The sequence below is a fragment of the Neisseria sp. KEM232 genome, assembly GCF_002237445.1.
In the GTDB taxonomy this organism is placed as follows: Bacteria; Pseudomonadota; Gammaproteobacteria; order Burkholderiales; family Neisseriaceae; genus Neisseria.
Genome location: NZ_CP022527.1, coordinates 396,996 through 842,041 on the forward strand (window position 1 = coordinate 396,996; position 445,046 = coordinate 842,041).

Here is a 445,046-nt window from a genome sequence, read left to right on the forward strand (position 1 = left end):
CCAGAACCATCGTTATGGATGCTGACTGTGCCGTTGTAGTTTCCTGACGGATTGCCGCCGTTGTGGCTGCCGTGTCCCGCCGACGGGCGGCTGCCGTAATGGCCGCCGTGGGTGTGCGGGATACCGGGTCTGCGGTTCGGCAGTGCGGTGTGGCCGCCGGAGTGGCCGGGATGCAGGGAGGCGGACGGATTGCCGTGCGGGTTGCCGCTGCTGTGTGGGTTACTGCCGTGCGGCTTGCTGTGGTTTTCGCCATGCGGGCTGCCGCGGTTCGGGTGCGGGTTGCCGCCGTGGGGCGACCCCGATCCGCCGTGCGGTATGTCGCCGTGCGGGCTTCTGCCTTTTCCGGCATGGGGAATTTTGCCTTTGCCGAAGCGGCCGGGCACAACATTGGCGGCTGTTTCGGTACCGGCAAGGGCAAGGGCGACATAGGCCTGTTTTTCGGCGTCGCTGCCTGCCCAGTTGTTCATGTCGTTTTTGACTTGCCCGATTTGATTGCCGATGCTCTGCGATACATCGTCGGGAACGACGGTATTCCATGCAGCTCCGAAGAGCGGATTGATGCCTGAGGCATCGCCGGCATAGTTGGCAATGTGGTTAAAGCCGCGCAGGGCTGCGGCCGTTTTGTTTGCCGTATTGCCTTTCCAGCTGAGGGCGGGATCAAACGGGCGGAAGATAAGGTCTATTTCCCTTGTTCCAGACTCTATCAGCTTCTGCCCCTGCTCCGATTCGTACCGTTCCAGCCGGTTTAATCCCTGACTGACTGCCTGTACATATTCGTCGGGATGTTTGCGTGTGAGGCTTGCGCCTTTCGCTACGGCAAGCGCTTCGGGCGGCATGCCGTAGCCCATTTTAATCAGGTCGTCATAAGAGAAGCCTAATTTGACACCGTCGATGTGATAGTCGCGGAGCAGTCTTTCCGCTTGGGCAACACCCCTTGCCGCTGCTGCCGCATCAGCCTCTGCGCGCATGCCATCGGGCAGGGCGTTTTCCGTCTGCTCCCGCCGTTTCTCCGCGCCTAGCCCCGGCTCGACCGAGGGCTGGCAGGCGCCGGCAAAACAGGGGGCTTTTTCGGGCTCGACCAGGCGGCTGCGGCTGGCTGTACCGCTGACGGAGTAGCTGTAAACATCGCGCGCGCCTGTGGGGGCGGGATAGCCGCCGCCCGCTGCACCGTCGTAGCCATCGGCAGGATGCACCATTGAGCCGCTGATGCTGTACACATAGTTGGCTGCGCCGTAGCCGTCGGCCGCAGCCGCTCCTTTATTCCCGCCGTTGCGCACCGCGCTATGGTCAAACGGGGAGTGATCCTGCCAGGGATGGCTGCGGAAGCGGGTTTCGTAGCCGTAGTGGCCGCCGAAGCTGACATACTCGGTCTCGATATTCCCCGCCCGCATGGAAGATGAGGCAATAATGCCGAGATTGCCGTGGCGCTCTCTCACGTTGCCGCGTGCGCCGCCGAACAGGTGGTTTTTTCCGCCCGGTTCGTAGCTTTTTTTATCGACGAGTTTGAGTATGGCGGGATCGGTTGCCAACGGCTGTGCCGTTGCCTGCGCGGCTGCGCCGAACAGGGCGGAGGCTGCAAGCAGGATGGCGGCCAGTTTTTGTTTAAGGGCGGTTTTCATCATTTGTCTCCCGTTTGCGCAGGGTGGCATTGTCGGCTGCGCCTGTGCCTTCGGCCGCGTCTTCTGCTTTCGCATTCTGCGGATAGGACGGGGGGGTGCCGTTTTCGTACTTGCCGTAGGGGGTGATGTCGGAGAAGCCGACCATCAGGCCGTCTGAAGCTTTGACGTTTTTCTTCACGCTGTACGGCCCCATCCACAGGGTGTATTTCTCCTGATAGGCGGCTTCGTAGGCGGAAGTTTTCGGGGGAATGACGATGCGGCCGGTTTTTCTGTCGACGGCAAAATATTCGAGCTTGGTTTGCGCGCGCAGGGTTTCGGCGTTGTAGAGGTGCAGTTCGGTGCGGCTGCGGATGGTGCCGAATACGTCGACATTGACGAATACGTCGGTGTCTGCCGCTTCGGCGGGGACGATATCGAGGCCGCGCAGGAAAAAGACGGTCTGCACGAGGCCGCTGAGGTAGGCGGCATCGCGCGGGTTGGTGGTGAGGGTTTCGTTGCGGTAGCCGCCCAAGCCGTTGATGCCGAGGCCGAGGTTGCCGCTGCTGCCGGCGCCGCGCGAGCGGGTGAGGCTGTGTGCGGGGGCGTTGAGCACGGAAAGGGAACGGGTGGTGCTGTCAAGGCCGCTTGCCGAAGTGTCGGCGCGGGTTTGGTAGCTCGGATAGGTGTGGTCGGTGCGGGTGTCGGGGCTGTTGGCGTATTCGCCGCGTATCAGGGCGTCGATGGAATATCTGCCGCCGGTCATGCTGCCCGAGCCCTGGTCACCCATGGCGGAGATGTGGACGGCCGTCCTGCGTCCCTGCAATGCGGCGAGATCCATTTCTTTTACCGCCGCACGGGCGGAGGCGGCGACCAGCTCTTGTTCGACGGCAAAGCGTTTGCCGCCGCCGTGGGCGGGAATGCCGGTGAGTGTGCCGCAGGCGGAGAGCAGCAGGGAAGCTGCGGCGGAAAGCAAAAGTTTGCAGTGCATTTTTTATCCTTTACAAATAAATCTGTTGTGTAATTCTTTAGGCAGAAACGTATCGTTTTTAGTAAAGATTCGGATTCTATTTATTCCGTATGGGTTTGTAAACGGAATAATTAAAGGCCGTCTGAAACCCCGAAAACGGGCTTTCAGACGGCCTTTTGCCTTTATGCCGCGCCGCAGAAGGGCTAAAATGCGCACTTTTTGCAACTTACGCACGAGAGCCCGCCGCCATGAGCAAAACCGTCCATTATCTGAAAGACTACCAAGCCCCCGCCCATTCCGTTTCGCAAACCGATTTAACCTTCGACATCGGCGACGATTACACCGAAATCACCGCCCGCCTGTCCGTGCACACCGAACGCGCGGGTTCGCCGCTGGTGCTCGACGGCTCGGCCGAACTCGTTTCCTTCAAAATCAACGGCGCGGATGCCGCCTATGTTCTCGAAAACGAAAAGCTAACCGTCACCGCGCCGCCTGCGGGCAGCTTCACCGTGGAAACCGTTACCCGCGTGCGGCCGTCTGAAAACAAAACGTTGATGGGTCTGTATGAAAGCGGCGGCAATCTTTACACACAATGCGAGCCCGAGGGCTTCCGCAAAATCACGTTTTACCCCGACCGTCCCGACGTGATGGCGGCGTTTACCACCACCATTGCCGCCGATAAAAAACGCTATCCCGTGCTACTGTCCAACGGCAACAAAACCGACGGCGGCGAGCTTGCAGACGGCCGCCATTGGGCAAAATGGCAAGACCCGTTTAAAAAACCGAGCTATCTTTTCGCTTTGGTTGCGGGCGACTTGGTCTGCACGGCCGACCGTTTCGTTACCCGCAGCGGCCGCGAAGTGGCGATTGAGTTTTTCACCCGCAAGGAAGACGCAGGCAAGGTGGGCTTCGGCATCGAGTCACTGAAACACGCGATGAAGTGGGACGAAACGCGCTTCGGCCTCGAATACGATTTGGACATCTACATGGTTGTAGCCGTGGGCGACTTCAACATGGGTGCGATGGAAAACAAGGGCTTGAACATTTTTAATACGTCCTGCGTTTTGGCCGACAGCCGCACCGCCACCGATGCCGACTTTGAGCGCGTCGAAGCCGTGATTGCCCACGAGTATTTCCACAACTGGACGGGCAACCGCGTAACCTGCCGCGACTGGTTCCAGCTCTCGCTGAAAGAGGGGCTGACGGTGTTCCGCGACCAAGAGTTTTCCGCCGACCGTGCAAGCCGCGCCGTGCGCCGCATCGAAAACATTTCCCGCCTGCGGACGTTCCAGTTTCCCGAAGACGCGGGGCCGATGGCGCATCCGGTGCGCCCCGCCAGCTATGAGGACATGAACAATTTCTACACTATGACCGTGTATGAAAAAGGCGCGGAAGTGGTGCGCATGTATCACACCTTCCTCGGCGAAGAAGGCTTCCAAAAAGGCATGAAGCTCTATTTCCGACGCCACGACGGCCAAGCCGTTACCTGCGACGATTTCCGCGCCGCAATGGCCGATGCCAACGGCTTCGATTTCGAGCAGTTCGCCCTCTGGTACAGCCAGGCAGGCACGCCGACGCTCGATATCACAGGCCGTCTGAAAGACGGAAACTTCGTGCTCACGGTCAAACAAACCGTGCCGCCCACGCCCGACATGACCGACAAACAGCCCATGCAGATGCCGCTCAAAGTCGGCCTGCTCGACAGCACGGGCAAGTCCCTGACCTTCACATACGGCGGCAAAACCCTGACCGAGGCCGTCTTAACCGTCAGCCGCGCAGAAGAAGAATTCGTCCTCGGCGGCGTGGATACCGCAGCCGTGCCCTCGCTCGTGCGCGGCCTCTCCGCCCCCGTCCACCTGCGCTACCCCTACACCGATGCCGACCTCGGCCTGCTGCTCTCTTTCGACCCCGACCCCTTCGCCCGCTGGGAAGCCGGACAAACCCTGTTCCGCCGCGCCGTGGCCGCCAACATCGACGCCCTCGCCGAAAACCGAGAGCTGCCCGCGCACACCGCCCTGCTCGAAGCCGTCGGCCGCGTACTCGCCGCCGACATCGACCCCGCCTTCCGCACCATCCTGCTGGCCGTACCCGCCGAAGCCGAGCTGTGGGCGGACATGGAAAACATCGATCCCCTGCGCGTCCACCACGCCCGCGAAGCCCTGCTCGACCTGATTGCCACCGCCTTCCAAAACGAGTTCGCCGCCCTCAACCAAAAAGCCCGCGCGCAGGAAGAACAGTTCCCCAACCCCTACGAATACGCGCCCGAACCCGCAGGCTGGCGCGCCCTGCGCAACGTCTGCCGCGCCTTTATCCTGCGCGCCGACCCCGCGCATATCGAACAGGTGGCGCAAAACTATCCCGAAATGGCGAAAAACATGACCCACGAATGGGGCATTCTCAGTGCCGCCAACCACAACCCCAGCCCCCTGCGCGACACCCTGCTCGACAACTTCGCCGCCAAGTTCGCCGACCAGCCGCTGGCGATGGACAAATACTTCTCGCTGATCGCCGCCTCCCGCCGCGCCGACACCCCCGCGCAGATTCAGACGGCCTTGCGCCACCCCGGCTTCAACGCGCAAAACCCCAACAAAGTGCGCGCCCTTATCGGCGGTTTTGCCCGCAACATCCCGCACTTCCACGCCGCCGACGGCTCGGGCTACCGCTTTTTGGCCGACAAAATCATCGAAGCCGACCGCTTCAACCCCTCGCTGGCCGCCGGCCTCACCCGCGCCTTCAACATCTGCCGCCGCCTCGAACCCGCCCGCCAAGCCCTGATGCGCGGCGAACTCGAACGCATCGCCGCCGTGGCAAACCTGTCGTCGGAAACCGGCGAAATCGTCGGCAAAATCCGTTTGAGTTTGGACAAATAGCTTGGACAAATAAGGCACAGAGGCTTTGCCGTGCCGAAAGGCCGTCTGAAAACAAAAAAGCAGCCCGTAAAGGCTGCTTTCTCTGTGGCGCGTTACTCAGTGATCCGACGCTTCCGCCGCGCCGATGCCTGTCATCGAGCGCACGTATTGGGCGTCGAAACCGGCTTTGTCCTGCGCGGCCTGCTCGGATTTGTCGAGCACGGAAACTATCCACGACACGACAAAGGCCAGCGGGATGGTAAACAGCGCGGGGTTGCCGTAAGGGAAGATGGCGCTTTCGTTGTGCAGCACGCTCACCCACACGGTGGGGCCGAGCACGATGAGCACCAGCGCGCCGATGAGTCCCGCAAAGCCGCCGGCCACCGCGCCGCGCGTGGTCAGCCCTTTCCAGAACATGCTCAGCATCAGCACGGGGAAGTTGGCGGATGCGGCAACGGCAAAGGCCAAGCCCACCATAAAGGCGACGTTTTGGTTTTCAAAGGCAATGCCGAAGATGATGGCGAGCACGCCCAAGCCCAAAGTGGCGGCGCGGGAAACGCGCATTTCTTCTTTCGGCAGAGCTTTGCCTTTGCGGATTACCGAAGAGTAAATATCGTGGCTCACCGCCGATGCACCCGACAGGGTCAGCCCGGCCACCACCGCCAAAATGGTGGCGAAGGCCACGGCGGAAATAAAGCCCAACAGCAGGTTGCCGCCGACGGCTGCCGACAAATGCACCGCCGCCATATTGGTGCCGCCGATCATTTCGTACACAGTTTTGCCGTCTTTCACCACCGCTTTGAAAAACTCGGGATTATTGGTCAGGAAAATAATCGCGCCAAAGCCGATGATAAAGGTGAGCAGGTAGAAATAGCCGATAAAGCCGGTGGCAACGACTACCGATTTGCGCGCTTCGCGGGCATCGGGCACGGTGAAAAAGCGCATCAGGATATGCGGCAGGCCGGCGGTACCGAACATCAGCGCCAAGCCGAGCGAGAGCGCGTCGATCGGGTTTTTCACCAAGCCGCCCGGCGCCAAAATGCCTTCGCCACGGCTGTGGGTGTCCACCGCTTTTTGGAACATCGCCTCCATGCTGAAACCGCTGGCATACAGCACCATAAACGACATAAACGTCGCGCCGCCCAGCAGCAAAACCGCTTTAATCATCTGCACCCAAGTCGTCGCCAGCATACCGCCGAACAGCACATAGGCTACCATCAGCGCGCCGACAATCAGCACCGCAGACAAATAATTCATGCCGAACAAAAGCTGGATCAGCTTGCCCGCGCCCACCACCTGCGCGATGAGATACAGCATCACCACCAGAAGCGAACCCGAAGCGGCAAACAGGCGCACCGGCGTTTGTTTCAGGCGGTAGGCCGCCACATCGGCAAAGGTAAACTGCCCCAAGTTACGCAGCCGCTCCGCCACCAAAAACAGCACCAGCGGCCAGCCCACCAGAAAGCCGGTGGAATAAATCAGGCCGTCGTAACCGGTGGTGAACACCATCGCCGAAATGCCGAGAAACGACGCGGCCGACATATAGTCACCCGCAATCGCCAGCCCGTTTTGAAAGCCGGTGATGCCGCCGCCGGCGGTGTAAAAGTCTTCGGTGGAACGGTTTTGCTTAGCCGCCCATTTGGTAATCCACAGCGTCGCGCCCACGAAGATGAAGAACATAATCACAGCCGTCCAGTTGGTCGCCTGCTTCTCCACCTCGCCCGAGAACGCCTCAGCCCACAGGACACCCGAAGACAAAGCCGCCAGAGCGGCAAACAGAAATTTATTTTTCCCCATCATTTTTCTCCCTCCTGCGTTTCGCGTACCGCTTTTTGCGTCATTTCTTCAAATTTGCCGTTGGCCAGCCAGACATAGATCAGCGTAATCACAAACGAAAACACAATCACCAGCATCCCGATCCAGATGCCCCAAGTGGTTACCCCGTTGGGATTCACCTTAGCCGCCAGTACCTGCGGCGCCGTGCCGATTGTCCAGATAAAAGCCACATACACGGCGAAAATAGCGGCGGAAAAGCCCCAGCCCAGCCATGCTTTCTGTTTGGCCATCGAACGGAAGGCCGGATGCGCCAGCACCTTGGCCGCCCGCTCTTTTTCCGCGGCATGGTTTCGAGTTTGCGCTTTACTCATCGGTTTGCTCCTCTTTGAATATCAGTTTTCGGGTTTTTGCCGGAAGAGGCCGTCTGAAAGCCCCGTGTCCCGACATGCGCGGTTTATAAACAAGCCCGCCCGCCGCAGGCTAATTTTTTTTTCTGATGCCCTGCATCCGCTGCACAAATACCTTCCAAACATCCTTTTGATTTTATTTCTGTTTTCTCAAAACAAGCCTCACCATTCCGCTGCCGTTTTTTGTTAAAAAACGAAAAGCGGGCAGGCAAAAGGCCGTCTGAAAAACGTGAACAAACCTTTCAGACGGCCAAAAACCCGATGGGCTTGTACCATCGGGTTTTGCGTTGCCGTTTCTGATTTTACGGCGCGGTTTCGGCGTGCGAAGCCTGCCTGCGGTACGGTCTTACTCCGCTTTGCCCACGCCTTTGTCCAAGCCTTGGGTCAGGCCGTTGATGTCGCTGCCGTTGAGGCCGAGTTCTTTCAACAGGCCGTCAACCAGCGGGGCTTGGCTGCGGTAGCGCAATGCACTGTTAACCATTTGGTCGGCGAGGCTGCCTTGGGTTTGGCCGTCTGAAACGCTCTCGCCCGCCGCGCCAAGCGCGCCACCCAGGCCGTTGACCTGCAGAATTTTGATGCCGTCGATGTTTTCCATCGGGCGCACGGATTCGCGGATGATGTCGGGCAGGTGTTTCAACAGCGCGAGGCGGATTTGCATCTCGATTTGCTCCACGCTCAACACGTTGGCCGCTTCGTTTACCGCGCGTTTGCCCTCGGCATCGACTTTGTACTGCTGCTCCTGCGCCTGCGCCAGCAGCACTTTGGCATCGGCTTCGCCCTTGGCTTTGAGACGGAACTGCTCAGCTTCGGCTTCGGCGGCGATACGCAGCGCTTCGGCCTTGTCCTGCGCGGCCTGTTTCTCGGCTTCGGCGGCCACGGTTACCGCGATGGCTTCGCGCTGGGCGACTTCGGCGGCGGCAATCAGCTCCACCGCTTTGGCACGCTCGGCGCGCTCGGTTTCGCGCACGGTAATCACGCTTTCTTCTTCGCGCACGGCGGCGGCGCGGGCTTTGTCGGCTTCGGCTTTGGCTTCTGATTCGGCGCGGGATTTTTCGGCCACGGCGATGGCTCTGTCCTGCTCGGCCAGCTCGATGGCTTTGCGCCGCTCGACTTCGGCCTGCTCCACGGCCTGCGCTTTGCGGATGTCTTCGTTTTTGATGTCGCGCTCGGCGGCGATGCGTTTCAAATCCACTTCGCGCGCGGCGGCGATTTTGGCTTCTTCGGCTTCGCGTTTTTTCGCCGCTTCCTGCTCGGCGATGCCCGCCTCCTGCTCGGCGCGGCGCACGGCGATTTCGCGCTCCTGCTCCAGCTTGGCGTATTCTTCTTCGCGGGCGATTTTCAGGCGTTGCTGCTCGGCTTCGAGATTTTTGGTTTTAATCGCCAAATCGGTTTCCTGCTCGATGTCGTTGCGTTTTTTGCGGCGGCCTTCGATGGTTTCGGTGAGCTTGGTCAAGCCTTCGGCGTCAAACGCGTTTTGCGGGTTGAAAAACTCGAAGCTGGTCTGGTCAAGGCCGGTGAGCGATACGGTTTCCAATTCCAGGCCGTTTTTAAACAAATCTTCGCTGACCACCTGCTGCACTTTCTGCACGAAATCAACACGTTTTTCGTGCAGCTCTTCCATCGCCATTTCGGCGGCCACGGCGCGCAGGGCATCGACGAATTTGCCTTCGACCAAATCTTTCAACTCGTCGGGCGACATGGTTTTCATGCCCAAAGTCTGCGCGGCGGTGGCGATGCTCTCGGCGCTGGGTTTGACGCGCACATAAAACTCGGCCATCACGTCCACGCGCATACGGTCGCGCGTAATCAACGCCTGCTGCGCCGCGCGGCGCACTTCCAGCCGCAGCGTGTTCATGTTGACGGGGATAATTTCGTGCAATACGGGCAACACCATCGCGCCGCCGTTCATAATCACTTTTTCGCCGCCAAAGCCCGTGCGCACAAACGACACTTCCTTGCTGGCGCGGCGGTAGAGACGGGTGAGTATCAGGCCGAGCACAAACAGGGCGGCGAGAATAACGCCGGCAATGATGCCGATGGAAACTAAAGTCATGGGTTTTCCTTTTGTTGCGGTTGTCAAAATGCCTTGCGGCGGCGGGGTTCAGGCTGCCTTGTTTTGAAGGCCGTCTGAAAAAAGGGTTTGGCGGGGTTGGTGTTGATGGCTGTTGCTTCGTCGATCGGATACTTGTATCCGACGTTTTTTCAAATACTTGCCGTTTGGCGGTTGTCGGATTCGAGAATCCGACCTACGGGCTTTCAGACGGCCTAATCCACTAAGCTGCCGCTGGGATTGGCAATTGCTTTAAAGGTATTGCCCGAGAGCGACACCAGCAATACCGCTTCGCCCTGTTGCAGCGGTTGGCTGCCGTCGGCTTCGGCCATCACATAATGCGTTTGGCCGAAGCCGTCTTTCACGCGCACTTGGGCAGGGCTGCCGGTGCGGGCTTGGCCGATCACAATCACGCCGACGCGGCCGATTAGCGTGTCTTGCGATACGGCGGTGGTTTCGTCTTTGGGCAGGATTTTGTACAACCCGCCTGCGGTGGCGCGCACCAGCGGCAGCGAAAGAAACCATACGGCGACGGCAGCCAGCGTGCCGTTCAAATACGCGCCGAACACGGCGGCAAAGGCCGTTTGAAACGCATAGCCCGCCAAACCGTACACAGCGAGAAACACCACTAAGAGCATCAATACCGGCACTTTGCCGACATACAGCCAGCTTAAAAACCGCACCACCACGCCGTCGGCCGCGTCCAGCCCCACTTCGGCGTGGGCGCTGTCGGCCAGGCTGTCGGGCAGCAGGTTGTCCAGCCACTCGCTCGCGCCGCCCAACAGCATCGACAGGATTTCGAGCGCACCGAGCAGCAGCATCAGCGCCAGGGCAATGCCGAAGATTTCGGTTTCGGGAGCGGTAATCAGATTCCACATCGGCGGTTTCCTTTATGGGTTTGGGGGCGTTCAGACGGCCTTTGGGTTTTTCAGGCAGCCTGAAAGCGGCTTCGTGTGTTTGTCGGATTCAAGAATCCGACCTACGTCTGCTCAATCGCCGCTCACATTCAACACCGGCGCAGCGTTTTCTTCGGAAAGCAGCACGGTCATCATATTGGTTACCAGCTTGGCTTTTTCGCTGTCGCTCATTTTCACGATATCGCGCTGCTCGAGCTGGCGGACGGTGCCTTCCACCATGCCGATGGCGCCGCGCACCAGCGCGTAGCGGGCGGCGATAACGGCTTCGGCCTGCTGTTTTCTCAACATGGCTTGGGCGATTTCGGGCGCGTAGGCCAGATGGGTGAAGCGGGCTTCGTCGATGCTGATGCCGGCGCGTTCGACGCGCTCCTGCACCATGTCGCGGAACTGCTCGAGAATATGCTCGGAATGGCGGGTCAGGCTTTCGGTATCTTCAGCGGCGTAGGGGTGGTGGGTGGCCAGCGCGCGCAGGGCGGACTCACTCTGCACCTGCATAAAATCGTGGACGTTTTCCACATCGAGCACGGCGGCGGCGGGGTTGCTGATGTGGTAAACGATGGCGGCGGCGATTTCAATCGGCGTACCGGCGGCGTCGTTCACTTTCAGCGTGGGGGTAACGTAGTTGCCCGAGCGCAGGGAAACGCTTTGGGTTTGGTAAATCAGCGGGATAATCCAGAAAAACCCGCTCTCGGACAGAATGCCGGAATAACGGCCGAAACAGGTGCTCACCAGCGCGGTGTTGGGCTGGACGATACGGAAGCCGCTTGCCGCCAGCACGATAAAAACAAACAGCGGCGCGGCCAGCATGCCGACGGTGGAAAACAGCGCCATGGCAATCAGTACGGCGGCAGCGGCCAGCATGGCGGCGGCAAGCCAGCCGTTGAGATAAAACATATTGTGTCTGCTGCTGGTTTGATTCATGGCGGGGTCTCCTTGATAAATGGCGGAACGGGATTTCAGGCTGCTTTCAGGCTGCCTGAACGGGCAGGTTTCAGTTTCAGACGGCCTTCGGATTTGCGTAGGTCGGATTCTCGAATCCGACGTTTTCCCACAGGGAAAAATCCGCGCTGCCGGTTTTAACTTTGCTGAAGCCTGTGGTTTTCAGACGGCCTTTGGGTTATTTCAGGCAGTCTGAAAGCCGCTTCGGGTGTTTGTCGGATTCAAGAATCCGGCCTACGGAACTGACGCGAATCAGTGTTTTTCCAATTCTTCCCGGCACATGGCGGCGTTTTCGCGGCCGTTGTCGGTATTAAGCTGCTGCTGCGCCGCTGCCATCAGGCGGCAGCCTTTTTGCGGATCGGCGGGCACACCGCGCCCTTCGGCATAGGCCACGCCCAGATTGTTCTGCGCCTTGGCGTGCCCCTGCGCGGCGGCTTTTTCATACCACGGCACCGCCAAATCCCAACGGTTTTGCCGCATATAGTGGCCGCCTGCCTGATACTGCGCTTCGGCTTCGCCCGCTTCGGCACGGCGGACAATTTCCGCAGGCGGCGGCTCGGCTTCGGACTTGGCAAACAATTTGCCAAACGGCGCGGCATTCTGCCAACCGCCGCGCTCATCGGCCTGCTGCACCAGCCACACCAGCGCGGTGGCGGCGGCCAGCACAACCATCATCGCCAGCAGCGGCGCGGTCAGGGCATTGTCGTTGTTGCGTTTCATCGCGTCGTTTCTTTCTTCAGACGGCCTTCGGATTTGCGTAGATCAAATTCTCGAATCCGACGTTTTCCCGCAGGGAAAAATCCGCGCTGCCGGTTTTTAACTTTGTTGCAGCCTGTGGCTTTCAGACGGCCTTTCAGGCTGCCCTAGCGCGCCAGCAGTTGGCGGATGCGCTGTTGCAGGCGTTCGCGCTGCTCGGGGCGGCCGTCGGGCAGAATCTGCGCCCAGTCGGCGTGTGCGGGGTCAATGCGTCCGCCGAAGCCGCCGAAGCCGTGCATTGTCAGACTGCGCTTTTTCCAATCCAGCGTAAAAACGGCAAGGGCGCGGCCGGCAGTCAGAACGCTGTTGATGCGCTTGAGCATCCACAGGGCAAACATTCCCATCGACACCGCCATCAGCAAAAACGGCAGCGCGTTGGCGGCTTTGAACGTGCCGTCGCGGTGGAAAAACAAATCGGGCAGCATCCGGTGCAGAAACAGAACCGACAGCGGCACGGTAAAACACGAAGCAAGCATGCCGAAACGCATGATGTTCACCGATTTTCGATCGGCATCGCTTAGGGAAACGGTTTTACGCCAAGTCAGCGGACGGCTGCCGTTTTGCGCGGCGGCCTGCAGTTCGGCAAGCGGGGTTTCGGGCTGGGACATGGTTTTCTTTCCAATAATCGGGGCGGGGTTTTCTTTTCAGGCAGCTTGGGGTCTTTCAGGCTGTCTGAAAGCTCTATATTTCGTCATTCCCGCGCAGGCGGGAATCTTTTTTCAGCTTGGGTGATGGCGTTTTTTTCTGCCGTTTGCCGAAGCCCGCAAAAGATTCCCGCCTGCGCGGGAATGACGGCAGTTTTATTTTCAGACGGCCTTTGCCAAGCAGCCTGAAAGGCCGTCTGAAAGCCGCTTCGTGCGCTTGTCGGATTCAAGAATCCAACCTACCGCACTCACTTCTGCGCCTTCAAAGCCGCCAGCCGTTCGGCGATGCGGTTACTGCGGCTCAGGTCTTCCAATTCTTTCAACTTGGCCAGCTGCGCCGCGTCGCTGCCGCTGTGTACGGCGTTTTGTCTGCCCATCACACGGTCGAAGGCGTTGCCGCTTTTTTCGGCGTTGCGGGCGATGCGCTCCAGGCCGCTGCCGCCTGCGCCGCCGTCGGCTGCCGCGCTTTGCTGCGCGGCGCGCCAGTCTTGAAGCTGCTGCTGCATTTCGCGTTTTTTGGCCTGCAGCGCGGCGATAAAGCCTTCGAGTTCTTTTTCTTGCGCGGCGCAGTCGGCGATGGTGTTTTCGAGCACCGGCAAACGCGCTTCGATGTCCATCTGCTCGGCGATGCCGCTTTCGGCCAAATCGTCGCGCGCGGCGGACACGGCGGCGCGGATTTGGTCGGACAGCGCTTCGTGGCGGTTGCTCTCATCGGCCATTTTTTTGGCGGCCAGATGTTTTTGCGCCAGCACTTTACCCAACTCGGCGCGTACTTCGTCAATGGCGCGCTCGATTTCGCGCACGCTCTCGTTCATCACCGCTTCGGGCGCCAGGTTTTCGGCAGCGTCAATCAGGGCGTGGAAGCCGCCGCTCACCAGGCGGCCGACACGGCGGGACAGGGTTTCGCTCATTTTGTTTCCTTTCGTTTCGGGTTTCAGACGGCCTCTGCGCCAACCTCAGACGCACGGCGCACGATATCGGCCAGTTTCAAAGTGTTTTCAAGCTGTTGCAACACGGCATCGTCGTAGGCCGCGCCCTTGCCGGTTACGGCAAGCTGCAAAATGCTGTCGGTCAGGCGCACGATGCGCCACATCAGCTCGCGCTCGTATTTCTGCAAATCGGGCTGCGCGGCCTCTTCGGGCAGGTCGGCGGCCAGCGTGGCGGCCAAATCGGGCAGTTGTTCAAACAAGCGCGCAACGATATGCGAATGCACGCCCGCCTGTTTTTCGGCGTTCAACACGTTGCGCCTGGCAGCCTGAAAAAACTGCTCCTGCGCCGTAAGCGCGGATTCATAGCTGCGCGTCTGCGTGTGCGCCAGCCTGGCCTGCTTCAATAATTCGCGGATTTTTTCCGACGGCGTATTCGCGCCTTCGATTTTTAACTCTGCAATAAAATCAGCGTCTTCCTGGCTAATCCGTACACTAACGGGGATACGGTTGGTTGTATTCATATTCAAAATACTCTTTTCGTATTCATTTGAATACGAATATACAAAATCCGTTTGCAAAGCGCAACCGGCAGCTGTGTTTTTTTATGTAAAGGCGTTTTGCTCCGCCTGCTCTGCTATCATCGCCGCATTTTTCAAACCGAAAGCCAACCATGCCCCGCACCCCGCGCATGCGGCTGCCGCTTTGGTGGCGGCTGCTGCAATTTTTACTGTTTTTTCCTTTGCTGTGGACGCTTGCTTACGGCTTGTCCGAACTACCCGGCGAGCATTACGCGGCGGGCGACGCGCCACACCAAAGTTTCCGTTTCGCCGCAGCCGACGGCCGGGGCGGCTGCCGCGCCGAGCCTTTGGGCGCGAAAGCCGAACCGTGTACCCTGCCGCCGGGTTCGCCCTCTGCCGAACCAGTCTGCCGCGACTGGCGCGAACGGGAAATGAGGCTGTGCGTCCTCGGCGGCGACACCTACCAAATGACCGACCGCGGCGGCGGCTGGACGATAACCACGCGCTACCGCCTCGAAAACGGCCGCGTCGTGCCGCTGTATTTCAAGCTGTTCACCTTCCTCCACGCGGGTGCGGCTTTCGTTCTTGTCTTCGCCGTATACGCGGTTGCCGATTTTCTGTTTCGCCGCCGTCTGCGCCGAACGGTCGAGGTTTAGCAATACAAAAAGGCCGTCTGAAAACCTTGGATTAGGGTTTTCAGACGGCCTTTTTACAGGTCGGGGCTATGGTTGTTGCGCGTACCGTTGCAACAGTTCGCGGAAGGCCGCGCCCGTTTCGGGGTGTTTGAGGCCGTAGGCAAGGGTGGCTTCGAGGTAGCCGAGTTTGCTGCCGCAGTCGTAGCGTTTGCCCTCAAAGGCGTGGGCGAGGACGAATTCGTGATCGAGCAGGCGGGCGATGCCGTCGGTGAGCTGGATTTCGCCGCCCGCGCCGCGCGGCAGGTTGGTGAGCAGGTCGAAAATGCGCGGGGTGAGGATGTAGCGGCCGACCACGGCGAGATTGGACGGGGCTTCTGCGGGCTTGGGTTTTTCGACGATGTTGGTGATGCGTTGGAAATTTTTCAGTTTTTCCACTTCGACGATGCCGTAGGAGCCGGTTTGCGCGGGATCGACGGTTTCCACGCCCAAGACGCTGTTGCCGCTCTGCTTGTAGATGTCGACCATTTGTTTCAACGCGCCTTGCGGGGCATCAATCAGGTCGTCGGCGAGGATAACGGCAAAGGGTTCGTCGTTCACGGCGGCGCGGGCGCACAAGACGGCGTGGCCAAGGCCGAGTGCTTCGGCCTGGCGGATGTAGAGGCAGGTGATATCGGGCGGCAGAATGTCGCGCACGTGTTCGAGCAGCTTGTCTTTGTGGCGCATTGCCAGCTCGGTTTCGAGTTCGTAGGCTTTGTCGAAATGGTCTTCGATGCTGCGTTTGTTGCGGCCGGTGACGAACACCATTTCCGTGCAGCCCGCGTCAATCGCTTCTTCGACGGCGTATTGGATCAGGGGCTTGTCGACGATGGGCAGCATTTCTTTCGGGCTGGCCTTGGTGGCGGGCAGAAAGCGTGTGCCCATGCCCGCGACAGGGAAAACGGCTTTTTTAATCGGTTTGTGGCTCATGGTTTTCCTTTTCATATTTTCCGCGCAAAGGCTGTCTGAAAAACCGTTTTCAGACGGCCTTTATTGTTGTCAGGCTTGGCCGAGCATGGCCAGAAGCGCAGCTTCGTCCAATACGGCCACGCCCAGTGCGTTGGCTTTTTCCAGTTTGCTGCCAGCGGCTTCTCCGGCAACGACGTAGTCGGTTTTTTTCGACACGCTGCCGGAGACTTTGCCGCCTGCGGCTTCAATCATGGCTTGGGCTGCATCGCGTTTGAGCGTGGGCAGGGTGCCAGTGAGGACGAAGGTTTTGCCCGCTACGGACTCGTTGAGGCCGTCTGAAACGCCGTTTGCGCCGCCCTCCGTGTTTTCAGACGGCCTGTCGGCCAATTCGTTTAAAAAGGCAACGGTGTGCCGCAGCAGTTTTTCGTTGTGCGGCACGCTGCGCCATGCCTGCCAGTCGGCACTTAGGGCTTGGTCGGTAAACAGCGCGTCGGCGTTTTTGCCCGCGAGTTCCCACAGGGCTTGGGCTTTGGTTTCGCTGATTTTGAAACCGGGTAAACGGGCGAGCCAGCGTTGCGGCTTGGCGTAGTCGGCCGCGCGCAGGCTGACGGCTTGCTCTTTGGGCGCAACGCCTGCGGAGAGTAATTCGTCTATCATCGCCTGCTGTGCGTCTTGGGCAAAAAAGTGGGCAACGGAGCGGGCGACGACTTCGCCGATGTCGGGCAGACAGGCAAGTACGGGCTCGGGGGCGCGGCGCACAGTGTCGAGTGTGCCGAATGCCTGCGCGAGGGTTTTGGCGGTGCGCTCGCCGACGTGGCGGATGCCGAGGGCAAACAGGAAACGGGCGAGGTCGGGCGTTTTGCTGGCTTCGATGCCGGCGAGGATGTTTTCCGCCCACTTGGTCGGCTGTTTTTTGCTTTTGCCCACAGCCTGCGTGAGGCCGCCTGAATCTGCCCCGCCGTTTTCAGACGGCCTTTCGGCCTGTTCGGCGGCCTCTTTCATTTTTTGCAGTGTCGGCACGTCGAGACGGTAGAGGTCGGCAAAGTGGCGCACGAGGTTTTGCGCCACCAGCTGCTCGATTTGTTTCTGCCCCAAACCGTCGATATCCATCGCTTTGCGCGAGGCAAAATGAATCAAACCCTGTGCCCTTTGCGCGCTGCACAGCATACCGCCGCTGCAACGCGCCACCGCTTCGCCTTCTTCGCGCTCGACAGGGCTTTGGCAGATGGGGCATTGCGCGGGCAGGCGGTAGGGCGGATAAAGCGGCGTGCCGTTTTCAGAGTGCGAAGCCTCCCGCAGCCCGAGGGAATTTCCCGAACACTTGGCACCGGTCGAATACCTGCCGGGAGACTTGGTGCGCAAAACGGACACCAACGGCCACATCAGCCTGCCGGGTCGGCAGATACGCATCGGCAAAGGGCTGGTCGGACAAACCGTAGCCTGCCGTCCGGTACAAAGCGAAGACGGGGTGTACGAAATCTATTTCTGCTTCTACCGCCTCGGCCGGATTGACCTGAACGACTTCTGCCAAACTGCCCGAAAAACTGTTACCCATGTCCCCGCACAGGTGTTACTTATGTGTCCGGTCTGTACACTTGGGCGCAGGGGAGGGTTGGGGAGGAGGTGGCAGTTCGCAGAACTGCTTTTGTGACGCCTCCCGCAAAAGTTGCCGAAGCATCGCAAGCCCCCACCCTAGCCCTCCCCCGCAAGCGGGAGAGGGAAAACAGTTGCCCCGCCGTTCTCAGGCTGCTTTTCAGACGGCCGCACAGTTTGCCTGAAAGCGCAATTCCAACGAAACCAAAATCCTGAAAGGCCGTCTGAACATTTCCCTGACATCATTCACGCCTGCGTGAGAGCGGCGAAGCAAAGGCCGTCTGAAAACCCGATGAAGGTTTTCAGACGGCCTTTTTTCTCTCTACCGTTTACCAGTTTTGGTTGTGCAGGCTTTGCAGGCCGTCGCGCACGCCGTCGCGCACTTCGCTGTTGAGGCGGCGGCTGAGGGCGCGGGCGAAGCCGTCGTCTTCGGGAGTGTAGTCGACGAGGTCGGGGGCTTTGATTTCATCGCGGGCGACGCTGTATACGCTGCCGAAGCCGTCGATAAGGCCGGTTTTTTCGGCTTCGATGCCGGTGTAGATGCGGCCGCTGAAGATTTGCGGGTCGTTTGTTTTCAGACGGCTGCCGCGTCCGGTTTTGACGGCCTTGATGAATTCGCCGTGAATCTGGTCGAGCATTTGCTGCCAGATGGCCTGCTGCTCGGGGGTTTCGGGGGTGAAGGGGTCGCCCATGCCTTTGTTGCTGCCGGCAATTTTCAGACGGCGTTTGACGCCGAGTTTGTCCATCAGGCCGGTGAAGTCGAAGCCACCGCCGATGACGCCGATGCTGCCGACGAGGCTGGATGGGTCGGCGTAGATTTTGTCGGCGGCGGCGGCGATGTAGTAGCAGCCGGAGGCGCAGAGGTCTTGGGCGACGAGGTAGACGGGGATGTCTTTGTGTTGTTCTTTGAGACGGCGGATTTCGTTGAAGGCGGTGTTGGAAACGACGGGCGAGCCGCCGGGGGAGTTGGCGCGGATGATAATGCCTTTGACGTTTTTGTCGGCGTAGGCGGCTTCGAGGCCGTCGCGCAGCATGGCGACTTGGTCTTGGTGGCCGCCGCCGATGACGCCTTCGAGTTTGATGACGGCGGTGTGCGCTTTGCTTTTTGCGCCGAGGACTTTTTCCAGGCCGCTGCCGCTGTCGAAGCTGCCGGTGGCGCAGCTGTGGAAGGTGAAGAGGGTGGCGGCGAAAAGAAGCGCGCCGACGCCGCGCCAGACGTTGCGCCAGAAGCGGCTGCTGCGTTGTTCTTTGTGGACGCTGAGGAGGAGTTTGTAGAGGGTGTCGCGCTCCCAACTTTCGGCGGGGGCGGTCTGCGGGGCGGTTTGTTGCGGGGTGTTTTCGTCGCGCTGTTCTTCTTCGCGTTGGATTTTGAAGCTCATGGGGTTTCCTGTGGATGTGTGACGGGTGTTTCAGACGGCCTCAGAGGCTTGCGATTAGGGCGGGCAGTTCGGCCAGTCGGGGCAAGATACCGATATTCGGGGCGCCGCGCAAGGTTTCGGCATCGTGTGCGCCGGTGGTGAGGCCGACGCCGCGCGCGCCTGCGTTTGCGGCCATTTCGAGGTCGTAGGCGGTGTCACCGACGACGAGGCTTTCAGACGGCATCAGGCCGAGTTCGCCGCAGATTTCGAGCACCATGTCGGGTGCGGGTTTGGAGGGGTATTCGCTAGCGGTGGCGGTGGCGAGCCAGTAGTCTGCGGTGCGGGTTTGGGCGATGGCAAGGTCGAGGCCGCTGCGTCCTTTGCCGGTGGCGACGGCGAGCCAAAAGCCGCGTGCTTTGAGGGTGTCGAGGGCGGGCAGGGCATCGGGGAAGAGGCGCATTTGGCGGTTGTCGGGGTGCAGGTAGCGGGCGGCGTAGGTTTCGACGAGTTCTTCGTGTTTGTGCGCGTCGGCATCGGGGGCAAGCAGGTGCATCATTTGGGCGAGGGAGTGGCCGATGAGGTTGCGGATGCGGTCGGCAGGAGGTTTGGCGAGGCCGCATTCGTAAAACGACTGCCGTACGGTTTCGATGATGGGGCCGGTGGTGTCGGCCAGTGTGCCGTCCCAGTCGAAGATGATGAGTTTGGGCTGCATGGTTTTCTCCTTTGAAGGCCGTCTGAAAGCGGCTTTTTTTGTTGCGGCGGCTCTGTTTACAAGCCCAGCCCCCAATCGGCTTTGGCGTTGATGCAGAAGCCGTCGGTGCAGTTTTCGTAGTGGCGGAAGATGCGTTCGGCCACGGCTTGGGCGTCGTCGAGGATTTCGAAAAGTTCCATGTCGCTCGGGGCGATCAGGCCGCGTCCGGCGAGCTGATCTTCCATCCAGTCGGCCAAACCCTGCCAGAAGCTGCGGCCGACGAGGATGATGGGGCGGTGCGGCGTTTTGCCGGTCTGCACGAGGGTGAGGCTTTCGAAGAGTTCGTCGAGCGTGCCGAAGCCGCCGGGCATGACGACGTAGGCGACGGCGTGTTTGACGAACATGACTTTGCGCGGGAAAAAATGGCGGAAGGTGACGGACAGGTCCTGATAGGGGTTGGCGTGCTGTTCGTGCGGCAGGAGGATGTTGAGGCCGACGGCGGGGCTGCGTCCGGCAAACGCGCCTTTGTTGGCGGCTTCCATGATACCGGGGCCGCCGCCCGAGATAACGGAAAACCCTGCGTCGGACAGGATGCGGGCGATTTGTTCGGCCAAGAGGTAGTCGGGGTGTTCGGGGGGGATGCGGGCGCTGCCGTAGATGCTGACGGCGGGCTGCACGGCGCGCAGCTCTTCGCCCGCTTCGAGAAATTCGGACATGATTTTCAAGAGGTGGTAGCTCTCGCGCGATTGGATGTCGCGGCGGGTGTTTTCGGGCAGCATGGGGTCGGGCAGTTTGTCGCGCAGGGGCATGGTGGAGTTTCCTTGGTTGTGGACGCGGGCGGTTATAAACGGTTTCGGTGCGGCGGGCAATATCGGAGGCCGTCTGAAAGCGCCTGATTGTTTTCAGACGGCCTCTGTGCATCCCGTATGGTGCGGGCGCTTGTGTTCGGTGGGCAAAAGGCCGTCTGAAAGCGAAGCTGCAACGAAGTTAAAACCCGATTCGTGGCTTTCAGACGGCCTCGTTGCCTTGCCGTTCAGCGGTATTGTCCGGCCAGACGGATCATGCGCTGCGTCTCTTCCCGCCAGCTTTTGGCGCTAATCGGGCGCTCGGGCGGCGGGTTGGCGGTGTCGTTTTTCTCAAAGCTGCCGTCGGCGGCAAAGAGGATTTTCTGTTCGTAGCCCGTTTTGCCGGTGTCGATGCTGCCGTCAGGGCGGTAGAAAATCGTCGAGGCTTCGGCGGACACGGGGCTGCCGTCGCGGAAATAGAACTGGTAGCTGTGGACGCGGCGGCTGTCGCCGAAGCTGTAATAGAGTTTTTCGGGACGCCCTTCTTCGTCGTGGCCGAGGGTGAGGCTGTTTTTCGTTGCACCTTCTATCATCAGCTCGGGCAGGTCGCGTTTGTCGATCAGGCCGATATTGCGCTTGGCTGCCGCCGTTGCGTGCGCCAAAGCGGCTTGTTCGGGCGATTCGCCGTTGGCGAGTTTTTCTTTTTCCGCCAGCAGTGCGTGCGCTTCGTCGGTGCAGGCGGCGCAGTTGCGGTAGGCCGCGGGCAGGGGTGTTTCGGGGCGCAGCGGCAGCCATTGGCGGTTGACATAGATGAAGGTTTGGATGCCTTCCTGTTTGTCGGCGCCGGCATATTGCAGGGCAAGGCTGAACGGCTGCCCGTTCCAATAGCTGTATTTCAGCCGCGTATAGCCTTCGGCGTCGCTGATGTCGCGCTCGGCGGTGAGCACGCGCCCCGTTTCGTCGGTTTGGAAGGAGACTCTGCCGACGCCGAAAATCGAATAGCCCAAATCGGCCTGCGCGCCGAGGCGGATGCGGAATTCGGCCAGCGCGGCGGGGTTGCCGTAGTCAGGCCCGTCCAAGGCGATTTTGCCCGTGCGCCGGTATTCGTCGACCAGCTCGCGGCTTTTGTCTTCGGCTTTTTTCAGAATAGAAGGATCGGTTGCGGCTTTGGGATCGGTATCGAAATAGATGAAGAGGATGTCGAGCGGGCTGACAAAGGGATGGTTGAGATTGCGCGTGTAACGCGGATTGTCGGCAACGCTTTGTCCTGCGGCTTTGCCCTCGGCGGCAGATGCGGTTTGGACGGGCTGCGGCGCGGATGCGGGCGGGTCGGCGCTTTCTCTGCGGCTGCCGCAGGCGGCAACGAGCGGCAGCAGGGCGGCGCACAGAAGGGATAAGGATGTTTTTCTCATGGTGTTTTCTCGGTGTATCGCTTGCGGCGGGCGCTTTGCCGAAAAGGCCGTCTGAAAACCTTTTTCGGGGTTTTCAGACGGCCTTTGTCCGGCTTGGGCTGCGTTTAGCGTTTGTTGTCCAACTCGCCGCGCAGTTTTTTGGTTACGTCCATCATCACTTCGAGCTGTTGCAGCGTTTCCGTCCAGCCGCGGGTTTTCAGGCCGCAGTCGGGGTTGACCCACAGGCGCTCGACGGGCACGACTTCCATCGCTTTGCGCAGCAGGTGTTCGACTTCGCCTTCGGTCGGCACGCGCGGGCTGTGGATGTCGTACACACCCGGGCCGATGTCGTTGGGGTATTTGAAGTCGCCGAATGCGGTCAGAAGTTCCATATCGGAGCGCGAGGTTTCGATGGTGATGACGTCGGCGTCCATCGAAGCAATCGCGGGCAGGATGTCGTTGAACTCGGAGTAGCACATATGGGTGTGGATCTGGGTGCTGTCTTCGGCGCCGGTGCTGGACAGGCGGAAGGCTTCGCAGGCCCAGGCGAGGTATTCCTCCCATTGCGCTTTTTTCAGCGGCATGGCTTCGCGGATGGCGGGCTCGTCAATCTGGATGACTTTGATGCCGGCTTTTTCCAAGTCCAGCACTTCGTCGTTCAGCGCTAGGGCGATTTGTTTGGCGACGACCGACAGTGGGATGTCGTCGCGCACAAACGACCATTTGAACATGGTAACCGGGCCGGTGAGCATGCCTTTCATCGGGCGTTTGGTCAGGGTTTGCGCGTAGGACGACCAGTAAACGGTCATCGGCGCGGGGCGGGAGACGTCGCCGAAGATAACGGGCGGTTTGACGCAGCGGCTGCCGTAGCTCTGCACCCAGCCGAACTGGGTGAAGCAGTAGCCGGCCAACTGCTCGCCGAAGTATTCGACCATGTCGTTGCGCTCGGCTTCGCCGTGGACGGGTACGTCGATTTCCAGTTTTTCCTGCACTTCGACGCAGTAGGCGATTTCTTTTTTCATCGCGGCGTCGTAGTCGGCGGCGGAGAGTTCGCCTTTTTTGAAGGCGGCGCGCGCCTGACGGATTTCGGCGGTTTGCGGGAACGAACCGATGGTGGTGGTGGGCAACAGCGGCAGTTTCATCCATTCCTGTTGCGCTTTGATGCGTGCGGGGAAGGGCGATTTGCGTTGGTCTTCGCCTGCTTTCAGGCTGCCTACTCGCTCTTGTACGGCGGGATTGTGGATTTTTTTGTTGGTGGCGCGGTCGGCGGCGGCGGCATCGGAAGCGGCCAGTGCGTCTTTCACGCTGTCTTTGCCGTTTTCCAGTGCGCGTTTGACAGTGCCCAGTTCGACCAGTTTCTGTGCGGCAAAGGCCATCCACGATTTGATTTCGGCGTCGAGTTTTTCTTCAACCGCCAAGTCCTGCGGGCTGTGCAGCAGCGAGCAGCTGGGGGAAATCCACAGATTATTGGCGAATTTTTCCTGAACGGGTTTGAGCGTGTCGATGACTTTGTTCAGGTTGGCACGCCATACGTTGCGACCGTCGATCAGACCGACGGACAGCACTTTGTTTTGCGGCCAGCCTTGGGAAAACACGGCCAGCTGCTCGGGGGCGCGTACGCAGTCGATGTGCACGCCGTGTACCGGCAGGGATTTGAGCAGCTCGAGATGTTCGGCGACGGAAGCGAAATAAGTGCCGATGATGATGCGCACGCCGGTGTTGGCCAGCTCCTGATACACGCCGGCGAAGGCGTCGAGATAGGCTTGCGGCGCGTCGGCGGCGAGAATCGGCTCGTCAATCTGCACCCAGTCGGCACCGGCGGCGGCCAGCTCGCGCAAGAGTTGCGCGTAGGCGGGCAGCAGTTTGGGCAGCAGGGTTTTGACGCGGCAGCCGAACTCTTCTTTTTTCTTGCCCAGCCACAGCAGGGTCAGCGGGCCGACCAGCGTCGGCTTGATGTCGTGGCCTTGCGCTTTGGCTTCCTGAATCTGGGCAATCAGGTTGGCGACGTTCACGGAAAACTCGGTGTCGGCGTGCCATTCGGGAACGATGTAGTGGTAGTTGGTGTCAAACCATTTGGTCATTTCCATCGCAAACTGGGTGGCGTTGCCGCGCGCCAGCTGGAAGTATTCCGGCAGCGTCAGTTTGGCGGCGTCGAAGCCGAAGCGTTTGGGAATCGCGCCCAGCGTGCACAGGGTGTCGAGCACATGGTCGTAGAAAGAAAAATCGCCGACGGGCACAAGATCCGCGCCTGCGGCTTTCTGCGCCGCCCAGTTCAGACGGCGGATTTCGGCGGCGGTTTCGCGCAGCTCGGCTTCGGATTTGGCGCCTTTCCAAAAGGCTTCGACGGCGAATTTCAGCTCGCGTTTGGCACCGATGCGCGGGTAGCCGGAGAGGTGGAATGTGGTCATGGATGGTCTCCTTGGGGAAAATGGGAAAACGGTGATGCTCGCATCTTGCGCCTTTGCTCGGCGGCAGGCAAACGAGTTATTTTCGGATTTTACATGAATGAATTTAATGGCGCAGGCCGTTTGACGGCGCGACTGCGGCAAAGGCGGAACGCAGGGCAAAAAAACGCCCCCGTAACGGGGGCTCGAAAACAGAGAGAATACACAAAAACAAAAGATTTCCCGCAACGGCGGCTTGGTGCCGCTGCAAAATCCGCTGTCGATGTGGCCGCGGATTATGCACGCATAACGGATTTTGTGCAAATTTTATTTGTCAATATTTTTTATCAAGCGATGTTTTTATCCGACAAACGGTATTTCAGACAGCAAATGCTGTTGCCTGAAATGGTTGAGGCCGTCTGAAAAAACCTGCGAAGCAGGTTTTTTCAGACGGCCTCTTGCCGCAGGGCGAGCTTATCTCTGTTTAAAACAGCCCCGTAATATTGCCGTTTTCATCCACATCAATCTTCTCGGCCGAGGGCACTTTGGGCAGGCCGGGCATTTTCATGATGCTGCCGCAGACGGCGACGATGAAGCCCGCGCCGGCAGACAGGGTCAGGCTGCGGACGGTGATGGTGAAGCCGCTCGGACAGCCCAGAAGTTTGGCGTTGTCGCTGAACGAATATTGCGTTTTCGCCACGCACACAGGCAGTTTGTCCAAGCCCAGTTTTTCCAAAGACGCGATTTCCGCGCGTGCTTCGGCACTGAAGTCTACATCGGCCGCGCCGTAGATTTTTTGCGCGATGGCGCGCAGCTTGTCGGGGATGCTGTTGTTGACATCATAGGCGTAGGCGAAATTGTTGGGCTGGTTTTCGATGGCGGAAACGACTTTGCGCGCCAAGTCCGCGCCGCCTTCGCCGCCTTTGCCCCACACTTCGGCCAGCGATACTTCCACGCCGTGTTCGGCACAGGCCGTCTGAATCAGGGCGAGTTCGGCGTCGGTGTCGGAAACGAAGCGGTTGATGGCGACGACCACGGGCAGGCCGAAGACGGTTTTGAGGTTGGCGATGTGTTTGAGCAGGTTGGGCAGGCCGCGTTGCAGGGCTTCGAGGTTTTCCGCGCCCAGCTCTTCTTTGGGCACGCCGCCGTTGTATTTGAGTGCGCGCACGGTGGCGACGACCACGGCGGCATCGGGTTTGAGGCCGGAAAGGCGGCATTTGATGTCGCAGAATTTTTCCGCACCCAAATCGGCGCCGAAGCCGGCTTCGGTAACGGCGTAGTCGGCCAGATGCAGGGCAAGGCGGGTGGCGGTTACCGAGTTGCAGCCGTGGGCGATATTGGCGAAGGGGCCGCCGTGGACGAAGGCGGGCGTGCCGCCGATGGTTTGCACCAGATTGGGTTTGAGCGCGTCTTTCAAGAGGGCGGCCATCGCGCCTTGGGCGTTCAGGTCGCGGGCAAAAACGGGGCTGCCGTCTTTGGCGTAGGCAACAAGCATGTTGCCGAGGCGTTCTTTCAAATCGGCCAGGTCGCGGGCCAGGCAGAACACGGCCATCACTTCGCTGGCGACGGTGATGTCGAAGCCGTCGGGGCGCAGCACGCCGTCGGTGGGTTTGCCGTTGCCGCTGACGATGTTGCGCAGCTGGCGGTCGTTCATATCGACGGCGCGGCGCCACAGCACGCGTTTGGGGTCGATGTTCAGTGCGTTGCCTTGGTAGATGTGGTTGTCGATCATCGCGGCCAACAGGTTGTTGGCCGCGCCGATGGCGTGGAAATCGCCGGTGAAGTGCAGGTTGATGTCTTCCATCGGCAGCATTTGCGCGTAGCCGCCCCCCGCCGCGCCGCCTTTGATGCCGAACACGGGGCCGAGCGATGGCTCGCGGATGGCGACGGCGGCCTGTTTGCCGATGCGGTTGAGCGCGTCGGCCAGGCCGATGGTGACGGTGGTTTTGCCTTCGCCGGCGGGGGTGGGGTTGATGGCGGTAACCAGAATCAGGCGGCCGTTTTTATTGGGTAGTCTGAACGCGTCGGCGGGGGTGATTTTGGCTTTGTAATGGCCGTAGGGCTCAAGCTGCTCTTCGCCGATGCCGAGTTTGGCGGCGATTTCGCGGATGGGGCGGATGTCGGCTTCGCGGGCGATTTGGGCGTCGGTTTTGAAACTCATGGGGGTTTCCTTTTCAAGATGGGACAAGGGGTTGCAGTCGGGCGGATTATAAGGGAGGCCGTCTGAAAGGGGCACTCGGCGCGGCTGAAAAATATTGCTGCGGCGATCAAGCGGGATTCATGCAAAGGCCGTTCCCGATCGGGGACGGCCTTTGCGGCGGCATTTTGATTACTGCTCACAACCTGAACGCGATTGGCGCGACCACCGCCTGCCAGACGGGTTTGCCACGGTAGCGGGCGGGTTGGAAGCGGGCGGCATCCATGCCTTTGACGGCGAAGCGGTCGAGCAGCCGATGGCCGGATGATTTTTCCGTATGTGCGCCGTAAGCCCTGCCGTCGGGGGCGACGGCGGCGCGCACGACGCTTGTGCCTTCTTCTCCGTTTTCCATCGACAGGGGAGGATAGACGGGGCGGGGCGGCACGGTCTGCACGGCCTCGGCAAACTGCGTTTTGTCTGCGGCAAGATTTTGCGGAATCACGAAATACGCTTCCTGCACCACGGTAAACGGCACTTTGCGGCAGACGGTTTCGCTTGCGCCGCTTTGGCTTTGCCGCTCTCCGCAGCGTTCGCGCGGCGGAAATTCCTGCGGCAGATTGCCGATAGCCGCCGCCTGTTTGGCAACGGCGCGGTCTGTTTCCTGTTCGCGGCGGACGACTTTGCCGTTGGCGTCGGCATGCAGCCGCCAGATGGCGCGGCCGGTTTGCGGAAAGCCCGTCTTGTCGGTTTCGGCATCGCGGAATACGGGCGGCAGGAGGACGGTTTCTTCGGCATCTTGGCGGCCTGCCGCTGCGGCAGGCGTTTTTTTCGCCGCTTTCTCCGCTTTCGGCGCAGCTTGGACGGCAGGCGCGGCCAGCAGCAGGGCGGCGGACAATAGAATCAGGGGGCGGGACATGGTGTTTTTGCTTTCTTTGGTTACGGAGAACAGTTTTCTCAGACGGCCTGTGTAGTGGAAGGCCGTTCCCGCCTGTACCCCTTCGGGGCATAAATGCGGGATGACGTTTCTGAAAAACGGTTTCGGAAACATCATTCCCGCATTTGTTGTGGCGGGAAAGGGTTGGCCGTCTGAAAACCGTAAAACAGGATTCAGACGGCCTTAGGAGCTGTTTGCATTTGGTATTGCGGCGGCTTTTACGCCATAAAACGGCATCTGCCGCGTTGAAAATACTCGCCTATGGACGGCATAGGATCGTATTTTCGCCTTGCACCTGCCGCTTTCTGACGCAAAATCCGCTTCACAAACCAAATGCAAACAGCCCCTAGCCGGCCGTTCACTTTTTGCGTGCGGTGACGAATTGCGCGAGCTGGCGCAGGCGTTCGGCGCGTTTGCCGAAGGGTTCGAGGGCGGCGGCGGCTTCGGCGGTGAGGCTTTCGGCGTAGCGGCGGGCGGCGGCGAGTCCCATCAGGGAAACGTAGGTGGGTTTGTTTTGTTCGGCGTCTTTGCCGGCGGTTTTGCCGAGGGTGGCGGTGTCGGCTTCGCAGTCGAGCACGTCGTCGATGACTTGGAAGGCGAGGCCGAGGCGTTCGGCGTAGCGGTCGATGTGTTGCAGGGCGGTGTCGTCGATGTCGGGGCAGGCGAGGCCGCCGAGGGCGGCGGCGGCGCGGATGAGGGCGCCGGTTTTGAGGCTGTGCATTTGTTCGAGCTGCGCCTGAGCCAGGGGTTTGCCGACGTTGGCGAGGTCGACGGCCTGTCCGCCCGCCATGCCGAGGCTGCCGCCGGCGCGGGCGAGGACGGAGAGCATTTTGAGCTGGCGCGCGGGCAGCAGATCTGTGGGGCGGGCGAGGATGTCGAAGGCGAGGGTTTGCAGGGCGTCGCCCGCGAGCAGGGCGGCGGCTTCGCCGTAGCGGATGTGGCAGGTGGGTTTGCCGCGCCGCAGGCTGTCGTTGTCCATGGCGGGCATGTCGTCGTGGACGAGGGAGTAGACGTGGATGAGTTCGACGGCGGCCATGGCGTGTCCGACGGCGTCGGGATCGGCCTGTCCGAGCTGCGAGGCGGCGAGTACGAGCAGGGGGCGCAGGCGTTTGCCGCCGCCGAGGGCGGCGTAGCGCATGGCTTGGTGCAAATCCTGCGGGACTTGGTTTTCAGACGGCATCAGGCTTTGCAGCAGCAGCTCGGTTTGCGCCTGTGCCTGTGCCTGCCAGTGTTTGAGGTCGCTATTGTCCATCGGGGGCGAATTCCTTGATGAGGCCGTCTGAATCGATGATGTGCAGTTTTTGTTCGACTTCGGCGAGTTTGTCTTGGCAGTATTTGACGAGGGCGCTGCCTTCCTGATAGGCGGCAAGGGCGTCTTCGAGGGGCATGTCGGCGTTTTGCATGGCTTCGGTGAGGGTTTCGAGGCGTTTCATGGCCTCTTCGAAGGATTTGGGGGCTTTTTTCATGGCGGTATTTGGGGACGGATTCGGATGGGAAGAGGCCGTCTGAAACCTCCGTATCAAGGGTTCAGACGGCCTGACGGTGCTCGATATGCTCTAAATGCGCATGGGCATGACGATATATTTGAAGTTGGGGTTGTTGGGGATGGTGAACAGGGTGGAGCGGTTGGCGTCGCCGAAGGCAAGCTGGATGTCTTCGGCGTGGACGTTGCGCAGGATGTCCATCAGGTAGTTGATGTTGAAGCCGGCTTCGAGTTCGCCGCCCTGATAGGCGATTTCGAGTTCTTCGCGCGCTTCTTCCTGTTCGTTGTTGCTGCACACGACGCTCAGCAGGCCGGGTTGCAGGTGCAGGCGGGCGCCTCTGAATTTTTCGTTGGCAAGGATGGCGGCACGCTCCAAGGCACCGAGCAGGTTGGCGCGGTTGAGGACGAAGATTTTGTCGTTGTCGAGCGGAATGACGCGGTTGAAGTCGGGGAATTTGCCGTCGACGACTTTGCTGACGATGACGGAATCGTTGCAGCGGAAGCGCACCTGGTTGCCGAGCAGCTCGACGCTGACCTGCTCTTCGGGGCGGTTGAGCAGTTTGAAGAGTTCGAGCACGGTTTTGCGCGGCAGGATGACTTCGGCTTTGGGCAGGTCGGCTTCGATGGCGGCGGCGGAGTAGGCGAGGCGGTGGCCGTCGGTGGCGACGAGGCGCAGCTGGCTGCCTTCGGTCTGCATCAAAAGGCCGTTGAGGTAGTAGCGGATGTCCTGCACGGCCATGCTGTACTGCACTTGGGCGAGCATGGTTTTGAGGGTTTCCTGCGGCAGGGAGAAGGCGGAGCTGACTTCTTCGCCGACGCTCATCAGGGGGAAGTCTTCGGCGGGCAGGGTTTGCAGGGCGAAACGGGATTTGCCCGCTTTGAGGGTGAGGCGGTTTTGCGCCCAATCGAGGGCGACTTGCGCGCCTTCGGGCAGGGCGCGCAGGATGTCTTGCAGTTTTTTGGCGTTGGTGGTGATGCGGAAATCGCCGGCTTCGCTTTCGGGGCCGGCGGTGTTGATTTGGATTTCGAGGTCGGTGGCGAGGATGTTGGTCTGGCCGTGCGCGCTTTCGAGTAAAACGTTGGAGAGGATGGGCAGGGTGTGGCGGCGTTCGACGATGCCGGTGACGGCCTGCAGGGGTTTGAGCAGGCTGTCGCGGTCGGCTTGCAGTATCAGCATGGGTTTTCCTTATTTGATTTAAGAGAAAAGGCGGATTTTTGTTTTTCAGACGGCCTTTAATGTTAATAACTCTAATATAGTGAAGCAACACGGAAAGATACAAGGCAGCAAGCCGCAGGCAGTACAAGTAGTACGGGGCAGGTTTTCTTGGCATTTCCAATGCCGTAGAAAACCGCCCTCTTCGAGCTAAGGCGCAGCAACGCCGTAGATTTTCGTGTTGGCTCACTATATTAAGAGGCCGTCTGAAAGCTCAGTTCTGTATCAGTATCAGCAGTTTTTCGTAGTCCTGCGCCAGCTCGGGGTCTTCCTGCCGCAGCTTGGCAACGGCTTTGATGCCGTGCATGACGGTGGTGTGGTCGCGGCCGCCGAAAGCGTCGCCGATAGCGGGCAGGCTGAGGTTGGTGAGGTCTTTGGTAAGACTCATGGCCACCTGGCGCGGGCGGGCGATGTTGCGCGTGCGCTTTTTGCCGAGCAGCTCGCTGATTTTGACGCGGTAGTGTTTGGCGACGGTGTCGAGTATCAGCTCGGCGGTAATGACTTTGTAGGCGCTGGCGACGATGTCCTGCAAGGCTTCGGCGGCCAGGTCGATATCGATGGGCTTTTTCTGGAAGCGGCTGCTGGCTTCGACGCGCTTGAACGCGCCTTCGAGTTCGCGCACGTTGGAGCGGATGTGTTTGGCGATGAAAAAGGCGGCGTCTTCGCGCAGGGTCACGCCCGAGGCTTCGGCCTTTTTCTGCAAAATGGCAACGCGCATTTCAAATTCGGGCGGTTCGAGTTCCAGCGTCAAACCCCAGGAAAAGCGCGATTTGAGGCGGTCGTCCATATCTTCGATTTTGGTCGGCAGCACGTCGCAGGTAAGGATGAGCTGTTTTTTTTCGGTGTGGAAGTGGTTGTACAGATAGAAGAATTCTTCCATCGTGCGGTCTTTGCCCTTGATGAACTGGATGTCGTCGATGATGAGCAGGTCGTATTGGCGGTATTGCTGTTTGAAGGTGTCGTAGTTGTTGCTGCGGAAGGCGCTCATCAGGCTGCGGATGTATTCGTCGGCGTGCATGTAGCGCACTTTGGCCTTGGGATTGTTTTTCAGCAGCTCGTTGCCGACGGCCTGCACAAGGTGGGTTTTGCCCAGGCCGGTGCTGCCGTAGAGAAAGAAGGGGTTGTAGCCTTGGCCGGGATTTTCGGCGATGTTGCGGGCGGCGGCGGCGGCGATGCGGTTGCCCTTGCCTTCCACCAGCGTGTCGAAGGTGTATTCGGCCGACAGGTTGGACTGGGCATTCGTCGTTTCGCGCGGCGTTTCGGCCGCGGCAGGTTTAGCCGACGAGGGCGCGGCATCTTGTATGCCCGCAGCCGCCGCAGGTTTGGCGGGTAGGTTTTTCAGACGTTCGGCCAAAATGTCCTGCGCGCTCTGTTTGGCGGCGGGCTTGGCCTGCACTTTGGCGGCTGCGGCCGTATCGGATTGGGAAACGGGCGTCTCTTGTGCCTGCGGCGCGGCGCTTGTGCCGTTTCCGTTTTCAGACGGCCTCTCCTCTGATGCCGCCATCGGATAAGACGCGCCGCATCCCGCTTTGAACACCAGCGGCGGCTGCTCGGGCGCAAGCTCGGCGCGCACGGCCTCGAACGCGGCGGCAAATTGGGTTTTCAGCATATTGACGGCAAACTGGTTTTTGCCGTAGACCACCCACGCGCCGTCCTCTTCGCCCACGGTCAGCGGCGCGATCCACGTGTCAAACTGCTGCGCGGTCAGCGTTTCGTGCAGGCGGCGCAGGCAAAGCGGCCAAAACTCGGCGGGCGTCATGGTGTTCATAAAAAGAAAAAACCGTCGGAAAATCATTCAGATAGGCGCAGTGTCTTTAACCGCGCGCGAAAGAGCGGCGGATTATAGCGGAAATACGCCGCCGCCGCCACGCGGCAGAGCCCGCAAAGCCTTGTCGCAAAAGGCCGTCTGAAAACGCCCGCCGCCGCGAACTGCTTTATTTTGATTGACAAAAACGGCGATTTGGTTTGTAATCCCGCGCTTTTACCCAAACCGATTTAGGAAATATCATGAAACGCACTTACCAGCCCTCCGTTACCAAACGCAAACGCACCCACGGCTTCCTCGTCCGCTCGCGCACCCGCGGCGGCCGCGCCGTTCTCGCCGCCCGCCGCGCCAAAGGCCGCAAACGCCTGTCTGTGTAAGCGCAACCGTTTTGGAACGCTTCGGCAGGCAGTACCGCCTTTTGAAAACGGAAGAATTTTCTTCCGTTTTTGCTTTGCGCAAGCAATACCGCTGCGCCCTGCTGCAAATTTCGTACTCCGACCCCGCAGAGCGCGGCCATGCGCGGCTGGGACTGGTGGTATCGAAGAAAACCGCGCGCCGCGCCCACGAGCGCAACTATATGAAGCGCGTCATCCGCGACTGGTTCAGACGGCATAAAAACGCCCTGCCGCCGCGCGATTTTATCGTGCGCGTGCGCCTGGCTTTCGGGCGCGACACCGCTCCTGCCGTCCGCGCCGAACTCTCGCGCCTGCTGCTGGACAAAAAATGACCGCCCGCCTGCTGCAACTGCTGATCCGGTTCTACCAATACTGCATCAGCCCGCTGGTTCCGCCGCGCTGCCGCTACACGCCGACCTGTTCGCAATACGCGCTGGAAGCCGTGCGCCGCTACGGCGCGCTCAAAGGCGGCCTGTTGGCCGTGAAACGTATCGCCCGCTGCCACCCCTGGGGCGGGCACGGGCACGATCCCGTGCCCTAATGGCTGTTACCCGTTTTCCGATACAAAGGACACAGCGAAGCCATGAACCGCCGCCCGAAAACCGTTTTCGTCGATGTCGACGACACCCTGCTGCGCAGCGCAGGCAGCGTGCGCATTCCGATTCCCGCCGCCGTCGAGGCCGTGAAGCGGCTTACCGCCGAAGGCGCAACGCTTTAATCTGTGGAGCAGCGGCGACGCGGATTACGCCCGCGAGGCCGCGTGTTTTTTGCAGCTGGAACACTGCTTCGCCGCTTTCCTGTCCAAGCCCGACGTGTACATCGACGACATAGCGGTGGGCGAATGGCGTTTCTTCCGCCACGTCCTGCCGCAAAACGCACTTTATCTGTACGATGGAGCATAAGCCTTTTCAGACGGCCTCTGCGCATTGAGGCCGTCTGAAAACGGATAAGGAACAAACATTTGATGCCGCCGCATAATCTGTTATGCTGCGGCGCTTTGCGGTCGGCTGGTATCCGCCCGCAACGCAACCGCCCCCTTTTTCAGAAACGTCATCCCCGCATTTATGCCCCGAAGGGGTACAGGCGGGGACGGCCTTCCCTCCGTTATCCAGACCACACCACAGGAGCATCCGTATGGACGCCAAAAGAATGACCGTGTTTTTTGCCGTTGCCCTGCTGATACTGCTGGGTTGGGAACAGCTTTTCCCCAGCCCGAAAGTACAGCCCGCCGCGCAACAGCAACAGGTGCAGCAGGCCGCCGCCGCGCCAACCGCCCTCAACCCCACCGTCCCCATTACCGTCAGCACCGACACCGTTTCCGCCGTCATCGACGAAACCAGCGGCGATTTGCGCGGCCTCACCCTGCTCAAATACAACTCCGCCGACGACGAAGGCAAACCCTTCGTCCTCTTTGAAAACGGCAAAGACAACACCTACATCGCCCAGTCCGACCTTGTCGACGCCGCCGGACGCAGCCTCACCCAGGGCACCGGCTTCAAAAGCGCGCAGAAACAATACGCCTTAAACGGCGACAAAGCCGAAGTGCGCCTCACCGCCGCCACTGCCGACGGCCTGCAAATCGCCAAAACCTACACCTTCACCAAAGGCAGCTACCAAATCGGCGTGCGTTTCGACGTCACCAACCGCAGCGGCCGCCCCGTCAAAGCCGACGCCGTCTACCGCATCCTCCGCGACGGCAAAGCCCCCGCCGGACAAGGCTACTTCATGTCCAGCTACACCGGCCCCGTTCTCTACACCCCGCAGGGCGACTTCCAAAAAGTCTCCTTCGGCGACCTCGACAGCGACTTTGAAAAAGGCCGCGACCAGGCCGAATACGAGCGCAAAAGCCAGTCCGGCTGGGTCGGCATGAGCCAGCACTACTTCTTCTCCTCGTGGATACTGCAACCGAAAAACGGCCAAAGCATCTGCGCCGGCACAGAATGCCGAATCGACATCAAACGCCGCGCCGACGGCCTCTACTCCGCCGGCGTCAGCGTGGCCGAACCCGAACTGGCAAACGGCATGACACAAAGCTACGCCGCCACCCTCTACGCCGGCCCGCAAACCACCGCCGACTTGGGCGCCGTTGCCGACAAACTCGAACTCGTCAAAGACTACGGCCGCGTCCACTGGCCGGCCACCGGCCTCTTCTGGCTGATGGACAAACTGCACGGCTTCACCGGCAACTGGGGCTGGGCGATTGTGCTGCTCACCGTTATCGTCAAAATCGTCCTCTTCCCGCTGAACAACGCCGCCTACAAATCCATGGCGAAAATGCGTGCCGTCGCCCCCAAACTCGAAGCCCTGAAAAAACAATACGGCGACGACCGCATGGCGATGCAGCAGGCCATGATGCAGATGTACCGCGACGAAAAAATCAACCCCCTGGGCGGCTGCCTGCCCATGCTGCTGCAAATCCCCATCTTCATCGGCCTCTACTGGGCGATTTTCAGCTCCGTCGAACTGCGCCAGGCACCCTGGCTGGGCTGGATTACCGACCTGTCGCGCCACGACCCCTGGTTCATCCTGCCCGTACTGATGACCGCCACCATGTGGTTCCAAACTACCCTCAACCCGCCGCCCTCCGACCCCATGCAGGCGAAAATGATGAAAATCATGCCCTTCGTTTTCTCCTTCATGTTCTTCCTCTTCCCGGCCGGGCTGGTGCTCTACTATGTGGTGAACAACATCCTGACCATCGCCCAGCAGATGTACGTTAACCGCAGCACCGAGCAGCAGCGCAAAAACGGCGAAGTGGTTTCCTAAACCGCCGCTGCAAAGCAAAAGAGGCCGTCTGAAAAAACCTGCGAAGCAGGTTTTTTCAGACGGCCTCAACTTTCAGACGGCCTCAACTTTCAGACGGCCTCAACTTTCAGACGGCCTCAACTTTCAGACGGCCTCAACTTTCAGACGGCCTCAACTTTCAGACGGCCTCAACTTTCAGACGGCCTCAACTTTCAGACGGCCTCAACTTTCAGACGGCCTCAACTTTCAGACGGCCTCAACTTTCAGACGGCCTCAACTTTCAGACGGCCTCAACTTTCAGACGGCGATTTGACACACCGCCGATATGCCCATGTTCTGCCGAAAAACGGCATAAAGCCGCAGTTTCCGCAAACGCGTGCAAGGGCAAAAAGAAGCAAAAAATATTCGCCTTTAAAAAACAGTCGGCAGACGTTTTTTGACGAAAATTTTATTTTTCTTTGCAAATCATCATGCTAAATGCAAAACCAAACTATGCCGCAAGCTGGCACGCAGCTTGCTTGGTATCCCATACCGATGCACAGCGCGTCGGTCGTTTTTAACGGATGCTACGGCATCGAAAAACAAATACATTACGGTAAAACCGACGGCCTCTATGCTGTCGCTCCGCTCGGGAAGGCGGAGTCTTTTAGGGATAGGCCGCTGCATATTGTGGGAATGTGCGGCGGCTGTTTTTTATCCCGCCAATCCGTGCCGCGCCCTGTGTGCGGCAGCGGCAAAAGGCCGTCTGAAACCGCATTTCGCGTTTTCAGACGGCCTTTTGCCGATCCGTCGGGGCGAAGCTGCCTGCGCCAAGCCTGAAATCCCAAATCCCCAAACAATGCTGCTTCTGCGCAGGTGGAAATCTTATCGCAAGCCAAGCAAACGGACTGTTTCTTCCGGCATGGCCGAATGCAGCGGGATTTTGGTTTCCCCGCCGCACAGAAAAACGCACAGAGGCCGTCTGAAAGAAGCTGCTTGTCAGAACACGGTTTTGGTGGGAACGGCCTTTGCCTATTTCATCAGGTTCTTCAAGGCCAGCCGCACGCCCTCGGCCACTTCCGTGCCGGGGGCGATGCCTTTGACGGCGGCACGGGCTTCGCGTTCGCTGTAGCCCAGCGCCAGCAGGGTGCTGACGATGTCGTCGCTGCCGTCGGCGGCGGTTGGAGCGAAGAGGCCGTCTGAAATGCCTGCGGCGGCGAGTTTGCCGCGCAACTCGAGAATCATGCGCTCGGCGGTTTTTTTGCCGATGCCGGGCGCGGACGACAGGCGTTTGACGTCTTCCTGCGCCACGGCCTGCGCCAGCTCTTCGGCGTTCATGGCCGACAGGATGCCGAGGGCGGTTTTCGCGCCGATGCCGCCGACTTTGATGAGTTGGCGGAAGGTGGCGCGCTCGGCGGCGGTGGCAAAACCGAACAGCAGGTGTGCGTCTTCGCGCACGGCCAGATGGGTGTAGAGGCGCACGGTTTCACCCGCAGGCGGCAGGTTGTAGAAGGTCTGCATGGAAACGTCGACTTCGTAGCCGACGCCGTTGACGTCGATGATGATTTGCGGCGGATGTTTTTCCGTCAGTTTTCCGGTGAGGCTGCCGATCATGGGTTTTCCTTCGGTGTGCGGTAGGCCGTCTGAAAACGGCCGGGGAGGCGGGCGGCGGATTATAGCGCAAGCGCGCAAAAAACCCGTGCGGGGCACGGGTTTGGCGGCGCAGGGCGCTTAAATGGCGGTTTGGCCTTTGCCCTTGTTGTCGGTAACGATGCCGCTGCGGCGGTTTTGTTCGCGGCGGGTTTTGCCGTCGGGCACGATTTGTTCGATTTTCACCTGCGCGGTGCCGGTGCGGACAAAGCCCAGCTGCTGCGCGGCGGCTTTGGAAACGTCCATCACGCGGTTGCCGTGGAAGGGGCCGCGGTCGTTGATGCGGACGACGACGCTTTTGCCGTTGGCAAGGTTGGTGACGCGGGCGTAGCTGGGGATGGGGAGGGTGCGGTGGGCGGCGGAGAGCGAACCCATGTCGAAGCGTTCGCCGTTGGAGGTTTTTTTACCGTGGAAACCGGGGCCGTACCATGAGGCTTTGCCGGTCTGACTGAAGTTTTCTACTTTCTTGGCGGGCTGGTAGCGTTTTCCGGCCACTTTGTAGCTGAGGTTGGCCGATTTGTGCAGCGGCTCTGCTTTAACCGATACCTTCGGCGCGGCAGACGCGGCGGCAGAAGGGGGGGACGGGTCGGCGGCGGGTTGCGCGCCGGCGCAGGCGGTGAGGGAGAGAACGGCGGCGAGGCCGGCGAAGAAAGTATTTTTGGCTTGAGTCAAAACAAGGTCCTGTTCCGGAGTTGAAGGGATGTGCCGCGTCTGTTTCTCTTCTTGTGCGGCGGGGTGCTGCTTTGGTGTTTTCAGACGGCCTTTGCGGGCCAAACCCGTTCAGAGGCCGTCTGAAAAGCCGTTTTGCCGCCACGCTTCAAATACGGTGACGGCAACGGTGTTCGACAAATTCATGCTTCTGCTGTTTGCCCGCATCGGCAGGCGGATTTTTTGTTCGGCGGGCAGGCTCTCGAGGATGTCGGCGGGCAGGCCGCGCGTTTCCGGGCCGAAGAGGAAAACGTCGCCCGCCCGGAAAGACACTTGGTCGGGGCGGGTGCTGCCTTTGGTGGTCAGCGCGAAGATGCGGCGGCCGGCGAGGGCGGCGAGGCAGTCGGCGAAGTTTTCGTGGACGGTGAGGCTGGCGAACTCGTGGTAATCCAGCCCCGCGCGTTTCATTTTGGCCGAGTCGAGCGGGAATCCGAGCGGCTTGACGAGGTGCAAAGCCGCGCCGGTATTGGCGCAGAGGCGGATGATGTTGCCGGTGTTCTGCGGGATTTCCGGCTGGTACAAAACAACAGTAAACATATAGTGAGTCAAAATGAAAAAGATACAAGGCAGCAAGCCGAAGACAGTACATCCGGTACGCCGAGGCGCAGCAACGCCGTAGGTTTTTTATTTGGGCTCACTATAAAATCAGACACTTAAAACGGCGCGCACTATGCCCCCATCTGCCCGGTGCGTCAAGGCCTTTGCATTTTCGCCTGTGCCAGCGTCCAGCAGAAAACGCGCTCCGCCCCCGCCCGTCTTAACATCCGCGCCAGTTCGGCCAATGTTGCGTTTGTGGTGGCCACGTCGTCGATTAACAGCAGATTGCGTTTCTTAACGTCGCCGCGCACCTCAAACAAGCCTTTGGCGTTTTGCAGCCGCTCGCGGTAGGACAGCGTGCTTTGCGGCGCGGAAGGCCGTCTGAAAACGGTGTTTTCGGGCAGCACGGACAGGCGGAAAAACGGCGCGATCAGGCGGGCGAGTTCCGTGCACTGGTTGAAGCCGCGCTCCATCTGCCGCTCTCGGCTCAGCGGCACGGCGAGTATGCCGTCTACGGCTTCGTGCCGCAGCCACGGCGGCGGCAGCGCGGCCATCAGGCAGGCGAGCGGACGGCGCAGCTCCAAGCGGCGCAGGTGTTTGAATTCGTGGAGGATGCCGCTGACGGGCGGCGCGTAGGCGCACGACGACCACAACAAATCAAACGGCGGCGGCTTCTTTTGGCACGCGCCGCAGATCGTCACGCCGTCGCCCGCGCCGCCGCACCGCGGGCAGACCCGTTCGGGCGGCGTGGCGGTTTTCAGCAAATCGGCCATACAGCCGCCGCAGATGCCGCCCTCAGCCCGCGCATGGCATAATGCGCAGCTTTGCGGCCCGGCCAAACGGCTTAATCGGGAAAGGAATTTCATGACAAACACACCCCATCATCCTGTTTATCTTATACACGGCTGGGCGGCAAACGGCCGCGTGTTCGACGGCCTGCGGCCGCTGCTGCCCGCACACTGGCAGGTGCACACGCCCGACCTGCCCGGCCACGGCGGCGCGCCCTTTGCCGGCGGGTTCGATATTGAAGCGGCCGCCGACGAACTGGCCGACAACCTGGCCGAAGGCAGCGACCTTGTCGGCTGGTCGCTAGGCGGACTGCTTGCTCTGCACGCCGCACACCGCTACCCGCACAAAGTGCGCCGCCTGTGCCTCACCGCCTCCTTCGCCAAACTCGCCGCCGCGCCCGGCTACCCGCAGGGTCTCGCCCGCCCCGCGCTGCACAAAATGCTGCCGCTCTTCACGCAGGACTATGCGAAATATATGCGCCAGTTTTTGGAGCTGCAACTGCTGCACACGCCCGAGGCGCGGCAGATAGTCGACGCCCTGCTGCCCGACATCGTCCGCCACGGCACGCCCGCCGCGCTGGCCGCCGCCCTCGCAGCCGTCGAGCGCGCCGACGCCCGAAGCCTGCTGCCGCACATCCGCCAGCCCGTGTTGCTGGTATACGGCGGCAAAGACGGCATCACGCCGCGGCGCATGGGCGAATATCTGCAAGAGCACCTGCCGCACGCCGAAACCGTCGTGATCGACAAAGCCGCCCACGCCCCCTTCCTCAGCCACGCCGCAGAATTCGCCAATCTGCTCGCCCGTTTTTTCGGCTGAACACGTTTTCAGAAACGTCATTCCCGCGTAGGAGGGAGCGGCCTGCAACGGCACAGAAGCCGTCTGAAAAGGAAACCATGAAACTCAACGCCCGTTTCAACACCTTCACCCTGCCGCGCTACCGCGAAGCCATTGCCAACCACAAGCGTTACGCCGACTTCAACCCGCTCGCCCTCTTCCGCTCCATCCTCGAAAACGGCAAACTCGGCGAAGCGGAGCAGCTCGAAGTCCTCGCCCTTGCCAAAGCAGCCTTCCCGCGCTTTTACCGACACCTGTTATTGAAAGACCTGCGCACCTACGCCGCCCTCTCCCGCCTCGGCCAAGAGCCGCTGGGCGACGCGCAAATGCGTCAATACATCAACAAGCTGCGCTGCGAACAGGAAAAAGAGTTTGCCAAACGCAAAATCCGCAACGCCCGCGTCGGCGCGTATACCGTCAGCGAATGGATTACCTGCGGCGAAGACGGCGGCAGGGGCAACGGGCAGCGGATGAAATTCATGAACCGCCACCAATCCGTCAAAGCCCTCTGCGTCCGCGACAGGCCGCCCGTCCACCGGCAAAACCGCCGCAACCAAACGCACGACATCCGCCGCCTGCTCGACGAAGAAAACGGCTGAGGCCGTCTGAAAGCACAAGCCAAACATTATTCTGACACCAGCAAAAACAACAAACGGAAACCCCATGACCGAACACGACCCCGCCGAAACACAATGGCACCACTGGCCGCGCTGCTGGTATCCCGCCGCCCGCGTGCACGGTTTCGCCCCCGGCCAAGTCCGCAGCGGCCGCCTCGGCGCGCGAGAGTGGGTGCTCTACCGCGACGCCGACGGCACGTTCCGCGCCACCGACGCCTTCTGCCCGCACATGGGCGCGCACCTCAAAAGCGCGCGCGTCGAAGGACAAGCCCTCTGCTGCGGCCTGCACGGCTGCCTGATCGAGCCGCAAACCGCCCTTTCAGACGGCCTCCCCCCCATCCGCCCCGGCTGCCGCATCGGCGCGCAGGCATGGCCGTGCGCCGAACGCTTCGGCCTCGTCTGGCTGCACCCGCCGCTGACCGAAGGCGAAACCGCCCCGCCCCTACCCTTCGCCAACAACGGCCACCTGCGCCTCACCGCCTCCCGCACCATCAACGCCGACTGGCGCGCCATGATCTGCAACGGCTTCGACCTCTCGCACATGGCCATCGTCCACCAGCGCACGCCCGAAGGCAATCCCGTATTCGACACCCCGCCCGAGGGCGGCATCCGCATGCGTTTTGCCACCCGCATCCTGCCCAAAGGCGGCTTTTCCAGCTGGCTGATGCAGCGGCTCTCCGGCGGGCGCGTCGAACTGGCGCACACCTGCAACGGCAGCAGCATCATGGTGGAAAGCCGCGTCGGCCGCTTCCGTGCCAGCGGTATCTTCGCCCTGCTGCCGCAAGACGCCCCCGGCACGCCGCCCGAAGAGCGCAGCACCCTCGCCTTCGCCGCCATCGGCATCCCGCCCGACACCCTCTTCCCGCGCCTGCAACTTTACATCGCCCGCTTTTTATATCTGGCGTTTTTGAAAAAAGACTTCGTCATTGTCGAAAATATGCGCCTGAAACTCGACGGCGCCGATGACCCCGGCGTGCAGCAGGCCGCGCGTTACCAAAGCACGCTCGAAAGCCTGTAATCCCCGTCTGCCGGGATTTTCAGAAACGTCATTCCCGCGAAGGCGGGAACGGCCTCCCGCCACAAAACCGCCATGACCCCCATCGCCCGCAACCTCCTCATCCTCGCCGCCGCCTCATGCGCCAACCTCGCCCTGCTCACCGCCGCCTCGCACGCGCCGTGGCCGGTTGCCGTCGCCGCCGCGCTGCTGTTTGCCCTCAGCAACAACACCGTCTTCGCCCTGCTGCACGAATGCGTGCACGGCGTGTTCGCCCCCGCCGCCAACGGGCGGGGAGGCCGTCTGAACGAATGGTGCGGCCGACTGGCGGCGGCATGGTTTCCCACCGGCCTCGCCGTCCAGCGCGTCTTCCACCTCACCCACCACCGCAACAACCGCTCCGCCTCCGAACAGTTCGACATCCTGCACGAAGGCGACGTCCTGTGGCTGAAATACGCCCAGTGGTACGCCATCTACACCGGCGTTTACTGGTTCGTCTCCGCCACCGGCGTGCTGGTTTACGCCCTCACCCCCGCCGCCGTCCGCCGCGCCCTGATCCGCGCCTTCGGCCAACGCGGCGGCATACAGACCGGCGCCGACGACTACATCGGCGCGCTCGACAGCCTGCCCGCCGCCGCCCGCCTCGAAGTGCTCGGCGCGGCCGCATGGCAGCTTTTCTGGGCATGGACGCTGGGCTGGACATGGACGGGCTGGCTCGCCTGCTACGCCGCCTTCGCCCTCGCGTGGAGCTCGCTGCAATACACCGACCACGCCTTCTCGCCGCTCGACAAACACAACGGCGCATGGAACCTCCACACCCCGCGCTGGCTGCGTCTCGTCTTCCTCAACTACCACCTGCACCTCACCCACCACCGCCACCCCGAGCTGCCCTGGTACGAACTGCCCCGCCGCCCCGCCCGCGGCCCCGCCTTTTTCACCGTCTGGCTCGCCTGCCTGCGCGGCCCCCGCCGCCTCGAAAACTTCCCGCGCTTTCGCGAACGGGATATTGTGTAAACGCAAAAAGGCCGTCTGAAAGCTAAGTTCCACCGAAGTGAAAACGCCTTCCCGTCCCAATCGCTTAAAATCCCGCCCCATGAATTTCCGCCGCGATCCCGCCTTTTCCCTTGCCCTTGCCGCCCTCTTCGCCCTGCTGTTTGTCCTGCTTTACGGCGGCGCAAATCTGCTTGCCGCCCTTGTGCCGTGGCGCATCCGCCCCGCCCTGCCTTTTGAGGCCACCGTTCCCTTTGTGCCCGCGTGGAGCGTTGTTTATCTCAGCCTGCCGCTGCTGCTTCTGCTGTGCGGCCTGCGCGCGGACAGGCACGGCGCGTGGCTGCTGTTTGCCGTGCTGGCCGCCGAGCTGGCGGCCGCCCTTCCCTTTTTCGTTTTCCTGCCCGTTCAGACGGCCTGGCCGCCGCGCGAAGCCGGGGGCTTTTGGCAGCCCTTTTTCCTTTTGGCCGACCGCGTCAGCCTGTCGCGCAACCACCTCCCCTCGCTGCACACTGCCTTCGCCCTAACCGCTGCCCGCTTCGCATGGCGGCAGCGGTTTCCCGCCCGCGCCCTTTATGTCCTGTGGGCGGCGGCCGTCGTCCTCTCCACCCTGCTGATACACGAACACCATCTGGCCGACCTCGCCGCAGGCGGCCTGCTCGCCTTCGCCGCCTGCCGCCTCGTTCCCGCGCGCGCCGACGGCGACGCCTTCCGCCGCGCCGACACCGCCTTTCTGCTGCTGCGCGAACAGGCCGCCTTCGCCCGCCGCCACCGCCGCTACGCCCTCATCAGCCTGATTCTCGCCCTCTACCGCCTCCGCCGCCCGAAACGCGGCGGCCTGATGGTGGCGGGCTACTGCTTTTTGCAGGCTTTCGACGACCTGATGGACGGCGACAGGCCGCTCCCGCCCAAAGCGTGCGGGCATGACGTTTCCGCAAGCCCCGTCGCCAAAGCAGACCGCCTGATAAGCGAATGGCAGCGCGGCGTTTTCGACACGCACGACCATTACAGCCGCCTCGCCGCCTGCTTCCGAGGCCGTCTGAATGCCGTGCTGCCGCCCGACACCGCCCGCGAAGCCGTGTTTCAGACGGCCTCCCTGCTGCACACCATGCGCCGCGACCGCCTGCGCGCCGACGCCGCCGAAATTTGGCCTGCCGCCGCACTCGCCGCCCACCACCGCGCCACCTTCGCCGACTCGCTCGACCTCCTCTTTGCCGCCGCAGGCGCGGCCACCCGCAGCCGCAATGTGCCCGAACTGGCCGACGCGCTCGCCTGGTGCTCCGTAATGCGCGACCTGCGCCAAGACCTCGCCGCCGGCATCGTCAACATCCCCGCCGAAATTCTGAACCGAAGCGACAGGCCGTCTGAACGCCCAAGTAGCCCAAGTAGGGTGTGTGGCGCAGCCACACACGCGGATGGCGGATGGCAAAACAGCCGCTCCGCCGTTTCCGAACAACACAAACCGCGTGCGTCGCGGAGCGACACACCCTACGCAGCGGTTCAGACAGCCTCCGACCGCACAAACCCGACGCCCTTCCGCCCCGACTTCGCCGCCCTGTCCGCCGATCCCGCCGTGCACCAATGGATACGCGGCGAACGCCGCCGCGCCCGCGCCCTGCTCGACGTCCTCGAACCCCGCGCCGCCGCTCTGCCCGACCCCGCTTCCCGCCGCATCGCCTGCCTCTTCGCCCGCTCCGTGCGCAGCTTCGCCGAAAAACGCATCCTGCGGCTTTATCCGTGGCTGGATAAAGAAACATATAGTGAAACAAAATAGGAAAGACACAAGGCAGCAAGCCGCAGACAGTACAAGTAGTACGGCAAGGCGCAGCAACGCCGTAGATTTTCGTGTTGTTTCACTATAAAGGCCGTCTGAAAGCTTTCCAGACGGCCAACACCGCGCCGGGACGCCGTTTCCCAAGCCGCCGCCGCAAAACTGCTGAACCGCACGCGCAAAACGGTTACACTCCCGCCCCGCGCACCATTGGGACACTGAAATATGAACAACGACCGCTGGCAAATCCACCGCTACCTCGCCCAAACCGCCGACGAACGTCTGCAAATCCTCAAAGCCGCGCCGCAGCACATCCTGCTCTCGGGTGCTGACGGCGACGTCAGCCGCGGCCTGCTCGCCGCCCGCTACCCCAAAGCCGCCTTCTCCGAATACGACCCGCGCCGCGATTTTCTTGATGCCGCCGCCGCCGCGCGCAAAAGCGGGTTTCTCGCCAAGCTGGCGGGAAAAAGCGTGCCGCAGCACTGCCAAAGCCTCGCCTCTCCGCCGCCCGAAGCCTCGGCCGACATGCTGTGGTCGAACCTCGGCCTGACAACCGAAGCCGACCCGCTGCCCGTTTTCCAAGCCTGGGCGCACGCGCTGAAAACCGACGGCCTGCTGTTTTTCACCCACTTCGGCCGCGACAGCCTCGCCGAACTCACAGGCCGTCTGAAAACGCTGGGACACGAAGCCCACCGCCCCGCCCTGATCGATATGCACGACTTGGGCGACATGCTGGCCGACAGCGGCTTCTACGACCCCGTCACCGACACCGCCGCCCTGCGCCTCGAATACCGCAGCGCCGACACCTTCTGGCAGGACATGGACACCCTCGGCCTGTGGCAGGCGCTCGATTTCGCCGACCCCGCCGCCGCCCGCGCCGCCGCGCAAAGCCTGTGGGACAAAGGCGAGCTTGCCCGCATCGAGTTGGAAACGGTGTACGGCCACGCCGTCAAGAAAAAAGCCCTGCCCGCGGGCGAGAGCGAAGTCATGTTCTTTCCGCGCGGCAAGGCCTGAACACCCCCTGAGGCCGTCTGAAAGCCAAGCCCTAACGAAGTGAAACCCGTCCTCCCAATCATCCGAAAGGAAACCCGTGAACACACTGTCCCGCCGCGCCGCCCTGGCCGCCTTCGCCGCCCTCGTTCTTGCCGCCTGTCCGAGCGGCAACACGCCGCAACCGCAGGTGCGTGTCAAACCGCAGCCGCAAAAACCGCAGGCCGTCGTCGCCATCGCCCTCGGCGGCGGCGCGTCGAAAGGCTTCGCCCATATCGGCATTCTCAAAGTACTCAAACAGCACGGCATCCCCGTCAAAGTCGTCACCGGCACCAGCGCGGGCGCCATCGTCGGCAGCATGTACGCCTCGGGTATGTCGCCCGACCGCATGGAGCTCGAAGCGGAAATCCTCGGCAAAACCGATTTGGTCGACCTCACCCTGTCAACCAACGGCTTTATCAAGGGCGAAAAGCTGCAAGACTATGTCAACCGCAAAACGGGCAACCGCCCCATCGAGCAGTTCCCGCTCAAATTCGCCGCCGTCGCCACCGATTTCTCCACCGGCAAGGCCGTGGCCTTCAACCGCGGCAACGCGGGGCAGGCGGTGCGCGCCTCGGCCGCCATTCCCAACGTGTTCCAGCCTGCCGTTATCGGCGGGCGGAAATACGTCGACGGCGGCCTGACCCAGCCCGTGCCCGTCACCGCCGCGCGGCAGCAGGGGGCGAATTTCGTGATTGCCGTCGATATTTCCGCCAAACCGGAAAACGCGGTCGGCAAAAGTTTCTTCGCCTACCTCGACCAAACGCTCAACATCATGAGCACTTCCGCGCTGAACGCCGAGTTGGGCAAGGCCGACGTGGTAATCAAACCGCGCGTGCAGAACCTCGGCGCGGTGGGCGGTTTCGACCAGAAGACGCAGGCGATTAAAACGGGCGAAGCCGCCGCCCTCGCCGCCCTGCCGGAAATCAAACGCAAGCTGGCGGCCTACCGCTATTGAGCGTTTGCAGACAGAGGCCGTCTGAAAGTCCGCCGCAGGCTTTCAGACGGCCTCTTTGCTGCCGCCGCAAAACAATGAGGCCGTCTGAAACCGGAGTTTCAGACGGCCTTTTCATGTTTGAACAATCACAGCAGGAATATCGTCGCCAGCCCGAGGAAAATCAGGAAGCCGCCCGAGTCGGTGACGGCGGTAATCAATACCGAGCTGCCCAGCGCGGGGTCGCGGCCGAGTTTTTCCATCACGATGGGAATCAGCACGCCGACGGCGGCGGCCAAGAGCAGGTTGAGCGTCATGGCGGCCACCATGACGAGGCCGATGCCGACACTGCCGTAGAGCAGATAGGAGAGCAGCCCCATCACGCTGCCCCACAGGATGCCGTTCACCAGCGCGACGCCGATTTCTTTTTTCAGCAGCCGCCCGGCCTGGATGTCGGCAAGCTGGCCGACGGCCATCGCGCGCACAATCATGGTGATGGTTTGGTTGCCCGAATTGCCGCCGATGCCCGCCACAATCGGCATCAGCGCGGCCAGGGCGACGATTTTTTCGATGCTGCCTTCAAACGCGCCGATTACGCGGCTGGCGAGAAAGGCGGTGCACAGGTTGATGGCCAGCCACATCCAGCGGTTTTTCACCGAATCGAGCACGGGGGCGAACAGGTCTTCTTCTTCCTGCAAACCGGCCATGTTCAAAATGTCGGCTTCCGATTCTTCGCGGATGACGTCCACCATTTCGTCGATGGTGATGCGGCCGATGAGTTTGCCGTTTGCGTCGATCACGGGCGCGGTCACCAGGTCGTAACGCTCGAAAGCCTGCGCGGCTTCTTCGGCGTCGTCCTGCGGCGAGAAGCGCACCACGTCGGTGGCCATGACGTCGGCCACCAAATCTTCCGGGTTGGAAATCAGCAGCTTGCGCACGGGCAGCACGCCGATCAGCACGTCTTCTTCGTCGACGACGAAGATTTTGTCGGTGTGGTCGGGCAGGCTATCGAAGCGGCGCAGGTAGCGCAAAACGACTTCGCAGGTGACGTCGGCGCGCACGCTCACCAGCTCGAAGTCCATCAGTGCGCCGACTTGGCCGTCTTCGTAGGACATCGCCGCCTTCACCTGCTCGCGCTCTTCCTCGTCGCGCGTTTGCAGGGCTTCGTATACGACTTGGTGCGGCAGATCGTCGGCCAGCTCGGCCAGCTCGTCGGCATCCATGTCTTCCACCGCCGAGAGCAGCTCTTCGCGGTTCATCGCCTCGATCAGCGTTTCGCGCACCGCTTCGGACACTTCCAGCAGCACCTCGCCGTCGTCTTCCGGCTCGGCCAGCCGCCACACCACCACGCGCTCTTTGGGCGGCAGCGATTCGAGCAGCACCGCCATGTCGGCGGGGTGCAGTTCGTGCAAAATGCCCGTCAGCTCGGACAGTTTTTCGTTGAGGGAAGCGTCGGCCAGCGGCGCGGCGGCGGCGATTTGCGCGTAAACGGGCAGCAGCGCGGCGGCCAGCTCGTGCACGCGGTCGATATCGAGTTCGAGACGCTGCGCGTCGGACGGACGGGAAGAGGAAACGGGATTCTGGCTGCTCATAAATGCTCCGCCCGCATGAAGGCGGCAGGGCATTCAGGCGGGATGGCTACGGATTGCGTAAGGGAAGGAAAAATGTCAAAAGACAGGGAAGTTCCATGATTTCTGCCTGCGGCGCAGGCGGCAAACGAAAACAGCGCATTGTAACACAATGTTAAAGCCCCTCGGGCTGCACACACGTTTTCTGACACAATCACGCATAAACTTGATAATACTTTCCATTTGTAGCACAATGCGGCCGCAGGACGATACGCCGTTTGCCGCGAATCGTCTGCCAAACATTCAAACATCCGTAAACAAGAGAGACACCCTTATGAAAAAAACCGCCCTGATTCTGGCCGCAGCCTTCGCCGCAGCCGCCCTGCCCGCCTCCGCCGCCGATTTCGGCAGCAAGCAAACCCTCACCATCGACGGCAAAGCCGCCTATCTGGCCGAAACCTCCGCCCGCATCCTCGCCAATAAAGAGCTCAAAGCGCCCGAACTGGTGGACGACATTACCGACGGCCTGTCCGGCAAAAAAGTGCCCGGCTACAAAATCATGATTATGGGACGCACCTACTCCGCCGCCGCCGAGACCAAACCGCCCAAAGAAGGCCAGAGCCAATGGCGTGAAAAAGCCTACGTCCACAGAGGCATCAAACTGTTTGTCGGCGTGCCCGTCGTCAAAGGCAAAGCCGATTTGGCACACGCCCGCCTGCTCAACATCGGCGTGGTGGACGACAACGGCGGCGACGCCCCGCACACGCCCGACGAGAAAATCCGCCCCGTCGGCAAACAGCTGATGAACGAAAACGCCGTGGTTGAAAAAGCCCACCTGCATATCAGCGAGCTGGAGCTGCCGAACATGAAAAAAGGCGAAGCCAGCGGCGGCGGCGTGAAGCTGAAAGCCGGTGCGGTGATCGACGGCAAAGCGGTGGAAACCGAACTCGACAGCACCTTCACCCGCTTCTACACCGCCAAACCGACCAGCAGCGCGCCGTTCAAAGCCGACAAGCGTTTTGTGAAATAAGCCGCGTTTTTTCGTACAAAGGCCGTCTGAAAACCCCGAAAAGGGTTTTTCAGACGGCCTTTTGACAATGGTTGCCGCCGCTCCCGATTTTCGATTACACCAAATCAAAGCCCGCGCCGGACAGGCAGCCGAATCGGGCGCAATGGGCGTAAAACACGACAAAGGCCGTCTGAAAACCCGCCAAACAGGTTTTCAGACGGCCTCAGTCTTTTCAGACGACCTTTCACAGGCGGGTTGAGTGCAAATAGGCCGTCAGCGGGTGTTGCGGCGACAGCAGGCCGCAGCGGCGGAAGAGGTCGAGGGTGACGAGGGCGGCGTCGTTCGTCATTTCGCCGCGTATGACGGTATCGGCGACGGCGTGCGCGTCCATCGCGGCGAAGGCGGCCACTTCGCCGTCTTGGTTTTGCGGCGTGAAACCGTCGGGCAGGATGATGTCGTAGAGATACAGGCTTTCGCGGTGCAGGCCGCGTTTGACGGTGTGCAGGCTCATGATGCGGCCGGCGGGAGCGGCGGTATCGAGGAGCTCGGGCGGCAGGCCGGCCTCTTCGCGGCCTTCGCGGCGCATGGCGGCTTCGGGGGTTTCGCCTGCGGCGATACCGCCGCCGGTGAGGTTGTCGAGTTTGCCGGGGTCGACGGCTTTGTGCGGGCTGCGGCAGGCGATGAGAAAACGCCAGCCGTCGGCGCACGGGCTCAGGCCGTTGATGTGCACGGCCTTGCTGTGCAGGCCGAGCGGGCGGAAGGCGGCACGTTCGAGGGCGAATAGTGCCGTGCCGCTGCTGTCGCAGACATCGAAGGTCTCATTGCGCCAGCCGCCGAACAGTCCGGCATCGTGCCAGCCGCGTGCGGTTTGCTGCAACAGGCGCGCCATGTCGTCCCAGCTGCCGCTTTGCAGCAGGAGGCCGTCTGAAAGGATTTGCTGGCTGCCCGGCCAGTCGCGCAGCAGGCGCTGTTGCCAGATGCCGTTGACCATGCCCAGCGGCAGGCCGTTGAGCAGCAGCGGGCGCCAGTCGGGCGCGTGGAAGCGGAAGGTGTCGTGCAGAAAGCCGAGCAGGCCGGTTTGCACGCTGTCGGGCAGGGGGCTGAGACGGGGCAGGTTCATGGCTTGGCGGCGGGCAGGTAGATGTCGAAGCGGGTGGATTTGCCTTCGTAGCGGTAGGAGGGTTTTTCGCCGGCGAGAGTTTCGCCGAGGCGCGGGCGTTTGACGGCGACGCGTTTTGCGGCGGCGGCGCGGGCGGCGGCGAGGAGGGCGGCGTCGTTTTGCGGCTGCGCGGCGCCGATAAGCTGGTGGAAATACGCCATTTCTTTTTTGACGGCGGCGGACTTCTGCCGCGCGGGATACATGGGGTCGAGGCAGACGACGTCGGGGCGCAGCTCGGCGGCGAGGCGGGGCAGCAGTTCGAGGGCGTCGCCGTGGTGCAGGGTGATGCGCTCTGCGGCGGGGGCGGTTTGTCCGTCGGCGAGGGCGCGGCGCAGGCCGTCGGCGAGCAGGCAGGCGGCGGCGGGGTGGCGTTCGATGATGTGGACGGTGAGGCCGTGTGCGGCGAGGACGAAGGCGTCGCGGCCGAGGCCGCCGGTGGCGTCGACAACGAGGGGGGCAGCGGTGTGGTTGACGGCTTTGGCGATGAGTTCGCCGCCGCCTTTTGTGCGCCGGTATTGCGCCGCGCCGCCGGTGAAATCGGCGCGGACGCGGCCTTTTTCGCCTGCTTGGCACAGGCTGATGCCCTCGGCGTCGGCAAGGAGGAAGAGGCCGTCTGAAACGGGGTTTTCAGACGGCCTGAAGCCGTAGTCTTGGGCAATGGCGAGGGCTGCGGCGGGGGCGTCGGCTGCGGCGTTCAACGGAATCACGGTTGTGCCTTTTCTTTGAGCAGGCCGATTTTGCCGCCTGCGGTGTCGGTTGGCGGGACGATGTCGTCGGCGGTGAAGGGAACGCCGTCCGCGCCCGCGCTGCGCAGGTAGTAATGCTCTGCGCCGACGCGCTCGTAGTGGAACAGGCGCGGCGTATCGGTGAGGCGGGTGTCGGTGGGGTCAATCACAAACAGCGGCGTTTTCGGCTGCGCCTGTTGCAGGGCGGCCAGCGATTCGGGGTATTGCCCGTGTTGCAGCTTGTGGAATTCGATGCTTTGCACCAGTTGGCCGAGCTGCTGCTGCGCGAGTTCGACACGCAGTTTGTCGTAAACGCCGCCGCGCTGTTGGAAGCCGAAATAAAAAAGCGCGCCGTAAACGGCAACGGAGCAGGCGACGCCGGCGGCGGCAATCAGGGCGGCGATTTTGCCGCCGCGTTTTTTGCGCGCCGCCAAGCCCCAAACGATGGCGGCCAGGCCGAAAGGCAGGCCGAGCAGCGGGATAAAGGAAATGCCCGCCAGCACATAGGCGGCGGGGTGGATGCTGGGCGGACGGGTGACGGCGGCGTGTTCGGGCGTTTGTTCCATGGCGGATTCCTGAAATAAAGGGCAAGAGGCCGTCTGAAAAGATTAAAACAGGGTTTCAGACGGCCTTATTTTAACAATGTTTCTTCCTGCCGTTCCGCTATAATCGCGGCTTTTGTCCGAACAGGAATCCCGCCGCCACGGCATTGCCGATTCCGCATTTGAATTCAACAACCCGTTTCGTCCGATAAGGAAACCGCCATGAACAAACTCCTGCTTTCCGCCACCGCCCTGCTCCTGCTCGCCGCCTGTGGCGAAGAAGCACACGATGTGCAGTGGTATCTCGACCATCCCCAAGAGCTGGATGCACAGTTGGATAAATGCAGTAACGATCCCGCCAAGCTGAGAGACACGCCTGCCTGTATCAATGCCAGAGAAGCCGCAGGTAAAAGGTTTATGGGCTACGGCAAGTTCAAGCCTTCATCGGCAAAATAAGTTTCTCTATATCCAAAGCAGCCTGAAAAACCCGCCCATCCCGTTTTTCAGGCTGCCCAAGCCGTTTTCAAAAAACCATCCATTAAGGAATCCCGCCATGATCACCCCGATTTCCGCCCTTTCCCCGCTCGACGGCCGCTACGCCGCTTCCGTCGAAGCCCTGCGCCCGATTTTCTCCGAATACGGCCTGATGCGCGCCCGCGTCAAAGTCGAACTGGGCTGGCTCAAAGCCCTTGCCGCCGAGCCGAAAATCAGCGAAGTGCCGCCTTTTGGCAGCTTCACGCTGGCCGAAATCGACCAAGTGGCGGAACACTTCTCGCTCGAAGACGCAGCCGCCGTAAAAGCCATCGAAGCCACCACCAACCACGATGTCAAAGCCATCGAATACTGGCTCAAAGAACGCTTCGCCGGCGTACCCGAAGTGGCCGCCGCCGCCGAGTTCATCCACTTTGCCTGCACCAGCGAAGACATCAACAACCTCTCCCACGCCCTGATGCTGCGCGAAGCGCGCGAAGCCGTATTGCTGCCCAAGCTCGCCGAAATCATCGACAAACTCACCGGCATGGCACACGATTTGGCCGCCATCCCCATGATGAGCCGCACCCACGGCCAGCCCGCCACGCCCACCACACTCGGCAAAGAAATCGCCAACGTGGTCTACCGCCTGCAACGCCAGAAAAAACAGCTCGAACAGCAGGAAATCCTCGGCAAAATCAACGGCGCGGTGGGCAACTACAACGCCCATCTGGCCGCCTATCCCGACGTGGATTGGGAAGCACACTGCCGCCGCTTCGTCGAAACCGGCTTGGGGCTGACCTTCAACCCCTACACCATCCAAATCGAACCGCACGACTACATGGCCGAGTTTTTCCAAACCCTCGCGCGCATCAACACCATCCTGATTGATTTCAACCGCGACGTATGGGGCTACATCTCGCTCGGTTACTTCAAACAAAAAGTCAAAGCGGGCGAAGTCGGCTCGTCCACCATGCCGCACAAAGTCAACCCCATCGACTTTGAAAACTCCGAAGGCAACCTCGGCATGGCCAACGCCGTGCTCGGTTTCCTCGCCGAAAAGCTGCCCGTATCCCGCTGGCAGCGCGACCTTACCGACAGCACCGTGCTCCGCAATATGGGCGTGGGCGCGGGCTATACCCTGCTCGGTTTCGCCGCCCACTTGCGCGGCCTGAACAAACTCGAGCCGAACCCTGCCGCGCTGGCTGCCGATTTGGACGCAACGTGGGAGCTTCTGGCCGAGCCGATTCAAACCGTGATGCGCCGCTACGGCGTGGCCAACCCCTACGAAAAACTCAAAGACCTCACGCGCGGCAAAGACGGCATCACGCCCGAAGTGCTCAAAGAGTTTGTCGAATCGCTCGACATCCCCGCCGAGGCCAAAGCCGGCCTGCTCGCGCTCACGCCCGCGCTGTATGTGGGCAAAGCCGAAGAATTGGCGCAGCGCATTTGAGGCCGTCTGAAAAGGCCGTCCGAACCTTTTCAGACGGCCTTCTTGCGGCCTGCCGCATATGCCGTGCGATTGTCAGAAAACGGCACCACCGTTACAATAACGGGAATAAACAAACAAAAAATTCCGTAATTTAACAAACAGGGGGACGTTGTGGCTGCATTTATCTACGATGTTGTGATTGTCGGCGCAGGACCTGCCGGTTCTGTGGCGGCGGCCTTGCTGAACAAGCAGGGCTTCAATGTCTGCGTACTCGAAAAGCAGCATTTTCCGCGTTTTGTTATCGGCGAGAGCCTGCTGCCCTACGCGATGGACATCTTGCAGGAAGCCGGGCTGCTGCGTGCCGTGCAGGCCGCCGGTTTGGGCTTCCAATACAAAAACGGCTTTGCCTTTTCATGGGGCGGGCGCTACACCTCGTTCAGCTTTTTGGACAAATTCAGCGCAGGCAACGACACTGCCTTCAACGTGCAGAGAGCCGAGTTCGACCTGCTCTTGATCCGCGAAGCGGAAAAACAGGGCGTGGCCGTGCGCTTTGGCGAAACCCTGAAAAAATTCGACAACGAAGGCAATACCGTGCTGCTCACCGTCGAGCGTGACAACGGCGACACCTACGATATGGAAGCCCGCTTCGTCCTCGACGCCAGCGGCTTCTACCGCGCCCTGCCCCGCCTGATGAACTGGGAGCTGCCGCCCGAAACCGTTATGCGCCAGGTGCATTTCACCCATATCGACGACCGCATCACCTCCCCCAAATTCGACCGCAACAAAAACCTCGTCTGCATCCACCCCGAACACCGCGACGTATGGGTCTGGCTCATCCCCTTCGCCAACGGCCGCAGCTCCATCGGCGTAGTCGGCGAAGAACACTACTTCCGCCACGAAAGCACCGCCAACATCCTGAAAGAAACCGTTGCCGAAATCCCCTTCCTCGCCGAAATCCTCGCCGACGCCAAATGGGACAACGGCTTCCCCTTCCGCTACCTGCCCGGCTACACCACCAAAGGCAAAGGCCTCTACGGCCGCCACTTCGCCCTTTTGGGCGCCTCGGGCGAATTTCTCGACCCCGTCTTCTCCTCCGGCGTCACCATCGCCGTGCACTCCTCCAAACTGGCCGCCGACTGCGTGGCACGCGAACTGCGCGGCCTGCCCGTAGACTGGAAAAACGAGTTTGCCGTACCGCTCACCACCGGCGTCAACGCCTTCGGCAGCTACATCAACGGCTGGTACGACGGCCGCTTCCAAGACCTGATTTTCGACGTCGACAAAGACAGCGAACTCTGCCGCATGGTCTGCGCCATCCTCGCCGGCTACGCCTGGGACAGGGAAAACCCCTGCGTGCGCGATTCGCAAATACTGTTTGCCTGACCCGCTCCCGCCCGCACCTTCGGGGCGCAGATGCAGGAATGATGTTTCCGCAACACGGTTTTCACAGTTAAAACCCCGCCGCGAACAGCCGAAGAGGCCGTCTGAAATCTTTTCAGACGGCCTCTTCGCTATGTACAGGATATGCAGCGCACCCATGCGGACGACGAATATCCGACACCGCAAAATCTGCCGCCGCAAACCGCATTCGTCGTAGGGCGGCAGATACGGAACGGCTGTGTCGGGCGGAGATTTGACTTGCGATGATTTTGCCCAGTATGCGGCTTATGCCGTTTTCTTTGATGACGGGTTCGGGCTTTGCCGTTTCAGACGGCCTCCACAGATTGAGGCCGTCTGAAACGGCAAATGCGGCACGGTTTTCCGGTTTTCAGACGGCCTCTCGGGCGAAGGCGGCGATGCGTTCGGCGAGCCGCTCTGCGCTGAGGCCGAGTTTGTCGAGCAGGAGTTTGGGGTCGCCGTGGTCGGTAACGGTGTCGGGGATGCCGATAAGGAGGACGGGTTTCAGACGGCCTTCGGCGGCGAGCATTTCGAGGACGGCACTGCCCGCTCCGCCGCAAACGGCGTTTTCTTCGGCGCAGACGAGATAATCGTGGCTGTCGGCCAGTTGCAGGACGAGTTCTTTGTCGAGCGGTTTGACGAAACGCATGTCGGCGACGGTGGCGTCCAGTGTTTCGGCGGCTTCTAGGGCGGGGGCAACCATGCTGCCGAAGGCGAGGACGGCGATGCATTTGCCCTGTCGGCGGATGATACCTTTGCCGACGGGCACGGTGTCGAGGCCGTCTGAAACTTGTGCGCCGCAGCCTGTGCCGCGCGGGTAGCGCACGGCGGCGGGGGTGTCCAGCGCGTAGCAGGTGGAGAGCAACAGGCGGCATTCGTTTTCGTCGCTGGGGGCGGCGACGGTCATGTTGGGAATGCAGCGCAGGAAGCTGAGGTCGTAGGCGCCGGCGTGGGTGGGGCCGTCGGCGCCGACGATGCCGGCGCGGTCGATGGCAAAGAGCACGGGCAGGTTTTGCAGGGCGACGTCGTGCACGAGTTGGTCGTAGCCGCGCTGCAAAAAGGTGGAGTAGATGGCGACGACGGGTTTGACTCCTTCGCAGGCGAGGCCGGCGGCGAAGGTGACGGCGTGCTGTTCGGCGATGCCGACGTCGAAATAGCGTTCGGGAAAGCGTCGGGCAAATTCGACGAGGCCGCTGCCTTCGCGCATGGCGGGGGTGATGGCGGCGAGGCGGGGATCGGCTTCGGCCTGGTCGCACAGCCAGCGGCCGAAGATTTCGGTGTAGGTGGGACGCGCGGCGGGCGCGGGGGCGGCGGCTTCGGCGGGGGCTGGGGTTTTGCCGATGGCGTGGTATTTGACGGGGTCGTTTTCGGCGAGTTTGTAGCCCTGGCCTTTTTTGGTGACGACGTGCAAGAGCTGAGGGCCTTTTCTGCGCCGCAGCTCGGACAGGGTTTCGACGAGTTTGCCGACGTTGTGGCCGTCGACGGGGCCGGTGTAGGCGAAGCCGAAGTTTTCAAACAGGGAGAGGGATTGTTTGATGTGTTCGCTCTCGCCCGCCAGCGATTTGATGGTTTCTTCGGCTTTTTGCGCGATTTCTTTGACGGCGGGGAGTTTGCCGAGCACTTTGTCGGAGCGGGCTTTGATGGTGCTGAGCAGGCCGTGCATGTCGCGCATGACGTTGCGGGCGAGGTATTTGGGCAGGGCGCCGACGTTGGGCGAGATGGACATTTCGTTGTCGTTGAGGATGACGAGCAGGTCGGTGTCGGCCATGTCGCCCGCGCAGTTGAGGGCTTCGAAGGCTTGTCCGGCGGTCATTGCGCCGTCGCCGATAATGGCGACGCTGCGGGCGCTGCGCCCGGCGAGTTTGTCGGCCACGGCCATGCCCAGTGCGGCGCCGATGGAGGTGGAGGAGTGACCGACGCCGAAGTCGTCGTATTCGCTTTCGCTGCGTTTGGGGAAACCGGCGAGGCCGCCGAACTGGCGCATGGTGTCCATGCGGTTTTTGCGGCCGGTGAGAATTTTGTGGGGATAGCTTTGGTGGCCGACGTCCCAAACCAGATGGTCGTTCGGCGTGTCGTAAACGTAATGCAGGGCGACGGTGAGTTCGACCGCGCCGAGGTTGCTGGCGAAGTGGCCGCCGGTTTTGCCGACGGATTCGAGCAGGAAGGCGCGGATTTCGCCGCACAGCTGCGGCAGCTCGGCGGGGGCGAGCAGGCGCAGGTCTTGCGGCAGGGCGACGTTGTCCAGTAGGGGCGTTTGGCTCATGGTGTTCTTTATCTTGATTTTAACAGGCCGTCTGAAAACGGGTTTTCAGACGGCCTTTGTGTTTCGGCGCGGCGGATTATATAGCAACAGGCGGGGCGGACGATATGGCAAAAGGCCGTCTGAAAGCGGTTTTTTCCTTTCAGACGGCCTCTTTGCGCGGCGGCAGCCGCACGTTCCGACAAAGCGGCACAGGGATAAAGGCCGTCTGAAAACACTTCGACAAAGTGAAAACCCGTTTTGGCTGCGCCGAAGCTGTGCTTTCAGACGGCCTCTGTCCAAGCGGCTACAAACGGGTGACGGACAGCACGCCTTTGATTTCGCTCAGGCCGACCAAGACGCGCGGCAAGTCGCCGACTTGGCGGATTTCCAGCGTAAACCGCATGCTGGCTTCGAGATCGCGCGACTGGGTTTGCACGCCGGTGACGTTGATTTTGTGACGGGCTAGGTTGTCGGACACGTCGCGCAAGAGGCCGGAGCGGTCTTGCGCGCGGATCTCGATGTCGACGGCGAACACCTGTCCGCTCTCGGCGCCGTTCCATGCGGCGGGCAGCATTTTGTCGGGCGACTGGCGGGCAAGGTTTTGCAGCGCGGGGCAGCTGCTGCGGTGGACGGAAATGCCGCGTCCGCGTGTGACAAAGCCGGTGATGTCGTCGGGCGGCGCGGGTTTGCAGCATTTGGCCAGCACGGTCATCAGGCCGCCTTCGCCGTCGATCAGAACGCCGCCGGACTGGCTGCTTTTGATTTTCGACTGTTTGACGATGCTGCTTTCGCTCACGGGCGCGGGCGGCGGCTCGTTCAATGCGCCCGCGGCCTTCTGTACGGCGCGCGGCGTGATTTCGCCCTGGCCGACGGCGGTGTAGAGGTCTTCCGTTTTGCCAAAGCCCAGTTTGTCGCAAAGCTGCTGCAAATTAGGCTTGAAGGGGATTTTGGCGAGGATTTTTTCCAGCTGCTGTTTGCCGTTTTCGCGCACGGCTTCGGCGTTTTGGCGGCGGATGTAGGCGCGGATTTTGCCGATGGCTTTGTGCGATTTGACCCAGCCTTCGTAGAGCCAGTTTACCGAGGGCTCGCCTTCTTTGGCGGTGATGATTTCGACGCGCTGGCCGTTTTCCAGCGGGGTGGACAGCGGCACAATCTGGCCTTCGACTTTTGCGCCGCGGCAGCGGTCGCCGATGCTGCTGTGCAGGGCATAGGCAAAGTCGATGGGCGTCGCGCCGACGGGCAGCGACAGCACTTTACCGTGCGGCGTGAGGACGTAAATGGTGTCGTTGAACAGCTCGGTTTTGAAGGCGGCGGCGAGGTCTTCTTTGCCGCTTTCGGCCATGTTTTCGCGCCAGTCGAGCAGTTGGCGCAGCCAGGCGATTTTCTGCTCGTACGCGCTGTCGCCTTTGCCGCCTTCTTTGTACCGCCAGTGCGCGGCCACGCCGAATTCGTTGAAGCGGTGCATTTCAAAGGTGCGGATTTGCACTTCCACGCCTTTGTCTTCCGGGCCGACAATCACGGTGTGCAGCGATTGGTAGCCGTTGCCTTTGGGGTTGGCGATGTAGTCGTCGAACTCGCCGGGGATGGGCTGCCACAGGCTGTGGACGATGCCGAGGGTGGTGTAGCACTCGGGCACGGTATCCACCAGAATCCGCACGGCGCGGATGTCGTACAGCCCGTCGAAACCGAGCTTTTTCTTTACCATTTTTTTGTAGATGGAATAGATGTGCTTCGGCCGGCCGGCCACGTCGTAGCGGATGCCGTATTTGTCGAGTTCGCCGCGCAGGGTGTTGAGGAAGCTTTCGATATATTCGAGGCGCTCGGTGCGTTTTTCGTCGAGCAGCTTGGCGATTTCGCGGTATTTTTCGGGATTTTGGTGGCGGAAACCCAAATCTTCGAGCTGCCATTTGAGCTGCCACACGCCCAAGCGGTTGGCCAGCGGCGCGAAAATATCCAGCGTTTCTTTGGCCAATGCGCGTTTTTCGGGGCTGTCGGGCACGCTGCCGAGAAAGTGCAGGGTTTGCGTGCGCAGGGCGAGTTTGACAATCACGACGCGGATGTCCGACACCATCGCCAGCAGCATTTTCCGCATGGTTTCCGCCTGCTCGGCGCGCTCTTCGGGCGTGTTCAGGTTGTCGACGCGGGCGAAGTGGGTAAGCTTCTGCACTTCGTCGATGCCACGCACCAGATCGGCCACGGTTTTGCCGCAGGTTTCGGCAACGGCCTCATACCAGCCTTCGCGGTAGGACGAAATGTCGGCCAGCACGGTGGCGGCAACGGCTTCGGGCAGCAGGTCGATTTCCGCCACCAGCCGCGCCGCTTTCAAAAGATGCGGCAGCAGCGGCTCGCCCATCGGCGTGGCGGCATCGGCAGGATAGGCTTTCTGCGCTGCCGCCAGCGCCTGCCGCAGCATGGCGGCTTCCGCCTCGGGTTGCGCGGCGGCATACTGTTCGAGCCATTGTTTGGCCGTCTGAAAACCGTCTGATGCGTCAGGCAGGGAAGTTGCGTCAACCATAATGCGCTCCGAATCCGATCAGGAAAAAGACGGCGCATTGTAGCCCAATGCCGCCGTGCCGATAAGGCGCAAAAACCGATATCAAGAAGCAGCGTTTATCAGCCGTTTCCGCCTGCGCGGGAATGGCGTTTCTGAAAGAACACGGGCGGCATAGTGCGGACACGAACCCTGCCACCCTGTCCGCTTTACAAACGGCAGGCATAACAAAAGCGGCCGGAAAAACCGGCCGCTTTTTCTGGCGGATTGCGATTAGCTCAGGTTGCGTTCTACTTCGATCAGCGAACGGCGGGCCAAAGCCAAGTTGGATTTGGAGTGATCCAGTACGGAGTACAGGAACAGGCCTTCGTGTTTTTTCAGCGGGCGGATCAGGTGGTACTGTTTGCCCAAGGTGATCAGGATGTCTTCGATTACGTCGTTGATGCCGAGCATTTTCATGGTTTTCATTTTGGCGCTCACCACTTCGGTGTTACCCGCAGCAGCGATTTCCAAGTCGATTGAGGGCGAACCGCCGCCGGCCAGCATCATGCCGCTTTCGAAATCCACAACGGCGGCAGCCAGTGCGCCGTCAACATTCAACATTTCCGATACCGCTTTATCGTAATTCATAATAAACTCCAAAGATAACAAGTTAGTAAGAGGAACCGGCAGCTCTATCGGCGAAGCCGGCATATTCCGTTTGTTTCGATAATGTGATGTGGTTTTTATACCGGACCGCCCGGCGACGATTACCGCGCTTGTGTGTGCGGCGGTAAAGTTGTGCGCAGTATATGCCTGCGTTTTAATTAAGTAAACCGCACAGGCAGGCAAACTGCCTGTGCGGTACCTTACCATTTATCCTGAAAATCTACCGATTGTCGGTTTGGCGAAAAATATTCTATAAAAAACAACCATCAAGAATTGATTAAATTTTAGACATTTATTTTTGTAAAAAATGGTTAATTCGTCATTTGAAACAACACTTTGGCATTTATCCGGATTTGTCGGTATGATTCTGCCGCACCCTTTGCGGGGTTTGCGGCCGGTTTATCCGATCAATCTGTCAGACAAAAAGGAGATGCGATGAAGCTTTATATTTACGACCACTGCCCGTTCTGCGTCCGCGCGCGCATGATTTTCGGCTTGCGCGGCCTGCCGGTTGAAGAGGCCGTTTTGTTAAACGACGACGAAGCCGCGCCCATTGCGATGATAGGCGCGAAGCAGCTGCCGATTCTGGAAAAAGACGACGGTTCGTTTATGGGCGAAAGCCTCGATATCGTGCGCCACATCGATGAAACGGCAGGAAAAGGCCGTCTGAAAGAAGACATCCGCCCCGAAATCCAAGCTTGGTTCGACAGGGTCACCCAATACTCCAACAAGCTTATCCAGCCGCGCGACGTGCTGGCGGGTTTGCCCGAGTTTGCCACGCAGTCGGCAATCGATTATTTCACCGAGCGCAAGGAAAAGCTGATCGGCAGCTTTGCCGCCAACCTCGAAAAAACCGAAGGGCTTTTGGCGCAGCTTGCCGGCGATTTGGCCGAGCTGGAAGCGCTTGTGGTTTCGCCCGAAGCGCTGGGCGGCGTTTTGGGCATGGAAGACATCATCGTTTTTCCGATTCTGCGCAACCTCACCATCGTGCGCGGCTTGCAGATGCCGCCGAAAACGGCCGACTATGTCCGCCGGATGTCGGCTTTGAGCGGTGTGCCGCTGCTGGCGGACAAGGCCGTCTGAAAGCGCAACTCCGACAAAGTTAAAGGCCGTCTGAAAACAGGTTTCAGACGGCCTTTCTGTTCAAACTGTAAGCACATCGGGCTACCCGCCCAAAACGGCACTCATAACGATACGGCTTTCCTTAGTCGCCCGTGCTAGCGGATAAACGAAGGCATTTTCTGCATTCTGCCGCCGTTTTTATTGGGGAAGATATATGCGGGGTCTTCGTAGCGGCAGGTCGGATCGGTCATCAGATTGCATGGTGTGGCGCATGAAGCTGGCGCACCGGGGACGGGTATGCAGTTTGTGCCGCCGTGGTGTTTGCAGGAAGCAACCGCTACTTTTTTGGCAAACTCGCCGGTGGGGCCGTAGCCCATGTCGTTCATGGGCTTGCCTTTATAGCCTTGCGACATGGCAAAACACAAGTTGCTGTAAATAATATAGGTTTGGCAGTTTTTGCCACCGTTTTGACGGCATTGTTTTACTGCATCTGCCGAAGCGGCTTCGGGGGTGTCATAGGCTTTATCGGTTACCCATATCATTTTTATCTCAGGGGAAGCGGCATATGCGCCCCATTTGCGCGGCCGCATTTTACGCTTGGACAATTCTGCGGCGGACGGCAGTTTTTCCATGTCTTCCACAATGGGCATCATATTTTGCACTTGGTCTGCAGAGGGGCCGTTGCTGCCTCTGGCAGCCTGCATCAGTTCGTAAGCAAGCGAGCCCTGGCAGCCGGACAACAGCAGGCTGAGCGCACCGGCCGCCAGCAGGTGTTTTTTGTTCAACAAGATACAACTCCTTTCAGATAATAATGGTCAAAACAGGTATCGCCGTGCGGCACGCGATTATACAAGGTTCATATCGCTTTCGCCTCCGCAGCCTTATAATGCGCGGCTTGAGCGTCCGTTGATTTTATTTTTGCTAAGGGAAATTATGTTGTCACCAAAATCCGCTTTATTATTGGCCGCTGCCGTGCTGACGCTTGCCGGTTGCGAAAGGGTGGACAAAATTATGAATGCCGACATCTCGCCGTACGGCGCAATCAACGCGGCGCGCAGGGGCGTGGCCGGCGCGCGTTTCAAAGGCAAGCACATTGTTTCGGCGTATGCGGAATTCGGCAAGGCCGACGATATCCAGCACGGAATTATCCAGGAAGGCAAACTCAAAGGGCAGGAAGGCTACATTTACACCTGGACGGATGTCAGCCAAAACAGCGAATCGACCCATTATCTCGGCAGCGGCTACCACAGCAATGGCGATCGCACCGATTACTACGAGCGCGGCGTAACCAATTTCACCCGCTACCGCTATTTCATTACCGACACCAACCACGTTATCCGCGATTACAAAGAAAGCGAGCATCGGTCGCGGGTGCGGTAGGTTTTGCCTCAGGCTAAAAGCAGCCTGAAAGTATGGTTGGGATTTTAAAAGGCCGTCTGAAAAGGGTTTCAGACGGCTTTTTTTGTTTTCAGGCTGCTTGGGTTGTCAGAACCAATATTTTCCAACAACCGAGCTCGGCTTGCGCCAACCGTTGCCAACCGTTGTTTAGCGTTTTTCCAATTCCGCCTGCCAGTTTTCCAGTTCGCGCAAGTCTTCGGTTTCGTCGGCGGCCAGTTTGGCAGCTTTGCGTGCCTGGTTAAACAGCGCGTATTGTTCTTGGGCGAACAGCTCCATTTGGCGGTGCGTGCGGCCGCCTTTGTCTTGCAATACGGGGAAACCGTTGAAACCAATCAGACTATCCACATTGCCGCGCCAGAAATCCAGCGTCAGGTCTTGGCGGTTTTTCACGCGCAGTTCCGCGCTTTCCAAGAAAATCATCACCAAACGGTTGAGCGTGTCCAACTCGTCGGCAGACAGATAGTTTTTCGCCACCACAATATCGCCTTTACGCACTATCCTCCCTTTCCATGAGGTCAAGCCCATATTCGGCAGCGCGGCATCGGCGCGGGTGCAGACCAGTTCGGCCGCCGTTTGGCGGGTAACGGCGAAAATCAGCTTGTTTTGCGTTTCGGCAAAAAACATCTGCGCCGCCTTATCGGTTTTGTCGTAGTCGCTGGATAGGGCGAACAAATCGCGCACTTTCTGATAAAACCGTGCTTCGCTGGCACGGATTTCGCGGATTTCCGCCAGCAGTTCGTCAAAATAATCTGTTCGCCCCTGCGGGTTTTTCAGCCGTTCTTTATCCAACACAAAACCCTTGTCCAAATAAGCGCGAAGCTGCGTATTTGCCCAACGGCGGAACTGCACCCCGCGCGGGCTGCGGACGCGGAAACCGACTGCCAGAATCATATCCAGCGCGTAATGCTTGACCTGATACTGCTTGCCGTCTTGGGCAGTTATTAAGAAATCCTTAATAACTGAAACCTCGTTCAACTCTTTGTCTTCCAATATGTTTTTAATATGCGTAGCGATATTGGGCACAGAGGTGCTAAAAAGTTCGGCAAGCTGGTTTTGCGTGAGCCAAGCTTCGCCGTCGGACACCAGCAGGGAAACATGGCTTTGGCCGTCGTCGGTGTTGTAGATGATTAGGTTGTCCATAGGAATTCCGTTTGCGGCAGCCTGAAAGTAGGGACGGTTTCAGGCTGCTTGGGGTTGTGGAGTTGCCGATGGTATTTTAGCTGTATCCCAGCGGCGAGGCAGCCTGAAAACAGGGAGGCCGTCTGAAAGAGCAGTTTCAGACGGCCTTTTGGTAACTTGGGTTGAAAATCTAACACAAAACAGATGATTTAACAGTTTTGTTGGGTCTTGACCCAACCTATGCTTGTTTAATTGGGTTATCCATGCCCATAACATTCAGGGCATGGATCCCCATCAACAAAGCCTGAACCACTACAATAGCTACAATCTTCAGGTTCATATTCATCATGAAAATTTTTAATATTAACTTCAATTATCTCATCTTCTATTGTTATATGATACGAATCTTCCAGATATTGATTAAGCAACATAATGAAATCATCTAGACTAAAATTCGGATGATTTGTTTTAAAGCCTATTCTATCAAATCTTAGTTGCTCAAAATAATCTATTTTGTATAATCCATAATGCACTACGTCTTTATAGTATTCACAATAATCTTTCTCTAAGAAAGATACTCTTCTCTTTCTGTAATCAGACATATCAGTAACTTCATCTTTGGATATGCCTAGTATTTTCATAATAAATCCATACTCCAATCTCTCCATGTTATTATTCGCTTCTAAATACTTATCTTGGAGAAATTGATCCCTATAGTAATCATATCCATCACGAGATTCATTGTCGTACATAATTATTTCTTTCTGTCTTAAATTCTTGAAAGTTGATTATACCATATTGTTATTTTTAAGCAGCTACCCTTTCAACCTCGTCAACTGCCCTTCCACTTTCCCCATCTTATCCACCAACTCCGCCAAATCCGCCCTATCCTTCTCCACCAGATGCGCGGGGGCTTTGTCGGTGTAGCCGGGTTTGGAGAGTTTGGCGTTCAGCTTGTCCAAAGCCTTTTGCAGTTTTTCGGCTTCTTTGGTCAAACGCGCGGTTTCGGCGGCTTTGTCAATTTCCACTTTGAGCATCAGGCGTGCGCCGTTGCAGACGGCGACGGGGGCGTCTTCGGCTTCGGGCAGTTTGTCCACCAGCTTGGCTTCGGTGAGGCGGGTGAGGGCGGGCAGGTATTCGAGGCAGTCGGCCAAGTCGCTGCCGCCTTCGACAAACAGCGGGGCTTTAACGTTTGGCGCGATGCCCATTTCGCCGCGCAGTTTGCGCACTTCGTCGGCCAAATCTTTCAGACTGGCCATTTTGTCAAAGGCGGCGGAGACGATTTTCTCCGGGTCGGCTTCGGGGTAGGCGGCGAGCATGATGCTGTCGCTGTGTTTGGCGTTGGCCAGCGGGGCGACGGTTTGCCAGAGTTCTTCGGTGATAAAGGGCATGATGGGGTGCAAGAGGCGCAGGATGGCTTCGAGTACGCGCACGAGGGTGCGGCGGGTGGTGCGTTGGGTGGTGGGGCAGCCGGTTTGGATTTGCACTTTGGCAAGCTCGATGTACCAGTCGCAGTATTCGTTCCACACGAATTCGTATAGCGTTTGCGCGGCCAAGTCGAAGCGGTAGGTTTCAAAGGCTTCGGCAACGGCGGCTTCGGCTTGTTGCAGTTTGCCGATAATCCATTGGTCGGCAAAGGTAAACGCCAATGGCTGCATTTCGTCTTGGCCGCAGTCTTGGTTTTCGGTGTTCATCAACACGAAGTTGGTGGCGTTCCACAATTTATTGCAAAAGTTGCGGTAGCCTTCGGCGCGTTTGAAGTCGAAGTTTACGCTGCGGCCGAGGCTGGCGTAGCTGGCCATGGTGAAACGCAATGCGTCTGCCCCCATGGCGGGGATGCCTTCGGGGAACAGTTTTTCGGTGGTTTTTTTCACGGCGGGGGCGGTTTCGGGCTTGCGCAGGCCGGTAGTGCGTTTGATAAGCAGTTTTTCCAAGTCGATGCCGTCAATCAAATCGACGGGGTCGATGACGTTGCCTTCGGATTTGGACATTTTTTTGCCTTCGTGGTCGCGCACGATGCCGTGGATGTACACGTCTTTAAACGGCACTTTGCCGGTGAAATGCGTGGTCATCATAATCATGCGGGCCACCCAGAAGAAGATGATTTCGTAGCCCGTTACCAAGACATTGCTGGGCAGAAAGGCTTTGAGTTCGGGCGTTTCAGACGGCCAGCCGAGCGTGGAGAAGGGCACGAGGGCGGAGGAGAACCATGTATCCAATACGTCTTCGTCGCGGGTGAGTTTCAGGCTGTCTGCCTGTTTTTGCGCGTCTTCTTCGCTGCGGGCAACGTAGTAATTGCCGTTTTCGTCATACCACGCGGGGATTTGGTGCCCCCACCAAAGTTGGCGCGAGATGCACCAGTCTTGGATGTTGTTCATCCATTGGTTATAGGTATTGACCCAGTTTTCGGGGATGAAGCGTACCGCGCCGCTGTCCACCGCCTTTTTCGCCTTTTCCGCCAAACTCAGGCCGCGGTATTCGCTGTTCGGCTCGATGCCCTGCGGCTTGGCATTCATGGCGACAAACCATTGGCTGGTCAGCATCGGTTCAATCACTGAGCCTGTACGGTCGCCTTTGGGCGTCATCAGCTTGTGCGGTTTGATTTCCTGCAAAAAGCCCTGTTCTTTCAGGTCGGCCACGATTTGTTTGCGCGCGGCAAAGCGGTCCAAGCCTGCGTATTGTTCAGGCAGCCTGAAACCCGGTTGCGCTTCGCCTTTGTAGTTGAACACTTCGGCATCGCTCAGGATTTTTGCTTTTAAATCAAACACGTTTACCAGTTTGGTGTCGTGGCGTTTGCCTACTTCGTAGTCGTTGAAATCGTGCGCGGGGGTGATTTTCACGCAGCCTGTGCCGAAATCTTTTTCCACGTATTCGTCGGCAATCACGGGGATGGTGCGGCCGGTGAGCGGCAATACCAGCTCTTTGCCGATAAAACGCGCGTAGCGTTCGTCTTCGGGGTGCACCGCTACCGCCACGTCGCCCAGCATGGTTTCGGGGCGGGTGGTGGCGACGATAAGGCCGTCTGAACCGTCGGCGAGCGGATAGCGGATATGCCACATCGAGCCGTCTTCTTCCACGCTTTCCACTTCCAAATCGGATACCGCCGTACCCAGCACCGGGTCCCAGTTCACCAGCCGCTTGCCGCGATAAATCAAGCTCTGCTCAAACAGGCGCACGAATACTTCGGTAACCGTCTCGGCGCGCACGTCGTCCATCGTGAAATACTCGCGCTGCCAGTCTGCCGAGCAGCCGACGCGGCGCATCTGCTGCGTAATCGTGCCGCCGGAGAGGTTTTTCCACGCCCACACTTTTTCCAAGAATTTTTCACGCCCCAAATCGTGGCGCGACACGCCTTCGGCGGCAAGCTGGCGCTCCACCACAATCTGCGTGGCAATGCCCGCGTGGTCGGTGCCCGGAATCCACGCGGTGTTGCGGCCTTTCATGCGGTAGTAGCGCGTGAGGCCGTCCATAATCGTCTGGTTAAACGCGTGCCCCATGTGCAGCGTGCCGGTTACGTTGGGCGGGGGAAGCTGGATGGCAAACGAGGGTTTCGCCAAATCCATATCGGGGGCGAAATAGCCTTTGCTTTCCCAGTTTTGGTAGTGTTTGCTTTCGATGTCAGAGGGGGAGTATTTGTCGAGCATGGGGAGGTTTCTGTATTGATTTGAAAACAGCGGATTATAGCGCAAAGGCCGTCTGAAAAAAGCAATCCCCAAGCGGCGCGGCGCTTGGGGATATGGGTTTGGGAAGTGGATACATCGCTGTTTCAGGGATTTTCTGTTTTTTCGAGTTGTTTGAGCAGGCGGTGGTAGGTTTCGGCTTCCTGTTCTTTAAGCAGTTTGAGCAGGTGGTAGTCGCGACCGTTTACTTTTTCCAAATCGACGCGCTCGATGTGTACCAGGCGCAGCAGCTCGCGCACGGGCTTGGGCATATTACGGCCGGATTCGTAGCGGGAACCGCCGGATTGGGTAACACCGATTTTGCTCCAGAATTCGCTTTGATTCAGGCCGAGCTTTTTCCGTATGTCACGGATGTTTGACAGTTGGGGAAATGTAGACATTCTTAACTTCCTTAACAAATAACAGACTTTTTTCTTAATGCGGTGCGGAAATCCGACTCTGAGGGACGGTTTCCTACCCATTTTCACGTGTGGGAATTATAGAGACGGGATATTCGGATTTAAACCCTGTTTTCAACAACTTAATCAAAATTTAAAATCTATCTGACTATGCCAACCAAAACATTTAATTCCGATACTTATCCATACCGAAATTAATCATTACAAACAAACCTTATCCGAACCAAACCGAATCTTGTGTGTAGTATAAAGTAACCGAGCCGAAAATAAAAGGTTATTTTTTAGAACAAACGGCGCAAATCAGTATAATTTAAAAACAATAACGCCGTGTGACTATACCACCACGGCGCTCTGTTTTTTTACACTGCTTAACGTTTTGTTTTCTCTGCGGCTTACGGCTTGCCGCTTGCGGGGCTGACGGTGAGGATTTCGTATCCTGTTTCGGTCACCAGCACCTCGTGTTCCCACTGGGCGGAGAGCGAGCGGTCTTTGGTGACCACTGTCCAGCCGTCGGCCAGGATTTTCAGATGGCGTTTGCCTTGGTTGATCATCGGTTCGACGGTGAAAATCATGCCGGGTTTCAACACCAGCCCATGTCCTTTGCGGCCGTAGTGCAGCACCTGCGGTTCGCAGTGGAATTCGCGGCCGATGCCGTGGCCGCAGAATTCCTGCACCACGGAATAGCCCGCGTTTTCGGCCACCTGCTGGCAGGCATGGCCGACGTCGCCGAGCGTGGCACCGGGTTTGACTTCGGCGATGCCCGCCATCATGGCTTCGTGCGTCACGTCGATCAGTCGGCGGGCGACGGGGGAAATCGTGCCGACGGCGTACATGCGGCTGGAATCGCCGTGGAAGCCGTCTTTTTTGATGGTGACGTCGATATTGACGATGTCGCCGTTTTTCAGCGGTTTGTCGTTGGGGATGCCGTGGCAGATAACGTTGTTGACGGATGTGCAGCAGGATTTGGGATACGGCGGGTTGCCGTAGTTCAGCGGCGCGGGATAGCCGCCCTGTACGTTGACGTGGTAGTCGTAGATGAGTTTGTCGATTTCGTTGGTGGTGACGCCGGGTTTGACGAATTGGCCGATGTAGTCGAGCGCTTCGGCGGCCAGGCGGCCGAGTTCGCGCATTTTTTCGATTTCTTCGGGGGTGTGGATGATTACTGCCATAGCGGTTTTGCCGTTTATCAATCAATAAATAATGAGGCGGCGATTATAGCGCGAAACGGCAAAGGCCGTCTGAAAGCGGGGTTTCAGACGGCCTTCAAACTGCGGCGGCTCAAGGGCGGAAGGAATCGGTTTGGCAGACGAAGCGGTAGGCGCCGATGGCAAAGCCGTGGCGAAAATAGAGGCGGTGCGCTTCGGCGCGTTCGAGACCCGCATCGGCAGCGGCGTGGATTTGTGCAATGTTTTCGGCCCGCGCGAACGCGGCCACGGCTTGCAGCAGCAGGCGGCAGCAGCCGCGCCCGCGCATCTGCGGCACGGTAACCAAATCATCAATCAGAATATGCCTGCCCGCCGAGAGGCTGGTGGCGGTGCGCAGGCCGCATACGGCGACGGCGTTGTTTTTGCCCGCTTCAAACACGCCGAACAAGCGGTAGCCTTCGGGGCGCTGGCCGTTGTCCACCTGCTCGGCGAAGCGGTTGGCATCGGTCAGCTCGGGGCGCAATACGCTTAACGCGGGGAAGGCCAGCTTGGTGTCGCCCGCTGCAATTTCGCGCACGATCAGGCTGTGTTCCGCCTCTGTTACGGGGGCGGGCTGCGGCGCGGGGGCGCTTTGTTCCGACACGGGCGCTGCGGCGGGCGGCTGTTCGCGCGTCAGGGCGGCGAGGCCGTCTGCATCGAGCACCTGCAAATCGTTGTCGGCGGCAAAGTCCATCAGGAAGCGGAACATCGGCGGATTGATGGTTTCCAACCTCGTACCCACGGCGACGCTGCGCACTTTGCCGACCAGAAGCGGCCGCACCCATTCGTGGTAGGACAGGCGGTTGCCCTTGTCGAACGACGACAGGATGCCGCACAGGCGTTCCGCCCAATCGCTCGGACGGAAGACTTTGCCTTTGCAGGTTGTGCCGTAGATAACGATTTCGTCGGGGTTGGGGGTGAACATCGCGGCCTCTTTTCTTGGTTTTTTCGCAGACTGTGAGGGGGCGGATTATAGCGCAGGAGGAGGACAGGCGCAGCCGCGCGCCAAAGGCCGTCTGAAAGCGGATCTCCAATGAAGTTGGCACAGAAAACGCGTTTCAGACGACCTTTTTGTTCCGGTGCGGGAAAAGTTACGGAGGCTTGTAAACGCCGTTTGCGTGCAGGCGGGAGCGGACTTTGCCTGCGCGGATTCGTCACACGAGCTCAATATAACGGCATCCGTTTCCGGCGCTTCCTTCGCTGGGACATTGAGGCCGTCTGAAACGCGCCCGTACGGTTTTAACTTCGTGAAATCCTTGCTTTCAGACGGCCTGAACACGGCGCGGCAACGGAGCGGGAACGCGTTTTCAGACGGCCTTAAAGTGTTCCCATACCGGCCGGCAGCCTTTCGGCAATTCGGGACACGCGCCGAGGATGCCGCCGGAGAAGTCGCCCAAGCGGTGGAAATCGCTGCCTGCGCTGGCGAGCAGGCCGTAGCGTTCGGCGAGCAGGGCGTAGTTGAGGCTGTCGTTTTTGCTGCAGCTGCCGCTGTGCACTTCGATACCCGCGCCGCCCAAGGCTTTGAATTCTTCAAACAGGCGGCGTTTGGCGGTGGCGGAAAAGCCGTAGCGCATGGGGTGGGCAACCACGGCGAGGCCGCCCGCGCCGTTGACGGCGGCCACGCAGTCGGCCAGCTCTGCCCATTGGTGCGGCACGGCGCAGGATTTGCCCTCGCCCAGATATTTGGTGAACGCCTGCTGTTTGTTGCGGACATGGCCTTGTTGGATAAGGAAGTCGGCGATGTGGGTGCGGCTGACCATTTCGGGGTTGGCGGCCAGCGCGAGCGCGCCTTCGTATGCGCCGACGATGCCTTTTTTCTCCAGCTTGGCGGCGATGGCTTCGAGGCGTTTCAGACGGCCTTGGCGCACGGCGGCAAGCAGGTTTTGCAGCGCGGTGTTGTTCTCGTCAAAATCAAGGCCGACGATGTGGACGGTGTTGCCGTGCCACGTTACCGAGATTTCCACGCCGCTGACAAAGCGCAAACCGAGCGCGGCGGCTTCGGCGCGGGCTTCGGCGAGGCCGCCGGTGTGGTCGTGGTCGGTGAGCGCGAGCAGGGTGCAGCCGTTTTGATACGCGAGGCGCACGACTTCGGCGGGGCTTAAGCGGCCGTCTGAAACGGTGGAATGGCAGTGCAAATCTATCATAATGTACTTTCAGACGGCCTCATTATTTTGATTTTCCAACTGTTTTTTCTGTGCGTCGTAGGCCGCTTTTTCGCGGCGGTAGATTTCAAAAGTGCAGGCATCGCCGCATTCGCTGCCGCAGCATTCCCAGTCTTCGGGGCGCACGGGTTCGGGCAGCAGATTTTCAGACGGCCTCATATCAGGCTTCGGGGTCGCAGCCATTGGCAATCTCCAATCTTGCGCCGTCAAACTCAATCACTTCGCCGCCGTGTATTTTCGCCGTTTTGCGTGTTTCCACTTCGCCGTTACGCAACACGTTTCCCGCCGCAATCAGCATTTTCGCCTGCCCGCCGCTTTCGGCCAATCCGGCGAGTTTCAACAGGTCGCACAGGGCGATGTATTCTTTGTCTTCCAAGTAAACGACGGCTTCCATAGATAATCCTTTTTAGAAATGAACGGATTATAGCGTATATCAACCGCATTCGGCGACCTTGACAGCGCGGATTGCACTCAACTATGATTCGCTTAATATATAAAATTTTTTATATATTTAACTCAGGAGATGAAGCCATGAAAAAAAACGTCGGCACGCTTGACCGCATTATCCGCATCGTATTGGGTTTGGCCTTAATCGCCGCCGCCGCCACAGGCACAATCGGCTGGTGGGGCTGGATAGGCATCGTGCCGCTGGCCACGGGGCTGATGTCGAGCTGCCTTTTATACGGCCTGCTCGGCATCAACACTTGTCCGGCGGACAAAAAATGAGCGCGGCGAATCTGCCGCGTATCGGCGCAAACGAAGCGGGCAAACTGGGCGGCAAAGTCTTGTTTGTCGATATACGCAGCGCGGCCGAATACCGGCGCGAACACATCGCCGAGGCCGTCTGCATTCCCGCAGCCGAGTTGGCCGCCAAACCCGATGCCGCCGCAAACGCCGATACGCTGGTGTTTTACTGCCTGTCGGGCATGCGTACCACGCAGGCAGCGGGCGCTTTGGCCGCAGTGGCAAACGGGCGCACGGCCTATATTCTGGACGGCGGTTTGCAGGCATGGAAAAAAGCCGGCCTGCAAACCGTGGCCGACCGCAGCGCGCCGCCCGACATCATGCGGCAGGTACAAATCGGCGCAGGCTCGCTGGTGTTGCTCGGCGTCATCGGCGGCGCGTTTCTCTTGCCCACGCTGTATTGGCTCTCTGCCTTTGTCGGTGCGGGGCTGCTCACGGCGGGGCTGACCGGGTTTTGCGGCATGGCCAAAATCCTGGCGCGGATGCCGTGGAATCGGCTTTGAAGCAAAGCTGGTACAATCTGTTTCCATGCTTTCAGACGGCCTTTTGCGCAAGACCCAAAGGCCGTCTGAAAACGTTTTTCCGATTTAAAAACACGCACAAACCCACATTAAAATGAACACCGAAAATCCCCCCTACGAAGAAGCCGCCGCCTTTTTAAAACTGCTGGCCAATCCCAACCGTTTGGCCGTGTTGTGCAGCCTGCACGATGCCCCGCGCAACGTCACCGAGTTGGCCGAAGCCGTCGGCCTGCCGCAGGCCGCCATGTCCGCCCAACTCGCCCTGTTGCGCGAAGCCGGGCTGGTGGCCTGCGAAACCAAACACCGCGAGCGGCTCTATTCGATTGCCGACCCGCGCGTCGCCGCCACCATCGAGCTGCTTTATTCGTTTTTCTGCACCGATAAGGCCGTCTGAAAGAGCAGTTTGGCAAAAGGCCGTCTGAACGCCCTACTCCGCCAAACCGGCACAAAGGCTGCGGAAATAAGAAGAGGCCGTCTGAAACTTTTTTCAGACAGCCTCTTCTTATTTTTGAGTCAGGCAAACAGCCAATGCAGAATCTGTATCAGCACGATGGTGCAGACGGCGGCGACGGTGTCGTCGAGCATCACGCCCAAGCCGCCTTTGACGCGGCTGTCGGCCCATTTGACGGGCTGCGGTTTGGCGATGTCGAAAACGCGGAACAGAATAAAGGCCAGCAGCCACCAGCCGAAGCCCTGCGGCACGCAGGCAAGCACCAGCATCATGGCGGCAAATTCGTCCCAAACGATGGCGCGGTGGTCGGTCTGCCCCAATTCGCGGCTGACGGTATCGCAGATGCGCACGCCGACAGCAAACAGAATCAGCGCCAAAACCAGCAGGGCGGTGCGGCTCATGCCCATTCCCAAGAGCAGGCCGGAGACGAAAACGGCGGGCAGCGTGCCGAAGGTGCCGGGGGCTTTGCCGGCCAGGCCGGTGCCGAAGCCGAGACCGAGGATGCGCACGGGGCGGCGCATCATCCATTCCCAAGAGGGAACGGCGGGTTGTTGCGTTTGCGACATGGATTTTCCTTCCGTAAAAATGGTTTGGACAATCGGGCGTTGCGCCCGTGTGTTGCGCTGCCGAAGCGCTTGGGTTTGCCGTATCCGTTTTTGAATCGGGAAATCGGTTCTGCCGAAGCTGCGCTTTCAGACGGCCTATTGCCGTACAGGCGCGGGAAACGGGGCAGGCAGAACAGGCGGCGGCAGGGCGTGATTATAGCTTTTCACGCCATGCGCTTAAACCGTTCGGAGGCGTTCTGCGGCGTTTATCCTGTGGTTTGATGATTTGGAGCAAAAGAAAACGGGGCTTGCGCCCCGTTATTCGGAATCTGTCAGATGACTTCCAGCACGAAATACTGTTTCAGTTTTTCGTATACCTCGTCGCTGACGTTGATGCAGCCGTTGGTCATGATGCGGTCGGCAGCCACAGGCGATTGGATGCGCTCCAAGCGGCGTTCGGACGGTTTGAGCGTCCAAACGCGGTGCAGGGCGAACAGAAAATCCTTTTCCTGCTTGAAACCGATGATGTCGCCGCCGTAGCCGCGCTTGTCGGTTTTGTAGATTTTCATGTCGAACACGCCTTTCGGCGTGGTTTTGCCGACCAGAACGGGATGGCATTGGCCGTTGTCGGCAAAGCACAATTCGGCTTTGGCGGTATCGACCACGACTTTGCGGCTCTGCTTGAAAGCATCAATGCTGCCGGAAGCGGAAGCGGCAACGCTTCCTCCCAGCAGCATCACAAACCATAAGGTTTTCAGCATACAACCCGTTTATTGGCGGATTTTCTTGGCCGGAGCGGCCACTACTTCGCGGATGATGACCTGCGGCTCGGCTTTGGGCGGCTCGGGCTGCGGCGGCGGGCAGACCGCGCCTTGCGGGAATACGGGATTCCAGTGGAAGCTGCGGGCGAATTTGTGTTTGTCGAAAATCACTTTGTACTGGCAGGTGGTGATGCCGTCCACGCCGGAAGTGTTGTCGGGATCGGCCGGCACGCCCGGAGTGTAGAAGTGGAACAGGTAATCCCATTCGCGCACGCCGTACATGCCTTCGTCGTAGTGCGGGCGGCCGAGGATTTTGTAGATGTCGTCTTTGGTCAGGCCGGGGCGCATTTTGTCCAGCTCGTCATAGGTGGGGAAAGTGCCCCGGTCTTTGTTGAAGGTGAGGGAATAGGGTTTGGGGAACACGGGGTTGTCGGTCGTGCCCTCGGCGGTGATTTTGCTTTTGGTGGCGCAGGCGGCCAGGAGGCAGGCGGCGGCCAGTGCCGCGCCCGTTTTCAGAAATTGTGTGTTTTTCATGTTTCAAATCCTTTAAGTTTGGTTTTCAGACGGCCTCTATTATAAAAGAGGCCGTCTGAAAACGTTTACGACATTACCACTGGTAGCCTACGGCAGCGGTGCCGCCGACATGGCCGCGCGAGTTGCCGGTTACGGTGCCTTTGATGATCCAGTTTCCGCCATCGGAAATGCTGGAATAGCCGATGGCGTAACCGCTTTCGCCGCGATACACGCTGCCGCCGACAGCCATCATGCTCTTGCCGGGCAGGTAGGCCTGGGGCAGGCCGGCCACCGCCATCGCCGCAGCCGTTCCGGCTTTGGAGTCGGCCGCCACATCGTCAATTTTCTGGTTCAACTGGTTGCCCATGTTGACCACTTGGTTGTTGATGTTTTGGTTGATGGCCTGGTTGGTGTAATAAAGCTGGCTGCCGTTGATGGCGTCGGTGCTGGTGGCGGAAATCACGCCTGCGGCCACGCCCTGAATCTGGCGGGTTTCGCTTGCGTTGCCGACGCTGACGATGCCGACTGTGTCGCTCACGCCCGCAACATTGGCGTCGTTCGCACCCAGGTAGGTGTAGTTGCTGCTGCCGGATACGGCTTTGTGTACGCCGGTGGTTGCGTCGGTGGTTGCGCCGGTTTGCGAGAAACTGCCCGAATTGTTGCCCAAGAACGCGGAGTTGGCTTTGGTGGCGGTAACGTTGTTGCCCAAGACAAAGGTGTTGTCTGTGGCGACGGTGTTGTTGTTACCGACGCTGTAGCTGTTGGCTCCGTTGATGATGCTCGGGTCGCCGAATGCGCCGGAATTCGCTCCCGATACTTTGTTGCCCGTACCGATGGAGATGGAATTCGCGCCGGTCGCCTGCGCGCCTTTGCCGATGGCGATGCCGTTCTGGCCGGAAGCCACAGACTGGCTGCCCATCGCTACGGCATCCACACCGTTGCCTTTGGCCTGGTAGCCGATAGCAACGGCGTATTTGCCGGCCGCGCTGGAATCCTCGGTGTTGGTGGCCTGGTCAATCTGCGTCTGTCCGTCATTCACATGGAAGAACTTGATGCCTTGTTCGTTCATGTTTTTGATGGCGGAAATGACCGAGTTGTTGACGTACTCTTTTTGTCCGGAAACGTTGTAGGTTTTCAGGGCAACTTTGCCGGCGGGGGTCAGCTTGCCGGTGTTGTCGACATACTGGTTGTTGTCGCCGCCGAGGGTTTTGCTGTAATTGTTGGAAATATTGGTTACGTTGTTTTCAACCTGGGTCAGGTCGCCAACGGTCGCCGCATTGTTCCATTCGGCCGCCTTGCTGCCTTCGGCTTTGATCTGGGCGACGGTTCTGCCGTTCAAACCGCTGGCAACATTGGTAATCTGCTTGCCGCCATTGCTCAGACCGTTTGCGGTCAGGTTCACGGTGTTGTTCGGATTACCGGTGGTCGGCGATTTGATGGTAACGCCGCCGTTGTTCACGGTGGTGTTGCCGGCGGTAACGCTGTCCACGTTCAGATCGCGTTTGAGGGCGACATTCACGCCCGAAGTGTCGGCTTTGGTGGTGATGTTGCTGTCGCCGGTTACGGCTACCTGGCTGCCCAGTTTTTTCACACCGGTTGTGCCGGTGTCGCCGGTGAAGGTCAGGCCTTTGGTGTCCAGCGCGTCTTTCGCGGCCGCACCTTTGGCGATGTCGGCTTTGGTTTTGGCCGACAGATCCACGGCGTAGTCGGTTACGTTGTTGGCGTTTTTCTTGCCTTTGGTAACGGTGAGGGCGGTAGAGCCGGCCGAAACGCTCGCGCCGTCGGCATTCACGGTGTAAATGCTTTGGTCGTTGCTGCCTTTGGTTTCCACAACGCTGGCAATATTGGTGCCGGCTTTGACTTCGGTTTTCGCCGCTTTCACCTGGCCGACGTTGGCTGCATCGGTGTTGTTCACACCGGCGGCAACGTTGGTGATGGCTTTGTTGCCGGCGTTGATGCCTTTGGCAGAAAGCGATACGCCGCCCGCAGTGAAGCTATTGACTTTCAGATCGTTGGCGGTGGCCACTTTGTAAGTGGTGCTGCCGTCTTTGTTCTGAGTCGGGGTAACGACAATGTTGCTGCCCGCTTCAACTTTGTTGGCCGCTTTCGCTGCCGCCTGGTTCAACTGGGAAACGTTGACTGCATCGGTATCGGCTGTGCCCGGCGCAACATTGGTGATTCTGTTGCCGCCGTTGTTGAGGCATTAATCACAGCAAGCTGTTTGCCGACAGACAGAACCATATCAACGGCATTGAAAATTTCTGGAATCAGGCAAAGCGCGTACTGCGCAAATACAATGGAATCGACCGTAAATCTTTCCCGCTTTTCTTGAAAGAATGCGAGTTCCGTTTTAACTTTGGCACACCCTCCGAGCAGCTTAAAGTGCTGCGTCGGTGGTGTGAAATTTAGGGCTTATCTAGTACAGCCCCTTCCTTTTTGGGGGCGGAGCGGTTTTTTCAGGTAGCCTTTTATGGGTTGAGGCCGTCTGAAAAGGGTTGTCTGAAAGCGCAGCTTCAACGCAGTTAAAATCCTCAAATGTCGGATACAAGTATCCGACCTACGGGGCTGCCTTGCCGCACCGTCATTCCCGCGCAGGCGGGAATCTTGTTTTGGTTCGGCAGCGGCTGGTTTCCCTGCCATTGGCGGCGGCTCGGGGAGGATTCCCGCCTGCGCCGGAATGACGGCAATTCGGGTTTGGGATTTCAGACGGCCTTTTCAGGTAGCCTTTGAGGCCGTCTGAAAGGCTACCTGAAAATTTTGTGTTGTCGGATACGAGTATCCGACCTACGGGCTACGGCTTGCTTCAATTTAAATTAGTTTTAGCTGAATGGTGGCAGCCGTAAGCTGGTTTTCAGACGGCCTTTTCAGGTAGCCTTTGAGGCCATCTGAAAATCCTCAAATGTTGGATACAAGTATCCAACCTACAATTTACATACTTGATTGATCGAATCGTGCATTAATAAATTCTTCTCGAAGTTGTCTTGCATTTTTTAGCATGCTATTTACCTGCGATATATCTACATCAGGGATCTTTGCAAGGATAGCTTTCCTGATTTCATCATCACTATCACCTTCTCCAAAACCGCTATCAATTTCTTTCCAGATCAACTCAATATTAAAATTATCAGGATTCATGGTGCTCCCCTTTAAATCTTACAAGCCCCCCCCGCGCAGCCGTCGTCTTGGATGTCGGTTTGGGTGTCGTCCGCGCCGTCGCGGGTGTTGTGGTAGTACAGGGTTTTGACGCCGTATTTGTAGGCGGTCAGCAGGTCTTTGAGCATTTGTTTCATGGAAACTTTGTTGCCTTCGAATTTGCCCGGGTCGTAGGCGGTATTGGCGGAAATTGCCTGATCGACGAATTTCTGCATCACGCCGACAAGTTTCAAATAGCCTTCGTTGCCCGGAAGTTGCCATAGGGTTTCGTAGGCGTCTTTCAGGGTTTCAAACTCCGGTACGACTTGTTTCAAAATGCCGTCTTTCGATGCTTTGACTGTTACCAAGCCGCGCGGCGGCTCGATGCCGTTGGTGGCGTTTGCGATTTGCGAACTGGTTTCAGACGGCATGAGAGCGGTCAGGGTAGAGTTGCGCAGGCCGTATTTGACGATGTCGGCGCGCAGGCTTTCCCAGTCGCACAACAGCGGTTCGCTGCACACGGCATCCAAGTCTTTTTTGTAGGTGTCGATGGGCAGTTTGCCTTGCGAATAAACGGTCTGGTTGAACAACGGGCACGCGCCGTATTCTTTGGCGAGGTTCACCGATGCTTTGAGCAGGTAATACTGCATGGCTTCAAAGGTGCGGTGGGTCAGACCGAGTGCGGAATCGTCGCTGTAACGGACGCCGTTTTTCGCCAGATAGTAGGCGTAGTTGATGACGCCGATGCCGAGCGTGCGGCGGTTCATGGTCGCGGTGCGGGCGGCTTCGACCGGATAGTCTTGATAATCCAGCAAGGCATCGAGTGCGCGCACGGTCAAATCAGCAAGCCCTTCCAGCTCGTCCAAGCTGTTTAATGCGCCCAAGTTGAAGGCAGACAGGGTACACAGGGCAATTTCGCCGTTCGGGTCGTTGATGTTGTCCAGCGGTTTGGTCGGCAGGGCGATTTCCATACACAGGTTGGACTGGTGCACGGGCGCAACGCGCGGGTCAAACGGACTGTGCGTGTTGCAGTGGTCAACGTTTTGGATATAGATACGTCCTGTTCCGGCGCGTTCCTGCATCAACGTGGAGAACAAATCGGTAGCCGACAAGGTGCGCTTGCGGATGTTCGGGTCTTGCTCGTATTTCGTGTAAAGACGCTCGAATTCGTCTTGGTCGGCAAAGAACGCGTCGTACAGACCGGGAACTTCGTTGGGCGAGAACAAGGTAATATTGCCGCCTTTAATCAGGCGTGTGTACAACAGGCGGTTGATTTGCACGCCGTAGTCCAACTGGCGGATGCGGTTGTCCTCCACGCCGCGGTTGTTTTTCAATACCAACAGGCTTTCTGCTTCGATGTGCCACAAGGGGTAGAACAAGGTTGCCGCGCCGCCGCGTACGCCGCCTTGCGAGCAGGATTTGACCGCCGCTTGGAACATTTTGAAAAACGGAATGCAGCCGGTGTGTTGCGCTTCTCCGCCGCGGATTTCGCTGCCCAAACCGCGAATACGTCCGGCGTTAATGCCGATGCCCGCGCGTTGGGAAACGTATTTCACAATCGCGCTGGTGGTGGCGTTGATGGAATCCAGACTGTCGTCGCACTCAATCAATACGCAGCTTGAGAACTGGCGCGTAGGCGTGCGCACGCCGCTCATGATGGGCGTGGGCAGAGATACTTTGAATGTAGATACCGCGTCGTAAAAACGCTTCACATACGAGAGGCGCGTGTCTTTCGGATATTTGGAAAACAGGCACATCGCCACGAGGATATAGAGAAACTGCGGCGTTTCGTAAATCTGGCGGGTAACGCGGTTCTGCACCAGATATTTGCCTTCGAGCTGCTTCACGGCCGCGTAGGAAAAAGTCATGTCGCGGCTGTGGTCGATGTAGGCGTTGAGTTCGTCAAACTCTTCACGGCTGTAGTCTTCAATGATGTGGCGGTCGTATTTGCCCGCTTCGGTGAGTTTTTTTACATGGTCGAAGAGGTGCGGCGGCTCGAATTCGCCGTAAGCGATTTTACGCAGATGGAAAATGGCCAAGCGCGCGGCCAGATACTGATAATCCGGAGTGTCTTGCGAAATCAGGTCGGCAGCGGCCTTGATGATGGTTTCGTGGATGTCGTCGGTGCGGATGCCGTTGTAAAACTGGATGTGCGATTTGAGCTCGACCTGCGAAACGGAGACATTGCTCAATCCTTCCGCCGCCCAGGTTACGACGCGGTGGATTTTGTCCAAATCAATGTTTTCCAAACGGCCGTCGCGTTTGGTTACTTTCATGTTTTCTGCGGCATTCATCGGAAATCCTTAAAACGGTAAAAAATACTAGATATAGTATGAATCGGGGGCTCGGACTACAATATATCGTGTTTCGGCCGTCTGAAACAGGCTTGACAAACCGGCGGCAAAACGCTTTTTCCCGGCAGTGAAAACGGGGAAAACGGCGGAGGTTTGATATGGCGGGAATCTTTGGTGCGGCGCTGATGAAAAAACCGGCAAAGTTAAAAAATGTAAGCGCAAACCGGCCGCGCAGCTACCCGACCCGGTCTGTCCTGTTCCTTATGCATCATCATCCGTATCGTCTGCAAACAATCGAGATTAGGCCGTCTGAACTGCTTTTTCCCGGCACGGGTTTTAGACGGCCTCCCGGCAAAAACGGCCGCATCCGTCTTTCAGGATGCGGCCGTCTGAACGCTACTGCCGGATTATTTGTTCACTTCTTTCGCCAGATACAGCCAGGTTTCGATAACGGTATCGGGGTTCAGCGAAATGGTGTCGATGCCCTCTTCCACCAGCCATTTGGCGAAATCGGGATGGTCGGACGGCCCCTGACCGCAGATGCCGACGTATTTGTTGTGCTTGCGGCAGGCGGAGATGGCCAGATGCAGCATCACTTTAACGGCGGGGTTGCGCTCGTCGAAGGTGGCAGCGATGGGGCCGCCGCTGTCGCGGTCGACGCCGAGGGTGAGCTGGGTCATGTCGTTCGAGCCAATGGAGAAACCGTCGAAGTATTGCAGAAACTGCTCGGCCAGAATGGCGTTGCTCGGCACTTCGCACATCATAATCAGGCGCAGGCCGTTTTTTCCGCGCTCCAAGCCGTTGGCTTTGAGGGCTTTGACGACGGCTTCGGCTTCGGCCAGGGTGCGTACGAAGGGGATCATGATTTCGACGTTGGTCAGCCCCATGTCATCGCGCACGCGCTTGAGGGCTTGGCATTCGAGGGCAAAGCATTCGGCGAAGTCTTCGGAGATGTAGCGCGCCGCGCCGCGGAAGCCGAGCATGGGGTTTTCTTCGTGCGGCTCGTAGCGGCTGCCGCCGATCAAGCCCATGTATTCGTTGGATTTGAAATCGGACATGCGGACGATAACCTTGCGCGGGAACACCGAAGCAGCCAGCGTAGACACGCCCTCGGCGATTTTGTCGACGTAGAAATCAACAGGCGAGGCATAACCGGCGATGCGGCTTTCGATTTCCTCTCGGATGTCTTCGTCCTGTTTGTCAAACTCAATCAGGGCTTTGGGGTGGATGCCGATTTGGCGGTTGATGATGAACTCCATACGCGCTAAACCGATACCTTCGCTGGGCAGGCTTGAGAAGGAGAAGGCCAGCTCGGGATTGCCGACGTTCATCATGATTTTGACGGGCGCTTCGGGCATATTGTCCAAAGCAACATCGGTTACCTCCACCGGCAGCAGGCCGTCGTAAATCAGGCCGGTATCGCCTTCGGCGCAGGAAACGGTGACTTCCTGACCTTCTTTAAGAACGGAAGATGCGTTGCCGCAGCCGACAACGGCGGGAATGCCCAGTTCGCGGGCGATGATGGCGGCGTGACAGGTGCGGCCGCCGCGGTTGGTGACGATGGCGGCGGCACGTTTCATCACCGGTTCCCAATCAGGGTCGGTCATGTCGGTAACGAGTACGTCGCCTTCTTTGACGGTATCCATTTCGGAGGCGTCTTTAACAAGACGCACTTTGCCTTGTCCGACTTTCTGACCGATGGCACGGCCTTCGCACAGCACGGTTTTGTCGCCGCCGATGCTGTAACGGCGCAGGCTGCGGCTGCTCTCTTCCTGCGATTTCACGGTTTCGGGACGGGCTTGCAGGATGTAGATTTTGCCGTCGATGCCGTCGCGTCCCCATTCGATGTCCATCGGGCGGCCGTAGTGTTCCTCGATAATCAGGGCGTATTTGGCCAGCTCGGTGATTTCTTCGTTGCTGACGGAAAACTGTTTGCGCTGCTCGGCGGGCACGTCCACCACCTGAACCGATTTGCCGGCCTGCGCTTTTTCGGTGAACACCATCTTAATGAGTTTCGAACCCATGGTTTTGCGCAGGATGGCGGGACGGCCTTCGCGCAGGGTCGGTTTGTGGACGTAAAACTCGTCGGGGTTCACCGCACCTTGGACGACCATTTCGCCCAAGCCGTAAGACGAGGTAACGAACACGACCTGATCGAAGCCGCTTTCGGTATCGAGGGTAAACATCACACCGGAAGCGCCGTGGTCGGAGCGCACCATGCGCTGCACGCCTGCGGACAGAGCGACGATGTCATGGGCGAAACCTTTGTGGACGCGGTAGGAAATGGCGCGGTCGTTGTAGAGCGAGGCGAAAACGTGTTTCATCGCCTCTTTGACGTTATCCAGGCCGTTGATGTTCAGGAAGGTTTCCTGTTGGCCGGCAAAAGAAGCGTCGGGCAGGTCTTCGGCGGTGGCGGAAGAGCGCACGGCAACGGAAATCGCGTCGGTGCCCGCTTCGGCCGTCATTTTGTTCCAAGCCTCTTCAACCGCTTTATCCAATTCTTCGGGGAACGGCGTTTCCAAAATCCATTGGCGGATTTCTTTGCCCACGCGCGCCAGCTCGGCCACATCGTTGACATCCAGCGCGGCCAGCGCGGCGGAAATGCGTTCGTTCAGGCCGTTGTGCGCCAAAAACGCGCGGTAGGCATCGGCCGTGGTGGCAAAACCGCCCGGCACGCGCACGCCTTTGCCGCTCAGTTGGCTAATCATTTCGCCAAGGGAGGCGTTTTTGCCGCCGACGCTGTCCACGTCGGTCATACGCAGATTTTCAAACCAGATAACGTAATTTGCAGCCATTTGTGTCGTCCAAATCAAAGGTTATAAAACGTAAAGAATCCAGCGCGGCATTTTAACCAGCCTGCGCCGCCGTGTCATGTGTTTTCTCCTGCCGCAGCCGGTTTGAGGCCGTCTGAAAACAAGGCACGTGCGCAATGTAGCGGCGTGAAACTCCGCATCGGCGCTGTGCCTGTTTTTGTTATTTTCAGTCGTAAGCACCTGTCCGCGCAGCCGCTACGCATCCGGAATCGGCAGGTTTTGCCGCCATATTCCGCCACGCACGGCCGAGCGCGCGGCACAAAAAGCCAAAAACATCCGCCGCGAACAGGCATGTAACGCAGTGTAGTTTTTCCACACGCTTCAATTTCAGACGGCCTCTTGCTATCATCCGCGCCCCTTGTTTTCACCACCGAAAAGCGAGCACAACCATGTCGCGCCGACCCGCCTTCTTCATTTCCGACCGCACCGGCCTCACCTCCGAAAGCATGGGCGAAGCCCTGCTCGACCAGTTTCAGGACATCAAATTCAAGCGCTCCACCTACCCCTTCGTCGACACGCCCGACAAAGCCCGCGCCATGGTGCAGATTATCGAAACCGCCGCACAGCAGACCGAGCTGCGGCCGCTGGTTTTTTCCAGCATCCTCAACGAAGAAATCCGCAACATCATCCGCAGCAGCCCCGGCCTGCACCTGAGCTTTTTCGACGCCTTTCTCGGCGTCTTGGAAAACGAATTGGGCACCAAAGCGCGGCACGAAGCCGGACGCATCCACGGCATCGCCGACACCGCCCGCTACGAAGCGCGCATGGATGCGGTGAACTTCACCCTCAACCACGACGACGGCGTCAGCGACAAAGACCTGAAAGACGCCGACGTCATCCTCATGGGCGTATCGCGCAGCGGCAAAACGCCGACCTGCCTGTATCTCGCCCTGCAATACGGCATCCGCGCCGCCAACTATCCGCTCACGCCCGACGATCTCGACAGCCCCGACCTGCCGCCGATGATCAAGCCCTACCGCAGCAAAATCTACGGCCTCACCATCCAGCCCGAGCGCCTGGCCGACATCCGCGAAGAGCGCCGCCCCAACTCGCGCTACGCCAGCCTCGCCACCTGCAAGCAGGAAGTGGCCGACGCGCAGGCCATGTTCCGCCGCTTCGACATTCCGTTCACCAACACCACCCACAAATCGGTGGAAGAACTCGCCGCCAGCATTTTGCAGGCCTGCAATCTGAAACGCCGTTTTTAAAAAACCGTTGCCGCCGCGCGCGGCAAAAAGGCCGTCTGAAAGCCATATTTCGTTGCTTTCAGACGGCCTTTTGTATACCGAAGCCGCCGTTTGTCCCGCATACCGATGCTGCGGCGTCCGCCGAATGTTTGAGGCCGTCTGAAAGCGAAGCTTCAACGAAGTCAAAACGCAAACCCGCTTTCAGACGGCCTTTCCGTGTCAAAACAGCCTTTCGCCTGCCGAACCGCGCCGCTGTCATACCCATAAACATTTGAGGCCGTCTGAAACGCAAATCTGCTTTCAGACGGCCTTTTTGCGTACCCGTGTCAGTCAGGCACAGCGCGGTATCAATACTCCAATTCGCCGCTGGCGCGTTTGGCTTTGAAGTCGCGGGTTTCCTTTACAATCACGCCCGAGAGCAGAAGCAGGGCGATCAGATTGGGCACGGCCATCAGGCCGTTGAAGGTGTCGGCGGCCGTCCACACCAGATCGAGGCTCATCACCGTGCCGAGCATTACGGTGGCAACGTAGATAACGCGGTAGGGCTTCACGAATTTGTCGCCGAAAACGTAGCCGGCGCATTTTTCGCCGTAGTAACACCAGCCGAGGATGGTGGAATAGGCAAAGAAAATCAGGCCGATGGTGACAATCCAGCCGCCCCAGCCCGACAGGAGGGCGTTGAAAGTCTGCGTGGTGAGCGCCGCGCCTTTGAGTTCGGGCAGCATAAACTGTCCGTCCGCGCCCAGCAGCCCCATTACCAACACGATGCCGGTAATCGAGCAGACGACGATGGTGTCGAGGAAGGTGCCGGTCATGGAAACGAGTGCCTGACGCACAGGATGGTCGGTTTTCGCGGCGGCGGCGGCGATGGGGGCGGAACCCATGCCCGCTTCGTTGGAGAACACGCCGCGTGCGACGCCGTAGCGGATAACGGTGCCGACCACGCCGCCGGCCACGGCCTGCCCCGTGAAGGCGTCGCCCAGTATCACTTTCAGCGCGGGCAACAGCAGGTCGAGGTGCGAGAAGACGATAACCAGGCCGCCGAGCACATAAAGCACGGCCATAAAGGGCACGACGATGGAGCTGACTTTGGCGATGCTCTGGATGCCGCCGAGTACGACGAAGGCGGTTATCAGCGTCAGCGCCACGCCGCTAATCCACGGCTCGATGCCGAAGCTGCTGTGCATGGCCTGCGCCACCGAGTTGGCCTGTACGGAGCTGCCGATACCGAAGGAGGCGATGGTGCCGAACAGAGCGAAGAGAACGGCCAGCCATTTCCAGTTTTTGCCCAGGCCGTTTTCAATGTAGTACATCGGCCCGCCCGACATTTCGCCCTTGCTGTTGGTGATGCGGAATTTCACCGCCAGCACGCCTTCGCCGTATTTGGTGGCCATACCGAAGACGGCGGTAATCCACATCCAAAACACCGCACCCGGCCCGCCGGCGGCCACGGCGGTAGCCACGCCCGCGATATTGCCCGTGCCGATGGTGGCCGACAGGGCGGTCATCAGCGCGCCGAAATGGGAAACGTCGCCGTCGTGGTCGCTGCCGTCGTCTTTTTTCGGATGCGGGCGGAACGCCTGTTTCAGTGCGTAAAACAGCATGGAAAACTGCAAACCGCGCAAGGCCAGCGTCAGCCAGATGCCCGTGCCGACCAGCAGCACCAGCATGCCGCGCCCCCATACATAGCTGTTCAGCTCGTTGAGAAAGTTCTCTATTCCTTGCATTTCTTTCCTCCTCGGTTAAATTGTTTACATTTCATCGGGGAGGCGCATTTCAGCACACAACGTTAAATTGTGCAAGGCGCACACCCCTCTCGGCGCATCGGGCGCAAAAACGGCACAGGCCGTCTGAAAACACGTTTTCAGACGGCCTGTGCCGTATGCAGCGGCGTTCAGCCCAGCAGCGCTTCGATGTCCGAAGGACGCGACACGGCGAAATCCGCCGGCCATTCTTCGGTGCGGTCGCCCGCCGCGATATAGCCCCACAGCGCCAGCACGGTTTTCATACCCGCATCGCGCCCGGCCTGCATATCGCGTCGGGCATCGCCGACATAAAGGCATTCCTGCGGCGCCACGCCGATCTGCCCGCAGGCGTAAAGCATAGGCACCACGCTCGGCTTGGCCTCGGCGCAGGTATCGCCGCTCACCACCACCGCAGGCGGCACGGCAAAACCGAGCTTGGGCACAAGACGGTCGGTAAACATAGCGGGCTTGTTGGTGACGATGCCCCAGGCAATGCCCCTGCGCACCAACACGGCCAACAGATTGCCGATTTGCGGAAACAGAACCGTATCGCGGTCGAAACAGGCCTCGTATTCCGCCAGATAGGCCGCACGCCACTCGTCGAAACCCTCATCGCCGCGCGAAATACCCGCACCCAGCGCCAACAGCCCGGCCGCGCCGTGGCTGGCCACCGCGCGGATATCGGACATATCCTTCGGCGGCAGACCGCGTTTGGCCAACAGAGCATTGAGCGCGCCGCCCAAATCGGGGGCGGTGTCGGCAAGCGTGCCGTCCAAATCGAAGAGAACCGCTTTGATCATGATGCTTTCCCGTGTGTGTGATAAAACAGTGTCATTTTAACCTTTACTGCCGTATCTTTTCAAAGGTTAAGCCGCCGTAACGCGCAATCGGCGCCTGCCCGAAACGCGGCGGCAACGGGTTTTCAGACGGCCTCATGTCCGTATTTTCACGCAGCCCGGGCGAAAAACCATTAAAATCGCGCCTTTTTCCCGCCGCACGCCCCGCCTGCCATGTACGCACTGACCGAAATCCTTTCCCCTGCCCTGCCGCAAACCGACCTTATCGCCGCACGCCCCGCGTGGACGCGCGAAGCGTTTAACCGCGCCGTTTTCGCCTTGTCAGGCCGTCTGAAAGCGGCAAACGTGCGCTCCGCCGCGCTGTGGTTCGACGATGCCGCGCTGTTTGCCTGCGCCGTGCTCGCCGCATGGCACGCCGGGGCGCGGGTGATGCTGCTGCCGAACACGGCGCGGGAAAGCATCGAATGGGGAGCGTCGTCCGACGTATTTCTCACCGATTCGCACGACGGCAAACTGTTTTCAGACGGCCTCAACCGCAACATATGGCATCTGCCCGAAGCGGCAGAAACCGCGCAGAGGCCGTCTGAAAACCATAACGGCAATACCGGTTGGCGCATTCCGCCCGAAGCCGAAGCCTGGTTGAAAACGTCCGGCTCCGGCGGCGAGGCAAAAACGGTTGTGAAAACCGCCGCGCAAATGCAGGCCGAAGCGGCGGTGCTGGCCGTCTCGCTGCCTTTTGGCCGCAGCGGCGCGGCGGTGGTCGGCAGCGTGTCGCCGCAGCATTTATACGGTTTCACGTTCCGCTTCGCACTGGCCTTGACAATGGGCTGGACAATGGAACGGGCGCAGGCGGTATATCCTGAAAACCTGCTTGCGGCCACGGCGGCACACGCAAAATCCGTGTGGATTGCCAGCCCCGCCGTACTCAACCGTTTGGGCGAAAACCGCGACTGGCTCTCCGCTTCAGGGCGCATCGCAGGCATCGTTTCCGCAGGCGGCGCACTGCCCGAGGCGACTGCGGACTTGCTCGAACACGTCGCCGTGCGCCCGTTTGAAGTGTACGGCAGCACCGAAACCGGCGTGATTGCCTCACGCAGCAGCAGCCGGGTGTGGCAGGCGTTTGACGGCGTATCGTTCGGACAGGACGGCGAAGGCGCACTGTGGGCGGATTCGCCGTGGTCGGCAGGCCGCTGCCAAACCGCCGACCTCATCGAACGGCAGGACACCGGCTTTCTGCTGCTCGGCCGCAAAGACCGCATCATCAAATTTGAAGACAAACGCGTGTCGCTCACACAAATCGAACACGAGCTGTTGCGCCACCCGTGGATTGCCGACGCACATTGCAGCCTGCACCCGCGCCACCGACGCATCGCCGCATGGGCGGCTCTTACCGGCGAAGGTATCGCCGCCCTGCGCGAACAAGGCCGCGCCGCCGTAATTGATGCCCTCAAACGCCACCTCGCCCAATCACAGGACACCGCCGCACTGCCGCGCTACTGGCGTTTCGCCGACACCCTGCCGCGCAACACACAGGCCAAAATCGCCGCCGCCGACTTTCAGACGGCCTTTACCGAACCGCAAACCGCGCCGCGATGGACGCAGCAAAGTACAAACGGCGGCGAAATCCTGTTCACAGGCCGCGTACCGCCCGATCTGGTCTATTTCGGCGGCCACTTCGCCACCTTCCCGCTCGTCCCCGGCGTAGTCGAACTGCAATGGGTGCTCGACCTTGCCGCACGCCAACCGTGGGGCAACCGCCCCGCCGTGCGCGTGGAAAACCTAAAATACCAACAGTTCGTCCGCCCCGGCGGCGACATCGCCGTTACACTGAAATACGATGCCGATAAAGACAAACTGTCGTTCAAAATCAACCGCAGCGACGGCACGCCCTGCGCCTCCGGCCGCATCGTGTTTGAGGCCGTCTGAAACCCGTTTCCATATACATATTGATTTATTCCAAGCAAAGGCAAACCGATGAAACTTTTTCCCGCATTAGAACGACGTTATTCCGAAGAGCATTTGGGCGCAGGCGAAGCACAGCGGCTGGCTCAGGAGATTGCGTTTGCGCCGATTGTGTTCCAAGTGTCGCGGCTGATGGTGAAATACGGCATTTTTGAGCGTCTGAACGAGGCTTCAGACGGCCTCACGCAGGACGAAATCGCCGAAGCGGCGGGCATCGGCTCTTATGCGGCTCAGGTGCTGCTTGAAGCCTCGCTCTCCATCGGCACGGTACATACGCGCGGCGGCCGTTATTTTCTCGGCAAGGCCGGCTGGTTTTTGCTGAAAGACAAGCTGGCGCGCGTGAACATGGATTTTGTCCAGGAAGTCTGTTACCAGGGTATGTTTGATTTGGAAAAAACGCTGGAAACGGGCAAACCCGAAGGGCTGAAAGTGTTCGGCGGTTGGCCGACGATTTACGAAGGCCTCTCGTCGCTGCCGCCTGAAACGCAAAAGGCGTGGTTTGGCTTTGACCATTATTATTCCGACAATTCTTTCGCCCAAGCCCTGCAAACCGTGTTCGGCCGGCCGGTGAAAAAGCTGCTTGATGTCGGCGGCAATACTGGGCGTTGGGCTTTGCAGTGCGTCTCCCATAATCCTGATGTCGAAGTAACGGTTATGGATTTGCCGCAGCAAATCGGCCTGATGAAAGAATCGGTTAAAGGCAAACCCGGCGCAGAGCGCATCCACGGCCACCCTACCGACCTGCTGGATCCGGCAACGCCCTTTCCCATGGGCTTTGACGCGATTTGGATGAGCCAATTTCTCGATTGTTTCTCCGAAGCCGAAGTAACCGGCATTCTCGAACGTGCCGCGCGTTCGATGGATGAAAACACCAGCCTTTACATCATGGAGCCGTTTTGGGACAGACAGCGTTACGAAACTGCCGCCTACTGCCTCACGATGACCAGCCTCTACTTTACCGCGATGGCCAACGGCAACAGCAAAATCTACCATTCCGAAGACATGATGCGCTGCGCCCGCAACGCCGGTTTGGAAATCGCCGAAATTTCAGACGGCCTCGGCTTGGGGCACAGTATTTTGCGGTGCGTAAAGGCCGTCTGAAACATGAAAACCCTCGTCCTGATTCCCCATTACAACCACCCCGACACCGTCGGCCGCGTTGCCGAAACCATGCGCGGTTTCGGTTTGGACGTACTCATTGTTGACGATGGTTCGCGGCCGGAATGTCGCGCCGTACTGCAAGGCTTGGTTTCAAACGGCATTCATTCCGTCAACGTTATCTTCCGCCCTGTCAACGGCGGCAAGGGTGCGGCGGTGAAAGCCGGTTTGAAATACGCCGAAGAACGCGGCTACAGCCACGTTTTGCAGGTTGATGCCGACGGCCAGCACCATCTTGACGACACGCCCAAGTTGCTTGCCGCCGCCTCCGCGCACCCCGAAGCGGTTATCTGCGGCTGGCCGCAATACGGCAGCGACGCACCCAAAGCACGGCTCTACGGGCGCAAAATCACTGACTTTTGGAATATGCTGCACACTTGGTCGCACGACATCAAAGACGGCATGTGCGGCTTCCGCCTCTACCCGCTCGCACCCGCGCTTGCCGTCGTGCGCGAAGAAAGCGTAGGCGACCGCATGGACTTTGACACCGAAATCCTCGTCCGTCTCTATTGGCGCGGAGTCAAACCTGTGTGGATACCCACGCCCGTGCGCTACGCGGCAGGCGGCGTTTCCCATTTCAACGAATGGACAGACAACATACGCATCAGCAAAATGCACGCACGGCTGTTTTGCGGTATGTTGCAGCGGCGTTTTTCCGGCAAAGGCCGTCTGAAATAATGGGTACCGAGGCACAAAACCCCAACCACTGGGCGCAGCAGCAGGAACGCGGCAACCGCCTGTTTCTCGCGTTGACCACGCTGATGGTGCGCTATCTGCCGGGATGGTTGATGCGACCCTGCATTTGGCCGGTGGTGCTGTATTTTTACGCCACTTCGTCCAAACAACGCCGCCATATCCTCCGTTATCAAACGCGCCTTCAGACGGCCTTCCCCACCACCGTCCTACCGCACCGCTTCGCCGTGTTCCGCCAGTTTGTCGCCTTCGGAGAGGCCGTCTGCGACCGCTTTGCCGTATGGCAGCACAAAATCCGCTATCGCGACCTGATTGTCGAAGACCCCGACAACGTGTCCGGCATCGTTGACAGCGGCGGGCGCGGGCAGATTTTTGTCTGCTCGCACTTGGGGAACACCGAAGTCTGCCGTGCACTGGTATCACACCACCAAGGTTTCCGGCTCAATGTGCTCGTACACAGCAAACACGCGCAGGCGTTTAACGATGCGCTCGAAAAAGCCGGTGCCGACCGCATCAAAATGATACAGGTCGGCGACTTGGACGCTGCCTTGATGATGGAATTGAACCGCCGCATCGAGGCGGGCGAATGGATTGCCGTCGCAGCCGACCGCGTACCCGTACGCGGTGCCAAAACCGCTCCCGTACAGTTTCTCGGCCAAAGCGCACAAATGCCGCAGGGCGCATGGCTGTTGGCCGCTTTGCTGAAAACGCAGCTCAACACCCTCTTTTGCGTAAAACGCAACGGCCGCTACCACCTGAAACTGCGCCGCTTCGCCGATACCGCGACATGGAAACGCCACGGCCGCCAAACCGAAACCGCCGCTACCATGCAGCGTTTCGCCGACCTGTTGGCAGAAGAATGCGCCGAAAACCCGCTGCAATGGTTTAACTTTTATGATTTCTGGGGCGACGAGGCCGCCTGAACAGGAAACCGCAACGTGAAAAAACACATCTACTGCCGCCACAGCTTCGAGCTTGAAGTCCCGTTTTTCGACGTGGACGCCATGCACATCGTTTGGCACGGCAACTATGTCAAATACCTCGAAACCGCCCGCTGCGCATTTTTAAGCAGCATCGGCTACGACTACAACGAAATGGGGCGGCAGGGTTACAGCTGGCCGATTGTCAAAATGGACTTCAAATACATCCGCCCCGCCCTGTTCGGCCAAAAAATCCGAGTGGACATGGAAATCGTCGAAATCGAAAGTTGCCTGCGCATCGACTACACCATCCGCGACGCGCAAAGCGGTGAAAAACTGACCCGCGCCTCCACCACGCAGGCCGCCGTATCCGTTACGACAGGCGAAATGCAGTTCCAAACGCCGCAAAGCTGGCTTGATGCCGTACGCCGCCACCCGGCCTTTGCCGAGGCCGTCTGAAATCCGTTTTCAGACGGCCTGCCGCCGCCATATCCGTTTCCACAGACAACAGGCCGTCTGAAACGGCCGCCGCAGAAAGAAAATCCATGAAAAAGTTTATTACCGCCGCCGCGCTCGCGTCCGTCTGCCTGCCCGCGTGGGCCTTTTCCACCGCCGAGCTGGCGCAAACCCTGCAAAAACCCGCCAACGTACAGGGCGCGTTTACCCAGCAGCGTTACCTCAAATCCCTCACCAAACCCATGACCACCCAAGGCAGATTCGTCCTCGTGCCAAACAAAGGGCTGCTGTGGCAGATGCAAAAGCCCTTTGAAACCACCCTGCGCGTGCGTGCCGACGGCATCATGCAGTACAACGGCGGCACATGGAACAATCCCAACCAAAGCAGGCTTTCCGGCCAAAGCCGCCAAATCAAACTCTTTCTCGACCTGCTCGGCGGCAACACACGGGGCTTGGAAAACCAGTTTGACCTCGCCCTCTCCGGTACGGAAAAACAGTGGACACTGCGCCTGACACCGAAAACGGCCGTTACCCGCCAGATTTTCAACCGCATCGACATCAGCGGTGACAGCGTGGTACGCCAAATCGAGCTGGACGAAAAACAAGGCGACCGTACCGTTATGCGCTTCAACCAAGTGCAAACCGACAAACCGCTCGACGGCTTCGCTCGAAGCGCACTGTAAAAAAGGCCGTCTGAAAGCGAAGCTTCAACGAAGTTAAAACGTCCGCACAGCCGGCAGAGCAGCTTTCAGACGGCATAGCTGTTTGTTCTTCAAATACTTTTACAAAAAAGCTATAATACCGCCCTATCAAATAATTTTTGTAAAACACAATGACGGGATATGAAAACAAAAAAGTGCTGCTGGTGCACTACTCGCAAACCGGACAGCTGGACGCATTGGCACGGCACTTCGCCAAACCGCTGCGGCAGAGCGGAATCCGCACCGACTGCGTAAACCTTGTTCCGCAACAGCCCTATCCGTTTCCGTGGCCGTTTTGGCGTTTTTTCGATACTTTTCCCGAAACCGTCCATCTGAAACCCGCCCCCATCGAGCCGCCGCAGATTCCCGACGAAGACTACGACGTCGTCGTCATCGCCTATACAGTGTGGTTTCTCTCCCCGTCGCAACCCGTTACCGCCTTTTTACAACGTGCCGAAACCCGCCGGCTGCTTGCAGGCAAACCCGTTATCACGCTCATCGGCTGCCGCAATATGTGGCTGGCGGCGCAGGAAAAAATGAAAAACCTGCTCACGGCCAACGGTGCGAAACTCATCGGCAACATCGTTAAAACCGATGCCTGCGGCACGGCTGCCAGCTTCGTTACCACTCCCGCCTGGCTGCTCACGGGCGACAAACAGTATTTCCGCCGCCTGCCTGCTGCGGGCATTGCCGAAACCGAACTGGCCGACGGCGTGCGTTTCGGAACAAAGCTGCGCGATGCGCTGGCACAAGGACTCCCGCTGGACGAAACACTATTTCAAAACATGGGGGCGGCCAAAGTCGATGAAAAACTGATTTTCAGCGAAAAGGCCGCAGGCCGCAGCTTCTTCCTGTGGGGCAAGCTGCTGATGGCAGCCGGGCGCGTGTCGCCGCTGCTGCGCCGCGCGTTACTGGCGTTTTATATTTTGTTCCTCATCACGCTGATTCTGACCGTCATTCCCGTGAGCGTGCTGCTGAAAAAACTGCTGCACCCGCTGTTGAAACACCGTTTGGCCGCGCTGAAAAAATACTACGCGCAACCTTCAGGCGAATAAACCGCCCGTTCAGACGGCCTTTGGCCGTCTGAAACTTTCCAAACCACACGATAAACCATTGAAACAACCCAATAACAATGACCAAGCACATACCCGACAACGTCTATATCAACCGTGCCGCCGCTTTTCTGCCCAACGCCCCTGTGGACAACGACCGGATGGAGGCCGTACTCGGCATGGCGGGCGGACTGCCCTCGCGCGTGCGCCGCATGATTCTGCGCTCCAACGGCATCGTCTCACGCCATTACGCCATTGACCCCGCTACCCGCCGCGCCACCCACACCAACGCCGAGCTTGCCGCCGAAGCAGTAAAACTGCTTTTAGCGCAAGGCTTTGCAGATACCGTATCCTGCCTTGCCTGTGCCACCTCCTATCCCGACCAAATCATGCCCGGACACGGCGCGATGGTACACGGCCTGCTTGAGATGCCCCCCTGCGAAACCGTCAGCCTCGCCGGCGTATGCGCTTCAGGCATGGCGGCGATGAAATACGCCTACAACGCGGTACGCACGGGCGAACACACCGCCGCCATTGCCGCCGCTTCGGAAAATGCCTCGGCCGTCATGCGCGGCGAGGTATTCCAGAGCGAAACCGATTTGAAAAAACTGGAAAACGCCACACCCGAAATCGGTTTTGAAAAAGACTTCCTACGCTGGATGCTTTCCGACGGCGCAGGAGCGGTTTACCTGTCCGGCCGCCCCAATTCAGACGGCCTCAGCTTCAAAATCCATTGGATTGAGCTACGCTCCTACGCCAACGAAATGCCGCCCTGCATGTATGCGGGTGCGGAAATCATCAACGGCGCATTTACCGGCTGGAAAGCCGCCGGCGCGGAACAGAACCGCCGCGACACCCTGATGGCAGTCAAACAGGATGTCAAACTGCTAAACGAACACATCGTCCGCTACACCGTGGAAAAGCCGCTCCCCCAAATCGCCGCCAAACACAAGATCGCTGCCGCCGACATCGACTGGTTTCTGCCGCACTACTCTTCCGGCTTCTTCCGCGACAAACTGGCTGCCGGATTGGAAGGCATCGGTTTTGCCATTCCACAAGAAAAATGGTTTACCAACCTGAGCGAAAAAGGCAACACCGGTTCGGCTTCGATTTACATCATTCTTGAAGAATTTATGCGCACCGCACCCGTTGGGCGCGGGCAGAAAATCCTCTGCTACATCCCCGAAAGCAGCCGCTTTTCCACCTGTTTCATGCTTTTGGAAGCAGTTTAGAAGCTATCCAGACCCGATTGCCGCGCAACCGGATGCCAATAAGCAAAACAGTCCGAAACGAAGATCCGACATGGAAGTAAAAGACATTCCGCAAGACAACAGCACCTCCTACCACGGCCACCGCAAAGTCATCTACGGAACGCGCGGCGGCCATTACGAGGCCGCCACCAGCAGCGGTTGGGACGACGAATCCTACGCCACCGGCCTTGCCGTATCCGAGCTGGACGCGCAAACCCAAGCCGCCCGGGAAGCCGTTGCGCGGGGCGAATACTCGCCGCTCTACTACCATATGTTCCGCTACCGCCACGACGAAACCAGTCTGGCAGGCGCGGCAGGCGTATGGAAATGGCAGCTTCGCCGCCACTTGCGCCCCGAAATCTTTGCCAAACTGAGTTCCAAAACCCTGCAAAAATACGCCAATGCCCTGCAAATCAACATTAAAGAACTGCAACGCATTGATACCGATGCACCCTGTCGAAAATAAAGCAGAGGCCGTCTGAACGGCATCACGCCGTTCAGACGGCCTCTTTTTTCCGAAGAAAACCCCATGACCGAATTTCCCCACCAGCACACCGCCCACTGCGAAAGCGGTGTCATGTCCACTCTGCTCAAATACCACGGCTGCGAGTTGAACGAAGCCATGATTTTCGGCATTGCACACGCGCTGTCGTTTGTATGGCTGCCGCTAGTCAAGCTCGGCGGAATGCCGCTCGTGTCCTATCGCGCCGCGCCGCGCAGCATCATCCGCAACACCTGCAAAGCACTGGGGCTGAAACTGTCAGTGCGCCGTTTCTCCAGTCCTGAGCGCGGGCAGGCCGCACTTGACGAAGCCTTGGCCGCAGGCCAACCCGCAGGCGTGCAGACATCCGTATTCTGGCTGCCCTACTTTCCACCGCAGATGCGTTTCCATTTCAACGCCCACAACCTGCTCGTGTACGGTAAAGACGGCGGCGACTACCTTGTCAGCGACCCTGTGTTTGAAACCGTTCAACGCTGCCCCGCCGAAGACTTGCAGTGCGCCCGCTTTGCCAAAGGCGCACTGGCCGCCAAAGGCATGATGTACACGCTTGAAGCAGGCGGAAATCCGGCGGCAGTGGCTGCCAAACTGCCTGCCGTTATCCGCAAAGCCATACGGAAAAACGCCAACCATATGCTTGCGCCGCTGTTTTTCGTCGGCGTGAAAGGGATGCGCACCGTCGCCAAGAAAATCGAAAGCCTGCCCGCCCAAAACAACGAAAAATACCAAAAACTGTTTCTCGGCCACTTGGTGCGCATGCAGGAAGAAATCGGCACGGGCGGCGCGGGTTTCCGCTATATCTACGCCTATTTTTTAGAACAGTCGGCACAAATCTGCGGCGAAACGGCTTTTCAGACGGCCTCTGAGCAGATGACCGCCATCGGCGACCAGTGGCGTCAGTTTGCCGCCATGTGCGTGAAACAGTGCAAAAAGCCGTCTGAACATGGCTGCGCCGAAATCTCCGCCCTCTTACGCGGCATCGCCGACCAAGAAGAAGCATTATGGCGGCGGTTGAAACAAATCGGATAAACCGCTTTTTTTGCAGCATCGGCATTCGGTTTTACTCCCAAAACGCCGCCAAGCCGGTTGCCGATATGCCTGAAACCGCTTGAACGGTTCAGACGGCCTCTGCCCACCACCCTTTACCTATGATTCAAATCCAATCCCTCTCCCACCGCTACCCCCGTGCCGACGCACCCGCTCTCGACAACGTATCGTTCGACATTGCCGACGGCGAATGCCTGGGTCTGCTCGGACACAACGGCGCGGGCAAAACCACGTTGATGTCGCTGATGGCAGGTTTGCAGGACGTGTGCAGGGGCGAAATCCTGTTTGACGGCCGGCCGCTGCACCGTCTCTCCCGTGCCGCACGGCAGAAAATCGGTCTCGTACCGCAGGATTTCGCGTTCTATCCGCAGCTTTCGGTATGGGACAACCTGCTGTTTTTCGCCTCGCTCTACAAGATGCGCGACAAAGGCCGTCTGAACCTGCTCATCGGGCAGGCCGGCTTGGAAGAACACAAACACAAAGCCGCCAAACACCTGTCCGGCGGGCTCAAACGCCGTCTGAATTTCGCCGTGGGGCTGATTAACGCGCCGCAACTGGTGTTTCTCGACGAAATTACCGTCGGCATCGACCCGCAATCGCGCCGCTTTATTCTCGACAGCGTTGCCGAACTGACGCGGCAGGGCGTAACCGTGGTGTACACCTCGCACTATCTGCCCGAAATCGAGCAGCTTTGCGGCAAAATCGCGCTGCTGCAACACGGACGGCTGGTGTATCAAGGCAGCTTGGACGAACTTTTGGCTTCACAGACGCAAACCGTGCGCTTCATTACCGAGCCTGCACTGCCGCCTGCAACCTTGGCCGCACTGCAAGCCGTGCCCGCCGACCGGCGCGGCATGATGGAAACCGCGCAGGATGCCGCCGCCGTGTATGCCGCCCTGCAAAAAAGCGGCGTGCATATCCGTTACTTCCAGCAGGGACACGGCTCGCTGGAAGCCTTTTACCTCGACTTTCTCCGCCGCGAAACCGACACGCCATGACCGCCGCTTCCCTGATTAAAGAATTGAAACTCTTGAGCCGCGACCTGCACGGCCTGGCCGTACTGTTTGTGATGCCCATCGTTTTCATGCTGATTATGTCGCTGGCACTGAGCCGCGATGCCGACCCGCACGAAGGCAGCCGCATCGCACTGGTCGGCGCGGCGGGCGACAGCGTCAACGCCAAATTCGCCGCCGCGCTGGAAAAAGAAAACATACGCGTCAGCATGATGCCGTCTGAAAAACTCGCCGCCGCGCAAAACGGGCTGCACGACAAGCGTTTCCAACTGGTACTGCACAACCCCAACCTTGCCGCAGACAAACCCGCCGACAGTAAAACGCTGCAAATCTATATCGCCCCCGATACCGAACCCTCATGGCTGGCGGCAGTCAAAGGCGTTTTGCAGCAGCATTACACCGAAACGCGCGTCAACGCCTACTTTGGCGACAGCGGCATTACCATCGACAACAAAAAACTGCCCGCAAAAATCCGCAAAGAAATCCAAAAGAAAGTGGACGAAAAAAACGCCGAACAGCTTGATGCAGTAAGCGCATTTTTAGGCCGCACCATGTTTCAGGAACATTATTTGAGCGCAGGCAGCGGCACAGTGGCCAAGCCCAACGCCGTACAGCACAGCGTACCTGCATGGCTGATTTTCGGCATGTTCTTCATCATGATACCGCTCTCCAACGTGATGGCTTTGGAGCGGCAGACCAACACGATTACACGGCTGCGGCTGGCCCGCGCAGGCGCGGCGGGGCTGATAGCGGCCAAACTCGTACCGTATTTCCTGATTAACCAGCTCCAATTTGCCGGTATGCTGCTGCTCGGCCGCTACCTGCTGCCCAAGCTCGGCGTAAGCGCGCTGGTACTCAATGGCAGCCTTGCGCCTTACGCGCTCTTGTCTGCCGCCGTATCCGCCGCCGCGCTCGGCTATGCGTTGCTGATCAGCGTGTGCGCCAAATCCACCGAACACGCCGTCGTGCTTGGCGGCGGCGGCATTATCCTGATGGCGGCACTCGGCGGCATCATGGTGCCCGCACACGTCATGCCCGACACCATGCAGCACATCACTTGGGTGTCGCCGATGGCTTGGGGCTTGAAAGCCTTTCAGGAGCTGCTGCTCAACCGCAGCGGCTTAGGCGGCATCACCCCCTACCTCGCCCTGCTCGCTGCATTCGCCGCCGCCACACTCCTCTCTGCCACACTGGTTTACCGTCGGCAGCTGCAAACACAGGTGCGGTTTTAAGAATCTGCAAACCGCGCCGCCCAACCGGATACGAAAGCCCTTTTTATGTCCTACACCTTCACCCTTGCTCCGCAAGCACTCGAAACCGAATTGAAAAAACTCATTCTGCAAGAGTCCGGCAAAGCCGACGACATCGCCCCTGAAGACTTCTCCGACGACGCGCCGCTGTTCGGCGACGGCAGCCCTGTCGCCCTCGATTCGCTTGACGCGCTGCAAATCAGCGTTGCCCTGCAACAGCATTTCCAAGTGCGGCTGCAAGGCGACCGCATGGTACGCAAACACATGATGTGCATACGCGGTTTGGCCGCATTCGTGCGGCGGGAACACGGCGCATGAGCTGGCTCTGCGGCACAGCGGCCACTTGCGCGGCCAATCCGCAGGCCGCATTCAGACGGCCTGATACGGTGGAATTCGCTTTTCTCAAGCAAACACAGCAGGCCGCCTATTTTCGCGCCTTCTCCTCCCCCGGCCTCAGCCGCACCGAAATTGCCGGCGAAGCCGAAGCGCACTTGCGCCGTGCCGCCGAAAACGCAGGCTGGCCGTCTGAAGCCTGGCATACCGCGCCCGTATTTATCGGCTCCGGCTCCTACCTGATTTCCGAATACGAAAACCGCTATCTTGCCGGTGAAACCACACCGGAAAACCACCTGCTCCATCTTGCCGCCGACCTGCGCGAACGCAGCGGCAACTGCAACATTTTCAGCTTCGCCACTTCCTGTACCTCATCCGCCCACGCCCTCATCCAGGCCGACCGTTTCCTATCGCTCGGTCTGGCGGAGCGCGCTTTCGTACTCGGCATCGAAAGCCTCAACCGCCTCACACTGCTGCATTTCCACAGCCTCGGCCTGCTCACCGCCGACTACCGCCCCTTCGGCGGCAACGGCCTGATACTCGGCGAAGGCGCAGCCGCGCTTGCCCTCTCCGCCGCAGAGCCGCAAAGCAAAGGCCGTCTGAAACTGGCCGGCCACGCCGCAGGCACAGGCAGCCATTTGGTACAGAGCGATACTGCCGTGCAGGAAAGCGTCATCCGCCGCGCCATTGCCGCCGCAGGCATCACACCCGCCGGCATCGCCCTCGTCAAAACCCACGGCATCGGCACAGCCGACAGCGATGCCGCCGAAATGCAGGTGCTGCACAAAGTATTCGGCACACCGCCGCCGCTTGCCGCACTCAAACCGCAAACCGGCCACACCCTCGGCGCAAGCGCGGCACTCGAAACTGCCCTGCTCGCCCAAGCACTCCGCAGCCGCACGCTTACCGATATCCACGGACACAACATCCCCCTTTCAGACGGCCTTTTCTGCCTCGCCAACCACTTCGGCTTCGGCGGCAGCAACACAACAACAGTATGGCAATGGACACCCTGATTCCCGACATCCGCATCACCGCTGCCGCCCGCTTCGACACCGACGCGGCCGTCAGCGGAAAAATCCTCAAACAAGTCCTGCAACAGCGCACCGGCACCGACCCGCGCCGCCTCAGCCGCCTCAGTATCTGCGCCGCCCTCGGCGCAGGCCTGCTCGCCCGCAGCCGCCGCATTTCCCCCGATTGCGCCGTCTGGCTCGGCACGCCGTTCTCCTCGCCCGCCATATTTGCCAAAATGGCCGGCAACGTGCTTGACCACCACGCCGCCATGCCTTTCGATTTCATCGCCAACCTGCACAACGCCCCCGCCTTCCATGCCGCCGAAGCCCTCGGCTGCCACGGCGCAACATCTACCGTTCCCGCAGGACGCGATTCCGACACCCGCTTCCATCCCCTGCTGCTCGCCGCCGCCTCGCTTCCGATTGGCGGACAAGCCGCCGTCGGCTGGTGCTACGAACACCAGCCGCCCTACCCGCACACCGGCGAAGGCAGCGTCTGGCTGCTGCTCGAACACGGTGCAGACACCGGCTCGCCCCTGTGCTTTTCCAAAAAAACCACGCCGCAGGCCGCAACGGAAAGGTCGTCTGAAACCTACTATTGGCAGCACATTGCCGACCTTGCGGCAACGCTGCACGAACGCAGCCACACCATCGAAGCAGGCAGTTGGACGATACAAACCGGCTGCCCGGCAGATGTCGCCACCGCATACGAACGGATCGGATAAACCGTCCGGACGGCAAAGGCCGTCTGAAAATGCCGCCGCCGAACCGTATTGCCGATTACAGCTAAAATAACGCCTTCCCCTTCCCACCCGCAAAGGCCGTCTGAAATGTCCTTACGCACACTCCGCCGCACCTACACCGCACTGTCCGCCCTACTCTGCCTGTTTCTCATCTATGCCTTTGCCACAGGCAACCGCCTGCAAACCGACCTCACCGCCCTGCTTCCCGCCGACGCGCAGCCCGACGCGCTGCTGACGGCCGCCGACAAAGCGGGCGAAGCGCAGCTCAACACGCAGGTGGTGCTGCTCGCAGGCAGCGCGGATGCGGACACGGCGTTTCAGACGGCCTCCGAAATCGCCCAAACGTGGCGCGGCAGCGGCGTATTCGAGTCGGTCGACAGCAGCATCACACCCGATTTGGACGCGGTACGCGCGGATATGCAGAAACTGGGCTTGGCGGTATTGCCGCAGGAACAGGCGCGGCTCATCTTTGAAGAACCGAAACGGTATTTCCAAACGCGGGCGGAAGACGCGGCCAACCCGTTTGCCGCCCCCTCGCCCCTGTCTTTGGAACAGGACTGGCTGGGCTTTGGCCGGTTTGTCGCGGCGAAAGCCAACCCGCAGAGCCGTTTGCAATGGAATATGGACAACGGAATGCTCTACACCGAAGCAGACGGCCAAACCTGGGTATGGCTCAGAGGCCGTCTGAAAACGGGCGACAACTTTTCCGGCAACGACGCGCTGCTGCCGCTGATGGCCGAAAGCCGCGCCATCGCGCAAAAACACGGCGCAAAAACCTTGGCCGCAGGCGGCGCGCTGTTTGCCGCCGCGTCCAAAACGGCGGCGGAAGCGGAAAGCCGCATCATGGGTATCGCCGGTACGCTGGCGACTTTCGCGCTGCTGCTGTGGGTGTTCCGCAGCGTCCGCGTGTTCTGGCTGATGCTGCCGCTGGCATCGGGTATGCTGGCGGGGCTGGCGGCGGCGTTGGCGGTGTTCGGAGAAGTGCACATCCTGACCATCATCGTCGGCACCAGCCTGGTGGGCATGCTGGTGGACTTCCCGCTGCACTGGCTCGCCCCTTCGGTATTCGCACCGACGGCACACACCGACTGGCCATCCGAACGCGCGATGAAACACGTTCTGCCGAGCTTTGCCGTCAGCCTGCTGATTACCGTGTCGGGCTACGCGCTGCTGTGGTTCACGCCGCTGCCCGTGTTGCGCCAAACCGCCGTCTTTTCCGGCTTTTCTCTCTTGGGCGCGTTTGGCGCAACCGTGTTGTGGCTGCCGCCGCTATTTGCCCGTTACCGCGCCAAGGCCGTACCCTTCGCCGCGTTTACCGAAAGGCTGCACGCATACTCCGGCCGTCTGAAAACCCGTTTTCACAAACGCGGCTGGCTCGCGCTCGGCGGCATACTGCTGGCAGCGGGGTTGTGGCGCAGCGACTGGCGCGACGACATCGGCCAGTGGGTCAACATGCCGTCTGAAATGCTGGCCGAAGTCAAACGAATCGGCGATTTGAGCGGCACGGATTTCGGCGGCAAATACCTGGTGGCCGAAGCCGGCAGCGAAGACGCGCTGCTGCAAAAAACCGCCGAACTCGGCCGCGCGCTGCAACCGCTCGTCGCAGAAGGCAAACTCGGCGGCTTCCAATCGCCCGACCAATTCATTGCCCCCGCGTCCGAACAGCAAAAACTGAAAAACCGCCTGCGCGAACTGGCCAAGCTGCGCGAAAACTGGCAACCGCTTGCCGATGCCGGCATTCCGCGCAAAACCATACGCGAAGCCCTCATCCAAGCCGCCGACGCACCGACGCTATCCCTTTCAGACGGCCTCAAAACCGGTTTGGCCGAAGCATGGCGGCCGCTCTATCTGGGCGAAGTGGAAAAAGGCCGCCACGCCGCCATCGTGCGCCTGAACGGCATCGCCGACGAAACCGCCGTACGCGCCGCCGCCCTGCGCATCTCGGGCATACACTGGGCAGACAAACGCGCCCGCCTCAACGAACTCTTCCATCACACACGCAACCAGGCCGCCTGGCTCAAACTCGCCTCCTACGCGCTGGCATGGCTGCTGCTGTGGAAAATGTTCGGCGCGAAACACGGCGGCAAAATCATCGCCGTACCGTTGGCCGCCGCCGTCTGCACCGTCGCCGCCCTCGGCTGGCTCGGCATCCCCGTCAGCCTGTTCGCCATGTTCGGACTACTGCTCGTCTCCGCCATCGGCATCGATTACGCCGTTTATGCCGCCACCGCCAAACACACCGCCGCCGCACGCCTCGGCGGCATGCTGCTTGCCGCAGCCACCACCGCCATCTCCTTCGCCCTGCTCGCCCTCAGCGGCACTCCCGCCGTCGCCGCGTTCGGCATCACCGTTACGCTGGGCGTGGCGTTCAACCTCTGGCTGGCCGGCTCGCTGCTGCGGGATTGACCCGCCCGTATCCGAAACGCCGAAACAGGATTTCAGACGGACAAAAACACGGCAGGGCGTTTGCGGCCGTCTGAAAATCCGAAAAGAAGCCTGCAAAACGGCTGCGGCAAATCGTGTTATAGTGAACCAACACGAAAATCTACGGCGTTGCTGCGCCTTGGCTCAAAGAAAGCGGTTTTCTACGGCATTGGAAATGCCAAGAAAACCTGCCCCGTACTACCTGTACTGTCTGCGGCTTGCTGCCTTGTATCTTTCCGTGTCGTTTCACTATACGATGCCGCCCCTTCCCACCCGTAAAGGAAAAACCATGCGCCTTACCATGCTTGCCGCCGCGCTGCTGCTTGCCGCCTGCGCCGCACCGCTGCCGCAACCGCACAGCCTGCCGCCGCTGCCGCAGTCCGCCCGCTGGTTCAAACTGGAAAAAGCCGATGCCGCCGGACAAACCGTACAAACCAGCCTGCTGGCCGTCGAACCGCTTTCAGACGGCCTCCGCTTTGTGCAGACCGACGCGCTGGGTGCGCCCGTGTCACGCCAGACCGTCAGCACGCAAGGCTGGGAAAACGACGGTTTCGTCATGCCCAACGCCGCCTCGCGCCGCCTGTTCGCCGCCCTGCTGCCGCTGCTTGCCACTGACGATGCCGCCTCTCTGTATCCCGAAATCACAAAAAGGCCGTCTGAAAACAACGGATTCTGCCCCGAAGGCAAAGGCGCGCTGTTCCGCTACAAAGATCGCGATTTGTGGTGCGTTGCTGCCGATGCCGGACAATTCCGCATCGGTTTCCCCGACAACACGCGCTGGACAGCCGCCCCGATAGAAGAACAGGCGCAAGAGCAGCCATGAAAACACCCGTCTACCTCAGCCGCCCCGCCGTTACCAGCGCACTAGGCAGCGGCATACGCACCCACATCGACGCGCTGCTCAACCCGCAGGCCGTGCCGCTGGCCTTTTCCGACCGGTGGATTAAGGGCAAAAACCATGCCTTCGGCGCAGTAAACGAAACCCTGCGCCCGTTTTCAGACGGCCTGCCGCCGGAGCACGTCAGCCGCAACAACCAACTGCTCTGGCACGCGCTCGAACAAATCGAAGACGACATTCGTGCCGCTGTCGCGCGTTACGGCCGCCATCGCATTGCCGTGGTTATCGGCACGTCCACCAGCGGCGCGGACGAAAACATCCCGCTGTTTGAACATATTGCCCGCGGCGGCGGCTGGGCGGACAAACCGTTCAAGCAGCTGCAACACACCATGGGCGCGCCCGCAGAATTTGTCGCCCGGGCTTACGGGCTGCAAGGGCTGCGCTACACCGTGTCCACCGCCTGCACTTCGGGCGCGCGCGCCCTGATCAGCGCGGCGCGGCTGTTGCGTGCCAATCTTGCCGATGCCGTGATTTGCGGCGGCGCAGACACCCTGTCGCCGCTCACCATCAACGGCTTCGCCTCGCTGGAAGTGCTTTCAGACGGCATCGCCAACCCGTTTTCCGCCAACCGCAACGGCATCAACATCGGCGAAGCCGCCGCCGCATTCATCATGACGCGCGATGCCGATTTCGACGGCACAATGCAACTGCTTGGCTACGGCGCAAGCAGCGACGCCTACCATATGTCTTCGCCGCGCCCGGACGGCTCGGGTGCGGCGCAGTCGTTTCAGACGGCATTGCGCGATGCGGAACTGACAGCGCAGGACATCGGCTGGATTAATCTGCACGGCACGGGCACGCTGCACAACGACGGCATGGAAAGCCGCGCCGTGGCCGAAGTTTTCGGTAAGGCCGCGCCCTGCACTTCAACCAAACCCTACACCGGCCACACCCTCGGCGCCGCGGGCGCATTGGAAGCCGCCATCGCCTGGGGCATGGTCTGCCGCGAATACAATCCCGACGGCAAACTGCCGCCGCAGCATTGGGACGGCGTACCCGATCCCGAACTGCCCGCCATCACACTCACCGGCCGCAACAGCGTATGGCCGTCTGAAAAACGGATTGCAGCGAGTTCGTCGTTTGCCTTTGGCGGCAGCAATGCGGTTTTGATTATCGGCGGTATGTGACCGGCGCAAAAAAGGCAGCCTGAAAACGGGATTCCCTCCGTTTCCAGGCTGCCTTTACTGTCGCCATTTCATCAAGATTCAGTACCTGCCGGGTGTTTTCACACTTTCAACACCAGCTTGCGGTAAAACCACTCGCCCGCAAACAGCACGCCCATCAGCACATACGACACGATACCCGTGTAAACCGCCCACCAGTCATGCCATTGCAACAACGCCAACGCGGCGGCGGTTGCGCCGTTCAACACAAAAAAGCCGCACCAGATTTGCGTTACCCGCCGCGTGTGGCGCACGCCTTCGGGCGGCAGGTCGGGGTGTTGCAGGCGGGCAAGGCGTTCGATGACGGTTTGTTTGGCAAACAGGCTGCCGCCGAATACGGCAAGCATCAACAGGTTGACGGCTACGGGATACCAGTACATCGAATCAGGCCGTCTGAACAGCAAAACGGCGGCGAAAAAAGCAGACAGCAGCAGCGCGACTATGCGTTGCGCGGCAGTTTGCGGCATGGCGGCGCGTATCAGCCACAGGACGCACATGGCGGCGGCCAGCCAAACGAATGCACCGTTTTCGCGGCCGTAGTACCACAAAAGCGGATAGGCGAGGCTGGCGAACGTGAGCAGGATTTTTGCGGCGGGATTCATGCGGGCGGCTTGATTGGAGAAGGTTCTTGGTTTTATCCGCTTGTGCTTTCACTCGGCGGAACAGGCGTTTGAAGGCCGTCTGAAAGCGCGGTTGCGAGATGGCTTTTCAGACGGCCTTAATGCGTTTTTAAAACGTGTTTCTGTATCGGCAGCGGTCGGAAGGGCTCGTGCGGCCTCTGCGGACAGAAGGCCGTCTGAAAAGTTTACTGCGCGTCCTGAGCCTGATCCTGAACTTTCAATACGGCCTGCACCACGTCGTCAACGGTACGCACGTTGCGGAAATCTTCGGCCTGCAACCTGCGGCCGGTTTCGCGCTTGATGAGGTCGATGAGGTCGATGGCGTCGATGCTGTCGATTTCCAAATCTTCGTAGAGATTGGTTTCGGGCATGATGCGTTCGGGTTCGATTTCAAACAGTTCGACCAACGCTTCAGACAGCAGCGTGCGGATTTCCTGTTCGCTCAAAATTTTGTTGTCGCTCATATTGTTTCCTTATTCTGCCAAGCGGCTTTTGACGAATGCGGCCAAGGTTTTGACGTTGGCGAAATTGTCGCGCAGATTGTCTTTTTCGCCGTCGAGCTGGAAGCCGAAAGTTTTTTGCACGGCCAAGCCCAGTTCGAGTGCGTCAACGGAATCGAGGCCGAGGCCGTCGTCGCCGAAGAGCGGGTCTTCGCTGCCGATGTCAGCGGGAGTCATGTCTTCGAGGCCGAGGCTGTCGATGATGAGTTGCTTGATTTGGTTTTCTAAATCGTTCATGTGGTTTTCCTTGTAAAGTAGTCTTGCAGGTATGCGTTCAAACGCCTTGCGGCGATGGGTAAGGGTTTTTCGGCGAGCCAGTCTTGCGGGTCGATGTCGTCGCCGACGGTAATTTCGTAACGGATTTTCTGCGGCGGTATCTGATACCACGGCTGGCCTTTTTTGAAGTTGGGCGGAGTCATTTTGATGACTACGGGCGTAATCACGTTTGCGCTGCGCAGGCCGATGGATACCGCGCCGCGGTGCATTTTGATTTGTCCGTCCCAACCGGTGCGTGTGCCCTCGGGGAAGATGAGCAGGCTTTGCCCGCTGCGGAATACGGCATCGATTTCTTCGAGCATTTCCATGCTTTCGTCGTTGGGAATATAGCCCGAGGCAAGAATCTGGCTTCTCATGCTGGGATTGTGCAGCAGGTCTTTTTTAACCAATACATTTGGGGCGGGCGCGTGGCTGACCATTAATACGACATCAAGCAGGGAGGGGTGGTTGGCGAGGATAAGCTGGCCGGGGCGGCCGAGTCTGTCTGCGCCGCGAAAACTTACGCTCAATACGCCCGACCATTGCAGATAGCCGACGAAAAAACGCCATACGCGTCCAATCATACGTCGCGCGGCAAGCTGGCGCGGCACGTCGCCCTTGGTGGATTTGAGCGTATAGGGCAGAAGGGCGATTTTGAACAGCACGCCCGCCACGCCGAACAGGATAAAGCCCAACAAGGTTGCGGCGAAACGGCGGAGATAATCAAGGCGGTTCATGCGTTTTTCTGCCACAGCCAGCGGCGGCCGGTGTAATGGCGCGTGTGTTCGAGGCCGTCTGAATGCAAAAAGCGTATCCAGTCCAATGCGCCGTAATAGGGTTTGGCGGATTCAGACGGCCTTTCGCTATCTGCACCGCCTGTTTGCAGCGTCAGGCTGTAACGCCCGCCCGCTTCGACAACCATAGCCAAAGCGTGGGGGAACGGGGCGCGTTCGGCGGAGACACCGTAGCTAGTTTGCAGCGGGTCGTCGGCAACCACGACCAACACGCGTTCCGCGCCGTCGGATAGGAGTGCGAACGCTTCGGCCAATGCGGTTTCGAGGCCGTCTGAAAGCGGAGCGAGCGCGGTGTTTTCATTCATGTCGCTGCGTAGAATCGACCATTGGCCGGCCGGCGCGTTGTGTACCGACAGGCCGAATGAGGTAGGCGATACGGTGTGCGAGCGCAGCAGCTCCGGCCACAGTTCGAAACTGCGGTTGATTTCGCCGTCGTGCGAGGCGTAAACCATCGGACAGCCAGGGTAGCGGTCGGCCAGCTCCCACGCGGCTTCGCACACCAGCCGCGCAGCCGCACCCAACCGCCGCCTCTGCATGGCGGGCAGAAACGCAAGCGCGGGTTTGTGTTCGGGCAGGGTATCGGCATCAAGCTGTCCGGCCGCCCATTGCTGCCATTGCTCTGCCGTTGCCATGCGGTTGCAGGCGGCGTGCCACGCGGCGATATTGAATGAGAACGAACAGGCCGTATGCATGGTGTCGGGACTCCGTTGCGGCGGCGCGGCGGCCGCCCGTATGAAACAAAGAAGGCGGCATTTTAACCGATTTGCCGCGAAACGTAGGCAATAAAATCCGCCAAAAGCCTACGACGCAACGCCGCCATCCATTATAATCGCGGGCTTTAGTTTGTTTCGGACACCGCGTCCGCCGCTTATGGAAAAACTGACCTGCCCCATCGAAAATCCCGCCTTTCTGCTGCCGCACAGCGGCCATATGGTGCTGATCGACCGCGTTACGGAATACGGTAGCGATTTTGCTCGCGTCGAGGCCTCGGTGGACGGGAACCACATCCTGCTGCACAACGGCGCGCTGCCCGCAACAATGGGCATGGAAATCATGGCGCAGGCCATCGGCGCTTTCGCCGGCATACAGGCCTTGTCGGCCGGCGAACCGGTGAAACTGGGCTTTCTGCTCGGCACGCGCCGCATGAACCTGTTTGCCGACAGCATCCCCGTCGGCACGAAACTGTCGGCAACGGCAACAGTGTCCACGCAGGATGCGGGCGGAATGGGCGTGTTCGACTGCGAACTGCGCTGGATTGACGCCCCGGAAAACGCGAAACACACCCTGCCTGCCGACGGCCTGCTGGTACAGGCGGCGCTGAACGTTTATGCTCCGAAAAACGCGCAGGCCGTCTGAACGCTTTTCAGACGGCCTGCAAACACCCGAAGGAAACGCCATGAGCGAAACCGTTTTAATCACAGGCTCCAACAGGGGCATAGGCAAAGCCGTTGCGCTGGGTTTGGCGCAAGACGGCTACGACATCGCCGTGCATTGCCGCAGCCGCCGCGACGAGGCCGAAGCCGTGGCGGAACAAATCCGCGCCTTGGGCAGGCAGGCGCGCGTGTTGCAGTTTGACGTATCCGACCGCGCCGCCTGCCGCGAAATCTTAACCGCCGATGTGGAAGCGCACGGCGCATATTACGGCGTAGTGTTGAACGCAGGTTTAACCCGCGACAATGCGTTCCCCGCGTTTTCAGACGACGACTGGGACAGCGTGTTGCGTACCAATCTCGACGGTTTTTACAACGTTCTGCATCCGCTGGCGATGCCGATGATACGCCGCCGCAAACCCGGCCGGATTGTCTGCATGGCATCCGTGTCCGGCCTGACGGGCAACCGCGGGCAGGTTAATTACAGCGCGTCCAAAGCAGGCATCGTCGGCGCGGCGAAAGCTTTGGCGGTGGAACTGGCCAAGCGCAAGATTACCGTCAACTGCGTCGCCCCCGGCCTGATTGATACCGAAATCGTGGACGAGAACGTGCCTGTCGAAGAAATTTTAAAAGCCGTGCCCGCCGCGCGTATGGGTACGCCGGAAGAAGTGGCGCACGCCGTACGCTTTTTAATGGACGAAAAAGCGGCATATATCACGCGCCAAGTCATTGCCGTGAACGGAGGTCTGTGTTGAACACCAAAAGAGTAGTGATTACCGGCATCGGCGGCATTACCGCGTTCGGCCGCGACTGGCAGAGCATTCAGACGGCCTTTAAAGCCGAAAAAAACGCCGTGAAATACATGGACTGGCGCGAACGCTTCCCCGAACTGGAAGCACAGTTGGGCGCGCCGGTCGAAAACTACGCCCCGCCGGCGCACTGGACGCGTAAGCAGCTCCGCAGCATGGGGCGCGTGTCGCAGCTTTGCGTCGATGCCGCCGAACAGGCTCTGGCCGATGCGGGTCTGCTTGGCGACGAGCGCATTTCAGACGGCCGCATGGGCGTGGCCTGCGGCTCGTCGGTCGGCAGCACCAAAGACATCGGCGACATGGGCGAGCTGCTGCTGACCGGCACATCGCGCAACTTCAACGCCAACACCTATGTGCGCATGATGCCGCACACGACGGCCGCCAACATCGGCATTTTCTTCGGCCTGAAAGGGCGCATCATTCCCACGTCAAGCGCATGCTCATCGGGCAGCCAAGCCATCGGCTACGCCTACGAAGCCGTCAAATACGGCCTTATCGACATGATGCTGGCCGGCGGCGGCGAAGAGTTCTGCCCGTCGGAAGTGTATGTGTTTGACTCGCTTTATGCCGCCAGCCGCCGCAACGGCGAACCTTCGCTGACCCCGCGCCCCTATGATGCAGGACGGGACGGCTTGGTTATCGGCGAAGGCGCGGGCATGATGGTGCTCGAATCACTCGAATCCGCCCAAGCGCGCGGTGCGAAAATCTATGCCGAAATCGCCGGCTACGGCGCAAACAGCGACGGCAGCCATATTACCCAGCCGCAAAAAGACACCATGCAAAAATGTATGGAGCTCGCCCTCAACGACGCGGGTATCCGTCCGGAGCAAGTCGGCTACGTCAGCGGCCACGGCACGGCCACCGAAAAAGGCGATATCGCCGAAACGCTGGCCACCGAAGCCGTTTTCGGCTTTGTTCCCATGAGTTCGCAAAAAAGCTATCTCGGCCACACCCTCGGCGCGTGCGGCGCACTCGAAGCGTGGTTTGCCATCGAAATGATGAACAGCGGCTGGTTTGCGCCGACGGTTAATCTCGACAACATCGACCCGCGCTGTGGCAAGGTGGATTACATTGTCAGCGGCGGCCGTGAAATCGAAACGGACTATGTGGTCAGCAACAACTTCGCCTTCGGCGGCGTGAACACTTCGCTGGTGTTGAAACGCTGGCGCGGATGAATTTGTCGGATACACGGAAAAGGCCGTCTGGCAGCAAGCCGCAGACAGTATGGGTAATACGGCAAGGCGCAGCAACGCCGTATATTTTTTATTTTTGCTCACTATATTATTAATTGCTTGCCAGCCGCCGCCCACGCAGACTACCATGCCGCACATAAACGATACCGATACGACCCGATCCGGAGCCCAAATGGATTCCCCCGCGAACACGCCGTACCGACGCACCAACAGCAACAGCAACACCGCTGCCGCCAGCATGGCCTTCATGCTGCGCACAGCGGTGTTTTTGTTTGACGGGTACGGATGCGGAAGAGGCTGCCTGAAAACAGGCGGTGAAGATTGGTAAAGAGCAAAGGAAAGGTTTTCAGGTGGCCTCAAGAAGGGAAAAGTGCCTACCGAAAGGCTACCTGAAAACTAAGAAACTTCAGCGAAGCGAAAACTTAAAAGCCAAGCCTGCAATCAGAAAGCCCCTCCCACACATGCCGAAAACTTTTCAGGTAGCCCTATAGGCAGACCGATTCAAAACCCGGCCAAATAAGCAAAGGACAGCATACTTCATGATTACCACACGCGATGTTCTCTTCATCTATAACCTGTTTCATTGGGGCGGGATAATATTTCTGATCGTGGCCGTAAGTTTTGCCTGTTATCAGATAAACCCCAAACTATTTAATAAAAACACGCAGTTAATATTTCTGCCCGGGCTGGCTGTAGCCGGGCTGCTTTATGCGGCAGGGCAGGTAGAAAAAATGCAGGAGAGGCGGGAAGCCGAAGCGGAAGAAGCCGCATGGCGCAAACGCTACGATCCCGCCAAAGCCCGCTTCGACCAGCTGTGCCAAAACGCCGGCGAGAAGATTTACCGCACCGCAGACAATGTGGACGGCATCCTGCTGCTGAAGGTGCGCGGGGATGACGAGAAATATCAAGACAGCTTCTACAACCCGCGGAAAGACCAGATGTGGGAGGATGCGGCGGTGGAGAGTGAATTCGAGCGAGAGGAGTATGTTGCCAGCTTTTTGCCATATTTTTCCCGTGCCCATTATGATTATGTTGATGTATTACAAAAAGACGGGTCTATCATCCGCTATAGTGGTGATTGGCATATGTCCGACAAGCCATTTAATCAAGAAATTAACCCGCCTCATCCTGCTGAAACCCAATGAGATAAATATATAGGAATGATGAGATAAATGGGAAGAAGTGGGATGATGGAGGATGGCTCGGGATAGAAAAAGTGAAATGGAGTTGCAAATAGTGCAACAAGAAACGGGCGACATTTTATCGTCCGTTTTTTTATTGTCAGAGTCCTTTTTTGAGGGCGGCGATGGCGATGTCGAGGATTCTGCGTTCGGCATCGGGTTGGAGTTGGTTGTTGCCGTTGATGGGGAGATAGGGGCGTGCTGGGAGGTTGGTTTTGTGGCCGCGGCCTGCTTGACCGCCGAGGTGGTGGATGGCGGCGTATTTTTTGTTGCTGCCGATGCGGGCATAGTTGCTGCCGACCTGTGTGGTCAGGCTGGCGGCAAGTTGCCCGCTTTTTTGCAGGGTTTTGCCTCCTTCGTCTGCGGCGCGACGGCTTTGTTTCCACCGCTGTCCGCCCCAACCTTCTGATTCGAAGTTATCCTCGGTCATGGACAGCAATTCGGTGGCGATGCCCCGCATCATGGTGCGGGTGTCGGTGGCGTTTTTGAGCAGCGTACTCAAGCCGTGGTCGAGCCGGTCTGCGTCTAATTTAATTTCAAGCATGGTCAGCCCCTCAATAATTCATGCACCCATGCCAACGATTCGGGGGTTAGGGCGTTTTTGAATTTCTGGTTAGCCATCATGGTTTTGATGGCAATCCGGGCGATATCCGGATGGGTTGCCTGCGCCTTTTCCACGGCGATTTGCGCCATGCGGGACAGCATGGATTTGCCTTGGTTGGCATTGAAGCCTGCGTTTGGGGCGATGAATTTATTATTTACGCGGATGCCGGTGCGCCGGGCATAGCGTGCCTCTCCGGTATAAGGGTTTGAGCCTATATCGACGGTGACGGACTCAAGAGTTGGTCTGGCTTGAACGCGGCTCTCACCCATACCGCGCGACAGAGGGCGAACCCGGCAGCGGCAGCGATAATCCAAGGGCGGATACAGGCTGTCCCACACCGGGTCATCGGCTGCATAGACGCGACCGTGTAACATACGGTGGGTTTCGCGGGTGCGGCTGTCGTTGATGGCAACATACTGCCAATAAGGGTGCGTGTCGATGGAATCCATCATTTCGGCGTAGCGACCCGCCATGTAGGCTGACTGCATATTGGTCAGATAGATGGTTTTCAGGCGGTGGGGGCTGCCGAGCTGTACGCTTTGGGTTTCCCCTTCGGGATTTTTAACTTCCTGCCTGCCCCACCAGCCTTTGCGTTGCAAGACGGGGGCGAGTTCGCTGCTGAATTCTTCCATCGTCCGGCCTTGTTCGGCGGCATCGACAACGGCGGAATAGATGTCGGAGAGCACATCCATTTTGGCAGTTTTGGCCACCGTAAAGGCAGTGGCGTGCGCATCGTCCAACATATCCTGCCAATCCCAAGATACGGCAATGCCTTTTTGCTTGAGATAGGCGACGGCGGCTTCGGGTTTCATGCCGAAGACGGCTTTAATATCTTCTGGGTTCATGATTTAAGCTCCTGTACCACTTCAATCCTGCCGACCAAGTCGGAAAGGAAAATCAGGCGTGCCAACTCGTTTTGCAAGGCGGTATCGTCCATGTTCGGATAGGCGGCGGTCAGACGGTCGAGCAGATTTTCGGCGGTTTCGCCCTGCCTTAATTCGGACACTAGGACGGCAGTCAGCCGTTCGCCCTGTTCATTCAGACGGCCTGTGTCGGGGGCGAGTCCGTCGATGACCAAACCAGCATCCGTCAAATCGCCCTCGGTGAAGTCGGCAGCTTTTGCCTCCGGGGTTGCTTGAACATCCTCAACCAAATCGCCCTCTCTCAAACCGTATGTGCGCTGCCAGTATTGGTTGGTGAACTTGGCACCGGCATCCACCATCATCTTATCCCGTTCGGCACGCTCTCTGGTGCCGCTTTCTTCATTTTCGAACAGCACGAATTTCGGGCGGGCAACGTCTCCGAAATTTATCTCTACCACCCACTCTATCAACTGATTGAACGTTGTCTCCACGATTCGTTTGTCGCTGTCGCGGATGTCGTCCGTTACTTCCAAGCCTGCGGTCGCGCTGGCGTGGGTACTGTCTTTTTCGGTGGTTTGGTCTTGTCCGAGCAGCGCAATGCTGATTTCGGAGCGGCAATAACGGATGAGCTTGTCGTAGGCATCAATAGATGATGCCTTGCCGCTTGCCTCGTGGATTTCGACACTGGAGTCGTTGGGGATGGTGCCGACGCTGTTGCCGATCAGGGCTTCGAGCGCGTCTAACAGTTTGTCGGTATCTTGCGGGGTATTGGAACGCGGCTCTTTACCAATCAGCCAAGGCGCGCCGTACTTTTCGGTGAATTGCATCCAGAATTTAAGGCCGCCGCGTTTGAAGGTGACCAGCCAAAAAACCAAGCCCAAATCGCCCAAACCGTAGGGGTTTAAATAATCTGCCTCATGCGTCGGGCAAAGAAACTTATAAGGCGGAGGAACGGTATCGGTCAGCCCGTTTTGGATGTAACGCAACTCGCCTTCGTCGTTGAAGGCGAACCACTCTTGCGGCTTGGCGATGATTTTGTCAGGCAGCCATGCAGAATCGGTACGCCAAATCAGCTCGATGGGTTGATAGCCGTAAAAAACGGCGTTTAAAACGTCTTTAATCAGGTGGTAAACATCGGTTTCAGCCAGCCAGCTATCAATAAAATCCCGGACATTTTGGGGCGTATCTTCGCCCTCAAGCCGCCATTCGAGGCGTGCGACGGCGGCTTTTCGGCGGCGTACCAACGAGCCGACCAAGGGGTCGCGCATCAGCTCGCGGTAAACGGAGATTTGCCTGCCCATTTTGCGCAAAACGGGGTCGGGATTAGGCAGCCAGCCGTTAAAACCGCTGAAAAACTGGCGGGAAACGGCGAGATGGGCAGATAAATCCTGCGGCTTGAAGGTCATGATGCCTTGACTGGTTTTGAGTTTGAGGTGGGGTTTGGGCATGATATGTACTCTTTAAATACCTTAATAACCTTTGGTTAATGCGCTTTTTCGGCGGATTCGGCGGCTGGCTACGCGTATCGGTCCGGTATTCAGCTCGCGGCTGGCGTAATGGGCAAGAACAAAGGCAATCGCCGCGTCGCCGTGGCGTTTTTTGCCGTCTTGACCTTTAGTACGTACGTCGGGGATGCGCGGCACGCCTCTGACCAGCTCGAAGGCACGCAGGTCGGCCAGGATGTCTTCGTCTTTGGGGATTGCGTCCAACGTGCCGTCTTCGAGGGCGGCTTTGAACGGAGCGGTATGGGTGCGGTACCAGTTTTCCGAGAGCATGACCGACTCGCATACCTCCGCGCCAAATTCGTCGCGCATGGCTTCGGCTATTGACTGACCGTTGCCGCGCGCGTCCAATGCCGCTCCGCGCAGATTGGGTAAGCCGTGCAACAGGTGTTTCATAATTTGCTCTTGTTGGGCAAACGGCATATTGCCCAACTCCAACACGAACGGCGGCTTAAGGCTTAAATTAGGCTGCTGCAATAAAGGGACGATGACGGTACGGTCTCCGCTGCGGGCAAAGTCTTCACCCACAAAGGAAACCCGGGTTTTATCCAAACCGTCGAGCAGCGGTTGCAGGGTGTCGGCTATCCAGTCCGCCACTTCGGCGGCGCGGCGCGGCTCGGGCAAGAGGCCGAACTCATCGCTTTGGTCGTATCTGATAACCGGCGTATAAGGACTCATACGGCTCTCAATCAAGGCTCGGTTGAGCCATTTGCCGCCGCCGTTTTTAGGGATGCAGTCCAACTCTTCGGATGCATCGTCGCCGTAGAAATCACGAATCTCTTTGCACCATGTCTCCTCTCCCTCTTTCGTCCACTCTTTACCCAAACGCAGGCAGATGCGGCGGTAGAGGCCGTCTGAAACGGCCTCGTCGAAAGTAATGCGGTGGATGGAGTACGGCTTTTTGCCCGCACGGATGTCGGTAATCAGCTCGTTGAACGGATTGTCCACACCGTCATGGGTAGAGATGATGTGTACTTGCCCGCCCCACATCAGCAATGCCATTGCCGCTTTGAGCAGCTCTCCGAGCTGATCGTGGAACGCCGCTTCATCGATGATGACGCGCCCCTGCTTACCGCGAAGGTTTGAGGGGCGGCTGGATAAGGCGGTAACGCGCCAGCCGGACGCGAAACGGATGACGAAGGCGAGGACGGATTTTTTGTCGTCACCCTCGACGAACACCTCTTCAGTCTCTTCGATTTCGCCTGCCGCCAAACCGTAGAATTTCGCCCAGTTGGCACAATCGCGGATAAACTCCAAAGCCATGTCTTTGTTGTAGCCTATGTACCATGCGTCCATGCCGCCCGATGAGGCGGCAAGTAAGGCGGTATCGGCAGCCTCGCCCCAGCTCAGACCGATGCGTCGGGATTTTTCGCAGAGTTTGACGGGAGAGTTATCGGCGCACCAACGCTGCTGGTAAGGCAGCAATGCCGATGGCGTGCGGTCTTCGGTTTTGGTCGTCATGATGCGATACCTAAAATCTGTTTGCGGATGGCTTCGGCAGCCGCGTCGGACAGCCCGCCTTTTTTTGCCTGCTTGGCCACGTTTTCGGCGGCGGCTTCGACTTTGGCTTTAACTTTTGCCTGATATTCCTTCAGGCGCGTACCGGCGGTAATCAGCCCGCTGATTTTGCGCGCGCCCTCGCTCATAATCCCGAAACGGTCAAGCGCGTTTAACTCGTCTTCGGGCATCTCGCCAATCTGCACCAATGCCTCAAACAACTCTGTCTGCAACATCGCCATCAAGGCTTCGGAGCGAGTATCCCCTTCGTCTGCCGCGCCTTCGGCAATCAGGCGTGCCGCTTCGGTGCTGTTTTTGATGGCGGCAAACCGACGCTGTACTTTTTGGCCGTACCGATGGGCGGCGGAGCGGCTGATTTCGTAACCCTGCTGCTGCAACCATTCGGATAATGCCTGGTAGTCGGCGAAGCCGTTTTCGACGAGCTTGCGCTCAAACTCGTGTCGGACGGCTTCAGGGAGCTGGTCGATGACGCTGCGTTTTGCCATATCAGCTCCACACTTTTTCGGGGCGGGCGATACCGGCACGGCACTCGACTGTGTATTCGGCAATATCGACACCCAAACTGGTCAGGTCGGCAAACCACAAGCCGTGCGGTGCTTTATTCAGTTCGACCATTTTGCGGTCGGCAAGGTAGTCGAGCTGCTGGCGCAGTTCGGTGGCGGTGGTCTGCGGGTAAATCGCGTTCATGATGTCCAACAAGAAGGTTTCGCTTGTCGTGTGCGGTCGGGCTTTATTAAGGGTGTTGATAATGTTCCAACGCATACCTTCGCGCCGTTGTTTGGCGATCAGTTCCTAGCTAATCATTTTTTTACGCTTTCCATTTTGTAGATTTCAGTGAGTTTCTCGGCGACGTTGTCGAGTTTGGCTTCGAGGACGACTTGATTGCGGATGTAGTCTTCGCGCAGGACGTATGTGAGCGGCAGGCCGGCGTTGAATTCCGCCAGTTTGTTTTCCATGATTTCTACTTTGCCTTGCAGGCGTTCCTGCTGTTTTTGGCGTTCGTCCTGCTGCTCGCGGAATTGCGCCAGCAGCATTTTGCCGAAGGTAAAACAGATGCCGAGGAAGGAGAGAAGAAATCCGACCAACTGCCAAAATTCGATGTGTATAAAGGTTTTTTCCATTTTTAAGGCCATCCGTGTTCGAAATATTCTTGGCAAACGATGCAGCGGGTGCAGCCTTTGACTGCTTTTCGCCTTGCGTCCGGTATCGGGCTGCCGCAATCTTCGCAATGGCTCAGGCTGTCGGCACGTTCCGGCATGATTTGATGTTTCGCCAGGGACTCTTCCAAAAATATGGCTTCACGCTCTGATGCGCGGTCGGCAAAATCAGTCATTTTTCAGACGGCCTTTCGTGTACCAGTCCTGCCACCCGGAGACTTGGACTTCCAACTTTTGGCAGTATTCACCGTAACGTACGGCATGGTTTAAGAGTTGTTCGGGTGAGCCGCCGGTCGGACGCTCGGGGCGTTCGTATTTGACCAGCAGCCCGGTAGATACAGGCGGCAAATCCACTGTCGGTACGGTTTTAATCGGGGTATCCGAAGGCACGGTTGTAGAGGTGCAGGCTGTTAGAACCGATACCGTTAAAACCATTGCCGTCTTTTTGAATCGCGTCATGCGTTTGCTCCTGTAAGGTGTTTTTGGTTTTATCCAGCTCGCTCAGGGCGGATGCTAGCTCGATGCTTTGACGCTGCGCGAAGTCATGCCAACGCTTCGTTTCCGCTTGCGCTTTTTTAAGCTCGTCGGCGTATTGTTTGGCTGCCGCCATTGACGAGTTTTGGTAGGCGGTAATCAGGGCGGTTTGCTTGGCATCGGCTTTGTCGGCGGCATAGTGATAGCCGTTTAGCCAGATGCCTAACACAATCAATGCACGCCATGCCAATGCCGTTTTGTTTTTGTACAAAAAATCAATCATTGCCGCTCCATTCTTCGGGATTCGTGGATTTTTTGATTTCCGCCAACTGCGGTACGGCGGCAATGCCGCGTTTGATTAATGCATACCCTCCGACCATTGCTCCGTATGCCCACCAAAGCCATTCGGGGGCATCTGGCGAGAGCGAGAATTTATAGGTCATCGCTGCGGCGGCAACGTTTGCCCATAATTTGGTATGGCTGATTTTTCCGGTTGCGGGATTGGAGACTAAGCCGCCCAGCCATCGGAAAAAGCCGGTCATTTTTGACGGTTTTTCTTCGCGGCGCGTTTCGCTGCCGCCACCCCGCTTGGACGGTGAGGCATCGTCCGGCATCCCTGAGAAGGTATAGCTGAACGAATGCCCAGATCGACGCTGAAACTGGGAGACATCACGGCGGCCATTAGGGCGAGTAAAGACTTTTTTGACATGATTGCTCCTTTTTTAATCAATGTTGTCCGCTGATGCGTGGATCAGGTTTTGCGCGACGCGGCGGACCCAACCTTTACCGAAAGACGTGAACGTACCGAGCTTGGTATAAAAGACCAGACGCTCGGCGTTGAACCGCAATAAAAGGTCGTTTTCGGGGAGGGAATTGATGGCTTTGAGACTGATTTCGCCGATGATGCCGTCGTCCGGCACGCCTGCGGCGCGTTGGAGCATACGGGCGGCATTGCCGTAACCGTGGTTGACGCAGGCATCAAAAAATTGGAAAGCGACCGCTTCGGGCATTTGGTCGGCGTGGTAACGCTCCCAAAACGCCTTTCGGTAAATACCGATAGCCTGTTCGCGGGTCATGGCACGCATGGAACCGTTAAAGCCGTTTGCCATTGCGGTACGCTTGGTGATACCCCAGTTGGTTTCGCCGCCGGGGTCTTTGGGATGATTGACGTAACCGCCCTCGTGAGAGAGGACGCGGTTGATGAATTGGTTGAATTTGTCTGACATGGAAAATCCCTGTATTGAGGTTGAAATCAATACAGGGATTTTAGGAAAGGTCGTCTGAATGGGCTTTTAAAGGGGGTTAAAATTACTTGTCTGTATTATTTTGCTCTAAAGAATTTCGCCCAACCCGAGTCAATTCCAGATTGGTTTCTTGTAATTCTTGTTTTAATTGTTTGATATAGGGCTCTTCATAACGGTGAGGATATTTTTTGGCAGCATCCAACAGTTTCTCCAAACTCTTTTTATCTGTTTTCAACTTTCTTCGTATTTTAATTTCTTCTGGGGTATATCCCCATTGTGCAATGGCAAGAGAAACAAAATATGCAATGATTGAACCCAAAACAGGGGCGATAACAATTGATTTTTCTGCTAGATTGGAAGGCAAGAAATTATTTATGCCCCAAATAACTAGTGTGGAACAACCTGCTGTAACGGCATATTGACTCTTAGGTACTGAGACAACGTTATTTGTTTCAGAATTCATTGGTACTGAGGCAACGTTATTTGTTTCAGAATTCATTTTGCCCCCTGTTTTATACGCTTGATTTGTCTGACAAGTGGTTCATTAGCATTGAGGTCTATTGTGATTTCGTCTTTTAATTCGCCTTCATGGAAATGTCGAATGGTAAGTTTATGGGTAGGTTTGAAGAAGAGGAAAAGTTCGAAAAATACGATTTTCATTAGACATGAGAAAACGGGGATAAGCAAAATTATCCCTATCCAAAGCAGATTGTTGTAAACAAAATCTACAACAGCCATTCTCATTCCTATACAAATTATTTTTTAGGTTTACGCTTTTTCTTGGCGCTAATCAGTGCATAACTGAATTTTTCCTGATTGGTTTTACCATCAAATCGTGATGTACGCTCCAATACGGCATTGTATTCATCTCCATCTTTAAAAGAAAGAGTAGCCTTTTTAATTCGGAGAAAAAAATTGTCGTCTTTGATTTCTACAGGGACTTCTTTCCCGTCTAATTTAATTTTCCAGCCTTTCTTGCCCGTAAAATTAATTTTGACGAAAGTGATGACTGCTTTCAAGGTAACTATCTGAGGGTCTTTATTCTGAGTATTCAGCTGACTAATTGCTTTGATTGCTTTTTCATCAAATGAGACGGTTTCGATTTTTGCTTCACTGGTTTCGGTATCAGTAGAAGTAGATTTAAAAATTTTAAATTCCGGTTGTTCATGGTTTTCTAAAGGTACAGTCACAATCTTTTTAATGGATTCCCTGATTTCCGGATAGGATATCAAAACCGCTACATCCTCATGGCTGGTAATAGTCTTCCCATCCAATTTAATTGTGGCATCATCTGAATCTTCGCATGTTTCAATATCAAGATAAGTATGCCCATTCATTTCACGAGCAACATCAAATGTTGTTTTTACTAGTCCTCCTACCACACCAACGGCGGCTAAAACTGGCATAGCATTCTCAGGATTCAACATTTCTACTAAAAATTGAACGCCGAGTGATCCCTCTTTTGCAGGCGCTTCTACAAATACTTCAAAACTTCGTTTTTTCCCATTTAAGACCTTATCAGATTTTACCAATAAGTCATTCATTTCTTTAATGGCTGTTGCTAAATCTCCTGCATTTAGCCGATGGTTCTGTAAATCGGCATCAGCAGAATTATACGAAATGGTGAACGTTTCAGTTTCAGATTGTTTATCAAGGTTTAAATTGGACTGTTCCATTTTGAATACTCCGTTTTTCCCTATATTTTTCAGGTCTTCTACATGCAGGCTGCACTCTGAAGTAACTAATCTTTTAAGGAGGATAAAACTGATTTTGAGAGAATTGCTTTCTATTAAAGACAAGTTTGGGGCACATCATTATCGGATGATCAAACAGTCTGTGACTGTAATGCAGGTTACTCAGGTTTCGCCGTCAAAACCACGCTCGGTAAATTGGTAACAGTGACTTCATAAGCAATCCCACCACGCGCCCATTCACGGGTTGGGTCTTTTTTCGCATTATGGTTATCAATCGCTATTTTGATTTGCTCATTAGTGTCACGTAACAGGGTGTGATCTTCCGGAGCGGTTGCCGCAATCAGGGCGGCAGCGGCTTTGGCCAGTTTGTCTGTTTTTTCAGACGACGCCTCTGTGTTCCAGACTACTCGGACGGCAGTAATTTTGTCGGCTTTATCGGTATCAACGGTTAATGTGAGGCCGTCTGAAAAGTCATGCAGCAGATTCTTCCCTTCTGCATTATCGGTTGGGGATACATGTTCAGGCAGGGATAGCCCGGTTTTTTGGTCGGCAAGCCCTTTATTGGCTGCTGCTTGATATTCGGCATAGCTTGCCGACATGGTTTTCAATTCGGATTGAACTTGCTCTTGAGGCTGGGCAGGTGCCGATTGCTCTTCAGATTGGCCGCTACACGCAGATAAAGCACAGGTAGCGGCAATTAATAAAGCGAGTATTTTCATTCTATTTCCCTTTTTGATTGTGGCTAGTTCAGGTCTTTTGAAATCTGAACCACTTGCCCGATAACCTGTATGTCCGGATGGTCTGACAACATCAGCGGCATGGGCGGATAGGTCGAGTTGTCGGAGATTAAAAGCAGGCTGCCGTCGATTTGGCGTTGGACACGCTTTACCCATAACACGTCACCGCTGCGGATAACGTAAATCTGACCGTCGCGCGGATTGGTTTTGGAGGTATCAACCAGCAGCGTGTCTTTGCTGCTGATGGTCGGCTCCATGCTGTCTCCTTTGGCTGTAACGATGTTGAGGTCTTGCTCATGCAGGCCGCGTTGGAGCAGCCAGTCTCGACGGAACGCCAAATGATTGGCGGGGTCGGTTACGCCGTAGGCGGTCGTGCCATTGCCCGCGGAGACCTCGACATCAAACATGGGGATATAGGCGTAGTCGTCAGATAATGCCGTCAAACTAGAAATATTCCTTTTACTGTTCTTTTTTCCAGAAATCAGCCAGTTTGCATCAACATCAAATTTGCTCAATATTTTTTCCACCATATCAAATGGTGGACGCTGTTTTCCGCTTAAAACATCATTTACCCTAGATACTTTTTCATCTATCAAATCGGCAAATTCGGCGATAGTCAGCTCTTCTTTCGCAAGAAGTTCACGAATATTTCCAGTAAAAATCAAACTCATAGAATTAATCCTTAAAAATAAACTAGAAATAATCTTTCTAGCTAGAAATATTCCTATTATACTTGCATCAAGTTTGATACAAGATTGTTTAAAGATTTAAACAATCAGGATTTTAACACGAGAACCAAACAGGAGATATTCCGTGAAAGCAGAAAAAATAAAAGCAGGTTTCCGAGAGCGCGGCGAAACGATGAAGGATTGGTGCATGGCGCGTGGCTATGACCCGACGTACGTGTCCCGCATTCTGAACGGAACCGTCAAGGCAAATCGGGGGAAGGCGCATCAAATCGCGCTGGAACTCGGGCTTAAGTCCAAACAAGACGCAGCGTAGGAGTCGATATGGCAGAAAGTAAAAGGGTACAACGACTATTGAGGGTCTTTATCGCGCTTGATGAACATCCAATTATCGGCCTGAGTAATAAAGATTTATCGGTTGGGCTGGGGATGACACCAACACAAATCAGTAGGGATCTCGATGATTTGATTGCTTCTGGGTTGGTGGTCAAGTTGGATAACGGAAACTACGCCTACGGCATCAAAACCCTGCAAATTGCAGAGCGATTTAGAAAACAGCAAGAGCGGTTAAATGCGCGCTTGCAAGAATTGGAAAACCGAATTTACTAAATGCGACGACGTCGTCGCATTTGAGGAGCAAAAGAAATGGCAACAGAAATTTTAGGACATACGGTCGGCGCAACGGCAAACGAACTGGCTATCCACAGCATGGAGGTTATGGACAAGTTTTCGAACGGCGAGGCCTACAACGAGACGGTATGGATTGAGCGAGGACGATTCGCGGTACGCCAAACAATGGAAGGGATGTTTGAGCTGGGGCGCGCGCTGATCATCATCAAAGAGCATACGCCGCATGGGCGTTTTGCCGAAATCGCTGAAAAAGAATTCGGTCTCGGACGGCGGGAATCTCAAAGATTGATGAATGCCACCCTCCGATTTATCGACCCGAAAATGAAACAGGTGCAGCATAAGCTGATGACGTTGGGCAAATCCAAACTGCTCGAGCTGCTGGTTGAAGACGACGACACTTTGTTGGAGCTTGCCGAAGGCGGTGAGGTCAACGGCAACACTTTTGACGATGTTGACCGTATGACGGTCAAGGAGCTGCGCGTCGCCCTGCGCGAAAGCCGCGAAACGGCGGAAGCGAAAGATAAGGTAATTGCCGATAAAAATAAAAAGGTCGATGAGCTGGCAGAAAAGCTGTCGAAAAAGCAGACGGGTGTCAAAGAGCCTAAACCTGCGGATGTGGGCATCGAGCTGACGATGCAGCTTGGCAGCTTGGAAGTCGGTATCCGCTCGCAAATCAGCCGATTGCGCGAGATGTTCGAACAGATGGCGGCTCACGGCGAGGCGCATGGATTTGATCACCGCGCGAAGATGGTCGGCACGCTCAATCAAATTATTTTGGACTGCGAGCAACTGCGCGAAAGCTATGCCCTACCGACCGAAGCACCGACAGACAATGTGCCGGAATGGTTGGGCGGTGAAACGGGAGAAGGCGATGAATCCGGCAATGATTGAGCGTCTTAAGGCAGTCGAGAATCAGGCGGAAGCAATGGGACGCGGAGCACGCTCTGCATATCTTAAGCAGCAGGCGCAGGAATTGGGCATCAGCCTTGCCACGCTATACCGCAAGCTGGAGGCAGTCAGCGTCAAGCCAACGCGCAAACGGCGTAGCGATGCGGGCAAGACGGAGCTGAAGCCGGAAGAAGCCAAATTGATTTCGGCGGTTTTGGTGGAGGCGATGAGGCGCAACGGCAAGCGATTGATGTCGGTGCGGCAGGCAGTGGAAATGCTGCGCGCCAACGGAAAAATCGAGGCGGCGCGGATTGATGAGGAAACCGGGGAAGTCATGCCGCTTTCTGAAAACACCATTACCCGGGCCTTACGAGAGTACAAGCTGCATCCTGACCAACTGCTCCAGCCCGAACCGGTCAGCCGAATGAAATCAGAGCATCCGAACCATTGTTGGCAAATCGACCCGAGTTTGTGCGTTTTGTATTACCTGCCCCGTCAGAGCAAGGATACGGGGCTGCGGGTCATGAAGGAAGAGGAGTTTTATAAAAACAAGCCGAAAAACGTCGTCAAAATCGAAAACGACCGCGTCTGGCGGTACACGGGGACAGACCATGCTTCCGGCACGATTGCGGTGCGTTATTACTTCGGCGGCGAGACCAGCGCGAACCTCTGCGACTTTTTCATCTACATGATGCAGCAAAAGGCAGACTCGCTAAAAGACCCGTTTCGCGGCGTACCGCGCATGGTCATGCTTGACCCGAGCAGCGCGAATACTTCGGCGGCGTTTAAAAATTTGTGCAAGTCGTTGGATGTGCATGTGCAAATCAACAAGCCGGGCAATCCGCGTGCCAAAGGGCAAGTGGAAAAAGCCAACGATATTGTCGAGACGGCATTTGAGAGCGGGTTGCGCTTTACCGAGGTACACGACATCGACCAGCTCAATGCTTTATCGGCACGATGGATGCGTTACTACAACGGTACGCAAAAGCACAGCCGCCACGGCATGACCCGCTATCAGGCCTGGAACAAAATCAAACCCGAGCAGCTCATCCTGCCGCCGCCTGCGGATTATTGCCGAGAGCTTGCCATCAGCGCGCCGAAAGAGGCGAAAGTCTCGGCGGATTTGGAAATCCGCTTCGGCGGACGGGTATATAGCGTGAAAGGCATCCAGGGGATTTTGGTCGGTCAGAAGGTTTTGGTCGGTAAGAATCCTTGGGAGGTAAACGGGGCGCGGGTCGCCACTTATGACGCGGAGGGTAACGAGGTTTGGGTATCCGTACCCGAAGTAGTTTTTGACGAGATGGGCTTCAGGGCTGACGCCGCGGTCATCGGGGCGGAATACAAAGCCCCTACCGATACGGACGCGCAGCAGCATCGAAAAGAGCTGGACAAGCTGGCGATGGGTGCGGAAACGCTGGAGGCGGCAGCCGCCAAACGCAAAGGCAAAGCAGTCCCATTCGGCGGCGAAATCGACCCGTACAAACATCAGGAAGATACGCTTGCCGCGCGAAATACGCTCTTTATGCCCAAACAGGGACAGCAGATGGCGTACAACCGGATGGAGGTCTCTGAGCAGGTATTGAGCAAGGTCGAAATCGCCAAACGCTTAAAACCCCGCGTCGAGGCAGACGGCGGCGACTGGAAACAGGCGATGGCGGTCATCCTCAAACACTACCCGGAAGGCGTGGTCGAGAGCAAATTGGACGAGGTTTACGACAGGCTGAAGACGATGGGTCGTCTGAAGCTGCATAAAACCGGTTAGGCAAATGCGACGACGTCGTCGCATTTGAAAAAAGGGAAAGCATGAAACAGACCTTTAAGCAAATCGGCAAATCCTATGCCGCCGCCGCAGCCGAAATCGGATGCAGCAAGCCGATGCTGGTGGCGGTAGTCAATCACGGGCAATGGCCGAAAAAAAACGCAGCCGAGCTGCGAAGGAAATTGAAACAATTTTTTGAAACGAATGGTGCGGAAATCCCAGCGAGCCTGAGAAACGAGCCGGAAGCCGCACCTGCCCAAGCAACTTATGAAGACAAGGACAATGAGATGTTACTACGAAAAGCAACTTTAAACCAAGCGGCAAAACAACATTTTAGCCTATTCCGCGACCCGTTTAATGACGAAATCCAGTCTGCGGACGATGTGTATATGACGCCGGATGTGCGCTATGTGAGAGAGGCGATGTTTCAGACGGCCTGCCACGGCGGTTTTGTGGCGGTGGTCGGCAAAAGCGGCGCGGGTAAATCCACACTGCGAGAAGACCTGCAAGACCGCATCAACCGCGAAGGCCGACAAATCATCCTGATCGAGCCTTATGTCTTGGCGATGGAGGACAACGACCAAAAAGGCAAAACGCTTAAGGCAGTACATATTGCCGAGGCCATTTTGGAGGCGGTGTCGCCGGGAGCCAGCCCTAAACGCAGCCCGGAAGCACGTTTTCGCCAAATCCACCGCGCTTTGTCGGAAAGCGCGAAAGCGGGCAACAAACACCTGCTCTTGATTGAGGAGGCGCACGGTCTGCCGCTGCCGACCTTGAAACACTTGAAACGCTTTTTTGAGCTGAAAAACGGGTTTGAACGCCTGCTCGGGATTGTCTTAATCGGTCAGACGGAGTTGGCGCAAAAACTCAGCGAAAACAATCCTGCGGTGCGCGAGGTGGTGCAACGCTGCGAAGTGGTTACGCTCTTGCCGCTAACCGACGGCAAGCTCGAAGGCTATCTCAAGCACAAATTTGCCCGCGTCAATGCGGACATGGCGAAGATTTTAGACCAAAGCGCGATTGATGCGGTTGCCGAGCGTCTGACAGTCAAAAGCCGCACGAGCAAGGGATTGGAAACCAACAGCCTGCTCTATCCGCTGGCGGTCAACAACTTGGTGGCGGCAGCGATGAATCAGGCGGCGGAGCTTGGTTTTGAGATGGTTGACGGCGATGTGGTACGGGGGGTGTGAGATGGAAGCGGTGAAAAATTTCTTATGGCGGCTATTGGTTGCGGCAGCGGCCATCGTCCTCTTCTTTACCGCCGCCAGCTGCGTACCCGACAAAGCCCCTGCCGTGCCGGTATCCGGCATGGCGGCCGAACCGGATACCGAACAGGATGCGGCAGAAGCAATGCCGATTGCACACGGGATTTACCCCGATCTGCCGTATGAGCCGACTAATGAGGATTTGGCAGCGATGCAAAAGACTGAGTTTATTGGAGCAGGAAAATGAACAGGGATTACAGCAAAATCAAGGTGTCGGTATGGCGGGAAAAAGGCGGTCATCTGACGGCCGCGCTCTCGACGGTAACGGGGCGGTTGGTGATGATGTATGTGTCGGCTTGTCTGACGGATGAGGTTGAAGATGTGGTTCAGACGGCATTGCGGTGTTTGAGCCGTAAGGATTTGGAGGCGGCGAGATGAAAGTACGCTGCCCCACCTGCGGCGCGGTGATGAGCTTGGATGTCTTAATCGCCCATGACGATGCCCGCGAAGCCCTGATTGCGCTGACCGGCATTTCAGACGACCTTTTTAAGGCGGTATTGCGGTATCTGACGCTGTTCCGCCCCGCCGAAAAGGATTTAAGTTTTAACCGGGTTTCAAAGATCGTCGGCGAGATTGCGCCGATGATACGGGAGGGCGAAATCGTCCGTAACCGCAAAACATACCCGGCCCCGCGCGAGGCTTGGATTTGGGCGGCAATGCGATGCCTTGAGGCACGGGATGCGGGAAAGCTGACGCCGCCGCTGACCAGCCACGGTTTTTTGTTGGAAAACATCACGTTTTGGTCGCCTGAAAAGACGGTGGGAACGGTGGTTTTGCCCTCTCCCCAACCCTCTCCCTCGGGAGAGGGGGTAAGTACCAAATTGAGGAGCGGATTAGGCGATTTGATGGAGTGGGCGAATGGGGGAAAACAATAGCTGGCTGAAACGGGAAATCGCGCAGGGGTTTGTCATGCTTGCCGCGCTGAACCTCAAAGGCCGCCCTGCCTCGGCAGATTTGACGGCAGTCGCCGAACTTTGGTTGGGTATACTGGGCGGACGGTCGTGGCAGCCGGAGCATGACGGTATCAGGATACAGGCAGCCTTTAGGGCTATCGCGGCATCCTCGTCGGAGTGGCCAAACCCTGCCGACCTTATCAAACACCTGCCGCCGCCCGAAGTCAGGATGGTGCCGAGGCTGGAAAAGAAGTACCAGCCGACGGAATACGGCAAGGCGCAGTCCGCCAAGCTGAAAAAGATGGTCGGCAGATTGAAAAACGCACCCTGCATGAACGGGGATTGGATACACGGGCCGAGGCACCGGTCGGTGGACGAATGTAAAAGGATTTATGCCGAAAGGCAGAAAGATAAATGAAATGAACGATTGGAAAAATCTAAACGAGGAATGCCTGTGTATCGGGTGGATTTGTGATGTATTGCTGCCTGATGGAACGATCATCGAGAACGTGGAGGCAGTAGAAGTTGAGGATGATGAATATTTTATGCCTGAAGTCGGTTTTAGAAAATACCCCGAGGCCACGCATTTTCGAAAATCAAAATGAAAGGAAAACAAATGAACATTGATAAAACCCAATACAAACAGGATGCCAAAGGTAATCTCGTGCCGCTGGCCAATATTAAAGAAATCGACTTGCTGCGCGATGAGCTGGTGCAGGAAATCGCCGCCAAAGCCCGCGCGGTAGAGGATAACCTGATGGCGTTCAAACGCGAGGCAATGGACGATATCGCAGCGTTTGTGCAGTTGAGTGCCGACCGCTACGACGTATCTGTCGGTGGCAAGAAAGGCAATATCAGCCTGCACAGCTTCGACGGCGCGTACCGCGTCAACCTCGCCATGCAGGACACGCTGGTATTCGACGAAGGTTTGATTGCCGCCAAAGCCCTGATTGACGAGTGCATCAACGAATGGACGGAAGGCAGCCGAACGGAATTGAAAACGCTGATTAACGCGGCCTTCCAGGTGGACAAAGAAGGCAACATCAGCACCGCCCGCGTCCTCGGTCTGCGCCGCCTGCAAATCACGGATGAAAAATGGCAACGGGCGATGGATGCGCTCTCCGACAGTTTGCAGGTGCATATCAGCAAGCCGTTTGTGCGGGTGTACCGGCGCGGCGAGGATGGGGAGTATCAGTTGATGAATTTGGATGTGGCGAAGGTGTGAACATGGCGACGGTAAACATCCTCATCAGCGATCAGCCGGGCGGCCTGTTTATTAAGCTGACCTCCGACGAACCGATGCCGAAGGATGACGAAGACGGTGGCAGCATCGCCCAAAATGCAGGTCTTATCTGCCTGGCTGTCCTCAAGAGTGAAATTCGGCAGATAACCGGCAGGGAGATGGATGTAGTCAATATTCAATGAACCAACCGCGCGGCACGGTCTGCCGCATTTAAACCTAAACAGGAGTCAAAAAGTGAATAAATCTGAATTAATACAAGCTGTTGTTGCCGAAGCCAACCTGAGCCAAGTGCAAGCGGCAAAAGTGGTGGATGCCGTTATCGGTGCAATCAAGCAGGAACTGGCCAAAGGCGGTGAGGTCGCATTGGTCGGATTCGGCACGTTTTACGTCGCCCAATCCGCCGAGCGCAAAGGCCGTAACCCGAAGACCGGCGAGCCGTTGACGATTGCCGCCACCAAAACGCCTAAATTCCGTGCCGGAAAACCTTTGAAAGAAGCGGTAAACAGATAAACAAACCATTCTTTAAAACAGGCCGTCTGAAATGTTTCAGGCGGCCTTTTTCTATCCGCTCCGTATGTTTGCCAAGTGGTTCAATTCAGGTTAGAATGATATTATTCATTGATTTTAATAGAAAAAGTGAAACGACGTTTCACTTTTTGAGGTTTGTGGGAAGAAAAAATGGAAACCCGTGCTCAGAAAAAACAGCGGTTGATACGGCTCATCCATGTGGCCAAAACCCGGTTGATGATGGACGACGGCGAATATCGCGCGCTGCTCGCCAACCTGTCATGCGGCAAGACGAGCAGTACCAAGTTATCGGTCGAAGAGTTGGAGCTTGCCGTACGGGCGATGAAGATGCGGGGTTTTGTGGTTGCCACAAAAGCGCAGGCGGCATCAAGTAAGCCTGATTTGCCGGTGCATATGCCCAACTGCATGATGGAGGCGCAGGTCAAAAAGATACGCGCGCTTTGGTTGGAGCTGCACCATTTGGGCGCGGTGCGAAGCCCGTCCGAATTGAGCCTGGCTCGATTTGTCAAACGCATGACGGGCATAGATTATCATGGATGGTTAGGGACTGATGACGCAATACGGGTCATCGAGCATTTGAAGAAGTGGAAAGTGAGGGTGGAAAATGGCGGACAACAGAGTGCCTGAGCTGGTGGCGGACTTGGAAGACCAGGCGGTCGCCTGCTTGATGTCGGTATTGCCGATGGAGCGGCAGCAGGCGGTCGAGGTATCTAAAAAGCTGTCTCATCATCTGACCAGCAACTGGGGCGGGCAGTTGATTTATTTTCCCAAAAACCTTTTGGGCAGAGTATCGGAGCGCGATATGCAGATTTATAAGGAATTTAACGGCAAGAATCATGTGGAGCTTGCGCGCAGATATGATTTGACCGTTCAGCACATCTACCGCATCGTCAAGGAGGTCGGGATGGCGGAGCGGGCAAAAAATCAGGGAGATTTGTTTGTGTGATTACCCGATTTATTCAAGATAGCGGTCAGGATTCGTCCTGACCGCTTTTTTAGCGCATTTATCGGCTTGGATAAGGGTTTGTCTATCCCAGTAGGTAAACGCGCTAAAAACGCGGTTTTAACGCCTTTTGGCAATCCAATCTTTAAGCCGCATTAAAAGCGGTTTCAGACGGCCTTTGCCACAATAGCCTCATCCATCCGATGAGGCTTTTTTATGTCTTACGAAATTTTCCGCGCAGGCACGCGCACCGATGCAAACGGCAATACGGTAACGATTACCGAGGCCGACCTTGCCGCCGCTGCCCAAGCATATGACCCGAAGGTGCATGAGGCTCCTATTGTGGTCGGGCATCCCAAGGCAGATGCGCCCGCCTACGGCTGGGTCAAGTCGCTTGGTGTGCAAAACGGCGTGCTAACGGCGGACTTTGCCCAAGTCGATGAGGGCTTTGCGGATTTGGTTAAAGCCGGACGATATAAAAAAGTGTCGGCGAGTTTTTATCCGCCAACCAGTCCGAACAATCCCAAACCGGGCATTTGGACGCTGCGCCATGTCGGCTTTTTGGGCGCGCAACCGCCCGCCGTCAAAGGTTTGTCTGCCATCAGTTTTGCCGAGGGCGAAGTTTATGTTGAGTTTGCCGAAGATGCACATCTTCAGACAGCCTCGTTATTAAGCCGTTTCAGAGACTGGTTTATCGGCCGTTTCGGCCTGGACGAAGCCGATAAAGTATTGCCTGACTGGCAAATTGAGGCAATTAAAGAATTGGCTGCCGTGCCTCAAACCTATGCGCCTGCCGAATTTACCGAATCACCCCCACCCCCAGAAAACCATGAAAACAAGGAGACCCCTATGTCGTTGGAACAAGAGCTTGCAGCCGAAAAGGCCGCCCGCGAAGCTGCCGAGAAGGAGGCCGCCGAATCGAAGGCGGAATTGAAAAAGCTGCAAGACGAGCAGCATACCGCCCTGCGCGATGGTGCGCATGAGCAGAATGTCGAATATGCCGAAGGCTTGGTCAAGACAGGCCGTCTGAAACCTGCCGACAAGGATTTGGTCGTCAAGGTTTTGGATTTTGCTGAATACCCCGCCGACGTAACCGCCGACTTCGGTGAAGGCAGTAAGAAGCAGCCTTTGTCTGATGCGCTGCGTGCGTTTTTTACCGCTGTCCTGCCTAAGCAGATTCAGGGCGGCGAGATGGCTAAAGGCGAAACGCCGTCGGGATTGGCGGCAGACTTTGCCGAAGCGTCGGACCCGGAAGCCTTGAGCCATCACCAACGTGCATTGGCATTGGCGGCGAAGGAAGGTATCCCTTACGAAGAGGCTGCCCGCCGTACTATTGCTTAAATCATCAACCCATCAAATGCGCCGACGTCGTCGCATTTGACCTAAAAAAGGATAAAACATGAGTGCATCTCATTTGCGCGGTCTGCGCGGCCAGCTTGATCCGGTTTTGACCAATCTCGCACTGGGCTACAAGCAGGCGGATTTCATTGCCGAGAAAATCTTTCCGGTGGTGTTTACTGAAAAAGAAGGCGTGCGTGTGCCGGTGTTCGGCAAGGGTTCGTTTGTCGAGTATCAGACCGAACGTGCGGTCGGTGCGGCATCGAATGTGATTACGCTGGACTCGCCAAGCTTTATGCCGGTCGTGTTGGAAGAGCATGATTTGGCCGCCGGTGTGGATTACCGCGAACAAGCGGAATCCATGTACGACGAGCGCGCCAAAGCAACACGCCGCGCGGTCAAGGGCGTGCAGCTGCGTCAGGAAATCGAAACTGCCGCCCTCCTGCAAAACTCAGCGGCGTATCAGTCCGGTTTCAGCAAAGATTTGGCCTCCACCCAAAAATGGAGCGATAAAAACTCTGATCCGTTGGCAGACATCGAAACCGCCCGCGAAACGGTTCGCGCAGGCTGCGGTGTACGCCCGTCGGTACTGGTGGTCGGCGCAAGCGTGCTGTCGGCACTGAAACGCCACGAGAAACTTATCGGCGCGCTGGGTGCGAATGAGCGCAAGTCCCTGCTCACGGTCGAGCAGCTGAAAAACCTGCTGGAGTTGGACGACATCATCGTCGGAGAAGCGGCATCTACGCCTGCCGCCAATAAGGCCACCCAAGATATTTGGGGCAAATTCGCCAGCCTGATTGTGCGCCCGACTGCGGCTTCCGGCGGCAATGACGAGGGTGAGCCGAGCTTCGGTTATACCTTCCGCCGTCGCGGTATGCCGGTAGTCGACCGCTATGAAGAAGTCGGCGGCAAGGTGGAATACGCGCGCTATACCGACATCCGCAAAGCGGCGGTGGTCGGCGGTGCATGTGGTTTCTTGTTTGAAAACGCGGTTACTTGATAAGTAAAAGGTCGTCTGAAAGGCTTCAGACGACCTGTGGAGAGAAAAAATGTCTTTATTTTTAAAGCGTGAAGATTTGGTTGCGCGTATTGCCGACACTCGATACCACCGTGTTGAAGGTACGACTGCTACCGTATGTACTGTGATTTTGCATTCCGGGTTTGTGGTCATCGGCAAGTCTGCCTGTATTACTCCCGACATCTTTGATGAGGCAAAAGGCCGCGAATTTGCCTATGAGGATGCCCTCAAAAATTTGTTAGACCTCGAAGCGTACCGCGTCAAAGAAAATGCGCATGACGCGCAGGGAAAGGAGTCTTAAATGGCACAAACTAAACAAGTGGTCTTGGTAACCACGGTCAAAACATCAGGCAAGGTGGTCAAAAACCGCTTTGTGGATTTTGCAGGCAAACAGGCAGCCGCCGGCGTGAAAGTGCTGGGTACTGCTACTTTGGATGCGGATGCGGGCGAAATGTTGGCCGTTGATGTATTGGGTATCGCCTTGGTCGAGGCAGGCGGCGCGATTGCCGTGGGCGATGAAGTGGCAGCCGATGCTCAAGGCGCAGCAGTCAAGGCGGCAGGTAATGCCAAGATTGCCGGTACGGCGCGCTCTGCGGCAGGTGCAGCGGGCGAAATTATCCAAGTATTTCTGAAAGGCTGATCATGGCTAAAGTTTATATCGCAAACACCCCGTTGATTTTAGAAAACGAACAAGGCATCCAATTTCGCGTCGAAGCCGGCGAAGCGGTCGAATTGACGGCGGAGCAGTACGAATCGGTTGCGGCACACGTTACCCCGACACTGACAACCGGCGAAGAGTTGGATGCGCAACAGGTCGAGACCCCGACGCCTGCAGCAACACCGCCCGAAGACCCGCCGACAGAAACGCCGCCGGCCGGCGAGGAAGACAATAAGTCGAAACGCGGCCAAAAAGGGGAGTAATCCATGTATATCGGTGCGGATGATTTGACGGCCGCGATGGGCAAAACGGAGTTGGTGCAACTGACCAACGACAATGCGCGCGGGACGGAACCCGACGCTCAGGTCATTGAGTCGGCAGTGCGTTATGCCTGTGATTTGGTGGACGGATACCTGCGGGGCAGATATGTGCTGCCTTTGGCGGACACGCCGACGGTGTTACAGCCTTTATGCATCAACATCGCCCGCCATTTTTTACACAGCCGCCGAATCAACCGCGCCGACTTTCCGAAACCGCTGGAAACCGCCTACAACGCGACCATTAAGACGCTGGAAGCCATCCGCGACGGCAAAATCCACATCGGCATCGCCACATTGGACAAGCAGTCGCAACCCGAGCCGGGCGCATATCACGTCCGAGTGCGCGACAAAATGGATTTGGGAGGCTACTGATGAGCGCGACGCGTCCGATTATTGATGCGGTAGTAGAGCATTTACAGGCCGCTATCCCGTGGGTCAGCGTTGAGGCTTTCCCAGAGCGTCCGTCCGAATACCAATTTATCCATCCAGTCGGGGCAATCTTGGTCGGCTACGGCGGCAGTAAATTTGGCGATATTGAGCAACTCGGCCGTATTGCGCAGCAACGTGATGTCAGGCTGATGCTGACCATCTTTGGCAGCAGCCTTAATGCGGATGACGGCACGCTGGCGATTTTAGATGAGACACGTCTTGCTATGGTTGGTTTTGCGCCGCCGAACTGCCAGCCCTGCCACCTTATCAGCGAGGAGTTTTTGGCCGAGGATGCGGGTGCATGGCAGTATCAGCTGGTCTTGCAGGCTGAGACTCAACAGGTCGAAGTCTGCCGTGAAGAAAAACGCCCGCTCTTCACTGCTGCCCACTACCGCCGACCCGACCAAGACCTCAACCCCGATTTAAAACCTAAAAAATAGGAGTATCCATCATGGCAGCAGCCTACCATCACGGCACGGAGACCATCCGCATCGACGGCGGTTCCAACCCCGTCTATACCGTTGACGGCGCAATTACCGCCATCGTCGGCACTGCGCCGGTCTGCGCGGTCAATGAGCTGACGGTATGTCAAACTAAAAAAGACTTTGGCCAATTCGGCGGCGAGCTGACCGCTCAAGGCTTTACCCTGCCGGATGCCGCACACATTTGGACGCGCTACGGCAGCGGTGTTGCCTATGTCGTCAATGTTTGCGACCCCGCCAAACATAAGACAACCGTCAGCAATGAAGTATTGACGGTTGATCCTGACACCTTGACGGCCAAAACCGCCAAGCCCGCTTTGCAAAGCGGCTACACGCTGACGGACGGCAGTAATGCGCTGACCGAAAATACGCACTACACCATCAATACGCTGACCGGTGAGATTACCTACAAAACCAAGCCAACCGCCCCAAAAATCAGCTACACCTATACCGACCCGACGAAAGTGACCGAAGCCGACATCATCGGCGCGTATGTGGCGGCAACCGGCAAACGCACGGGGCTGGAACTATTGACCGAAGGCTTCACCCGCCGAGGCGCAGACGCGAAAATCATCGTCGTGCCGGAATACGACAAAACCGCCACCGTCCGAGGGGCGATGGAAGTCGTTGCCGGAAAGCTCAAAGCCATTGCCTATGCGGCCGCGCCGAAAGGCACGACATTGAGCAAGGCTTTGGAAGGACGCGGGCCGTTGGGCAGCATCAATTTCCAAACCTCGTCCGACCGTGTACAGCTCTTCTTCCCTTATGTGGCCGGTTTATTGGGTCTGGAAAGCCTCGCCACCCACGCCGCCGGCCTGCGCATGAAAACCGATGTAGAACAGGGCTACTGGTTCAGCATCTCCAACCGACCGCTCTTGGGTGTAACGGGGGTGGAAATCGGTCTGACCGCCCGTGCGGACGACCCGCAGTCCGAAACCAACCGTCTGAATGAAAAAGGCATTACGACTGTATTCAACAGCTATGGTACGGGCTATCGTATGTGGGGCAACCGCCTCGCCTGCTTCCCAACGACTTCGCATATCAAAAATTTCGAAGTGGCACAACGCACCGGCGACATCATCGACGAATCCATCCGCCGCGCAGAGCTGCAATATGTCGACCGTCCGATTGATGATGCGTTAATCGACAGTTTGATTGAGACGGTACGCACCTATTTGGGCACGCTGCCTTCCATCGTAGGTTTCTCGGTCGGTTTGGACTATGACTACGACCTGCCCGATGCGTTCAGCAAAGGTCAAGTGCCGATTGTTTACGACTACACGCCGAAGCTGCCGGCTGAGCGTCTGACCAATACCAGCGTGATGACCCGCAAGTATCTGGCCAATTTGGTATCGGCTAACTAAGGCCGTCTGAAAAGGAAAAAATATGTCTGCAATCAATGCAATCTACAATGCCAACGTCTATATCGACGGTAACAGCCTGTTGGGTAACGCTTCGGAATTCAAACTGCCTGAGTTTGAGTTCGGGCAGGACGAATACACCGGCTTAGGATTGGTCGGCACCATCAAACTGCCCAACGGTGTGGAAGCCCTTGAAGGTGAAGTCACTTGGAACAGCTTTTATCCCGAGGTGGCGAAAAAGGCATCCAACCCATTCAAGGCCGTGCAACTGATGGTACGCGGTAACCTGCAAACCTTTAATGCAGCAGGTTTGGCGGAAGAAGTTCCTATTGTTACCACGGTAACAGCAATGTTTTCAAAAAACGCCTTGGGCGGTTATAAGCCGAAGGAAAAGGCGGAATTCAGCTCAACCTACCAGGCAACAGAAGTCCGCCAAGTCGTCGGCGGTCGTGAAGTGCTGTACTACAACGCGTTCAAAAACATCTACCGCGTAGACGGTCAGGACGTTTTGAGCCAAATGCGTAAAAACATTGGTGCTTAATCTTTAAATCGGATTAAAAGCCGTTTCAGACGACCTTTGACACAATCACCGTATCTTTACCGATACGGTGATTTTTTATTTTTATAAACGTTTTGGAGATGGAAAATGAATGAAGCCAAGCAGTTGCAAGAAGATTTGGGTGTAAATACCGTTGTGAAACTGAAATATCCGGTCAGACTGGCGACGGGTCAGATGTTGGATCAGGTAACCGTCCGCCGTCTGTGTGTGGGTGATTTGCGCGCCGTCTCGCATCTGACGAATGAGGCAGAGCAGGAGCTGGCCCTGTTTGCCCGCATGACAGGCATGATTCCCGAAGACTTGGATTGCTTGGATTTGGTGGACTGGAAACAGTTGCAGGAAACGTTTCGCCGATTCACGGAATCCGACCAAAACAAATAGTCCACCTCTTTCAAAGTCTGAAGCGCAGCGGCAGTTGCTGTCTGCCGCTGCTGATTTGGCATGGTGGTTCGGTTGGAGCGTGTATGAGGTTTATACGCTGCCACTGGATGAATTTGAAGACTGGCAGAAAGAAGCAACCCGCCAAATGAAGGCGGGTTATCGAAGAGGCGGGATTTAGAATTTCAGAGCCGTGCCGTTCGCGGTGCGGCTTTTGATTTTGTCTTTAATAAATATTGTTGCAGCCGATAAACCGCCAACCAGCACTCCGACAATAAATGTAGGAATGAATCCGACAAGCAACCAAGCTATTGCCCCTAAAAAACATGCCAGCAGCAGAACGGGCAACATGACGGCAAGGTCGGCAGGCGTATTAGTTATAACAGCCCAAGCAATGCCCAGCATATAAACGGCAAACAGACCTTTTGCCGCCAGGTCGCTGACGCGGTCAAACACAGTTTCATATTTGCTGTTGATATACATGGCCATCCCTTTCTTTTATTGAACAAATTCTAAATTGCAGGCAGTCATATGGCAAGCGGTTTTTCTTTAGGCATTACCATCGGCGCATCGGTCGGCGGTGCAGTTGCCGGTATCAAATCAGTCAAGTCGTCTTTGGACGTTTTGGATAAAACAGTCAAAGGTCTGGCGGCACGGCAAAGCCTGCTTGGCGAAACGTTGCAAAATCCTCTACGGATGAGCCGCAAACGTGTTGGCGAACTTAGACGAGAATATGATCAGCTTGGTCAGACTATCGCCAAAATTAACCGCAAACGCAGCCTCGTTGCTGATTTGCAGCAGCAGAAACAGGCTCATTACGACCGCCGCCGTGCGATCAAAGACGAATTTTGGGGAGCAGCCGGAGCTGTAGCAGGGGTGGCATTCCCGGTGAAACTGGCCGTCGAATTTGAATCGGCAATGGCAGATGTCAAAAAGGTCGTTGATTTTGATACGCCCAAGCAGTTTAAGGAAATGGAACAGGACATCTTGCGCCTGACACGCACTATCCCTCTGGCAGGTGCAGAGCTGGCAAAAATCACTGCATCAGGCGGTCAGCTGGGCGTGGCACGCAAAGACTTGCTTAAATTCACAGAGACCATCGCCAAGATGTCGGTAGCGTTCGACATGGCTGCCGATCAGGCAGGCGACAGCATGGCAAAACTTGCCAATGTCTATCAGATACCAATCGACCAAATCGGCAAACTGGGCGATGCAGTCAATCATTTGTCCAACTCAAGCCCTGCCAAGGCGGGCGATATTATCAATACGCTCGGACGAGTGGGTGGCGTTGCCAAACAATTTGGATTGACCGAAATTCAGACGACCTCTTTATCCAATGCGTTTATCAGCCTCGGCAAAACGCCTGAAATTGCCGGTACGGCAATTAACGGTATGTTGACCAAATTGATGACTGCGGATAAGCAAGGCGCGAAATTCCAACAAGCCCTGAAAAATATGGGGATGGAATCAAAAGATTTGAAGAAAGCCATCAAGGAAAACGGCGAGCAGGCGTTGATGGATTTTTTGAAACAGGTCGGAAAACTGCCTAAAGAAAACCAAATGGGCGCACTGGTTGATTTGTTCGGGTTGGAATATGCCGATGATGTCGCGGTATTGGTTAGCGGGTTGGAGACCTATAAGAAATCAATCAATGAACTCAAAAAAACCTCAAAAGACGGTAAACCTGCGTTTATCGGCAGTATGGATAAAGAGTTTGCCGCCAGGTCTGCCACGACAGCAAACAACTGGCAAATCTTTAAAAATAGTTTGACGGAAATCGGTATCACAGCGGGCAGTGTATTGTTGCCCGCGCTCAATCAGCTGATGACGACCATCCGCCCGATTATAAACAGTTTTGCAGATTGGGCATCAAAAAATCCCGAAGTTGTATCCGCACTCGTGCATCTTGCGGCAGGGTTTGCGGCGTTGAAGGTCGGTGGGCTAATGTTCCGTTTTGTCGGGAATGAGTTGTCCGGGTTGATGGTGTCGTTCAGGCTTGCAAAAGCCTTGCTTGGCGTTGACTGGCTTGCCACTGTTATCAGGTTTAAATCAGGCATTGGTGCGCTGGCCCGTATTTTCGGTGTAGTAAAAACGGCGGCAACACTGTTGGGTAGTGGTCTGATGAGTCTGGGTAGATTTTTATTAATGTCGCCTATTGGCATTGCTTTAGCACTTCTTGGTGTTGCCGCTTATCTGCTTTATAAAAACTGGGATGGTGTAGTCGGTGGTGCAAAAGCATTGTGGCAGGATTTAAGTAATTTCATCGGCGGTGTAGTTAATTCCATAGCCTCTTTTTTCGGTACATGTTGGGAAAGCATCAAAGCATTTTTCAATAGCGGTATAGGCAATATCTCAGCTCAGATTATCAACTGGTCTCCATTAGGGTTGTTTTATCAGTCGTTTGCCTCTGTTATGTCTTGGTTCGGCGTACAGTTGCCGTCCAGCTTTACCCAGTTTGGTGCCAATATCATCCAGGGGCTGTGGAACGGTCTCAAATCAAAAATTGAATCGGTCAAAACTTGGTTTGCACAGCAGGCAGCATCTCTCAAGCAAACTTTTGCCGGTGTGATGGGCATTCATTCTCCCAGCCGCGTTTTCCGCCGTTTCGGTGGATGGATGATGGAAGGGCTGCAAATAGGTTTAGACAAAGGCGCGTCACGCCCAATCGCTTCGGTGGCCAATACGGCTGGTCGTCTGAAAAGCGGTTTTGCAGAGCATATGGGACAAATGGCGGCGCGGGTATCATCTGGCCGCGCTGCATTTGCGGACGCACGCAGCTCCCAGTCAACGGGTGGGATGACCATCAATTACAACCCGACCATCAATGCGCCGGGCGGTAATCCTCAGCAGATTGAGGCTGCACTGCAAATCGGTTTGCGTGAATTTGAGGCAATGTTCCGCCGTATGATGGACGACAAAGCACGGAGGGCTTATTGATGTATGCGATGTTGGGTGATGTGCGATTTGAGCTTTTAAACAGCTTCACATCGCTTGAGGCGGAACATTCGGCGAACTTTGCCAAGCATGAGGTCTTAAAAGGCCGTCCTCGCTTGCAGGCCTTGCAAAACGAACTGACGACGCTGCGTTTTTCTCTCAAGTTGCATTGGCGGCTGGGCAATCCCGATACGGCTTATAAGGGTCTGCTGTCGGCTTTGGAAGCGCAGCAGGCGGTGTCTTTGGTTTACGGTAGCGGCCGTTTTGTCGGATGGTTTGTGCTTGAGCGGCTGACGGAGCGCACGTTGATTCAGGACGCGCAAGGTCGGACGGCGGCGCGGGAATTGGATGTGGAGCTGACCCAGTTTGTCGGCGACCCGAATAACCCGCTCCCGACCCCGGCAGTCAAGTCGGGCGGGCAAAATCCGCTCCTGTCCTTATTGCCGGAGAGCGTGCAGGCAAAAGCGGGCAAATTGATTTCGGCGGTGGAAAAAGGTGTGAAAATTTACCGAGCAGCCGAAGCAGGCATCAGCGATATGCAGAATCTGATACAGGCTGCCAAAAATCTGAAAAACGACCCGTCAGGGGCATTAAACCTGTTGGGGGACGCACTCAATATCGGCGGCAGCACTTTAGGACGGCTCAATGCCTTGCCCGAAGTAACGGCGATTTTCGGCGACCTTAAAGACGCGGCTGAGTTTGCATTACAGGCAGGGCAAGCGGCCAACAGGCTGGGCGGTGCCGTCGGTGCATTGCGTGCCGGGTATGAGAGCGGCTCCGTCGGTGGCTGGCTGGATGCGGTCGGAAACGGTGTTGCCGAGGCATCTGATGCGATGGCAAACGGCTCTGCCGCCGCCCAGGCTTTGACCGGCTGGCTGGCGGCAAGAAAGGATAAATGATGAGTGCGGTAATACGCTACACCACTCAAGACGGCGACCGCTGGGATTTGATTGCGCACAAGCATTACGGCAATGCGCTGTTGATTGACGGCCTGATTGCGGCCAATCCTCACTTGCCGTTGGCGGAGGAGTTCGCCGGCGGTCTGACGGTCTTTGTCCCCGTGCTCGAAACCAAACCGAAGAACAACCAAGAGGAGCTGCCGTGGTGGATGCGTTAGGTGCGTTTTTAAAATCAAAAGGCCTTGACGGCGGCGGCAGCACTCATCCGGTTACCATGTCCGATTTTGTCCTGTCTTACGAAGACAAGGATATAACGGCAGATGTCGCGCCGTATCTGATTTCGTTTAGTTATACCGATTACCTTGAGGGGCAGTCGGACGAATTGCAGGTTGAGTTTGAGGATGCAGACGGACGCTGGCTGCGTAATTGGTACCCCGAGCAGGGCGATGCTTTATCTTTGAGCCTGGGAGACCAATTTACCGGGTTGTTGTCTTTTGGCAAATTTGAGATTGCCGAGATTGAGTACAACCATCCGCCGTCGACTGTCAGCCTGAAGGCCTTATCGACCGGGATTACCAAGTCCAGCCGCACTTTACGCGGTAAGGCGTATGAAAACACGACTCTGGCCGCCATTGTCCGTCAGGTGGCAGGCCGTCTGAAGCTGGAGGTAACGGGTACGGTCAAAAACATCCCCATCAAACGGGTGACGCAGTATCAGGAACGTGATATTGAGTTTTTGGCACGTTTGGCGCAGGAGTACGGCCACAGCTTTAAAATCGTCAGCAATAAGCTGGTCTTTGCCGATAACGCCGAACTAAAACAGCGTCCTGCCGTTGCCATATTGCTGCCCAAGGACATCATCCGTGTCCGCCTGCGCGATTTGATTAAGGGTGTGCCGTCCAAAGTAGATGTCAAAGGCTATGACCCGAAATCCAAACAGACCGTGTCGGCGAGCCGCAGCAGCAAATCAAGACGCGGCAAAGCCAAACACGGCAGCACGGGCGATACACTGCGTATCGTGCCGAATAAGGGTGAGAGTACCGCCCAATTAAACGCCAGGGCAGATGCCAAATTGGCGGATGCGCAGGACGACCAATGTGCAGGCACCGTTACACTGGTCGGCAATGCATTGTTGGTGGCAGGTCAAATGGTACGGCTTAAAGGATTCGGCAAGTTTTCGGGCAAATACCTGGTCAAGCAATCAAGACACGCTTTCACGCGCCACCGGGGCTGGACGACCGAATTGGAAATCAAAATGACGGAGTATGTCGCAGACGAGGAGCAGGCCGATGCAAATGCAAACTCAAACCCAAACCCAAACCCATGATTTTACGGCAACGTTGCAATTCGGCATTGTGTCGGCGATTGATGCGGCGTCGCACAGTTTGCGGGTAAAAATCCCCGTACTCGACGACATGGAAACCGATTGGCTGCCGATGGCGACACCGGCGGCGGGCGGCAACCGTTTTTACAGCCTCCCCGATGTGGGCGAACTGGTTGTCTGCCTGCTGGATGCGCGGGGTGAGACCGGCTGCGTTATCGGCGCGATTTACAATGCCGCCGACAAGCCGCCGGTATCCGACCAAAACAAATGGGTCAAACGGTTTACCAACGGCACGGTCATCTCGCATGATCGCAGTAGCGGCGAGGTGGTCGTTGAGACGCCGGGCAAAGTCAAAATCAAAGCGGCGAAAAAAGTGGACATCCAATCGCCGGAGACGGAAATCACGGGTAATGCGACGGTAAACGGGCTGTTGACCTATACCGCAGGTTTGACGGCCAGCAATGCCGGCGGCGGTGCAGCGGCAAATATAAAAGGTACAGTCAACATCACCGGCGACCTCATCGTCAACGGCATCAATATCGGCAAGCACATCCATGACGGCGATTCCGGCGGGCAAACCGGCGAGCCGAAAAATCATTAAACCGCATTAAAAGGCGTTTCAGACGACCTTCTCTACAATCCCTGTATCTATAAGCGATACAGGGATTTTTTAATGTTTTACGCCGCGCCTATTTCAAAACACTGGCAGCTCGCACCCGAAGGCTCGGGCGTGGTTCAGGGCGCGGACGATATCGACCAATGTATCCGCAATATCCTGTCCACCCGCAAAGGCGCGGACGTTACCCGTCCTGATTTCGGCTCCGACCATTACAAATGGCTGGACACGCCAGAAGACGTATTTGTCCCCAATATCGTGCGCGAAACCGTGCTGGCCATACAGACGTGGGAAAAGCGGGTAGCGGTTGAAAACGTCGTTTTCGGCGGGGCTGCACCGCATCTGACGATGACGGTTTATTGGTGCGTCGCCGATGAGGTGGCGGGCGAGATTTATACGACAGACATCAGATTGGAGCAGGCGGCATGGATTTGAACAAGCTAAAACGCGAGGACGTCAAAGTGGTTTCGGACGATCTGTCCGAAATCTTGGCGCAAACCATCGCCGATTATGAAGCCCGCAGCGGCAAAACCCTTCAGCCTGCCCATATCGAACGGCTGCTGATCAATACCTATGCCTACCGCGAGACATTGGCGCGCAAAGCGGTCAATGAAGCCTACCGCCAGCAGCACCCGCGCTTTGCCACAGGGCTGATGCTGGATTTGTGCGGCGACGACGTCAACACCCCGCGGCTTGAAGCCTCCGCCGCCCGTTGCACCATCCGTTTTACGTTGGCTGCCGGACAAGGCGGGACCGTTTTGATTGCACAAGGCACTCAGATTGCAGCCGGGGCAACCGTGTTTCAGACCACCTCGTCTGGCACGCTCTCCCCAGCCAGCCGCACTTTGGATTTGGAAGCGGCCTGCCTGCAGACGGGCGTATCCGGCAATGGTTTTTCTGCCGGACAAATCAACGCGCCCGTCAATCCGATTGACGGCGTATCGGCTGCCAACATCACGGTGTCGGCGGGCGGTGCGGCGGAAGAGTCTGACGATGCCTACCGCCGGCGCATCCTGCTCGCACCTGAGAGCTTCAGCGTTGCAGGCCCTGTCGGGGCCTACGAATATTTTGCCCGCCGGGTCAGCCCTGCTATTTGCGACGTCCATGTGGGCAATCTGCAAAGTTCCGACGGCGCGCCGATAGGCGGACAGGTTCGGGTAACGGTATTGACCAAGACCGGCCTGCCGTCATTGGAGTTGATTAACGAGGTGCAAAGAGCCTTGTCCGGGGAGCGCGTCCGTCCGCTGTGCGACACGGTAACCGTTGCGGCCCCGTCCGTAGTGGATTACACGCTGGATGTCGAGCTGGTTTTATTTACCGGGGCAAACACGGCCGAAGTGGTCGCTGCCGCAAAACAGGCATGGGCGGCATACGAGGCCGCCCGCCGCGAAAAACTGGGGTTGGACATCGTACCTTTGGATATCCAGTCCATCCTCAAAGTTGACGGTGTTTACAACGTCATCCTGAAAAAACCGACGTTGACTGTCATCAAGCCGGAGCAATGGTCGCGTTGTACCTCCATCAATATCGGCACGTCGTCCGAGACGGCGGAAGGGTAGTACATGGCCGAACTGACTTACGCCGAAATCATCGAACGCGACCAGCGTTATCGGATGCTGGCCGATTTGGGCTTGAGGATGAGCGACATTGACGCGGTAAAACTGATGCCGCGTTTGACGGAACTGGTCGCCCCCGAGCACTTGGAACTGTTGGCCGAGAGCCGCAGCATTTTGGGTGCCGACGGCTACTGGCTGGCCGAGAGCGACCAAACGCGCCGAAAACTGATTAAAGGCGCGTACCTGCTGCACCGCTACAAAGGCACGCCCTGGGCAATACGCGAGATTGTACGGCGGTTGGGATTCGGCGAAGTCGAAATTACCGAAGGCTATGGCAACAAACGGCATAACGGCGAAATCGTACGCAACGGCCGACATGCCTACGGCCACAGCGACCGCTGGGCGCACTACCGCATCACGATGCCTCATGCCATCACCAATGACCAGGCCGATCTGCTGCGGCACACCCTGAGTGCATTTGTACCGGCACGCTGCGTTTTGGCCGCACTCGATTACCAACATGCCGCCTTAAGGCACAACGGCCGCGCCTTGCGCGACGGCAAATTCAACAGAGGAACCGCATAAAGGAACTGACAGATGGCAAATTTAACCGAAACCAACCGCTGGGAAGCGGGCATCTACCAGCTGGAAACCTCCGACCCCGTGATGGGCGGCCCCAACGGCATCGACAACCGCGCACCGCGCGAACTGGCCAACCGTACCCTGTGGCTGAAAACCGAACTGGCCAAAGCCGTTGCCCAGATTGGCGCAAATAAAACCGAGGCGGCGCAGGCTTACGCCTTAAAAACCGGCCAAATCACCGCAGGGGCAGGCCTGACGGGCGGCGGCACGCTGGCGGCCAACCGCACCATCTCCCTGGGGCAGCCTGCCGACCTGACAGAAACCAGCGAGAGCGTGGCCGTCAGCAATACCCACAGCCACAAATTGCCCCGAGCCTCATCTACCGCACGCGGCATAGTCAGAGTGGCCAATACGCTGACCGGCACGGCGGCGGATGATGCCTTGTCGGCCGCGATGGGCAAAAAACTGGCCGATGAAAAGTTGGGCAATAGCGGCGACCAAACCATTGCCGACGGCACATTGACCGTCGGTCGAGCGAACACATGGAATAAAATTGGGGCTGTACTAGATAAGCCCTAAATTTCACACCACCGACGCAGCACTTTAAGCTGCTCGGAGGGTGTGCCAAAGTTAAAACGGAACTCGCATTCTTTCAAGAAAAGCGGGAAAGATTTACGGTCGATTCCATTGTATTTGCGCAGTACGCGCTTTGCCTGATTCCAGAAATTTTCAATGCCGTTGATATGGTTCTGTCTGTCGGCAAACAGCTTGCTGTGATTAATGGTGTGGGCGAATATCAAACGGCATCTGGGGAAAGTGATGTCCGGCTGTTTGTCTTTTGAGCAGGCTTTGTTGGATATTTTTTGTTTTGTTTGACTATATCGCGGGCTGCCTGCACGCGACCAAACGCTTTACGATTACGCGCTGGGCGCTTTGCGCCGCGCACAGTTGCGCCATAAAGAAGCAATCGCGCTGTATCGCGGCATTGTCGGGCGGCATCCCGATTTGGCCTATCCGCGTTTCGACTTGGGTGTGATGCTGTTTGAAGACCGGCAATACCGCGCCGCCGAAGCCGAGCTGCAACGCGCCCTGCCTGATTTGTCGCCCGAAATGCAGAATATTGCCGGCCGATATTTGGCCGCCGTCCGCGAGGCCGAAAGCTGGCAGCCCGATGTCTCGCTGCAATACGAGGCCACGGACAATGTGAACAATGCCGCCGACGCGCGTTTTATCGAAATCGACGGCAAAAGATGGCAGAAAACCGCCGACAGCCTGCCGCAGCGGGCACACGGGCTGCGTTACGGCGTATCTGTGTCGCGCGAAAAAAATCTCGGCGGACACCATTATGCCTACGCCAAACTGGGCGGCGACGGTGTCGCTTATTGGGACAGCCATGATTTCGACGAGCAGAGCCTGAACATTGCCGCAGGCTATAAAAACCATTCGGCGGCGCGCTCGTTCGGCCTTGTGCCGTTTGCCGAAACCAATTGGCTGGGCGGCAGCCGCTACAACCGCGCCGATGGGGTGCAGGCCGATTTTTCCCGCCGCTTCGGTGCGAAATGGCGCGTGATGCTGAATGCGGGATATGTCCGCAAACGCTATCGGGAGCCGCATATTGCAGAGCGCTACAACGGCAAAATGCCGCTGGCGGGAGTAACGCTGATGTATGCCGCGCCAAAGGGCTGGCTGCTTTACGGCGGCGCGGACTGGTCGCACGATCTGACGCGCGAAACTGAGCAGGCTTCGATACGCAAAGGCATCCGCATCGGTACGGCGAAAACCTTTTCAGACGGCTTGGGCATCCGCGCCAATCTGCGCTATACGCGCCGCAGTTTTGACGGCGACGGTTCGCTGGTTTACCTTTTTCCCCGTAAAGACCGCGAATTTCAGGCTCATGTTTCGCTGTGGCACGGAAAGATTTCATGGAAAGGCTTCACGCCGCGCTTGAATTTCCGCTATCTGCATATCGGCAGCAATATGCCTGCGTTTTATTCGCGCAAAAATGCGCAGTGGTTTGTCAGCGTGGAAAAGTCGTTTTGAGTGTTTAAAGGCCGTCTGAAAACTGGAATATTGGTTTTCAGACGGCCTTTTGCCGTTGGTAATGCGGTTTCGCTGTATCGGGCGGACACCGATGGAAGGCGTGCCGCCACGATGCCGCCGTTTGTATCAGTAGGCCGTCTGAAAATGTTTCAGACGGCCTCCTTGTCTTGCTGTGCCTGTTTACAAATCGAATGCGGCGTTGATGAGGCGCTGCGTGTATTCGGTTTGCGGGTTGCTGAAAATCTGTTCCGACGTACCGTATTCGACCATTTCGCCTTGGCGCATGACGATGACGTTGTTGCTGACGGCGCGCACGACGGAGAGGTCGTGGCTGATGAACATATAGGTCAGGCCGTATTTGTCTTGCAGGCCGCACAAGAGTTCGACGACTTTGACCTGCACGGAGCGGTCGAGGGCGGAGGTGGGTTCGTCCAGGAGGATGAACTTCGGCCGCAGGATGACGGCGCGGGCGATGGCGATGCGCTGACGCTGGCCGCCGGAAAATTCGTGCGGGTAGCGGTTGAGGGCGGAGGTGGGCAGGGAAACTTCTTCGAGCACTTCCAGCACGCGTTCGATGCGCTCTTTTTTCGACAGCTGCGGCTGGTGGATGCTCAGACCTTCGCCGACGATTTCGCCGACGGTGAGGCGCGGCGAGAGTGAGCCGTAGGGATCTTGGAAGACGATTTGCCGTTCGGCTTGCAGACGGCGTGTTTCTTCTTTGGACAGGTTTTGCAAATCGCGGCCTTCGAAGGAGATTTGGCCGGTGTAGGGCAGCATCTGCATCACGGCTTTGCCGAAGGTGGATTTGCCCGAGCCGGATTCGCCGACGATGCCGAGGGTTTCGCCGCAGCGTACGCGCACGTCTATGCCTTTGACGGCGTCGAACACTTTTTTCGGTTTGCCGAAGAAGGTTTTTTCCAGCGTGAAGCGCACGCGCACGTCTTTGGCGTCGATCAGCAGGTCGGGATCGCCCTGCACGGGTTCGCGTACGCCGGTGGGAATGGCGTTGATGAGTTCGACGGTGTAGTCGTGTTTGGGTTCGGCAAAAACCTGTTTGATTTTGCCGCGTTCGACGATTTCGCCGTTACGCATGACGCAGACGGTTTCGGAGTAGTGTTCGGCCAAGCCCAAGTCGTGGGTGATGAAGATGATGGCCATGCCCATCTGTTTTTGCAGATCGTGCAACAGGTCGAGGATTTCGGCCTGAATGGTGACGTCGAGGGCGGTGGTCGGTTCGTCGGCAATCAGGAGGTCGGGGCTGTTGATGAGCGCCATGGCAATCATGATGCGCTGGAGCTGGCCGCCGGAAAATTCGTGCGGATATTGTTTCAGACGGCGTTCGGCTTCGCGGATGCCGACGCGTTCGAGCAGTTCGAGGATGCGTTTGCGCGCTTCGGCTTTGCTCCATCCTTTGTTGTGCAGGAGCGCGGTTTCCATGAGCTGTTTGCCGATACGCATAAAGGGATTGAGCGAGGTCATCGGCTCTTGGAATATGACGCTGATGCGGCCGCCGCGCAGGTTGCGCAGGGTTTTTTCGCCGGCATCGAGGATGGATGTGCCGTCGAAGACGATGCGCGAGCCGCTGCCGTAGCGGGTGAGCTTTTCGGGCAGAAGGCGCATGATGGACATGGAGGTGACGGATTTGCCCGAGCCGGATTCGCCGACGAGGGCGAGGGTTTCGCCTTTGGCGACTTTGAAGCTGACGCCGCGCACGGCGTGGACGGTGTGGTTGTGCAGGTCGAAATAGACGTTGAGGTTTTCTACCGTCAGCAGGTTTTCTTTGTTTTCGTTCATCGTGTGTTTCCTTTGCGGCTGCGGATTATCTGTCTTTCGGGTCGAGCGCGTCGCGCAGGCCGTCGCCGATGAAGTTGAAGCAGAAGAGGGTGGTGACGAGGAAGAAACTGGGTACGAGCAGCTGCCAGGGGGCGGTTTCGATGGTGAGCGCGCCCTCTTGCAGCATCGAGCCCCAGCTGGTCATCGGCTCCTGCACGCCCAAGCCGAGGAAGCTGAGGAAGGATTCGTACATAATCATGCCGGGCACGAGCAGGGAGGCGTACACCATCACCACGCCCAAGACGTTGGGGATGATGTGGCGGACGACGATTTTGCGCCGCGACAGGCCGCTGACGCGGGCGGCTTCGACGAATTCTTTGTGTTTCAGGCTCAGGGTCTGGCCGCGCACGATGCGGGCGACGTCCAGCCACGACACCAGGCCGACGGCGGCGAAAATCAGGATGAGGTTGCGGCCGAAGAAGGTGGTGAGCAGGATAACGAAGAACATGAAGGGGAAGGCGTTGAGGATTTCGAGAAAACGCATCATCAGCGAGTCGATTTTGCCGCCGAAGAAGCCGGCCAGCGCGCCGTAGAGCGTGCCGATGACGACGGCAACCAGCGCACCCGACAGGCCGACGAGCAGCGAAATGCGGCCGCCGACTGCGGCGCGCGAGAGCAGGTCGCGGCCGAGGGAGTCGGTGCCGAGGAAGTGTTTGTCGGCAAAGGCGGGCGGCGAGGACATGGCGTCCCAGTCGGTGAAATCGTAGGTGTAGGGCGCGATAAGCGGCACGAAAATGACGAACAGGGTGATCAGGACGAGTACGACGATGCTGTAAAACGCGGCTTTGTTTTTGCGGAAACGGCGCCATGCGTCCTGCCACAGGCTGCTGCCTTCGATCGGAGCGCTTGCGGCGGCCGAGGCCAAGGCTTCGGCGGTTTTTTTCTTAAATATCATGTTTGTGTCTCTCAATGTCCGGCCGCGCGCGCGGGTGTTTCAGACGGCCTGACGTGCTGTGAGGCCGTCTGAAAGGGTGCGCTGTGCGGCGCGCGGTGTCAGTAGCGGATTTTTGGATCGATCAGGGCATAGAGGATGTCGAGAACGGCGTTGAAGAGGATGGCGAGCACGCCCACCAATATGGTCAGCCCGAGGATCATGCCGTAGTCGCGGTTGAGTGCGCCGTTGACGAAAAGCTGGCCGATGCCGGGCAGGTTGAAGATGGTTTCCACCACAATCGCGCCGGTGATGATGCCGACCAGCGCCGGGCCGAGGTAGGACACAATCGGCAGCAGGGCGGGGCGCAGCGCGTGTTTCAATACGATGGTGCGCATCGGCAGGCCTTTGGCGCGGGCGGTGCGGATAAACGGGCTGTTGAGCACTTCGATCATCGCGCCGCGCGTGATGCGGGAGATGCTCGACACGTAGCTGATGGACAGCGCGGCCACGGGCAGAATCAGGTTGGGCAGCGCGCCGTCGTTCCAGCCGCCTGCGGGCAGCCATTGCAGGATAACGGCGAAAATCAGCACCAGAATCGGCGCTTTGACAAAGCTGGGCACGACCACGCCGGTCATCGCCAGCGTCATCAGGGTGTAGTCCGCCCAAGTGTTCTGTTTGAGCGCGGCGACGATGCCCAAAAGCATGCCGAGCACGGCGGCGATAACGAAGGAGTAGAGGCCGATTTCCAGCGACACGGGCAGCGCCTGCGCCAAAAGCTCGTTGACGGAGAAGTCTTTGTATTTGAACGAGGGGCCGAGATCGCCCTGCGCCAGCTGCTTCACATAGTGGAAGTATTGCAAATACATCGGGTCGTTGAGGTGGTATTTGGCTTCGATGTTGGCCAGTACGGCGGGCGGCAGGTTGCGTTCGCCCGTGAAGGGGCTGCCCGGCGCGAGGCGCATCAGGAAGAAGGATACGGTAATCAGCACCAGCATGGTGGGGATGGCGGCCAATATCCGTTTGATGATGAATTTCAGCATAATCGGGTCGGTTTCCGACGGCTTGCGCCGTCTTGCTCTGCCGTGCTGCCGCGTTTGTGAGGCCGTCTGAAAGCGGGGTTTCGACGAAGGGAAAACGGCGGGGCAGGGCAGGGGTTGGTCGGAAGGGGCCGTCTGAAAAGCGCTTTCGGTTTCAGACGGCCTGTGCGGCGGCGCTTATCCGCGCGTCAGCGGCTCGGTGCGTTCGATGAGCCAGCCTTTGGCCGCGCCTTCGGTTAAGGGGGCAAGGCGGCTGCGGACTTGGGCGTGGTAGTCGTTGACCCAGCGGATTTCCTCGTCGCTCATCAGTTCGGGCAGCATCAGGCGCGTGTCGATCGGGCAGAGGGTGAGTGTTTCGAAATACAGGAATTTGCCGAACTCGGTTTCTGCGGGGTGTTCTACCGGCATATTGGCGGCGAGGTTTTCGATGCGGATGCCCCATTTGCCCGGGCGGTAAAGGCCGGGTTCGATAGAGGTAACCATGCCTTTTTTCATGGCGTGGTTGGGATTGGGCACGGCGGCGCAGGCAATCAGCTGCGGGCCTTCGTGCACATTGAGGAAATAGCCCACGCCGTGTCCCGTGCCGTGGCCGTAGTCGCATTGCGCCTGCCACAGCGGTTTGCGGCAGACAGCGTCAATCATCGGCCCGGCGATGTTTTCGGGGAACACGGTTTCGTCCAGCGCGATGTGCGCTTTCAACACCAGCGTGTAGTCGCGTTTTTGCGCTTCAGACGGCCTGCCCACGGGTACGACACGGGTAATGTCGGTAGTACCGCCCCAGTATTGGCCGCCCGAATCGATCAGCAGCATACCGTCGCCTTCGATGACGCTGTGGCTCTCTTGCGTTGCGCTGTAATGCGCCATCGCCGCGTTGGCGTTGAAACCGGCAATCGTGCCGAAACTGGGCGAGATAAATCCCGGACGTTGGCTGCGGTGTTTCAGCAGCATGGTATCGACATCGACTTCGGTAACGCGCTCGCCGGCGGCCAGCTTCTGCTCAAACTCGGCAAAAAAGCCGCACAAGGCTGCGCCGTCCTGTGCCATCGCTTCGCGGATATGGGCGATGTCGGCATCGGATTTCATCGATTTAAACAGCGTGCTGGGGTTGATGTTTTCAATCAGGTTTACCGACTTGGACAGCTTGGCCAGCGTGCTGACGGCGGTTTTGCCCGGCTCGACCAGCAGGCTGCCCTGCAAGGCGGCCAGCGCGGCGGCGGCTTCGGCATAAGCGCGCGCTTCGATACCGGCGGCTTTGAGCGCGGCGGCGGAATCGGCGTTGAAGCGGCTGTGGTCGGCAAACAATACGGCCGTGTCCGCACCAATCAGCAGGAAAGACAGAAATACGGGGTTGTAGGGTACGTCGTTGCCGCGCAGGTTGGTAATCCACGCGATGTCGTCGAGCGAAGAAACCAGATGGTAATCCGCGCCCTGCTCTTTCATGGCGGCGCGCACGCGGGCGAGTTTTTCCGCCGCGCTTTCGGATACATAATCGGGATGGTGGATGTAAACGGTTTCAGACGGCATGGCCGGGCGGTTTGCCCATACTTCGTCCAACAAAGTTTCAGGATGGGCAACGCGGATGTTTTTCGCCGCGAGCGCCTGCTCCAGCGCACGTTTGCCGGTAAGCGACAGCATATCGGCGGGCACGCCTACGGTTGCGCCCTCGGGCAGGTTGGCGGCCAGCCATTCGGTGTAGGGGGCGACTTGGCCGCTTTTTTGCAAACCGATGCCGGTGCCGGCAAGCTGGTGTTCGGCCTGCTCCCAATAGCGGCTGTCCACCCACACGCCGGCATCGTCGGCAGTTACGGCCAGTGTGCCCACCGAGCCGGTAAAGCCCGACAAATCGCGCCGCGCCTGCCAGTGTTCGGGTAGGTATTCGGAAAGGTGCGGGTCGGCGGAAGGAATGACGAAAGCGTCCAAACCGTGTTTTTTCATGGCTTGGCGAAGCGCGGCCAAGTTTTCTCGAGGTGTTGCAGTCATGTTTTGCTCCTAGCGGATTCTGTGTGTTTTTCAGACGGCCTTTTTCAGACGGCCTCCGTGCTGCATGAGGCCGTCTGAAAAGGGCTTGTTATTTTTTCGGCGCGATCGACCAGTGTTTGACGGTGTAGTTGCGCAGCGGGTCGTGGGTGGAGAAGCCTTCGATGTCGGGTTTCACCAGTTGGACGGCTACCTGGTGGTAGAGCGGGATGAAGACGGAATCGCGTTGCAGCATCGCTTCGGCCTCCGTGTAGAGTTTCGCACGCTCTTCGGGCGTGGCGCCTGCGGCCAGTGTGGCGTCGAGCGTTTGGTCGAAGACGGGGTTGTGGTAGAAGAAACGGTTGTTCGGGCTGTTGGAGCGGAAGGTGTTGAGCATGCCCGAAGGTTCGTTGTAGTCGGAACACCAGCCAGCGAGCGCGATGGCGAAATTGCCCGACTGGCGCGTGTCCAGATAGGTTTTCCATTCCTGGTTGATCAGGTTGGGCTGGATGAAGGGTACGGCGGTTTTCCAGATGGATTGCAGCGCGGTAATCTGCTTGCGCGAGGTTTCGTTGGTGCTGTAGAGCACTTCGAAGGTCAGCGGGTTGGACTCGTTGAAGCCCGCTTCGTTCAGCAGGCGCATGGCTTCGGCGGTTTTTTTCTCTTTGCTCCAATCCTTCCAGTCGGGCGCGGTTTGGGTGATGCCCTGCATTTCGGGCGGGGTGAGCTGGAAGGCGGGCACGTCGCCCCTGCCGCTGACTTTGGTAACGATGGTGCGGTCGGCGAGCATATTGAGCGCGCGGCGCACTTTCGGGTTGTCGAAAGGGAAGGCTTTGTTGTTCGGTTCGAGATAGAAGGTGCACAAGATGGTGGTTCTGCGCACCTGGCCGGGGAATTCCTTGTCGGCGGTTTTGATCTGGTCGGACGGAATGCCGTAGGTCACGTCGGCTTCGCCTGCGCGGTAGCGGTTGAATTCGTTGGGCGCGGGCAGGAACATGACTTCGGGTACGGACACGGAGGCTTTGTCGTAATAGGCGGGATTTTTTTCCAGCAGGATGTGGCTGTTGACGCGCCATTCTTTCAGTTTGTATGCGCCGCTGACGACATAGTTTTCCGGCTGCGTCCATTTGTCGCCGTATTTTTCCACCGTGGCTTTGTGCACGGGGTAGATCCACGGCTGGACGAGCATGTCGGGGAAGTAGGGCACGGGCATGCTGAGGGTGAATTGCAGGGTTTTTTTGTCGAGGGCGCGGATACCGAGCGCTTCGGGCTTGGCTTTGCCGGTGAGCACTTCTTCGGCGTTGATGACTTTGCCGTCGGCCAGGTAGCCGGCATAGGGCGCGCCGGTTTCGGGGTCGGCGAGACGGCGCAGGCTGTAAACGAAATCTTCGGCGGTGATCGGGTCGCCGTTTGACCATTTCGCGTCGCGCAGGTGGAAGGTCCAGACTTTGTCGCCGTCGCTTTCCCATTTTTCCGCCAGCGCGGGAACGGTTTTGCCTTCGCCGTCGGTGCCGACGAGGCCGTCCATCATCTGGCGGATAATGGCGCCTGCGGCCGAATCGCCGCTTTTTTGCGGATCGAGGGTGCCGGGTTCGACGCTGTTGCCGATAACGATGCGGTTGTAGTTGCTGCGTTTGAAGGGCTTGGCAACGGGTTCGCTGCCGCCGCAGGCCGCCAGCGCGAGGCAGGCGGCCAGGCAGGCGGCGGGGAGGGTTTTGGAGGTGGGGTTCATGAAACGGGTGCTCCTCTTGTCGGTTTTCTTTTTCTGTCGCCCGCGCCGTGCGCACAGCCTTTTCGGCGGTGCAGGCGGCGGGACGTATCGTCCGGCAGGCGGCGCAATCGGACACAAAACGCACGCGGGAGGGGTGTTTTTCGTGCCGCTGTTGCGCGGGGCTGCAAAATGTATAAAGTTTTGTGCGCATTGTCAAACAATATTATCGGACTTTAAGTTGTGTAAAGGAGTGGTGTGGCGGCGGCGCTTTGCCGGCAGCGTGCGCGGCGCGGTCTTTTGTTAAAATCGCGCTTTTTTCAGACGGCCTACCCGAGTCATGAGCGACACTCCGAACTACATCACGCCCGCAGGCTGGCAGAGCCTGAAAGACGAGCTTTATCATTTGGTGAACAAAGAGCGCCCCGAAATCGTGCAGGTGGTGAACTGGGCGGCTTCCAACGGCGACCGCAGCGAAAACGGCGACTATCTCTACGGCAAACGGCGGATGCGCGAAATCGACCGCCGCATCCGTTTCCTCACCAAGCGGCTGGAAGCGGCGCAGGTGGTCGATCCCGAAACTCGCGAGCCGACCGATCAGGTGTTTTTCGGCGCAACCGTCACCCTGCTGCGCGGCAGCGGGGCGGAGCAGACGGTGAGCATCGTCGGCATCGACGAAACCGATACGGCGCTGGGCAAAATTTCGTGGATTTCGCCGCTGGCGCGCAGCCTGATTAAGGCGCGCGAGGGCGACGAGGTGCTGCTGCACACGCCCGAGGGCAGGGAGCGGATCGAGATTCTCGAAGTGGCTTATGTGAAGATAGACTGAGCCCGCCGCTTTTTCATTCCGTTGAAACTCCGTTTTCAGACGGCCTCCGAGTATGCGGGAGGCCGTCTGAAAAACGTTCGGGCGCGTGAAAACCCGTTTTGCTTAGCACAAACTACGCCTTTCTTTGCAATTATTGACAAAAAATAGCCAAGTCAAGTATAACGGCGGCGCATCCGCGCGGCGCCGCCGCAGCTGCGGATCCGACCTAAAAAAGAAAAACCTTGAAGAAAGAGTAGAGCTTATGAATCCCATGTATGTCACCTTCGCCATCTATCTGGTGGCGGTTCTCCTGATCGGCCTGGCCGCATATTTCTCCACCCGCAATTTCGACGACTACATTCTCGGCGGCCGCAGTCTCGGCCCCTTCGTTACCGCCATGTCGGCGGGCGCGTCCGATATGTCGGGCTGGCTTTTGATGGGTCTGCCCGGCGCGATTTATCTGAGCGGCCTGAGCGAAGCCTGGATCGCCATCGGCTTAACCGTCGGCGCTTATTTCAACTGGCTGTTGGTGGCCGGCCGCCTGCGCGTGCACACCGAGCATGCCAACAACGCGCTGACGCTGCCGGACTATTTCTTCCACCGCTTCGGCGCCGGCGGCCATCTGATGAAGGTGGTTTCCGCGATTATCATTCTGTTTTTCTTCACCATTTACTGCGCTTCGGGCATCGTGGCGGGGGCAACTCTGTTCCAGAGCCTGTTTGAAGGCATGACTTACAACCAGGCCATGTGGCTGGGTGCGGGCGCAACCATCGTCTATACCTTCCTCGGCGGCTTTTTGGCCGTGAGCTGGACGGACACCCTGCAGGCTTCGCTGATGATTTTCGCCCTGATTCTGACGCCGGTGATGGTGTATCTGGGCTTGGGCGGCGCCGAGCAGATGTCCGCCGCCATCCAGGGCGTGGCCGCCGAAACCGGCAAACAATACGGCAGCCTGCTGGCCGGTACGACTTTTGTCGGCATCGTTTCCACCGCCGCCTGGGGCTTGGGCTATTTCGGCCAGCCGCACATTCTGGCGCGCTTTATGGCGGCCGAAAGCGCCAAATCGCTGGTATCCGCCCGCCGCATCGGCATGACCTGGATGATTCTGTGTTTGGGCGGCGCGGTGGCCGTCGGCTATTTCGGCATCGCCCACTTTGCCGCCAACCCGGTCGACGTTGCCGCAATGAAAGGCAACCACGAGCGCGTGTTTATCGCCCTGTCCACCCTGCTGTTTAATCCGTGGATTGCCGGCGTGATTCTGAGCGCGATTCTGGCGGCGGTGATGTCCACCCTGTCCTGCCAGCTTTTGGTATGCTCCAGCGCGATTACCGAAGACTTCTACAAAGGCTTTCTGCGTAAAAACGCGCCGCAGGCCGAGCTGGTGTGGGTCGGCCGTCTGATGGTGTTGGCGATTGCCGTGATTTCCATCCTGATTGCCGCTGACCCGAACAGCAAAGTGCTGGGGCTGGTGTCCTACGCTTGGGCAGGTTTCGGCGGCGCATTCGGACCCGTCGTCATTCTGTCGGTGTTTTGGAAACGCATTACCGCATCGGGCGCGCTGGCGGGCATGGTGGCCGGTGCTGTGACCGTGGTGATGTGGGCGGAGTATGTGAAAAAACCCGCCATCGCCGCAGGCCAAAACGGCTGGCTCACCGTGTACGAAATCGTCCCCGGCTTTATCGCCTGCGCCCTAGTTGCCGTGCTGGTGTCGCTGATCGGCAAGGCTCCGTCGCAGGAGGTGCAGGAGCGCTTTGAAAAGGCCGACGCCGACTACCGCGCCAGCCGCTGACCCCCGTTTCCGGCTCTGCCTATCCCTTTTCAGACGGCCTCCTGCTGAGGCCGTCTGAAAAGCCGTCAGAGCCGTTGAAAACGCTGCGCCGAAACCATGTGCGGCGTATAATTGACAAGATTTTTCAGACGGCCTTTTGCAGGTTGGAGGCCGCCTGAAACGACACTACCGAAACCCTCTTGGAGAACCTCAAAAAATGTTTGATTTTGCCTTTCCGGCGCAAACCGCCCTGCGCCAAGCCGTCACCGATGCCTACCGCCGCGACGAAATCGAAGCGGTAAACGATATGCTGCAACGCGCGCAAATGAGCGAAGAAGAGCGTAAAAACGCCGACGAACTCGCCCGACGCCTCGTCACCCAAGTGCGCGCCGACCGCACCAAAGCCAGCGGCGTCGACGCGCTGATGCACGAATTTTCCCTGTCCAGCGAAGAAGGCGTGGCACTGATGTGTCTGGCCGAAGCCCTGCTGCGCATCCCCGACAAAGAAACCCGCAACAAACTGATTCAGGACAAACTCTCCGGCGGCGACTGGAAAAGCCATTTGGGCAACAGCCCCTCGATGTTCGTCAACGCCGCCGCATGGGGTCTGCTGATTACCGGCAAACTCACCAAGCCCAACAGCGACGACAGCCTGGGCGCCGCGCTCACCCGCCTATTGGGCAAAGGCGGCGAACCCCTGATCCGCAAAGGCGTCGACTACGCCATGCGTATGCTCGGCAAACAGTTCGTCACCGGACAAACCATCGAAGAAGCCCTGCAAAACGGCAAAGAGCGCGAAAAAATGGGCTACCGCTACTCCTTCGACATGCTCGGCGAAGCTGCCATGACCGAAGCCGACGCCAAACGCTATTTCCAAGACTATGTGAACGCCATCCACGCCATCGGCAAAGACGCCGCAGGACAGGGCGTATACGAAGGCAACGGCATTTCCGTCAAACTCTCCGCCATCCACCCGCGCTACGCCCGCGCCCAGCACGAGCGCGTCATGGCCGAACTGCTGCCGCGCCTGAAAGAATTGTTCCTGCTCGGCAAACAATACAATATCGGCATCAACATCGACGCCGAAGAAGCCAACCGCCTCGAACTCTCGCTCGATCTGATGGAAGCGCTCGTTTCCGATCCCGATCTGGCGGGCTATCACGGCATCGGCTTTGTCGTGCAGGCCTACCAGAAACGCTGCCCCTTCGTGATCGACTATCTGATCGACCTTGCCCGCCGCAACAACCAAAAACTGATGATCCGCCTGGTAAAAGGCGCGTATTGGGACAGCGAAATCAAATGGGCGCAGGTCGACGGACTCAACGGCTACCCCGTCTACACCCGCAAAGTCCACACCGACATCTCCTATCTGGCCTGCGCGCGCAAACTCTTAGACGCACAAGACGCTGTCTTCCCGCAGTTTGCCACCCACAACGCCTACACACTCGCCGCCATCTACCAAATGGGCAAAGGTAAAGAGTTCGAACACCAATGCCTGCACGGCATGGGCGAAACCCTGTACGACCAAGTCGTCGGCCCGCAGAACCTCGGCCGCCGCGTGCGCATCTACGCCCCCGTCGGCACGCACGAAACCCTTTTGGCCTACCTCGTGCGCCGCCTGTTGGAAAACGGCGCCAACACCTCCTTCGTCAACCAAATCGTCGACGAAAACATCAGCATCGACGAACTCATCCGCAGCCCCTTCGACACCATCGAAAAAGAAGGCATCCACCTGCACCCCGCGCTGCCCCTGCCGCGCAAGCTCTACGGCAACGGCCGTCTGAATTCGCAGGGCGTGGATTTGAGCAACGAAAACGTCTTGCAGCAGCTTCAGGCCGACCTGAACGCCGCTACCGCCGACACCTTCCAAGCCGCTTCGATTATCAACGGCAAAGCCGCCCAAGGCCTGCCCGCAACCGAAGTGCGCAACCCCGCCGACCACAGCGACATCGTCGGCACAGCCAGCTTCGCCGATGCCGACACCGCGAAAAAAGCCGTTGCCGCCGCCGTTGCCGCGCAAAAATCGTGGGGCGGCACCCCCGCCGCCGAGCGTGCCGCCATCCTGCGCCGCATCGCCGACCTCTTTGAAGAGCACACCGCGCAACTGATGATGCTGGCCGTGCGCGAAGCGGGCAAAACCCTCAACAACGCCATCGCCGAAGTGCGCGAAGCCGTCGACTTCTGCCGCTACTACGCCGACGAAGCCGAGCACACCCTGCCCGCAGGCACGCACGGCATCGGCACCGTCGTCGCCATCAGCCCGTGGAACTTCCCGCTGGCGATCTTCACCGGCGAAGTCGTCGCCGCCCTCGCCGCAGGCAATACCGTCGTTGCCAAACCCGCCGAGCAAACCGGCCTCATCGCCCACTACGCCGTCGGCCTCATGCATCAGGCGGGCATCCCCGCCGAAGCCCTGCAACTCGTTCTCGGCGCGGGCGACGTCGGCGCGGCGCTGACGCAGGACGAACGCATCGCCGGCGTTATCTTCACCGGCTCGACCGAAGTCGCACGTCTCATCAACCAAACCCTGGCGCGCCGCAGCGACAACCCCGTCCTCATCGCCGAAACCGGCGGCCAGAACGCCATGATCGTCGACTCCACCGCCCTGTCCGAGCAAGTGTGCGCCGACGTCGTCAACTCCGCCTTCGACAGCGCAGGCCAGCGCTGCTCCGCCCTGCGTATCCTGTGCGTGCAGGAAGACGTGGCCGACCACATGGTAGGCATGATCAAAGGCGCGATGGACGAACTCGTCCTCGGCAACCCGCAGCAGCTCCACACCGACGTCGGCCCCGTTATCGACGCCGAGGCACAGCACAACCTGCTCGCCCACATCGGCAAAATGAAAGGCGCGGCCAAAGCCTGCCACGAAATCAGGCCGTCTGAAAGCGTGAACGGCGAAGCCTCCACCTTCGTCAACCCCGTTCTGTTCGAACTCGACAACCTCGACCAGCTGCAACGCGAAGTCTTCGGCCCCGTCCTGCACGTCGTCCGCTACCGCGCCGGCGAACTCGACCGCCTGATCGACCAAATCAACGGCAAAGGCTACGCCCTCACCCATGGCATCCACAGCCGCATCGACGGCACAGTCGACCACATCCGCAGCCGCATCGAAGCGGGCAACGTCTACGTCAACCGCAACATCGTCGGCGCCGTTGTCGGCGTGCAGCCCTTCGGCGGCCACGGCCTCTCCGGCACCGGCCCCAAAGCAGGCGGCTCCTTCTACCTGCAACGCCTCAGCCGCCTGAGCCACTGGGTGCAGCCCGAGTTGACCACCCCCGGCCAGGCCGACGAAGCCGCGCTGAAAAAACTCGAAACCGTCCTGCACGGCCTGCCGCTTACCCAAGAGCAGAAACTCGAAGCCGCCGCCGCCCTCGGCCAGGCACGCTTCCGCACCCTGAAAGCAGCCGAAGCCCTCCTGCCCGGCCCCACAGGCGAGCGCAACGCCGCCAGCTGGCACGCCCCCAAACGCGTCTGGCTCTACGGCGGCGACCTCGCCCGCAGCTTTGCCGCCCTCGCCCAATTGGCCGCCTCCGGCATCCAAACCGTCGTCGAACCCGGCCACCCCCTGGCCGGATACGCCGACAAACTCGACGGCCTGCTGGCGGTAAACGACCGCCCCGAAGTCCTCGGCATCAGCCATGTCGCCGCCCTGGACGCACTGCCCGCCGAATGCAAAGAAGAGCTGGCCAAAACCGACGGCGCACTCATCCGCATCCTGCCCTCGGAAAACGGCCTCGATGTCCTGCAAGTGTTTGAAGAAATTTCGTGCAGCATCAACACCACCGCCGCAGGCGGCAACGCCAGCCTGATGGCAATGGGCGACTGAGCAGACTCCCGTTCCGCAACAAAAGGCCGTCTGAAAAAACCGCGAAAGCGGTTTTTCAGACGGCCTTTTTCAGACGGCCTCTCGGCTGCATCGGCATTTCACTCCCTCCCCTGCGCCCAAGCGCGGGGGAGGGCAGAGGAGGGGGCACAGAACCGCTTGTCCGCCGCCGTATAAATCCCGTTCAAACCGCAAACCTCCACCCAGCCCTCCCGCAAGCAAAAGAGGGAACAGGTTTCAGACGGCCTCAACAGCGGCTTCAAGCCGTCAGAGGCCGTCTGAACGCCTCCGACTCTTCTCACTCCCTACACCCGCCCCGTTTTCCGTTGAAGCGCCTCTGTTTTTTCCGTACAATCCGCGCCTTTCCAACACCCCGTCAGGCCGTCTGAAAGCGGCCTGATATTTTTGATTTTAAAGAACCATGTCCGAAATCCTCGATCAAGTCCGCCGCCGCCGCACCTTTGCCATCATTTCCCACCCCGACGCGGGTAAAACCACGCTGACCGAAAAACTCTTGCTGTTTTCAGGCGCAATTCAGAGCGCGGGTACGGTAAAAGGCAAGAAAACCGGCAAATTCGCCACCTCCGACTGGATGGAAATCGAGAAGCAGCGCGGCATTTCCGTGGCATCAAGCGTGATGCAGTTCGACTACAAAGACCACACCGTCAACCTCTTGGACACGCCGGGACACCAAGACTTCTCCGAAGACACCTACCGCGTTTTGACCGCCGTGGACAGCGCGTTGATGGTCATCGATGCGGCAAAAGGCGTGGAAGCGCAAACCATCAAACTCTTGAACGTCTGCCGCTTGCGTAATACGCCGATTGTCACGTTCATGAACAAATACGACCGCGAAGTGCGCGATTCTTTGGAATTGCTGGACGAAGTGGAAAATATTTTAAAAATCCGCTGCGCACCCGTCACATGGCCGATCGGCATGGGCAAAAACTTCAAGGGCGTGTACCACATCCTGAACGACGAAATCTATCTCTTTGAAGCCGGCGGCGAACGCCTGCCACACGAGTTCGACATCATCAAAGGCATCGACAATCCTGAACTGGAACAACGCTTTCCGCTGGAAATCCAGCAGTTGCGCGACGAAATTGAATTGGTGCAGGCTGCTTCCAACGAGTTCAATCTCGACGAATTTCTCGCCGGCGAGCTCACGCCCGTGTTCTTCGGTTCGGCGATTAACAACTTCGGCATTCAGGAAATCCTCAATTCATTGATTGACTGGGCGCCCGCGCCGAAACCGCGCGATGCGACCGTGCGCATGGTCGAACCGGACGAGCCGAAGTTTTCCGGATTTATCTTTAAAATCCAAGCCAATATGGACCCGAAACACCGCGACCGCATCGCCTTTTTGCGCGTCTGCTCCGGCAAATTCGAGCGCGGCATGAAGATGAAACACCTGCGCATCAACCGCGAAATCGCCGCCTCCAGCGTGGTTACATTCATGTCGCACGACCGCGAGCTGGTGGAAGAAGCCTACGCGGGCGACATCATCGGGATCCCGAACCACGGCAACATCCAAATCGGCGACAGCTTCTCCGAAGGCGAACAACTGGCGTTCACCGGCATCCCCTTCTTCGCGCCCGAACTGTTCCGCAGCGTCCGTATCAAAAATCCGCTGAAAATCAAGCAACTGCAAAAAGGTTTGCAACAACTCGGCGAAGAAGGCGCGGTTCAAGTCTTCAAACCGATGAGCGGCGCGGATTTGATTTTGGGCGCGGTCGGCGTGTTGCAGTTTGAAGTCGTTACCTCGCGCCTTGCCAACGAATACGGCGTAGAAGCCGTGTTCGACAACGCATCCATCTGGTCGGCGCGCTGGGTATCGTGTGAAGACAAGAAAAAACTGGCGGAGTTTGAAAAAGCCAATGCGGGCAATCTCGCTATCGACGCAGGCGGCAATCTCGCCTACCTCGCCCCCAACCGCGTAAACCTGAACCTAACGCAGGAACGCTGGCCGGACATCGTGTTCCACGAAACGCGCGAGCATTCGGTGAAGCTGTAAAGCGCTGCGCCGACACAGAGGCCGTCTGAAAACCCTGTTTTGACAGGTTTCAGACGGCCTTTGCTTGATTTCTGCGGCCAAACGGCCCATATTGCGCCCGTCTTTACTTTTCACGCCAAGCAAGCCATGAGCCACACCGTCCGCCTGACATTCGACGACATCGACAACACCGTCCTGCAACGCCTCGCCGGCCCCTTCGACGCCAACCTTGCCGCGCTGGGCAAGGCTTTGGACATCCAAATCACCCGCCGCTTCGCCGACTTCACCTTTATCGGCGGCCTCGCCCATGCCGGACGCCGCGCCCTCGTCGCCCTTGCCGACACCGCCGAAATCCGCGACCTCGAAGACAACGACATCAGCCTGGCCGCCGTCGAAGCCAAAACCGCCGACGCCGCCCACGAAGAAAAAAACGACGGCAAACAGTATTACCTGCAAACCAAGCGCGGCAGCATCGGCGGGCGCACGCCGCGGCAAAACGGCTACATCCGCGCCCTTCTGAACCACGACATCGTCTTCGGCCTCGGCCCGGCGGGCACGGGCAAAACCTATCTCGCCGTGGCCGCTGCCGCCGACGCGATGGAAAAACACCAAATCGAGCGCATCATCCTCGTGCGCCCCGCCGTCGAAGCGGGCGAAAAACTCGGTTTCCTGCCCGGCGACCTCACGCAGAAAGTCGACCCCTATCTGCGCCCGCTCTACGACGCGCTTTACGATCTGATGGGCTTCGACCGCGTCACCAAACTCTTGGAAAAAGGCCTGATCGAAATCGCCCCGCTGGCCTATATGCGCGGCCGCACCCTCAACAGCGCCTACGTCATTCTCGACGAAGCGCAGAACACCACGCCCGAGCAGATGAAGATGTTCCTCACCCGCATCGGCTTCGGCACGAAAGCGGTCATCACCGGCGACACCAGTCAGATCGACCTGCCGAAAAATATCAAATCCGGCCTGAAAGACGCGCGCGAAAAACTGCGCGGCATTGAAGGGCTGTATTTCCACACCTTCACCAGCGAAGACGTTGTCCGCCACCCGCTCGTGCAGAAAATCGTCGAAGCCTACGAAGCGGCCGACGAGCGCGGACAAGAGGCCGTCTGAAAAGCCCGAAGGCCGTCTGAAAGCCTTTCAGACGGCCTCCGATGCCAAGTCTGCAAAAGGAAACCCGCCGTGAACACCATACAAGGCGATTTGATCGCCCTCGCGTTGGCCGGACGCTTCGACCTTATCGTCCACGGCTGCAACTGCCGCCACGCGATGGACGCGGGTATCGCCAAACAAATCAAGGCCGCCTTTCCCGAAGCCTACGCCGCCGACCTCGCCACGCCCAAAAGCGCGGGCAAACTCGGCACCATCAGCACCGCCGCCGTCGAACGCGGCGGCGTGCGTTTCATCATCGCCAACGCCTACACCCAAGACCACTGGCAGGGCGCGGGCGTGCTGGCCGACTATGCCGCCATCCGCGCCGCCTTCGCCGAAATCGCACGCCGCTATCCCGACAAGCGCATCGCCTACCCGAAAATCGGCGCCGGACTGGCCAAAGGCGACTGGCAGGCCATCGCCGCCATCATTGACGAAGAGTTGGCAGGCTGCGGCCACACCCTCGTCGAATATGCTCCTAGGGGCTGTTGACATTTGGTTTGCGAAGCGGATTTTGCGCCATAAAACAGCATCTGCCGCGTTGCAAATCCTCACAAGGTGTCCAACCTTGCTGCGGTTTGCGCCTTGCATCTGCCGCTTTCTGACGCAAAATCCGCTTCGCAAACCAATTGTCAACAGCCCCTAAGACCGTCTGCAACGTTTTCAGACGGCCTTTGCCCCCAAGCCGCAAACAGAGTACATTTACGCCTGTTTACCCTCTCTTAACGGAACACGCCATCATGGACAAATTCACCAAATCCGCCAAACTCGACCACGTCTGCTACGACATCCGCGGCCCCGTGCACAAAAAAGCCCTCCAACTCGAAGAAGACGGCCACCAAATCCTCAAACTCAACATCGGCAACCCCGCCCCCTTCGGCTTTGAAGCGCCCGACGAAATCCTTGTCGACGTTATCCGCAACCTGCCCACCTCGCAGGGCTATTGCGACTCCAAAGGGCTTTATTCCGCCCGCAAAGCCATCGTCCACTATTACCAGACCAAGGGCCTGCGTGACGTCACCGTCGACGACGTCTACATCGGCAACGGCGTGTCCGAACTCATCACCATGTCCATGCAGGCGCTGTTGAACGACGGCGACGAAATCCTCATCCCCGCACCCGACTATCCCTTGTGGACGGCCGCCGCCACCCTCGCCGGCGGCACCGTGCGCCATTACCTGTGCGACGAAGAGCGCGACTGGTTTCCCAACCTCGCCGACATCGAAGCCAAAATCAACGCCCGCACCAAAGCCATCGTTATCATCAACCCCAACAACCCCACCGGCGCGGTGTACAGCAAAGAAATCCTGCTCGAAATCGCCGAACTCGCCCGCCGCCACGGCCTGATTATCTTCGCCGACGAAATCTACGACAAAATCCTCTACGACGGTGCCGAACACCACCACATCGCCGCCCTGGCGCCCGATTTGCTCACCGTCACCTTCAACGGCCTCTCCAAATCCTACCGCGTGGCCGGATTCCGCCAGGGCTGGATGCTGCTCAACGGCCCCAAGCAGCACGCCAAAGGCTACATCGAAGGGCTGGACATGCTCGCCTCCATGCGCCTGTGCGCCACCACCCCCATGCAGCACGCCATTCAGACGGCCTTGGGCGGCTACCAGAGCATTAACGAGCTGATTCTGCCCGGCGGCCGCCTGCTCGAACAGCGCGACAAAGCCTGGGAAATGGTGACGCAGATACCCGGCATCAGCTGCGTCAAACCGCAGGGCGCGCTGTATATGTTCCCGAAAATCGACACCGAAATGTACGGCATCACCGACGACATGAAATTCGTCTACGACTTTCTCGTGCAGGAAAAAGTGCTGCTGGTACACGGCACGGGCTTCAACTGGATCAAACCCGACCACTTCCGCATTGTCACCCTGCCGCACGTCTACCAAATCGAAGAAGCGATGGAGCGGCTGGCGCGTTTCCTGAAACACTACCGGCAGTAAACGCGCCAAACGTTCCGAGGCCGTCTGAAAGCGGCAAACGCCTTTTCAGACGGCCTCCTGCTTCTCGCTCCGCTACTCTATACAGGCCGTCTGAAAACAGGCCGTCTGAAACGCCAAAACCAAGGAAGAACCCACCATGCAACAAAAAGCCCGTTTCCAAATCGAAGGCATGAACTGCCAGGCCTGTGCTTCGCGCATTGAAAAGGTATTGAACAAAAAAGACTTTGTCGAATCGGCAGGCGTGAATTTTGCCGGCGAAGAGGCGCAGGTGGTGTTTGACGACAGCCGCGTGTCCGCCGCCGAGATTGCCGCGATTATCGATAAGGCGGGTTTCCGTGCGGTGGAAAAAACCGAGGCGGTCATGCCGCAGGATGTGCCGGTACGTATCGGCTGGCGGCTGGCTTTGCTGCTGGCGGTGAATATCCCGTTTCTCATCGGCATGGCGGGCATGATGGCGGGGCGGCATGATTGGATGCTGCCGCCTGTGTGGCAGTTTGCGCTGGCCAGCGTGGTGCAGCTTTGGCTGGCCGTGCCGTTTTACAAAAGCGCGTGGGCGAGCATACGCGGCGGGCTGGCGAATATGGATGTGTTGGTAACCATTGGCACGCTGTCGATTTACCTTTACTCGGCCTATATGCTGTTTTTCGGTGCACACGCAGCACACGGCGCGCATGTGTATTTTGAAGCGGGCGTGATGGTGGTGGGCTTTGTGTCGCTGGGCAAATTTTTGGAGCAGCGCACGAAAAAATCCAGCCTCAACAGCCTGGGTTTGCTTATCAAACTCACGCCCGCGCAGGTCAGCGTGATGCGCGGCGGCGCGTGGGTTGCGCTGCCGGCCGACCAAATCGCCGTCGGCGACCTGATACGCGCCAACCACGGCGAGCGCATCGCCGCAGACGGCATCGTCGAGAGCGGCAGCGGCTGGGCAGACGAGAGCCATCTCACCGGCGAATCGCGCCCCGAAGTCAAACAGGCGGGCAGCAAAGTGTTGGCCGGTGCGCTGATGAGCGACGGCAGCATTACCTACCGCGCCGCCAAACTCGGCAGCGCCACGCTGTTGGGCGACATGATGAACGCGCTCTCCGAAGCGCAGGGCAGCAAAGCACCAATTGCACGCGTGGCCGACAAAGCGGCGGCGGTGTTTGTGCCCGCCGTGGCGGGCGTGTCTCTGCTGACTTTTGTTTTGAACTGGGTTTTCAGCGGCGATTGGACGATTGCCCTGATGCGCGCCGTGGCCGTGCTCGTGATTGCCTGCCCGTGCGCGCTCGGCCTCGCCACGCCAGCCGCGATTATGGTGGGCATGGGCAAAGCGGCGCGGCACGGCATCTGGTTTAAAGACGCGGCCGCGATGGAAACCGCCGCCCGCGTCGATACCGTGGTGCTCGACAAAACGGGCACGCTCACCGAAGGCCGCCCGCGCGTGGCAGCCGTATGGCTGGCCGACGCAGACAGCGTTGACGAAAACGGCCTCTACCGCTTCGCCGCCGCCATCGAACAAAACGCCGCCCATCCGCTTGCCGCCGCCATCGTAGCCGCCGCACGCAAACGCGGCATCGACATTCCGCCGTCTGAAAACGCGCACACCGCCGTCGGCGCAGGCATCAGCGCGTATGTTGACGGCGCAGAAGTCAAAGCAGGCCAAGCCGGTTTTGCAGGCGTCGAACTGCCCGACTCCCTCTTTTCAGACGGCCTATGGCGCAGCGCAAGCATTGTCGCCGTATCAGTGGGCGGCAAACCCGCAGGCGCGTTTGCACTCTCCGACACGCTCAAAGCCGATGCCGCCGAAGCCGTAGGCCGTCTGAAAGCGCGCGGCATCCGCGTGCTCGTACTCAGCGGCGACAAGCAGGCCGCTGTTGACGACATCGCGGCGCAACTGGGCATCGCCGAAGCACGCGGCAGCATGACCCCGCGCGGCAAAGCTGCCGAAATCGAACGGCTCAAAGCCGAAGGCCGCACCGTGGCGATGGTGGGCGACGGCATCAACGATGCCCCCGCGCTGGCCGCCGCCGATGTCAGCTTTGCCGTGAAAGGCGGCGCGGACATCGCCGAACACAGCGCATCGGCCACGCTGATGCAGCACTCGGTCAACCGCCTCGCCGACGCGCTTTTCATCTCGCAGGCCACGCTGAAAAACATCCGGCAAAACCTGTTTTTCGCCTTTTTCTACAACACCTTGGGCATCCCGCTGGCCGCGCTGGGCTACCTCAGCCCCGTGATTGCGGGCGCAGCGATGGCCGCCAGCTCGATTTCCGTACTCGGCAACGCGCTGCGTTTGAAAAAAGTGAAGATTGGTTGAAAAGGGCATGAGGCCGTCTGAAAACAGAAAGAAACCCATGTCTAAACCGCAAAACCTGTTCCCCCTGATACTCGCTCTTGCGCTGGCCGCGCTGATGGTATGGTCGGGCATTGCCCCGCTCGACCGCGCCGTGTGGTATGCCGAGATTATTCCCGTGTCGGCCGTGTTTTTCGCGCTGGTGCTGACGCACCGCCGCTTCCGTTTCAGCAACGCGGCGTATTTGCTGATGAGCCTGTGGCTGTTTATGCACACCGTCGGCGCGCACTATACCTTTGCCGCCGTACCCTTCGACGCCGCCAACCGCCTGCTTGCGCCGCTGTTGGGCGAGGGGCGCAACCATTTCGACCGCGTCAGCCACTACATCATCGGCTTCTACGCCTTTGCAATGGCCGAATGGCTGCTGCGCCGCCGCCTTGCGGGCTTGCCGCTGGCGTTGTTTTTCTCGCTGTTTTTTATCATGAGCATGGCGGCGGCCTATGAAATCATCGAATGGCAGTATGCCGTTATCGAAGGCGGGCAGGCGGGCATCGAAGTGCTCGGCTCGCAGGGCGATATTTGGGACGCACAAAAAGACATGCTGGCCGACACGCTCGGGGCGCTGACTTCGCTGGTGCTGTTTTTGCTGCTGCGGCCGGACAGGCGGGCAGAGGCCGTCTGAAACCGAAAACAAGGCGGCAGCGGAGTGCAACCCCGTTTCCCGCCTGCATCACAATCTACACGGAAACAAAAAAGCCTGCGGTGCTGCCGCAGGCTTTTTTTCGTTTGCGTTTATTCGCTTTCGCGTTCGGCGCGCAGCAGCACCTTGCCGCGTCTGCCCGTGAGCGTAAGCGTGTTGCCTTTGACGCGGTAGGCCGCGCCGCGTTCGAGGATTTGCGCGATGGCCGCTTCGTGTGCCATCGCGTCGCCTTCGCAGGCTTTCAGGGTGGAGGCGGCGGCTTGGGCTTTCAGACGGCCTTTTGTGACGCGGTAGGCGGCGTTGAGGGTGTTGCAGCCGGCGCTTGCGTGCAGGCGGTGTTCGGCGGCATCGAACTCGATAAAGGCGCCGTCTGTGGGTTTGCCTGCGGCTTCGAGTATCTGCCAGCGGCCGTCGGGCTGTGCGGCCGATGCGGCGGCGGCAGAGAGGGCGAGCAGGGCGGCGAGGGCGGTTTTTTTCATGATGCTTCCTTTGCAGTTGGTGGAAAAAAGGGTTTCAGACGGCCTGTGGCGTGTCGGGCATTCAGGCGCGGTTGTCGGGGTCGAGGGCGGCTGTGGCCAGGCGCAGCCACTGCCAGGCGATGCGGTAATGGTCGCCGAAGGCGTTAAAGAGCGCGTCTTCGCTCAATACGCTGTATTCGCCCTGCGTGTGCAGCGAGACGGGCAGGCCGTCTGAAACCGCGTTGCAGTAGGGCATGTATTCGGTTGCGTAAAAACGGTCGAGTTCGGCCATGATGTCTGCCGCCTGCCGCCATTGCGCCTGCGCATCTTCCAGCGCGGGCAGCAGATCGAGCCAGCGGCGGTAGAGGGCTTGGATTTCATCGATGCGCCGCTGCGCCTGTTCGGGGGTGATGTTCATGTTTTTTCCTTTCTCGTATTTTTATATAGTGAGCCAAAATAAAAAAGATACAAGGCAGCGAGCCGAAGACATTACAAGTAGTACGGCAAGGCGAGCTAACGCCGTATATTTTTTATTTGGGCTCACTATAGTGAAGCAAAATAAAAAAACTACGGCGTTGCTGCTTCACAAAAAGCATTGCAGCAAATCGTTGAGAAACAGCCTGCCTTGCGCGGTGGGACGGAACACGGTGGGGTCGTTTTCGAGCAGGCCTTTGCGGCGGGCGGTTTCGATTTGCGCCATGATGCGGGCGGAGCTGATGCCGGTGCGCTCCTGCAACAGGGCGGCGGGTACGCCTTCGGCGAGGCGCAGGGCGTTCATCATGAATTCGAAGGGCAAATCGTCGGCGGACACGGTTTTGCGTTCGATGCCGTCTGAAGGGTTGCGCTGCATGGCGGCGAGGTAGTCGTTGGGGTGGCGGCGGCGCACGGTGCGCTCGATGCGGTCGGGAAACGAGATTTTGCCGTGCGCGCCCGCACCGATGCCGATGTAGTCGCCAAACTGCCAATAGTTCAGGTTGTGGCGGCACTGCATTTGCGGGCGGGCGAAGGCGGAGGTTTCGTAGTGGAGGAAACCCGCGCCGCCGAGCGCGCCGTGTACCGCGTCTTCGATGTCGAGCGCGGCTTCGTCTTGCGGCAGGCCTCTGGGCGGCGTATGGCCGAAGGGCGTGTTCGGCTCCATCGTTAAGTGATACGCGCTGATGTGGCCTGCGCCGGTGGCGATGGCTGTGTTGACGTCGTTTAAGGCCGTCTGAACGGTTTGTCCGGGCAGGGCGTACATTAAGTCGATGTTGACTTTTTCAAACAGTTTCAAAGCGGTATCGATGGCGCGCAGGGCTTCGCCGCCGTTGTGTACGCGCCCGAGCCGCCCGAGCATGGTGTCGTTGAAACTCTGCACGCCGATGGAAAGCCGCGTGATGCCCGCGTCTTTGAAGCCTTTGAATTTTTCGATTTCAAACGTGCCCGGGTTGGCTTCGAGCGTGATTTCCGCTTCGGGCTGCAAACGAAGCAGCGAGCGCAAGCCGCTCAACAGGCGGTCGATGGAGGCCGCCTGAAACAGGCTGGGCGTGCCGCCGCCGAAAAATATGGTTTCCACCGGCCGCCCCCAGATATTGGGCAATTCGGTCTGCAAATCGGCCAAGAGCGCGTCGATATAGGCTTCTTCGGGCAGGCCGTTTTTCAGGCTGTGGGAATTGAAGTCGCAATACGGGCATTTTTTGATGCACCACGGGATATGGATGTAGAGCGACAGGGGCGGCAGGGCGGCGAGATGGCCGGGTTTTTGGAAGGTGATTTGGGTCATGACGATAAAAAATCTTCGATGTCTTGTTCGGACAATTTGGAGTTACAGACGGCCGAAACGCCGTCTGAAACGATTTTTACCAGCGCGGGTACGGTTTTGATGCCGTGTTGCGCGCGGAAAGCCGCCCATGCGGCTTTGTCGCTGCTGTCGGCGAAGCGCACGGCTGCGCCGGTTTTTTCGGCGGCGGCTTTGAGTTTCGGCGCGAAGAGGCGGCAATAGGAACAGCTTGCTTTGGCGAGGAAAACCACGGCGGTGTGTTTGTGCGCGGTGATGTGCGCCAGCTCTTCGGGCGTGACGGGGGGAAAGGCGGCGGTGTGTCCGGCAAAGGCGGCCAAGTCGGAGGCGGTGGGTTTGGGCATGGTTTTGGGGGCGCGAGGCCGTCTGAAAGTTTGTTGGGTTTCAGACGGCCTTTGGCTTTATAAAGCGGCGATTTTGGTGAGCAGTTCGCGCAATGCTTGGGCGCGGTGACTTTCGGCGTTTTTGGTTTCGGGGGCGAGTTCGGCGGCGGTGAGGCCGTGTTCGGGCAGGTGGAAATGCGGGTCGTAGCCGAAGCCGTTGCTGCCTTTGGCTTCGGTCTGCCATTGTCCGCGCCAGATGCCTTCGGCGATAACGGGCTGCGGATCATCGGGGTGGCGAACGAAAACGAGTACGCAGACGTAGTAGCAGCTTTTGTCGGCTTTGTCTGCCAGTTCGGCGGAGAGTTTGGCGTTGTTGGCGGCATCGGATTTGGGGTTTTCGCCGGCGTATCGGGCGGACTGTACGCCGGGTGCGCCGCCGAGGACGTTGGCGCAGATGCCGCTGTCGTCGGCGAGGGCAGGCAGGCCGCTGTGGCGCGAGGCGTGGCGGGCCTTGGCGAGGGCGTTTTCGACAAAGGTGTGGTAGGGCTCGGGGCATTCGGGCGTGTCAAACTGCGATTGCGGCAGGATTTGGATGTTGTGCGCGGCAAAGAGGCGGGAAAATTCTTTGAGTTTGCCGGCGTTGCCGCTGGCGAGGACGATTTTTTCAAGCATGGCGGTCTCGGTTTTCTTGGGTTTGAACGGTGTTTTCAGACGGCCTCTGCGCCGCTTGGGCGCGGGCGTGTTCGCGGATGAAGAGGGCGAGGGAGGTGATTTGGCCGAAGGCGGCGGCAAAGGCGAAGAGGAAGCAGGCGACGGCGAACTGGCGGCTGTGTTGCGACAGCAGCCAGCCGCCCGCGCCGATAAGGGCGATAAAGAAGAGGGTGAAGGAAAGGGTGAGCAGCAGGAAGGCGCGGCGTTTGGTCATGGCGTGGTCGGGTCGGCAAAAGGCGGCATTATAGCCGATGCGGCGCGGCGGGTTTGAGGCCGTCTGAAAAGCATGTTCCCTGTTTTCAGACGGCCTTATGTCTGTTCACGCTTTTCCCGTATTTCTGTTTGCGCGGCAACAAGAAAGGCCGTCTGAAAGCCTTGGTTTCGGTTTTCAGACGGCCTGAATGTTGCCGCCGCCGTGTCTGCGCGGTCGGAAGCGGCGGCGCTTGTTTACAAACCTTTGTCCGCTGCGATTTTGTTCAGCAGGGCAGCGCAGCCTGCTTCGGCGAGGGTGTAGGTTTCGTCGAAATCGCCGCTGTACCAGGGGTCGGGAACGTGGCTGTAACCCGATTCGGGGATGAGGTCGGTGAGTTTGAACAGTTTGTCGGGATGGCGGCCGAAGAGGCGTTCGAGTTCGGCGAGGTTGGCGTCGTCCATGGCGACGATGTAGTCGTAACGCTGTTTGTCGGCGGCTTCGATTTTGCGGCTGGTAAAGCCGCCTGTGTCGATACGGTGCCGCTGCAAAACGGTTTTTGTGCCGCGGTGCATGTCTTCGCCGTCGTGAAAGCCCGACGTGCCCGCGCTGGCTGCGCGGATTTTGTCGGACAGGCCGCGTTCGGCGGCGAGGTGGCGCAAAACGTATTCGGCCATCGGCGAGCGGCAGATGTTGCCCAGGCAGACGAAGAGGACGCGGGTCATGACGCGCTGCCGTCGCCGTAAAGCGGGTTGTGGCCGGAGAGGCGCAGGGCTTGGGCGTAGGTGGGCAGTTCTTCGTTTTCGCCTATGGGTTCGTGCAGCAGGCGGATGTTTTCCACTTGGCATTCGGCGAGCAGGTCGAGGAAGTTTTGCTGGACGATTTCGATTTTGTCCATCGGCGAGAGCGGCCAGGAGAAGGTTTGCGGCTGGATTTCGAACTGGCTTTCGGTGGCGTTGAAGCCGAAGACGAGGCGGCCGCCTTCCTGCGAGGCCATGACGACGCCGACGCGCGGGCTCTGCATGCGGATGGAGCGGATGGAGTTGGCGGCGAACACGTCCAAGGCCATGCGCAGGCGCATATGGCTGGCGTCGGTAAGGGCGGCGGTGGGGTTGTCGGGCGAGAGGGGATTGGCGAAAAGGGTGACGCCGGGGGTTTTCAGGGCTTCGAGCCACACCTGCATCAGCGGCAGGGCGGCTTCCTGTAAGTTTTTACCCAACGATTCGGCCAGCTCGCGGCCGCCGTAGCCGAGGGCGAAGGCGACGCTGACGGACTGGCCTTCGGCCAGCGGCAGTTTTTCGGTTTGCGGCAGGGCGGCGGCAAATCCGGCGGCGGCTTCGGCGTTTTGCTTGGCTTTGAACCATTGTCCGGCATTGATTTCGGCCATCTGCCCGGCGGTAAGCAGGCGCGGTAGCCAGGTGGCGCGGGCGAAGGGGCGGGTGTGCGGGTAGTTGCCCAGGCAGGCGGAGAGTTCGAGCGCGGGGGCGGCGGCGGGTAGGGCAGCTTCTTTTTTGCAGCCGGCAACGAGCACGACGGGCAGGGCAAACCATTGCACTTCGTCGTCGGTTTTGGCCTGCAAGACGTCGTTGAGCGCGGCCATGATTTGGCGGTAGGCGGTTTCGCTGGGGGTCATGCTCATGGCGACGGACAGGTTGAGATAGAAGTTCTGCGAGAGCATGCCGTAAATCTGTGCGCGCAGGGCTTCGGCGGCCAGTTTCGCCTGTGCGCCGCTGCCTGCGGCCTGCACGGCGTGCATCAGTAGCTCGCGTTTGACGGCTTCGGCGGGATAGGGGCGGGTGTCGGGCAGGTAGCGGCGGTCGGTCATGGTTTTGTCCTTTGGTGTGCTGTGCAAAATGCGGCGGATTATAGCGGAATGGAAGAGCGTAGGGCGGCAGAAAGGCCGTCTGAAAGGTTTTCAGACGGCCTCTGTTTGCAAAACGCGGATTATTTGCGCAGACCCAGACGGGTAATCAGCTCGCGGTAGGTATCGGGTTTGGTGCGGCGCAGGTAGGCCAGGAGGCGGCGGCGTGCGCTGACCATTTTCAACAGGCCGCGGCGGCTGTGGTGGTCTTTCGGGTTGGCTTTGAAGTGCGGGGTGAGGTCGTTGATGCGGAAGGTCAGCAGGGCAACCTGTACTTCGGACGAACCGGTATCGCCTTCTTTGCGTTGGAAATCTTTGACGATTTGCGCTTTTTGTTCGATGGACAACATGTGGAAATACTCCAAAAAATAAAGCCTTGCGGCAGACAAGTCCTGACAGCCGAAACCGTGCGGACTCCGAAAAAACCCGCCCTGCGTCGGGCGGAGCGCGGATTATACGGCAACCGCAGGCCGCCTGCACGTTTTTTTGTCCGTTTGTCAGAGGCCGTCTGAAAGACGGGTTTCAGACGGCCTCCCGCATTCGGCTTACTCTGTCTGCGCCGTATTCATCAGCCGCAGGGCTTTCAGACGGCCTATGTCTTTTTGGTAAACGGCCAGGCCGATGAAGCGGCTGCCCGCATCGTAAATACGGTAGGGCGGCTCGGCGGATACGTCGTCTGAAAACTGCGGACGCTGGCCGCAGCGCAGCATATTGACGGCGGTGTCGTTCAACACCAGTTCGGGCAGGTGCCGTACCAATACGTCGCAGGGCAAAAGCAGCGCGTCGCGCTCCGTTTCGTCGAGTGCGGCGATGTCGTCGAGCGTGTGGCTTTGGGCGATGGTGAAACCGGCGGTTTCAGTGCGGCGCAGGTCGGTGAGGTGGGCGAAAGTGCCGAGCTGTTTGGCGATGTCTTCGGCGAGGGTGCGGATGTAAGTGCCCTTGCTGCAACGCACGTTAATAATAGCTTCGGGTGCGGCAAACCGGGTTACGTCAATCGCGTAAACCGTGATGTCGCGGGCTTTGCGTTCGATCACGATGCCTTTGCGCGCGTATTCGTAAAGCGGTTTGCCCTCGTGTTTGAGCGCGGAAAACATCGGCGGCACTTGGCGGATATCGCCTGTCAGCGCGGCGCAGGCCGTCTGAAATTCGGCTTGGCTGATGTCGGGGCGGCCGGTGGCGACGATTTCGCCTTCGGCATCGCCCGTACTGCTGGCTTGGCCGAGTTTGAGCGTGGCGGTGTAGGCTTTGTCGGCATCGAGCAGGTATTGGGCAAACTTGGCCGCTTCGCCGAAGCACACGGGCAACAGGCCGGTGGCCAGCGGGTCGAGTACGCCGGTGTGGCCGGCTTTTTCGGCGCGGTAGAGGCGGCGGGCTTTTTGCAGCGCGGTGTTGCTGGAAAGGCCGGCGGGCTTGTCGAGCAGGAGCACGCCGTTTACGGGGCGTTTGGCGGGTTTGGTGTTCATGGTTCGAGCGATGGGGGAGGGAGGGCGGGATTCGGCGGGAGTAGTGTTTTTCAGAGGCTTGTCCGATTGGTCTTGTCGCTATGTTTGAGGCCGTCTGAAAACCGGTTTTTTGTTGAAACGGGGTGTCGGCTTCGTTGAAACTGCGCTTTTCAGACGGTCTCTGCGGTATTCAGGGCAGGCAGCGTTTGGGCTTTTTGCTGTAACACTCGGCCGAGCCTATGCCTATGCTCCAATAATTGCGGCCTTTGGGCAGCTCGTGGGCGAGCAGTTCGGCTTCGTGCGGGTATTCGGCCATCATTTGCAGGATTTCTTCTTCGTAGGTTTCGCGCCAGATGGCGGTGTTGATGGCGCAGAAACGGTAGGAGTAGGGCGCATCGCCTGTGATTTTGCCGCCGCCGTTGTGCCGTTCCAGCAGGGCGTAAAGTTCGTCTGCGTGCAGGGCGAAGGGGTCTTGCCCGTAGATTTCGACGCTGTTGCCGCTTTGCAGGAAAGGGCCTTCGGGGATGTCGAAAAAGTCGACGATGCCCTGCGGGTCGAAGTAGACGTGGCAGTCGAGCAGGTCGTAATAGAGGGCGTGGTCGTTTTGCTGGCAGGGTTCGCCGAGCAGGGAGACGGCGTCGTCTTTACGGCAGCCGAAATCGAGGCGGCCGCGTCCGACGACTTCCAGCCCTTCGAGCGGGCGCAGGATAAGGTGTGCCATGTCAGTCTTCCACGGGTTTTTCGGCGGCAACCTGTTCGATCAGGTGGGAAATGCTCATGCCGCGCTCGATGGAGTTGTCGTATTTGAAGTGCAATTCGGGGATTTTGAACAGCTTGATGCGTTTGGCCAGCTCGCTGCGCAGGTGGCCTTTGGCGTGTTCGAGAGCTTCTTCGGTGATGTCGCGGGTGCTGTCGTCAAGGACGGTGTAGTAGACGGTGGCGTGGCTGTAATCGCGGGTGACGTCTACTTCGTTGATGGTGATGAAACCGGCGCGCGGGTCTTTCAGGCCGGTGCGCACAAGTTCGGCCAGCTCGCGCATGATTTGTTCTTTGACGCGGTCTTGGCGGGCATAGCCCCTGCGGGTTTTGTTCATTCGTTTTCCTTAATCTTTCGGCGTTTTCAGGCGGGGCGCATTATAGCCCAATTGCCGTATAATGCCCGCCTTCCGTTTGTCAGGCCGTCTGAAAACCCGCATGAAAATTCTGTTTGCCCTGCTTTATCTGATCCAGCTTCTGCCCTTTGCCGCAATTCAGGCAACCGGCAGGGTTTTGGGGCGGGCGGCCTATTATTTGGTCGCGCCGCGCCGCCGTATCGGCCGCATCAACTTGGAAAAGTGTTTCCCCGAATGGGATGCGGCAAAACGCGAAGCGGTGTTGAAGGCGCATTTTGCGGAGATGGGCAAGTTGCTGGCGGAATACGGTTTGTATTGGTACGGGAATGCAGGCCGTCTGAAAAAGCTGGTGCGCTACCGCGGCAAACATTATTTGGACGACGCGCTCGCGGCGGGCGAAAAAGTGATTTTGCTTTATCCGCATTTTACGGCTTTCGAGCTGGCGGTGTACGCGCTCAATCAGGACGTGCCGCTGATCAGCATGTATTCGCACCAGAAAAACCCGACGCTCGACGCGCAAATCCTCAAAGGCCGCCACCGCTACGACAACGTGTTCCTCATCGGCCGCACCGAGGGTTTGCGCGCCATCATCAAACAGTTGAAAAAAAGCGACGCGCCCTTTCTTTATCTGCCCGACCAGGATTTCGGCCGCAAGGATTCCGTGTTCGTCAGATTTTTCGGCATTCAGACGGCCACCATCGCCGGCCTGAGCCGCATCGCCGCGCTCACAGGCGCGAAAGTCATTCCCGCCATCCCCACGCGTCAGGCCGACGGCACGGTGGAACTGCGTTTCTACCCGGCCTGGGAAAACTTCCCGACCAACAGCCCCGAAGCTGACGCGCAGCGCATGAACGACTTTATCGAAGCACGCGTGCGCGAACAGCCCGAACAGTATTACTGGCTGCACAAGCGGTTCAAAACGCGGCCGGAAGGCGAAGCGGAGTTTTATTGAGGGAAAGGCGCAGGAATGATGTTTCTGAAAACCGTTTCAGACGGCCTCTGCCGAGTAAATAAATTCGGGTACAATCGCGCCCGCCCGAAATCAGGAGATTTGTAATATGTGGAACAAAAAATGGGTGGTCGGCAACTGGAAAATGAACGGCCGCCTGCAAAACAACGACATGCTGCTGCACGGGCTGCGCAATCTGCCGCCGCAGCAAAACGTGTGCATCGGCATCGCCCCGCCCGCCGTTTATCTGCAACAGGTTCGCCAGGCTTTGCAGTCCGTCACCAACAACTCCGTGCGCACCTGCGCCCAAGACGTCAGCCGCTTTCCCGGCAACGGCGCCTACACCGGCGAAGTGTCCGCCGAAATGCTCAAAGACATCGGCGTCAACATTGTCTTAATCGGCCACTCCGAGCGCAGCCTCTATTTCAACGAAAAAAACGACACCCAGCGCCTGAAAATCGAAAACGTCCTCGCCGCGGGGCTGACGCCGCTTTTGTGCGTCGGCGAAAGCCTCAAAGAGCGTGAAGACAGCCGCGAAAAAGAAGCCGTTATCTACCAACTTTCCGTCTTAAAAGGCCTCAACACCCGCAATTTCGCCATCGCATACGAACCCGTGTGGGCAATCGGCACGGGAAAAGTCGCGAATAAAGAACAAATTGCGCAAATGCACGCTTTTATTTACAACGAAGTGTTGTCATTGTGCGGCAGCGATGCTATAGTTCGCGTTCTTTACGGCGGCAGCGTCAACGAAAAAAACGCCGCCGAAATATTCGGCGTGCCGCATGTCGACGGCGCATTGGTAGGCGGGGCATCACTTTCCTACGAATCATTCGCCGCCATTATCCAAGCAGCCGAACAAGCCTGAAATTATGGAAGCATTCAAAACCCTGATTATGATTTTAAACGGCTTTGCCGGCCTCACTGTTATCCTGCTCGTTCTGATGCAGCATGGCAAAGGTGCAGACGCCGGAGCTTCTTTTTCGGGAGGCAGCGGCAGCGCACAAGGCGTATTCGGCTCTGCCGGCAGCAGCAACTTTCTCAGCCGCAGCACCGCCATCGCCGCAACCGTATTTTTTGCTACATGTTTGGCAATGACTTACATATACAGTCATTCAGGTAAGCAGCAGATCGATTTCAGCAACGTGCAGCAAAGCACGCCTGCAAAAACACAACCGGCAGTACCTGCGGGTAATGCCGGCGAAACAAAAAAATAATTTTCTTTCCAGCCGACATGGTGAAATTGGTAGACACGCTATCTTGAGGGGGTAGTGATCCTAGATCGTGCGAGTTCAAGTCTCGCTGTCGGCACCAACATAATATTTAACATCAATAGTTTAAAGTAACTGTGTACCAAACGAACACCAATTACTTTATAAAATCCTGACGGATGGTGTATTTTTAAATACACCATCTTTTTTTTAAATCAACATCATGGCCAGCATCACCAAACGAAACGGCAAGTACCTCGTCCGCGTGCGCCTGCGTGGCAACGTCCGCACCAAAACATTTCGCACGTCCGCCGAAGCAAAGGCATGGGCGGCGCAAACCGAAGCCGAAATCACCAGCCGCGCCCTTGGCATCACACCAAAAAATCAAACCGTCGGCGACATCATCCGCCGATACCGCGCCGAAGTCACCCCCACCAAACGCGGCAGCCGCAGCGAAGACATACGCCTTGCCCGCTTTTTGCGCGACCCCATTTGCGACATCAAAACCTCCGAAGTCATGCCACACCACTTTGCCGAATGGCGCGACCGCCGCCTGAAGGAAGTGCAGGCTCCCAGCGTCGCCCGCGAACTCACCACCGTATCCGCCGTCTTTAACCATGCCCTGCGCGAATGGCAAACCGTTACCGACAACCCCATCTCCAAAATCAACCGCCCCAAACACAACCCAAGCCGCACCCGCCGCCCGACCGCCGACGAGATCCGCCGCATCTGCCACTACCTCGAATACGACGAGCTGCAACTTCCGGCCATGAAAAAACAGCGCGTCGCCTTAGCCTTTCTGTTCGCAATCGAAACCGCCATGAGGGCAGGGGAAATCTGCGGCATCACATGGCAGCACATCGACCTCGACCGCCACACCGTCCACCTGCCGAAAACAAAAAACGGCAACAGCCGCGACGTCCCGCTTTCCCGCCGCGCCATTGCCTTACTGCAAAAACTCCAACCCCTAAACCTAACCCCCGCCTTCGACCTCCAACCCGAACCACTGAGCACCGTCTTCCGCCGCACCACCCGCGCCCTCGAAATCGACGACCTCCACTTTCACGACAGCCGACGCGAAGCCCTAACCCGCATGGCAAAAAAAGTAAACGTCATGGACTTGGCAAAAATCAGCGGCCACCGCGACATAAAAATACTACTCAACACCTACTACACACCCGACGCGGCCAGCCTTGCCGACCTGCTCGACTAAAAAAGGCCGTCTGAAAACTTCAGACGGCCTTTATATCTACGCGGGTTTAATTTTTATCTTGTCTTCTTCCTATCACAAAGACACCCGCCAAGGCGACCACCGTGCCGCCAATCAGCGAGGCGGCGGTTACCGGGTAGCCGCGCCATACGAGGAAGACGGCAAAAAGCAGAATCAGAATAACACTGGCAAAACCGTATACCTGCCCGCGCCTGTTGAAGGCATGGTTCTGCCGCGCCGTTTCATGGCGCATTGCCTGCTCTTGTTCAGCCATTGTCATAATGCGGTCTGCGCCGCGACTGATAATCGCATTGTATTGCGCCAAATCCGACGGCGAGGGCAACGGCCCCGAATGGAAGCGTTGGGCAATCATCACCTGCACACTTTCGTCGGACAAGATTTGTTCGACCAGCTCCGGGGATTTGACGACGGTCTCGACCGCCTGTTGCGCCGTGTCCGGAGAGTTGCGGGTCATTTCTGCGCTTTCTGCATAGCGCGTTGAAAATCGCCGCCGATATTTTTCAAGTCGTCGGCAGGATTGGTTTGAGCGATTGCTTTCGCAGGATGGAACAGGCTCAACAGCGAGCCTATGCCGAGCAGGACGGCATAGAGATTTGCTTTTTTCCGTTTGTCCATGTCATTTCCTCTCTGTCGGCCAATCAAAATTCAATACACGGCCATATTAGGGCAGCCCGCCGTAAATATCAAGCATTTTCGCGGACATAGGCGGCTTTAAACAGCCGCGCCGCCCACATCCGCAGCCTGCTCGACTAAAAAGGCCGTCTGAAAACTTCAGACGGCCTTTTTTACTGCGCCCAAACCAAAGGATAACGGACACACCCCCCGTCTTCATAAGACGCGGCAAGCTCCGGCAGCAGGGCGGCGGTACGGCGCGAAAGCGCGCCACGGTTGGCATGCAGCCAGCGGTTGACCGCATCGCGGGACGCCGCGGCATCATAGACGAAACCGTGCATTTCGCCGCACCCGTCCAGCCCGAGGCTGCGGAAGGCGGGCAGGTAGCGTTTCAGAAAACCGCAGGCACGGTAGCTCTGGGCCAGCAGGCAGGCGATACCGTCCGCTATTTCGCCGTCGGGCACAACGGCCCGGCCCCGTGGGTCAGACACGGCATCAAGGACCTCTCCGGCCAACCCCGCATGCAGCGTCAACGCGTGGACGTAGGCGACGGCTTCGGGCAGCTTCTCGGCGGGAAGGTCCTCGATCGCGCCGACATTGAAACGCTGGTGCACCATGCCGTAGGCGGTGCTGTAGTCTATGCCTTTGCGTCCGACAAGCGCGGCGACGGCCTGCCGCAGAGGGGTGCGGTCGTCGGCGGTGGTTTTGGCAGGCAGGCCGTTTGAAATCACGGCATCAAAAGTGCGGATAACCAACAGGAAGAATTTCGCGCTAATCCATGTGGCGTAGGCATACACCAATTCTTTGCAGGCGTAAGTGCCGCGTTTGTTGCCGCCACGAACTACTTTTATAACCTGTTGATTTTCTTCCAAAGACGGATTTCCGTCTTTGGAGAGTTCTTCAATCAATTCAGTAGTTTGCTGATTTTGAAGCCAACGGCGCGGCGCGTGCCTGTCTTCGCCACCGCTGGCTTTGTGCAAATCGTTCAAATTGTAAAGGTTGTTTTCGGTTTGGCGGATAGCCACATTAGAAATTGCGATTGCGTTCATGACGAACTCCTTAGTAAATTGATTGGATGGCCGCATAAGGGCGGCGGGCTTCAATCACCGTACTAAGTCGGCGGAACTTATTCCCCTTCCGGGTATTGTATTCGTTCTCTCGACCCGCCTTTGACTGGCATTTCCAAGTCTGGAAATCCAGACTTAGGAGAAAATCAAAGACTTATATTTTGCAACAGATGCAAAAAATCCGCTCTGTCGGGGCGTTGCGTTTCCGCTTAGTAAAGTGATGGCGCAATCATATTCGCCTTTCTTTCTTCCGTCAAGCGTAAACCCGCCGCAAATATCAAGCATTTTCGCGGACTTAGGCGGCTTCAAACAGCCGCGCCGCCTACTTCCGCTGCCGCCGCGCCCACTCCTTAACCTCCTTCGGCTCATACCGCTCGTCGCCGCCGCGTGCCGCAGTCGGCAGCACAATCGGCGCAGGGAAACCCTTCAGCGTGGCAATCGACCGTTTGAAATACCTCGGCGAATAGCCCAAATAAGCCGCCGTGCGCGAAATCGTCCACAAATTCCGATCATCGAAAAACGCCTCTTGCGCCGCCTGCCGCACCTCTTCCGCAAGCTCCTTAAAAAATAAACCCTTATCGTCAATGCCTGCAAATTCCACAACAAACTCCTTAAAACTCAAAAACCCAAATCAATAAATACTGCTGCAAATCCCATCCGCCCAGCTTGCCGTCTCATCCTCCGACCATTCCGCCCGATTGATTCGGACGGCCTCGTCATGCAAAAACTCGCAAACCACCTGAGCCGACTCAAAATCCAACAAATGCGCCACCCGCCACAGCGGCATCACATTAAACAATTCCTGCACCGTCACCATAAATCACATCCTGCGCATACGTTCCAACCACTCGGCCGCGCCTTTACGCACCGTCTCCGACCGCTTAATCACATCTTCCGTCGTCCATTTTTTGGGCATCGGCAGATAACGGCGCGGACGCTCCCCGCCAATCTCATCATCAGACTTAGGCTTAGGCTTGCTGAGCCGCCGTCCGTAGCAAACAGCCCCGAAACCGGCCGACAACGCAGTCAATTCCTGCCATACCTTGCGTTTTTCCGCCATCTGCCGGCCGTCTTTAACGGCAGCGGCCACATCAGCCAACACCTTATCGAGTTCAGCCTTAAACAAACCCGCCACACTGTCGAATTCCTCGCGCTCGCGGCGAATACAATCGCGGTACTCCTCACGCAACGCCCGGCCGACCACGCTGCCCGGCGGCATCGACCGCCCATTGGCCGCCAACCAATCCAAAACATCGATAGCCTCCCAGTCATAATCCCCGCCTTTTTTGATGACGCTGGGATAAATTGCCGCCGTTTCGGCGGCCGCCTCGTTTTTTCTACAGTTATTGACACAAGTCCAAGCGGCGGCTGCGCCGCCGTGCGCGACAGCTTCGCCGCCGCGTTTAAAACCCAACACCCACTCATGAACCCTAGACACCGCATAAACACCCGTCTCAGACTCGACAACTCCGCGCACACGGTCTGCACGCGGCTCGCCGTAACGGTTAGGCTCGCGACACTCCTCTTTATACAAGAGGACAGGCCGCTCATCGCGCTTACAATCCACACCGCCCATCACCATCACAAACTTACCCCAATCTCCCACATCGGCCGCGTGCGCGGCACGGACAATATCGCCATCCCCGGACAAATCCTTCAGACGGCGCAGCTCGCGCCACACCCCGACAGGCGGCCCGCCCACCTGCTGAAACTGCCGAATCCCATGCGTCGACGCCCAGCACAACACCCGCTCCACCGTCTTAGTCACATCCGCCCCCTCTGCCTCATCGTCAAAGCCCACGCTCTCCCCGTAGGCGTTCTTGCCGTCAATGTTTTTCGCGATATATTTGGCGATATAACCCGCCGCCGAACCGCGCCCCCAGTCAATCGCCTTGAAATCAACCCGCGCCTGCACCGCTTTAAAATCCGAATACTTCGCACCATGCCAAAACTCCTTCTCCGTCAGCATCCCCACACAAATGGCAGCCAGCGGACGCACCGCGCCGCCCAACCGCCGCTCGCCCGCCTGAATCTCACGCGCACGACCCAACCGCGCCTTGTTGGATAAAAAATAACTCAATCCCAGCTCGTCCCTGTCCTCGCGGCACAAGTGCATCGCCACAATCTCGCGGAACCGCTTGCGCGCCTCAGACGGCATAAAAAACAACCCGTGCCAGTGCGGGCAGCCGTCATGATGCGGCTCGGCGACGCGGAAACCGTAAATCGGGATGCCCTCATCCTTTAAGGCCGCCCGAATCCGCGCCCACACCTTTTGCAGATAATTGGCCGCATCCCTCGGCGACGACCCGTCAAACTTAGGATTGACCGCACCGGAAGCAGACATGCGCGCATGGAAGCGGCTCGGACACGTCATCGTCACAAACTCCCCGACATGCCCCAAATCCAACGCAATCTTCTCAAAGCCCGCAATTCTCACCATCAATCCCGCGTTACGGTTGCGCGGATTGGATTCCGACGCGGCCACAATATCCACCAAATCAAAACGCTCGCCCAGCTCATTGATTAGCTCCATCGCCTCCAGCAGGGCCATGTTGCGGCGACGCTGCCCGCGCCACGCCTCCATCGCGTCATCGCTCACATACAGCGCGGCACGGCGGTGCACGCCGCCGAAAGCCGAACGGATCAGATTCTCCCGCGCCCGACCAAACCCCTTGCGCAACTGTCGGCCGACAAAACCCTTGTCGCACAACCGCCCAAGCACACTTTCGGCCTCATACTTGCCCGACAAAAAACGGCCGACCGCCACCCCGTCCGCCTCGGCGCGCGCGGCCAAAGCAGTCAAACCGCACCGCATCGCCGCATACTGCTGCCGCCCGACCTCTGCCGCACCCGCCCCCGCCTCATCGCCCAGACGGCCGATACTGCCCACCTGCCGATGCAGCTTGAGCGCGTCTCTGAAATATCCCTTGCTCAGCCGCTCCGCCTCCTCGCGGATATCCGCATCCGACGCATCCAAAGGCAGCGTGGCCGACCAAGCAAACAAAGGCCGCACAAACTCATGCAGCCAGCAATCGGCCGCATCCGGCCGACCGTCCGTCATCAACCCGCGCGCCGCACGCTTGCAGCCCGCACCGTTCGCACGCTTCAGCCATTCCCGCCGCACCCGTCCGGCCAGCGCGCGCGGCATACGCGACACCGCCTCAAAAGCGCGGGACGACAACCGCACATACCGCCCGCGTTCGGCGTCGAACTCGGGGCGGTGGTAACGTATGGCGGACATCGCGCGGGCTTCCATTTTTTTTAATCCGATTAAATTAAACTATCAAAACTTAAGAATATTTAGACCAATAAACATGATTGAGTATTTCGGGCGCGGGCGGGAATTTGTTTACCTCGCTTGGCGGTACATAACGCCTATTACGGTAAGCCGCCCGCTTTTCGGCGCAAGACAGGCACTGCCCAAGCCTGCGCCCCGTTTTCCCCCGCACCGTTACCGGATACTCGGTTTCCGGCTTTGCCTTGCCGCACACATTGCAGACATAAATTTTCATACCGCCTTCTCCCGCACCAAGTACGCACACGGCCAACCTGAGCGCACAAATGACAACACCGCGCCGAGCGAAGCAAAAAACTGCTTTCGTCCGTCCGGCCAAACCAGCACCGGACCACCGTTACCGACCAACACATCGGCCACGCGCCAATCCTCGCCTGCAGCCTCATAATTCCAAACCGAATAAGTTGCCATACTTAAACCCCTCCTTTCAGACGGCCTCCGCCGCCATCAATCCACCACCCTAATCGGAACATTCAGTTCGTTCGCCAAACGCATCGCCCCCGATACCGAATAAATCTCAACAGCACAGATAGTTGTCATCTCGCTTCCTGATTTTTCGCACAAATGCACACGGACACCGCTTTGCTCAGCCACTATGACCTCGATGTACTGTCCGTTGTAGCTTTGATTTTCGAAATTTAAAGAGTACATAATTAACCTCAACCTAATAATTTAATTATCAAAACCCGACTCCAAATCCTCCGCCGTCGGCTCAAACGGCAAATCGGGATAAATCCCCCGCGCAATCGGCATTTCTTCTGCCGCCACCGCCGCAGGGTCCGCCTCCACTGCCGCAACCTCATGCCGCACCGTACTCGGACGCTCCGGCACACAGCCAATTGCGGCAAACGTCAAAACTACCGCTGCAAACAGCACGGCCATCCGCAGTACAAACACAAAAACAGCCTCGATAAAAACATCCTTAACCATCACACATCTCCGCAAAATAAATAAACCGGCAACCCCGAAGCCAAACGGACGAAACTGTCGCCGCCGCCGCTATCGCTGCACCGCCACACACCGCTGCCGACCAGCGGCGCAAGCGCATCCTGCACCCTCAAGCCGTCGGCATCGTCATACACCCAAATCGACACGGACACATAAGCCAAACCGCCCAAACTCACACGGCACGGCAGGCCGCCCAACACATCCGACAAAGCCCGAATATCATCCGACCGCCTGGCCGCATCCGCCTGCCAATCCGCCAACTGCCGCATTCTCAGCGCACACGCATCGGCCATCATCTTTTCCAAGTCCATCACGCCGCCTCCCGGTGCATCTGCTTAGCCAACTCGGCCAGCTCAGCCGTCCGGCTCAAATCCTCCGTATCAGGCTCAATGCCGAGCTTGTGCGCCAAACCCAACTGCTCCGATACCAGCCCGTCCATTGCCGCCAAATACCCCCCGACCTCATAGCCGTACATCACCGGCAACGGCAGGCCGAACGCCCCCGCCACCTGATTGACCTGCCTCATCAGCCCGCTTATCTCACGGCACAAACCGGCCAACTGCGCCAAACCCTCGCGCTGTCCGTTGCCCAACAAACGCCCCCGCAAAGCAGCCACATCGCCGTCCCGCATCAGGCCGTCCGAACCCGCCGTCCGCGAACGCCGCGCATCGCGCTCCAAACCATTCATAACCGGCAGCAAATCCGTCTTTGCCCGCGCCAGCCTGCGACGGATGGCAAACACGCAACGCGCCGCATATTTGCTGCGGTACAGGCGCACCGGCTGCGGCGCGAACCGCCAATCTTTTGATTTATTTTGTTCTTTATTTTCAGTCATTTAAAAACCCTTTGCGTTTTTTGGGCATGCAAAAAACCCCGCCGTCCGCAAACGGCGTTGATTGACCCGTCAGACTTAAAGCAGCTCGCCTTGAGATTTGGCCAGCTCGGCCAGCACCGCCGCCTCGGCGCAACCGCTGATTTCCGGCGGCGTGTTTCCGCTGTCCTGATAAAACCGGCTCGGCGGACTAATCGTCGCCGTTATCTCAAACACCCCCGTCCCGGCCCATCCGCAAATCGCATTGGTACACCGCAAATAAAACAACCGGCTCAATGCAGTCTGCTGCTCACTTGTCCGCACCACACACGGCGCACCGCAAGTCGGGCAGGGATGGGGAGGCATACGCAGCCTTCCCGCTTCGTTCACAGCCCTGTTTTTAACTGTCATCCCGCACAAAATAACGCTTAGTCAGTTCAATCACCGCAGCCTGTTCGGCCACCCCGCGCCGGAACACATCCAGCAAATCCGCCAACTCGCGCTCCGACACCTCGCCGTCGGCGGTAGATTTGCGCCACTTCTCCACCATCTCGCCCACATGGGCGATAACGGATAAAAAATGCGCGCTGATTTCTTCCTCGGCCAAAGCCGCACAGCAAACATCGTCCGGCAGGCGCACAAACACCCCGCCGCTTTCGGCCGCCACCGCCTCCGCGAAATCATTGCGGCCTGAAATGCGCTGGATAGCCAACGCCTCCTCGATAGACACCCGCTGCCCTTTGACCTGATACAGCCTGTTTTCCAAGGCCGTGCGGCTCGAAAGCCCCAGCGCGGCGGCAACAGACGCATAACCCCCGTCCACCGAATGCGCCATATCTTTAATGGCCCGTTTGATTAAATCCATAAATCCCCCTGATATTTCTTGGTTACGCGCCGTCAAAGGCAAGGCTAAGATACACACACCTCGCCGATGACCGGCGACACGGCCGCCGGCTACGCCTCCCACGCCGACTGTCCGGCAGGTCAAGCGTCTGTCCGCTTTGTCGTCGTTCCGTTAAAATAAAAGTTCTCACACAACTATTTAACGGAAAGCCAATATGGAAACTTTGTTATTAAAAAACATTCAATCCGACCGTCTTCCCGAATGGGACGAAACCGTTTTAAAAATCATTGCACTTATCCAAAGCCCGTTTGGGGGCGGCGGCAACATCATGACAGCGGCCGTGCTTCATAACGGCGAACCCTACCGCGTCATCCGCTGCGAAGGTTTGCGCGAATACATGAGCCTGATTTCGGATATGGTGGAAGCCGGTTTTGAAGAACTTATCGGAGAGGGGCAAGCCCGAAACGGCTACGACCTGATATTTCAGGCAGGCGCGGCGGGGATTGGCAATATTCCCGAAGCTCCTGAAGAATAGTGTTAAGGCTTACCCCCTTTTTGGTCGCGGCGGCTATATATTTCGCGATATAAACAAACTCTTTCACACTGACGGAGATGACATCGCCGCCTTTTTTCATTTCTTTCATTTTTCTGCTCCGTTTGGTTATGCCGACTGTCCGGCGGGTCAAGCGTCTGTCCGCTTTGCCATTGCCCCGTTACAATGTCATTCCCATTAACCTGCAACGGAGTAAAAAAATGCCGCAAAACAGCTATGAAGAAGCCATCGGTACAGCAGGGCTCGACCCGCTCATTGGTCGGGAACAGGCGCAGAATTACCGTCTGACCGCCCATCTTCTGGCCGCTCTGCTTGAAGATCGTCCCGACCTTCGAGAGGAAGCAGCATCAGCAGCGCAGCATCTGGCGCATGAGATGCCCAATGAAGCCCAAAGCCGGCGGCTGCTAACGCTTGCACGACACATTCGGGCGGCGGATTGGACAGCCATTCGGCAGGGATAACCGCCAGCGCGGTGCCGACTTCTCCGGCGGGCGGAAAACCGCCCGCATTCAACCATTCGCAAGCCTGCACCCGTTGCGGGTACATCACCGACTTCTCCAAAACATCAAACGCTTCATTAACATTCATCTTCCTGCTCCTTGGTTGGGGTTGATGCCGTCTGAAAATTATTTTTCATTCCGCTATAATTTGTTTTCCTATTAACTGAAGGAAAACACATGGATTCGACCGTTATTTATCCCCTGCAAATCGACTCGCCGCTTGAGATTCGTTATGACACGGAGTCAAAAACACTATCCGCCTCCTGCCATCAGTTTGCGTCTGACCGCAGCAGCGTGAAGATGGAGCTTCGGTTTTCCGCGCAGGCAACACAACAAATACTTCGGGCGATTGAACATCTTCAAAGTGAATTCGGCCTAAGGTCAGAAGCAGCCGGTATGCTGCCCAATCTGCAATAGCCGTTTTCCATTTTTTCAACCGTCCGCCTTGGGCGCGCGGTTTTTCCTGTTCGGTCATTTTCCTGCTCCTTGGTTGATGCAGACTGCTTGTATTCATTCTGCGTTTTCCCTAAGATTGAATCTCTTACCAAACAACTTAAGGATTTAAAATGTCTATTGATAAATACCTGACCGAAGCCCGCCCCGATTTTGACGATGCAGTCAGCCGATTGCTTGAATCGCATCCCGAGTGCTTCGAGGCTCCCGACCGCCGGCTATGCATCCTTCACGAGGGCAAGCCCTACCGCTCCATCGCCTACGATCACGATCGCCACTATGAAATCCTCGATATCTTTTACGACATCGGCTTGCGTGATATTGCTTGGCGCGACTATGGCAAGGCGGTCAAAGGTTACTCGCTGGCATTTGATTTGATTGCCAATACCTGATCCGGACATTCGAAGCCGCAGAATTTTATTCCTGCATATTTGAAACCGTAGACCCTTACTTCGGACATGCGCGGCGGCTCATATTTCGGACTCATGGCCGCCGCTTTTTCACGCCCTGCGGTTTCTACCGTATGCAGCCAAATGCCCGACAAAATGTGGCAAACGGTTCTTTTGATTCTCATTTGATTCATTTTCCTGCTCCTTGGTTGGGGTTGATGCCGTCTGAAATTTGGCGGGCGGTAACTTGTCCTTCGGTCAGGTCTTCGATTTTGACTGCGTGGACGACGCTCAATCCGCCGCCTTCCCGCCATTTCTGCACGGCGACACTGCTCACGCCGACGGCTTTGCTTAAGCGGTTTTTGTTGCCGATGATGGAAATTGCAGTTTCGATTGCTTGGTTCATATAACTTCTTTCAACTTTTATTTAATTCATGGCTAAATAATATAACTTGCGTTATACCTAGTCAACTATAAATTGAACTTTTTTTGAATTGTTGCATTCAAACTTTAGTTTTATCATTGAATATAAAAGTTATTTTCTGGGAGTAAAAATGGAAACTTTGGCTGAACGAATTAATACGGCTTTGCAAACTAAAGGTCTAAGCGTGAATGCTTTGGCACGGCAAGTTGGCGTGTCTTATCCGGCGATGAGGAAAATCACGAAAGGCGAAACACTAAATCCAAAGTTTTTATTTGAAATTGCTGAAGCACTAAATGTGTCGGTTGAATGGCTAAAGACAGGCGAAGGGCCGTCTGAAAACCTTTCAGACGGCCTTGCCGACGACCGCATCCGCTTCGAGCGGCTGGACGTCATCGCCTCGCTGGGCGACGGATACGTCAACAACGAAACGGCGGAAGTCGTTGATTTCGTCCATGTTGATAAGGCGTGGGCGCGCGAAAATCTCGGCGGCAACCTCTCCCGCATCCAAGTCATCACCGCGCGCGGCGATTCCATGCAGGGCACCATCGAGGACGGCGACGTACTCTTCGTCGATACCTCCGTCCGCTGGTTCGAGGGCGAGGGCGTCTACCTGCTCTCTTTCGCCGACGGCCTCAAGGCCAAACGCCTGCAAGCCTCCGTCGGCGGCGGCCTTCTGGTCATCAGCGACAACCCGCTATACCGCACCGAAACCGTCGAAGACGACAAGCTGGAAAAACTGACCATCTGCGGCCGCGTGCGCGGCGCATGGCATTTGTCCACACTGTAAGGGGAGGGCGCGATGTATGTTTTGACGTTTCCGCAACGCCTGTGCCTGTACAGCAATTTCTACGAAACTGCCAAAGCCTTGAACTTGCTCGACTCACCCCATCAGGTATTAAAGCTGGATTTTTCGAAAACCGAAGAAATCACGGCGGCGGCGGCTTTGGCTTTGGTCGCCCATGTCAACCATATACAGCGCGAAAGAAAGAACAAGGGCTGCTTTGTTTTCGACTGCAAACGTTCGCCCGTTTACAAAAAGCTGTTTTTGGAATCCAAACTGCTTGGCGTCTTAAAGGCGGCACGGGATTTGACGCAGGCAGACAGTTTTTTTCATTCCGGCAACCGTTTGAATTTTGCGCAGCGGCGCAAAGCGATTTACAGGCAGCTTGATGAGTATGAATCCCGCCTGAAGGCAAAAATCGGCAGTCGCTCGGAAAAATTCTTCTCCTACCTTCGGACTTCTATCTCCGAAGTCCTGCTCAATATCCGCGAACACGCCTACCCCGACAACGCCGCCGGCGAAAATCCCTGGTGGTATATGTTTTGGCATGGCGACGACAACTACATCCATTTTCTGGTCTACGACTTGGGAGTCGGTATTGCCCGCTCCTATGTCGATCACGCCACCAAGGAGCGCGTCCGCTTTTACAAGGAAATGCAGGATGCCCATATCCTTCAGGAAGCGTGGCAGCAAGGTATGAGCCGCCGCATCGGCGAAGGGCGCGGCAACGGATTGGCGAATGTGGTACTTGGTGCGGAAGACTGGCCGGAATCCCACTTGCTGATTCTAAGCGGTACTGCCAAAGGAATATTGTCGAACGGCAAGTTTACAGCCCGCCAATCGGCATCTATAATCCAAGGAACCTTAATCGAATGGGCTTTTCGCCTACCGGAGTAAAAAATGTCAAACAACAAATATATCGATATTCTGGAATTCTCAGACGATCCTTGGGGACGCTCGGTTGAAGACAATCCCGACAGCAACGGCAACGATTTCCGCAAACGCTTCTTGACGGATGCTTTCCGCCAATTTGACACGGTGACGGTCGATTTTTCCAAATTGCGTGATGTGCCTGATTCCGCGTTCTTGGGCGGGTCTTTTGTTAATTTAATTAAAGAAGACGGCTTTTCATATGAAGAAGTTTTACAGAAACTGATTATTCTGCCTGCCGACGGCTTCCTTCCCGAACTTGTCCGCAGAATCATCGAATTGGCACGCGACGAACATAAACGGGTGGCTGGCGCATAATGAATACGCCTGATTTGGATCAGTGGGATAAGCTGATTAATATCCTGAACAATCTTTTCAGCATTATCATTTTCGTTACCGGAAATATTATAGGGGCTTACCTCCAACGGCGACATGCCCGTGAACTTAATGAGGTTACAGAAAAAAACAGGGTAAAAGAGGCAAGAGAAAAAAGCTTATCCGAAATCGAAGATGAACTGCAAAACCATTTGCACAGTTTCTGTGAACGGAAAAACATACAGTACATCACATTTTCTGCTAATCGAATCAAAGGCATAATTTCACGGTTTTGCGTCAATCATGGAATATCCCTTGATGCTATCAATCCTTCATTAATTGATTTTTTTATCACTTCTAGTGACGGAAGATTTGATACCGCCGCCCTTAATATAAAGTCCATTAAACTTAAAGATGATTTACGCCGCTTGGCTAATCAACGTTAAAAAGGCCGTCTGAAACCTTTTCAGACGGCCTTATCATTTCGGCGGCTCCAACAAAATGATTCATCCGCCCTCCAAGTCCGGCAGTGCCTCCAAATTCAGGCTGCACACATAGCCGCCGCTGTCCAAACGGTGCGAAACCTCCGTTACCAGCCATTTTTCGCCGTCGATTTCGGGCTTGAATCCCTTAACGCTGACCGGCGTCTCCGGCGACATATCCGGCCGTCCGGCCGCAAGGCGGATTGAAAACTGGGCCGCCCCGCGTTGCAGCCGTCTGAATGCCGCCCGCGCTCCGTTCCAAGCCCTTTTCTCGCTGTCGTACAGATGGCGCAGCGTTTTGATTTTCTTGCCCGCCGTATCGATTTTGCGGCTTTCCGCCGCCTCCTTGCCCGTCGTCCGGCCTGCGGCCTTTTTGCCTGCTTTTTTGCCCTTGCGCGGCGGCTTTTTCCCCGCCTCCGCCGTCGACTTTTTCTCCGCCTTCAGGTTTTCCGCATTGACGACGACTTCCTTTTTTTGCCCCGTCGCCTTGTCCGTGTAGTACGCGCGGACGGCCTCGAAAGCGTTGGTGGCCGAATAGGTAAACCGATGCCCGTCGCCCATTCCGCGCACAATCTCCAGCGGCGGTATCGGCTTGCCTGAGGCCGTCTGAGCCTCGCCCGCAGGCAGGAAAATCAGCAGGCCGTGCTTGACCGTGGCAATGGCGTCGTATTGCTCCGCCAGCCGCGTTAAAAACGCCGCGTCGCTTTCGTTGGTTTGGTCTATGTGCGGAATATCCGCCAGCTTGTAGGCATCGGAAATGCGGTACGGGTAGCCGTGTTTTTTCGCAATCGCCTCGACAATCTGATACAGCGTCTGCCCGTGCCAGCTTTTTTCTTCCTGCTGCGCCAGCGTTTCCGCCAAATCCGCCGCCCGCGCCGTGATGCTCAGCATATCCGGCGCGCCCGAAGCGGTGAACTCGGTAAACAGGTACTCGCCCTTATCGACCAACCCCGTTTCCTTGTAACCCATCTCCAACGTGATTTTGTCGCCGATTTTCGGAATAGCCAGCGAGCCGTCGTAATCGTTCAGCGTAATCGTCAGCTCGTCGGCTTCAAAACCGCGCTTGTCGGTCATCTCGATACTAATAATCCGGCTCATGGCCTCCGTTCCGAACGGCTGGCCGTTAATGGTCAGCACCGCCGCAGGGGTCAGATGCCGCCCGCGCGTATCGGTCAGCGTCTTAAATACTTTGACCGCGCCTTGCTTGATTTTGTCCAGCATCTACACCCCCGTCAGATTGCGCACCAAACCCAAGCCCAACAGCAAGGCTTTGCCTTTTGTCCCGATGGGCACGTCCGATACTTTTTTCAGGCTCAGCGTAAACGCAATCGCCCTTGGCGAGCCGGTATGCTTTAACTCGCTGCGCTTTTCCTGTATGGCCGTGATGACATAACTGCCCAACACTTCGCCGCTGCCCGTAATCAGCGGGTAGGGCCGCCCCGTACCCGCCATCTTATGCAGCATGGCAATCGGAAACAGCCCGCCCGTAACTTCAGGGCGCAGCTCTGCCTCAATGGTAATCTCTTCCGGGTCTTCGCCCGTGTATTGGGACGGCGGCATCCCGCCGACGACCTGCTGATGCGGATGCCGCCAACTGCTCGACCGGCTCATGGTCTGAAACGGCACCGTTTTCACGGTAAATACAAAAAATCCTAATGCTGCCAGTAAAATCATAGTCAATCCCTATCACGATAGCTGCTGTTTGCGCGGCGGCGTTTGTCGGCATCGCGCTCGTCCAAAATACGGCGGATTTGCTCGACGATTCCCGCCTCGCTCATGCCCGGCGCGGCATGTACATGGATGGTAATCGTATCGCCGCCGAACGACGCGCCGGCGGCCGCAAACCCGCCGCGCCGGACGGCCTGCACGCCCGCATTTCGCGGCGCACTGCCGCCGCTCGGCACTCCGACCTTTTCCGCCAACCGCGCCAACAGCCCCGCACCGCCGCGACGGATTGCCTCCACCGCCCGCCAGCCGCCGAACTTAGCCACGTCCCGCTGCGAAAAGACAACTTCGCCGCGATGCACGATGCCCGCCGCTTCGTTCACACCGCCCGCGCCGGTATATCCGCCGACGGAAAACCCTTTGCCGTCAAAAACACGGCCCAGACTGCGAAACGGCGCATTGATTCTTTCGGTGATGTTCAGGCCGCTGAACGCCTCTTTTAGTTGCCGCGCCTTGGCAATCAGCCTGTCGAAGTTGGCAATCAGCGAGGCCACCATACCGACAGGCCCGGCCAGTGCGGCCACAATCGGGTTATCACGAAATAGCTGCTTAAACCACTCCCAGCCCGCCGTCAGCGTAGCTTTGAGCCGCTCCCAGTTTTGGATCAGCAGCGCAATCATCCCGACAGGCCCGGTCAGCACATACAGTATCGGGTTTTCGCGGAAGGCGTTTTTAATCCACTCCCAGCCCGCCGACAGCGAGGCCGTCAGACTGCTCCAGTTGTTGACCAGCAGCCGCGCCGCCCCGACGATGGGAAAAATAAAGTTAAGCACCGGATTGTCGGCAAAGGTTTGGTCTATCCATTGCCACCCCTGAATCAAAGCGGCTTTAACCTCATCCCAATAGATATAAAGCGCGGCCAACGCGGCAACGGCGAGAATCGCCCAGCCAAAAGGGTTAGTCACAAGGAATACGGCGGCTTTTGCGCCAAAAGAGAGCAGGGCAGCCCCCAGACGGCCGAGAAATCCCGCCGCCGACGAAAGGAGCGGGATAAACCGCATCACGGCCGCGCCCATACCGCCAAACCCAAACCGTATCATAGCCATCGGCAGCAAGAAGGTGGACATCGCCACCAGCAGCGTACCCAACACAGCCAGCAACACCGTAACCGCCACCGCAGTCTTGGCAAGTGCCGCCGCTGCCTGCGGATGTTTGGCCACCCACTGGTCAAACTTGTCCAGCAGCCCGCCGACTAAATTCATCCCCCACTCGATGCTGTCAAACAGATGCCGTCCGACGCCCGTTTCGGTATTGAAAAGCCTATTTTTAAACATCTGCCACTTTGAACTCATAGCCTCTACGCGGATGGAGAACTCGGCATCCAAACTCCCTAACGCATCTTTTGACGTAGCCAGTTTGATTTGTTCGCCCCACAGTTCCGTATTGGAAATCAACTGCGCAAAAACGCGGTTAAACTCGCCGCCCGCCAAGTCCTTCAAAACGCCCGCCTGCTGCTCCTTCGGCAGTTTTTTCACGGCCGCGACTATTTTCTCCAACGTGCCCTGTGCGTCCTCGACAATACCCTTTTGCACGGCTTTTGCGTCCAGCCCGATTGCCGCCAACCCCTCGCGCACCGGCTTCATATCCGGCGCGGTACCTAGCCGCGTCATCAATGTTCCGACGGCACGCGCGGCGGTTTCCGACTCCACCCCGGTCGAAATCAACGCAGAACCGAGTGCGGCCACATGCTTCTCGTTCATCTTCGCCAGCCCCATACTGCCCGACACGCGATTCATGTAGTCGATTAGCTGGTCTCCCGACACCAATGCGTTGTCGTCAAGGTAATTGATGACGTTGGTCAGCTCGATGGCCTCTTGTTTCGACAATTTAAAGTTTTCGCGGATGCGCCCTAAGTTTTCGGTCAGTTTTTCATAATCGTCCGACTGAAACGCATTTGACGCTTTCACGGCCTCAAGGACAAACTCCCGCAGCTCTTCCCGCGTCCGCCCCATCTTCGCGCCGAGTTCGTACATTTTCATTAGTTCGAGCGTACTCATCGGCACTTCGCGGCTTAGCCCCTGAATTTCCGCCCGCATCTCGGCTATTGCCTTTTTATTCAGGCTGCCGTCGGCATTTTTCAACCCCGACACCTGACGCACCACGCCCAGCATCGCATCTTCTTCGCTCATCGCGCCAACCGCCGCATGTTGCAGCGGGCGACCAATCGAATATGCCTGGGCCATCGCACCGAATCCGGCATTTCGCAGCGTTGCCGACCTGTCACGGGCACGGTCTATGCTTTTTTGCGCATGGGCTAATTTGTCTAATGCCATCCGCTGCCGCTCCACAGCCGTCGTCGCATCTTTATGCCGCTGCGCCAAGGCTTCTTGCGCCTGCTTCAGATTGCGCGTAGACACGCCCGCTGCCTTCATCGTATTCCCCAGCTTCGACAACTCGCCCCGTTGTTTGTCGTGCATGGCGGACAGCTTGCGGCCTTCCGCCGCCAGCCTTTCCAACTCCGCAGCCTGCTTGCGCGTCGGTGCACCCGTCTTTTCGATTTCGGCCGCCAACACCTTCTGCGCCTGCCTATTTTTTAGCACGGCCTCACCTAACCGCTTATATTCTTCTATTGCCGGGCTGAATCTCTCCAACGCCTTTTGCGCCTTTTCTGTCTTCCGCAGCGCATCGGTTTGCCTCGACAATTCGGCAGACAACGTCTGACTACTGCGGCGCAGCTTCTCAAAACCCTTGCTTGCTTTGTCGCTCGCAGTCATAATGACGTTTATCACTAAATCTTTTTTTGCCATCCTTTTAATCCTTTACACACGGGAGCGGCCATGAATAAAACCTACACAAACGGCTTCGGCCTCTACGAAATATTCGCCATCTTCTACGGCCTGCTTAGTGCATTTGCCGTTTTCTTAATCTCCCTCGCTATTTTGGCAGTCGGCGGCATCGTAATCTTATCCCTCCTATTTGCCTGATTGCCCGAACAATTTAAAGGCCGTCTGAAACACCGCGCATTGCGGCAACGTTTCAGACGGCCTGTTTTTATTCCTCTTCGGGCTTGCTGCTTTCAACCAGCTCGATTGCCTTGTCGGTATACCTCAGCAAATCCGGCAGCCTGTAACCGCCGTATCCGGCCGTACCGCCGCCGAATACGGCCGCGCATTGCACCATGCAATCCGTCACGTTATTAAAAAAACGCAGCTCACTGTCGGCAGCGGCCTGCCACATATCCGGGCAGGCGGCAATTATTGCGCCGAAGTCGTCTGCTCGGATTCGGACGCCGCAAGGTAGCCCAATTCCTGCAATGCTTCCCGCATCTCCGCTTTCGCCTTCGGCGGCGCGGAAAAAAAATCCAAAGCAGTATTTAAAACCTGCGCGTCAGACAGGCTCAATTTGCCGTATTGGAGACGTGTCAGCGGCGGTGTGGCGATGCGCGCCAAGATTTTTTGCACGGAATCGGTATGCTTGATTTTAACCAAATCCTGCCCCAATCCGTCCATGTCCTTAGCCAGCGGCTCGCGCAAGGTGTACTTGTCGCCGTTTGAGAGGCCGACGGTCAATGTGCCGTCCTCATTGATTCTGATGGTCTGCTCGTTCATGGCAATTCCTTATTTCCCAAATATTAAATACCCAATGCCGCGCGCAATCCTTCGCGCTCGTCTTTGCCGCCGAATGCGGCCTTGTTTCCAATCACATCGATTTCCACAATCGGCTCGCCGTCCAGCGTCTCTTTCCAGTAGACAAGCGCAATTTTAAATTTATGCTCGCCGCCTTCGCCCTGTTTGTCGCTGCCCGGGTCGGCTTCGATGATGCGGCCCCGCGCCTCGCCGCGCAAAACCCGATATTCTTGGCCGTCCTCTTCCTGCAATGCGCCCTGATAGCGGATCAGTTTGCCCGAAATGCTGGACGACATTGATTTCAGCATATCGGCATCATAGCCCTTACTGGTAATCTCCAATTCCAGCTTTTCAAACCCGTGGACAACGGTCATTTCCGTCATCGCGCCGCCCGGCGTGTAGTCTTCCGTTTTGCGCGTGATTTTGGGGCGGGTAATATCAACGGTTACGCCGTACTGGTTTTCGCCGTCCACAAAGGCATTAAAGCCTTTCAATACCTTAGGCATTTTCATGTTTTTTGACTCCTTTGCCGTCCGAATATTTCAGACGGCCTTTTGTTTAAACGGTTGTCGGTCTCAGCGTGTTGGCAAAGCTGATTGTTTTCTCAACCAAATTAACGAAGAACGTATCGGTATTGTGCTGCTCGATCAGCAGATTTTCCAGCGGCGGCACATACGTCCATTCGTAGCTGACCGGAAACTGACCCGATGCGACTGCCGTTTCAGTTACTTTTGCGCGGTCGAGATAAACACGCGCACCCAAAATGCGGCCTTGCGCGACAAATTCGGCCAGCTTGGCGTTAATACCCATCAAAATATCTTCGATTAGGCTCGGGTGCATGGGCTTGTCAATCGCCCACAAGAAACCGCCTGCAATCGTTTCCTGAATGATTTGCGCGCTTCGCACGGCCACCTCGAAAGCCATCATCGGGTCGGCCGAACAGGTGCGGTTACCCCATACGCGGAATCCTTTTTCGCGCACCAGTGTCGAAACGTCGGCATTATTCAGCGTGTTGGCCTCGCAGTTGGCATCCAAAATATCGAAACTGCGCGCAAATTTAAGCCCGCTTACGCCGTTGATTTCGGTATTTGAAATCGACTTGTGCCAGCCGATTTGCGCATCCAGTTTGGCGCGCGCGCCCAATACGCGGGCAATCGTGGCTGCCGTGTCGTTTTTACCGCTGGCCGCATCAAAAGCCATAAACTCGTTATCAATCAGCATCACTTCGCGCTGGCCGAAATTGTTTTTATAGCTCTTAACCTCGGAAATATCCGCCGCGCCGCCCGCCGAAGCGTAAACAAAAGCGCGGGTAGCTTGGGCAATGCCCGCCAACTCGGTAACAACATCTTGGCTGTCCAGTTCCGGCACGCCTAAAATCTTAGGCACAAATCCGGTTGCCGCTTTGGAGCGGGCAAGGGCTTTCAGGCCGGTATAAACCCCGCCTTCGGCCGTACCGATGACGTTCGCCTTTTGCTGGTCGGCATTTTTATCGGCAGCCACCCGGACGACGACGATTTGCGCGTCGGCCTGATCCACAATCGCATCCAACGATTTAGCCAACGTACCCTTGCTGCCTGCCTTGCCCAAAGCCTGATAGGCCGAGGCGTGGAAAACGGGTGTATTGAGCGGAAACGCTTTTGCGTCCGCATCCTCGCCGGTGCAAACCATGCCGATGATGGCGGTCGAAATATCCGAAATAGGGCGAATGCCCTCCGTGTACTCTTTTGCTGTGATGCCGTGGTGTCTTTGGCTCATATTTTTTCCTATGTGTGTCCGCAACTTGTGATTTATCAGACGCCCAATATGCGCGATTTCGCCCAAACTGGACAGCCCCTATGCTTTTTGCGGCGTTATTTACAACCGACAGCCGCCCGCCTGTCCTCATTAGGCGGAAAGTGCCGCCGACTGCTCTCTTTTGCATATGCGCCCCGGCAATGGTTTTTCTGCCACCAAAACAGTTTGTTGATTAACCAAACGACGCGCCGCCAACCTGCGCGGCCATCCAGCACGCCGAGCCGGTAGGCGCGGGCGGAAAACGTCTCGTCCGGCCAGCCGCCCAGCACGGCGTTAATCAGTTGGTCGGCGGCAATACAGACAGATTTGGCGTAAGCGGCTACTTTCAAATTCCCCATTTAATAACCCTCCACGTAAACAAGGATATCGACAGGCTCGCTATAGCTGCCACGCGTGCGGGCCATGTCCAAATAAACTTTGTTTAAATTGCCCTCCTGTTTTAGGAGGTTCCAGGCTATTGCCTGTTCGGCCGCCTCATTGTTATAAGTAGACGACTGCTCCCGCTTTGTCGCCCGTATAACTTGTGCGCGCACTTCGAAAACCGCACCCGGCATGGCGGATATCAACGGCAGGGCTATCGTTACCCCTTTGCCGCCGACATTAACGGCCGCCACATTGTCATCCTCAGGCTCGAAATAGATGTCGCGTGTGTGCTTGATGTGGTACCTGTGGACGATACGTCCGTCAGGGTAGGCAATAGTTTGCCAATCACAGGCCATCTGATTAGCCGTCTGCCCATTTGCCGTTGCAGGCAGTGTAAAGCTGCCGGCCTTCCTGACAACTCCTTCGATCATCCGCTTGACAAACTCCGTCGTCGCCACTGACGTATCGTTGCTGGTCGCCGCAGGAGTGGCCGTTTTGAGGCCGTCTGAAAAGGTTTTCGCACCGCGCACCGTCTGCGCACCTGTCAACAAAACGGCTTGGCCGGCCGCAGTTCTGACGGCCTCCTCCAGCTCGGCGGGTGATACGGTGATTTTCGCCCATGCCGTCCAGTTGCCGCCGTTGCGCTTGCCGCGCCGCCATACCTCATCAGTATCAAACGGGATATAAATCTGATGCGAAGCGATATCGGTATCGCTGTTATACGCAGACGGCAAACTCAACAGGCTGCCTGCTTTTTGCACGGGATAATTGCGCTCTGCGGTGGCATGCACGTTTAATGCCTGCCCGTACAAGCCCGGAAAAGTAATGCTGTTAAGGTCTTCATTAGTCAGCCTTTTAGCATCCGCCTTAACTGCCGCCGCTTCTGCCGCCTTTATAGCTACCCAGCTTTGATAAGCAACCGTCTCCCCCGCATCTCCGATCGCATGAAACCGTAAAACTTTTGCCTTTTTGCCCGGCTCCTCAAATTTAAAGTTGAAACGGATGCTGTCCGCCACTGTTTCGGCAGCCGACGGGTGCGCCTCGAAAATCCATTTTCCTTGACCTGACAACATACTGAACTTATTCCACGTATTTGCACGGCCGACGGTCAGCATGCCGTCCGTAATGATTTGGTCGCCCCTATTGCCCAGCTTTTCGTCGTTTAGCTTTTTACCCATCGCGGCCGACAATGCCTCACTGTCCGACGTTCCTGTCAGGGTGTTGTTGGTACGCACGATGCCCGCCACCGAAGGGCTTGCCTTGTCGATTTCATGGCTGTGTGTATTGCTCACGGCCACGTTAGTGGACGTCGCCGTTATCTTGGACGGCGTACCCAAAGCAAACGTTCGATTGCCCGCCAACGTACCGCCGCCCGTCAATCCCGCACCGGCAGCCAGCTGGATTGTCTTGTCCGCCTTTTGCGTGTCGGTGCGGCCTGCCGCCGTCTTGTATTCCTCCAGCGTGTTTTTCAGCCAGCGGGTGCGGTCAAAAAGGGCGCGGAAGGTCAGGTTGATGGGCGCATTCGGCCCACCGATTACGCTGTCGCCCGGCATTACCATGCGCCCCGTCTCCGGGAAGCGTGATTGCTCTTCAAAATTGCTCATTATGCGGCTCCAAAATTGTAAGTTCCGTCAAATACTAATGTGCCGTCCCATTTAAACGCCTCAGAACGGAAATCCATAAAAATCAACTCGCAACGTAACGGCGCAATGCGGCCGAGAATGCGGCGCAACACAGCCGCCTGTGCGTTACTGATAACACGCTTGAGCACAATACCGTATTTCGCCCAATCGCCCTCGCCGCCGCCATACTGATACACGCCGTTGAATTGGGCCGTACCGTTCCACCGCAACGCGGCGGCATTTTCGATGATGTCGATTTCGCCTAAGTCCAAATCGCGAAACAGCTTCCGCACGATGTACGGTGTGCCCTTGTGGGCATGCAGGGTTACATACTCGGCAATCAGCCGCCGCTTGGCCTGCTCGGTTTCGGCAAAATCCCACCCCTCATCCAAGCCGACGCTGTTTGCCCAAGCGAGCCACGGCAACCATTCGGCAGGGCAGGCGGTAGGATCGCGCACCTGCCCGATAACGGCCGCATTCAGCCGCGCATCTGTTTCGTCGGTCAGCGCGGCCAATGCGTGCTGCAACGGGCTGTTTGCAGACGGTAAAATGCCGCTCATCACACCTCCCGCGCCGTCACGGCGGCAATGACGATAAATTCCCCGTCTTGACAGGTCACATCTGCGGTCGGGCTAATCAGGCGGATGCGGTTCACGCCCTCCATATCCAGTGCGCCGATGATTTTCGACAACGCGACGAAACCGCCGATTTTCCCCGACTTCGCCGCCAAATCATTCAACGCCTGCCGTTGTGCCTGTTTAATTAATTCTTTGTCCGGCCCGGTCAAATACTCGGCCTCGTACTCGATGCGCACTTCTTTTTTTCGCGCCGCCTGCACCTCCACCGTATCGCACAACGGCCGCACGTTTTCGCCCGACAGCTTATTGCCCACCGCATTCAACACCGCCTGCGCAGTCACGCCGTCGCCCGAATAACTTTTAACGTAAACCCGCACCGTACCGGCGCGCACCCGCACGGCCTGAGCATCGGCCACATCGGCATGAGCATCCAGTGCATGTGCGACATAGGCGGCGGCCGGCCCGGCAGCGGCATACTTTTCGGGGTGCAGTTGGATGCGGCGGCGGAAGTCGGCATCTGACTCATACACCGCCTCCACCGGCGGCACGGCGCGCGGATTGGCAGGACGGATTGTCTTTCTCGCCAATCCCCGCACCGCGCCGATGTGATCCAAATCCGCACCTTCGGCAAAGGCCAGCATCCCCGCCCGCGCTGCCTCATTGATGCGCTGCCGCAGCAGAATTTCTTGGTATGCCTGCTGCTGCAAGTCTATCGTCAGCGGCTCAGATTCGAGTTCCAGCGTTGCGGCAACCGCCTGACGGATACCGGCGGGGCAAAGCTCAATTAACCGCGCCTTGCGGCGGGTAAATACCGTCTCAAAATCAAACGCCTCCACCGCATCGGGCGCGGGCAGCAAGGTCAAATCAATATCGCTCACAACGTTACCTCATAATCTTCAAGCCGCCCGTCCGCTTCCGCCTTCAGCACGATTTTCAGACGGCCTGCCTCAGGCACGGCCTCCACGTCCACCGAACGCACCACAAGGCGCGGCTCCCATCGCGCCAACGCATCCACCACCGCCACACGGCACAGCATCAGCGTGACCGGATTCAGCGGCATATCGACCAAATCAGGCAGCAGGCTGCCGTATTCTTCGCGCTGCACGCGCGTGCCGATGCGCGTGAAAAGGATGTTCCGTATCGACTGCGACAGATGGCCGCGCAGCGGCATCAGGCGGCCGTTTTCCGCATTCATCATTTTTTCGGCTCTCCCGTTGTGCCGCCGCTGTCGCCGGTATGGACGTGCTTATCGACGACCACTCCGTTACTCGACATACTGCCCGTGTTGGCAAACGAGCCTTTATGCACAAAGTTGCCCGTTATCGCCGTCGTGCCGGTTGCACCGTTACTGCCGCTCATGCCTGATTGATAAGTAAACAAGCCCTCCACCGTCAGCGCGCCCTTTACCGTGTTTGCCGGGCAGTCTATCGTCAGCGACGCGGCCGCCTGCACCTCCACCGTTTTCACGCCCGACAGCTTCAGCCTGCCCGCAGCATGGTCATATTCCGCCCGCGCGCCATCGGGAAACCTGACCACGGTTTCGTCCGCACTGCCCGAAGGCTGCGGATGGGCCGACGACTTGATGCCGCACAGGACTAAGCCGTTAGCAGGCTCGCCGCTCGGCGACAGCACAATGCAGTTTTCCCCCACCGACGGCGGCCGATGCACCGACACGCCCCCGGCGGCGGGGACGAAATAGTCCAGCCAATCGGTCAAAAGCTCCCCATGCCGCACGCGCACCAATCCCGCCGAAGCGTTTACCTCGGCGACGACGCCCTGCTTAATCAGGTTTGCAATCATACGGGAGAGTTCGGCATACATTTCAGACGGCCTCAGACAATACGATGGCTGATTATGCGGCAACCACAGGCAGACGCGGGCGGTGCGGTTTATTAAGGGGATTTTTTACAAGAGACAATCAAAAAGGCCGTCTGAATTTCAGACGGCCTTTGTCATCCCGCTTCGGACAAGTGCCGGACGACGGTTTCCTCTATCGTCCTCATATCCTCGGGCGAAAAGCCCAGCAGGGTACGGGCAGGGCGGTTTCCTTCGCCCTCTTGGTGGGCGGCGGCGATATAGGCGGCCAAGCCGTGCATAAAGCCGACCGCCGCACTGTTTGCGTCAATTTTTTGCTTGAGATATTTGTACAGGTGCAGCTTCCGAAACATGGCCTTTTGACGCACCCCGCCCGGCTTGCCCAGTTCGGTTTTTTTATACTTCCTGATTCCGCCTTCCTCGCTGTCCCACCCCCACACATAATCGGCATCATGCGGCTTTGTGGTGCGCCGCGACGGATTGCCTGCACTGGCAGCGGTTTTGATGGTACGCATCCGCACCAAATGCCCCTTGTATTGCAACACTTCGCCCACTCTGACGCGGGCGTTTTTGCGCAGGGGTTCGGCAGGGACGGTTTTCCTTGCCATCATCGCGCCGCCTTCCGGCTCAATGTTGGCACTGATGCGCCTTTTGTTGTTGTGGCGCAGACTGACGGCAATATCTTTCATCAGGCCGCGCCGTTGCGCAGGGCTGAGTTTTCGGATCAGGCCGTCCAGATGGTCAATGTATAAATCCAAACCGCTTACCATTTCAGACGGCCTCCTAATCAGCACCGATTGCAGACATCAGGTCTTTTCGGTTCGCATTGCGCGGATGGCCGATTTCGATATTGCCGTCGTCATCAACAAGGACGGTCGTGCGCTCGGTCAATTTAAGCTCGATTAAAACGTCGGCACTGTGCGCGCCCAAAATCTCCGCCTCGATGGTGTAGGCATTCGGATCGGTATCGCCCGGGCCGAGTATGTCGGGCTGATTGTCTTGCAGCCAGTTGATGATTACGGCATTCAATACGTCTAAATCGCCGACAAAATCGGTAATCAGGATGCTGAGCGTAAAGCGTGTCTCATGACTGAGCGTGCCCTTGCTCGCCACTACCCGGCCGGGCATGATAAACATTGACAGCTTTTCGGGATTTTTTTTGATTTCGGGCAGGTGCTTTTCGATTTCGGCGCGCAGTTTTTCAGGTTTTTCCATTTTCAGACGGCCTCTACGCCATCAGGCGTTGTTTATGCTCTTCGATTTGCTGGCAGTCGACACAGCAGCGGCAGCCGGGCACGGCCTGACGGCGGGCTTCGGGTATCGGCTCGCCGCACTCTTCGCACTCGTAGGCGGAGACGGCGGCCATCCCCGCCGTTCTTGCCGCCTGATTTTCCAGTGCGATTCGGCGGTGCATATCCTCTATTTCGGCGGCTTGGTCGTAAATATCGGTCATGGCCGCACCTCCTTGGCAGGATGCAGGCAGGCCGCCAAAGTGTCGCGGTAAAGCCTGCATTGCGCAAACGCGGCGCGGTAGGCGATAAAGCCGTCCAATAAGTCGGCGTTGGTTTTGATTTCGCCGATTTCGGCTCGGCATTCGGGCACCGGCGGGCAGGTTTCCGCCGCCCTGATAACAACCGGCTCAGGCTTGGCACATCCGGCCAACCACACGGCCGCCGCCGCCGCGAAAAGTTTTTTGATCATTTATCAAGCTCCTTCAAGGCAGCGGCTACATCGGAGGGCAAAGGTTGTAAAGCCCATTGCGGATTGTCGGCAGCGGCCTGCCGCACTTTTCCGGCATCGGCCGCCAACCTGATTTGCAGTGCATCGTTTTGCACTTGCAGCTCCTCCACCCGCCGACGGTACAGCTCTGCACTCTCACGCGCCGTCTTAAGCTCTTTTTTCGCATCTTCGACGGATTCGGTCAGCGTATCGATTTTTTTTGCGCGCGCCGAGAGGGTAAAACCCTGCACGGCGGCAACCGCAAGCAAAACCGCAATCACAGCCGCCGCATAAATCATACTTTTCATGCCATCCCTCTACGCCAACTCAAAATGCGGGCCGTCGATAAAGGCTTTCTTGCCTTCGGCGCGGCGGGCAGCCACATAATCGGCCACCAGTACCTCGGCGGGCTTGTCGGTATCGTTCAGCGTCTGCCAGCAGCCGCCCCAGCGGACGCGGACGCCAGTCTCTTTTGCGGCAAGGCGCACCGCTTCGGCGATGGGGTAAAAGTGCGCCCAAGCCCACGATATTTCTTTTGTTCCGTTGCCGTCGAAATCGCCCCACGGGATAAGGTCGGCAGCATGGCCGTAGCCGTCCGCCTGCTTGATGTGCTTACTGTTCATGGTTTTGCTTGCGCCGGCGGCAAACAGCCGCTTTTGACGCTCCACGGTACGCAGCCCCTCATTGACGCCGAAATCCTGCCCGGTAATCTCTATGGCGCGCTGGATGACTTTGACAAGGTTCGGATGCACGCCTTGCAGCTTGGCAAGGCTGGTTTTTCCTAATTGATAGCCTGACATTTTGATTTCCTTTTTTTTGTGTGTGCCGGCGGACGCTTAATGTTTTTCCGCGCCCCTAAAATTGCCGCGAGGCCGTCTGAAATGGTTTTCGGACGCCGCCCTCCCCTTTGCTTCGGGGCGTATTTTTCGCGGATGGATTTTGCTGACGTTGCCGCCGCTCCACAAAACCGCACCCGTATGGAGGGCGAGGCCGAAGATCAGCAGCCAGCAGGTCAGGTTTTGCATTGCGAAGGCGGCCGACAGCGCAAGGCTGCACAGCCAAACGATGGACAAATAAGCGATGCACGCGCTCAGCGGTTTGTGGGTCTTGCCCCGCGCATCAAACATGATGATGCGGACGGCGGCAGTCAGCGACAGGGCGATAACGGCGGCGGTTTGGACGGCATTCATTCGGGCACCTCCTCTTTCAGACGGCCTTTTTCGATCAGGCGCATAACGCGCTGCAATCCCAGCACCAAACCTGCCGAGAATAGGGCAGCGGCCGTAAAACTGTTAATGCGCAGGGCCTCGCCCGGCACAAGCCAGTTAATCAGCTCTTCCACTCCGTCGTAGCCAAAAATGCCGCCGACAAAGGACACCGCAAACAGCCAAGCCTTGTTTATCGGCCGAGCGGCCTTTTGGCTCAACACAAACAGCGACGCGCCAATCAGTGCGCCGAAGGCGACGGAGGCATGGACGTGGTAACTGCCGATAACAATGACGGCCGTATTGATGGCAGTGGTTGTTTTGTCTTGGGTCATGACGTTTTCAGTCCCATAGGTTGACCGTTTTCACGGTTTCGGTTTTTTCTTCTCCGGGCGGCGGCATGACGATGGATACGCCCGCAGGCAAGACGGCAGGCTGTTGCGACAGCCCCGGATTGCGCGCCAATATCCGCTCCACCTGTTCCGCACTGCTGCCGTAGTATTCGTAGGCAATGCTGCTGATGGTGTCGCCTTCCCGACTGATGACGGTCTCGGTATTCATATCAGCTCGCTGTCCGTGTGGGCGCGGCCGATTAAGTCGGCGACGGCATAATGCCCTTCGCGCCTAAAATCATCCGCCTGCTGCTGCTTGGCATCCGCCCGGTCGGCCACTTTGCCCGTTGCCGCCGTGTCGGAGTACGTTTCAAGGATGAGCGCGGCGGTGAAGCAGTACACCGCGCGGCGGTAGCGCATTACCGGCAAGGCCACGCCGTTTATTTTTTCGTCCGACAACTGCGACAAGTCCGCCTTGCCTTCGGCTTGGGCGCGTTTCCTCAGCTCGGCAAGGTTTCGGTTTACCTTGCTGACCGCCGATGCGGCGGCATCAAACAACCGCTCGGACGTAACGCCTGCGTCTATACGCATGGCTTGGCGCATATCGTTGAGATTGACGACAGGCCAAAAGCTGCCGCTGTCTATCGTTTCCCAGCCCGCAGACTGCACAGACTGCGGCGCAGTGTTGAAATTAAATCCGGTCATGCTTCGCCCGTCAGAATAGGTGATGCGGCATGGTGTCGGCGAGGGCATGGGCAGCACGGAAACTTTCCTTCATGACCTGCCGCCACCTGCCGCATCGGGGGGAGAGGTTAGGAGACAAGCTGCTTTTCCAGTGCCTCAATTCGTTTTTTTACGCCCGCCTTATCGTTGTAGCCGACAGCTTGGCGGTACAGGTTGAGCGCGGTTTCGTTGTCGTCTGCCGCCTCTGCCTTTTCCCCCGCCGCCTTCAACAGTTTGGCGCGGATGACGTCGGCCAGATTGATTTCGTGCAGGCCGTCTTCTTTTTTCGCCGTCGCCCACTCAATCAGCGTTTTCAGGTTTTCCGCGCTGATTTCCGAGCCGGATTCGATTTGGTCGGCCATCTGCTCGACGATGATTTCGGGCATTGAGCGGCTGTATTCGTCGGCGGATTCAAGGCCGCTGTGTATCAGCACGTCGGCCAGCGGCATTGCCTCATCCAATAAGCCGCAGTCAATCATCCACACGATGACGGTGGCGGCGACTCTGTCGTCGGCTTGCACGGTGCCAGCGGCAGTGATGCCGTCTATCCACTCCTGATAGGCCGGCAATGCCTGCTTTTTAATATGCACCTTGTCGGCAATGCTGCTGACGGATTTGAGCAAAACCTTGTCGTCATGCAGGTTTTTTAACAGGCGTTGGTACGCGCTAAGACTGCCCAAATCCGCGCCACCCGCTTCGGCGGCGGCAATTTCGGCAGTGGTTTTTTCGAAGTGGCGTCTTGCGTAACTCATATTTTTCCCCATAGGCCGCCTGAAAATTTTTCAGACGGCCTCTTTCTGTTAGGCGGTGTACTCGAGATACTCAACCAATGCCGCCGCGCCGTACTCTTCGACGATAAAGTCGATGTTTTTGGACTGGTAGCACTCAATCTGGTCTTTTTCCGGCACGTCTTTGATGTGGCGGCGTTCGCCCGACACTTGGTAATAAATACTCAAGTTGGACAGCGGCGTAATCAGCAGGGTATTTGCAGGCATATTCGGCACATACATCACTGGTAGGCCGCCCAAAGTGCGTTTTTCGCTCAGACGGCCGCCCGCTTCCAGTTCGGTCGCCTTGTCGCCGGAGGCATTGACGACACGCAGGTACTTATCGCCGACGGTACGGCGGGAGGCCAACACGACAAAGTCGCTGCGGTCGGCAAAACGCTCGTCCATCAACTCGTTAAGTACATCGGTAACAACGGCGTCTAAATTTTTATACTCGGTTGCGCCCGGGCCGTATTTGACCTTTTCGTTAGTTTTACCCAGCACGCGCGCGGCGTTTTCTTCGCGCATTTTTTGCAGCCAGCCTTTCGCCACGTCTTGCAGCAGCTGGTTTTGGGTAAAGTTACTGTTGGCGGCGCGGGACGTGCCGTTCATGCCGACGGTAATCAGACTGATGGCGATGGATTCGGCGATTTTGCGGTTGATGCGAGCGGGAAAATCGGAGGTGACATGTGCCCACTGGTCAATCTCGTCATAACGCAGGCGCACGTCGAAGTTGGTTTTTTCCAGCTTATAGGTGCGTTTGCTCAGACTGTGGATCGAACGCGGCTTGCGCTCGGTGTTGTCGTCCGAGGTATCGGTATTGCTGCCGATCAAGCCGGTAGACAGGCCGATAACGTCGCCGACTTTTTCCACTTTGCCGCTGATGTTGATTTGCTTCAGCAGCTCGCTTGATTTGGAGATTTCGTCGTACATCCGCTGTACGGCGGCAGGGGCGACGCTAAAGTCTTCGCGCACCTGTTCGGGGCGCAGGTTGTTCGCCTGCGCGACGGCGGCGTACATGGCGGCGATGGCCGCAGATAGTTTTTTGCGTTGCATGTTTTTTCCTCAATATGTGTGTGTTCGGGATAAGCGGGTGTTACCAACCTGCGGTGGCCGTACCTTCACCCGCGCCGGTATGCGGCGCGCGATTGCCGGTAAAAGCGACGGTTTCGAGCTGTTTCTCAAAGGCAGCGACTTTACCCTCAAGCTCTTTAATTTTTTCCTGTTGGTCAGAAAGTTTTTCGGCAAATTTTTCCAACAGTTCGGCAGCCTGCGTCAACTGCGCGGCGTATTTGCCGCCTTCGTCCTGTTCGGTTTTGCCCGGCTGTTTTCCGTCGGCTTTTTCATCTGCTGCCTGGGCGGTCGCATCGTCTTTGTTATCGACAGGCGTTTCTTCTGCTTTGGTAAATTTGGCTAACAGGCGGGAAAAAATGCCTTCCGCCGCTTCGGCAGTTAATGGCTTGTCGGCTGCCGCCGCGCTTTTATCTGCTGCAATCGTCATGATGGTTCTTTCGTTGGTTTCGGTTAGATGGTATGGCGTAAAGGTTTTGCCCTTATCCGCCTGTGCTGCGGCAACGCTGAAATTTGCCGTCGTACCCAAACTGGCAGGGCTGTCGGTAATCGCCAACCCGACCAGATAGGCCCTGCCGCTTTTGGCAAAATCCGATGCGATTTCCATGCTGGTATAGATTTTTTCACCGCCGTCCCACAGCTCTTGCAGGTTCGGTAGCACGCTCAAACGCGCGAGTAGGGCGGTTTTGCTCTCGTCTTTGTGCCACGGCTCCGCTTTTAGTTCGAGTACGTCGCCATAGCCGCCCGCCCAGCCCGGGAATGTGAAATAGCAGTGCTCCAAATTGATGCGTGCACCATAAACGGCAGGGTCGTAGCTCTCCGCCATTTGCTTTAAGTCGTCCGCGCTGATTTGTCGGCCGTCTACTGTATCGCCGCTGACGCCGATGATGCGCCAGTCGGTCACTTTGTTTTTGCTGTTTTTATCCGGCATTTCCCGCCCCATTAAAAATCACGCCCTATTCTTACAAGTGGGCGCAAGAGGGTAAACGGCGGCGGGTTTTATGGGCGGGTTTTACAAGCGGCAGCGGTTTAAATCCGCCTAAATAGGGGATATACGGGGCTTTTAGGTTTGCGTTTTGAGATATGACAAGACTGATTTTGCATACTGCGCCCCCGCCGAATCTCGACCCGAGGGTCTCCGCTCGGCAACTTTACTGGCAGGGCTGGCGCATCATCGACATTGCCCGCCATCTGAATATCAAGCCGACCGTCGTCTATTCGTGGAAAAACCGCGACAACTGGGACGGTGGCAGTCCGATGCAGCGCGTCGCTGCCAGTGCGGAAACGCGCCTGCATCTGCTGATTAACAAACCGTCGAAGTCGGACGCGGACTACAAGGAAATTAAAAACCTGTACGCACTGACCGGCGGGCAGGCGAGGAAATCGGCCGAAGTCGAAAGGGCAGATTTCGGCAACGCTATGCCCGATGTTTCAGACGGCCTGCCTGCTCAGGAACCAACCCGCAGGAATAAGACGCGCGGCACGAAAAAAGCGAAACCGAATTTCTTCTCCGACGAGCAGATTACCCGGGCAACGCAGATTTTCCACGAGCAGCTTTTTGACTATCAGCGGTTTTGGCTGGGACTGGATGCCCGCTTCCGCAACCTGCTCAAAAGCCGCCAAATCGGCGCGACATTTTTCTTTGCCCGCGAATCCTTGATTAAGGCACTAACCAGCGGAAACAATCAGATTTTTTTATCCGCTTCCCGCGCCCAGGCGTTTCAGTTTAAGCAGTACATCGTCGATTTGGCCGAAGCCGTTGACGTCGAGCTCAAAGGCGATGCAATCCGACTGCAAAACGCGGCGACGCTCTATTTTCTCGGCACGAACAGCCGAACGGCGCAGGGTCGGCATGGCGATTTATATGTGGACGAATATTTCTGGATCCCCGATTTCAAAGAATTGACGCGATTAGCGAAGCCAATGGCGGCGCAAAAACAATACCGCATTACTTATTTTTCCACGCCGTCGTCCACCTCGCACCCCGCTTACAGCTTCTGGAACGGGCAGCGATTTAATGAGGGGCGGCCGAAGTCGGAGCATATCTCTTTGGACATTTCCCACGCCGCCCTCAGCGGCGGGCGGTTGTGTGAAGACGGCCAATTCCGCCACATCGTTACACTGGACGACGCTGAGCGCGGCGGCTGTAATCTTTTTGACCGCAAACAACTGCTGCTGGAAAACTCGCCCGCCGAGTTTCGCCAGTTGTTTATGTGCGAGTTTGTCGAGGCAGGCGATACGGTCTTTAAGTTTGATGACCTGCAAAAATGCGCGGTTGATTCGTGGGAGGAATGGGAGGACTTTTACAAACCGACCGCCGCCCGTCCGGTCGGCAATCTGCCCGTGTGGATCGGTTATGACCCGGCAGACGCGGGCGATGCGGCTGCATTGGTGGTGGTATTGCCGCCGCGATTCTTTGGCGACAAATTCCGCATCATTGACCGGCACATGCTGCACGGCAACGATTTTCAGGCACAGGCCGATTTCATTCGCAAAACTTTTGAGCAGTATAACGTCGAAAAAATCGTTATCGACAAAACGGGATTGGGCGCGGCGGTTTTTCAGTTGGTACAAGGATTCTTTCCCACCGTTACCGGTGTGGTGTATTCGCTACCTGAAAAATACCTGATGGTAAACAAGATGCACGCGCTCATGAGGGCAGGGCGCGTAGAGTGGGAGCTTTCGCACAAAGACATCACGGCCGCCTTTATGAGCATCCGAACCGTAGCGACGGCGGGCGGCAAAAACGTAACCTATGCCAGCGGCCGCACCGCCGAATTAAGCCATGCAGATACGGCATGGGCGGCATTGCAGGTGTTTTATCAAGAACCATTGGACGGCAAGCTCAGCGGACGGGGCAGCGTCGATATTTATTAAGATTGGATTGGAAATTATGGATATTGAGATTTTTAGTTTTAACGAGCTGGCGGGCGAACACAGCCTTCTCGACTTCGTGGGGTGCATGGATAACGGCCGCTATTTTGAGCCGCCCGTCTCGTGGATGGACTTGCTGCGTTTACGGAAAAACGGCCTGCACCATGCCAGCGCATTGCAGATGAAAATCAACATTTTGAAGGTAACTTTTCAGCCGACACCGCTACTGTCCCGCGCGGAGTTTGAAAAACTGGCCGATAATTACTTAGTGCTTGGTAACGGATACTTAGAGATACAGCGCAACGCCTACGGCAAGCCCGTCAGCCTGCAAAGTCGGCTTGCACTTTATATGCGACGGGCATCCAATCTGCGCGATTTTGTTTATCTTCGCGATGATTTTTTAGGCACAAACTACGAAATTTTAGACGGCCGCGATGTTATCCACCTAATGCAACCAAATCTACAACAGGAGGTGTACGGCCTGCCGTATTACTTGTCCGCCATTGATTCCGCCGACCTTAACGCCGCCGCAACCAAGTTCAGGGTGCGTTATTACAAAAACGGATCACATGCCGGCTTTATTTTGTACGCCACCGACAGCCAAATCGATGAGGAGGGCTGGACTAAGGTCAAACAGCAACTGAGACAATCCAAAGGCGACGGCAATTTTAAAAATGTTTTACTCCGCTCACCGGGCGGAAATCCTGACGGCATTAAGCTAATCCCCATCGCCGAGGTAGCCGCCAAAGACGAATTTTTAAATATTAAGCAGGTCAGTGCTGAAGATATGCTGGCAATCCACCGAGTGCCGCCCGCACTGATGGGCATTGTCCCGAAAAACACGGGAGGGCTGGGCGACGCGGCAACTGTTGCCAAGGTGTTTGCTAAAAATGAGGTTGAGCCGCTGCAACAAACCTTTCTGGACATTAACGACCGGCTCGGGCTGGAGATTTTCCGCTTCGAGCCATACCGAATCGAGCCGGAAACTGACAAAAAATAGCCCCGAAATCCGTTTCAGACGGCCTTATCCTGCCCTTGTGGCAGGATTTTTTTACACCTCCACAAACCGCCAATTTTTCCGCTGCATAACACAGCATAAAAATGCGTAACCGTGCATAAAAACGCATAAAAAATGCCTATATAAAAATAAGCCGCAACCCTTGCCGGATATAGCTTTACCGCCCGCGTTCGACTGCATAAAATTAACGTTTTTTTACAAAGGCTGCGGGGGCGGGAGGGAGTGCGCGCGGAGGCAGGTCAGGCATCCCGCACGTCTAATCAAAAACTCCGCCGACAGACACACCCCAACACGCCCGAATCACATGCGCACAACCTGATTTCGTACCGATTTTGTACCACAGATTAGTAACATTAAGGCCGCTTATATCCCTTTAAGTGCATTTCAGCGGTCAGTGGAACTTATGCAAGTATCTTGTTTATACGCATAAAACCGCTTATGTCCCGCTAAATGCAAGATGCCGACACTGCACGCTGTCGGCACCAACATAAAAAACAGCCCGATTTTTCGGGCTGTTTTTTTATGTCTAACATTGTCTTTCGTGATACGTTGGTTCTTTTTTGCTTCGGTTTAAGCGCGGCAGTTGTTTACCTGCCGCCGCTTGCCCGCAGCCTTCAAAATCCTTTCTGTGAAGCAGTCTGTCGTTTTGGCTTTTGTCCGGTTCAGGTTTCTTTCTCTGCCAGATATTCCGCCAGCCCGCGTTCGCGCAAAACACAGCTTGGGCATTGGTGGCATCCGCCGATGATGCCGTTGTAGCAGGTGTGGGTGTGTTCGCGGATATAGTCGAGGCGGCCGAGGCGGTCGGCCAATGCCCACGTTTGCGCTTTGGTGAGGTACATCAGCGGTGTGTGGATTTGGAAGTCGTAATCCATCGCCAGATTGAGGGTTACGTTCATGGACTTGACGAATACGTCGCGGCAGTCGGGATAGCCGGAAAAATCGGTTTCGCACACGCCTGCGATGATGTGGCGTATGCCCTGCCCTTTGGCGTAAATCGCGGCGTAGAGTAGAAAGAGCGCGTTGCGGCCGTCGACGAATGTATTGGGTACGCCGCTTTCGGCCGTCTGAATTTCGGCGGTGTCGTCCATCAGCGCGTTGTGCGTAATCTGCTGCATCAGGCTCAAATCGAGTACGGTTTGTTTGACACCCGAATCCTGCGCGATCCATTGTGCGCGTTCGAGTTCGACGGCGTGGCGCTGGCCGTATTTGAAAGTGATGGTTTCAACGTTTTCACGGCCGTAGGTGTCGATGGCTTGAAAAAGGCAGGTGGCGGAATCTTGTCCGCCGGAGAAAATCACGAGGGCTTTTTTCGGGTTCATGGAAACGGTGTCGGTGTTGGGAAGCGGCGGATTATAGCGGGTTTGGCGGCGGGAGCTTATCGGCGTAGAATGCGCGGTTGGTTTGACACACAATCAAAAGAGGAAAAATATGTTTTGGGCGATTATGTCGGCGTGCTCCATTGTGGTGGCCGTGTTGGTGGTATGGGTGAACGCGAGTGCTTTCGGCATGGAAGAGAAGGATCACAAGGAGTTGTCGGATTACGAAAAACGGCTCGGCTTGGGGCCTGCTCCGGCAGTGAAAAAAGAAGGGGAGCAGGGCGAATAGGCTTTGCACAGGTTTGAGGCCGTCTGAAAAACTGTTTTGGTAGTTCTTCAGACGGCCTCATGATTTTGGCTGCGCCGAAGCTGTGCTTTCAGACGGCCTCACAGGTTTTCAAACCGCTTCTATGCCGCCCGCAACGATGTATTTCATTTCCAGATATTCGTCCAAACCGTAGCGCGAGCCTTCGCGGCCGATGCCCGACTGTTTCACGCCGCCGAAGGGGGCGGAGGCGTTGGAGAGCATGCCGGTGTTGGCGGCGACCATGCCGTATTCGAGGGCTTCGGACACGCGCACGAGGCGGGCGGCGTCGCGGGTGTAGACATAGGCGGCCAGGCCGTATTCGGTGTCGTTGGCCAGGCGCACGGCTTCTTCTTCGTGCTCGAAACGGAACAGCGGGGCGAGGGGGCCGAAGATTTCTTCGCGCGACACGGCCATGCCGGGCGCGGCGTCGGCGATAACGGCGGGCGGGAAGAAGAGGCCGTCTGAAAGGCCGCCGCACAGGAGTCTGCCGCCTTTGCCGGCGGCGTCGTCGAGCAGGCGGCGGACATTGGCGGCGGCAGCTTCGTCGATCAGGGGGCCGATGTCGGTATCCGACCGCATACCGTCGCCGGTTTTCAGACGGCCTGCGGCGGCGGCGAATTTGGCGGCGAACTCGTCGTAGACGCCGCTTTGGATGTAGAAGCGGTTGGCGCAGACGCAGGTTTGTCCGGCGTTGCGGAATTTGGCGGCGATTGCACCCTGCACGGCGGCGTCGATGTCGGCGTCGTCAAAGACGATGAAGGGGGCGTTGCCGCCGAGTTCGAGCGATACTTTTTTGACGGTGGCGGCGCACTGTGCCATCAGTTTGCGGCCGGTTTCGGTCGAACCGGTGAAGCTGAATTTGCGTACGCGCGCATCGCCCGTCAGCACGCCGCCGATGGCGCGGGAATCGCCGGTGATGACGTTGAACACGCCTGCGGGTATGCCCGCACGTTGCGCCAATTCGGCCAGGGCGAGGGCGGAGAGCGGGGTTTGCGAGGCGGGGCGGACGATGAAGGTGCAGCCTGCGGCCAGGGCGGGCGCGGCTTTGCGGGCGATCATGGCGTTGGGGAAGTTCCACGGGGTAATCGCGGCACACACGCCGACGGGCTGGCGGATAACGGTGATGCGCTGGCCTGCGTTGAGGGCGGGGATGGTGTCGCCGTACACGCGCTTGGCTTCTTCGGCATACCATTCGACATAGGATGCACCGTAGGCGGTTTCGCCTTTGGCTTCGGAGAGCGGCTTGCCCTGTTCGGCGGTGAGGATGGCGGCGAGGGCGTCTTGGTGTTCGGTCATTAAGTCGAACCAGCGGCGCAGGATGCGGCTGCGTTCGGCGGCGGGGCGTGCCGCCCAGTCTTTTTGCGCGGCTTGGGCGGCGGCAACGGCCACCAGGGCTTCGGCTGCGCCCATGTCGGGCACGGCGGCGATGGTTGCGCCGTTGGCGGGGTTGGTGACGGCAATGGTGCGGCCGTTGTCGGCGTCGCGCCATTGTCCGTTTATCAGGCATTGGGTTTTCAGCAGGGCATCGGCGGCGGACATGGTTTTCCTTTCTCGTTTGGTAGGCTGCTTTCAGACGGCCTTTTGGGTTTATGCGGCGAGGGTGCGGGCGAAGAGGATGTTGTCTTCCAGTTCGATGTGGTCGGCCAAGTCGTCGGCAAACTGTTTGGCGAGGGCGAAAAGCTGCCGCCATTCTTCGGAGGCGTTTTCGGGTGGGGTGAAGTTGCCGGTGACGGCGGCGAGTTGGCCGATGGCGCCCTGGTGGTCGCCGTGTTCGTGCATCATCATGCGGATGGGCATGGCCGCACCGCTGCCCGCGCCGTTTTCGATCATGGGGAAGAGGATGCGCTCTTCTTTCATCATGTGGCTGAGCAGCTCGTTTTGGATGGCCTGCACGAGGGGGACGAAGTCTTCGGGGAAGTCGGGGTTGCTTTCGGCAAGCTGTTCGCCCTGTTCGATCATGTCGGCAAGCTGGCTGCGGTGGGTTTCGTGGTAGCGGGGGACGATGTGGGCGGTGATGTCGTTAAGCGGGGCGCTCTGCCAGACGGTGAGGTCGGTCATGGTCGGTGTCCTTGTGGTTTTGCCGCTTGTGGCGCGGCTTGGTTGGAAAGTTGCGGATTATAGGAATGTTTGCAGACGGGGGCAAATGAGGCCGTCTGAAAAGAGGAGTATGGATTTCAGACGGCCTTTTGCTGCTTTGAGGCCGTTCCCGCCTGTTCGGGAATGACGTTTTTGAAAATGCAGTAACGGGCTTTTCAGACGGCCTTTTTGCACTTTGAGGCCGTCTGAAAAGGGAAATATGGTTTTGGCTACAACAAAGCTGCGCTTTCAGACGGCCTCTTGCTATGAAGAACGCGGGTGGTGTTCGTCGACGATGGTTTTCAGACGTTCGGCGGCGACATGGGTGTAGATTTCGGTGGTGGTGATGTCGGCGTGGCCGAGCAGCTGCTGCACGACGCGCAAATCGGCGCCGTGGTTAACGAGGTGGGTGGCGAAGGCGTGGCGCAGGCCGTGCGGGCTGAGGTGGCTGATGCCGGCGGCGGCGGCGTGTTTTTCGACGATCATCCAGGCAAGCTGGCGGCTGATGCCGACGCGTTTCTGGCTGACGAAGATTTCGTCGCGGCGGGCGTCTTTTAACAGTTGTGGGCGGGCTTCGGCCAGATAGCGTTCGAGCCAGTAAACGGCTTCTTCGCCCATGGGGACGATGCGCTGTTTGCCGCCTTTACCGAGGGTGGAGACGAGGCCGCGTTGCAGGTCGGCTTCGTTTAGCGTCAGGCGGACGGCTTCGCTGACGCGCAATCCGGTGGCGTAGATGAGTTCGAGCAGGGCTTTGTCGCGCAGGCCGTGGGGTGTGCCGGTGTCGGGGGCGGCGAGTAGGGCGTCGATTTGCGCTTCGCCGATCAGGGGCGGCAGGGTTTTTTCGCGCTTGGGTGAGGTGAGGTGTTCGCCGGGGTCGGCGTTCAGACGGCCTGTTTCGAGCAGGCGGCCGTAAAGGCGTTTGCAGGCGGACAGGGCGCGGGCTTGCGAGCGCGGGCTTTCGTCGGGATGGTAGACGGCGGCGGCAAGGTCGCTGCTTTGTGCGGAAAACCAGTCCAAGCCCTGCTCCGCCAGCCGCGCGGACACTTTGGCGAGGTCGCGGCGGTAGGCGTCGAGGGTGTTTTGGCTCAGCCGTTCTTGCAGCCAGAGGTGGTCGAGCAGCTCTTCGACGGGGTTGGCCATGGTTTCAGACGGCCTCTTTGTCTTGCAGGGCGGCGAGCACTTCGGCGGCGTGTCCTGCGGCTTTGACTTTGCGCCATTCGTGTGCGATGTCGCCGTTTTTGTCGAGTACGAAGGTGCTGCGTTCGATGCCGTAGGACTCTTTGCCGTAGAGCTTTTTCAGTTTGATCACGTCAAACAGGCGGCAGACGGTTTCGTCGGCATCGCTCAACAGCTCGAAGGCAAAGCCTTGTTTGGCGCAGAAGTTTTGGTGCGATTTGACGCCGTCGCGCGAGATGCCGGCGACGGTGTAGCCCAGCGCGGCAAATTCGCTCAGGCGGGCGTTGAATTCCAGCCCTTCGGTGGTGCAGCCGGGGGTGCTGTCTTTGGGGTAGAAATAGAGGATAAGCGGCAGATGGTCGGCGGCGCGGAAGTCTTGGCCGGAGGAGGAGGGGAGGGTGAAGTCGTATTTCATGATGTCGTGTTGTCTTGCGGAAAAAGCGCGATGGTAGGCCGTCTGAAAGCGGCGGGCAAGTTTTTAGAACCTGTTCAAAGTCTCTGATACGGCCTCTGCCGGCGCATCTTGACCGCACGGCTGCGTTGCAAAACTTGACAATAGTCCCGCTATTGCCTGCGTTTTGCGCCTTGCCGTGCAGCCAATCTGCACCGACAGACGTCTCGCACAGAGATTCCGAACAGGTTCTCAGATAACCTACTTATCCACAGTTTACCTATCTTAACGCTTGACTTATCCACAGCGCGCCCTATATAGCTTGCGACGACAATATCATTCCGCATACAGGAGACCTTAAATGAGATTCGACAAATTAACCGCCAAATTCCAACAGGCTTTGCAGGAAGGCCAAAGCCTCGCACTGGCCGCCGACAGCAGCTATCTGGAAGCGGGTTTTGTGCTCAAAGCCCTGCTCGACGATGCAAACAGCGGCGCGGCCGCGCTCTTGGCGCATGCGGGCGTGAACGTGCCGCAGGTGAAACAAAAACTGGCCGCCCATCTGAACGGCCTGCCCAAAGTGTCCGGCCAGGGCGGCGACATCATGCCCAGCCGCGAGTTGCAGGCAGTGTTGAATTTAATGGACAAAGCCGCCGTCAAACGCGGCGATGCCTACATTGCCAGCGAATTATTCCTGCTCGCGCTGGTGCAGCAAAACGACGCCACCGGCAAAATCTTGAAAGAAGCCGGTGCGACCGAACAAAATATCAACGCCGCGATTGACGCGGTACGAGGAGGACAAAACGTGAATGATGCCAATGCCGAAGACCAACGCGATGCGTTGAAAAAATACACGCTCGACCTGACCCAGCGCGCCCGCAACGGCAAACTTGACCCCGTTATCGGCCGCGACGACGAAATCCGCCGCGCAATTCAGGTGCTGCAACGCCGAACCAAAAACAACCCCGTACTGATTGGCGAACCGGGTGTGGGTAAAACCGCCATTGTCGAAGGCTTGGCTCAGCGCATCGTCAACGGCGAAGTGCCTGAATCTCTGCGCAACAAACGCCTGCTGGTTTTGGATTTGGCAGCATTGATTGCCGGCGCGAAATACCGCGGCGAATTTGAAGAACGCTTGAAAGGCGTGTTGAACGACTTGGCGAAAGACGACGGCAACACCCTGATTTTCATCGATGAAATCCACACGCTTGTCGGCGCGGGCAAAACCGACGGCGCAATGGACGCGGGCAATATGCTCAAACCTGCGCTGGCTCGCGGCGAGTTGCACTGTATCGGCGCCACCACGCTCGACGAATACCGCCAGTACATCGAAAAAGACGCGGCACTCGAACGCCGCTTCCAAAAAGTGTTGGTGGGCGAACCCAGCGTGGAAGACACCATCGCCATCCTGCGCGGTTTGCAGGAGCGTTACGAAATCCACCACGGCATCGACATCACCGACCCCGCCATTGTTGCCGCCGCAGAATTGAGCGACCGCTACATTACCGACCGCTTCCTGCCCGACAAAGCAATTGATCTGATTGACGAAGCCGCCAGCCGCATCAAAATGGAGCTCGATTCCAAACCCGAGCAGATGGACAAACTCGACCGCCGCATCATCCAGCTCAAAATGGAGCGGATGCACGTGGAAAAAGAAAGCGACGACGCCAGCAAAAAACGCTTGGAGCTGATCGACGAAGAAATCGATGGCCTGCAAAAAGAATACGCCGATTTGGACGAAATCTGGAAAGCGGAAAAAGCCGCGTCCAGCAGCACCGCCGACATCAAAAAACAGATCGACGAAATCAAGTTCAAAATCGAGCAGGCCAAACGCCAAGGCGATTTCGCCCGTGCGTCCGAACTCGAATACGGCGAGTTGCCGAAATTGGGTGCGCAGTTGCAGGCGGCGGAAAGCAACCCCGACGGCAAAAAACAAAACAAACTTTTCCGCACCGAAGTGGGCGCGGATGAAGTGGCCGAAATCGTCTCCCGCATGACCGGCATTCCCGTGGCCAAAATGATGGAAGGCGAGCGTGACAAGCTTTTGAAAATGGAAGAAGTATTGCACCGACGCGTAGTCGGTCAAGACGAAGCCGTGCGCGCCGTGTCCGATGCCATCCGCCGCAGCCGCTCCGGTTTGGCCGACCCGAACAAACCCTACGGCAGCTTCCTGTTTTTAGGCCCGACAGGCGTGGGCAAAACCGAGTTGTGCAAAGCGCTGGCAGGCTTTTTGTTCGACAGCGAAGACCATCTTATCCGCATCGATATGTCGGAATACATGGAAAAACACGCCGTCGCCCGCCTCATCGGCGCGCCGCCCGGATATGTGGGCTACGAAGAAGGCGGCTACCTCACCGAACAGGTACGCCGCAAGCCTTACAGCGTGATCCTGCTCGACGAAGTGGAAAAAGCCCATCCCGACGTGTTCAACATCCTCTTGCAGGTGCTCGACGACGGCCGCCTCACCGACGGGCAAGGCCGCACGGTGGACTTCAAAAACACCGTGATTGTGATGACTTCCAACATCGGCAGCCAGCACATCCAGCAGATGGGCACGCAGGATTACGAAGCGGTGAAAGAAGTGGTGATGGAAGACGTAAAAGAGCATTTCCGCCCCGAAATGATCAACCGCATCGACGAAGTGGTGGTCTTCCACGGCTTGAACCAGGCCAATATCCGCAGCATCGCCAAAATCCAGCTCAAAGGCTTGGAAAAACGCCTGGCCGCGCAAAACCTGCGTCTGAATGTGGACGATGCCGCGCTCGACTTAATCGCCCAAGCGGGTTTCGATCCCGTGTACGGCGCGCGCCCGCTCAAACGCGCGATTCAGTCGGAAATCGAAAACCCGCTCGCCCGCGCCCTGCTCGAAGGCCGCTATCCGCCCGAAAGCACGATTTACGTTCAGGCTGACGGCGGCGAACTGAAGTTTGCCCGCGCAAGCTGATTGGAGCTTGAACAGGCTGCATGAGCAGGTAAAAGGCCGTCTGAAAACCCGATTTGGGGTTTTCAGACGGCCTTTTTATCAGGAAACACAAAATATTACGCAAAGAATGGACACGCCCGGCCTCATATCCGATAAGGCCGTCTGAAAAGGCTGAGGCCGTCTGAAAGAGTTGAGGCCGTCTGAAAGAGTTAAGGCCGTCTGAAACCCCGAATCGGGTTTTTCAGACGGCCTTTTACCTGCCGCAGCCTTATTTGTCGAGCAGCGCCACCAGCACGGCCTTGATGGTGTGCATACGGTTTTCCGCCTGGTCGAAAACGATGCTGGCCGGGCTTTCAAACACTTCTTCCGTCACTTCCACGCCGTCGAGGCCGAAGGTTTCGTAGATCCATTCGCCGACTTTGGTGTCGCGGTTGTGGAAGGCGGGCAGGCAGTGCATGAATTTCACCTGCGGGTTGCCCGAGGCGGCCATCAGTTCGGAGGTGACGCGGTAGCCGCGCAGCAGGTCTATGCGCTCCTGCCACATTTCTTTCGGCTCGCCCATGCTCACCCACACGTCGGTGTGGACGAAATCGGTGCCGGCAACGGCTTCTTGCGGGTCTTCCGTCAGCAGCAGGCGCGCGCCGCTTTGCGCGGCCAAGTCCTGTGCGGCGGCGATGATGTTTTCAGACGGACACAGGGCTTTCGGTGCGCCGATGCGGACGTCCATGCCCATCAGCGCGCCGCAGAGCAGCAGGGAATTGCCCATGTTGTAGCGCGCGTCGCCGACATAGGCATAGGCCGTTTCCCGCAGGGGTTTGGCGGAATGTTCGCGCATGGTGAGCAGGTCGGCAAGGATTTGCGTGGGGTGGAATTCGTCGGTGAGGCCGTTGAACACGGGCACGCCCGCGTAGCGCGCCAGCTCTTCGGCGACGTTTTGGCCGTAGCCGCGGTATTCGATGCCGTCGAACATGCGGCCGAGGACGCGGGCGGTGTCGCGGATGCTTTCTTTGTGGCCGATCTGGCTGCCGCCCGGTTCGAGATAGGTGACGCCCGCGCCCTGGTCGCGTGCCGCCACTTCAAAGGCGCAGCGGGTGCGGGTGGAGGTTTTTTCAAAAATCAGGGCGATGTTTTTGCCGCGCAGCCGCTGTTCTTCGCGTCCGGCTTTTTTGGCGGCTTTCAGTTCGGCGGCCAAGTCCAGCAGGGCGTGGATTTCGTCGGCCGTGTAGTCGGTGAGTTTGAGAAAGTGCTGCTGTTGCAGTTTCATATTGTCTCCTTTTGGTGGTTTTGGCTGCGCTTTCAGACGGCCTCAGGCCATAAAAGGCCGTCTGAAAGCCCGGGGCTGTTGGCATTTGGTATTGCGGCGGCTTTTTCGCCGTAAAACGGCATCTGCCGCGTTGGAAACACTAGCCAATGGCGGTATTGGCTCGCGTTTTCGCCTTGCATCTGCCGCTTCCCGACAAAAAATCCGCTTCGCAAACCAATTGTCAACAGCCCCTATTTGATGGCAACGGGAATGTCTTCCGCCGCGATGCGGTTTGTGCGTTTCTCGTAGCGCTCGAAGCCGATGCTCTGCGTGTCTTCCTGCCAGACAAGTTTGCGCGACGGGGTGGAATGCGCGGCCAGCGTTTCGGCCAGCGCGGCGCGGCGGCGTTCGGCAGGCAGGCGGTGGAGGGCGAGGGCGGCTTGGAAGGCGCGTTGCTGCATGGCGGTGTCCTGCATGCGGCGGGCGTAGGTCGAAAAGTCGGGCGTGCCGATGTCGGCGAGGACGCAGCCCTGCGCGTCGGCCAGACACGCCCATTTTTCTTTGATGCCGCCGTGTGTCGGCGCAGGCCATGCCAATGCCCGATCCTGCGCCAAAATATCGGCGGCAGCGGGGCGGCAGGCGGGCGCGTAGTAGTCCGAGCTGCGGGCGGCGGCGTGCGCGGCGTTGAGCGTCGGCACCATCATCAGGTTTTTCAAAAAGGCGCCGTGTCCGCCGTCGTCGGCCAAATCGGTTTCAGCCAGATTGGCTGCGGCGGACAGGGAAGCCGACATCGGCGATTTTTCCATTAGGCGGTAAAGATTGGCGAGGGAGCGGAATTCGTCGCGCACGGCGGGGCAGATACTCTGCTCCTGCGCGTCGAGCACGGCGAACACGCCGCCGCATTCCTGCGGCAGACGGTTTGCCCAATCGGGCTGTTCTGCCAGCATGGCGGCAGCCAGGCCGGTGTTTTGGCGGATCAGGGCAGCGCCTATCATCGGGAACAGCAGGCCGGGGCGGCCTGTGAGCAGGGCGCGGCCGGTGCGGATGCCGCGGCAGGTTTGGGCGAGTGCTTCGCCGTTGCGGCCTTGCGTCCAGTCGAGGGCGGCGGCGGGCGCGGTGTAAAAGAGGTGCTGCATCGGCGGCAGGGGGAGTGTGCTCAAATTGTCTTCGTCGTTCGGCCAGCCGCGTTGGGCGAAAGTTTCGTAGTCGGACAGGCGGCCGATGTTGCCGATCAGGGCGGCGTATTTGCGCACGGCTTCGCGGTATTGCGCCGTGTTCTCGCGCACGGCGGCCAGGCATTCGCGGCCGCTGTTGCCGCATTTGAGTTCGCCGTTTTCGGGTTGGGGCAGGGCGCGGCCGGACAGGGCGGGGACGGCTTCGTGTTTCTGCACCGCCGCGCCGTGTTCTTTCATCAGGGCGGTGCGTTCGGCGTCGTTTTCGGTTTGGTAGGCCAGCAGCCACAGGGCGTCGATGCCGTTTTTCCCCTGCGTTTCGGGCGCTGCCGCAAGCAGAGCCAAATCCGCCTGCGCGGCGGCGGTTTCCTGTCGGATGAGGTGCTGTGGCACGGCATACAGCAGGACGGCGGCGGCAACGGTCAGAAGCAGCAGGGAAAAGAAGAGTTTTTTCATCGTCAAAGGCCGTCTGAAAACGAAAATGGACAGGCGGCATTGTAGCGCAGAACGCGGCCTTTACCGTTTTTTTCATTTCACGGCGTGAGACCGTTCCGCCGACGCGGGAGTGGCGTTTCCGAAAGGGTTGCGGGCAGGCCGCTGTATAGGAAAAGGCCGTCTGAAAATCCGTTTTCGGGTTTTCAGACGGCCTCTTGCGCTCTGCGGACGGAGCTCTTAGAACTCCAATTCGGCTTTCAGCCAGTAGGTGCGCGGCATGCCGACGACGGCGAAGCTGCGGTCGAAGCGGCCTCGCTGGATTTGCCAGTAGTTTTTGTTGAACAGGTTTTCCACTGCCGTGCCGACGGTGAGTGTGTTGCCGCCGAATTTGGTTTTATAGCGCGCGCCGACGTCAACCAGTGTGTAGGAGGGCAGTTGGTATTTCCGTTCTGCATCCTGATACGACTTGCCGTAGTGCTGGACGTTGGCGTTGAGCGTCAGCCCCTTGGCAAACGGCGTATCCCATTCCACGCCTGCTTTGGCGATGAATTTGGGGCTGGTTACCTGATGGCCGCGCGCGACAAGCATGTCGTCCCATTTGGGAAAATCGATCAGGTCGGAGCGGATGAAGCTCATGCCGATACTCGGGCGCAGGGTTTTGTTCAGCAGATTGGCATAGGCATTCAGTTCCAAGCCGCGATAGCGTTCTTTGCCTTGTTCCTGGCCGGCCATTGCCAAGCCTGCGGCTTTGAGACGGGCATAGTCGGTGTTGCGTGTGGTGTTGCCGCGCCAGTAGCCCGGGCGGGTGATTTGGTAGATGTTCGCAGAGGTGACGATGTCGCCCCAGTTTTTGCGCACGCCCAGTTCGATTTGTTTGCTGACGCGGGGTTTGGAAGCATTGCCCTCTTCGTCCACTTCGCCGGGTTCAAGGTCTTCCATGTAGTTGCCGTACACCACGAAATCCGGCGAGGGCACCCACGAGGCGGCCAGCATCGGGCCGAAGCGTTTTTTGCTGTTTTTGTCGCCTGTGCGGTAGTCGTTCTGTTTCACCCACTGGTAGCGTCCGCCGAGGGTGAGGCGGATGGTGTTGTTGTTGAAGCCCAAAGTGTCGGAAACGGCGATACTCGGGGTGGTCTGCTTCATATCGACGGTTTGGCGGGTGGCGGATGAGATGCGCGGGGTGAGGCCGGAGAAATCGGGCGCGTAAATTGTATGGCCGCGCAATGGGTCGCCGTAGTTGAGCGGGCCGCTTTTGTGGTCGCGCGAACGGGAAACATAGTCGAACGAGGCTGCCCAGTTGTGTACGACGGGGCCGGTGTCGAATTCGCCGCGTGCTTTGAGCGTGCCGCTGGTGGTGCGCGAGCGGATGTCCCACGGTGTGGCGGCGGCTGCGGAGTATTGGCCTGTGGCCGGGTTGACCATCCGAAGCTGGGTGAAGCCGCCTTCGTATTTCGATTCCATATAGCCGATACCGCCGGAGAGCTGCATGTTCCAGTCGGTGTCGTACTCGAAGGTGGCCATGTTGGTAACGGTGCGGGTGGTCTGCTCCTGCCAGCTCGGCACCAGATTGATTTTGCCGTCGGGTGCTTTGGGGAAGGCGAAGCCGTAGTTTTGTATGTCTTGGAAGCGTGCGCGGCTGCCTTCGGTGTTGCGGTGGTTGTACATAAAGTCGTAGGCCACGCGCAGTTTTTCGCCGCGATAGTCGGCGTTCAGGCCGAATTCCTGGTTGTCTTCCTTATAGCCGTGGCGCGGGGTGTTGCCGTGGCGGTATTTGCCGGCAAAGCGTACGCCCCATTCTTTATTCGCGCCGAAACGCTGTCCGAAATCAAATGAAGCCTGCGGGCGGCTTTTGCCGAACCAGCCCAAGCCGATTTTGCGGTTGCCCTCGTCGGACGCTTTTTTGGTTTCGATGTTGACGGAAGAACCGGTCGCGCCCTCGGGATCCATGCCGGTGGTGGAGCTGGACGCGCCTTTAATCAGTTGCGCGGAGGCCACGTTGGCGGTGGGAGTATGCCAGTAGGAATAGAGGCCGGGCAGGCCGTTGATGCTGAACTGTTTGGCGTCAAGCTGCAAACCGCGCACATACAGCCCTTGCAGCGTGTTGCTTTCGCCGCCGAACTGCATCACTGATGCGTCGGTTTTGGCAATGGTGTCCACCAGCGTGCGGGAGGCATTGTTTTCCAATACTTTTTCATCGTAGTTGACAACGGTAATCGGCGCGGTAAACGCATTGGCGCGGCCGAGCAGACCCAAATTCACGCGGTCGCGCAAATCGCCGTCGCTGGCGATGGAGTAGGACTTGGCGGCACGGACTCGCTTGGCATCGGCGCGCACGGTCACTTCTTGCAAACCGCCCGATTCCTGTTCCTGCACCGCATTGTCGTCGGCACAGGCCAAAGCCGCCGCCACCATCAGCGGCAAAACGGCTAATCTCTGATTTGTTTTCATATTTTGTCTTTCTTGGTTGATACGGCAGAATAAAATGATAGCGGCGCGCATTATCTTTCAGACGGCCTTAACTTAAAACAAAGCATGGGCTTACTTACAAAGCTTAACCGGAATTGTTGCGGATTTGGTCTGGGGCTTGCCGACAGAGAATGAAAAGGCCGTCTGAAAATTTTTCAGACGGCCTTTTCGGCTTTCGGTTTCTTCAAATCATGGCAAAACCCCGTGCCGCAAATATCCGTTGTCGATAACGGCGGTTTCGTCGGCGAGAGCTTCGGCGTCTTCGGGGTCGTGGGTGATGAGCAGCAGGGGGATGCCGAGTTCGCGCTGGAGGGCGGCCATGTTGTCGCGCATTTGGGCGCGCAGGCGGGTGTCGAGGGCGGAGAAGGGTTCGTCGAGCAGGAGCCAGTCGGGGCGCACGGCGCAGGTGCGGGCGAGTGCGGTGCGCTGGCGCTGGCCGCCGGAGATTTGGCGCGGGTAGTGGTCGGCGATGGCGGCAAGCTGCATTTTTTCCAGCCACGGGGCGGCTTCGGCGCGGGCGCGGCGGCGGCTTGGGGTGCGCAGGCCGCGGTGCAGGCCGAAGGCGATGTTTTGGGCGACGGTAAGGTGCGGAAACAGGGCGTAGTCTTGAAACAACAGCCCGGCGCTGCGCTCTTGCGGCGGCAGCCACAGGTTTTGCGCGGTGTCGCCGTAGCTTTGGCCGCCGATGCGTACATGGCCGCTTTGCGGGCGCAACAGGCCGGCCAAAAGCTGGAGCGTGAGGCTTTTGCCCGAGCCGGAGGGGCCGAGGATGGCGAGGCGGCGGGCGGCGGTTTGGCAGGATACGTCGAGAGTGAAGGTGTGGCTGCCGTGGTTTAAGGTCGTCTGAAAGGCGAAATCGAAAGTGAGGTCAGCCATTTTTTTTGTCTCCGTTCAAACGGGTTACGCTCCACAATACGGCAATGCAGACGGCGGAAATCAGCAAAACAAGGCGGTTGGCCAAGTCGTCGTTGCCCGCCTGCACAGCTTCATAGACGGCGATGGACAGGGTTTGGGTTTGGCCGGGGATGCTGCCGGCAATCATCAGTGTGGCGCCAAATTCGCCCAGCGCGCGGGCAAAGGTGAGTAAGAGGCCGGAAAGGATGCCGCGCCAAGCCAGCGGCAGGGTAACGCGCATAAACATGGCGCGCTCCGACAATCCGAGCACGCGGGCGGCCTGTTCGAGCTGCAGGCTGACTTCTTCAAAAGCGGCGCGGGCGGGCTTGAGCACCAGCGGAAAGGTAACGGCCATCGCGGCGACCACTGCGCCCTGCCAGGTGAATATCAGGCTGAAGCCGAAATGCTGTTGCAGCCATTGGCCGAGCGTGCCGTTGCGGCCGAACAAGACCAGCAGGTAGTAGCCCATCACGGTGGGCGGCAATACCATCGGCAGGGTGAGTACGGTGTCGAGAAAATTGCGGCCGATAAAGCGTTTGCGCGCGAGTATCCAGCTGACGGCGATGCCGAGCACCAGATTCAACAGCGTGGCAAAGCCGGCGACTTTGAGCGAGAGAAACAGCGCGGGGAAAGTGTCTTGGAATGAGGACATGGTTGAAGTGCGGTTAGTTTGGATTGTTTAGACTGCTTTGCAGGCCGTCTGAAACCTTATTCCCTCTCCCACTTGCGGGGAAGGGCTAGGGTGGGGGCTTGCGCCGCTGCGGCAACTTTTACAGGACTTCGGCGTAAAAGCAGTTCTGCGAACTGCCCCCCTCCCCAACCCTCCCCCGCGCTTGAGGCGCAGGAGAGGGAGCCAAAAACGCGGCGGGGCTGCGGTTTCAGACGGCCTATCTCCCCTGCTCTTTCGGATCAACCACCAATACGCGGCGGTTTTCAGGCCGCCACATCAGGCGGGCGCTGCGGCGCAGGTTTTCGGCGGTGAAGCTGCCGGCCAGTTTGTCCATGCTGCGCAGGTAGCGGGCGTCGCCGTAGTGCTGCTCGCTGAGGATAAGGCGGTTGATGTAGGTGTCGTGACTTTGCAGGCGGCGGGTTTCTTGTTCGGCAAAGCGTTGTTTGAGCGCGGCGGCCTGCGCGTCGCTGATGCTGTCGGGGAAAGCCTGCAGGGTGGTTTCGGCCAGCCGCCACAAATCGTCGGCGCGCTCGGGGCTGCTGCTGAAACGCAGTTCGCTTTCGACGCGGCCGCTGTCGCCGTTGAGCGTGGAAGTGAATTTGAGGCTGTACACGCCCAGCGCTTTGTCGCGCAACTCGGTTTTCAGACGGCCTGCGGCCAAGTCTTGCAGCATGGCAATGTGGGCGGCGGTTTCAGGCTGCCAGGTGCTTTCGGCAAACGACCAGGCGGAAACGTCGCTGCGGGCTTCGCCGCCGATGGCGCGGTGTTCGGCAGCGGCGCCTGCCAATGGCTGATGGGCTTGTGCGGGTGCGGCGGCGCGGCGCGGGATGTCGGCCAGATAACGGCGCACCAGCGGCTTGAGTTCGGCGGCGGGGCGGTCGGTGAGGATGTAGTGAGTGGCAGGTGCGGCGGCGCTGCGCTGCCATTGGTCGAGCAACAGGTTTTCATCGACAGCTTCAAGCTCTGCCTGATTGGGCAATTCAAACGCGGCGCGGCCGTAGCGCAGGCGGGTGGCGGCTTCGGCAGCGGCGGTGCGCTCGGACGCAGCCCGCATCGGAATTTGGCGGATCATCGCCATCACCGAGTCGCGGAAATCTGCGCCCACCTGCGGCGTGGTGTGGTAGGCGCGGTAAAGCTGCAACAGACGGGCGGCTTCGCCGTGCGGTGCGCTGCCTTCGTAGCGGGCAGAGGCCGTCTGAAAACTGTGGCTGAGGGCGATTTTGTGCTGCTGCTTCCAGCGGTTGAGACCCGCGTTGTCCCAGCCCTGCGGGGCAGACTGCCACACCACCTGCGCGGCCAGCTGCGCCTGCCAGGGGTTTAGGCCGCCGCTGAGATAACCGGCGCCGCTGATGCTGCGAAAATGGATTTTGCCGCCCGCCGAGGGGTGTTGCAGCACCAGCACTTTGTCGCCGTTGCCCAGCGTCCAGCGGGTGAGTTGCAAATCGGCTTCGCGGCTTTCGCGGCTGATTTCGCCCTGCCCGCCCGCATCGGCAAACTGCCCTGTGGATGCGGCGGCTTTGGCCGCGAGTTTGGGCAGCGGCGCGGTTTTCAGACGGCCTGCTTCGGCGGCGATGTTCTCCGCAGCGGGCAGCGCCAGCGGCGTCAGGCCGGGGGCTTGCAGCTGCACCAGTTTGTCGCCGGCGTTGAGCCAGCGTTCGATGCGGCGGCTGATGTCCTGCGGCGTAAGCGTGTTCAACACGGGGGCGACGATGGCGGCGCTTTGCGCGCTCGTGCGCACGGGTTTGCCGGCAAATGCGGCTTCGCTCACGCTTTGCAGCGCATCGCCAAACGGCTCGGGCAAGGTGGTTTTGCGCCGCTGTTCGGCCAGCGTTTTTTCCAGCGTGCGGCGGTAGGCGGCAAACTCCGCCTGCGTTACCGGCTCGCGCAGGATTTGTTCGCGCAGTTTCAACAATTGGCTGATGCCCTCGGCGTGGCCGTCGGGCGCAACGGCGGCAAACAGGCCGACGGCGGTGGTGTGGCGGCCGATGTCGGCCTTGCGCAGCGACACATTCGATACGGCTTTGGGCAGGGCGCTTTGCTGGGCGCGCAGGCGGTCGGTAAGGATGCGGGCGGCAAAGCGGTCGATTAAGCGCTCGCGCGTGCCTTGCGAGCTTTGATGGTTGCGGCTGGCGGCATCGCCGAGGCGGAACACCAGCGCGGCCTGGCTGCCGCCACTGTCTTTGTCTTGCAACTGGCCCACGTGCCAGCCGCTTTGCAGCTCAGGCTCGTAATAACGGCCGCCACGGTCGGACAGCGGCGCGGCTTTCAGGCTGCCGAAATAGCGTTCGGCCAACTTGGCGGCTTCGGCCGGCTTGATGTCGCCGGAAATCATCAGCTGCATATTGTTGGGCACATACCAGCGGCGGTGGAAATCCTGCAACACCGCCACCGGCGTGTTCATGATGCTCCCGCTCGTGCCGATGATGGCGTAACGCGCCTGACGGCTGCCGCTGCGGATAAGGTCGGTGCGCTTGCGGTTCATGCGCTCGGCCACGCCCTGCCCGTTGCGCCATTCGGCCATGACGACCTGCTGCTCTTTTTGCCAGTCGGCGGCGGAAAAATCGTGCGGCGACACCATTGCCGCCAGCGCGGCCAAAGTTTCTTCCAAAGATTCGCGCCCTTTGGGCGGGCTGAACATATACAGCGTGCGCTCGTAGTTGGTTACGGCATTAAAGTGCGCGCCGCGTTTGAAACCGCGTGCGGCCAGCGTGTCGCCCACGCCGTCGGGAAAGCCGGGCGCGCTGCGGAACACCATATGTTCGACCATATGCACCACGCCGATTTCGCTGGTGCCGTTTTCATCGCTCGCTCCCGCTTCCATCTGCAAACGCACATCAATGCGGCCGGGTTCGGAGGGCACGGTTAAAACATGGTAGCGCAGGCCGTTTTTCAGGCTGCCGCTGTGGTAGGTGTTGGCGGCAAGGGCAAAGGGGGCGGCGGCAATAACGATGGCGGCCGCCAATATTCGGGGAGAAAACGGGTTCATAAGGATAAGGTTTCGTTGCGGCCGGCCTGCGGCGCGGGAAAGGTGAAAACGGATTCAGACGGCCTCGGTATTTGTTGAAGGCCGTCTGAAAAAAGGCGGATTATCGGGTTCGGTCGGACAAGCGTCAAACACACGCACATGGGTTTAACGCGCCGCGACAGGGTTTCAGACGGCCTAAGCTCAAGGCCGTCTGAAAGGGAAACGGGGTAAAGCGTTACCAGTTGTAGCTTACGCCCAGCCAGTAGTTGCGCCCCATTTTGTAGGTGCGGCTGCTGCCCCTGCTGCTGAATGTAACGCGGTCGAGCACGTTGTTGACATCGAGGGTAACTTCCAATGCCTGCGTGCCGCGAATGGGCTGTTTGTAGGCGAAACGCCAGTCGAGCACGACATCGCGCGAGATGCGGCCGTCGTCGTGCAAAACGGGGGCTTGGCCGGTGTAGCTGCCGCAAAGCGCGCGGTTGGAAGGACTCGAACAGTCGACAGAGCCGCTGGTGTAGCGGAAATTGCGGCTGCCGGTGACGCGCAACACCTGATCCCAATTCAGGCGGATTTTCGGGAAATAGGTGTTGAGCGATGCCACGGCCGACCACGGCGTGTTGAAATCAGACGGCGGCGTTTCGCCCTCGGGCAGCAGCGTACCGTTGTAAACGTAGCGTTCGGTATTCAGCTCGTCGTAGGTGTTGCCGTTGTTGGTTTTGCTTTTGGATACGTTGAAACCGATGCTCCAGTTGATTTCGGCGTAGTGGGATTTGTAGGGCTTGAGCGGGGATACGGCCAGCGTGAAGGTGTCGTTTTTGCTCCAGCCTTCGTTAGTCAGGGCGTAAGTGTTGGGCGCGACTTTGGTGCGGGTAAACTGGTCTTTGCCGTTGCGGTGTACCCATTTGAGCGTCCACAGCGAGCCGAACATTTTTTGCGAAACGCCTAAGTCGATTTCGTCGCTATATGGGGTTTTGACTTTGGCATCGGTATAGCGCACCAGCGTGCCGTATTCGTCTTTATCGCTGCTCCATGCGCCGGGCGTATTGCCGCTGAGTCTGCGCGTAGCGCCCAAACGTCCCGAAATGCCTTCGCGCAGTTTGTAGGCCAGCATCGAAGCGGAATAATAGCGGTTGGCGCCGCCGAAAATACGGGTTTGAGTATTGCCGAACACATCATACGAAGCGGCAAAACGCGGGGCAAGGTTGTTGTTTTTCAGATAGGAATTACGGTCGAAACGCAGTCCGGCGTTTACGCTCAGGCGTTTCCAGAAGATATTATCCTGAAGATACAGGCTGTAGGTGCTGTCGTTGACTTTGACATTGCGGGCGGGATAAATCTTCCGGTTGTTGGCGTATTGCTCGCCGTCGATACATTCGGGATCGCCGTTGCAGGCAACGTTTGCGGCTGCGGCGTATTGGTAAACATAGGCATTTTGATCGCGCTTATATTTGGCATCGGCAAAATCTGCCTGCCAGCCAAAGCCGATACGGTGCCGCCATGCGCCGGTGAAAAACTGCTTCAGGCTGTAATTCTGTTTCAGGGTCAGGGTGCTTTTTTCGGTGGAATATTCACCGTAGCCGCCGGTATGCGCCCAAGCGTTGCCGGATGTATTGACCTTGGACGCGGAAATCCAATCTATGCTGCGGGTGGTACGGTAAGAGCGGTAAACATTCGAGCCGTATTCGATTTCGTTGGCCGTTTTGCGGTAGGCAATCTGCGATTCCATATTCAGACGGCCTAAATCCTTATCCCATGCCAAATCAAAGCGCACGCCGCCGCCGGTATTGGAATATTTGCCGTCTTTCACGCTGGGCAGCAGGAATTTGGACTTGTGCGGCGAATACATCGCCGTGGCTTTCCATGTGCTGCCGTCGTCGGCGCGGTAGCTGCCGCGCAAAAGCCAGGTTTCCGCGCTGCGCTCCTGCTTGCTGGTAAAGGGGCCGGTGATGGTGTTGGTAGCGGCATTCCAGTGGTTCAGCGTGCGGTGCATAAAGGGAATGTCGGACTCGGTGCGATTGTAGGAAAACAATACCGCCGCTTTGTCGTTTACCGGCTGGTTGAGCATCAGGCCGTATTGGCGTTTGGTGTATTTGGGCTGGGCGGTGAGCCTGCGTAAAACTCGTCTTCCTTGCCGTCTTGAATGTGAAAACGCGCCCACGAGTCGCGCGTGGTGCGGAAAAAGACTTTGCCGCTGCTTTTTTGCGTATTGGGGTCTTTGAGTCGGGCGTTCACCAGGCCGCCGGTGAAATTGCCGTATTTGGCCGAGACGTTGCTGTCGAACACTTCCAGCGTTTTCACCAGGCTGCTGTCCACCCAAAACGACTGTGTACTGCCGGCAGGCAAATCGTAAGGATTCTGGCCGCCGACTTTGGTATCGGAATCGTATTGGTTGCCCGGGTCGGTGTTGTCGTTGTTGGAAACGCCGTCGATGGTGAAATTATTGTTGTAAAACTTTTCGCCGTGGAAAGATACTTCGTCGGGACGGATTTCGCCGCCCGATGTGGAATTGCCGGAATTGTTGGAAAAACGCACGTTGGGATTGGTACGCAAAAGCTCGGTGAGGTTGCCGTTGGTGCTCGGGCGGCGGGCGATTTCACTCTCGCGGATGCGCTGCGTGCCCATGCGGTTGGCGTAGGTTTCGCCGCGTACGACGACGGTATCGAGGTTTTCCGACACTTCGGCCTGTTGCGCGGCGGGCGGGGTTTCGTCGGCGGAGAAGGCGGGCAGGGCTGTGAAGGCCGACAGTACGGCCAGCATGACGGTGTTGGGTTTCATGGTGTTTGCCTTGGTATGTTTGGAAGCGGGATTTTTTTGCAAAAACAAGGGCGGACGTCGCCGCGGAAGGCGCGATTTTACAGAAAATGAAAATTGGTATTAAAAAATTTACCGATGCGGACGTTTTTTTGCCGTTTTTTGTCGCAGGGATAAATCGTGATTGAAAAATAATCAATGAAAACAGATTATTGAAAAACAAATACCGTCTCATTTTGGCAATGGCGGATTCCGAATGCGGCTTGAAAAAGGCCGTCTGAAAGCCCGATTCGGGTTTTCAGACGGCCTTTAAACGGCTTTTTGCGGCTTGCCGCTCAATAACGGTCGGTTTCCAAGCCGTTTTCGTCCCAGGAGGTGCGGCTGACGAGTTCGTCGTCCTGATAGACGGATTCGGATTTTTTTGCGCCGTTTTCATACCATTCGAGCATGATGCCGCTGCGTTTTTTGCCGGCGAAGTTCAGTTCGGCGGTGAGGCGGCCTTTGGCGTCCCACGACACCATTTCGACGGGCTCGTCGTCTTTCATCAGCACTTCGCTTTTCGGGCTGCCGTCGGGATACCACTGCTTCCATTTGCCGTTGGCTTTGTCGGCGTGGAATTCGATTTCGCTTTCTTTACGGCCGTTTTGGTAGTAGCGCGCGCCGACGCCTTCGGTTTTGCCGTTTTTATAGGGCATGACGGCGGATTTGCTGCCGTTGTTGTACCAGTTGGTCCATACGCCGTCGGGTTTGCCGTTTTGGTAGGGGGCGTCCATTTTTTTGCGGCCGTTGAAGTGCCAGAGGGTGAGCGCGCCGCTGTCGAGCAGGGGGACGAACTGTTTGATTTGCGACAGGGGGGCTTGGTAGGGGTCGGAATATTTTTTGCGCGAGGGATAGTAGAAATCCTGCACTTTGGCGTGTTTGCCCTGCACGGTGTATTCGCGCACATAGGCGACGGCGGCGGTTTTTTCCGTGGGGCGTCCCTGCTGGTTGAAGTAGACGGTTTGCGGTGCCGCCCATGCGGGGGCGGCGGCAAGGAGGAGGGCGGCTGAGGTAAGGATGTTTTTCTTGTTCATGGTTTATTTCTGCCAGTAGGTTTTGACGTTGACAAATTCGTAGAGGCCGAACTCGGAGAGTTCGCGGCCGTAGCCTGAGGCTTTCACGCCGCCGAAGGGCAGGCGCAGGTCGCTGCTGGTGTGGCGGTTGATGTAGACGGCGCCGGTGTGCAGCGATGCGGCCAGGCGGCGGGCGGCGTCTTCGTCGGCGGTGTAGATGCTGGCGCCCAGGCCGTAGGGGCTGTTGTCGGCCAGCTCGGCGGCGTGGGCGGTGTTGCGGGCGCGGACGACGGCAACGGCGGGGCCGAACACTTCTTCCTGCCACATGCGGCTGTGCGGCGGTACATTATCGAGCACGGTGGCGGGGTAGAAAAAGCCGCTGCCTGCAGGGATGTGTCCGCCGCATAAAAGTTCCGCGCCCTGCGCCACGGTGTCCCGCACTTGGGCGTGGACTTTGTCGCGCAGGTCGCTGCGGTGCATGGGGGCGAGGGTGGTGGCGGGGTCGAGCGGATCGCCGGTTTTCAGTTTGGCGCACTCGGCAAGGAACAGGCGCAGGAAGGGTTCGGCGATTTCGTCGGCGAGGATGATGCGTTTGGCGGCGTTGCACGATTGTCCCGCGTCGCGGAAACGCGAGTAGCAGGCGTCGCGGGCGGCCTGCGCCAAGTCGGCGTCGGGCAAAACGATAAAGGCGTTGCTGCCGCCCAGTTCGAGCACGCTTTTTTTCAGACGGCCTGCGGCAATGGCGGCGAGGCGGCGGCCGGTGTCGGCCGAGCCGGTAAAGGCGAAGGCGTCGCAGGCGGCAATGGCTTGTTCTACATCGGCATGGCTGAGCCAGGCGGGCATCAGGGGGAGGCCGTCTGAAAGGCCGTCTGAAACCAAGTCGAACAGGGCGGCGCTGACGCGGGCGACGCTGGGGGCGGGTTTGACGGTGCAGGCGTTGCCGGCGCAGAGGGCGGGCACGGCAAAGCGCAGTATCTGCCAGACGGGGTAGTTCCACGGCATCACGGCAAAGACCACGCCCAGCGGCTCGAAGCGCACTTCGCTGACGGCAGCCTGCGTCGGTACGGCTTTGGCAGCGAGCAGCTCGGGGGCGGTGCGGGCGTAGTAGCGCACGAGTTCGACGGATTTGGCCAGTTCGGCTTCGCATTCGCGCAGGCAGCGGCCGACTTCTTCGCAAATCATGCGGGCGAGGCGGCCGCTTTCTGCTTCGAGCCTGCCGCCGAAGGCTTCGAGGGCGGCGGCGCGTTCGGTGGCGGAAAGGGAGGCGAAGGCGCGTTGGCGCGTTTTCAGCCCCGACAAGGCCGTCTGAAATGCTTGCGCGCTTTGCGCGGGACGCTCGTAAAGCGTTGCGCCGCTGAGGATGTGGGTGCTGCGGAACAATGGGGTCTCCGTTGTGCGGTGGTGTGTCCGGTGTTTTTTCAGACGGCCTTCCTTATCCGGCAACAGGCCGTCTGAAAAACGGTTCGCTTATTTGCGGCGGGCTTTGCCGTGCTAGGGTGTGTTGACATTCAGCTTGCAGGACGGTTTTTTGAGTAAAAAATGCCCGAATGCAAGGAAAAAACGCAGCAAGGTTGGACACCTTGCGAGGATTTTTGACGCGGCAGGCGGGTATTTTTTGCCAAAAACACCGCCGCAAGGCTGATTGTCAACACACCCTAGTGCGCTTTGGCGTCTTTCAGGCGCAGCATTTCCCAGCCGCCGTTTTTCCAGCAGTAGTCGTCCTGGCTGTAGTCCATGATGCTGCTTTTGTATTCGACGCGCACGCAGCCTTTGCGGATAACTTTGACATTGCCGTCGTAGGCGAAGCCTTTGCCGTCGGGGACGGGTTTAAACTGCCGCGTGGCGGGGTCGAACAGATACAGCTCGTCGGCGGTGTTGCCGTAGGCGCCGCTGATCGGCACGGCGATATCGGGATGGCCGTCGCCGTTGTAGTCGGTGCTGACATCGGCCAGCTTGCCGGCTACGTCTGCCATTTTGAGACCGCCGACGGAAGACGGAGCGACGCTTTCGGAGGTGATTTGCACTTTGCCGGTTTGTTTGTCGGTGATTTTCAGCCGGTAGCCGTTTTCGGGCAGGATTTGCGCTTCGACGGTAAAGGGAAAGCTGTCCGGCGTGGCGACGGCGTGGGTTTCGACAACAGTGTCGTCGGTAGGCGCGTCGGCGGCGAAAGACGGAAGGGCGGCGGCTAAGAGCAGGGTGGGGATGAAGTGTTTCATAGTGTCCTTTCGCGATGGGCTTTCAGACGGCCTTTTACCATCCGGCAACAGGCCGTCTGAAAAACGGTCTGTTTATTTATGGCGTGCTTTGGCCGCTTTGGCCGCTTTGGCGTTGTTCGGGCGCTGTAATTGCCAGCCGCCGTTTTTCCAGCAGTAGTCGTCCTGCGAGTAATCCCTGGCGCTGTTTTTGTAATCGATGCGCACGCAGCCTTTGCGGATGATTTCGACGCCGCCGCTGTTGGCGAAGTCTTTATCTTCGGGCACGGTTTTAAACTGCCGGGTGGCGGGGTCAAACAGATACAGCTCGTCGGCGGGCAGGGTGTAGCCGCCGATTACGCGTACAGCGATGTCGGGATGGCCGTCGCCGTTGTAGTCGCGTATGGTTGCCAGATCGTCGGCGTTGCCTTCGATAAAGCCGGAAAAGACGGTGATGTCTTCGATGGTTTGCACTTTGCCGGTTTTTTTATCGGTGATTTTTACCTGATAGCTGTCTTCGGAAAGGATTTGGGTTTCAACGGCGAAAGGAAAGCCTTTGGGTGCGGGGACGGCGCGGGTTTGGACGGCGGGTGCGGCGGCGAAAGATTGCGCGGCGGCGGCCAAGAGCAGGGCGGGGATGAGGCGTTTCATGCTTGTTCTTTCGGAAAAATATAGGCAGGGCGCTTTTCAGACGGCCGTCTGAAAGCACGGCTGCAGTCAAACGGAAAAACGCGATGATACGCGCTTTGTCCTTTGTCATGAAGCGCGGCGGAATATAACCTTTGCGTCTTAGCATACAACCAGCCGTTCCTTGGTTTTTCAGACGGCCTCCGATAGAGTGCGCGGCTGTTTTTGCCTGTCGGGAGCGCCTGTATGCGCCTGCTCAAATCTCCTTCCGTTTTGCCGGGCTTTTCCGTCAGCCTGGGCATCACCGTGCTGTGCCTGTCGCTGCTGGTGGTGCTGCCCTTTGCCATGATGGCGGCGGTGTCGGCGCAGACGGGCTGGCGCGGGCTGTGGCAGACGGTGTCCGAGCCGCGCGTGCTCGCGGCGGTGTGGCTGACGCTGAAAATGTCGTTTCTCGCCATGCTGGCCAATATCGTGTTCGGCACGCTGACGGCGTGGGTGCTGGTGCGTTACGACTTTCCCGGCAGGAAGCTGGCCGACGCGCTGGTCGATCTGCCCTTCGCGCTGCCGACGGCGGTTACCGGTATCGCGCTGGCGACGCTCTACGCGCCCAACGGCTGGCTGGGGCGGTTTTTCCCTTTCAAAATCGCTTTCACGCCGATCGGTATCTGGATTGCGCTGGTGTTTGTCAGCCTGCCGTTTATCGTCCGCACCGTGCAGCCCGTTTTGGAAGAACTGTCGGGCGAATACGAAGAGGCGGCGGCGACGCTGGGGGCAAACCGCCTTACAGTCTTCCGCCGCGTGCTGCTGCCGGAAATGATGCCCGCGCTTTTGACGGGGGCGGGCATGATGTTTGCGCGGGCGACGGGCGAATACGGCTCGGTGATTTTCATCGCCGGCAACATTCCCATGCAGTCGGAAATCCTGCCGCTGATTATCACCGGCCGTTTGGAACAGTATGACGTGCAGGGCGCGTCGGCCGTCGCCCTCTTTATGCTGCTGATTTCTTTTGCCATCCTGATGGCGTTGAACGCGGCGCAATGGGCGCTGGGACGGCGTGCGGGGGCAAAAGCATGAAAACCAATCCGAACATCACCGAACCGCGCCTGCTGCGCCTGCTGCTGACCGCCGCCGCGCTGCTGTTTCTGCTGCTGATGCTGGTCGTGCCGCTGGCGGCGGTGTTTGCCGAAGCGCTCAAAGGCGGCTGGCGGCTCTATCTGGCCGCGCTCACCGACGCCGAAGCGCGTTCCGCCATCCGTCTGACCCTGCTGACGGCGGCCGTAGTCGTGCCCGTCAACGCCGTGCTCGGCATCGCCGCCGCCTGGCTGCTCACCCGCTTCGATTTTCGCGGCAAACAGTTTCTCACCACCCTGCTCGACCTGCCGTTTTCCGTATCGCCCGTTGTCGCCGGGCTGATGTTCGTCCTCCTTTTCGGCGCGCACACCGCCTTCGGCGGCTGGCTCGAAGCGCGCGGCATCCAAATCATCTTCGCTGTGCCCGGCATCGTGCTGGCCACCCTGTTCGTCACCTTCCCCTTCGTCGCCCGCGAACTGATCCCGCTGATGCAGGCGCAGGGCGACAGCGAAGAGCAGGCCGCCCTGATTCTGGGCGCGAACGCCCGGCAGATGTTTTGGCGCGTCACCCTGCCCAACATCAAATGGGCGCTGCTTTACGGCCTCATCCTCACCAACGCCCGCGCCATGGGCGAGTTCGGCGCGGTGAGCGTCGTCTCCGGCCACATACGCGGCGAAACCAACACCATCCCGCTTTTGGTCGAAATCCTTTACAACGAATACAACTTCACCGCCGCCTTCTCCCTCTCGAGCGTACTCGCCCTGCTGGCCGTCGCCACCCTGGCCGTGCAAAACCTCATCGGCAGGATACAGGCGCGCAAACTGGCGGCCGCGCAAAGGAGCGAAGCATGAGCATCACCATCGAAAACCTCGACAAACACTTCGGCGCCTTCCACGCCCTGAAAAACATCTCCCTCACCGCGCCGACGGGCAAACTCACCTCCCTGCTCGGCCCCTCCGGCTGCGGTAAAACCACCCTTCTGCGCATCATCGCCGGACTCGAAAACGCCGACGGCGGCAAAATCCTCTTCGACGGCCAAGACGTCACCGCCAAACACGTGCGCGAACGCAAAGTCGGCTTCGTCTTCCAGCACTACGCCCTGTTCCGCCACATGAACGTCTTCGACAACGTCGCCTTCGGCCTCACCGTCAAACCCCGCGCCGAACGGCCGTCAAAAGAGCAAATCCGCGCCAAAGTCGAAGCACTCCTGAGCCTCGTCCGCCTCGGCCATCTCGCCAAAGCCTATCCCCACCAACTCTCCGGCGGCCAACGCCAGCGCATCGCCCTTGCCCGCGCCCTCGCCGTCGAACCCAAACTCCTCCTGCTCGACGAACCCTTCGGCGCGCTCGATGCCAAAGTGCGCAAAGAACTGCGCACCTGGCTGCGCGACATCCACCACGAACTGGGCATCACCAGCATCCTCGTCACCCACGACCAGGAAGAAGCCCTCGAAGTGTCCGACCAAATCGTCGTCATGAACCACGGCCGCATCGAGCAGACCGGCAGCGCCGACGACATCTACCTGCGCCCCGCCAACGCCTTCGTCACCGGCTTTCTCGGCCACACCGAAGCCTTCGAAGGCCGCATCGAAAAAGGCGCGTGGCACTACGGAAACTATGCCCGGCCGCTCGACACACAACGCCGCTGGCAGGAGCAGACCGCCACCGCCTACATCCGCCCGCACGAATGGCAGATAAACGAAACCCGTCCCATGCTCGCTGCCGCCCTCGTCCACATCCGCCACAGCGGCGCCCTCGCCCACCTTACCCTGCGCCTCGAAGACGGCCGCCAAATCCAGGCCGACCTCCCCGCCGCCGAAGCCGCCCGCCTGAACCTGCAACCCGGCCAAACCCTCCCCCTCGCCCCGCGCCAAATCTACGTCTTCGGCCAAAGCGAGTTGATCGACTACGCCATCTGACAGGCTGCCCCAAGCAGCCGTGCAAGCGGACAAAGGCCGTCTGAAAGCGCAGCTTCAACGAAGTTAAAACCGAAAATCGGGCTTTCAGACGGCCTTTGTACCGTTTGTCGGATGGAAAACCGAAAGGCCGTTCCCGCCTGCGCGGGAATGACGTTTCTGAAACCGAACATCCCGCCGCGAACCCGACTCCCTCTCCTGCGCCCGCGCGGGGGAGGGCAGGGGGTGGCGTTTCGCAGAAACGCTTTTTGCCTGCTGCTGCAACCTGTCGGATATTTATGCGGCCGCCGTCCCTATGCCCGGTAAAAGGCCGTCTGAAACCCGTTTTGCGGCTTTCAGACGGCCTCTCTTCACTATGCTCAGTCCAGCCTGCCGGCAAAGGTTTTTTTCCGTTTCCAGAACGCGCGCCCCGCTTTGGCGGCGACGGTGAGGCTGCCGCCGTGGGTGCCGTCGGCGGTGAGCGTGAGGCTGTTCAGACGGCCGCTTTGCAGGGCGGCGCGGGCGGGGGCGAAGAAGTCCTTTTCCCATGTTTGCAGCAGGCGGCAGTAGCTTTCGTAGTCGGCGGCTTCCTCTGCGCCTTCGAGGAAGATGAGGCCGTCTGAAACGGGCTGCGGCTGCTTCGATAACAGGTTTTCCCATTGCGCCCAATCGCGCGGGGCGGCGGCGGTGTTTTTGCCCAAAGCCCAGCTGTTGTCGGCGGCGGTCAGGCCGTAGGCGGCGCTGCCGACGGAGTCGTTCCACAGCCAGACGCCGTTGACGGGCACGGGGCGGCGGGCGTTGAGCGGGTGGGCGTGCAGCCACATTTGGATTTCGGTTTGCGCGGCCAGCCAGTCGAGCGGGGCGAGGCGTTCGATGCGCTCCACGGCGTCGGCCTGCCCGTCGGCTTCCAAAACGGAGGGTACTTTCTGCCATGCGGGCATTTGCGGCAGGGTGAGCAGCCAGAGGTCGGGGAAGCAGGGATGGAACTGCCAGCCTTGGTCGGCGAAAAACGCGCTCAGTCCTTCACACCATCGGGCGGCTTCGTCCGTGCTGATGCCCAGGATGCGGCCGGAAGCGAGGTGTGCCTGGTTCATGCCCATCTGCTGGCTGACGGGCGCGGCGGGGATGCAGGGCGTTTCGGGCGGCAGGCCGAGCCTGTCGGCAAGCAGGCGGCACAGGCTGCCCCGCCACAGGCAGCGGGCGCGGAACGCGGCGGAGGATGCGGGATCGGGGGTAAAACGGCCGAAGCGCAGGAAGAAATCGAGGGCGCTCGTCGTCGGCAGCGGCAGGTTTTCAGACGGCCTGAGGAAAGAGGGGAGGGCGATGGTGGTGTTCATGGCAAACGGGCGGCGCAAAAGGGGCGCATTTTACGCGCTTTTGCCGCGCGCGGCGTTTTGCAAAAAAACGTTTGTGGTACACTGCGCGCCCCACAAATCATTAAAAAACCGTTTAAATTAAGGGCTTGTCATGCCGCTTTATTAAGAAACGGTTATCCGACGAAGAATGGACAGAGATTTTCTCCGCCGCATCAGGCAACACAAACACACCCGCTACGCCGTGGCGGGTCTTCTGATTTCGGCCGCCGTTTCGGCGGTTTTGTACGGTTTGGCTTCAGACGGCGGCAAAGCGCCCCAGGCACGGCGCATCGTGCAGGAGCTGCCGCCGCCGCAGGGCAGCACACAGGAGAGCAAAAGCAGCTACTGGCTGGAAGAGGCGGTGAAAGAGGGAGACACCCTGCAAACCATGCTGCGCCGCTACGGCCTTTCCGATGCCGACATCGCGGGCGTGCTGGGCAAAGACGCCGCCGAGCGGCAGCTGCGCCGCCTGCATCCGGGGCAGACCGTCAGCGTGCTGATGGACGGTGAAAACCGCCCCGCCGCCATCCAGTTTTTCAACGACGACGACAACGGCGAGAAAAACCTGATCGCGCTGGGCAGAATCAAAGGCAAGTGGCAGGCCTCCACCAGCGAAATCGAGATGAAAACCCTGCCGACGCTGGTGTCCGTTACCGTGCGTACTTCGGCCAAAGGCTCGCTGGCGCAGGCGGGCGTCGGCGTCGAGTTGCGCGAGCTTCTGCGCGACATTTTCAGCGAGCAGTTCGACGTCGACGGCCTGCTCGAAGGCGACCAAATCCGCCTGCTCTACGACACCATGTATTTCCGCGGCCAGGAAATGGCCACCGGCGACATCCTCGGCGTGGAAATCGTCAAAGGCGGCAAAACCTACCGCGCCTACTACTACGACAAAGGCGATCACGGCGGCGGCTATTACAACTACGACGGCGAGCCGCTCAAAACCGAACACGCCGACGGCTTCCTCTACCTGCCGCTGCAAAACTACACCCGCATCTCCTCGCCCTACGGCATCCGCGTCCATCCCATCCTGCGCACCGTGAAAATGCACACCGGCATCGACTACGCCGCCCCCACCGGCACGCCCGTTTACGCGCCCGCCGACGGCACGTTGGTGTTCAAAGGCTGGAAGGGCGGCTACGGCCACACCGTCATGCTGCAACACGGCAACGGCGTAGAAACGCTCTACGGCCACCTCAGCGCCTTTTCGCCATCCGCCGGCCGCGTGCGCGCGGGCGAGGTGATCGGTTTTGTCGGCACATCCGGCCGCTCCACCGGCCCGCACCTGCACTACGAAGCCCGCATCAACGGCCAGCACGTCAACCCCGCCACTGTCGCCCTGCCGACGCCGAAAATGGAAAAAATCAGCATGGGCGCCTTCCTGCGCCAGCGCCAGAAAACCGAAGACATTATGGCCGCCGTGGAAAACCTGCCCGTCACGGCGGCGCAGATTTACTAGGCTGATTGTCAACAGCCCCTAGGGCGTGTTGACAATCAGCCTTGCGGCGGTATTTTTGGTAAAAATCCACGCCTGCCGCGTCAAAAATGCTCGCAAGATGTCCAATCTTGCTGCGCTTTTTTCCTTGCAGGCGCGAATTTTTCCTCAAAAAACCGCTTCGCAAGCTGAATGTCAACACGCCCTAGGCAAGATACGCAAAGGCCGTCTGAAAAGCACATCCCGCTTTCAGACGGCCTTTTCTACTTTTAAACCGACAGCCGCGCAGCTTGTTATAGTGAGTCAAAATAAAAAAGATACAAGGCAGCAAGCCGCAGGCAGTACAGGTAGTACGACAAGGCGCAGCAACGCCGTAGATTTTCTATTTTGGTTCACTATATTCGACCAACACTTGCTGAAATATTGTTGTACATATCAAGAAGGCCGTCTGAAAGCAGGATATGCTTTTCAGACGGCCTTTTGCTTGCAGATGGGCGTTTAACCCGAAACCCGCTCGATTTTCGCGCCGACTTGGCCGAGTTTTTTCTCGATGTGCTCGTAGCCGCGATCCAGATGGTAGATGCGCTCGACGATGGTTTCGCCGCCGGCGACCAAGCCTGCAATCACGAGGCTGGCGGAGGCGCGCAGGTCGGTGGCCATCACGGTTGCGCCGGAGAGTTTTTCCACGCCGTTGACAAAGGCGGTGTTGCCTTCGGTGGAGATGTCCGCACCCATGCGGTTGAGTTCGGGTACGTGCATGAAGCGGTTTTCAAAAATGGTTTCGACCACTTTGCCCGAACCTTCGGCCACGGCGTTCATCGCCATAAACTGCGCCTGCATATCGGTGGGGAAACCGGGGTGGACGACGGTGCGGATGTCCACGGCTTTGGGGCGTTGCTGCATATCGATGGCAATCCAGTCATCGCCCGCTTCGATAACTGCGCCTGCTTCGACCAATTTGTCGAGTACGGCTTCCATCGTTTTGGGCGCGGCATTGCGCAACACGACTTTGCCGCCGGTCATCGCCACGGCGCAAAGGAAAGTACCCGCTTCGATGCGGTCGGGTACGACGCTGTGTTCGCAGCCGTGCAGCTCTTTCACGCCTTCAACCGTCATGGTAGATGTACCGATGCCGCTGATTTTCGCGCCCATTTTGACGAGGCATTCGGCCAAATCGACCACTTCCGGCTCGATGGCGCAGTTTTCCAATACGGTTGTGCCCTCGGCCAGCGTGGCCGCCATCAAGAGGTTTTCCGTGCCGCCTACGGTTACCACGTCCATCACCACGCGCGCGCCTTTCAGACGGCCTTTGGCTTTGACGTAGCCGTGTTCGATGGTGATTTGTGCGCCCATGGTTTCCAAGCCTTTGAGATGCTGGTCGACCGGGCGCGAGCCGATGGCGCAGCCGCCGGGCAGGCTCACCTGCGCTTCGCCGAAACGCGCCAGCGTGGGGCCGAGCACCAGAATCGACGCGCGCATGGTTTTGACCAATTCATACGGCGCACAGGTGTTGTTGACCGTGCCGCCGTTGATTTCAAATTCGCGGATGTTGTCGGTCAGCACGCGCGCGCCCATGCCTTGCAGGAGCTTTTGCGTGGTTTTCACGTCGGCCAGCATCGGCACGTTTTTCAGGCGCAGCGTGCCCGAAGTTAAAAGGCCGGCGCACATCAGCGGCAGCGCGGCGTTTTTCGCGCCCGATACGGTGATTTCGCCGTTTAAGGGGCCGTTGGCAGAGATTTTGAGTTTGTCCATGGCAGCAGGCTTTCGTGGGAGGGGAAGGGCGTTGTCGGGAAAACGCGCGGCGGAATCAGCGGCCTTTTTCCGCCCATTCCGCAGGCGTGGCGGCCACGGAAACGGATAGCGCGTGCAGCTCGTTCGACGCCAGCTTGTCGGCCAGGCCGTCTTTAATCAGGCGGTGGCGGGCGAGGCGGGCTTTGCCTTCAAAGGCGGAGGAAACGATAACGGCGAAAAAGTGGTGGCCGTCGCCTTCCACTTCGATGTGTTCGCAGGGAACGACGGCGGCGATGAGTTCTTTGACCTGTTCGGGCATCAGCATGGTGTGTATTCCTTTTTATCGGCAGGGGGTGGCAAAAGGCCGCGATTATACCGTATCGGCAGAAGGCCGTCTGAAAAGAGCGGGGGCTTTTTAAGACGGCCTGCCGCCCGTTGCCGCCCGCACGGCGCATCTATATACTCGCGCCTTTCCCGCACACGCACCCCAAAAAAAGGACAAAAAACGCATGAACGCCATTGCCGACGTGCAAAGCAGCAAAGACCTGCGCAACCTGCCGATCAACCGCGTCGGCATCAAAGACCTCCGCTTCCCCATACAAATCGCCGCCGCCGAAGGCACGCAGTCCACCGTCGCCCGCCTCACCATGACCGTGCGCCTGCCCGCCGACCAAAAAGGCACGCATATGTCGCGCTTCGTCGCCCTGATGGAAGGGCAGCAGCGCGCGCTCGATTACGGCGAAATGCAGAACCTCACGCAGCAGATGCTCGAACTCTTGGGCGCAGACGCGGGCGCCATCAGCGCCTCGTTTCCCTTTTTCCGCCGCAAATCCGCGCCCGTGTCGGGCATCCAGTCGCTGCTCGATTATGATGTCACCCTCGGCGGCGAAGTGGAAAACGGCGTCTACCGCCACACGCTGAAAGTGCTCGTGCCCGTCACCAGCCTGTGCCCCTGCTCCAAGGAAATCTCGCAATACGGCGCGCACAACCAGCGCTCGCACGTTACCGTCTCCCTCGTCTGCCGCGAACACGTCGCCATAGAAGACATCATCGACATTGTCGAAGAACAGGCCTCCTGCCAGCTCTACGGCCTGCTCAAACGCCCCGACGAAAAATACGTCACCGAACGCGCCTACGAAAACCCGAAATTCGTCGAAGACATGGTGCGCGACGTGGCCGTCGCCCTGCGCGGCGATGAGCGCATCGCCTCGTTTGTCGTCGAAAGCGAAAACTTCGAGAGCATCCACAACCATTCGGCCTACGCCTATATCGCCTATCCGTAACCCTTGCCAAGCGGCAAAAGGCCGTCTGAAAGTCTGCAAAACGGGCTTTCAGACGGCCTTTTGGCACGCTAAGGGCGCGGGCGTACAATCGTACCTTTCCCGACCTTACCGAAAAGGAGAAAACCGTGAAACTCTACACCAGCACCACCTCGCCGTATTCCCGCGCCATCCTCCTCGCCGCCCTCGCACAAGGCGGCCTCGACGGCCTGCAACTCGTTTATGCCGACCCGTGGGCGACGCCCGACGAACTCACCGCCGCCAACCCGCTCTCGCAAGTGCCCGCCCTGATAACCGACGATGGAACGGTTATCTGCGGCACGGCCTACGTCGCGGATTTCCTGCTCGGACACCCGCTGCAAAACGCCGCCCAAGCTGCCGTTGCGGGCTATGCGCAGGCGCTGCTCGACCAAGTTGTCAAAGCCTTTTCGCTGGCGAAATTCCTGCCGCAAGGTCAGGCCGAACACCCGCACATCCCCCGCGCCCGCGAAGCCGTCGTGCGCGGCCTCGAACACGCGCCGCAGCTGGACGCGCAATGCAGCGGCTTCGACCAGCACCTGCTCGCCATGGCTTTTTCCTATGCCGAGTTGCGCCACCCGACCCTGTTTCCCCATCTGAACGAGGCCAACCGCGCCGCCTTTGCCGCATACCAACAGCGCCGCGACGTGCAGGCCGTGTCCATCGAATCCTTGGAGCGCAAACCTGCCAGCCTCGCCGCCGTGCGCGCCGCCGCCGCGTAAGCCTTAGGCCGTCTGAAAGACAAGAGGCCTTACACGCTCTCGTCTATCTCTTCTTCGCCGCGCAGCAGCGCCTGTACGGCTTCGGCGATAAGGCGGTCTTGGCGCAGGCCTTCTTCGAGCATGGCCTGGTTGGCAAACGATTCCAGCTCGGGGTTGTAGAGTACGGCCATTTTATGCATGCCGTTTCTGTCCATGCGGAAGAACAAATCGCCCGCTTTTTCGGCGGTTTCGTGCGGCAGCCCCAGCATTTCCAACGCCCGCTTGCCCGCGCGGATGCCCGAATCAAACGTCTCGCGCACGATTTCGTCGGCATCGGCCTGGAAGAGCTTGAAGGTATGGATGCGGTCGTAGGCGCGGGCAACGATTTTGATGTTGGGATTGGCTTCGCGGGCAAATTCTACGATTTGCAAAATCTGCTCGGGATCGTCAATCGCCACCACCAGCACGGCGGCTTTTTCAATGCCGGCGGTGCGCAGCAGCTCGGGGCGCGAGGCGTCGCCGAAATAGGTTTTCACGCCGTATTTGTTCATGCCCGCCACGGTTTTTTCGTCTTTATCAATGATGGTGATGGAATAGCCCGCCGCGTTGAGAATGTAATACACAATCTGCCCAAACCGCCCAAAGCCCACTTGTAAAATGGCGTGTCGCTCGTCAATTTTGTCTGCTTCGCGCTCGGCGGCGGCTTTTTTCGGCAGCTTGCCGTGCAGGATCATAAACAGCGGCGTGAGCACCATAGACAGCACCACGATGGCGGTCATATTGGCGTTGTTGGTGTCGCTGATTACGCCTTGCAATGTGGCGGCGGTGAACAACACAAAGGCAAATTCGCCGCCCTGCGCCATCAACACGGCGCGTTCTAAGGCTTCTTCGTGATTGCTTTTTGCCAAGCGGGCAACCAAGTAGATGCACACGGCTTTGGCGGCCATCAGCGCGAGCACGCTCGAAACAATCAGCGGCCAGTTGCGCGCAACGACATTCAAATCCAGCGACATGCCCACGGCTAGGAAAAACAGCCCCAAGAGCAGCCCGCGAAACGGCTCTACATCGGCTTCAAGCTGGTGGCGGAAATGCGATTCAGACAGCATCACGCCCGCCAAAAACGCGCCCATCGCCATAGACAAGCCGCCTTTTTCCATCAACACGCCTGCGCCCAGCACCACCAACAGCGCGGCGGCGGTCATCACTTCGCGCGCCTGACTGCGCGCCAGCAGCCTGAAAAGCGGGTTGAGCAGCCAACGCCCTGCCGCCACCAATACTGCCACGCAGCCCAGCGCAATGCCGATGCTCTGCCAAACAGGCTGGCTGCTTTCGGTGTGATGCGGCGACAAAAAGGCGACGATAGCCAGCAGCGGCACAATCAGCAGGTCTTCAAACAACAGAATCGACACTATTTTCTGCCCGCCCGGGCTGTCGATTTCGCCCCGCTCGCCCAGCACCGACATCACAATCGCGGTGGAGGTGAGCACGAAGCCCGATGCGGCGATAAAGGAAATCTGCCACGAAAAGCCGAACAGCATTCCCACAATGGTCAGCAAAATGGCGGCCACCACTACCTGCATGCTGCCCAAGCCGAAAATCTGCTTGCGCAGATGCCAAAGGTGCGACGGCTTCATCTCCAAGCCGATAACGAATAGGAAAATCACCACGCCCAATTCGGCGACGTGCAAGATGGTGTGCCCGTCTGAAAACAGCCCTAAGCCGAACGGCCCGATGGCAAGCCCTGCCGCCAAATAGCCCAATACCGAGCCTAAGCCGAGCCGCTTGAACAATGGCACGGCAACCACCGCCGCGCCCAACAGGGACACGACCTGGATGATGCTGATGCCGCTTTCTGCCGCTGCCGACATAAAAAACTCCTGTGTGTTTGTGAAAAAAGCCGTTTCAGACGGCCTTTTTTATGATTAGAAAAAAAGAGCGCGATTATACAGAATCCCGCCCGCATGAAACGTTTTTCCGTTTGGCAGGCCGTCTGAAACGTTCGGACGTATAATGCCGCCTTTTTTCCGACAGCTCCCGCCATGACCGACACCCCGCCCGAACGCAGCCGCTGGGCGCTCACCCTCGCTTACGACGGCAGCCGCTTTTTCGGCTGGCAGAAACAGGCCGGCGGCGTGCCCACCGTTCAGACGGCCTTGGAAGACGCGTTGGCCGCCATTGCGGGCGAACCCGTAGCCGTCACCGCCGCAGGCCGCACCGACACCGGCGTGCACGCCGCCGCCCAAGTCGTCCACTTCGACACAGGCGTCCGCCGCGCCGCCCAATCGTGGATACGCGGCACCAACAGCCTGCTGCCCGCGGGCGTTGCCGTGTTGCACGCGCAGATTGTCGCGCCGCATTTCCATGCCCGCTTCGACGCCTGCGGCCGCCGCTACCGCTACCTGCTGCAATCCTCGCCCGTGCGCTCGCCGCTGCTGGCGGGCAGGGCAGGGTGGACGCACACCCCGCTCGACATCCGCGCCATGAGCCGTGCCGCCGCCCTGTTGGCAGGCGAACACGATTTTTCCGCTTTCCGCGCCGCCCAGTGCCAGGCCAAATCGCCCGTCAAAACCCTTTATTCCGTCCGCCTCAGCGGCACGCCAAGCCTGATGGCACTCGATCTGCACGGCAACGCCTTTCTGCACCATATGGTGCGCAACATCGTCGGCGCGCTGGTTTATGTCGGCAACGGCCGTCTCAGCGTCGAAGGCTTCGCGCGCCTCTTGGCGGAAAAAAACCGCCTCAAAGCCCCGCCCACCTTTATGCCCGACGGCCTCTACCTCACCGGCGCCGATTATCCGCCCGAGTTCGGCATAACAACCCCGCCGCTGCCCGACTGGCTGTGGCCGAACTTAGAGATCGTCAAGGCCGTCTGAAACGGCGCAACCCCTTTTCAGACGGCCTTCCGCACCGTCAATGCCGTCTGAAAAACCGAAACAAGGAATCCGCGATATGAAAACCAAAATCCGCGCCAAAATCTGCGGCCTCACCCGCGCCGAAGACGCCGCCGCCGCCGCCGCGCTCGGTGCGGACGCCGTCGGGCTGGTGTTTTACGAAAAAAGCCGCCGTGCCGTCACGGCGCAGCAGGCCGCGCAGATTGCCGCCGCGCTGCCGCCTTTCGTCTGCGCCGTCGGCCTGTTCGTCAACGAAAGCGCCGACAACATCCGCGAAGTGCTGCGCCGCGTGCCGCTTGACGTGATTCAGTTTCACGGCGACGAAGATGATGAGTTTTGCCGCCAGTTCTCCCTCCCTTACCTCAAAGCCGTGCGCGTGCGCTCGGCGGAGGACATTCAGACGGCCTCAAACCGCTTTCCGAACGCCCGCGCGCTGCTGTTCGACGCCTACCATCCGCAGGAATACGGCGGCACGGGGCAGAGCTTCGATTGGACGCTTTTGCGCGAATACGCGGGCAAACCGTGGATACTGGCGGGCGGGCTGACGCCGCAAAACGTGGCCGAAGCGGTGCGCGTTTCGGGCGCGGCGGCGGTGGACGTGTCCGGCGGCGTGGAAAGCGCGGCAGGCATCAAAAGCGCGGAGAAAATGGCCGCGTTTTTGCGGGCGGTGCAGGCCGTCTGAACAGGGCGGCTGTGATGCCGCGGGCGCTTTGCGGTAGAATGCGCGCTTTGGCAAACCGTGGATTAGATTAAAGGAAAACGCGATGAAAAAATTTGCATATTTGGCGGCGCTTGCCGTGTTGTTGTCGGGCTGTGCGGACGCGGGCGGCGGCAATATGTCGCTGGGCAGCCTGATGGGCGGCGGTTCGCAGCAGTCGGCAGGCGGTCTGGCCGGTTCGCTGGTGAAAAGCGTGATTAACAACCAATGCGTCAGCGAGCTGCAACAGCGCAAGGAATGGCGCATGATCGCGCTGGCGATGAGTGCCGAAAAACAGGCCGAGTGGGAACGTAAAATCTGCAGCTGTGCCAGCGAGGAAGCGCCCAACCAGCTTTCGGCCAACGACCTGATGAGCCTGGCGACCAACCGCGACACCGTGCCGCAAACCGTGGCGAACATCACCGCGAAAACGGTAACCGCCTGCTTCAAACGCCTCTACCGCTAAACCCTTTTCAGACGGCCTCCATTAAGCCATGCAGGCTGTGGAGGCCGTCTGAAAACACGTTACCCATCCCGAACAGAAAAAGACCAGAACATGAAATACATCAGCACGCGCGGCAACACCGCGCACAAAGCATTCAGCGAAGTTTTACTGATGGGTCTCGCTCCCGACGGCGGCCTGATGCTGCCCGAGCGTTATCCGCACATCGACGCGGCCACGCTGCAAAAATGGCGCGGCCTGAGTTATGCCGAACTGGCCTTTGAAATCATCAGCCTGTTTGCCACCGACATCCCCGCCGAAGATTTGCGCGACATCGTCAGCCGCACCTACACCGAAGCAACTTTCGGCACGCAAGCCATCACGCCTGTACGCACTCTTTCAGACGGCCTCAAAATCCAAGCCCTCTCCAACGGCCCGACGCTGGCGTTTAAAGACATGGCGATGCAGTTTCTCGGCAACGCGTTTGAATACGTGTTAAACAAAGAGGGCAAAACGCTCAATATTCTGGGCGCAACCAGCGGCGACACCGGCTCGGCTGCCGAATACGCGCTGCGCGGCAAAAAAGGCATCAATGTGTTTATGCTTTCGCCCGAGGGCAAAATGAGCGCGTTCCAGCGCGCGCAAATGTACAGCCTGCAAGATGCAAACATCCACAATATCGCCGTGGAGGGTATGTTTGACGACTGTCAGGACATCGTTAAAGCCGTGCAAAACGATGCCGCGTTTAAAGAGCAATACCACATCGGCACGGTCAATTCCATCAACTGGGGGCGCATCGTCGCGCAGGTGGTGTACTACTTCGCCGGCTATTTCAACGCCACGCAAAACAACGGCGAAACCGTCAGTTTCTGCGTACCCAGCGGCAATTTCGGCAACGTCTGTGCCGGACACATCGCCAAACAGATGGGCTTGCCGATAGGCCGTCTGATTGTCGCCACCAACGAAAACGACGTGCTCGACGAGTTTTTCAAAACCGGCCGCTACCGTCCGCGCAACGCGGCGCAAACCCATGTTACGTCCAGCCCGTCGATGGACATTTCCAAAGCATCCAACTTCGAGCGTTTCGTGTTCGACCTGATGGAGCGCGATGCGGGCGAAATCGAAACGCTGTGGGCAGAAGTGGGCGTGGGCAAAGGCTTCGATTTGCATTTTGCGCTGGACAAAGTGCGGCAGAAATACGGTTTTGTTTCCGGCAAATCCACCCATGCCGACCGCCTCGCCACCATCAAACAGGTGTATGAGCAAGACGGCGAACTCATCGACCCGCACACCGCCGACGGCGTGAAAGTCGCCCGCCAAGTGCGTGAAAACGGCGAAATTATCGTCTGCCTCGAAACCGCGCTGGCGGCCAAGTTTGAAGACACCATCCGCGAAGCCGTGGGCAGCGTTGCCGTTCCGCGCCCCGAAAAGCTCGCGGGCTTGGAAAACCTGCCGCAGAAAGTGCAGAGCGTGCCCAACAGCGCGCAGGCCGTGAAAGACATTATCCGCGCCGCATCGGCATAAACCCGTCGTTTGACATCCCGCAGTACGACAGCCGATTCCGCGCCTGCGGTTCGGCTTTTTTTATCCGCAGCACAAGCAAAAGAAAGATGAACGAAACAGACACCCCGCAGCACAACTTTGCCGCCGAACTCGCCCGCCTCGCCGCCGCGCAGAAAGGCGGCATCGCCCGCTACACCTTTTCAGACGGCCTCACCGTCTGGATACGCAAGGCGGGCAGGCGCAATGCCGCGTGGCGCTACGCCCTGCTGGGCATGATTACCAAACCCCTGCGTTTGGGCGTACTCAAACCCGTGCCCAACCTCGGCGGCGAAAAAGCCGTCGCCACCGAAGCGCGCCGCCTGCGCGAACTGAAAGCGGCGGGCGTCAATGTGCCCGAACTTCTGGCGCAGCAGCCCGACGCCCTGATGATCGGCAATCTCGGCGGCATCCAGCTCGATACGCAAATCGAACAGGAAGCCAAAGGCCGCCACCTCGCGGCATGGACGGCAGGCATGGACGCGATTGCCGATGTGCACGCCAAAGGACAGTTTCTCAGCCAGGCCTTCGCCCGCAACATGATGATTGCGGACGGCACGGTTGGCTTTCTCGATTTTGAAGACGACCCCGCCGAAGTGCTCACCCTTACCGAATGCCAAAGCCGCGACTGGCTGTGCTACCTGCATTCCACCGCCCTGCTGCTCAAACGCCACGGCCTGCTGGCGCAGGCGGCAGCGCTGTGGCACGACAAACTGCTGGCGCAGCCCGAAGAAGTGCGCCGCCTCGTTTTGCAAACCGAAAAACCCGTCGCCTGGCTGCACTGCCTGAGCCACTCGCGCTGGGGACGCGACGTCCTGCGCCTCGCCGCCCTCGCCGCTCTGTTTGCACTGGCGGATTTGGACTGACGGCGCTCGTGCAGGCAAAAAGGCCGTCTGAAAAGCCGATTTCAGACGGTCTTGAACCGCGTGCATGGCAGAGCCACACACCCTACATCATGCAGGCTACGCTTGCTAGCAAGCGTAGTTCGGTAGGTCGGGCATTGATGCCCGACAAGCATGGCGCACAAACGGGCGAGCGTCGGGCATAAATGCCCGACCTGCGCGGCTGCCGTATCGGGTGGCACGCCGTGCCACAACAGCGCGTTTTGCACGCGGCGCAGTTCGCGGCGGATGTGTTTGGCGTGCTCGGGATGGGGCGGTTTTTTTGTGTCGTCTAAAACTGCGCCTGCAGCAAGCGTAGCCCTTATGCCGTAGGGTGTGTGGCTCTGCCACGCACGCGGTTTTTGCCATCGGGAAGGCCGTCTGAAAGGCATTCAGACGGCCTGTGTTATGCCGCCTCGTGCCCGCGCACGAGGGCGCGGACGATGTGGCGGTTGGGGTGCAGGGCTTCGCGCAGGCGGCGGGAGAAGGGTTGCGGCAGGCCGAGGATTTCGGCGGCGGTCTGTTCGGCGCACCAGGGGGCGGTGGCGAGGCCGCGGCTGCCGTGGGCGGCGTTGACCCAGGCGTTCGGCAGCCAGGGACAGGGCTCGTCGAGCGGGTAGTTTTTGTCGTGGGCGAGTTTGGCGTACAGGTGCTGCATGGCGGCGTAGTCGGCGATGCGGCCGACTGCGGGCAGGTGGTCGGGGCTGTCGCAGCGCACGGCGGCGTGGCCTGCGGCGGTCGGTTCGGCAAGCAGCGAGGCGGCAAGCTGCGGGTGCAGGCGTTCGAGTTCGCAGCGGTTGTGTTCGGCGTCGGCCTCGCGCCAATCCGTGCCGCTGTCGTGCGGGGTGAAGCTGGCGCCGTAGCAGTGCTGTCCCTGCCATGCGGGGCTGATGTAGCTTGCGGCGGACAGGGCGGTTTTCAGACGGCCTGAGTAGGGCGTGGCGGCGGCGAGGTTGGTCTGGCCGCGTATCATCTGCCAAGGCAGGGCGGCGAGGGCGGGGAAACGCGGGCTGTCGGCGCCAGTGCAGTAGACGATGTGGCTGGCGGACAGGGTGCGCGCCGGGGTGGACAAGTGCCATGCGCCGCCGCGGTGTTCGGCGGACAGCAGCGGCTCGTGTTCGCACAGGGTGACGGCGGGATGGGCGAGCAGGGCGCGTACCAGCGCGGCGGGGTGCAGCCATGCGCCCTGCGGCCAGTAGAGGCCGCCCCCGCCTAAGGCATGCGGGGGTGACGTTTCTGAAAGGATGTCGATGCCGGCGATGGCGGAGGCTTCGGCGGCGGTGACGCCGCGATAGAGGTGGGCGTGGCGGGTTTGCGCGGCGAGCTGTCGGTTGCGGCGGGTTTCGGCGGCGTTGTGGTTGAGGTGGAGCAGGCCGCAGGGCTGCCAGTTTTCCCGTTCGGGCAGCAACTCGTCGAGCAGGCGGCGGCTGTGGCCGTAGCCGCCCAGCAGCAGCTCGGTTTGTTCGGTGTCGTGGGCGGAGATTTTGGCGTAGAGCAGACCCTGGCGGTTGCCGCTGCCCGCCTGCGCCGCCGCGCCCGCTTCGAGCACGGTGACGCGCACGCCGCGCGAGGCCAGCGCGTAGGCCGTGGCCGCGCCTGCGATGCCCGCGCCGATGACGGCAACGTGTTCCGGCGGGGAAACGGGGTTTTCAGACGGCCTGTACCACGGTTTGTACGGTGCGGCGGCGGTTTGCGGCGCGGACTCGGTCTGCCAGTGCAGGCCGCCTGAAAAATGTTCGTGCAGATGCTCGGCGCAGGCGGGCGGCATCAGCCACAGCTCGCAATCGGGCAGCAGGCCGCGCAGGATGTTGGGCGCGGCAAATTGCAGACAGGCCGACTGCTGCGGCCAGGCCGCAAGAAAATGCCGCTCTTTGTTGCAGGGCGCGGCGGAGGCGGCAAATTCGGGCAGGCGAAAATCGGGCAGGCAGACAATCAGGCGGCGGTGTGTTTCGGCGGCGCGGACGAGTTCTGCGGCGCTCGGCGGGGCGTTCCAAACGGCGGTCATGCGGTTTTCCTTGCGAATACGGCGGCGGCAGTATACACCGCCTTGCGCGAAAACCGCCGCCGCGCATGGTTTTCAGACGGCCTTAACGGGTATAATCGCGCCTTTTCGCCGCAGGGCTTTTGCCGTGCGGCCGTTTGAAAGCTATCCGTTTCGATTCCAACCCATTTACATTTAGGAGAGACCCCATGAGTGCCATCATCGACATCTTCGCCCGCGAAATCCTCGACTCGCGCGGCAACCCCACAGTGGAATGCGACGTGCTGCTGGAAAGCGGCGTTATGGGACGCGCGGCCGTGCCCAGCGGCGCGTCCACCGGCCAGAAAGAAGCCTTGGAGCTGCGTGACGGCGACAAAACCCGCTACCTCGGTAAAGGCGTGTTGCAGGCCGTCGAGCATGTGAACAACGAAATCGCCCAAGCATTAATCGGCATCGATGCCTCCGAACAGAGCTACATCGACAAAATCATGATCGAGCTGGACGGCACGGACAACAAAGGCCGCCTCGGCGCCAACGCCACGCTGGCCGTTTCCATGGCCGTCGCCCGCGCCGCCGCCGAAGACGCCGGCCTGCCGCTTTACCGCTATCTCGGCGGCGCCGGCCCGATGTCCATGCCCGTGCCGATGATGAACGTGATCAACGGCGGCGCACACGCCAACAACAGCCTCGACATCCAGGAATTCATGATTATGCCCGTCGGCGCCCCCACCTTCCGAGAAGCCCTGCGCTGCGGCGCGGAAGTGTTCCATGCCCTGAAAAAACTGTGCGACCAAAAAGGCTATCCCACCACCGTCGGCGACGAAGGCGGCTTTGCGCCCAACCTCGCCAGCCACGAAGAAGCCCTGCAACTGATGCAGGAAGCCGTCGAAGCCGCAGGCTACAAAACCGGCGAAGACGTGCTGTTCGCCCTCGACTGCGCCTCCAGCGAATTCTATAAAGACGGCAAATACCACCTCTCCGCCGAAAAACTCGCCCTGACAAGTGAAGAATTCGCCGACTACCTCGCCAAACTGGCCGGCAAATACCCCATCATCTCCATTGAAGACGGCATGGACGAAAACGACTGGGCAGGCTGGAAGCTGCTCACCGAAAAACTCGGCGGCAAAGTCCAGCTTGTCGGCGACGATTTGTTCGTCACCAACCCGAAAATCCTCGCCGAAGGCATCGAAGCGGGCGTAGCCAACGCCCTGCTGGTGAAAGTGAACCAAATCGGCACGCTGAGCGAAACCCTCAAAGCCGTCGAGCTGGCCAAGCGCAACCGCTACGCCGCCGTGATGAGCCACCGATCGGGCGAAACCGAAGATGCCACCATCGCCGATTTGGCCGTCGCTACCAACTGCATGCAGATCAAAACCGGCTCGCTCTCGCGCTCCGACCGCATGGCCAAATACAACCAGCTTCTGCGCATCGAAGAAGAGCTGGGCGAAGCCGCGCACTACCCCGGCCGCGCCGCGTTTTACCAAAGCGGCAAATAAGGCAGCGTTATGAAGTGGGTGACACTTGTTCTGATTTCGGCCTTTGTCTTCTTCCAATACAAACTGTGGGCGGGCAAAGGCAGCTATCAGGATGCGGCCAGAATGGAAAAACAGCTTGCGCTGCGCCAAACCGCCAACGCCGCCCTGCGCCTGCGCAATGCCGCCATGTCGGCCGAAGTGGCCGACTTGCAGGAAGGCAGCGAAGCCATCGCCGAAATCGCCCGCGTCGATTTGGGCTATATCGAAGAGGGCGAGATTTACTACCGTCTCGTCAAGCCCGCCAAATAGCCTGTAAAGGCCGTCTGAAAAACCGTTTTGCGGCTTTCAGACGGCCTTTTTCGTTGCCTTTGCGGCGTGCCGCCCGGCGGTGCGCGGGTTTGCCGTACCGAACCGCATCCGGAGGCCGTCTGAAAGCCCTTTTCAGACGGCCTTTCCGTTTTCAGACGGCCTTCGTTCGTTTATTATCCGAATCCTGTACAACGACGCACAACGACAAAAAAGGAGAATCCCATGCAGGACACCGCCGCCTACGTCCGCGCCAAAGCCGCCGCCGCCCGCGCCGCTTATTTTCAGACGGCCGCCGCCCCCGGCGCAGTGAAAAACGCCGTGCTGCTGCGCGCCGCCGAACTGCTCGACAAACACCGCGCCGCCGTTCTCGCCGCCAACCGCCAAGACTGCGACAACGCCGCCGCCAAAGGGCTGGACGCCGCCATGCTCGACCGCCTGCGCCTGACGGATGCGGGCATAGACCACATCCGCGAAGGCCTGCGCCAGATTGCCGCACTGCCCGATCCCGTCGGCGAAATGGACGAATTCCGCACCCGCCCCAACGGCCTGCAAATCGGCAAAATGCGCGTGCCGCTGGGCGTTATCGGCATCATTTACGAATCGCGGCCGAACGTTACCGCCGATGCCGCCGCCCTGTGCCTGAAATCGGGCAACGCCTGCGTGTTGCGCGGCGGCAGCGAGGCGGTAAACAGCAACGGCGCGATTGCCAAACTCATCCGCCAGGCACTGCACGAAAACGGCCTGCCCGCCGACGCCGCGGCTTTTATCGAACACACCGGCCGCGAGGGCGTCGGCGTGATGCTGCAAAGCCCCGATTTGATCGACGTCGTTATCCCGCGCGGCGGCAAATCGCTGGTGTCGCGCATCGCCGCCGAAGCCCGCGTGCCGGTTATCAAACACCTCGACGGCATCTGCCACGTCTACCTCGACGAGTTCGCCGACGCCGAAAAAGCCGTCAACATCGCCTTCAACGCCAAAACCTCGCGCTACGGCACCTGCAACACCATGGAAACCCTGCTGGTGCACGAAGCGCGCGCCGCCGAACTGCTGCCGCCGCTGGCCGCGCGCTACCGAGAAAAAGGCGTGGAACTGCGCGGCTGCCCGCGCACGCTGGCCGTTCTGCCCGATATTCAGACGGCCTCAGACGAAGACTGGGACACCGAATACCTCGCCCCCGTTTTGTCGGTGAAAATCGTCGGCACGGCGCAAGAGGCCGTCGAACACATCAACCGCCACGGCAGCGGCCACACCGACAGCATCGTCACCGAACACCTCGGCCGCGCGCAAACGTTCCTGCGCACCGTCGATTCGGCCAGCGTGATGGTCAACGCCTCCACCCGTTTCGCCGACGGCTTCGAATACGGCCTCGGCGCGGAAATCGGCATCTCCACCGACAAAATCCACGTCCGCGGCCCCGTCGGTCTGCACGGCCTCACCTCGCAAAAATGGATCGTGCTGGGCGACGGGCAGATACGCACCTGAGTCGCACCGGCAGACCTTAAGCCGTCTGAAAACTCCGGAAAAACCTTTCAGACGGCCTTTTCAGACGGCCTCAAACCGTTTCCCGACAAACTTTCACTCCACCCGAATCCGACCACCATGCAAGCGCGGCCGCCGCATCAGAAACCGATCTACCGCCCCCACCACCAGCCCTTCTGGCAGGCCGACAAGCCCTACCTGCACAACTGCGAAATCACCGTTTCCGGTTTCCGCGCCCTGTGCGGCATCATGGCCTTTCTGGCCGGCGCGATTAACGCGGGCGGCTTTTTCGCCGTCAAAAGCTACACCTCCCACGTCAGCGGCGCGATGTCCGGCGCGGCTGATGCCGCCTTTCTCGGTGACTGGGAAGGCGCGGCGGTGATGATGGCGGGCGTGTTCGCCTTTTTGCTGGGCGCGGCGCATTCGAGCTGGACGATACTGTGGGCCAAGCGCCAGCGCTTCCGCAGCGGCTACGGCCTGTCGATGTGGCTGGAAGGCTTCTACCTGCTGGTGTTCGGCCTGCTCGGTGTCGCCTTGGCGCACTACGGCAAAATCTTCGCCCCGCCCACCCTTCTGCTGTTGTGCTTCATCATGGGCATGCACAACACCGTCCTCACCGTCCTCTCCGGCGGCGTTATCCGCTCCACCCACATGACCGGCACCGTCACCGATTTGGGCATCGAGCTGGCCAAAGTCCTCTACTACCGCCGCAGCGACCATCCCCGCCTGACCGACGTGCGCGTCAACAAACCGAAAATGCGCCTGCTTCTTTTGCTGGCCGCCGCCTTTCTCTGCGGCGGCTTCACCGGCGCGTGGGGCTACCACCGCCTCGGCTACCATTTCACCCTGCCCGTGTCGGCGCTCCTCTTTTGGTTCGGCGCAGGATCGGTGGGTTACGACGTCAAAATCCGCTGGCGCATGTACTGGCGGCAGCGAAAACGCGCCAAACGGTAAAGCGCGGGTAATTTCACGTTAAGGCCGCTTCTGCCGCCCGCGCCCTCGGGCTATATTCCGCCGCTCCGCAATCTTTACATTACCGATTTTAGAAAGGACGACACATGAAACTGTTTAACTCTCTCACCGTCACCGCTATTGCCGCATCCCTCGCTCTCAGCGGCTGCATCACTTACGCCGACGGCACGCAGAAAGCCAGCAAAACCGCCTCCTTTGGCCTCGGCGGCGCCGCCGTCTGCGGCATCATCGGCGCATTGAGCCACGGCAGCAAAGGCGCGCGCAATTCCGCGCTGGCCTGCGGCGCCATCGGCGCGGGCATCGGCGGCTACATGGACTACCAGGAGAAAAAACTGCGCGAAAACCTCGCCAACACCGGCGTGAACGTCGAGCGCAGCGGCAACCAAATCAAACTGGTGATGCCCGAAAACGTGACCTTCCCGACCAACAGCGCCACCCTCAGCACCAACGCGCAAAACGCCCTCGCTGCCGCCGCGCAAACCCTCACCCAATACCCCGACACCACCCTCACCATCAACGGCCACACCGACAACACAGGCTCCGACGCCATCAACGATCCGCTGTCGCAGCGCCGCGCCCAAGCCGTCGCCACCTTCCTGCAATCGCGCGGCGTCAGCGGCTCGCGTCTCGCCACCTACGGCCACGGCTCGCGCCAGCCGGTTGCCTCCAACGCCACCGCCGAAGGCCGCGCGCAAAACCGCCGCGTCGAAATCCTGATCAACCCCGATCAGAACGCCGTGCGCGCCGCGCAGCAGCAGATACAGTAAAACGCCGTTTGAGGCCGTCTGAAAGCGCGGCTTCGGCGCAGCCAAAACGGCAAAGGCCGTCTGAAAGGTTTTTCAGACGGCCTTTTGTATAGTGAACCAACACGGAAAGATACAAGGCAGCAACGCCGTAGATTTTCGTGTTGTTTCACTATATGTCGGCAAGTCAAACGGTTGGCTGGCTAAACCAACACCACGTCAAACTGCTCCTGCGTGTAACTGTTTTCCACTGCCAGCGACACGGGTTTGCCGATAAAGTCGATCAACATCGCCAGCGACTGGGATTCTTCGTCAAGAAACAGGTCGATCACTTCGGGCGAGGCGAGGATGCGGAATTCTTTGGCGTCGAAGCGGCGGTTTTCGCGCACGATTTCGCGTTGGATTTCGTAGCAGACGGTTTGCGGCGTTTTCAGACGGCCTCTGCCCTGGCAGGCGGGGCAGGGCTCGCACAAGACTTGGTTGAGGTTTTCGCGCGTGCGTTTGCGCGTGAGTTCGACCAGGCCGAGGCTGGTGAAGCCGTTGAGGGTGACGCGGGTGCGGTCGAAGCTGAGGGCTTTGGCCAATTCCTGCAACACGGCTTCGCGGTGGGCGTCGGAGGCCATGTCGATGAAGTCGATGATGATGATGCCGCCGAGGTTGCGCAGGCGCAGTTCGCGGGCGATGGCGTGGCAGGCCTCGAGGTTGGTTTTGAAGATGGTTTCGTCGAAGTTGCGCGCGCCGACAAAGCCGCCGGTGTTGACGTCTATCGTCGTCATGGCTTCTGTGGCTTCGATGATGAGGTAGCTGCCGAAATTGAGGCTGACGCGCGGTTGCAGGGCGCGGTTGATCTCGGCTTCGACGTTGTGGGTTTCAAACAGCGGACGCTCGCCGGAGAAGAGTTTGATTTTGTCGGCCGCATCCTGCACGTATTGGGCGGCGAAGTGCTGCATTTTGGCGAAGTTTTCTTTGGAATCGACGAGGATTTCGCGGGTGTTGCCGCTGAACATGTCGCGCAAAACGCGCAGGCTCAGGGGCAGGTCTTGATAGAGCAGCGAACCGGCGGGTAGGGTTTTGGCCTGCTGCTGGATGTCCTGCCAGACTTTGGTGAGATAGCCGATGTCGGCCTGCAATTCGGCGTCGGTGGCGGTTTCTGCGCTGGTGCGGATGATGTAGCCGTGGGCGGAGTCGGGCGGCAGCAGGCTGTTGAGGCGGCCGCGCAGGTTGTGGCGTTCGCCGTGGTCTTCGATGCGCTGCGACACGCCGATGTGCTCTTCCTGCGGCAGGTGGACGAGGAAGCGTCCGGCCAGCGAAATCTGCGTCGACAGGCGCGCGCCTTTGCTGTTGATGGGGTCTTTGATGACTTGGACGAGCAGGGTCTGCCCTTCAAACAAAACGTGTTCGATGCGCTGGGTTTCTTCGGGGTTTTTGCGCTGTTCGAGGATGTCGACGATGTGTAGGAAGGCGGCGCGTTCCAGGCCGATGTCGATAAAGGCGCTCTGCATGCCGGGCAGCACGCGGCGCACCACGCCCAGATAGATGTTGCCCACCAGGCCGTGGCCGGAATTGCGCTCGATGTGCAGCTCGCAGATGTTGTTTTCTTCGAGGATGGCGACGCGGGTTTCCTGCGGGGTGATGTTGACGAGGATGGTTTCGGGCGGGCGGACGATGTCTTTGTGGAGTGGGATGCCGGGTATCATGATATGCTTTCTTTGCGAAGCCGCCATGATACCGAAACGGCAGGCCGTCTGAAAGGAAGAGGCCGTCTGAAAATATTTTTCAGACGGCCTTTATATGTGGCGGAAAGCGCTTTACAGCGTGGTGTCCAGCGCGGCGGAGATGTCCGCCCAGATGTCTTCGATGTCTTCGATGCCGACGGAAAAACGCAGCAGGCCGACGCGGATACCCAGTTCGGCTTTCACTTCGGGCGGCACGCCGCTGTGCGACTGGGTGTAGCAGTGGTTGACCAGGCTTTCGACGCCGCCGAGGCTGGAAGCCATGCGCACCAGTTTCATGTTTTTAATCACGCTGTTGGCGGATTCGCGGCTGTCGTTTTTCAGATAAATTGTCACCACGCCGCCGCAGCCTTTGGCCATCTGCCGCTGCGCCAAATCGTGATGCTCGTGCGAGGGCAGGCCGGGGTAGAACACTTTTTCCACCGCCGGATGCGCTTCGAGGCGGCGGGCGGTTTCCAGCGCGTTGGCGCAGTGCCGCTCCATTCTGAGGGCAAGGGTTTTGATGCCGCGCAGCACCAGCGAGCAGTCGGCGGGGCCGGCCACCGCACCGGTGTTCACCATCATGGCGTGCAGCGGTTTGGCCAATTCGGGTGTTTTGGCGACGACGATGCCCATCAGCACGTCGGAATGGCCGCACAGGTATTTGGTGGCGGAGTGGAAAACGATGTCGCAGCCCATATCCAGCGGCTGTTGCAGATAGGGCGTGGCAAAGGTGTTGTCGATGCCGACCAACGCGCCTGCAGCCTTGGCTTTGGCGGCCAGCGCGGCGATGTCGACCAGGCGCAAAAGCGGGTTGGACGGCGTTTCCAGCCAAACGAGTTTCACCTTGTTGTTTTCCGCCAGGGCTTTGTCGAGATTGGCGGGGTCGGTGAGGTCGGCAAACACCACGTTCACGCCCCAGGCGGCGTACACCTCCGTCAGCAGATCGTAGCTGCCGCCGTAGATGTCGCTGACGGCGATAATCGTGTCGCCCGGGCGTAAAAAGGTGTGGAACACGCAGTCTATGCCCGCCATGCCGCTGGCGAAGGCGAAACCGGCCGCGCCGTTTTCCAGCGCGGCGGCGGTGTCTTCCAGCACCTTGCGCGTCGGGTTGGCGAGGCGGGCGTAGCGGAAGGGGATTTGTTCGCCGATTTCCTTCATGGCGAACATGGAATTCTGGTAAACGGGCGGCATGATGGCGCGGTTGTGCTCGTCGGGATTGTAGGCGGCGTGGATGGCTTCGGTGGCGAATCGGCGGGTCATGGCAAAACTCCTCTGGATGGGTGGAGCGGCGGATTTTAGGCCGTCTGAAAAGGGCGGGCAACGGAAAAGGCCGTCTGAAAGCGCAGCTTCAACGGAGTGAAAAGCCCTCCGCATCCGCGCCTTCGCCCGAAAAGCAGGCAAAACGGTTGCAGAGGGCGGGCTAACCCGCTACGATTGCGCCCCAACGAAAATCAGCAAACGGTATCAAAACTATGCCCAGTGCAATCATAGTCGAAGACGAAATTCTGGCGGCCGAACGCCTGCGCGTCCTCTTGGACGAATGCGGAGTGGTGTTGCTCAAAACATTCGCCCACGCCAAGCCCGCCCTCGAATGGCTGAGCGTACACGAAACCGACATCGTGTTTACCGACATCAACATGCCCGAAATCACCGGCCTCGATTTTGTCGAACGCATCAAACGCATCGCCAAAAAACAGCCACACGTTATTTTCACCACCGCCTACGAAGAACACGCCCTGCGCGCCTTCGAGCTGGCGGCGGAAGACTACCTGCTCAAACCCATCAAAATCGCCCGCTTGCAGGCCGCCTTGGCGCGCGTGCAGGGCAATATCGAAGAATCTGCCGACGAATTCAAAAGCTTCCAAGTGTTTAACCGCGAACGCATGGTCGAAATCCCCTGGCAGCAGGCGCGCTATCTGCAGGCCGACCAGAAAACCGTCTTCCTCATCACCGGCGACGGCTCGCGCTACGAGCTGCCCAAAACGCTGGTGCACTGGGAAGAGCTGCTCGGCGAGAAAGTTATCCGCGTCCACCGCAACGCGCTGGTGATGCGCCACACGCTCGACAGCCTCATCCGACTCGACGGCGACGAAGACGAAGGCAACGCCAGCTGGGGCGCGAAAGTGCTGGACGTGGAAGAAGTTCTGCCCGTCAGCCGCCGCCAGCTCTCCGCCATCCGCCGCATCCTGCGCGACGGCGCGTAAGGCGTTTCGCCCGACGGCATCGGAAAAGCCCGCAGTATTCCGCTGCGGGCTTTTTGCGTTCGGGCAGGCGGCAGAGGCCGTCTGAAAACGGGGCGAGGGCAGTTTCAGAAGGCCTCAATCCGCTCTTTGCCGCTTCGGTATCGCCGCCTGACGGCGCAATATCCGCGTCAAGAATCGGACAGGCCGCCATGCAGGGAAGAGGCCGTCTGAAAACCCGCATCGGGTTTCAGACGGCCTCTTTGCATTTTCCGTCAGACGAATTGGAAACGGACAAACCAGTAGTAGTGGCTGTTTGCTTTGCCGTTTCCTCGGCCTGTCAATGCGGCAGCGGCGCGGGCGGCGGCCTTGTTGAGGCGGGGATGGGGCGAAGCTTCGAGGATGCGGCTGCGGCGGATACGCCCGCGCGCGTCGGTGTCCAGCCCGATGAGTATTTCGCCTTCCTCGCCGTTTTCAAGCGAGGCGGCGGGGTAGGGCGGGCGGCGCAGGTCGGGAATGATTGCGTGGACGGATTGGTCTGCGGCGGTGAAGACGATTTTTCGCGCGGGCGGCGGCGGATTGCGGCGCAGGAAGTCTTCCGCCTGCCGCAGAAAGCGGACGGACGAGCCGTAGAGGATGAAAACGGGTTGGTCTGTTTGGCAGCCTGCCGTGTCAGGGAAAACGGCGCTGACGTGGCCAATGCCTGCGCGGTCGCTGCCGCCGATTTCCTGATAGAGGACGGCGGGAATATCGCTTGCAGCGGCGGGGCGGATGAGGCAGGCGGCCAGAAAAAGGGCGGCGGAGAGTTTGCGGAGCATGGTTTCTTTAAAAATGACGGGCTGTCGGAGGCCGTCTGAAAGAACGGCGGAACGGGTTGGTAAAATGCCGTCTGAAAAGCGGGGAGGTGGTTTGCGGTTCGGAAAACCTGTTTTCAGACGGCCTTTTTGTTTCAATAGATGCAGTCGGACACCGACCGCAACTTGACATGTGCAAACGGACAAAGGCAGTCTGAAAGCAACATCCATGAAGTGAAAACATGTGTTCAGACGGCCTTTCCGCATATCCGACAGGCGGACGGTCAAGCGCCGTTTTCCTGTTCTTGTGTTTCCTTGTGCCGACGCAGCCATTCGAGGGCAGCTGCTTTTTCCTCCGGGCTGCCGTATTGCGCGTCGCGGCGGTAGCGGCGCAGCGCGGCTTTTTCTTGGGCGGCCTGCAACTGCTGCGCTTTGAAACGGTCGCGGTTGGCGGGGGTGCTGCGCTGTGCCTGTTGCGCGTTGGCGCGCGCCATGGCCTGCGCGATGAGGTCGGCGGGGTTGATGGCGGATTTGGCGGTGTTTGCGGCTGCGGTTGCGGCGGATTGGGCGCGTAGGGCGGCGGCTCCTTTGGCGGCACGTTGGTTTTGTCTGGCTTCGGCCTCGCGGGTTTTACGCGTTTCGCGGTTCTGCCAGCGGGTGCGGGCGTGGGCGGCGGCGGCAAAGCGCGGGTCGGTTTCGTTGTCGGACAGGGTGCGCGCCTGCGGCAGGAAGGTGTCGGCAGACGGGTTTTCAGACAGCCTCATGTGGATGCAGTCGACGGGACAGGGGGCGACGCACAGGCCGCAGCCGGTGCATTCTTCGGCGATAACGGTGTGCATGAGTTTGGATGCGCCCATGATGGCGTCGACGGGGCAGGCGCGGATGCAGGCGGTGCAGCCGATGCAGGCGGACTCGTCTATCCAAGCCAGAGCGGGGGTTTGCGTTTTGGCGGGGGCGAGCGGCGGTTTGCCGAGCAGCCGGGCGATGTCGAGCATCACCGCTTCGCCGCCCGGTGCACACAGGTTCACTGCCGCTTTGCCCGCTGCGAGTGCTTCGGCATAGGGCAGGCAGCCGTCGTAGCCGCATTCGCGGCATTGGGTTTGCGGCAGCAGGCGGTCGATTTGGCGGGCGGATACGGCGGTCATGGCGGAATCGGGTTGGGGTCGGTGAAAAAGGGGCGGCATTGTAACAGATGGATTCGCAAGGCGTTTGTTTTGGCTCACTATAACTTTGTTGAAATTTTGCTTTCAGAAACGTCATTCCCGCAAAGGCGGGAACGGCCTGCTGCGTTTTTATTTGTTGTGGACAAAATGTATAAAAATTTTGCTGTTTTGGCCGTCTGAAAAGAAAATCTGACGGGTTTTGTTGCCACTTTGTCCAATTTCAGTATAATCGCCTCTTCTTTGAAGAAACTGCCCGATGACGATTGGACAAAAAATGCAATTGAACATAGACCGCTTAATCGCCTATTTCGGCGGCGTGAACGCGCTGGCCGAGGCTTTGAAGCAGCAAGACCCCGAAAACGCCGCCAGCACGGCCGCCATCTACAAATGGCGCGTGCGCGGCTCGCTGCCGCTTTCGCAGTTGAACAAACTGCTGGCGCTGGCCGAGTCGCAAGGCCGACCTTTGGATTTGAACGCTTTTATGCAGCAGCAAACCACCTTGGAGAAAAACACCATGACCACCAGCCAAAACAACCGCGTCATCATATTCGACACCACCATGCGCGACGGCGAACAGTCGCCCGGCGCATCCATGGCTAAAGAAGAGAAAATCCGTATTGCCCGCCAGTTGGAAAAAATGGGCGTGGACGTGATTGAAGCAGGCTTTGCCGCCGCCAGCCCGGGCGATTTCGAATCGGTGAACGCGATTGCCAAAATCATCACTAACGCCACCGTCTGCTCGTTGGCACGTGCCGTTGAAAACGATGTCCGCAAGGCGGGCGAAGCCGTTTCCCCCGCGCCGAAAAAGCGCATCCACACCTTCATCGCCACCAGCCCCATCCATATGGAGCACAAACTGAAAATGAAGCCGCAACAGGTGATTGATGCGGCGGTGAAAGCGGTGAAAATCGCCAAAGAATATACGGATGATGTGGAATTTTCCGCCGAAGACGCGGTTCGTTCCGATTTGGACTTTTTGGCTAAAATTTTTACGGCGGTGATTGAAGCGGGCGCGACCACCATCAATATTCCCGATACCGTCGGCTACTCCATCCCTTCCGTTTGGTATGAGCGTATCAGCAATATCATTAAAAGTGTGCCCAACAGCAATAAGGTCATCTGGTCTACACACTGCCACAATGACTTAGGCATGGCGGTCGCCAATTCGCTGGCCGCCGTTCAGGCAGGCGTGCGCCAGGTGGAATGCACCATCAACGGTTTGGGTGAACGCGCGGGCAATGCCAGCTTGGAAGAAATTGTGATGGCTCTGAAAGTACGCCACGATTTGTTCGGCTTGGAAACGGGCATCGACACCACGCAAATCGTGCCGGCATCGAAACTGGTGTCCACCATTACCGGCTATCCCGTGCAGCCCAACAAGGCGGTGGTCGGCGCAAACGCCTTTGCGCACGAATCGGGCATCCATCAGGACGGCGTACTGAAACACCCCGAAACTTATGAAATCATGACTGCCGAATCGGTCGGCTGGGCCACCAACCGCCTGACCTTGGGCAAATTGTCTGGCCGCAGCGCGTTCCGCAGCAAATTGGCAGAATTGGGCATCGAATTGGAAAGCGAAGAAGCGTTGAATGCCGCGTTTGCCCGCTTCAAAGAACTTGCCGACAAAAAACGGGAAATCTTCGACGAAGACCTGCACGCGCTGGTGTCCGACGAAATGGTCAGCCTCAATGCCGAAAGCTACAAATTCGTTTCGCAGAAAATCACCACCGAAACCGGCGAAATGCCGCGCGCCGAAATCGTGTTCAGCGTGCGGGGCGAAGAAAAACACGCCTCGGCGACAGGCTCGGGTCCCGTCGATGCGATTTTCAAGGCCATCGAAAGCGTGGTGCAGAGCGGCGCAGTGTTGCAGATTTACTCGGTGAACGCCGTGACGCAGGGCACGGAAAGCCAGGGCGAAACCAGCGTGCGCCTGGCTCGCGGCAACCGCGTCGTCAACGGACAGGGCGCGGACACCGACGTGCTCGCCGCCACCGCCAAAGCCTATCTGTCGGCTTTGAGCAAACTGGAATTCGGCGAGGAAAAAGTGAAAGCGCAGGGCGATATTTAAACCGCCGCCGCGCAAAGAGGCCGTCTGAAAGCAGGGTTTCACTTCGTTGAAGCCTTGCTTTCAGACGGCCTTAGTCCGTTTGTGTACGTCAAGTTTGCGGGTGACGCCCAACTATCTATTATTAAACCAGCCGCTATACATAAAAGAGGCCGTCTGAAAAACAGTTTTCCACTCCGGTGGCGCATTGTTTTCAGACGACCTCAGCCCGTTTGCAGGCATACATAAAAGATGTTTAAGCGCCTTTGCCTGCCAAGACGCGTGCCACGGTGTCGACCACGGCCTGCGTCTGCGGGTCGATTTCCAGATTGATTTCGTCGCCTTCCTGCCGCGTGCCGAAGAGGGTGCGTTGCAGGGTTTCGGGAATCAGGTGGACGTTGAATTCCGTGTCGGACACTTGGCCGACGGTGAGGCTGCATCCGTCGAGTCCGACAAAGCCTTTGGGTAGGATGTAGGGGCGCAGCGCGGCGGGCAGGGCAAACCAAACAGTGGTGTTGAGACCGTTGCGTTCGATGCGGGTGACGGTGGTGGTGGCGGTGATGTGGCCGCTCATCAGGTGGCCGCCGATTTCGTCGCCGAAGCGGGCGGCGCGTTCGAGGTTGACCGCGTCGCCTTCTTTCAGACGGCCTAGGTTGGTTTTGGCCAGCGTTTCGCCCATCAGGTCGAACTTTGCCAGCCGTCCGCCGGTTTCGGTGATGGTGAGGCAGCAGCCGTTGTGGGCGACGGACGCGCCCGGTTGCAGGCCGTGCGCCATGTGTTCGGGCAGCTCGACGGTGTGGGTGCGGAAGTCGGCGGCGGGCTGCTCGACGGAAACGATGCGGCCGATGCCTTGTACGATGCCTGTAAACATAATCGTCTTTCGGGAGGGGTTGCGGAAGAGGGAAGGCCGTCTGAAACGGAAAACGGGCTTTCAGACGGCCTGTTGTGTCGTGAAGATGCCTGAGGCCGTTCCCGCCTTCGCGGGAATGATGTTTTTGAAAGTGCAGCTTTAACGTATTTAAGGCCGTCTGAAAGAGAGCAGCAGGTCGCGGAAGGCGTTGGGGTCTTTGATGAAGGTCATTTCGCCTTCCTGCGGGAAGTGGAAGTCGAGCAGGCGCGACACCCAGAAGCGGACGCAGCCGGCGCGCTGTGCCACGGGAAAGTAGGCGCGTTCCGCCGACGACAGGGGGCGCACGCTTTCGTAGCCGCGCATAAAGGCGTCGGCGAGGGCTGTGTCGAGGCGGTTGTCGGCGGTGCGTGCCCAGTCGTTGACGGCGATGGCGAGGTCGTACATGAAATTGCCGTCGCAGGCGTAATAGAAGTCGATGAAACCGGCCACGCCGTTGCCGTCTAGCAGAACATTGTCTTTGAACAGGTCGGCGTGGATGATGCCGCGCGGCAGGCCAGTATCGGGGTGCGCGTCGAGATAGGCGATTTCGTCGGCCAGTAGTTCTGCGTCTTCTTCGTTCAATACGGGATATAGCTTATTGGCCGATTCGCGCCACCAAGTGCTGTAACGCGGGTTGTCCATGTGCATGGGGAAGCTTTGCCCGGCCAGGTGCATTTTCGCCAGCATGGCTCCGGTGTTGAAGCATTGTTCCACCGTCGGCCAGCTTGTGTCCGCACCGTTTAAGCAGGTGACGAGGCAGGCCGGTTTGCCCGCCAGCACGGAATCGAAACGCCCGTCTTTGCGCGGCACGGGCGCGGGGCAGGCAACGCCGCTGCCGCTCAAATGCTGTTTCAGCAACAGGAAAAACGGCAGCTCGTGCTGCTGCAAAACCTCGAAAACCGTCAGAACGTAGCGGCCGGCGGAAGTGGTGAGAAAATAATTGCTGTTGGTCACGCCTTGGGCGATGCCGGTCAGCGAAACGAAAGCGCCCAAATCGTAGTCGGCCAGAAATGCGCGCATTTCGTCGTCGGAAACGCTGGTGTAAACGGACATGGTTACTTAACTGCCTGAATGTGGTTTCAAATGGAAATAACGTCGGAAAAAACGGACGAATCATACTGAAAAAAACATGGCGGTGCGATATGCAAATCAGGCGGCCAAAACAGGTTTCGGATAAGGCGCAGTGTGTGCAGGTGATTTGTAAAAACAAAATTTCTTTTCCGTTCATTGATATGACGATTTTGCATTGTTTTTTTCTGTTTTCCCTGCTTGTCGATACGTTCCGAATTGCCGCCTTTGGTGCGGTGTTGCAGCGAACCTGTTTCCTTTTTGAGGGCAATCCATTGGTAAAGGGTTCGGTTGGTAATGCGGAAGGTGCGTGCGGTTTGGCTGATGTTGCCGTGCTGTTCGTAGTGGTCTAATGCTTTTTGACGGAAATCGATAGAGTAGGCCATAAAACGGGAACGGGTAAGGTGTGGAGTTAAGGGAGAGAATTATATAATTTTTGTTTTGGTTAACTATACAGATTCCGTAAAGCTGTAACCAAACACCAGCATCAACAGGTCAAAGCCGCTGCCGCCTTCGGGGGCGCATTGGTTGCAGATGTAGCCGCCGCCGTGTTTGTGGTCGGTGTAGCGGAATCGGTCTTTGCCGCCGCAATGCGGGCAGGGCTGGTGTTTGCGGGTGTTTAAGAGTTTGGCGGGGATGCCTAGGGCGGCATGGATTTCAGGCCAGCGGCCATAGGCGGCGTTCTTGATTTCGGTCAAATCGGGTTTCATGGTTTCCCTCCTTGCAGTGCTGGAATCGGCTCTATTTAAACGGTTTAAAATCAACGTGTTATGCGTTTGCTACAGATGCAGGAAGCCCGCGCCGTCTGAATCGTCAGGGCGCGGGGATGGGGTTAGTTTTGAATGTATCCCGCAAGCTCGGATGATAAATCGAACGATTCAAGGTTTTCCGCATGGGGGACTAGGGTTTGAATGACTGCTGCAAGGCGTGCCGTGCTTCCGCTCGCACTTATGGGGGCGTTGCGGACGGAATGGGCGGCCATGTTGTCGCAAATGGTGTCGATGATTGCGCCCGTGTTGGCGATAAACTCGCCGCCGAAGTACAGCGCGTCCATGATGCGGTTTGCCAAGTCTAAAGGGATGGTTACGGTTTCTTGCGCGGTCTGCGCGGGGATGTTGTTTTGATTTGCCATAATGGCGTCCTTTCGATTTAGAGATTTAAGAAGCCCGAATAGGGGGCGGTGCTCTCTCTGGTCGAAAAGTCCAGCCTGCGCCTTGCGGTTGGCAGACACCGCCATAACTTGAGATAGGCCGTCTGAAAAACGGACTATGGGAATTGATGGCGTGAAAAAACGGCGTGTTACCCGTGCCGTTTAGGGTTTTCGATTTAGAGAACAGCCCTATTTTGCTTCCCTAGGCTCAATCTGTCAATGGGTTTCGGGCGGCTTTTGCCGTCAAAATTCGGGGCTGCTTGCAGGTGCTTTATTTGTCATCAAAAGCCGTTTTTGGCTTTTGTCATCTCGCAATCTCTGCGGGGGTTTGTCAAGCTTCGGACTTTTGCAGCACTTCGCCGAAAGGTTCGATGATTTCGGCCAGAGCGGCGGCGTGCTGCGGATAACGTTCCACTGTAAAGTCCGTCAGCAGTTGCAGGGTATGCACGGACTGCGCCAGGGCGGAAGCCTGCGGCATCATCCGCTTGTTGGCGGCTACGGTTTTGGCCAGCGCGTCGGCCAGCGTCGCCAGCACTTCGGCGCGTTTGACGGCGGGTGTCTGTGTATCGGCGTACAGCTCTTCCGCCGTCTGCGCGTAAATATTCGTCATGCGGCGGACGATGTCTTGCGTAACGGTTTCCACGTCTTCCAAGGCGCAGACTGCCCGCAGTCTGTTCCAGTCGTCGCCCGCCGCTTTGGCCTCGGCCTTCCATGCGTAGGCGGTTCGCAGGCATATCCCGCAGTCTGCCGCCGCCGTTTCCATGTTTGCACCGTTGATGTAGGCGTTGCGCAGGGCTTGGCGTGTCGTTTCGTGATGCATGGTTTGTCCTTTCATTCGTTGCGCTTGAGGATGTTGAAGATTGCCCGCTGGTTCAATCCGTAGCGGCGGGCAAGGGCGGCGGCGGTCATGCCCGAACCTTCCGCCATATCGTAGGCGGCGCGGATTTCACGGTTGCGCAGCACTTTCCGCGCCTTGCGGCAGGCCGGTATGGCAATGTTGCGCTGTTGGCCGTAGGCGGCAAGGCGCAGGGCGGCGGCTTCACCGACAAGGGCGGTAATACGGGCGTTGCGCCGCCTGCCTTGTACCGTTGCACCTTTGGCAACGGGGAATTGTTCGCCGCCATGCTCGGACACCAGCAGCAGGGCGGTTTGCGTACCGGCCACGGTTTCCAGTTGCAGGAAGGTATCGGGCAGGTAGGGGCGGACAGTCGGCAGGTTTTCGGGGGTGAGTTTGGGCAGTTTCATGTTTTCCAATCCGAAAAGGTTAGGGGGTGTTTGCTGTTGTTTTATGCCATATCGTTGCTTAAAAACGATATTTCACGCAATAAAACAGCAATAATTACAGTTATGCCAGCGTATAAACGCCGCGCTTGACGGTTTTGCCGTGCTTGTTCTCATGGGCGGTCATGGTGCAGACAACGGGGAAGCCTGCCGCCCTGATTTCGTTGATGCGGGATGTGAAGCCCATAATGCCCATCTGCGCGGCCTGATAGTGGGTAAGGCTCTTGCCGCTTTGCAGGATGGCGAGGATTTCGGCGTTTTGGCTGTTGGGTTTGAAGGGGTGGGCTGCGGGTTTCATGCGTTTTCCTTTCCGCAGGCGGCAAACACAAAGGGCAGTTCGCTTTGCAGGGCGGCGCGCGCCATGTCGTTGCGCTGTTTTTCCAGTTTGCGGACATACAGGCTTTTGCCTGCGATGCTGCCCCGCTCGAACGATGCCGCATCCTCCGCTTCCAGCTCTGCCAGTTCGCGGCGGATTTCATCCCGCCTTGCTATGCCTGTCGTCCAGTAGCTCCACAAAGCGGCTTCACTTTCGGCCTGATAGCGTTCCACGTCGGCACGAATAGCGGGATTGACCTTGCGCGGGTTGATGGTCAGCAGCCATGCGGTCAGCTTGTCCAACGGCAGGCAAAGCATTTCGCGTTGTTTTCCGTCTAGGGCAACCGTGGGCATAATGACCACGGTTGAGGCAAAGCGGTTTTTGAGTTTGCGCTCTTGTGTTTTCCAGTCTATGCCCATGCCGTCCGCAATCGGGCGCATGGCAACGTAAGGCCTGCCGTCGGCATCAATCAGGCAAAGGGGCTTACTGTGGAAGGGGATGTTGATTAGGGTGTTCATGCCTTACCCTCCGCCTGTTGTTGCAGCCATGTTTTCACTTCGCCCGCCACGTAGAAGCGGCATTTTGTGCCGGTGATTTGGCGGCTTTGGGGAAACAGTCCCCGCGCTTCCAGTCTGCGGATTTGCGATGCGGAAAGGCGGGTAATGCCCTTGCGTTTGCGGGCGGCGCTGGTTTCCAAGTCGGCGATAGTCAGTTGCGCGTTATCGGGCAGGTTGTTCAGATTGGTTTGCATGGTTGTCCTTTCGTTTCGGTTATGCGCTTGGTTGCGCTGGTGTTACGACGGACAAAAGAATAGCCGCCCGTTTGGGGCGGCTTCATTTTAAATAAGGTAGATTTTCCCCTATTTAGGGTCTTTCAAATATTGATTAGCCAAAGAAAAAACGTTGTCTAGATTGCTGCCTGATATTCCTGTGTAACCGTCATAGTGTTTCAACAGGTAGGCTTTCAGCTCTGTTTGACTCTTAAATCTGTGTTCAGATAACAAAGTACCAAGCAATGCGCCGATAATATTCATATTTGCAGTAACCGATTTTCCTGAATTGATGATGTTATTCAAATTATTTTTTAAAACGGCATTTTCAGATTCAAGCCGTTTATTTACCGCTATGAGTGCTTCCCCATCGGGGGAATCCCCCCTATTTAGAGTGGGGACATTCCCTAAAAATAGGCCATAGCGTTTGCAAAATTCAAAGAATTTGTCTTTTTTCCAGTAAACGGCAAAATCATTGTCTACGCCAAAATCCCAATAGGTACAACAGTTAGTTTCAATCAGATGTTGTACAAACCTCGCTGTTTCTTCGCTTTGTGCCACGGGGGTGCTAGTAAACACTCCCTTATCAGCATTTGTAAAAAAGGAATTAGCAAAATTTCTTGCCTCTATATCTAGCTCTATTGGTTCGATTTTTTTGTATATCCCTGTATCTTCATACTGGTAATACGAAAAATCGCAAAATTCGATATGAAAAAACAGACTTGCTAAAAATCTACCTATTTCCCTGATTTCTTCCTGCGTGTCTTTTGCTATCAATTCAACTGCTTCACGGCAGTGGATATACTCATCATCATGCCTGACGGATTTCATAATACTTTGCAATTTACTCATTTCAGACGGCCTCAAACACCGGCGGCAAGCGTTTTGACTGCCGCAATCAAATTTTCATCAAATCTTTATCATTCAGGCTGTTTCAGACGGCCTCTATTCGATATTCTCAACAATCCAAGTATGTAACAGCGGGCTGCCGACAATCAGGCGGCCTTGCGCGTCCGTGCTTATCCATTCCCGCCGCTTCATGCGCTTGATGGCGCTTTGCACGCTGCTTGTGCCGATGTCGTCCACGCCAAGTAGGGTGGCATAGCGGCGGCGGGATTCCCTGCCGTAGGGGCTTGCGCCGCCTGCGGCAATGTCTTTGATGATTGCCCTTTCCAGCGGCTTCATCTGCGCCCACTGCCCTGCCTCGGCCTGTACGCTGCCGATTTCGGCCATGCGGTAGGCGGCGGCTTCTTCAAGGTTTAGGGCGGGGTTCAAAATCATGTCTTGGATGATTGCCCGCAGATACATGGGCGTATGGTACAGGCGCTCAAACAGGGCATACAGGGCGGCGCGGTCGATGTAGTTTCCGGTGCGGTCTTGGTAGACGCCTGCGAGAAAATCGGTAAATTCCCGCCCCAATAAAGGGAAGTCCAGCGCGTGGGCGAAGTGGAAGAAAGGGGCTTTGTTGTCGTTGAACATTGCCCGCAGGCCGTTGGTGCTGCTTCCCGTGAAGATGGTTTTGACGCGGTCTTTGTGGATGTCCATGCCGGTGCGCAGGGATTTAATCAGGTTGCCGGTGTCTTTGCTGCGGGCAAGTTCCTGTACTTCGTCCAGCAGCAGCAGGGCGGGGCGGTTGTCGGCGGCTGCCGCGCCGATGATTTCGGACAGGCGCGGCATGGTTTCGGTGGCGGTTTCCCTCTCGATGCCGAAGCCCATTGCTTCAATCTTGCTGATGCTGCCGATAAAGGTTTTGGCTTTGTCTGTGGCGCGGATGCTGCGGACAAAATCATGTAAGGCCGTCTGAAAATCGGCGGCGGGGGCGGCGGCGTCCATAAACGAGAAGTAAAAGACGTTGAAACCCTGCCGCTGCGCTTCGGGGGCGGCGTCTTGCAGCAGGAATTGCGTTTTTCCCATGCGGCGCGGAGCAAACAGGGTAAAGGCGTGCGTGATGCCGTCTTTCAGGCTGTTTACCAGTTTTGCCGCATATTCGGGGCGGTGGAAGTATAAGGGGTCTTTCATGTGTGCTGCCGTGTGCTGGTGTATGCGGCATTATACGCAATCGGACATGAAATGCATAATCGGACAGGGTGCGGCTGATGATGGCTGACAGATAAAAAACCGCCTTTCGGGGCGGTTTTCCTGTTGGCGGCTTAGGGGTTGCCGTCTAAATGCCGATTGCGGGCGCGTGGCGACGTTTTTAGGGCTGTTTGTGATGCGGGTAATGTAGATAGCTGTCAGGCGGGAAATCCCCGCATTTTGTAAAATGGGCGCATTTGCGGCGGTTTGCCTTTTTCAGGTGCTTGAAAAGCAGGCCGCAAACAAAAGTGTAACCACTGTAACCACAGTGTAACCACATAAATCAAGCTATGTGGTTACGCGCAAACCCGCATGAATAAAGGCTTTGCGGAGGGGTGTAACCACGTAACCACATAAAACGCATTTTCTCGCGCGTATAGCGTTTTTTTCATGGCCGCAAAAAACGCCCTCACGGGGCAGGCGTTTGGTTTCATGTCGGCGTGTCGGCTTGTTTCAGGTTGTCCAAATAGTCCGCCCATTCCTGCATCATGGCCGCCCGCTGCGGCAGATATTCCGCCTTGTTGTAGCTTGCCCGCGTTTGGTTCGGGTCTTTGTGGGCAAGCTGCCGTTCTATCCAATCGCGGTTAAATTCCATCTCGTTCAGCCGCGTGCTGGCAATATGGCGGAAGCCGTGGGCGGTCTGCCTGCCCTTGTAGCCCATGCGCTCCAAAGCCTTGCGAACAGCTCCTTCGCTCAACACCCGCCCGCTGCGGGCAAACACAAATTCATAATGCCCCGAAACGGGGCGCATGGCCTCGATAACGGCCACGGCCTGCCTGCTCAACGGCACGACAAAATCCAGCCCGTTTTTCATGGTTTCGCCGCTTTTCTCCCAAACGGCGCGGGACAAGTCCAGTTCCGCCCATCTCATCAAACGCAATTCAGACGGCCTCACAAACACCAGCGGGGACAGTTTCAGCAATGCGCAAACCTGCGGACTGCCCGCGTAACAGTCAATGTCCAGCAGCAGGGTTTTTAGCTCGGCAGGGTCGGACAGGTGGGCAAAGCTCCGCTGTTTCACCTGTGCCAGCTCACCCCGCAGCTCGGAAGCGGGGTTGTACAGGGCAAGGCGCAGCCGCACGGCATAGGCAAACACCTGATTCACTACGTCATACACCTTGCGGGCGGTGTCGTTCTTGCCCGCCGTTTCCAGCTTTTGCAGCAGCTCCAACACTTCAAGCGGCATGATGTCGGCCACGGTACGCCCGCCGATAGCCGGGAAAATGTGCAGCTCCAAACTGCGCAAAACGCGGGAAGCGTGTGCCGGTGTCCACTTGTCAGGCTTGGCGCATTGGTCGGCGTGCCAGCGGCGGGCAAGGGCTTCAAAACAGCCGAAAGCCTGATTACGTTCCCGCAAGGCCTCATCCTGTGCGTGCCGCTTCGGGTCTATGCCCTGTTCCAGCAGACGGCGGACTTCTTCCCGCCGCTCCCGTGCAGCACGCAAGCCCAAAGCGGGATAGACGCCAAGCCGCATTTCTTCCCGTTTGCCCGTCTGCGGATGGTAGTAGCGCAGCCGCCAATACTTCCCGCCCCTGCCCGCCTGTAATGTCAGCCCGCCGCCGTCGGAAAGCTGTGCCGTGCCGCTTTCGGGGATGGCAAGGCTTCTACACTGGGAATCGGTCAGCGGGGTAACGGCTTTCGGCATTTTGGGGTAACTTTGGGTGAATTTATGGGGTAACTTTGAAAGACTGATAAAACCTTGTAGAACATTACTCTACGAAGGTTTTAAAAATTTATGGGGTAACTTTCTACGGAAAATAGGTTAAAAAACAGGCAGATTTTAGGGTGGTTTCGGGGTGTTTTTTGAAAAGTTACCCCAAAAGTTACCCCATAAATCGCGGATACACAAGCACACACCAGCGCACAGTAGGCAATAAAAAACCGCTAAGTCATTGTTTAGTTAGCGGTTTTTGTTACCCTAGCATACGCCAGAATACTAAGTTTTGGTGGAGGCGGGGGGAATTGAACCCCCGTCCGAAAGTCCTCTACAAAGCGTTCTACATACTTAGTCGTGTTTATTTGGAATCTCGCTTCCATTCCGCCAACCGACAGGCTGTTTGGAAGCCAGTTACCTTAAATCTTATTCCCTGCCAAGTAACCCGACAGGAAACCAGTCAATGTAAGATGACGTTGCGGCGGGTTGCCCCGCACAGCCCATTGACTAACTGCTGCAACGGCAGGCCTTAGGCGGCCAGTGCGTAAGTTTCGTCGTTTGCGACTATTTGTGTTCAGTGTTTTACGGGAAATCTGAGACCCCGGTATGCCCGCATCTGCTTCGCAACCCCCGTCGAAACCAAGATCGCCCCCAGATAGGAAGGGCGGATTATACAGGGGTTCGGCCGAAATTGCCATGAGTGGGAAAAGGCCGTCTGAAAGCGCCCGGCGGGGTTTTCAGACGGCCTCTGTCTGCCTGCAAAGGGTTTACATGCGCTCGATCATCGCTTTGCCGAAGGCCGAGCAGGAGATTTCGTTGGCGCCGTCCATCAGGCGGGCGAAATCGTAGGTAACCTGTTTGTCGCCGATAGCTTTTTCCATCGCGCTGATCACGAGGTCGGCGGCTTCTTTCCAGCCCAAGTGGCGCAGCATCATTTCGGCCGACAGAATCAGCGAACCGGGGTTCACTTTGTCTTGTCCGGCGTATTTGGGCGCGGTGCCGTGGGTGGCTTCGAAGATGGCGTATTGGTCGGAAATATTGGCGCCCGGGGCGATGCCGATGCCGCCGACCTGTGCGGCCAGCGCGTCGGAGATGTAGTCGCCGTTGAGGTTCAAAGTTGCGATGACGCTGTATTCGGCGGGGCGCAGCAGGATTTGCTGCAGGAAGGCGTCGGCAATGGCGTCTTTAATGATGATTTCTTTGCCGGTTTTCGGGTTTTTGAAGGAGCACCACGGGCCGCCGTCGATGGGCTGGGCGCCGAATTCTTTCTGCGCCAGCTCGTAGCCCCAGTCGCGGAAGCCGCCTTCGGTGAACTTCATGATGTTGCCTTTGTGCACGAGGGTGACGCTGGGTTTGTCGTTGTCGATGGCGTATTGGATGGCGGCGCGCACGAGACGCTGCGTGCCTTGTTTGGAAACGGGTTTGATGCCGATGCCGGAGGTTTCGGGGAAGCGGATTTTTTTCACGCCCATTTCATTTTGCAGGAAGGAGACGACTTTTTTGCAGTTGTCGCTTTCGGCTTCCCATTCGATGCCGGCGTAGATGTCTTCGGTGTTTTCGCGGAAGATGACCATGTCGGTTTTGGACGGGTCTTTCAGCGGCGAGGGCACGCCGTTGAAGTAGCGCACGGGGCGCACGCATTGGTAAAGGTCGAGCTCCTGGCGCAGGGCGACGTTGAGCGAGCGGATGCCGCCGCCGACGGGGGTGGTCATCGGGCCTTTGATGGATACGGCGTATTCTTTCAGGGCTTCGAGGGTTTCTTCGGGCAGCCAGACGTTGTCGCCGTAGACTTTGGTGGCTTTTTCGCCGGCGTAGACTTCCATCCAGTGGATTTTTTTCTCGCCACCATAAGCCTTGGCTACGGCCGCGTCGATTACGTCGATCATCACGGGGGTAATGTCGACGCCGATGCCGTCGCCTTCGATGAAGGGGATAATCGGGTTGTTGGGAACGGGTTGTCCGGCAACGATTTTTTTGCCTTCGGCGGGTACTTTGATATGACTCATGGTGTCTCCTGAAACTTTAGGTTGATCGTCTTCTTTTGTTGACACGTCCTGGCGGACGCAGCCGCGCGATTATGCTTGATTTTGTAAATTTTCGCTAGGGCGTCGTTTGTTTGCGTCTATTCCGCGCGTACAATTGCGGCCGTCTGAAACGATAGTGAATCAAAATGGAAAAGATACAAGGCAGCAAGCCGCAGACAGTACAGGTGGTACGACAAGGCGTAGCAACGCCGTAGATTTTTTATTTTGATTCACTAATTTGTGTAAAGAAGGGTTATGGACAATCTGATTGCATTCAACAAGCCCTGCGGCGTGATCTGCCAGTTTTCCGCGCACGAAAAACACCGTAGTTTGAAAGACTTTATCGACGCGCCCGGCTTTTATCCGACGGGGCGGCTGGATACCGACAGCGAGGGGCTGCTGCTGCTCACCAACGACGGCCGTTTGCAGGCGCGGATTGCCGAGCCGAGGTTCAAGCTGGAAAAAACCTATTGGGCGCAGCTCGAAGGCAGCGCGGATGCGGACAAACTGGCCGCGTTTTCCCGACCGATGGATTTGGGGGATTTTACGGCGCGTCCGGCGAAAGTCCGTTTGTTGGCCGCGACGGAAACAGGCAGGCTGTGGCCGCGTGTGCCGCCGGTGCGCGTGCGTAAAACAGTGCCCGATTTTTGGCTGGAAATCCGTATTGCGGAAGGGAAAAACCGACAAGTGCGGCGGATGGCGGCGAAGGCGGGCTATCCCTGTTTGCGGCTGGTCCGGGTGGCGGTAGGCCGTCTGAATCTGTTTGACTGCGGCTTGGCTTTGGGCAAATGGCGGTTTGCGCCGCATCTGCCGTGATGGTCTGCAAACACGGGCAATACACGGGCAAAGGCCGTCTGAGAACAGGTTTTCAGACGGCCTCTGCCCTGTGAACGCAACGCAATCCAAGGATTAACGCTGCCGGGCTTTGAAACGGGGGTTGCTCTTGCAGATAACGTAGACCTTGCCTCTGCGGCGGACGATCTGGCAGTCGCGGTGGCGGGCTTTGGCTGTTTTCAGTGAGGATAAAACCTGCATTATTTGTCCTTTCTCAATGCGCCCATCATGCTCTGATAGCGCTGCTGGAATTTGCTGGCACGGCCTTCGCTGCTGTATTCACGGCGTTTGCCGGTGTAGACGGGATGGGAGGCGGAGGAGGTATCGAGCATGAAGACGGGGTATTCCGCGCCGTCGTGCCACACCATGGTTTTGCCGTGCGTGTCGGCGCACGAGCGGATGAGCCAGCCTTCGTTCGCGCCGCTGTCGAAAAAGAGCACGGTGCGGTAGTTGTCGGGATGGATGCCTGTTTTCATTTTTTTTGCTACGCTCCTTCGTTGTTATGTCGTAACATAATAAGACGGAAAAAATGTTATGGCAAGCGCCTTTACGTTTTTATAGTGAGCCAAAATAAAAATATACGGCGTTGCTGCGTTTTGCCGTATTACTCATACTGTCTGCGGCTTGCTGCCTTGTATCTTTTTTATTTTGGCTCACTATAGAAAAAGAAAAACGGTGCTTTTGCCGGTTGCGGGCAGGCAAAACAAAGGCCGTCTGAAAGCCGAAAAGCGGTTTTCAGACGGCCTTTGTGCTGCGGCATCCTTTAGCTTTTTTCGCCTGCCGCGTCGTCCAGCGATTTGAGCCATGCGAGTTTTTCGCCGATTTTGATTTCCAGCCCGCGCGGTACGGGTTGGTAGAAATCGGGCTCGGTGAGGCTGTCGGGCATATAGCTTTCGCCGGCGGCGTAGGCGTGCGGCTCGTCGTGGGCGTAGCGGTATTCGCGGCCGTAGCCGAGTTCTTTCATCAGTTTGGTAGGCGCGTTGCGAAGATGCACGGGTACTTCGTCGCTGGCGTTTTCTTTCACAAAGCGGCGCATTTGGTTATACGCCGTATAGCCTGCGTTGGATTTGGCGGCGGCGGCCAGATACAGCACGGCCTGCGCCAAAGCCAGTTCGCCCTCGGGCGAGCCGAGCCGCTCGTAAGTGGCGGCGGCATCGTTGGCAATCTGCATGGCGCGGGGGTCGGCGAGGCCGATGTCCTCCCAAGCCATGCGGACGATGCGGCGGGCGAGGTAGCGCGGGTCGGTGCCGCCGTCGAGCATTCGGCAAAACCAATACAGCGCGGCATTGGGGTGCGAGCCGCGCACGGATTTGTGCAGGGCGGAGATTTGGTTGTAAAAGCTTTCGCCGCCTTTGTCGAAGCGGCGGATTTGTGCGCCCAAGCTGTCGGCCAGAAAGGCGGCATCAAGCGTGTTCAGACGGCGTGTGGCGGCGGCGCGCAAGAGTTGTTCCAATAAATTCAACAATCTGCGTGCGTCGCCGTCGGCGGTGTTGATGAGCAGCTCCTGCGCGTCGGCCTCGATGGCAAAACCTTGATATTCGGGCAGGGCGAGCACTTTGGCGGCGAGCTTGGCCAAGTCGTCGGGCGAGAGTGCCTGCAACACATAAACTTGTGCGCGGCTGAGTAAGGCGGGGTTGACCTCGAAAGACGGGTTTTCGGTGGTTGCGCCGATAAAGGTTAAGAGGCCGCTTTCGACATAGGGTAAAAATGCGTCCTGCTGGGCTTTGTTGAAACGGTGTACCTCGTCGACAAACAAAATCGTCGCGCGACCTTGCTGAAGCGCGATTTCGGCTTTTTCCACCGCTTCGCGGATGTCTTTCACGCCGGAGAATACGGCCGACACGGGCAGAAACTGGGCGTTGAAACTCTGCGCCAGAATCCGCGCCAGCGTGGTTTTGCCCACGCCCGGCGGCCCCCAGAGCAGCATGGAATGCGGTTTGCCGCCTTCCACCGCCACGTGCAGCGGTTTGCCCTCGCCGATCAGGTGCTGCTGGCCGATGACGTCGGCAAGCGATTGCGGGCGCAGGCGTTCGGCAAGCGGGGCTTCGGGTTCGCGGGTGAATAAATCGGACATGGCGGGGCTTTCTTATCAATATGGCGGGATGGATTTCGGTCTTGCCGAAGCGGGGTTTTCACTTCGTTGAAGTTTCGCTTTCAGACGGCCTCAGAGCGGGGAAATTCGGGTTTGCACGGCAAAGCCGATCCCGGAGTTTCGACTTTTAAGAATCTGCGGGCGGTGTCGGAGGCGGCAAGATATGGCAAGCCGCAGGTTACTATGTAATCACGATGGGATAAAGCTCGAATGAAAAAAACCGAATCCCGTGCGGTACGGGATTCGGTTTTTGAAAGCCGTTGGATTTTACCTGCCGGGTTGGCGGGTTTGATATTCAGACGGCCTTTATTGCATCAACTGCCAAGCCTTATTTGGCGGATTTGCCGAAACCGAATACGGTTTTGGTTGCCTGCCATGCGAAGCAGCAGCCGCCGCCGATGAAGATCAGGTCGGACAGGGTGCGGATCCAGCGCAGGGTTTCCAGCAGATCCTGTTGCATGAAGTCTTCGCTGCGGGCATACCACAGGCCGTGGGTGATGCTGGCTGCGGCCTGAATGGCGCCGACGGGCAGCAGGCTGGTAGCGATCATGCCGACCAGGCCGCCGTTGATCATCCAGAAGCCCCATGTCATCAGGTTGTCGTTGAAATGGTCGTTCGGTTTCAGGTAGAGGGCGACGAGGAGGACGAAGCCCAGTGCCAGGAAGCCGTATACGCCGAACAGTGCCGCGTGGGCGTGTACCGCAGTGGTGTTCAGACCTTGGATGTAGAACAGGGAGATCGGGGGGTTGATCAGGAAGCCGAACACGCCTGCGCCGATCATGTTCCAGAAGGCCACGGCCACGAAGCACATCAGCGGCCAGCGCAGGCGTTTGGCCCACGGTGCGGCGTTTTGGTAAGACCAGTGTTCGTAGGCTTCGCGTCCCAGCAGGATCAGGGGCACGACTTCCAGCGCGGAGAAGCATGCGCCGATGGCCATGGAGGCGGAAGTGGAGCCGGAGAAGTAGAGGTGGTGCAGGGTGCCGGGCACGCCGCCGAGCATGAAGATGGCGGCTGCGGCCAGGGTGGCTGCGGTGGCGGTGTTGCGGCGCACGAAGCCCATGTTGTAGAAGATGAAGGCGAACGATGCGGTGGCGAACACTTCAAAGAAGCCTTCCACCCACAGGTGCACTACCCACCAACGCCAGTATTCCATGACGGCAATCGGGGTGTGCTCGCCGTAGAACAGGCCGGGCGCGTAGAACACGCCGACGCCGAACATGGAGGCTACGAAGATGGCCAGCAGGTTTTTGTCGGTGTTTTTCTCTTTAAACGCGCCGAATGTGCAGCGTACCATCAGGAAGAGCCACAGCAGCAGGCCGACCATCAGGAGAAGCTGCCAGAAACGACCCAAGTCGAGGAACTCGTAGCCTTGGTGGCCGAACCAGAAGTTCAGCTGTGAGGGCATGTTGTCGCTCAGGGCAAGGAAGTTGCCGCCGTAGGAACCGAGCACCACGATGAAGAGGGCGATGTACAGGAAATTGACGCCCGCACGTTGGAATTTCGGGTCTTTGCCGCCGTTGATGATCGGGGCAAGGAACAGGCCGGCGGTCAAAAAGCCGGTAGCGATCCAGAAAATGGCGGACTGAATGTGCCATGTGCGCGCCAATGCGTAGGGCAGCCATGCGGAGAAGTCGATGCCGTAGAATTCCTGGCCTTCAATGGTGTAGTGGGCTGTCAGGCCGCCGAGCAGGACTTGTGCGACAAACAGGGCGACAGTCAGGAAGACGTATTTGCCCAATGCTTTTTGCGAGGGAGTCAGCTCGAGTTTGGCCAGAGGATCTTCAGCGGGCGGCTGTACTTCTTCGTGTTTGGTCAGGAAGGAGTAGCCCCACAGCAACAGACCGATACCGCTGAGCAGTAATACGATACTGGTAAACGACCACATGTAGTTTTCAGTAGTCGGCACGTTGTTGATCAGGGGTTCGTGAGGCCAGTTGTTGGTGTAGGTGAAGTCCTTATCCGGACGGTTGGCCGAAGCCGACCATGCAGTCCAGAAGAAGAAGTTGGTCAGCTTTTTACGTGCTTCTTCACTAGGCAATGTATTGTTTTTCATTGCGAAGTTGTCGCGCGTTTTGATCATGGAAGGATCGTTGCCGTAAAGGGTGATGTAATACGGGGCAACCGCATCAATCGCTTTTTTACGGGTTTCGCTGATAACCACTTTGCCGTCTTCTTTCACACGGCTTTGGTTGCGGTATTCGTCAGCCAGCTGTGTGCGCAGAACGGACTGTTGGGATGCGTCCAGCTCTTCGTATTTCTTGCCGAATTGGTCTTGGGCGGTAAAATCCAACCAGGCAACCAGTTCGCGGTGCAGCCAGTCGGCAGTCCAGTCCGGAGCCTGATAGGCACCGTGACCCAGAATCGAGCCGACTTCCATGCCGCCGGTAGACTGCCAGGCAGACTGGCCGGCCAGAATGTCGTCTTTCGTCATGACGACCTGGCCGGAAGTGGTTACAACTTGCTCGGGATAGGGCGGAGCCTTTTTATAGACTTCCGCGCCCATGTAGCCGAGGATGGTAAAGCAGACAGCCAGTACTGCGAAAAGCAGATACCAAAGCTTCTTATACTGTCCCATGATTGAGCTCCTTGGGTGGTTGTGTTAAAAATTCATGAAATATGAATGTTAAAAATTGTAGCATGACTGAACGGGGAAATAAAGCCGGATGCCGTGCAACCGTATTTTTTCGGCAACACGGCGCAGGATGGGAAAACCGTTTATTTCCGTTTGAAAATCTTCCGTTGCAATTAAGCTGATTTTTCCGTAGTTTAAGGCACATTGCATTTTTGTTGGAATGGGTAAAGCAAGCGAAATAAAATGTTAATGCCGCTTATTTGATTTATATCAAATAGATGTTAAGGTGGGTAATCCATAATTGCCCCACGTAAATTGTGAACGTAACCCAGTAAAAGGAAAGTAACTATGAAACGCCAAACCCTAGCTGCTTTAATTGCCGCTGCATTTGCACTGGCAGCCTGTAACGACGACAAACAAGCTCCCGCTCAGCCTGCTAACGACAGCGCTCCTGCTGCGGCGCAAACTGCTTCCGCAACACCTGCCACTCCCGAGCAACAGAGTGCCGCCGAGGCCGATGTTCCCGTCGATCAGCTGCCGGTTATTGAAGCTGTGATGACACACGCTCCGGAAGCGCCTCCTCCCGTTAACCGCGATCATGCCGCTCTGGTTAAGGTGAAAATGGAAACCGTTGAAAAAACCATGAAAATGGCCGACGGCGTTGATTACACCTACTGGACATTCAACGGCGACGTTCCGGGTCAGATGATCCGTGTGCGCGAAGGCGATACCGTAGAAGTGGAATTCTCCAACAACCCAACTTCCACCGTTCCGCATAATGTCGACTTCCATGCCGCAACCGGCCAAGGCGGCGGCGCAGAAGCCTCCTTCACTGCTCCCGGCCGCACCTCCACCTTCCGTTGGAAAGCCAAGCAGGCTGGCCTGTATATTTACCACTGTGCCGTAGCTCCTGTCGGTATGCACATCGGTAACGGTATGTACGGCTTGGTATTGGTTGAACCGAAAGAAGGTCTGCCGAAAGTGGACAAAGAGTTCTACATTGTCCAAGGCGACTTCTACACCAAAGGCAAATACGGCGAACCCGGCCTGCAACCGTTCAGCATGGACAAAGCCATCCGCGAAGACGCAGACTATGTCGTATTTAACGGTCATGTAGGCGCGATTGCCGGCGACAAAGCCCTGAAAGCCAAAGTAGGCGACACCGTCCGTATGTTCGTCGGTAATGGCGGCCCGAACCTCGTTTCTTCCTTCCACGTTATCGGCGAGATCTTCGACAAAGTTTACGTCGAAGCGGGCAAACTGGTGAACGAAAACGTGCAGAGCACCCTGATTCCTGCCGGTGGCGCAGCTATCATCGAATTCAAAGTCGATACCACAGGCAGCTTCACCATCGTTGACCACTCCATCTTCCGTGCGTTCAACAAAGGTGCACTGGGTCAGCTGGTTGTCGAAGGCGAACACCAAGACAACATCATGACCAAAAAACTGAGCGACAACGCCTACCAGCCTGCTGGTGGCGAAGCACCTGCCGCATCCGCAGCAGCTTCCGCGCCTGCCGCTTCCGGCGCTTCTGCCGAAAGCAAATAAGGCTGACACATCCGGTCGGGCAACCGGCCGGATACAGACTCAAAGCGATACGAGGCATCCGTATTCTTGAATCAGGCCGTCTGAAAATATCCGCGAGGGTATCGACGAACGGATATTCAGGCATGCGGATGCCTTTTTTAACCGTAGATTAAGGGCAAAAATCCTGTCTGCCCGCAACCATTCCAACACCGCCGGACAATAACCGACAACAAACAACCGGCTGCCGAAACCGCAAAGGAACATATCATGAAATACACACAGCCGTTTGCCGCCACACTCTGCCTGCTGCTTGCTGCCTGCAACGGCGGGGAGAAACAGACCGCTGCTCCAACGCCTTCCGAACAACCGCCGGCAGCTTTGAAGCCGTCTGAAAACACGCAGGCGGCAGCATCGGAGCAGGCTTCTGCCGCACAAACAAGCGCCGAGGTCGAAGTGCCCGCGCACCTCAAAGCAGGCAAAGACATCTACGACAAACGCTGCAAAGCCTGCCACGGCATCGACGGCAAAGGCTCGAACGCCGCCCTGCCGCCGCTTGCCCAAGCCGACTATTTCGCCGGCGACAAAATGCAGCTTGTCGCCTCCATTACGCACGGCATACGCGGCAAAATCACCGTTAACGGCAAAGAATACGACGGAATCATGCCCTCCTTCCCCATGAAAGACGAAGAAGTGGCCGCCGTCTCCACCTATGTATTAAACTCGTTCGGCAACGGCGGCGGAGAAATCAGCGCCAACGAAGTTGCCGCCTACCGCAAAACAAAATAACCCGACAACCCATCCGAAGAGAGCGCAATATGAAAAAAACCGTACTTTGCAGCCTGCTTGCCCTCCTGCCCGCACTCGCGGCGGCAGGCGAAATGGCCGACCTGCCCGGCGGCACCTACCGCCCCCTCTACCTTGCCGCCGACGCCCCGCTGGCCAAAGTCGGCGCCTTCAAAATGGACAAACTGCCCGTTACCAACGCCCAATTCTACGAATTCGTCAAAAAAAATCCCCAATGGCAGCGCGGCAAACTCGGCAGCAAACAGAGCGACCGCCACTACCTCTCCCATTGGGTTAAAACAGCAGACGGCTACGCCCCGCAGAAAGCCGACCTGAACAAGCCCGTCGTCTTCGTTTCCTGGTTTGCCGCCAATGCCTACTGCACCGCACAGGGCAAACATCTGCCCACCATCAACCAATGGGAATTTGCCGGGCAGGCTTCCGAACTCAAGCCCAACGGAGCGAACGAAAAAGCATACCGCGACACCATCCTCAACTGGTACGCCCAAGGCAGCCGCAACGGCCTGCGCGACGTAGGCCGTCTGAAACCCAACTACTGGGGCATTCACGACATGCACGGCCTGATTTGGGAATGGACGGAAGACTTCAACAGCAGCCTGCTCAACGCCGGCGGCGTCGATGCCTCCATGTTCTGCAGCGGCGCTGCGGCCGGAGCAACCGACCCCAGCAACTACGCCGCTTTCCTGCGCTACGGTTTCCGCACCAGCCTGCAATCCAAATTCTCCGTCCACAACTTAGGCTTCCGCTGCGCACAGTAAAGCCCTTGAAATGGAAAGGCCGTCTGAAAACAAAAAATGTTTTCAGACGGCCTTTTCGCCGCTTTCAGACGGCCTCCCGCTCCTTATCCGCTTTGATGCAGCAGCACAATCAAAGCACGGCGTTTTTCCGGTGGCAGCGCGCGGAAATACGACAACAAAAGCAGCTCGTCCGCCGAAACGCTGCCGCAATCGAGCGCCATCCTGCCGTGGCGCAACCATTCCGGGCTGGTGTCCAGCCATTTTGCCAGCGTATCGATTTTGTCCGCAGTCGGAATCGAACGCCCCGTCAGCCAATGGTGAAAAGCCTGCGTGCTCACCGGCTGGTTGGGATGGCGCAGATTGAAACGGTTGGCCAGGTTCGCGCCCGACAGCGTATCCAGCCCCGCCAGCTTGAGCGTGGTTTGCAGCCTTTGGCTGAAATCCGCCTTATCTTGTTCGGTATGCATAGCGGCGGATTATGTATAAGCGTCTGTCGTGAAATTTAAACAGAAAGGTTGGTAATTTAAACTTAACTATTAACAAACGTAAAGAAAGAGTAAATATAATCCATAACACATTACCAACCATATAGGGAATCATACTATGTCTTTACAAAAAGTCAGCGCACTAACCGTTATCGCCCTCAGTCTCGCCGCCTGCGGTGGAGGCAGCGGCAGCCCCACTGCCAAATCCGCCCCTACCGCTCCTTCGGTCAAACCAGGAAACCAGTCGAAAAACGACGAAGCAAAAAAAGCGGAAGAAAAACGCAAAGCTGAGGAAGCCCGTAAAGCTGAAGAAAAACGCAAGGCTGAGGAAGCCCGCAAAGCCGAAGAAGCCCGCAAAGCTGAAGAAGCCCGCAAGGCCGAAGAAAAACGCAAGGCTGAGGAAGCCCGCAAAGCCGCCGAAGCCCTGACCCGCCGCGCCGCCCGCGCAGGCATCGGCGGCGGCATCTGGCAGAGTGAAACCGCAGGATTCGACGCACTGAACGATCTGAACGCCAAACAGGCCGCAAAGGCCGTCTGAAAGGAGAACACCATGACCGCACAACACCAGCCCCAAACCGCAGCAAACTATCCCGCCGCCGACTTTGAACCCGTAGCCGCCCGCCCCTACTTTGAGTGCAAAAGCAGCGGCGTGTATTACATCGCTGTGGAATCCGACAAAGACGGCCAAATCACAGAAAAAGCCCCCTTGCGCCTGTCCGACCAAATCGAACTGATAGGGCGCGGCATAGACACAAACGGCGGCTATTATCGCGTTATCCGCTGGCGCGATTCCCACACCCGCCAAAGCAAAACCGCCGCGCTGGCCATGGCCGACATCGGCACGCCCCCATGCTGGCAGCGCCTGCAAGGCTACGGCCTGACCGTCATGAGCGGGCGGCGCAAGCGCGAACTGCTGGCCGACTACCTGCAAACAGACGGCCAAACCACCCCGTACACCGTCACCAGCAAAGCTGGCTGGCAAAGCGACGCGTACATCCTGCCCAGCGGCGAAATCCTTTCAGACGGCCTTAAAGCCCCCCGCGTCATCTACAACGGCGACACCAGCCAAGCCCCTGCCTACACCCAAAGCGGCACGCTGCAAGACTGGCAACAGCATATTGCCCGCTACGCCGCAGGCAACAGCCGCCTACTGCTGGCCGTCGGCACGGCACTGGCCGCCCCCCCTGCTGCACCTTTTGGACGAGCAAAACGGCGGCTTCCACATCTACGGCGATTCATCCGACGGCAAAACCACAGCCGCCCTTGTCGGATTGAGCGTCTACGGCAGCTCTAACGCCCTCAAAGCCGCATGGCGCGGCACGGATTTGGGTTTCTCCAACCTAGCCCTTGCCCGCAACGACGGCCTGCTGGTGTTGGACGAAATCGGCGAAGCCCACCCGAAGACCATCAGCAAAACCGCCTATTCCGTTATCAACGGCAAATCCAAAACACAGGGCGCGAAAGACGGCGGCAACCGAGCCGCCCAAGAATGGCGCGTTTTGCTGTTCTCAACGGGAGAATACGCCCTGAAAAACTACATGGAGCGGGCGGGTGAAACATGGGAGGCAGGGCAAAACGTGCGCCTGCCCAGCATCCCCGCCGCCACACTGCACGGCATTTACGAGAACCTGCACGGCTTTCCCAACGGCGCGGCCTTGTCCGACCACCTCAAAGCCGCCGCCCAGAAATACCACGGCACAGCAATCCGCGCATGGGCGGCCAAACTGCAAACCATCCCCGCCGACACCGTCCGCGCCGCCCTTGCCGCCTTTCTTGCCACCCTGCCCGATTTGGACGGCCAAGCCTGCCGCGTAGCCCGCCGCTTCGCCCTTGCCGCCGCCGCGCTGGAACTGTCCGCCGAAATCACCGGCCTGCCCGCAGGCATCGGCACCGCAGGCATCAAGCAGTGTTTTGAAGACTGGTTTGCCGCCAACAGCGCGGGCAAATACGAAGACCGCCAAATCATCCGCAACATGACCGCCTTCATGCAACAGCACGCCCACGGCCTGCGCTTTTCCGACTGGAACACTGAATGCACCAACAAAGACCACGCGGGATACAGACGCCCCAGCCCTGACGCGGCGGCCAATGCGGCAGGCATGGACGAATACTGGATAATCCCCTTCGTCTTTGAAGAAGAAATCATGCAGGGTGCAGACAAAGAAAAAGCCTGCACCGTCTTGCACGGCATCGGCTGGCTTGCCAAACCGCAAGACGGCAGGCGATGGAAATTCCAAAAGCGCGGCAAAGGCCGCTTCTATGTCCTAATTGGCGCAGAGCCGCCCGATTCAGACGACGGACAGGAATAAAGGCCGTCTGAAAAGCCGCAACAGCCGCCGCATGGCGGCTTTTTGCCGTTCGGAAGCCTGCCCGCCGCTTGACAATGTATCCTTTCGGCTACACAATCAAAGCATGAGATACACCATCGAAACAACGGAACACTTCGACCAATGGTTATCGGGGCTGAAAGACAAGCGCGCCAAAACCAAAATAGCCGCCCGCCTGCTGCGCATAAGCGCGGGCAATTTGGGAGACCATAAATCCGTTGGCGGCGGCCTTTCCGAAATCCGCATAACCGAAGGCAAAGGATACCGCCTTTACTACACCATACGCGGCAACACCGTTATTTTCATGCTGGCAGGCGGCGACAAAGGCACGCAACAGGCAGACATAACCCTAGCCCGAAAACTCAAAGAGGAATTGAGCCATGATTAAAACAACCCCTTTCGACCCCGCCCGCTACCTGCAAGACGAAGAAGAAATCAGCCTGTTTCTGGAAGCGGCGGCGGAAGAGGCCGCAGAAGCGGGAGACAGCGCCATACTGCTGCAAGCCATCAACGCCGCCGCCAAAGCGCGGGGCATGATGGAAATCGCCAAACAGGCGGGCGTTTCCCGCGAAAGCCTGTACAAATCCCTAGCCCCAAACGCAAAGCCCCGATTTGATACCGTCGTCAAAATACTGGATGCCCTAGGCGTGCAAATCAAAATCGGAGCGAAAAGCGCATAAAGCACAGGCCGCCGAACAAGGCGGCTTTTTTTCCGCCATTCAAGAAAACCAACCGGCAAAATTCAAGATATAGTGAGCCAAAATAAAAAATCTACGGCGTTGCTGCGCCTTGCCGTATTACCCATACTGTCTGCGGCTTGCTGCCTTGTATCTTTTTTATTTTGGCTCACTATAACGCCCAAAGAAAAGCCGCCAAAAAAACACCAGCCGCCAAGCAAAGCGGCTTTTTTTTGCAACCTACAAAAACCTACTTTATTCAGACGGCCACCCCATTCCCGCCCCGCAGAGCGTCACAGACCGCAGCAAACGCCGCGCCCTGCCAATATCCCCCTACACCAGCCGCCCAAACCCCGCAAAACGCCGTTTTCAGCCCTTAAAACACCATTCCCGCAGACAAGCGGCTTTTTCACAGCCTGCCGTCCGAGGCGGCGGCACTCCTGATTGTTAACTGTCAGGAAACAAAACCGCCGAAAACGCGCCGATTGTTGAATTTCAAAAATGCTATACGCGCGAGAAAATGCGTTTTATGTGGTTACGTGGTTACACCCATCCGCAAAGCCTTTATTCATGCGGGTTTTAACGGTAACCACCAACTTCTTTTATGTGGTTACGCTGTGGTTACAGTGGTTACACCTTTTAAAACAACAGAGGAGCTTAGGAAGCAAAATCACCAAAAACAGTGATAAGCTTCTGAAATGAAATTAAAAAACAAGTATCAAAAGTTCAGCAAAATTTCCGAACCGCAATTTCGTCAAATCCTGCGGCTGTTTGCTTTGGATTTGACCGCCTCCGATACTGCCGGGCTAACCGGTATCAGCGTCCGAAGCATCAACACGCCCTTTCTGAAATTGCGCCGGCGTTTGGCTGTCGAAAGCGAGCGGCAAACCCCTTTTGACGGCGTTGTGGAACTTGACGAATCTTACTTTGGCGCAAAGCGCATCCGTGGTAAACGCGGGCGCGGTGCCGGTGGCAAAACCATCGTTTTCGGCGTACTCAAACGGGGCAACAAGGTCTATACGGAAATCGTTCCTGATGCGTCCAAAGCCACACTGCAAAAGGTAATACGCGGGCACATTTCTGTTGAGAGCGTCATCAATACTGATGGCCGGCGTGGTTATCACGGCTTGGTTGATATGGGTTTTGCAAAGCATTTCAGGGTGCGTCACGGGCAGAATGAATTTGCCCGAGGAGCGCAGCATATCAACGGTATCGAGTCGTTTTGGAGTTATGCAAAACACCGTCTGATACAATTTCACGGCGTAGCACGACATACGTTTTACCTGCACTTGAAAGAAACCGAATTCCGCTTTAATCACAGGCATGATGATTTGTACAAAGTGCTGCTGAAAATGCTGCGAAAAGATCCTTTGAAATGATTTTTGCTTCCTAAGCCCCCAACAGATTACAAAGGCCAAAAACAGGCGTAACCACCCGTAACCAGTAAAGATATGTAAGTGGTTACACATTTTCCCGATTAGAAACATTGTCTTATGTCAAGTGTAACCACATAACCACTGTAACCACTGCTTTTTGCATCTCTATACGCTTTTTTTTCACGGCCTGCCCGCCCGCGCTTCCTACCCCGCCCCCTTTCCTGCTACCATCCGCCCGCCGAAATTACCCCAAAAAACACCCCTACCAAACGATTATGGGGTAACTTTTGGGGTAACATTTGGGAAACTGAAAAATACAATTCAAATAGAATCAGGCATTTAGGCGAAAAGTATGAAAGACCCCGCCTCCACCAGACACTTTTCCGGCGTGTGCCGGAAAGCCCAAACCGCCGGTTCGACAAGAATTGGCGGTTTTTAATACCCGGAACACCGGACGGACAGGCCGTCCGAACACGAGCCGCCGCAATACGGCGCGGCTGCCCGCATCTTTTCACCAACCCCTGCCGCCCAAGCATTTGCCGTCTGCGTCCGCCCTTTTTCGGTGCACGCAGGCAAAGCCAAGCCGCAGAAGAACGGCTGCCGCTCGGCGCGACGGCGCGTTAAGGAGAACATCATGCCGAAACAGAAAACCAGCAAACGCCAATGGCGCGACGGCGCGTCCGCCGCCTCTGCCAAAACACCGCGCGCGGCGAAAAGGCCTTCTGAAAGACACAAGGATTTTTCGCGCGAAGAAAACCGTGCCGCAGGCAAAAGGCCGTCTGAAAACGGCACGCAGCACGCAAACCGACAGCGCTCCGAACGCTCTCGGCAGGCTTCGTCAAACAACAACAGCCGTCAAACATCGGCACGCGGCAGACACACCGACGGAAAACCCTTCACAAACCGCGCCACAGCAGGCAAAAGGCCGTCTGAAAACGGCCGCAGGGAGTTTTCAGACGGCCTTCTGCCGCACGAAAACCGTGCACCCAAGCAGCGCGCGTCCAAAGCGAAAAAACTCGTCGTCCGCAATCCCAACCAAAAAATCATGGAGCGCGCGCACGAATTGAAAGAGCGGCGCAGCGACCTCTCGCACATCGAACCCGAACGCCTGCAAAAAGTGCTGGCCGCATCGGGTGTCGGCTCGCGCCGCGAAATGGAAGAATGGATTGCCGCCGGCCTGGTGCAGGTAAACGGCAAAACCGCAGGCTTGGGCGACAAGGTTACGCCCGACGACCACGTTACCGTCAAAGGCAGCGTTATCAAACTCAAATGGGCAGACCGCCTGCCGCGCATCATTCTGTATTACAAGCAGGAGGGGGAAATTGTTTCGCGCGACGACCCGCAAGGCCGCGTGAGCATTTTCGACCGCCTGCCGCAGGCGGCCAGCAGCCGCTGGGTGGCCATCGGCCGGCTCGACATCAACACCAGCGGCCTGCTGATTCTCACCACATCGGGCGAACTGGTGCAGCGTTTTGCCCACCCCAGCTTTGAAGTGGAACGCGAATACGCCGTTCGCGTGTTGGGCGAAATGACCGCCGAACAGATGCGCGAGCTGACCGAAGAAGGCGTGATGCTGGAAGACGGTTTGGCCAAAGTGGAACGCATCTTCGAGCAGGGCGGCGAGGGTGCAAACAAATGGTACAGCGTCGTGATTAAAGAAGGCCGCAACCGCGAAGTGCGCCGCATTTTCGAGCATTTCGGGCTGACAGTAAGCCGCCTCGTGCGCGTGGGATTCGGGCCGATCGGTTTGCCCAACCGCCTCAAACGCGGCCAATTTTACGAGCTTAATCCCGCCGAAGTAGCCAATATTGTGAAATGGGCGGACATGGGTCTGCCAGGCGGGCGGCGGCGCAGGAAATAGGCCGTCTGAAAACGAAGCTGCAAAGAAGTCAAACCTTGCACCCCGACAAAAAGGCGTCCCATGAAACACTTGAAAACCGCCCTGCTCTGCTTATCCCTGACACTCGCCGCCACCGCGCAGGCCGCAGGCAATCCGCACCGCGAAAGCTACGGCACTTGGGAAGAAACCGTTGTCAAAAACGGCCAGGCGTCCGCGGAACGCTTTGTTATCACCACACATGGCTTTGGAGAATTCGCCAAAATCAAAGCCGGCTGCGACAACCGCAAAAAAGGCTATGTCCACAACACCGACCGCATCAGCGGCCGCGAACTCGCCAAAAGCATCCGCGCAAGCATCGAAGATCAAAACCGCAACGGCACGAAAGAAGAAGCCGAAGCCTATTCCGCGCCCCTGCAAGAAGCATTGGCGAAAATCAGCGCCGACAAAAAATACCTGCGCGTCAATCTTTCTTTAAGCTGCTCAGACGGCGCGATGTCCTTCATCCAGCTCGACCGCAACGACGGCCTGAAAATGTATGCCGCACCCGACGTTTACTATTTTCCCGTCAAACGCGTGCAATAGGCCGTCTGAACGCCGCATTCTGCCGCCGCGCACGCTCCGTCTGCGCGGCGGCAGAATGTTTTGCGCCCGTCCCTCCTTCGTTTCCCTTTCTTGTGCACAGAAAATGTAATATCATAACGCGCGCGTGCATCCGTGCGCCCGTTTTCCATCCGTTTCCAGAAAGAGAGATTATGAAGAAACTCCTTCCCGCCGCCCTGCTCTGCACCGCCGCCCTCGCCCATGCCCACGAAGTTTGGGTGAACGCGCCCGCCGAGCTGTCCGTTTCCGAAGCCTTGCAGGCCGATTTGGCATACAGCCACGATTTTCCGCACGCGGAAAAAATCCCTGCCGACCGCCTGCACATTTTCGCGCCGCTGCACATCGCTTCTCCCGACGGCAAAACCGCCGCGCTCAAACAGCAGGGCGAAAACTACCAATACGCATCAGGCCGTCTGAAAAAAGGCAGCTACATCATCAGCGCCACCTACAAGCCGACTTTCTGGTCGAAAGACGCCGCAGGAAAATGGGAGCAGAAAAACATGGCCGATCGCCCGTCGGCCGTGTCCTGCGAGCAAAGCCAAATGTTCGGCAAAAGCGTGGTGAACGTCGGCGGCGCGGAAGATTTGGCCGCCATCTCCCGCCCTGTCGGCCAGATGTTGGAAATCGTGCCGCTGGCAAATCCGAACACGGTCAAACCCGGCCAGCTCTTCCCCGTGCAAATCCTCTATCAGGGCAAAGCGCTGGCGGGCGCAACCGTCACCGCCACGGCAGACACCATTGTCGCCCGCGATTTGGCGGCGGCACACGACCACCGCGAGCCGCAGGCCTTTTCCGGCAAAACCGACAAAGAAGGCAAGGTCAACGTTCTGCCGCTGGTCGAAGGCTTGTGGAAAGTGAAAGTGGTGCACAAAGCGCCGTTTGCCGACCCGAAAGTCTGCGGCGAATCGGCCGCCTACGCCACGCTGATTATGCCGATCGGACAGGAGCGCGCGCATACCGAAGCGCACCACCATCACCACCATTAATAAAGCAGGCAGCACAAAGGCCGTCTGAAACCGCCAAACGGGGTTTCAGACGGCCTTTTGAAGTGCAATCCGATTAAAGGCCGCCACACGGTCAGACAGACAAAGAGGCCGTCTGAAGACCTGTTTTACGGGTTTTCAGACGGCCTCTTCCGTTCTGCTTTCATTCCGCCGTTCTGCGGGCAAACTCTTCGCGCGTTTCCAAATTTTTCAAAAAGCGCGACAGCTCCGACAAGGCACCCTCGTAAACGCCGCGCTTGAAATCGATCACCTCGTCTATCGGCGCCCAGTAATCGTGCCAGCGCCAGCCGTCGAACTCGGGATGGCTGGTGGCGCGCAGGTGCACGTCGCTTTCGCGGCCGGTCAGCCGCAGCAGATACCAAATCTGCTTCTGCCCCTTATACGAACCGCGCCATTCGCGGCGCACCCAGTTGTTCGGCACTTCATAACGCAGCCAGTCGCGCGTGCGGCCGAGGATTTTCACATGGTGCGGCAGCAGGCCGACTTCCTCCATCAGCTCGCGGTACATCGCCGTTTCGGGGCTTTCGCCGGGCTTGATGCCGCCCTGCGGAAACTGCCAGGAATGCTCGCGCACGCGCTTGCCCCAAAACACGCGGTTGTGCCCGTTCACCAAAATGATTCCGACGTTCGGACGGTAGCCTTCCCTGTCCAACATAATTCCGCCCCTGCGCTGAATTTCAAAGCGCGCGATTTTCCCATATTCAAGGCCGTCTGAAAAGCAAGCGCGGCGGCCTGCGGCCTGCGTTTTCCCGCATGAAAAACCCGTTTTCAGACGGCCTGTACGCGCATTTTCCGCCGCCTGCAACATTTGTTAAAAAATGTTGGCAAAACCCCATCAAGCGCTTGCGCCGCCTGGTGTTTTGCCGTTTAATGCGCGGCACGCGGCCACTCGCGCGCAACCCTACCGAACAAGAGGAAACACAATGAAAAAAACCCTTTTACTGTCCGCAACCGTCCTGCTGCTAGCAGCCTGCGGCGGCGCGGACAACAGCCCGTCCGATAGTGCGGGCGCGGCGGACGGAGACACGGCCGCTCTGCCCGCCACCGGCAAACTCAACATCTTCAACTGGTCGGACTACGTCGATCCCGACACCGTCGCCGCCTTTGAAAAAGCGGAAAAAATCCGCGTGCGCTACGATTTCTACGACAGCAACGAAGCCCTCGAAGCCAAGCTGCTCACCGGTCATTCCGGCTACGACCTCGTCGCCCCCTCCATCTCCAACGCCGGACGCCAGATACAGGCCGGCGCCTATCAGGAAATCGACAAAAGCCTGATACCCAACTACGCCAACATCGACCCCGCCCTGCTCGAACAAATGCAGCAGGTCGATCCCGGCAACAAATACGCCGTTCCCTACTTCTGGGGCATCAACACCCTCGCCGTCAACACCGACAAAGTCAAAGAAGCCCTCGGCACCGACCAACTCCCCGAAAACGAATGGGATCTGGTCTTCAACCCCGAATACACCGCCAAGCTCAAACACTGCGGCATCAGCTACTTCGACAGCCCCACCGAACAATACCCGCTCGCCCTCAACTACCTCGGCAAAAACCCCAACAGCGAAAACCCCGCCGACCTCGAAGAAGCCAACCGCCTGATGCAGCGTGTGCGCGGCGACATCAAACGCTTCACCTCCTCCGGCTACATCGACGACATGGCCAGCGGCAACCTCTGCGTCGCCGTCGGCTACGGCGGCGACCTCAACATCGCCAAAAACCGCGCCGAAGAAGCGGGCAACGGCATCAAACTGCGCGTCCTCGCCCCCAAAAGCGGCTTCGGCCTGTGGGTCGACTCCTTCATGATTCCGATGGGCGCCCCCAACGCCGCCAACGCCCACAAATACATCAACCACACCCTCAACCCCGAAGTGGCGGCCAAAAACGGCAACTTCGTCACCTACGCCCCCGCCGCCCAAGCCGCGCGCGGCCTGATGGACGAAAAATACGCCAACGAACCTTCCGTCTTCCCCGACAAAGAAACCCTTACCCGCAGCTTCATCGTCCTGCCCAAATCGCGCGAAACCGTCAAACTGCAAACACGGCTGTGGCAGACACTCAAAGCCGGCCGGTAAACCACAAAAGGCCGTCTGAAACCCTTCAAAACGCCGCCCGCCCAAACGAAGCGGCCGCCCGCCAACCCGACCACGGAGAGCAACCATGACAGGCAAACTCAACGGAAAAACCATCCTGATTACCGGCGCCTCGCAAGGCATAGGCGCCGCCGCCGCCAAACACTGCGCTGCCGAAGGCGCCACCGTCGTCCTCGTCGCGCGGCGGCAGAAACGCATGGAAAAGGTTTACGACGAAATCGTTGCCGCCGGCTCGCCCGAACCCTTTGCCGTCTGCTTCGACCTGCTCACCGCCGAAGAAAACGAATTCGCCCAACTGGCCGCCACCATCGCCGAAGCCACGGGCGGCAGGCTCGACGGCATCGTCCACAGCGCCAGCTGCTTCACCGCCCTCTCCCCGCTCGACTTCCAAACCGTCGCCGACTGGGTCAAACAATACCGCATCAACACCGTCGCCCCCATGGGACTCACCCGCGCCTTCACCCCCCTGCTGATGCAGTCGGAAGACGCCTCCGTCGTCTTCGTCAGCGAAAGCCACAGCGAAACCCCCCAAGCCTACTGGGGCGGCTTCGGCGCATCGAAAGCCGCCCTCAACTACCTCGCCCTCAGCATCGCCGACGAATGGAGCCGCTTCCCCAACCTGCGCGCCAACATCCTGATTCCCGGCGCAGTCAACTCCCCGCAGCGGGAAAAAACCCACCCCGGCGAAGCCAAAAGCGAACGCCGCGACCTCGCCGAAATCATGCCCGCCTTCGTCTACTGGCTGGGCAGCGAAAGCCGCGGCCGCAGCGGCGAAACGGTTTTCCTGTAAAGCGCCAGAAGAAGAAAAAGGCCGTCTGAAACCGAAACAAAGGTTTCAGACGGCCTTTGCCGCATAGATGGGTGTATTGCACCACAATGCACGCGGTTTTGGGGCTTGCGGGAAAACGTGCGGGCAAGAAAAAGGACGTCTGAAAAGCGGATAAGATTTTCAGACGGCCTCTCGGGCTCCGGGCCGATTGGAAGCCTTTCCCGCCCTCGCGGGAATGACGTTTCTGAAACCTATCGGGACAACAGAGTTCCCTCTCCCGCCCGCGGGGGAGGGTTAGGGTGGGGGCTTGCGCCGCAATGCACGAGGTTTGGAGATTGGCAGGGAAATGCATGGGCAAGGAAAAGGCCGTCTGAAAAGCGGATTGGGGCTTTCAGACGGCCTTTGGAGGGACGGCAGGTATTGCAGAACGCATGCGCCGCTTTGCGGCGGCGCCTCCTACGTTTGTTCTGCGTCTGCCCGATGCGTCAGAACTTCTTGCTCACGCCGATGCGGAAGGTGCGGCCGGGGGCCGGGTTGTTGGTGCAGGTGAGCGGGTCGAGATAGTATTGGTCGGTCAGGTTGGTGACGACAAACTCGACATTCAGGTCTTTGCGGAACTTATAGTTCACCCAGGCGTCCATGGTGGTGACTCTGCCCCAGTAGATCGGCACGTTGAACATATCGTTGCCCGAACGGTTTACCTGCGGCAGAAGATCGCCGTAGTTCTCGCGGTCGTGGTTGCGCAGTCCGGCATGGTGCAGGATGCGGCTGCCGACTTCCAGCCTGCGGTTGAGGAAACGCGCGCCCAGGGTGAGGTTGAGCGAGTATTTGGGCGGCGTCATATTGTGCAGGTAGCTGGCGGGCGGCCCGTCTTTCAGGCAGGTGGGGATGCGTCCTACGGGATCGAGGAAAATGGCGCTGCTCTCGTCGCACACTTCGTTTTTCAGGTTGTAGGTGGCGGAGAAGTCGGCAAAGAAGCGGCCGTTGTCGTAGCGGCTTTGCAACTCGATGCCGGCGGTTTTCTGCGCTTCGATATTGCGGAAGTTGAATTCCAGCGTGCGGTCGATCACGTCCTTGACGGTGGTGCGGTAGTAGGCCAGCTTGATGTCGGCCTGCTCGGCCTTGAATAGCGTACTCAAATCATGGGTGTAGCCGAACTCGACATTGGTGGCGCGCTCGGGGACGACCTTGTAAAAGGTGCGGCTCATCCCGGAAAAGCCGACGGTAGCCTCGAAGATGCTGGGAAAGCGGGTGGTGCGGGCATAGCGGGCATAGAGGCGGCTGTTTTCCGTCGGGCGCAGGGTAACGGCCAATACCGGCTGCCAGCTGCTGACGCCGCCTTTTTTCTCCACTTTCGGAAACGGATCGGCGATATCCTCCGTGCCGGGGGCGCCCACTTTGACATCGTGGCCGTTTTCCGCCGCCACCGTGCCGTTAATGGCCGGGCTGTCGTCCTTGTGCAGCTTATTGTCGTCACGGGCACGCCAAATATAGCTTTCTCCGTGGTTTTCCCTGGGATTGCCGCCCTGGATCTCGCCGCCTTGGTATATGCCGTCTTTGGATATGCCGCCGATCAGACCGCCATGGTTGAAATTGCCGTTACGCCGCCATTTGCTGTATGTCGGATGGCTGTCGATAAATTTTTCATAAGGCTCGGCGATGGCCTGATAGCGCGGCAGCAGTTTCTTCCTCAACTGCCGGATTCTGAGCCCCGACACCAGCGTTAACCTACTATATTCGTCGGAATCTTTTACCTCATCGGAGCATGCCTGAAACGCACTGCCGCTCTGGCCCGAGCACATGCTGTCTATCATGTCTCGCTTCTCTTGTGCATTCTGCTTCCATATCGAATCAATCCTCTCGGCTTCCTCGGCTTTAATCTTCCGCAGCTGTGGTTCGTACTGCTCCCATGCCCGCTTCAAATCTTCCGGCACGCGGATTTTCCAATTGATGTAACGGTACTCACGGCCTTTGGCTCTGTATGTATAGTCTTTCTCCGCCCGCCCGCGCGCCAGCCTGCTGTCGAAGGCGGAATAGCCGTTTTTACGCGCGCCGGCGCTGATGCTCAGCCAGTCGGCAGGCCGCCAGTCGAAGCGGAAAGAGGTGTCCCACTGCCTGTGCCAGCCTTCTCGCCCCTTGGCGCGGAAGACAGAAGGAGATGCTGTTTCCCTGGGATCGAGCCACCAATTGTCTTTGGATTTGAACGTTTCTCGCTGGTAGCTGCCCGACAGGGTTAAATCCAGCTTGTCGTGCAGCTTGAATTTGTTGCTGGTGTTGATGCCCCAACGCCTGTCGTCGGAATGGGTGAGCGAGGTGTTGTGCAGGATGTCGTTCCAGTATTTGAGTTCCGGTTTGTCGTCATAGACAGAATAAGGCTCGCGCGGAAGGCCGCCGCTGGTATGGGTGTTCAAATCGTTGCGCGTGGCCCACAGATTGGCATGAAAATCCACATAGCGGCCGGGCGGATTCCATTTGTAATCGAGATTGGCCGCCTGCGTGTGCACCCTGCTCGAAGGCCACTGCGCCACCGTGCCGACAGCGTATTTTTTCAGAAAGCGGGAATAGGCGCTGCCGTCGTTAAAGCGTCCTTCCTGCTCCACATCTTTCAATCTGTAGCGTCCCTCACCCAAGCGCGAAGGCATGATTTCGCCGTATTCGGCGCGGGTGTCGCGCCAGCCCAGCTGCAGGCGCTGATAGGGGATCGGCCGCCATGTGGCTTTGAGCAGCAGCGATTTCATATCGCTGGAAGTATTGGGCACTTCCGCGCCGGGATAATAAAGATGGGCGAGATAGCGGGTGTATCCGACCGCTTCGAGCGGCGTATTCGGATCGGTTTTATAGTATTTGCTGCCGTTTCTGCCCGCATAGTGGTTGCCCTTGTGCCGCCAGGCATAGGCTGCCAAAAAATCAAAATCGCCCCGGCGCGCGCCTAGGGCGATGCGGGCGGCCTGATCGCGCCCCAATGCGTAGCGCCCGCCCTTTTTGGCATGGCGCATCAGGTCGGAGTCGATAAAATAGTTGAAATCGATGTCTTCTTCCGTGTAGTGATCGGAGCGTGCTTTGATTCCCTGCTGCATGCTCGGCCAGCGCGGGCGTACGGCATTGGTGCTGGCTTCCACTTTCACGTCAACGCCGAAATTACGCCCCTCCTGCACGACATCGTCGATTTCCAGCGTGGTAACCGCCACACCGCCGCCCACCGAATTGGCTACATCGCGCGTCAGCGCCGGCCCTTTTTCCACCGTCATGCCGCCGATCAGCATCGGGGCGATATAGTTGCGGTTGTTGGCGCCGTTGTAGCCGCGCCAGACGGTAATCGCCTACTCGGTGCCGTCAATCGTCACGGGGACGCGGCCTTGCCCCTGAATACCGCGTATGTTCGGGTCTAACGCGCCGCTGTTGCGGGCGTCACCGCTCTGCACGCCGACCAGCCCTTTGAAAATATCGGCTGGCGCCGCGCCTTTGAAGCGTTCGATGTCTTCTTTGCCGGAATAGACGGTGAACATATCGTTGTCGTATACGCGGTCTTTACCCGCCTTGTCGCGCACACCGTGTTTTGCGCCTTGACGGTGACGGTTTCGAGATTGTCGGCTTCGCCAATCTGCTCGGGAACGGCCTCGGCCGCATGGGCGGCAGCGGCCAGCAGCGCCAGAAACACTGCCGCCGCTGCGGGTTTCAAACGGAATCTGTTCATTTCTTTCTCCATTGATTGTCGGAACGCGCGGACGGGCTGCCAAAGACGCCCGACTGCAATTTGTAATTTATTGTAAATTCCGAAAAGCAGTTTCGCAACAAATGTTGAGAATCTTTATTATCTGCTGGCTAGAACCTACAAAACCGATGCAAACGGCGTAGTGAAGTTTGGACAGGCACACGACAAAAAAGAGCCGAGCGACCATAAAGAAACGGGCGGACTGCTGAAAATGGCCAAAGCAGGCAACAGCGACGTCTACTTCGGCGAGTGGTCGCATACGGGCACGGCCAAAGACGGCAGCCACAATGTGTTTTATGTCGGCCAAGAGCGGGCAAGCAACCTGCCCGAATTGGGCACGGTCAAATACCATGTGCGCGGCATGAACAATTACAGCGGCGACAATATGCTGACAGGTGTCCTGAATGCCGATTTCGGCTTGGATATGATTTACGGCACCATCGCAAACAAAGGCCTCAGCGTCAAAATAACCGCCCTTATGAATCGGGATAACGCCTCTTTTGAAGGAAATGCAAACGCCAGGGGCAAACTGGCAGGAGAAAAAGTCGTTCAGGGCATTTCTGCCGGCCAATTCTTCGGCAACGGTGCTTCTGCTCTGGCCGGCATCGCCACCTTCGGCAGCCGCCGCGATTTGGATACCGCCTTCGGCGGCACGAAACAACCCTAAAACCGCAGCACTCTGAAACTGTCCGCCCTTTTCGGCTTCTTCCCGCAGAGGGCGGGCAGTTTCCGCAGAATCTCCGCCTGCTTTCAGACGGCCTCCCGACCCCAAAGGCCGTCTGAAACCCAGCCGTATCTCAGACACCGGGTCGGAAAGTCCTATGTACAAGCCTTATACCGCCCTACTGCTCCTGTTGTGCTGTCTGCCCGCAGCCGCAGCCGATGAAGACAACGATGCCCAACTGAGGCGCCTGCGTTTTGAAAACCGCGAAGCGCTGCGCCAGCAGGAGGAAAAGACGCTGGAGGAAGGCGGCGAAACCGCGTCCGCTCAAACGGCAGACAATACGGCGCAAAACCTGCCGCTGGGTATTTTGGGTGCGGTCAACCGCGGCGACGCGCGGGAAACCGCGCGCCTTCTGGCGCAATACCGTGCGCTGCCCGGTTACGACGCCGATCTGGCGGACTTCGCCGAGGCCAGCATCAGCCGTCTGAACGGGGATTACGCTCAGGCGCTGGCGGCTTACAAAGCGCTGCTCGAACGCCGCCCCGATTTCACGCGGGCGCGGCTGGACTACGCGCGCACGCTGTTCGACAACCGGCAAACCAAAGAAGCGCAGGCACAGTTTGCCCTCCTGCAGCGGGAGGAGCTGCCCGAAGCGGTGAACCGCAACGCCGACGCCTACCGCCGCGCCGCACAAATGCGCGGCAAATGGCACGGCTCGCTGGCCGTCGGCGCGGTTTACAACAGCAATATCGGCGAAACCACCGGCCGCCTTTACTGCTTCGACCCCTACGGTTTCACCTGCGCCAAAACGCCCCCACCCGAACGGGCGCACGGCTACACCTACGAAGCATCGGCGGAAAAACACCGCCCCCTCTCCGGCCATCACGGCCTGTTTGCCCGCGCCGCGCTCTACGGCACGCGTTATCAGGATTTTCCCGACAACAGCGAAGACACGCTGGCCGTATCGGCGGGCTACCGTTTTTCGTCGGCCCAAAACACCTGGTCGCTCGCCCCCGCGGCCGAATGGGCGCGCGCGGACAGCCGCCTGCTCTACCGCAGCGCGGGGTTGCGCGGCGAATGGCAGCACGATTTTTCCGACACCACGGCGTTCAATTGGGAAGCGGAACACCGCGAAATGCGCTACGCCGACGACTACCGCAGCAACAACGGCTGCCTCTCGGCCTTCCACGCCTCCCTGCTGCACGCCCCGTCGCACAACTGGCTGTTTTACGGCAGCGCCAATGTGCAAAAACGCAAAACGCAGCAGCGCGCCTCGTCTTATCTGCTGCACGGTTTCCAAGCGGGTGCGCAATAGACACCGCCCTGCTGCGCCTCCAGGCCTCGCTGCGTTTCCGCCGCCACGACGGTTTCAACGCCTGGATACAGGTGCGCCGCAGCGATCGGGAGCAGGCATATTCCGCCACCCTGAAAATCCCGCGCCTGAAAACGGCGGGCTTCTCACCCGTTTTCCATTTCAAGCACACGCGCGTGCACGACAATGCCGGCTGGCTGGCGGGCTACCGTAAAAACGAAGCGGGCATCCGCTTCGAGCGCTTTTTTTAGAAGTTGCGGGATAAAACGGCCGAATGCGGAGGCCGTCTGAAAGCAGATGCAAGAGCTTTCAGACGGCCTTTTGGATTTAAGACCGAGCCGAGGCCGTTCCTGCCTACGCGGGAACGGCCTGAAAATGTCAGGATACGAGTATCCGTTCAACAGACCTCGCATTATCCGCAAACGGTTTGCCTTATTAGAAAGAGGCCGTCTGAAAGCCTTTAAAGTTGCTTTCAGACGGCCTCTTTCAGATTCAGACGGCCGTAGCCTTTATGACACAATCCGTGGGGTGTTCAGTTTTTCTTGGTGTGCGCCCAGTCGGCAGCTTCGCGCTGCCATTCGACTTCGCCGCCGCTGAGCAGTATCTGCATCATGCCGGCGGTTTCCGCGTCAAGCTTTCTCGATTTTTCCAGCAAGGGTTCGTTGGCGAACGGCGGGACTTCGGGGTCGTACAGTTCGGACAGGGTGAACAGGTGGTAGCGGTCGCGGGCGGCGTAGAAGTCGCTCAGTTCTTTTGCCCGCTCCTGCGATACGCCGAGGCTTTCGAGGGCGATGCGGCCGCTGCGGATGGCGGCGTCGAAGGTTTCGCGCACGATGAAGTCGGCGCCGGCGTGGTGCAGGTTGTAGGCATGCTGGCGGCCGTGGGCGCGGGCGATGATGGTGAGGTCGGGGTAGTGGCGGCGGACAAATTCGACGACTTCGGTCGATTGCTGGTCGTCGCCGATGGCAATAATGAGCAGCTTGGCCTTGCCCAGTCCGATGGAGTTGAGCAGCTCGGGGCTGGTGGCATCACCGTAGTAGGTTTTGCTGCCGTATTTGGTGAGGCCTTCAACGGTTTCGGCGTGATGGTCGATCACGGTGGTGTGGAAGCCGCAGCTGGTGAGCATGCTGTTGATCTGTTGGCCGAAGCGGCCGTGTCCGAGCAGGATGATGGGGTTTTCTTCGTGCACTTCGTCGTTCGGACGGCTTTCGTTTTCCGCCGCTATCGCGCGCGGGGCGATGACTTTGTCGTAGAAGATAAAGAGCAGCGGGGTGAGCAGCATGGATAGGGCAACCACCAGAGAGATGCGGTCGGCCAGAGCCTGCGGCAGCACTCTGCTTTGTTGAGAGATGGAGAGCAGCACGAAGCCGAATTCTCCCGCCTGCGCGAGGCTGATGGCGAACAGTTTGCCTGCGGCGGCAGGCAGGCGGAAGAGTTTGCCCAAGATAAACAGCACCGCGGCTTTAAGCAGCATGGTGCCTGCGGTCAGGCCGAGTACCAGTAAAAATTCGCGCCCCAGCAGGCCGAAGTTCATGCCTGCGCCGACGGTGATGAAAAACAGACCGAGCAGCAGCCCTTTGAAGGGTTCGAGATGGCTTTCCATTTCGTGGCGGTAGGAGCTGTTGGCGAGGGCGACGCCGGCGATGAATGCGCCCAAGGCGGGCGAGAGGCCGATCAGGGACATCAGGGTGGCGATGCCGACGACGACGGCCAGGGTGAACAGGGTGAACATTTCCCGCAGGCGGGTTTTGCTGATGAAGCGGAAGGTAGCAGGCACGAGGTAGCGCATGCCGATAACGATGACGGCGATGGCGGCCACGCTGACCAGCGCCGTTACCCAGCCGGGTTGTCCGGCCATGATGTTGGCCTGTTCGTGTCCGTCGCCGCCCTTGACGACTGCAACACCCAGCAGGGGCAGCAGCGCCAGCATGGGAATGGCCGCTACGTCTTGGAATAAAAGGACGGCAAAACCGGCCTGCCCGCCCGCTGTCGGCAGCAGTTTTTTTTCGTTGAAGGTTTGCAGGACGATGGCGGTGGACGACAAAGCCAGTATACAGCCGATGGCGATGCCTACCTGCCAGGTCTGCCCGAGCGCAACCGCGATGGCGGCCACTGCGGCCAGCGTCAGCCCGACTTGCAGGCCGCCCAATCCCAAAAGCTTGTGCCGCAGCCGCCAAAGCATCTGCGGCGCGAGTTCCAAACCGACGAGAAACAGCATCATGACAACGCCGAACTCGGCAACGTGCTGGATGGATTCGGCTTCTTTGCCGACGAAGCCCAATACCGGGCCGATGAGGATGCCGGCCATCAGATACCCCAATACCGATCCCAGCCCTAGTTTTTGCGAAATCAATACCGCGCCGACGGCAAACGCCATATAGATGAAGGTGTACAACAATATTTCAGTCATGGTCTGTTTTGTCTTCCGATAAAGAGGTTTTCAGACGGCCTCCGTCGGAGGAGGCCGTCTGAAAAATCAAAGTTCGATGCCTTTGAGTTTGGCAACGGTGTTGATGTCTTTGTCGCCGCGACCAGAGAGGTTCACCAGTATCACTTGGTCTTTACCCATTTTCGGCGCGTTGGCCACCGCCCAAGCCAGCGCGTGGCTGGATTCGAGCGCGGGAATGATGCCCTCAAAACGGCAGAGCAAATCGAAGGCCTCCAGCGCGGCATCGTCGTTGGCGGCGGTGTATTCGACGCGGCCGATGTCGGCGAGGTGGCTGTGTTCGGGGCCGATGCCGGGGTAGTCCAAACCGGCGGATACCGAGTGCGTACCGAGTACCTGGCCGTGTTCGTCCTGCATCAGATAGCTGCGGAAACCGTGCAACACGCCGATGGGGGCTTTGCTGGTAATCGGCGCGGCGTGGTCTTTCGTTTCCACGCCCAAACCGCCTGCTTCCACGCCTACAAGGCGCACGCCCTCTTCGCCGATATACGGGTAAAACAGGCCGATAGCGTTGGAGCCGCCGCCCACGCAGGCCACGGCCACATCAGGCTGGCGGCCGACGGCTTCGAGCATCTGCTCTTTGGCCTCGTTGCCGATTACGCATTGGAAATCGCGCACCATTTCGGGATACGGCGCAGGGCCGGCGGCCGTACCGATGATGTAAAACGTATCGTCCACGCGGGCGACCCATTCGCGCATCGCTTCGTTCATCGCGTCTTTAAGCGTGCGGCTGCCGCTTTCCACGCCGATGACGTTCGCACCCAAAAGCTTCATGCGGAACACGTTGGGCATTTGGCGTTGGATGTCGTCTGCGCCCATGTATACGTCGCAAGTCATGCCGAAACGCGCGGCCACGGTGGCCGATGCCACGCCGTGCTGGCCCGCGCCGGTTTCGGCAATCACGCGCTTTTTGCCCATGCGCTTGGCCAGCAGCGCCTGGCCGATGGTGTTGTTCACTTTGTGCGCGCCGGTGTGGTTCAAATCTTCGCGTTTCAACCAAATCTGCGCGCCGCCCAAATGCGCCGACAGGCGTTCGGCATGGTAAACGGGGCTGGGGCGGCCAACGTAGTGTTTCAAGTCGCGGCGGAATTCTTCCCAAAACGCGGGGTCGTTTTTCGCTTCTTCATAAGCTTCGGCCAGCTCTTTCAGGGCGGGAATCAGGGTTTCGGCCACATACAGCCCGCCGTGTTTGCCGAAAAAGCCCTGCTCGTCGGGCGCTTGGTAGTTTTTCATAATTTCCTCTATACACACATCAAATTCAAATCGTATTGAATTTTACAAAACTGATTTTAAAACAGGCAAATTAATGGTCTAAGGCTGAATAAACCAACCTTAGACCATTTTTAAACCAAGCTATCAGTAACGCAGCGTACTGCCGAGATTATCGACAATGCGCGGAGTGATAAAGATCAGCAGCTCTTTTTTGCTGTTGTTGCGGGAGCGGTGTTTGAACAGGTTACCCAACACAGGCACATCACCCAACAACGGAACTTTGCTGACACCTTCAGAGTTTTCTTCTTCATAAATGCCACCCAAAATCAGAGTGCCGCCGTCTTCCACCATGGCTCTGGTATCCAAGCGCTTGGTATCGATACAGGGCTCGGAAGCACCACAGTTACGGTTAACAGAGTCTTTGTTTACCTTAATGTCCATAATAATCTGACCGTCAGGTGTAATCTGCGGAGTAACCGTCATTCCCAAAACTGCTTTTTTGAAGGAGGTTGAAGTTGCGCCACTGGAAGAAGCTTCCTGATAAGGAACTTCCGTACCGGACTCAATAACGGCCTCTTTGCGGTCTTGGGTTAACACCCGCGGCGAAGAAATAATTTTAGCCTTTTGTTGGGCTTGCTGTGCGGACAGCTCTAATGCCAACGCGCCTGAAGAAAGGGCATGCACCAAAGCCAGGCTGGATGTCGCAGCACTTGTCGGTAAATTCACATTCGGATCCAGCGTCCAAGTTCTATTGGTATTGTTCTGAAGCGCGTTACCGTAAGTATTGTTATTAGCTTGTGCATTTGCCCAGTTGCTGCCCCAGCTGTTTTTTCCGTTAGAGCCGGCATAACCGAATTTCACACCCAGTTCACGGGAAAAACCGTCGGAAGCCTCAACAATCCTAGCTTCTACCATTACTTGACGTGCAGGCACGTCCAATTCTGCAATCAATTTCTCAAATTTTTGCAAAACAGAAGAATTATCCGTGATAATCAAAGTATTGGTAGCAGGATCAATTAACGCGCTACCTCTATTGCTCAAAATAGTCTTACTATTGTCGGAAGAACTGCTACTGTCATCCAATTTCAAAATCTTGCGGAACTCTTCCACATTTTTGTATTTCAATTGGAATGTACGAGAATACAGCGGACCCAATTCATCAATTTCGCGCTGCTGAGTCAGTATTTCCTTATCTCTAGCCAACAGCTCAGATCTTGGTGCAACATTGATGATATTGCCCGAACGACGCATATCCAAACCGCGAGCCTGCATCACCAAATCAAGAGCTTGATCCCAAGGCACATCTTTCAAAGTAAGAGTCATCTTACCGGTGACACTATCGCTGGCAACGATATTCATGCCTGACTCTTTCGCCAAAATCTGCAAGATGGTACGCACATCTACATCTTGGAAATCGAAGGAAACCCGATTGCCTCTAAAAGATTTCGACTTATTGGATTGCAAACCGTTTACTTCAACAGAAGTTTTAGGAGAAATTTCTACTGAAATTCGTCCTCCGGCCGCCTTGTGGTTATACGACCAATTTCCTTGGTTTTTAATGACAACCTGCGTGTCATTACCAATTCTTTTCATGACCACATTACGGACGGGCGTACCAAAATCGCTTACATCCAAATTGCGTTGGGCTTGAGTCGGCAAAGGATGGTTTTTTAAAGTAATTGTAATGCTGCTGCTGTTTTGCTTAATGTCAGGCTGCCCCTGAAAACCGGGAACAGAAATATCGACAATACCTTCGGATTTACCGGATTTTCTAAAATCAACAGTCGAAGCGGAGTTTGCAACCTGTTGCTGGCCGGCTTTGACATTTGCTTGAACACCTACAGATTCGTTAATCCGAATCCAAACTTCATTACCTTTCACTTCAGTTGTATAACGTCCGTTTTTGTTCAAACCGACAACAACTTTAGCCTGTCCGTCCGCCTGCTGAGCAGCCATCACCCGATTTAATAGGGAATCTTCATATTCCAAAACAGGTTGAGACAAGCCAACACCTGTAGTAGGAAAATTAAGAACAAACTGTGTAGGCGAAACACTTGGGGACGCAACGGGTAAAACCGCATCCTTATCAAATTTAATTTTAATAATTTTTTGATTATTCGGCATAGAGGAAACATTGATGTTGGTTATGTTTCCCGCATACACCGAATGACCGATAAATGACAATCCCAATATTGCAAATATACTGTTGATGGTTTTAACTTTATTCATTACCAATACCCCTTAAAATTTAATTTCCTGTTTTTTCAGAACTACTTAAAACTAACTCTGCAGGACGGAAGGTCCAACTGCCGTTTGCGTCTTCAACCAATTCGGTAATCAGGATTGCATCATCCTGAATCTTGGTTACCTTACCATAATTCTGGCCAATATAATTACCTTGAACAACTGTATAAACATGCCCTTCAACCTCTACAAAAGCAGAAGTAGTTCCGGCTTTCTTAAAAGAGCCTACATATTTAATACTGTCCAGATTAAACGCCTCCAATACTTCCTTAGGCCGGTTTAAATCCGGAGCATTTACACCCTTTTGATTGGTATTCAATCGTTTGCTATTAAACGCGTCCAAAACAGGCTGAATAGCGGGAGTATAAGTTAATGCGGGAACACCTGTCGGAATTTCCACCGGCTTCACATTTTTTTGTGCTTCCTTTTTAGTAGTGTCAACCCAAACACGAAGATCCTCGGGTTCATCATCACATGCAGATAAACACAAAAGAGCGGATAGCAAAATTATTTTCTTCATTATCTATAATCCCATTTAGTTACCTGCCGAAGCATCAGAAGCTGCCTGAGCCTGTTCTGCTGCCAGTTCTGCCGCAGGACGTGCCTTATAAGTATTTGCAATGGCATTAAGAGTAATTTGTCCCGTTTTGTCGTCTTTCGTCATATTCAGCTGACTCAGTGTAATAATTCGGGACAACCCGCCAACATCTCTAGCAAATTTCGAAATTTGATCATATTGGCCGCTTATTAAAAGTTTATAGGGTAATCTTTGAATAGCACCATCATTTACAGGATCAAGTGGAGAAAGCGCACCAAGCTGCAAATTATTTGTTGAAGCCGCCTGATTCAATTCTTGAATCAAATTAGGTATTTCTTTATCCGTGGGCAATTGTTGCAATAACTGGTTAAAAGACGTGTGCAACGCAGCCAATTCCGATTTTAAATTCTCTAAATTTGCCGCTTTTACACTTTTTTCCTGATACGATTGTTTCAACTCCTCTTCTTTTGCTTTAGCCGAATCTAGTTCAGCCAACTGGTCTTGGAAAACTACAAAATATCCAATCACGAGTATCACCGCAACCAAAGCAGCAGCGATGCAAATCTTGAATACAAAATTCAACTCATGTAAATTTTGCAAATCGATTTTTTGGTTGTTCTTAGCCATTTACTTCTCCGTAGCACTTGCACTATTTTGACTTACATCTGAAGCAGAAGATGCTGCCTGTTCATTTTCAGATTGCTTTGCCGAATCACCTAATGGCGCAGCAGACGGATTCAAAACTGTTTTAACAACAAATTTCTGACCATTATCCGTCTTCTCAATTCCAAGAAGTTCGGGTTGATTGAATATCCCTGTTGTCGGCAATGCCCTCATAAACATAGCAATACGGTTATCACTGGATGCTTTACCAGTAATGTCATAAGAATCACCGTCTTGAGAAGCTATAGAAAGAACATAGGCTCCCTCTGGAAGTAGTTGATTCAACGTATCTATAATGCGAGCACCCTCAAATCTTTTATTCTGGAGCTCTTCAACCTTCTGCTTCTTAGCTAAGAAATCTGCTTTCTCAGCCTCAAGACTTGCTATTTCTTTAATAGCTTCATCAGTTTTTTGTATTTCCTGCTCCAAGAATGTGTTTCTAGCTTCTTGCGAAGAAATAGCCTGATTTAGACCTACAAAAGCCAATCCTGCCAAACCAATCCCGATTAAGCCGGCAGTCATCATCATGACTTTAAACTTCTGCTTTTCCTTTTGGCTTAATTCTTCCCTATAGGGAAGCAAATTAATTTTAATTAAATCTGCCATAATTACAATCCCCTTAATGCCAAACCAAATGCTATTGCCAATTCCGAACCAACTTGCTGCATTTCAGAAGCATCCGCCCTCATCCCAATTGAAACAGAAGTTGTCAGATCGACACATTCAGCCGATGTATTTGTTTGAGAAAAAATTGTTTCTGCCAAATTAGCCTGCGTAGAAGCTGATCCGGTAAGGAATATATTCCTTACGTTGGCAAACTGCTCACCCGACTGAGTGGTGTAGTAAAACTGCAAAACACGTTGGACTTCCTGAGCAATTTGAGCATTGAAACGATCAGCCACCTGAATCTGATAATCAGCAGGCTTATTTTCACTCTTACGCATAACTTTAGCCTGCTCATCGCTCACCTGATAAGTCCGCTGGATTAACTGACAAAGCTGCTCACCGCCCAAAGAGGATTCTTGCCGATACAGGATTTGACCGTTTTGCAACACCAAGGAAGACATTTCATTTTCTGAAATATGAACAACCATGACCTTATCAGACAAAAACTCAGGATTTTGCTTATCCATCCAATAATTAAAAGCATTAGCCTGAGCAAGCACATCAATATCTAACGATTGCAAACTCAAACCGGCACTATCAAACACCTCAAGCCTGGGCTCCAAATCTTCTTTTCGCGCCGCAACCACCAATACTTTCTTGCCTACAGCACCCGAGCCCTCATGAACAACCCGATAATCATAATTGACCTCGTCCAAGGGCATCTGCTGGGAAACTTCAAACTCAACAAAATCCGCCAAATCCATATCGGCATCTTTTTCGTTATAAGTAACGGTCTCTATATTAGCCAGCGACTGAGGAATAGCTCCGATGATATTACGGCTGTTACCTCCCAGCTGCGTATATGCATGTTGCAAGTACGCTACAAGTTGGTCGTAATCCTGAACGATTGCACCCTTGATGATATTCTTCGGCAGCCGGACGATAGAGTAATTATCCAACTGAACCTGATTCAAATTACGCCCGGACAACTGAACGATTTTTACAGCATCCTGGGCAATATCAATCCCCACCGACGCACGCGAGGAAAAGCTGGAAGAAGCTTTACCTTTTGTATTTTTTTGATTTTTTGTTAAACGCATAACTCATTTCCCTGCCAAATAATATTGGTTACAATATCGGCTTCCGTAAGCGGTTGATAAGAAGGAGCGGCAACAAAATTACCGTCCTGTTTAAACGTTAAGACCATTTTACTTTATTTAATACCCTTTGGGGTAAATATTACTTAGTCATGATTAAAAAAATTTTCACTACCCTAATCGGCCTGTTCATCGGGCTGGCTCTGTTTGCAGTCGGACTGTTGGCCATCGCCGTTCTGACAACCTATCCAAAACTTCCCTCATTAGATGCCGTGCAAAACTACCAACCGAGAATGCCTTTGATGATTTACTCTTCAGACGGCAAACTTATCGGTTCCTATGGTGAGGAACGGCGCGCCTTTACCGAAATCAAAGACTTCCCCCAGGTATTGAAAAACGCGGTTATTGCAGCGGAAGACAAACGCTTCTACGACCACTGGGGCGTAGATGTCATCGGTGTCGGACGCGCCATCATCGGCAACCTCACTTCAGGCGGCGTACAGTCCGGCGCCAGCACGATTACCCAGCAGGTAGCGCGCAATTTCTACCTCACCAACGAAAGAACGCTGACACGGAAATTCAACGAAGCCCTGCTGGCCTACAAAATCGAACAATCCTTAACCAAAGACCAGATTTTGGAGCTGTACTTCAACCAAATCTATCTCGGGCAGCGTGCCTACGGTTTTGCAGCCGCTTCGCAAGTCTATTTCAACAAACCAGTTCAGGAGCTGACTTTGGCGGAAGCCTCCATGCTGGCCGGCCTGCCCAAATTCCCTTCGGCTGCCAATCCTTTGGTCAACCCCAAACGTGCCAAACAGCGTCAGGAATATATTCTGAACAACATGGTCGAACTGGGCATGATTACACCCGAGCAAAAAAACGCCGCATTCAACGAAGAGCTCCATTACGAACACCATGTGCAAGACATCGACCAGACCTCCTTATATGTTGCAGAAATGGCGCGTCAGGAACTGTATGAAAAATACGGTGAAGACGCCTACACGCAAGGCTTCAAGGTCTACACCACCGTCGATACCGACAGCCAGCGCGTCGCCACCAACGCCCTGCGCAAAACCCTGCGAGGATTCGACCGCGGCAGCGCCTACCGCGGTGCGGAAGGCTATTTGGAATTAAGCAAAGACACCGACGAAGACACCGAAGAAATCGTCGGCAAATACCTGTCCACCATGCATGCGGTAGACGGATTGGAACCTGCCGTCGTCATCACCGCATCAAAAAGCAAAGGCATCACCGCCCAAATCACCACCGGCGAACGCATCCAGCTGACACCCGCGCAAATGGGCGGAGCGCGTAATGCCGTTCTCAACGCCAAACTTGAAGAAGCGCAAATCCGCCCGGGAGCGGTCATCCGCGTACAAAAAGTCAAAGGCAGCGGCTGGCGCATCGCCCAAGAACCGGCGCTGCAAGGCGCACTCGTCGCACTAGACGCCCGCACCGGTGCCGTGCGCGCACTGGTCGGCGGCTACAACTTCCACAGCAAAAACTTCAACCGCGCCACCCAGGCCATGCGCCAACCCGGCTCATCATTCAAACCCTTCATCTATTCCGCAGGGCTGGCCAAAGGCATGACCGCCGCCACCCTGATTAACGACGAACCCATCTCCATCCCCGGCGCGGGACGCGGCGGACGCCCGTGGACACCGAAAAATTCAGACGGCCGTTACGACGGCCCCATCACCCTGCGCCACGCGCTGACCCGCTCGAAAAACATGGTCTCCATCCGCATCCTGATGGCTACCGGCGTCAACTACACCCAGCAGTACATCCAAAAATTCGGCTTCAAACCCAAAAACCACCCGGCCAACCTCTCCATGGCACTGGGCGCAGGATCGAGCACACCTCTGCAAATGGCCGAAGGCTACGCCGTATTTGCCAACGGCGGCTACAAAGTGTCCGCCTACGTCATCGACAAAATCTACGACTCGCAAGACCATCTGAAAGCGCAGATGCAGCCCCTCGTCGCCGGAGAAAACGCACCGCAGGTCATCGACCCGCGCAACGCCTACATCATGTACAAAATGATGCAGGACGTCGTCAAATACGGCACGGCACGCGGCGCGCTCGCCCTCGGCCGCTCCGACATCGCCGGCAAAACCGGCACCACCAACGACAACAAAGACGCCTGGTTCGTCGGCTTCAACCCCGACATCGTCACCGCCGTCTACATCGGTTTCGACAAACCGCGCAGCATGGGACGCGCGGGCTACGGCGGCACCATCGCCCTGCCCGTGTGGGTCGAATACATGCGCCACGCCCTCAAAGGCAAACCAAGCACAGGCATGAAAGTGCCGGGCGGCATGGTGTTGCGTGGCGGCGAATACTTCTATAAAGAGCGCCAAACCACCGACCCCTTGCTGCGCATCGACAACAGCAGCAGCCGATCCGATTCGGACGGCACCATCGGCAAACCCGCCGATCCCGACACCGACAGCGGCGCGGCAACCGAACGCGAACTCAGGCCGACCAACGTCAACCAAGACGAACAGGAAATCAAACCGAGCAACCGCAGACCCGTCAACAACACCGACTTGGACGACCTCTTCTAAACGGCCGCCAATCCAACGGCAAAACGGCAGTCCCGCAGGACTGCCGTTTCCTATTTTCAGACGGCCGCAACCCGCAGGCCGTCTGAAACCGCAAAGGCCGCCTGAAACGCCACCCCGAAACCGCCTGATAAAAGAAATAAAAAGCGTCTTAACCGCCGCCATGCGTTTTTTAGCATAAAAATAGCGTAAACTACGCGTCTTTCGGGGCAGCCGTCCCGGCAGAAACACCATCCGATTTGAGGAAACACCAATGGCCACAGGTCAAACCACCACCCTCCCCGTCCCCAGCGGACACGGCAGCTTGGAACAATACATCCACACCGTCAACAGCATCCCCATGCTCACCCCCGAAGAAGAACACAACCTCGCCGAACGCAAAATAAGCGGCGACGTCGAAGCCGCCAAACAGCTCATCCTGTCCCACCTGCGCGTCGTCGTCTCCATCGCCCGCGGCTACGACGGCTACGGCCTCAACCAGGCCGACCTCATCCAAGAAGGCAACATCGGCCTGATGAAAGCCGTCAAACGCTACGAACCCGACCGCGGCGCCCGCCTCTTCTCCTTTGCCGTCCACTGGATCAAAGCCGAAATCCACGAATTCATTCTGCGCAACTGGCGGCTCGTGCGCGTCGCCACCACAAAACCCCAGCGCAAACTCTTCTTCAACCTGCGCTCCATGCGCAAATCCCTGTCCGCCCTGTCACCGAAAGAAGCCCAGGCCATCGCCGACGACCTCGGCGTCAAACTGTCCGAAGTCATGGAAATGGAACAGCGCATGACCGGCAAAGACGTCGCCCTCCTCGCCGACAACAGCGACGACGAAGACAGCTTCGCCCCCATCGACTGGCTGGCCGACCACGACACCGAGCCTACCCGCCAAATCGAACAAAAAGCCCACTACGCCCTGCAAACCGAAGGCCTGCAAAACGCCCTCGCCAAACTCGACGACCGCAGCAGGCGCATCGTCGAAACCCGCTGGCTGCAAGACGACGGCGGCCTCACCCTCCACCAGCTTGCCGCCGAATACGGCGTCTCCGCCGAACGCATCCGCCAAATCGAAGCCAAAGCCATGCAGAAACTGCGCGGCTTTCTCGCCGAAGAAGCCGAACAATAATCCGCCAAAGGCCGTCTGAAACCACAAAACCCCGTCCCAACATCCCTCTTTTTCAGACGGCCTCAAACCGGCAAACACAGGACAAAAGGCCGTCTGAAAAACAAGCGCCATACCCGTTTCAGACGGCCTCGAAACACACCGCAAACCCAAGGCCGCCGCCCCGCACAACACCGCGCCCCGTTTCAGACGGCCTTTTGCACAGCGCGCCGTACTTACGCTACAATCCGCGCGTTTTTTCCAACCACCTACAAAGGCTTTCACTATGCTGACAGGCAGCTTGGTCGCACTAGTTACCCCCATGCGCGAAGACGGCAGCGTCGATCTCCCCCAACTCGAAAAACTGATCGACTGGCACATCGCCAACGGCACCGACGCCCTCGTCATCGCCGGCACCACCGGCGAATCCGCCACCCTCTCCATCCCCGAACAAACCCTCGTCATCGAAACAGCCGTCAAGCATAGTGCCAAACGCATCCCCGTCATCGCCGGCACAGGCGCCAACAACACCATCGAAGCCGTCGAACTCTCCCAAGCCGCCAAAAAAGCAGGCGCCGACGCCACACTCTCCGTCGTCCCCTACTACAACAAACCCTCGCAGGAAGGCATCTACCGCCACTTCAAAACCATCGCCGAAACCGTAGACATCCCCATGATCATCTACAACGTACCCGGCCGCACCGTCGTCAACATGGACAACGACACCATCCTGCGCCTTGCCGAAATCCCCAACATCACCGGCGTCAAAGAAGCCAGCGGCGCCCTTGCCCGCGAAATCGACCTCATCAACCGCGCCCCCGAAGGCTTCGCCGTCTACTCCGGCGACGACCCCACCGCCCTGCCCTTCCTGCTCTGCGGAGGCCACGGCGTCATCACAGTCGCCGCCAACGTTGCCCCCAAACTCTTCGCCGACATGTGCCGCGCCGCACTCGCGGGCAACATCGCAGAAGCACGCCGCCTCAACGGACAACTCATCCCCGTTTACGACGTCATGTTCTGCGAACCCAGCCCCGCCGCACCCAAATGGGCGGCCGCGCAATTGGGCGTCTGCACCGAACACGTCCGCCTGCCCATCATCCCCCTCACGCCCGACGGCCAAAACAAAGTGCGCGCCGCACTGCAAACCGCCGGACTGATTTGATTTCATCCCACACGGAGTCTGTATGAATCCCATCAAACCCGCCACACTCGCCATCGCCCTCATCGGCCTCTCGGCCTGCTCCGGCAGCAAAAAAGAACAACCCAAGCTCGACTACCAGTCGGAAAACCGCAAAATCGTCAGCCTCGAAGTCCCGCCCGACCTGACCAACCCCAACCAGGGCAACCTCTACCAACTGCCCGCGGGAGCAGGAGCAGTGCGCGCCAGCGACTTCAACCTCAGCAGCGCCGCCAAACAAAACGCCGCCGGACAAACTGTTCTCGGCAGCGTCAAAGGCGTCAAAATGGAACGCGACGGCAGCCAGCGCTGGCTCACCGTCTCCGGCAAACAGCCCGCCGAACTCTGGCCGCTGCTCAAAGCCTTCTGGCAGGAAAGCGGCTTTACCATCGCCTCCGAAGAACCCTCCATCGGCCAAATGGAAACCGACTGGGCGGAAAACCGCGCCAAACTCGCCGGCGGCGGCCTGCGCAGCATCCTCGAAAAAATCGGCCTCGGCGGCATCTACTCCACCAGCGAACGCGACAAATTCATCATCCGCGTCGAAAAAGGCCGCAACGGCGCCACCGACATCTTCTTTGCCCACAAAGGCATGAGCGAAACCTACGCCGACCGCAAAAAAGAAACCACCATGTGGCAGCCCCGCGCCAACGACCCCAACCTCGAAGCCGCCTTCCTCGCCCGCTTCATGCAATACCTCGGCGCCGACGAGCAGCAAATCCAAAACCAGCTCCAGCAAACCGCCGACAGCGGCAGCGCGGCCGGTCTTGCCAAACTCGAAAACGGCAGCCTCCTCCTGTCGGGCGACTACCAGCGAAACTGGCGCCGCACCGCCCTCGCCCTCGACCGCATCGGCCTGACCGTTATCGGCCAAAACACCGAAAAACACGCCTTCCTCGTGCAGCCCGCACAAAACGAAAGCGCCTCGGTCAGCACGAAAAAACCCGGCCTCATCGGCCGCCTGTTCGGCAAAAAAGCCCCCGAAGCCCAACAGCTTCCCGAACTGATCGTCTTCGTCGAACCCGCCGCCAACGGCGCGCGCCTGCAAATCCTCAACAAAGACGGCAGCCGCTACACAGGCTCGGAAGCCACCGCCTGGCTCGCACGCCTGCACACCGAACTGCGCTGATTGCACGTTCTCACAAAAGGCCGTCTGAAAACCCCGAAAAGGTTTTCAGACGGCCTTTTTATAGTGAGCCAAAATAGAAAAGATACAAGGCAGCAAGACGCAGACAGTATGGGTATAGTGAGCCAAAATAAAAAATATACGGCGTTGCTGCGCCTTGCCGTACTACCTGTACTGTCTTCGGCTTGCTGCCTTGTATCTTTTTTATTTTGACTCACTATAATACGGCAAGGCGCAGCAACGCCGTATATTTTTTATTTTGGCTCACTATATCTGTAACCGCACACACAAACCTAAATCTTTGCAAAACCCTCTAAGGCCGTCTGAAAACCAAGTGCCGCCGTCATTCCCGCGCAGGCGGGAATCTTTTCGGCGTGCGGAAACGGTCGGACAAACAAAATGCGCCAAAACTTCCGTCCAAGAGGGAATGGCGGCAGTCGGGCGGATTCTTAAAACCTGCAAAGACAGCAAACCACGCTTTCAGACGGCCTGCCCTGTCTGAGGCCGTCTGAAAACCTGTTTGAGATTTTCAGACGGCCTCCGATAAAAAGGCTGCCCGCCAAAAAACGGAACAGCCTGTGATTGTCTGGTTTACTGGCTCAACACGTCCACGCCTTTGGGCGGTGTGAACTTGAATGCGCCGCGCGAGAGTTTGGGATGGGTGTCGACGGCGGAGAAGCGGATGGCGGTGTGGTTACCGAAGCCGTCTTGCAGCTCCATCGCCGCCAGGGTGTCGCCTTTGAAGCCGATGCGGATGAAGCGGTAGCCGGCGTTGTTTTTCTTCGGCATGGCCAAAACGTAGTCTATGCCTTCGGCCGAGCCGTCTTCTTTCAGGCTGTAGCTGGCGGCCAGCGCGGTTTTGTCGGACAGGATGGCGGCGGGGCTGTCGCCGATGGCCTGCGCCTGGTCGGATTTGGTGACCTGTTTCAAATCGGCGTCGTAAAGCCAGATGTGCGTGCCGTCGCCAACGATGATTTGTTTGTAGGGTTTGGCGTATTCCCATTTGAAGAGACCGGGGCGGAGGATTTGGAAGGTGCCGCCGGATGTTTGCGTTTTCTTTTTGCTTTTCACGGTTTGGCTGAACGTGCCGCTGAGGCCGTCGGCGTCGCTGTTGAATTTTTGCAAGGCGTCGACGGCGCCTGCCTGTGCGAAACCTGCGGCGCAGGCGAGGGCGGCGGCGGCGGTTTTGAGCCATGTGGTGCGTTTCATGCGGTGTCCTTACGGTGGGTTGCAACAGGCGGCAGTATAAAGGCTGCCTGTGTGCAGGCAAGTGCCGCGCGCGGCGTTTAATTTGTGTAAAGCGGATAATGCTTTGTTCAGCAATCGGTTTTTGTTTTCAGACGGCCTTTCGTTTTGACATTTATTTAACCCGCCGCCACGTTTTTACGCGCCGAACGGGCGGCAAAAACCCCCGCAGGCGGCAGGGCGTGCGGGGGCGGAAACGGCATCAAGCGGCTTATTCTTCGATAACGATGCGGGCGTTGAGCGGCTGCACGGGGCGGTTGTTTTCCTGGCCGATCATGGTGCGCATGGCCTCAAGCTGGGCTTCGCTAGCGGTAACGGGGGTTTTGAACACGACCCAGTTCACGCCCTCGCTGCACGGCGGCGTAGTCAGCGAGCCGTTCAGGCGGAAGTGGCGGCGGTCTTTCGGAAAGAGCGGCATCACGTCGAGTTTGCCGTTCAGCGCCGTTTTTTCGCCGCTTTGCAGTTTTTTCGCCAGCAGCGGTTTCAGCGCGGAGTTTTCGCGTCCTTTGGTGAAGACTGCGCCGAGTACGGCCAGCTCGCCCGTGTCAGACTGGTGGACGAAATGGACTTCCATCGGATAGGCGTTGCCGCGGAAGGTGTGTTCGCTGGGTGTGTGGAAATGAAACTGCTTGAACGTGAATGTTTTACCGCCGAGGCTGATGGTTTGCGGCTGCCCTTCGGGCGTGGCCTGGATGGTGTGGCCGTTGTTTTCTACGGTGTAGGCCGACGGGGCATAGGCAAATTTCACGCTGTTGCCCGCGGCCGCCTGTGCGGAGGCGAAATCGACGGGCGACTGGTTTTTGCCGCTGCTGCACGCGGCATAGTCTTGTTTGATGCCTCCCCAGTGTTCGGGGCTGCTGTCGCCGGTGTACGACCAGTCGGAATGGGCGGCGGCGAGTGCGGGAAGGGTTGCGGCGCAGACGGCGGCCAATACGGATAAACGCAGTTTCATGTAGTCTCCTATTTGCGTCGGGTTGGGAAAGTGCGGGATTATGCGAACGGCGAGAATTTTTATCAATCGTAAAAACAGCCTTCCTCCCCGTTTTTTCTTGACCTTACGCAAACATATTGCGGATTTTTGTAAACGCGTGCCGCCGCTTCGGATTCACGCGGCCTTTGTCGGGCAAAAAGCATCAGGCCGTCTGAAAACGCCTGCCGCGGTACGGACGGAAGTTTTCAGACGGCCTGATGCGCCGTATTTCAAATTGTTTTGCGCCAAAGCGCTTTTAAAGCACCCGCTGGCCGAAATAGCGGCGGCATTTTTGTCCGCAGCGGTCGTAAAGCCTGCGGCAGTAGGGCAGCAGCGGGGAGGCAAACAGGAAGGAGGCCGCCAGCGCCACGGTTATCACCACCGCCATTGGTTCGGCCAGCATTTTGAAACGGAAGAAATACGCCATCGCGAAATTGACGGCGCAGGTAAAGAGAACGATGTAGCCGAGTCCTACGGCAGCCAGCAGCAGCGGGCAGAAAACCGAGCGTTTCATAAGTCAGAACCGAACCATGTGGGAGGCGCGATTATAAACGGCGCAAACGGCGGGAAAAAGCAAACGGCAGATTAAATCGCGTAAAGACAGACGGCATATTGTGCCGACAAACGGCATTCTTTCGCATTGACAAACCGCCGCCGCCCGTTTTGAATTTGCCGCCGCATCAGGCATAATCGCGCCCTTTCACAGGCCGTCTGAAACTGCCCGAGGGCTTTTTCAGACGGCCTCAAATACGCGAAGCACTCCGATGGACAAGAAAATCCTGTTGCAAAAAGCCGACATCTACCGCCGCCTGATGCGCACCGACAAGCCGATCGGCACCATGCTGCTGCTGTGGCCGACACTGTGGGCACTGTGGACGGCGGCGCGCGGCCTGCCCGACCTCCTTATTCTGGCCGCCTTCGTACTTGGCACGTTTTTCATGCGCAGCGCCGGCTGCGTTATCAACGATTTTGCCGACCGCGGTTTCGACGGTGCGGTGGAGCGCACGAAAAACCGCCCGTTTGCACGCGGCGAAGTGTCGAAAAAAGAAGCCCTGCTGCTGACCCTCGCTCTGTGTCTGGCCGCCGCGCTGTGCCTCTTGCCGCTCAACCGCGCCACCTGGCTGATGAGCCTGCCCGCACTGTTTCTCGCCCTCAGCTATCCGTTTACCAAACGCTTCTTCCCCATTCCGCAGCTCTATCTCGGCCTCGCCTTTTCCTTCGGCATCCCGATGGCCTTCACCGCCGTCACCGGCGCCGTGCCCCCCGCCGCCTGGCTGCTGTTTGCCGCCAATGTGTTCTGGACGCTGGCCTACGACACTGCCTACGCGATGGCCGACAAGGAAGACGATTTAAAAATCGGCATCAAAACTTCCGCCATCACTTTCGGCCGCTACGACGCCGAAGCCATGCTTGTCTGCCACCTGCTGTCTACTGTGCTGATGGCGGCAGCGGGCATTGCCATCGGTGCGTCCTGGCCGTTTTGGTTGGCCGTTCCCTTTGTTCTGCACTTCCAATGGAAACAGTATCTCGCTGTGCGCACGCGCGACCGCAACACCTGCTTTCGCGAGTTTCTCGCCAACAACCGCCTCGGCGCACTGTGGTTTGCCGCCATCGCCGCCCACTTTTTCTATCTGCACGCCAGAGAGCTGTTTGACGCCTATACAGGTATGTGAGCGGACGCAAGAAAACAAAATCAGGCCGTCTGAAAAAGCTTTTTCAGACGGCCTGACTGCATTCGCGGCGTGTCAGCCTTCCCGCGTTTCCTCCCCGTTCCAATACTCCGCCGCACCGCCGTGGAAAAAGCCGTGCAAAATCGCCTGCGCGGCCACGCTGTCGAGCATTGTTTTCTGCTTTTTGCCGAACACCCGCGCTTCGGCCAGCAGGCTTTCGGCGTAAAGCGAAGTGAGGCGCTCGTCTGCCCAGTAAACCGGCAGGGCGAAGCGGGCGTGCAGGCGGCGGCCGAATTTGCGGGCGAGGCGCGTGAGTTCGTGTTCCGTGCCGTCGCTGTGCACGGGCAGGCCGACCACCAAATAATCAGGCTGCCATTCGCGTATCAGGGCGGCGATGGCGGCAAACTTGGTTTCGTTGGCTTCGGCGGAAACGGTGGACAGCGGGTGGGCGATGCCGACTTCCGCGCTGCCCTGCGCCACGCCGATGCGTTTTTCGCCGAAATCGAAGGCCAGGCAGGTGCCCTGCGGCGCGGGAAAGGCGTCAGGCATGGCCGGCGCCTTTCACCAGCGAAGCCGGCTCGATGCCGAGTTTGGAGAGGGCGGCGCGGTAGCGGAGGTTGAGCGGCAGGTCGAACAGAATGCTGCCGTCGGCGGGCACGGCAATCCACACGTTTTGCGCCAGCTCGTTTTCCAGCTGGCCGGATTCCCAGTTCGAGCAGCCGATGGTGACGATGGCCTTTTCCACCGCGCCGCTGTCGCCCAGTTTGTCGATGATGTCGCGCGAGGTGGTGACGGCGTTTTCCCCGCCGACGGAAAAGCTGCTGCTCCATTCGCCTGCGGGGCAGTGGACGACGAAGCCGCGGTTTATCTGCACCGGCCCGCCCACCAGTATCGGACGGTTTTTAAAGCGTTCGGGAACGGGCGTGTCGGAAGCGGAAAACACGGCTTCCATCGGTATCGGCGAGGGTTTGTTGATCACGACGCCGAGCGCGCCGTCTTCGTCGTGGCGGCACAGATAAACGACGCTGCCGCTGAAAAACGAGTCTTCCAGCGCGGGCGTGGCGATGAGGAAATGGTCGGTGAGATTGTCCATAATCGGAAAGAGTCGTGGCTGTCGGGCGGCAATATTAGGCCGCGCGGAGAAAATTGCAAGCAAAAGGCCGTCTGAAAAGCGGCGTTTTCAGACGGCCTGCTTATTGCTAAAATCGCGCCCCTCATTTTTCGGCAAACCCACAAGGCGGTTTCAAAACCTGACAAACAGGTTCTCAGGCCGTCTGAAAAACAAGGAAACAGAATATGGCAGGCCACAGCAAGTGGGCGAACATCCAGCACAAAAAAGCCCGCGCCGACGCCCAGCGCGGCAAAATCTTCACCCGTCTGATTAAGGAAATCACCGTCGCCGCCCGCCTGGGCGGCGGCGATCCCGCGTCCAACCCGCGCCTGCGTCTGGCAATGGACAAAGCCTGGGACGCCAATATGCCCAAAGACAACGTGCAGCGCGCCATCGACAAAGGCACGGGCAACCTCGAAGGCGTCGACTACATCGAGCTGCGCTACGAAGGCTACGGCATCGGCGGCGCGGCCTTGATGGTCGACTGCATGACCGACAACAAAACCCGCACCGTCGCCGACGTGCGCCACGCCTTCAACAAAAACGGCGGCAACCTCGGCACCGACGGCTGCGTCGCCTTCAACTTTGTCCACCAGGGCTATCTGGTCTACACCGACGCCGACGAAGACGCGCTGATGGAGGCTGCCCTCGAAGCGGGCGCGGAAGACGTTGTCGCCCACGAAGACGGCATCATCGAAGTGATCACCGCCCCCGCCGACTGGGCAGGCATCAAAGCCAAACTCGAAGAAGCGGGCTTCACCTCGCAGGACGGCGACGTCACCATGCGCGCGCAGAACGAAACCGTGCTCACCGGCGAAGACGCCGCCAAAATGCAGAAGCTCATCGACGCGCTGGAAAACCTCGACGACGTGCAAAACGTCTACACCTCCGCCGTGTTGCAGTTTGACTAATCCTTTTCAGACGGCCTTCGGATAACCGGAGGCCGTCTGAAAGCGCAAACGGCTTTCGCAACGCCCCTTTTCAGACGGCCTCTCCGCTTATTGGAAGGCCGTCTGAAAACACATTTGGCAACCCGTTCCCTCAATCCGAGAGAAAACACCATGAAAAAATCCCGCCTCACCGCCTTCTTCCTCAGCGCCCTTGCCGCCGCCGCGCAGGCCGAACCGCTGAACTACAACGTCGTCGAATTTGCCGAAAGCGCCACCGTCAGCGTGCCGCGCGACACCATGACCGCCGTGTTCGCCGTCCGCGCCGAAGCGCGCGAGCGCGAAGCCGCCCACCGCGCCTTCGCCGCCAAAATGAACGCCTTTTCCCGCCGCGCCGCCGCCGACAAAGCCCTGGAAGTGAGCGAAGCCAACCGCATCAGCCACCCCGTTTACAGCTATCCCGACAACAAACGCGTGCAGACCGGCTGGCAGGAAAGCATCGAATATACCGTCAAAAGCCAAGACTTCGCCGCCCTCAACCGCCTCATCGCCCAATCGCAGAAAGACGCCGAAGTGCAAAACACCCACTTCACCCTGTCGCCGCAAAAACGCAATGCAGCCGTCGACGAAGCCAGCCGCGCCGCCCTGCTGCGCTTCAAAGACCGCGCCGCCGCCCTCGCGCAGACGCTGGGCTTTTCCGGCTACAAAATCGTCTCCCTCAAACTGGGCGAATTGGGCGACGCGCCCGTGATGATGATGTCGGCCAAAGCGGGCTACGCCGCCCCGATGGCGGCCGACAACGAAACCGCCGCCCCGCCCTCGCCCGGCCTCGAAGAAATCCGCATCACGGTCAACGGCTCGGTGCAGATGTAGGCCGTATTCCGTCGGAAGGCCGTCTGAACAGCTTTCAGACGGCCTTCTCCCATCAGCCGTTTATGTAAAAAATATGCCGCCTGTCTTTCAAGTTTCGTAAAGGCGAAGCTGCCCGCTATTATCCGCACTTCCCACAGCGGCCGAGCGGCCGGATACCATAACAAGGAGGACGCACCATGAAATTCAGCACCCTTTTGATCGCAGCGGCCGTTTTCGGCGGCATGTATTTTGTCAAACACCATACCGACACTTCCGTTTTCACCGCCGACAATCTGTTGCAGCCGAAAACAGCACAATCGGCTCAGCGCTAAGCTGCCGATATGCAAACCGCCCTTTTCGGGCGGTTTTGTTTGGCCGTCTGAAAGCGCAGTTTCTACCAAGCGAACACATAAAAGCCGCCCCGGCCAACGGGGCGGCTTTTTGGCAAACGGCAGACAGACAAGCCGCGCGGCAGCCGTTTCTATAATGTCCGCCTGCTTTCAAATCGCCGCACCTGTCCGCTGAACGGGTCGGCAAACTCAATGGCGCGGGCGAGGAGTTTCAGCGGCTTGGCGTAGTCGGTGCTGTCGGCGGGCAGCGGATCGGGATAGAGCGGGTCGTTCAGAATCGGGATGCCGAGGCTTGCCATGTGTACGCGAAGCTGGTGTTTTTTGCCGCTGACGGGGCTGAGACGGTAGCGGCAGAGGCCGTCTGAAACGGCTTCGGCAGCTTCGATAACGGTGTGGGCGTTGGCTTCGCCCGCGGTTTCGCGCGTGAGAAAGAAAGGCTCGCCGCGTTCGAGGCGGGAACGGATGTGCAGGGGAAAGTCCAAGCCGCTGCGTTCGGCGGCGAGGGCTTCGTAGGTTTTGACGACGCGGCGCTCCTGAAACAGGGTCTGATAGGCGCGACGGCTTTCAGGGCGGCGGCAGAAGAGGACGACGCCCGCCGTATCCTTGTCGAGGCGGTGCAGCGGCGTGATGTCTTCGGGTCGGCCGTTGTGCAGCTCGGGGCGCAGGCGCAGGCGGGTGAGCAGGGTTTCGCGCAGGAAGCGGCCGCCGGGCACAACGGGTAGGAAGTGCGGCTTGTCGGCGACAATCAGATGCTCGTCGACGTGCAGGATTTCTTCGCGAAACGGAATGCGCGGCTCGTCTTCGGCGATGGTTTCGCGGTAGTAATAGAGCGTGGCGCCGGGAACAAAGGGCGTGTCTGGCGGCAGCGAGCGGCCGTTTCCATCGAAAATGCCGCCCTTTTCGAGCCGCGACAGCCAGGTTTCGCGCGGCACATAGGGGAAACGGCGGCAGAGGTAATCGAGCAGCGGCGCGTCGGCCAGACGACGGTCGCAGGGCAGATGCAGATAGCTGGGGCGGATGCCGTCGATTGTCGGCAGGGCGGGGGTTGTGTTCATGGCCGCGATTGTAGCGCTTTCAGACGGCCTGCGCCTTCCGAGGCCGTCTGAACGCCCGAAAGCCTTTCAGACGGCCTTATGTTTATAATCCGCTTTTTTTCAGACGGCCAATCCCATGAAAAAACACATTTTCGTCCTCTACACCGGCGGCACCATCGGCATGACCCCGGGCGCCGACGGCCTGCGCCCCGACGCCGCGCTGCTTGCCGACGCCCTTCCCTCGTTTTCAGACGGCCTCTCCTTCGACTGCCGCATCTGCGAGCCGCTGATCGATTCGTCGGCCGTGTCCCTGCAAAACTGGCGCGACTGGCTCGCCCTACTGGCGGAAAACATCCCGCGTTACGACGGCGTTCTGCTGCTGCACGGCACGGACACGCTGGCCTACACCGCCGCGCTGCTTGCCCTCGCCCTGCGCGGACTGGACAAACCCATCGTCCTCACCGGCGCGCAACGGCCGTTCGGCGCGGCGGGTAGCGACGCACCACGCAACCTCGCCACTGCCGCCGCCGCACTCAAAACCGGTCTGCCGCAGGTGTGCATCGCCTTCAACGGCAGGCTATTTCCCGCCATCGGCAGCAGCAAATGCAGCACGGAAAGCGACGACGGTTTTGCCAACCCGCATTTCGGCGTGTTGGGCACATGGTCGGAAGAGCGCGGGCGCTTGATATTGGAAAGGCCGTCTGAAAACCCGGCCGCCGCGGCAAACGGTTTTTCAGACGGCCTTTCAGACGGCCTCGAAGTCCTGAATATCGACCCGCAGGCCGAAGTCGCCTGCCTGACGCTGATACCCGGTTTCGCCATGCGCCAAGCCGCCGACACCCTGCGCCGCACCGCCGCCCGCGCCGCCATCCTGCAAAGCTACGGCCACGGCAACGCGCCCGACGACGCGGAATTTGCCGACGCCGTGCGCGGCTACACGGAGCGCAGCGGCCTGCTGCTCAACATCAGCCAGGTGCCGCACGGCCGTGCGGCGGCGGTGTACGCGCAGGGCGCGGCGCTGCGGCGCTCGGGCGCGGTATCGGGCGGCCGCTGCAATTTGGAAACGGCCACTGCCCTGCTGACACTGGCCGTTTCCTGCGGCTGGGACAGGGCAAGGCTGGAAGCGGAACTGGCGGCCGCAGGCTTGTAGCGCTCTGAGTTTGGGCAGGAAAAGGCCGTCTGAAAAACCAATGCCGCCATGCACGCGCAGACGGGAATAAGCCCGTTCGGGCGAGGTTGGCGTTTTGCAAAGATCAGGCCGTCTGAAAGCCCAGTTTCAGACGGCCTCAAATCCTTTTGCCGCGCGGCCGCACAGCCCTCAGGCCGTCTGAAAGCGAAACTTCAACGAAGTTAAAAACGGCTTTCAGACGGCCTGACAAGACAAAACCCCGTATCGCACGGGGTTTCGTTTTTTCGTTTGATGCCGTTCAGGAAACCAGCGATTTTGCCAGCAGGTAGCCCGCCGACACAAAGATGATCACCAACACCAGCACCACTGCCGTGCCGACCAGCACGCGTTTGTTGTACAGCGCCGACTGCCAGCCGTTGAGTATGCCCAACTCCTGCAACAGCTCGGCTTCCAGCTCGCTGCGTATCCGGCGGCGTATTTGCCGCTCTTCCGCCTGTTTTTCCTTCAACATGCGGTAGGCCAGCTCGTGCTGCTTGCGGTGTTCGAAGGCCAAACGCTCCTGCCATTCGATGCGTTTGCGGTAGATATAGGCTTCGGTGGCGGTTTTCGGATGCAGATGGCAGGTGGGGCATTCGACGGTGTCCGGGTCTTCGAAGATGGTGAAGCACACGGGACACTGCGGCACGGGGCTGGCGCGGTTTTGGCTGCCGTCGTCTTCGTCGTGCATCAGTTCGAGCGACACGCGGATAATGACGTCGAGGCCGAGGTAGCCGAAATAGTTTTGCGCATTGAGGCGCTCTTCGTTGGTGCAGCGCTCGGCAATCAGCGCCTGCGGGTTTTCTTCCAGAGCAAGAATGACTTCGTCCGCTTCTTCGGCGGACAGGTGCTGACGGATGCTGTTGTCCACCTGAGCGTGGTCGATGCCGGGCGGATAGGAGATGTAAACGTCGAACAGTCGTTGATGGGCGCTCATGGAGTGTTCCTGCTGTGGATAAAAAGCCGCCGGCGGGGCAGCGGCGTGGCGGCGGATTATAGCGCATCGGCTCTGCGCGGACGGCTCTGCGCCGTAAAAGGCGTAAATTTGTGATTTTCGGAACGGTATCGGCGGCGCCGCGTGCGGGCAAGAGGCCGTCTGAAACCCTGCCGCACCTTCCGTTTTCCCCGTTTTCAGACGGCCTCGGGCAGATAAGGAAAAGCCCGAAACTTGTCGGGCTTGCTCTGATGCAGCGGCTCAGACGGAGAACGACGAACCGCAGCCGCAGGTGGTTTCGGCATTGGGATTGCGGATAACGAACTGCGAGCCGTGCAGGCTTTCGGTGTAGTCGATTTCCGCGCCGACGAGGTATTGGTAGCTCATCGGGTCGACGAGGAAAGTAAGGCCGTTTTTGACGATTTCGAAATCGTCGTCGTTTTTGATTTCGTCAAAAGTAAAGCCGTATTGGAAACCGGAGCAGCCGCCGCCGTTGACGAACACGCGCAGTTTCAAATCGGGGTTGTTTTCTTCGGCAATCAGATCGGCCACTTTGACGCAGCAGCTTTCGGTGAAAATGATGGGGGATTCGTCCGACATGGTTTTTTCCTTCTTTAAATATATGAGTGCGCCTGTATTTTCGCGCAATCGCGACAGGGTGGCAAGGTGGGGCGCGGCGCGGGGATTTCAAGGCCGCGTTCAGTCGTGCTGCGAAATCGGTACGAGCTGTTCGCCCCAGTGCAGTTTCTGGCGCAGGGTTTTGTAGTAGCTGTAGCCGACGGGATGGAGGACACGCAGGCTGTGGCGGTAGCGGCGGATGCGCAGGATGTCGCCGCTTTGGATGTCGGTATAGGACTGGCCGTCGAAATGGGCGCGCGCGTCGCCCGCTTTGGTAATCAGGATGTCGATTTCGCAGGTGTCGGACACGGCAATCGGGCGGTTGGTCATCGACTGCGGGCAGATGGGCACGAGGGTGAAGGCGCGCAGGCTGGCCTGCAGAATAGGCCCGCCCGCCGCCAGCGCGTAGGCGGTCGAACCGGTAGGCGTGGAGACGATAAGGCCGTCCGAACGCTGGGTGTAGACGAACTCGCGGTTGATAAAGGTTTCAAACTCGATCATCTGCCCCGCGCCGCCGCGCGAAATCACCACGTCGTTGAGCGCGAGCGACTGCTGCACGCATTCTCCTTCGCGTATCAGGTCGGTTTCCAGCAGGATGCGCTCTTCGGGCAGGTGTTTGCCGGTGAGCATACCGCCGATCTGCTGCAACATTTCTTCGCGCGGCACTTGGGTAAGAAAGCCCAAATGTCCCTGGTTGACGCCGATCAGCGGGATGCGGAAAGGGGCGGCTTTGCGGGCGGCGGAGAGAAAAGTGCCGTCGCCGCCCAACACGATAATCAGGCTGCATTCGCGGCCGATGTTGTCCTTGTCCGTTATGCGGCATTGTGCCAAATCTTCCGGCCGAACCACGCCGCCTTCGACGCTTTCGCAATCGACGAACACTTCGATTTTTTCCGCCAGAAGAAAGCCGAGCAAATCGTGCAGACACTCTTCAATCTGCGGCGTTTGCGGGCGGGTGACGATGCCGATGCGTTTGAATTCGGTAATCATGGACTTGGCGGGGACGGTTGGACTGGATGGCGGGCGATTATGGCACGGTTAGAGGCCGTCTGAAAGCGGCTTGGCGGCTTTTTCAGACGGCCTCTGCCACACGGTTTGCGCCGCCTTGCCGTAGGTGATTTTCACGGGCGGATAGGGCACGGGGATTTTCTCCGAGATTCTGCCCGAATAGCGGCGTCCGGCAGGCTTTTGCAGGAGCAGGAAGTTCAGTTCGCCGCTTTGTCTGTCGAAACGTGTTTTGATGCCGGACACGCCCATCGCGCTGTTGCCGAGCAGGCCGCCGATTTCGACTTCTGTGCCGTTTGCCGCGACGCGGAAATCCCAAATGTCCTGCCATTGTACTTCCTGTTCGGCGGCGGAGCAGGAAAGCAGGCATATCGCGCCCGATAAAAACACCATAATTTTGCCGTTCATCGAAGCCCTCCCGTTTGCAGACGGCCTTTTCAGACGGCCTTTTCAGACGGCCACAGCCAAGCCCATACCTCGCGTCCTTCGCTTTGCAGCATCATCAGCGTGCGGCAGGCCGCTGCGGTGGACATATATTCGATGCCGATACCGTGCGCGGCCAACGCGGCGTTGAGGCGCGGATGGAGAAACTGCTGCTTCGCCCCCGTGCCGACAATCACCACTTCCGGCCGGGCGCCCTCTGCCGGCAGCGCCTCAAAAGAAGCGGGCGACAAATCCTGCGGCGTGCGCTCCGCCGCAGGCCGGCACGCTCCGCCTGCCAGACAAACGGCCGATTCGAATACCCTGCCGTTGATTTTCAGACGGCCTTCCCCGTCCGTTTCCACCTCCCAACCGCCTGTCTGACTGTGCTCTTGAAACTGCATATTCCGCTTTCTGTATAAAGGATTTTCGGGTAGCATTGCGCCTTTTTCGCAGGCAGTTTAACCATTCGGAAAACGCTTAACAAGGAGCAGCGATGAAACCGGTCAGAATCGGCATTTTGGGTTTGGGAACAGTGGGCAGCGGCACGGTGGAAGTGCTGCGCGGCAACGCGGCGGAAATCGCCCGCCGCCTCGGGCGCGGGGTCAATATCTTTATGGTGTCTACGCGCGACGAAGCCAAAGCCCGCGCCCTTTGCCCGGACGGAACGCGGATAACGGCCGACCCGTTTGAAGTCGTGCGCCATCCCGAAGTCGATATTGTCGTGGAACTCTTCGGCGGCACCGGCATCGCCAAAGAGCTGGTGTTTGAAGCCGTGCGCCACGGCAAACACATCGTCACCGCCAACAAAAAACTCCTCGCCGAACACGGCAGCGAACTCTTCGCGCTGGCGGAGAAACACAACGTCATGGTGCAGTTTGAAGCCGCAGTCGCCGGCGGCATTCCCATCATCAAAGCCCTGCGCGAAGGCCTCGCCGCCAACCGCATCCGCAGCATCGCCGGCATCATCAACGGCACCAGCAACTTCATCCTCAGCGAAATGCGCGAAAAAGGCAGCGCCTTTGCCGACGTATTGAAAGAAGCGCAGGCGCTGGGCTATGCCGAAGCCGATCCCACCTTCGACATCGAAGGCCACGACGCCGGACACAAAATCACCATCATGTCCGCCCTCGCCTTCGGCACGCCCGTCAACTTCGCCGCCTGCTACCTCGAAGGCATCTCCAAACTCGACAGCCGCGACATCAAATATGCCGAAGAACTCGGCTACCGCATCAAACTCTTGGGCATCACCCGCCGCAGCGAAAAAGGCATCGAGTTGCGCGTCCATCCCACCCTGCTGCCCGAAAGCCGCCTGCTGGCCAACGTCAACGGCGTGATGAACGCCGTGCGCGTCAACGCCGACATGGTCGGCGAAACCCTGTTCTACGGAGCGGGCGCGGGCGCGCTGCCCACCGCCAGCGCCGTTGTCGCCGACATCATCGACATCAGCCGCCTCATCGCCGCCGACAGCGGCCACCGCGTCCCCTACCTCGCCTTCCAGCCCGCCCAGGTTCAGGCGCAAACCATGCTGCCGATGGACGAAATCACCAGCAGCTACTACCTGCGCGTCCAAGCCGAAGACAAACCCGGCGTGCTCGGCCAAATCGCCAACCTGCTGGCCGCGCAAAACGTCTCCATCGAAGCACTCATCCAAAAAGGCGTGCTCGACGGCCACACCGCCGAAATCGTTATCCTCACCCACAGCACCGTCGAAAAACACATCAAAGCCGCCATCGCCGCCATCGAAGCGCTCGACACCGTCGGCGAAAAAGTCATCATGATCCGCATGGAGAGCCTGCATGACTGAAACGGACAACAGGCCGTCTGAAAACGGCGGCGCAGAACCCGGCGACAGCCCCGAAGTACGCGCAGAAGCCAAGCGCAAAGCCAAAGGCAAAATCCGCACCATCCGCATCTGGGCGTGGGTGATTATTTCCCTGTTTCTGGCTACCGCGCTGCTGTCGAGATGCGCCATGTCCAAACCGCAGGCCAAGCAGAACATCATCGAATCCTGCATCCAAAACGTCCCCTACGCCCCCAAATGGCAGGCCGACCTGCAAAGCATGGGACTGGCCGATAACGACGGCAAACTTGTCGCCGACTACTGCCTGTGCATGTGGCAGGAGCCGCTCGACAAACTCAACCACAACCAGCTCAAAACCTTCAGCAGCCTCAAACCGCAGCAGCAGCTCGACCTCCTCGGCGGCGCCGACGCCTTCAACAAGCGCGACAAACAATGCCTGGCTGCCCTGAAAGGCAGATAAAACCAAAGGCCGTCTGAAAGTGCAAAATCATCTTTCAGACGGCCTCAAACTTTGTCCTCCACGATCTTCTCCCATCCCACCTTATCCATGCCGAACAAACCAAAAGGCCGTCTGAATATTCAGACGGCCTTTTCTTAAAAACAGGCTGCAAACGCGGCTTAGAACTTCACGCGCACGCCGCCGTGGAATTCGTTGCTGTGGATTTTAATGCCTTCGTATTTGCCCCAGTGGTTGTAGCGGTATCCCGCATCCAAGGCGACGTTGTCGCTGATATCGTAGCTTGCGCCGACCATCGCGCCCAAGCCGACTTTGGTTTTGCTGTAGGTTTCTTTTTCATAGAATCCCGGAGCGGTTTCGGTGGCTTCCAAAGAAACGCGGTTGATGCCGATGCGTGCGCCGACATAGGGTTTGACCGCTGTGCCGGTGTCGAAATCGTAAATGCCCGACACGCCGACGCTGCGGGTTTTCAGTTTGAAACTGTCTGTGCCCCAGCGGTCGGCAAATGTTTCTTCATAGTTTTTGTAATGGGTGTAATCGACGGCAACGCGGGCGGTGCCGAAGTCGTAGCCTGCGGACAGGCGCGGGCTGAAGCCTTTGGCTTTGAATTTTCCGCCTTCGTCTTTGGCATGGACGCCGGCATAGCCGACATCGCCCTGAACGTAAAAACCGGGGTTGCCGGCAACAGCAGCGGCAGACAGACCGGTTGCAAGGGCAAAGGCAAGTAATTTTTTCATGGTGTTTTCCTTAAAAATTAAAAATCAAACCAAACCCGTTTTACGGCAAACGGGTTCGGGCGGCATTTTACGCATTTGAGATGGTCTTGAACAGCAGAAAACCTGACCCGCAGGCGGCGGCGCGGCTTTTTCAGACGGCCTTTCTGCCTGCCCCCCGCCGTGCTACCATCTGCCGCGCGGACACACATCCGCCAAAATTCAAACAACCGTACAAAGGAAAAAACATGGCAAACATCCCCCCCCTCCCCCGCCCCGACATCGATGCCGACGGCCTGCTCGAATATTCCGTCGTCTACACCGACCGCTCGCTCAACCATATGTCGCAGAAGTTCCAAAACGCCCTGCGCCATATCTCCGCCACCCTGAAAAAAGTCTACAACGCGCCATACGCCGCCGTTGTCCCCGGCACGGGAACGGCAGGCATGGAAGCCGTCGCCCGCCAGTTTGCGCGCGGCAGAAAATGCCTGATTGTGCGCAACGGCTTTTTCAGCTACCGCTGGACGCAAATCCTCGAACAGGGCGGCATCGCCGCCGAAACAAAAGTCCTCACTGCGCGGCAGGACGACGCCTTCCAAGCCCCCTTCTCCCCCGCACCGATAGACGAAGTGTGCGCCCAAATCGCCGCCTTCCGTCCCGACATCGTCTTCGCCCCGCACGTCGAAACCGCCTCCGGCATCATGCTGCCCGAAGACTATATCGCCCGCCTTGCCCAAGCCGTCCACGCCGTCGGCAGCCTGCTTGCCATCGACTGCATCGCATCGGGCTGCATCTGGCTCGACATGGAAAAACTCGGCATCGACATCCTGATTTCCGCGCCGCAAAAAGGCTGGAGCGGCAGTCCCTGCGCCGGACTCGTCATGCTGAATCAAGCCGCCTATGAGCGTGCGCAGCAAAACGAATCCGACAGCTTCGCCCTCGATTTGAAAAAATGGCTCGCCATCATGCAGGCCTTTGAAAACGGCGGCCACGCCTACCACGCCACCATGCCCACCGACGGCCTGCTCCGGCTGTACGAAGTGATGAAGGAGGCCGAAGCCGCGGGCTTCGACACCCTGCGTGCCAAACAGATCGAATTGGGTGAAAAAATGCGCCGCCTGCTCGAAGCCGAAGGCTTTCCCAGCGTCGCCGCCGCAGGCTTCCAAGCGCCCGGCGTGGTGGTGTCCTACACCGAAAACCCCGACATCCAAAGCGGCAAAGCCTTTATCGGCCACGGCGTTCAGACGGCCTCCGGCGTGCCCCTGCAATGCGGCGAACGCGCCGATTTCCGCACCTTCCGCCTCGGCCTCTTCGGCCTCGACAAACTCGCCGACCCCGACCGCACCGTGCAAACCTTCGCCGATGTGTTGGCTAAGGTGAAACAGGCCGTCTGAAAACGGACTTAGGCAAAGCCGAAACGGCACAAACCGTCTGACACAAAGAGGCCGTCTGAAAGACCCGAAAGGGCGTTTTCAGACGGCCTCTCTTTTCCCCAACAGTCAGACAAATACGGCGCTTGCCGCCAAAGCTGTACAGCATTCAAAGGCGTCCCATATCCTCTCCGCCAAAAGGCCGTCTGAAAAGCGGCTTCGGCACAGTAGAAACGGCGCAAACCGTTTTGATGCCGAAAGGCCGTCTGAACACTCCGTTGCGGAATGTTCAGACGGCCTTTCCGTATCCGCCCTTATTTTCCCTGCCGTTTTTTCACGCTGACTTGGCGGGTTTTCTTTTTGCCGCCGCTGTTGCGTTCTTTTTCGGCTTTGCGGTTTTCGCGTTTGGCGATGCGGTTGCTCAAAGTGACGCGGCGCAGGGGTTTGGATTTGGTCTGCTCGGCAGTTTCTTCGTAGGGGTTTTCGCCGACGTTGTACTGGATGCGCAGCGGCGTGCCTTGCAGGTTGAAGGCTTTGCGGAAGGTCTGCGTCAGGTAACGGGTGTAGGAATCGGAGATGTGTTGCAGGGCGTTGCCGTGAATGACGATAACGGGCGGGTTCATGCCGCCCTGGTGGGCATAGCGCATTTTCGGGCGCACGAGTCCGGCGCGGGCGGGCTGCTGGCGCTCGACGGCGCTTTGCAGCACGCGGGTGATTTTCGGCGTCGGCATTTTGATCATTGCCGCGTCGTAGGCCGCCTGGATGCTGGCAAACAGGCCGTCTATGCCTTTTTCTTTCAGGGCGGAGATGTAGTGGAAGCGGGCGAAGTCGAGGAAGTAGAGTTTGCGGGCGATGTCGCGCTTGACCTGTTCGCGCCGCTCTTCGCCGATACCGTCCCATTTGTTGACGGCAACGACCAGCGCTCTGCCCGCTTCGAGGGCGAAGCCTGCGATGGTGGCGTCTTGGTCGGCGATGTCCTGCTGCGCGTCGAGCACCAAAACGGCGACGTTGGCGGCTTCGACGGCCTGCATGGCTTTGATAACGGAGAATTTTTCCACCGCTTCGTCCACTTTGCCGCGGCGGCGCACGCCTGCGGTGTCGATGATGGTGAAGGGTTTGCCTTCGCGCTCGAAGTCGATGTGGATGCTGTCGCGCGTCGTGCCGGCCATGTCGAAGGCAATCACACGCTCTTCGCCGAGGATGGCGTTGACAAGGGTGGATTTGCCGACGTTGGGGCGGCCGATAACGGCGAAAACGGGGTGTCTGGCGTCCTGCTCTTCTTCTTCGGCGTCGGGGAAGTTTTCCAGCACGTCTTCGATAAGGTGGTAGACGCCGTCGCCGTGTGCGCCGGAGATAACGTGCGGCTCGCCCAGCGCGAGTTCGTAAAACTCGGCCGACAGCACGGCACGGTTGCCGCCCTCGCCTTTGTTCACCGCCAGATAGACGGGGCGCGGGCTTTGGCGCAGGCGGTCGGCGATGATTTTGTCCTGCGGCGTGAGACCGGTGCGGGCGTCGACGAGGAAGACGACGGCGTCGGCTTCGTCAACGGCCTGCAGGGTCTGCTTGGCCATTTCGTGCAGGATGCCGCTGTCGACAACGGGCTCGAAACCGCCGGTGTCGATAACCAGATACGGTTTGCTGCCGAGGCGGCCGTGGCCGTAGTGGCGGTCGCGGGTGAGGCCGGGCAGATCGTGCACGAGTGCGTCTTTGCTGCGGGTGAGGCGGTTGAAGAGGGTGGATTTGCCGACGTTCGGCCTGCCCACAAGGGCGATGGTTGGTTTCATGTTGCGGTTTCCGTACAGGCCGTCTGAAAAGGTGGAAACAGGCTTTCAGACGGCCTGCACCGGTTTATTTTTTGTTTAACAGTTGGCCGATGATGCGGTTGATTTCCGCCTGACGGTTGCCCGTTTTAAAATCGGGGTGCGCGCGCAGACTGGCGACAGCTTGTTTGGGCGTGCGGATAAGCAGGGAGATGTAGTTGACACCGTCGCCTTTGCCGCTGGTGTTATAGCGGAGGTTGTAACGGCAGGCCGGGCTGTACAGGCGTTTGCGGTTGGTATCCACATTCACGCTTTCGCTGCTGATACCGTATTTGCTCAGGGCTGTTGCAATCTCCCTTTTCAATTCGGGATTCGGGTCTTTGGATTCGTGGCGGGCCATGATGCAGACATGGCGGATTTTTGCCAGTTCGGCTTCTCCGTTAGCGCCCAGCGAGGGGGTGGTGCTTTGGCATCCGGCAAGCAACATGCCGCCGCCGAGTATAAGCATAAGGGGGAATTTCATCAGTGTCTCCTTAGTGGTTGGTGGGGTTATCAGTAACAATGCGGACTTGTCCGCGATATGGCAGAAGGCCGTCTGAAAACCGGCAGGGCATATGCTGTATGCGGTTTGCCCGCAGTGGTTTTTCAGACGGCCTGATGTCATTTGAGTTCGCCGGCTTTCATCTCGAGGGTTTCGCGGCCGGGCGTGCCTTTCGGGGTTTTGTCCAAGGCCATGCGGTAAGCTTCGGCGGCTTCTTTGCTTTTACCCTGTGCATAGAGCACGTCGCCCTGCGTTTCCAAAAGCACGCCGGAGAAGGCGTCATCGACGGGCGTTTTCAGGGTGGCAAGGGCGGCGGCGTATTTTTTCTGCTGCGCCTGTACGGATGAGAGCCGCTGCACGGCCAGTGCACGGACGAAGGCGTCCTGCTGGTTTTGCAGCACCCAGCCGAGCTGTTTTTCCGCTTCGGCATAACGGCCTTTGTCGAAATCGTCGGCGGCGGCCATCATGGTGGCTTGGGCGGCGGAGATGCTGTCGGGATGGTTTTGCTGCAAATTGAGCAGTTCGGCGCGGACGGCTTTGTCGTCGCTGCTGCCCTGCGCTTTTTCGACGAGGGCGGCCAGCGCGGCGGCGGCTTCGCCGTTTTTCTCCAGACGGTGGTGGGCGTACATCACCGAGGCGAAATAGGCGGCGGCGGCCAGCACCAGCGCGGCGAAGACCCAGCGCCCCCATTTGTTCCAGAGATATTTGAAGTTTTCGAGTTCCTGTTGTTCGTCTAAATGTGAAGCCATTTATTCGCTCTTCCATTGTTTCAGTTGTTCGGCCAGCGCGGCGGCGGGCACGGTCTGCTGGCCGCGGCCGCCCTGCATGTCTTTGACGGTTGCCTCTCCCTGCGCCGCTTCGCTTTCGCCGACGATAACGGCAAAACGAGCGCCGCTGGCGTCGGCTTTTTTCATCTGGTTTTTCAGGCTTTGCGCGCCGGAGTGCTGCAATACGGAAAATCCTGCTTCGCGCAGCTGCGCGGCATAGCGCATGGCCGCCGCCAGTCCTTCGGGCTGCTGCATAACGTATACGTCGGGCGCGGACTCGGTTTTCAGACGGCCGTATTCGTCCACCAGCAGCAGCAGGCGCTCGATGCCCATGGCAAAGCCGATGGCGGGGGCGTCTTTGCCGCCGAGTTCGCCGATCAGGCCGTTATAGCGGCCGCCGCCGCAGACGGTGGCCTGCGCGCCGAGTTTGTCGGTCGTCCATTCGAAGACGGTGAGGTTGTAGTAGTCGAGGCCGCGCACGAGGCGGGGGTTTTCGACATAGGCGATGCCCAACGCGTCGAGCAGGTTTTTGAAGCCTGTGTAATGCGCCAGCGATTCTTCGCCGAGGTAATCGAGCAGGCGCGGGGCGGCGTTGCAGATTTCCTGCAAATCGGGATTTTTGCTGTCGAGCACGCGCAGGGGGTTGGTGTGCATGCGGCGGCGGCTGTCGTCGTCCAGCTTGTCTTCGTGGCTTTGCAGGTAGGCGACCAGGGCGCTGCGGTGGGCGGCGCGCTCTTCTTTGTTGCCGAGGTTATTAATTTCCAAAGTCAGGTGCTCGGAAATGCCCAGCTCACGCCACAGATCGGCACACATGGCGATCATTTCGGCATCAACGTCGGGGCCGTCGAAACCCAAAGCCTCGACGCCGACTTGGTGGAACTGGCGGTAGCGGCCTTTTTGCGGCCGTTCGCGGCGGAACATGGGCCCCATATACCAAAGCTTCTGCGGGCTGTTGTACAGCAGGTTGTGTTCGACAACGGCGCGCAGGCAGGAGGCCGTTCCCTCGGGGCGCAGGCTGAGGCTGATGGTGTCGTTGGAATCGGCGAAGGTGTACATTTCTTTGCCGACGACGTCGGTTTCTTCGCCGATGGAGCGGACAAACAGGCCGGTCTGCTCGACGATGGGCGTGCGGATTTGGCTGTAACCGAAGCGCCGCGTCCAACGGGAAACGGTATCTTCAAATGCCTGCCAGAAGGCCGAGGTCAGCCGGAAGTCTTTCTGTCCGACCGGCAAGAGGTCGTTCATGCCTTTTACGGCTTGGATTTTCTGTCCCATGCTTTCACTTTCTGTCGGATGTTTTTGTGCCCGGCGCAGCGGGCGGAACGGGTAGCTCGAACGGCAACAGGAGGAGGGGCGGATGCGGTTTCTATGTTTTCAGACGGCCTGCCGATAGGAGAGGCCGTCTGAAAACGGGAAACGGGCTGCCGGCCAAATATGCTTTCGGCCGGCCGTCAGACCCGCGGGGCAAACTGGCGCAGCATGCTGTCGGCCAGCTGCACAAACTGCTGGTATTTTTCCGAACGCTCGATTTTGCCTTTATCCAAACCGATATTGGCCAGCACGCCGGTTTTGTTGCCGTATACCACGGTGTTTTCGATTTCGAAGCCGCCGCTCTGTATCGGCGTGATAAAGGCCTGCAGCATTTCTCCCGCAGGGATATTCTGCAAAACCAGGCTTTTTTTCATGTTCGGCGGCAGGTCGGCGCCGACCAACTGGAAAGGGTTGTGCACCGCGTCGGTAATGCCCAGATAGCTGTAAATATATATCTGGTGGGCGATTTTTGGATTGTTTTGCAGATAAAGGCGTAAGAGTAATTCCCGTAAGTCTTGGCTCATTTTTATGTTCTTCTGTGTTTTTAAATGTACCCGAATGCGGCGGGCACTTACCGTGTTTTCCCTTTTTTAACCCGATGCACGCGCTTAGGCCGTCTGAATCGGGATAATCCGGCTGCGGTCACGCTTTTTGCCGTGTTCGCCGTAATTCGTTTCGACATAGTCGCGCACGATGGCGAGAAATTCGGCAGCCATATTGTCGCCTTTGAGCGTTACCTTGCGTTCGCCGTCGACATAGACGGGGGCGATCGGCGTTTCGCCCGTACCGGGAAGGCTGATGCCGATATCGGCCAGCTTGCTTTCTCCCGGGCCGTTGACAACGCAGCCCATCACCGCGACGTTGAGATTTTCCACGCCGGGATATTGCAGGCGCCACACTATCATCTGTTCGCGCAAATATTGCTGGATGTCGCGCGCCAGTTCTTGAAAAACGGTGCTGGTGGTGCGGCCGCAGCCCGGGCAGGCGGTAACCATAGGTGTGAAAGAGCGCAGCCCCATGGTTTGCAGGATTTCCTGCGCTACGACCACCTCCTGCGTGCGCGAAGAACCGGGCTCGGGCGTAAGCGAAATGCGGATGGTGTCGCCTATGCCTTCCTGCAACAATACGGACAGGGCGGCCGTGGAGGCGACGATACCTTTGCTGCCCATGCCCGCTTCAGTCAGCCCCAAATGCAGCGGATAACGGCAGCGGCCGCCCAAATCGCGGTAGACCTGTATCAAGTCCTGTACCGACGATACTTTGCAGGACAGGATGATTTTGTTTTCCGGCAAACCCAAATCGACGGCTTTTTGCGCCGATTCCAAGGCGGAAACGATTAAAGCCTCCTTCATCACGGCTTCGGGAGACTTCGGCGAGGCGGAAGCCAGGTTGGCATCCATCATGCGCTTTGCCAAGCTTTGGTCGAGCGACCCCCAGTTGACACCGATGCGCACGGCTTTTCCGTGTTCGGCGGCGGTTTGGATCATAAAGGCGAATTTTTCGTCGCCTTTCGCGCCTTTGCCGACATTGCCGGGGTTGATGCGGTATTTGGAGAGCGCTTTGGCGCAATCGGGAAATTCGGCGAGCAGGCGCTCGCCGTTGAAATGGAAATCGCCGATCAGAGGGGTATTGCAGCCCATATCGTCCAAGCGGCTGCGGATTTCCGCCACTTTGGCAGCGGAATCCGGATTGTTGACCGTTATCCGCACCATTTCAGAACCTGCTTCGCTCAACTCTTTTACCTGCAAAGCCGTTGCTTCGGCATCTGCAGTGTCGGTGTTGGTCATCGACTGGACAACAATAGGGGAATCCGAACCCACGGAAATATGGTCGATCTGCACCTGATGGGTTGTTCGGCGTGGAATGGCTGTGTTCATGGATTTATTTGCCCGCTGCGAAAGCTGCGGTTTTTTTGTCGATCATGTGATCTGCTACTGTAATATTTTGCGAACCGTAGGAAGCGGTAGCGCCTTTGGCATATCCGATCCACACATCATACGGTGCGGCACCGGAAAAACGGTGTTCGCTGCCTGCGGGAACAACGCGGCTAACGAGTTCTTTGCCAGTTTTATCCTTGATAACCAGCATGGATCGGTAGCGTACTTTCACCACCAGCTCCGCATCTGCCGATTCGGCCGTCTGAACACCGGAAGCGGCCGATGCGCCGGCCCGCATGGGTAAAACAGAAATATTTTCGGCATTGACATTGGGGGCAGCCACCTGCCCCAAGCCGACATCGGCCTCGCTGGTGGCCGTCTGTTTGGTGTTTTCCGCCCGGGATTTCCCCTGCCAGACATAGACGCCGAAACCGATGGCGGCAATCGCCAGCACGCCGAATATCCATGTCGGAAACGGTTTACCGATTTTCTGATTTTGGAAATTCAACGAAGAAGACTGTCTGCCCTGTTCGGCAATATGGTTGCGCACGCCTGTTCCGGGCAGGATTTTGTCGAGATAGGAAGAAACCAGTTGTTCGTCCAAATCCAAAAAGCGGCCGTAGGTGCGCAAAAAACCTCTGACAAAAACCGTTTCGCGCATATTCTCGTAATTGCCCGATTCAAAGGCTTCGATCTGTTTGGCCGACAATTTCAGCCGTTCTGCGGCTTCTCCCAGCGACAACTCCCTGCTTTCGCGCCGTTCGCGCAGCAATTTGCCAAACTCTTCGGCAGGAGTTTGCGACACTTGGCTTTCTGCATTCTGACTCATGTTCAGCGTCCTGTTGCGATGGTTTGCAGTTCATCCGAATAAGGATAATTGGCACGAAGCTGCGCTTCGTATTCGTAAGCAGCCTGCGAATTGCCTGTAGCTCTCGCAATCTGCCAGCCCAACAGCAAATCTTCCGCTCCCAAGACATCTACCCGGCTCTGATACTGGCGGAAAAGCTGGTCGGCTTCTTTGATTTGCCCTGCCAGCATTTTGGTTTTGGCCAACTCCCTGCGCAGCGGCATGAAATCGGGAGCAGAAGCGATACCGCGCTCCAAATAAGCCTGCGACAGCGAATACTGCCCCATTTTCGCGCTGCAAATGCCCTTGTTCATATAAGCAACATAGGGCGCGGGATAAGTAGGATCGGACAGCGCCTTGTCAAAATAAGGCATGGCCGCATTGGGATTGTTCATCGAACTGCACAGAAACCAGCCGTAGTTATTGTTGATTTCCGCCCCGTCCGGCTGCAATTGCAGCGCTTCGCGAAAACTGGCCTCCGCCTTGCACGCATCAGCCAGGCGATTTCGTTTTTCCTGTCGGCCTGCAACGCTTCTTCGATAGTCGTTACCGCCAAACGGTAATCCTTGGCACGCATATACTCCAAAGCCAACTGCGTTTTAATGCGCGATACTTCTTCGGTACGCTCCTGTCTGCTCGGCTGTTTGACCGAAGTTCCGCCACAGGCGCTCAATGCGCAAGCGAGCAACACCGCTTTCCACAACTGTTTCATGCTAAAACCTTACTGTTGAACCAATAACTGCTGCCATTTTTGCTGGCGTCGGGTCTTGTCCTTTACCTGGCCGGCAAGCTGTCCGCAGGCGGCATCAATATCGTCACCGCGCGTTTTGCGCACCGTAACGACAAAACCGGCCTGCTGCAGAATATCTCTGAACACGCGGATATTTTCCGCAGACGAACGGTCATAACCCGAATTCGGGAACGGATTGAACGGTATCAGATTGAATTTGCAGGGGACGTCCTCCACCAGCTTCAGCAACTCGCGCGCGTGCTCGACCTTGTCGTTGATACCGTCGAGCATCACGTATTCGAAGGTAACGAAATCACGCGGCGCCTTAACCAAATAACGCCTGCACGCGCCCATCAATTCTTTCAAAGGATATTTTTTGTTCAGCGGCACGATTTGGTCGCGCACCGCATCATTTGAAGCATGCAGAGAAACAGCCAAAGCTACGGGCATATCTTCTTTCAACCTGTCCATTTGCGGCACCATGCCCGAAGTGGATACGGTGACCCGACGGCGGCTCAGACCGTAGCCGTGATCGTCAAGCATTACGGACAACGCACGGACAACGTTTTCATAATTTGCCAGCGGCTCGCCCATACCCATCATCACAACATTGGAGATAACCCGCTCGTCTTTCGGGGTCGCACCCAAAGCCTTGTTCGCCCACCACAACTGGCCGATGATTTCAGCAGTAGTCAGATTGCGGTTGAAGCCCTGACGCCCTGTCGAACAGAAAGTGCACTCCAATGCACAGCCCACTTGTGAAGAAATACAGAGCGTGCCGCGATCGGATTCGGGAATAAAAACGGTCTCTACACCGTTACCAGTACCGACATCCAGCAGCCACTTGCGCGTGCCGTCTCTCGACTCCTGGGACGTCATCAGAGCGGGAACGCCGATTTGCGCTTTTTCTTCCAATTTGGCACGCAGGGACTTAGCCAAATCGGTCATTTCGGTAAAATTTGCAGCACCGCCCCAATGCATCCAGCGCATAACCTGGCGGGCACGGAACGGCTTTTCGCCCATTTCCGCGAACCATGCCGTCAGGCTGTTCAAGTCGTAATCTAACAGATTGTTTTTCATATATTTGGAATTGGTTTGTTCAAACCGTTAAAGTAAAGCATCTCTATACGATGCTTTTCAGACGGCCTTACGTTAACGGTTTTGCTGCCGCACCCGAGAGGACGGCAGCAAATTAAAGTTCGGCTCAGCGCGGACAAATTTCGTTTTCGCTGAAGAAATAAGCCACTTCGATGGCAGCGTTTTCTTCGCTGTCCGAACCGTGCACGGCATTCTCGCCGACAGAATCGGCAAAGTCGGCACGAATCGTACCGGCTGCGGCTTCTTTCGGATTGGTTGCGCCCATCAGTTCGCGGTTTCTCGCTACGGCATTTTCGCCTTCGAGCACTTGAATCATGACCGGGCCGCTAATCATAAATGCCACCAGTTCACCGAAAAACGGACGGTCTTTATGAACAGCATAAAAACCTTCGGCTTCTTCTTTGCTTAAATGTTTCATTTTGGCGGCAACAATTTTCAAGCCGTTGTCTTCGAAACGGCTGTAGATTTTGCCGATAACGTTTTTACCGACCGCATCGGGCTTGACGATGGAAAGTGTTCGCTGAACAGACATTGAATTCTCCTTATAAAAAACAGGCGACAAATTGCCGCCGAATTGTAGCAAGTTTTTCCTTATTCCGCTTAGTTTTTAACTCTTTGAAACTGCCGCCTGCGGCTTCCCGGATGCGGACAGCACCAGATGCGGCAGGTTGAGATATTCCTGCGACTGCATTTCGGTGAGACGGCTGGCCGTTCGGACAAATTCGTTGGCAAAATCGCCTTCGACGTAAATCTCGTCAACGGGAACTTCGCAGGTGGCGCAGAATTTGACGCGGTAGTCGTACATCACGTCTATCAGCCAAGTCAGCCGCCGCGCTTCCGCCCTTTCCGTTTCGTGCAGCTTTTCAATTCCCGATACAAAAATCATCTCATAGCGATCGGAAAGATAAAGGTAATCTGCCTGCGAGCGCGGGCCGAAACACAAAACGCGGAAATCAAACCAAACAGCCTTATCGGTATGCCCTTTGCAGGGCAGCATGCGGCCGTGGATTTCGATTTCAGACGGCCTCACGGCCTGTCCTTCGCTTACCTGTGCAAACAGTTGCGCCAATCTGCTCTCGTTTTCCGCATCTGCGGGAATGTAAAACACTTCTGCCGCCGTCAGGGTTCTGTGCCGGTAATCCTCGCCGCCGTCCACATTCAAAATCGTCAGCTTGTCTTCGATCAGGGCGATGGTCGACAGAAAACTGCTGCGGTTCTGTCCCTGGGGATAAAGCTCGGACGGAGCATAGTTGGAAGTCGCCACCAGCACCACACCTTCGTTGAACAGGTTTTCCAACAGCCTGCCCAAAATCATCGCGTCGGCAATATCGCTGACATGAAACTCGTCAAAACACAATACCCGCGTTTCTTTGGCGATTTCGGCAGCTACGGTTTTCAATGGGTCGGCTTCGCTTTTTAGGGCGCGCAGCCTTTGGTGGATTTCCGCCATAAAGGCATGGAAATGCACCCGTCGTTTGCGGCGGTAGGGCAGGCAGCCGAAGAAGGCATCCATCAGAAAACTTTTCCCCCGGCCGACGCCGCCGTAAAAATACAGCCCCTTGGGCAGTTGCGGCGAACGCAGACTGCGGCCGAGAAAGCGGTTGCGTTTGCGTTTGAACATCATCAGTTCCGTCCACAACCGGTCGAGATGTTCGATGGCGCGTGCCTGTGCGGCGTCGCGAATAAACGCGGGCTGCTGCGAAGCTGCCTGATACCAGGTCAGCGGGCTGTGATTTTGATACGGGGGCGGAACAAAACGGGGGGGGTGTTTTTCGGACATGGTTTTCAGACGGCATCTTATTTTTGGCAGCGCGCATTATAGTGTATTTCCGCATGATGTTAAGCGGAGCGGCTGCTCCACCGACCCCCGCACGACAGTAGAAAGCAAAAAAAGAGTGCCGCGCAATGCGGCACCCTCGTTTTTCCGGAAGGACGGTTTATTCGGCAGTCATCGACCGATCGACACGTTCGCGTAATTCCTTACCCGGCTTGAAGTGGGGAACGTGTTTTTCAGGCACATCCACTTTCGCTCCGGTTTTCGGATTACGCCCCTGACGGGCGGGTCTGTGGTTCAAATCAAAACTGCCAAATCCGCGGATTTCGATCCGCTGGCCGCGAGCCAGCGAGCGGGTCATGGTATCCACCAAAACCTTCACGCTGTACTCGACGTCTTTCGCCATCAGGTGCGTGCCGTTTTTCTGGGCAAAAACCTCAGCCAAACGAACCATCAGCTCTGATTTGGTCATAACGATCGCCCCGGATTATTCGTTATCGCCGGACAATTTGGCTTTCAGCAGATCGCCCAGGCTGGTGGTACCGGCATTGGCGGAAGATGCTGCATTGACCGAATTGAGCGCGTCGCGGCTTTCTTTGGCGTCTTTGGCTTTGACCGACAGCTTGATGCTGCGGTTTTTGCGGTCGACAGTCACGATAACCGCTTCCACTTCGTCGCCCTCTTTCAGCTTGGTGGTCAGGTCTTCGACGCGGTCAGCGGCAAATTCAGAAGCGGGCAGATAGCCTTCCACTTCGTCGCCCAAAACAACAACTGCGCCCTTGGCTTCAACGGATTTCACAGTGCCTTTAACCAGCGAGCCTTTGTCGTTGACGCTGATATAGTTGCCGAAAGGATCGCCTTCGAGCTGTTTGATGCCCAGGGAGATGCGTTCTTTTTCCACATCGATGCCCAATACGACGGCTTCGACTTCTTCACCTTTTTTGTATTTGCGTACGGCTTCTTCGCCGGACTCCGTCCAAGACAGATCGGACAGGTGAACCAAACCGTCGATATTGCCGGGCAGGCCGACGAATACGCCGAAGTCGGTAATGGATTTGACGGCACCTTTGATTTTGTCGCCTTTATTGTAGTTGGCGGCAAAATCTTCCCAAGGATTGGGCTGGCACTGTTTCATACCCAGGCTGATGCGGCGGCGGTCTTCGTCGATTTCCAGAATCATCACTTCGACTTCATCGCCCAGCTGTACGACTTTGCTCGGGTGTACGTTTTTGTTGGTCCAGTCCATTTCGGAAACGTGTACCAAGCCTTCGATGCCCTGTTCGATTTCGACAAACGCGCCGTAGTCGGTGAGGTTGGACACTTTGCCGAACAGGCGTGTACCGGCCGGATAACGGCGTGCGAGGCCGCTCCAAGGATCTTCGCCCAGCTGTTTGATGCCGAGAGAAACGCGTTGTTTTTCCTGGTCGAATTTCAATACTTTGGCTTCGACTTCCTGGCCGACTTCCAGCACTTCGCTCGGGTGTTTCACACGGCGCCATGCCAGATCGGTGATGTGCAGCAGGCCGTCGATACCGCCCAGATCCACGAATGCGCCGTAGTCGGTGATATTTTTGACGATGCCTTTGACAACAGTGCCTTCTTGCAGGTTTTCCAGCAGGGCTTTGCGCTCTTCGCCCAAAGTGGCTTCGAGCACGGCGCGGCGGGATACCACGACGTTGTTGCGTTTTTTATCCAGCTTGATGACTTTGAATTCGATTTCTTTGCCTTCAAAGTGGGAAGTGTCTTTGATAGGGCGCACGTCCAAGAGCGAACCGGGCAGGAAGGCGCGGATGCTGTTGATCATGACGGTGAGGCCGCCTTTGACTTTGCCGTTGATCAGGCCGGAGAGGATGTCGCCGTTTTCCATTGCTTCTTCCAAAGCAATCCAGTCGGCGGCGCGTTTGGCTTTTTCGCGCGACAGTTTGGTTTCGCCGAAGCCGTTTTCCACGGATTCTATGGTCACGGTAACGAAGTCGCCTACTTTGACTTCCACTTCGCCTTGCGGGTTTTTGAATTCGTTGATGTCGATGAGCGACTCGGATTTCAGACCGGCGTTGACGATGACGAATTTGTCTTCAATCGCCACCACTTCGGCGGTAATCACTTCCCCTTGGTTCATTTCCTGAACGGCGGAGTACTCTTCCAACAACTGGGCAAAATTTTCCATATTTGCTAAATCTTTCTTTGCGCTGCCGGAGGGCGCGGGGTTTGGAGTTGTAAAACGGCAGACCCTTCCGGCCGGGCTGCCGCTGCCACATATTTTCAGACGGCCTTCCGTATCAAAAAGGCCGTCTGAAAAACGAAAGCGCGGATTATATACTAGATTTGTTTTTGCTCATACCAATCAACTACTTTTTTTACCGCCTCCTCGATGCCCATGTCCGAAGTATCCAACAGCATCGCGTCGGGCAGCTGCACCAGCGGCGCGGCGGCGCGGCGGCGGTCGGCTTCGTCGCGGGATTCGATGTCGGCGAGAATGCGGTCAAAGGCCACGCCTTCGCACGCAATGCCGAGCTGTTTGGCGCGGCGTTCTGCCCGCACCTGTGCCGACGCGGTCAAAAACACCTTCAACGCGGCATCGGGAAACACCACCGAACCCATATCGCGCCCGTCGGCCACCAGCCCGGAGGCCGTCTGAAAATCGCGCTGGCGCTGCAACAGAGCGGCGCGCACCGCAGGGAACTGCGCCACCGCCGACGCGCCCATGCCGATTTCCTCACTGCGGATGGCGTTGCCGACGTCCTCGCCGTCGAGCAGCACCCGCTGTCCGTCAAACTGCACGGGAAGTGCGGCGGCCAGCGCGGCTACGGCGGCCTCGTCCGTCCACTCTACGCCTTTGCGCCGCGCATAGAGGGCGGCCAGCCGGTACAGCGCGCCCGAGTCGAGATAACTCCAACCCAAGGCCGCCGCCACCCGTGAAGCCACCGTACCTTTGCCCGACGCGCTCGGGCCGTCGACGGCGATTACCTTTGTTGCCATTTTCATTCCTCAAATTAACGCTTTTCGGCATAATAGCAAGCCTCGTTAACAGATTCCAGCGCCGCCATGACCACCCAATCCCTCCGTCTCGAAGCACGCCGTCTGAAACCCTCCTCCGTCGCCCTGCCCGGCTCGAAAAGCATCAGCAACCGCACCCTACTCCTGGCCGCCCTGTCCGACGGCGTCTGCACCATCCGCTCGCTGCTCGCATCCGACGACACCGACCGCATGCTCGACGCCCTCGCCGCCTTGGGTGTACGCATCGAGCGGCTTTCAGACGGCCTCGTGCGCGTACACGGCTGCGGCGGACGCTTTCCCGCCGCCGAAGCCGACTTGTTCCTCGGCAACGCCGGCACCGCCTTCCGCCCGTTAACCGCCGCCCTCGCCGTACTCGGCGGCAACTACCATCTGCACGGCATCCCGCGCATGCACGAACGCCCCATCGGCGACCTCGTCGACGCCCTGCACCTTATCGGCGCCGACATCCGCTATCTCGGCAACGACGGCTACCCGCCGCTCGCCATTGGCCGCCGCAACGATAACGGCGTGCGCAGCGTGCCGATTAAAGGCAACGTATCCAGCCAGTTTCTCACCGCCCTTTTAATGGCACTGCCGCTCACCGGCGAAGCCTGCGAAATCCGCGTCGAAGGCGAACTGATTTCCAAGCCCTATATCGACATCACCCTCAACCTGATGCAACGCTTCGGCGTCGCGGTCGAAAACCGCGCCTACCGCAGCTTCCTCGTCCCCGCCGCCAACTACCGCGCCCCCGAACGCATCACCGTCGAAGGCGACGCATCGAGCGCCTCCTATTTCCTTGCCGCCGGACTGCTCGGCGGCACGCCCGTGCGCGTCACCGGCTTGGGCAAAAACGCCGTCCAGGGCGACGCCGCCTTTGCCGCCGAACTGGAAAAAACCGGCGCGATCGTCACTTGGGGCGACGACTTTATCGAAGTGTCCCGCGCCCCCGGCCAAAGCGTGCGCGCCTTCGATTTGGACGCCAACCACATCCCCGACGCCGCCATGACCCTCGCCATCGTCGCCCTCGCCGCCGACGGAGCGTGCGCCATCCGCAACATCGCCTCGTGGCGCGTCAAAGAAACCGACCGCATCGCCGCCATGGCCGCCGAGCTGCGCAAAGTCGGCGCAACCGTGGAAGAAGGCGCGGACTTTATCCGCATCACCCCGCCCGCCGCCCCCACACCAAACGCCGTCATCGACACCTACGACGACCACCGCATGGCCATGTGTTTTTCCCTTGTTTCCCTGCTCGGCGTGCCCGTCACCATCAACGACCCCGCCTGCGTGCGCAAAACTTTCCCCGACTACTTCGCCGTGTTCGAGTCTCTAAAAGCATAAAACGGGAAAGGCCGTCTGAAAACGCCCTTTCCCGTTTTCCGAAACGTTATCCCCGCACAGGCGGGAACAGCCTCGGATACCGCCCGCGACGCATACCGTTTGAGGCCGTCTGAAAAAACCAAAAACCCGTTTGAACTTCGCCGAAGCCCCGTTTTCAGACGGCCTCTGCCCGCCTTTTCAGACGGCCTGCCCTTTCTATATAATGCGCCACCGGTTTGTTGACAATCCGGGCAGCGGCAATGTTTGCCTGAGGCCGTCTGAAACCCCAAACGGAGAAAAAAGGAGAAACCCCATGCACTACGAATTTGCCACCGCCGACCTGATCGACATTGCGCCCGACACGCCCTCCTGCGAAATCCAGTTCCGCAGTTTCGGCCGCCGCAGCCGTTTTTGCGGCCGCATCCGCACCGTCAGATGTTTCCGCGACAACGGCCTGGTCAAACAGATTCTGAACACCCATTCCGACGGCGAAGTGCTGGTTGTCGACGGCGGCGGCTCTTTGGCGAGCGCGCTGATCGGCGATTTAATCGCCTCGGCGGGCGCGGCCAACGGCTGGGCGGGCGCGGTGGTGTACGGCGTCGTGCGCGACAGCGAAGCGCTGAACGAACTCGATTTCGGCATCAAGGCGCTGGGCACGAACCCGCGCAAAAGCGCGAAAGAAGGCGCGGGCGAAACGGATGGCGTGCTGACTTTCGGCGGCGTCGATTTCGTGCCCGGCCATTATTTGTACAGCGACGCCGACGGCATTCTGGTAGCCGCCGCGCCTTTCGCATTGGATTGAACACAAATTCGGACACAGGACACATCATGCAGATTACTTCGCAATGGCTCGACGGCCTGTGCTTTGTCGCTTCCACCGAAGCGGGGCACAGCGTCGTGATGGAAGGCTCGGCGGCCGAAGGCGCGGCGCGGCGCGGGCCGACGCCGATGGAAATGCTGCTATTGGGCATGGCCGGCTGCGCCAGTGCCGACGTGGTGCTGATCGCGCAGAAACAGCGCCAGCACATCACCGGCTGCCGCGCTGCGGTCAGCGCCAAACGCGCCGACGAAGCCCCGCGTGTGTTCACCGAAATCCATATCCGTTTCACCGTGTCCGGCCGCAACCTGAAAGAAGCCGCCATCGCCAAAGCGGTGCAGCTGTCGGCGGAAAAATACTGCTCGGCCTCCATCATGCTGGGCAAAACCGCCGCAATCAGCCACAGCTTCGAAATCGAAGAAACACCCGACACCGTTTAAACCGCAGGCCGTCTGAAAAGGACAAAACGCTTTTCAGACGGCCTCTTCATTGCGGCAGGGCTGCCCGCCCGCCGTTTTTCTTATCCGAAACTCCGAAAGGAAGCCCAAATGGCCAACATCCTCGTCATTCCCGTCTGCCCCCATGCCGACGCCGCCAAAGCCGCTGCCAACATCGCCGCGCAGCTGCCCGACGCCGCCGTGTTCAACGTCACCGAAAACGCCGAAGAAGCCGTGCGCCTCGCCTCGACAGGCAAGGCCGACGACTGGTTCGACCTCCTCATCGGCCGCGCCGCCGTCCTGAACGCGCAAAACCTCGTCATCCAAGGCATCGCTCCCAGCGACGCCCATCTTTTTTTAAGCCGTCTGAACAACGACTTGGCCACCGCTTTTAACGCCCGCGTCGTCTTCGCCGTCAGCAGCGGCCACGCCACCACCGACCGGCTGAACATGGCCAAAACCTCCTTCGCCGGACGCGCCGTCGAATTCGGCGGCGTGATCGGTGCGCCCGCCGCCGTGGCCGAAGCTGCCGGCCTCGCCTTCCTCGGCAGCATCGAGAAACCCGAAAACACCGCCGCGTTAGCCGCGCCGCAAGCCGTGCGTCTGTCGCCCGCCCAATTCCGCTTCAGCATGATGGAAGCCGCCCGCAAGGCAAACAAACGCATCGTCCTGCCCGAAGGCGCGGAAGCCCGCACCGTGCAGGCCGCCGCCATCTGCCACGAAAAAGGCCTCGCCCGCTGCGTACTGCTGGCCAACCGCCACGCCGTGCACACCGTAGCGCAGGAACTGGGCATCACCCTGCCCGAATCGCTGGAAATCATCGACCCCGAAACCATCGTCGAACAATACGTCGCCCCCATGTGCGAGCTGCGCAAATCCAAAGGACTCACGCCAGAAGACGCGCGCAAACAGCTTCAAGACACCGTCGTCCTCGGCACAATGATGATGGCGCAAAACGACGTCGACGGCCTCGTCTCCGGCGCGGTGCACACCACCGCCAACACCATCCGCCCCGCCCTGCAACTGATCAAAACCGCCCCCGGTGCCAGCATCGTATCCAGCGTCTTCTTCATGCTGCTGCCCGGTCAGGTTCTCGTTTACGGCGACTGCGCGGTCAACCCCAACCCCACGCCCGAACAGCTGGCCGAAATCGCCATCCAGTCGGCCGACTCGGCCAAAGCCTTCGGCATCGAACCGCGCGTGGCGATGATTTCCTACTCCACCGGCACATCCGGCGCCGGCCCCGACGTCGACGCCGTCACCGAAGCCGTGAAACTGGCCAAAGCAAAACGCCCCGACCTGGCCGTCGACGGCCCGCTGCAATACGACGCCGCCTCCGTGCCCTCCGTCGCCCAATCCAAAGCGCCCGGCAGCCCCGTCGCTGGCAAAGCCACCGTCTTCGTCTTCCCCGACCTGAACACCGGCAACTGCACCTACAAAGCCGTCCAGCGCAACGCCAACGTATTGAGCGTCGGCCCGATGCTGCAAGGCCTGCGCAAACCGGTGAACGACCTCTCGCGCGGCGCGCTGGTCGAAGACATCGTCTACACCATCGCCCTCACCGCCATTCAGGCAACGCAAACCGCTTAAACGGATTTCCGTTCCGACAAAAAGGCCGTCTGAAAAACCTGCGAAGCAGGTTTTTCAGACGGCCTCAACTTTCAGACGGCCTTTCCTATTCCAATCGGGCTGTAGGGTGTGTTGCGTAGCAACGCACGCGGTTTCGGGTTTTCAGACGGCCTTCAAAGGCCGTCTGAAAACCTGTTCCCTCTCCCGCCCCGCGTGGGAGGACTAGGGTGGGGGCCGGTGCCGCCTCGGTAACTTTTGCAGGACATCGACGCGAATGCAGTTCTGCGAACTGCCACCCCCTCCCACCCCCGCGCTTGGGGAGCAAGGTGCGCGGCGGAATAACCGGTTTCAGAAACGTCATTCCCGCGTTTATACCCCGCAGGGGTACAGACGGGAACGGCCTCAACTTTCAAACGGCACGCAAAAAAAGGCAGACGCACTGTCCGCCTTTCTGATGCCGCGCCTGCCGCTTAGTCGAGGTAGCCGTATTTGCCCGCGTTGAATTCGCGGATGCTTTCGGCCAGCTCTTCCTGGGTGTTCATGACGAAGGGGCCGTAGGCGGCAATCGGTTCGTCGATGGGTTCGCCCGAGAGGAGCAGGATTTCGGCTTTGCCGCTGCCGCTGTTGCGGATGCGGATTTCGCCTTCTTCGCGCTCGAACACGGCCAGCTGGGTCGGCTGTATGGCGGCTTCGCCGTTGAGTTCGATTTCGCCGTGGCGCACGACGATGGCGAGGTTGTGGCCTGCGGGCACGGTGATGGCGGTTTCTGCGCCTTCGTTAACGGTAACATCCCACACGTTCAGCTCGGTGAAGGTGTCGGCCGCGCCGCGTCTGCCTTGGTATTCGCCGGCGATAACACGCACGCTGGAAGCCTCATCGGCAACAACGGGGATTTCAGCCGCGGGCAGGTGCTGGTAGCGCGGGGCGGTGCGTTTGTGCTCGTGCGGCAGGTTGACCCAGAGCTGCGCCATTTCGAAGCTGCCGCCTTTTGCGGAAAATTCGGGGCTGTGGAATTCTTCGTGGACGATGCCGCCGCCTGCGGTCATCCATTGCACGTCGCCCTGCTTGATGGTGCCTCCCCCGCCGCTGCTGTCGCGGTGGGAAACTTCGCCGGCGTAGGCGATGGTGACGGTTTCGAAGCCGCGGTGCGGGTGGCCGCCGACGCCGCGCGGTTTGCCGCTGTTGGGGGAAAATTCCATCGGGGCGGCGTAGTCGAACATTAAAAACGGGCTGGTCTGTTTGTCTTCGCCCATGTGGGAGAAGAGCGGGGCGACTTTGAAGCCGTCGCCTACCCAGTGGGTGCGCGGGGCGTTGTAGATTTTTTTGATGCTACGCATGGTGTGGTTTCCTTAATTTAAGTCAGATGATGCGGGTGGTGGTTTGCATATTGCGGGCTTGGGCGTCGCGCAGGGCTTCGGGGGTGACGTCGTTGCCCTCGGGGTCGATGATGGTGACGCGGGACAGGTGGCTGTTGATTTGTCCTTTGACGGCCTCGACATAGGCGCGGCGCAGGGTGTCGCGTTCGGCCAGCTCTGCGGCGTTCAGTTCGCGGGTTTTGGCAACGGCGGCCAGTTCGTTGATGCGGTCGAGTTCGGGGATTCTCATAATCCGTTCCTTTCTGTGTGAAAAAATATTGGTGAATTTGTCTGTGTCGCGTATTATATGGGTATCGTTTTTTTAAACAAGTACACACATTTTTTATACTATGGAGAATGATGATGAACGACACCGCAAACGCTTCGCACTGCCCCGTCAACACCACTCTGGAAATCATCGGCGGCAAATGGAAAGTGCTGATTCTTTACCACCTTCTGCCCGAAACCCCCCGCCGCTTCAACGAATTGCAGCGCCTGCTGCCCGACATCACGCAGCGGATGCTGACTTTGCAGCTGCGCGAACTCGAAGGCGCGGGCATCGTCCACCGCGAGGTCTATCCGCAGGTGCCGCCGAAAGTCGAATACTCGCTCACCGCTTTCGGCCGCACGCTCACGCCCGTGATACAGGCGATGCACGAATGGGGGCAGACCTACGAATCCGAGTGCGCCAAATACCGCCAAACGGCCGGCGAGGCGCAGTAAAGGCCGTCTGAAACCCGTGCCGCCTGTGGTAAAATCGCCCCGCCCGCCGCATACGGAAAAGGCCGTCTGAAAGCGCGGGCGCAACGAAGCTGAAAAGGAAAAAACCATGTGCCAGCTCCTTGGCATGAACTGCAACACGCCCACCGACATCGTCTTCTCCTTCGAAGGCTTCCGCAAACGCGGCGGCCTCACCGACCACCACGTCGACGGCTTCGGCATCGGCTTTTTCGAACAAAAAGGCGTGCGCCTCTTCCACGACGACAAACCCAGCGCAAATTCCCCCGTCGCCGACCTCGTCAAAGCCTACCAAATCAAATCCGAAAACGTCATCGCCCACATCCGCAAAGCCACCAGCGGCCGCACCACGCTGGCCAACACCCACCCCTTCGTGCGCGAAATGTGGGGCGGCTACTGGATGTTCGCCCACAACGGCCACCTGCAGGGCTTTGCCCCCGAACAAGGCCGCTACTACCGCCCCGTCGGCGACACCGATTCCGAACGCGCCTTCTGCCACATCCTCGAACAGCTGCGCCGCCGCTTCGACGAGCGCCCCGACGACAACACCCTCTTTGCCGCCGTGTCCGAACTCGTCAAAGACATCCGCCGCAGCGGCCTCTTCAACTTCATCCTTTCAGACGGCCGCGTCATGTTCGCCCACGCCAGCACCCTGCTCCACTACATCGTGCGCCGCGCCCCCTTCGGCGAAGCCCGCCTGCTCGACGACGACGTTTCCATCGACTTTTCCGCCGTCACCACCCCCAACGACCGCGTCGCCGTCATCGCCACCCTGCCGCTCACCGAAAACGAAACCTGGCAGCAGCTGGCCTGCGACGAAATCGTCATGTTCCGCGACGGCGATATCGAACGGCGCGACCGCCCCGAGCCGCCGCACTACCTCAGCACCGAAGAAGGACTCGCCCGCGCCCGCGCCGTCGGCGCCTCCGATTGAGAACCGCCCATGAAATGCCCCTTCTGCCAACAGCCGAACACCCAGGTCAGCGACTCGCGCACCACCGAAGACGGCAACTGCGTCCGCCGCCGCCGCCGCTGCAACGCCTGCGGCAAACGCTTCGTCACCCTCGAAACCCTCGAAGTGCGCCTGCCCGACATCGTCAAAAGCAACGGCAGCCGCGTGCCCTACAACCCGCTCAAACTGCGTACCAGCCTCGAACGCGCCCTGCACAAACGCCCCGTCGGCCGCGAAGCCCTCGACGGCCTGGTGGCCGAAATCGAAGGCCGCCTCTACCGCCTCGGCCGCAAAGAAGTTCCCTCGCGCCTGATCGGCGAAATGGCGATGGACGTTCTGCTCGCCACCGACCAAGTCGCCTACGTCCGTTTCGCCTCCGTCTACAAAAGCTTCAACGACGTTTCCGAATTTACCCAGGCCATCGCCACCCTGCCCGAACAACAGGAAGGCACATAAACCCCCGCAGAGCGAAGGCCGTCTGAAAGCACAGGCCGCACCGCAACCCTTACCCCGCGCAGCCTAGGGCGTGTTGACAATCAGCGTTTTGGCGGCTTTTCCGCCATAAAACGGCATCTGCCACGTTAAAAATACTCGCCTATGGACGGCATAGGCTCGCATTTTTGCCTTGCATCTGCCATTTTCTGACGAAAAATCCACTTCAAAAGCTGAATGTCAACACGCCCTAAGCCGCGCACCCTCCAACCGACCCGTTCCCCAGAAAGGAAAAACCATGTTCTTCGACAAAATCCAAGCCGCACCCGCCGACCCCATCCTCGGACTGGGCGAAGCCTTCAAAGCCGAAACCCGCCCCGAAAAAGTCAACCTCGGCATCGGCGTCTACAAAGACGCAGCGGGCAACACCCCCGTGCTCAAATCCGTCAAAACCGCCGAAACCCGCCTTTTGGCCGACGAAAAAAGCAAAAACTACCTCACCATCGACGGCGTCGCCGCCTACAACGCCGAAACCCAGAAACTCCTCTTCGGCGAAGGCAGCGAAATCATCGCCGCCCGCCGCGCCAAAACCGCGCAAAGCCTCGGCGGCACCGGCGCGCTGCGCGTCGCCGCAGAATTCGTCAAACGCCAAACCGGTGCGAAAAACGTCTGGATTTCCGCCCCCACCTGGCCCAACCACAACGCCATCTTCCAAGCCGTCGGCATCAACATCCGCGACTACCGCTACTACGACAAAACCGCCCACGCCCTCGACTGGGACGGCCTGATTGCCGACCTCTCCCAAGCCCAAGCAGGCGACGTCGTCCTCCTGCACGGCTGCTGCCACAACCCCACCGGCATCGACCCCACCCCCGAACAATGGGACACCCTCGCCAAAATGTCCGCCGAAAAAGGCTGGCTGCCCCTCTTCGACTTCGCCTACCAAGGCTTTGCCAACGGCCTCGAGCAAGACGCCTACGGCCTGCGTGCCTTCGCCAAACTGAACAAAGAACTGCTCGTCGCCAGCTCCTACTCGAAAAACTTCGGCATGTACAACGAGCGCGTCGGCGCCTTCACCGTCGTCGCCGCCGACGAAGAAACCGCCAACCGCGCGTTCAGCCAGGTCAAAACCATCATCCGCACCCTCTACTCCAACCCCGCCTCCCACGGCGGCAACACCATCGCCCTCGTCCTGCAAGACCCCGAACTCAAAGCGCAATGGATAGCCGAACTCGACGAAATGCGCGCACGCATCAAAGAAATGCGGCAGAAATTCGTCGACCTGCTCAAAGAAAAAGGCGCGAAACAGGACTTCGGCTTCATCATCGAACAAAACGGCATGTTCTCCTTCTCCGGCCTCAGCCCCGAACAGGTCGACCGCCTGAAAGACGAGTTCGCCATCTACGCCGTACGCAGCGGCCGCATCAACGTCGCAGGCATCACCGCCGATAATATCGACTACCTGTGCGAGAGCATCGTCAAAGTGCTGTAAATCCCGCTCGAGCGGCAAAAAGGCCGTCTGAAAAACCTGCGAAGCAGGTTTTTCAGACGGCCTCACCGTTTCAGACGGCCTTTTTATTCCAATCGGGCTGTAGGGTGTATTGCGCAGCAACGCACGCGGTTTTTTGAGGCTTCAGACGGCCTCCAAAGGCCGTCTGAAAACCTGTTCCCCCTCCCGCCCCGCGGGAGAGGGCTAGGGTGGGGGCGGTGCCGCTTCGGTAACTTTTACAGAACATCGACGCGAATGCAGTTCTGCGAACTGCCACCCCAACCCTCCCCCGCGCTTGCGGTGCAGGGGAGGGAGCAAGGTTCGCGGCGGAATGATCGGTTTCAGAAACGTCATTCCCGCGAAGGCGGGAACGGCCTCCAAAGGCCGTCTGAAAAGAAAGGCCGTCTGAAAGATAGGTTTCACTATACTTTCAGACGGCCTTTTTAAACACGCCTTACATCACGTCCAACACATCGATGCCGAGCAAGTCCAAGCCCTGTTTGAGCACGTTGCCGGTGAGGCGTGCCAGTTGCAGGCGGCTGTTGCGGGTTGCGCCTTCGGCTTTGAGTATCGGGCAGGCTTCGTAGAAGCGGGAAAACAGGGTGGCGAGCTGGTAGAGGTAGGCGGCGAGGTAGTGCGGATAGCCGGTGTCGGCCACGTTTTGCAGTATATCTTCAAATTTCAAAAGCTCTACGGCAAGCTGTTTTTCGGCCGGTTCGGCGAGTGTTAATTCTGCTGCCGCGTCCCAGTCGTCCGCTTTGCGGAACACGCTTTGCACGCGGGTGTAGGCGTATTGCAGGTAGGGTGCGGTGTTGCCTTCAAACGAGAGCATTGCGTCCCAGTCGAATACGTAGTCGCTGGTGCGGTTTTTGCTCAAATCGGCGTATTTCACCGCGCCGATGCCGACGGTTTGGGCGATTTTTGCCGCGTCGTCTGCGCCCAAATCGGGATTTTTTTCTTTCACCAGCGCGGCAGCGCGCTCAACAGCTTCGTCCAGCAGGTCAACCAATTTCACGGTGTCGCCCGAACGGGTTTTGAACGGGCGGCCGTCTTTGCCCATCATGGTGCCGAAGCCGATGAATTCGGCTTTCACGTTTTCGGGCAGATAGCCGGCCTTGCGCGAAGTGGTGAAGAGCTGCTCGAAGTGCAGCGACTGGCGGTGATCGACCACATACAGCAGGCGGTCGGCGTGGAGCGTGCCGACGCGGTAGCGCAGACAGGCCAGGTCGGTGGAGGCGTAAAGGAAGCCGCCGCCTTGTTTCTGCACGATAAACGCGGCCGGTTCGCCTTCTTTGTTTTTAAATTCGTCGAGGAACACGACTTTCGCGCCGTCGTCTTCAACGGCCAAACCCTGCCGCACTAAATCGTCCACCGTGTTTTGCAATTCGGGGTTGTATTTCGATTCGCCCGCCACATCGGCCGGCGTGAGTTTCAGGCCGAGCGTGTCGTAAACCGCCTGTGCGTGGCCGAGCGAGATGTCGACAAACTGCTGCCACAGTTTCAACACGTTTTCATCGCCGCCTTGCAGCTTGACGACATACTCGCGCGCGGTGTCGGCAAAGGCCGCGTCTTCGTCGAAGCGCACTTTGGCGGAGCGGTAAAACTGTTCCAAATCAGAGAGTTCAAATGCGGCATTGTCTTTCTGCTGCTCGACCATATAGGCCACCAGCATGCCGAACTGCGTGCCCCAGTCGCCGACGTGATTTTGGCGGATAACGCTGTCGCCCATAAATTCGAGCACGCGCGAGATGCTGTCGCCGATGATGCTGGAGCGCAGGTGGCCGACGTGCATTTCTTTGGCGAGGTTGGGCGAGGAATAATCGATGACCACGGTTTGCGGCGCGGCCTTTTTCGCTACGCCGCAGCGCGGGTCGTTTAAGGCCGTCTGAACGTGGCGGGCGAGAAAATCGGGTTTGAGGCACAGGTTGATAAAGCCCGGGCCGGCCACTTGTGCGCTTTCGATGACGGCATTGCCCGAGAGCGCGTCGGCAACCTTTTGCGCCAGCTCGCGCGGATTTTGCTTGGCCTGTTTGGCCGCGCCCATCACGCCGTTGATTTGGTAGTCGCCGAAATCGGCGTTTTTGGCCGGTTGGAGCACGACATTGGCACCGGCGATGCCTGCGGCGGCAAAGGCGGCGGCGGCTTCGCGCTCGACGGTTTGGTGTAGATTCATGGTTTGCTCTTTCGTTCAGGCCGTCTGAAAAGGTTTTCAGACGGCCTCTTCAATGTGAAAACGCGGCATTTTACCCGAAAGGCCGTCTGAAAAGGTTTGGGAAAGGTTCAGCCGCGCCAAAATCCCTGCTTCTGCAAAAACGCCGCCAACCGTTCGGCAAACAGGGCATAACCCTCGGCGTTGGCATGAATGGCGTCGGATTTGAGCGCGCCGTCGCTCAGGATGCGCGACCAGCCGTCGGCAAACAGCGGCACGCGGTATTTTTCGGCCAAACCGGCATACAGCGGATGGTCGGACAGGCTGCCGACCAGCGCGCCGAGGCCGGGTTTCGGTTCGGCAATCAGCACGATCGGCACGCCCGCGCCCTGCACGGCGGCGATGGTGTCGCCGATATGGCGGCGGGTGTCGCTTTCGGGCAGGCGGTGCAGGAAGTCGTTGCCGCCGATGCCGAGCAACACCAGCTTGGGCGCGCGTTTGAGCAGCGCGGGCAGACGCGCCAGAGCCTGCGCGGAAGTGTCGCCCGACACGCCGCCGTTGACGACCGTCCAGCCCGTGATGGCGGCAAGGCGCACGGGATAGGCGGCTTCGGGCGGCGCGCCGTAGCCGTAGGTGAGCGAGTCGCCCAAGGCCACAACCGTGCTGCCGCGCGAAATGGCGGCATGGCGGGCGGTTTTGGTGCAGGCGGCTGCGGCCAGCGCGGCGGCGAGGGCGAGGAAGCGGCGGCGGGTGAGGGGCATGGCGTGTTCCGTATCCGTGGAGAAAGCGGCGGATGATACAGGCAAACCGCCCGCCCGTTCCGCTATAATCCGCCGCCAACCGCAACAAAAGGAAAAAACATGGATATTCAGGCCGTCTTAAACGTATTGCGTACCCTGCAAAACCACATCTGCGCCGCGCTGGAAGCCGAGGAGGAAAACGGTGCGGTGTTTCTCGGCGAACACTGGCAAAGCCGCCTCGGCACGGGCGAGAGCCGCGTGCTCAAACAAGGCGCGGTGTTCGAGCAGGCGGGCGTCAACTTCTCCCACGTCAAAGGCGGCGTGATGCCCGCCTCCGCCACCGCAGACCGCCCCGAGCTGGCGGGCGCGGCCTTTGAAGCGGCGGGCGTGTCGCTGGTTATCCACCCGCGCAACCCCTATGTGCCGACCAGCCATGCCAACGTGCGCTGCTTTATCGCCTACCCGCAGGGCGGCGAACCCGTGTGGTGGTTCGGCGGCGGTTTCGACCTCACGCCGTTTTACCCGTTTGACGAAGACATCCTGCACTGGCACCAAACGGCGAAAAACCTGTGCGACAGGTTTTCAAACGGCCTCTATGCCGAATACAAAGACTGGTGCGACCGCTATTTCTACCTGCCGCACCGAGGCGAAACGCGCGGCGTCGGCGGCCTGTTTTTCGACGACCTGAACCGCTGGGACTTCGCCACCTGCCTCGACTTTATCCGCCAGACCGGCGAAGCCTATACCGCAGCCTACCGCCCCATCGTCGCCCGCCGCAAACACACGCCCCACGGCGAGCGCGAACGGCAGTTCCAACTCTACCGCCGCGGCCGCTACGTCGAATTTAACTTGGTGTTCGACCGCGGCACCCACTTCGGCCTGCAAAGCGGCGGCCGCACCGAAAGCATCCTGATGTCCATGCCGCCCCTGGTGCGCTTCGAATACGGCTATGCCCCCGAAGCAGGCAGCGCCGAAGCGCGTTTGCAGGACTACCTCAAACCGCGCGACTGGCTGTCCGAACTGCGCTGAATCTGTTTGTTCCGAATGCACAAAGGCCGTCTGAAAACCCGATTTGGGGTTTCAGACGGCCTTTTTTATTCGCGCCAATGCCCTGCAAAGTTGCCGCAGCGGCGCCGACCCTAGCCCCCCCGCGGAGCGGGAGAGGGGACGCCGTTGCCCGAAAGGTTTCAGACGGCCTCAAACCGGCCTGAAACCTGAAAGGCCGTCTGAAAGCGAAGTTTAAAACGGAGTGAAAACGTGGTTTCAAACCTGAAAGGCCGTTCCCGCCTGCACTCCTGCGGGGGCATAAACGCGGGAATGCCGTTTCTGAAACCGAACATCCCGCCGCGCATCTGCTCCCTCCCCTGCGCCCGCGCGGGGGAGGGTCGGGGAGGGAGTGGCAGTTCGCAGAACTGCATTCGCGCCGATGTCCTGCGAAAGTTGCCGCAGCGGTGCAAGCCCCACCCTAGCCCTCCCCCGCGGGGCGGGAGAGGGAACACGTTTTCAGACGGCCTTTGAGGCCGTCTGAAAACCCAAAAACCGCGTGCGTTGCTGCACAACACACCCTACCCGAAACCCAGTAGGGTGTACCGCCCCAAGCGGCGCAGGCGTTTTCGGCGATACCGGCTATCCGCGCAGAGGCCGTCTGAAAGCCCGAATCTGCCTTTCAGACGGCCTCAGTTTTTGCCTGTGCCCTGTAAAAACACATCGTAATCCGGCAGACAGGGCAGCAGGCCGTCTGAAACGGTGTGGCGGCTGTCGGCGCGCAGGTTGGCGAGGGCGAGGGGGCGGTTGTTTTCGTCGGCGATCAGCGGCCAGCAGGGGCGGATGAAGGGGGGGATGCGGTGTTCGTGCAGGATTTGTTTGGGCGGTTTGCGGCCGTTGGGGGTGTGCAGCAGGTCGCCTTTTTCTATCGGGCGGATGCGCAGGGTTTGGCTGAGGAGGCTGCGCGGCAGGCCGTGGCGGGCGCGGCGGAACTGCCAGCCTGCGGCCTGTAAGTCTGTCAGGCTGCCTTGCACGGCGGCGGGGGTGTACTGCCGCTGCCAGTCTTGCGGCAGGAGGAACAGGCGGTTTCGGCTGGCGATGAGGGTGTGATCGGACAGCGGCCATTGTGCTTCGCCTGTGCCGATTTGGTTGAGCACGCGGCAGAAGTCGGCGAGGAAGGCTTGGTTTTTCAGGCTGCCTCCCGTTTCGAGCAGCAGGCGGCGGGCGGTTTGGCGGCGGCGGGCGGGGGCGAGCTGCCGCCAAGCGGCGGTGTTGAAGCCGTGTGCGTCGTGTACGGCCTGCCAGTCGGCGTCGGCGGTTTCCTGCAATACGGCCAATTCGTCCTGCAAGAGGGCGACGGCGGCGCGGATGTGGGCGTCGAGCTGCGGCTGTATCTCCCGCAGGCGGGGCAGGCCGTCGTGGCGCAGGCGGTTGCGCAGGTAGGCGGGGTCGGCGTTGGCGGGGTCGGTGATGTAGTCGAGGCGGTGTTCTGCGGCGTAGGCGGCCAGTTCGGCGCGGCTGTAGGGCAGAAGCGGCCGCCAGATGTGCACGGCGGGGTTTTCGGCAAGGGGGCGCAGCCCGGGCATGGCGGCGAGGGCGCGCAGGCCGCCGCCGCGCAGGGCGGCGAGGAAGAAGGTTTCGGTTTGGTCGTCGGCATGGTGGGCGGCGGCGAGGATGTCGGCACGGCTGCGGGCGAAGGCTTGGTAACGCGCCTCGCGGGCGGCGGCTTCGATGCCGCGTCCTGCGGGGCGGACGGTAACTTTTTCGACGCGCAGGGGGATGCCGAGGCACTCGCAGCAGCTGCGGCAGAAATCGAGCCAGCCGTCGGCATCGGCGTGCAGGCCGTGGTGGACGTGGACGGCGGTCAGTTCGGCGTTCAGGCTGCCTTTGAGCTGCGCGAGAATGTGCAGCAGGACGACGGAATCGAGCCCGCCGCTGAGGGCGGTTTCAATACGGCGGGCGCGGAGGACGGCTTCGGGCAGGGCGTGGAGGACGGCGGCGGGGACGGGGTGCATAGTTTCGGGTTTTCGGAGCGGGTTGGCGGGAGGCCGTTCCTACCTATACCCCTGCGGGGCATAAACGCGGGAACGATGTTTCTGAAAGCGCGGTTTCGGCGAAGCGAAAACCGCCTTTAAGGCTTCGCCCCGCTGCTTTCGGAAATGTCCAGGGTGGCGGCGCAGGCTGCGGCGGCGCATTCTGTTAGGGTGAGCACGGCGGTGTAGTCGGCGTCGGCGGCTGCCGTCCAAAGCAGGCTCGGGTTTTTCAGGCCGCTCTGTTCGCCCACAAGCGCGCCGTGGCGGGTGGATTCGTCATACAAATCGACATGTGCGCTGCTGTTGAACAGTTGCAGACGCAGTTTGCCGCAGTGTTTGCCGCAGCTGCCGCTGATGCGGTAGGTTTTACCGGCGGCAAGACGGGCGGCGGCGGTGATGGTTTGTCCGGCGGGAAGCTGTTCGGTTTGACTGACGATGCCGCGTGTGGCAGGCGCATTGTCGGCGGCGCAGGCGGCGGATGCGGCAAACAGGGCGGCGAACATCAGGGCGGTTTTTTTCATGGGGTTTCCTTTGGTTGGGGATGGGGTTTGGTTGCGGGGGCGGGTTTCAGACGGCCTCAAAGGCCGTCTGAAAGCCGTAGGATTCAGCGAAGCCAAAACGGGAGGCGGCGTTTCAGGCTGCCTTTAAAGTTCTGAAACCGCGTGCGTTGCGGGGCAACACACCCTACACAGCGGGCTTTCAGGCTGCCTTCGGGCAACTGCAATCCGCTCCCTCTCCTGCGCTTGCGCGGGGGAGGGTTGGGGAGGGGGTGGCGGTTGGAAAACCGCTTTCCCATCGCTCCGCAAAAATTGCCACAGCGGCAACCACCTCCATCCTGCCCCTCCCCCGCGAGCGGGAGAGGGAACGGGGTTTTCAGACGGCCTCTGAGGCAGCCTGAAACGGCAAAACACGGCTTTTCAGGCTGCCTTGGGTTCAGATTTTATACGCCGTTTCGCCCAAGGCTATCGGCGCGGGGTTTTGCGCCACCCATTGCGCGGCGAGTTCGCACAGGCGTTGGGAGAGCGTGCCGTCGTCGCCGAGGATGCCTTTTTGGATGGCGGCGATTTCGGCGAGTGCGTCGGCGGCAAGGGGCGTGCCGAGTTTGGCGTATTTGGGGAAGGCGTTGATCATTTTGCGGTGTTCCCTGCCCCAGTTGCCCATGGCGTTGCGCAGCAGTTCGTCGCGGATGCGTCCGGCGATGCGGATAAGCTCGCCCTGCACGGTGGCTGCCGCGCCGCTTGCGGGGACGAGTTTGTCCCAGCCGTTGATGTATTGATCCCACAGGGTGTCGCCTGCGAGGACGATGGGGGTGGTGAGATCGGGCGACGGCGGCTCTTGGCGCGCGGTTTCGGGATCGACGCCGAACATTTCGCACAGGCGGCGCAGGGCGGCGTAGCCTTCGGGTGTGTGTGGGACTTCAAAGCGTTCCATGTGTTCGTCGTAATGGTCGCGCGACCATGCCACCTGCTCGCGCTGCTGTTCGGTGATGGTCATGCCGGCCTGCAAATAGAGTTCGGCGCAGGCAATCATGTCGGCAATTCTGTCAGAGAGCGGGGCGGTATCCAACAGGCTGTCAAACGGGGTTTGCCCGCGCCGGTTTTTGGCGGCGGGGTTGGCACCGTGCACAAGCAGCAGTTTGACCAGCGGCGCGGTTCGGCGAAATGGAGGATGGTGTTGCCGAACTCGTTGGCGTAATTGGCGTCGGCGCCGTTTTGCAGCAGCACGGCGGCGTGTTCGGCGTTGCCTGATGTAACTTGGTGGTAGAGCGGCGGGCTGTCGTCGGCGGTGCGTTGGAAATTGACGTCCGCGCCGTGGTCGATCAGCCATTGCATAAAGGCGGGCGGGGTGGCGCGCATCGCCAGCGGGTGCGATTTCCCTATGGTGCGCTCGACGGCGTTGATGTCGGTGTCGTCATACACGGCTTGCAGGGCGGCAAGATCGCCTGCTTGGCACAGTTCGCAGAAGTTTTTGGGGAGGGTGGTTTTCTTTTTGGGCATGGGGGAGTCCTTTCTTTGGGTGGAACGGCTTTTCAGACGGCCTTAAAGGCTGTCTGCTTCGGCCGGCACAGTTAACAAAAACAGTCTGTCTGACAGACTAAGGCCGTCTGAAAGCGGAGAAACGGGGCTCTCAGACGGCCTTTTTGTGTTTACGGTTTGGCGTTTGCGGGCGGGGCGGCGGGTTTGGCGTTGTTGAGCCATTGCCATTGTTCGCGGATGGCGCGTTCGAGTGCCTGTTGTTTTTCTTCGGCGTTCGCCAGCCCTTCGGTGAGGCCTTTGTAGTCGAGTGTAACGGAGAGGTTGTCGGGTTTGCCGCGGATGATGAGGGGGACGGGTGTGCCCTGCCCGCCTGCGGGGTAGAGTTTGAGGCGCTCGTTGAGGGTCATGGTGTTGAAGTCGGTGGCGCCGGTGAGTTCGATGCGGAAGGTGTCGGAGTGGAGTTCGGCTTTGTCGTGGCGGCTGATGCCTTTGCCGATGCTGCTGCTCATGGTGAAGCGTTCGAAGGGGGTGGCGGAGTTGCCGTCTGTTTGCACGGGTTGGCTGCCGAGGAGGTTTTGCAGCGCGCGGTTGAGGTTGACGCCGTGCCATGCGCCTTTGCTGAGGTTGAGTTCGAGGGTGCCGGAGAGGGTGCGGGTGAGGCCGGCGCGGCCTGTGCCTTGGGCGGTGAGGTCGATTTCGGCGTCGCCCCTGCCGCTGATGTTGCCGTAGCGGAAGAGATCCTGCATGAGGGGGCGGATATTGATGTTGCGGGCGTATTGTTGCAGGCGGTAGGTGGGCGGGGTGGTGGCGGCCATGCTGATGCCGCCTTCCATCACGCCGTTGTAGAGTTCGGCGCTGAAATCGGGCAGGACGATGCGTTCGCGGTCGGCTTGCAGGCGGGTGGCGAGGTTGTTGATTTCGAGATTGGGCGATTGCAGGGTTTTGACGGCGATGTCGGCTTCGATTTCGGGCGCACCGGGTTTTTGCAGCCAGGCGGGGTAGGCGGCGGCGCTGTCGGCGGGCAGGCTTTCGAGATAGGGAGACAGGGAGAGTTTGTCGAGGCGCAGGTCGGCATTGAGGCGGGCGGGCTGTTTGTCGGCGGCGGGGGTGTAGGCGGCTTTGAGGGCGAGGGCTTCGCGGTCGAGCTGTCCTTTCAGACGGCCTTCCCAAGAGCCGTTGCGGTATGTCCACGAGCCGTCGAGTTCGCTGACGAGGCGGGGGCGGGGGTTGCCGGTGAGGTTGTCGAGGCGGGTGGTGAGTTTGAGGGCGGGCAGCACCCAGTCGGCGCCGCTGCGGTTGACGGCGGTGTCGAGTGTGAAGGCGGTTTGTGTGGCGGCGGTTTTGCGGCTGCCGTTGAGGAGCGCCTGTTCGACGGCCAGCGAGCCGGGGCGCAGGGCGATGTCTTTGGCCGAGAGGGTGGCGTCCCACTGTGCGTCGTCCCATTGCGCGGTGAGCACGGCGTTGGCGGAGCGGGCAGACAGTCCGCCGGCGGCGGCGTTGAGCGCGGGCGCTTCGGCGTTCAGGTGGAGTTTGTAGGCGGGGATGTCGAGCTGCAAACCGGCTTGGGTGAAGCGGATATTGTTGCCGCGCCGCTGCCAGAGGGTGTCGGCGGTGAAACGGAAGGCCAGTTCGGCGTCGCGGTAGCGGCTGCTGCCGGTGAGCGCCATTTCGGGCATCTGCCAGCTGCCGCCGCTGCGGTGGAGCACGCCTTGCAGTTTCCATTGGGTTTCGTTTTCCCACAGCGGGGTTTTCAGACGGCCTTCCGCTTTGATTTGGGTTTGTTCGTCGTCGGCGTTGTTGATGTTGAGGCCGACGCCTTCGAGAACGTGCCGGTGCTGCGGCGTGTCGACCAGCACGCGCCCGTCTTCGATGATGATGCGGTCGACTGCCGCGCCGCTCTGTTTCGCCAGCAAATCGCGCACGTTCCATTCGCCCGCCGCGTCACGCGTCAGGAAAACGACGGGGCGGACGAACACCCATTTTTCTATCCTCGGCTCGCCGAAAAGACTCGCCCAGCCGACGCCCAGCCGCATTTCTTCGGCACGCATTTGTGTGCCTGCGCCGCCGGGCTGCGTCAGCTCGACCTGTTTGAGCGTCACCGTCGGGCGCGGAAAAATGGCGGTGGACACGCCGTTTTCCACAAAACGCACGCGCCGCTCCGTTCCGGCCACCGCTTCGTCTGCCGCGCGCCGCAGGTTTTCCGGCGAAAAAAGCCAAGAGAGCAGGAAATATTTTGCCGCGAAGGCCGACGCAAACAGCAGCGTGCCGCCGCTGATGAGTTTCATCCAGAATTTACCCGATTGCAGACGTTTCATATCCCGTGCCGATGGTGCAAAAAACAGCGGCGGAGTATAGCAGATTGCGCCGCGCCTTTTTCAGACGGCCTCGGCATCTGCCCGGGCGGCGCAAAAGGCCGTCTGAAAAGGACGAAGGCGGCGGTTTCGACTCCGCTTTCAGACGGCCTTTGCATCCTGTGCTACCATCGACGGCCTTATTCCGCAGGAGCAGCCGAACCATGATTATCGTGATGCACAAACACGCGCCCGCAGAAGCCGTGGCCGCCGTTATCGGATTCATCCGCAGCAAAGGCCTGCGCGAACACGTTTCACGCGGCGACGAGCGCACCATCATCGGCGCGGTGGGCGACGAGCGCGTGTTCCAACCGCAGGAAATCGAAGCCCTGCCCCACGTCGAACGCGCCATCCGCGTGCTTTCCGACTGGCGCATCATCAGCCGCGAAACCCAGGCCGAAGACAGCGTGATTACCGTGCGCGGCGTTGCTTTCGGCGGCGCGAAAATCCTGTCCGTCACCGCCCTGCCCGACCGCACCGACGCCGACGCACTCTTTCTCGACCCCTTCCGCCTGCCCGCCAGCCCCTACGCCGAGCAACAGCCGCCGAACGAAAAAGAACAAATCCGCCTGCTGCGCGAGAGCACCGCCGCCAACCATGCCGCAGGCCGCCCCGTGCTGGTACGCATCCGCGACGTGCGTCAAATCGAAGCCGCCCTGCAGGCCGCAGCCGACATCCTCTATCTCGGCGGCGAACTGATGGCCAACCGCGCCCTGCAGGACGAAACAGGCCGTCTGAACACCCCGCTGGTGCTGTGCAAAGACAAACACCACACCGCCGACGAATGGCTCACCGCCGCCGAACACATCGCTCTCAAAGGCAACCGCCAAATCATCCTCGGCGAAAGCGGTACACTCAGTTTTTCTGCCAACCATCCGCACCGCCTCGACACCGAAGCCGTTGTCCGCGCCCGCCGCCTCTGCCGCCTGCCCGTGCTTGCCAACATCACCCGTCTGCACCACAACGACATGCCGCAGGAAATCCTCCTCAAACTCGCCTGCGCCGCAGGCGCGAACGCCGTCGTCCACACCCTGAACACAAGCATCCGTTAATATCGAACCGCCGTCCGCGTCAGGCAGCGGAAACTCGGTGCAAAGGCCGTCTGAAAACGCAGAAAGAGCAAGGCTTTCCCGCGCTTCAGACGGCATCATTGCATTTGTTTATCACAATCCTTTTCATACTGTAAAACCCCCTGCCCTTCGTATTCCTATTTACCAAGATTTGGTTTATAGTTCGGCCACTACTGCAAACTACATTTGCAGTGTTTCAGAAGAAAAACAGCCAAGGAACAATATTATGTTAGAAACTTACCGCAAAGCCGCCGCAGAGCGCGAATCCCTGGGCATCCCCGCCCTTCCCCTCACCGCACAGCAAACCGCCGATCTGGTGGAACTGCTGAAAAATCCCCCCGCCGGCGAAGACCATGAATTTTTGGTCGAACTGCTTGCCCACCGTGTGCCGCCGGGCGTGGACGACGCTTCCAAAGTCAAAGCCTCTTTCCTTGCCGCCGTTGCCGAAGGCAGCGCCGCAAGCCCGCTGATTTCCCCCGAATACGCCACCGAACTCTTGGGCACCATGCTCGGCGGCTACAACATCCATCCCCTAATCGAGCTTTTGGACAACGACAAGCTCGCCCACATCGCCGCAGACGGCCTCAAACACACGCTGCTGATGTTCGATTCTTTCCACGACGTGCAGGAAAAAGCCGAAAAAGGCAATCCGCACGCCAAAGCAGTTTTGGAATCTTGGGCCAACGCCGAATGGTTTACCGCGCGCGAAAAAGTGCCGGAAAAAATCACCGTTACCGTATTCAAAGTCGATGGCGAAACCAATACCGACGATCTCTCCCCCGCGCCCGACGCATGGAGCCGCCCCGATATTCCGCTGCACGCGCTGGCGATGCTGAAAAACCCGCGCGAGGGCATCAATCCCGACAAACCGGGCGAAGTCGGCCCGATCAAACTCTTGGAAGAGCTTAAAGCCAAAGGCCATCCCGTGGCTTATGTCGGCGATGTGGTCGGTACCGGCTCTTCTCGCAAATCTGCCACCAACTCGGTGATTTGGCACACCGGCCAGGACATTCCGTTTGTACCGAACAAACGCTTCGGCGGCGTGTGCCTCGGCGGCAAAATCGCACCGATTTTCTTCAATACGCAAGAAGACTCGGGCGCGCTGCCGATTGAAGTGGACGTATCCGCGCTGAAAATGGGCGACGTGGTCGATATCCTGCCTTACGAAGGCAAAATCGTGAAAAACGGCGAAACCGTTGCCGAGTTTGAACTGAAATCGCAAGTGCTGCTCGACGAAGTGCAGGCCGGCGGCCGCATCAATCTGATTATCGGCCGCGGCCTGACTGCCAAAGCGCGCGAAGCGCTCGGCCTGCCCGCTTCCGAGGTTTTCAGGCTGCCTCAAGCGCCTGCCGCAAGCAATGCAGGCTTTACTCTGGCGCAAAAAATGGTCGGCCGCGCCTGCGGTCTGCCCGAAGGAGAAGGCGTGCGCCCCGGCACTTACTGCGAACCGCGCATGACTACAGTAGGCTCGCAGGACACCACCGGCCCGATGACGCGCGACGAACTCAAAGACCTCGCCTGTCTGGGTTTCTCCGCCGACATGGTGATGCAATCGTTCTGCCACACCGCCGCCTATCCGAAACCCGTTGACGTGAAAACGCATAAAGAGCTGCCTGCGTTTATTTCCACGCGCGGCGGCGTGTCGCTGCGTCCGGGCGACGGCATCATTCATTCGTGGCTCAACCGACTCTTGCTGCCCGATACCGTCGGCACCGGCGGCGACAGCCATACCCGTTTCCCGATTGGCATTTCTTTCCCTGCCGGTTCCGGTTTGGTGGCCTTTGCCGCCGCAACGGGCATGATGCCGCTGGATATGCCGGAAAGCGTGTTGGTACGCTTCTCAGGCAGCCTGCAACCGGGTGTGACCCTGCGCGATTTGGTCAATGCGATTCCGCTATATGCCATCAAGCAAGGCTTGCTCACCGTGGCCAAAGCCGGCAAGAAAAATATTTTCTCCGGCCGCATTCTGGAAATTGAAGGCCTGCCTGATTTGAAAGTGGAACAAGCCTTTGAATTGACCGACGCATCCGCCGAACGTTCCGCTGCAGGCTGCACCGTGAAGCTCAATAAAGAGCCGATTATCGAATACATGAAATCCAATATCGTGTTGATGAAAAACATGATTGCCGACGGCTATCAAGACGCGCGTACGCTGGAACGCCGCATTAAAGCGATGGAAAACTGGCTGGCGAATCCACAACTGCTCGAAGCGGATAAAGATGCCGAATACGCCGCCGTGATTGAAATCAATATGGACGACATTAAAGAGCCAATTATCGCCTGCCCGAACGACCCGGACGATGTGTGCTTTATGTCCGAAAAATCCGGCACGGTCATCGACGAAGTGTTTATCGGCTCGTGCATGACCAACATCGGCCATTACCGCGCCGCGTCCAAGCTGCTGGAAGGCAATAGCGACATCCCCGTACGCCTTTGGGTGGCGCCGCCGACCAAAATGGATGCGCACCAGCTTTCGGACGAAGGCCATTATGGCGTACTCGGCCGTGCCGGTGCACGCTTGGAAATGCCGGGCTGCTCATTGTGCATGGGCAACCAAGCGCGAGTACACGAAGGTGCAACGGTCATGTCCACTTCTACTCGGAACTTCCCGAACCGACTGGGCAAAAACGCCAATGTATTCCTAGGTTCCGCAGAGTTGGCCGCCATTTGTTCCAAACTCGGCAAAATCCCGACCGTTGAGGAATACCAAGCCAATATCGGCATCATCAACGAACAGGGCGACCAGATTTACCGTTATATGAATTTCAACGAAATCGACGAATATAACAAAAAAGCCGAAGCAGTAAACGTGTGAGCTGCAGACCTTTCAGACGGCCTCAATGGTTGCTAAAAGGCCGTCTGAAAACCCGAAACAGCAAACGGAACAACACAGCTTGTTCCGTTTTTTCTTGCCCGCAACACAGCCAAAAGGCCGTCTGAAACGCCCGCACCGACAGGGTTTTCAGACGGCCTCATCCATGCCCCGCCCCGACAAAATCGGGTACAATCCGCAGCTTTACGACCACCAACCGAATTCCCATCATGCTCGAAAAAGACCACCTCGACAAAACCCAATTCGCCGACAACCACTTCATCCGCACCATCATCGAAGAAGACCTCAAAAGCGGCAAACACAGTGCCATCCAAACCCGCTTCCCACCCGAGCCCAACGGCTACCTGCACATCGGCCACGCCAAATCCATCTGCCTCAATTTCGGCCTCGCCTATGTGTATGACGGCTTGTGCAACCTGCGCTTTGACGACACCAATCCCGAAAAAGAAAGCGACGAATACGTCAATTCCATCAAGGAAGACGTGCAATGGCTGGGCTTTGAATGGGCGGGCGAGCCGCGTTTTGCCTCCAATTATTTCGACCAACTGTTCGACTACGCCGTCGGCCTGATTCAAGACGGCAAAGCCTATGTCGATGATTTGACCGCCGAAGAAATGCGCGAATACCGCGGCACGCTGACCGAAGCGGGCAAAAACAGCCCTTACCGCGACCGCAGCGTCGAAGAAAACCTCGACCTCTTTATGCGCATGAAAAACGGCGAATTCCCCGACGGCAGCAAAACCCTGCGCCTGAAAATCGACATGGCTTCGGGCAACGTCAATATGCGCGACCCCGTGATTTACCGCATCCGCCGCGCCCATCACCACAATACCGGCGACAAATGGTGCATCTACCCGATGTACGACTACACGCATTGCATTTCCGATGCCATCGAAGGTATCACGCATTCCTTGTGCACGCTCGAGTTTGAAGCCCACCGCCCGCTGTACGACTGGGTGTTGGACAATATCCCCGCGCCGCACGCCACCCGTCCGCGCCAATACGAGTTTTCCCGTTTGGAGCTTTTGTATTCCATCACGTCCAAACGCAAGCTGAACCAACTGGTTTCAGACGGCCACGTTTCCGGCTGGGACGACCCGCGTATGCCGACCATTTCCGGTATGCGCCGCCGCGGCTACACGCCCGAAGGCCTGCGCCTGTTTGCCAAACGCGCCGGTATTTCCAAATCTGAAAACATCGTCGATATGAGCGTGTTGGAAGGCGCGATTCGCGAAGAGTTGGAAAATTCCGCCCCGCGCATGATGGCCGTGTTGAATCCGATTAAAGTAACGCTCACCAATTACGATGCCGCCCGCACCGAAAGCCGCATCGCGCCGTATCACCCAAGCCGCGAAGACATGGGCAGCCGCGAACTGCCGATTTCGTCCACGCTCTACATCGAAGCCGACGATTTCAGTGAAAACCCGCCCAAAGGCTGGAAACGCCTGACGCCCGGCGGCGAAGTGCGCCTGCGCCACAGCTATGTGATGAAGTGCGACGAAGCGGTGAAAGACGCCGGCGGCAACATCGTTGAGCTTAAATGCAGCCTGGATTACGACACCTTGGGCAAAAACCCAGAAGGCCGCAAAGTGAAGGGCGTTATCCACTGGCTTTCCGCCGAACACGCCGTACCCGCCACGGTGCGTTTATACGAGCGCTTGTTCACCGAGCCGCGCCCCGACGCCGTGCGCGGCGAAGACGGCGAATACCTGCCCTTCACCAATTTCCTCAACCCCGAATCCGCGCGCGAAATCCAAGCCTGGGTCGAAGCCTCCGCCAACGATTTGCCGCCCGAGAGCCGCTGGCAGTTTGAACGCCTGGGCTACTTCGTTACCGACCGCCGCGACCACGCGCAAAGCAAGCCCGTGTTCAACCGCACGGTTACGCTGAAAGATTCTTGGCAGCCCAAGTAATCTGTTTGCAATAGCGATATTGGAAGGTCGTCTGAAAACTTGAAATCGGGTTTTCAGACGACCTTTGTTGATAAAGGAATGAGATGGAACGTTATTCTGTACATTTAAAACTGCTGGGGATGGCGGTATTGTGGGGTGCGTCTTGGCCGATGGGGCGGATGCTGGGGCAGTCGCTGCCGCCGCTGACGGGTGGGGCGGTTCGGTTTGTATTGGCTTCGGTTTTGTTGTTGGGTTGGTTGTTTGCGCGCAGCAGGTTCGCGACTTTGGCGGCTTTGTCGGCACGGCAATGGCTGGGCTTGGCGGTAGCTGCTTCCGTCGGGGTATGCGGCTATGCGGTGTTTTTTATGTTGGGTTTGCAGGCGATGCCTGCGGGCAAGGCGGCGGTGGTCGTAGCGGTGAATCCCGTGTTGACGTTGCTGCTGGCGGCTTGGCTTTTCGGCGAGCGTTTAAACGCGAAGATTTTGGCGGGTATGCTGTTGGCGGTTTGTGGCGCGATAACGGCGGTAACGCAAGGGCAGCCGTTGGCGGTATTATCGGGCGGCATCAAGGCGGGGGAGTGGCTGATTTTCGGCTGCGTGGTCTGTTGGGCGGCTTATACCTTAATCGGACGCGCGGTTTTGCGCGGTATAGACGCGCTGACGGTAACGGCGGCAACATCGTTCATCGGCGCGCTGATGTTGGCGGTGGTGGCGTTGTGGGTCGATGGATTGCCGTTTGAGGCAATGGCGGCGATGGATGCACGCGGTTGGACGGCATTAGCGTGGCTGGTCATCGGCGCGACGGTATTGGCTTACGCGTGGTATTTCGAAGGCGTGAAGATTTTGGGCGCAGGCAGCGCGGCGGCGTATATTACGCTCGTGCCGATTTTCGGCATGTTGTCTTCGGCGTGGGTTTTGGGCGAACCTTTGCATATTTCTCTGGTTGCGGGCTGTGCGGCAGCGGTCGGCGGCATGACACTGATGCGGTATGGGCAGAAGGTCGTCTGAAATTTTTGTTCGGGCATTTTTACTTTATTGAAATCGGGTTTCAGACGACCTTTTATTTATAATAGGTAAGCCGTAGTTTGTCGGGCATTTATGCCCGACAAACTACGGCAAATTTGAAAAATGTCGGGCATAAATGTCCGACCTACTACTGAAAAGAGATTTTCAGACGGCCTTCAGCCTTAAAGCAGCCTGAAAACATCCACCAACCCCATACAAGGAAACCAATATGAAACTTCCCACCCGCGCCGCCCTGATCGGCAGCCTCTGCCTGCTGGCCGCCTGCGCCGCCAAACCCATTGAAGTCAGCATGCAGGCCGCGCGCAACGCCGACTACGGTCGTTACCCCAAAGACTACCAACAGCACATCCGCAGCTATCTGGACGAAAACCTGCGCGATGCGGGCAGCGCGAAAATCCGCATCACCACCCCGCCGCGCAAAGTGCTCCGCCTCAGTAACCAGGGCGTGCAAGGCAGCGGCCGCGCCGGCTGGGACGCCTTCTACCTGGCCTGCGCCGACGTCAACGCCAAAAACGCCTACGGCGGCTACACCGGCTGGCAGACCAAAATGTTCCGGTTCAAAAACAACACAATAGAAGGCAATCCCACAGGCGCTTACGCCGCCTGCACCAGCAAAGACGAAATCTACATCGACACCACCCTCATCTTCGGCGGCGACCAAGTAAATATCGTCCCCTAAGCGGAAACCCGCAGCAGCAGGGTGTGTTGACATTCAACTTTTAAAGTAAGGTAGGTCGGGCATTTATGCCCGACATTTGTCAAATCTGCCGCTGTTTGTCGGGCATCAATGCCCGACCTACTACTGAAAAGAGATTTTCAGACGAACTTCAGCCTTAAAGCAGCCTGAAAACATCTACCAACCCCATACAAGGAAACCAATATGAAACTCCCCACCCGCGCCGCCCTGCTCGCAGCCTGTCCCTGCTCTTGGCTGCCTGCGCCAGCCCGATGGTCGATATCAGCATGCAAAGCATCCGCAGCGCCGACTACGGCATTTATCCGAAAGACTACCGTCAGCGTATCCGGCAACATCTGAACAAAACCCTGCTCGATGCCGGCAGCGCGCGGGTCAATATCACCATGCCGCCGAAAAAAGTATTTGAAATTACGAGGGATTTGAATCCACGACGGGGCGATTATCTGGAAACCCGCCCCTATTATCTCGTTTGCATTGAAATCAATGCCAAAAACGCTTACGGCGGCTACACCGGTTGGCAGACGCAAACTTACGAGTTTGAAAACGGCCGGATGAAATCCGACGCCGTCGTGTCAACCCGCGTATGTGACAGCAAAGACGATCCCTATATCGATAACCGCGACCCTTATGAGCGGATGAATATTCTTCCGTAGGATTTGTCGGCCGGAAAAGCAGCCTGAAAAACCGATAGGCCGTCTGAAACCCGCAAACCGTGTTTTCAGACGGCCTTTTGCCGATGCGGATGGCCGCAGCTTCACATTCGTCAACACTATTCACGCGTTTGTGCCCGCAGGGATACAAGCGAAAGCGGTTTCAAAGCCCGTCCAAACGCAAATCCGCCAAATCCCTGTTTGGGCGGCGGGGGTAAAACTGCTATCATCCGCCCTGTTTTCCTATTCGCCGGAACAGCGCTTTCAGACGGCCTCCATGCCGTCTGAACGTTTTCCGCCAAAGAAAGAACCGCCATGAGAAACACCGTCCGCCTCTCCCTTGCCGCCCTGATACTCGCCGCCTGTACGACGGAGCAGCCCGTCGAACCCGTCAGGCAGGGAACGGAAGCACAAGCAGGCAACGGCTTCGGTCTGCCCACCGTGCGCAGCGGTGAAAGCCCCGCCAAAACCCTCGACGACTACGCGCGCTACGAAGGCGTGATGCGCGCCGCCAAAGCGGGCGACGACATCCAGCCCGCCCAATTCCTTGCCGGGCAGAGCGCCAGCGCGATGGGCGAAAACGTCCGCAACGAATGGCTCAAAAGCCTGGCGCGGCGCGGCAGCTGGCAGACCTTCCAAAGCGAATACGCCAAACTCGAACCCGAAGGCCGCAGCCGCGAAGTGCGCTGCCACGCGGAAAACTTTGCCGACAGCGGCATGGCGGCCGAACTCGTGCGCGAAACCGGCCGCCTGCCGCAGGGCTGCACCGCGCTGGTGGAAGCGCGGGCGGCACAAGGCCGTCTTAATCCTGCCGACGCATGGCGGCGCGTGCGCGGCCTGATTGCCGCCAACCAAACCACCGACGCGGCCAACCTCGCCGCAGCCCTCGGCAGCCCCTTGGGCAGCAGCGGACAAGGGGCGCAGGAAAACCTGTTGCGCGACATCATCGGCGCGGCGGCGCAGAAAGCGCCCGCGGCGGCGGCAGGCCGTCTGAACGCGCTCGAAGGCAGCCTCACGCGCGAACAGGCAGGCTTTGCCTGGGGCGTGCTCGGCCTGCGTCAGGCCAAAAACCAAAACTTCGCCGGCGCCCTCGCCTACTACGCCCGTTCCGAGCGCAAACAGCTCACCGACGAACAGCTCGAATGGTATGCCCGCTCGGCCTTGCGCGTGCAGGACTGGCCGCTGCTGGCCTCCGTGATCGGAGACATGCCGGAAAAACTGCGGCAAGACCCCGCCTGGCTCTACTGGCTCGGCCGCAGCCTGGCCGCGCAGGGAAACCGCAGCGAAGCGCAAAACCTTTACCGCCGCGCCGCCGAAAGCGGCCGCAATTTCTACGCCCTCTTGGCTGCCGAAGAAACCGGCGGCCGCGTCAACACCCGCAACACCGCCGCCGCCACGCCGGCACGCGATTTACAGACGCTGGCGCGTGACGGTGCCATCGCCCGCGCACTCACCCTGTTCCAGGCATCGGGCGGCAACATTGCCATGCGCCGCGCCGCGCAGGCCGAATGGCGCTACGCCACCCGCGCCTTCAACGACGGCGCCAAGCTCGCCGCCGCGCGGCTGGCCGCCGACCACGGCTTTTACGAAATGTCCATCCACTCGGCCGACAACGCCTCCGGCAAACTCGACTACACCTTGCGCTACCCCGCCCCCTTCCGCGACACCGCCACCCGCTACGCCGCCGAAGCGGGCGTCGACCCGGCCTGGGTCTATGGCCTGATCCGTCAGGAAAGCCGCTTTATGATCGGGGCGCAATCGGGCGTCGGCGCACAGGGGCTGATGCAGGTGATGCCCGCCACCGCCCGTGAAATCGCCCGCAAAACGGGAATGTCCGACAGCGAGCTCTACACCACCGACGGCAACATCCGCATGGGCACATGGTATTTGGGCGACGCCAAACGCCGCCTGCAAAACAACGAAGTGATGGCCACCGCAGGCTACAACGCCGGCCCCGGTCGCGCCCGCCAATGGCAGGCCGCTTTACCGCTGGAAGGCGCAATCTACGCTGAAACCATCCCCTTCGACGAAACGCGCGACTACGTCAAAAAAGTGATGGCCAACGCCACCTACTACGCCTCGCTGTTCAACGAGCCGCAAACCTCGCTCAAACGCCGCATGGGCGTTGTGCCGGGAAAAATGTAAGGGCGGCGCGAAACCGTCCGTTTCAACAAGCAACCGTCAAAAACCAACCATCTGAATCCGAGAAAGACCATCTATGACCTGGGAAACCGTAATCGGCTTGGAAATCCACGTCCAGCTCAATACACAATCCAAAATTTTCAGCGGCGCGAGCACCGCCTTCGGCGCCGAGCCCAACGCACACGCCAGCGTGGTGGAATGCGCGCTGCCGGGCACGCTGCCGGTGATGAACCGCGAAGTGGTGGAAAAAGCGATTAAGCTCGGCTTGGCACTGAATGCCAAAATCAACCAGAAAAACGTGTTCGACCGCAAAAACTATTTCTATCCCGATCTGCCCAAAGGCTACCAAATCAGCCAGTTGGACTTGCCGATTGTCGAACACGGCAAGCTGGAAATCGTCGTGGGCGACGAAGTGAAAACCATCAACGTAACCCGCGCCCACATGGAAGAAGACGCGGGCAAATCGGTGCACGAAGGCTTGAACGGTGCCACCGGCATCGACCTGAACCGCGCCGGTACGCCGCTGTTGGAAGTGGTGTCCGAACCCGAAATGCGCTCCGCTGCTGAAGCCGTGGCCTACGCCAAAGCCTTGCACGGCCTGGTTACTTGGCTGGATATTTGCGACGGCAATATGGCCGAGGGCTCGTTCCGCGTCGATGCCAACGTGTCCGTGCGCCCCAAAGGGCAGGCGGAATTTGGTACGCGCCGCGAGATTAAGAATTTGAATTCATTCCGCTTTTTGGAGCAGGCGATTAACTACGAAGTAGAAGCGCAAATCGAGATTTTGGAAGACGGCGGCAAGGTGCAGCAGGCAACCATGCTGTTTGACCCCGAAAAAGGCGAAACCCGCGTGATGCGCCTGAAAGAAGACGCGCACGACTACCGCTATTTCCCCGACCCCGACCTGCTGCCCGTGATCATTTCAGACGGCCAAATGGACAAAGCCCGCGCCGCCATGCCCGAGCTGCCCAAAGAAATGGCGGCACGTTTTGTAAACGAGTTCGGCGTAAGCGAATACGACGCGCGCCTGCTTACCGCCAGCCGCGTTCAGGCTGCCTATTTCAGCGAAGCCGCCCAAGCAGGCGGGCAGGGCAAGCTGGTTGCCAACTGGATGAACGGCGAATTGGCGGCAACGCTGAACCGCGAAGGCTTGGAGCTGGAGCAAAGCCCGATTACGGCGGCGCGCCTTGCCGCGCTGGTGGGCAAAATCGCCGACGGCACATTGAGCAGCAAGCTGGCGAAAAAAGCTTTCGAAGCGATGTGGGCAGAACCCGAAGCCACAATCGAACAAATCATTGAGAAACATGGTTTGGTGCAAATCACCGACACCGGCGCGATTGAAGCGATGGTGGACGAAGTGCTCGCCAACAACGCCAAAGCCGTCGAGCAGTTTAAAGCGGGCAACGAAAAAGCGCTAAACGCGATTGTCGGGCAGGTGATGAAAGCCAGCAAAGGCAAGGCGAATCCCGCGCAGGTGCAGGAGGTGGTGAAAGCGAAATTGGGCTGATGCAGCCTGAAAGCCCAAAGGCAGCCTGAAACCGTTTTCAGGCTGCCTTTGGTACAAGTCTGAAACGTGCTGACTGTTTTGCCGATAATTTTTCAGGCTGCCTGATATAGCGAGTCAAGATGAAAAGATACAAAACAGCAAACCGCAGACAATACACACGCACGAAAAGACGCAGCAACGCCGCAGATTTTGTGTTGGCTCTATAATTTTAAGAACCGTGGATTAAATTATGAATGTAAACAAAGATTTTTTTCTTGCAAAAGACGGCCATCCGAGCCTGAAGCAGTTTTATTTTATTGGAGCGCCATTTGAAAAAGCATTGGAACTCTATTTAAAAAGATTAATGGATTTAAGCGACTTTTATCAGAATTTAAAACCGAAACTATCGTATTTGGATGAGGGATATACCCTCAGTCAGAAATTGGATTTCTTGAATCCGCTTGAGATTACCGGATCATCCAAATATTTATTATTGGAAACACAGTCTGATTGGTCATTGCTAATAGGTAATAACCGGAACGGCACAGACTTTTCAAGTGTGCCGTATCTAGCCTTGCTGTGGAAAATCCAATTATTGACTATGTACTTACGCCCCTATTTTGGCAAAGACGAATTCGGTGCGGTCTCATTTACCCTGTATGAGGGCAGCAAACAGGTTTCCCGTCATGACTGCGAAACCAGAAATGTTATGCTGCATAAAGAAACCAGTCGTGTCGAGTTTATGGAATATGGCACGCCGCTGCCGTTTGAACAAACAGAAAAATACACCGAAAGATTCAAAAAGAACAGGCTAACTGTGGAGATGGTCGAAGAATATTGCAAACATTTAGGCATTTCATTATTTGATTTGGACTTCTACCAGTCTAAAGCTGCCCTAATTGAGATATTGAGAAACAAATAACTTTCGTCTTTTTAAAAAAGCAACCTGAAAGCTGTTTCTAGCGTTTTCAGGCTGCCTTTGCGACAAAAGGAGACGGCAATGAAAGCAAACCAACCGTCCGATATGTGGAAAACCGCACTGAAAATCGCCTATCGCCTGTCTGTTTTGCTACCTGTTTCCTGGTTGGCATGGCATGGTGACGCGGCGGCGGCATAACGCTTACCCTGCATGTGCCGCTGGCGATAGCGGTATTTTTGATGCTGCAAAACGCGTTTGTCATACCCTTATCCACGATTGATTCGCAGCGGCATGATGCCGAGCCGCGCCATTTTTCGTCCATGCCATTGGTGGGCGAAATCATGGTTTATCTTTTCAAAATGGCGATGGCGCAAGCGCAAAAATGGCAGCCAAACCATGATTGGCTAGACGTGTAGGCTTGGGTCTTGCTGCCCTTGGCGCTTGCATCTTGGCTGCTTGCGCCGCGGCTGTGGCATCGCTTGGCGAAATGATTTTTCAGGCAGCCTGAAAGCTGTTTCTGCCGTTTTCAGGCTGCCTTTGCCGCCCTGTCTGATGCTTACCGATAATACGAAAATCCCATATTTTTCTCTCTTTATCAAGCATATTGTCCGGCCTGCTGCTGTTTTGCCAAAGGCCGTCTGAATCCTTTCAGACGGCCTCTTTAACGGAAACCCCGCCATGCCTCCGATGCACAACCGTTTCGACGATTGGCTGACCCGCCGCCGGCCGCGCCCCGATTTGCGCGGCGGGCGGCGGTTTGCCGTCGAATTTTATTTTTTCGGTTTGAAAGAAGCGCGCGCCTGCCTGTTTGCCGGGCTGTTTTTCCTCGCCATGTTCGCCGTGCCGCGCGGCGGGCTGTTCGGCGTCGCCCGCTATGACGTGCTGCTGGTGTTCGCGCTGGCGGTTCAGACGGCCATGTTGGCGCTGAAACTGGAAATGTGGGACGAAGTGAAGGCTGTTACCCTGTTTCATATCGTCGGCTTTGTGCTCGAACTCTTCAAAACCTCGTCGGCCGTCGGCTCGTGGAGCTATCCCGATCCCGCGTTGAGCAAAATCGGCGGTGTGCCGCTGTTTGCCGGATTTATGTATGCGGCGGTTGGCAGCTACATCATTCAGGCGTGGCGGCTTTTCGATTTGAAAATCGAAAGCCATCCGCCCTATTGGCTGGCGACGCTGTGCTCGCTGCTGATTTACGTCAATTTTTTCAGCCACCACTACATCGGCGACTACCGCTGGTATCTCGCCGCCTTCGCCCTCGGCCTCTACGCCCGCACCTCGGTGCGCTTCACGCCCTACGATACCCCGCGCAAAATGCCGCTGCTGCTGGCCTTCGTGCTCATCGGCTTTTTTATTTGGCTGGCGGAAAACATCAGCACCTTCGCCGGCATCTGGCGTTATCCCAACCAAATCGGCGCGTGGTCGGCCGTGCACATCGGCAAATGGAGCTCGTGGGCGCTCTTGGTGATGATGACTTTCACCATCGTCGCCAATCTGAAACACATCAAGCGCACCATTGCCGTATCGAAGGATTAGGCCGTCTGAAAGGCTGAAAGATACAAAAAGGCCGTCTGAAACCCCGTTTTCGGGCCTTCAGACGGCCTCTGTGTTTCAGACGGCCTAATTTCGGTAATCCAACACAAAGCGCGCCCCTTCATCCTGCGCCAGCAGGCGCGCCAGAGCCGGCAGGTTGTCGCGAAGCTGTGCGGCCAGAAGATAGGGCGGGTTGATCAGGAACATGCCGCTGCCGTGCATTCCGAAGCCGTCGGCACGCGGCGTGGCGGCGTGCAGCTCGGCCAGCAGGTAATTGTCGGGCGACAGTTTTTTCAGCTGTTCGGGCAGGCGGCGGCTTTCTTCGCGGCTGAGGCAGGGATACCACAGCAGATAGCAGCCCTGCGCAAAGCGTTTTTGCGCCTCTTTCAGCGTCTGAACCACGCGCGCGTAGTCCTGTTTTTCTTCGTAGGACGGGTCGATTAACACCACGGCGCGGCGGGTCGGCGGCGGCAGCAGGGCAATCAGCCCTTTGAAACCGTCTTCCCGTTTGAGGATGCCGCGCCGTTTCAGCCCCGCCTCACGCATATTGTTTTCCAGCAGGGCAAAATCCGCCGGGTGCAGCTCGAAGAGGCGCAGCTTGTCGTCTGCGCGCGTTTGCGCCTGCGCCAGCCAGGGCGAGCCGCAATAGAGGCTTGCCTGCGGCAGGATGTCTTTCAGACGGCCTCGAAACTGCGCCAGCGGCTCGGGCAGAGCGTCCGCCGCCATCAGACGGGCAATGCCGTCGCGGTATTCGCCGACCTTCTGCGCCTCGCTACCGCCCAAGTCGTACAAACCCGCGCCGCTGTGCGTGTCGACATACCAATAGGGCTTGTCTTTGCGGTTGAAATAATCGAGCACCAGCCAGAGAACGAAATGTTTGAGCACGTCGGCATGGTTGCCCGCATGGAAGGCATGGCGGTAGCTGAGCATAGTAGGGAGGCCGTCTGAAAAAGAAAGGGGCGGATTTTACGGCAAGGGCGGCAAAAAGATAAGGCGGATAATAGGCTTGCCGCCGTTTCTGCTATAAAATACGCGCCTTTGATTTATTGATTTTTTCCTGTGCTTTTCAGACGGCCTAAGGCCGTCTGAAAGCCGTTTGACGAGACAAAACACACTATGAAAACCACCGAACTGCGCCAAAAATTCCTGCAATTTTTCCAATCCAAAGGCCATACCGCCGTCCGCTCATCATCATTAGTTCCCCACGACGACCCCACGCTCTTGTTTACCAACGCGGGCATGAACCAGTTTAAAGACGTATTTTTGGGCTTTGACAAACGCCCCTACACCCGCGCTACCACCGCGCAAAAATGCGTACGCGCAGGCGGCAAACACAACGACTTGGAAAACGTCGGCTACACCGCCCGCCACCACACCTTCTTCGAAATGATGGGCAACTTCTCCTTTGGCGATTACTTCAAACGCGACGCCATCCACTTCGCTTGGGAGTTCCTCACTTCCCCCGAATGGCTGAACATCCCCAAAGAAAAACTCTTGGCGACCGTGTATGCCGAAGATGACGAAGCCTACAACATCTGGCTGAACGAAATCGGTATGCCTGCCGAGCGCATCGTCCGCATCGGCGACAACAAAGGTGCGAAATACGCGTCCGACAACTTCTGGCAAATGGGCGATACCGGCCCTTGCGGTCCGTGTTCAGAAATTTTCTACGACCACGGCGAAGAAATCTGGGGCGGCATTCCCGGCAGCCCTGAAGAAGACGGCGACCGCTGGATTGAAATTTGGAACTGCGTGTTCATGCAGTTCAACCGCGACGAGCAAGGCAATATGAACCCGCTGCCCAAGCCGTCCGTTGATACCGGCATGGGCTTGGAGCGCATGGCGGCCGTGATGCAGCACGTTCACAGCAACTACGAAATCGACCTGTTCCAAGACCTGCTCAAAGCCGTTGCCCGCGAAACCGGCGCACCGTTCAGCATGGGCGAGCCGAGCCTGAAAGTCGTTGCCGACCACATCCGCTCCTGCTCCTTCCTGATTGCCGACGGCGTGATGCCTTCCAACGAAGGCCGCGGCTATGTACTGCGCCGCATCATCCGCCGCGCCGTGCGCCACGGTTACAAGCTCGGTCAGAAACAAGCGTTTTTCTACAAACTCGTGCCCGATTTGGTGAAAGCGATGGGCGACGCGTATCCCGAGTTGAAAGAAAAACAAGCGCAAATCGAAGAAGCCCTGAAAAACGAAGAAAGCCGCTTCGCCCAAACTTTGGAAACCGGCATGGCTTTGCTGGAAAACGCCTTGACCAAAGGCAGCAACAAATTGGACGGCGAAATCATCTTCAAACTCTACGACACCTACGGCTTCCCATACGATTTGACCGCCGACATCTGCCGCGAACGCAATATCGATTTGGACGAAGACGGCTTCAACCGCGAAATGGAAGCCCAACGCGCCCGCGCCCGTGCCGCGCAAAACTTCAAAGCCAACGCGCAACTGGATTACACAGGCGCGGACACCGAGTTCACCGGCTACGAAAAACGCAGCCAAGAGACTAAAATCATCGCCTTATACAAAGGCAGCGAAGCCGTGGACGAACTCCAAGCAGGCGAAGCAGGCGTGGTCGTTTTGGAACAAACCCCGTTCTATGCCGAAAGCGGCGGCCAAGTCGGCGACGTAGGCTTCATCTTCGCAGGCGAAAACCGCTTCCGCGTCGAAGACACGCAGAAAATCAAAGCCGCCGTACACGGACAATTCGGCGCAGTCGTATCAGGTCGTCTGAAAGTGGGTGATGCCGTATCCGCCGAAATCGACAACGACATCCGCAACAGCATCATGCGCAACCACAGCGTTACCCACCTGATGCACAAAGCTCTGCGCGACGTACTCGGCACACACGTCGAACAAAAAGGCAGCCTGCAAAACGCCGAGCTGACCCGCTTCGACATCTCCCACCCGCAAGGCATCAGCGCGGAAGAAATTGCCGAAGTCGAACGCCGCGTCAATGCCGCGATTATCGCCAACGTGCCCGTCAAAGTCGAAGCCATGCCCATTGAAGACGCGCAAAAATCAGGCGCAGTCATGCTCTTCGGCGAAAAATACGGCGACTTCGTCCGCGTCATCACCATGGGCGACTACTCCACCGAACTGTGCGGTGGCACCCACGTCGCCCGCACCGGCGACATCGGCTTCTTCAAAATCATCAGCGAAGGCGGCATCGCCGCAGGCATCCGCCGCGTAGAAGCCATCACCGGCCTTGCCGCGCTGGCATGGGCGCAAAACCAAGAAAGTTTGGTGAAAAACATCATCGCCGAAGTCAAAGCCCAAACCGAAAAAGACGTACTCACCAAAATCCAAGCCAACGCCGCAAACACCAAAGCCTTGGAAAAAGAGTTGGCAAAAGCCAAAGCCGAACTCGCCGTCCACGCAGGCGCCAAACTCTTGGACAACGCAAAAGACTTGGGCGCAGCCAAACTCGTCGCTGCCCAAATCGAAGCTGACGCAGCCGCCCTGCGCGAAATCGTTACCGATTTAACCGGCAAATCCGACAACGCCGTGATTCTTTTGGCGGCAGTAAACGACGGCAAAGTCTCCCTGTGCGCCGGCGTATCCAAACCGCTGACAAACAAAGTGAAAGCCGGCGATTTGGTCAAATTCGCAGCCGAACAAGTCGGCGGCAAAGGCGGCGGCAGACCGGATTTGGCACAGGCCGGGGGGACGGATGCTTCCCAAGTCGGCACGATGCTGGATTCGGCAGAAGGCTGGGTTAGAGAGAAGCTGTAATTATGGGAAACTGCTTGAAAATATTTTCAAGTTTATCTATTATTATGTTTATAGTTTAATGAATTAATTTACGACTAAAGGATATTTTTATGAGCTTAAATTTTGAATTTCCAAATATTTTAAGTCTATTTGATGAGTATAAAGACCCTAAGAGAAGTAACAGTTCAGCATTTTTAATCTGGTACCTTATTAACTATTATAGGCTAGATGAACAAGAAGCTATTGATAGTGTTTGCGATCAAAAAGGAGATAAAGGAATAGATGGGATTTATATTAATCATTCTGAAGGAGTGATAGATATTTTTCAGACTAAATTAACAGAAAAAAATGGACGTACATTAGGTGATACTGCATTAAAAGAATTTGTTGGGACATTACAACAAATTAAGACGAAAGAAAACGTTGATGCTTTATTAAATGATAAACAAACTAATCAGCAGTTGAAAGGATTAATAGACAGAACTAATCTTAGTCAATATATGCATCAATATAGGGTTAGAGGCATCTTTATTTCCAATATGGAAATGGATAATAATGGATTAAGTTATCTTAATAATCATAGTGATAATATTATTGTGCTTGGGCCAAAGGAGTTGAAAGAGGAGTATATTGACAGTACACGATACGTAGAAAATAACAGAGAATCTGTATTTACAATAGGATCATCTGAGTATTTAAAATATAGTGTTGATGAGAATACATTTGCTATAATTTCTCCAATCAAGGCAAGCGAATTAGTCAAAATCAACGGAATAAGTAATCAAGAGGTATTTTCTTATAATGTTCGTGGGCATTTAGGAAATACAAGTGTAAATAAAGGCATTACTAGTAGTTTAAAGGATGTTTCACTTCATTTAAAATTTCCATTGTTTCATAATGGGATAACGGTAGTTTGTGAGAAGATCGATATTAACCAGGCAGCGAATAAGCTTATAATTAAAAATGCTTTTATTGTAAATGGTTGTCAGAGTTTATCTACATTATATAAAAATAGTAGAGAAATAACTGAAAATTTAAATATTTTAGTTAAATTTGTTCAAGTTTCTGTTGATTCGGATTTAGCAAAAACTATTACTAATTTCTCTAATAACCAGAATGGTGTAAAAGCACGGGATTTTAAATCCAATAATCCTATTCAGATTAGATTAAAACATGAAATTGAAAAGAATTTCCCTGAGTATTTTTTTGAAATAAAAAGGGGTGAGACAGATAATACGAAAAAATATTATATTGTTAATGAAGATGCAGGTATTTGGATGATGTCGTTTGACTTGAAAGAGCCTTGGGGAACGCATAGAAAATATCAGATCTTTGATGATAAGTATAATGAAATATTTTCGGGCCCAAATGTTGATGGCTATAGAATAGTTATGCTTTATTGGTTCAATGAAATAATTAAAGAAAAAATTATAGAGCTTGACAATAAGTTAATGGCAAAATATGCTTTAACCAAAAATTTATTATTATATATATTGAGAGAATTATTAGAAACTGACCCTAAAGGGAATGACTTAATCAAAAATCCAATAAAGTATGTTCATGAATTAGATAGATTAAAAAAAGTAATATCAGTTATGGTTACTGACATTCTAATAGATTTAAATGCTGAAGTAAAAGATTTGGGAGAAGATTTTGACTACAAATCAAAACTAAGAGATGCTGTTTGGATCAAAAAAATATGTAGCGATATTGTTAGTTCTTACAAAAAACAAGTAAGCAGAAATCGTATAAGTTCTTTTGAGGATGCGTGGAATTCAAATTGAATCTCACATTATAAACAACCGCGTGCGTGGCTACGTCACACACCCTACCTGCGGGCGACGCAAACCTTAAGATTAAGGTGTAGGGTGTGTGCGGTACGCACGCACGCGGTTTTGTCGTTACCGAATGATTCCAAACCATGCCGTAATCCAGTCGGCAGCAAACGCAGCTTGGTTCATAGTCCAACGAAATCCTCATATTACTTGTAATATCAAAGGCCGTCTGAAAAATAATTTTCAGACGGCCTCTCTATAAAAAGCAGCCTGCACTTTCAGAAATTGAAATGCAGGCTGCTTTTTATAGTAATTAGAAAAAAACGCGCAATATTTTTATACTGTACATCATGTAGCAGTCCATACCTGCTTCCCTGCCAACTTATTTACTGAACGAACAGGAATAACATGCAGAACCCCTCTTCAGAAAAACCGACAGCCGGTTATTCGCATCCGTGGCAATACTTTCTGCTGGTGTACGCTTTGAGTGCGCCGTTTTGGCTGCTGTCTTTGTTTCTCAAACACAGTCCTCTGCCTGATAATCTGCCGCTGACCGACATCGGCGCGGCACTCACTCCGACGATTGCCGCCGCGTTGTTACGTTACCGCGAGGGCGGAATAGCGGCGGTGCGCAGCTTGTTTGGACGTGTGTTTGATTACGGTCGGATAAAGCATTCTGCCTATTTTTGGACGGCAATACTGATTTTTCCCCTGCTTTATCTGCTGACTTATGTCGCGATACGCCAAACAGGACAAACCATACCCGCCTTGTCCGTATCGTTTGCGCCGCTTGCCGGTGCGTTCGTCATGTTCTTTATCGCGGCAGTTGCCGAGGAATTGGGCTATGCCGCCTACGCTACGGAAAGCCTGCAACGGGCGTTTTACCCCGCTTGTTACGGCGCTGATTATCGGGGTGCCGTGGGCATTGTGGCATTTGCCGTCCATGATTGCCGTGGGGCAGCCTGCCGAACTGATCGCGTGGGGGCTGGCAGGGACGGTTGCCGTGAGGATTATCTATATATGGCTGTATAACGGCAGCGGCGGTTCGGTATTTGTATTGATTGCGTGCCACACGGTTGCCAATACCGCGCGGACGGGCTTTCCGGGCGGACGGGCGGCATATGAAAACGGCGACGGCATGATTCCATACGGAATTATCATCATCGCGGCGGTAATTGTGATGGTTTTTTGGCGTAAGGCGATGTGTTCATCTGATAGCAAGCAGACGTAGGCTGGGCCATGATCCAACAAAACCTTCAATCCTGCCAAGATATTGGGTTTATCAATCCATCCTATGACGGCACGCCTTGGGTTAGAATAGGATTGTTTCGTTTGTAACCGGACAGGAGAAAACCATGAGAGTAACGAGTGCGGCCATTGTTAATGGGGAGTTTGAAGATAAATACGGCAAGCGGGGCGGGCAGTTTAGTCCGAACGGGATGCCGACTTATTCGATTCCCTTTGAAATCAGCGGTGCGCCGGAGGGTACGCAGTCGTTTGCCGTGGTGTTGGAAGACAAAGACGCGGTTACCGCCAGCGGTTTTGTGTGGATTCATTGGCTGATTGCCGATTTGACGCGCACTTCGCTGGCGGAAAACGACAGCATCGCCGCCACGGATTTTGTGCAGGGCGCGAACAGTTGGGCAAGCGTGCTGGGCAAGCTCAGCATCGAAGAGGCGTCAAGCTACGGCGGCATGGCGCCGCCGAACTGCCGCCACCGCTACGAGCTGATTGTCTATGCGCTTGATACCAAGCTGGGTCTGCCGCAGGGCTTCCGTTTCAACGACTTGCACTTTGCGATGCAGGGCCATGTGTTGGCGAGTGCTTCGGTGATGGGCACTTATGATGTGTGAGGCCGTCTGAAAACAGGCGGTGCGGTCGCACCATGTTCCGAGAGGCCGTCTGAAAAGGTTTTCAGACGGCCTCCTGCGCTATAATCGGCTGCCTTTCGGCTGTGTGTTTCAGGCCGTCTGAAAGCGTTTCAGACGGCCTCTTCAAAAAGGAAAAAACATGATTACCCCCCAACAGGCCATCGAACGCCTGATCAGCAACAACGAGCTTTTCTACGACGAAATGACCGACCTGATGCGCCAAATCATGAGCGGCCAAGTCGCCCCCGAGCAGATAGCCGCCATCATGACCGGCCTGCGCATCAAAGTGGAAACCGTGTCGGAAATCACCGCCGCCGCCGCCGTGATGCGCGAGTTTGCCGCCAAAGTGCCCGTATCGGATGCGGAAAACCTGGTCGACGTGGTCGGCACGGGCGGCGACGGCGCGAAAACCTTCAATATCTCCACCACCGCCATGTTCGTTGCCGCCGCAGCGGGCGCGAAAGTAGCCAAACACGGAGGCCGCTCCGTTTCTTCGTCCAGCGGCGCGGCCGACGTGCTCGAAAGCATGGGCGCCAACCTCGGCCTGACGCCCGAACAAATCGCGCAGGGCATAGAACAAACCGGCATCGGCTTTATGTTCGCGCAAAACCACCACACCGCCATGCGCCACGTCGCCCCCGTGCGCCGCTCGCTGGGTTTCCGCAGCATTTTCAACATCCTCGGCCCGCTTACCAACCCCGCAGGCGCGGCCAACCAGCTTTTGGGCGTGTTCCATACCGACCTGTGCGGCATCCTGTCGCGCGTTTTGCAACAGCTCGGTTCGCGCCACGTCCTCGTCGTCTGCGGCAGCGACGGCCTCGACGAAATCACCCTCACCGGTAGCACCCGCGTGGCCGAACTGAAAGACGGCCGCATCAGCGAATACGACATCCGTCCCGAAGATTTCGGCATCGCCGCACGCCGCAACCTCGATGAAATCCGCGTTGAAGACAGCGGGCAGTCGCTGGCGAAAATGAACGAAGTGCTCGGCGGACAACACGGCGCAGCGCGCGACATCGTCCTGCTCAACGCCGCCGCCACCCTCTACGCGGGCAACACCGTCCCCGACATCGCCCAAGGCATCGAAGCCGCCCGCACCGCCATCGATTCGGGCAAGGCCGAAGCAAAACGGCAGGAGTTTCTGGCTTTCGGTCAGCAGTTTGCCTGACGGGTTTGCCGGTAGAAAAAGGCCGTCTGAAGATTTTCAGACGGCCTTTGGGCTTTCCATCCTTTTGTTTTGCCGACATCCATATTAAAAAAGCAAAAAGGCCGTCTGAAAACCCGAAATCAGGTTTCAGACGGCCTTTTTGTCTGCCCGCCCCACCCTTTCAGACGGCCTCTTCCGTTTCCCCCAAGCGATCGCGCAGCCACTGCTGTGCGGGGTCGGCATGGCTGCGTTCGTGCCAGACGAGAAGTTTGTCGTAGCTGCCGACGGCAAAAGGCAGATCGCGCACGGCAAGATCGGTTTCGTGCCGCACTAGGCGCGAGGGGACGACGGCGAACAAATCGCTTTGGCGCAAAATGGCGGGAATCTGCGCGAAGCCCTGCACGGATACGGCGACGCGGCGAGCGTGGCCGGTTTGCGCCAAGGCTTCATCGACTGCGCCGGAGAAGCCGCCGCCGTAAAACGAGCCGAGCACGAAATCTTGGGCGCAGAAGGTGTCGGTGTTCCAAGTTTGCTTTAAAACGGGGTGGTCGCGGCGCATGGCGCAGACGAAGTGTTCTCGGTAGAGCACTTTGTAGCGCAGCCTCTCGGGCGCGGCAACGCGGGCGACGACGGCGGCATCGAGCGCGCCCTGCGCCAGCCGCTCTTCCATCTGCGCGTGTTGCAGGCTGAAAAAGGCGGTTTTGACATTGGGCGCGAGGGTACGGATTTTTTGCAGAAAGGGCAGGCCGACGCCGGTGAAGCTGTTGTCGGTGATGCCGATTTTGAACACGGTATCGAGCGCGGCGGGATTGAATTCGGCGGGCTGAACCAGCGCGTCGATTTCGCCCAAAATCCGCGCCAGCGGTGCGGCCAAAGCGCGGGCGCGCTCGGTAGGCACCATGCTCTGAGGCGTGCGCACCAAAAGCGGGTCGTCAAAATGATGGCGCAAACGCGCGAGCATGCCGCTTACCGTCGGCTGCGTGAGCGACAAACGCGCCGCCGCGCGGGTAACGCTCTGCTCTTCAATCAGGGCGTGCAGGGTTTTGAGCAGGTTTAAATCGAGATTGGCGGGCATGGAGGGGTTTCCGTGGTGAGGTGGGCTGCCGCGTTTTCAGGCTGCCTTGTGCGTTTCCAAAACCAAATGCAAACATAAGGCCGTCTGAAAACCGGTTTGAGCTTTTCAGACGGCCTTTGGCATCAGTAGACAAACGCATCAGATTTCGCCAAACGGGTTGAGCAGCGGTACTTGCAAATCCTGAAAATCGCGGCTGTTGCGCGTAACCAGCGTGAGGTCGTGGCGGATGGCGCAGGCGGCGATGAGGGCGTCGTTGTAGGGGCGGCGGTCGGGGATGTGCAGGCGGGCGCAGACGCGGGCGGTGTGGCGGTCAACGGGCAGGATGCGCGTGTCGAAAGTGGGCAGTACCGTGCCTTCCAGCCAGTTTTCCAAACGCGCAAACTGCGCTTCGTCGCCGCGATGACGTACGCGCAAAATACCCTGCTCGATTTCCAGCAGGGTGATGACGCTGAGGTAGCAGCGGTCAAAATCCACGCGCTCTGCCCAAGCGGCTACGGCGGGATGCACTTTGCCTTGGCTGATTTTGCGGATTTCCGATAATACATTGGTATCCAGCAGATACATCAGAAATCCACCTCGCGCTGAACGATGGGGCAGCGGGGGAACTCCACTTCAATCCAGTCGGATTCGGGGTCGCTCAATGATTCCGCCAAACTCGGCTTGCCCGCTTGCAGCGACTGATACGCCGCATAATTCATCAACACATAAGCCGGTTCGCCACGGTCGGTAATGCACACGGGCGCGGTGTCGCTCATGTTTTTGGCTTTGGCAACGTTTTGGTTAAATTCGCGGCTGCTGATGGTTTGCATGATGGTCTCCTGATGGTTGTAGCAACGTGCAAGCATTGTAGCACGGTTTGGGAAAAGCGTTTTCAGGCTGCCTTTGATGAATTTTTCTCACAACCGTTACCAGAAATCCCCCGTTTTTCTCAAACAACAAACCCCGTATCATCCGCCCATTCCCATTCAATACGCAGGGCAAACCCAGTGAAATCCGTGAAAACCCTTTTATCCACCGCTGTTATCAGCACACTTTTATTCGGAGCAAACGCCATGGCCGCAGACTACCGCAGCAATCCCTTCACGCTGACTTACGACCACGCCATCACAAAAAACGAAGCGGGCAAAGTGCAAATCCATCCCGTCAAATACGTGCAAAAACAGACCGGCATTGAAGTTGCCGCCAATGTGTACACGCCGGCGAACTTTGACCCGAGCAAAAAATACCCGACCATCGTCGTCGCCCACCCGAACGGCGGCGTGAAAGAGCAAGTGGCGGGCTTGTACGCGCAAAAACTCGCTGAACAGGGCTACATCACCATCGCCTTTGACGCGGCGTACCAAGGCGCAAGCGGCGGCGCACCACGCTACACCGACAAACCGCAAAACCGCATTGAAGACATCCGTGCCGCCGCCGATTTCATCAGCCAATACAAGGGCGCAGACGCAGACGACCTCGGCCTGCTCGGCATTTGCGGCGGTGGCGGCTACTCCATCAAAGCCGCGCAAACCGACAAACGCTTCAAATCCGTCGCCACCGTCAGTATGTTCAACACGGGCGATGCACGCCGCAACGGCTTTATGCGCTCACAAAAAGACACGGTGCATGAGCGACTTGCCGCCGCAGCCGAAGCCCGTGCCAAAGAAGCCGCCACCGGCGAAGTTGCCTACACCCCAGCCTTTGGCTTAGGCATGGCCCCCGAGCAAGTCGCCGCCATCAAAGTGGATTTGTACCGCCAAGGCTACGACTACTACGCCCAAAGCCACTTCCACCCCAACTCGCAAACCAACAGCACCGTGGCGAGCTTGGCGGACTTGATGGAATTTGACGTAAACACCAACGTGGACTTAATCAACCAACCGCTCTTGATGATTGCGGGAGACAAGGCAGACAGCCTGTATATGACCGAAGAAGTGTTCAAAAACGCCACGGGCACGCAAAACAAAGAGCTGTTTAAAATCAAAGGCGCAACGCATATCGAGACCTATTGGAAGCCCGAATATGTGAAGCAGATTGCCGACAAGCTGACCGATTTCTTTGGCAAAAACCTGAAATAGGCAGCCTGAAACGCAAAAAGGCCGTCTGAAACGCTTTCAGACGGCCTTTGTCTGCCCCGCCATTGTTTTCAGGCTGCCTGAAAAGCCGTCTGAAACACCCGCACGAAAGCCCATTATGAAATCCATCCTGCTTGTCCTTTCCCTATTCGCCGCCGTGCCCGCACAGGGAAAAGATTTGATTGTTTATCTAAGCCGCAGCCACAACACCGAAGCCGTCGCCAAAATCATTCAATCGGAAACGGGCGGCGATTTGGTTGCCATCGAACTGCAAACCCCATATCCCGCCGATTACCGCGCCACCGTTGAACAAGTACAGCGCGAAAACGAACGCGGCTACCTGCCGCCGCTGAAAACCCGTATCAGCCCTGCGCAGTACGACCGCATTTTTATCGGCTTCCCCACTTGGGGTATGCGCCTGCCGCCACCTGTGAAAAGCCTGCTCGCCGCCCACGATTTTGGCGGCAAAACCGTCATCCCCTTCAACACCAATGCGGGTTACGGCATCGGCAGCAGCTTTGACGAACTGCGCCGTTTGTGCCGCAACTGCCGCGTCGCTGAAGGCTATGCCACCGAAGGCGGCAAAGAGCGTGACGGGATTTTGTTTGTGATGCAGGGCGAAAAAGCGCAGCAGACACGCAGCCAAATCCGCCGCTGGCTGCAAAAGCTCAAATAAACGTTTTCAGGCTGCCTCAGTCTTCAATTTACCTAAACAACATAAGGAAAATAAAAGGGGCTGTACTAGATAAGCCCTAAATTCCACACCACCGGCGCAGCACTTTAAGCTGCTCGGAGGGTGTGCCAAAGTTAAAACGGAACTCGCATTCTTTCAAGAAAAGCGGGAAAGATTTACGGTCGATTCCATTGTATTTGCGCAGTACGCGCTTTGCCTGATTCCAGAAATTTTCAATGCCGTTGATATGGTTTTGTCTGTCGGCAAACAGCTTGCTGCCGTCTGAAACGTTTCAGACGGCCTCAACGCCTGCCCGACAACCACAAGACAAAGGAAAACCGACTATGTATCCGATTCAAGAACCCCGCCACAGCGGTCTGCTGCAAGTGTCCGAACTGCACCAAATCTACTGGGAAGAAAGCGGCAATCCAGACGGCATCCCCGTTATCTTCCTGCACGGCGGCCCCGGCGCGGGCGCGTCGCCGCAGTCGCGCGGCTTTTTCAACCCCGAAAAATACCGCGTTATCATCATCGACCAGCGCGGCTGCGGCCGCTCGCTGCCCTATGCCGAAACGCGTGAAAACACCACTTGGGATTTGGTGGCCGACATCGAAAAAGTGCGCGAAATGCTCGGCATCGAAAGCTGGCTGGTGTTCGGCGGCTCGTGGGGCAGCACCCTGTCGCTGGCCTACGCCGAAACCCATCCCGAACGCGTGCGCGGCCTGATACTGCGCGGCATTTTCCTCTGCCGCCAGCTCGAAATCGACTGGCTCAACGAAGCAGGCGGCGTCAGCATGGTTTATCCCGCGCAATGGCAGCGCTACCTCGCGCAAGTGCCGCCGGAAAAACACGGCGAACTGGTGCAGAGCTACCACGCCCTGCTCAACTCGCCCGACCGCGCCACCGCCCTGGCCGCCGCCAAAGCCTGGGCCGACTGGGAAAACTACCTCGTCTGCTTCGAGCCGCAGGAGAGCGACGAAGACGCGGAAAAATCGCTGGCCATCGCCCGCTTGGAAAACCATTATTTCGTCCACCTCGGCTGGTTCGGCGACGGGCGCGGCCTGCTGGAAAACGCACACAAAATCCGCCACATCCCCACCGTTATCGTGCAGGGACGCTACGATTTGTGCACCCCCACCCGCAGCGCGTGGGACTTGAAACAGGCACTGCCCGAAGCCGATTTGCGCATTATCCAGGGCGGTCACGCCGCATCCGAACCCGCCCTTTCCGCCGCACTGGTGGAGGCAACCGACGAATTCGCCAAACGCTTGGCCTGAACCGAGCAAGCGTTGCGGGCGACAGGCAGAAGGCCGTCTGAATGCGGACTTTAACTTCGTTTGGAGCTTCGTATTCAGACGGCCTCGGATTTGAGGCCGTCTGAATGCGAAAAGGCCGTCTGAAACGCACGGACAGCGTTTTCAGACGGCCTTTTTATCCGATTGAGGCAACAGAAAAGCAGGCTGCGCAGCCTGCTTTTCTGATACCGGGTGTTTTATCCGCCGGATCCGGCCGGTTCGGGCTCGGATCCGGTTTGCGTTTCGGCATCGTCTCCGTCGGCCAGGTCGTCGAATTCGGGTTCGACTTCAAACACTTTGCCATTGAGCTTCATGCGGCCTTGGGCGATTTCGATGCGGGTGGCGATGTTGCCGTCGTCGTCGAGGGTGAGGAAGCCTTGTCCGGCCATGTTGCGCACGGTGCTCTGCACCATCAGGCGCAGGGTTTCGTCGATGTCGTCGACGGCTGCTGTGCCTTCCGCTTCGTCTTCGGGATTGACGGTAAACAGGCTGCGCGCCTGGCTGACGGCCATGTTTTCCAAAAGCGGCTCGGGCACGTTGAAACGGAATTCGGCCTGCGTTTTTTTCAGCATGGCGGCAAAGTCGTCCAAATCGCCGCGCGTGAGGCCGTTGAAGGCGATTTGGCCGTCGGCGTGGATTTTGCCCTGCGGCAGGGAGAAGTCGAAGGTGCGGACTTTGATGACGGGGTTTCCTGTGAAGAGGCCGGAGGCTTCGTTGCGGGCGGTGTGCAGCAGGGCGGCGCGGATGTCGTCTTCGCTCATGTTTTTCGAGGCGATTTCGGCCAGCTTGCGTTTGACGGCCAGCAGCGAGGCGGCTTCGAGATGTTCGGCGGCAACGTTGATGTCGAGCGGGCCGTAGGTGTCGTTGCCGTAGGCGAGTTTGTCGAAGCGGAAGCGGCCTTCGCTGCTTGCCCAGCCGCCCTCTTCGTTCATGGTGGTGTCGAAGCGCAGGTTTTCTACGGTAATTTTGGACGGGGGGACGGTGCCGGTGGGGTTGATGAAAGCACCGATCTGCAAATCGGTGACGAGATTGACCAGCTCGTTGAGCTTGATGTTGTAGTCCAAGCCTTCCTGCCATTGCAAGGCTAGGCGGTCGAGTTTGAAGCTGCTGCTGCCGACGGCGAGTTTGCTCGGGCTGTCGTAGGTGTCGCTGCCGATGTGCAGGTTTTCCAGCACGATGTCGCCTTTGTCGGCCAGTTTGACGTGCAGGCCGGGGGCGGTGTAGCCGCTTTTGTAGTTTTGCCAGCCTGCGGTGTAGTCGGTCTGCCCTTCGAGGCCTTTCCAGTTGAGGGCGATGCCGGAGAGTTCGTCGTAATCGAAAGCGGGGATGCTGAGGTTCAGACGGCCTGAGCCGCCAAAACCGATGGTGTTGGTTAGGGAAACGGGGGTTTTGTCGCCGAAAAAGCGTTTCAGCACTTTTTCCGATTCGGCGCGGTAGCGAAATTCGCTCTCCACTTTCGCAGCGGCCAAACCGCCGGCAAATGGGGCGTGTCGGATATGGTTGACGACGGTAACCGGTTCGGAAAGCACGGTTTTCAGGTTGTCGGGCAGATAGGCAGCGGCATTGTTGAGCAACGTCGGTTTGAGGCGCACCTGCAGCGTTTCGGTGGAGGAAAACCAGCCGCGATCGTAAGTGCGCGATTCGACCGTGACGAAACTGCTTTCCTGCAGCAGGCGGTATTGCCCGTCCAGCACCGTTTCGGCCTGTTTGCCGAAATAATAGGGCAGCCCGCCGACCACTGCGGCGGCCGCAGCGGCGAGACCCGCCAAACCCGCAACCAGTTTTTTCTTCATCGTGACGCAATGCCTGAAATTCAAAGGCGGCAAGCATAGCACCATTTGCCCGCTTTGTCTTTTCAGACGGCCTTTTGCGGCGCGAAAAAAGCCTTTTTCCGCCGCCCGTATCCGCTATAATGGCGGCCTTGCAAACAGGAGCAGAACCATGTACGACTACCAATCCGACGCCACCAAATTCCTCAACGAATACATAGAAAAACACCCCGAAGAAGCCGAACGCCGTCTGAAAAACCGCGGCCTCTTGTGGGATGTCGAACTCAATCCCGAAGAAGAAAAGGAATTTGCCGCCGCCAAAGTGGCGAAAAAACCCTACACCTACTATTCCTACGACTAACCTCCGCCGCATGAGCATCCGCGCCACCGCCGCCACGCCCGGGCTTCTCGCCTATCTGCGCGGCATCAACCCCGCCGAACACCCCGCCCTCACCCGTCTGCGCGAACGCACCGCGCAACACCGCATGGGCAAAATGGCTGTCGCCCCCGAGCAGGCGGCCGTTTTGGCTTGGCTCGCACGACTCACAGGCGCGGAAAACTATTTGGAAATCGGCGTTTTCACCGGTTACAGCAGCACCGCCGTCGCCCTCGCCCTGCCCGAACACGGCCGCGTCACCGCCTGCGACATCAACGCCGCCTACACCGAATACGCCCGCCAAGCCTGGCAGGACGCGGGCGTGGCGCACAAAATCAGCCTGCACCTGCAACCGGCCATCTTCACCCTCGACGAACTCCTCGCCGCCGGACGCGCCGACAGCTACGATATTGCCTTTATCGACGCCGACAAAGCCCCCACCCCGCATTACTACGAACGCTGCCTGCGCCTCGTGCGTCCCGGCGGCATCATCGCCATCGACAACCTCCTGCTCGGCGGCCGCGTTATCGAACAGGCGCGGGAAGACGACCCGCCCGCCCTTCCCGTTATCCGCGCCTTCAACGCCGCCCTGCCGCACGATACCCGCATCGAACCCCTCACCCTGCCCCTGGGCGACGGCCTCACCCTGCTGCGCAAACGCCCGCACCCCGAGGCCGTCTGAAAAAACGCCGCACGACATATGAAACTCCCCTTCCCTGCCGCCATCCTCCTGCTTACCGCCTGCGCCACCGCGCCCCAAAATGGCAATACGCCCGCTGCCGAAACCGCATCCGCAGAAACCGCCGTCCCCTACCCTGTGCCCGACCTGCAAAGCCAGATCGACAGCCTCGGCACGGAAATCGCCCGCCTCAACGGCCAAATCGAAGCCCTGCAAACGCGCATCAAACGGCTCGAACACCCCAGCCGCCGTGTCGCGCCCGTCCGCACCGCCGAAGCCGCGCCGCCTGCCGCCGCACTTCCTGCGCCCGACCCGCTTGCCGCCGCCCGCAAACAATACCGCAGCGGCAACTACGCCGCCGCCGCCCGCCTGCTGCAAGCGTCCGAAAGCGGCGGCAGCGGCAGCCCCGCCGACCGCCAGGGCATGCACCTGCTGCTGCAAAGCCACCAAAAACTCGGCAACTGCCAGTCGGTTATCAACATCGGCAACCGCTACGTCTCGCGTTTCCGCAACAGCCCCGAAGCCGCCGACACCCTGTTTGCCGTCGGCCAGTGCCAGTGGAACATCCAGCAGCGCGACGTCGCCCGCGACACCTGGCGCAAACTGATGCGCCTCTACCCCGCCAGCGCCGCCGCCAAAAAAGCCGCGCAGCACGCCGACAAATACTGAAAACACCTTTTTTCGGAAACCTCCTAACCAAGAACCCTTCTTCAATCCGCTTACCAAAGGCCGTCTGAAAACGTATCCCACCGCTACGCAACGGTATCGCGCAAACACACGTAGCCGCCGATGTCCCGTCAGCCTGCGTCAGGCTTTGCCATCCGCAAACCACCGAATGCCCGCAGCACATACCCGGCGCCGATGCTTGGAGGCCGTCTGAAAACTCATTTTGCCGCGACGCACGCGGTTTCCGATATACGGACACAGCACAGGCAGGACAATCCGTCAGAACACAGGCGCAGCACATTCCCTTTTCAGAAACCTCAACGACGCGAAAACCTCCGTCTGCAAACCGTTTCCCAACCCCAACAGAAAGGCAAAAACATGGCCAAAATCGGCATCATCATGGGCAGCAACAGCGACTGGCCCGTTATGGAACACGCCGCCCGCGTGCTGCAAGAGTTCGGCATCGCCTGCGAAACCCGCGTCGTTTCCGCCCACCGCACCCCCGACCTGATGTTCGAATACGCCCAAACCGCCCGCGAACGCGGCATCCAAGCCATCATCGCAGGCGCAGGCGGCGCGGCGCACCTCCCCGGTATGGTGGCCGCGAAAACCACCGTGCCCGTGCTCGGCGTGCCCGTACCGAGCAAATACCTGCGCGGCGAAGACTCGCTGCTCTCCATCGTGCAGATGCCCAAGGGCATCCCCGTCGCCACCTTTGCCATCGGCGAAGCGGGGGCGGCCAACGCGGCGCTGTTTGCCGTTTCCCTGCTCGCCAACCACGATCCCGCACTGGCGGAAAAACTCGCGCAGTTCCGCGAAACGCAAAAGCAGACCGTGCTGGCGATGGAGCTGCCTGAGGCCGGTTAGACCGTCTGAAAGCGCGGCTTTAAGGAAACCAAAACGCATCGGCCTGTCGCAACAAGAGGCCGTCTGAATGCTTTTCAGACGGCCTCTTTCTTTGCACCCGACTGGATGCGTGCGCCCACATGCTGCCGCTGAAAAGGCCGTCTGAAAACCGGATTGCAGGTTTTCAGACGGCCTTTTGTTTCATCAAGCCAAGCCGTATCTAGCAGCACCGTCCGCCGTTTGCGCCGCAGCGGCGTTTGCGGCAGTAGTCTTGGAACTGCTGTTCGCTCATCACGGGGGCGTTGGGATTGTGTCTGCGCTGTTGTGCCACGTAGTTTTCATAATCCGGCACGCCCGCCATCAGGTTGGCCGTGAGCTTGGCGGTTTTCCAAAACGCGGCGAGTTTGCGTTTTATCGCGGCTTTATGATGCTTCACTCTGCGCCTCCGCAGGCTGGGTGCCGTCGCGGTACACCGCCGGAATTTCTTTGGCAGTCGGCCAGCCGACTTTGCGGGCTTTGAGGGCGGTGCGCAGGCCGTAGAGGGCGACGACGACGACCACGCCGAGGAACAGGGCGGTGAGGCCGGAGTTCACGTAGTCGTTCAGAATCACCTGCGACATTTCGCCGAGGTCTTTGGCGGGAGCGAGCACTTCGCCTTTGTCCAATGCGGCCTGATACTTGGCGGCGTGGGCAAGGAAGCTCACGCGCGGGCTTGCGTCAAACAGTTTCTGCAGGCCTGCCCAGCAGGTTACGAACAATACGCCGAACGCGGGCACAAGCGTTACCCACACATAGCGGTCGCGCTTCATTTTGATGAGGACGACAGTACACATAATCAGCGCGACGCCCGCGAGCATCTGGTTGGCGATGCCGAACAGCGGCCACAGCGAGTTGATGCCGCCCAGCGGGTCGGTTACGCCGGTGTAGAGGAAGTAGCCCCACAGTGCAACGGCGATAAAGGTGGCGACAAGGTTGGCGGGGATGGAGTCGGTGTTGCCGAAGGGTTTGAAGAAAATGCTGCCCAAGTCTTGAATCATAAAGCGGGCGACGCGCGTGCCGGCATCGACGGCGGTAAGAATGAACAGGGCTTCAAACAAGAGGGCGAAGTGGTACCAGAACGCCATCATGGCTTCGCCCGGAATCAGGCGGCTCATGATGTGCGCCATGCCCACGGCGAGGGTCGGCGCACCGCCCGCGCGGGAGAGGATGGTGTTTTCTCCGACTTCTTTGGCGGTGTGCAGCAGGGTGGCGGCATCCACGGGGAAGTGGAGCTGGTTGGTAATCACCTGCGCGGCATTGGCGGCATCGGTGCCGATGAGCGCGGCGGGGCTGTTCATAGCGAAATACACGCCCGGGTCAAGCGAGGCGGCGGCGGCCAAAGCCATAATCGCCACAAAGCTCTCCATCAGCATGCCGCCGTAACCGATCATGCGCACATGGGTTTCGTTTTCCAACATTTTCGGCGTTGTGCCCGAAGAAATCAGCGCGTGGAAACCGGAAACCGCGCCGCAGGCGATGGTGATGAACAAGAACGGGAACAGATGGCCGGAGAACACGGGGCCGGAGCCGTCGATAAAGTGCGTTACCGCAGGCATTTGTAGCGCGGGGTTCACAATCACAATGCCGATCGCCAGCGCGGCAATCGTGCCGATTTTCAGGAAAGTGGACAGATAATCGCGCGGGGTGAGCAGCAGCCATACGGGCAATACCGAGGCGACAAAGCCGTAAATCATAATCGCCCAAGTGAGCTGGATACCGTCGAGATCGAAAATATGGCCGAAGGAGCTGTGCGCCACGTCTTCGCCGTAGATTACCGCCAGCATCAGCAAAATAAAGCCGACGATGGAAATCTCGCCGATTTTGCCCGGGCGGATGTAGCGGGTGTAAATGCCCATAAACAGCGCAATCGGCATGGTCGCGGCAATGGTAAATGTACCCCACGGGCTGTGTACCAGCGCTTTCACCACAATCAGCGCGAGCACGGCCATGATGATCACCATAATCATCAGAATACCGATGGAGGCAATCACGCCGGGCACAGTGCCCAATTCCTGTTTCACAATGTCGCCCAGCGACTTACCGTCGCGGCGCATCGACACAAACAGCACCATCATGTCCTGCACTGCACCGGCAAACACCACGCCGAAGATAATCCACAGCGTGCCGGGCAGGTAGCCCATCTGCGCGGCCAAAACGGGGCCGACCAGCGGGCCTGCGCCCGCAATCGCGGCAAAATGGTGGCCAAACAACACGCCCTTGTGCGTCGGCACATAGTCCAAACCGTCGTTGTGCCGCTCGGCGGGCGTGAGGCGGTTGGGGTCGAGCTGCATCACACGGTTGGCGATGTAGAGGCTGTAAAAACGGTAGGCGATGCAGTACACCGACACGGCGGCCGTAACCATCCATATCGCGCTGACCTGCTCGCCCCTGCTGAGGGCAAGCGTGGTAAACGAGGCCAAGCCGACCAAGACCACGATGCCCCAAATCAGAAAGGTTTTTAGCGATTTCATGGTTCTATCCTTAAAAATCAACGGTTAACTAAACAGGGCCCGAATGTTTGCACCGGCAAAATACAGCAAAGGCCGACGCTCTATGGCATAAAACATAATGATGAAAGTGTGCAAGCCCGCCCGAAAGCTTAACACAAAGCAGCAAAACACGCGGCGGATTTAACACGGCCGCGCCATACTCGGCGCAGCGAAGAGGCCGTTCCCGCCAGCACCCCTTCGGGGCATAACCGCGGGAATGACGTTTCTGAAAGCCAAGTCCCAACGAAGTTAAAAACGGATTGAAACCCTACTTAGAACAAGCAGAGGCCGTCTGAAAACATGGAATAGGCTTTTCAGACGGCCTCTTCGTTCCTAAAATTTCCCCGTAAAACCAATGGTTACAGCCCGTCCCGGGGCGGGGATGGGGACGTTGGACATCGGGTCGAGGTAGTAGCGGTTGGTGAGGTTGGTGATGCCGAAGTTCAGGCCGAAGTTTTTGCCAATTTGGTATTTGCCGTACATGTCGAACACCAGTGCGGCACGCCAGTGGTAGGGGCGGCCGGTGGCTTCGAGGATGCGCGCCAAGCCCTGTTCGGCCAGCTGGTCCTGCTGTTTGGTGCTTACGGTGCTGTGGTAGATGCCGCGCATGCCCAGTTCCAAACGGTTGTTCAGACGGCGTGTGCCGACATCGAGGTTGAGCGAGTATTTCGGCTGCATGGTCTGGTAGAAACGGGTGGCGCCGAAGCCGCCGTCTATGCATTCGGGGATGCGGTTGTTGTAGATGTCGTAGTTCCACGCCGTCGTTTTGTCGCAGACGCGCTGGCGCAGGCGGTAGTTCGCGCCGACAGCGGCAAACCATTTGCCGCTGTCGATGCGGCTTTGCAGCTCGATGCCAGTGCTCTGCTTTTTGTCGTATTGCAGGAGGTTTTTGTTTTCGCTGATGTCGATGGCGTTTTTGATGGTGTTGTTGTAGTAGGTCAGGCGCACATCGCCCGCTTTAAGCCGCTTGGCATAGGGGGCGAAGTTGAAGGAATAGCCGACTTCCCAGTTGGTGCTGCGCTCGGGTTTCAAATTAAACTCGTGCGACATGGGATGGAACAGGTTGACGTTGGTGGTGGTGGCCTCGTAAATGCTGGGGAAGCGGGTGGCGCGGGCAAAGCGGGCAAACAGGCGGCCGTTGTCGGTGAGGTCGTAGCTGACGGCCAGCATCGGCGACCAGGAGTGGGCGGTCAGGCGTTGCGGCGTCGGCCAGATTTCTTCTTCGGTTTGCGGTTTTTTCCAAATTTTAGGCAGTAGTCTGGCCAAATCAACCTCGTCTTTTCTTTCCAGATAGTTGTATTGTCCTCTGGTTGCCATTCCGTTTAGATATTTCCAATAGTTGCCGGCCAGTCCCTGCGGATTTTCCGCCCTTTCGTCAAACTGGCCCTTGCGGAATAGCGGGCCCTGGTATTGGCCATTGTAAAACGGGGTGTGGGCGTATTTCAGGCGGTAAACCGCGCCGTCGTAGCGGCCTATCAAATCTTGCCCGTTGCGGTCGGTGATTTTGATACGCTCTTGTGTATCTCCGTTTTTATTGGTTACATCGTCATAGCCGTAGCCGTATTTGTTTCTAAATCTGTCGCGCAGCTCCTGAACCTTGTACGGATCATGGGTTTCATCCCATGTCCGCAAAATCCGCCGTATATCGTCAGCCTCTTCTTTATTGCTTATCAGCTCGTAATAGGGTGCTTCTGCGCCGACGATATAACCAGTAGAAAGCCCCCCCCCCTGCATATCGGAAGAATAAAACGGATCTTTCTTCTCGCGCCGCGCTTTGGCCAGGGCGTCGTCAAACGCCCAAAATTTTTCATAGCGCACGCCCGCCTGAATGTTCAAACGGCTGGTCGGCTGCCAGTCGAAGGCCAGACCCGCTCCCCATTCGTGGCGGCGTCCCGCCCGCGGGCCCGCAATGGCGGTAGCGGTGCTGACCGCGCCGATAATATCGAAGAAATCTTTGTCGTTATGGGAGATCTGTGTTTTTTCGTCGAGTTTTTCGTATTGGATATTGCCCGACAAAGTCATGCTTAATTTGTCGCTGAGGCGGAAACGGTTGCTGATGTCGGCGCCGAAACGAGTGGCATAAGTACGCTGCTCCGCACCGGATTTGACGCGGTATGCACCGGGAACGGGAGGAGGATCTTTCGGCTCTTCCTTCGGTATGTCATTGCAGGTCATGCCCTGTTCTGTCAGTCGTTGGGGGGTTTTATGGCGAATGAAACATTGCACCCAGTTATCGTAATTGGTATCCCCATAGGTAACGCCCAATTCGGGGCCGCCGCTCTGGTGGCGGCTGCTGTCGGTACGGATACGCCAAACATTGGCCTGCAAGTCTATCCAGCGGCTGTTTTCCGGCTGCCATTCGTAGCCCAGTTTGTAGCTTTTGCTTTGGATATGGGAATCCAGACCTTGAATAGGATAATAGCGCGGTTGTTGGCCGACAAAATTATATTCATCGCTGAATCCAAGCACCAATGCATTATAAAAAGGGTTGTTTTCGCCGAAGCGGACGCGGGTGCGCATATGGCTGAGGCTGATTTTCTGGTTGTGCGGCAGATACCAGTTGTTTTTCAGCAGCAGGGTTTTGCTCTCGACATTGCTGTTGAACACCTCTTCGCCCGGGCGGTAGAGCTTGGCCATATTGGGAATCATGGTGGCGGAAGTGTTGCCGAAATCGGGATGGTCGGAATCGTAAACGGGATTGTAGAGATAGCCTCCCGCACTGCGTTTGCCGGAAAAATAATTGCCCTTGCTGCGGTCGCTGTAAGCAATAAGGCCGTCTGAAAGACGGCTTTTGAAGGCGGCAGCTACCAGTCCCGAACGATCGCCCTTGAAATTGGACAGTTTGTGGCTCCGGCTTCTCGGGGGTACATAATTATCAAATTCCAAAGCCTGATATATCTCCCCCGTTCCCGCTACCTGCCCGCTCGGACCATCGGCGATTGGCCGGTTTGGAATGGTTCGATAGTCTTCCACACCCAAATATTGCAGATTGTCCACGCGCGGTTTGGCGGTATTGTCGGAAAAGCTGCCTTTGATTTGAATCCCCCATTTGTCGCCTTCCGGCACGATATCGTCCGCTTCGATGGTGGAAATCGCTACCGAACCGCCAACGCCCGATTTGACGCCGCGCGTCATGGCCGGGCTTTTTTCCACGGCAATGCTGCGGAACAGGGCGGGATCGACGTAGTTGCGGTCGGCAATGCCGTAGTTGTTCATCCACACGTCTACGGTCTGTTCCGTGCCGTCGATAGTGACGGGGATGCGGCCTTTGCCCGATATGCCGCGTATGCTCGGCGTAATTGCGCTGCCCGCATTGCGGGTGTTCATGTTGTAGACGCCGTTCAAGCCTTTGAGGACATCACCTGCGGCGTCGGTTTGGTAGCGTTCGAGATATTCTTTGCCGAGATAGGCATTGGAGACATTTTTGCTGTATTGCTGCGCTTCGCCTTTTTCATCACGGGTAAGGCGTTTGGCGCGGACGGTAACGGCGTCGAGGTTGTTGCTCTCGGCTGTGTTTGATGCGTTTTCGGCAGACGCACTGTCGGCCGCCCAAACTTCGGGCATGCAGAACAGCAGGCCGAGGCAGGCGGCAAGGGTGTTTAAACGGCGGTGGGTTTTCATCTTTCGCTCCTTATGTTGTTTGCGTTTTTAAAAAACAGGCGGAGCGGTTTGTGTTTTTTTTGGGGATTTGTAGAAAAGAAAACCGTTCTGGCGACGGCTGCGGCGGATTGTACAGGATTTGCAAAGATTTGATAAGGCGGCATCATAGCCTTTACATAATAGGCCGTCTGAACACATCTTCCATGAAGAGGCAGCCTTACCACTAACCTACCTACCCAATATTCCAAATCAATTGATGATGAATTTTATATAATGTTTTTCAATGATTTAATCTTTACACAATTTCTGCCATTAAATGCTTGCCATATGGAATAATCGGAATTATCATCCGCAACCATTCAGACAGGCAGCCCGAAGGCTCTTAGCAAAAAACAAGCGGATTTCACAAATCCGCCCGATAAAACACATAAAAAAAGCCGTCTGAAAGACTGCCGCCAATACACAAACACCACGCCGCCGAGTTCTGCGCAACGCGCATATCAGCCGCAAGCCCGTCCGCAAGACGGCTTGATTATCCAACCTTTAACTTGTAAAGGAAATTCTTATGAATACTTCAGTAAAAGTATTGGCCGCAACTTTGGTTTTAACCGTATCTGCTTTTGCGGCAGCCAAACCGGCAGGTGAGTCTTCCAATTCCGATTACGTGAATACTAATGAAGCGTCTACCGCCATTCCGTTTGGTGCTGGCAAAGCCTCGCTGAAAATTAACAAAAGCTCCATCAACATCAATATCGGCAACGGCCCGGTCAAACATATCAACAAAAAATACAGCGGCAACGCTATCAACGGCAATAACTTTACTGCCAGCGTAGACGGTTTAGCACATGAAAAATACCTGACCATTAAGGATGTCAACCCTGTTCTCGGTTTCTTTAACAATGATACCTTGGGTCGTGTTTGGTATGAAAAACGTGCCCAAAATGTTGATGTTTATTCGGTGCGCCAGCTTGCCGATCCCAGACTGCCCATTGCACCAAAATTCGGCGGCTTGGTTATCGGCCAGGTGAAAAACCTGTCTGACGGCAGCGGCGTGTACTTCGGCGAATGGGCGCCGCGTAAAAATAACACCATCGTCAAGGAAGATCCTCTCGGCTTGAAAGATCCCAACCACACCGTTTGGTTTGCAGGCGACAATCCGACCGGCAGAACCCAAGGCTTGGCCAATGTTACTTATGATGTGGTCGGTATCAACCAACACACCCCCGGCAAAGAAGACTTCTATCGCGGCAAAGTAACCGCCAAGTTTGGTACGACTCCGACAGGCAGCATGAGCGGCGCGATTGTCCGCGGTAATGACAGGTTGAGCTTTGACAAAGCTGTGATTACCAACAGTACCGGCAAATTCGAAGATACTGCCCAAAGCATGAAAGGCCAGTTCTTCGGCAGGGGCGCGGAAGCGATGGCAGGTATCGCCACACGCGGTACAGCCGACCGCAAAGACGACATCGCCTTTGGCGGCCGCAAACAGTAAGAAGGCCGTCTGAAAGAAACTCCAAAATAATGATGGGTGAACAGGGGAAACCGGACTCCGTGTCCGGTTTCCCCTGTTATTGGGAGACACTATGAAAAAACACCTTCTGCCGCTTATCCTGCTTGTCCTGCCCGCCGCCGCGCTGGCCGACGAAGACGACACCCGTATGCTGCTCGACGGCGCGCAAAAGGAAATGCGCCGCCAACAGGACGCGGCGGCGTTTTCAGACGGCCTCTCCGACAGCGGCAGTATCGAAATCGACGGTGAAACCTATATCGTGCCGCACACCGCCCACGATTTGGAATTGGGCATTTATTACGCGATAGACGGGCGGCAATGGGGCAAGGTGCGCGAGTTTGCCGCCGCCTACCGCCGCCTGCCCGAACACAAAACCCATCTGGCGCTGATGGCCGAAGGCTTGGCCGAACGCGCCGAGGGCAAAGTCGGCGCCGCTTTGAAAAAAATGAAAGCCGCACACGCAGCCGCGCCGGATGATGTGCGCGTCGGTTTGGAGCTGGCGCGGCTCTACGGCGAAGACAACCAAAACCGCGAATCGCAGGCGCAGTTCAAAGAAGTATTGAAAGGAGAGATGCCGTCTGAAACCCGCGCAGCCGTGCAAAGCTATCTCGACATCCTCGACAAACGCCGCCGCTGGCACGGCAGCATCAGCATAGGCGGCGGCTATAACGACAACATCAATCAGGGCAACGGCAAGCGCGAATGTGTCGGCTCGTTTATGGGGCAGTGTTTCAGCTACCGCACCCTGCCCTCGCCCGTCGGTTCGCCGTTTTGGCAATACAGCGCCGTTGCCGCGAAAAAAATCCCGCTGCGCGGCCACCACAACCTGCTGCTGCGCCCGCTCTCCTACGGTACGAAATACCGCCGCGACGACAGTCAGTCGGAGCCGCCCGAACCGTACAGCGAAAACACCGCCGCCCTCTACGCGGGCTACGAACACAACACCGCCGACAGCGATTTCACGTTTACCCCCTATTTCGAACACTACTACCGCGGCAGCCGCAGCCGCTACCGCGCATGGGGCGCGGAAGCCGCGTGGGAAAAAAACCTCACGGCCAAATGGTCGCTCAACGTCCGCGCCGAAGCCAAGCGGGTGAAATACCTCGAACAGGAGCGGCAGTATTACAGCGACTACACCCTCTACACCGGCGGCGCAGGGCTGGGCTACACCTTTTCAGACGGCCTCGGCCTCTACGGCGGCATCGACCTCGCCCGCCGCAAATACCCCTACGCCGCCTCGCGCAGCAAGGAATACACCGCCCGCATCGGCGGCTACAAAATGTTTAAAAACGGCATTTATTTCAACGCCGCCGCCCTCTACCGTCTCAGCCACTACGACGCCGGCAGCTACCTCACCGCCGGCGAACCGCGCCGCGACCGCCAAACCATCCTCACCGCCGCCCTCGGCGCATCCAAACTTTCCTTTAAAAGCATCTACCCCGAATTGCGCGTCAAACGCACCGTCGGCCGCAGCAATGCCGATCTCTTTGCCTACAAGCAAAACGAAATCGCCCTGGCTTTGAAATACCGGTTTTAAGCGTTCGGGCAACAAGAAGGCCGTCTGAAAACTCTGCCCCACGTTTTTCAGACGGCCTTTCAAGTGTTTCCGTTTGAGCGAAGAGGCCGTCTGAAAACGTGAAATGCGGCTTTTCAGAAACGTCATTCCCGCATAGGCGGAAACGGCCTCCCCATCCCAATCCATTACGGAAAACCAAGCGAAAAGCCGCAGGCAAAACCTGCGGCTTTTTCAAATAGGGCGGCGAGCCCGACCCCCGGCACTGGCTCGTCGGAGTGGGCTGCTGGCTTCCGCCCCTGACCCGTTGTTCCAAGTTGCCATGCGGGGAGACCCGCCATAAGAAGCCGCGCATTATAACCGCGCCGTCGTGAAACACCAAGCGGATTTTCTCCCGCGCCCGCCTGCCGCCGGATTGTCTACATTCCAACTTGAAACGGCGTTAAATTTACATTACATTGCGGCCGAAACACGCACTGCCGCTTTCAGACGGCCTCTTGCATAAAAACAATACCAAAACACGGAACACAACCATGACCGCAAGCCTTGCCACACCTCCCGCAACGTCTCCCGCGCGTATGCGCGAAATCCCCTACAACTACACTTCCTACACCGACCGCGAAATCGTGATCCGCCTGTTGGGTAATGAAGCCTGGCAGACGCTGGAAGACTTGCGCGCGCAGCGCAAAACCGGCCGCTCGGCGCGGATGCTGTTTGAAGTGCTGGGCGACATTTGGGTGGTGGAGCGCAACCCGTATCTGGTTGACGATTTGCTGGCGCACCCCAAGCGCCGCGCGGCTTTGGTGGGCGAGATGCGCCACCGTTTGGGCGAAATCCACAAGCGGCGCGACGATAATCCGCAGGTTGCCCTGCTCGTAGCGGCGGCGGAAGCGGCAGTAAAGCGTTTTGACGAAAGTTTTGACGACACCCGTGCCAAGCGCGAGCGCATCTTGCAGCGGCTCTCGAAAATCACCAAGCCGCACAATATTATGTTTGACGGGCTGGCGCGGGTAACGCACGTTACCGACGCGACCGACTGGCGCGTGGAATATCCCTTTGTGGTGGTGAATCCCGATTCCGAAGCCGAAGTCGCGCCGCTGGTGCGGGCGCTGATTGAGCTGGATTTGGTGATTATTCCGCGCGGCGGCGGCACGGGTTATACCGGCGGTGCGGTGCCGCTGGATGCCAACAGCGCGGTCATCAACACCGAAAAACTCGATTTGCACGGCGGCGTGCAGTATGTGCCGCTGGCCGGTTTGGACGGCAAACATCCGGTTATCCATTGCGGCGCGGGCGTGGTAACGCGGCGGGTGGAAGAAACCGCGCATCAGGCCGGGCTGGTGTTTGCCGTTGACCCGACTTCGGCCGACGCATCCTGCGTGGGCGGCAATGTGGCGATGAACGCGGGCGGCAAAAAGGCCGTATTGTGGGGCACCGCGCTGGACAATCTGGCCTACTGGCAGATGGTCAACCCGCAGGGCGAATGGCTGCGTATCGAGCGCGTGCGCCACAATTTCGGCAAAATCCACGACGAAGAAACGGCCGTGTTTGACGTGCACACGCTCGATTCAGACGGCCTTAAAGCCGTGAAAACCGAGCGGCTGGAAATCCCCGGCCACAAATTCCGCAAAGTCGGTTTGGGCAAAGACGTTACCGACAAATTCCTAAGCGGCCTGCCGGGCGTGCAGAAAGAAGGCACCGACGGCATCATCACCAGCGTGGCCTTTGTGCTGCACACCATGCCCAAGCATACGCGCACGGTGTGCATGGAATTTTTCGGCACGGTGGCCAAGGCCACGCCGTCCATCGTGGAAATCCGCGATTATCTGCTCGCGCACGAGAGCGTGCGGCTGGCCGGTTTGGAGCATTTGGACTGGCGTTATGTCCGCGCCGTCGGCTACGCCACCAAAGCGGCGGGGCGCGGGCGGCCGAAAATGGTGTTGCTGGCCGATATTGTGTCCGACGACGAAGCCGCCGTATCCGCCGCCGCCGAGCGCATTTGCGAACTGGCACGCGCGCGCGAAGGCGAAGGCTTTATCGCCGTGTCCCCCGAAGCGCGCAAAACCTTCTGGCTCGACCGCAGCCGCACCGCCGCCATCGCCAAGCACACCAACGCCTTTAAAATCAATGAAGATGTGGTGATTCCATTGGAGCGGCTGGGCGAGTATTCAGACGGCATCGAGCGCATCAATATCGAATTATCGATTCAAAACAAGCTCAAACTCTGCGACGCGCTGATCCAATATCTTTCAGGCAGCCTGCCGGTGGACAAAATGGATACCGACCTGCCCAGCGCCGAACTTTTGGGCGACCGCGCCCGCCACGCCCTTGCCCATGTCGAAGCCGTGCGCGAACGCTGGCAATGGCTGCTTGATCATCTCGATTCGCCCCTGGCCGACTATAAAACCCAATTCGGCAGCGCCGTTCAGGCTGCTTCGGAAGCCCGCGACGACGAAAGCTGCTTTACCGCATTTCGCGATTTCAGGCTGCGTGTGTCGGTGAAAACCGATGTGATGAAGCCCTTGGCCGATATTTTCAGCGGCAAGGCCGACGCCAAAATCAACGCCGCGCTGGGCAAAATCCACAGCAAAACCGTGCGCGGCCGCGTGTTTGTCGCCCTGCACATGCACGCGGGCGACGGCAACGTCCACACCAATATCCCCGTAAATTCAGACGACTACGAAATGCTGCAAACCGCCCACCGCGCGGTTGAGCGCATCATGCGTATCGCACGCCGTCTGAACGGCGTGATTTCCGGCGAACACGGTATCGGCATCACCAAGCTCGAATTTCTCACCGACGAAGAAATGCAGCCCTTTTGGGACTACAAAGCCCGCGTCGATCCACAAGGCCGCTTCAACCGCCACAAACTGATGAAAGGCTCCGACCTGCGCCGCGCCTACACGCCCTCGTTCGAGCTTTTGGGCGCCGAATCGCTGATTATGGAGAAATCCGAACTCGGCACCATCGCCGAATCGGTAAAAGACTGCCTGCGCTGCGGCAAATGCAAGCCCGTCTGCTCCACCCACGTTCCCCGCGCCAACCTGCTCTACAGCCCGCGCAACAAAATTCTCGGTGTCGGCCTGCTCACCGAAGCCTTTTTATACGAAGAGCAGACGCGGCGCGGCATCTCGGTGAAACATTTTGAAGAACTCGGCGACATCGCCGACCACTGCACCGTCTGCCACCGCTGCGTCAAACCCTGCCCCGTAAACATCGACTTCGGCGACGTAACCGTGGCCGTACGCAACTATCTTGCCGACGCCGGCCACAAACGCAGCACGCCCGTGGCCGCCGTCGGCCAAGCCCTGCTCAATGCCACCAATCCGCGTGCGATTAAAGCCCTACGCGCCGCCATGGTGCGCACCGGTTTCCCCGCCCAACATTTCGCCTACAAAGTAGGCAAACTGCTGCCGCTGGGCACCAAAAAACAAAAAGCCGAACCCAAAGCCACCGTCGGCAAAGCGCCGCTTAAAGAACAAGTTATCCACTTTATCAACCGCCCGCTGCCCAAAAGCGTGCCCGCCAAAACCCCGCGCGCCATGCTCGGCATCGAAGACGACAAAAGCATCCCCATCATCCGCAACCCGCAAAGCGCGGAAGACGCCGAAGCCGTGTTCTACTTCCCCGGCTGCGGCTCGGAACGGCTGTTCAGCCAAATCGGACTGGCCGTGCAGGCCATGCTCTGGCACGTCGGCGTGCAAACCGTTTTGCCGCCGGGCTATATGTGCTGCGGCTATCCGCAGGAAGCCAGCGGCGACCGCCACCGCGCCGACAAAATGAGCACCGACAACCGCGTCGCCTTCCACCGCATGGCCAACACCCTGAATTATCTCGACATCAAAACCGTCATCGTCAGTTGCGGCACCTGCTACGACCAGCTCGAAAAATACCGTTTTGAAGACATCTTCCCCGGCTGCCGCATCATCGACATCCACGAATACCTGCTCGAAAAAGGCGTAAAACTCAACGGCGTGCAAGGCCAGCAGTATCTCTACCACGACCCCTGCCACACGCCGATTAAAACCATGAACGCCACCCAAATGGCCAGCGAACTCATCGGCCAAAAAGTCGTATTGAGCGACCGCTGCTGCGGCGAAAGCGGCATGTTCGCCGTCAAACGCCCCGACATCGCCACCCAGGTCAAATTCCGCAAACAGGAAGAAATCGAAAAAAACCTCAAACAACTGCCGCAGGGCGAACCGGTAAAAATGCTCACCACCTGCCCCGCCTGCCTGCAGGGCCTAAGCCGCTACGCCGACGACAACAATATGCCCGCCGACTACATCGTTATCGAAATGGCGCGACACATCCTGGGCGAAAACTGGCTGGACGAGTTTGTGAAAAAAGCCAACGCCGGCGGGGTGGAGAAGATTAGGTTGTAGGCCGTCTGAAACGTACGAAAAGGCCGTCTGAAACCGCCACCCCGCCGCGCCCTTTACCCCCGTCCCTGCGCCCCAAGCGCGGGGGAGGGTCGGGGTGGAGCGGCAGTTCGCAGAACTGCATTTGTGCCGCTGCCCCGCAGAAACAACCGCAACGACACAAACCCCGCCAAATGGAAAACGGACGAGGTTGCAACTGTTTCAAACAACAGCAAGGCCGTCTGAAAACGAAGTTCAAATCCCGTTTGAAGCTTTTCAGACGGCCTCAAAGCCCCGCAACATCTTCCTGCCACCGCACGCCTTTCCTATATAATGCCGCCTCTTTTTCCGACCGAGCGCACACATGAAAAAATACCTTTTCGCACCGGCCGCCGCCCTGCTGCTGGCTGCCTGTTCCTCCGCCCCGCCCGCCTATTACACCCTGCCTGACAGCCGCTTCGAGATGCCGCAGCACACGGCAGGCAAAACGGAAACCGCCGTGCGCGTGGTTCTGGCCGAACCGCTCGGCAGCGGCGGCCCCGCCTACCAGTCCGACGCCCTGCGCCTCGAACCGGCACGCAGCCATCTGTGGGCGCAGCCGCTGGAACAGGCCGCCGCTGCCCGTTTTGCCAACGAGTTCAACCGCATGGGCGATGCACGGCGCTATTTCGTTCCCGCCCACCAAAGCAGCGCAGCGCAGCGCGTTACCGTGTATATCGAAGCCTTCCAAGGCACCTACCTCGGCCACACAGTAGTCGAAGGCTATGTGCGCTCGCCCGAAGGCAGCCGCCGCTTCCGTGCCGAAACGCCGCAGCAGGGCAACGGCTACGCCGCCATGCTCGAATCCCTGTCGCAGGGCATCTCTGCCGCTGCCGCGCAGGTATACGGCCGCTAACCCCCCCGCTTTCAGACGGCCTGTAAGGCCGTCTGAAACGCCTTTTCTCATCCAAACCTTATGTCCAAACCGCAAAAATCCGCCCTGCCCCTGCGTGCGGCCGTCGTCGTTGTTCTGCCGCTGCTCACCATCGGCTGGTTTCTCCTCTTTCCCGCACAAACACACACCCGCTTCCTGATCAACGGCATCATCCTGGCCTGCGAATGTACCTTCCTGTTCAAATACGTGCTGTTCGCCGTCATCGGCAGCCGCTTGAAAGGCGATATGAAAGCGGCGCGGCAAAACACCCTCCTTTTCCTACCCCTGGCGCTGTTTGCTCTTTATATCTGCCATTATTTCGGCGCGTTCTGAAATTTTGTTGACAATCCCCGCTGCCTGTTTTAAAGTCCGCGCCATTATTCCGCATCTGCCCCCAAGGGAAAACACCATGCTTATCCGTTCAGCCGTTTATTTCTGTTGGTATCGCACCTCTGTGCGGTATCTTTTTGCGTCTGCGTAAAACGAATAAGCAACAGCAAAAAAGCCGCCAGTCACATCCGAACAGGCGGCTTTCTTGTATCCGAACCCTTTTACAGGCCGTCTGAAACCCAAAGACTTTCAGGAGCCTGATATGCAAACCGTACGACAAACCCGCCCCGCCGCCGCAACCGAAATCCTGCACCGCTGCTGCCTGCTCTCCGAAGAGGCGCTCGGCGCAGCCCTCCCGCCGCAAAGCGGCCACGCCGCCGCCGAAGCCCTGCTGCCGCAAATCCGCGCCGCCGCCATGCTGATTGCTGCCGAGCGCCACGATTTTTCCGGCCGCAGCCCGCAAACCTTCGCCGACGAAGCCGACTGGTTTGCCGCCCGCATCCTGGTTTTGCGCGTACGCGCCTTCCACATCGGCATCGGCCGCCGCTCCGTCCTCGCCGCCGCCAACCGCCGCGCCGCCGCCTTCGCCGAACGCCGCGGCCTGCCCTTTGTTCCCGCAACGGCGGTTTTGAGCCTGCGGCGGCACGGCAGCGGCATCACCGTTGCCGACTGCGCCCTGCCCTGCGGCGGCAGCGACCTCGGCCCGATAGAAAACGCCCGCCGCATCGCCGCGCAGCTGCCCGACTTCTCTTAGGGGCTGTTAACATTCAGCCTTGCGGCGGCGTTTTTGGCAAAAAACCGTCCCGCAAGCCGAATGTCAACAGCCCCCGGGCCGTCTGAAACGGCACAAACACACACAGAAAGCCCCTCCATGCAGCAACTGCTCCGCGACAAAATCCGCAATGCCGACTACATCCGCATCATCGAAACGCACAGCGCGCCGTTCAGCCCCGCCGAAACCGCCCTTTTGGCCGAAATCCTCGGCCGCTTCGATTTCGACGTAGTGCAGGAACAGGCGCTGGCGCAGGCCGTGATGCAACAGGCACGTTTCGACCCCAACACCCTGCACATTGAAGAATACGACGACGAAGACGTCACCGGCATCTGCCCCCACTGCCTCAACCCGCCCGTGCCGCCGCTGCGCGACTACCTGATGTGGCGCGAAAAATAAACGCCCCGCAGCCGCAAACAGCACAAAGGCCGTCTGAAACCGTTTTTGGAAACCCATCCGTGAAACCCGCCATCCGCCTCCTTCTCTGCGCCGCCCTGCTGCAACTGGCAGCCTGCGGCGGCATCAGAAAACCCGCCGCCACCGCGCACAAAACCAAACCCGCCCGCAGCGCCCAAACCATCCGCATCACCCATGTCGGCCGTACCGCAGGCGGACAGGAGCTGATGCTGCACAGCATGGATCTGGTCGGCACGCCCTACCGTTGGGGCGGCAGCAGCGACAGCGGTTTCGATTGCAGCGGCATGGTGCAGTATGTCTACAAAAACGCCATCGACGTCAGCCTGCCGCGCAGCTCGCGCGACATGGCCGCCGCCAGCCGCACCATCCGCACGCAGGATCTGCAAACGGGCGATCTGGTGTTTTTCAACATCTCCGGCCGCGGCGTCTCCCACGTCGGCCTGTATATCGGCAACGGCCGCTTCCTCCACGCCCCGCGCTCCGGCAGCAGCGTGCAGACCGAAAGCCTGAGCACGCCCTATTACGCCAAACGCTTTGTCAAAGCAGGAACGTTCTTCTGAACATACCGCCCGAACGCAAAAGACCGTCTGAAACCGTTTTTCAGACGGCCTTTTGTTATAATCCGCGCCTTTCATTCCCCTCATTCCCCGCCGCCACCGCCATGAACCCCGCACAATTCAAACACGCCGCCGCGCTCTCGGCCGAAGTCCTCACCTTCCGCCAGCCCGCCGATGCCGCCGTTTCCGCCTACTTCCGCACCCACAAAAAACTCGGCCGCCAAGACCGCGGCGAAATCGCCGAAACCGTCTTCGCCGCCGTGCGCCACTACCAGAAAATCGCCGCCGCCCTCCGCCGCCCGCACGCGCAGCCCGAAAAAGCCGTCCTCGCCGCCCTCGTACTCGGACGCGGCTTCAACATCAGCGGCCTCGACGGACTGGCCGGTGCCGAAGAAAAAGCCTTTCTCGCCGCCCTCAAAGCCCGCAAAACCGAGTTTTCAGACGGCCTCCACACCGCCGCCGAACTGCCGCAATGGCTGACCGACACCCTGCGCGGCAGCGGCTTTGCCGACGAAGACATCCTCGCCTTCGGCCGCAGCGCCGCCCGCCCCGCCCCGCTCGATCTGCGCGTCAACACCCTCAAAGCCCGCCGCGACAAAGTGCTCGCCGCCCTGCAAGAAGAAGGCCTGAAAGCCGAAGCCGCACCCTATTCCCCCTGGTGCATCCGCCTGCACGACAAAACCGCCCTGCACGGCCACCCCCTCTTTCTCGACGGCACACTCGAAGTACAGGACGAAGGCAGCCAGCTCATCGCCCTGCTCCTCGGCGCCAAACGCGGCGAAATCGTCGTCGACTTTTGCGCCGGCGCAGGCGGCAAAACCCTCGCCATCGGCGCCATGACGGCCAACAAAGGCCGCATCTATGCCTTCGACGTCGCCGAAAAACGCCTCGCCAACCTCAAACCGCGCATGACCCGCGCCGGCCTCACCAACATCCATCCCGAGCGCATCGGCAGCGAACACGACCCGCGCATAGGCCGTCTGAAAGGCAAAGCCGACCGCGTCCTCGTCGACGCCCCCTGCTCCGGCCTCGGCACACTGCGCCGCAACCCCGACCTCAAATACCGCCAGTCGCCCGACACCCTCGCCAAACTCGTGCAGCAGCAGCACAGCATCCTAGCCGCCGCCGCCGGACTCACCGCCCCCGGCGGCCGCCTCGTCTACGCCACATGCAGCATCCTGCCCGAAGAAAACGAGCGGCAGGCCGAACGCTTTTTGGCCGAACATCCCGACTTCGAGCCGCTCGACTGCGCCGAACTGCTCGCCGCCCAAAAAGTCCCTCTCGACACCGGCCGCTACCTGCACCTCAACACCGCCACCCACCACACCGACGGCTTCTTCGCCGCCGCCTTCCAACGCAAAGAGGCCGTCTGAAAGCGAAGCAAGCAACCCACCATGAAAACCTTCCTGAAAAAACAGACCGCCTGGCTCACCGACCAAGCGCTCTGTCTTACCGTTTCCTTCCTCACCGGCGTCAAACCGCAAAGCGCCCGCCTGCCCGACTTCACGCCGCAGCGCAAAATCTACTACGCCAACCACGGCAGCCACGGCGACTTCATGCTCGTATGGATTTCCCTGCCCCGCCGTTGGCGCACCGCCGCCCGCCCCGTCGCCGGATCGGACTACTGGCTCACAGGCCGTCTGAAACGCTTCATCATCCGCAACGTCTTCAACGCCCTGCTCATCCCGCGCCACAGCGGCCGCCCGCAGGACATCACCGAGCAAATGGCCGCCGTCCTCGATGCGGGCGACTCCCTCATCCTCTTTCCCGAAGGCACGCGCAACACCGACGACCAAACCCGCCTGCTCCCCTTCAAATCCGGCATCTACCACCTCGCCCGCGCCCGCCCCGACACCGAACTCGTCCCCATCTGGATAGACAACATCAGCCGCGTCCTGCCCAAAGGCAAAATCCTCCCCGTGCCCCTGCTGTGCGAAGTCCACATCGGCTCCCCCCTGCGCCTGCACGACAACGAAGACAAAGAAAGCTTTCTTGCCCGCAGCCGCGAAGCCCTCCTCGCCCTCGCCCCCGCCGACACCAAGGCCGTTTGAAAAGCAGGGAAACCCTTTTCAGACGGCCTCCGACCCGTTTTGTTGCCAATCCCAAAGAAAGAGACCCGACCATGCTCATCACCAATATCGAAACCGTTCCCGGCCGCACCATCGTCCGCCACCTCGGCCTCGTGCAAGGCTCCACCGTCCGCGCCAAACACGTCGGCCGCGACATCATGGCCGGGCTGAAAAACATCGTCGGCGGCGAACTCAAAGGCTATACCGAGCTGTTGAACGAAGCGCGCGAAGAAGCCATAGCCCGCATGAGCGAACAGGCGCGGCAGATGGGCGCGAACGCCGTCGTCAACGTCCGCTTCTCCACCGCCTCCGTCGCCGCCGGTGCGGCGGAAATCTTCGCCTACGGCACCGCCGTCGTCATCGAAGACTAGGAGGCCGCCGTGAACCAGCCCGACAACAGCACCGCTTCCCTCATCCTCGCCGCCTGGCCGATATGGGCGTCCTTAATCCTCATCGCCGTCGGCTTCTTCACCGGCCGGCACAACGAAAAAAAACACCTCGCCGACCTCGAACGCCGCGAAGCAGAGTTGCGCCACATCGCCCTTGTCGCCGTCAAACACCCGCCGCCAACCTTCGCCGCCGACCGCCTCGTCTGCGGCAGCGTCGTCCTCACCTCCGACAGCTTCCGCAACCTCGTCGCCCTGCTGCACAACCTTATCGGCGGCCGCATCGGCGTGTACGAAACCCTGCTCGAACGCGCGCGCCGCGAAGCCCTGCTGCGCCTGAAAGAAAAAGCCGCCGCCCTCGGCGCGGACACCGTCTGCAACGTCAAAATCGACACTGTCACCATTTCCCAGCCGACCGATCAGAGCAAAGGAGGTCTTGTCGGCACGGTGGAAATCCTCGCCTACGGCACGGCAGGCAATACCGCCCGCTGAGCCGACGCGGCAGAAAGGCCGTCTGAAAGCCCGGATTCGGCTTTCAGACGGCCTCTGTTATTTGCCGACAAGACAGCTTGTCAGTCTATGCCGATGTCCAGACACACGGTTTCGCCGCAATATGCCCTGCCCGCTTCTCTCAAATGCGCGGGTTTGTAAGCGGCGAAGGCGTAGGTGATGTCGGCGCGGAAGGTGTCTTTGTCGGCCGTGCCGCTGTCGCAGTTCAAACCTGTAGGGATGTCGAGCGCAGCTTTGAGGCCGTCTGAACGGTTCAGCAGGCGGCAGACGGCGGCAATGTTTGCGGGCAGCGCGCCGGTAAAGCCCGTGCCGAAAATGCCGTCGATAATCAGCGTGTAACCGCTTTTCAGACGGCCTTCGAGTTCGTCAGCGGCGATAATTTCGATGTTTGCCAACCCTTGCAAACGGCGGCGGTTGAGTTCGGCCAATTCCGACAAACCACTGCCCGCTACAAACGCAATGTCCGCGCACCAGCCCGCCGCCTGCAACACCCGCGCGATAACGAGGCCGTCGCTACCGTTGTTGCCCTTGCCGCACACAATCAGTGCATGCCCCGCCTCGGGCAGCCGCCGCAGCAAATCCGCCGCAGCTGCTTGCCCCGCGTTTTCCATCAGTCCTTCAAACGTTGCACCCTTATCCACGGCAGCCTGCTCGCGCTCGCGCATTTGTTGCGATGTGTAGATTTTCATGGGTTTCTCCTTTGTGAAGCCGGTAAAGCGAAAGGCCGTCTGAAAACCCTTCGCGGCTTTCAGACGGTCAATCAAACAAAACTGCGCCGATACGCGCCAATACGTCGTCCAATACATAATCGGGTACGGTTTCTTTAAATGTGGCGCGGCGGATTTTCCAGTCCAGCGATTTGAGTTGGTGGCAATGGACGTTTCCCTGCGTATCCGTTCCCGTGCCCAGCAGCGTGGAAACCATGCCGCTGCTTCTGGCCTGCATCGCGCCGCCCTGAGAAATCGGGCAGGCAAACACCAATCCGGTGGCGCGGTTGAACGCTTTGGGCGATAAGGCCAGAGCGTAATGGCCGCCTTTCATTTCGCTGCCGACGGCGGGGTCAAACGCCAAATGGAAAATGTCGCCACGGTCGGGAATGTACATCACAACACCTCTTCACCGGCATCTGGCATCGCTTCCCAGCCCTCTGTGCGCGGCGGCTCCTGCTGCATTTCGGCCAGCAAATCGGCCAGTTGGTAGCGCGGACGGCTCACGGCTCTGACAATCAGTTCGTTGTCGCGGATTTCGGTTTCCAAACTGTCGCCGATTTTCATGCCAAGCTGTTTCAGCATTTCGGCAGGCAGGCGCACGGCCGCGCTGTTGCCCCATTTTTGCAATCTCAACATGATAATGTTCCTTTTCAAATGAGTAGATACATTGTAGAAACATCTTAACCGGCCGTCAATCAAAAAGGCCGTCTGAAAACCCTTCGCGGCTTTCAGACGGCCTTTGCCGTGTCTAATCTTGTTTCAACGCTTCCAGCAGCCTGCCGTGTATGCCGCCGAAGCCGCCGTTGCTCATCACCAAAATATGGTCGCCCTGTTTGGCGTTGCGGGCGATTTCGGCGACGAATGCGTCAAAATCTTTGCCAACGTGCAGCTTGCCGCCCAGCGGGGCGAGGGCTTCGGCCACGTCCCAGTCCACGCCGCCGGCGTAGCAGAACACTTGGTCGGCTTCGGCGAAACTCCCAGGCAGCGCGGCTTTCATCGTGCCGAGTTTCATGGTGTTGGAACGCGGCTCGAGCACGGCCAGAATCCTTGCGCTGCCGATACGCTGGCGCAAACCGGCCACGGTGGTTGCGATGGCGGTGGGGTGGTGGGCGAAATCGTCGTACACGGTTACGCCGTTTGCTTCGCCTTTGATTTCCATGCGCCGCTTCACGTTTTTAAACGCGCTCAGGGCTGCGCAGGCCGTCTGAACGTCCACGCCGGCGTGGCGGGCGGCGGCAATCACGGCCAGCGCGTTCATGCGGTTGTGTTCGCCCATCAGGTTCCACGCGATGTGTCCGGCCTTTTTGCCTTGGAACAACACGTCAAACGCGCCGCCGTCAAACACTTCGCCCACCTGCCAGCCGTCGGCCGTGCCGAAGGTTTCCACGGGTGTCCAGCAGCCTTTGTCGAGCGTGTCTCGCAGGCTTTGTTCGCGACCGTTGGCGGCAATCAGGCCGTCTGAAGGGATGGTGCGGACAAGGTGGTGGAACTGGGTTTGAATCGCGGCCAAGTCGGGGAAGATGTCGGCATGGTCGTATTCGAGGTTGTTCAACACGGCCGTGCGCGGGCGGTAGTGGACGAATTTGGAGCGTTTGTCGAAAAAGGCGGTGTCGTATTCGTCGGCCTCAATCACGAAAAACGGCGATTTTGAATGCGGGTCTTGGCGCGGCGTTTGCGGCAGGCGGGCGGACACGCTGAAATTTTCCGGCACGCCGCCGATAAGAAAGCCCGGCGCGAGTCCGGCAAATTCGAGTACCCACGCAAGCATCGAGGCGGTGGTGGTTTTTCCGTGCGTACCGGCCACGGCCAGCACCCAATGCTTGTGCAACACGTTTTCCGCCAGCCATTGCGGGCCGGATGTGTAGGGCAGGCCTTGGTTCAAAATGGCTTCCACCACCTCCATGCCGCGCTTGGCCACGTTGCCGATCACATACATATCGGCCGGATACTGCTGCAACTGCGCCGCGTCGAAACCTTCGTGTACGTCGATGCCCAAGGCTTCAAGCTGGGTGCTCATCGGCGGATACATTTTCGCGTCGCAACCGCTGACTCTGTAGCCCGCCTCTTTGGCAATCGCGGCCACGCCGCCCATAAATGTGCCGCCGATGCCGATAATGTGGATGTGTTTCATGGTGGTTCTGCCGGATGGAAAAGGGCGGATTATAGCCCAAGCGTTTGTTGGGGAGGTCGTCTGAAAAAAGGCCGTCTGAAAAGCGGCGGAGCACTTTTCAGACGGCCTCTATGCCCTAGGGCGTGTTTACAATCAGAACTTGTAGTTCACGCTCAGGCGGAAGTCGCGGCCGACTTCGGGCAGCGACGAGCCGTCGCGGGCGCTGCTGCGCTGGCTGTGCGGTTTATACAGTTTGTTACCGACGTTGTTGACGGCAAAGTTGACGTTCAGGTTGTCTTTGCCGGTGGGCTTCCAGTTGGCGAAGATGTCGTTGACGCCGTAGCCCGCGCGCACTGTGTTGGTGCCGCCCGAGCCGCGCTGGCTGGTGCCGGTGTCGTAAACCGATTTCTGAACGTAGCGGCCACGCCAGCCGATTTCCAGATTCGGACGCTCGAAGCGGTAGGAGAGGCCTGTTGTCCAGGTGCGTCCCATCGGGATGGCGGTGACGATGGAGTCGAGGCTGGCGCCGTCCATTTTCGGCTTGTTGTAGGCCATGGCGGCGCGGGCGGTGAGACCCTGCCAGCGGTAGGCCGCGCCCAGTTCGTAGCCGCTGTTTTTCAGCGTGCCGCCGTTGTAGTAAAGGTAATGGTCTTTCGTGGGTAGGTTTTTTACAGCCTGAACGTCTTTAATCTGCTGGTTGAAGTAGCTGGCATTCAGCGAGAGGGCGTTGTTCCAGTTGTATTTCACGCCGACTTCGGCATTGCGCGAGCGTTCGGCTTTCAAATCGCCGCTTATGTGGGAATAGCGGCCGCCGGAAAGGGCAACTTCGGTCAGGCGCGGGCTGCGGCTGGCGTAGTTCAGGCTGGCGTTGAGCGAGAGTTCGGGCGTGATGTCGTAAATCGCGCCGATGCTGGGGTTGACGTTGTGGCCGGACGCTTTGCCGTTGGAGAAGGTGGCGTTGAAGCGGTCGTAACGCAGGCCGGTGGTGAGGGTGACGGGTTCGATGTCCCAAATACCTTCGAGATAGAAGCCGGTATCGGTTTTTTTCTCTTGGTTGAGACCGGCTTTTAATGTGCGCGGCTCGGCTTCCTGATGGCGCCAGTTGATGCCGTATTTGAGGGTGTGGCGGTCAAACAGGCGGCTGTCGAGTTTGAGGTTGGCGCCGGTGGTGCGCACTTTGGCATCCAGCTCGTATTGGCTGCCGCTGGCTTCGTCTCGGTTCATCACTTTGCGGTACACGTTGGCCTGGGCTTGGCTGATGAAGCCGATGTTGTGGCCGAGGTATTCCAGGTTGGTGGTGTCGTGGGTCAGCGTGCGGTATATCGGGCTGTTGTTTTCGGTGTCGGGTACGCAGCTGCCGTCGGGATTGTAGATAATCGGGCCGCCGCGTCCGCGTGTTTTACAGGCTTGGGAGAAGTCAAACTCTTCGCGCAGGGCACGTGTACCGTAGGTTTTTTCCTGACGGTGGCTCAAGGTGAGGCGGTGGTCTTCGTTGAAGTTGTAGCTGATTTTGCCCAACAGGCCGCGTTGGCCGAGGGCGCTGTTGTGCACGCGGCTGCTGTGGTCGTGGGGCGCGTAGCCTTTGCCCGGTTTGTAGTCTTTTTCGGTAACCCAGTTGGCGGCAACAACGGCATCGAAGCCGCCCGCGCGGCCGTAGGCGGAGAAGCCTCTGTTCCAGCCTTTGTTGCTGGACACGCCGGCGTTGACTTTAAAGCCGAAATCTTGACCATCGCGCAATAAATCTTTGGCATCAATGGTTTGTGCAATCACCGCGCCGCTGGTCGCGCCGATGCCCGCAGAGGCCGAGCCCGTGCCTTTTTGCACGCCGATCACTTTCACCAGCGCGGGATCGAACAGGAAGCGGCCGTTATGGTGGAAAAGCTGGGTGTCGGAATAGGTGTCGTCCACTTTCACATCGATTTGATCCTGACCCATGCCGCGGATGGTGACCCATTGCGATGTGCCGTTGCCGCCGCCGAAGCTGACAGCGGGTTCGGCGGAGAGCACGTCTTTCATGTCGGTGGCGGTGCTCTCGTCGATGCTGCGGGTGTTCACGCGGTGGGTGGCCGATACGCCTTGGCCGCGCACGTGCACGGTTTCGAGGCCGGAAGCCTCCTGCGAGGCATCGCCGTCGGCTGCTTGGGCAAAACCGCTGCACAGGGCGAGCGTGATCAGGCTGAGGGAGAAATGGGGGAAGCGGGGGTTTGTCTGCATAAGGCAAAACTCCTTGAATTTGAGGCCGGACGGCAAGGCAGAGGCCGCCGGAAATGTTTTAAAAATAAGAAAAAGATGATTAAAAACGGAAAAAGAACGTCGGGTTTGGGCAGCAAATCCCAACGTCCGTCATGATTATAACTAAAATTTGTTATCGTTTGTACTGTTTGTTTTAAGAAATGCGTCAGATACGCTTTTAAGGCCGTCTGAAACGCAGTCTCAACGAACTCGAAAGCCCGCTGCTTTGTTTTAACTTCGTTGAAGCTTGGCTTTCAGACGGCCTTTTGCCGCCGCAGACAAAACAGCGCCGACAGGAAAAACGCCAGCTGCGCCAGATTGAAAGTTGCGCCGCCGACGGCTGCCGCGGCAACGGATTGGGGAAACAGGCTGCACAAAACGGCAATCAGCGCCCCGACAGGCAGCGGGTTGAACCATGCCGCCCGCCGCGGCAGGCTGGTTTGCCCGCGCAGGGTCTGCACCAGCAGAATCAGAAATGCCGCCGCCGCGCAGCCCACAGAAGCCCACCAATGGACGGCGAGCATACGGTAGAAAGCGGCAAACTGCGCCAGCAGCAGCGCATGGTCGGCAGGCGCGGCATTCGGCAGCGTCTGCGCCGACATACCCAGATAGTAAAAACCCGCATGCCCCAGCGGCGAGAGCGCGTAAGCCGCAAACAACAGCGCAAAACAGCACGCCGCCGCCCTGCCCCGCCGCATCAGCCGGTACGCTCCGAAAGCGGCGGCCAGATACAGTGCCACAGAGAACGTGGCGGGCAATACGCCCCAAAACAGCCGTTCGGGCGAACCGTCCAGCATCAGCAAGGCCAAATCCGCTTTTCCATCCAAATCCGCCGCCAGCGTTTGCGACAGCAGCGGATATTTTTCCGGCGCGGGCACAAAGCCCACCAGCAGCATATCCGCCGCCGCCCAGCAGACCGCCGCCAACGCGCCCGCCGCCAGCAGCGGCTGCGTGGCAACGGCATGGCCGCCGCGTTTTTCAGACGGCCTTTCCGCTTCGGCCGCCGCATCTGTTTTGCCCATGGCATCCTCCTTTTCGTTTGCCAGCCGTTTGAGGCCGTCTGAAAAACGGTTTCAGACGGCCTCAAACGCCGTTCCGTTTCATATAAACCGCTGCGATTAAAGCACATTCCCGCCCGCCGTCCAAACCGCCAGCGCCTGATGCGCGGTTTTTCAGACGGCCTTGATGGTAAAATGCCGCCGTTTTCCACTCTCCCGCCATTTGATGACCATCCTCCAAGCCCTTTTCGTCCTCGTGCTGCTGATTACCGTCAGCGCATTCGTTTCCAGTGCCGAACTCTCGCTGGCCTCGGCGCGCAAAATCAAGCTGCAAGTGATGGCCAAAGACGGCGGCGACACCCGCGCGCTCGACGTACTCAATATGCAGCAGCAGCCGGGCAGCTTCATCACCATCGTCCAAATCGGCCTCAACGCCGTGGCGATTCTGGCCGGTATTGTCGGCGAAGCGGCGGTGCGGCCGTATTTCGCGTCGTTTTTCAACCGCTTCGGAAGCTGGGGCGAAACCGCCGCGCCGCTGCTCACCTTCGTTCTGGTAACCGGCAGCTTCATCCTTGTGGCCGACCTGATGCCCAAACGGCTGGCCATGACCTATCCCGAAGCCGTGGCCGTGCGCATCGTGCGGCCGATGATGTTTCTGATTTTCCTGTTGAAACCCTTTGTCTGGATATTCGACGGCCTGGCCAACGCCGTGTTCAAACTGCTGAAAATCCCCACCGTGCGCCAAGAGCAACTCACCTCCGAAGACATCTACGCCGTGGTCGATGCCGGCGCGCAGGCCGGCGTTTTAAAAGAGCAGGAGCACTATCTGATCGAAAACATCTTCGACATGCAGGAGCGCACCGTCACCTCCACCATGAACACCCGCGAATACATCGCCTATTTCGACAAAAACGACGACAGCGACACCGTGATCGCCGCCATGTCAGAAAAGCCGCACAACAAATTCCTCGTCTGCGACGGCGATTTGGAGCGCGTGATCGGCTACATCGAATCGCACACCCTGCTCACCCTGTTTCTCAAAGAAAAAAACGTGCGCCTCACCGACAAACGCGTGCTGCGCAAAGTGCTGTTCATCCCCGACACGCTCTCGCTGTTCGACGTTTTGGAAACCTTCAAAACCTCGGGCGAAGATTTTGCCGTCGTCGTCAACGAATACGCGCTGGTGGTCGGCGTGGTAACGCTCAAAGACGTGATGAGCATCGTGATGGGCGAACTCGTCAACACCGAAGAAGAGCCGCAAATCATCCGCCGCACCGAAGACACCTGGCTGGTGGACGGCGCGACCCCGCTGGCCGACGTGATGCGCGCCCTCGACATCGAAGCCTTCCCCAACTCGGAAAACTACGAAACCATCGCCGGCTTCATGATGTACTCCCTGCGCAAAATCCCCAAGCGCACCGATTCCGTCGTCTACGGCCCTTACAAATTCGAAATCATCGACACCGAAAACCTGAAAATCGACCAGCTTCTGGTGACACGGCAGGAAGCCGCGCGGGAATAAACGCGGCAAAGCAAAAGGCCGTCTGAAAGCCCTGTTTCGGGGTTTTCAGACGGTCTTTTGTGTCTTTTTGGCTCTTTATTCGCCGCACAAAGAGCGAACCTGCTGCGGCACTTCGCCGCTGCATATCCAAGTAATCTGCCTGCCTTCCTGCAAGGGCAGCATCACCAGCGCTTTTTCGCCGTCGACGGGCGTGGCGTTGATGGTGCCTTGCAGGATGCTGACGTTCTGCCAGTATTTCTGCTGGGTGTCGTTCAGGGTGAGCGCTTCGGTGATTTGGTTCAGCTCCACGCCCTGCGACACACGCTCGGCAACAATGTTTTGCGTGAAGACCAGCGCGTCGGCGGGCGAATCGGGATTGGCCGCGGGTTTGAGCTCGATTTCGGGCGCGGGTTTGCCGGTGACCGACGACACGGCAACAGGCTCTTCCAAGCCGGCCAGGCGGTAAACGGGCTGAACGAGATGGTTGAACTGAGGCGCAAATTGGGTAACGGCAGCGCAGAGGCCGACCAACAGCAGGCACAGAAAGCCGAGGATTTTTCCCGTCAGCGCCGCGCCGCCTTCGCCTTTGAAGCCGCAGACAAGAGCCAAAACGGCCAGCGCCACAGGCAGGGCATAGGACGGCATGCCGGTATCGGCCAGCAGGGTGCCCATGTCCAGCGCGTTGAGCAGCGGCAGCACGGCAAAGGCGGCGATGCCGAATAAGAGCGCCAAAGCGCCTGCCGCCGCACCGGGGCGCAGCGGCTTTTTCACGGGGGCTTTCTGATCGAAAGGAGTGGTTTTCTTGAAGAGTGGGAGGGAAAGTTTCGCCATAATGTGAAAGTGCTTAACTGAAATTTAAAATGTCCGCGATTTTAGCAATTTGCGTTAAATCAGGCAATCTCAGGCCGTCTGCAAGGGCGGTTTCAGACGGCCTCTCGAACAATTAGTTCCTGCCGCAGCAGGCTTTGTATTTTTTGCCGCTGCCGCAGGGGCAGGGGTCGTTGCGGCCGGTTTTCGCTCCTTCGCGGCGCACGGTTTGCGGCTTGTTTTTCACCGCGTGCCAGTAGGCGTGGATGTCGCGCACGGCATGGGGGACTTCGTCTTGCAGGCTGCGGATTTCGCTGTCGTCCAAATCGGAGAGGACGTCGTCTTCTTCGTAAATGCCGCCCAGTGCCATCAGCGGGTAGAACAGGTCTTCAAACTCTTCGTCGTCGATGGCGGCAAACCAGTCGGTCGGCGTGGTGTCGAGGGCGTAGAGGTAGGCGTTGCACCAGGAAAAGTAGTCGGGTTCGCCGTTGTCGTATTCGTGCAGTAGCAGCGCGGGCGGCTGTTTCTGCGCCCACGCCTGCCGCAATTCTTCCGCCCATGCGCTCACGGCTTGGCCGACGCGGGCTTTGTCTTCGTCGTTCAAGGGGGAGTCGCCGATGATGTCGGCGCTGATTTGCGGCAGGTTGTCGGTGATGTCGTCCGGGCCGCTTGCCCAAGCGGTGAGATAGGCTTGGACTTCGTCGTCGCGCATGGCCGCGCCTTCGGCGGCATGGGCGTTGAGCAGTTGTGCGATGGTTTGTTGCGGGGTCATGGGGTTTCCTTACTTACATAGTGAAACAACACGAAAATCTACGGCGTTGCTGCGCCTTGCCGTACTACTTGTACTGTCTGCGGCTTGCTGCCTTGTATCTTTCCGTGTTGTTTCACTATAAAAACGGCGCACTGTTCCATAGAGTGCGGCAGATGAAAAACGGCAGGGATGAGGCCGTCTGAAAGCAGGGCTTCAACGAAGTTAAAACCCCTTTTTCGGTTTTCAGACGGTCTTTACTGCCTTTCAGACGGCCTTAACGCTCAATCTGCGATACGTCGCGCACCGCGCCTTTGTCGGCGGAGGTGGCCATCGCGCCGTAGGCACGTAGGGCGGCGGAGACGTAGCGTTCGCGGTTTTCCGGCTTCCATGACCGGCTGCCTTTGGCTTCCATTTGGGCGCGGCGCTCGGCGAGTTCTTCGTCGGAGATTTTCAGGTTGATGCTGCGGTTGGGGATGTCGATTTCGATGGTGTCGAACTCGCGCACCAGGCCGATGGCGCCGCCTTCGGCCGCTTCGGGGGAAACGTGGCCGATACTCAAGCCCGATGTGCCGCCGGAGAAGCGGCCGTCTGTAAGCAAGGCGCATTGGGCGCCGAGGCCTTTGGATTTGAGATAGCTGGTGGGATACAGCATTTCCTGCATGCCGGGGCCGCCTTTGGGGCCTTCGTAGCGGATGATGACGATGTCGCCGGCAACGATTTGGTTGGCCAAAATGCCTTCGACGGCGGAGTCTTGGCTTTCAAACACGCGGGCGCGGCCGGTGAATTTGAGAATGCTGTCGTCCACGCCGGCGGTTTTCACCACGCAGCCGCGCTCGGCGATGTTGCCGAAGAGTACGGCCAGGCCGCCGTCTTGCGAGTAGGCGTGTTCGACATCGCGGATGCAGCCGTTGGCGCGATCCAAATCCAGCGTTTTCCACATACGGTTTTGCGAGAAGGCCTGGGTGGTGCGCACGCCGCCGGGTGCGGCTTTGAAGCGCTCGATGGCGTGGGTGTTTTCGGGATTGGTTACGTCCCATTTTTCAATCGCATCTTTGAGCGTGGGCGCGTGGATGGTATAGACGTCGGTGTGCAGTTTGCCTGCTTTGTCGAGCTCTTTGAGAATGGCGAAAATGCCGCCGGCGCGGTGCACGTCTTCCATATAGTAGTCGTGGTTGTTGGGCGCGGTTTTGCAGATGCAGGGCACTTGGCGGCTCAGGCGGTCGATGTCGGCCATTTTGAAATCAACGCCGGCTTCGTGGGCAACGGCCAAGAGGTGCAGGATGGTGTTGGTGGAACCGCCCATGGCGATGTCCATGGTCATGGCGTTTTCAAAGGCTTTTTTGGTGGCGATGCTGCGCGGCAGCACGGATTCGTCGTTTTGCTCGTAGTAGCGCTTGGTGATATCGACAATCATGCGGCCGGCTTCGAGAAACAGCTCTTTGCGGCCGGCGTGGGTGGCGAGATAGGAGCCGTTGCCCGGCAAGGAAAGGCCGAGCGCTTCGGTGAGGCAGTTCATCGAGTTGGCGGTAAACATGCCGGAGCAGGAGCCGCAGGTGGGGCAGGCGTTTTGCTCGATTTCGTCGATGGCGGCGTCGGAGACGTTGTCGTCGGCGGCGTCAATCATGGCATCGACTAGGTCCAAACGGCGCTCGGGCTGGATATTGGCCACTCCCAGCACTTTGCCCGCTTCCATCGGCCCACCGGATACGAAAATGGTGGGGATGTTCAGGCGCATGGAAGCAATCAGCATTCCCGGGGTGATTTTGTCGCAGTTGGAAATGCACACCAGCGCATCGGCGCAGTGGGCGTTGACCATGTATTCGATGGAGTCGGCAATCAAGTCGCGGCTGGGCAGCGAATAGAGCATGCCGCTGTGCCCCATGGCGATGCCGTCGTCCACGGCGATGGTGTTGAATTCTTTGGCCACCGCGCCCGCTTTTTCAATCTCGCGGGCAACGAGCTGGCCCATATTGTGCAGATGCACATGGCCGGGAACGAACTGGGTGAAGGAGTTGGCAATGGCGATGATGGGTTTGCCGAAGTCGGTTTCCATCATGCCGGTGGCGCGCCACAGCGCGCGCGCGCCGGCCATATTGCGGCCGTGGGTGGAGGTTTTGGAGCGGTAGTCGGGCATGGTTGTGTGTCCTTGATTGTTGTGTGGCGGAGGCCGTCGCCGCCTTTGCGGGAATGACGTTTCCGAAACCGTTTCAGACGGCCTCCGAAGAGATGGCGCAAGGGCGCGATTCTATACCAGTGCGCGGCACGAAAGAAGCGGCGGCGCACCAAATCGACCCGACTGTTGCCAAAGCGCGGCAGATACGGGAAAGGCCGTCTGAAAGCGAAGCTTCAACGAAGTTAAAAGCTAAAACGGGTTTTAGCTTTGGTTGAAATTCTGCTTTCAGACGGCCTTTTGGAGCAAATGTAAAACGTACCATCCTGCGACGCACGCGGTTTGGGGTTTGTCGGGAGCCGTGCGGGTGCGCGAAAGGCCGTCTGAAAGCGGAAATTCGGCTTTCAGACGGCCTTTGGGTATGACGGGTATTGCATCGAGTACGTGCGTCGCCAGGGGCGGCAGACCCTACGGATGAGCCACGCTACGCTTGCTTTATAAATCGGAACGTGAAGGAATTGAGCAAGACTCAGGAACAAAAATCTGGCAATGACTTATTCCCGCTTTCTTACATTCATGCAATGCTGCTGCTTCTGCATTACTTGCCTTAGTCATAAAAACAACACCATTTTTCTTGCCCTGTTTCCCTTGTACCCCGGCAAAACAACCATTACGCACCCAAACTTCAATTTTGCAGTTGACGCCACCATATTTTCTACACTCATTCAATGCAGCTTGTTCCGCCCTCTCTCTGGAGCTTTCATTGATCGCCCACCCCAAACACCCAATTGAGAACTAGTCGCCAATGCCCCGTATTTCGACGGCAGCATCACAGGGGGCGGGGCTTCCTGCCTTGTCCGCGATTGCGGCGGGGCGACATTGTAGCGAACCAGATCCCCATTGTTTCCCTGAAAGCTGCAAATGCCGCTCACGGGTCAAATTGTCCCGGACAGCCGTTTGCGTATACGTTCAAACTAGCCAAGCCCGACAATACAAAACACATTTCTTCATTCGGTTTTTCGTCCTTTTTGCTTCTGCCGAATCCTTGCGGTTCGGGTCGTTGATAAACAAGGTGTGCCGTCATACATATGACTGGCAGGCGCAGTCCGTATAAGGCAGGTGTCGCGCTTCGCTTTCAGACGGCCTCCATCCGTTTGCAGGCTATTTCATCATGTTTTTAATCACGCCCATCACGCTGCGGGAAATGGCGTTGGTAACCTGTTTGTTGATGCGGTTGCCGATGCTGTCGGCCAGATCGTAGCCCAATCCCTGATTGGCTTTTTTTCGGCTGCCGAACAGGCCGCCGAGGAAGCCTTCGAGCAGGCCGGGTTGGGATTTTTCCTGCGGCGCGGCGCTTTGCGCGGGGGCTTGCTGCGCGGCGGGCTGCTGCGCCTGCTGCGGTGCTTGGGCGGCCAGCTGTTGCAGGGCTTCGTAGGCGGAGAAATTGTCGACGGCGTCTTTGTAGTGGCGGTAGAGGATGTCGTTGCAAAAGCGCTGGTCGCGCTCTTGGGCGGCAAGGGGCGCGAGCAGCGACTGGGGCGGCAGGACGAAGGCGCGTTCCACGGGTTCGGGCATGCCTTTTTCGTCGAGGAAGGAGACGAGCGCTTCGCCGACGCCCAGTTCGGTGATGGCTTCGGCCACTTTGACGCCGGGTTTGCTGCGGAAGGTGTCGGCGGCGGCTTTCACGGCTTTCTGATCGCGCGGGGTGAAGGCGCGCAGGGCGTGCTGGACGCGGTTGCCGAGCTGGCCGAGCACGCTGTCGGGGATGTCGAGTGGGTTTTGCGTGACGAAATAGACGCCGACGCCTTTGGAGCGGATCAGGCGCACGACTTGTTCGACCTGTTCGAGCAGCGCGGGGGCTGCGTTGTCGAACATCAGGTGGGCTTCGTCGAAGAACATGACGAATTTGGGTTTGTCGGGGTCGCCCGTTTCGGGCAGGGTTTGGAAGAGTTCGGCAAGAAACCACAGCAAAAAGGCGCTGTACATGCGCGGCGAGCGCATCAGTTTTTCGGCGTTGAGGATGTTGATCACGCCCTGCCCTCCTTCGCTTTGCAGCCAGTCTTGCAGGTTGAGGGCGGGTTCGCCGAAAAAGCGCTCCGCGCCTTCGTTTTCGAGGGTGAGCAGCTGGCGCTGGATGGCGCCGACGCTGGCGGCGGAGACGTTGCCGTATTGCGTGCGGTATTCCTTGGCGTGTTCGGCGACGTATTGCAGCATGCCGCGCAGGTCTTTCAGGTCGATCAGGTGCCAGCCTTGGTCGTCGGCGGCTTTGAAAACGAGGTTGAGCAGGCCTTCCTGTGTGTCGTTGAGGTTCATCAGGCGGGAAAGCAGCATCGGCCCCATCTGCGATACGGTGACGCGCACGGGAATGCCGGTTTCGCCGAACACGTCCCAAAAGCGCACGGGAAAGGCTTTGAGATAGCCGCTTTTGTCGATGCCGAACTCTGCCATGCGCTCGCCGGGTTTGCCCGCGCCGTCGCCCGCTGCGGCGATGCCGGAGAGGTCGCCCTTTACGTCGGCGAGAAAAACGGGGACGCCGAGGTTGCTGAAACTTTCGGCCATTTTGCGCAGGGTGACGGTTTTGCCGGTGCCGGTCGCCCCGGCAATCAGGCCGTGGCGGTTGGCCATTTTGGCAATGATGTCGAGCGGGCTGTGTTCTGCGCCGTGCACGGCGATGGTGAGCGGGTTCATGTTGCGGCTCCTGTGTCGGATAAAAAACAGGCGGCATTGTAGCGGTTCGGCGCGGTTCGGACATCATAAAAACCTTGCTTGCCGGTGCCGACGGCCGTCTGAACGCCTCGCCGGGGCGCGCGGATTGTTTGGTTAAATTATTTATGTTCATACGGCGGAACACGCCGTTTTCCCGAGTCCGCACAAGCGCCCTACCCCACCGCGCCCGCCCGGATGGTTCAGACGGCCTGACGATTATTCCTGTCAAAACATGCTTTGCGCTAAATCAAACAATGCTTGATTCGACAATTACCATGCGTTACTACATAACAAAACAGGTTATAATTGACGCGTAATTACGCTTTATTAATCATTTTAACAAACCATACAGGAGATTATCGAAATGAAACAAAAAACCTGGTTGCTGCTGCCTTTGGCGCTGGCCGTATCCCAAGTCTGGGCGGCGGAAGAAACCGTCGAACAAAACGCATTGGATTCCGTGGTCGTCACCGGCACCCAGCAGAAAAAAGCCAATACGGTGAAATTCAATCCCAAAGCCGCCATCCAGCCGCTTCCCGCGGGCGACGGCGCGGATTTGCTGCAATCCGTGCCCAATATGAGCATCATCCGCAAAGGCGGCAGCTCGGGCGACCCGCTGTTTCGCGGTTTGGGCGGCTCGCGCCTGTCGATTAATGCCGACGACCAGTTTATCTACGGCGGCTGCAATATGCGCATGGATCCGCCCACAGCCTACATCCACCCCAACACTTTCGACGAAGTGATCGTCACCAAAGGCCCGCAAACGGTTACGCAGGGCATGGGACTGATTACGGGTTCGGTGCGCTTTGTCCGCCACGATCCGAAATTTGACGAAAAACCCTATTCCGTCAGCGGCGGCGTCACAGTCGGCAGCCACGGCCGCCGCGACGCTTCGTTTGAAGGCGAAGCGGGCGGCAAATACGGCTACCTGCGCGCCAACGTGTCGCACAACGAGGCCGACGACTATAAAGACGGCGACGGCAACCGCGTGCATTCCGAGTTCAAACGCGACAACCAAATGGTGCAGCTGGGCGTAACGCCGTCTGAAAACACCACCATCGCGGGCACATACGAACGCAGCCGCGCCAAAGCCGCCTACGCCGACCGCATGATGGACGGCAGCAAATTCGACCGCGACGCATGGAACGTGCGCTTCACACAAAAACGCCTCACCCCCTGGTTTACAGAACTGGAACTGCGCTACGGCGAGAGCGAAATCGACCATGTGATGGACAACTACAGCCTGCGCACGCCCGGCAAAATGCCCAACGGCATGACCATGCCCAAAAGCGCGATGAACCCCAAACGCAACACGGACACGGGCAACCTCCGCGCCACTTTCGACTGGGACAATCTCAATCTGCAAACCGGCGTTGACTATATGCGCGACAAACACGCTTCCCGCATGGAAATGCGCGGAGAAGGCTACAGCCACAAACCCTATATGCCCAACCAAAGCTTCAAACAGTGGGGCGCTTTTGCCGAAGCCGCATGGCAGCATAACGACAGCCGCAAATGGGTGGTCGGCCTGCGCCACGACAAAGTCAAAGCCGATTATGAGGGCAGCCACAACTTCGCCGCCGGCGCACAACGCCACCAAAACTATTCGCTGACCTCGGGTTTTGCCCGCTGGGAAGAAACCGTCGGCAACATCAAATATTACGCAGGTTTGGGCGTCGCCCAACGCTCGCCCGACTATTGGGAACGCAACAGGGCGCCGAACCTGAAAAAAGAAACCAACCGTCAAATCGATGCCGGCCTAATCTACAGCAGCGGCAACGTCCACAGCTCCTTGTCCGTGTTCGGCAGCAAAGTCAAAGACTTCATCATTGTCGAGAGCGCCAAAACCCACTGCCCGCAATATACCGCCTGCAACATCGATGCCACCCGCGTCGGCGGCGAAGCCGAAGTGAAATGGAAATTCGCCCCCGACTGGGAAATCGGCAGCAGCCTGGCCTATACGCGCGGCAAAAACCGCAGCCACGGCCTGCCGCTGGCGCAAACCCCGCCCTTAGAATGGAACAGCAGCCTTGCTTGGGACAACGGCAAATTCAGCGCAGGCGCACTTTGGCGCGTAGCCGCCAAGCAAAACCGTTATGCGCAAGGCCAGGGTAACATCGTCGGCCAAGACCTCGGCGCAGCCGCAGGCTTCGGCGTCCTTTCGCTCAACGCAGGCTGGAAAATGAACAAATACACCACTTTGCAAGGCGGCGTGGACAATGTATTTAACAAAACCTACGCCGAATTTGTCAGCAAAAGCGGCTCCAACGTCGACCCCGCCGCAGGCATTAAAACCACCCGCGTCAACGAACCAGGACGCACTGCCTGGCTAAGACTGCAGGCACGGTTCTAATCGGGCACAACAAGCAGCAGAAAGGCCGTCTGAAAACCTATTTTCGGTTTTCAGACGGCCTTTTGCCGAATCGGGATTCATAGCGGATGAGGCTTTTTGATAGGGGCTGTACTAGATAAGCCCTAAATTTCACACCACCGGCGCAGCACTTTAAGCTGCTCGGAGGGTGTGCCAAAGTTAAAACGGAACTCGCATTCTTTCAAGAAAAGCGGGAAAGATTTACGGTCGATTCCATTGTATTTGCGCAGTACGCGCTTTGCCTGATTCCAGAAATTTTCAATGCCGTTGATATGGTTCTGTCTGTCGGCAAACAGCTTGCTGTGATTAATCCTGCTGCGCCGCCTCACCGACGAACACAAGCGCACCACCGTCGTCGTTTTGCACGACATCAACCAGGCCGCCGCCTACGCCGACTACGTCGTCGCCATGAAAAACGGCGCGGTTTTCATGGCCGACACCCCCGACAAAATCTTCACCCCCGACAACATCCGCGAACTGTTCGACATGGACGTCGACGTGCTCGACTACAAAGGCAAGAAACTCGTTATCCACCATATTTGAACCGCCGACTGTGCAGCCCCAAAAGGCCGTCTGAAAAACCTGCGAAGCAGGTTTTTCAGACGGCCAAATTCAGACGGCCTTTATTCGTACACCGCCGCCGCGCAGAGGATGTCGGCCAGTGTGCGCCAAGTGAGGGTTTCGCCGTCGCAAAAGGGTTGGTTCATATTGGTGTAGTAGCCGTCCATGTCTTCTATCCAGCCTGCCATTGCGGCGAGGAATTCGGGCAGGCTTGCGTTGGTGAGGCCGCCCTTTGCCGCTTCGGCGGAAAATTTTTCTAGAAAAAGCAGGAAGTCTTGGCGGTTGCGGATGGGTTCGTTCATGGTGTTTGGATGTGCGTGAGGCCGTCTGAAAGAGGTTTCAGACGGCCTTTTGCCGTGGCGGCTTATTTGCAGGCGGCGGAGACTTTTTTCACCGCTTCGTCGAGTTTTTTACTGTCGACGCCGCCGAGGATGGCTTCGCGTTTGCCGCATTTGACGGCTTCGACGGTGGTGAAAGGCAGGGCGCCGACGGTGTTGCCGTGTGCTTTCATAAAGCTGCGGCTGTCGTTGCCGGTGTAGTGCCACACGGGGTAGGACACGGGCGTTTGTTTCAAAAAGGCGGCGATGTTTTCTTTGCGGTCTACGGCGATGCCGACCAGATCGACGCTGCCTTTTTTCTGTTTTTTAAACCAGGCCGACATTTCGGGCATTTCTTTGACGCAGGGTTTGCAGTACGAGCCCCAGAAGTTGACGATGCGCACGGGTGCTTTCAAATCGGCGAAATCGCGCGCTTTGCCCTCGGGAAAGGCGGCCAAATCGGCGGCTGCGGCGGGCAGGGCGGCAAGGATGAGGACGGCGGCGGACAGAAAAGACGGTTTCATGACTGGCTCCTATATATATATCGCGGATGCGGACGGGAAAACGGCGGCGATTATAACCCCTTTGCCGCGCGGCAGATTTTGCGCGGGGGCAAATCTTTGCCACAAACGGCGGGGCGGGTTTACAATGCTTAACCTAAATTGCTCAAATCCGCAGGCAACAGGAGGCCGCATGAAATCCGTTACGCTCTACCACAATCCGCGCTGTTCCAAATCCCGTGCCGCCGCCGAGTGGCTGGCAGAAAACGGCTTTGCCGCCGACACGGTGCGCTATCTCGACGAGCCGCTGTCGGTCGGCGGGCTGCGCGATCTGGCCGGCAAACTCGGCCTTGCCGACGTGCGCGGCATGATGCGCGTGAAAGACGATTTGTACCGCGAATTAAACCTCGACGGTGCGGACAACGAGGAGCTGCTGGCCGCCATTGCCGCACATCCCGCCTTATTGGAGCGGCCGATTGCCGTGTACGGCGGCAGAGCCGCCATCGGCAGGCCGCTGGAAAACATTGTCGATCTGGTGCGGGAAGAGGCCGTCTGAAACACGGCGGCGCGCTTTCAGACGGCCTAAACGATAGGAAACGGGACGTGTGGCGATGAACGGCAAAGCCCGGCGGCTTTTCAGACGGCCGCGTATTTTGTGGGGTTATTTGTGGCGCGGCATGATTGCCAGCGTGCTGGCGGTGCTGCTGGTGCTGGTTTTGTGCGGCGTGCAGGTTTACCGCACCGCCCGCGCCGCGCTGCCGCCGGGCTATCACGGCGATGCGGCGGTGGTGCTGGGCGCGGCGGCTTGGGATTCGCGTCCTTCGCCCGTGTTCCGCGAGCGCATCAACCACGCCATCGTGCTCTACCAGAGCGGCCGCGTGCGCAAAATCGCCTTCACCGGCGGCGCGGTGAAAAAAGGTTTTATGAGCGAGGCTGCCGTCGGGCGGCGTTATGCTGTCAAACAGGGCGTGCCCGCGCGCGACATCATCATGGAAACCAAGTCGCGCACCACCTACGAAAACCTCGCCAACATCCGCCCGCTGCTGCACGAAGAAGGGCTGTACAAAATCGTGATCGTCAGCGACCCGCTGCATCTGGCGCGCACCGCCGCCGTCGCCCGTGATTTGGGTTTGGAGGCCGAAGTGTCGCCCACGCCCACCACGCGCTACACCGACCGCGAAAGCCAATTCCGCTTCTGGCTGCGCGAAACCGTCCTGCTGGCGGGCTACTACGCATGGCGGGCGGGCAGCAGCGTCATGTCCTTTTTCGGCTTCGGCTGACACGTCCGCCTCCTTGCCGCGCCGCGTCGGATTTGCTACCATCCGCGGCGCATTAAGAGTTGGGACTTCCATGCCAACCTGCTTTTTTACGGTTTTGACAGGTAAGAGTAAGGTGGACGGTTTTTCAAAAACCGATGTGGCTTGCGCCGTTGCGGCGGCAGGCAATCGAAATCCCGCTTGAATGCGGGTATTTTTTTGCCCCGCTGAAATGCTGTTTGCCCGCTGTCTGTTTTTCAGACGGCCTTACAGAACCCCGCAGGCCGTCTGAACGCCTGCCGAACCAGAAAGGTTACCACCATGAGCGAATACCTCTTCACCTCCGAATCCGTGTCCGAAGGCCATCCCGACAAAGTGGCCGACCAAATCTCCGATGCCATTCTCGACGCCGTTTTGGCGCAAGACCCCGCCGCCCGCGTGGCCGCCGAAACCTTAGTCAACACCGGCCTGTGCGTACTCGCCGGCGAAATCACCACCCATGCCCACGTCGATTACATCAAAGTCGCCCGCGAAACCATCGCGCGCATCGGCTACAACGACCCCGCGCTGTGTTTTGATGCCAAAGGCTGCGCCGTCGGCGTGTACTACGACCAACAATCGCCCGACATCGCCCAAGGCGTGAACGAAGGCGAAGGCTTGGATTTGGCGCAGGGCGCGGGCGACCAAGGGCTGATGTTCGGCTATGCCTGCGACGAAACGCCCACCCTGATGCCCTTTGCCATCTACTACAGCCACCGCCTGATGCAGCGCCAAAGCGAATTGCGCCGCGACGGCCGCCTGAGCTGGCTGCGCCCCGATGCCAAAGCGCAGATTACCGCCGTGTACGACAGCGAAACCGGTAAGGTCAAACGCATCGACACCGTCGTCCTTTCCACCCAGCACGACCCCGAAATCAGCCATGAAGAGCTGGAAAAACAGGTTATCGAGCAGATTATCAAGCCCGTGTTGCCGCCCGAAATGCTCACCGCCGAAACCAAATACCTGATTAATCCCACCGGCAAATTCGTCATCGGCGGCCCGCACGGCGACTGCGGCTTAACCGGACGCAAAATCATCGTCGATACCTACGGCGGCGCAGCTCCGCACGGCGGCGGCGCATTCTCCGGCAAAGACCCGAGCAAGGTCGACCGCTCCGCCGCCTACGCCTGCCGCTACGTCGCCAAAAACATCGTCGCCGCCGGCCTCGCCACCCAGTGCCAAATCCAAATCTCCTACGCCATCGGCATCGCCGAGCCGACCTCGATAGCCATCGACACCTTCGGCACAGGCAAAATCAGCGAAGACAAACTGATTGCGCTGGTGCGCGAACATTTCGACCTGCGCCCCAAAGGCATCGTCAAAATGCTCGACCTCCTGCGCCCGATTTACAGCAAAACCGCCGCCTACGGCCACTTCGGCCGCGAAGAGCCCGAGTTCACCTGGGAGCGCACCGACAAAGCCGCCGCGCTCAAAGCCGCCGCAGGGCTGTAAAGCGTAACAAAGGCCGTCTGAAAAGCATTTTTTGCGTTTTCAGACGGCCTTTTCAGATTGTTTCAAAAGGGAAACCCATGAAATCCCCCGTCCTTATCCCCGTACTCGCCCTCCTTCCTGCCGCCGCCTTCGCGCTGGGTTATCATCCTGGCCCCGACTACCGCGTCGCCCCGCCCGCCGCCTCGCAGGGCTTTTATGAAAGCTACCAAGACTGGGATGCCGCCTGCGACAACACGGGCACCTGCCGCATCGCAGGCTATCAGGGCGATGCAGAGGTCGAACACCCCGTGTCCGTATTGTTCACACGCCAAGCGGGCGGCAATGCGCCGGTTGTCGGGCAAATCGCTGTCGCCCCCGATTTTATAGACAACGCCCCCGATTTGAAGCTGGCGGCCAAAAGCGAACTGCGGCTCAACGGCAAAACACTCGGCACGCTGCGTTTTAACCAAGACGGCTACGGCAAACTCAGCGGCGCGCAAACCCAAGCCCTGCTTGCCGCGCTGCGGGGCGACGCGAAAATCGAAGTTGTGTCGGGCGCACAAAAATGGACGCTGTCGGACAAAGGCGCGGCGGCGGCCATGTTGAAGGTTGACGAATTCCAAGGCCGTCTGAACACGCCCTCCGCCCTGATACGCAAAGGGCAGAGCCGCAGCGAAGCATTGCCGCCGCAACCCGTGCCGCTGATCCGCGCCGTGGCCGTACCGCAAAAAGGAGAGTACGAACTGAAAAAGGGTACGGCCAAACACAAAGCAGTCATGGCCTTGCTGCAAAAGAGCAATAACGGCAGGGAAGACGGCGACCTGACCGACCGTTGCCCCGACCTGCACGAAGCCGAGCGGCAGGGCGGCATTACGGTTTATCCGCTGAACGCCAAACAGGTGCTGGTTGACACTTCGTGCATATCGGGCGCGTATCAGGGCACGGGTTTTAACGCCGTGATGGACGCCAAACTGACCCGCGTCGAACAGGTGCTGCCGCGCCAATACGGCGGCAGCGGCGGCTTCGACCCGAAAACCGCCACGCTGTCGGGCAGTTTCAAAGGGCGCGGCTTGGGCGACTGTTGGAGCGGGCAAAGCGCGGTGTGGAACGGCCACACGTTCGTGCGCAGCAGCGAACATACCACCGGCCAGTGCAAAGGCTTTTTGGGCGGCGCGTGGACGCTGCCCCTGTTTGTCGGCAAAACCCGATAGCGATAGGCAGAAGGCCGTCTGAAAACCGAAAACGGGATTTCAGACGGCCTCCCACTTGCAAATCCGCCCGCAGCCGCCATAATGGCGGCCTTTGAAAGGAAACCCCGTGCCCACCGTTACCCTCTACTCCGGCCCGCACTGCCCCTACTGCAATATGGCCAAAGCCCTGCTCAAACAGTTCGGCGTGCAAAACATCGTCGAAATCGGCGCGCACACCGACCCCGAAGCCTTTGAAACCATGCGCCAGGCCACCGGCACGCGCACCGTGCCGCAGATTTTCATCGGCGGCAAACACGTCGGCGGTTTCAGCGAGCTGCGCGCCCTGCACAACGCCGGCCGCCTGACCGAAATGCTGTCGGGCGAATAGATTTTCCAACCCCGCCGTTTTCAGACGGCACAACCCAAAAGCGAGAGCAAACATGAGCGAACAAGAAAACCAGCAGCAACCCGTTTTCAGCATTGAAAAAATCTACGTCAAAGACCTGTCTTTGGAAGTGCCGCACGCGCCGCGCGTCTTCCTCGAACAGGGCGAGCCCAATGTCGAAATGCGTATTTCCACGCAGAGCGAAAAACTGGAAGACAACTTCTACGACGTGTCCGTCACCGTTACCGTCACCGCCCGTCTCGAAGACGAGCGCGTGATGTTCCTCAACGAAGTCACGCAAAACGGCATCTTCCGTTTGGAAAACATTCCCGAAGAGGATATGTCGGTGCTGCTGTCGGTGGCCTGCCCGAACATCCTGTTCCCCTACGCGCGCGAAGCCGTGTCTTCCGCCATCACCCGCGCAGGTTTCCCGCCCGTGCTGCTTGCCCCGATCAACTTCGAGGCGATGTACCAACAGCAGCAGGAACAGGGCAACGCCTGATTCCCGATACGCGGTTTAAAGGCCGTCTGAAAGCCCTTTCGGGGTTTTCAGACGGCCTTTGAATATCGGAGTAGGGTGTGTACCGCAGGTACGCACGCGGTTTGTTGCAAGGCAGCGGCAAACGTGTCCTGCGTTTTGCCTGCGGCTCAAAGGCCGTCTGAAAACCCCGAAAGGGCTTTCAGACGGCCTTTGTCCGACATATCGAAAGAAGCAGCGGTTATTTAGCGGCGGCGGCAAAGTTTGTTATAGTCCGCCGCTCTTGAAACCCGCACAGCGTTAAAATTATTTTATGGATACGCATCAGACACATGTCAATCCGTGGCCGGTGATTTCGGCGGCGGCCTTTATCCTTTTGGTTACCATCGGCATGAGGATGTCTTTGGGGCTATTTGTCCAACCCGTCGTCAACACCACGGCGCTGGGCATCGAACAGTTCAGCCTGGTGATTGCCGTGTTCCAGCTGATGTGGGGCGTGGCGCAGCCGGTGACGGGCGCACTGGCCGACCGTTTCGGCGCACGCAGGGTGCTGGCGGGCGGCGCGCTGCTGCTGTCGGCGGCCTGTTTTCTCGTGCCGCAGCTGCCGACGCTGTGGGGCATGATGCTGACGGTGGGCGTGCTGCTGGCTTTCGGTACGGGCGCGGGCGGCTTTTCCATCATCATGGGGCAGGTGGCGGCGAAGCTGCCGCCGCAGATGCGCGGGCTGGCTTCGGGCGCGGTGAACGCGGGCGGCTCGGCGGGGCAGTTTCTGTTTGCGCCGCTGGTGCAGGGGCTTTTGGTGCTGCCCTATGCGGGCTGGCAGGGCGTGTTTTATGTATGGAGCGGCATCGCACTGCTGATTGTGCCCGTGGCATGGTGGCTGACGCGCGGCAGCGTTCAGACGGCCTCAGCTGCCTCGGCGCAGGCGCACGAAGCAGGCGGCCTCAAAGGCGCGGTGGCCGCCGCTTTCCGCAACCGCAGCTATCTGCTTTTGCACGCGGGATTTTTCACCTGCGGCTTTCACATTGCTTTTTTGGTGACGCACCTGCCGACGGAAATCGCGCTGTGCGGCCTGCCGCCGTCGGTGGCTTCGGCCTCGCTGGCGGTAATCGGTTTGGCGAACATTGCCGGCTGCCTGTTTTCCGGCTGGTGCGTCGGCCGCTTCCGTGCCAAATACGTGCTCGCCGCCCTGTACGGTTCGCGCGTGCTGCTGGTGGCGGCCTATCTCGCAGCGCCGCGCACCGATATGAATTTCTACCTGTTTGCCTCCGGGCTGGGCTTTACCTGGCTGGCGACCGTCGCCCCCACCGCCGCGCTGACGGGTAAGCTGTTCGGCACGCGCTATCTGGCGACGCTGTTCGGCCTTACCATGCTCAGCCACCAGATAGGCGGTTTTCTCGGTTCGTATCTGGGCGGGCGCGTGGTGTCGGCCTTCAACGACTACGGCTGGATGTGGTATGCCGATATGGCGTT

At 58.2% G+C, this 445,046-nt stretch carries 458 protein-coding genes, 1 tRNA gene, 2 other RNA genes and 11 pseudogenes (2 of these 472 cut by a window edge); 219 read left to right on the forward strand and 253 right to left on the reverse strand.

Annotated elements, in window-relative coordinates:
- Together CGZ77_RS01885 and CGZ77_RS01890 are read right to left on the reverse strand one after the other, a co-directional pair.
- Positions 1–1,622 carry the 5' portion of a MafB family polymorphic toxin gene (locus CGZ77_RS01885; protein WP_198344878.1) on the reverse strand. 571 nt of this gene lie to the left of the window's left edge, so the window shows 1,622 of its 2,193 coding nt (coding positions 1–1,622); it begins with the start codon at positions 1,620–1,622; the stop codon falls past the left edge of the window.
- Positions 1,603–2,586: an adhesin gene (locus CGZ77_RS01890; RefSeq protein WP_094030865.1), complete on the reverse strand. Its 984-nt coding sequence runs from the start codon at positions 2,584–2,586 to the stop codon at positions 1,603–1,605. The genes CGZ77_RS01885 and CGZ77_RS01890 overlap by 20 nt, the downstream gene beginning before the upstream one ends.
- A 227-nt stretch (positions 2,587–2,813) precedes the next feature.
- Between CGZ77_RS01890 and pepN the strand changes: the two genes are divergently transcribed.
- A complete protein-coding gene (gene pepN / locus CGZ77_RS01895) occupies positions 2,814–5,435 on the forward strand; it encodes an aminopeptidase N (protein ID WP_009427440.1) in 2,622 nt (873 codons plus the stop codon).
- A gap of 96 nt (positions 5,436–5,531) precedes the next feature.
- Here the strand turns inward: pepN and CGZ77_RS01900 are convergent, their stop codons facing one another.
- The 9 genes from CGZ77_RS01900 to CGZ77_RS01940 form a co-directional block, all read right to left on the reverse strand.
- The gene (locus CGZ77_RS01900) at positions 5,532–7,214 is read right to left on the reverse strand and encodes a cation acetate symporter (RefSeq protein WP_009427441.1); all 1,683 of its coding nucleotides are present in this window, start codon (positions 7,212–7,214) and stop codon (positions 5,532–5,534) included.
- Positions 7,211–7,561: a DUF485 domain-containing protein gene (locus tag CGZ77_RS01905; protein ID WP_009427442.1), complete on the reverse strand. Its 351-nt coding sequence runs from the start codon at positions 7,559–7,561 to the stop codon at positions 7,211–7,213. Before CGZ77_RS01905 ends, CGZ77_RS01900 begins: the two co-directional genes overlap by 4 nt.
- Before the next feature lie 382 nt (positions 7,562–7,943).
- The gene (locus CGZ77_RS01910) at positions 7,944–9,650 is read right to left on the reverse strand and encodes a flotillin family protein (RefSeq protein WP_094030866.1); all 1,707 of its coding nucleotides are present in this window, start codon (positions 9,648–9,650) and stop codon (positions 7,944–7,946) included.
- A 212-nt stretch (positions 9,651–9,862) separates the two neighbouring features.
- On the reverse strand, positions 9,863–10,525 hold the full coding sequence (locus CGZ77_RS01915; protein WP_009427446.1) for a YqiJ family protein: 663 nt from the start codon (positions 10,523–10,525) through the stop codon (positions 9,863–9,865).
- 111 nt (positions 10,526–10,636) lie between these two features.
- The gene (locus CGZ77_RS01920) at positions 10,637–11,485 is read right to left on the reverse strand and encodes an SPFH domain-containing protein (RefSeq protein WP_036496809.1); all 849 of its coding nucleotides are present in this window, start codon (positions 11,483–11,485) and stop codon (positions 10,637–10,639) included.
- A gap of 270 nt (positions 11,486–11,755) precedes the next feature.
- Positions 11,756–12,223, reverse strand: a complete 468-nt coding sequence (locus CGZ77_RS12665) for a tetratricopeptide repeat protein (protein WP_009427449.1) — start codon at positions 12,221–12,223, stop codon at positions 11,756–11,758.
- A 143-nt stretch (positions 12,224–12,366) separates the two neighbouring features.
- Positions 12,367–12,867: a hypothetical protein gene (locus CGZ77_RS01930; protein WP_009427450.1), complete on the reverse strand. Its 501-nt coding sequence runs from the start codon at positions 12,865–12,867 to the stop codon at positions 12,367–12,369.
- A gap of 284 nt (positions 12,868–13,151) precedes the next feature.
- The gene (locus tag CGZ77_RS01935; RefSeq protein WP_094030867.1) at positions 13,152–13,814 is read right to left on the reverse strand and encodes a PspA/IM30 family protein; all 663 of its coding nucleotides are present in this window, start codon (positions 13,812–13,814) and stop codon (positions 13,152–13,154) included.
- Between the two features lie 23 nt (positions 13,815–13,837).
- On the reverse strand, positions 13,838–14,353 hold the full coding sequence (locus tag CGZ77_RS01940) for a hypothetical protein (protein WP_009427453.1): 516 nt from the start codon (positions 14,351–14,353) through the stop codon (positions 13,838–13,840).
- Positions 14,354–14,502: 149 nt separating this feature from the next.
- On the opposite strand from CGZ77_RS01940, the gene CGZ77_RS01945 reads away from it, so the two are divergent.
- Positions 14,503–15,006, forward strand: a complete 504-nt coding sequence (locus CGZ77_RS01945) for a hypothetical protein (RefSeq protein WP_009427454.1) — start codon at positions 14,503–14,505, stop codon at positions 15,004–15,006.
- A gap of 66 nt (positions 15,007–15,072) precedes the next feature.
- Here CGZ77_RS01945 and galU read toward each other — a convergent pair whose 3' ends face one another.
- Positions 15,073–15,951: a UTP--glucose-1-phosphate uridylyltransferase GalU gene (galU, locus tag CGZ77_RS01950; protein WP_036496813.1), complete on the reverse strand. Its 879-nt coding sequence runs from the start codon at positions 15,949–15,951 to the stop codon at positions 15,073–15,075.
- A gap of 69 nt (positions 15,952–16,020) precedes the next feature.
- Positions 16,021–17,196: pseudogene (locus CGZ77_RS01955) on the reverse strand (helix-hairpin-helix domain-containing protein); the annotation flags it as partial.
- An 88-nt stretch (positions 17,197–17,284) separates the two neighbouring features.
- Between CGZ77_RS01955 and CGZ77_RS12225 the strand changes: the two are divergent.
- Complete coding sequence (locus CGZ77_RS12225) at positions 17,285–17,581, forward strand: hypothetical protein (protein ID WP_198344889.1); 297 nt, start codon at positions 17,285–17,287, stop codon at positions 17,579–17,581.
- A 271-nt stretch (positions 17,582–17,852) separates the two neighbouring features.
- On the opposite strand, the gene CGZ77_RS01960 is transcribed toward CGZ77_RS12225, so the two are convergent.
- The 5 genes from CGZ77_RS01960 to metE form a co-directional block, all read right to left on the reverse strand.
- Entirely contained in the window at positions 17,853–18,902 is a 1,050-nt protein-coding gene (locus CGZ77_RS01960) for a S49 family peptidase (RefSeq protein ID WP_094030869.1), read from the reverse strand.
- Positions 18,903–18,942: 40 nt separating this feature from the next.
- Positions 18,943–19,593 carry an HAD-IA family hydrolase gene (locus tag CGZ77_RS01965; RefSeq protein WP_094030870.1) on the reverse strand — a complete coding sequence of 217 codons (651 nt, stop codon included), beginning with the start codon at positions 19,591–19,593 and terminating at the stop codon, positions 18,943–18,945.
- 56 nt (positions 19,594–19,649) lie between these two features.
- Positions 19,650–20,381 (reverse strand): TIGR00730 family Rossman fold protein, encoded by a 732-nt coding sequence (locus CGZ77_RS01970; RefSeq protein WP_036495411.1) that lies wholly within the window; start codon positions 20,379–20,381, stop codon positions 19,650–19,652.
- Positions 20,382–20,605: 224 nt separating this feature from the next.
- Entirely contained in the window at positions 20,606–21,769 is a 1,164-nt protein-coding gene (locus CGZ77_RS01975; protein WP_009424853.1) for a hypothetical protein, read from the reverse strand.
- Between the two features lie 104 nt (positions 21,770–21,873).
- A complete protein-coding gene (metE, locus tag CGZ77_RS01980) occupies positions 21,874–24,156 on the reverse strand; it encodes a 5-methyltetrahydropteroyltriglutamate--homocysteine S-methyltransferase (RefSeq protein WP_009424854.1) in 2,283 nt (760 codons plus the stop codon).
- Positions 24,157–24,249: 93 nt separating this feature from the next.
- Between metE and CGZ77_RS11930 the strand changes: the two genes are divergently transcribed.
- Positions 24,250–24,555, forward strand: coding sequence for a hypothetical protein (locus CGZ77_RS11930; RefSeq protein ID WP_009424855.1), 306 nt, complete (start codon positions 24,250–24,252; stop codon positions 24,553–24,555).
- Between the two features lie 61 nt (positions 24,556–24,616).
- Here the strand turns inward: CGZ77_RS11930 and CGZ77_RS01985 are convergent, their stop codons facing one another.
- The 6 genes from CGZ77_RS01985 to dnaA all read right to left on the reverse strand — a co-directional run bounded on the left by CGZ77_RS01985 (position 24,617) and on the right by dnaA (position 31,658).
- A complete protein-coding gene (locus CGZ77_RS01985) occupies positions 24,617–26,293 on the reverse strand; it encodes a formate--tetrahydrofolate ligase (protein WP_009427516.1) in 1,677 nt (558 codons plus the stop codon).
- 175 nt (positions 26,294–26,468) lie between these two features.
- Positions 26,469–27,320 carry an energy transducer TonB gene (locus CGZ77_RS01990; RefSeq protein WP_009427517.1) on the reverse strand — a complete coding sequence of 284 codons (852 nt, stop codon included), beginning with the start codon at positions 27,318–27,320 and terminating at the stop codon, positions 26,469–26,471.
- Positions 27,321–27,561: 241 nt separating this feature from the next.
- Positions 27,562–28,455 (reverse strand): polyprenyl synthetase family protein, encoded by an 894-nt coding sequence (locus tag CGZ77_RS01995; protein WP_009427519.1) that lies wholly within the window; start codon positions 28,453–28,455, stop codon positions 27,562–27,564.
- A complete protein-coding gene (locus CGZ77_RS02000) occupies positions 28,445–28,723 on the reverse strand; it encodes an exodeoxyribonuclease VII small subunit (protein ID WP_369799229.1) in 279 nt (92 codons plus the stop codon). The genes CGZ77_RS01995 and CGZ77_RS02000 overlap by 11 nt, the downstream gene beginning before the upstream one ends.
- Positions 28,724–28,759: 36 nt before the next feature.
- The gene (gene dnaN / locus CGZ77_RS02005; RefSeq protein WP_009427521.1) at positions 28,760–29,863 is read right to left on the reverse strand and encodes a DNA polymerase III subunit beta; all 1,104 of its coding nucleotides are present in this window, start codon (positions 29,861–29,863) and stop codon (positions 28,760–28,762) included.
- Between the two features lie 250 nt (positions 29,864–30,113).
- Positions 30,114–31,658, reverse strand: coding sequence for a chromosomal replication initiator protein DnaA (dnaA, locus tag CGZ77_RS02010; RefSeq protein ID WP_036496869.1), 1,545 nt, complete (start codon positions 31,656–31,658; stop codon positions 30,114–30,116).
- A 248-nt stretch (positions 31,659–31,906) separates the two neighbouring features.
- On the opposite strand from dnaA, the gene rpmH reads away from it, so the two are divergent.
- The 7 genes from rpmH to CGZ77_RS11935 all read left to right on the forward strand — a co-directional run bounded on the left by rpmH (position 31,907) and on the right by CGZ77_RS11935 (position 35,623).
- Positions 31,907–32,041 carry a 50S ribosomal protein L34 gene (gene rpmH / locus CGZ77_RS02015; protein WP_009427524.1) on the forward strand — a complete coding sequence of 45 codons (135 nt, stop codon included), beginning with the start codon at positions 31,907–31,909 and terminating at the stop codon, positions 32,039–32,041.
- An 11-nt stretch (positions 32,042–32,052) separates the two neighbouring features.
- A complete protein-coding gene (gene rnpA, locus CGZ77_RS02020) occupies positions 32,053–32,391 on the forward strand; it encodes a ribonuclease P protein component (RefSeq protein ID WP_009427525.1) in 339 nt (112 codons plus the stop codon).
- A complete protein-coding gene (yidD, locus tag CGZ77_RS02025) occupies positions 32,388–32,600 on the forward strand; it encodes a membrane protein insertion efficiency factor YidD (RefSeq protein ID WP_009427526.1) in 213 nt (70 codons plus the stop codon). Before rnpA ends, yidD begins: the two co-directional genes overlap by 4 nt.
- A gap of 42 nt (positions 32,601–32,642) precedes the next feature.
- Positions 32,643–32,777 carry a hypothetical protein gene (locus tag CGZ77_RS12595; protein ID WP_009427527.1) on the forward strand — a complete coding sequence of 45 codons (135 nt, stop codon included), beginning with the start codon at positions 32,643–32,645 and terminating at the stop codon, positions 32,775–32,777.
- Positions 32,778–32,826: 49 nt separating this feature from the next.
- A complete protein-coding gene (locus CGZ77_RS12600) occupies positions 32,827–32,961 on the forward strand; it encodes a hypothetical protein (RefSeq protein WP_255351491.1) in 135 nt (44 codons plus the stop codon).
- 232 nt (positions 32,962–33,193) lie between these two features.
- Positions 33,194–34,825, forward strand: a complete 1,632-nt coding sequence (gene yidC / locus CGZ77_RS02035) for a membrane protein insertase YidC (protein ID WP_009427529.1) — start codon at positions 33,194–33,196, stop codon at positions 34,823–34,825.
- A 456-nt stretch (positions 34,826–35,281) separates the two neighbouring features.
- Positions 35,282–35,623: a hypothetical protein gene (locus CGZ77_RS11935; RefSeq protein ID WP_009426427.1), complete on the forward strand. Its 342-nt coding sequence runs from the start codon at positions 35,282–35,284 to the stop codon at positions 35,621–35,623.
- A 192-nt stretch (positions 35,624–35,815) separates the two neighbouring features.
- Here the strand turns inward: CGZ77_RS11935 and ruvA are convergent, their stop codons facing one another.
- The 4 genes and pseudogenes from ruvA to CGZ77_RS02055 form a co-directional block, all read right to left on the reverse strand.
- A complete protein-coding gene (gene ruvA, locus CGZ77_RS02040) occupies positions 35,816–36,397 on the reverse strand; it encodes a Holliday junction branch migration protein RuvA (protein WP_009426428.1) in 582 nt (193 codons plus the stop codon).
- 198 nt (positions 36,398–36,595) lie between these two features.
- Positions 36,596–37,105: pseudogene (locus tag CGZ77_RS02045) on the reverse strand (septal ring lytic transglycosylase RlpA family protein); the annotation flags it as partial.
- A gap of 108 nt (positions 37,106–37,213) precedes the next feature.
- Positions 37,214–37,678, reverse strand: a complete 465-nt coding sequence (trmL, locus tag CGZ77_RS02050; protein ID WP_009426430.1) for a tRNA (uridine(34)/cytosine(34)/5-carboxymethylaminomethyluridine(34)-2'-O)-methyltransferase TrmL — start codon at positions 37,676–37,678, stop codon at positions 37,214–37,216.
- A gap of 155 nt (positions 37,679–37,833) precedes the next feature.
- Complete coding sequence (locus tag CGZ77_RS02055) at positions 37,834–38,451, reverse strand: ComF family protein (protein WP_009426431.1); 618 nt, start codon at positions 38,449–38,451, stop codon at positions 37,834–37,836.
- A 91-nt stretch (positions 38,452–38,542) separates the two neighbouring features.
- Here CGZ77_RS02055 and bioH point away from each other — a divergent pair, with 91 nt between their 5' ends.
- The 7 genes from bioH to CGZ77_RS02090 all read left to right on the forward strand — a co-directional run bounded on the left by bioH (position 38,543) and on the right by CGZ77_RS02090 (position 45,657).
- On the forward strand, positions 38,543–39,283 hold the full coding sequence (gene bioH, locus CGZ77_RS02060; protein WP_009426432.1) for a pimeloyl-ACP methyl ester esterase BioH: 741 nt from the start codon (positions 38,543–38,545) through the stop codon (positions 39,281–39,283).
- A 77-nt stretch (positions 39,284–39,360) separates the two neighbouring features.
- Positions 39,361–39,900, forward strand: a complete 540-nt coding sequence (locus tag CGZ77_RS02065; protein WP_009426433.1) for a hypothetical protein — start codon at positions 39,361–39,363, stop codon at positions 39,898–39,900.
- A 64-nt stretch (positions 39,901–39,964) separates the two neighbouring features.
- Complete coding sequence (locus CGZ77_RS02070; RefSeq protein WP_009426434.1) at positions 39,965–40,936, forward strand: Rieske 2Fe-2S domain-containing protein; 972 nt, start codon at positions 39,965–39,967, stop codon at positions 40,934–40,936.
- A 72-nt stretch (positions 40,937–41,008) separates the two neighbouring features.
- Positions 41,009–41,926 carry a fatty acid desaturase gene (locus CGZ77_RS02075; protein ID WP_036496223.1) on the forward strand — a complete coding sequence of 306 codons (918 nt, stop codon included), beginning with the start codon at positions 41,009–41,011 and terminating at the stop codon, positions 41,924–41,926.
- 79 nt (positions 41,927–42,005) lie between these two features.
- A complete protein-coding gene (locus CGZ77_RS02080; RefSeq protein WP_009426436.1) occupies positions 42,006–43,673 on the forward strand; it encodes a hypothetical protein in 1,668 nt (555 codons plus the stop codon).
- A 222-nt stretch (positions 43,674–43,895) separates the two neighbouring features.
- Entirely contained in the window at positions 43,896–44,684 is a 789-nt protein-coding gene (locus CGZ77_RS02085) for a hypothetical protein (RefSeq protein WP_009426437.1), read from the forward strand.
- Between the two features lie 76 nt (positions 44,685–44,760).
- Positions 44,761–45,657: a patatin-like phospholipase family protein gene (locus CGZ77_RS02090; protein ID WP_009426438.1), complete on the forward strand. Its 897-nt coding sequence runs from the start codon at positions 44,761–44,763 to the stop codon at positions 45,655–45,657.
- A gap of 125 nt (positions 45,658–45,782) precedes the next feature.
- Here the strand turns inward: CGZ77_RS02090 and mgtE are convergent, their stop codons facing one another.
- Positions 45,783–47,225, reverse strand: coding sequence for a magnesium transporter (gene mgtE, locus CGZ77_RS02095; RefSeq protein ID WP_009426439.1), 1,443 nt, complete (start codon positions 47,223–47,225; stop codon positions 45,783–45,785).
- A gap of 310 nt (positions 47,226–47,535) precedes the next feature.
- Here mgtE and CGZ77_RS02100 point away from each other — a divergent pair, with 310 nt between their 5' ends.
- Positions 47,536–48,231 carry a hypothetical protein gene (locus tag CGZ77_RS02100; protein ID WP_036496225.1) on the forward strand — a complete coding sequence of 232 codons (696 nt, stop codon included), beginning with the start codon at positions 47,536–47,538 and terminating at the stop codon, positions 48,229–48,231.
- A gap of 67 nt (positions 48,232–48,298) precedes the next feature.
- A complete protein-coding gene (locus CGZ77_RS11940) occupies positions 48,299–48,469 on the forward strand; it encodes a hypothetical protein (protein ID WP_009426441.1) in 171 nt (56 codons plus the stop codon).
- On the opposite strand, the gene CGZ77_RS02105 is transcribed toward CGZ77_RS11940, so the two are convergent.
- From CGZ77_RS02105 to CGZ77_RS02115, 3 genes are read right to left on the reverse strand one after another with little or no spacing between them, the layout of a single operon-like run.
- Positions 48,455–49,330, reverse strand: coding sequence for an NUDIX domain-containing protein (locus tag CGZ77_RS02105; protein WP_009426442.1), 876 nt, complete (start codon positions 49,328–49,330; stop codon positions 48,455–48,457). The genes CGZ77_RS11940 and CGZ77_RS02105 overlap by 15 nt on opposite strands.
- Positions 49,327–50,076 carry a class I SAM-dependent methyltransferase gene (locus tag CGZ77_RS02110; protein WP_009426443.1) on the reverse strand — a complete coding sequence of 250 codons (750 nt, stop codon included), beginning with the start codon at positions 50,074–50,076 and terminating at the stop codon, positions 49,327–49,329. Before CGZ77_RS02110 ends, CGZ77_RS02105 begins: the two co-directional genes overlap by 4 nt.
- Complete coding sequence (locus CGZ77_RS02115; RefSeq protein WP_009426444.1) at positions 50,073–50,660, reverse strand: type II secretion system protein GspG; 588 nt, start codon at positions 50,658–50,660, stop codon at positions 50,073–50,075. The genes CGZ77_RS02110 and CGZ77_RS02115 overlap by 4 nt, the downstream gene beginning before the upstream one ends.
- 198 nt (positions 50,661–50,858) lie before the next feature.
- Between CGZ77_RS02115 and CGZ77_RS02120 the strand changes: the two genes are divergently transcribed.
- The 3 genes from CGZ77_RS02120 to CGZ77_RS02130 all read left to right on the forward strand — a co-directional run bounded on the left by CGZ77_RS02120 (position 50,859) and on the right by CGZ77_RS02130 (position 53,922).
- Positions 50,859–51,092 (forward strand): EexN family lipoprotein, encoded by a 234-nt coding sequence (locus CGZ77_RS02120; RefSeq protein WP_036496226.1) that lies wholly within the window; start codon positions 50,859–50,861, stop codon positions 51,090–51,092.
- 97 nt (positions 51,093–51,189) lie between these two features.
- Entirely contained in the window at positions 51,190–52,560 is a 1,371-nt protein-coding gene (purB, locus tag CGZ77_RS02125) for an adenylosuccinate lyase (protein ID WP_009426446.1), read from the forward strand.
- Positions 52,561–52,710: 150 nt separating this feature from the next.
- Positions 52,711–53,922, forward strand: a complete 1,212-nt coding sequence (locus CGZ77_RS02130; protein WP_009426448.1) for an NAD(P)/FAD-dependent oxidoreductase — start codon at positions 52,711–52,713, stop codon at positions 53,920–53,922.
- A 385-nt stretch (positions 53,923–54,307) separates the two neighbouring features.
- Here CGZ77_RS02130 and dxs read toward each other — a convergent pair whose 3' ends face one another.
- The 3 genes from dxs to CGZ77_RS02145 form a co-directional block, all read right to left on the reverse strand.
- Positions 54,308–56,200 carry a 1-deoxy-D-xylulose-5-phosphate synthase gene (gene dxs, locus CGZ77_RS02135; RefSeq protein ID WP_036496228.1) on the reverse strand — a complete coding sequence of 631 codons (1,893 nt, stop codon included), beginning with the start codon at positions 56,198–56,200 and terminating at the stop codon, positions 54,308–54,310.
- A gap of 283 nt (positions 56,201–56,483) precedes the next feature.
- Positions 56,484–58,694 (reverse strand): bifunctional (p)ppGpp synthetase/guanosine-3',5'-bis(diphosphate) 3'-pyrophosphohydrolase, encoded by a 2,211-nt coding sequence (locus CGZ77_RS02140; RefSeq protein WP_094030871.1) that lies wholly within the window; start codon positions 58,692–58,694, stop codon positions 56,484–56,486.
- A gap of 249 nt (positions 58,695–58,943) precedes the next feature.
- Positions 58,944–59,300 (reverse strand): hypothetical protein, encoded by a 357-nt coding sequence (locus CGZ77_RS02145; RefSeq protein WP_036496229.1) that lies wholly within the window; start codon positions 59,298–59,300, stop codon positions 58,944–58,946.
- A 453-nt stretch (positions 59,301–59,753) separates the two neighbouring features.
- Here CGZ77_RS02145 and grxB point away from each other — a divergent pair, with 453 nt between their 5' ends.
- Entirely contained in the window at positions 59,754–60,401 is a 648-nt protein-coding gene (grxB, locus tag CGZ77_RS02150) for a glutaredoxin 2 (protein WP_009426456.1), read from the forward strand.
- Positions 60,402–60,535: 134 nt separating this feature from the next.
- Here grxB and CGZ77_RS02155 read toward each other — a convergent pair whose 3' ends face one another.
- Positions 60,536–61,168 (reverse strand): DUF4189 domain-containing protein, encoded by a 633-nt coding sequence (locus CGZ77_RS02155; RefSeq protein WP_009426457.1) that lies wholly within the window; start codon positions 61,166–61,168, stop codon positions 60,536–60,538.
- Positions 61,169–61,313: 145 nt separating this feature from the next.
- Between CGZ77_RS02155 and CGZ77_RS02160 the strand changes: the two genes are divergently transcribed.
- Positions 61,314–61,760 (forward strand): hypothetical protein, encoded by a 447-nt coding sequence (locus CGZ77_RS02160; protein ID WP_009426458.1) that lies wholly within the window; start codon positions 61,314–61,316, stop codon positions 61,758–61,760.
- Positions 61,761–61,925: 165 nt separating this feature from the next.
- Here CGZ77_RS02160 and CGZ77_RS02165 read toward each other — a convergent pair whose 3' ends face one another.
- From CGZ77_RS02165 to CGZ77_RS02200, 10 genes are all read right to left on the reverse strand, one after another.
- Positions 61,926–62,918, reverse strand: coding sequence for a virulence RhuM family protein (locus tag CGZ77_RS02165; RefSeq protein ID WP_009426459.1), 993 nt, complete (start codon positions 62,916–62,918; stop codon positions 61,926–61,928).
- Positions 62,906–63,094, reverse strand: a complete 189-nt coding sequence (locus CGZ77_RS11945; protein ID WP_009426460.1) for a hypothetical protein — start codon at positions 63,092–63,094, stop codon at positions 62,906–62,908. Before CGZ77_RS11945 ends, CGZ77_RS02165 begins: the two co-directional genes overlap by 13 nt.
- Before the next feature lie 60 nt (positions 63,095–63,154).
- Positions 63,155–63,649, reverse strand: a complete 495-nt coding sequence (locus tag CGZ77_RS11950) for a hypothetical protein (RefSeq protein WP_009426461.1) — start codon at positions 63,647–63,649, stop codon at positions 63,155–63,157.
- 63 nt (positions 63,650–63,712) lie between these two features.
- Positions 63,713–66,541, reverse strand: a complete 2,829-nt coding sequence (locus tag CGZ77_RS02170; protein WP_009426462.1) for a valine--tRNA ligase — start codon at positions 66,539–66,541, stop codon at positions 63,713–63,715.
- Between the two features lie 122 nt (positions 66,542–66,663).
- Positions 66,664–66,957 (reverse strand): DNA-binding transcriptional regulator, encoded by a 294-nt coding sequence (locus CGZ77_RS02175; RefSeq protein WP_009426463.1) that lies wholly within the window; start codon positions 66,955–66,957, stop codon positions 66,664–66,666.
- A 410-nt stretch (positions 66,958–67,367) separates the two neighbouring features.
- On the reverse strand, positions 67,368–68,144 hold the full coding sequence (gene map, locus CGZ77_RS02180) for a type I methionyl aminopeptidase (protein WP_009426464.1): 777 nt from the start codon (positions 68,142–68,144) through the stop codon (positions 67,368–67,370).
- Positions 68,145–68,253: 109 nt separating this feature from the next.
- Complete coding sequence (locus tag CGZ77_RS02185; RefSeq protein ID WP_009426465.1) at positions 68,254–69,084, reverse strand: GNAT family N-acetyltransferase; 831 nt, start codon at positions 69,082–69,084, stop codon at positions 68,254–68,256.
- Between the two features lie 382 nt (positions 69,085–69,466).
- Positions 69,467–70,303, reverse strand: a complete 837-nt coding sequence (locus CGZ77_RS02190; protein WP_009426467.1) for a PHP domain-containing protein — start codon at positions 70,301–70,303, stop codon at positions 69,467–69,469.
- 9 nt (positions 70,304–70,312) lie between these two features.
- Positions 70,313–70,504, reverse strand: coding sequence for an oxidoreductase-like domain-containing protein (locus CGZ77_RS02195; RefSeq protein WP_009426468.1), 192 nt, complete (start codon positions 70,502–70,504; stop codon positions 70,313–70,315).
- Positions 70,482–70,715 carry an RNA-binding S4 domain-containing protein gene (locus CGZ77_RS02200; protein WP_009426469.1) on the reverse strand — a complete coding sequence of 78 codons (234 nt, stop codon included), beginning with the start codon at positions 70,713–70,715 and terminating at the stop codon, positions 70,482–70,484. Before CGZ77_RS02200 ends, CGZ77_RS02195 begins: the two co-directional genes overlap by 23 nt.
- Before the next feature lie 137 nt (positions 70,716–70,852).
- Between CGZ77_RS02200 and CGZ77_RS02205 the strand changes: the two genes are divergently transcribed.
- The 3 genes from CGZ77_RS02205 to CGZ77_RS02215 all read left to right on the forward strand — a co-directional run bounded on the left by CGZ77_RS02205 (position 70,853) and on the right by CGZ77_RS02215 (position 71,980).
- Positions 70,853–71,047 (forward strand): DUF2892 domain-containing protein, encoded by a 195-nt coding sequence (locus CGZ77_RS02205; protein WP_036496236.1) that lies wholly within the window; start codon positions 70,853–70,855, stop codon positions 71,045–71,047.
- A complete protein-coding gene (locus CGZ77_RS02210) occupies positions 71,044–71,568 on the forward strand; it encodes a rhodanese family protein (protein WP_009426471.1) in 525 nt (174 codons plus the stop codon). The genes CGZ77_RS02205 and CGZ77_RS02210 overlap by 4 nt, the downstream gene beginning before the upstream one ends.
- Before the next feature lie 112 nt (positions 71,569–71,680).
- Complete coding sequence (locus tag CGZ77_RS02215; protein WP_009426473.1) at positions 71,681–71,980, forward strand: helix-turn-helix transcriptional regulator; 300 nt, start codon at positions 71,681–71,683, stop codon at positions 71,978–71,980.
- A gap of 119 nt (positions 71,981–72,099) precedes the next feature.
- Here CGZ77_RS02215 and CGZ77_RS02220 read toward each other — a convergent pair whose 3' ends face one another.
- The 4 genes from CGZ77_RS02220 to CGZ77_RS02235 form a co-directional block, all read right to left on the reverse strand.
- Positions 72,100–72,603: a phosphatidylglycerophosphatase A gene (locus CGZ77_RS02220; protein ID WP_009426474.1), complete on the reverse strand. Its 504-nt coding sequence runs from the start codon at positions 72,601–72,603 to the stop codon at positions 72,100–72,102.
- 311 nt (positions 72,604–72,914) lie between these two features.
- Positions 72,915–73,319 carry a murein L,D-transpeptidase gene (locus CGZ77_RS02225; protein ID WP_369799226.1) on the reverse strand — a complete coding sequence of 135 codons (405 nt, stop codon included), beginning with the start codon at positions 73,317–73,319 and terminating at the stop codon, positions 72,915–72,917.
- Positions 73,320–73,352: 33 nt separating this feature from the next.
- Positions 73,353–73,877, reverse strand: coding sequence for an outer membrane protein assembly factor BamE (locus CGZ77_RS02230; protein ID WP_009426477.1), 525 nt, complete (start codon positions 73,875–73,877; stop codon positions 73,353–73,355).
- Between the two features lie 73 nt (positions 73,878–73,950).
- Positions 73,951–76,035 carry a YadA family autotransporter adhesin gene (locus CGZ77_RS02235; RefSeq protein WP_255377891.1) on the reverse strand — a complete coding sequence of 695 codons (2,085 nt, stop codon included), beginning with the start codon at positions 76,033–76,035 and terminating at the stop codon, positions 73,951–73,953.
- A gap of 23 nt (positions 76,036–76,058) precedes the next feature.
- Between CGZ77_RS02235 and CGZ77_RS02240 the strand changes: the two are divergent.
- Positions 76,059–76,265, forward strand: a pseudogene (locus CGZ77_RS02240) (transposase); the annotation flags it as partial.
- A gap of 519 nt (positions 76,266–76,784) precedes the next feature.
- Here the strand turns inward: CGZ77_RS02240 and CGZ77_RS02245 are convergent.
- The 3 genes from CGZ77_RS02245 to ppsA all read right to left on the reverse strand — a co-directional run bounded on the left by CGZ77_RS02245 (position 76,785) and on the right by ppsA (position 82,077).
- Positions 76,785–76,991, reverse strand: a complete 207-nt coding sequence (locus CGZ77_RS02245) for a hypothetical protein (RefSeq protein WP_009424984.1) — start codon at positions 76,989–76,991, stop codon at positions 76,785–76,787.
- 11 nt (positions 76,992–77,002) lie between these two features.
- On the reverse strand, positions 77,003–79,282 hold the full coding sequence (gene nrdA / locus CGZ77_RS02250) for a class 1a ribonucleoside-diphosphate reductase subunit alpha (protein WP_009424983.1): 2,280 nt from the start codon (positions 79,280–79,282) through the stop codon (positions 77,003–77,005).
- A 407-nt stretch (positions 79,283–79,689) separates the two neighbouring features.
- Entirely contained in the window at positions 79,690–82,077 is a 2,388-nt protein-coding gene (ppsA, locus tag CGZ77_RS02255) for a phosphoenolpyruvate synthase (RefSeq protein ID WP_094030873.1), read from the reverse strand.
- 407 nt (positions 82,078–82,484) lie between these two features.
- Between ppsA and CGZ77_RS02260 the strand changes: the two genes are divergently transcribed.
- Positions 82,485–83,303, forward strand: coding sequence for a pyruvate, water dikinase regulatory protein (locus CGZ77_RS02260; protein ID WP_009424978.1), 819 nt, complete (start codon positions 82,485–82,487; stop codon positions 83,301–83,303).
- A gap of 326 nt (positions 83,304–83,629) precedes the next feature.
- Here the strand turns inward: CGZ77_RS02260 and CGZ77_RS02270 are convergent, their stop codons facing one another.
- Together CGZ77_RS02270 and CGZ77_RS02275 are read right to left on the reverse strand one after the other, a co-directional pair.
- The gene (locus CGZ77_RS02270; protein ID WP_009424976.1) at positions 83,630–85,009 is read right to left on the reverse strand and encodes a sodium:alanine symporter family protein; all 1,380 of its coding nucleotides are present in this window, start codon (positions 85,007–85,009) and stop codon (positions 83,630–83,632) included.
- A 167-nt stretch (positions 85,010–85,176) separates the two neighbouring features.
- Entirely contained in the window at positions 85,177–85,827 is a 651-nt protein-coding gene (locus tag CGZ77_RS02275) for an HAD family hydrolase (protein ID WP_009424975.1), read from the reverse strand.
- A 210-nt stretch (positions 85,828–86,037) separates the two neighbouring features.
- Between CGZ77_RS02275 and CGZ77_RS02280 the strand changes: the two genes are divergently transcribed.
- The 18 genes from CGZ77_RS02280 (at position 86,038) to CGZ77_RS02365 (ending at position 104,363) form a co-directional block, all read left to right on the forward strand.
- Positions 86,038–87,750, forward strand: coding sequence for an AMP-binding protein (locus CGZ77_RS02280; protein WP_009424973.1), 1,713 nt, complete (start codon positions 86,038–86,040; stop codon positions 87,748–87,750).
- A 48-nt stretch (positions 87,751–87,798) separates the two neighbouring features.
- Positions 87,799–88,887: a methyltransferase gene (locus tag CGZ77_RS02285; protein WP_009424972.1), complete on the forward strand. Its 1,089-nt coding sequence runs from the start codon at positions 87,799–87,801 to the stop codon at positions 88,885–88,887.
- Between the two features lie 3 nt (positions 88,888–88,890).
- Positions 88,891–89,622 (forward strand): glycosyltransferase family 2 protein, encoded by a 732-nt coding sequence (locus CGZ77_RS02290; protein ID WP_009424971.1) that lies wholly within the window; start codon positions 88,891–88,893, stop codon positions 89,620–89,622.
- Complete coding sequence (locus CGZ77_RS02295) at positions 89,622–90,560, forward strand: glycosyl transferase family 2 (RefSeq protein WP_094030874.1); 939 nt, start codon at positions 89,622–89,624, stop codon at positions 90,558–90,560. The genes CGZ77_RS02290 and CGZ77_RS02295 overlap by 1 nt, the downstream gene beginning before the upstream one ends.
- Positions 90,561–90,575: 15 nt before the next feature.
- The gene (locus tag CGZ77_RS02300; protein ID WP_009424969.1) at positions 90,576–91,016 is read left to right on the forward strand and encodes a thioesterase family protein; all 441 of its coding nucleotides are present in this window, start codon (positions 90,576–90,578) and stop codon (positions 91,014–91,016) included.
- Between the two features lie 86 nt (positions 91,017–91,102).
- On the forward strand, positions 91,103–91,696 hold the full coding sequence (locus CGZ77_RS02305; protein WP_009424968.1) for an outer membrane lipoprotein carrier protein LolA: 594 nt from the start codon (positions 91,103–91,105) through the stop codon (positions 91,694–91,696).
- 149 nt (positions 91,697–91,845) lie between these two features.
- Positions 91,846–92,769, forward strand: a complete 924-nt coding sequence (locus tag CGZ77_RS02310) for a hypothetical protein (protein WP_009424967.1) — start codon at positions 91,846–91,848, stop codon at positions 92,767–92,769.
- Positions 92,770–92,846: 77 nt separating this feature from the next.
- Entirely contained in the window at positions 92,847–93,998 is a 1,152-nt protein-coding gene (locus tag CGZ77_RS02315; protein ID WP_009424966.1) for a beta-ketoacyl-ACP synthase III, read from the forward strand.
- Between the two features lie 70 nt (positions 93,999–94,068).
- A complete protein-coding gene (locus CGZ77_RS02320; RefSeq protein ID WP_009424965.1) occupies positions 94,069–94,482 on the forward strand; it encodes a hypothetical protein in 414 nt (137 codons plus the stop codon).
- 63 nt (positions 94,483–94,545) lie between these two features.
- On the forward strand, positions 94,546–95,544 hold the full coding sequence (locus tag CGZ77_RS02325; RefSeq protein ID WP_009424964.1) for a BtrH N-terminal domain-containing protein: 999 nt from the start codon (positions 94,546–94,548) through the stop codon (positions 95,542–95,544).
- Positions 95,545–95,663: 119 nt separating this feature from the next.
- Positions 95,664–96,560, forward strand: coding sequence for an ABC transporter ATP-binding protein (locus CGZ77_RS02330; RefSeq protein ID WP_009424963.1), 897 nt, complete (start codon positions 95,664–95,666; stop codon positions 96,558–96,560).
- The gene (locus CGZ77_RS02335; protein ID WP_009424962.1) at positions 96,557–97,807 is read left to right on the forward strand and encodes an ABC transporter permease; all 1,251 of its coding nucleotides are present in this window, start codon (positions 96,557–96,559) and stop codon (positions 97,805–97,807) included. The genes CGZ77_RS02330 and CGZ77_RS02335 overlap by 4 nt, the downstream gene beginning before the upstream one ends.
- 45 nt (positions 97,808–97,852) lie before the next feature.
- Positions 97,853–98,143 carry a phosphopantetheine-binding protein gene (locus CGZ77_RS02340; RefSeq protein ID WP_009424961.1) on the forward strand — a complete coding sequence of 97 codons (291 nt, stop codon included), beginning with the start codon at positions 97,853–97,855 and terminating at the stop codon, positions 98,141–98,143.
- Positions 98,140–99,174 (forward strand): beta-ketoacyl synthase N-terminal-like domain-containing protein, encoded by a 1,035-nt coding sequence (locus CGZ77_RS02345; RefSeq protein WP_009424960.1) that lies wholly within the window; start codon positions 98,140–98,142, stop codon positions 99,172–99,174. Before CGZ77_RS02340 ends, CGZ77_RS02345 begins: the two co-directional genes overlap by 4 nt.
- Entirely contained in the window at positions 99,156–99,896 is a 741-nt protein-coding gene (locus CGZ77_RS02350; RefSeq protein WP_009424959.1) for a hypothetical protein, read from the forward strand. Before CGZ77_RS02345 ends, CGZ77_RS02350 begins: the two co-directional genes overlap by 19 nt.
- A gap of 105 nt (positions 99,897–100,001) precedes the next feature.
- Positions 100,002–102,320, forward strand: a complete 2,319-nt coding sequence (locus tag CGZ77_RS02355) for an MMPL family transporter (RefSeq protein ID WP_009424958.1) — start codon at positions 100,002–100,004, stop codon at positions 102,318–102,320.
- Between the two features lie 307 nt (positions 102,321–102,627).
- Positions 102,628–103,161: a hypothetical protein gene (locus tag CGZ77_RS02360; RefSeq protein WP_094030875.1), complete on the forward strand. Its 534-nt coding sequence runs from the start codon at positions 102,628–102,630 to the stop codon at positions 103,159–103,161.
- Entirely contained in the window at positions 103,158–104,363 is a 1,206-nt protein-coding gene (locus tag CGZ77_RS02365; RefSeq protein WP_009424956.1) for a beta-ketoacyl-ACP synthase, read from the forward strand. The genes CGZ77_RS02360 and CGZ77_RS02365 overlap by 4 nt, the downstream gene beginning before the upstream one ends.
- 98 nt (positions 104,364–104,461) lie before the next feature.
- On the opposite strand, the gene CGZ77_RS02370 is transcribed toward CGZ77_RS02365, so the two are convergent.
- From CGZ77_RS02370 to CGZ77_RS02390, 5 genes are all read right to left on the reverse strand, one after another.
- A complete protein-coding gene (locus CGZ77_RS02370; RefSeq protein WP_009424955.1) occupies positions 104,462–105,001 on the reverse strand; it encodes a hypothetical protein in 540 nt (179 codons plus the stop codon).
- Positions 105,002–105,204: 203 nt separating this feature from the next.
- Complete coding sequence (locus tag CGZ77_RS02375) at positions 105,205–105,465, reverse strand: acyl carrier protein (protein WP_094031205.1); 261 nt, start codon at positions 105,463–105,465, stop codon at positions 105,205–105,207.
- 27 nt (positions 105,466–105,492) lie between these two features.
- Positions 105,493–105,756, reverse strand: a complete 264-nt coding sequence (locus tag CGZ77_RS02380) for a phosphopantetheine-binding protein (RefSeq protein WP_009424953.1) — start codon at positions 105,754–105,756, stop codon at positions 105,493–105,495.
- Positions 105,753–106,511: a 1-acyl-sn-glycerol-3-phosphate acyltransferase gene (locus CGZ77_RS02385; RefSeq protein WP_009424952.1), complete on the reverse strand. Its 759-nt coding sequence runs from the start codon at positions 106,509–106,511 to the stop codon at positions 105,753–105,755. Before CGZ77_RS02385 ends, CGZ77_RS02380 begins: the two co-directional genes overlap by 4 nt.
- On the reverse strand, positions 106,508–107,260 hold the full coding sequence (locus CGZ77_RS02390; RefSeq protein ID WP_094030876.1) for a beta-ketoacyl synthase chain length factor: 753 nt from the start codon (positions 107,258–107,260) through the stop codon (positions 106,508–106,510). Before CGZ77_RS02390 ends, CGZ77_RS02385 begins: the two co-directional genes overlap by 4 nt.
- Before the next feature lie 178 nt (positions 107,261–107,438).
- On the opposite strand from CGZ77_RS02390, the gene CGZ77_RS02395 reads away from it, so the two are divergent.
- The 4 genes from CGZ77_RS02395 (at position 107,439) to CGZ77_RS12230 (ending at position 111,085) form a co-directional block, all read left to right on the forward strand.
- Positions 107,439–107,924, forward strand: a complete 486-nt coding sequence (locus CGZ77_RS02395) for a hypothetical protein (RefSeq protein WP_009424950.1) — start codon at positions 107,439–107,441, stop codon at positions 107,922–107,924.
- 40 nt (positions 107,925–107,964) lie between these two features.
- The gene (gene fabG, locus CGZ77_RS02400; protein ID WP_009424949.1) at positions 107,965–108,693 is read left to right on the forward strand and encodes a 3-oxoacyl-ACP reductase FabG; all 729 of its coding nucleotides are present in this window, start codon (positions 107,965–107,967) and stop codon (positions 108,691–108,693) included.
- Positions 108,687–109,922 (forward strand): beta-ketoacyl-ACP synthase, encoded by a 1,236-nt coding sequence (locus CGZ77_RS02405; protein ID WP_094030877.1) that lies wholly within the window; start codon positions 108,687–108,689, stop codon positions 109,920–109,922. The genes fabG and CGZ77_RS02405 overlap by 7 nt, the downstream gene beginning before the upstream one ends.
- A 557-nt stretch (positions 109,923–110,479) precedes the next feature.
- Complete coding sequence (locus CGZ77_RS12230; RefSeq protein ID WP_009426259.1) at positions 110,480–111,085, forward strand: hypothetical protein; 606 nt, start codon at positions 110,480–110,482, stop codon at positions 111,083–111,085.
- 136 nt (positions 111,086–111,221) lie between these two features.
- Here CGZ77_RS12230 and CGZ77_RS02415 read toward each other — a convergent pair whose 3' ends face one another.
- The 17 genes from CGZ77_RS02415 to CGZ77_RS02490 form a co-directional block, all read right to left on the reverse strand.
- On the reverse strand, positions 111,222–111,665 hold the full coding sequence (locus tag CGZ77_RS02415; protein WP_009426260.1) for a phage virion morphogenesis protein: 444 nt from the start codon (positions 111,663–111,665) through the stop codon (positions 111,222–111,224).
- Positions 111,666–111,667: 2 nt separating this feature from the next.
- On the reverse strand, positions 111,668–112,570 hold the full coding sequence (locus CGZ77_RS02420) for a phage minor head protein (protein ID WP_009426261.1): 903 nt from the start codon (positions 112,568–112,570) through the stop codon (positions 111,668–111,670).
- A complete protein-coding gene (locus CGZ77_RS02425) occupies positions 112,567–114,036 on the reverse strand; it encodes a DUF935 domain-containing protein (RefSeq protein WP_009426262.1) in 1,470 nt (489 codons plus the stop codon). Before CGZ77_RS02425 ends, CGZ77_RS02420 begins: the two co-directional genes overlap by 4 nt.
- A gap of 21 nt (positions 114,037–114,057) precedes the next feature.
- Positions 114,058–115,551, reverse strand: a complete 1,494-nt coding sequence (locus tag CGZ77_RS02430) for a terminase large subunit domain-containing protein (protein ID WP_094030878.1) — start codon at positions 115,549–115,551, stop codon at positions 114,058–114,060.
- Positions 115,548–116,093 (reverse strand): DUF3486 family protein, encoded by a 546-nt coding sequence (locus CGZ77_RS02435; protein WP_009426265.1) that lies wholly within the window; start codon positions 116,091–116,093, stop codon positions 115,548–115,550. Before CGZ77_RS02435 ends, CGZ77_RS02430 begins: the two co-directional genes overlap by 4 nt.
- Position 116,094: 1 nt before the next feature.
- A complete protein-coding gene (locus tag CGZ77_RS02440; protein WP_009426266.1) occupies positions 116,095–116,370 on the reverse strand; it encodes a hypothetical protein in 276 nt (91 codons plus the stop codon).
- A 38-nt stretch (positions 116,371–116,408) separates the two neighbouring features.
- The gene (locus CGZ77_RS02445; RefSeq protein WP_013448349.1) at positions 116,409–116,729 is read right to left on the reverse strand and encodes a hypothetical protein; all 321 of its coding nucleotides are present in this window, start codon (positions 116,727–116,729) and stop codon (positions 116,409–116,411) included.
- Between the two features lie 2 nt (positions 116,730–116,731).
- A complete protein-coding gene (locus tag CGZ77_RS02450; protein ID WP_009426268.1) occupies positions 116,732–116,941 on the reverse strand; it encodes a TraR/DksA family transcriptional regulator in 210 nt (69 codons plus the stop codon).
- Positions 116,934–117,155 carry a hypothetical protein gene (locus CGZ77_RS02455; protein WP_009426269.1) on the reverse strand — a complete coding sequence of 74 codons (222 nt, stop codon included), beginning with the start codon at positions 117,153–117,155 and terminating at the stop codon, positions 116,934–116,936. The genes CGZ77_RS02450 and CGZ77_RS02455 overlap by 8 nt, the downstream gene beginning before the upstream one ends.
- Positions 117,133–117,522, reverse strand: coding sequence for a hypothetical protein (locus tag CGZ77_RS02460; RefSeq protein ID WP_009426270.1), 390 nt, complete (start codon positions 117,520–117,522; stop codon positions 117,133–117,135). Before CGZ77_RS02460 ends, CGZ77_RS02455 begins: the two co-directional genes overlap by 23 nt.
- Positions 117,515–117,853, reverse strand: a complete 339-nt coding sequence (locus tag CGZ77_RS02465) for a hypothetical protein (RefSeq protein ID WP_009426271.1) — start codon at positions 117,851–117,853, stop codon at positions 117,515–117,517. Before CGZ77_RS02465 ends, CGZ77_RS02460 begins: the two co-directional genes overlap by 8 nt.
- Before the next feature lie 108 nt (positions 117,854–117,961).
- Positions 117,962–118,465 (reverse strand): glycoside hydrolase family 108 protein, encoded by a 504-nt coding sequence (locus CGZ77_RS02470; protein WP_009426272.1) that lies wholly within the window; start codon positions 118,463–118,465, stop codon positions 117,962–117,964.
- A gap of 82 nt (positions 118,466–118,547) precedes the next feature.
- Positions 118,548–118,982, reverse strand: a complete 435-nt coding sequence (locus CGZ77_RS11955) for a hypothetical protein (protein ID WP_157058132.1) — start codon at positions 118,980–118,982, stop codon at positions 118,548–118,550.
- The gene (locus CGZ77_RS02475; protein ID WP_062546260.1) at positions 118,979–119,221 is read right to left on the reverse strand and encodes a hypothetical protein; all 243 of its coding nucleotides are present in this window, start codon (positions 119,219–119,221) and stop codon (positions 118,979–118,981) included. Before CGZ77_RS02475 ends, CGZ77_RS11955 begins: the two co-directional genes overlap by 4 nt.
- Positions 119,222–119,238: 17 nt before the next feature.
- Positions 119,239–120,159, reverse strand: coding sequence for a hypothetical protein (locus CGZ77_RS02480; RefSeq protein WP_036496167.1), 921 nt, complete (start codon positions 120,157–120,159; stop codon positions 119,239–119,241).
- 176 nt (positions 120,160–120,335) lie between these two features.
- Positions 120,336–120,896 carry a hypothetical protein gene (locus CGZ77_RS02485; protein WP_009426276.1) on the reverse strand — a complete coding sequence of 187 codons (561 nt, stop codon included), beginning with the start codon at positions 120,894–120,896 and terminating at the stop codon, positions 120,336–120,338.
- Between the two features lie 23 nt (positions 120,897–120,919).
- A complete protein-coding gene (locus CGZ77_RS02490; protein ID WP_009426277.1) occupies positions 120,920–121,585 on the reverse strand; it encodes a helix-turn-helix transcriptional regulator in 666 nt (221 codons plus the stop codon).
- A gap of 142 nt (positions 121,586–121,727) precedes the next feature.
- On the opposite strand from CGZ77_RS02490, the gene CGZ77_RS02495 reads away from it, so the two are divergent.
- From CGZ77_RS02495 to CGZ77_RS02510, 4 genes are read left to right on the forward strand one after another with little or no spacing between them, the layout of a single operon-like run.
- Complete coding sequence (locus CGZ77_RS02495; protein ID WP_009426278.1) at positions 121,728–121,916, forward strand: DNA-binding protein; 189 nt, start codon at positions 121,728–121,730, stop codon at positions 121,914–121,916.
- A gap of 8 nt (positions 121,917–121,924) precedes the next feature.
- Positions 121,925–122,209: a hypothetical protein gene (locus CGZ77_RS02500; protein ID WP_009426279.1), complete on the forward strand. Its 285-nt coding sequence runs from the start codon at positions 121,925–121,927 to the stop codon at positions 122,207–122,209.
- Between the two features lie 36 nt (positions 122,210–122,245).
- Positions 122,246–123,121 (forward strand): hypothetical protein, encoded by an 876-nt coding sequence (locus tag CGZ77_RS02505; RefSeq protein WP_009426280.1) that lies wholly within the window; start codon positions 122,246–122,248, stop codon positions 123,119–123,121.
- The gene (locus CGZ77_RS02510) at positions 123,114–124,880 is read left to right on the forward strand and encodes a DDE-type integrase/transposase/recombinase (protein WP_009426281.1); all 1,767 of its coding nucleotides are present in this window, start codon (positions 123,114–123,116) and stop codon (positions 124,878–124,880) included. The genes CGZ77_RS02505 and CGZ77_RS02510 overlap by 8 nt, the downstream gene beginning before the upstream one ends.
- On the opposite strand, the gene CGZ77_RS12405 is transcribed toward CGZ77_RS02510, so the two are convergent.
- Positions 124,877–125,017 (reverse strand): hypothetical protein, encoded by a 141-nt coding sequence (locus CGZ77_RS12405; RefSeq protein ID WP_232504849.1) that lies wholly within the window; start codon positions 125,015–125,017, stop codon positions 124,877–124,879. The two genes, CGZ77_RS02510 and CGZ77_RS12405, sit on opposite strands and share 4 nt — an antisense overlap.
- Positions 125,018–125,059: 42 nt before the next feature.
- Here CGZ77_RS12405 and CGZ77_RS02515 point away from each other — a divergent pair, with 42 nt between their 5' ends.
- From CGZ77_RS02515 to CGZ77_RS02620, 22 genes are all read left to right on the forward strand, one after another.
- Positions 125,060–126,067 carry an ExeA family protein gene (locus tag CGZ77_RS02515; RefSeq protein ID WP_232504850.1) on the forward strand — a complete coding sequence of 336 codons (1,008 nt, stop codon included), beginning with the start codon at positions 125,060–125,062 and terminating at the stop codon, positions 126,065–126,067.
- 1 nt (position 126,068) lies between these two features.
- Positions 126,069–126,329, forward strand: coding sequence for a hypothetical protein (locus tag CGZ77_RS02520; protein ID WP_094030880.1), 261 nt, complete (start codon positions 126,069–126,071; stop codon positions 126,327–126,329).
- Positions 126,326–126,520, forward strand: coding sequence for a hypothetical protein (locus CGZ77_RS02525; RefSeq protein WP_009426285.1), 195 nt, complete (start codon positions 126,326–126,328; stop codon positions 126,518–126,520). Before CGZ77_RS02520 ends, CGZ77_RS02525 begins: the two co-directional genes overlap by 4 nt.
- A complete protein-coding gene (locus CGZ77_RS02530; RefSeq protein WP_009426286.1) occupies positions 126,517–127,017 on the forward strand; it encodes a hypothetical protein in 501 nt (166 codons plus the stop codon). The genes CGZ77_RS02525 and CGZ77_RS02530 overlap by 4 nt, the downstream gene beginning before the upstream one ends.
- On the forward strand, positions 127,001–127,453 hold the full coding sequence (locus CGZ77_RS02535) for a hypothetical protein (protein WP_009426287.1): 453 nt from the start codon (positions 127,001–127,003) through the stop codon (positions 127,451–127,453). Before CGZ77_RS02530 ends, CGZ77_RS02535 begins: the two co-directional genes overlap by 17 nt.
- Before the next feature lies 1 nt (position 127,454).
- The gene (locus CGZ77_RS02540) at positions 127,455–127,640 is read left to right on the forward strand and encodes a hypothetical protein (protein WP_009426288.1); all 186 of its coding nucleotides are present in this window, start codon (positions 127,455–127,457) and stop codon (positions 127,638–127,640) included.
- A gap of 11 nt (positions 127,641–127,651) precedes the next feature.
- Positions 127,652–128,260: a DUF3164 family protein gene (locus CGZ77_RS02545; RefSeq protein ID WP_232304392.1), complete on the forward strand. Its 609-nt coding sequence runs from the start codon at positions 127,652–127,654 to the stop codon at positions 128,258–128,260.
- 2 nt (positions 128,261–128,262) lie between these two features.
- Positions 128,263–128,460, forward strand: coding sequence for a hypothetical protein (locus tag CGZ77_RS02550; RefSeq protein ID WP_009426290.1), 198 nt, complete (start codon positions 128,263–128,265; stop codon positions 128,458–128,460).
- Between the two features lie 19 nt (positions 128,461–128,479).
- Positions 128,480–128,788 (forward strand): HU family DNA-binding protein, encoded by a 309-nt coding sequence (locus tag CGZ77_RS02555; protein ID WP_198142889.1) that lies wholly within the window; start codon positions 128,480–128,482, stop codon positions 128,786–128,788.
- A 168-nt stretch (positions 128,789–128,956) separates the two neighbouring features.
- On the forward strand, positions 128,957–129,433 hold the full coding sequence (locus tag CGZ77_RS02560; RefSeq protein WP_009426292.1) for a gp16 family protein: 477 nt from the start codon (positions 128,957–128,959) through the stop codon (positions 129,431–129,433).
- Positions 129,411–129,752 (forward strand): Mor transcription activator family protein, encoded by a 342-nt coding sequence (locus CGZ77_RS02565; protein WP_009426293.1) that lies wholly within the window; start codon positions 129,411–129,413, stop codon positions 129,750–129,752. Before CGZ77_RS02560 ends, CGZ77_RS02565 begins: the two co-directional genes overlap by 23 nt.
- 213 nt (positions 129,753–129,965) lie before the next feature.
- A complete protein-coding gene (locus CGZ77_RS02570) occupies positions 129,966–131,090 on the forward strand; it encodes a 2-oxoacid:acceptor oxidoreductase (protein WP_094030881.1) in 1,125 nt (374 codons plus the stop codon).
- 58 nt (positions 131,091–131,148) lie between these two features.
- The gene (locus tag CGZ77_RS02575; RefSeq protein WP_009426295.1) at positions 131,149–132,087 is read left to right on the forward strand and encodes a major capsid protein; all 939 of its coding nucleotides are present in this window, start codon (positions 131,149–131,151) and stop codon (positions 132,085–132,087) included.
- A gap of 49 nt (positions 132,088–132,136) precedes the next feature.
- Entirely contained in the window at positions 132,137–132,406 is a 270-nt protein-coding gene (locus tag CGZ77_RS02580) for a Gp49 family protein (protein WP_009426296.1), read from the forward strand.
- The gene (locus CGZ77_RS02585) at positions 132,407–132,745 is read left to right on the forward strand and encodes a capsid cement protein (RefSeq protein ID WP_009426297.1); all 339 of its coding nucleotides are present in this window, start codon (positions 132,407–132,409) and stop codon (positions 132,743–132,745) included.
- Positions 132,746–132,747: 2 nt separating this feature from the next.
- The gene (locus CGZ77_RS02590) at positions 132,748–133,026 is read left to right on the forward strand and encodes a hypothetical protein (RefSeq protein WP_009426298.1); all 279 of its coding nucleotides are present in this window, start codon (positions 132,748–132,750) and stop codon (positions 133,024–133,026) included.
- A 3-nt stretch (positions 133,027–133,029) separates the two neighbouring features.
- The gene (locus CGZ77_RS02595; RefSeq protein ID WP_009426299.1) at positions 133,030–133,455 is read left to right on the forward strand and encodes a gp436 family protein; all 426 of its coding nucleotides are present in this window, start codon (positions 133,030–133,032) and stop codon (positions 133,453–133,455) included.
- Positions 133,455–133,952, forward strand: coding sequence for a Gp37 family protein (locus tag CGZ77_RS02600; RefSeq protein WP_009426300.1), 498 nt, complete (start codon positions 133,455–133,457; stop codon positions 133,950–133,952). The genes CGZ77_RS02595 and CGZ77_RS02600 overlap by 1 nt, the downstream gene beginning before the upstream one ends.
- Positions 133,953–133,963: 11 nt before the next feature.
- On the forward strand, positions 133,964–135,358 hold the full coding sequence (locus tag CGZ77_RS02605; protein WP_094030882.1) for a phage tail sheath subtilisin-like domain-containing protein: 1,395 nt from the start codon (positions 133,964–133,966) through the stop codon (positions 135,356–135,358).
- 22 nt (positions 135,359–135,380) lie between these two features.
- Positions 135,381–135,896 (forward strand): phage major tail tube protein, encoded by a 516-nt coding sequence (locus CGZ77_RS02610; RefSeq protein WP_009426595.1) that lies wholly within the window; start codon positions 135,381–135,383, stop codon positions 135,894–135,896.
- A 105-nt stretch (positions 135,897–136,001) separates the two neighbouring features.
- The gene (locus CGZ77_RS02615) at positions 136,002–136,295 is read left to right on the forward strand and encodes a phage tail assembly protein (protein WP_009426596.1); all 294 of its coding nucleotides are present in this window, start codon (positions 136,002–136,004) and stop codon (positions 136,293–136,295) included.
- A 55-nt stretch (positions 136,296–136,350) separates the two neighbouring features.
- On the forward strand, positions 136,351–136,473 hold the full coding sequence (locus tag CGZ77_RS02620) for a GpE family phage tail protein (protein WP_255351479.1): 123 nt from the start codon (positions 136,351–136,353) through the stop codon (positions 136,471–136,473).
- Here CGZ77_RS02620 and CGZ77_RS02625 read toward each other — a convergent pair.
- Entirely contained in the window at positions 136,470–136,775 is a 306-nt protein-coding gene (locus tag CGZ77_RS02625) for a trehalose-6-phosphate synthase (protein ID WP_157058137.1), read from the reverse strand. The genes CGZ77_RS02620 and CGZ77_RS02625 overlap by 4 nt on opposite strands.
- 48 nt (positions 136,776–136,823) lie before the next feature.
- Between CGZ77_RS02625 and CGZ77_RS02630 the strand changes: the two genes are divergently transcribed.
- From CGZ77_RS02630 to CGZ77_RS02670, 9 genes are all read left to right on the forward strand, one after another.
- Positions 136,824–139,229 carry a phage tail tape measure protein gene (locus CGZ77_RS02630; RefSeq protein ID WP_009426599.1) on the forward strand — a complete coding sequence of 802 codons (2,406 nt, stop codon included), beginning with the start codon at positions 136,824–136,826 and terminating at the stop codon, positions 139,227–139,229.
- The gene (locus tag CGZ77_RS02635) at positions 139,229–140,125 is read left to right on the forward strand and encodes a phage tail protein (protein WP_094030883.1); all 897 of its coding nucleotides are present in this window, start codon (positions 139,229–139,231) and stop codon (positions 140,123–140,125) included. Before CGZ77_RS02630 ends, CGZ77_RS02635 begins: the two co-directional genes overlap by 1 nt.
- Entirely contained in the window at positions 140,122–140,343 is a 222-nt protein-coding gene (locus tag CGZ77_RS02640; protein WP_094030884.1) for a tail protein X, read from the forward strand. The genes CGZ77_RS02635 and CGZ77_RS02640 overlap by 4 nt, the downstream gene beginning before the upstream one ends.
- On the forward strand, positions 140,331–141,452 hold the full coding sequence (locus CGZ77_RS02645) for a phage late control D family protein (protein ID WP_094031206.1): 1,122 nt from the start codon (positions 140,331–140,333) through the stop codon (positions 141,450–141,452). The genes CGZ77_RS02640 and CGZ77_RS02645 overlap by 13 nt, the downstream gene beginning before the upstream one ends.
- Entirely contained in the window at positions 141,421–142,050 is a 630-nt protein-coding gene (locus tag CGZ77_RS02650; RefSeq protein ID WP_094031207.1) for a phage baseplate assembly protein V, read from the forward strand. Before CGZ77_RS02645 ends, CGZ77_RS02650 begins: the two co-directional genes overlap by 32 nt.
- Positions 142,051–142,122: 72 nt before the next feature.
- Positions 142,123–142,500, forward strand: a complete 378-nt coding sequence (locus tag CGZ77_RS02655; RefSeq protein ID WP_036496892.1) for a GPW/gp25 family protein — start codon at positions 142,123–142,125, stop codon at positions 142,498–142,500.
- Entirely contained in the window at positions 142,491–143,624 is a 1,134-nt protein-coding gene (locus tag CGZ77_RS02660) for a baseplate J/gp47 family protein (RefSeq protein ID WP_009427644.1), read from the forward strand. The genes CGZ77_RS02655 and CGZ77_RS02660 overlap by 10 nt, the downstream gene beginning before the upstream one ends.
- A gap of 3 nt (positions 143,625–143,627) precedes the next feature.
- On the forward strand, positions 143,628–144,206 hold the full coding sequence (locus CGZ77_RS02665) for a phage tail protein (RefSeq protein ID WP_094030885.1): 579 nt from the start codon (positions 143,628–143,630) through the stop codon (positions 144,204–144,206).
- Between the two features lie 12 nt (positions 144,207–144,218).
- Complete coding sequence (locus tag CGZ77_RS02670; protein WP_094030886.1) at positions 144,219–144,782, forward strand: hypothetical protein; 564 nt, start codon at positions 144,219–144,221, stop codon at positions 144,780–144,782.
- Here CGZ77_RS02670 and CGZ77_RS02675 read toward each other — a convergent pair.
- A pseudogene (locus tag CGZ77_RS02675) lies at positions 144,779–144,991 on the reverse strand (transposase); the annotation flags it as partial. The gene CGZ77_RS02670 and the pseudogene CGZ77_RS02675 overlap by 4 nt on opposite strands.
- Here CGZ77_RS02675 and CGZ77_RS12670 point away from each other — a divergent pair.
- A pseudogene (locus CGZ77_RS12670) lies at positions 144,987–145,079 on the forward strand (IS630 family transposase); the annotation flags it as partial. The pseudogenes CGZ77_RS02675 and CGZ77_RS12670 sit on opposite strands and share 5 nt — an antisense overlap.
- A gap of 3 nt (positions 145,080–145,082) precedes the next feature.
- Positions 145,083–146,243 (forward strand): annotated as a pseudogene (locus tag CGZ77_RS02680) (surface lipoprotein assembly modifier); the annotation flags it as partial.
- Between the two features lie 180 nt (positions 146,244–146,423).
- Here CGZ77_RS02680 and CGZ77_RS02685 read toward each other — a convergent pair.
- The 5 genes from CGZ77_RS02685 to CGZ77_RS02705 form a co-directional block, all read right to left on the reverse strand.
- Positions 146,424–148,037, reverse strand: coding sequence for an ABC transporter ATP-binding protein (locus CGZ77_RS02685; RefSeq protein ID WP_094030887.1), 1,614 nt, complete (start codon positions 148,035–148,037; stop codon positions 146,424–146,426).
- Positions 148,038–148,062: 25 nt separating this feature from the next.
- A complete protein-coding gene (gene oppC / locus CGZ77_RS02690) occupies positions 148,063–148,971 on the reverse strand; it encodes an oligopeptide ABC transporter permease OppC (protein ID WP_009425765.1) in 909 nt (302 codons plus the stop codon).
- A 98-nt stretch (positions 148,972–149,069) separates the two neighbouring features.
- Positions 149,070–149,990: an oligopeptide ABC transporter permease OppB gene (gene oppB, locus CGZ77_RS02695; protein WP_094030888.1), complete on the reverse strand. Its 921-nt coding sequence runs from the start codon at positions 149,988–149,990 to the stop codon at positions 149,070–149,072.
- Between the two features lie 174 nt (positions 149,991–150,164).
- On the reverse strand, positions 150,165–151,967 hold the full coding sequence (locus tag CGZ77_RS02700; protein WP_009425767.1) for an aminopeptidase P family protein: 1,803 nt from the start codon (positions 151,965–151,967) through the stop codon (positions 150,165–150,167).
- 88 nt (positions 151,968–152,055) lie between these two features.
- Entirely contained in the window at positions 152,056–153,675 is a 1,620-nt protein-coding gene (locus tag CGZ77_RS02705) for a peptide ABC transporter substrate-binding protein (protein ID WP_009425768.1), read from the reverse strand.
- A 316-nt stretch (positions 153,676–153,991) separates the two neighbouring features.
- Here CGZ77_RS02705 and greB point away from each other — a divergent pair, with 316 nt between their 5' ends.
- The 9 genes from greB to CGZ77_RS02750 all read left to right on the forward strand — a co-directional run bounded on the left by greB (position 153,992) and on the right by CGZ77_RS02750 (position 168,107).
- A complete protein-coding gene (greB, locus tag CGZ77_RS02710; RefSeq protein ID WP_009425770.1) occupies positions 153,992–154,480 on the forward strand; it encodes a transcription elongation factor GreB in 489 nt (162 codons plus the stop codon).
- A 241-nt stretch (positions 154,481–154,721) separates the two neighbouring features.
- A complete protein-coding gene (gene putP, locus CGZ77_RS02715; protein ID WP_009425772.1) occupies positions 154,722–156,248 on the forward strand; it encodes a sodium/proline symporter PutP in 1,527 nt (508 codons plus the stop codon).
- A gap of 196 nt (positions 156,249–156,444) precedes the next feature.
- Positions 156,445–160,053: a bifunctional proline dehydrogenase/L-glutamate gamma-semialdehyde dehydrogenase PutA gene (gene putA / locus CGZ77_RS02720; protein ID WP_036495846.1), complete on the forward strand. Its 3,609-nt coding sequence runs from the start codon at positions 156,445–156,447 to the stop codon at positions 160,051–160,053.
- Between the two features lie 418 nt (positions 160,054–160,471).
- Complete coding sequence (locus tag CGZ77_RS02725) at positions 160,472–162,064, forward strand: peptide chain release factor 3 (RefSeq protein ID WP_094030889.1); 1,593 nt, start codon at positions 160,472–160,474, stop codon at positions 162,062–162,064.
- 126 nt (positions 162,065–162,190) lie between these two features.
- Complete coding sequence (locus CGZ77_RS02730; protein WP_036495877.1) at positions 162,191–163,159, forward strand: PhoH family protein; 969 nt, start codon at positions 162,191–162,193, stop codon at positions 163,157–163,159.
- A gap of 69 nt (positions 163,160–163,228) precedes the next feature.
- On the forward strand, positions 163,229–163,690 hold the full coding sequence (locus CGZ77_RS02735; RefSeq protein ID WP_009425777.1) for a macro domain-containing protein: 462 nt from the start codon (positions 163,229–163,231) through the stop codon (positions 163,688–163,690).
- Positions 163,691–163,938: 248 nt separating this feature from the next.
- Entirely contained in the window at positions 163,939–165,153 is a 1,215-nt protein-coding gene (locus tag CGZ77_RS02740) for a pyridoxal phosphate-dependent aminotransferase (RefSeq protein ID WP_009425779.1), read from the forward strand.
- Positions 165,154–165,289: 136 nt separating this feature from the next.
- Positions 165,290–167,449 (forward strand): cation-translocating P-type ATPase, encoded by a 2,160-nt coding sequence (locus CGZ77_RS02745; protein WP_009425780.1) that lies wholly within the window; start codon positions 165,290–165,292, stop codon positions 167,447–167,449.
- A gap of 37 nt (positions 167,450–167,486) precedes the next feature.
- A complete protein-coding gene (locus CGZ77_RS02750; protein ID WP_036495849.1) occupies positions 167,487–168,107 on the forward strand; it encodes a DUF2238 domain-containing protein in 621 nt (206 codons plus the stop codon).
- 110 nt (positions 168,108–168,217) lie between these two features.
- On the opposite strand, the gene CGZ77_RS02755 is transcribed toward CGZ77_RS02750, so the two are convergent.
- The 12 genes from CGZ77_RS02755 to rbfA all read right to left on the reverse strand — a co-directional run bounded on the left by CGZ77_RS02755 (position 168,218) and on the right by rbfA (position 175,978).
- Positions 168,218–168,604, reverse strand: coding sequence for an META domain-containing protein (locus tag CGZ77_RS02755; RefSeq protein ID WP_009425782.1), 387 nt, complete (start codon positions 168,602–168,604; stop codon positions 168,218–168,220).
- Positions 168,605–168,665: 61 nt separating this feature from the next.
- The gene (locus CGZ77_RS02760) at positions 168,666–169,001 is read right to left on the reverse strand and encodes a DUF4298 domain-containing protein (RefSeq protein WP_009425783.1); all 336 of its coding nucleotides are present in this window, start codon (positions 168,999–169,001) and stop codon (positions 168,666–168,668) included.
- A 165-nt stretch (positions 169,002–169,166) separates the two neighbouring features.
- Entirely contained in the window at positions 169,167–170,342 is a 1,176-nt protein-coding gene (gene hemW / locus CGZ77_RS02765) for a radical SAM family heme chaperone HemW (protein WP_009425784.1), read from the reverse strand.
- Positions 170,339–170,701 carry a conjugal transfer protein TraF gene (traF, locus tag CGZ77_RS02770; RefSeq protein WP_009425785.1) on the reverse strand — a complete coding sequence of 121 codons (363 nt, stop codon included), beginning with the start codon at positions 170,699–170,701 and terminating at the stop codon, positions 170,339–170,341. Before traF ends, hemW begins: the two co-directional genes overlap by 4 nt.
- Positions 170,702–170,758: 57 nt before the next feature.
- Positions 170,759–171,352 (reverse strand): RdgB/HAM1 family non-canonical purine NTP pyrophosphatase, encoded by a 594-nt coding sequence (gene rdgB, locus CGZ77_RS02775; RefSeq protein ID WP_009425786.1) that lies wholly within the window; start codon positions 171,350–171,352, stop codon positions 170,759–170,761.
- On the reverse strand, positions 171,345–171,605 hold the full coding sequence (locus CGZ77_RS02780) for an NGO_0222 family membrane protein (protein ID WP_009425787.1): 261 nt from the start codon (positions 171,603–171,605) through the stop codon (positions 171,345–171,347). The genes rdgB and CGZ77_RS02780 overlap by 8 nt, the downstream gene beginning before the upstream one ends.
- A 233-nt stretch (positions 171,606–171,838) precedes the next feature.
- Positions 171,839–172,306: a low molecular weight protein-tyrosine-phosphatase gene (locus tag CGZ77_RS02785; protein ID WP_009425788.1), complete on the reverse strand. Its 468-nt coding sequence runs from the start codon at positions 172,304–172,306 to the stop codon at positions 171,839–171,841.
- Complete coding sequence (locus CGZ77_RS02790) at positions 172,303–173,406, reverse strand: conjugal transfer protein (protein WP_094030890.1); 1,104 nt, start codon at positions 173,404–173,406, stop codon at positions 172,303–172,305. Before CGZ77_RS02790 ends, CGZ77_RS02785 begins: the two co-directional genes overlap by 4 nt.
- A gap of 119 nt (positions 173,407–173,525) precedes the next feature.
- Positions 173,526–173,792 (reverse strand): 30S ribosomal protein S15, encoded by a 267-nt coding sequence (gene rpsO, locus CGZ77_RS02795; RefSeq protein ID WP_009425790.1) that lies wholly within the window; start codon positions 173,790–173,792, stop codon positions 173,526–173,528.
- A gap of 195 nt (positions 173,793–173,987) precedes the next feature.
- Positions 173,988–174,905 (reverse strand): tRNA pseudouridine(55) synthase TruB, encoded by a 918-nt coding sequence (gene truB / locus CGZ77_RS02800; protein ID WP_009425792.1) that lies wholly within the window; start codon positions 174,903–174,905, stop codon positions 173,988–173,990.
- A 169-nt stretch (positions 174,906–175,074) separates the two neighbouring features.
- A complete protein-coding gene (locus CGZ77_RS02805) occupies positions 175,075–175,605 on the reverse strand; it encodes a hypothetical protein (RefSeq protein ID WP_009425793.1) in 531 nt (176 codons plus the stop codon).
- Position 175,606: 1 nt separating this feature from the next.
- Positions 175,607–175,978 (reverse strand): 30S ribosome-binding factor RbfA, encoded by a 372-nt coding sequence (gene rbfA, locus CGZ77_RS02810; protein WP_009425794.1) that lies wholly within the window; start codon positions 175,976–175,978, stop codon positions 175,607–175,609.
- 100 nt (positions 175,979–176,078) lie between these two features.
- Here rbfA and CGZ77_RS02815 point away from each other — a divergent pair, with 100 nt between their 5' ends.
- The 5 genes from CGZ77_RS02815 to CGZ77_RS02835 all read left to right on the forward strand — a co-directional run bounded on the left by CGZ77_RS02815 (position 176,079) and on the right by CGZ77_RS02835 (position 179,366).
- On the forward strand, positions 176,079–176,948 hold the full coding sequence (locus CGZ77_RS02815) for a lipid A biosynthesis lauroyl acyltransferase (RefSeq protein ID WP_009425795.1): 870 nt from the start codon (positions 176,079–176,081) through the stop codon (positions 176,946–176,948).
- Between the two features lie 106 nt (positions 176,949–177,054).
- Positions 177,055–177,810: a triose-phosphate isomerase gene (gene tpiA, locus CGZ77_RS02820; protein ID WP_009425796.1), complete on the forward strand. Its 756-nt coding sequence runs from the start codon at positions 177,055–177,057 to the stop codon at positions 177,808–177,810.
- Between the two features lie 4 nt (positions 177,811–177,814).
- Complete coding sequence (gene secG, locus CGZ77_RS02825; RefSeq protein WP_009425797.1) at positions 177,815–178,159, forward strand: preprotein translocase subunit SecG; 345 nt, start codon at positions 177,815–177,817, stop codon at positions 178,157–178,159.
- Between the two features lie 11 nt (positions 178,160–178,170).
- A tRNA-Leu gene (locus CGZ77_RS02830) sits at positions 178,171–178,256 on the forward strand.
- A 120-nt stretch (positions 178,257–178,376) separates the two neighbouring features.
- Positions 178,377–179,366: a site-specific integrase gene (locus CGZ77_RS02835; RefSeq protein ID WP_094030891.1), complete on the forward strand. Its 990-nt coding sequence runs from the start codon at positions 178,377–178,379 to the stop codon at positions 179,364–179,366.
- A gap of 46 nt (positions 179,367–179,412) precedes the next feature.
- Here CGZ77_RS02835 and CGZ77_RS02840 read toward each other — a convergent pair whose 3' ends face one another.
- From CGZ77_RS02840 to CGZ77_RS02890, 12 genes are all read right to left on the reverse strand, one after another.
- Entirely contained in the window at positions 179,413–179,838 is a 426-nt protein-coding gene (locus tag CGZ77_RS02840) for a DUF2335 domain-containing protein (RefSeq protein WP_094030892.1), read from the reverse strand.
- Positions 179,835–179,999: a hypothetical protein gene (locus CGZ77_RS12235; RefSeq protein WP_198344879.1), complete on the reverse strand. Its 165-nt coding sequence runs from the start codon at positions 179,997–179,999 to the stop codon at positions 179,835–179,837. The genes CGZ77_RS02840 and CGZ77_RS12235 overlap by 4 nt, the downstream gene beginning before the upstream one ends.
- Before the next feature lie 170 nt (positions 180,000–180,169).
- Positions 180,170–181,099: a KilA-N domain-containing protein gene (locus tag CGZ77_RS12410; protein ID WP_369830582.1), complete on the reverse strand. Its 930-nt coding sequence runs from the start codon at positions 181,097–181,099 to the stop codon at positions 180,170–180,172.
- 286 nt (positions 181,100–181,385) lie between these two features.
- The gene (locus CGZ77_RS02850; protein ID WP_049251474.1) at positions 181,386–181,664 is read right to left on the reverse strand and encodes a hypothetical protein; all 279 of its coding nucleotides are present in this window, start codon (positions 181,662–181,664) and stop codon (positions 181,386–181,388) included.
- 30 nt (positions 181,665–181,694) lie between these two features.
- Positions 181,695–181,880, reverse strand: coding sequence for a hypothetical protein (locus CGZ77_RS02855; protein ID WP_094030893.1), 186 nt, complete (start codon positions 181,878–181,880; stop codon positions 181,695–181,697).
- Between the two features lie 3 nt (positions 181,881–181,883).
- Positions 181,884–184,319, reverse strand: a complete 2,436-nt coding sequence (locus CGZ77_RS02860; RefSeq protein ID WP_094030894.1) for a replication endonuclease — start codon at positions 184,317–184,319, stop codon at positions 181,884–181,886.
- Positions 184,320–184,571: 252 nt separating this feature from the next.
- Complete coding sequence (locus CGZ77_RS02865) at positions 184,572–184,769, reverse strand: hypothetical protein (RefSeq protein WP_094030895.1); 198 nt, start codon at positions 184,767–184,769, stop codon at positions 184,572–184,574.
- Between the two features lie 261 nt (positions 184,770–185,030).
- Positions 185,031–185,288: a hypothetical protein gene (locus tag CGZ77_RS02870; RefSeq protein WP_094030896.1), complete on the reverse strand. Its 258-nt coding sequence runs from the start codon at positions 185,286–185,288 to the stop codon at positions 185,031–185,033.
- Positions 185,288–185,620 carry a hypothetical protein gene (locus CGZ77_RS02875; RefSeq protein ID WP_157697489.1) on the reverse strand — a complete coding sequence of 111 codons (333 nt, stop codon included), beginning with the start codon at positions 185,618–185,620 and terminating at the stop codon, positions 185,288–185,290. Before CGZ77_RS02875 ends, CGZ77_RS02870 begins: the two co-directional genes overlap by 1 nt.
- A complete protein-coding gene (locus CGZ77_RS02880; RefSeq protein WP_094030898.1) occupies positions 185,617–186,141 on the reverse strand; it encodes a hypothetical protein in 525 nt (174 codons plus the stop codon). The genes CGZ77_RS02875 and CGZ77_RS02880 overlap by 4 nt, the downstream gene beginning before the upstream one ends.
- 75 nt (positions 186,142–186,216) lie before the next feature.
- Positions 186,217–186,528, reverse strand: a complete 312-nt coding sequence (locus tag CGZ77_RS12730; RefSeq protein WP_094030899.1) for an ogr/Delta-like zinc finger family protein — start codon at positions 186,526–186,528, stop codon at positions 186,217–186,219.
- Positions 186,518–186,982 carry a YmfL family putative regulatory protein gene (locus CGZ77_RS02890; RefSeq protein WP_094030900.1) on the reverse strand — a complete coding sequence of 155 codons (465 nt, stop codon included), beginning with the start codon at positions 186,980–186,982 and terminating at the stop codon, positions 186,518–186,520. The genes CGZ77_RS12730 and CGZ77_RS02890 overlap by 11 nt, the downstream gene beginning before the upstream one ends.
- A gap of 193 nt (positions 186,983–187,175) precedes the next feature.
- On the opposite strand from CGZ77_RS02890, the gene CGZ77_RS02895 reads away from it, so the two are divergent.
- Positions 187,176–187,496 (forward strand): hypothetical protein, encoded by a 321-nt coding sequence (locus CGZ77_RS02895; RefSeq protein ID WP_094030901.1) that lies wholly within the window; start codon positions 187,176–187,178, stop codon positions 187,494–187,496.
- A 270-nt stretch (positions 187,497–187,766) separates the two neighbouring features.
- On the opposite strand, the gene CGZ77_RS11960 is transcribed toward CGZ77_RS02895, so the two are convergent.
- Positions 187,767–188,102, reverse strand: a complete 336-nt coding sequence (locus CGZ77_RS11960; protein WP_157697492.1) for a hypothetical protein — start codon at positions 188,100–188,102, stop codon at positions 187,767–187,769.
- 89 nt (positions 188,103–188,191) lie between these two features.
- Here CGZ77_RS11960 and CGZ77_RS02905 point away from each other — a divergent pair, with 89 nt between their 5' ends.
- A complete protein-coding gene (locus CGZ77_RS02905; RefSeq protein WP_094030903.1) occupies positions 188,192–188,431 on the forward strand; it encodes a hypothetical protein in 240 nt (79 codons plus the stop codon).
- 149 nt (positions 188,432–188,580) lie between these two features.
- On the forward strand, positions 188,581–188,859 hold the full coding sequence (locus CGZ77_RS02910; protein WP_094030904.1) for a hypothetical protein: 279 nt from the start codon (positions 188,581–188,583) through the stop codon (positions 188,857–188,859).
- Here the strand turns inward: CGZ77_RS02910 and CGZ77_RS11965 are convergent.
- A complete protein-coding gene (locus tag CGZ77_RS11965) occupies positions 188,823–189,050 on the reverse strand; it encodes a hypothetical protein (RefSeq protein ID WP_157697494.1) in 228 nt (75 codons plus the stop codon). The genes CGZ77_RS02910 and CGZ77_RS11965 overlap by 37 nt on opposite strands.
- The gene (locus CGZ77_RS02915; protein ID WP_094030905.1) at positions 189,047–189,262 is read right to left on the reverse strand and encodes a Cro/CI family transcriptional regulator; all 216 of its coding nucleotides are present in this window, start codon (positions 189,260–189,262) and stop codon (positions 189,047–189,049) included. Before CGZ77_RS02915 ends, CGZ77_RS11965 begins: the two co-directional genes overlap by 4 nt.
- A 148-nt stretch (positions 189,263–189,410) precedes the next feature.
- Between CGZ77_RS02915 and CGZ77_RS02920 the strand changes: the two genes are divergently transcribed.
- The 4 genes from CGZ77_RS02920 to CGZ77_RS02935 all read left to right on the forward strand — a co-directional run bounded on the left by CGZ77_RS02920 (position 189,411) and on the right by CGZ77_RS02935 (position 191,752).
- A complete protein-coding gene (locus tag CGZ77_RS02920) occupies positions 189,411–190,067 on the forward strand; it encodes a S24 family peptidase (RefSeq protein WP_094030906.1) in 657 nt (218 codons plus the stop codon).
- 78 nt (positions 190,068–190,145) lie between these two features.
- Positions 190,146–190,958: a hypothetical protein gene (locus CGZ77_RS02925; protein ID WP_157697496.1), complete on the forward strand. Its 813-nt coding sequence runs from the start codon at positions 190,146–190,148 to the stop codon at positions 190,956–190,958.
- A gap of 3 nt (positions 190,959–190,961) precedes the next feature.
- A complete protein-coding gene (locus tag CGZ77_RS02930; protein ID WP_094030908.1) occupies positions 190,962–191,309 on the forward strand; it encodes an STAS-like domain-containing protein in 348 nt (115 codons plus the stop codon).
- 14 nt (positions 191,310–191,323) lie between these two features.
- Positions 191,324–191,752: a hypothetical protein gene (locus CGZ77_RS02935; protein ID WP_157697498.1), complete on the forward strand. Its 429-nt coding sequence runs from the start codon at positions 191,324–191,326 to the stop codon at positions 191,750–191,752.
- A 60-nt stretch (positions 191,753–191,812) separates the two neighbouring features.
- Here the strand turns inward: CGZ77_RS02935 and CGZ77_RS02940 are convergent, their stop codons facing one another.
- The 3 genes from CGZ77_RS02940 to CGZ77_RS02950 are packed head-to-tail and all read right to left on the reverse strand — an operon-like array spanning position 191,813 to position 196,260.
- Positions 191,813–193,009: a contractile injection system protein, VgrG/Pvc8 family gene (locus CGZ77_RS02940; protein ID WP_094030910.1), complete on the reverse strand. Its 1,197-nt coding sequence runs from the start codon at positions 193,007–193,009 to the stop codon at positions 191,813–191,815.
- A complete protein-coding gene (locus CGZ77_RS02945) occupies positions 193,010–193,462 on the reverse strand; it encodes a phage tail protein (protein WP_094030911.1) in 453 nt (150 codons plus the stop codon). It abuts the gene before it with no gap.
- Positions 193,463–193,464: 2 nt separating this feature from the next.
- Entirely contained in the window at positions 193,465–196,260 is a 2,796-nt protein-coding gene (locus CGZ77_RS02950; protein ID WP_094030912.1) for a phage tail tape measure protein, read from the reverse strand.
- A 30-nt stretch (positions 196,261–196,290) separates the two neighbouring features.
- On the opposite strand from CGZ77_RS02950, the gene CGZ77_RS11970 reads away from it, so the two are divergent.
- Positions 196,291–196,437: a hypothetical protein gene (locus CGZ77_RS11970; protein ID WP_157697500.1), complete on the forward strand. Its 147-nt coding sequence runs from the start codon at positions 196,291–196,293 to the stop codon at positions 196,435–196,437.
- Between the two features lie 67 nt (positions 196,438–196,504).
- Here CGZ77_RS11970 and CGZ77_RS02955 read toward each other — a convergent pair whose 3' ends face one another.
- The 23 genes from CGZ77_RS02955 to CGZ77_RS03065 form a co-directional block, all read right to left on the reverse strand.
- Positions 196,505–196,690, reverse strand: coding sequence for a hypothetical protein (locus CGZ77_RS02955; protein WP_094030913.1), 186 nt, complete (start codon positions 196,688–196,690; stop codon positions 196,505–196,507).
- 17 nt (positions 196,691–196,707) lie between these two features.
- Complete coding sequence (locus tag CGZ77_RS02960) at positions 196,708–197,061, reverse strand: hypothetical protein (RefSeq protein ID WP_094030914.1); 354 nt, start codon at positions 197,059–197,061, stop codon at positions 196,708–196,710.
- 23 nt (positions 197,062–197,084) lie between these two features.
- Positions 197,085–197,591: a phage major tail tube protein gene (locus tag CGZ77_RS02965; protein ID WP_094030915.1), complete on the reverse strand. Its 507-nt coding sequence runs from the start codon at positions 197,589–197,591 to the stop codon at positions 197,085–197,087.
- Positions 197,592–197,637: 46 nt separating this feature from the next.
- The gene (locus tag CGZ77_RS02970; protein ID WP_232504852.1) at positions 197,638–198,900 is read right to left on the reverse strand and encodes a phage tail sheath subtilisin-like domain-containing protein; all 1,263 of its coding nucleotides are present in this window, start codon (positions 198,898–198,900) and stop codon (positions 197,638–197,640) included.
- A gap of 29 nt (positions 198,901–198,929) precedes the next feature.
- Positions 198,930–199,211: a hypothetical protein gene (locus CGZ77_RS02975; protein ID WP_094030917.1), complete on the reverse strand. Its 282-nt coding sequence runs from the start codon at positions 199,209–199,211 to the stop codon at positions 198,930–198,932.
- Positions 199,212–200,840 (reverse strand): pyocin knob domain-containing protein, encoded by a 1,629-nt coding sequence (locus CGZ77_RS02980; RefSeq protein ID WP_094030918.1) that lies wholly within the window; start codon positions 200,838–200,840, stop codon positions 199,212–199,214.
- Positions 200,840–201,418 carry a phage tail protein I gene (locus tag CGZ77_RS02985; protein ID WP_094030919.1) on the reverse strand — a complete coding sequence of 193 codons (579 nt, stop codon included), beginning with the start codon at positions 201,416–201,418 and terminating at the stop codon, positions 200,840–200,842. The genes CGZ77_RS02980 and CGZ77_RS02985 overlap by 1 nt, the downstream gene beginning before the upstream one ends.
- On the reverse strand, positions 201,418–202,314 hold the full coding sequence (locus CGZ77_RS02990; RefSeq protein WP_094030920.1) for a baseplate J/gp47 family protein: 897 nt from the start codon (positions 202,312–202,314) through the stop codon (positions 201,418–201,420). Before CGZ77_RS02990 ends, CGZ77_RS02985 begins: the two co-directional genes overlap by 1 nt.
- Complete coding sequence (locus CGZ77_RS02995; RefSeq protein WP_232504853.1) at positions 202,311–202,631, reverse strand: GPW/gp25 family protein; 321 nt, start codon at positions 202,629–202,631, stop codon at positions 202,311–202,313. The genes CGZ77_RS02990 and CGZ77_RS02995 overlap by 4 nt, the downstream gene beginning before the upstream one ends.
- The gene (locus CGZ77_RS03000) at positions 202,631–203,257 is read right to left on the reverse strand and encodes a phage baseplate assembly protein V (RefSeq protein ID WP_094030922.1); all 627 of its coding nucleotides are present in this window, start codon (positions 203,255–203,257) and stop codon (positions 202,631–202,633) included. Before CGZ77_RS03000 ends, CGZ77_RS02995 begins: the two co-directional genes overlap by 1 nt.
- 131 nt (positions 203,258–203,388) lie before the next feature.
- Complete coding sequence (locus CGZ77_RS03005) at positions 203,389–204,009, reverse strand: phage virion morphogenesis protein (RefSeq protein WP_198344880.1); 621 nt, start codon at positions 204,007–204,009, stop codon at positions 203,389–203,391.
- Positions 204,010–204,034: 25 nt separating this feature from the next.
- Complete coding sequence (locus CGZ77_RS03010) at positions 204,035–204,466, reverse strand: phage tail protein (protein WP_094030924.1); 432 nt, start codon at positions 204,464–204,466, stop codon at positions 204,035–204,037.
- Positions 204,467–204,479: 13 nt separating this feature from the next.
- Positions 204,480–204,704 carry a TraR/DksA family transcriptional regulator gene (locus CGZ77_RS03015; protein ID WP_094030925.1) on the reverse strand — a complete coding sequence of 75 codons (225 nt, stop codon included), beginning with the start codon at positions 204,702–204,704 and terminating at the stop codon, positions 204,480–204,482.
- Positions 204,701–204,952 carry an Rz1-like lysis system protein LysC gene (gene lysC / locus CGZ77_RS03020; protein WP_094030926.1) on the reverse strand — a complete coding sequence of 84 codons (252 nt, stop codon included), beginning with the start codon at positions 204,950–204,952 and terminating at the stop codon, positions 204,701–204,703. Before lysC ends, CGZ77_RS03015 begins: the two co-directional genes overlap by 4 nt.
- Positions 204,949–205,269: a hypothetical protein gene (locus CGZ77_RS03025; RefSeq protein ID WP_157697501.1), complete on the reverse strand. Its 321-nt coding sequence runs from the start codon at positions 205,267–205,269 to the stop codon at positions 204,949–204,951. Before CGZ77_RS03025 ends, lysC begins: the two co-directional genes overlap by 4 nt.
- Positions 205,270–205,287: 18 nt before the next feature.
- Positions 205,288–205,770 (reverse strand): M15 family metallopeptidase, encoded by a 483-nt coding sequence (locus CGZ77_RS03030; RefSeq protein ID WP_094030928.1) that lies wholly within the window; start codon positions 205,768–205,770, stop codon positions 205,288–205,290.
- 36 nt (positions 205,771–205,806) lie between these two features.
- Positions 205,807–206,160: a phage holin family protein gene (locus CGZ77_RS03035; RefSeq protein WP_157697503.1), complete on the reverse strand. Its 354-nt coding sequence runs from the start codon at positions 206,158–206,160 to the stop codon at positions 205,807–205,809.
- A complete protein-coding gene (locus CGZ77_RS03040; protein WP_094030929.1) occupies positions 206,157–206,510 on the reverse strand; it encodes a putative holin in 354 nt (117 codons plus the stop codon). The genes CGZ77_RS03035 and CGZ77_RS03040 overlap by 4 nt, the downstream gene beginning before the upstream one ends.
- Positions 206,511–206,517: 7 nt before the next feature.
- Positions 206,518–206,736 (reverse strand): tail protein X, encoded by a 219-nt coding sequence (locus CGZ77_RS03045; RefSeq protein WP_094030930.1) that lies wholly within the window; start codon positions 206,734–206,736, stop codon positions 206,518–206,520.
- Positions 206,733–207,212, reverse strand: coding sequence for a head completion/stabilization protein (locus CGZ77_RS03050; protein WP_157697505.1), 480 nt, complete (start codon positions 207,210–207,212; stop codon positions 206,733–206,735). The genes CGZ77_RS03045 and CGZ77_RS03050 overlap by 4 nt, the downstream gene beginning before the upstream one ends.
- 107 nt (positions 207,213–207,319) lie before the next feature.
- Complete coding sequence (gene gpM, locus CGZ77_RS03055) at positions 207,320–207,982, reverse strand: phage terminase small subunit (protein WP_094031208.1); 663 nt, start codon at positions 207,980–207,982, stop codon at positions 207,320–207,322.
- Between the two features lie 48 nt (positions 207,983–208,030).
- A complete protein-coding gene (locus tag CGZ77_RS03060) occupies positions 208,031–209,053 on the reverse strand; it encodes a phage major capsid protein, P2 family (protein WP_094030932.1) in 1,023 nt (340 codons plus the stop codon).
- A 40-nt stretch (positions 209,054–209,093) separates the two neighbouring features.
- On the reverse strand, positions 209,094–209,999 hold the full coding sequence (locus CGZ77_RS03065; RefSeq protein WP_157697507.1) for a GPO family capsid scaffolding protein: 906 nt from the start codon (positions 209,997–209,999) through the stop codon (positions 209,094–209,096).
- Positions 210,000–210,163: 164 nt separating this feature from the next.
- Here CGZ77_RS03065 and CGZ77_RS03070 point away from each other — a divergent pair, with 164 nt between their 5' ends.
- Together CGZ77_RS03070 and CGZ77_RS03075 are read left to right on the forward strand one after the other, a co-directional pair.
- Positions 210,164–211,945, forward strand: a complete 1,782-nt coding sequence (locus CGZ77_RS03070; RefSeq protein WP_369830584.1) for a terminase large subunit domain-containing protein — start codon at positions 210,164–210,166, stop codon at positions 211,943–211,945.
- Positions 211,946–211,961: 16 nt separating this feature from the next.
- Positions 211,962–212,942 (forward strand): phage portal protein, encoded by a 981-nt coding sequence (locus CGZ77_RS03075; protein WP_094031209.1) that lies wholly within the window; start codon positions 211,962–211,964, stop codon positions 212,940–212,942.
- Positions 212,943–213,622: 680 nt separating this feature from the next.
- Here CGZ77_RS03075 and queC read toward each other — a convergent pair.
- Complete coding sequence (gene queC, locus CGZ77_RS03080) at positions 213,623–214,279, reverse strand: 7-cyano-7-deazaguanine synthase QueC (RefSeq protein ID WP_009425798.1); 657 nt, start codon at positions 214,277–214,279, stop codon at positions 213,623–213,625.
- Between the two features lie 82 nt (positions 214,280–214,361).
- Here queC and CGZ77_RS11975 point away from each other — a divergent pair, with 82 nt between their 5' ends.
- On the forward strand, positions 214,362–214,565 hold the full coding sequence (locus CGZ77_RS11975; RefSeq protein ID WP_157697508.1) for a hypothetical protein: 204 nt from the start codon (positions 214,362–214,364) through the stop codon (positions 214,563–214,565).
- 108 nt (positions 214,566–214,673) lie between these two features.
- On the opposite strand, the gene CGZ77_RS03085 is transcribed toward CGZ77_RS11975, so the two are convergent.
- The 4 genes from CGZ77_RS03085 to CGZ77_RS03100 all read right to left on the reverse strand — a co-directional run bounded on the left by CGZ77_RS03085 (position 214,674) and on the right by CGZ77_RS03100 (position 218,250).
- Positions 214,674–216,122 (reverse strand): NAD-dependent succinate-semialdehyde dehydrogenase, encoded by a 1,449-nt coding sequence (locus CGZ77_RS03085; RefSeq protein ID WP_009425800.1) that lies wholly within the window; start codon positions 216,120–216,122, stop codon positions 214,674–214,676.
- A gap of 48 nt (positions 216,123–216,170) precedes the next feature.
- Entirely contained in the window at positions 216,171–216,641 is a 471-nt protein-coding gene (locus CGZ77_RS03090; RefSeq protein ID WP_009425801.1) for a hemerythrin domain-containing protein, read from the reverse strand.
- A gap of 282 nt (positions 216,642–216,923) precedes the next feature.
- On the reverse strand, positions 216,924–217,799 hold the full coding sequence (xerD, locus tag CGZ77_RS03095; RefSeq protein WP_094030935.1) for a site-specific tyrosine recombinase XerD: 876 nt from the start codon (positions 217,797–217,799) through the stop codon (positions 216,924–216,926).
- A gap of 4 nt (positions 217,800–217,803) precedes the next feature.
- Positions 217,804–218,250, reverse strand: coding sequence for a peroxiredoxin (locus CGZ77_RS03100; RefSeq protein ID WP_009425804.1), 447 nt, complete (start codon positions 218,248–218,250; stop codon positions 217,804–217,806).
- Between the two features lie 337 nt (positions 218,251–218,587).
- Here CGZ77_RS03100 and clpB point away from each other — a divergent pair, with 337 nt between their 5' ends.
- A complete protein-coding gene (clpB, locus tag CGZ77_RS03105) occupies positions 218,588–221,170 on the forward strand; it encodes an ATP-dependent chaperone ClpB (RefSeq protein ID WP_009425805.1) in 2,583 nt (860 codons plus the stop codon).
- 247 nt (positions 221,171–221,417) lie between these two features.
- Here the strand turns inward: clpB and argF are convergent, their stop codons facing one another.
- The 12 genes from argF to CGZ77_RS03165 all read right to left on the reverse strand — a co-directional run bounded on the left by argF (position 221,418) and on the right by CGZ77_RS03165 (position 237,640).
- The gene (gene argF / locus CGZ77_RS03110; RefSeq protein WP_009425807.1) at positions 221,418–222,413 is read right to left on the reverse strand and encodes an ornithine carbamoyltransferase; all 996 of its coding nucleotides are present in this window, start codon (positions 222,411–222,413) and stop codon (positions 221,418–221,420) included.
- Positions 222,414–222,643: 230 nt separating this feature from the next.
- Positions 222,644–224,020: a hypothetical protein gene (locus tag CGZ77_RS03115; RefSeq protein ID WP_009425809.1), complete on the reverse strand. Its 1,377-nt coding sequence runs from the start codon at positions 224,018–224,020 to the stop codon at positions 222,644–222,646.
- A 216-nt stretch (positions 224,021–224,236) separates the two neighbouring features.
- Positions 224,237–226,447: a TonB-dependent siderophore receptor gene (locus CGZ77_RS03120; RefSeq protein WP_036495879.1), complete on the reverse strand. Its 2,211-nt coding sequence runs from the start codon at positions 226,445–226,447 to the stop codon at positions 224,237–224,239.
- A gap of 207 nt (positions 226,448–226,654) precedes the next feature.
- On the reverse strand, positions 226,655–227,341 hold the full coding sequence (locus CGZ77_RS03125; protein WP_009425811.1) for a sulfate/molybdate ABC transporter ATP-binding protein: 687 nt from the start codon (positions 227,339–227,341) through the stop codon (positions 226,655–226,657).
- Positions 227,334–228,011 carry a molybdate ABC transporter permease subunit gene (modB, locus tag CGZ77_RS03130; RefSeq protein WP_009425812.1) on the reverse strand — a complete coding sequence of 226 codons (678 nt, stop codon included), beginning with the start codon at positions 228,009–228,011 and terminating at the stop codon, positions 227,334–227,336. The genes CGZ77_RS03125 and modB overlap by 8 nt, the downstream gene beginning before the upstream one ends.
- Positions 228,012–228,246: 235 nt before the next feature.
- Positions 228,247–231,015 (reverse strand): M16 family metallopeptidase, encoded by a 2,769-nt coding sequence (locus tag CGZ77_RS03135; protein WP_009425813.1) that lies wholly within the window; start codon positions 231,013–231,015, stop codon positions 228,247–228,249.
- Between the two features lie 214 nt (positions 231,016–231,229).
- A complete protein-coding gene (locus CGZ77_RS03140; RefSeq protein ID WP_094030936.1) occupies positions 231,230–233,059 on the reverse strand; it encodes a TonB-dependent receptor in 1,830 nt (609 codons plus the stop codon).
- Positions 233,059–233,769, reverse strand: coding sequence for a TonB-dependent receptor plug domain-containing protein (locus tag CGZ77_RS03145; RefSeq protein WP_009425816.1), 711 nt, complete (start codon positions 233,767–233,769; stop codon positions 233,059–233,061). Before CGZ77_RS03145 ends, CGZ77_RS03140 begins: the two co-directional genes overlap by 1 nt.
- A gap of 311 nt (positions 233,770–234,080) precedes the next feature.
- A complete protein-coding gene (locus CGZ77_RS03150) occupies positions 234,081–234,818 on the reverse strand; it encodes a toxin-antitoxin system YwqK family antitoxin (RefSeq protein ID WP_009425818.1) in 738 nt (245 codons plus the stop codon).
- 3 nt (positions 234,819–234,821) lie between these two features.
- Complete coding sequence (locus tag CGZ77_RS03155; RefSeq protein ID WP_094030937.1) at positions 234,822–236,177, reverse strand: aldehyde dehydrogenase family protein; 1,356 nt, start codon at positions 236,175–236,177, stop codon at positions 234,822–234,824.
- Positions 236,178–236,452: 275 nt separating this feature from the next.
- Positions 236,453–237,013: an FG-GAP repeat protein gene (locus tag CGZ77_RS03160; RefSeq protein WP_009425820.1), complete on the reverse strand. Its 561-nt coding sequence runs from the start codon at positions 237,011–237,013 to the stop codon at positions 236,453–236,455.
- A gap of 72 nt (positions 237,014–237,085) precedes the next feature.
- The gene (locus tag CGZ77_RS03165; protein ID WP_009425821.1) at positions 237,086–237,640 is read right to left on the reverse strand and encodes a hypothetical protein; all 555 of its coding nucleotides are present in this window, start codon (positions 237,638–237,640) and stop codon (positions 237,086–237,088) included.
- A 222-nt stretch (positions 237,641–237,862) separates the two neighbouring features.
- Between CGZ77_RS03165 and cysT the strand changes: the two genes are divergently transcribed.
- From cysT to CGZ77_RS03180, 3 genes are read left to right on the forward strand one after another with little or no spacing between them, the layout of a single operon-like run.
- Entirely contained in the window at positions 237,863–238,690 is an 828-nt protein-coding gene (gene cysT, locus CGZ77_RS03170; protein WP_009425823.1) for a sulfate ABC transporter permease subunit CysT, read from the forward strand.
- Positions 238,687–239,538, forward strand: a complete 852-nt coding sequence (gene cysW / locus CGZ77_RS03175; protein ID WP_009425824.1) for a sulfate ABC transporter permease subunit CysW — start codon at positions 238,687–238,689, stop codon at positions 239,536–239,538. Before cysT ends, cysW begins: the two co-directional genes overlap by 4 nt.
- The gene (locus CGZ77_RS03180) at positions 239,535–240,605 is read left to right on the forward strand and encodes a sulfate/molybdate ABC transporter ATP-binding protein (RefSeq protein ID WP_009425826.1); all 1,071 of its coding nucleotides are present in this window, start codon (positions 239,535–239,537) and stop codon (positions 240,603–240,605) included. The genes cysW and CGZ77_RS03180 overlap by 4 nt, the downstream gene beginning before the upstream one ends.
- Positions 240,606–240,961: 356 nt before the next feature.
- Here the strand turns inward: CGZ77_RS03180 and CGZ77_RS03185 are convergent, their stop codons facing one another.
- The gene (locus CGZ77_RS03185) at positions 240,962–241,918 is read right to left on the reverse strand and encodes a hypothetical protein (protein ID WP_009425827.1); all 957 of its coding nucleotides are present in this window, start codon (positions 241,916–241,918) and stop codon (positions 240,962–240,964) included.
- A 166-nt stretch (positions 241,919–242,084) separates the two neighbouring features.
- On the opposite strand from CGZ77_RS03185, the gene CGZ77_RS03190 reads away from it, so the two are divergent.
- Entirely contained in the window at positions 242,085–243,392 is a 1,308-nt protein-coding gene (locus tag CGZ77_RS03190) for a M23 family metallopeptidase (protein ID WP_094030938.1), read from the forward strand.
- A 25-nt stretch (positions 243,393–243,417) separates the two neighbouring features.
- Complete coding sequence (locus CGZ77_RS03195; RefSeq protein WP_094030939.1) at positions 243,418–243,870, forward strand: hypothetical protein; 453 nt, start codon at positions 243,418–243,420, stop codon at positions 243,868–243,870.
- Here CGZ77_RS03195 and murA read toward each other — a convergent pair.
- Positions 243,867–245,120 carry a UDP-N-acetylglucosamine 1-carboxyvinyltransferase gene (gene murA / locus CGZ77_RS03200; RefSeq protein WP_009425830.1) on the reverse strand — a complete coding sequence of 418 codons (1,254 nt, stop codon included), beginning with the start codon at positions 245,118–245,120 and terminating at the stop codon, positions 243,867–243,869. The two genes, CGZ77_RS03195 and murA, sit on opposite strands and share 4 nt — an antisense overlap.
- Positions 245,121–245,175: 55 nt before the next feature.
- Positions 245,176–245,424 (reverse strand): BolA family protein, encoded by a 249-nt coding sequence (locus tag CGZ77_RS03205; protein WP_009425831.1) that lies wholly within the window; start codon positions 245,422–245,424, stop codon positions 245,176–245,178.
- Positions 245,425–245,608: 184 nt separating this feature from the next.
- Between CGZ77_RS03205 and folE2 the strand changes: the two genes are divergently transcribed.
- Positions 245,609–246,382 (forward strand): GTP cyclohydrolase FolE2, encoded by a 774-nt coding sequence (folE2, locus tag CGZ77_RS03210; protein WP_009425833.1) that lies wholly within the window; start codon positions 245,609–245,611, stop codon positions 246,380–246,382.
- Positions 246,383–246,507: 125 nt separating this feature from the next.
- Positions 246,508–247,119, forward strand: a complete 612-nt coding sequence (locus tag CGZ77_RS03215) for a glutathione S-transferase N-terminal domain-containing protein (RefSeq protein ID WP_009425834.1) — start codon at positions 246,508–246,510, stop codon at positions 247,117–247,119.
- A 29-nt stretch (positions 247,120–247,148) separates the two neighbouring features.
- Here the strand turns inward: CGZ77_RS03215 and CGZ77_RS03220 are convergent, their stop codons facing one another.
- Positions 247,149–248,966, reverse strand: coding sequence for a monovalent cation:proton antiporter-2 (CPA2) family protein (locus CGZ77_RS03220; RefSeq protein ID WP_094030940.1), 1,818 nt, complete (start codon positions 248,964–248,966; stop codon positions 247,149–247,151).
- 171 nt (positions 248,967–249,137) lie between these two features.
- On the opposite strand from CGZ77_RS03220, the gene truA reads away from it, so the two are divergent.
- The 5 genes from truA to CGZ77_RS03245 all read left to right on the forward strand — a co-directional run bounded on the left by truA (position 249,138) and on the right by CGZ77_RS03245 (position 253,533).
- On the forward strand, positions 249,138–249,971 hold the full coding sequence (truA, locus tag CGZ77_RS03225) for a tRNA pseudouridine(38-40) synthase TruA (protein WP_036495862.1): 834 nt from the start codon (positions 249,138–249,140) through the stop codon (positions 249,969–249,971).
- Between the two features lie 76 nt (positions 249,972–250,047).
- Positions 250,048–250,671, forward strand: a complete 624-nt coding sequence (locus CGZ77_RS03230; RefSeq protein ID WP_036495882.1) for a phosphoribosylanthranilate isomerase — start codon at positions 250,048–250,050, stop codon at positions 250,669–250,671.
- Between the two features lie 82 nt (positions 250,672–250,753).
- Complete coding sequence (locus CGZ77_RS03235; protein ID WP_009425839.1) at positions 250,754–251,152, forward strand: hypothetical protein; 399 nt, start codon at positions 250,754–250,756, stop codon at positions 251,150–251,152.
- 90 nt (positions 251,153–251,242) lie between these two features.
- Positions 251,243–252,652, forward strand: coding sequence for a threonine synthase (gene thrC, locus CGZ77_RS03240; RefSeq protein ID WP_009425840.1), 1,410 nt, complete (start codon positions 251,243–251,245; stop codon positions 252,650–252,652).
- An 86-nt stretch (positions 252,653–252,738) separates the two neighbouring features.
- Positions 252,739–253,533, forward strand: coding sequence for a hypothetical protein (locus tag CGZ77_RS03245; RefSeq protein ID WP_009425841.1), 795 nt, complete (start codon positions 252,739–252,741; stop codon positions 253,531–253,533).
- Between the two features lie 421 nt (positions 253,534–253,954).
- Here CGZ77_RS03245 and mnmC read toward each other — a convergent pair whose 3' ends face one another.
- Entirely contained in the window at positions 253,955–255,553 is a 1,599-nt protein-coding gene (gene mnmC / locus CGZ77_RS03250; RefSeq protein WP_036495865.1) for an FAD-dependent 5-carboxymethylaminomethyl-2-thiouridine(34) oxidoreductase MnmC, read from the reverse strand.
- A gap of 185 nt (positions 255,554–255,738) precedes the next feature.
- Between mnmC and eno the strand changes: the two genes are divergently transcribed.
- The 5 genes from eno to CGZ77_RS12675 all read left to right on the forward strand — a co-directional run bounded on the left by eno (position 255,739) and on the right by CGZ77_RS12675 (position 260,531).
- Complete coding sequence (gene eno, locus CGZ77_RS03255) at positions 255,739–257,025, forward strand: phosphopyruvate hydratase (protein WP_009425846.1); 1,287 nt, start codon at positions 255,739–255,741, stop codon at positions 257,023–257,025.
- A 9-nt stretch (positions 257,026–257,034) separates the two neighbouring features.
- The gene (gene ftsB, locus CGZ77_RS03260) at positions 257,035–257,313 is read left to right on the forward strand and encodes a cell division protein FtsB (RefSeq protein ID WP_009425847.1); all 279 of its coding nucleotides are present in this window, start codon (positions 257,035–257,037) and stop codon (positions 257,311–257,313) included.
- A gap of 222 nt (positions 257,314–257,535) precedes the next feature.
- Positions 257,536–258,795, forward strand: a complete 1,260-nt coding sequence (locus tag CGZ77_RS03265; protein ID WP_009425848.1) for a glutamate-5-semialdehyde dehydrogenase — start codon at positions 257,536–257,538, stop codon at positions 258,793–258,795.
- Between the two features lie 117 nt (positions 258,796–258,912).
- Positions 258,913–259,746: a YoaK family protein gene (locus tag CGZ77_RS03270; protein WP_009425849.1), complete on the forward strand. Its 834-nt coding sequence runs from the start codon at positions 258,913–258,915 to the stop codon at positions 259,744–259,746.
- 104 nt (positions 259,747–259,850) lie between these two features.
- Complete coding sequence (locus tag CGZ77_RS12675) at positions 259,851–260,531, forward strand: OmpA family protein (protein ID WP_009425850.1); 681 nt, start codon at positions 259,851–259,853, stop codon at positions 260,529–260,531.
- Between the two features lie 179 nt (positions 260,532–260,710).
- Here the strand turns inward: CGZ77_RS12675 and rng are convergent, their stop codons facing one another.
- Positions 260,711–262,204, reverse strand: a complete 1,494-nt coding sequence (rng, locus tag CGZ77_RS03280) for a ribonuclease G (RefSeq protein ID WP_036495867.1) — start codon at positions 262,202–262,204, stop codon at positions 260,711–260,713.
- 111 nt (positions 262,205–262,315) lie between these two features.
- A complete protein-coding gene (locus CGZ77_RS03285) occupies positions 262,316–263,482 on the reverse strand; it encodes a PLP-dependent aspartate aminotransferase family protein (protein ID WP_036495869.1) in 1,167 nt (388 codons plus the stop codon).
- A 212-nt stretch (positions 263,483–263,694) separates the two neighbouring features.
- On the opposite strand from CGZ77_RS03285, the gene CGZ77_RS03290 reads away from it, so the two are divergent.
- Complete coding sequence (locus CGZ77_RS03290) at positions 263,695–264,426, forward strand: LytTR family DNA-binding domain-containing protein (RefSeq protein ID WP_009425853.1); 732 nt, start codon at positions 263,695–263,697, stop codon at positions 264,424–264,426.
- 251 nt (positions 264,427–264,677) lie between these two features.
- Here the strand turns inward: CGZ77_RS03290 and CGZ77_RS11980 are convergent, their stop codons facing one another.
- Entirely contained in the window at positions 264,678–265,220 is a 543-nt protein-coding gene (locus tag CGZ77_RS11980; protein ID WP_157697509.1) for an energy transducer TonB, read from the reverse strand.
- Between the two features lie 260 nt (positions 265,221–265,480).
- Entirely contained in the window at positions 265,481–266,341 is an 861-nt protein-coding gene (locus CGZ77_RS03300; RefSeq protein ID WP_036495887.1) for an RnfABCDGE type electron transport complex subunit B, read from the reverse strand.
- A gap of 69 nt (positions 266,342–266,410) precedes the next feature.
- Between CGZ77_RS03300 and CGZ77_RS12605 the strand changes: the two genes are divergently transcribed.
- The gene (locus CGZ77_RS12605; protein WP_255351468.1) at positions 266,411–266,539 is read left to right on the forward strand and encodes a hypothetical protein; all 129 of its coding nucleotides are present in this window, start codon (positions 266,411–266,413) and stop codon (positions 266,537–266,539) included.
- 94 nt (positions 266,540–266,633) lie between these two features.
- Positions 266,634–268,427 (forward strand): 2-isopropylmalate synthase, encoded by a 1,794-nt coding sequence (locus CGZ77_RS03305; protein ID WP_036495890.1) that lies wholly within the window; start codon positions 266,634–266,636, stop codon positions 268,425–268,427.
- Between the two features lie 232 nt (positions 268,428–268,659).
- On the opposite strand, the gene CGZ77_RS03310 is transcribed toward CGZ77_RS03305, so the two are convergent.
- The 15 genes from CGZ77_RS03310 to icd all read right to left on the reverse strand — a co-directional run bounded on the left by CGZ77_RS03310 (position 268,660) and on the right by icd (position 279,612).
- Positions 268,660–269,274 (reverse strand): riboflavin synthase, encoded by a 615-nt coding sequence (locus tag CGZ77_RS03310; RefSeq protein ID WP_009425859.1) that lies wholly within the window; start codon positions 269,272–269,274, stop codon positions 268,660–268,662.
- A gap of 147 nt (positions 269,275–269,421) precedes the next feature.
- Positions 269,422–270,345: a homoserine kinase gene (gene thrB, locus CGZ77_RS03315; protein WP_009425861.1), complete on the reverse strand. Its 924-nt coding sequence runs from the start codon at positions 270,343–270,345 to the stop codon at positions 269,422–269,424.
- A 26-nt stretch (positions 270,346–270,371) separates the two neighbouring features.
- A complete protein-coding gene (locus CGZ77_RS12425) occupies positions 270,372–270,746 on the reverse strand; it encodes an IS630 transposase-related protein (RefSeq protein ID WP_232504855.1) in 375 nt (124 codons plus the stop codon).
- A 63-nt stretch (positions 270,747–270,809) separates the two neighbouring features.
- Positions 270,810–271,070 (reverse strand): primase-helicase zinc-binding domain-containing protein, encoded by a 261-nt coding sequence (locus tag CGZ77_RS03325; protein WP_009424900.1) that lies wholly within the window; start codon positions 271,068–271,070, stop codon positions 270,810–270,812.
- Between the two features lie 122 nt (positions 271,071–271,192).
- On the reverse strand, positions 271,193–271,492 hold the full coding sequence (locus CGZ77_RS03330; RefSeq protein WP_036495418.1) for a hypothetical protein: 300 nt from the start codon (positions 271,490–271,492) through the stop codon (positions 271,193–271,195).
- 349 nt (positions 271,493–271,841) lie between these two features.
- Positions 271,842–272,330: a DUF1804 family protein gene (locus CGZ77_RS03335; protein WP_036495417.1), complete on the reverse strand. Its 489-nt coding sequence runs from the start codon at positions 272,328–272,330 to the stop codon at positions 271,842–271,844.
- Between the two features lie 11 nt (positions 272,331–272,341).
- Positions 272,342–272,755: a Mor transcription activator family protein gene (locus CGZ77_RS03340; RefSeq protein WP_009424897.1), complete on the reverse strand. Its 414-nt coding sequence runs from the start codon at positions 272,753–272,755 to the stop codon at positions 272,342–272,344.
- Positions 272,756–272,855: 100 nt separating this feature from the next.
- The gene (locus tag CGZ77_RS03345) at positions 272,856–273,089 is read right to left on the reverse strand and encodes a helix-turn-helix domain-containing protein (protein WP_009424896.1); all 234 of its coding nucleotides are present in this window, start codon (positions 273,087–273,089) and stop codon (positions 272,856–272,858) included.
- A complete protein-coding gene (locus tag CGZ77_RS03350; protein ID WP_009424895.1) occupies positions 273,086–273,625 on the reverse strand; it encodes a phage antirepressor N-terminal domain-containing protein in 540 nt (179 codons plus the stop codon). Before CGZ77_RS03350 ends, CGZ77_RS03345 begins: the two co-directional genes overlap by 4 nt.
- Complete coding sequence (locus CGZ77_RS03355; RefSeq protein WP_009424894.1) at positions 273,622–273,858, reverse strand: AlpA family transcriptional regulator; 237 nt, start codon at positions 273,856–273,858, stop codon at positions 273,622–273,624. The genes CGZ77_RS03350 and CGZ77_RS03355 overlap by 4 nt, the downstream gene beginning before the upstream one ends.
- Positions 273,859–273,966: 108 nt before the next feature.
- The gene (locus tag CGZ77_RS03360) at positions 273,967–274,728 is read right to left on the reverse strand and encodes a hypothetical protein (protein WP_009424893.1); all 762 of its coding nucleotides are present in this window, start codon (positions 274,726–274,728) and stop codon (positions 273,967–273,969) included.
- A gap of 93 nt (positions 274,729–274,821) precedes the next feature.
- Positions 274,822–275,895: a hypothetical protein gene (locus tag CGZ77_RS03365; RefSeq protein ID WP_009424892.1), complete on the reverse strand. Its 1,074-nt coding sequence runs from the start codon at positions 275,893–275,895 to the stop codon at positions 274,822–274,824.
- 487 nt (positions 275,896–276,382) lie between these two features.
- Positions 276,383–277,597, reverse strand: a complete 1,215-nt coding sequence (locus tag CGZ77_RS03370; protein ID WP_009424889.1) for an integrase arm-type DNA-binding domain-containing protein — start codon at positions 277,595–277,597, stop codon at positions 276,383–276,385.
- Positions 277,598–277,896: 299 nt separating this feature from the next.
- Positions 277,897–278,259: a transfer-messenger RNA gene (gene ssrA, locus CGZ77_RS03375) on the reverse strand.
- A 114-nt stretch (positions 278,260–278,373) separates the two neighbouring features.
- Complete coding sequence (icd, locus tag CGZ77_RS03380) at positions 278,374–279,612, reverse strand: NADP-dependent isocitrate dehydrogenase (protein ID WP_009424888.1); 1,239 nt, start codon at positions 279,610–279,612, stop codon at positions 278,374–278,376.
- 273 nt (positions 279,613–279,885) lie between these two features.
- Here icd and CGZ77_RS03385 point away from each other — a divergent pair, with 273 nt between their 5' ends.
- On the forward strand, positions 279,886–280,446 hold the full coding sequence (locus CGZ77_RS03385; protein ID WP_009424887.1) for a pseudouridine synthase: 561 nt from the start codon (positions 279,886–279,888) through the stop codon (positions 280,444–280,446).
- A gap of 93 nt (positions 280,447–280,539) precedes the next feature.
- On the opposite strand, the gene ykgO is transcribed toward CGZ77_RS03385, so the two are convergent.
- The 4 genes from ykgO to CGZ77_RS03405 all read right to left on the reverse strand — a co-directional run bounded on the left by ykgO (position 280,540) and on the right by CGZ77_RS03405 (position 285,131).
- Positions 280,540–280,665 carry a type B 50S ribosomal protein L36 gene (ykgO, locus tag CGZ77_RS03390; protein ID WP_009424886.1) on the reverse strand — a complete coding sequence of 42 codons (126 nt, stop codon included), beginning with the start codon at positions 280,663–280,665 and terminating at the stop codon, positions 280,540–280,542.
- Positions 280,665–280,940, reverse strand: a complete 276-nt coding sequence (locus tag CGZ77_RS03395; RefSeq protein ID WP_009424885.1) for a type B 50S ribosomal protein L31 — start codon at positions 280,938–280,940, stop codon at positions 280,665–280,667. The genes ykgO and CGZ77_RS03395 overlap by 1 nt, the downstream gene beginning before the upstream one ends.
- A gap of 287 nt (positions 280,941–281,227) precedes the next feature.
- A complete protein-coding gene (locus tag CGZ77_RS03400; RefSeq protein ID WP_009424883.1) occupies positions 281,228–282,538 on the reverse strand; it encodes a replication-associated recombination protein A in 1,311 nt (436 codons plus the stop codon).
- A 346-nt stretch (positions 282,539–282,884) separates the two neighbouring features.
- The gene (locus CGZ77_RS03405) at positions 282,885–285,131 is read right to left on the reverse strand and encodes a nitric-oxide reductase large subunit (protein ID WP_094030941.1); all 2,247 of its coding nucleotides are present in this window, start codon (positions 285,129–285,131) and stop codon (positions 282,885–282,887) included.
- Between the two features lie 345 nt (positions 285,132–285,476).
- On the opposite strand from CGZ77_RS03405, the gene nirK reads away from it, so the two are divergent.
- From nirK to CGZ77_RS03420, 3 genes are all read left to right on the forward strand, one after another.
- Positions 285,477–286,676: a copper-containing nitrite reductase gene (gene nirK / locus CGZ77_RS03410; protein WP_009424879.1), complete on the forward strand. Its 1,200-nt coding sequence runs from the start codon at positions 285,477–285,479 to the stop codon at positions 286,674–286,676.
- A 246-nt stretch (positions 286,677–286,922) separates the two neighbouring features.
- A complete protein-coding gene (locus CGZ77_RS03415) occupies positions 286,923–287,441 on the forward strand; it encodes a cytochrome c (RefSeq protein WP_009424877.1) in 519 nt (172 codons plus the stop codon).
- 29 nt (positions 287,442–287,470) lie between these two features.
- Positions 287,471–288,217: a formylglycine-generating enzyme family protein gene (locus tag CGZ77_RS03420; RefSeq protein WP_009424876.1), complete on the forward strand. Its 747-nt coding sequence runs from the start codon at positions 287,471–287,473 to the stop codon at positions 288,215–288,217.
- A gap of 83 nt (positions 288,218–288,300) precedes the next feature.
- On the opposite strand, the gene CGZ77_RS03425 is transcribed toward CGZ77_RS03420, so the two are convergent.
- Complete coding sequence (locus tag CGZ77_RS03425) at positions 288,301–288,663, reverse strand: transcriptional regulator (RefSeq protein ID WP_009424875.1); 363 nt, start codon at positions 288,661–288,663, stop codon at positions 288,301–288,303.
- 136 nt (positions 288,664–288,799) lie between these two features.
- Here CGZ77_RS03425 and CGZ77_RS12430 point away from each other — a divergent pair, with 136 nt between their 5' ends.
- The 9 genes from CGZ77_RS12430 (at position 288,800) to CGZ77_RS03465 (ending at position 296,487) form a co-directional block, all read left to right on the forward strand.
- The gene (locus tag CGZ77_RS12430; protein WP_094030942.1) at positions 288,800–289,219 is read left to right on the forward strand and encodes a hypothetical protein; all 420 of its coding nucleotides are present in this window, start codon (positions 288,800–288,802) and stop codon (positions 289,217–289,219) included.
- A 12-nt stretch (positions 289,220–289,231) separates the two neighbouring features.
- Complete coding sequence (locus tag CGZ77_RS12610) at positions 289,232–289,975, forward strand: DUF927 domain-containing protein (RefSeq protein WP_009424859.1); 744 nt, start codon at positions 289,232–289,234, stop codon at positions 289,973–289,975.
- The gene (locus tag CGZ77_RS12615) at positions 289,878–290,990 is read left to right on the forward strand and encodes a DUF927 domain-containing protein (RefSeq protein WP_232304363.1); all 1,113 of its coding nucleotides are present in this window, start codon (positions 289,878–289,880) and stop codon (positions 290,988–290,990) included. Before CGZ77_RS12610 ends, CGZ77_RS12615 begins: the two co-directional genes overlap by 98 nt.
- A gap of 103 nt (positions 290,991–291,093) precedes the next feature.
- Positions 291,094–291,396, forward strand: a complete 303-nt coding sequence (locus CGZ77_RS03440) for a type II toxin-antitoxin system RelE/ParE family toxin (protein ID WP_009424857.1) — start codon at positions 291,094–291,096, stop codon at positions 291,394–291,396.
- Positions 291,389–291,688 (forward strand): addiction module antidote protein, encoded by a 300-nt coding sequence (locus CGZ77_RS03445; protein WP_009424856.1) that lies wholly within the window; start codon positions 291,389–291,391, stop codon positions 291,686–291,688. Before CGZ77_RS03440 ends, CGZ77_RS03445 begins: the two co-directional genes overlap by 8 nt.
- Positions 291,689–292,383: 695 nt before the next feature.
- On the forward strand, positions 292,384–293,064 hold the full coding sequence (locus tag CGZ77_RS03450) for an IS1595 family transposase (protein WP_094030943.1): 681 nt from the start codon (positions 292,384–292,386) through the stop codon (positions 293,062–293,064).
- Positions 293,065–293,695: 631 nt separating this feature from the next.
- Positions 293,696–294,922 (forward strand): pseudouridine synthase, encoded by a 1,227-nt coding sequence (locus tag CGZ77_RS03455; protein WP_036495434.1) that lies wholly within the window; start codon positions 293,696–293,698, stop codon positions 294,920–294,922.
- 60 nt (positions 294,923–294,982) lie between these two features.
- A complete protein-coding gene (locus tag CGZ77_RS03460; protein ID WP_009425003.1) occupies positions 294,983–295,483 on the forward strand; it encodes a hypothetical protein in 501 nt (166 codons plus the stop codon).
- Positions 295,484–295,653: 170 nt separating this feature from the next.
- Positions 295,654–296,487: a DUF4198 domain-containing protein gene (locus CGZ77_RS03465; protein ID WP_009425002.1), complete on the forward strand. Its 834-nt coding sequence runs from the start codon at positions 295,654–295,656 to the stop codon at positions 296,485–296,487.
- Between the two features lie 160 nt (positions 296,488–296,647).
- Here the strand turns inward: CGZ77_RS03465 and CGZ77_RS03470 are convergent, their stop codons facing one another.
- Positions 296,648–297,160, reverse strand: a complete 513-nt coding sequence (locus CGZ77_RS03470; protein ID WP_036495433.1) for an RNA pyrophosphohydrolase — start codon at positions 297,158–297,160, stop codon at positions 296,648–296,650.
- 268 nt (positions 297,161–297,428) lie between these two features.
- On the opposite strand from CGZ77_RS03470, the gene CGZ77_RS03475 reads away from it, so the two are divergent.
- A complete protein-coding gene (locus tag CGZ77_RS03475) occupies positions 297,429–298,577 on the forward strand; it encodes a polyamine ABC transporter substrate-binding protein (RefSeq protein ID WP_094030944.1) in 1,149 nt (382 codons plus the stop codon).
- A gap of 85 nt (positions 298,578–298,662) precedes the next feature.
- Positions 298,663–299,385, forward strand: coding sequence for an SDR family oxidoreductase (locus CGZ77_RS03480; protein ID WP_009424998.1), 723 nt, complete (start codon positions 298,663–298,665; stop codon positions 299,383–299,385).
- 464 nt (positions 299,386–299,849) lie between these two features.
- Here the strand turns inward: CGZ77_RS03480 and CGZ77_RS03485 are convergent, their stop codons facing one another.
- Positions 299,850–302,627 (reverse strand): TonB-dependent receptor domain-containing protein, encoded by a 2,778-nt coding sequence (locus tag CGZ77_RS03485; protein ID WP_009424997.1) that lies wholly within the window; start codon positions 302,625–302,627, stop codon positions 299,850–299,852.
- 57 nt (positions 302,628–302,684) lie between these two features.
- Positions 302,685–302,912, reverse strand: coding sequence for a Plug domain-containing protein (locus CGZ77_RS03490; protein WP_009424996.1), 228 nt, complete (start codon positions 302,910–302,912; stop codon positions 302,685–302,687).
- 306 nt (positions 302,913–303,218) lie between these two features.
- On the opposite strand from CGZ77_RS03490, the gene CGZ77_RS03495 reads away from it, so the two are divergent.
- The 3 genes from CGZ77_RS03495 to CGZ77_RS12620 all read left to right on the forward strand — a co-directional run bounded on the left by CGZ77_RS03495 (position 303,219) and on the right by CGZ77_RS12620 (position 305,303).
- Complete coding sequence (locus CGZ77_RS03495) at positions 303,219–303,743, forward strand: Slam-dependent surface lipoprotein (RefSeq protein ID WP_009424995.1); 525 nt, start codon at positions 303,219–303,221, stop codon at positions 303,741–303,743.
- A gap of 154 nt (positions 303,744–303,897) precedes the next feature.
- Positions 303,898–305,055 (forward strand): surface lipoprotein assembly modifier, encoded by a 1,158-nt coding sequence (locus CGZ77_RS03500; protein ID WP_009424994.1) that lies wholly within the window; start codon positions 303,898–303,900, stop codon positions 305,053–305,055.
- A gap of 71 nt (positions 305,056–305,126) precedes the next feature.
- Positions 305,127–305,303 carry a surface lipoprotein assembly modifier gene (locus tag CGZ77_RS12620; RefSeq protein ID WP_198142874.1) on the forward strand — a complete coding sequence of 59 codons (177 nt, stop codon included), beginning with the start codon at positions 305,127–305,129 and terminating at the stop codon, positions 305,301–305,303.
- Positions 305,304–305,584: 281 nt separating this feature from the next.
- On the opposite strand, the gene CGZ77_RS03505 is transcribed toward CGZ77_RS12620, so the two are convergent.
- The 7 genes from CGZ77_RS03505 to pilM all read right to left on the reverse strand — a co-directional run bounded on the left by CGZ77_RS03505 (position 305,585) and on the right by pilM (position 313,861).
- Complete coding sequence (locus CGZ77_RS03505; protein ID WP_009424992.1) at positions 305,585–307,462, reverse strand: monovalent cation:proton antiporter-2 (CPA2) family protein; 1,878 nt, start codon at positions 307,460–307,462, stop codon at positions 305,585–305,587.
- 66 nt (positions 307,463–307,528) lie between these two features.
- Positions 307,529–308,731, reverse strand: a complete 1,203-nt coding sequence (gene trpB / locus CGZ77_RS03510) for a tryptophan synthase subunit beta (RefSeq protein WP_009424991.1) — start codon at positions 308,729–308,731, stop codon at positions 307,529–307,531.
- 123 nt (positions 308,732–308,854) lie between these two features.
- Positions 308,855–310,939: a type IV pilus secretin PilQ gene (locus tag CGZ77_RS03515; RefSeq protein ID WP_009424990.1), complete on the reverse strand. Its 2,085-nt coding sequence runs from the start codon at positions 310,937–310,939 to the stop codon at positions 308,855–308,857.
- A 19-nt stretch (positions 310,940–310,958) separates the two neighbouring features.
- Entirely contained in the window at positions 310,959–311,474 is a 516-nt protein-coding gene (locus tag CGZ77_RS03520) for a pilus assembly protein PilP (protein ID WP_009424989.1), read from the reverse strand.
- Positions 311,475–311,489: 15 nt separating this feature from the next.
- Complete coding sequence (locus CGZ77_RS03525) at positions 311,490–312,119, reverse strand: type 4a pilus biogenesis protein PilO (RefSeq protein WP_009424988.1); 630 nt, start codon at positions 312,117–312,119, stop codon at positions 311,490–311,492.
- A complete protein-coding gene (locus CGZ77_RS03530) occupies positions 312,120–312,761 on the reverse strand; it encodes a PilN domain-containing protein (RefSeq protein WP_009424987.1) in 642 nt (213 codons plus the stop codon).
- 2 nt (positions 312,762–312,763) lie between these two features.
- Entirely contained in the window at positions 312,764–313,861 is a 1,098-nt protein-coding gene (gene pilM / locus CGZ77_RS03535) for a type IV pilus assembly protein PilM (protein ID WP_094030945.1), read from the reverse strand.
- Between the two features lie 149 nt (positions 313,862–314,010).
- Here pilM and CGZ77_RS03540 point away from each other — a divergent pair, with 149 nt between their 5' ends.
- The 4 genes from CGZ77_RS03540 to bamC all read left to right on the forward strand — a co-directional run bounded on the left by CGZ77_RS03540 (position 314,011) and on the right by bamC (position 319,821).
- Positions 314,011–316,425: a penicillin-binding protein 1A gene (locus CGZ77_RS03540; RefSeq protein WP_009425145.1), complete on the forward strand. Its 2,415-nt coding sequence runs from the start codon at positions 314,011–314,013 to the stop codon at positions 316,423–316,425.
- 250 nt (positions 316,426–316,675) lie between these two features.
- Entirely contained in the window at positions 316,676–317,539 is an 864-nt protein-coding gene (gene rpoH, locus CGZ77_RS03545) for an RNA polymerase sigma factor RpoH (RefSeq protein ID WP_009425146.1), read from the forward strand.
- Between the two features lie 262 nt (positions 317,540–317,801).
- A complete protein-coding gene (gene dapA / locus CGZ77_RS03550; protein ID WP_009425147.1) occupies positions 317,802–318,677 on the forward strand; it encodes a 4-hydroxy-tetrahydrodipicolinate synthase in 876 nt (291 codons plus the stop codon).
- Positions 318,678–318,699: 22 nt separating this feature from the next.
- Positions 318,700–319,821, forward strand: a complete 1,122-nt coding sequence (gene bamC, locus CGZ77_RS03555) for an outer membrane protein assembly factor BamC (protein WP_094030946.1) — start codon at positions 318,700–318,702, stop codon at positions 319,819–319,821.
- 588 nt (positions 319,822–320,409) lie between these two features.
- Here bamC and lolA read toward each other — a convergent pair.
- The 3 genes from lolA to CGZ77_RS03570 all read right to left on the reverse strand — a co-directional run bounded on the left by lolA (position 320,410) and on the right by CGZ77_RS03570 (position 322,547).
- On the reverse strand, positions 320,410–321,027 hold the full coding sequence (gene lolA / locus CGZ77_RS03560; RefSeq protein ID WP_009427224.1) for an outer membrane lipoprotein chaperone LolA: 618 nt from the start codon (positions 321,025–321,027) through the stop codon (positions 320,410–320,412).
- A 247-nt stretch (positions 321,028–321,274) separates the two neighbouring features.
- Positions 321,275–322,015 (reverse strand): carbonic anhydrase, encoded by a 741-nt coding sequence (locus CGZ77_RS03565; RefSeq protein ID WP_009427225.1) that lies wholly within the window; start codon positions 322,013–322,015, stop codon positions 321,275–321,277.
- 274 nt (positions 322,016–322,289) lie between these two features.
- Positions 322,290–322,547 carry a hypothetical protein gene (locus CGZ77_RS03570; protein ID WP_036496640.1) on the reverse strand — a complete coding sequence of 86 codons (258 nt, stop codon included), beginning with the start codon at positions 322,545–322,547 and terminating at the stop codon, positions 322,290–322,292.
- Between the two features lie 250 nt (positions 322,548–322,797).
- On the opposite strand from CGZ77_RS03570, the gene ubiA reads away from it, so the two are divergent.
- Entirely contained in the window at positions 322,798–323,706 is a 909-nt protein-coding gene (gene ubiA / locus CGZ77_RS03575; RefSeq protein WP_094030947.1) for a 4-hydroxybenzoate octaprenyltransferase, read from the forward strand.
- A gap of 72 nt (positions 323,707–323,778) precedes the next feature.
- On the opposite strand, the gene ruvX is transcribed toward ubiA, so the two are convergent.
- Complete coding sequence (ruvX, locus tag CGZ77_RS03580) at positions 323,779–324,252, reverse strand: Holliday junction resolvase RuvX (RefSeq protein WP_009427229.1); 474 nt, start codon at positions 324,250–324,252, stop codon at positions 323,779–323,781.
- Entirely contained in the window at positions 324,245–324,796 is a 552-nt protein-coding gene (locus CGZ77_RS03585; protein ID WP_009427230.1) for a YqgE/AlgH family protein, read from the reverse strand. The genes ruvX and CGZ77_RS03585 overlap by 8 nt, the downstream gene beginning before the upstream one ends.
- 203 nt (positions 324,797–324,999) lie before the next feature.
- On the opposite strand from CGZ77_RS03585, the gene CGZ77_RS03590 reads away from it, so the two are divergent.
- The 3 genes from CGZ77_RS03590 (at position 325,000) to CGZ77_RS03600 (ending at position 326,885) form a co-directional block, all read left to right on the forward strand.
- Positions 325,000–325,725: a YebC/PmpR family DNA-binding transcriptional regulator gene (locus CGZ77_RS03590; RefSeq protein ID WP_009427231.1), complete on the forward strand. Its 726-nt coding sequence runs from the start codon at positions 325,000–325,002 to the stop codon at positions 325,723–325,725.
- Positions 325,726–325,875: 150 nt separating this feature from the next.
- Positions 325,876–326,574 (forward strand): SIMPL domain-containing protein, encoded by a 699-nt coding sequence (locus CGZ77_RS03595; RefSeq protein ID WP_009427232.1) that lies wholly within the window; start codon positions 325,876–325,878, stop codon positions 326,572–326,574.
- A 176-nt stretch (positions 326,575–326,750) separates the two neighbouring features.
- On the forward strand, positions 326,751–326,885 hold the full coding sequence (locus CGZ77_RS03600; protein ID WP_009427233.1) for a hypothetical protein: 135 nt from the start codon (positions 326,751–326,753) through the stop codon (positions 326,883–326,885).
- A 149-nt stretch (positions 326,886–327,034) separates the two neighbouring features.
- On the opposite strand, the gene CGZ77_RS03605 is transcribed toward CGZ77_RS03600, so the two are convergent.
- Positions 327,035–327,958, reverse strand: a complete 924-nt coding sequence (locus CGZ77_RS03605) for a pseudouridine synthase (protein WP_094030948.1) — start codon at positions 327,956–327,958, stop codon at positions 327,035–327,037.
- Between the two features lie 115 nt (positions 327,959–328,073).
- On the opposite strand from CGZ77_RS03605, the gene CGZ77_RS03610 reads away from it, so the two are divergent.
- A complete protein-coding gene (locus CGZ77_RS03610; RefSeq protein ID WP_009427237.1) occupies positions 328,074–329,087 on the forward strand; it encodes an asparaginase domain-containing protein in 1,014 nt (337 codons plus the stop codon).
- A gap of 277 nt (positions 329,088–329,364) precedes the next feature.
- Here CGZ77_RS03610 and CGZ77_RS03615 read toward each other — a convergent pair whose 3' ends face one another.
- The 5 genes from CGZ77_RS03615 to CGZ77_RS03635 all read right to left on the reverse strand — a co-directional run bounded on the left by CGZ77_RS03615 (position 329,365) and on the right by CGZ77_RS03635 (position 332,483).
- Positions 329,365–330,039 carry a hypothetical protein gene (locus CGZ77_RS03615; RefSeq protein WP_094030949.1) on the reverse strand — a complete coding sequence of 225 codons (675 nt, stop codon included), beginning with the start codon at positions 330,037–330,039 and terminating at the stop codon, positions 329,365–329,367.
- A 258-nt stretch (positions 330,040–330,297) separates the two neighbouring features.
- Positions 330,298–330,636 (reverse strand): iron-sulfur cluster insertion protein ErpA, encoded by a 339-nt coding sequence (gene erpA / locus CGZ77_RS03620; RefSeq protein ID WP_036496648.1) that lies wholly within the window; start codon positions 330,634–330,636, stop codon positions 330,298–330,300.
- 99 nt (positions 330,637–330,735) lie between these two features.
- Positions 330,736–331,644 carry an NAD(+)/NADH kinase gene (locus tag CGZ77_RS03625; RefSeq protein WP_009427242.1) on the reverse strand — a complete coding sequence of 303 codons (909 nt, stop codon included), beginning with the start codon at positions 331,642–331,644 and terminating at the stop codon, positions 330,736–330,738.
- 48 nt (positions 331,645–331,692) lie between these two features.
- Positions 331,693–332,067 (reverse strand): hypothetical protein, encoded by a 375-nt coding sequence (locus tag CGZ77_RS03630; RefSeq protein ID WP_009427243.1) that lies wholly within the window; start codon positions 332,065–332,067, stop codon positions 331,693–331,695.
- 29 nt (positions 332,068–332,096) lie between these two features.
- Positions 332,097–332,483 (reverse strand): Mth938-like domain-containing protein, encoded by a 387-nt coding sequence (locus CGZ77_RS03635; RefSeq protein WP_009427244.1) that lies wholly within the window; start codon positions 332,481–332,483, stop codon positions 332,097–332,099.
- 92 nt (positions 332,484–332,575) lie between these two features.
- Between CGZ77_RS03635 and CGZ77_RS03640 the strand changes: the two genes are divergently transcribed.
- Together CGZ77_RS03640 and CGZ77_RS03645 are read left to right on the forward strand one after the other, a co-directional pair.
- Positions 332,576–333,886 carry a homoserine dehydrogenase gene (locus CGZ77_RS03640; protein WP_094030950.1) on the forward strand — a complete coding sequence of 437 codons (1,311 nt, stop codon included), beginning with the start codon at positions 332,576–332,578 and terminating at the stop codon, positions 333,884–333,886.
- A complete protein-coding gene (locus tag CGZ77_RS03645; RefSeq protein ID WP_009427246.1) occupies positions 333,879–334,343 on the forward strand; it encodes a hypothetical protein in 465 nt (154 codons plus the stop codon). Before CGZ77_RS03640 ends, CGZ77_RS03645 begins: the two co-directional genes overlap by 8 nt.
- A gap of 158 nt (positions 334,344–334,501) precedes the next feature.
- Here CGZ77_RS03645 and CGZ77_RS03650 read toward each other — a convergent pair whose 3' ends face one another.
- Positions 334,502–335,077 (reverse strand): opacity family porin, encoded by a 576-nt coding sequence (locus CGZ77_RS03650; protein ID WP_009427247.1) that lies wholly within the window; start codon positions 335,075–335,077, stop codon positions 334,502–334,504.
- A 224-nt stretch (positions 335,078–335,301) separates the two neighbouring features.
- Here CGZ77_RS03650 and CGZ77_RS03655 point away from each other — a divergent pair, with 224 nt between their 5' ends.
- Positions 335,302–336,447 carry an aminotransferase class V-fold PLP-dependent enzyme gene (locus CGZ77_RS03655; RefSeq protein ID WP_036496653.1) on the forward strand — a complete coding sequence of 382 codons (1,146 nt, stop codon included), beginning with the start codon at positions 335,302–335,304 and terminating at the stop codon, positions 336,445–336,447.
- Between the two features lie 290 nt (positions 336,448–336,737).
- On the opposite strand, the gene der is transcribed toward CGZ77_RS03655, so the two are convergent.
- From der to cmk, 14 genes and pseudogenes are all read right to left on the reverse strand, one after another.
- Positions 336,738–338,207 (reverse strand): ribosome biogenesis GTPase Der, encoded by a 1,470-nt coding sequence (gene der / locus CGZ77_RS03660; protein WP_036496655.1) that lies wholly within the window; start codon positions 338,205–338,207, stop codon positions 336,738–336,740.
- A 64-nt stretch (positions 338,208–338,271) separates the two neighbouring features.
- On the reverse strand, positions 338,272–338,706 hold the full coding sequence (locus CGZ77_RS03665; RefSeq protein WP_036496657.1) for a hypothetical protein: 435 nt from the start codon (positions 338,704–338,706) through the stop codon (positions 338,272–338,274).
- 137 nt (positions 338,707–338,843) lie between these two features.
- On the reverse strand, positions 338,844–339,473 hold the full coding sequence (locus CGZ77_RS03670; protein WP_009427253.1) for a tetratricopeptide repeat protein: 630 nt from the start codon (positions 339,471–339,473) through the stop codon (positions 338,844–338,846).
- Positions 339,474–340,766, reverse strand: a complete 1,293-nt coding sequence (hisS, locus tag CGZ77_RS03675) for a histidine--tRNA ligase (RefSeq protein ID WP_009427254.1) — start codon at positions 340,764–340,766, stop codon at positions 339,474–339,476.
- Positions 340,767–340,942: 176 nt separating this feature from the next.
- The gene (locus tag CGZ77_RS03680; protein WP_009427255.1) at positions 340,943–341,326 is read right to left on the reverse strand and encodes a hypothetical protein; all 384 of its coding nucleotides are present in this window, start codon (positions 341,324–341,326) and stop codon (positions 340,943–340,945) included.
- Positions 341,327–341,410: 84 nt separating this feature from the next.
- On the reverse strand, positions 341,411–342,679 hold the full coding sequence (gene ispG / locus CGZ77_RS03685; protein ID WP_009427256.1) for a flavodoxin-dependent (E)-4-hydroxy-3-methylbut-2-enyl-diphosphate synthase: 1,269 nt from the start codon (positions 342,677–342,679) through the stop codon (positions 341,411–341,413).
- Between the two features lie 4 nt (positions 342,680–342,683).
- Positions 342,684–343,508 carry a helix-turn-helix domain-containing protein gene (locus CGZ77_RS03690; protein ID WP_009427257.1) on the reverse strand — a complete coding sequence of 275 codons (825 nt, stop codon included), beginning with the start codon at positions 343,506–343,508 and terminating at the stop codon, positions 342,684–342,686.
- A gap of 2 nt (positions 343,509–343,510) precedes the next feature.
- A pseudogene (pilW, locus tag CGZ77_RS03695) lies at positions 343,511–344,238 on the reverse strand (type IV pilus biogenesis/stability protein PilW).
- A 9-nt stretch (positions 344,239–344,247) separates the two neighbouring features.
- Positions 344,248–345,336: a 23S rRNA (adenine(2503)-C(2))-methyltransferase RlmN gene (gene rlmN, locus CGZ77_RS03700; protein ID WP_009427259.1), complete on the reverse strand. Its 1,089-nt coding sequence runs from the start codon at positions 345,334–345,336 to the stop codon at positions 344,248–344,250.
- A 124-nt stretch (positions 345,337–345,460) separates the two neighbouring features.
- Positions 345,461–345,886: a nucleoside-diphosphate kinase gene (gene ndk / locus CGZ77_RS03705; RefSeq protein WP_009427261.1), complete on the reverse strand. Its 426-nt coding sequence runs from the start codon at positions 345,884–345,886 to the stop codon at positions 345,461–345,463.
- Between the two features lie 75 nt (positions 345,887–345,961).
- The gene (gene zapE, locus CGZ77_RS03710; RefSeq protein WP_036496662.1) at positions 345,962–347,134 is read right to left on the reverse strand and encodes a cell division protein ZapE; all 1,173 of its coding nucleotides are present in this window, start codon (positions 347,132–347,134) and stop codon (positions 345,962–345,964) included.
- A gap of 157 nt (positions 347,135–347,291) precedes the next feature.
- On the reverse strand, positions 347,292–347,600 hold the full coding sequence (locus tag CGZ77_RS03715; protein WP_009427264.1) for an integration host factor subunit beta: 309 nt from the start codon (positions 347,598–347,600) through the stop codon (positions 347,292–347,294).
- Positions 347,601–347,615: 15 nt separating this feature from the next.
- Positions 347,616–349,295, reverse strand: coding sequence for a 30S ribosomal protein S1 (gene rpsA / locus CGZ77_RS03720; RefSeq protein WP_009427265.1), 1,680 nt, complete (start codon positions 349,293–349,295; stop codon positions 347,616–347,618).
- 152 nt (positions 349,296–349,447) lie between these two features.
- Positions 349,448–350,113: a (d)CMP kinase gene (cmk, locus tag CGZ77_RS03725; RefSeq protein ID WP_009427266.1), complete on the reverse strand. Its 666-nt coding sequence runs from the start codon at positions 350,111–350,113 to the stop codon at positions 349,448–349,450.
- A 60-nt stretch (positions 350,114–350,173) separates the two neighbouring features.
- On the opposite strand from cmk, the gene aroA reads away from it, so the two are divergent.
- From aroA to pta, 4 genes are all read left to right on the forward strand, one after another.
- On the forward strand, positions 350,174–351,466 hold the full coding sequence (gene aroA, locus CGZ77_RS03730; protein ID WP_009427267.1) for a 3-phosphoshikimate 1-carboxyvinyltransferase: 1,293 nt from the start codon (positions 350,174–350,176) through the stop codon (positions 351,464–351,466).
- Between the two features lie 292 nt (positions 351,467–351,758).
- Positions 351,759–352,247, forward strand: a complete 489-nt coding sequence (gene rraA / locus CGZ77_RS03735; protein ID WP_009427269.1) for a ribonuclease E activity regulator RraA — start codon at positions 351,759–351,761, stop codon at positions 352,245–352,247.
- A 26-nt stretch (positions 352,248–352,273) separates the two neighbouring features.
- Positions 352,274–352,702: an OsmC family protein gene (locus CGZ77_RS03740; protein WP_009427270.1), complete on the forward strand. Its 429-nt coding sequence runs from the start codon at positions 352,274–352,276 to the stop codon at positions 352,700–352,702.
- 108 nt (positions 352,703–352,810) lie between these two features.
- The gene (gene pta, locus CGZ77_RS03745) at positions 352,811–354,289 is read left to right on the forward strand and encodes a phosphate acetyltransferase (protein WP_009427271.1); all 1,479 of its coding nucleotides are present in this window, start codon (positions 352,811–352,813) and stop codon (positions 354,287–354,289) included.
- A 449-nt stretch (positions 354,290–354,738) separates the two neighbouring features.
- Here the strand turns inward: pta and CGZ77_RS03750 are convergent, their stop codons facing one another.
- Positions 354,739–355,605: a pirin family protein gene (locus tag CGZ77_RS03750; RefSeq protein WP_009427273.1), complete on the reverse strand. Its 867-nt coding sequence runs from the start codon at positions 355,603–355,605 to the stop codon at positions 354,739–354,741.
- A gap of 22 nt (positions 355,606–355,627) precedes the next feature.
- On the reverse strand, positions 355,628–355,873 hold the full coding sequence (locus CGZ77_RS03755; protein ID WP_009427274.1) for a DUF896 domain-containing protein: 246 nt from the start codon (positions 355,871–355,873) through the stop codon (positions 355,628–355,630).
- A 113-nt stretch (positions 355,874–355,986) separates the two neighbouring features.
- On the opposite strand from CGZ77_RS03755, the gene CGZ77_RS03760 reads away from it, so the two are divergent.
- From CGZ77_RS03760 to CGZ77_RS03775, 4 genes are all read left to right on the forward strand, one after another.
- Positions 355,987–356,346 carry a helix-turn-helix domain-containing protein gene (locus tag CGZ77_RS03760; RefSeq protein ID WP_009427275.1) on the forward strand — a complete coding sequence of 120 codons (360 nt, stop codon included), beginning with the start codon at positions 355,987–355,989 and terminating at the stop codon, positions 356,344–356,346.
- 106 nt (positions 356,347–356,452) lie between these two features.
- The gene (locus CGZ77_RS03765; protein ID WP_036496667.1) at positions 356,453–357,295 is read left to right on the forward strand and encodes a class II glutamine amidotransferase; all 843 of its coding nucleotides are present in this window, start codon (positions 356,453–356,455) and stop codon (positions 357,293–357,295) included.
- A 9-nt stretch (positions 357,296–357,304) separates the two neighbouring features.
- On the forward strand, positions 357,305–357,769 hold the full coding sequence (nrdR, locus tag CGZ77_RS03770; RefSeq protein ID WP_009427277.1) for a transcriptional regulator NrdR: 465 nt from the start codon (positions 357,305–357,307) through the stop codon (positions 357,767–357,769).
- Positions 357,770–358,043: 274 nt separating this feature from the next.
- The gene (locus tag CGZ77_RS03775; protein WP_009427279.1) at positions 358,044–359,237 is read left to right on the forward strand and encodes an amino acid aminotransferase; all 1,194 of its coding nucleotides are present in this window, start codon (positions 358,044–358,046) and stop codon (positions 359,235–359,237) included.
- A gap of 451 nt (positions 359,238–359,688) precedes the next feature.
- Here CGZ77_RS03775 and argS read toward each other — a convergent pair whose 3' ends face one another.
- Positions 359,689–361,407, reverse strand: a complete 1,719-nt coding sequence (gene argS / locus CGZ77_RS03780; protein WP_009426805.1) for an arginine--tRNA ligase — start codon at positions 361,405–361,407, stop codon at positions 359,689–359,691.
- Positions 361,408–361,514: 107 nt separating this feature from the next.
- Positions 361,515–362,144: a GDSL-type esterase/lipase family protein gene (locus tag CGZ77_RS03785; protein ID WP_009426804.1), complete on the reverse strand. Its 630-nt coding sequence runs from the start codon at positions 362,142–362,144 to the stop codon at positions 361,515–361,517.
- Positions 362,145–362,243: 99 nt separating this feature from the next.
- On the opposite strand from CGZ77_RS03785, the gene hemF reads away from it, so the two are divergent.
- Positions 362,244–363,152: an oxygen-dependent coproporphyrinogen oxidase gene (hemF, locus tag CGZ77_RS03790; RefSeq protein WP_009426803.1), complete on the forward strand. Its 909-nt coding sequence runs from the start codon at positions 362,244–362,246 to the stop codon at positions 363,150–363,152.
- A gap of 647 nt (positions 363,153–363,799) precedes the next feature.
- Here the strand turns inward: hemF and tilS are convergent.
- The 5 genes from tilS to CGZ77_RS03820 all read right to left on the reverse strand — a co-directional run bounded on the left by tilS (position 363,800) and on the right by CGZ77_RS03820 (position 369,431).
- Positions 363,800–365,122 carry a tRNA lysidine(34) synthetase TilS gene (gene tilS / locus CGZ77_RS03800; protein ID WP_009426801.1) on the reverse strand — a complete coding sequence of 441 codons (1,323 nt, stop codon included), beginning with the start codon at positions 365,120–365,122 and terminating at the stop codon, positions 363,800–363,802.
- A gap of 116 nt (positions 365,123–365,238) precedes the next feature.
- Positions 365,239–365,661 carry a hypothetical protein gene (locus tag CGZ77_RS03805; RefSeq protein ID WP_009426800.1) on the reverse strand — a complete coding sequence of 141 codons (423 nt, stop codon included), beginning with the start codon at positions 365,659–365,661 and terminating at the stop codon, positions 365,239–365,241.
- A 412-nt stretch (positions 365,662–366,073) separates the two neighbouring features.
- Positions 366,074–366,670, reverse strand: coding sequence for a hypothetical protein (locus CGZ77_RS03810; protein ID WP_009426798.1), 597 nt, complete (start codon positions 366,668–366,670; stop codon positions 366,074–366,076).
- Positions 366,667–367,137: an ankyrin repeat domain-containing protein gene (locus tag CGZ77_RS03815; RefSeq protein ID WP_009426797.1), complete on the reverse strand. Its 471-nt coding sequence runs from the start codon at positions 367,135–367,137 to the stop codon at positions 366,667–366,669. Before CGZ77_RS03815 ends, CGZ77_RS03810 begins: the two co-directional genes overlap by 4 nt.
- A gap of 149 nt (positions 367,138–367,286) precedes the next feature.
- On the reverse strand, positions 367,287–369,431 hold the full coding sequence (locus CGZ77_RS03820; protein WP_094030951.1) for an AsmA family protein: 2,145 nt from the start codon (positions 369,429–369,431) through the stop codon (positions 367,287–367,289).
- Positions 369,432–369,631: 200 nt separating this feature from the next.
- Here CGZ77_RS03820 and CGZ77_RS03825 point away from each other — a divergent pair, with 200 nt between their 5' ends.
- The 10 genes from CGZ77_RS03825 to CGZ77_RS03875 all read left to right on the forward strand — a co-directional run bounded on the left by CGZ77_RS03825 (position 369,632) and on the right by CGZ77_RS03875 (position 383,714).
- Positions 369,632–370,519, forward strand: coding sequence for a chorismate mutase (locus CGZ77_RS03825; RefSeq protein ID WP_036496439.1), 888 nt, complete (start codon positions 369,632–369,634; stop codon positions 370,517–370,519).
- 244 nt (positions 370,520–370,763) lie between these two features.
- Entirely contained in the window at positions 370,764–373,352 is a 2,589-nt protein-coding gene (gene acnB, locus CGZ77_RS03830) for a bifunctional aconitate hydratase 2/2-methylisocitrate dehydratase (RefSeq protein WP_094030952.1), read from the forward strand.
- Positions 373,353–373,579: 227 nt separating this feature from the next.
- The gene (locus tag CGZ77_RS03835) at positions 373,580–375,283 is read left to right on the forward strand and encodes a glutamine--tRNA ligase/YqeY domain fusion protein (RefSeq protein WP_036496437.1); all 1,704 of its coding nucleotides are present in this window, start codon (positions 373,580–373,582) and stop codon (positions 375,281–375,283) included.
- A gap of 83 nt (positions 375,284–375,366) precedes the next feature.
- Entirely contained in the window at positions 375,367–376,269 is a 903-nt protein-coding gene (locus CGZ77_RS03840; RefSeq protein WP_094030953.1) for a DMT family transporter, read from the forward strand.
- A gap of 226 nt (positions 376,270–376,495) precedes the next feature.
- On the forward strand, positions 376,496–376,966 hold the full coding sequence (locus CGZ77_RS03845) for a hypothetical protein (protein ID WP_009426790.1): 471 nt from the start codon (positions 376,496–376,498) through the stop codon (positions 376,964–376,966).
- 269 nt (positions 376,967–377,235) lie between these two features.
- Positions 377,236–377,637: a hypothetical protein gene (locus tag CGZ77_RS03850; protein WP_009426788.1), complete on the forward strand. Its 402-nt coding sequence runs from the start codon at positions 377,236–377,238 to the stop codon at positions 377,635–377,637.
- Between the two features lie 312 nt (positions 377,638–377,949).
- A complete protein-coding gene (locus tag CGZ77_RS03855; RefSeq protein WP_009426786.1) occupies positions 377,950–379,779 on the forward strand; it encodes a lytic transglycosylase domain-containing protein in 1,830 nt (609 codons plus the stop codon).
- 73 nt (positions 379,780–379,852) lie between these two features.
- Positions 379,853–381,283 (forward strand): Asp-tRNA(Asn)/Glu-tRNA(Gln) amidotransferase subunit GatB, encoded by a 1,431-nt coding sequence (gene gatB / locus CGZ77_RS03860; protein WP_009426785.1) that lies wholly within the window; start codon positions 379,853–379,855, stop codon positions 381,281–381,283.
- A gap of 229 nt (positions 381,284–381,512) precedes the next feature.
- Positions 381,513–382,184, forward strand: coding sequence for a hypothetical protein (locus CGZ77_RS03865; RefSeq protein WP_094030954.1), 672 nt, complete (start codon positions 381,513–381,515; stop codon positions 382,182–382,184).
- A 675-nt stretch (positions 382,185–382,859) separates the two neighbouring features.
- Positions 382,860–383,714, forward strand: a complete 855-nt coding sequence (locus CGZ77_RS03875; protein WP_009425891.1) for a DUF817 domain-containing protein — start codon at positions 382,860–382,862, stop codon at positions 383,712–383,714.
- Between the two features lie 84 nt (positions 383,715–383,798).
- Here CGZ77_RS03875 and CGZ77_RS03880 read toward each other — a convergent pair whose 3' ends face one another.
- The gene (locus CGZ77_RS03880; RefSeq protein ID WP_009425892.1) at positions 383,799–384,641 is read right to left on the reverse strand and encodes a 23S rRNA (adenine(2030)-N(6))-methyltransferase RlmJ; all 843 of its coding nucleotides are present in this window, start codon (positions 384,639–384,641) and stop codon (positions 383,799–383,801) included.
- 186 nt (positions 384,642–384,827) lie between these two features.
- Here CGZ77_RS03880 and alaS point away from each other — a divergent pair, with 186 nt between their 5' ends.
- From alaS to trpD, 5 genes and pseudogenes are all read left to right on the forward strand, one after another.
- Positions 384,828–387,449, forward strand: coding sequence for an alanine--tRNA ligase (alaS, locus tag CGZ77_RS03885; protein WP_009425894.1), 2,622 nt, complete (start codon positions 384,828–384,830; stop codon positions 387,447–387,449).
- 89 nt (positions 387,450–387,538) lie between these two features.
- On the forward strand, positions 387,539–389,212 hold the full coding sequence (locus CGZ77_RS03890; protein WP_009425895.1) for an AIPR family protein: 1,674 nt from the start codon (positions 387,539–387,541) through the stop codon (positions 389,210–389,212).
- 399 nt (positions 389,213–389,611) lie between these two features.
- Positions 389,612–390,434, forward strand: a pseudogene (locus CGZ77_RS03895) (CPBP family intramembrane glutamic endopeptidase).
- 124 nt (positions 390,435–390,558) lie between these two features.
- Entirely contained in the window at positions 390,559–391,056 is a 498-nt protein-coding gene (locus tag CGZ77_RS03900; protein ID WP_009425899.1) for a YbhB/YbcL family Raf kinase inhibitor-like protein, read from the forward strand.
- Between the two features lie 157 nt (positions 391,057–391,213).
- Entirely contained in the window at positions 391,214–392,242 is a 1,029-nt protein-coding gene (trpD, locus tag CGZ77_RS03905; RefSeq protein ID WP_009425900.1) for an anthranilate phosphoribosyltransferase, read from the forward strand.
- A gap of 160 nt (positions 392,243–392,402) precedes the next feature.
- Here the strand turns inward: trpD and CGZ77_RS03910 are convergent, their stop codons facing one another.
- The 3 genes from CGZ77_RS03910 to CGZ77_RS03920 form a co-directional block, all read right to left on the reverse strand.
- The gene (locus CGZ77_RS03910) at positions 392,403–393,296 is read right to left on the reverse strand and encodes a LysR family transcriptional regulator (protein ID WP_094030955.1); all 894 of its coding nucleotides are present in this window, start codon (positions 393,294–393,296) and stop codon (positions 392,403–392,405) included.
- Positions 393,297–393,434: 138 nt separating this feature from the next.
- Entirely contained in the window at positions 393,435–393,860 is a 426-nt protein-coding gene (locus tag CGZ77_RS03915) for a type II toxin-antitoxin system VapC family toxin (RefSeq protein ID WP_009425903.1), read from the reverse strand.
- Complete coding sequence (locus CGZ77_RS03920) at positions 393,860–394,105, reverse strand: type II toxin-antitoxin system Phd/YefM family antitoxin (protein ID WP_036495931.1); 246 nt, start codon at positions 394,103–394,105, stop codon at positions 393,860–393,862. Before CGZ77_RS03920 ends, CGZ77_RS03915 begins: the two co-directional genes overlap by 1 nt.
- Positions 394,106–394,348: 243 nt before the next feature.
- On the opposite strand from CGZ77_RS03920, the gene CGZ77_RS03925 reads away from it, so the two are divergent.
- Both CGZ77_RS03925 and CGZ77_RS03930 read left to right on the forward strand, forming a co-directional pair.
- On the forward strand, positions 394,349–395,353 hold the full coding sequence (locus CGZ77_RS03925) for an alpha/beta hydrolase (protein ID WP_009425906.1): 1,005 nt from the start codon (positions 394,349–394,351) through the stop codon (positions 395,351–395,353).
- A 115-nt stretch (positions 395,354–395,468) separates the two neighbouring features.
- Positions 395,469–396,026: a flavodoxin gene (locus CGZ77_RS03930; protein WP_009425907.1), complete on the forward strand. Its 558-nt coding sequence runs from the start codon at positions 395,469–395,471 to the stop codon at positions 396,024–396,026.
- A 76-nt stretch (positions 396,027–396,102) separates the two neighbouring features.
- Here the strand turns inward: CGZ77_RS03930 and CGZ77_RS03935 are convergent.
- Positions 396,103–396,300, reverse strand: a pseudogene (locus CGZ77_RS03935) (IS1595 family transposase); the annotation flags it as partial.
- Positions 396,301–396,367: 67 nt separating this feature from the next.
- On the opposite strand from CGZ77_RS03935, the gene pip reads away from it, so the two are divergent.
- Complete coding sequence (pip, locus tag CGZ77_RS03940; protein ID WP_009426665.1) at positions 396,368–397,300, forward strand: prolyl aminopeptidase; 933 nt, start codon at positions 396,368–396,370, stop codon at positions 397,298–397,300.
- A 215-nt stretch (positions 397,301–397,515) separates the two neighbouring features.
- On the opposite strand, the gene CGZ77_RS03945 is transcribed toward pip, so the two are convergent.
- On the reverse strand, positions 397,516–399,111 hold the full coding sequence (locus CGZ77_RS03945; RefSeq protein ID WP_094030956.1) for a YdgA family protein: 1,596 nt from the start codon (positions 399,109–399,111) through the stop codon (positions 397,516–397,518).
- A gap of 148 nt (positions 399,112–399,259) precedes the next feature.
- Between CGZ77_RS03945 and CGZ77_RS03950 the strand changes: the two genes are divergently transcribed.
- The 4 genes from CGZ77_RS03950 to purE all read left to right on the forward strand — a co-directional run bounded on the left by CGZ77_RS03950 (position 399,260) and on the right by purE (position 401,675).
- On the forward strand, positions 399,260–399,448 hold the full coding sequence (locus CGZ77_RS03950; RefSeq protein WP_036496359.1) for a DUF3460 family protein: 189 nt from the start codon (positions 399,260–399,262) through the stop codon (positions 399,446–399,448).
- Between the two features lie 10 nt (positions 399,449–399,458).
- Positions 399,459–400,145 (forward strand): class I SAM-dependent methyltransferase, encoded by a 687-nt coding sequence (locus CGZ77_RS03955; protein ID WP_009426662.1) that lies wholly within the window; start codon positions 399,459–399,461, stop codon positions 400,143–400,145.
- Between the two features lie 18 nt (positions 400,146–400,163).
- Positions 400,164–400,811 carry a hypothetical protein gene (locus CGZ77_RS03960; RefSeq protein WP_009426661.1) on the forward strand — a complete coding sequence of 216 codons (648 nt, stop codon included), beginning with the start codon at positions 400,164–400,166 and terminating at the stop codon, positions 400,809–400,811.
- Between the two features lie 375 nt (positions 400,812–401,186).
- On the forward strand, positions 401,187–401,675 hold the full coding sequence (gene purE, locus CGZ77_RS03965; protein WP_036496356.1) for a 5-(carboxyamino)imidazole ribonucleotide mutase: 489 nt from the start codon (positions 401,187–401,189) through the stop codon (positions 401,673–401,675).
- Positions 401,676–401,874: 199 nt separating this feature from the next.
- Here the strand turns inward: purE and CGZ77_RS03970 are convergent, their stop codons facing one another.
- The 3 genes from CGZ77_RS03970 to CGZ77_RS03980 form a co-directional block, all read right to left on the reverse strand.
- The gene (locus tag CGZ77_RS03970; protein WP_036496363.1) at positions 401,875–402,069 is read right to left on the reverse strand and encodes a YbdD/YjiX family protein; all 195 of its coding nucleotides are present in this window, start codon (positions 402,067–402,069) and stop codon (positions 401,875–401,877) included.
- A 7-nt stretch (positions 402,070–402,076) separates the two neighbouring features.
- A complete protein-coding gene (locus CGZ77_RS03975) occupies positions 402,077–404,164 on the reverse strand; it encodes a carbon starvation CstA family protein (RefSeq protein WP_009426658.1) in 2,088 nt (695 codons plus the stop codon).
- 351 nt (positions 404,165–404,515) lie between these two features.
- Complete coding sequence (locus tag CGZ77_RS03980; RefSeq protein WP_094030957.1) at positions 404,516–407,803, reverse strand: TonB-dependent receptor domain-containing protein; 3,288 nt, start codon at positions 407,801–407,803, stop codon at positions 404,516–404,518.
- Between the two features lie 544 nt (positions 407,804–408,347).
- On the opposite strand from CGZ77_RS03980, the gene CGZ77_RS03985 reads away from it, so the two are divergent.
- Positions 408,348–409,274 (forward strand): Slam-dependent surface lipoprotein, encoded by a 927-nt coding sequence (locus CGZ77_RS03985; RefSeq protein ID WP_009426653.1) that lies wholly within the window; start codon positions 408,348–408,350, stop codon positions 409,272–409,274.
- Positions 409,275–409,365: 91 nt separating this feature from the next.
- Positions 409,366–410,829, forward strand: a complete 1,464-nt coding sequence (locus tag CGZ77_RS03990; RefSeq protein ID WP_094030958.1) for a surface lipoprotein assembly modifier — start codon at positions 409,366–409,368, stop codon at positions 410,827–410,829.
- A gap of 218 nt (positions 410,830–411,047) precedes the next feature.
- On the opposite strand, the gene ffs is transcribed toward CGZ77_RS03990, so the two are convergent.
- An RNA gene (gene ffs / locus CGZ77_RS03995) (signal recognition particle sRNA small type) lies at positions 411,048–411,144 on the reverse strand.
- A gap of 194 nt (positions 411,145–411,338) precedes the next feature.
- Between ffs and CGZ77_RS04000 the strand changes: the two genes are divergently transcribed.
- The 10 genes from CGZ77_RS04000 (at position 411,339) to CGZ77_RS04045 (ending at position 421,102) form a co-directional block, all read left to right on the forward strand.
- Positions 411,339–415,190, forward strand: coding sequence for an FAD/FMN-binding oxidoreductase (locus CGZ77_RS04000; protein ID WP_094030959.1), 3,852 nt, complete (start codon positions 411,339–411,341; stop codon positions 415,188–415,190).
- Positions 415,191–415,530: 340 nt separating this feature from the next.
- Entirely contained in the window at positions 415,531–416,061 is a 531-nt protein-coding gene (locus CGZ77_RS04005) for a membrane integrity-associated transporter subunit PqiC (RefSeq protein WP_009426646.1), read from the forward strand.
- A gap of 60 nt (positions 416,062–416,121) precedes the next feature.
- Entirely contained in the window at positions 416,122–416,412 is a 291-nt protein-coding gene (locus CGZ77_RS04010) for a hypothetical protein (RefSeq protein ID WP_009426645.1), read from the forward strand.
- A gap of 259 nt (positions 416,413–416,671) precedes the next feature.
- Positions 416,672–417,163, forward strand: coding sequence for a hypothetical protein (locus tag CGZ77_RS04015; protein WP_009426643.1), 492 nt, complete (start codon positions 416,672–416,674; stop codon positions 417,161–417,163).
- 117 nt (positions 417,164–417,280) lie between these two features.
- Positions 417,281–417,580, forward strand: a complete 300-nt coding sequence (locus CGZ77_RS04020; RefSeq protein ID WP_009426642.1) for a hypothetical protein — start codon at positions 417,281–417,283, stop codon at positions 417,578–417,580.
- A gap of 59 nt (positions 417,581–417,639) precedes the next feature.
- The gene (locus CGZ77_RS04025) at positions 417,640–418,158 is read left to right on the forward strand and encodes a C40 family peptidase (RefSeq protein ID WP_051040451.1); all 519 of its coding nucleotides are present in this window, start codon (positions 417,640–417,642) and stop codon (positions 418,156–418,158) included.
- A gap of 101 nt (positions 418,159–418,259) precedes the next feature.
- Entirely contained in the window at positions 418,260–419,528 is a 1,269-nt protein-coding gene (locus tag CGZ77_RS04030; protein ID WP_009426640.1) for an RsmB/NOP family class I SAM-dependent RNA methyltransferase, read from the forward strand.
- A 21-nt stretch (positions 419,529–419,549) separates the two neighbouring features.
- Positions 419,550–420,206 carry a 1-acyl-sn-glycerol-3-phosphate acyltransferase gene (locus tag CGZ77_RS04035; protein ID WP_009426639.1) on the forward strand — a complete coding sequence of 219 codons (657 nt, stop codon included), beginning with the start codon at positions 419,550–419,552 and terminating at the stop codon, positions 420,204–420,206.
- A gap of 71 nt (positions 420,207–420,277) precedes the next feature.
- Positions 420,278–420,595, forward strand: a complete 318-nt coding sequence (locus tag CGZ77_RS04040; protein WP_009426638.1) for a YbjQ family protein — start codon at positions 420,278–420,280, stop codon at positions 420,593–420,595.
- A gap of 9 nt (positions 420,596–420,604) precedes the next feature.
- Positions 420,605–421,102 (forward strand): YbjQ family protein, encoded by a 498-nt coding sequence (locus CGZ77_RS04045; protein WP_009426637.1) that lies wholly within the window; start codon positions 420,605–420,607, stop codon positions 421,100–421,102.
- A gap of 80 nt (positions 421,103–421,182) precedes the next feature.
- On the opposite strand, the gene CGZ77_RS04050 is transcribed toward CGZ77_RS04045, so the two are convergent.
- From CGZ77_RS04050 to CGZ77_RS04075, 6 genes are all read right to left on the reverse strand, one after another.
- A complete protein-coding gene (locus CGZ77_RS04050) occupies positions 421,183–421,809 on the reverse strand; it encodes an NAD(P)H-hydrate epimerase (protein ID WP_094030960.1) in 627 nt (208 codons plus the stop codon).
- Between the two features lie 67 nt (positions 421,810–421,876).
- On the reverse strand, positions 421,877–422,224 hold the full coding sequence (locus CGZ77_RS04055) for a type II toxin-antitoxin system PemK/MazF family toxin (RefSeq protein WP_009426635.1): 348 nt from the start codon (positions 422,222–422,224) through the stop codon (positions 421,877–421,879).
- Positions 422,224–422,466 carry an AbrB/MazE/SpoVT family DNA-binding domain-containing protein gene (locus tag CGZ77_RS04060; RefSeq protein WP_009426634.1) on the reverse strand — a complete coding sequence of 81 codons (243 nt, stop codon included), beginning with the start codon at positions 422,464–422,466 and terminating at the stop codon, positions 422,224–422,226. Before CGZ77_RS04060 ends, CGZ77_RS04055 begins: the two co-directional genes overlap by 1 nt.
- A gap of 112 nt (positions 422,467–422,578) precedes the next feature.
- On the reverse strand, positions 422,579–423,961 hold the full coding sequence (gene mpl / locus CGZ77_RS04065; RefSeq protein WP_009426633.1) for a UDP-N-acetylmuramate:L-alanyl-gamma-D-glutamyl-meso-diaminopimelate ligase: 1,383 nt from the start codon (positions 423,959–423,961) through the stop codon (positions 422,579–422,581).
- A gap of 132 nt (positions 423,962–424,093) precedes the next feature.
- On the reverse strand, positions 424,094–426,154 hold the full coding sequence (locus CGZ77_RS04070) for a TonB-dependent receptor domain-containing protein (protein ID WP_009426632.1): 2,061 nt from the start codon (positions 426,152–426,154) through the stop codon (positions 424,094–424,096).
- Between the two features lie 272 nt (positions 426,155–426,426).
- Entirely contained in the window at positions 426,427–427,194 is a 768-nt protein-coding gene (locus tag CGZ77_RS04075) for a DUF6796 family protein (RefSeq protein WP_009426631.1), read from the reverse strand.
- Between the two features lie 202 nt (positions 427,195–427,396).
- On the opposite strand from CGZ77_RS04075, the gene CGZ77_RS04080 reads away from it, so the two are divergent.
- A complete protein-coding gene (locus tag CGZ77_RS04080; RefSeq protein ID WP_009426630.1) occupies positions 427,397–428,692 on the forward strand; it encodes a hemolysin family protein in 1,296 nt (431 codons plus the stop codon).
- A 75-nt stretch (positions 428,693–428,767) separates the two neighbouring features.
- Here the strand turns inward: CGZ77_RS04080 and CGZ77_RS04085 are convergent, their stop codons facing one another.
- The 3 genes from CGZ77_RS04085 to ilvD form a co-directional block, all read right to left on the reverse strand.
- Positions 428,768–429,502 (reverse strand): hypothetical protein, encoded by a 735-nt coding sequence (locus CGZ77_RS04085; RefSeq protein ID WP_009426629.1) that lies wholly within the window; start codon positions 429,500–429,502, stop codon positions 428,768–428,770.
- Between the two features lie 112 nt (positions 429,503–429,614).
- Positions 429,615–430,250 carry a UPF0149 family protein gene (locus CGZ77_RS04090; protein WP_009426628.1) on the reverse strand — a complete coding sequence of 212 codons (636 nt, stop codon included), beginning with the start codon at positions 430,248–430,250 and terminating at the stop codon, positions 429,615–429,617.
- Between the two features lie 253 nt (positions 430,251–430,503).
- Entirely contained in the window at positions 430,504–432,363 is a 1,860-nt protein-coding gene (gene ilvD, locus CGZ77_RS04095) for a dihydroxy-acid dehydratase (RefSeq protein WP_009426626.1), read from the reverse strand.
- A gap of 53 nt (positions 432,364–432,416) precedes the next feature.
- On the opposite strand from ilvD, the gene CGZ77_RS11995 reads away from it, so the two are divergent.
- The gene (locus tag CGZ77_RS11995) at positions 432,417–432,617 is read left to right on the forward strand and encodes a hypothetical protein (RefSeq protein WP_157058139.1); all 201 of its coding nucleotides are present in this window, start codon (positions 432,417–432,419) and stop codon (positions 432,615–432,617) included.
- A 217-nt stretch (positions 432,618–432,834) separates the two neighbouring features.
- Here CGZ77_RS11995 and CGZ77_RS12435 read toward each other — a convergent pair whose 3' ends face one another.
- Both CGZ77_RS12435 and CGZ77_RS04105 read right to left on the reverse strand, forming a co-directional pair.
- Positions 432,835–433,119 carry a DUF4189 domain-containing protein gene (locus CGZ77_RS12435; protein ID WP_232304400.1) on the reverse strand — a complete coding sequence of 95 codons (285 nt, stop codon included), beginning with the start codon at positions 433,117–433,119 and terminating at the stop codon, positions 432,835–432,837.
- 381 nt (positions 433,120–433,500) lie between these two features.
- Entirely contained in the window at positions 433,501–435,027 is a 1,527-nt protein-coding gene (locus tag CGZ77_RS04105) for a helicase HerA-like domain-containing protein (RefSeq protein ID WP_009426623.1), read from the reverse strand.
- A gap of 382 nt (positions 435,028–435,409) precedes the next feature.
- Between CGZ77_RS04105 and CGZ77_RS04110 the strand changes: the two genes are divergently transcribed.
- Positions 435,410–437,398 carry a TonB-dependent copper receptor gene (locus CGZ77_RS04110; RefSeq protein WP_009426621.1) on the forward strand — a complete coding sequence of 663 codons (1,989 nt, stop codon included), beginning with the start codon at positions 435,410–435,412 and terminating at the stop codon, positions 437,396–437,398.
- A gap of 122 nt (positions 437,399–437,520) precedes the next feature.
- Here the strand turns inward: CGZ77_RS04110 and CGZ77_RS04115 are convergent.
- Positions 437,521–437,730, reverse strand: a pseudogene (locus CGZ77_RS04115) (transposase); the annotation flags it as partial.
- On the opposite strand from CGZ77_RS04115, the pseudogene CGZ77_RS04120 reads away from it, so the two are divergent.
- Positions 437,729–437,959: pseudogene (locus CGZ77_RS04120) on the forward strand (iron ABC transporter ATP-binding protein); the annotation flags it as partial. The pseudogenes CGZ77_RS04115 and CGZ77_RS04120 sit on opposite strands and share 2 nt — an antisense overlap.
- 80 nt (positions 437,960–438,039) lie before the next feature.
- Here the strand turns inward: CGZ77_RS04120 and CGZ77_RS04125 are convergent.
- Positions 438,040–438,279 (reverse strand): hypothetical protein, encoded by a 240-nt coding sequence (locus tag CGZ77_RS04125; protein WP_009425390.1) that lies wholly within the window; start codon positions 438,277–438,279, stop codon positions 438,040–438,042.
- 62 nt (positions 438,280–438,341) lie between these two features.
- Positions 438,342–438,818: a TlpA disulfide reductase family protein gene (locus CGZ77_RS04130; protein ID WP_009425391.1), complete on the reverse strand. Its 477-nt coding sequence runs from the start codon at positions 438,816–438,818 to the stop codon at positions 438,342–438,344.
- A gap of 169 nt (positions 438,819–438,987) precedes the next feature.
- Between CGZ77_RS04130 and arsC the strand changes: the two genes are divergently transcribed.
- From arsC to CGZ77_RS04165, 7 genes are all read left to right on the forward strand, one after another.
- A complete protein-coding gene (gene arsC, locus CGZ77_RS04135) occupies positions 438,988–439,350 on the forward strand; it encodes an arsenate reductase (glutaredoxin) (RefSeq protein WP_036495578.1) in 363 nt (120 codons plus the stop codon).
- A 55-nt stretch (positions 439,351–439,405) separates the two neighbouring features.
- Entirely contained in the window at positions 439,406–440,074 is a 669-nt protein-coding gene (locus tag CGZ77_RS04140; protein WP_009425393.1) for a YdcF family protein, read from the forward strand.
- Positions 440,075–440,371: 297 nt separating this feature from the next.
- Positions 440,372–441,541 carry a methionine adenosyltransferase gene (gene metK, locus CGZ77_RS04145; RefSeq protein ID WP_009425394.1) on the forward strand — a complete coding sequence of 390 codons (1,170 nt, stop codon included), beginning with the start codon at positions 440,372–440,374 and terminating at the stop codon, positions 441,539–441,541.
- A gap of 77 nt (positions 441,542–441,618) precedes the next feature.
- Complete coding sequence (locus CGZ77_RS04150) at positions 441,619–442,731, forward strand: DUF1176 domain-containing protein (protein ID WP_009425395.1); 1,113 nt, start codon at positions 441,619–441,621, stop codon at positions 442,729–442,731.
- A gap of 106 nt (positions 442,732–442,837) precedes the next feature.
- Positions 442,838–443,098 (forward strand): glutaredoxin 3, encoded by a 261-nt coding sequence (gene grxC / locus CGZ77_RS04155; RefSeq protein ID WP_036495581.1) that lies wholly within the window; start codon positions 442,838–442,840, stop codon positions 443,096–443,098.
- Between the two features lie 52 nt (positions 443,099–443,150).
- Positions 443,151–443,597 (forward strand): protein-export chaperone SecB, encoded by a 447-nt coding sequence (gene secB / locus CGZ77_RS04160; protein ID WP_009425397.1) that lies wholly within the window; start codon positions 443,151–443,153, stop codon positions 443,595–443,597.
- Between the two features lie 289 nt (positions 443,598–443,886).
- Positions 443,887–445,046, forward strand: partial view of an MFS transporter gene (locus CGZ77_RS04165; protein WP_009425399.1) — the 5' portion only. 58 nt of this gene lie beyond the right edge of the window; 1,160 of the gene's 1,218 nt are visible here — the first part of the coding sequence; it begins with the start codon at positions 443,887–443,889; the stop codon falls past the right edge of the window.

Excerpts from the sequence above, each read along its gene's own strand:
- CGZ77_RS01890 (WP_094030865.1), bottom strand. The coding sequence starts at position 2,586 with ATGCACTGCAAACTTTTGCTTTCCGCCGCAGCTTCCCTGCTGCTCTCC.
- pepN (WP_009427440.1), top strand. The coding sequence starts at position 2,814 with ATGAGCAAAACCGTCCATTATCTGAAAGACTACCAAGCCCCCGCCCAT.
- CGZ77_RS01900 (WP_009427441.1), bottom strand. The coding sequence starts at position 7,214 with ATGATGGGGAAAAATAAATTTCTGTTTGCCGCTCTGGCGGCTTTGTCT.
- CGZ77_RS01905 (WP_009427442.1), bottom strand. The coding sequence starts at position 7,561 with ATGAGTAAAGCGCAAACTCGAAACCATGCCGCGGAAAAAGAGCGGGCG.
- CGZ77_RS01910 (WP_094030866.1), bottom strand. The coding sequence starts at position 9,650 with ATGACTTTAGTTTCCATCGGCATCATTGCCGGCGTTATTCTCGCCGCC.
- CGZ77_RS01915 (WP_009427446.1), bottom strand. The coding sequence starts at position 10,525 with ATGTGGAATCTGATTACCGCTCCCGAAACCGAAATCTTCGGCATTGCC.
- CGZ77_RS01920 (WP_036496809.1), bottom strand. The coding sequence starts at position 11,485 with ATGAATCAAACCAGCAGCAGACACAATATGTTTTATCTCAACGGCTGG.
- CGZ77_RS12665 (WP_009427449.1), bottom strand. The coding sequence starts at position 12,223 with ATGAAACGCAACAACGACAATGCCCTGACCGCGCCGCTGCTGGCGATG.
- CGZ77_RS01930 (WP_009427450.1), bottom strand. The coding sequence starts at position 12,867 with ATGTCCCAGCCCGAAACCCCGCTTGCCGAACTGCAGGCCGCCGCGCAA.
- CGZ77_RS01935 (WP_094030867.1), bottom strand. The coding sequence starts at position 13,814 with ATGAGCGAAACCCTGTCCCGCCGTGTCGGCCGCCTGGTGAGCGGCGGC.
- CGZ77_RS01940 (WP_009427453.1), bottom strand. The coding sequence starts at position 14,353 with ATGAATACAACCAACCGTATCCCCGTTAGTGTACGGATTAGCCAGGAA.
- CGZ77_RS01945 (WP_009427454.1), top strand. The coding sequence starts at position 14,503 with ATGCCCCGCACCCCGCGCATGCGGCTGCCGCTTTGGTGGCGGCTGCTG.
- galU (WP_036496813.1), bottom strand. The coding sequence starts at position 15,951 with ATGAGCCACAAACCGATTAAAAAAGCCGTTTTCCCTGTCGCGGGCATG.
- CGZ77_RS01960 (WP_094030869.1), bottom strand. The coding sequence starts at position 18,902 with ATGAGCTTCAAAATCCAACGCGAAGAAGAACAGCGCGACGAAAACACC.
- CGZ77_RS01965 (WP_094030870.1), bottom strand. The coding sequence starts at position 19,593 with ATGCAGCCCAAACTCATCATCTTCGACTGGGACGGCACACTGGCCGAC.
- CGZ77_RS01970 (WP_036495411.1), bottom strand. The coding sequence starts at position 20,381 with ATGCCCCTGCGCGACAAACTGCCCGACCCCATGCTGCCCGAAAACACC.
- CGZ77_RS01975 (WP_009424853.1), bottom strand. The coding sequence starts at position 21,769 with ATGAGAAAAACATCCTTATCCCTTCTGTGCGCCGCCCTGCTGCCGCTC.
- metE (WP_009424854.1), bottom strand. The coding sequence starts at position 24,156 with ATGACCACATTCCACCTCTCCGGCTACCCGCGCATCGGTGCCAAACGC.
- CGZ77_RS11930 (WP_009424855.1), top strand. The coding sequence starts at position 24,250 with ATGAATGAATTTAATGGCGCAGGCCGTTTGACGGCGCGACTGCGGCAA.
- CGZ77_RS01985 (WP_009427516.1), bottom strand. The coding sequence starts at position 26,293 with ATGAGTTTCAAAACCGACGCCCAAATCGCCCGCGAAGCCGACATCCGC.
- CGZ77_RS01990 (WP_009427517.1), bottom strand. The coding sequence starts at position 27,320 with ATGATGTTTCCGAAACCGTTTTTCAGAAACGTCATCCCGCATTTATGC.
- CGZ77_RS01995 (WP_009427519.1), bottom strand. The coding sequence starts at position 28,455 with ATGGACAATAGCGACCTCAAACACTGGCAGGCACAGGCACAGGCGCAA.
- dnaN (WP_009427521.1), bottom strand. The coding sequence starts at position 29,863 with ATGCTGATACTGCAAGCCGACCGCGACAGCCTGCTCAAACCCCTGCAG.
- dnaA (WP_036496869.1), bottom strand. The coding sequence starts at position 31,658 with ATGACGCCCGCCGAGTTTTGGCCGCTTTGCCTGCGCCGCCTGCACGAA.
- rpmH (WP_009427524.1), top strand. The coding sequence starts at position 31,907 with ATGAAACGCACTTACCAGCCCTCCGTTACCAAACGCAAACGCACCCAC.
- yidD (WP_009427526.1), top strand. The coding sequence starts at position 32,388 with ATGACCGCCCGCCTGCTGCAACTGCTGATCCGGTTCTACCAATACTGC.
- CGZ77_RS12595 (WP_009427527.1), top strand. The coding sequence starts at position 32,643 with ATGAACCGCCGCCCGAAAACCGTTTTCGTCGATGTCGACGACACCCTG.
- yidC (WP_009427529.1), top strand. The coding sequence starts at position 33,194 with ATGGACGCCAAAAGAATGACCGTGTTTTTTGCCGTTGCCCTGCTGATA.
- CGZ77_RS11935 (WP_009426427.1), top strand. The coding sequence starts at position 35,282 with ATGCAAAACCAAACTATGCCGCAAGCTGGCACGCAGCTTGCTTGGTAT.
- ruvA (WP_009426428.1), bottom strand. The coding sequence starts at position 36,397 with ATGATCGGCAGCCTCACCGGAAAACTGACGGAAAAACATCCGCCGCAA.
- trmL (WP_009426430.1), bottom strand. The coding sequence starts at position 37,678 with ATGTTTACTGTTGTTTTGTACCAGCCGGAAATCCCGCAGAACACCGGC.
- CGZ77_RS02055 (WP_009426431.1), bottom strand. The coding sequence starts at position 38,451 with ATGGCCGATTTGCTGAAAACCGCCACGCCGCCCGAACGGGTCTGCCCG.
- bioH (WP_009426432.1), top strand. The coding sequence starts at position 38,543 with ATGACAAACACACCCCATCATCCTGTTTATCTTATACACGGCTGGGCG.
- CGZ77_RS02065 (WP_009426433.1), top strand. The coding sequence starts at position 39,361 with ATGAAACTCAACGCCCGTTTCAACACCTTCACCCTGCCGCGCTACCGC.
- CGZ77_RS02070 (WP_009426434.1), top strand. The coding sequence starts at position 39,965 with ATGACCGAACACGACCCCGCCGAAACACAATGGCACCACTGGCCGCGC.
- CGZ77_RS02075 (WP_036496223.1), top strand. The coding sequence starts at position 41,009 with ATGACCCCCATCGCCCGCAACCTCCTCATCCTCGCCGCCGCCTCATGC.
- CGZ77_RS02080 (WP_009426436.1), top strand. The coding sequence starts at position 42,006 with ATGAATTTCCGCCGCGATCCCGCCTTTTCCCTTGCCCTTGCCGCCCTC.
- CGZ77_RS02085 (WP_009426437.1), top strand. The coding sequence starts at position 43,896 with ATGAACAACGACCGCTGGCAAATCCACCGCTACCTCGCCCAAACCGCC.
- mgtE (WP_009426439.1), bottom strand. The coding sequence starts at position 47,225 with ATGAGCAGCCAGAATCCCGTTTCCTCTTCCCGTCCGTCCGACGCGCAG.
- CGZ77_RS02100 (WP_036496225.1), top strand. The coding sequence starts at position 47,536 with ATGAAAAAAACCGCCCTGATTCTGGCCGCAGCCTTCGCCGCAGCCGCC.
- CGZ77_RS11940 (WP_009426441.1), top strand. The coding sequence starts at position 48,299 with ATGGTTGCCGCCGCTCCCGATTTTCGATTACACCAAATCAAAGCCCGC.
- CGZ77_RS02105 (WP_009426442.1), bottom strand. The coding sequence starts at position 49,330 with ATGAACCTGCCCCGTCTCAGCCCCCTGCCCGACAGCGTGCAAACCGGC.
- CGZ77_RS02115 (WP_009426444.1), bottom strand. The coding sequence starts at position 50,660 with ATGGAACAAACGCCCGAACACGCCGCCGTCACCCGTCCGCCCAGCATC.
- CGZ77_RS02120 (WP_036496226.1), top strand. The coding sequence starts at position 50,859 with ATGAACAAACTCCTGCTTTCCGCCACCGCCCTGCTCCTGCTCGCCGCC.
- purB (WP_009426446.1), top strand. The coding sequence starts at position 51,190 with ATGATCACCCCGATTTCCGCCCTTTCCCCGCTCGACGGCCGCTACGCC.
- dxs (WP_036496228.1), bottom strand. The coding sequence starts at position 56,200 with ATGAGCCAAACGCCCCTACTGGACAACGTCGCCCTGCCGCAAGACCTG.
- CGZ77_RS02140 (WP_094030871.1), bottom strand. The coding sequence starts at position 58,694 with ATGGTTGACGCAACTTCCCTGCCTGACGCATCAGACGGTTTTCAGACG.
- CGZ77_RS02145 (WP_036496229.1), bottom strand. The coding sequence starts at position 59,300 with ATGAATTACGATAAAGCGGTATCGGAAATGTTGAATGTTGACGGCGCA.
- grxB (WP_009426456.1), top strand. The coding sequence starts at position 59,754 with ATGAAGCTTTATATTTACGACCACTGCCCGTTCTGCGTCCGCGCGCGC.
- CGZ77_RS02160 (WP_009426458.1), top strand. The coding sequence starts at position 61,314 with ATGTTGTCACCAAAATCCGCTTTATTATTGGCCGCTGCCGTGCTGACG.
- CGZ77_RS02165 (WP_009426459.1), bottom strand. The coding sequence starts at position 62,918 with ATGGACAACCTAATCATCTACAACACCGACGACGGCCAAAGCCATGTT.
- CGZ77_RS11950 (WP_009426461.1), bottom strand. The coding sequence starts at position 63,649 with ATGTACGACAATGAATCTCGTGATGGATATGATTACTATAGGGATCAA.
- CGZ77_RS02170 (WP_009426462.1), bottom strand. The coding sequence starts at position 66,541 with ATGCTCGACAAATACTCCCCCTCTGACATCGAAAGCAAACACTACCAA.
- CGZ77_RS02175 (WP_009426463.1), bottom strand. The coding sequence starts at position 66,957 with ATGTCTACATTTCCCCAACTGTCAAACATCCGTGACATACGGAAAAAG.
- map (WP_009426464.1), bottom strand. The coding sequence starts at position 68,144 with ATGGCAGTAATCATCCACACCCCCGAAGAAATCGAAAAAATGCGCGAA.
- CGZ77_RS02185 (WP_009426465.1), bottom strand. The coding sequence starts at position 69,084 with ATGTTCACCCCCAACCCCGACGAAATCGTTATCTACGGCACAACCTGC.
- CGZ77_RS02190 (WP_009426467.1), bottom strand. The coding sequence starts at position 70,303 with ATGATAGATTTGCACTGCCATTCCACCGTTTCAGACGGCCGCTTAAGC.
- CGZ77_RS02195 (WP_009426468.1), bottom strand. The coding sequence starts at position 70,504 with ATGGCTGCGACCCCGAAGCCTGATATGAGGCCGTCTGAAAATCTGCTG.
- CGZ77_RS02200 (WP_009426469.1), bottom strand. The coding sequence starts at position 70,715 with ATGGAAGCCGTCGTTTACTTGGAAGACAAAGAATACATCGCCCTGTGC.
- CGZ77_RS02205 (WP_036496236.1), top strand. The coding sequence starts at position 70,853 with ATGAAAAAAAACGTCGGCACGCTTGACCGCATTATCCGCATCGTATTG.
- CGZ77_RS02210 (WP_009426471.1), top strand. The coding sequence starts at position 71,044 with ATGAGCGCGGCGAATCTGCCGCGTATCGGCGCAAACGAAGCGGGCAAA.
- CGZ77_RS02215 (WP_009426473.1), top strand. The coding sequence starts at position 71,681 with ATGAACACCGAAAATCCCCCCTACGAAGAAGCCGCCGCCTTTTTAAAA.
- CGZ77_RS02220 (WP_009426474.1), bottom strand. The coding sequence starts at position 72,603 with ATGTCGCAAACGCAACAACCCGCCGTTCCCTCTTGGGAATGGATGATG.
- CGZ77_RS02225 (WP_369799226.1), bottom strand. The coding sequence starts at position 73,319 with ATGCTGCTGGGAGGAAGCGTTGCCGCTTCCGCTTCCGGCAGCATTGAT.
- CGZ77_RS02230 (WP_009426477.1), bottom strand. The coding sequence starts at position 73,877 with ATGAAAAACACACAATTTCTGAAAACGGGCGCGGCACTGGCCGCCGCC.
- CGZ77_RS02245 (WP_009424984.1), bottom strand. The coding sequence starts at position 76,991 with ATGAATCCTGATAATTTTAATATTGAGTTGATCTGGAAAGAAATTGAT.
- nrdA (WP_009424983.1), bottom strand. The coding sequence starts at position 79,282 with ATGAATGCCGCAGAAAACATGAAAGTAACCAAACGCGACGGCCGTTTG.
- ppsA (WP_094030873.1), bottom strand. The coding sequence starts at position 82,077 with ATGGCTGCAAATTACGTTATCTGGTTTGAAAATCTGCGTATGACCGAC.
- CGZ77_RS02260 (WP_009424978.1), top strand. The coding sequence starts at position 82,485 with ATGTCGCGCCGACCCGCCTTCTTCATTTCCGACCGCACCGGCCTCACC.
- CGZ77_RS02270 (WP_009424976.1), bottom strand. The coding sequence starts at position 85,009 with ATGCAAGGAATAGAGAACTTTCTCAACGAGCTGAACAGCTATGTATGG.
- CGZ77_RS02275 (WP_009424975.1), bottom strand. The coding sequence starts at position 85,827 with ATGATCAAAGCGGTTCTCTTCGATTTGGACGGCACGCTTGCCGACACC.
- CGZ77_RS02280 (WP_009424973.1), top strand. The coding sequence starts at position 86,038 with ATGTACGCACTGACCGAAATCCTTTCCCCTGCCCTGCCGCAAACCGAC.
- CGZ77_RS02285 (WP_009424972.1), top strand. The coding sequence starts at position 87,799 with ATGAAACTTTTTCCCGCATTAGAACGACGTTATTCCGAAGAGCATTTG.
- CGZ77_RS02290 (WP_009424971.1), top strand. The coding sequence starts at position 88,891 with ATGAAAACCCTCGTCCTGATTCCCCATTACAACCACCCCGACACCGTC.
- CGZ77_RS02295 (WP_094030874.1), top strand. The coding sequence starts at position 89,622 with ATGGGTACCGAGGCACAAAACCCCAACCACTGGGCGCAGCAGCAGGAA.
- CGZ77_RS02305 (WP_009424968.1), top strand. The coding sequence starts at position 91,103 with ATGAAAAAGTTTATTACCGCCGCCGCGCTCGCGTCCGTCTGCCTGCCC.
- CGZ77_RS02310 (WP_009424967.1), top strand. The coding sequence starts at position 91,846 with ATGACGGGATATGAAAACAAAAAAGTGCTGCTGGTGCACTACTCGCAA.
- CGZ77_RS02315 (WP_009424966.1), top strand. The coding sequence starts at position 92,847 with ATGACCAAGCACATACCCGACAACGTCTATATCAACCGTGCCGCCGCT.
- CGZ77_RS02320 (WP_009424965.1), top strand. The coding sequence starts at position 94,069 with ATGGAAGTAAAAGACATTCCGCAAGACAACAGCACCTCCTACCACGGC.
- CGZ77_RS02325 (WP_009424964.1), top strand. The coding sequence starts at position 94,546 with ATGACCGAATTTCCCCACCAGCACACCGCCCACTGCGAAAGCGGTGTC.
- CGZ77_RS02330 (WP_009424963.1), top strand. The coding sequence starts at position 95,664 with ATGATTCAAATCCAATCCCTCTCCCACCGCTACCCCCGTGCCGACGCA.
- CGZ77_RS02335 (WP_009424962.1), top strand. The coding sequence starts at position 96,557 with ATGACCGCCGCTTCCCTGATTAAAGAATTGAAACTCTTGAGCCGCGAC.
- CGZ77_RS02340 (WP_009424961.1), top strand. The coding sequence starts at position 97,853 with ATGTCCTACACCTTCACCCTTGCTCCGCAAGCACTCGAAACCGAATTG.
- CGZ77_RS02345 (WP_009424960.1), top strand. The coding sequence starts at position 98,140 with ATGAGCTGGCTCTGCGGCACAGCGGCCACTTGCGCGGCCAATCCGCAG.
- CGZ77_RS02350 (WP_009424959.1), top strand. The coding sequence starts at position 99,156 with ATGGCAATGGACACCCTGATTCCCGACATCCGCATCACCGCTGCCGCC.
- CGZ77_RS02355 (WP_009424958.1), top strand. The coding sequence starts at position 100,002 with ATGTCCTTACGCACACTCCGCCGCACCTACACCGCACTGTCCGCCCTA.
- CGZ77_RS02360 (WP_094030875.1), top strand. The coding sequence starts at position 102,628 with ATGCGCCTTACCATGCTTGCCGCCGCGCTGCTGCTTGCCGCCTGCGCC.
- CGZ77_RS02365 (WP_009424956.1), top strand. The coding sequence starts at position 103,158 with ATGAAAACACCCGTCTACCTCAGCCGCCCCGCCGTTACCAGCGCACTA.
- CGZ77_RS02370 (WP_009424955.1), bottom strand. The coding sequence starts at position 105,001 with ATGAATCCCGCCGCAAAAATCCTGCTCACGTTCGCCAGCCTCGCCTAT.
- CGZ77_RS02380 (WP_009424953.1), bottom strand. The coding sequence starts at position 105,756 with ATGAACGATTTAGAAAACCAAATCAAGCAACTCATCATCGACAGCCTC.
- CGZ77_RS02385 (WP_009424952.1), bottom strand. The coding sequence starts at position 106,511 with ATGAACCGCCTTGATTATCTCCGCCGTTTCGCCGCAACCTTGTTGGGC.
- CGZ77_RS02390 (WP_094030876.1), bottom strand. The coding sequence starts at position 107,260 with ATGCATACGGCCTGTTCGTTCTCATTCAATATCGCCGCGTGGCACGCC.
- CGZ77_RS02395 (WP_009424950.1), top strand. The coding sequence starts at position 107,439 with ATGGAAAAACTGACCTGCCCCATCGAAAATCCCGCCTTTCTGCTGCCG.
- fabG (WP_009424949.1), top strand. The coding sequence starts at position 107,965 with ATGAGCGAAACCGTTTTAATCACAGGCTCCAACAGGGGCATAGGCAAA.
- CGZ77_RS12230 (WP_009426259.1), top strand. The coding sequence starts at position 110,480 with ATGATTACCACACGCGATGTTCTCTTCATCTATAACCTGTTTCATTGG.
- CGZ77_RS02415 (WP_009426260.1), bottom strand. The coding sequence starts at position 111,665 with ATGCTTGAAATTAAATTAGACGCAGACCGGCTCGACCACGGCTTGAGT.
- CGZ77_RS02420 (WP_009426261.1), bottom strand. The coding sequence starts at position 112,570 with ATGAACCCAGAAGATATTAAAGCCGTCTTCGGCATGAAACCCGAAGCC.
- CGZ77_RS02425 (WP_009426262.1), bottom strand. The coding sequence starts at position 114,036 with ATGCCCAAACCCCACCTCAAACTCAAAACCAGTCAAGGCATCATGACC.
- CGZ77_RS02430 (WP_094030878.1), bottom strand. The coding sequence starts at position 115,551 with ATGACGACCAAAACCGAAGACCGCACGCCATCGGCATTGCTGCCTTAC.
- CGZ77_RS02435 (WP_009426265.1), bottom strand. The coding sequence starts at position 116,093 with ATGGCAAAACGCAGCGTCATCGACCAGCTCCCTGAAGCCGTCCGACAC.
- CGZ77_RS02440 (WP_009426266.1), bottom strand. The coding sequence starts at position 116,370 with ATGCGTTGGAACATTATCAACACCCTTAATAAAGCCCGACCGCACACG.
- CGZ77_RS02445 (WP_013448349.1), bottom strand. The coding sequence starts at position 116,729 with ATGGAAAAAACCTTTATACACATCGAATTTTGGCAGTTGGTCGGATTT.
- CGZ77_RS02450 (WP_009426268.1), bottom strand. The coding sequence starts at position 116,941 with ATGACTGATTTTGCCGACCGCGCATCAGAGCGTGAAGCCATATTTTTG.
- CGZ77_RS02460 (WP_009426270.1), bottom strand. The coding sequence starts at position 117,522 with ATGATTGATTTTTTGTACAAAAACAAAACGGCATTGGCATGGCGTGCA.
- CGZ77_RS02465 (WP_009426271.1), bottom strand. The coding sequence starts at position 117,853 with ATGCCGGACGATGCCTCACCGTCCAAGCGGGGTGGCGGCAGCGAAACG.
- CGZ77_RS02470 (WP_009426272.1), bottom strand. The coding sequence starts at position 118,465 with ATGTCAGACAAATTCAACCAATTCATCAACCGCGTCCTCTCTCACGAG.
- CGZ77_RS11955 (WP_157058132.1), bottom strand. The coding sequence starts at position 118,982 with ATGAATTCTGAAACAAATAACGTTGCCTCAGTACCAATGAATTCTGAA.
- CGZ77_RS02475 (WP_062546260.1), bottom strand. The coding sequence starts at position 119,221 with ATGGCTGTTGTAGATTTTGTTTACAACAATCTGCTTTGGATAGGGATA.
- CGZ77_RS02480 (WP_036496167.1), bottom strand. The coding sequence starts at position 120,159 with ATGGAACAGTCCAATTTAAACCTTGATAAACAATCTGAAACTGAAACG.
- CGZ77_RS02485 (WP_009426276.1), bottom strand. The coding sequence starts at position 120,896 with ATGAAAATACTCGCTTTATTAATTGCCGCTACCTGTGCTTTATCTGCG.
- CGZ77_RS02490 (WP_009426277.1), bottom strand. The coding sequence starts at position 121,585 with ATGAGTTTGATTTTTACTGGAAATATTCGTGAACTTCTTGCGAAAGAA.
- CGZ77_RS02500 (WP_009426279.1), top strand. The coding sequence starts at position 121,925 with ATGGCAGAAAGTAAAAGGGTACAACGACTATTGAGGGTCTTTATCGCG.
- CGZ77_RS02505 (WP_009426280.1), top strand. The coding sequence starts at position 122,246 with ATGGCAACAGAAATTTTAGGACATACGGTCGGCGCAACGGCAAACGAA.
- CGZ77_RS02510 (WP_009426281.1), top strand. The coding sequence starts at position 123,114 with ATGATTGAGCGTCTTAAGGCAGTCGAGAATCAGGCGGAAGCAATGGGA.
- CGZ77_RS02520 (WP_094030880.1), top strand. The coding sequence starts at position 126,069 with ATGGAAGCGGTGAAAAATTTCTTATGGCGGCTATTGGTTGCGGCAGCG.
- CGZ77_RS02525 (WP_009426285.1), top strand. The coding sequence starts at position 126,326 with ATGAACAGGGATTACAGCAAAATCAAGGTGTCGGTATGGCGGGAAAAA.
- CGZ77_RS02530 (WP_009426286.1), top strand. The coding sequence starts at position 126,517 with ATGAAAGTACGCTGCCCCACCTGCGGCGCGGTGATGAGCTTGGATGTC.
- CGZ77_RS02535 (WP_009426287.1), top strand. The coding sequence starts at position 127,001 with ATGGGGGAAAACAATAGCTGGCTGAAACGGGAAATCGCGCAGGGGTTT.
- CGZ77_RS02540 (WP_009426288.1), top strand. The coding sequence starts at position 127,455 with ATGAACGATTGGAAAAATCTAAACGAGGAATGCCTGTGTATCGGGTGG.
- CGZ77_RS02545 (WP_232304392.1), top strand. The coding sequence starts at position 127,652 with ATGAACATTGATAAAACCCAATACAAACAGGATGCCAAAGGTAATCTC.
- CGZ77_RS02550 (WP_009426290.1), top strand. The coding sequence starts at position 128,263 with ATGGCGACGGTAAACATCCTCATCAGCGATCAGCCGGGCGGCCTGTTT.
- CGZ77_RS02560 (WP_009426292.1), top strand. The coding sequence starts at position 128,957 with ATGGAAACCCGTGCTCAGAAAAAACAGCGGTTGATACGGCTCATCCAT.
- CGZ77_RS02565 (WP_009426293.1), top strand. The coding sequence starts at position 129,411 with ATGGCGGACAACAGAGTGCCTGAGCTGGTGGCGGACTTGGAAGACCAG.
- CGZ77_RS02570 (WP_094030881.1), top strand. The coding sequence starts at position 129,966 with ATGTCTTACGAAATTTTCCGCGCAGGCACGCGCACCGATGCAAACGGC.
- CGZ77_RS02575 (WP_009426295.1), top strand. The coding sequence starts at position 131,149 with ATGAGTGCATCTCATTTGCGCGGTCTGCGCGGCCAGCTTGATCCGGTT.
- CGZ77_RS02580 (WP_009426296.1), top strand. The coding sequence starts at position 132,137 with ATGTCTTTATTTTTAAAGCGTGAAGATTTGGTTGCGCGTATTGCCGAC.
- CGZ77_RS02585 (WP_009426297.1), top strand. The coding sequence starts at position 132,407 with ATGGCACAAACTAAACAAGTGGTCTTGGTAACCACGGTCAAAACATCA.
- CGZ77_RS02590 (WP_009426298.1), top strand. The coding sequence starts at position 132,748 with ATGGCTAAAGTTTATATCGCAAACACCCCGTTGATTTTAGAAAACGAA.
- CGZ77_RS02595 (WP_009426299.1), top strand. The coding sequence starts at position 133,030 with ATGTATATCGGTGCGGATGATTTGACGGCCGCGATGGGCAAAACGGAG.
- CGZ77_RS02600 (WP_009426300.1), top strand. The coding sequence starts at position 133,455 with ATGAGCGCGACGCGTCCGATTATTGATGCGGTAGTAGAGCATTTACAG.
- CGZ77_RS02605 (WP_094030882.1), top strand. The coding sequence starts at position 133,964 with ATGGCAGCAGCCTACCATCACGGCACGGAGACCATCCGCATCGACGGC.
- CGZ77_RS02610 (WP_009426595.1), top strand. The coding sequence starts at position 135,381 with ATGTCTGCAATCAATGCAATCTACAATGCCAACGTCTATATCGACGGT.
- CGZ77_RS02615 (WP_009426596.1), top strand. The coding sequence starts at position 136,002 with ATGAATGAAGCCAAGCAGTTGCAAGAAGATTTGGGTGTAAATACCGTT.
- CGZ77_RS02625 (WP_157058137.1), bottom strand. The coding sequence starts at position 136,775 with ATGTATATCAACAGCAAATATGAAACTGTGTTTGACCGCGTCAGCGAC.
- CGZ77_RS02630 (WP_009426599.1), top strand. The coding sequence starts at position 136,824 with ATGGCAAGCGGTTTTTCTTTAGGCATTACCATCGGCGCATCGGTCGGC.
- CGZ77_RS02635 (WP_094030883.1), top strand. The coding sequence starts at position 139,229 with ATGTATGCGATGTTGGGTGATGTGCGATTTGAGCTTTTAAACAGCTTC.
- CGZ77_RS02640 (WP_094030884.1), top strand. The coding sequence starts at position 140,122 with ATGATGAGTGCGGTAATACGCTACACCACTCAAGACGGCGACCGCTGG.
- CGZ77_RS02650 (WP_094031207.1), top strand. The coding sequence starts at position 141,421 with ATGCAAACTCAAACCCAAACCCAAACCCATGATTTTACGGCAACGTTG.
- CGZ77_RS02655 (WP_036496892.1), top strand. The coding sequence starts at position 142,123 with ATGTTTTACGCCGCGCCTATTTCAAAACACTGGCAGCTCGCACCCGAA.
- CGZ77_RS02660 (WP_009427644.1), top strand. The coding sequence starts at position 142,491 with ATGGATTTGAACAAGCTAAAACGCGAGGACGTCAAAGTGGTTTCGGAC.
- CGZ77_RS02665 (WP_094030885.1), top strand. The coding sequence starts at position 143,628 with ATGGCCGAACTGACTTACGCCGAAATCATCGAACGCGACCAGCGTTAT.
- CGZ77_RS02670 (WP_094030886.1), top strand. The coding sequence starts at position 144,219 with ATGGCAAATTTAACCGAAACCAACCGCTGGGAAGCGGGCATCTACCAG.
- CGZ77_RS02685 (WP_094030887.1), bottom strand. The coding sequence starts at position 148,037 with ATGAACGAAAACAAAGAAAACCTGCTGACGGTAGAAAACCTCAACGTC.
- oppC (WP_009425765.1), bottom strand. The coding sequence starts at position 148,971 with ATGATATTTAAGAAAAAAACCGCCGAAGCCTTGGCCTCGGCCGCCGCA.
- oppB (WP_094030888.1), bottom strand. The coding sequence starts at position 149,990 with ATGCTGAAATTCATCATCAAACGGATATTGGCCGCCATCCCCACCATG.
- CGZ77_RS02700 (WP_009425767.1), bottom strand. The coding sequence starts at position 151,967 with ATGACTGCAACACCTCGAGAAAACTTGGCCGCGCTTCGCCAAGCCATG.
- CGZ77_RS02705 (WP_009425768.1), bottom strand. The coding sequence starts at position 153,675 with ATGAACCCCACCTCCAAAACCCTCCCCGCCGCCTGCCTGGCCGCCTGC.
- greB (WP_009425770.1), top strand. The coding sequence starts at position 153,992 with ATGAGCGACACTCCGAACTACATCACGCCCGCAGGCTGGCAGAGCCTG.
- putP (WP_009425772.1), top strand. The coding sequence starts at position 154,722 with ATGAATCCCATGTATGTCACCTTCGCCATCTATCTGGTGGCGGTTCTC.
- putA (WP_036495846.1), top strand. The coding sequence starts at position 156,445 with ATGTTTGATTTTGCCTTTCCGGCGCAAACCGCCCTGCGCCAAGCCGTC.
- CGZ77_RS02725 (WP_094030889.1), top strand. The coding sequence starts at position 160,472 with ATGTCCGAAATCCTCGATCAAGTCCGCCGCCGCCGCACCTTTGCCATC.
- CGZ77_RS02730 (WP_036495877.1), top strand. The coding sequence starts at position 162,191 with ATGAGCCACACCGTCCGCCTGACATTCGACGACATCGACAACACCGTC.
- CGZ77_RS02740 (WP_009425779.1), top strand. The coding sequence starts at position 163,939 with ATGGACAAATTCACCAAATCCGCCAAACTCGACCACGTCTGCTACGAC.
- CGZ77_RS02745 (WP_009425780.1), top strand. The coding sequence starts at position 165,290 with ATGCAACAAAAAGCCCGTTTCCAAATCGAAGGCATGAACTGCCAGGCC.
- CGZ77_RS02750 (WP_036495849.1), top strand. The coding sequence starts at position 167,487 with ATGTCTAAACCGCAAAACCTGTTCCCCCTGATACTCGCTCTTGCGCTG.
- CGZ77_RS02755 (WP_009425782.1), bottom strand. The coding sequence starts at position 168,604 with ATGAAAAAAACCGCCCTCGCCGCCCTGCTCGCCCTCTCTGCCGCCGCC.
- CGZ77_RS02760 (WP_009425783.1), bottom strand. The coding sequence starts at position 169,001 with ATGAACATCACCCCCGAACAGGCGCAGCGGCGCATCGATGAAATCCAA.
- hemW (WP_009425784.1), bottom strand. The coding sequence starts at position 170,342 with ATGACCCAAATCACCTTCCAAAAACCCGGCCATCTCGCCGCCCTGCCG.
- traF (WP_009425785.1), bottom strand. The coding sequence starts at position 170,701 with ATGCCCAAACCCACCGCCTCCGACTTGGCCGCCTTTGCCGGACACACC.
- rdgB (WP_009425786.1), bottom strand. The coding sequence starts at position 171,352 with ATGCTTGAAAAAATCGTCCTCGCCAGCGGCAACGCCGGCAAACTCAAA.
- CGZ77_RS02780 (WP_009425787.1), bottom strand. The coding sequence starts at position 171,605 with ATGACCAAACGCCGCGCCTTCCTGCTGCTCACCCTTTCCTTCACCCTC.
- CGZ77_RS02785 (WP_009425788.1), bottom strand. The coding sequence starts at position 172,306 with ATGACCCGCGTCCTCTTCGTCTGCCTGGGCAACATCTGCCGCTCGCCG.
- CGZ77_RS02790 (WP_094030890.1), bottom strand. The coding sequence starts at position 173,406 with ATGACCGACCGCCGCTACCTGCCCGACACCCGCCCCTATCCCGCCGAA.
- rpsO (WP_009425790.1), bottom strand. The coding sequence starts at position 173,792 with ATGTTGTCCATCGAACAAAAAGCGCAAATCGTCAAAGATTTCCAACGC.
- truB (WP_009425792.1), bottom strand. The coding sequence starts at position 174,905 with ATGAACACCAAACCCGCCAAACGCCCCGTAAACGGCGTGCTCCTGCTC.
- CGZ77_RS02805 (WP_009425793.1), bottom strand. The coding sequence starts at position 175,605 with ATGGCACACCTTATCCTGCGCCCGCTCGAAGGGCTGGAAGTCGTCGGA.
- rbfA (WP_009425794.1), bottom strand. The coding sequence starts at position 175,978 with ATGAACAAAACCCGCAGGGGCTATGCCCGCCAAGACCGCGTCAAAGAA.
- CGZ77_RS02815 (WP_009425795.1), top strand. The coding sequence starts at position 176,079 with ATGAAAATTCTGTTTGCCCTGCTTTATCTGATCCAGCTTCTGCCCTTT.
- tpiA (WP_009425796.1), top strand. The coding sequence starts at position 177,055 with ATGTGGAACAAAAAATGGGTGGTCGGCAACTGGAAAATGAACGGCCGC.
- secG (WP_009425797.1), top strand. The coding sequence starts at position 177,815 with ATGGAAGCATTCAAAACCCTGATTATGATTTTAAACGGCTTTGCCGGC.
- CGZ77_RS02835 (WP_094030891.1), top strand. The coding sequence starts at position 178,377 with ATGGCCAGCATCACCAAACGAAACGGCAAGTACCTCGTCCGCGTGCGC.
- CGZ77_RS02840 (WP_094030892.1), bottom strand. The coding sequence starts at position 179,838 with ATGACCCGCAACTCTCCGGACACGGCGCAACAGGCGGTCGAGACCGTC.
- CGZ77_RS12235 (WP_198344879.1), bottom strand. The coding sequence starts at position 179,999 with ATGGACAAACGGAAAAAAGCAAATCTCTATGCCGTCCTGCTCGGCATA.
- CGZ77_RS02855 (WP_094030893.1), bottom strand. The coding sequence starts at position 181,880 with ATGGTGACGGTGCAGGAATTGTTTAATGTGATGCCGCTGTGGCGGGTG.
- CGZ77_RS02860 (WP_094030894.1), bottom strand. The coding sequence starts at position 184,319 with ATGGAAGCCCGCGCGATGTCCGCCATACGTTACCACCGCCCCGAGTTC.
- CGZ77_RS02865 (WP_094030895.1), bottom strand. The coding sequence starts at position 184,769 with ATGGCAACTTATTCGGTTTGGAATTATGAGGCTGCAGGCGAGGATTGG.
- CGZ77_RS02870 (WP_094030896.1), bottom strand. The coding sequence starts at position 185,288 with ATGGTTAAGGATGTTTTTATCGAGGCTGTTTTTGTGTTTGTACTGCGG.
- CGZ77_RS02880 (WP_094030898.1), bottom strand. The coding sequence starts at position 186,141 with ATGACTGAAAATAAAGAACAAAATAAATCAAAAGATTGGCGGTTCGCG.
- CGZ77_RS12730 (WP_094030899.1), bottom strand. The coding sequence starts at position 186,528 with ATGACAGTTAAAAACAGGGCTGTGAACGAAGCGGGAAGGCTGCGTATG.
- CGZ77_RS02890 (WP_094030900.1), bottom strand. The coding sequence starts at position 186,982 with ATGGATTTAATCAAACGGGCCATTAAAGATATGGCGCATTCGGTGGAC.
- CGZ77_RS02895 (WP_094030901.1), top strand. The coding sequence starts at position 187,176 with ATGGAAACTTTGTTATTAAAAAACATTCAATCCGACCGTCTTCCCGAA.
- CGZ77_RS11960 (WP_157697492.1), bottom strand. The coding sequence starts at position 188,102 with ATGAATGTTAATGAAGCGTTTGATGTTTTGGAGAAGTCGGTGATGTAC.
- CGZ77_RS02905 (WP_094030903.1), top strand. The coding sequence starts at position 188,192 with ATGGATTCGACCGTTATTTATCCCCTGCAAATCGACTCGCCGCTTGAG.
- CGZ77_RS02910 (WP_094030904.1), top strand. The coding sequence starts at position 188,581 with ATGTCTATTGATAAATACCTGACCGAAGCCCGCCCCGATTTTGACGAT.
- CGZ77_RS11965 (WP_157697494.1), bottom strand. The coding sequence starts at position 189,050 with ATGAATCAAATGAGAATCAAAAGAACCGTTTGCCACATTTTGTCGGGC.
- CGZ77_RS02915 (WP_094030905.1), bottom strand. The coding sequence starts at position 189,262 with ATGAACCAAGCAATCGAAACTGCAATTTCCATCATCGGCAACAAAAAC.
- CGZ77_RS02920 (WP_094030906.1), top strand. The coding sequence starts at position 189,411 with ATGGAAACTTTGGCTGAACGAATTAATACGGCTTTGCAAACTAAAGGT.
- CGZ77_RS02930 (WP_094030908.1), top strand. The coding sequence starts at position 190,962 with ATGTCAAACAACAAATATATCGATATTCTGGAATTCTCAGACGATCCT.
- CGZ77_RS02940 (WP_094030910.1), bottom strand. The coding sequence starts at position 193,009 with ATGCTGGACAAAATCAAGCAAGGCGCGGTCAAAGTATTTAAGACGCTG.
- CGZ77_RS02945 (WP_094030911.1), bottom strand. The coding sequence starts at position 193,462 with ATGATTTTACTGGCAGCATTAGGATTTTTTGTATTTACCGTGAAAACG.
- CGZ77_RS02950 (WP_094030912.1), bottom strand. The coding sequence starts at position 196,260 with ATGGCAAAAAAAGATTTAGTGATAAACGTCATTATGACTGCGAGCGAC.
- CGZ77_RS11970 (WP_157697500.1), top strand. The coding sequence starts at position 196,291 with ATGAATAAAACCTACACAAACGGCTTCGGCCTCTACGAAATATTCGCC.
- CGZ77_RS02955 (WP_094030913.1), bottom strand. The coding sequence starts at position 196,690 with ATGTGGCAGGCCGCTGCCGACAGTGAGCTGCGTTTTTTTAATAACGTG.
- CGZ77_RS02960 (WP_094030914.1), bottom strand. The coding sequence starts at position 197,061 with ATGAACGAGCAGACCATCAGAATCAATGAGGACGGCACATTGACCGTC.
- CGZ77_RS02965 (WP_094030915.1), bottom strand. The coding sequence starts at position 197,591 with ATGAAAATGCCTAAGGTATTGAAAGGCTTTAATGCCTTTGTGGACGGC.
- CGZ77_RS02975 (WP_094030917.1), bottom strand. The coding sequence starts at position 199,211 with ATGGGGAATTTGAAAGTAGCCGCTTACGCCAAATCTGTCTGTATTGCC.
- CGZ77_RS02980 (WP_094030918.1), bottom strand. The coding sequence starts at position 200,840 with ATGAGCAATTTTGAAGAGCAATCACGCTTCCCGGAGACGGGGCGCATG.
- CGZ77_RS02985 (WP_094030919.1), bottom strand. The coding sequence starts at position 201,418 with ATGAGCGGCATTTTACCGTCTGCAAACAGCCCGTTGCAGCACGCATTG.
- CGZ77_RS02995 (WP_232504853.1), bottom strand. The coding sequence starts at position 202,631 with ATGAATGCGGAAAACGGCCGCCTGATGCCGCTGCGCGGCCATCTGTCG.
- CGZ77_RS03000 (WP_094030922.1), bottom strand. The coding sequence starts at position 203,257 with ATGTATGCCGAACTCTCCCGTATGATTGCAAACCTGATTAAGCAGGGC.
- CGZ77_RS03010 (WP_094030924.1), bottom strand. The coding sequence starts at position 204,466 with ATGGAAAAACCTGAAAAACTGCGCGCCGAAATCGAAAAGCACCTGCCC.
- CGZ77_RS03015 (WP_094030925.1), bottom strand. The coding sequence starts at position 204,704 with ATGACCGATATTTACGACCAAGCCGCCGAAATAGAGGATATGCACCGC.
- lysC (WP_094030926.1), bottom strand. The coding sequence starts at position 204,952 with ATGATCAAAAAACTTTTCGCGGCGGCGGCGGCCGTGTGGTTGGCCGGA.
- CGZ77_RS03025 (WP_157697501.1), bottom strand. The coding sequence starts at position 205,269 with ATGATTTATGCGGCGGCTGTGATTGCGGTTTTGCTTGCGGTTGCCGCC.
- CGZ77_RS03030 (WP_094030928.1), bottom strand. The coding sequence starts at position 205,770 with ATGTCAGGCTATCAATTAGGAAAAACCAGCCTTGCCAAGCTGCAAGGC.
- CGZ77_RS03035 (WP_157697503.1), bottom strand. The coding sequence starts at position 206,160 with ATGAATGCCGTCCAAACCGCCGCCGTTATCGCCCTGTCGCTGACTGCC.
- CGZ77_RS03040 (WP_094030929.1), bottom strand. The coding sequence starts at position 206,510 with ATGACCCAAGACAAAACAACCACTGCCATCAATACGGCCGTCATTGTT.
- CGZ77_RS03045 (WP_094030930.1), bottom strand. The coding sequence starts at position 206,736 with ATGAATACCGAGACCGTCATCAGTCGGGAAGGCGACACCATCAGCAGC.
- CGZ77_RS03050 (WP_157697505.1), bottom strand. The coding sequence starts at position 207,212 with ATGACCGGATTTAATTTCAACACTGCGCCGCAGTCTGTGCAGTCTGCG.
- gpM (WP_094031208.1), bottom strand. The coding sequence starts at position 207,982 with ATGAGTTACGCAAGACGCCACTTCGAAAAAACCACTGCCGAAATTGCC.
- CGZ77_RS03060 (WP_094030932.1), bottom strand. The coding sequence starts at position 209,053 with ATGCAACGCAAAAAACTATCTGCGGCCATCGCCGCCATGTACGCCGCC.
- CGZ77_RS03065 (WP_157697507.1), bottom strand. The coding sequence starts at position 209,999 with ATGCCGGATAAAAACAGCAAAAACAAAGTGACCGACTGGCGCATCATC.
- CGZ77_RS03075 (WP_094031209.1), top strand. The coding sequence starts at position 211,962 with ATGGATATTGAGATTTTTAGTTTTAACGAGCTGGCGGGCGAACACAGC.
- queC (WP_009425798.1), bottom strand. The coding sequence starts at position 214,279 with ATGAACCCGAAAAAAGCCCTCGTGATTTTCTCCGGCGGACAAGATTCC.
- CGZ77_RS03085 (WP_009425800.1), bottom strand. The coding sequence starts at position 216,122 with ATGTCCGCCGCCGATGCCCTGCTGAAAACCCAATGCCTGATAAACGGA.
- CGZ77_RS03090 (WP_009425801.1), bottom strand. The coding sequence starts at position 216,641 with ATGACCGACCTCACCGTCTGGCAGAGCGCCCCGCTTAACGACATCACC.
- xerD (WP_094030935.1), bottom strand. The coding sequence starts at position 217,799 with ATGGCCAACCCCGTCGAAGAGCTGCTCGACCACCTCTGGCTGCAAGAA.
- CGZ77_RS03100 (WP_009425804.1), bottom strand. The coding sequence starts at position 218,250 with ATGAAATACGACTTCACCCTCCCCTCCTCCTCCGGCCAAGACTTCCGC.
- clpB (WP_009425805.1), top strand. The coding sequence starts at position 218,588 with ATGAGATTCGACAAATTAACCGCCAAATTCCAACAGGCTTTGCAGGAA.
- argF (WP_009425807.1), bottom strand. The coding sequence starts at position 222,413 with ATGAAACTGCAACAGCAGCACTTTCTCAAACTCACCGACTACACGGCC.
- CGZ77_RS03115 (WP_009425809.1), bottom strand. The coding sequence starts at position 224,020 with ATGAAAAAACTCTTCTTTTCCCTGCTGCTTCTGACCGTTGCCGCCGCC.
- CGZ77_RS03120 (WP_036495879.1), bottom strand. The coding sequence starts at position 226,447 with ATGAAAACAAATCAGAGATTAGCCGTTTTGCCGCTGATGGTGGCGGCG.
- CGZ77_RS03125 (WP_009425811.1), bottom strand. The coding sequence starts at position 227,341 with ATGGCTGACCTCACTTTCGATTTCGCCTTTCAGACGACCTTAAACCAC.
- modB (WP_009425812.1), bottom strand. The coding sequence starts at position 228,011 with ATGTCCTCATTCCAAGACACTTTCCCCGCGCTGTTTCTCTCGCTCAAA.
- CGZ77_RS03135 (WP_009425813.1), bottom strand. The coding sequence starts at position 231,015 with ATGAACCCGTTTTCTCCCCGAATATTGGCGGCCGCCATCGTTATTGCC.
- CGZ77_RS03140 (WP_094030936.1), bottom strand. The coding sequence starts at position 233,059 with ATGCTCAACCAGCCGGTAAACGACAAAGCGGCGGTATTGTTTTCCTAC.
- CGZ77_RS03145 (WP_009425816.1), bottom strand. The coding sequence starts at position 233,769 with ATGAAACCCAACACCGTCATGCTGGCCGTACTGTCGGCCTTCACAGCC.
- CGZ77_RS03150 (WP_009425818.1), bottom strand. The coding sequence starts at position 234,818 with ATGAACAAGAAAAACATCCTTACCTCAGCCGCCCTCCTCCTTGCCGCC.
- CGZ77_RS03160 (WP_009425820.1), bottom strand. The coding sequence starts at position 237,013 with ATGAAACACTTCATCCCCACCCTGCTCTTAGCCGCCGCCCTTCCGTCT.
- CGZ77_RS03165 (WP_009425821.1), bottom strand. The coding sequence starts at position 237,640 with ATGAAACGCCTCATCCCCGCCCTGCTCTTGGCCGCCGCCGCGCAATCT.
- cysT (WP_009425823.1), top strand. The coding sequence starts at position 237,863 with ATGCGCCTGCTCAAATCTCCTTCCGTTTTGCCGGGCTTTTCCGTCAGC.
- cysW (WP_009425824.1), top strand. The coding sequence starts at position 238,687 with ATGAAAACCAATCCGAACATCACCGAACCGCGCCTGCTGCGCCTGCTG.
- CGZ77_RS03180 (WP_009425826.1), top strand. The coding sequence starts at position 239,535 with ATGAGCATCACCATCGAAAACCTCGACAAACACTTCGGCGCCTTCCAC.
- CGZ77_RS03185 (WP_009425827.1), bottom strand. The coding sequence starts at position 241,918 with ATGAACACCACCATCGCCCTCCCCTCTTTCCTCAGGCCGTCTGAAAAC.
- CGZ77_RS03190 (WP_094030938.1), top strand. The coding sequence starts at position 242,085 with ATGGACAGAGATTTTCTCCGCCGCATCAGGCAACACAAACACACCCGC.
- murA (WP_009425830.1), bottom strand. The coding sequence starts at position 245,120 with ATGGACAAACTCAAAATCTCTGCCAACGGCCCCTTAAACGGCGAAATC.
- CGZ77_RS03205 (WP_009425831.1), bottom strand. The coding sequence starts at position 245,424 with ATGCTGATGCCCGAACAGGTCAAAGAACTCATCGCCGCCGTCGTTCCC.
- folE2 (WP_009425833.1), top strand. The coding sequence starts at position 245,609 with ATGAACGCCATTGCCGACGTGCAAAGCAGCAAAGACCTGCGCAACCTG.
- CGZ77_RS03220 (WP_094030940.1), bottom strand. The coding sequence starts at position 248,966 with ATGTCGGCAGCGGCAGAAAGCGGCATCAGCATCATCCAGGTCGTGTCC.
- truA (WP_036495862.1), top strand. The coding sequence starts at position 249,138 with ATGACCGACACCCCGCCCGAACGCAGCCGCTGGGCGCTCACCCTCGCT.
- CGZ77_RS03230 (WP_036495882.1), top strand. The coding sequence starts at position 250,048 with ATGAAAACCAAAATCCGCGCCAAAATCTGCGGCCTCACCCGCGCCGAA.
- CGZ77_RS03235 (WP_009425839.1), top strand. The coding sequence starts at position 250,754 with ATGAAAAAATTTGCATATTTGGCGGCGCTTGCCGTGTTGTTGTCGGGC.
- thrC (WP_009425840.1), top strand. The coding sequence starts at position 251,243 with ATGAAATACATCAGCACGCGCGGCAACACCGCGCACAAAGCATTCAGC.
- CGZ77_RS03245 (WP_009425841.1), top strand. The coding sequence starts at position 252,739 with ATGAACGAAACAGACACCCCGCAGCACAACTTTGCCGCCGAACTCGCC.
- mnmC (WP_036495865.1), bottom strand. The coding sequence starts at position 255,553 with ATGACCGCCGTTTGGAACGCCCCGCCGAGCGCCGCAGAACTCGTCCGC.
- eno (WP_009425846.1), top strand. The coding sequence starts at position 255,739 with ATGAGTGCCATCATCGACATCTTCGCCCGCGAAATCCTCGACTCGCGC.
- ftsB (WP_009425847.1), top strand. The coding sequence starts at position 257,035 with ATGAAGTGGGTGACACTTGTTCTGATTTCGGCCTTTGTCTTCTTCCAA.
- CGZ77_RS03265 (WP_009425848.1), top strand. The coding sequence starts at position 257,536 with ATGCAGGACACCGCCGCCTACGTCCGCGCCAAAGCCGCCGCCGCCCGC.
- CGZ77_RS03270 (WP_009425849.1), top strand. The coding sequence starts at position 258,913 with ATGCAAGCGCGGCCGCCGCATCAGAAACCGATCTACCGCCCCCACCAC.
- CGZ77_RS12675 (WP_009425850.1), top strand. The coding sequence starts at position 259,851 with ATGAAACTGTTTAACTCTCTCACCGTCACCGCTATTGCCGCATCCCTC.
- rng (WP_036495867.1), bottom strand. The coding sequence starts at position 262,204 with ATGATACCCGGCATCCCACTCCACAAAGACATCGTCCGCCCGCCCGAA.
- CGZ77_RS03285 (WP_036495869.1), bottom strand. The coding sequence starts at position 263,482 with ATGACCCGCCGATTCGCCACCGAAGCCATCCACGCCGCCTACAATCCC.
- CGZ77_RS03290 (WP_009425853.1), top strand. The coding sequence starts at position 263,695 with ATGCCCAGTGCAATCATAGTCGAAGACGAAATTCTGGCGGCCGAACGC.
- CGZ77_RS11980 (WP_157697509.1), bottom strand. The coding sequence starts at position 265,220 with ATGCTCCGCAAACTCTCCGCCGCCCTTTTTCTGGCCGCCTGCCTCATC.
- CGZ77_RS03300 (WP_036495887.1), bottom strand. The coding sequence starts at position 266,341 with ATGACCGCCGTATCCGCCCGCCAAATCGACCGCCTGCTGCCGCAAACC.
- CGZ77_RS03305 (WP_036495890.1), top strand. The coding sequence starts at position 266,634 with ATGCAATTGAACATAGACCGCTTAATCGCCTATTTCGGCGGCGTGAAC.
- CGZ77_RS03310 (WP_009425859.1), bottom strand. The coding sequence starts at position 269,274 with ATGTTTACAGGCATCGTACAAGGCATCGGCCGCATCGTTTCCGTCGAG.
- thrB (WP_009425861.1), bottom strand. The coding sequence starts at position 270,345 with ATGTCCGTTTACACCAGCGTTTCCGACGACGAAATGCGCGCATTTCTG.
- CGZ77_RS12425 (WP_232504855.1), bottom strand. The coding sequence starts at position 270,746 with ATGGCCTACTCTATCGATTTCCGTCAAAAAGCATTAGACCACTACGAA.
- CGZ77_RS03325 (WP_009424900.1), bottom strand. The coding sequence starts at position 271,070 with ATGAAACCCGATTTGACCGAAATCAAGAACGCCGCCTATGGCCGCTGG.
- CGZ77_RS03330 (WP_036495418.1), bottom strand. The coding sequence starts at position 271,492 with ATGGCAAATCAAAACAACATCCCCGCGCAGACCGCGCAAGAAACCGTA.
- CGZ77_RS03335 (WP_036495417.1), bottom strand. The coding sequence starts at position 272,330 with ATGCATCACGAAACGACACGCCAAGCCCTGCGCAACGCCTACATCAAC.
- CGZ77_RS03340 (WP_009424897.1), bottom strand. The coding sequence starts at position 272,755 with ATGAAACTGCCCAAACTCACCCCCGAAAACCTGCCGACTGTCCGCCCC.
- CGZ77_RS03345 (WP_009424896.1), bottom strand. The coding sequence starts at position 273,089 with ATGAAACCCGCAGCCCACCCCTTCAAACCCAACAGCCAAAACGCCGAA.
- CGZ77_RS03350 (WP_009424895.1), bottom strand. The coding sequence starts at position 273,625 with ATGAACACCCTAATCAACATCCCCTTCCACAGTAAGCCCCTTTGCCTG.
- CGZ77_RS03355 (WP_009424894.1), bottom strand. The coding sequence starts at position 273,858 with ATGCAAACCAATCTGAACAACCTGCCCGATAACGCGCAACTGACTATC.
- CGZ77_RS03360 (WP_009424893.1), bottom strand. The coding sequence starts at position 274,728 with ATGAGTAAATTGCAAAGTATTATGAAATCCGTCAGGCATGATGATGAG.
- CGZ77_RS03365 (WP_009424892.1), bottom strand. The coding sequence starts at position 275,895 with ATGAAAGACCCCTTATACTTCCACCGCCCCGAATATGCGGCAAAACTG.
- CGZ77_RS03370 (WP_009424889.1), bottom strand. The coding sequence starts at position 277,597 with ATGCCGAAAGCCGTTACCCCGCTGACCGATTCCCAGTGTAGAAGCCTT.
- icd (WP_009424888.1), bottom strand. The coding sequence starts at position 279,612 with ATGAGTCATATCAAAGTACCCGCCGAAGGCAAAAAAATCGTTGCCGGA.
- CGZ77_RS03385 (WP_009424887.1), top strand. The coding sequence starts at position 279,886 with ATGGACAATCTGATTGCATTCAACAAGCCCTGCGGCGTGATCTGCCAG.
- ykgO (WP_009424886.1), bottom strand. The coding sequence starts at position 280,665 with ATGCAGGTTTTATCCTCACTGAAAACAGCCAAAGCCCGCCACCGCGAC.
- CGZ77_RS03395 (WP_009424885.1), bottom strand. The coding sequence starts at position 280,940 with ATGAAAACAGGCATCCATCCCGACAACTACCGCACCGTGCTCTTTTTC.
- CGZ77_RS03400 (WP_009424883.1), bottom strand. The coding sequence starts at position 282,538 with ATGTCCGATTTATTCACCCGCGAACCCGAAGCCCCGCTTGCCGAACGC.
- CGZ77_RS03405 (WP_094030941.1), bottom strand. The coding sequence starts at position 285,131 with ATGGGACAGTATAAGAAGCTTTGGTATCTGCTTTTCGCAGTACTGGCT.
- nirK (WP_009424879.1), top strand. The coding sequence starts at position 285,477 with ATGAAACGCCAAACCCTAGCTGCTTTAATTGCCGCTGCATTTGCACTG.
- CGZ77_RS03415 (WP_009424877.1), top strand. The coding sequence starts at position 286,923 with ATGAAATACACACAGCCGTTTGCCGCCACACTCTGCCTGCTGCTTGCT.
- CGZ77_RS03420 (WP_009424876.1), top strand. The coding sequence starts at position 287,471 with ATGAAAAAAACCGTACTTTGCAGCCTGCTTGCCCTCCTGCCCGCACTC.
- CGZ77_RS03425 (WP_009424875.1), bottom strand. The coding sequence starts at position 288,663 with ATGCATACCGAACAAGATAAGGCGGATTTCAGCCAAAGGCTGCAAACC.
- CGZ77_RS12430 (WP_094030942.1), top strand. The coding sequence starts at position 288,800 with ATGTCTTTACAAAAAGTCAGCGCACTAACCGTTATCGCCCTCAGTCTC.
- CGZ77_RS12610 (WP_009424859.1), top strand. The coding sequence starts at position 289,232 with ATGACCGCACAACACCAGCCCCAAACCGCAGCAAACTATCCCGCCGCC.
- CGZ77_RS03440 (WP_009424857.1), top strand. The coding sequence starts at position 291,094 with ATGAGATACACCATCGAAACAACGGAACACTTCGACCAATGGTTATCG.
- CGZ77_RS03445 (WP_009424856.1), top strand. The coding sequence starts at position 291,389 with ATGATTAAAACAACCCCTTTCGACCCCGCCCGCTACCTGCAAGACGAA.
- CGZ77_RS03450 (WP_094030943.1), top strand. The coding sequence starts at position 292,384 with ATGAAATTAAAAAACAAGTATCAAAAGTTCAGCAAAATTTCCGAACCG.
- CGZ77_RS03455 (WP_036495434.1), top strand. The coding sequence starts at position 293,696 with ATGCCGAAACAGAAAACCAGCAAACGCCAATGGCGCGACGGCGCGTCC.
- CGZ77_RS03460 (WP_009425003.1), top strand. The coding sequence starts at position 294,983 with ATGAAACACTTGAAAACCGCCCTGCTCTGCTTATCCCTGACACTCGCC.
- CGZ77_RS03465 (WP_009425002.1), top strand. The coding sequence starts at position 295,654 with ATGAAGAAACTCCTTCCCGCCGCCCTGCTCTGCACCGCCGCCCTCGCC.
- CGZ77_RS03470 (WP_036495433.1), bottom strand. The coding sequence starts at position 297,160 with ATGTTGGACAGGGAAGGCTACCGTCCGAACGTCGGAATCATTTTGGTG.
- CGZ77_RS03475 (WP_094030944.1), top strand. The coding sequence starts at position 297,429 with ATGAAAAAAACCCTTTTACTGTCCGCAACCGTCCTGCTGCTAGCAGCC.
- CGZ77_RS03480 (WP_009424998.1), top strand. The coding sequence starts at position 298,663 with ATGACAGGCAAACTCAACGGAAAAACCATCCTGATTACCGGCGCCTCG.
- CGZ77_RS03485 (WP_009424997.1), bottom strand. The coding sequence starts at position 302,627 with ATGCTGATCGGCGGCATGACGGTGGAAAAAGGGCCGGCGCTGACGCGC.
- CGZ77_RS03500 (WP_009424994.1), top strand. The coding sequence starts at position 303,898 with ATGTACAAGCCTTATACCGCCCTACTGCTCCTGTTGTGCTGTCTGCCC.
- CGZ77_RS03505 (WP_009424992.1), bottom strand. The coding sequence starts at position 307,462 with ATGACTGAAATATTGTTGTACACCTTCATCTATATGGCGTTTGCCGTC.
- trpB (WP_009424991.1), bottom strand. The coding sequence starts at position 308,731 with ATGAAAAACTACCAAGCGCCCGACGAGCAGGGCTTTTTCGGCAAACAC.
- CGZ77_RS03515 (WP_009424990.1), bottom strand. The coding sequence starts at position 310,939 with ATGAATAAAGTTAAAACCATCAACAGTATATTTGCAATATTGGGATTG.
- CGZ77_RS03520 (WP_009424989.1), bottom strand. The coding sequence starts at position 311,474 with ATGAAGAAAATAATTTTGCTATCCGCTCTTTTGTGTTTATCTGCATGT.
- CGZ77_RS03525 (WP_009424988.1), bottom strand. The coding sequence starts at position 312,119 with ATGGCTAAGAACAACCAAAAAATCGATTTGCAAAATTTACATGAGTTG.
- CGZ77_RS03530 (WP_009424987.1), bottom strand. The coding sequence starts at position 312,761 with ATGGCAGATTTAATTAAAATTAATTTGCTTCCCTATAGGGAAGAATTA.
- pilM (WP_094030945.1), bottom strand. The coding sequence starts at position 313,861 with ATGCGTTTAACAAAAAATCAAAAAAATACAAAAGGTAAAGCTTCTTCC.
- CGZ77_RS03540 (WP_009425145.1), top strand. The coding sequence starts at position 314,011 with ATGATTAAAAAAATTTTCACTACCCTAATCGGCCTGTTCATCGGGCTG.
- rpoH (WP_009425146.1), top strand. The coding sequence starts at position 316,676 with ATGGCCACAGGTCAAACCACCACCCTCCCCGTCCCCAGCGGACACGGC.
- dapA (WP_009425147.1), top strand. The coding sequence starts at position 317,802 with ATGCTGACAGGCAGCTTGGTCGCACTAGTTACCCCCATGCGCGAAGAC.
- bamC (WP_094030946.1), top strand. The coding sequence starts at position 318,700 with ATGAATCCCATCAAACCCGCCACACTCGCCATCGCCCTCATCGGCCTC.
- lolA (WP_009427224.1), bottom strand. The coding sequence starts at position 321,027 with ATGAAACGCACCACATGGCTCAAAACCGCCGCCGCCGCCCTCGCCTGC.
- CGZ77_RS03565 (WP_009427225.1), bottom strand. The coding sequence starts at position 322,015 with ATGAAACTGCGTTTATCCGTATTGGCCGCCGTCTGCGCCGCAACCCTT.
- CGZ77_RS03570 (WP_036496640.1), bottom strand. The coding sequence starts at position 322,547 with ATGAAACGCTCGGTTTTCTGCCCGCTGCTGCTGGCTGCCGTAGGACTC.
- ubiA (WP_094030947.1), top strand. The coding sequence starts at position 322,798 with ATGGACAAGAAAATCCTGTTGCAAAAAGCCGACATCTACCGCCGCCTG.
- ruvX (WP_009427229.1), bottom strand. The coding sequence starts at position 324,252 with ATGCCTGACGCCTTTCCCGCGCCGCAGGGCACCTGCCTGGCCTTCGAT.
- CGZ77_RS03585 (WP_009427230.1), bottom strand. The coding sequence starts at position 324,796 with ATGGACAATCTCACCGACCATTTCCTCATCGCCACGCCCGCGCTGGAA.
- CGZ77_RS03590 (WP_009427231.1), top strand. The coding sequence starts at position 325,000 with ATGGCAGGCCACAGCAAGTGGGCGAACATCCAGCACAAAAAAGCCCGC.
- CGZ77_RS03595 (WP_009427232.1), top strand. The coding sequence starts at position 325,876 with ATGAAAAAATCCCGCCTCACCGCCTTCTTCCTCAGCGCCCTTGCCGCC.
- CGZ77_RS03600 (WP_009427233.1), top strand. The coding sequence starts at position 326,751 with ATGAAATTCAGCACCCTTTTGATCGCAGCGGCCGTTTTCGGCGGCATG.
- CGZ77_RS03605 (WP_094030948.1), bottom strand. The coding sequence starts at position 327,958 with ATGAACACAACCCCCGCCCTGCCGACAATCGACGGCATCCGCCCCAGC.
- CGZ77_RS03610 (WP_009427237.1), top strand. The coding sequence starts at position 328,074 with ATGAAAAAACACATTTTCGTCCTCTACACCGGCGGCACCATCGGCATG.
- CGZ77_RS03615 (WP_094030949.1), bottom strand. The coding sequence starts at position 330,039 with ATGAGCGCCCATCAACGACTGTTCGACGTTTACATCTCCTATCCGCCC.
- erpA (WP_036496648.1), bottom strand. The coding sequence starts at position 330,636 with ATGTCGGACGAATCCCCCATCATTTTCACCGAAAGCTGCTGCGTCAAA.
- CGZ77_RS03625 (WP_009427242.1), bottom strand. The coding sequence starts at position 331,644 with ATGATTACCGAATTCAAACGCATCGGCATCGTCACCCGCCCGCAAACG.
- CGZ77_RS03630 (WP_009427243.1), bottom strand. The coding sequence starts at position 332,067 with ATGAACGGCAAAATTATGGTGTTTTTATCGGGCGCGATATGCCTGCTT.
- CGZ77_RS03635 (WP_009427244.1), bottom strand. The coding sequence starts at position 332,483 with ATGCAGTTTCAAGAGCACAGTCAGACAGGCGGTTGGGAGGTGGAAACG.
- CGZ77_RS03640 (WP_094030950.1), top strand. The coding sequence starts at position 332,576 with ATGAAACCGGTCAGAATCGGCATTTTGGGTTTGGGAACAGTGGGCAGC.
- CGZ77_RS03645 (WP_009427246.1), top strand. The coding sequence starts at position 333,879 with ATGACTGAAACGGACAACAGGCCGTCTGAAAACGGCGGCGCAGAACCC.
- CGZ77_RS03650 (WP_009427247.1), bottom strand. The coding sequence starts at position 335,077 with ATGAAAAAATTACTTGCCTTTGCCCTTGCAACCGGTCTGTCTGCCGCT.
- CGZ77_RS03655 (WP_036496653.1), top strand. The coding sequence starts at position 335,302 with ATGGCAAACATCCCCCCCCTCCCCCGCCCCGACATCGATGCCGACGGC.
- der (WP_036496655.1), bottom strand. The coding sequence starts at position 338,207 with ATGAAACCAACCATCGCCCTTGTGGGCAGGCCGAACGTCGGCAAATCC.
- CGZ77_RS03665 (WP_036496657.1), bottom strand. The coding sequence starts at position 338,706 with ATGAAATTCCCCCTTATGCTTATACTCGGCGGCGGCATGTTGCTTGCC.
- CGZ77_RS03670 (WP_009427253.1), bottom strand. The coding sequence starts at position 339,473 with ATGGCTTCACATTTAGACGAACAACAGGAACTCGAAAACTTCAAATAT.
- hisS (WP_009427254.1), bottom strand. The coding sequence starts at position 340,766 with ATGGGACAGAAAATCCAAGCCGTAAAAGGCATGAACGACCTCTTGCCG.
- CGZ77_RS03680 (WP_009427255.1), bottom strand. The coding sequence starts at position 341,326 with ATGAGCCAAGACTTACGGGAATTACTCTTACGCCTTTATCTGCAAAAC.
- ispG (WP_009427256.1), bottom strand. The coding sequence starts at position 342,679 with ATGAACACAGCCATTCCACGCCGAACAACCCATCAGGTGCAGATCGAC.
- CGZ77_RS03690 (WP_009427257.1), bottom strand. The coding sequence starts at position 343,508 with ATGAGTCAGAATGCAGAAAGCCAAGTGTCGCAAACTCCTGCCGAAGAG.
- rlmN (WP_009427259.1), bottom strand. The coding sequence starts at position 345,336 with ATGAAAAACAATCTGTTAGATTACGACTTGAACAGCCTGACGGCATGG.
- ndk (WP_009427261.1), bottom strand. The coding sequence starts at position 345,886 with ATGTCTGTTCAGCGAACACTTTCCATCGTCAAGCCCGATGCGGTCGGT.
- zapE (WP_036496662.1), bottom strand. The coding sequence starts at position 347,134 with ATGTCCGAAAAACACCCCCCCCGTTTTGTTCCGCCCCCGTATCAAAAT.
- CGZ77_RS03715 (WP_009427264.1), bottom strand. The coding sequence starts at position 347,600 with ATGACCAAATCAGAGCTGATGGTTCGTTTGGCTGAGGTTTTTGCCCAG.
- rpsA (WP_009427265.1), bottom strand. The coding sequence starts at position 349,295 with ATGGAAAATTTTGCCCAGTTGTTGGAAGAGTACTCCGCCGTTCAGGAA.
- cmk (WP_009427266.1), bottom strand. The coding sequence starts at position 350,113 with ATGAAAATGGCAACAAAGGTAATCGCCGTCGACGGCCCGAGCGCGTCG.
- aroA (WP_009427267.1), top strand. The coding sequence starts at position 350,174 with ATGACCACCCAATCCCTCCGTCTCGAAGCACGCCGTCTGAAACCCTCC.
- rraA (WP_009427269.1), top strand. The coding sequence starts at position 351,759 with ATGCACTACGAATTTGCCACCGCCGACCTGATCGACATTGCGCCCGAC.
- CGZ77_RS03740 (WP_009427270.1), top strand. The coding sequence starts at position 352,274 with ATGCAGATTACTTCGCAATGGCTCGACGGCCTGTGCTTTGTCGCTTCC.
- pta (WP_009427271.1), top strand. The coding sequence starts at position 352,811 with ATGGCCAACATCCTCGTCATTCCCGTCTGCCCCCATGCCGACGCCGCC.
- CGZ77_RS03750 (WP_009427273.1), bottom strand. The coding sequence starts at position 355,605 with ATGCGTAGCATCAAAAAAATCTACAACGCCCCGCGCACCCACTGGGTA.
- CGZ77_RS03755 (WP_009427274.1), bottom strand. The coding sequence starts at position 355,873 with ATGAGAATCCCCGAACTCGACCGCATCAACGAACTGGCCGCCGTTGCC.
- CGZ77_RS03760 (WP_009427275.1), top strand. The coding sequence starts at position 355,987 with ATGAACGACACCGCAAACGCTTCGCACTGCCCCGTCAACACCACTCTG.
- CGZ77_RS03765 (WP_036496667.1), top strand. The coding sequence starts at position 356,453 with ATGTGCCAGCTCCTTGGCATGAACTGCAACACGCCCACCGACATCGTC.
- nrdR (WP_009427277.1), top strand. The coding sequence starts at position 357,305 with ATGAAATGCCCCTTCTGCCAACAGCCGAACACCCAGGTCAGCGACTCG.
- CGZ77_RS03775 (WP_009427279.1), top strand. The coding sequence starts at position 358,044 with ATGTTCTTCGACAAAATCCAAGCCGCACCCGCCGACCCCATCCTCGGA.
- argS (WP_009426805.1), bottom strand. The coding sequence starts at position 361,407 with ATGAATCTACACCAAACCGTCGAGCGCGAAGCCGCCGCCGCCTTTGCC.
- CGZ77_RS03785 (WP_009426804.1), bottom strand. The coding sequence starts at position 362,144 with ATGCCCCTCACCCGCCGCCGCTTCCTCGCCCTCGCCGCCGCGCTGGCC.
- hemF (WP_009426803.1), top strand. The coding sequence starts at position 362,244 with ATGGATATTCAGGCCGTCTTAAACGTATTGCGTACCCTGCAAAACCAC.
- tilS (WP_009426801.1), bottom strand. The coding sequence starts at position 365,122 with ATGCACCCCGTCCCCGCCGCCGTCCTCCACGCCCTGCCCGAAGCCGTC.
- CGZ77_RS03805 (WP_009426800.1), bottom strand. The coding sequence starts at position 365,661 with ATGAAAAAAACCGCCCTGATGTTCGCCGCCCTGTTTGCCGCATCCGCC.
- CGZ77_RS03810 (WP_009426798.1), bottom strand. The coding sequence starts at position 366,670 with ATGATTGCCTGCGCCGAACTCTATTTGCAGGCCGGCATGACCATCACC.
- CGZ77_RS03815 (WP_009426797.1), bottom strand. The coding sequence starts at position 367,137 with ATGCCCAAAAAGAAAACCACCCTCCCCAAAAACTTCTGCGAACTGTGC.
- CGZ77_RS03820 (WP_094030951.1), bottom strand. The coding sequence starts at position 369,431 with ATGAAACGTCTGCAATCGGGTAAATTCTGGATGAAACTCATCAGCGGC.
- CGZ77_RS03825 (WP_036496439.1), top strand. The coding sequence starts at position 369,632 with ATGATTATCGTGATGCACAAACACGCGCCCGCAGAAGCCGTGGCCGCC.
- acnB (WP_094030952.1), top strand. The coding sequence starts at position 370,764 with ATGTTAGAAACTTACCGCAAAGCCGCCGCAGAGCGCGAATCCCTGGGC.
- CGZ77_RS03835 (WP_036496437.1), top strand. The coding sequence starts at position 373,580 with ATGCTCGAAAAAGACCACCTCGACAAAACCCAATTCGCCGACAACCAC.
- CGZ77_RS03840 (WP_094030953.1), top strand. The coding sequence starts at position 375,367 with ATGGAACGTTATTCTGTACATTTAAAACTGCTGGGGATGGCGGTATTG.
- CGZ77_RS03845 (WP_009426790.1), top strand. The coding sequence starts at position 376,496 with ATGAAACTTCCCACCCGCGCCGCCCTGATCGGCAGCCTCTGCCTGCTG.
- CGZ77_RS03850 (WP_009426788.1), top strand. The coding sequence starts at position 377,236 with ATGGTCGATATCAGCATGCAAAGCATCCGCAGCGCCGACTACGGCATT.
- CGZ77_RS03855 (WP_009426786.1), top strand. The coding sequence starts at position 377,950 with ATGAGAAACACCGTCCGCCTCTCCCTTGCCGCCCTGATACTCGCCGCC.
- gatB (WP_009426785.1), top strand. The coding sequence starts at position 379,853 with ATGACCTGGGAAACCGTAATCGGCTTGGAAATCCACGTCCAGCTCAAT.
- CGZ77_RS03865 (WP_094030954.1), top strand. The coding sequence starts at position 381,513 with ATGAATGTAAACAAAGATTTTTTTCTTGCAAAAGACGGCCATCCGAGC.
- CGZ77_RS03875 (WP_009425891.1), top strand. The coding sequence starts at position 382,860 with ATGCCTCCGATGCACAACCGTTTCGACGATTGGCTGACCCGCCGCCGG.
- CGZ77_RS03880 (WP_009425892.1), bottom strand. The coding sequence starts at position 384,641 with ATGCTCAGCTACCGCCATGCCTTCCATGCGGGCAACCATGCCGACGTG.
- alaS (WP_009425894.1), top strand. The coding sequence starts at position 384,828 with ATGAAAACCACCGAACTGCGCCAAAAATTCCTGCAATTTTTCCAATCC.
- CGZ77_RS03890 (WP_009425895.1), top strand. The coding sequence starts at position 387,539 with ATGAGCTTAAATTTTGAATTTCCAAATATTTTAAGTCTATTTGATGAG.
- CGZ77_RS03900 (WP_009425899.1), top strand. The coding sequence starts at position 390,559 with ATGAGAGTAACGAGTGCGGCCATTGTTAATGGGGAGTTTGAAGATAAA.
- trpD (WP_009425900.1), top strand. The coding sequence starts at position 391,214 with ATGATTACCCCCCAACAGGCCATCGAACGCCTGATCAGCAACAACGAG.
- CGZ77_RS03910 (WP_094030955.1), bottom strand. The coding sequence starts at position 393,296 with ATGCCCGCCAATCTCGATTTAAACCTGCTCAAAACCCTGCACGCCCTG.
- CGZ77_RS03915 (WP_009425903.1), bottom strand. The coding sequence starts at position 393,860 with ATGTATCTGCTGGATACCAATGTATTATCGGAAATCCGCAAAATCAGC.
- CGZ77_RS03920 (WP_036495931.1), bottom strand. The coding sequence starts at position 394,105 with ATGCAAACCATCAGCAGCCGCGAATTTAACCAAAACGTTGCCAAAGCC.
- CGZ77_RS03925 (WP_009425906.1), top strand. The coding sequence starts at position 394,349 with ATGGCCGCAGACTACCGCAGCAATCCCTTCACGCTGACTTACGACCAC.
- CGZ77_RS03930 (WP_009425907.1), top strand. The coding sequence starts at position 395,469 with ATGAAATCCATCCTGCTTGTCCTTTCCCTATTCGCCGCCGTGCCCGCA.
- pip (WP_009426665.1), top strand. The coding sequence starts at position 396,368 with ATGTATCCGATTCAAGAACCCCGCCACAGCGGTCTGCTGCAAGTGTCC.
- CGZ77_RS03945 (WP_094030956.1), bottom strand. The coding sequence starts at position 399,111 with ATGAAGAAAAAACTGGTTGCGGGTTTGGCGGGTCTCGCCGCTGCGGCC.
- CGZ77_RS03950 (WP_036496359.1), top strand. The coding sequence starts at position 399,260 with ATGTACGACTACCAATCCGACGCCACCAAATTCCTCAACGAATACATA.
- CGZ77_RS03955 (WP_009426662.1), top strand. The coding sequence starts at position 399,459 with ATGAGCATCCGCGCCACCGCCGCCACGCCCGGGCTTCTCGCCTATCTG.
- CGZ77_RS03960 (WP_009426661.1), top strand. The coding sequence starts at position 400,164 with ATGAAACTCCCCTTCCCTGCCGCCATCCTCCTGCTTACCGCCTGCGCC.
- purE (WP_036496356.1), top strand. The coding sequence starts at position 401,187 with ATGGCCAAAATCGGCATCATCATGGGCAGCAACAGCGACTGGCCCGTT.
- CGZ77_RS03975 (WP_009426658.1), bottom strand. The coding sequence starts at position 404,164 with ATGAAATCGCTAAAAACCTTTCTGATTTGGGGCATCGTGGTCTTGGTC.
- CGZ77_RS03980 (WP_094030957.1), bottom strand. The coding sequence starts at position 407,803 with ATGAAAACCCACCGCCGTTTAAACACCCTTGCCGCCTGCCTCGGCCTG.
- CGZ77_RS03985 (WP_009426653.1), top strand. The coding sequence starts at position 408,348 with ATGAATACTTCAGTAAAAGTATTGGCCGCAACTTTGGTTTTAACCGTA.
- CGZ77_RS03990 (WP_094030958.1), top strand. The coding sequence starts at position 409,366 with ATGAAAAAACACCTTCTGCCGCTTATCCTGCTTGTCCTGCCCGCCGCC.
- CGZ77_RS04000 (WP_094030959.1), top strand. The coding sequence starts at position 411,339 with ATGACCGCAAGCCTTGCCACACCTCCCGCAACGTCTCCCGCGCGTATG.
- CGZ77_RS04005 (WP_009426646.1), top strand. The coding sequence starts at position 415,531 with ATGAAAAAATACCTTTTCGCACCGGCCGCCGCCCTGCTGCTGGCTGCC.
- CGZ77_RS04010 (WP_009426645.1), top strand. The coding sequence starts at position 416,122 with ATGTCCAAACCGCAAAAATCCGCCCTGCCCCTGCGTGCGGCCGTCGTC.
- CGZ77_RS04015 (WP_009426643.1), top strand. The coding sequence starts at position 416,672 with ATGCAAACCGTACGACAAACCCGCCCCGCCGCCGCAACCGAAATCCTG.
- CGZ77_RS04020 (WP_009426642.1), top strand. The coding sequence starts at position 417,281 with ATGCAGCAACTGCTCCGCGACAAAATCCGCAATGCCGACTACATCCGC.
- CGZ77_RS04030 (WP_009426640.1), top strand. The coding sequence starts at position 418,260 with ATGAACCCCGCACAATTCAAACACGCCGCCGCGCTCTCGGCCGAAGTC.
- CGZ77_RS04035 (WP_009426639.1), top strand. The coding sequence starts at position 419,550 with ATGAAAACCTTCCTGAAAAAACAGACCGCCTGGCTCACCGACCAAGCG.
- CGZ77_RS04040 (WP_009426638.1), top strand. The coding sequence starts at position 420,278 with ATGCTCATCACCAATATCGAAACCGTTCCCGGCCGCACCATCGTCCGC.
- CGZ77_RS04050 (WP_094030960.1), bottom strand. The coding sequence starts at position 421,809 with ATGAAAATCTACACATCGCAACAAATGCGCGAGCGCGAGCAGGCTGCC.
- CGZ77_RS04055 (WP_009426635.1), bottom strand. The coding sequence starts at position 422,224 with ATGTACATTCCCGACCGTGGCGACATTTTCCATTTGGCGTTTGACCCC.
- CGZ77_RS04060 (WP_009426634.1), bottom strand. The coding sequence starts at position 422,466 with ATGTTGAGATTGCAAAAATGGGGCAACAGCGCGGCCGTGCGCCTGCCT.
- mpl (WP_009426633.1), bottom strand. The coding sequence starts at position 423,961 with ATGAAACACATCCACATTATCGGCATCGGCGGCACATTTATGGGCGGC.
- CGZ77_RS04070 (WP_009426632.1), bottom strand. The coding sequence starts at position 426,154 with ATGCAGACAAACCCCCGCTTCCCCCATTTCTCCCTCAGCCTGATCACG.
- CGZ77_RS04075 (WP_009426631.1), bottom strand. The coding sequence starts at position 427,194 with ATGGGCAAAACAGATGCGGCGGCCGAAGCGGAAAGGCCGTCTGAAAAA.
- CGZ77_RS04080 (WP_009426630.1), top strand. The coding sequence starts at position 427,397 with ATGACCATCCTCCAAGCCCTTTTCGTCCTCGTGCTGCTGATTACCGTC.
- CGZ77_RS04085 (WP_009426629.1), bottom strand. The coding sequence starts at position 429,502 with ATGGCGAAACTTTCCCTCCCACTCTTCAAGAAAACCACTCCTTTCGAT.
- CGZ77_RS04090 (WP_009426628.1), bottom strand. The coding sequence starts at position 430,250 with ATGACCCCGCAACAAACCATCGCACAACTGCTCAACGCCCATGCCGCC.
- ilvD (WP_009426626.1), bottom strand. The coding sequence starts at position 432,363 with ATGCCCGACTACCGCTCCAAAACCTCCACCCACGGCCGCAATATGGCC.
- CGZ77_RS11995 (WP_157058139.1), top strand. The coding sequence starts at position 432,417 with ATGACGTTTCCGAAACCGTTTCAGACGGCCTCCGAAGAGATGGCGCAA.
- CGZ77_RS04105 (WP_009426623.1), bottom strand. The coding sequence starts at position 435,027 with ATGAACCCGCTCACCATCGCCGTGCACGGCGCAGAACACAGCCCGCTC.
- CGZ77_RS04110 (WP_009426621.1), top strand. The coding sequence starts at position 435,410 with ATGAAACAAAAAACCTGGTTGCTGCTGCCTTTGGCGCTGGCCGTATCC.
- CGZ77_RS04125 (WP_009425390.1), bottom strand. The coding sequence starts at position 438,279 with ATGAACGAACCCATCCGCAACCGCCAAGACTTCCTGCTTTTTCTAGAA.
- CGZ77_RS04130 (WP_009425391.1), bottom strand. The coding sequence starts at position 438,818 with ATGAAACCGTCTTTTCTGTCCGCCGCCGTCCTCATCCTTGCCGCCCTG.
- arsC (WP_036495578.1), top strand. The coding sequence starts at position 438,988 with ATGAAATCCGTTACGCTCTACCACAATCCGCGCTGTTCCAAATCCCGT.
- CGZ77_RS04140 (WP_009425393.1), top strand. The coding sequence starts at position 439,406 with ATGAACGGCAAAGCCCGGCGGCTTTTCAGACGGCCGCGTATTTTGTGG.
- metK (WP_009425394.1), top strand. The coding sequence starts at position 440,372 with ATGAGCGAATACCTCTTCACCTCCGAATCCGTGTCCGAAGGCCATCCC.
- CGZ77_RS04150 (WP_009425395.1), top strand. The coding sequence starts at position 441,619 with ATGAAATCCCCCGTCCTTATCCCCGTACTCGCCCTCCTTCCTGCCGCC.
- secB (WP_009425397.1), top strand. The coding sequence starts at position 443,151 with ATGAGCGAACAAGAAAACCAGCAGCAACCCGTTTTCAGCATTGAAAAA.